We start from the raw sequence: 459,522 nt of genomic DNA, 5'->3' as shown, positions 1-459,522 counted from the left end.
ATATTCATAATGCGGCCGCCAGACTTCCTTCTGGATCAGATCGGCAACACGTACCGCACCGCCTTGCTCCCTGGCGGCATCGGGCTCTCTTCAGGTGAAGGCGTCCGGCATCGAATCCTTGCGCTTCTGGACATAGGCCAGCAGCGCCTCGTCGATCGCGGGATCGAGCGGCGGAGCTTCGTAGTGATCGAGCCAGGAGCGGCAAAGCGCATTGGCACGCTGCTCGACACGCTTCTGGCCTTCGATTTCCCACTGCTCGAATGAGTTGTTGTCGGCGAGCGCCGAACGATAGAAAGCGCTCTGGAAATTCGCCTGCGTATGGGCGCAGCCGAGATAGTGGCTGCCGGGGCCGACTTCGCGGATCGCGTCCAGAGCCTGGCCGTTCTCGGAGAGATCGACGCCCTCGGCCATTTTCTGCATCATGCCGAGCTGATCCTGGTCGATCATGAATTTCTCGTAGGAAGAAACCAGACCGCCTTCGAGCCAGCCGGCCGCATGCAGCACGAAATTCGTGCCAGCGAGCAGCGTCATGTTCAGCGTATTGGCCGATTCATGCGCCGCCTGTGCGTCCGGCACCTTGGAGGCGCAAAGCGAGCCACCGGTCCGGAACGGCAGGCCGAGACGCCGGGCAAGCTGGGCCGAGCCATAGGACACCAGCGACGGCTCCGGCGTGCCGAAGGTCGGAGCGCCCGACTGCATCGAGATCGAGGCAGCGAAAGTGCCGTAAAGCACCGGCGACCCCTTGCGGATCAGCTGCGTGAAGGAGGCGCCCGCCAGCACTTCGGCCAGAATCTGCGTCAACGTCCCTGCAACAGTCACCGGGCTCATGGCGCCGGAAAGGATGAAGGGCGAAACGACCGAAGCCTGGTTATGACGTGCATAGACCTTCAGCGCACCGAGCATGGTCTCGTCGAACACCATCGGCGAGTTGGCATTGATCAGGTTCAGCGTCACGCAATTGTTTTCGACAAAATCGTCGCCGAAAACGATCTTCGCCATGGCGATCGTGTCCTCGGCGCGCTCCGGCGCGGTGACCGAGCCCATGAACGGCTTGTCGGAATATTTGATATGGCTGTAGATCATATCGAGGTGGCGCTTGTTGACCGGCACGTCGACCGGTTCGCAGACCGTACCGCCGGACGAATGCATCGACGGCGCCATATAGGCGAGCTTCACGAAATTGCGGAAATCCTCGATCGTCGCATAACGGCGATTGCCTTCGAGATCGCGGACGAAGGGCGGCCCATAAACCGGCGCGAAGATTGTCGCCTTGCCGCCGACATGGGCATTACGGGCACTGTTGCGCGCATGCCAGGTGAACTCCTTCGGCGCAGTTTTCAGAAGTTCGCGGCAAAGCCCTTTCGGGAAATGCACCCGCTGACCCTTGACGTCGGCACCGGCGTCTTTCCACAGCGCCAACGCTTCAGCGTCGTCACGAAACTCGATGCCGATTTCCTCGAGTATGGTGTCGGCATTGCGCTCGATGAGCTGCAGACCTTCCTCGTCCAGTACCTCATAGACACCGATCTTTCGGACGATATAGGGAAGTGACGGACCCGGTCCGCCGCCGCTGCGCGACGCTCGCCGCGCGGCCGCACCCCTGCCCTCGCCGCGCGAACGCCGTCCGCCACCATCACCGCCCGCGGCCGGTTGCTCAATGATATCGTCCATGATGCTTCCTCACTCCTCCGCATGAATGCGTCTATTCTGCTCCATGCTACCCTATTCCGTCGCATGGACATTCCTTTATGCGCCAGCGACTAGCATAGGACAGACATGCGCGCAGCGATATCGCCTCATCTCCATCCGTCGCGAATTATCCGTGCAGCGTCGCTTTCGAAAAGAGTTTTGTCATCGTTGAGGTTTATCGCTTAATGAGGCAGTATTTTATACAAGCTTCCGATGCACTGCACGAAAATGGGATGGAGCGCATGTCTGACGACGAAATCATTCTCGCGGAACTTTCTGATGAGGAACTCGTGCAGCAGATGCATGACGACCTTTACGACGGACTGAAGGAGGAGATCGAGGAAGCCACCAACATCCTCCTCCAACGCGGCTGGACGCCTTATGATGTCCTGACGCAGGCACTCGTCGAGGGCATGCGTATCGTCGGCATCGATTTCCGCGACGGCATTCTCTTCGTTCCCGAAGTGCTGCTGTCCGCCAATGCGATGAAGGCCGGCATGTTTATCCTGCGGCCGCTGCTGGTGGAGACCGGCGCGCCGAAGCTCGGCAAGATGGTGATCGGCACCGTGAAGGGCGACATTCACGACATCGGCAAGAATCTCGTCGGTATGATGATGGAGGGAGCCGGCTTCGACGTCATCGACCTCGGTATCAACAACCCGGTCGAAAACTATCTCGATGCCATCGAGCGCGAACAACCTGACATTCTCGGCATGTCGGCGCTGCTGACGACGACCATGCCCTATATGAAGGTCGTTATCGATACGCTCAAGGAAAAGGGCATGCGCGACGATTACGTCGTTCTCGTCGGCGGCGCGCCGCTGAACGAGGAATTCGGCAAGGCTGTCGGCGCCGATGCCTATTGCCGCGATGCGGCCGTGGCGGTTGAGACCGCCAAGGACTTCATGAAGCGCAAGCACAACAGCATGGCTGCACGAGCCTGATTGCAGCGAATTCCAAACTGGCGACAACCGAAAGGTTGTCGCCGGCCTATTGGCATCCCAAATTGGTTATTGGGCAGCCTTCTTGACGGTATGACCGGCATCTTCCGTCGCGTTGACGGCATTGGCCGTATCCCTGCCCACACCACGAATTGTATTGGCGCATGAAGCCAGCAGCATAAGAACAGCGCAGGCGGCGGCGATTTTGGTGAATGTCGGTGAAGTCATGATCGGGAACCCTCTCGGAATGGATATTGATCGGCAAAAGGCGGAGAAAAAGCCTCCGCCCAAGAAACGCACAACATCGCAAAAGGTTCATGTGATCGCGTGCGGAGCAATCGCGCGCGAGATACTGGCGGTCACCAGAATTAATAGTCTCGATCACATTGACCTGCACTGTCTTCCCGCGATCTACCATTCCTACCCACAGAAGATCGCACCCGCCCTGGAAGAAGCGATCGCAAACGCACGCGCGCGCGGCTTCGAGACGATCTTCATCGGCTATGCCGATTGCGGCACCGGCGGTGACATCGACAAGATCTGTGAGCGCGAGGGTATCGAGCGCCTCTCCGGCCCGCACTGTTATTCCTTCTTCAGCGGCAACGAGGCCTTTGCCGCCCGCGAGGATGATATCACCTCGTTCTTTCTCACCGATTTCCTCGCCCGCCAATTCGAAGCTTTCGTTATCGTACCGCTTGGCCTCGACCGGCATCCGGAGCTGCGAGACATGTATTTCGGCAATTATCGCAAGGTCGTCTATCTCTCGCAAGAAGAGGATCCGGCACTACAGGAAAAGGCGAAAGCCGCGGCCGCCTTTCTCGGCCTGGACTACGAATATCGCTTCACCGGCTATGGCGATCTCGCGCGTGAATTGCTAGCTGTCTGATTACGACATTCCATCCCATATCGCCGCTTGCGGCCTTCCTGCGATATCGCCATGCTGGGCACCATCGAAGGCGTTGAATCACGGCCTAAAACACTTGCCACCTTGCGTGACGGCGAAGTTTACTGCCGTTTGTGAAGGTGCTTTGCATGGAGCGTCGTTTTTCGGCATGTGCCGCGTCGTGGCAAGCGCAGTCCCTGGGTGGACGGACGTGCATTCTTGATCAAAGAGGAGAACTTCTGCATGGCGGATCGCATTGTCGTCTATTGGCGGGATATTCCGGCCCAGGTGATCATCAAGAAGGGGCGGCAGGCGGCGAAGCGTGAGCTCTCTCTGCGCTTCACCGAAGCGATCGACATGTGCGCCATGCGTACCGGCGCCGCCGAGACAGACGATTATCTGGCTGAATGGCGCAAGGCCGATCCCGTACCCGTCTCCGACGATCTGGAAGCCGAGGCCGACAAAGCCGCAAGCGAGCTCGAAACCGCCTATGACCGGGAACGTCTCATTGCGCTGGTAAAGGCCGGGGGCCGCGACAATGGCTGATCCCGCCCTGAAACCGGGCAATGCCGCCCCAGGCGCGAAAGCTGCCAGCGGCGCCTATACGCCCGCCGGCGTCTCGCCGAACCGTCGTGCACGGCGCAAATACACCGTCCGCCTCTGGGCCGTGCGCCATTCGCGCTTCCTCGAATGGTTCTACCGCCGCTTCGCCGATGCTTTTCTGCTGCTGCACCCGCTCTGGAAGAAAATCGGCTACGAGCGCGTCGAACGTCCCATCACCTTTGTCGAGCGCAATGTGAAGGGCTTCCTCTTCGACTGTCGCATGTGCGGCCAGTGCGCGCTCTCGTCGACCGGCATGTCCTGTCCGATGAACTGTCCGAAGCAGTTGCGCAACGGCCCCTGCGGCGGCGTGCGCGCCAACGGCAATTGCGAAGTCGAGCCCGACATGCCCTGCGTCTGGGTGCAGGCCTGGAACGGCTCGCGCAACATGGCCTATGGCGATGCGATCTTGAACGTGCAGAAGCCGGTGAACCAGTCGCTGAGCGAGACTTCTTCCTGGCTGCGTGTGACAGCGGAAGCCGCCGCGGCCCGTGAAGCGGCAAGCAAGGAATCCTGATCGATGGCGCATATCGATGAAAACCCGCTTGGCGCCCATCTGCCGCTCGATCCCCTGCCCGGCCACTCCTCACTGGGACGCCTGGAGCGCGTGCTTCGCCGCGGCGAATTCGCCGTCACAGCCGAACTGAACCCGCCCGACAGTGCCAACCCGGAAGATGTCTATGAGCGCGCCGCCATTTTCTCCGGCTGGGTCGACGGCATTAACGCGGTCGATGCTTCCGGCGCCAATTGCCACATGTCCTCCGTCGGCATCTGCGCGCTGCTGACCCGCATGGGCTATGCGCCAATCATGCAGATCGCCTGCCGCGACAAGAACCGCATCGCCATTCAGGGCGACGTGCTGGGTGCTGCCGCCATGGGCGTCTGCAACATCATGTGCCTGACCGGCGACGGTGTGCAGGCCGGCGACCAGCCAGGCGCCAAGCCGGTTTTCGATCTCGATTGCATGTCGCTGCTCGAAACCGTGCGCGTCATGCGCGACAATGCGAAATTCCTGTCCGGCCGCAAGCTGACCTCGCCGCCGAAGGTCTTTCTCGGCGCGGCCATCAACCCGTTTGCGCCGCCCTACGACTTCCGTCCCTATCGGCTAGCGAAGAAGATCGAGGCCGGCGCTCAGTTCGTCCAGAGCCAATATTGCTACGATGTGCCGATGTTCCGCGACTACATGAAGAAGGTCCGCGACCTGGGCCTGCATGAAAAATGCTTCATCCTGGTTGGCGTCGGTCCGCTGGCTTCGGCCAAGACTGCCCGCTGGATGCGCTCGAACGTGCCGGGCGTGCATATTCCGGATGAGATCATCAAGCGTATCGAGGGCGCCGAGGATCAGAAGAAAGAGGGCAAGCAGCTCTGCATCGACATCATCAACGAGGTGAAGGAGATCGAGGGCGTGTCCGGCGTCCACGTCATGGCCTATCGCCAGGAAGAATATGTCGCAGAGATGGTGCATGATTCCGGCGTGCTGAAAGGCCGCCGGCCGTGGAAGCACGAGGCCAACCGCACCGACGCGCTGGTCGCCGAGAGACTGGAACGCATCCGCGAGGGCAAGGAAGAGAACCAGCAGGAAATGGCCGAAGCCGCCGCTCACCATCCGCCGCATCAGACGCATTGAAATCAAGCGGCGGGCGGAGGAGCCCGGCCCGCTTGTAACCCCCATCCCGGCACGATAGATCTTCTCTATCGTGCCAACTGACCAGAGGATCAGACATGACGCGCACCATCGTTGCATCCGCCACCCGCGAAATCATCATCGGCTTCGATCAGCCCTTTTGCGTGATTGGCGAACGCATCAACCCAACGGGGCGCAAGAAGCTGGCGGCCGAGATGATCGAGGGTAATTTCGATACCGTCATCAAGGATGCGCTCGAACAGGTGGCCGCTGGCGCGACCATGCTCGACGTCAATGCCGGCGTCACCTCGGTCAACCCGAACGAAACGGAACCTGGCCTGCTGGTGCAGACGCTGGAAATCGTCCAGGGCCTCGTCGACGTGCCGCTGTCGATAGACAGCTCGGTGACGGCTGCCATTGAGGCGGCGCTGAAAGTCGCCAAGGGCCGGCCGCTGGTCAACTCCGTCACCGGCGAGGAAGAAAAGCTCGAGGCCATCCTGCCGCTGATCAAGAAATACGACGTACCGGTCGTTGCCATCTCCAACGACGAGACCGGCATCTCCATGGACCCGGACGTGCGCTTCGCCGTCGCCAAGAAGATCGTCCAACGCGCGATGGACTACGGCATCAAGCCTGAGGACATCATCGTCGACCCGCTCGTCATGCCGATTGGGGCGCTCGGCGACGCCGGCCGCCAGGTCTTCGCGCTGCTGCATCGCCTGCGCAACGAGTTGAAGGTCAACACCACCTGCGGCCTCTCCAACATCTCCTTCGGCCTACCGCACCGCCATGGCATCAATGCCGGCTTCATCCCGATGGTCATCGGTGCGGGCATGACCTCGGCGATCATGAACCCCTGCCGCCCGCAGGAAATGGAAGCGGTGCGCGCCGCCAACGTGCTGAACGGCACCGACGCCAATTGCACCAACTGGATCATGACCTACCGCGACTATAAGCAGGCAGAAGGTGGCGTCGCCCCGACCGCAGCTACTCCGGCGGCTGGTGGCGGTGGTCGGCGTGGTGGGCGCGCGGCACGAGCCGGCGCAAGCGCAGCGAGGGAATAGCGATGACCTATCCAAGCCAGAAACTTACCAACGACCTCGCCACATTGTGGTTTCAGGCGCCCATGGTGATCTCCATGCGCCTGTCGCAGATGTGGATGACCGCAATGACGGGCGGCGGCGTGAATTCCACGGAAATCAATCGCATGGTCTCCGAAAAGATGATGGCCGCGGCCGAAAGTGCGACCGCAACCAATATGGCTCTCGCTCAACAGGGCATCGCGGCAATGACGGCAATAGCAACGGGTGGTCGCGTCTCATCGAGCCGCGCCGCCGATGCAATCGCCCAGGCTTCAGTGAAGCCCTACAGCAAGCGTGTTCGATCGAACGTGCGCCGCCTCAGCAAACAGAAAGGCTGATCCGTGGCTCAAGCCGGCGACAGCACGAATCCCCTCGTCCTCTTCATGCCTTCCGGTAAGCGCGGCCGTTTCGCGGTCGGCACGCCTGTGCTGGAGGCTGCACGGCAGCTTGGCGTCTATGTCGAAAGCGTCTGCGGCGGTCGCGCAACCTGCGGGCGCTGTCAGGTCTCCGTACAGGAAGGCAATTTCGCCAAGCACAAGATCGTCTCCGCCAACGACCATCTCTCGCCAATCGGCCCGAAGGAAAAGCGCTACGCCGAGGTCCGCGACCTGCCGGACGGACGCCGCCTCTCCTGCTCGGCGCTGATCCAGGGCGATCTCGTCATCGACGTGCCGCAGGATACGGTGATCAACGCGCAGGTGGTCCGCAAGGCCGTCGATGAGCGCATTATCGCCCGTGATACGGCCGTGCACATGTGCTACGTCGAGGTCGAAGAGCCGGACATGCACAAGCCGACAGGCGATCTCGATCGGCTGAAAGCGGCACTGGCCGCCGACTGGAAATACGACGATCTCGACGTCGATTTTCACATCATCCCGCAGGTGCAGTCGATCCTGCGCAAAGGCGAATGGAAAGTCACCGCTGCAATCCACCGAGATCATGAGAGCGATCCCCCACGGCTGATTGCGCTCTATCCGGGCCTTAAGAACGAAGCCTACGGCATCGCCTGCGATATCGGCTCGACCACGATCGCCATGCATCTCTCTTCGCTGCTCTCGGGCCGCACGGTGGCGTCCGCCGGCACATCCAACCCGCAGATCCGCTTCGGCGAAGACCTGATGAGCCGCGTCTCCTACGTGATGATGAACCCGGACGGCCGCCCCGCCATGACCAATGCCGTACGCGAGGCATTGAATGGGCTGATCGACAAGGTCTGCGCCGATGGAGGCGTGTCGCGCCAGGACATTCTCGACGCCGTCTTCGTCGGCAATCCGATCATGCATCACCTCTTTCTCGGCATCGATCCGACCGAGCTTGGCGGTGCCCCGTTCGCGCTTGCCGTGTCCGGTGCGGTGCATTTGACCTCGGCCGAGATCGCATTGCCGATGAATGCCGGCACGCGCGTCTACATGCTGCCCTGCATCGCCGGCCATGTCGGCGCCGACGCAGCCGCTGCGACACTGGCCGAAGGACCGCACCGGCAGGATGAGATGATGCTGCTGGTTGATATCGGCACCAATGCCGAAATCGTCCTCGGCAATCGCCATCGTGTCGTCGCCGCTTCCTCGCCCACCGGCCCAGCCTTCGAAGGCGCCGAGATTTCCAGCGGCCAGCGTGCTGCTCCCGGCGCAATCGAGCGCGTACGCATCGACCCCGTGACGCTCGAGCCGCGCTACCGCGTCATCGGCATCGAACCATGGTCGGACGAGCCCGGTTTTGACGAAGCCGCCGCAACCGTCGGCGTCACCGGCATTTGCGGCTCGGCCATCATTGAAGTGGTCGCCGAGATGTTTCTTGCCGGCATCATCTCCGAGGACGGCGTTGTTGACGGCGGCATGATGGCGCGCTCGCCGCGCATCCTGCAGAACGGCCGCACCTATTCCTACCTGCTGCGCGACGGCGAACAGCGCATTACAGTGACCCAGAACGACGTGCGCGCAATCCAGCTCGCCAAGGCCGCGCTTTATGCCGGCGTCAAGCTCTTGATGGACAAGCAGGGCATCGATCATGTCGACCGCATCGGCCTTGCCGGTGCCTTCGGCACCTTCATCGATCCGAAATATGCGATGGTGCTGGGCCTGATACCGGATTGCGCCCTCGACAAGGTGAAAGCGGTCGGCAACGCCGCCGGCACCGGCGCGCGCATGGCGCTCCTCAACCGCGGCTATCGCCGCGAGATCGAGGAAACCGTGAGCAAAATCGAGAAGATAGAGACGGCGCTTGAATCAAAGTTTCAGGAGCATTTCGTCTACGCCATGGCGCTGCCGAACAAGGTCGATGCCTTCCCGGAACTGTCGAAGGTCGTGACCCTGCCGGAACGCAAGCAGTCCGCCGACGATGCGGGCGGCGAAGGTGGCGGCCGCAGACGTCGTCGCAGCCGCGAGTAATTGCAAGGCTGGGACCTTAAGGTTCGGGATAAGCCGTGCCGTCCTTGTGCACGAACCGACCATCGGCATTGGTGCTCATCATGTCGATGTCCGAGCAGGTGGTGATATCGGCGGGTTGACGCGAACCGATTTCGAGATAAACGGCCGTCGCGCCTGATCTGTTGATCATGTGGTGGCCGTTGCCGGTACCCTTCGGAAAGGCCGCGCAATCACCGGCGCGCAGCACCGTCTCACCTTCGTCTTCGATCAGCGTCAGCTCGCCTTCCAGCACATAGACGAATTCGTCCTCGTGCGAATGCCAGTGCCGCTGGCTCGACCAGTTGCCCGGCGGCAGGTGCATGAGATTGATCCCGAAATCGGTGAGCCCACCGGCATTGCCCAGCCGTTGCCGTATGCGCTCGACAAGGGGCGCATCGAAGGGTGCCGGATAACCCGAGCCCTTGCGTTTCGGCACGGCGGCGACGTTGATTTTCGGCATGGCAATCTCCCCTGCGACGAGCGATAGAGCTTACGCACTTGTCGCAGCACAGTAAAAAACCACTCTCGTCAAATTCGGTCGTGCCGCCTGATTGGGCTTTGCCCTTACGCCGCCACTCTGCGTCCGATCTCCACGAAAGCTTCGCGGATGCTATCGGCCACCGCCTTCATCGGCCCCGTCATCTGCGATGCCGTCAGCAGGCGAATGTCGAAGGAGGTGAGTTCCGGTAGGCCCTCATTCGGTCCGAGAATTTCCATGTCCTCACCAATGTAGGAGCGTGGAAACGGCGCGACCGCGAGGTCGGAGACAATAGCGGCGCGCTGCGCCATCGTATGGGCGCTGAGATAGGAGACACGGTAAGGGCGCTTGTGCCGTTCGAGCTGGGCCAATGCTTCCGACCGCCAGATGCAACCGTCTTCCCAGATCGAGATTGGCAAGGGATCGCGTCGATAGGCCGTGCCACACTTGGCGCCCGCCCAGACCAGGCGCTCCGTATAGATGACCTCGCCTTCCGTCGGGAAAGGCCGCGTTGCGCAATTGATCAGCGCCAAATCCAGCCGCTGCTCCTCAATGCGCTTCTTCAGCTGGATACTCATATCCACGACGACATCGACCATGATGCTCGGGTAGCTCTCCGAAAAACTCTTCAGGATACTCGGCAGCAGGCGCTCGCCGATATCATCTGGGGCACCGAGACGCACGACGCCGCTAAGCTCCGGCATGATGAAGCGGGATACCGCCTCATTGGAGAGCGCCAGAATATTGCGGGCATAGGAAAGCAGCATTTCGCCATGCTGCGTCAGACTGACGGAACGGGCGTCGCGCAGGAACAGCGTCACGCCAAGCTGCTCTTCCAGCTTCTTGATCTGCATCGAGACGGCCGACGGCGTGCGAAAGACCGCATCAGCCGCGGTGGAGAAATTACCGGTCTCGGCGATGGCGACAAAGGTGCGCAGAACTTCATTGTCGAGCAGCGGTATGGGCCGGCGAAACGGTACGGTCATATCGGCATCCTTCAATTTTTCTGATCTTAAGCACCATATCATTTCGTTTGTCTGAATGTCAACGCGGGACCATATTGGCCCTAACGAAATAGGTAAGGCAGCCGAAAAGGAGCACGACCATGGCTGGCACAGTACTTTACGAGGCATCTCGCCTGTTCAACCTCATGCGTGTCCGCGTCGTCCAGCGGACGGCACAGCACACGCTCGATGAGATCGTGGCGCGCTTTCCAGCCCATCTGATCGACGACGTCAACGCACGCGGCTTGCCGCCGGATCGGATGCTATCGGCCCACGAACGAAAGCCCGCGAAAGCTCCATCGTTCAATAATTCTCATGGCAGCTATAAGATCTATTCGCTTGATTGATACGTGAACCAACTCCATATTAGCTCGTAAAGGTCGCGACCTTTCGGGCGTCTAAAAACCGAAAGGAACCTGGAAATGACGACGATTATCTATAGAGACACCGGCAGGACGCGGAGCACGCTCCCGGCGAGCGGTAGTTATGTGCCATTTATCACCCGCATCGCCGATCGCTGGCAGCAGTGGCGTTCCGAGCGTGAGCTTGAGTCCCTTTCGGACGACATGCGCAAGGATCTCGGCTGGCCGGTTGCCAACGAAACCAACAATCCCAAGGCCACGCGATGATTGTGATAACTTCTAAATTCTAAGGGCGACGCTCAACCGAAACGAGTGTCGCCTTTCGAACATTTGACGCATAGAAGCCCGCTTTTCTTTTATCTTGATTATGATCCCCATATATATTTGACCATCTAAGGGAATTGCTTGGCTACCCGGCCCGCTTTCTTTCCTCCGGCAATTTTAATGAGCCGGCACAAATATCTCTTTGCGGCCGCTATTATCCATGCCAGTGTCGCTATTAGACCATCGAGCCGACGCATTTGACGCAAGGTATACGCAATGGTCCTGGAGCATGGATTTTCCCGATATGAGCAAGACTCCGATTAAGACGCGTTCCCTGGTTTTCTTTCTCGTACCCCATTTTACCATGCTGCCGTTTTCCGCGGCGGTTGAAACGCTGCGGATCGCCAACCGCATGCTGGGCTACCCGGCCTACTCCTGGCGGCTTGCCTCCACCGACGGCCAGAAGGTCTATTCCTCCAGCGGCATCGGCCTCGAGGTCAATTCGGCGCTCGCCGATGAGCGCCGCTATCTCGGCGGCGAGAACCGCCCGAACATGGTGCTGGTCTGTTCAGGCATCTATGTCGAGGAGTTCAACAACAAGTCGGTCAATGCCTGGCTGCGCGAGACCTACAATCGCGGCGTTGCCGTCGGCAGCCTCTGTACGGGCGCACATGTGCTCGCCCAGGCAGGTCTCCTGAACGGCAAGCGCTGCGCCATCCACTGGGAAAACCTCCCCGGCTTCTCCGAGACCTTCCCGCAGGCGGAAGTCTATGCCGATCTCTACGAGGTCGACAGCAATCTCTACACCTGCGCCGGCGGCACCGCTTCGCTCGACATGATGCTGAACTTGATCGGCCAGGACTTTGGCGAGAACCTCGTCAACCGCGTCTGTGAGCAGCAATTGACCGATCGCGTCCGCAGCCCCCACGACCGCCAGCGCCTGCCGCTGCGCGCCCGCCTCGGCGTCCAGAACGCCAAGGTGCTGTCGATCATCGAACTGATGGAAAGCAATCTTGCCGAGCCGCTGTCGCTGCTTGAGATCGCCGACGATGCCGGGCTGTCGCGCCGCCAGATCGAACGTCTGTTCCGCCAGGAAATGGGCCGCTCGCCGGCTCGTTACTATCTCGAAATTCGCCTTGATCGCGCCCGCCATCTGCTGGTGCAGTCTTCCATGCCGGTCGTGGAAGTGGCGGTTGCCTGCGGCTTCGTCTCCGCCTCCCACTTCTCCAAGTGTTATCGCGAACTCTACAATCGCTCGCCGCAGCAAGAGCGTGCCGAGCGCAAGCTCACCATGTCGAACAATCGCACCGGCGTGGTGATCTGAAGCCGAAATTGCTACCCAATCAAAAATCGAAGCGGCCTACTCGGCCGCTTCTTTCGTCATCTTGAAGTCGGAATAGACCTGGTTTCGGCCATTGTGCTTCGCCATGTAGAGAAACTGGTCGGCAGCATTGAGATAATTCTCGAATGCCTCATAGCCGGCGATCTCCGCCACGCCGATCGATACGGTCACCGACAATTCCTCGTCGTCGGCGTTGACCTTCAGGTTCGAGAGACTGACGCGCACATCGTCGCAAATGGCGGTGGCGGCGCGTGAATCCGTCTCCGTGAAGAGAATGGCGAACTCCTCACCACCGAGTCGGGACAACAAGCTATCGCTGCCTTCGAACAGGGATCTGAGCCGGTCAGCGACCGCCTTCAGCACCTGGTCACCGATTTCGTGACCGTAGGTATCGTTCAGCTTCTTGAAATGGTCGATATCGAGGATCGCGACCGAACTCGGTCGCTGGCGGCGCAGGCACTCGTTCACGATCCTCGGACCCTGATCATAGAAGTATCGCCTGTTGTAGAGCCCGGTCAGATAGTCGCTCGCCGCCAAAACGCGCAACTGCTTGAGCTGCAACAGTGTCTCGACATTGAGCGCAATGCGGCACTGAAGCTCTTCTTCCACGAAGGGGCGGTAAATGAAGTCGTTGGCGCCAGCCTTGAGGAAGGCCGCTGAAAGCAGGCGATCATTCGAAGAGGAGACGCCGACGACGCGCATCCGATCCGAGCCGAAGCGATGGCGAATGCGCCGCGTCAGCTCCTGACCGTTCATATCGGGCATATGATAATCGGTAAGCACCATTTCGATATCGCTGTATTCCTCGAGCACCGACAGGGCTTCGACACCGGAACCGGCTTCAACGACCTTGAACTGCTGTGCCTCCAGAATCTCGACCAGCACACGCCGTGCCGAGGGCATGTCATCCACCACCATCACGCGCGTACTCCGGTTGGAGATGGCGCGCCTGACCGAGGAGACGAGATTGTCGAGGGCGAATTCATTGTCCTTCAGGACATAGTCGACAATGCGCCGCTCCATGATGCGGCTGCGCATCGCCACATCGAAGGATGCGGTGAAGACGATTGACGGAATATGGTGAGCGATAGCGACATCCAGCCCCTCGCCATGCGGCGAATCCGGCAGGTTGAGGTCGACGACCGCCATAGTGAAACCATGCCCGTCGATCGCAAGCACTTCGTTCAGTTGCTTCAGCGAAGAGCAGTGGGTGACATTAAGTCCAAGTTCTGTTTGGAAGCGGTGGCCAAGGACAGCAGAAAACATGCGCGAATCTTCCACCAGAAGTATCTCCTGGCTGCCACGGCGATGACCTTGGCCATCACTGAGGAAATCCACGCGGACCACCATTTCTTTCACGCCCTCCGAACCGCCTGGCACGGCCTGTTCGTCATCGCTATAGCGGACGAAACGACAGTGCTATCGATCCCATCGTGACCGGGATTCGTGAAGAAAGCGGAACCATAGATTGTACAAATCTCGGGAAAAACATGAATCATCCTCATGTTTTTCTTGATCGAACATTCATGGCTCTCCCCTTCCAACATGTCAGGCACTCATTCTGACCTGCCGCACAGACTGGATCTGCAGCAGCGTGTCGAGATTCTGGTTCACGCGGCAGTAGAATTCTTCATCGATGAACGGCCGCAACATGAAGTCATTGCCGCCGGCCTTGAGGAAACGCGCCGAGAGCAGCCGATTGGTTGAGGACGAGACGCCGATGATGCGCAGCTCATGCGAACCGATACTGGCGCGGATGCGGCGCGTCAGTTCGAAGCCGTCGATATCGGGCATGTTGTAATCGGTGACCATCAGACCGATGTCGCGGTTTGCCTTGAGGATTTCCAGCGCCTTGGCGCCGTTCTCCGCCACGCTTACGCGGAAATTATAACGCTTCAGGCGACTGGACAGCAACGCGCGCGCCGTGGCGCTATCGTCGACGATCAGTACATGATGGCGATGATTGGTGAGGAAACGGCAGATCGATTCCACCAGCAGATCGACGGCAAAGACATTGTCCTTGAGAATATAGTCGACAACATCCTTGGCGATCAGCTCGTCGCGCATGCCCGCAAGGAAAGTGCCGGTGAAGGCGATCGTCGGGATACTGAGGTCGATGAGATATTCCAGCGCCTCCCCTTTTTCCGCACCCGGCAGATTGATGTTGGAGATCGCCAGCCGGATCGGCTCCGACGATTTGTCATAGGCAAGCTGCAACTCTTCAAAGTTGCGGCAGATTTCAATGTTGATGTCGAGGAGCTCCTTGAGCTTCGTGCTGATCATCGACGTAAAGACATTCGAATCCTCGGCAAGCAGAATGCGTGCTCCGGAAAGCGACCCACCGGAATATTGCATTCCGGAAATACCCAAAAATGACATGATAAAACCTGCTAATAAAAACTCCGCCTCGTCCGAGTTTCTACAGCAAAGCCTTTGAGTATTTGTTAAGTCGACTGGTTTCCCATAGATGAAGAAAGCAGCCGCCAGAGCACCCGGCTCGTATCTGGATACCAAGCGATGCCCTAGTCTTTCGAAACCAGAGCATCCTTATTCTATACTATCTTTTTTTGATTTCAGACGGTCGACGCCGCAAACCCGTCCGGCCGTATCACTCTGCCGGCGCCCTGCCGCGTCGGCCGCCGACGCTTTTGGTTTCCGATGACTGCGCCGGCTGTTGCGTAGCCGGAGAAACGATCTCTTTCACAACCTCTTCGCTCTCGCCTTCCGGCCCGTCCGCCGATTCCGCGAGAATGCTGCTCGGCTTGCCCCGCTTGCCGTCACGAACGATATGCAATTCCTGATGCGGATAGGGAATGGAAATTCCCTCCTCGCGGAAACGCTTGAGGATTTCGATCCGCAAACTATTACGAATCTCCATGCCGTCGGAGAGATCGGAGAGATAGAAGCGCATCTCGAAATCAAGCGACGATGGGCCAAAGCGCAGGAATTCAACGTGCGGCTCCGGGTTTTTCAGCACCTTGGGAACGCTGCGCACCAGTTCCAGCAGGATATCCATCACCTTCCTGGGATCGGATTCGAAGCTGACGGAGACCGGGATTTCCGAGCGCGCCAGACGGTTGCGGTGCGTCCAGTTGCCAACGGAAGCGTTGATCAGCTCCGAATTCGGCACGATGATCGACTGCTTGCGGAAGGTCTCGATCTCGGTGGCGCGCACCGAGATGCGCTTAACGATGCCTTCCGAGGCGCCAGAAACGATCCAGTCGCCGACCTTAAAGGGCCGCTCAACGAGAAGAATCAGGCCGGAAACAAAGTTCGATACGATATTCTGCAGGCCGAAACCGATACCGACCGAAAGCGCGCTGGCAACAAGCGCCAGGCTCGACAGGTCGATGCCGGCAGCCGAAATGGCAAAGATGGCCGCCAGGGCAATACCGAGATAGCCGATGCCGGTCTTGACCGAATTGCGCACGCCCAGGTCCATCTGGCCGCGCGCCATGACGTTTCCGTCCAGCCAGCGCTGGAACCAGCGCGTCACCAGATAGCCGCCGGCAAACAGCAGGACGCCGGCAAGGATACCGACCAGCGAAATCGACATATTGCCGATGCGGATCTCGGTAAACAGCCGATAGGCGAACAGCTCCAGATCCTGGATATGGAAGCCCCAGGACAGCAGGATCAGGGGAATGCCGGTCAGAAGAGCGACCGCATAAGTCGCAAGGCCAGCGACGAGCCCTGCCTGATCGAGCGCGACATCACTGAGCTTAAAGCGGTTTTCCAGGAAACGCCCGATGATCGTTTCGGCAAAGACGCCCTGCCGCGACACGGCCTTGCCCAGCTGGAAGCCGATATACATGGTGACAAGCACGGCGCTGGTCATGATCAGCTGCGTCGCGATGAAGCGCGCCAGACCGACATAGCCGATGACGGCCGTGAAGATCAGCAATGTCCCGAGTACCCGGAGGATGATCGCCATGCCGTGCGGCCAGCGACGGCCGGGGGCATCCGGATCGCCGCTCTTGGCGAGAATCGGCTTGCCGAAGGAGGACGTGATCAGGATCAGGCCAATCAACAGTGCGGCGAAGAAGCTCTTCGCCACCGTGACGACGACGGGAGACCCCATGGATTCACTGATGCGGTCGAAGACATAATCCAGGCCATTGACGACAGCCATAGCCTGCATGCACCAGCTCAGCGACTTCGCACCCTTGTTCGACAGCTTGACCAGCCGCCAATGCGGCCTGAAAGGCGCGAAAACGGCATTGCTCAGACGGCCGACGAAATAGACCAGCCAGATGAAGCCGAAGAAGGCCGCCAGCACCGGCGCAATATCCGGCCGCAGCACATTGAAGTTCGAAAGGCTCAAAAAGGACGTGACGAGAAAGGCGGCCAGCGATAGCGTTCGGATCAATGTCGACCAGAAGGCAACGGAGAGACGACTGATATAAGGCGGGTTCTCGATGTTTTCGTCCCGGACGTAATAACGTCCGAAGAGCCGGTAGCCGCCCAACAGGAAAATCATGGCCGCGGTCAGCGACAGAAAGACGGCGGCAAGGAGCGACCCAAGCTTTGCCTTCACAACGAAGCCGATCCAGCTTGTGATCGCATCGCTGAACTTTACGCCCTCATCGACAAACGCCGTTCCAGCATCCTCGAAGGTTCCCGCGGAAATCCCTGTGCGCTTGAATAGCGTTTCAGCGAACAGCTTGCGGCGCATTTCGACAAGTTGCATCGAAAGATGGTTGGTCGCCGCGACAAGATTATCGACATCAAGGGTGACGGCGCTGATCTGCGAGCGTTCGGCCGTGAGCCGGTCACGTTCTTGGGTAACGATCGGCGCTTCCGGCGGCTGTCCTTCCTTGGGAGCAGCACCGAGCTGCGTCAGACGCGTATCGATCTCGGCAAAGCGTGGCTTCAACCGCGCAGAGAGCGCCGCGACGGAGCGATTGAGATCATCGGCCCGACCGGACAATGCCACCAGCGTATCGTCGTCCGCGCCTTCACCCTTGGAAGCGTCCTCGATCGAGGAGAAATCCTTCTTTGCCTTGTTAAGATCGGCAACGGCAGCGTCCAGCAAACCATTGGCGAGCGGCGGCGATTGCACTGGCTGATCCGATTGCTGGGCCGGCTGTACCTGTTGCTGATCCTGCGCAAAGGCATGCCCGCCGCCCAAAGGACTTGCCAGCACGGCAAAGCTCAATCCCAAAAGCAGCAAGGATAGAAAACGTAGGCGGTGTTTCAGCAGGCGCAAGCAAAGCTCCTCGTCGCGGATAAAGTCGCTGGCGGCCTCAATAAACGGATTCGCCGCGCGGAAGAAATGAAAGAACGGAATCTATCCATACTGCGATTGCGCATTTCATAGTCCCTACGCGTAAGCCTTGTAAGGCAAAGAAAGGCGACAGAAAGGCATTTGCCGCCCTTATCCTCTTAGAAACCCGCTCCTGGACGGGCGAGATACTCTTTCTCGGCCTCTGTCGATACGCGCCCAAGCATGGCGTTGCGATGAGGGAAACGGCCATAAACGGCAATAACGGCGCGATGCCGAAGCGCATAGTCGATCTGCTCATCCATGCCGAGCGAACGAAAAAGAGCAACCGCCCGTTCCTGCTCGGCAAGATTTTCGGCATGTTCGAACGGCAAATAGAAGAATATCCGCCATTCCGCCGGCATCTCTTGATCAGCGCCAACCTCCAAAGCCGCTTTCGCCTCCTGCAATGCCAAGCCGTCGGTTGCGAAAGCAAGCGGAGTGCCGCGATAGATATTGCGGGGGAATTGATCGAGGACAATGATCGAGGCCAGCCGGTTTCCCGGCGTTGCCCGCCAGAGATCGCTCACCCCTGCCGCCAGAGCCAGATGCGTGTCGCGAAACCGACGATAGATCTCTTCGTCGAGTTTGACGGTCGAGCGAAACCAGTCCTCGCTCGTGCACTCCTCGAACCAGAAGCTTAATACCTCTTCCGGTGTACAAACGATCGGTTTTGCTGCCATTGCCTGTCTCCCAACACTGCCCTCGGGAGATAGGTCCATAAGCGAATGGCGGCAATGGCGAAACTCGCCGTCAGTCACCCTTTTCGCAGGATCACGATGAAATCGATGCCGATTGGCGGCTCTCTTGAACGCGAGCACCGGGCCATGCCACCGTTGACCAGCGAGAGACGGCTCTATTACACCGCCTTGCATTGCGGATAGAACCGCCTGGCAACGCCTTCCGCCGCCGCATAGGCCTGCATCACGATCTCCGGCACCAGATCGATATCCGGCAGGCTCCCGAGCCCCAGTGGCCCCACAGCGAAAAGCCCATCCGTCGTTCGACCATCCACGGAAAGCGCGCCGGTGGCCTCGACGGCAAGGCCGAGGCCGAGTTCGTCCGGCATGGCAAGGCCAGCATTGATCAGGCTCTGCATCAGCGGCGTGGTGAGGTCTGGCGCCTGGCAGCGGCAGTCGATCACCTCGTCGGCATAGATCTGCTCAATGCCCTGCTGGCCGGCTGGCCTCATCGTCAAGCCGGTCGGCGTGCGTCGCAGGAAGTGTCCACGACGCAACAACGTGTTGCCCTCCGCGAGTTCCTGTTGCAGCCGGACATGTAGCGCCTCCGGCAGACGATTTCGGTGGCTGTCGTAAAGGGCGCGCAGATGGCGGTTGAATTGCTGCTTCTGGCCTGCCGGCAGCGACCGCCAGAGCGAACGGGCATGTTTTCGCAGGCCGTTCATGACGGATTGCCAGTTCTGCCCGTTGGCCTCGGCATTTTCGCAGGCCGCGCGAATGAAACGGACGATCTCGCTGAGATTGCCGGGCATCGCTTTGGCTGGAAAGACCGGATCGGCGTTGCTGCGGGTATGGCTCTGCGGTAGGAAGCCGCGCCTGGAAACGAGGGTAATCTGGCCGTCATAGCCGCTATCGCGCATCTGCAGCAGTCGGTCGACGACGCGCAGGCCGCTGCCGAGCAAGACGGTATGCGGGCGCGACACCAGGCGACGAGCGCGCACCGTCGTCGGCGTTGCCACGGGCTCGCCGCTCTGCGGCTGGTCATCGGCAATGCCGTAACCGGTCGCCAGGACCACCATGTCGAACACCGGATTGGCGACACCGGCGCTTTCCACCAGAAAACGGCCGCCACGGCCACGGCGAAGGCCGACCACCGTCTCGCCACTGACCTGCACCGTAATATCCCGTCGCGAAGACAGCGCCTCGGAGAAGCGCTGATAGACATAATCGCTGAAAATGCTCTTCGGCACGAAGATCTGCAGAAATCCCGGTATCGCCGCCGGTACGGCACTGCGAAACGGAGCGTTGCTACAGAGCCAATCGTTGAAATCATCAGGATCGCCGGCGGAGACCGAGAGATCGCGCACGCGGCTGTTGAGGATTTCGCTGCTATGGCCGGAGGCTAACGCCTGACCGCCGCTGACGCTGGAATTGGGATCGAAGAGCTGCAGGTGAAATGGCGTCCGCACCGTCTTCATCAAGGCGATCGCCATCATCATGCCGGAAAAGCCGCGGCCGATAACGGCGATGCGCGGTATCCCATAGGCCTGTGCCGCAGCATTTGCCTTGGCGGAAAAAAATCCCTGAACCGTCATATCAACTCCTGGGGGGCGAGGTGGTCGATCATGCTTTTCTAAGGGCATACTGATACTTTGCCGGTGAACCTCATACGGTTCGCAGCCATCAGGCCGCGAAGCGCTGCGCGCCCGTAAACACACAAGGGCCGCTTTGGTTCCTTGAACCTGAAGTGCATTTCCCACTTCGGCTCTCATCCGAAAGAGGGATGCTTCAGGCAGGTTTCCGCTCCAGCGCGAAACCCTGTTCCCTTCGTCAACCTTCATACTGCAAGCCCATTGGCCTGGAGGAATGTGGTTGCTCATATAGTCTACTTATTTAGTCGTATATGAAAGCGCGAAAATGCGCCGGTAGCAAGCGCTTTCTTGCGACCGGCGTTTCTGATGGTGGGTGGCGCCCTATGACATGGCCGGGCACAGAACGTCGTGCAATCGCGGTCTTGCACGCTTATTCCTTTGGTTTTCAAGTGGCTTGGCGAAATCGGAAAACAATCGATAGCCCTGCTCCCAGCGACCGAAACCGCTGGCAATATTGATATGGCCGGCATTGCCGAGATCGTGAAACCCGCTGCCCCATTGAGCTGCATAGCGGCGAAGTTCCGCAAAATCCATGTAAGGATCGTCCCGGCTGCCGACGACGAGGCTCGGAAACGGCAGGGACCCTATCGGCATCGCACCGAAATCGATGGCGCCGGGATGCAGCCGCTCCGTCCGCCCGAGATCGCAAGGCGCGACCAGAAGCGCACCCTTCACATGGCGCGCAGCAGGCCGATTTGCGAGGTTTGCGGCAAGCAGGCACCCGAGACTATGGGTGACGAGCCATACTTCCCCTGCTCGCTCCAGTTCGGTCTCCAACGCCGCCAGCCAATCCTTGAGCGCCGGCCTTGCCCAGGAGGACTGGCGAACGATGGTTGCAGCCGTATGATCACACACCCAATGGCGCTGCCAGTGCCCCTCGGCGGAGCCGTTCAAACCGGGAACGATCAATGTCGCGACCATAGCGCTCTCCTGGATGGCAATCGGCGGCGGTCGAGCCGCGCACTTACAATTTCTCCATTCGACGCCTATTATGCCAAACAGCCAGATCGGCATAAGCAAAGAAAATCTAATGTACAGTACATCTATAGAAATTAAGAGCTTATCGATTTGGCAAGGCTAAGTCACTGAATATGCCATCGGCTGATGGAGTGATGGATGGGAACTGTTTCGCAGTTGCACGAGCATGTCAGGCCGCCCGCACACCGCATTCAGAGCGAAGAAGAAGCGCTGCAGATCGCCCGATCGCTGGCCGCCCGCTTCGCGCAGCAGGCGAGCGACCGCGACATCAACCGCGTGCTCCCCTACGAGGAAGTGGAGGCCCTGTCGCAATCCGGACTGCTCGGCATCACCACGCCCTCCGAATATGACGGCCTTGACATCTCCAATTCCATTCTCGCCGAAATCGTCGCCATCCTGGCGGAAGCCGATCCTTCGATTGCCGAAATTGCACGGAACCATTTCTATATTCTCGAGGCGCTACGCACTGGCGGCAGCGAAGAGCAGAAGGACGCCTTCTTCGCAAGGGCACTGGCCGGCGATCGCTTCGGCAACGCCCTCTCCGAACCCGGTACTGCAACGGTCGGACAAGACAACACCCGTCTGACGCCGGATGGGCCAGGTCATCGCGTCAATGGCCGCAAATCCTATGCCGCCGGCGTGCTTTTCGCCGACTGGATCGCGATCTCGGCGCTCGATGTGCGGGATGAACTGAGCATCTCCCTCGTCCCACGCGGCACCGAAGGCATCCAGATCATCGACGACTGGGATGGTTTCGGCCAGCGCACCTCCGGCAGCGGCACGACCATCCTGCACAATGTCTGTGTCAACGCCGACGCCGTCCTTGACCATCATGCAGGTTTCGAACGGCCGACGACCATAGGTCCGGTGGATCAGATCATCCATGCCGGCATCGATCTCGGCATTGCCAGGGTCGCCTTTGCCGAAACCGTGGAATTCGTGAGGACCAGCGCTCGCCCCTGGATGAACAGCGGCGTCGAGCGAGCGACGGACGACCCGCTGACCATTGCCAGGATTGGCCAGATCGCCGTCCGCATCGAGGCGGCGGCGGCACTGCTGGATCGTGCGGGCCGGAAAATCGATATCGCCCAGATCAATCCGACCGAAGACCATGTGATCGACGCCACGCTTGGCGTGGCGGCAGCAACGACGCTGACGACGGAAATCGCCATTGAAGCCTCGAACACGCTGTTCGAACTCGCCGGCACCTCATCGACGCGCATCGGCCTCAATCTCGACCGCCATTGGCGCAATGCCCGCACCCACACGCTGCAGGATCCCACCCGCTGGAAATATCATCTGGTCGGCAATTATCATCTGAACGGCGTAACGCCGCCGAAGAACTGGGCGCCGTGAAACGCAAACCGCCGGCTTTAAGGCCGGCGGAAAAATTCAGAAAGATCTGGAAGTCGACTCAGCCGATCTTCGAAGCGCGGTAGTCTTCCCGCTCTTCCGTATCGATGCCCGGCCCACCGCCGGCAACGAACTGCTCCAGCGTCATGTTGTCGAGAATGTCGGCGATCGCATCACGGACTTCCGTCATGGAGCGCCGCACATGACAGCGCTCTGGATCGGCGCAATCGTCACAGGCCTCGTAGGCAGTGCGGCTGGCACAGCGGATCGGCGCGAGCGGGCCGTCAAGCGTGCGGATGACATGACCGATGCGGATCTCGGAGGCGAGACGCGACAGCGAATAGCCGCCTCCAGGCCCCTTCTTAGACCGCAGCACGCCGGCATTGCGCAATTCCAGCAGAATGGTGTCGAGGAACTTCTTCGGGATATTGTTACGCGAAGCAATGTCGTTGATGAACGCAGTCTCGCCCGGCGCGAGGCGTGCCAGATCCACCAGCGCCTTCAACCCGTATTTTCCTTTTTTCGTGAGCATCGCTGTCCGCTTTACTACAAGTTCGATTGTTGGGAGCCCGGCTAACCGGTCGAGACTCGGCCGCCGATCCTGTCATCATTGGCCACGGGAAGTAATACCGCTACCTTCGACGAACAAGACAATAACTCACAAATTGTATAGTTTATATGAGTAAATTTAGGCAATGTATCGCTTAAGCAACGATTTTGCGGTTTTTTTTGCCTTTACGCGGCGCTGATATCAAATTGCTGGCTATCACGCCTGCGATTTTCATGATCGCCGATTGCCGACGCCACTTGCCCCGCGACGAAGACACCATGCTCGACCACTTCCGGCAGGCCCATGAGTTCGCCGAAAGTCCCCCGCGCCAGCGGCCCCGAAATGAACAGCGACGGTGACACCGCGCCATCCGGCCCCTGTGCCTGGGATGTCGTATTGCAGGCAAGGCCGAGGCGCGTGGCATCGATAGCGAGATAGCCCGCATCCGCAAGTGCGCCGATCCAGCCCTGCGTCTCCAATATGCCGCGATGGCCCGGCCCCGTCGTTACCACCACCGCATCGAACTGACGCTCGATACACCCGGCTGAATGGCTGAGATCGAGCCGACAATCAATCGCCCCATCCTTTGTCTCCATGGATGCGACGGAGGCTGCCAGCACCTCCAGCCTGCCGCCCCGAATCGCTTCCTCGCTGGCAGCTTCCACCTGCGGCGCAACGCGGAAACGGTGCACATCCCAGAAGGGCCGCAAATGCCGCACCACGCGCCGCCGCTCTCCAAGCGGCATCGCCCGCCATAAATCCTGTCCTTGCGCACGCACCTGATCAATGACCGCATGCCAGCTCCGCCCCTCAGCCTCCGCCTCGCGAATGGTGGCACGCACATGCCGCAACAGGTCGAGCGCCGTCCGCGATGGACGACTGACGAAATCGCCGAACAGTTCCTGTCTCACGGGCGCATGGCCGCGCGAGCGCAAGCCACGTCTGGAGATGGCAGTGATCGGCCCCTTGTGACCACGCAGGGTAAGGGAGGCGATAACGTCGGCTGAGGTCAGGCCATTGCCGACCACGAGCACGCGATCATCAGCGCGGATGGCGGCGAGTGCATCCGGCCGCGTCGGATCGACTACAAAACGCGGATGACCTGCCAGAGCGCGCCGCAACGGTTCCGGCGGCAATGGCGACGGATGGCTCGTGGCGATGACGAGGATATCCGCTTCCAGCCGCCGACCCGCCTCGTCCGTGATCATCCAGCGACCATCCCGCCGCAGCACCTCGGCAGTCTTTTCGGCTACATGGCTGATGCGGCCATCGTCGACGAAAGGCTGCACCATGTCATTGATATAACGTCCGAAAACCTCGCGCCGTGGAAACAGGCTGCCATTTGCCGCTACGGCCGTCTCGTCGCCGGCCAGCGCATCATGGGCTTCGATCCAGCGTTGAAAATGTTCGAGATCGTCGGGCAGCAGGCTCATCTTTGCCGCCGGCACATTGATGCGGTGCGCGGGATCCTGGGTATCATAGGCTAACCCCGCCCCCAGTCTGGCGCGCGGCTCAAAAATGAAAAGCTGACCGGGCTGCAGCCGCTGGCGCTGCAGCAGATGAAAGGCGACCGCCGCGCCGGAAACGCCGCCGCCGATAATTGCGATAACTGGCCGGTCACGCGACGAAGCGTGAGAATAAGTGGTCATCGCCAAATCCTTCCAGTCCGATCGATCGCGCGGACGATCTTGATGCCGCCAATCGCGCCTGCTCCACAGCAATATACTCTACAAATTTTATTGACAATAGAATGCCGTGACAAGCCGAATGGTTCCCATGAACCAACGCAACAGCGTCGAAACCGATATCACCTTTGCGAACAAACACTTCCTTGTGCTCTGCACAACAGCGTTATTGCACCGCAGGATGTAAAAACCTTGGCATACACCCAATAAAAGAACATACTAATGATCGTCCTGGTTCATGTTCTCTGGGAGGAGAAACATCATGGAACTGCTCGGCATGCTATCCACCTTCGACTATACGCTGATCCTGCTCCTGGTGGTGATCTTCATCTTCAGCGTGATGGAAGGCGGCGGGCATAAGAGGCATTAGGTAAGCGCTGGCACGAACGTCAGATACCTAAAGTCGATTGTGATCGGTTGAATGCTGGCACCTACGGTTGCCTGCTCTTATGCGTTTTTCTCTGCCAAATTTACGACCTGGATCGCGCTTGGAACAAAAGCAAGCCGCTGCTTCACGTCTCTGTCGACAAAGCGACTGACTCTTAACCAGCAGGTCTACGAGATCCAGCATATTGCAAATGCAAATGGCGCAAACTCGTGCTTCCGCCGCCGGCGGCCAGCTTTAACTGGCGCCGCTATCACAATGATATTCTAAGAAAATTTGGTGGGTGATGTAGGGCTCGAACCTACGACCCGCTGATTAAGAGTCAGCTGCTCTACCAACTGAGCTAATCACCCGTAACCGCTCGCTGGCGGTGTGAACGGGCATATAAATAGGATCGGTTTGATTGTCCAGCGGCCAGATCAATTTTCTTTCGTTATTCGTCAAAAAAATTTCGAGGAACGAAAAAAACTCAATGAAATCAAATCTCAAGAATTCCGGTCGCAACACGCACCGCTTGACCGCCAATTCGCGCGTTGGCGATCTCGCCGCCGTCGATATCGATATGGAGGTGGATGAAAGACGGGCGACCCATCTCGACTCCCTGCTCGATGATGATCGGATGGTGCCCATCCGGCAGCTGATCGAACCGATGGATGGCGCCTGACAGCGCCGCCACGGCTGCGCCCGTCGCCGGGTCCTCGACAATGCCCATCCCGACCGGGAACATGCGGGCATGGAACTTTGCGGTGTGATTGACAGCGCCGCGACAATAGACGAAGGCGGAGGCAAGCGCGCCATCGACGAAAGGCACCATCTTTTCCCAAAGCTGCAGATCGAATTCCAGCCGCTCGGCCGCTCCGACATCATGCACGGGCACCAGCAGGAACGGCACGCCGGCGCTCCAGATCGACGGTACGTGATTCTCGAAGCCGACCTCGGTGATCTTCAGGCTAAGCGCGTTGGCAATATCCGCCTTGTCGAGCGGCAGTACGATCTGCTGCGATTTGCGCGGCAGGTCGAACTCGGCAAAGCTCGCCTTCTGCTGCCGCAGCCTGACGGCGCAGCGCACCGGCCCTACCCGCTCGTCGAGCACCGAGACCAGATCGATATCACCGCCATGATTGGCATGTGCCCGCTCCGCAAGCGCGATCGCGGTGCCGACCGTTGGATGGCCGGCGAAAGGGAGTTCACGTCCTGGTGTGAAGATGCGCAGGTTTGCCGTATGCGTCGGGTTCTGCGGTGGCAAAACGAACACCGTCTCGGAAAGGTTCATCTCCTTGGCGATCGCCTGCATCGCCTCGTCGCTCAGACCTTCGGCATCGAAGATCACGGCCAGCGGATTGCCCGCAAGCCTGCTGTCGGTGAACACATCATAGACACTGAAGCTGCGGGCCACCCCTGCCTCCCTCACATGACTTTAGACTGCATAGCCACCCGGCTTCCTCATACATAACGGCAACACCTTCGAGCGCAAGCTAAAGCTGTTCCGCACGAGCGAAGAACCATGCCAGGATGGGCGGCATCGCCGAGCTGTAGCGATGCGCCGTCGGATCGGCGGAGCGGATGGCGACCGCGCCGTCGATCTCCTTTTCCTCGTCCACCAGCATATGAGCCCTGATCTTTTCGAGCATCTCGTCGGCGGTCCAGGGAAAGCGAAAGATACGGAACAGGGTGACGGAGCGGTTGGCATGCGTCGCATAATAGCCGGGCTCGGCAACGGCCACGTCAAGATCGAGACCGGTTTCCTCCAGAACCTCGCGCCGCATATTACCCTCGACATCGCAACGATCGTCGACAATGTCGTTTTCATCCATCGAACCCGCGGCGCAATAGACCTGCCCAGGGTTGGCCGTGTGCTGCGCCATGCGGATAGCGATGATCGCCCCATCGGAAGAGACGGCAACCGGAAAGGCGAAGACATGAAAGCCGCCGCCGCGCTCCCTGTGCTTGCGCCACCACATAAATGTGGAGAAAGGCGTTACATAGCCCTCGCCCGCCACGGCTTGCTCGCTGACCTCGAGACGATGCTGAAAGATCATACGGCCGTCGTAAAGGGCCGGATTGGAGGCAATCTCCCTCTTCCAGTTTTCCTGCGCCGCCGCCGCTTCGTTGAGATGAAAGGGATGATCGCCAGTAATCACCTTGAGATCGATGCGCGCGACCGGAAACACGGTATTCTCCGGCGGCCAGCCGGCCATGTCGTTTTGCGGTTTGAAAGCGGAGTTCATAAAAGATCCAATGTCATGACGATGGGGCAATGGTCGGAGGCTTTCGGCCTGTCCCAACCTGTGCGCGGATAGCGTTCCACCTCTTGTCCGGGCGGAAAGATGGTGCGGAAAGGCTGGCCGGAGCGGACGACATCGGGCAACCGCGCCGCATTGGCGCGCGCCAGGGCCGGAGACAGCCAGATGTAGTCGAGCTGGCAGAGCCATTGCTCCTGCGGCCCGCGCGCATGATAGAGCGTCCAGCGGTCGAGCTCGTCGCGCCGCCGCATGACATTTTCGACGAAACCGTCATGGCTGAAGACATCGAGCGCGCTCGCCTCTTCATCCCGGTGTTCAAAGCGATAGCCCGTATGGCGCGTGCCGATGACGTCGACGCGTTCCTGATAGTCGTTCATATCGCCACAAATGGCGAAATTCTTGGCAGCCGTATGACCGGCGCCGAAACGGGTCTCGATGATGTGGCGCACCGCCAGCGTCTCCGCACGGCGCACCGGCATGGTCGACTGGCGGCCGTCGACACCCTCCCGCGCCGGACCCATAGACTTCAGATGCACGACATAGAGTGAGAACGGCACGCCGCCGATGGTCAGATCCAGCTCCAGGCAGTCGCGCTTGAAGATCTTATCGTCCTCGTGAAGGCCGAGCGCCGCCAGTTCGTCGGTGAACAGATCGAAATCGCGATAAGTCACCATGGCGTGACTCTTGATGTCCTTCAGCACGATCGGCTGCCCGTCGCTGGTCTGCTCGCGCATCATCACGGCAACGTCGATACCCCTGGAGTCATTGCCCTCGATCAGAAATTTCTGCCGATAGCCATTGCCGACCATGCGGTAGAGATAGCCATATTCGAAGGCCTGCAGCGCCGCCATGCTGTCAACTTCCTGCAGGCAGATGATATCGGCATTCGCATCGGCAATGGCGAGCGCCGTCATCTGCCGCGTGTCGTCGGTCGCAGCCACCACGCGGGCCGCTTCAAGCTGCTGGTAGATGTTCTCGTTCTTCACATCGAACAGCTTCAGCACGCGGTCCTGCCGCAACTGATTGCGAAAACCGGTGTAATCGAAACGGGTCAGCAGGTTTTCGACATTGAAGGTGGCAAGACGCAGGGACATGAAGCATTCCGGTTTACGGCGCCGAGACCAACCATCGGGAAACCTTGATCCGACATGGCGCGACTCCCATTCGTGACATAAGGCAAATCAAGCACAGGTGGGGGCAGCGAACAACCGTCTTGTCTTTCCGCCCGGCTGCATCGATCAGAGCCGCCAAGCCGAACGGATGGCGACGGCATAGGCATCGCCGGTCTTCACCGCTTCGCGGCTATAGGCGCGCAACACCTGGCCGTCCGGCAGCGACAGCCGCAGCGCATAGCGCTCGCCCTCATAAAGGACGGAGTCCACCCGGCATCCGATGCCCTCTGCATCGGCGACGACATCCTCGGGCCGAACGAGGATGTCGGCCCGAGTCGCATCTCCCTCCGGCTCGCCCCACATTGCCTTCAATGCCGGCCAGTCGATCACCCGCGGCCTGCCATCCGGAACGACGAGTGACAGGATCGCTCCCTGTCCGACCAATCCACCGACCAACCGCCCTTCCGGCCGCGCATAGATCTCAGCCGGTGCCGCAACCTGTAGCAACCGTCCCTCGGACATCACTGCAACATCGGTCGCCAGCGCCATGGCCTCGCTCTGGTCATGGGTGACGTAAACCATGGTAGCGCCGGAGCGCTGATGGAATTCGCGGAACGTCTCCTCCATTTCCTTCTTCAGATGACGATCGAGATTGGCGAGCGGTTCATCCAGCAGCACGACATCGGGCGATGTCACCAAGCAGCGCGCCAGTGCCACGCGCTGCCGCTGGCCGCCGGACAGATCTGCAGGCCGCCGTTCGGCGTAATCCTCCAGCCGCACCGTCGACAGCGCCTCGCGCACCTTCAGACGGTAACGCTCACCGGAAATACCGCGCACCTTCAGCGGATAACCGACATTGTCGGCGACATTCATATGCGGCCAGAGCGCATAGGACTGGAACACCATCGCCATATTGCGCCGCTCCGGCGGCAGCGTATGCGCGGCATCGGCCAGCAGGCGCTCGCCGAGATGGATCGAACCATCCGTCGGCTGCTCGAAGCCGGCGATCATTCGAAGCACCGTCGTCTTGCCGCAGCCGGACGGCCCGAGCAGTGCCAGGAAACCACCCTCGCGAACATCCAGGGATAGCGCGTGGACAGCCGCGCGGCCGCCCGTGCCGAAATCCTTGCTGACGTGATTGAGGATCAGCTTCGCCACGGCACCACTCCCTTCGGCAGGCGCTTGGCCAGGATTTCCAACAACAGCATCATGGTAACGACCATGGCGATGACGATGATCGACATGGCGGACGCCAGATCGGAGCTGCCGCCGTCATCGAGATTGTAGATGACGACACCCAGCGTCTGTGTCCCCGCCGACCAGAGCAGGGCTGAGACCGTCAACTCGTTGCAGGCAATCAGAAAGACCAGGATCACCGAGGCTCCCGCTGCCGGCGCGATCAGCGGCACGATGATATCGAAGAGACGCCGGAAGAAACCGGCACCCGATAGACGCGCGGCCTCTTCCAGCGCCGGATCGAGCTGCAGGAAAGCACTCATCACCGGCTTGAGACTGACGGCGAAATAGGCGGAGAAATAGGCGAGCAGAATGATCCAGATCGTGCCGTAGAGTGTGACGTTGAGAACTGGCAAAGGGGCCGCAAAAACAAGAATGAAGCAGACGGCGATAATGATCCCCGGCAGTGAATAGGGAATTTCGATCAAGCCCCCGACGATCCGGCTCAGCATGTCCTTGCGCTTTGTCAGCGCGTAAGCCGCAAGAATTGTCACCACAAGGAGACCAAACGCCGTCGTTCCGGCCAGAAACAGGGAATTGGAAAATGCGGTGCGCGTCACGGTCTGGCGAAACAAGATTTCGGCAAAGGCATGCAGCGACGCCGTCTTGAAGGTCAGTGGCACGCCATAGGCCGGCACCAGCGCTCCAGCGACCAGCGCGAAGAAGGGCGCGACAAGCATGATGAACAGGATCGCTGAGAGCAGCGGCAGGGCAACAAGACGCCAGCGACCAAGCGAGAAGGCGGCGGATGCGCCGGACAGGCCGATCATCCGATAATCCCGCCCCCTCAATGCCCTGCCCTGAACCGCAAGGCCCGCGACCGAGATCACCGCGATCATCGCCGACAACAGAGCGATGTCGCCGAAGGTGCGCGGACCGAAGGTAGAGAATTTGGTGAAGATCAACGTCGACAGCGTGAAGATCGAAGCCGGTATTCCGAGAATGGCCGGAATGCCGAAATTGCCGACCGAGGAGACGAAGGCGATGGCCGCGCCGGCGATCATGCCGGGCAGTGACAGAGGCAGGATAATGTCGCGGAAGACGCGCAGCCCCGAAGCTCCTGATAATCTCGCCGCCTCGACGCCATCGCGCGGCAGCGCCATCAACCCGGCCCGAAGCGCCAGATAGACCAGCGGCGCATGCTGCACGCCATAAAGCAGCGCAATGCCGCCGACAGAATAGAGCGGTTGCGGCGAACCGAGCGGCGGTGCGATATGCAGCGCCTTCAATAGCGGACTCGACGGGCCGGACATCTGCACCCATGCCAGCGCCGTCACCTGCGGTGGGATCATCATCGGCAGGACGAAGAGAAAGCCGAGCGGTCCCCTGCCCGGCATGTCGGTCAATGTCAGCAGGAAAGCGAAGAGGCAGCCGAGAGCCACGGAAATCAGCGTGCCGAGCACGGCCGTCTCGATGGTGTACCAAGCGGAGCGCCAGAGGGTGGGGTCGGTGATCAGCTCATAGGCACCGCCGCGCAGCAGCGCTGCTATACCGGCCTCTGCCAGCCGCGCCAGCGGCAGCACGCTCAAGAGCATCACGATGGTGACGACAAAGGGAAACAGCCAGGCTGGCTGGCTGTTTCCCTTACGCATATATCCGTACATCGACAGTCCAGATGGGATCAATTCGATCCGTAATAGGAGGAGAAGGTCTTCAGGTCCTGATCGGTATTCTTCAGGGCTTCGGCAGCATTCAACGGCAAAACCTTGATGCTGTCACGCGCCGGGAAACCGGCAGGCAGCGACATGCCGTTGCGGGCCGGAATATAGCCGAGCTTGAGGAAGCCCTCCTGGCCTTTTTCGGAAAGAACATAATCGACGAACTTCTTGGCGGCGTCGGCATGCTTGGCGCTGGCGAGAATGCCGACCGGCTCGGTCACCGCCGAAACACCTTCGGACGGGAACACGAATTCCAGCGGTGCGCCCTTGGCCTTTTCGCGGATCGGCATGTAGTCGACGACCATGCCATAGGCTTTCTCGCCCGAGGCGACCGACTTCAGCACCGCGCCGTTGCCACCAGCAGCAACTGCGCCATTGGCGGCAAGGTTCTTGTAGAAATCCCAGCCGAGGCTGCCGACGCCAGCGAGCGTCTGCGCATGAATGAGCGCAGCGCCCGAAGCAAGCGGGCTTGGCATGGCAACCAGACCCTTGGCTTCCGGCTTGGTCAGATCCTGCCAGCTCGTCGGCTTCATCGAAGCGGCGGTGTTGTAGACGATGCCGGTGGTGATCAGCTTGGTGGAATAATAATAGCCATCGGCGTCATAGAGAGCCGCGTCGTAATTCGCAGCTTCCGGCGACTTATAGGCCAGCAGCTTGCCGGCTTCTTTCAGGCGTTCCAGCGTGACCGTATCGGCGATCAGGAGAACATCGGCGACCGGAGCGCCGGCCTGGATTTCCGCTTGCAGCTTGGCGATGATCTGCGGCGTGCCGTCGCGGACCCAATCGACCTTGATGCCGGGATTGGCGGCCATGAAACCATCGACGGTTGCCTGCGCATCGGCATTCGGCTGGCTGGTATATAGGACGAGGTCGGCGGCCGCAGCCGAGCCGGAGAAAAGAGCAACGGCCAGGAGGCCGGCGAAAGCGGAAACAAGCGTCTTCATGGAGCGTCCTCGACTGGGTGATCAGGAGCGTTCCTTAGACGTGTGGCTTAACATGATTGTGACAGTTCAATTTAGAGTGTCAGTACCGTTCATACTATCATTCGACCTTGACCATCGGTGCCCTGCCCTATTTCCTAGCGCACGAATTTCAGATCTGATTTTGGGAGGATAAATCTATGGAATACCGTCTGCTTGGCCGTTCCGGCCTCAAAGTTTCCACCATCACCATGGGTACGATGACCTTCGGCGGCGTTGGCTGGGCGAAGACCGTCGGCGATCTCGGCGTCAGCGAGGCGAAGCGGCTGGTCGACATGTGCCTGGACGCCGGCGTCAACCTGATCGACACGGCCGATGTCTATTCCCAAGGGGCTTCGGAGGAAATTCTCGGCGAGATCATCGGTGGACCGCGCAAGAACGGCGTGCTGATAGCCACCAAGGCCCGTTTCCCGATGGGCAGCGACGTCAACGATGTCGGCTCTTCGCGCCAGCACCTGATCCAGGCCTGCGAAGCCAGCCTGAAGCGCATGAAGACCGATGTCATCGATCTCTATCAGTTGCACGAATGGGACGGTCAGACGCCGCTCGAAGAGACGTTGGAGGCGCTCGATACGCTCGTCCGCCAGGGCAAGGTGCGTTATATCGGCTGCTCGAATTTCTCCGCATGGCACATCATGAAGGCGCTCGGCATCAGCGAGCGCGACAAGTACCAGCGCTTCGTCAGCCAGCAGATTCACTACACGCTCGAAGCCCGCGACGCCGAGTACGAACTGCTGCCGGTCAGCATCGACCAGGGCCTCGGCGTGCTGGTCTGGAGCCCGATCGCCGGTGGCCTTCTCTCCGGCAAGCACCGCCGCAACCAAGCGACGCCGGAAGGCACCCGCCAGTTCGCCGGCTGGACCGAGCCGCCGATCCGCGACGAGAACCGCCTGTGGAATATCGTCGATACGCTGGTGGAGATTGCCGATGGCCGCGGCGTCTCGGCGGCGCAAGTGGCGCTTGCCTGGCTGATCGGCCGCAAGGGTGTCACCTCGGTCATCATCGGCGGCCGTACCGACGCGCAATTCAAGGATAACCTTGCCAGCGCCGAGCTGAAGCTGACCGACGAAGAGCGCAAGCGCCTCGACGATGTCAGCCTGCTGCCGCTGCTTTACCCCTATTGGCACCAAGCCAATACTGCCAGCGACCGGCTGAGCGAGGCCGACCTGTCGCTGATCGCGCCGCATCTGGCGAAGTAAGCGTGAAAATGGCGTGGCGGCTTACGCCGCCATCGCCCCGATCTCACCCGCGACCAATTTACCGAGACGCGAAATCCCCTCATCGATCATCTGCTCGTTGGCGCAGGAGAAGCTGAGACGGAAGGTGTTCGGGCCGGAGCCGTCGGCGAAGAAGGCCTGGCCGGGCACGAAGGCGACCTTGACGGTTTCCAGCGATTTCGCCAGCAGCTTGGCGCCATCCATGCCCTTGGGCAGGGTGACCCAGACAAACATACCGCCTTCCGGCTTGGTCCAACTCGTACCATCAGGCATATATTTCGCAAGCGCGGTCAGCATGCAGTCGCGGCGGTGGCTATAGGCCTTGCGGACCTTGGCGACCTGCGCATCGAAGCCGCGCTCGGCAACCTGATGGATGGCGATCTGGTTGATGGTCGAGGAATGCAGATCGGCGGCCTGTTTCATCAGCACCAGCTTGCGGATAACAGGCGCATTGGCAACAACGAAGCCGACGCGAAGACCCGGCGCCAAGGTCTTGGAAAAGCTGCCGCAATAGATCGTGCGCGTATCGTTGATATGGCCCTTGCGGGCGATTTCCAGCGCCAGGATCGGCGGGACCGGCTCGCCGTCATAGCGCAACGACTGATAGGCGGCATCCTCGATGATCGCGATGTCCAGTTCGTCGCCGAGGTCGATCAACTTTTCGCGCGCGGCGAGATCGACCGTTTCGCCGGTCGGATTGGCAAAGTCCGCGGAAAGATAGGCAAATTTCACCCTGCCGCCCGCCTGCTCCGCAGCCGTGCGATAGGAGGCAGGAGTGCGGTTGCAGCCGGGGGTGAGCTGATCATAGGTCGGCTCATAGGCATTGAAGGCCTGCAGCGCACCAAGATAGGTCGGCGCAGTCACCAGCGCCGTATCTTTCGGCGACAGGAACAGCTTGCCGAGATAGTCCAATCCCTGTTGCGACCCGGAGACGATAAAGACGTTCTCAAGCTCGCAGGGAACGCCAAGCGCCACCGTTTGGCCGACCAGCCATTCGCGCAGCGGCTTGTAGCCTTCGCTGACCGAATATTGCAGCGCCGCATTGACCGCGGGACCGGAAAAAATGTCCGCATAGGCCTGCTTGAATTCCTGATCCGGAAACAGCGCAGGATCCGGAATACCACCGGCAAAAGAGATGATGTCAGGCCGCTCAAGGAGCTTCAGCAGCTCGCGGATTTCGGAGGCACGCATACGGCTGGAACGCGTCGCAAAGATATTTTCCCAATTCAACATGGGGCTTCCTCGTAATTTTTGGTCTTTGCAGCACCAAAACACGCAACAAAAGATAAGTCAACAATGCTGACCTATTTTGTTTGCGACGGTGACAAGGAATGAGGATTGATCGGCAGAAGGATGTCGCTCAATCAATACCGCATGTCGATTTCCCGCTTCCGAAAGGACCTACACATTTCTCTGTCCGAGTGTTATTCTTACGCAGCATCAATCGATAGGAAAAACGTAAGAATGGCCACCGCGACCCTCTCATCGAAATTTCAGATATCGATCCCAAAAGAAGTGCGCGATCAGCAACACTGGAGCGCCGGCCAGGAGTTCGTATTCATTCCGAAAGGCAAAGGCGTACTCCTTATGCCTGTTCCAACTTTGGCAGATCTCAAAGGTATGGCGCGTGGCGCAAATCCTGAGAACTACCGCGACCGGGACGACCGCTTCTGATGCGCGTGGTCGATAGTTCCGCGTGGATCGAGTGGATTCTTGGTAGCCCGCTCGGACAGCAACTGTCCGATCAAATTCCGGAACCCGGCGACTGCATCGTTCCAACGATTGTCCAGCTTGAACTTTCCAAATGGCTTCTTCGCGAACAAGATGAAGATGCACTGAACAACTTCATCGCCTATACGATGCTATGCAACGTCGTACCATTGGACACGGCAACTGCACGCCGCGCTGCCGAACTCTCCGTGCAACACAAGCTCGCCACTGCCGATGCGATCATCTACGCGACCGCACTCCAGCACGACGCCGATGTCCTGACCTGCGATGCACACTTCAAAGGGCTGGAAAACGTAATTTATCTCCCGAAGGCAATGGTTTGACATGACAAACGACCCCACCTCCTCCTTCTACGACGACAACGCCGTCATCTATGCCACACGCAAACGCAACCTGCCGCAAAGCCGGCTTGATGCCTTCCTGGCCGCCCTTCCCGCAGGTGCATCCATCCTCGAGCTTGGCTGCGGCGCAGGACAGGACGCGGCCTATATGATCTCGCGCGGTTTCGCCGTGACGCTGACCGATGGTTCGACCGAACTTGCCAAACAGGCGGAGGCCCTGATCGGTAGGCCGGTTCATATATTGCGGTTCGAAACGCTCGATATCGAAGGCGCTCACGATGGCGTGTGGGCCGAAGCCAGCCTGCTGCATGCGCCTCGCGCCGCCCTGCCCGATATTCTCGATCGGATCCGCCGCGCGCTGAAAGACGGCGGCATCTTCCACGCCAGCTTCAAAGCCGGTGAAGCCGAAGGCCACGATACATTCGGCCGATACTATAACTACCCCTCGGCCGCATGGCTGACAGCACTGCTCGGTAAAGGCTGTTGGAGAGACATAGCGATGACCGAAGCCGACGGCGGCGGTTTCGACGGCAAGCCGACGAAATGGCTCTACGTCAAAGCGCGGAAATAGAAAAAAGGCCGGGGCTTGGTCGATGCCCTTGCTGACCAAGTCACCTTGGTGCCGACATCCCCAATCTAAGCACGATGTGCACCGCCAACTACCTCCAATCGACTTAGCGCCAGGCTTTTGTGCCCAGATTGGCCAAAGTCGCCTCAACCGAATCGATACGCCACATATCTCTATCGGCTACGTTGTCGACAATCTCCGTAATAGCAGTTTGCAACGCGTCATCGCACAACCAACTTGCGATCGTTCGTCTTGTTGCCAAATCAAGATCCTCCCAAGAGGCCTCTCCATAGGGAAGGCTGTCCGAACGGTTAATGACTTCGGTAAACTGCAAGGCAGAATTTGGTGTCAGATTGGTCAGCCACGACTCGAGAACGGAATTGATATCTTTTTCGAGACGAATTGCGCAGACGAACCAATTCATCGCGTCAAATTCGTCCGGATGCTGCAATCGTGCCCAGTGCCATGACGCGCTATAAACATTCTCGATCGCAAAGCACTCCGACGCCGGCCACCGATACCAGTCCGTATATTCCAGCTTAGACAAGATTATCAGCGGATCGAAGCCAGGCTCACTCGGTGTCAGAAGACTATGTTGCAGAATGCGCGGAAGATAATGTTTGTATTCCTCAACGCCCCCGACTGTGGTTATCGCCCACATCGCGTAACCACCCAAAGCGTTGCCACTTAACTCCGGCATCGATGCGGAGCGCAAATCGCGCGAAATCTTCTCCGGATCACGCAATTGCGATGCATTCAGTATTTCAGGGGCTGAATATCCGGAAAATGCAGCATACGCTGCCTCCCAGCATCTCTGAAGATGGGAGGCTTCCCGAGCCAAATCTGTTTCATCGGAGATCATTTGCAACCTTATAGCGAATTCGCGACTATCCCGCTAGCCGGTCTCGTTACCAGGTGACGTATATAAAAGGCCGAGGAAGTTTCCCTCCTCGGCCTTTTATTTCAATGCTTCAACGTCTCGAAAAGCTTAGTTGACGCTCTTGTCGACCAGCTTGTTCTTGCCGATCCAAGGCATCATGCCGCGCAGCTTGGCGCCGACTTCTTCGATCTGGTGGCTGTCGTTCATGCGGCGGATACCCTTGAAACGAGCAGCGCCCGAGCGGTATTCCTGCATCCAGTCCGAGGTGAACTTACCGGTCTGGATGTCCTTCAGGACGCGCTTCATCTCAGCCTTGGTTTCTTCGGTGATGATGCGCGGGCCGGTGACGTATTCGCCCCACTCAGCGGTGTTGGAGATCGAGTAGTTCATGTTGGCGATGCCGCCTTCATAGATCAGGTCGACGATCAGCTTTACTTCGTGCAGGCACTCGAAATAGGCCATTTCCGGTGCGTAGCCGGCTTCGACCAGGGTTTCGAAACCAGCGCGGATCAGCTCGACAAGACCGCCACACAGAACGACCTGTTCGCCGAAGAGATCGGTTTCGCACTCTTCGCGGAAGTTGGTTTCGATGATGCCCGAACGGCCGCCGCCAACGCCACAGGCGTAGGAGAGAGCGAGTTCAAGAGCATTGCCGGAAGCATTCTGGTGAACGGCAACGAGGCAGGGAACGCCGCCGCCCTTCTGGTATTCGCCGCGAACCGTGTGGCCCGGGCCTTTCGGAGCGATCATGACGACGTCGACCGAAGCCTTCGGCTCGATGAGGCCGAAGTGAACGTTGAGGCCGTGTGCGAAAGCGATAGCAGCGCCGTCACGGATGTTCGGAGCGATATCGGCCTTGTAGATGTCAGCCTGGAGTTCGTCAGGCGTCGCCATCATCATCAGGTCGGCCCAGCCGGCGGCTTCAGCAACCGTCATGACCTTGAAGCCATCGGCTTCGGCCTTCTTGACGGTCGGCGAACCGGCCTTCAGCGCGATCACAACGTTCTGTGCGCCGCTGTCCTTGAGGTTCAGCGCATGGGCGCGGCCCTGCGAACCATAGCCAATGATGGCAACCTTCTTCGACTTGATGAGATTGAGATCGGCATCACGATCGTAATAGACGCGCATTGTTTTTCCTTCCCTTTGCTTGTCTGGTGTAAGGCGTAAATTGAAACTTCTCAGACGGTTGCGGCTGCTTCCGCCAAAACCTTTTCCGTGCCGTAAAGCTTGAGAAAAGCGGTGACCGCCCTCTCCGCCTGACGGCTCGTATCCTTCAAACCGGGCTCGCCGAGCAGCATGCGGACATGCAGATCGGACACGATGAGCCCGTAAAGCGTGTGATAAGCCTCGTCGGCATCCATGAAGCGCAGCAACCCTGCCCGCTTGCCGGCATCGATGAGGCCACTGGCGCGGCGGTCGATCTGCCGGCGACCGCGCTCCAGCAGCAGCTTGCCGAGCTTGGAGCCATCGCGGTTCGACTGGCCGATCGCCAGGCGGTTCAACGCCAGCGAAACGTCACCCGCCAGAACCTCCAGCAGATCGCGCGAGAACACCACGAGATGATCGTGCAGGCTCGCCGCCGTCAGCCGCTCGCCGTTGCGCTCGAACGTGCGTACCTTGCTGGCCTGATAGGTGATCATCGCCGACAGCAGGCCGTCGCGATCGCCAAACCACTTATAAAGACTTTCCTTTGAGCAATTGGCAGCGCGCGCGACGCCCGAGGTCGTCAGCGCCTTTTCGCCGCCATCGACGAGCAAACGCAACGCCTGCTCCAGAACGGCGTTCTGGCGCGGCGAAAACTCGCTCGACTGTCCTGCTTCGCTAAGCACGATGGCCATCCCCAAATGAGTACCGTACGGTACGGTTCGTGGCGCGTTATGGCGCAGAGCTGAGCGAGCGTCAAGCGAAAATCGTCGCTGCACCGCATCAATAAAGCACGCGAAACTATTCCGCTGCGACCGGACTGCGTATGCCCTCGACGTCCCGGAGCGGCGACAGGCCGTAAAGGCGGCTATATTCGCGGCTGAACTGCGAAGGGCTCTGATAGCCGACGCGATGACCGGCAGAGCCGACATCGAGCTGCTCCACGATCATCAGCCGTCGTGCCTCATGCAGCCGAAGCTGCTTCTGATATTGTATCGGCGTCATGGCCGTGACGGCCTTGAAATGATGATGCAGCGAGGAAACGCTCATCCCTGCACGCTCGGCCAATTCCTCGATGCGCAGCGGCTGGGTGAAATTGCCGCGAATCCAGGCGATAGCGCGCGCCACCCTGTTGCTCTGGCTCTCGGCCATGGCAACCTGCAGCAGCCGGGGTCCATTCGGGCCGGTCAGCAGGCGGTAGAGGATTTCCTGCTCGATCAGCGGCGCCATGGCAGGAATATCCTCCGGCCGGTCGAGCAATCGGAGCAGCCGCAACGAGGCGTCGAGCAACTCCGGCGATGCCGGATTGACCGCCAACCCGCGCACGGGTTCCGCCGTCACCGCCTCGCGCGGAATACCGACGCGCGACAGCAGCTCCTTCAGCCGTTCACTGTCGAGCGCCATGCCGAAACAAAGATAAGGCGTTTCGCTGCCAACATTGGTGACCTGCGTCGATACGGGAAGGTCGAGAGCCGTCAGAATGTACTCGCCAACGCCGTAATGGTATGTATCGGCACCAACGGTCAAGGTCTTGTGCCCTTGGACCACAATGGCAAAGCAGGGCCGGTAAGCCCCGTGCTGCCACACGGTCGCAGCCGACTGCCGATAAAGATTAAGCCCTTCTATCGGTGTGTGATGCTCTCCATCCCCCGTCGCGAAACGAGCGATGATGGAAGCGAGTTCCTGATTGGGATTGAAAGGCAGGGTCATGCGCAACCAATTGTTTTTGAGGATTTGTCGAGACCTATCTAGGTCTTCGTCCATTGTTTCGAAAGAGCGCCGCTCATCCAGATTCGGAGAATCGTACATAAAGCTTGCAGGATCGCTCTAACGCTATCGCCCGTTTCCGATGCATAGTCAGTCATCAGAATTTCCACTTCATCTGAAGCCAATCCTACCAAAAAGGAAATCCCCATGGCTATTGCAAAAGGCTACGCCGCCACCGACGCGTCCAAGCCGCTCACCCCTTTCACCTTTGAACGCCGGGCGCCGAATGACGATGACGTCGCCATCTCCGTCAAATATTGCGGCGTCTGCCACTCCGACATCCATCAGGCCCGCAACGAATGGGGCGGCTCGAAGTATCCGATGGTGCCAGGCCATGAAGTCGCCGGCATCGTCACCGCCGTCGGCTCGAAAGTGACCAAGTTCAAGGTCGGCGACCGCGTCGGCGTTGGCTGCTTCGTCAACTCCTGCACGACCTGCGCCACGCGCGACCTCGACTACGAACATTACATGCCGGGCCTGGTCCAGACCTACAACGACGTCGAAGCCGATGGCGAGACGCCGACTTATGGCGGCTATTCCGACTCGATCGTCGTCAAGGAAGGCTATGTCCTCTCCTTCCCGGACAATATCCCGCTCGACGCAGGTGCGCCGCTGCTGTGCGCCGGCATCACGCTCTATTCGCCGCTCCGCCACTGGAAGGCCGGCCCAGGCAAGAAGATTGCTGTTGTCGGCATGGGTGGCCTCGGCCACATGGGCGTCAAGCTGGCGCACGCCATGGGCGCCGACGTGACGGTTCTCAGCCAGACGCTGTCGAAGAAGGAAGACGGCTTCAAGCTCGGCGCCGACCACTATTATGCCACCAGCGATGCCGAAACCTTCACCAAGCTCGCAGGCAGCTTCGACCTGATCCTCAACACGGTCGGCACCGCCATCGACTGGAATGCCTACCTGAACCTGCTGAAGTACGACGGCAGCATGGTGCTGCTCGGCGTTCCGGAACACGCCGTTCCGGTCCATGCCTTCTCGATCATTCCAGGCCGCCGCAGCCTCTCCGGCTCGATGATCGGTTCGATCAAGGAAACCCAGGAAATGCTGGACTTCTGCGGCGAGCACAACATCGTCTCGGAAATCGAGCTGATCAATATCGACAAGATCAACGAAGCCTATGAGCGCGTTCTGAAGAGCGACGTCCGCTATCGCTTCGTCATCGATATCGCCTCGCTGGCCTAAGCATTACGGGTGCAAAGACCGATTGGAAAAGGGCAGCCGTTTGGCTGCCCTTTTTTCATTCCTCCCGCATGGTTTCTCTCTGCGTAATCAGCCGGGCGCTGTGCTGGCGGCTGATATAGATCCACAGCCAGCTCCAGGCGACGGCGATGCGCCAGCGTGTGCCGATCAGGAAGTAGATATGGGCAAGGCCCCAGACCCACCAGGCAAGCCATCCCTTGAGCTTGATCCGGCCGAAATCGATGATCGCGGCACTTTTGCCGATCGTGGCAAGACTTCCCTGATGGCGATAGTGAAACGGCCCCGGCGCCGGCTGGCCCGCCAGTTTCGCCCTGATCACCTTGGCGACGTAGGCACCCTGCTGCTTGGCGGCCGGCGCAATGCCGGGCACGGGGCTGCCATCCTCGCGCGTCACCGCCGCCGTATCGCCGATGACGAAAATATCCGGCTGGCCCGGCGCGTGCAGCTCCTTGTCGACCACGACGCGGCCAGCGCGATCAGCAGGAACGTCAAGCCATTTCGCCGCCGGTGATGCCTGCACGCCGGCTGCCCAGACGATGGTGCGGCACGGCACGAAAGTATCCCCGATGGTCACGCCTTCAGCGGTGCAGGATGTAACCGGCTTGCCCAAATGGATTTCAACGCCGAGCTTTTCCAACGCCTTCTGGGCATAGTCCGACAATTCCTCGACAAAGCTTGCGAGAACGCGTGGGCCTGCTTCGACAAGGATGATCCTCGCCTTGCTGGTATCGATATTGCGGAATTCCTTCGGCAGCGTTTTTCGGGCGAGCTCGGCGATGATGCCGGCAAGCTCGACCCCGGTCGGCCCGGCGCCGACGATCGTGAACGTCAGGAGCGCATCACGAATGGCCGGATCTTTTTCCAGCTCGGCCTGCTCGAACGCCAGAAGCACACGGCGGCGGATGGTCGTCGCATCCTCGAGCGTCTTCAGCCCCGGCGCCACCGGCTCCCATTCGTCATGGCCGAAATAGGCATGGGTCGCGCCCGTCGCCAGCACCAGCGTATCGTAGCCGATCGTGTCGCCATTCTTCAACGTCACGGTATGTGCCTGGCTGTCGACCCCCGCGACTTCCGCCAACAGCGTCGTCACCTCAGGCCGGTCGCGGAAAAAGTTGCGGATCGGCCAGGCGATCTCGGAGGTGGCGAGCAAGGTGGTCGCGACCTGATAGAGCAGTGGCTGGAACAGGTGATGGTTACGCCGATCGATCAAGGTGATGCGGACCGGCGCGCCTTTCAGATCATTGGCGAGCTGCAATCCGCCGAAACCGCCCCCGACGACGACGATATGATGATCCTGCATGACAATACCCCGCATCTATTAAATCCCTGCAAACGTAGAGTTGAGGGCGACGGCCAGCAACCGCCTTTTATGCATGGCACCTGTGCGGGCCTGATCCTTACGGCGTAATCGAGAATGCCATCATCGATTTCGCGCGCGTTGGATCAGATCGAATGTCTCACGCACATCGGCGATACCGAGAAATTTAGGGGTATTGGAAAGCGCGGGTGTCCAAAGACCGATGCCGCCGCCACGGCGGCCATAGCCGATCTGGACATCGTCTCCGAAGCTGATCGTACCCGTTCCATTACCATTCTGATCCAGATCCAGGGTCTGCAACCGCTCCAGCGATACGGTCAGAAGCTTGGAAAACCAGCCTTCACGCAAGACCATGATACGCTGATCGCTGACCGCATATTGCGTTCTGGCGCGGACAAATGCATCCAGCACGAAACGACCGATGATGAGGTACAAGCCGATCAGGATGAAAGGCAGACCCCACAGCTTGAAAAACAACGGTGCATTGGCCTGGCGCACAGCCATGCTTTCCCAGAAGATAGCAAAGCCACCCCACATAAGCGAAAGCGGCACCAGGAACAGGTCCTTCCTGCTAAACATAAGGCCTTGTTTCGGCCGGCCCTGCCACAACAACTTTTCGCCGGGCAGAGCATAGTTCTGAATGTCCGCATTGCTCATGACAAATTGCCTCTAAAGCACACACGCAATGACACCTTAGCTGAGAGAATTCGCTGGGATAATATGCAAAACCAGCCTGCGACTCTATGGACCTATTGCGCATAGCCGACGGGAATGGAGGCGCCGCTTTTCAGCTCCTCCATCGAGATCGAGGCGGATACATCGAAAAGCTCCACCTTGCGGACGATCTTCTTGTAGATGACGTCATACTGCTCCACACGCGGCAGCACGATCTTCAGGATATAGTCGTAATTGCCCGTCAGCCGATGCGCCTCGACGATCTCGGGAATGTCGCCGATAACCTTACGGAACCTCTCGATCCATTCGTCAGCATGGTGCGCGGTCTTGATCAGCGCATAGAGCGTGGTCGGCACGCCCATCTTCTCGCGATCGAGCACGACGATGCGCCGGGCGATATGGCCGCTCTCCTCCAGCCGCTGGATGCGCCGCGAGCAGGCCGAGACCGACAGCGCCACCCGATCGGCAAGATCGGTCACCGAGATACCGGCATCGGTCTGCAGAAGGTCGAGAATCTTCCGGTCGCGTTCGTCAAGCATGCGCGGCAATCTCCGTAGCAACGCTGTATTTTTGCGTCATTTGACATAATGGCGCAAAAAACTGCAGAAGAAAACGCCCGCGCGACAAAGATTGCAAACATAAGGCGGCTGACATGCCGCACTATTCCGTCATTCAAAATAATAACGGAGAGCGGCATTATGCGTATCATCGGCCTGATCGGCGGCATGAGTTTCGAAAGTTCGGCGGTCTATTATCGCCTGATCAACGAGATGGTTCGCGACCGCCTGGGCGGCCTCGCCTCCGCAGAGGTGCTGATGTACTCCGTCAATTTCGAAGAGATCGTTTCGCTGCAGAAGGCCGGACGCTGGGATGCTGCCGCAGCCCGTCTCGGCGATGTTGCACACCGCCTGCAGGCCGCCGGCGCCGAATGCGTGCTGATCTGCACCAACACCATGCACCTGATCGCACCGGAAGTTGCCGCGCGCATCTCCGTGCCGCTGATCAACATTATCGATGAGACAGCCGCCGCGCTGAAAGCCGCTGGCCGTGTCAAGCCGCTGTTGCTCGCCACCCGCTACACAATGGAGCACGGCTTCTACGCCGACCGCATGGCCCGCAACGGCGTTTCCATCATGGTGCCGGGCGCCGACGACCGCACCCTCGTCCACGACATCATCTTCAACGAACTTTGCGCCGGCATCGTCAAGGACGAGTCGCGCAACACGCTGGTAGAGATCATCGATCGCGCCAAGGCCGCAGGCGCCGACAGCGTCATCCTCGGCTGCACCGAGATCTGCCTGATCCTCGATCCAAACGGGCTCGCTCTGCCGGGCTTTGATTCCACCACGATCCACGCGCAGGCCGCTATCGATTTTGCTCTCGGCGCGGAAAAGACACGCGCCAGCCAGGCGGCGTGAGTCAAATCGAATTTACTTGACTGAGTCCAATAAATAATGGACATCGTTCCCCATATTGCAGGGAGACGATGTCCATGTCTGTTACTACCGAACTCGCGACCATCGACGCGGTCCGCGACTTCAACCGTTTTTACACGAATTTCCTCGGCGTCCTGAACAAAGCCTATCTCGACAGCTCTTACACGTTGACCGACGCCCGCGTGCTGTTCGAGATCGGCTCCCATGGCGGCATCGCCGCCTCGACGCTCACCCGCGATCTGCATCTCGATCCCGCCTATCTCAGCCGCATCCTGAAACGTTTCCGCGAAGACGGCCTGATCGAGACCAAGCCTGATCCTAGCGACCTACGCAGCCAGATCATCACTGTCACCGACAAGGGACAGGCGCAGTTTCTCGAATTTGTCCGCCGTTCCCGCGCCCAGCTCGCCGGGCATTTCGACATGCTTGCTCTCGGCGAACCCGAGCTCATCGTCGAGGCGATGCGGACGATCCAGACCATGCTCGGATCGGATCGGAAGACACCGCCGCCCCTCGTCATCCGAACCCATCGTGCGGGCGACATCGGCTGGATCGTGCAAAGTCAGGCCCGCTTCTACACGGAGGAATTCGGCTGGGATGATCGTTTTGAAGGACTGATCGCGAAAGTGGGAGGCGAATTCCTGTCCAAGTTCAATCCGGATAAGGAACGATGCTGGATCGCCGAGCGCGGCGGGCAAAACGTCGGCTCCGTCATGATTACCGACGGTGGCGACGGCATCGCGAAGCTCCGGCTGCTTTACATCGACAAGACGGCGCGCGGTCTCGGCCTCGGCAAATTGTTGGTCGACGAATGCATACGCTTCTCGCGCGATGCCGGTTACCGGCGACTCTCGCTCTGGACCAACGACATCCTCGACGCCGCCCGGGCCATCTATATCAAGGCTGGTTTCCGGCTTGTCTCCGAGGAGAAGCACCGGATGTTCGGCCCGGAATTGAACGGCCAGACCTGGGTGCTGGACTTGTGACCCGTTATTGGCGGAGGTGAATATAGACAGCCGCCAGATCGATCAATAATGTCAATATAGCCTTGATTTGCATGGGGATATCGACATCCATGACCAGCACGACCGAGATCCGGATATTGCCGATAGCGAGCCAGCATATCGAGGGTTTTCACAAAGCTCTCGATACCGTCGCGCGCGAGCGAAAATATCTGTCCCTGCTGGAAGCATTTCCGCTGGAGGAAACACGCAGCTTCGTGCTTGGCATGATCAGGGACGGCAATCCGCAATTCGTCGCCCTGGATGGAGAAACGGTGGTCGGCTGGTGCGACATCAGCCGCCATTTTTTCCCTTCGCACGCCCATGGCGGCAAACTCGGCATGGGGATCATTCCGTCCTATCGAGGCCGAGGCCTGGGACAGCGGCTGATAGAAACGACGCTACAAGCGGCACGCAATGCCGGCTTCGTGCGTGTGGAACTCAGCGTGCACGCCGACAATGCCCGTGCCATCGCCCTTTATGAGCGGGTCGGCTTTGTCCGAGAGGGCATTGCGCGCAAATCCGCCTGCATCGATGGGCGCTATATCGACACCATCAATATGGCGATCCTCTCCGAATAGCCTTGCCAGAGATCGTTGAGATCTCCGAAAACCGGGCAACACTCATCACGATTTTGTTGCGGCGCAAAATTCCGCTTGATTTGGAAACGATCATTTCCTAAACAATCCACATGACAACGGACTCATTGGACATTTCGCCGAAGCTGCGCGGACGCCCGCGAGAATTCGATATGGACGCAGCGCTCGATGAGGCGCTACGGGTCTTTTCTGAGCGTGGCTATTATGCCGCCTCGATCAGCGAATTGACCGAGGCCATGGGGCTGACAGCCGGCAGTGTCTACAAGGCATTCGGTGACAAGCGCGGCGTCTTTCTCGCAACCTTCGACCGCTATCGCAAGGTACGGCGCGGTCTTATGGAAGAGCGTCTCTCTGCTGCCCCCAACGGCTATGAAAAGCTGCGAGCGCTGGTGACATTCTATGCGGAGTCATCCTGCGGTGACATCGGTCGCCGTGGTTGCCTCGTCGTCGGCAGCGCTACCGAATTGGCGCTCTTTGACGAGGAAGCCGCCAGCCGCGTCGCCTTCGCTTTCGAAACTGACGAGCAGCATCTTGTCGACCTGATCCGTCTTGGACAGACGGACGGTTCGGTGCCGAACCATGTCAACGCGGAAAACACCGCGCGCACGATGCATTGCCTCATGAAAGGCATGCGTCTGATCGGCAAGACCGGCCGCACCCGAGAACAGATGACCACCGTCCTCGAGACCGCCATGACATTACTGAACTGACTTCCCGCTAGAATTCGGGGGAGATTGCGTCCCCCAACCGCATCAAGGATCAAGACATGCCCGCCACTGCCGCCGCCACGCGGGAGAGCACGCCGCTCCCCGAAAAGACCATTTCGCCGTTGATGACCTTCATGTTCGCCGCCGCCTGCGGGCTGGTGGCCGCCAATCTCTATTACGGCCAGCCGCTGGCCGGCCCGATCAGCCAGGCACTCGGCTTCACGCCAGCGGCAACCGGCCTGATCGTGACGCTGACGCAGATCGGCTATGGCCTCGGCCTGCTGCTGATCGTACCGCTCGGCGATCTCCTCGAAAACCGCCGATTGGTGCTGACGCTGGTCGCGCTTGCGGCCGTGGCGCTTGTCGGCGCTGCCTTCGCATGGTCGCCGTCGCTCTTCCTGCTGGCCTCGCTCTGTATTGGCCTTGCCTCGGTCGCCGTTCAGGTCCTGGTGCCTTTCGCCGCCCATATGGCGCCGGATGCCAGCCGCGGCGCGGTCGTCGGCAATGTCATGAGCGGCCTGCTCTGTGGTATCATGCTGGCCCGGCCGGCGGCGAGCTTCCTGTCGGAACTGCTCTCCTGGCACGCCGTCTATATCCTTTCCGCCGGTGTCATGATCGGATTGGCCGTCATCCTGCGCATCGTCCTGCCGACCCGCCGTCCACACACCAAGCTACATTATGGCCAACTGCTCTCGTCGATGGGCCATCTCGCTCTGCATGAGCCGGTGCTGCAGCGCCGCGCCCTCTATCAGGCCTGCATGTTCGGTGCCTTCAGCCTGTTCTGGACGACGACGCCCTTGCTGCTGGCAAGCCCGGCCTTCGGCCTGACGCAAAATGGCATTGCCCTCTTCGCTCTGGCTGGTGCCGCAGGCGCTATTGCTTCACCGATCGCCGGCCGTCTTGCCGATCGTGGCTTGACGAAGCTCGCCACCGGCTCTGCAATGGTGCTCGCCATCGTCGCCTTCCTTATCGGTCATGCCTCCGGCAGCGGCTCGCTGCTGGCGCTCCTCACCCTGACGCTCTCCGGCATCATGCTCGATTTCGGCGTGCAGACCAATCTCGTCGTCGGCCAGCGCGCCATCTATGCGCTCAGCGCCGAACATCGCAGCCGCCTGAACGGTCTCTACATGGCGACCTTCTTTGGCGGCGGCGCGATCGGCTCGGCGCTCGGCGGCTGGGCCTATGCCACCGGCGGCTGGAACCTTACCTCGTGGATCGGCGTCGCCTTCCCGGTCGTGGCGTTGCTGATCTTCCTGACCGAACGGGGAAAATGATCAGGATGGCTGCGGAACGGCGTTCCGCAGCCAATCGCATTCGCTGAGACCCGCCGTCTCAAAGGGATCGACCAGAGTGCCGGAGACGATCGACGCCAATATCTGCGGTCCCGGCGGCACCGTGGCGATGGTGGCGACCAGCCTGTCGCGGACCCAGGCAAGAGCTGCTGAATCCGACTGGTAGAATGGCGTAAACGCCAGCGACAACAGCTGGAACAGCCGCACATGCAGCCGCCGCGCCTGCGCATAGGCGGCAAGCGCCGTCCCGATATCCTCATTGCCGGCCAAGGCATGCGCAAGTGCGGCCACATCCAGCAGCGCCATATTGGCGCCCTGCCCGAGCTGCGGGCTGGTGGAATGCGCGGCATCGCCGACGAAGACCGTGCTGCCGCTATAGGGTGTGGCCATGGTCCGATGGGCATAGCGCGCCAGCGTCAGTTGCTCCCAATCGCTGATCTGATCGAGCAACGGCTGACATTCCGGCCAATAGCCACGGATCGCCGCCTTCCAGCGATCGAGCCCCTGCCGGCGCACCTCGTCGACATCAGCAACCTTTAGGCTCCAGAACAGCGCCGCCTGCTTCTGCACATCCGGTTTCCGCCGCCCGATCGGCAACACGCCGATCATCACCTTCGCCTGATCGTAGCGCTGCGTCAGCGCTCTCTCATCCACCAGTCCATCCGGACAATCGAGTGTCGCCCAGAACGCGCCATAGGCGAGGTTGCGCGCTCTCGGCGTGACCGGCGAAGCCGTGACCAATTCGGAACGCGCGCCGCTAGCGTCGATGACAAGATCATATGGTCCCAGCCGCTCACCACCCTCGACCACAAGATAGGTCTGACCACCCTCTTCCAGCGACGAGACCACCCGCCTCCCGGTGAAAATCAAATATCTCCGAGTGGAGACTTCATGGTAAAGCGTATCGAATAGAGCGGCACGATGGACCGCAAGCCCATAGCGCCCGCCGGCCAAGGCGTCATAGCGCACGTCGAGAACGGTGCGGCCACGCTTTGTCTCGGTGCCGAACAACCGGTCGATACGATTGCCGGCCGCGTGAATGGCGGGACCAAGACCGAGCGATTCCAGCACGGTCAGCCCGGTCGGCTGCAGCATCAGCGCGGATCCGACCGGTGCGGGATTGTCGAAACGTTCGATAATCTCCGTCGCATGGCCGGCACGCGACAGAAAAAGGGCAGCAGCAAGCCCGGCAGGTCCGGCGCCGACAATGGCAATTTTCAGAGATTTCACGGGGTTGCGCTCAGTCCTGCGATTGATCGAAACGGACGCGCGCAGCACGCACCGCCTCATGATTGGCTTCAGCCCAATTCAAAAGCGGCGCCAGCGGCACGTAGAGCGAACGGCCAAGATCTGTCATGCGATACTCGACGCTCGGCGGCTTGGTCGGGAAAACCTCGCGGCCGACATAGCCATCCCGCTGCAGGTCGCGCAGCGTCTGGGTCAGCATGCGCTGGGAAATATCGGGCACCATCCGGCGCAATTCGCCGAAGCGATAGGGCCGCTGCGCCAATGCCTCGAGCAGCAGGATCGACCACTTGCCGCCGATCTGCGAAATCAGATCCCGCACCGGGCAATTCGTGAAATCGAGTTTGCTGATATCGACGGCACGCAGCGGTGCCTCTATGCTGCGCAGATTGACGACGGTGCTGACGCTCATGCTGGTTCCCTTAAAGTAACCTACAGCTGAAAAACTGCCTCCTTTACAGGCCGAAGTCAATTCCTATTCTAGTGTTAGTCTCTTTTTGAGAGCGACAAACCTCTGCGACTCCGCGGCGGTCAAACAAGGATAAAGATATGAGCAGCACCCTCCTCGTTACCGGCGCCGCCGGCCAGCTCGGCCAGCGCGTCCTTCATCACCTGCTGGAGACCTACAAGGTTGCGCCCGGCCGCATCATCGCCGCCACCCGCAGCCCCGAGAAGCTCGCCGATCTCGCCGCCAAGGGCATCGTCACCCGCAAGGCTGATTTCGACGATATAGCTGCCCTTCCCGCCGCCTTTGCCGGCGTCGACCGCCTGCTGATCATCAGCACGGACGCACTTGCAGTTCCCGGTCTGCGCCTGAAGCAGCAGACGGCTGCCGTTGAAGCTGCGAAGAAGGCCGGCGTCAAGCATATCCTCTATACGTCCATGCCCGCTCCGGACGGTTCACTCGTCAGCTTCGCGCCCGACCATCTCGGCACAGAAAATGCCATCAAGGCGAGCGGCATCGGCTACACCATCCTGCGCGACGCCTGGTATTTCGACAATTTCCTCATGGGCCTGCCGCATAGCCTCGAAACCGGCAAATGGTACACAGCGACCGGCGGCGGCCGCACCAGCAACATCAGCCGCGACGACTGCGCACTCGCCATCGCCGCAGCCCTTGCTTCCGACACCACCGAAAGCGCGACCTATACCTTGACCGGCTCCACATCGTTGACGATCGAAGATGTAGCAGGCGTCGTCAGCAAGGTCACAGGCCGTCCGCTTGAGGTCGTGCAGGTGAACGACGAACAGTTCGCCGCTGGCCTGACCGGTGCCGGCCTGCCGAAATTCGTGGTCGACATGCTCGTCTCCGCCGACGCCAACGCCCGCGCCGGCAAATTCGACATCCTCACCAATGATTTCAACAAGCTGACCGGCAAGGAGCCGCAGACGGTGCGTGCCTTCTTCGAAGAGCACAAGGCTGCGCTTCAAGGTTGAGTTTTCGGATACTCCGTAGTTCCTTCTCCCCGCAGTGCGGGGAGAAGGCTAGGATGAGGGGCCAAGCTTGAAGGCACAGCAAAAACAAACTCGCCTGACTAGCCTTAAAATCTCTCCCTTACACCGCCTGCCCACAAGCGCGGCAGAACCGCCGCACCGTCTCGGCCATGCCATATTCCAGCGCATCGGCCGTCAAACCATGACCGATGGAGGCTTCGGCGAGTGCCGGAATGCGCTTGAGCAGCGCCGGCAAATTCGCAACCGTCAGATCATGGCCGGCATTGACGGCAAGACCACTAGCAAACGCGGCATCGGCCGTCTTGCCCAGCGCTTCGAGAATGACAGCCGCCCGCTCCGGCGCGTCATAGCAGCCGCCGTAAGGACCGGTGTAGAGCTCGATACGGTCGGCGCCGACCTCTCTAGCGATCTTGACGGCTTCAGCGTCGCCGTCACCATCCGCAAACAGCGAAACACGGCAGCCGATCGTCTTGTATTTGGCGACGACATCGGCGAGCAGGTTATGGTTCTTGCGAAAATCCCAGCCGTGATCCGAGGTCGCCTGCGATGGGTCGTCCGGCACCAACGTTACCTGCTCCGGCTCGACGGAGGCGCAGAGATCGAAGAATTCATCGGACGGATAGCCCTCGATGTTGAATTCGGCTTCCGGAAACTCGTCGTCGATCAGCGCCCGGATCTCGGGCAGATCGGAGAAGCGGATATGCCGCTGATCCGGCCGCGGATGCACCGTCAAACCGCTGGCGCCGGCGGCCAGCGCAATTCGTCCGAGCCCCGTGACACTCGGCCAGGGCAGATCACGCCGGTTGCGCAGCATCGCGATGGCGTTGAGGTTCACGGAAAGCTTGGCAGGCATGATCGAAATCCATGATTTTCAAAGAGGATGATGGCGTCGTTTTATGCCATTGCGCGCCGCAAGACCAACGAGATTCGAACATCGATCCATGCAAAAGATTGATGATCTTTCGCTCGACGCAACGCTACTCAGCTTACAGCCCTAGCGGACGATCGTCAGCGTCTCGGCAGCGCGCGTGATCGCCGTATAGAGCCAGCGCTCGCGCGTATCGCGAAACGCCCAGCTTTCGTCGAACAGCACGACATTGTTCCACTGCGAACCCTGCGCCTTATGCACGGTCAGCGCATAGCCGTAATCGAACTCGTCGTAGCGCTTGCGCGTCGACCATGGGATCTCGCCTTCTACATCCTCGAAGGCCTGCTTCAGCAGCTTGATCTTCGCAGCACCCCGATCCATGTCGTCATCTTCCGGCCGGATAAGCAGGTTAATGCCGGGCTTCGTCGTTTCCTTGGAAGAGGTCATCACCTGCCAGAGTGAGCCGTTGAGGAGACCCTTGGCGGGATCGTTGCGCAGGCAGACCAGCTTGTCACCGGATTGCGGATATTCGGTCGCAAAACCCTTGAGCTCTCGCAGACGCTGATTATAGCGTTTGCGGGTGCGGTTGGTGCCGACCAGCACCTGATCCGCGTCCATCACCAAGGGCTGCGTGACCTCATTCTTCGAAATCACCTGCGCAGCGCCATAGTCGCCGTGCATGATCTCCTTGCCCTCGCGCACATGCATGGCGAGCTGGATGATCGGATTGTCGCGGGCCTGACGATGAATGTCCGTCAGCAGATAGTCCGGCTCTTCGTTGGTGAAAAAGCCGCCGCCCGAGATCGGCGGCAGCTGGCCGGGATCGCCGAGCACGAGGATCGGCGTGCCGAAACTCATCAGATCCTTGCCGAGCGCCTCGTCGACCATCGAGCATTCATCGACGATGATCAGCGCCGCCTTGGCGACTGGGCTCTGCCGATTGATGGTGAACATCGGCGCGATGGAGGTCTTGCCGGTCTCCTCATCCTCGACGGCCTCCTCGCCGCGCGGGCGATAGATCAGCGAATGAATGGTCTTGGCGTTGCTGGCACCGCGCGAACGCAGCACCTGCGCCGCCTTGCCGGTGAAGGCCGCGAAAAGCACATCGCCATCGACATGCTCGGCAAAATGCCGCGCAAGCGTCGTCTTGCCGGTGCCGGCATAGCCGAACAGACGGAACAGCGGCGAGCGCCCCTCTTTCAGCCATTTGGCAACGGCCTTGAGCGCTTCATCTTGTTGCGGCGCGAATTGCATCGCTCGACTTGGCAGGATTCGGCCCAAGGACGCAAGCAGTAAAAGCCGTTCAGTGCTGCGGATCGTTTTCCAGCAGGACCGGCTTACCATGCGGCGTTGCCTCCGCCGCGCGCTGCCAGCTTTTCTGCAGATCGAGGATCACGCCGGCATCGGCGACGCCGTGACTGATCAACAACCCGGAAAGCGCCGCCACCCAGCAGTCGAAATAGTCGCTGCCATCTTCCGCCCGGCCGGGCTTGTGCAGTTCGGCCGAAAGCCGCTCCGCCCACTGGCCCCAGTTGAACATCCCCTTCTCGTGCAGGTGCACGGTCATCGCAAAGGCTTCCGCGGCCCAGGGTTCGGGGAAGACCGGTTCGCCATCGGCGGATTTCGGCAGTTGCGGCGATTGCGCCAGGGGTGACGCCGTCTCACACGCGCTCAAGATAGCTCTCCCAGGCATCGATGGAGATGGTGAGCGAAGGATCGGCCCCCTCGCCCCAGATTTCTGGCGCGTCGAAGACAACCGTATAGACCCATTGCGGGTTCTCGCCCTTGCCATGGGCGTTATCGTCGGGAAAGACGAACGAGCCCTGCACGGCCTCCACAACACCTGTCTTTGCACGAGCGTAACGCGGCAGCCGTGTATGTCCCGTCGGATTAAAATTCTTCGTCCGCACGCGATCGCCGACGGCAAAAAGCGCCGCGGTCTCGGCCGGCCGATCGCATGGGCCACCCTTGGCAAGAGCGCCGGCCACCATATCGGCCTTCAGCACACGTTTCGGCACAGTGCCTTGCTGCAACGAATGGCCAGCCCGCAACTCCTCGCCCGTTGCAAAGCCATGCCGCTCCAGCAGCATCTCGATACCCCGCGTCCAAACCTCGTAGTAGCTGGCGGCAAGGTATTTTGCGGGCGGAATGCTTTCGCGCGCATGCCGGCTTTCATCGATTGTCCAGGCGCCGAAAGCGCCGCAGGATAGCGTAATGCCGAGTGCGCGCTTTTCCCATTCGGCATGGAAATAGGGCTCATTCGGCTCCGGTGCGACCGGCCCGAAACCCATCTGGCCGCCGAGATCATGCGGCCCGTTCATAGCGCCGCCTCAGGTGACTTGGCGATCGCCGTGCCGATCATCGCATCGCGGCTGACGAGATCGGCCAGCGCCGTCTCATCCATACCTTCCGTACCATCCGGACGTTCCGGAATGACGAGATAGCGCAGTTCCGCCGTCGAATCCCACACGCGAATTTTCTGCCCCTCCGGCAGCGTCAGACCAAATTCCGCCAGCACGCCGCGCGGATCTATAACGGCGCGCGAGCGATAGGCCGGCGCCTTGTACCAGACCGGCGGCAGGCCGAGCACCGCCCAAGGATAGCAGGAGCAAAGCGTGCAGACGACGAGGTTATGCGTCTCCGGCGTATTGAAGACCGCACGCATATGCTCGCCCTGTCGGCCGGTAAAACCAAGGCTGGCAATCGCCGCTGTCGCATCGCGCTTCAACCAATCAGCAAACTCCGGATCGCTCCAGGCCTTTGCCACCACCAGCGCACCGTTGCGCGGCCCGACCTTCGTCTCGTAAGTCTCCACGATAGCATCGATCGCCAGGGGATCGATCAGCCCCTTTTCCGTCAGCAAGGTTTCCAACGCCTTCACGCGCGCCTGCATATCGGAATAGTGATTGTCGTGATCATGGTGATGATGGTCGTCATGATCGTGCATCATGGATCTCCCTGTCGAATGAGACTCAAGTCTAAGCCTTGGCCACACGGTCGCCAAGCACCTTCTTCATTGTTTCAACCGCGCTTAGATGCCGCAACCCACTGCCTTTGTTAGCGCTTTTGGCTAGTCTACTCACCATGAACATTCTGATTCTCGGCGCAACTGGTTTCATAGGCTCCGTGGTCGCGGCACGATTGCGCGCAGACGGGCATATGGTTACGGGCCTTGCCCGCAATCCCGACCGCGCACGTATCCAGCATCCCTCGACCACCTGGATCAAAGCCGATCTCGCGACGATGACCGATCCTGCGGACTGGCGGGCGCTGCTGGGCAGCCATCAGGCCGTCGTCAATTGCGCCGGCGCGCTTCAGGATGGGCTTTCGGATAATCTCTCCGCGACGCAGGAAAGGGCGATGCTCGCCCTTTACGCTGCCGCCAAGCAATCGGCGACCGAGCTTGTCGTGCAGATTTCGGCGCGTACCGACGGCAGCGCCAAGGAACAGCCGTTCCTGACGACAAAACGCAATGCCGACGATGCGCTGGCGGCCAGCGGGCTCAACCATGTCATCCTGCGGCCAGCACTCGTTCTCGGCCGCAACGCGCATGGCGGTACGGCGCTGCTGCGCGCTCTTGCTGCCATGCCCTTTGTCCTACCCCTCATCCATGCGCAAAGCCCGATCGAAACGGTCTCGGTCGATGATGTCGCCGCGACCGTTTCAAAGGCGATCAGCGGGCAATTTCCATCCGGCGCGGATATCGATCTCGCCGGCGACGATGTGCTGACGCTTCGCGATCTGGTCACCCTTCATCGAAACTGGCTCGGCCTTCCGCCGGCACGGGTTGTGCCGATACCTGCCGGTCTGGCAAGGCCGGTCACGTGGGCAGCCGACATCGCCGGGCGATTCGGATGGCGTTCTCCGCTCCGCTCGACTGCCATGGCGGTGATGTCCGAAGGGGTTCTGAGCCGCCGGGACGCACAACACCGACCCAGCCAGCGCCTGGCAAAGGCGACCGAAATCCTCGACGCCAATCCTTCCGGCATTCAGGATTTGTGGTCCGCCCGCCTCTATCTGTTGAAGCCGCTGATGATCGCCGGTCTGGCGCTGTTCTGGATGCTGTCCGGAATTGTGCCATTGCTGGCCCCGATCGCCGCAAGCCGGCATTTCCTGCCCTTCATGTCGTCGGGCATGGCGACGACATTGACGATCGCCACCTGTTTTCTCGATATTGCCCTCGGCGCGCTCGCGCTCGTGCGGCCTTTCACACGCGCGGCGCTCCACGGAATGCTTGGCGTCACCCTCGCCTATCTCGCCGGCGGCACCTTGCTCGAACCGTCCCTTTGGCTCGATCCGCTCGGGCCGCTCGTCAAAGTCCTGCCGTCGATCCTGCTGACGGTTGCGACGCTTGCGGTCTTGGAGGAACGCTGATGCTGGCGGAAGAGCTTCTTCGCCTGGTGCATGTCATCGGCGCCACCGCGCTGTTCGGAACCGGCGCGGGCATCGCCTTTTTCATGGTCATGGCGCATCGCACCGGCGATCCCAAGCTCATTGCGCATGTCGCCGGAACGGTCGTCATCGCCGATACGATCTTTACCGCGACCGCCGCCATTCTCCAGCCGGTAACAGGCTATCTTCTGGCACAATCGATCGGCTGGTCGCTGCAGGAGGGATGGATCGCCCTGTCCTTGCTGCTCTACGTTCTCACCGGTGTCTTCTGGCTGCCGGTTGTCTGGATACAGATCCGGCTGCGCAATCTCGCCCGCACGGCAGCAGCGGCGGGATTGCCGCTGCCCGCAGCCTATCATAGGCTCTATCGCATATGGTTTGCCTGCGGCTTTCCCGCCTTTTTCGCCGTGCTCGGCATAATCTGGCTGATGCTCAATAAGCCGGCGATTACACTATTTTAGCATCGGCCAGAGGCTGAGCACCAGCAGAACCGCCATGGTAATATTGAACCATTTCAGCCGAACTGGATCGGAAAGCCAGTCGCGCAGAGCCGAGCCGAAACCGGCCCAGGTCGAGACGCTGGGCACATTGACGGCCGCAAATGCGAGACCGACGATTACCACGCTGATGAGATAGAGCTCAGGGTTGGTATAGGTTGCCATGGCGGTCACCGCCATCACCCAGGCCTTGGGATTGACCCATTGAAAGGCCGCCGCGCTCAGGAAGCTCATCGGCTGCGCACCGCTTTCCTTCTCGGCAATACTGCGCGACGTCGCGATCTTCCAGGCGATCCAGACGAGATAGGCGCCGCCGGCGAATTTCAGCACGGTGTAGAGGAGCGGCACGGTATGCAGCAGCGCGCCCAACCCCAGCCCGACACCGAGCAGCAGCACGAAGAAGCCGACACCGATCCCGAGCATATGCGGGATCGTGCGGCGGAAACCGAAATTCACACCCGATGCAAACAGCATCATATTGTTCGGCCCCGGCGTGATCGAGGTCGTGAAAGCGAACACAAGAAGAGCCAGAAACGTGTCCAGCGCCATAAAGCCTCCTCGGACGCCGCTCCGTTATGACAAGCGGTGTCCATTTCATTCATTGCGATGCGCCCGGATCATAGCCGCGTATCTCTGGCACATCCCTAATTCGCCCCGGATTCGAATGCCATAGGGCGATTGTCACAGTGACATGAATGCTCCTGATTGAAATCCCGATGAATGGACTTATCCTTGCTCCGGTTCGCAACGAGGACAGGCCATGCACGATCCCATTCCCACCGTCCCCCTTCCCTCCGGCATCACGGTTCCGGCGCTCGGCCAGGGCACATGGAATATGGGAGAGAATACCGCCCGCGCCAAGGACGAGATCGCCAGCCTGAAGACCGGTCTCGATCTCGGCATGACGCTGCTCGATACCGCCGAGATGTATGCCAACGGCGGTTCGGAGGAAATCGTCGGCCGGGCCATCGAGGGACGGCGTGACGAGGTGTTCCTGGTCAGCAAGGTCTATCCCCATAATGCCAGCCGCAAGGGCACGATCGAGGCTTGCGAGCGCAGCTTGAAGCGGATGAACACCGATCGTATCGACCTTTATTTGCTGCATTGGCGCGGCGAATATCTGCTGGCGGAAACGGTCGCCGCTTTTGAAAGCCTGAAGGCTACCGGCAAGATCGGCGCCTGGGGTGTGTCCAATTTCGATGTCGACGATATGGAGGAGCTATTTGCTGTTCCGGATGGTGGCAACGTCGCAGCCAACCAGGTGCTCTATAATCTCGTCCGGCGCGGCGTCGAATATGATGTGCTGCCCTGGTGCCAGGAGCGCAACATTCCGATCATGGCCTATTCGCCGATCGAACAGGGCCGATTGCTGCATCATCCTGATTTGATCCACATCGCCAAGACCTATCAGGCGACCCCGGCCCAGGTGGCGCTCGCCTTCCTGCTGGAGCGCGACGGCGTAATCGCCATCCCCAAGAGCTCCAATACGCAGCGAGTCGCCGAGAACCGCGATGCCGTTTCGCTCGATATCAGTGATGAGGACTGGGCCACCCTCGACGCGGCCTTCCCGCCACCATCGCGGAAGAAACCGCTGGAAATGCTCTAGGCACGCGCCTCGGCGCGCTGCTGCGCAACGATCAGCTCGATCGCCTGAAAGATATCGATCAATTGCCAGTTCGAGGGATCGCGATAGGTCGGATAGAGCGAAAACGCAGCCGCCGCGATCTGGTCGACCGTACGCAGCTTCGTTCTGTTCCCGGCAAGCGTCACCTTCGCAAGCACGCCAAAATGATCTTCGGTCACCCCCCAGCCGGCATAGAAGGGCGCGGCATAGCAGCGAACTGGAATGCCCCGCAGCAGCGCATCGAAGCCAAACTGGCTGGAGACCGTCCAGACCTCGTCCACCACACCAAGGATCGACGCCACCGATACGGCATCGTTGACAAAGATCGCTCCACCCTTGGCAGCAATCTCCGTGGTCAGATACCCCTTGGCATGACCGGCCATGACGTCCGGATGCGTCCGGATCAAGCACTGCGCATCGCTTCCCAGCGCATCGGCGAGCATTCGCTCGAACGAGGCGTTTGAACCGAGCGCCTTACCAACGGAGATATCGCCGACGACCTGGTCGACCAGCAGGATGCGGCGCTTCGTCGTGCGTTCGATTGAAGGGATATTATGCGGCAGGTGATTGTATTTCGAGAGCCTGTGAAGAACGACCTGCTCGCGGATAGCCTTGCCGAGGTCACCCGCCTCGTCCGCACCGGCAATCAGCCGCTCAAGGCGCGACGGCCGGCTTGCATCCACCGGCAGTCCGAGATCGTCAACCACGATGGAGAGCGGCATGGCGCCCGTCTTCCCCAGTCCGACCGAGCGCAGAAAGCCGTCCTCGAGATTCCAAAGCGGCAGTCCGCGCCATCGTGAAATCGCCGCCGCCGTCTTCGCCGGTATGCGGCCACCCCAGGACAGCACGCCGCCGATGCCGGGTGACAGGGTGGTCGCGATCTTCTGCGCGCCGAAATAGTGGCCAAGCCAAGGAAAGGCATTGCGGACGTAGAAGGTGGCGCCGAGGCGCATACCATCAGGCGGATACCAGCTCTTTTCACTGGCTTCCGGCAAATGATCCCCGGTCGAAAACCCCACCTATGCTACCCCATTTGAGATGGGACCCATCACGCCCCGAACGCCGCGAAACCTATGCGACGCCCGGAGATCGGTCAATGATTGGGCTCTCTTACATCCCCTGCGAACCGCGGTTCATCGCCGCGATGCCGGTACGGCAGACTTCGATCAGGCCGAGCGGCTTGATGATGGCCACGAACTGGTCGATCTTCGAGGATTTGCCGGTGATTTCGAAAATGAAATGCTCGACGGTGGCATCGACCACCTTGGCATGGAAGGCGTCGGCCAGACGCAGCGTCTCGGAGCGGGTCTCGCCGTTCCCCGCAACCTTCAGCAGCGCCACTTCGCGCTCGATCGGCCGTTCCTGGCCGAGTTCGCGGGCGCGCACCGTCAGGTCAACGACGCGATGAACCGGCACGATGCGCTCGAGTTGTGCCTTGATCTGTTCCAGCACCTGCGGCGTGCCGCGCGTGACGACGGTGATGCGCGACAGATGTGCCTGATGCTCGGTTTCCGAAACGGTCAGGCTCTCGATGTTGTAGCCGCGACCGGAGAAAAGGCCGATGACGCGGGCAAGCACGCCGGGCTCGTTGTCGACAAGGACCGATAGCGTATGGCTCTCGGCCGCCGCCGTTTCCGGCGAAATGAAATAGGCGGAGCCCGTGGGTTGAAGGTGTGCGTTCATTGTCCTTGTTCCGTTTCCTCAGTTTTTATCTTCAGGAAGTCAGCAGGGCCTCTGCAATATATCGGCTAATCGAAAGGTCCGGGACCCGGGAAATTCCCGGACCCCGGCGATCCGATCAAACGAGCTGCCGGCCCTTGGCGTCGATGGCGTTGGCAACGGCTTCGTCGGTGGCTTCGTCCGGCAGCAGCATCTCGTTATGCGCCTTGCCCGAGGGGATCATCGGGAAGCAATTGGCGAGGTTGGCGACGCGGCAATCGAAGATGACCGGCTTGTTGACGTCGATCATCTCCTGGATGGCGGCATCCAGATCACCGGGCTTCTCGCAGCGCAGGCCGACGGCGCCATAGGCTTCCGCCAGCTTGACGAAATCCGGCATGGCTTCCGTATAGGAGTTCGACAGGCGGTTGCCGTGCAGCAGCTGCTGCCACTGGCGCACCATGCCCATGTACTGGTTGTTCAGGATGAAGATCTTGATCGGCGCATTGTGCTGGATCGCCGCCGACATTTCCTGAATGCACATCTGGATCGAGGCATCGCCGGCGATATCGATGACCAGGCTTTCCGGATGGGCGATCTGCACGCCGAGAGCCGCCGGCAGGCCGTAGCCCATCGTGCCAAGGCCACCGGAGGTCATCCAGCGGTTCGGCTCCTCGAAGCCGAAGAACTGCGCCGCCCACATCTGATGCTGGCCGACTTCGGTCGTGATGTAGGTATCGCGATGCTTGGTCAGCTCATAGAGGCGCTGGATGGCATATTGCGGCATGATGACATCGCCGCTCTGCTTGTAGGCGAAGGAATTGCGCGCGCGCCAGCGGGTGATGTTCTCCCACCAGCCGCCGAGACGATCGGCAGCCGGCTTCTGCGGCAAGGCCCGCCACAGGCGAACCATGTCTTCCAGAACATTGCCGACATCGCCGAGAATGCCGATATCGACGTGAACATTCTTGTTGATCGACGACGGATCGATATCGATGTGGATCTTCTTCGAATTCGGCGAGAAGGCATTCAGGCGGCCGGTAATACGGTCGTCGAAGCGCGCGCCGATGCAGACCATGACGTCGCAATCATGCATCGCCATGTTGGCCTCGTAGGAACCGTGCATGCCGAGCATGCCGAGCCAGCTCTTGCCCGATGCCGGATAGGCACCGAGACCCATCAGCGTCGAGGTGATCGGGAAACCGGTCAGCTCGACCAGCTCGCGCAGCAGCTTGGAGGCTTCCGGGCCGGAATTGACGACGCCGCCGCCGGAGTAGATGACGGGCTGGCGCGCATTCGCCATCAGCTCGATGGCCTGCTTGATCTTGCTGAGGTCGCCCTGAAGCTTGGGCTGATAGCTCTTCTGGACATCATGCGCTTCCGGCGGCGTATAGGTGCCGGTGGCAAACTGGACGTCCTTCGGAATATCGACGACAACAGGACCCGGACGGCCGGACTGGGCGATGCGGAATGCTTCGTGAATGACAGCGGCGAGTTTGTTAACGTCCTTGACCAGCCAGTTGTGCTTGGTGCAGGGCCGCGTAATCCCGACCGTGTCGCATTCCTGGAACGCGTCCGAGCCAATCAGCGACGTCGGAACCTGACCTGTCAGGCAGACCAGCGGGATGGAATCCATCAGCGCGTCCTGCAGCGGCGTGACCGCATTGGTCGCACCGGGACCGGAGGTGACCAGCATGACGCCGACCTTGCCGGTCGAACGGGCATAGCCTTCAGCCGCATGGCCCGCGCCCTGCTCATGGCGAACGAGAATGTGCTGGATATCGTCCTGCTGGAAGATCTCGTCATAGATCGGAAGAACAGCGCCACCCGGATAACCGAAAATGTGCTCGACGCCATTGTCCTTAAGCGCCCGCAACACGATCTCCGCGCCTGTCATCTGATTGCTGCTCGCCTGATTATCTGTGCCGGTCATACGTTTGTTCCGCTATCTGCTGGAGGTTTGGAAAAATGAAATCTCGATTTCGGGCATAAAAAAAGGCTCCTTGGGGAGCCTGTCATCTAGCGCATGGGTGGCTATCGCCGGATGGTTACACCATCCTGCCCATGCGCTGTCCCACCACAATAAGAACCGTCGAGTTTTTCATGGGTCGAAGTGATAGACAGAAAATTTCCAAGCGTCAACGTATTCCGCAATAAAAAATCGCGCCCTATCGCGATCACTTTAAAAAGTGGAGACAGCCGAAAGGGTTTTATTAAGCCGCCCTCCCTATGCTCCATCTCCTAACGCTGGGAGTAGCCGTTTGCTCAATAACGACTTGCAGACGTCCAGCAAAGCTGGAGACCTTGATCGCCGTGACGGACTGAAGCCGGGAAATCGTTTCCTCGGCCGCGTTGTCGCGTGCACAGGTTCCAGGGCAACCATTGCCGCGGTCGCCGAGGATGGCGGCACCGATTTGACCGAGCTTTGGTCCGTCGGCAAGCTGATCTCGATCAGCGTCGGCACCAATCGCGTTGCGGCTCTCGTCTACGCCATGAATACCGGCAGTAGCGGCTGGGGCGAAGGTGAGGACAATGTTTTCCGTATCGAGGTCGAGCTACTGGGCGAAGTCCGCGTCGGACCAAACGGCCGCGAGGAGTTTTCAAGCGGCATTTCGGCCTATCCCTATCTCGGCGCCATCGCACATCGCATTCGCGCCGCCGACCTCATACGTATCTATGACGCCGGCAAGGACAGCAGTTGCGTCATCGGCAAGTTGACGCAGGACGAGAGCATCGACGCCGCCATCCATATTCCCTCGATGCTGGCCAAGCATTTCGCCGTTGTCGGCTCCACCGGCGTCGGTAAATCGACCGCTGTCTCGCTGCTCTTGCACAAGGCGATCGCCTCTGATCCCAAACTGCGCGTGCTGATCCTCGACCCACACAACGAGTTTGCCGCGGCCTTCCCCAAGCACTCCGTCGTCATCGATACCGATACGCTCGACCTGCCCTTCTGGCTGATGCGGCTGGAGGAATTCGCCGAGGTCATTTTCCGCGGTCGTCCGCCGATCGCCGACGAGTTGGACATGTTGCGCGACATTATTCCGGAGGCGAAGCGCGCCTTTCGCGGCAGCGATTCACCGCTGATGCGCCGCCAGTCCGAGAAAAGCTCGGTGACCGCCGATACACCGGTGCCCTATCGCATGGCCGACCTGCTGGCCCTGATCGATGAGCGCATTGGCCGGCTCGAGGGCCGCCAGGAAAAGCCGCATCTACGCTCCCTGAAAATGCGCGTCATCTCGGCGATCAACGATCCGCGCTACCACTTCATGTTCTCCAACAACACGATCAGCGACACGATCATGGAGACGATCGCGCAGATCTTCCGCATTCCGGGCGACGACAAGCCGATCTGCACCTTCCAGCTCGCCGGCATTCCTTCCGAAGTCGTCAATTCCGTCGCCTCCGTCCTCTGCCGCATGGCTTTCGAACTCACGCTCTGGAGCGATGGCGCGATCCACATGCTTGTCGTCTGCGAGGAGGCACATCGCTATATCCCCGCCGATCCGACGCTCGGCTTCTTCCCGACCCGCCAGGCGATCGCCCGCATTGCCAAGGAAGGCCGCAAATACGGCGTATCGCTCGGCATCATCACCCAGCGCCCGGGCGAACTCGACCAGACGATCCTGTCGCAATGCTCGACAGTGTTTGCCATGCGTCTCGCCAATGACCGCGACCAGGACATCATCCGCTCCGCCATTCCGAACTCCTCGATCTCAACCACCAGCTTCCTCTCCTCCATCGGCAACGGCGAGGCCATTGCCTTCGGCGAGGCGATTGCGGTGCCGATGCGTATGCGCTTTTCCCGCGTTGAGGAGCACCTGCTGCCGAAGGCCAATGGCAGCGTCGCGAGAACCAGCGAGGAAACGCCCGATACCGTCGATCTGCGCACCATCGTCAGCCGCATGCGTTCGATCACAGGCCCCGATATCTCCACCTTCCAGCAGAGTTATGCGACCGTGCACGACGCCGCGGACGATGACGATATGGAAGACGATTTCGGCAATGATCATGTCGAGCAGCCCGCACCCACGCCGCAGCCGACAAGAATTGCCGCGCCACCGATAGAGCCCTATCGGCCCGACATGCTGCCGCGCGCTCCGGTACCCGCCGTCGACACCACACCCCGAACATCGATCGACAGCCGGCTTGCCGAACTGCGCCGCGACTATCGCGGCGAGGACAACACGGGCAACCAGCCGTCACCGGCAAGAGACGCCGCCGCACCGCCGCGGCGCGAACCCGGCCTGTCACTGCGCGACAGCATCCTGAAGAAGCCGCTGAGCAGCCTTTACAACAAGGACTGACGCCGATTACGGACTGACGCGCTCCCAGCTCTCATCCATCTGGTTGCGAAACCAGGTCATTTGCCGCTTCGCATATTGCCGTGTCGCGGCCGCGCCGGTATCCAAAACCTCCGCGCGCGTCATCTCACCCCTCAGCATCGCGGCGATCTGCGATACGCCGATCGCCTTCATGACGGGCATTTCCGGTGACAGGCCCAACGCCAGCAGCGCTTTCACCTCAGCTTCGGCCCCCATGGCGAGCATCTTCTCGAAACGGCCGTTGATACGCTGATGCAGGACGGCGCGATCCGGCAGCACCACGATTTTCCGCGCGCGGCCGGCGTCGATAATGACAGGCCCTGTCTTGCCCTGAAAAGCCGCGATGGATTGCCCCGTCGCCTCGATCACTTCCAGAGCCCGCACGATACGCTGGCCGTCCTGGGGGCTGAGACTTTCCGCCACGGTTGGATCGCAAAGAACAAGCTCTCGATAAAGCTCGTCGGTCCCCTCAACCATCAGCCGCTCCCGCAGGCGGCTGCGAATCTCCGTGGGGATATCGGGCATGTCGGAAAGCCCACCGGTCAGCGCCTTGAAATAAAGCCCTGTGCCGCCGACAAAAACCGGCGTCCGCCCTTCTTCGTGCAATTGCGCCACCAATGCCGCCGCCTCACGCAGCCAGACGCCGGTGGAATAAGCTTGCCCCGCCGGCACATGGCCGTAAAGATGATGCGGAATGCCCTCCATATCGGTTTCAGACGGACGGGCCGTCAGCACGCTGAGCGTGTCATAAACCTGCATGCTGTCGGCATTGACCACAACACCGCCATGCGCGCGCGCCAATTCCACTGCAAGCGCGGACTTGCCGCTGGCGGTCGGCCCGGTTATCAGGATCGCGTCGATATCGCTCATAGGATTTCTGATCATGGCCTTCGTTGCCACGCTTATTGCCAATCCGTCAAACCCCGTTCTCGCTCCGGCCATCGCCGAGCGCGCGTCGGACGCCGTCAAAGCGTCAGGACTTTATTGGCTGGCCGACGGCATCGCCTGCGATATCGCATTGCGCGACGGCACCGACCTCAATGCCGCCGAAACCGATATTCGCGCCGTCATCGGCAGCGCGCCGATCGATCTGGTCATCCAGGACGCGGAGACGCGGCGCAAGAAGCTGCTGATCGCCGACATGGATTCGACCATGATCGGGCAGGAGTGCATCGACGAGCTGGCAGCCGAAGTCGGCCTCAAGGACAAGGTCGCAACGATTACCGCCCGCGCCATGAACGGCGAGATCGCCTTCGAACCGGCACTGCGCGAACGCGTCGCTCTCTTGAAGGGCCTGCCGATCTCCGTTGTCGACGAGGTCATCGCCAAGCGCATCACCCTCACCCCAGGCGGACCCGAACTGATCGCCACGATGAAGGCGAAAGGCTACTACACCGCCCTCGTCTCCGGCGGCTTTACCGTCTTCACGAGCCGCATCGCCGCGACCCTGGGTTTCGATGAGGACCGCGCCAATATCCTGCTGGAAGACAATGGCATCCTGACCGGCCATGTCGCCGAACCGATCCTCGGCAAGCAGGCCAAGGTCGACGCGCTCAACGATATCGCCGAAAAGCTCGGCATTTCCACGGATGACGCGCTTGCCGTCGGCGACGGCGCGAACGATCTCGGCATGCTACAACTCGCCGGCTCTGGCGTCGCCCTCCACGCCAAACCGTCGGTGGCCGCCGAGGCCAGGATGCGTATCGATCATGGCGACCTAACCGCCCTGCTCTACATTCAGGGCTATCGCAAGAGTGATTTCGTCAGAGCATAATTTCGGCGGGAACCCATCAAGGATCGTATGCCATCATGATCATTGCCGAAACCGAACGCCTCATCATCCGCAACTGGCGGGACGAAGATCGTGATCTCGCCTATGAGATCAATTCCGATGATAGGGTGATGGAGTTCTTTCCATTCCGGCGCAATCGCGTGGAAGCGGATGCATTTTTCGAGCGCGTGCGATCCATGATCGCCGACACTGGTCTTGGCCTCTATGTATTGGAGCTCAAAGCCAGTGGCGAGGCCATCGGATATTGCGGGCTGATACGGACGGATCATCTGGAGCCGTTCGTCCCGGTAGGAACCGTCGAGATCGGCTGGCGGCTGGTACCGCAGCATTGGGGCGAGGGGTTTGTCAGCGAAGCGGCACGGACATTGCTCGCCCATGGCTTCGAGATGCTCAATCTCGACCGGATCGTTTCCTTCGCCGTCCATAACAACGTCAGATCGACGTCCGTGATGGAGCGGATCGGCATGCATCGTATCGAGGACGGCGATTTTGATCACCCCGGCGTTCCCGATACCTATCCGCACCTGAAGCGCCATGTTCTCTACAGCCTGGCCGCCGCCGAATGGCGGCTGCAGCAAGCGCCCAAGGACTGACGACTACTCCAGCGCCACGGCGATGAAACGCAGGTCACCACTCGGAGACGCGATCATCAACTGCGCATTGCGCCGGCCTTCCCGCTTCAGCGATGCGACTTTCTCCGAGGCAGCGGTCGGCGTCTGCACGAACTCCTGCGCCACTTCCACAACGACATCACCGGGCTTCAGCCCCTTCTCGGCCGCGGCCGAACCCGGCGCGACCTCGGTGATGACAACACCGTCGACACTGTCGGCGATGCCGAAGCTCTTGCGGTTTTCGGCATTCAGGGTGGCGAGTTTCATGCCGAGCACGCTCTGGGCAGCCTGCTGCTGCGGTGCCTGCGGTTGCTGGTCGCCGCCCTGATCCTGACCGTCCATGCCGTCATCGCCATCATCGCCCCCGTCGGGATTGATGACACCGTCATTGCCGCCGCTGCCATCGTCGTCCGGCGCGAGCTTCGGCGTCTTGTTCTTATCGTCGCCCCCGCTCTTGTCGCTGCTTGCCGCGGCGGCCTGGTCGCTGTCCTCGAGCCGGCCGAGCGTGACCTTGACGGTCTGCTGCTTGCCGTCGCGCATGATGACCACGTCGACGGCCTTGCCCACCGGGCTCTCGGCAACGACGCGCGGAAGATCGCGCATCTCGTCCACGTCCTTGCCATCGAATTTCAGGATGACATCGCCGGCCTTGATCGAACCATTGTCGACAGGCCCGCCCTTGATGACGCCGGCCACCAGCGCGCCCTTGGCGCCATCGAGGCCGAGACTGTTGGCAACATCGTCGGTGACCGGCTGAATACGCACGCCAAGCCAGCCGCGGCGGGTCTCGCCGAAATCCATGAGCTGCTTGACGACGCCCTCGGCCAGCTCGGACGGCACGGCAAAGCCGATGCCGATGGAACCGCCGCTCGGGGAAATGATGGCCGTATTAATGCCGATCACCTCGCCCTTCATGTTGAAGAGTGGCCCACCGGAATTGCCCTTGTTGATCGCCGCATCCGTCTGGATGAAATTGTCATAGGGTCCGGCGTTGATGTTGCGGCCCCGCGCCGAGACGATGCCGACAGTCACCGAGCCGCCGAGGCCGAAGGGATTGCCGATGGCCATGACCCAATCGCCGATCCGCATCTTGGCGGAATCGCCGAATTTCACCGACACCAGCGGTCGCTTCGGCTCCACCTTGAGCACGGAAAGGTCGGTCTTGGTATCCGTACCGATCAGCCGCGCCTTCAGCTTGTTGCCGTTTGGGAAGATCACCTCGATATCGTCAGCGCCTTCGATGACGTGATTGTTGGTGACGATATAGCCCGTGGGATCGATGACGAAGCCGGAGCCGAGCGAGCTGACCTTGCGATTGCTGTTATCGTTGTTGCGGTTCTTGAAGAAGTCGTTGAAGAAATCCTGGAACGGCGAATTGTCAGGCACCTTGGGGTTTGCCGGACCATCGCCCTGGTCCTTGACCTTCTGCGACGTCGAAATATTGACCACAGCATCGAGCAGGCCGGATGCCAGGTCGGCAACGGAAGCCGGGCCGGCATTCATCACCGGATTGCCGGCAATGGCAGGCGCTGCTGCTGGATTGGTTGCCGGCGCGGTCGCGCCGCCTGTCGGAGCCTGAGCCGGACTGGTTGCTGCGGCTGGCGCCTGATTATCGGAGGTCGGGGGCGTCTGTGCCGTCTGCGCATGCGCCTGTTCGACATTGCCCAGAACGGGACCGGCAATCAGAGCCACGCTGGCCAGAAGAGCGAACGAACGTCTGAAAGACAGGCGAATGGTCAAAGCCATCAGGCATCCTCATCGAGAAAGGGAAATCTTGTATAAGCATCACCATAAGGCGGAATGATGAAGCGTGTAATCACCTTTTTGCGATATCCCCGCGCCTCGGTCTACCCTTTGCAATCATGGTAAAGCCGACGCGGCTCCACAAAAAACAAGGGGCCGCCAACCGGCAGCCCCTCGAATTTCAGCTATATGTCGCTCGCCGATTTGCGAGTTTCACCGTTCACGGCTTAGCCGGTGCTGACGTGGTAGCCGAGCCGGCCGAACTGTCGAAATACTTGAAGAATTCCGACTGGTTCGGCGGCAGTACCAGTGTCTTGCCGCCCGAGCCGAACGACGTGCGATAGGCGGCCATCGAGCGATAGAACTCGTAGAAGCTCGGATCACGCGTGGAAGCATCGGCAAAGATGCCATTGCGTTCGGCTTCGCCCTGACCGCGCAGGATTTCCGAATCCTTCTGCGCGTCCGCGATGATCTCGACAACCTGACGGTCGGCGACAGCACGGCGGCGCTGGCCTTCTTCATTACCCCGGGCGCGGATCAGTTCCGCTTCCGCCAGACGTTCGGCCTTCATGCGGTCGTAGGTCTGCTGCGACACTTCCTGGGTCAGGTCGGTGCGGCGGATGCGAACATCCTCGATGTTGAGACCGAGGGTCTCCGCATCGCGATGCAGATCGTCGCGGACTTCCGTCATCATCGAGGCGCGCTCTTCGGAGAGAGCGGCTTCGAAACCGCGCAGACCGTAGACCCGGCGCAGCGAGGCGTCGAGGCGGGTTCTGAGGCGTGATTCCGCCGCATCGCGATCGCCGGATACCGTCTCGCGGAATTTCCGCGCATCGGTGATCCTGTAGACGACGAAGGCGTCGACCTCATAGAACTTGCCGCCCGAAACCTGGACACGGATATTGTCCAGATCGAAGCGCAGTTCCTGATCCTGGATATATTGCACCCGATCAGCATCCATGAAGGCGAAAGGCAGCTTGAAGTATAGGCCCGGCTCGGTCTTGACTTCGCGGATCTGACCGAAGCGCAGAACGATCGCCTGCTCGCGGGCATTGACCACGAAAACCGAGGAATAAACGATCAACAGCAGCACCGCGAGCGCGATGAGAATGGTTGGCAAACGGCTGGACGTCATTATTTGGCCTCCGGCTGAACTGCAGTTGCAGGCTTGCCGCCCGTCTGCGTCGTGGACTTGCCGAGATCATTCAGCGGCAAGTAGGGCAAGACGCTCTGCTTGTCGTCGATGATGATGCTGTTGGAATTGCCGATAACGGACTCCATGGTTTCGAGGAACAACCGCTTGCGGGTCACATCCGGCGCCTTGACGTATTCGTCGTAGATCGAGATGAAACGCTGCGCTTCACCCTGAGCTTCCTTGACGACACGATCCTTATAGGCAGCGGCCTCTTCGCGAATCTGGGCGGCGCCACCACGAGCCTGACCCAACTTCTGGTTGGCGTATTGATTAGCCTCTTGTACCTGCTGGTCTTCGTTCTGCTCGGCGCGCTGCACCTCGTCGAAGGCATCGGCTACTTCGCGCGGCGGAGACACGTCTTCGATCGGCACGGCATTGATGGAAATGCCGGCGCTATAGCGATCCATCGTGTCCTGAATGATGTTTCTCACCTCGACAGCGACCTGCTGGCGATTGTCACGGTAGATGTCCTGGGCCGGACGACGGCCGACCACTTCGCGCATGGCGCTTTCGGCGACCTGCTGCAAAGTCTCATCGGGGCTTTCAACCTCGAACAGATAGGCCTGTGGATTGGTGACGGTATAGAGCACCGAGAACTGAACATTGACGATGTTCTGGTCGCCCGTCAGCATCAGACCGGCATTGGAGCCGGAACCCGAACGCCCGCCGATATTGCGCTGCTGCTCGGTAACCTTGGCGATCTCGACGCGATCCATCGGCCAGAAATGGAAATGCAGGCCGGGCATGGATACTTCGGCGCGGGGCTTGCCGAACCGCAATTCAACACCGCGTTCATCCGGCTGAACCGTATAGACGCACTGAATAAGCCAGAAAACGGCAATGACCGCCGCGACAATAAGAAAAGCACCGCCGTTGAAACCGCCGGGAACGAGCCCCTTCAGCCGGTCCTGGCCACGACGAATAATGTCTTCAAGGTCCGGAGGCCCACCACCGCCGTTACCACGAGGCCGGTTCGGTCCCTGCCCCCATGGCCCTTGATTATTTCCGCCGCCGCCTCCGCTGCCGCCGCCGCCCCATGGGCCGCCGCCGCCATTCTGATTGCTCCAGGGCATCAAAACCTCTTTGTTAGTGAACTCCCAATCATCACACCAAACTTTGTCGTTCGCAGTACGAACGTCACAGATGATGGCGATTGCCCCGTTATAGGTATCGACACACCTGCTTTCAACGCAACTTTAGGAAGTTCCTCGGATTTATTGGAAAATAGTTGCTTTCTGAGTGCAGCTTTTACGCTGGTCTCCTGAAGTAGCGAACAAACCGTGTTGGATAATTGTCCTTCTCGCCCGCCGGCACGGCGAGCTCGCTATCAACCACCCACACGGCCGGATCGATCACCGGAAAGGACGTATCGCCGTCCACATCGGCTTCCACATGGGTGATCAGCAACCGGTCGGCATGGCTCATCGCCTGCCGATAAATCTCGCCGCCGCCGAGGATGCAGATTTCATCCGCGCCGCTTTCTGCGGCGAGATCAGCCGCGACATCGATAGCGTCATCCAGCGAATGCACGACTGTCACGCCCTCGGCAGAAAAGCCGCTATCACGCGTAATCACCACATTCGGACGGCCCGGCAGCGGCTTGCCGATCGATTGAAACGTCTTGCGCCCCATGATAACGGGCTTGCCGAGCGTCAGAGCCTTGAAGCGCTTGAGGTCGGACGACAGCCGCCAGGGCATGTCGCCGTCGCGGCCGATGATGCCGTTGCTCGATACGGCAACGACGATGGTTTTGATTGGTTCGCTCATCCTTCTCCCTCGCTCGGCGATCGACAACCTCATATGCGCGTCGGGCTCACCGCCTTGCAAGCTGATATCCGCGGCTATGCAGGCAAAAATGCCGGTCCTGCTACAACCTCAAGCGCCGACGTTGAGACGATCCAATTCGCCGGCAAGCACACCGCCTGCCTCCCGGTCCTCAGCCATCTTGCGATAGAGGCCGGCCATGCCCCTGAAGATCAGGGCGGCGGGATCATCCTCGCCGAGGAATTCGGCGATCTCTTCCATTTCCGCAACCCAGCGATAGGCTTTCGGATACATGTCCGGAATGCTCTGGGCAAACTTGCGGTCAAGGTCGGATTGACTTTCCTGGAGCTCCCGTTTCAGACCCTCATCCGCTCCGGACCTGATCGCGGCAAGCAGCATGGCGGTGCCGAGGCCCGTGACGCCTTTGTTGATGCCGGCATAACACATCTTCAGTGCCGACGAAGCCCCAATCCCCCCATCGATGCGGCGCACCTGAAGCCCATGGTCGGCCAGCATGCCGCTCCTGTTTGCGGCATCGCCGCTGACGTAGAGCTTGGGGCCTTTCTGGCCAGACTTCGGCGGCGCACCGATGATCGATCCGTCCAGGACTTCGCCACAGTCGCCACCGAAAACCGAAGCAACCTGCGCCATCGTCTTCGGCGAGATCGCATTGCAGTCTATGAATGTGGTCGTCCTGCCACGGCGTCGCAACGCGGCGGATAGAAGCTCGGCCACGCCAATAGCCTCCGCGGGCGGAACGATGGAAAGGATGATGTCGGCCTCGACAAGGCGATCCAGCCCGACGGCCTTCATGCCCACTGCCTTTGCCCGCTCGACAGTCTCAGCCGAGCGACCTTCAACATAAGTGAGAACGTGAGCGCCACCCTCGACCAATCGCCCCGCAATGGCGCTCCCCATCGCACCGGCTCCAATGACTCCGATATCCATCAGCGATCTCCTTCCCCTTGTTTAAAGATGAAGGCTATCTGGGACCTCGCGGAATACATGGCGGGTAAGGCGCGAAACGACGAGGGATAGCTTCGGGCCTATTCGTAAATAAAAATGCGCGGGGATGTAAGTCAACTTCACGAGATGAACGGGCTGTGCCGATCGACGCCTTGAGAGCCAGGGTCCGGCCTAGAACTCCAAGAGACCTTTCCTGGCAAGACCGATAGCCTTCATGATCAAGGCCGGACTCTGCGCGATGCCGAGCGGGTCCATTTTCAAAAAGCTGAAGATGGCCCCTACGCTCTTGGCACGATCGCGGCGACTGTTGCGCATGATGAGATAGGAGATACCCATTCTCGTCTTGTTGATATGCTCGTCCAGAATCTGTCTGTCGTCGTCATCGAGCTTGAAACTCGCACCTACCCTTTTCCAGAACAGAAGGTTGCCGAGCAGGCGGACTAGAACCTTCGGGCTGTCCCAGGAATAGGCGTCGCGATAAACGGAGACGCCCTTGTCCCGATCCCCATTCACATTGCTCGAAAATGTCACCGGCGATCCGCTATTGGCGATCGAAAGCCAGAAGAAATAATCCTCACCGGAATAGCGCAGATCGGAATCGAACCGCAGATCCCTGAATCTGGAAAATCTGTAAACAACGGTGGAGGTCTGCGAGATATATTCTCTGATAAAGGCCTTGAACGCCAATCTCGGCTTGAACTGGAAGATATTCAAAGCGGGCTCGACAATCTCCCAATCGCCGGCACTGGCGGCGCGGCTGAAATACTTGGTTTTCTCGAAAGTCGTAACGGGCCTGTCTTCATAATTGTCGCTGAAGTAGAATACGCCTTCGTCGCCAAGCGCCCTCATGGCGGTCCTGAGATGATCTTCGAACCAGACATCATCGGAATCAAGAAAGGCGACAAACTCCGTCTCTGCGGGAACGGCATCAAGCGCATTGTTTCTGGCCGCTGCCGGGCCGGCATTCTGCTGCGCTATTATTTCAAAACTGACATTCTCCGGAAACTGCAGATGCGAGATTTCAGACAGCGGATCTACGGGGGATTCGTCGTTCACGATGATGATATGAACCCTGACGTTATCCGGCAACCTCTGGCCAATAATGGATTGTACGGCCGCAGTCAGAAAGCCGCTTTTGCGTTGGAAAAAAGGTATAATGGCAGCAATTTTTGTCATCAAAGTCCTTCCAGCGACTACATCGCAGAACGCATGTCGATATAGCGCGCGAATACTGTCCGAAGTGTAACGTGCCACAATTACGGCGGCGGATGCAACAATCCGTAAAGAAGGTTTGCGCTTGATCTTAATAATCTAAATTATAAAATCGAACCCGCGGATATAATAATGCATACTTATCATATCTTTTTATCGAGCATGCACTCATATTGGCCGCATTCAATTTCGATATTCATGTAATATTTCAAATAGAGAGCAAAATTTCGACGGGATTGTTTCCCAAAATTTCCATAGCAAGCAGTATTATTTCCAGAGCCGTGACCACGCATAAGCGTCAACCCCGATCGCCGTGCAAAATCGGTACTGGTGTTCGCTTCCGTGCCTCTGAAACGGAAATGCCGGCAACCTCGCGGTCGCCGGCACCTCTCTCATCTTGCACCAATCTTAATCGGTAATCCCGAACTCTAGTCGCCAGCGCGTCGTCTGCTTGACCTAACTTAGATCATCCAGCGAAGACCCGGCCATCAAACAGCTTTCGCGCTGTCCTGACCGTCCCCGCCCCCTTGATCGAGCCGTCGTCGCCGATATCCAGAAAGACCTCCATCGCGCCGGTCGGATGCTCGATCAGATAGCGCCCATCGGATGGAGCCGTCGCCAGTTCCGCAGCAGGACTGCCCGCAAGGCGCGTTGCGGTCGCGACCGTAACGGCGGCGAGAACGCCGACGGACGCATGAACCCGGTGCGGGATGAAGCTCCGCGTCGAGATCGCGCCGCCATGCTTTGGGGCCGACACCAAGGTCATCTTCGGGACAGAGGCGGCTTTGACATCGCCAAGGTTCATCATCGGCCCCGTCTTCAGGCGGATGGCTTCGATCCGGGATTTCAGCTCGGCATTGGTTTCGATTGCCTCACGGGTCTCCTCCCCCGTCAACCCGAAGTCGGCGGCCCGCATGATGACGCAGGGCATACCGTTGTCGATGAGAGTTGCCTCTATCCCGTCGATGACATCGACCTCGTTCCCGGTCGGCAGCAGCGCGCCGCACATTGAGCCGGCTATATTCATGAACAGCAACGGGACGGCCGCATGACTACCGGGAACACCAGCAATTTCGGTCGTGCCGGCATAATTCACACGACCGCCCGGTGTCTCTATTCGAGCGACCGCCACCTCACCGGAGTTCAGCATGTGGATGCGGACCTCGGTAACGCCGTCGTTCGACCTGACGAGACCACGCTCGATGGCCGCCGGTCCAACGCCGGCGAGAATGTTGCCGCACCCCTGCGCATCGCTGACAACAGCCTGATCCACGAAAACCTGAAGGAACAGATAGTCCACATCCGCATCGGCGCGCGTCGAAGGCGACAGCACGGCAACCTTCGACGTCAACGGATCGGCTCCACCGATCCCGTCGATCTGCCGGGGGTCCGGCGATCCCATGATTTTCAGCAGCAGTGCATCCCGTTCGGCGGGATCCGCCGGAAGATGTCCGGCGAGAAAATATGCGCCCTTGGAGGTGCCCCCTCGCATCCACAGGCAAGGGATACCGTCCTCATACATATTTCAGCCCCTTTGCCAGCAGAGTCGGCCGCATCCCGTAGATATCAAGCCCGAGTTCTCCGGCAGCAAGCCGCTTGCGCTTGGCCTCCTCATTGGCCAGGCGAGTCTCCGCTGCGGCAACAACCGCTTCCGCCTCCTCCCGCTTGACGACGCAGACACCGTCGTCGTCAGCGATGATGACATCGCCGGCCTCGATATAGGCACCGGCACAGACCACCGGGACGTTGACGGAGCCCAAAGTCTCCTTGACGGTGCCCTGAGCCGACACCGCCTTCGACCACACCGGAAAACCCATCTGCGTGAGATCGCGAATGTCACGGACGCCGGCGTCGATGATCAGGCCCTTGCATCCGCGCGCCGATGCCGAGGTCGCAAGCAGATCGCCGAAATAGCCGTTATCACAGGGCGATGTCGGCGCGAGAACGAGGATATCCCCCTGCTTCAACTGCTCGATCGCCACATGCAGCATCCAGTTGTCGCCGGGAGGAGCCGAGATGGTCACGGCTGAGCCGGCAATCTGCGCGCCGGCATAGATCGGACGCATATAGCTGGCGAGCATACCCTTGCGGCCCTGCGCCTCATGCACGGTCGCAACCCCGGCATAGGCCAGCCGGTCGATCACATCCTGCCGAACCCGGGCGATGTCCTGCACAACAATACCCATTACGCGTCTCCTTGCTTTTTAACCGGGGGCGTCCCGTGGGTGTGAAATGTCTCGATCGTCTTCAAGCCCCAGGCCTGCCCCTTCTTTCTCTCCGTCTCCGTCCAGACCACGGGCTTCCAATCCGGAGCCAGGATCAGGCGCGCACCGGAATTGGCGAGCTCCACCCGGTTGCCGGCAGGCTCCCAGACGTAGAGGAAGAACGTGCCCTGGATCGCATGCTTGTGCGGGCCAGTTTCGATGTGCACGCCGTTCTCGAGAAAGATGTCGGCGGCGCGCAATATTTCTTCGCGGCTGTCGGTGGCGTAGGTCACATGATGAAGACGCCCGCCTCCGCCGCCGTGCTCCTCCGTGCAGGCAAGATCGTAGGTCTTGTTGTTGACGGTGAACCAGCAACCGCCAAGCCTGCCATTGTCGAGCTGGATCATCTCCGTCACGCGGGAGCCTAGGCAGGTCTCCATGAAGCGCCGAAACTCGACAACGTCCGAGGCCAACAAGTTCAGATGATCGAGACGACGCGGATGGCAGCCGCGCGCATGATATCGCTGCGCGACATTCTTCAGCGCCGGTTTTTCGTGCTCGGGCGGCGAATAGCGAACGGTGTCCCAATAGATCTCGAACACATGACCGAACGGATCCTCGAACCGGAACGCGCGGCCATGACCGAGATCACCATCGACCCAGCCGAGAAGCTTGAAGCCGCTCGCCTCGATCGCCTTGACGCGCCGCTCCAATGCAGCCTCGGATGACACGCGGTAGGCGATGTGCCCGACACCCGTGGTGTGATGCCGGGTGAGCTTCAGCGTGTGGAACTCGTAATCGTCCCACGCCCGCAGATAGGCCGACTGCTCGTCCTGACCGGCAACCGTCAGCCCATAGACGTTCACGAAGAAGTCGAGGCTTTCCTCGAACTTGTCGGAGTACATCTCCACATGCGCCAGATGGGCGATATCACAACAGAGTTCCATGTCACGCTCCTCTCGAGAGCTCATTAGAGCTCATCGACCGTGCGTGGGAAGACCGACTGGAAACCCTCTGCATATTTCGAGGCGCGACCGCCCGATTGGCCGCCCGAATTGCGCTGGAAATGATTGGCGCGGTTCTGGGCAACGCGGGTGTAGAACTCCCAAAGATGCTCCTGCCCCTCCATGCATTCGATGGCGGCGCGCTTCTTGTCCCAGACCGACGTAATGTCGAGGAAGACATCGGGCTTCCAGCCCATCTGCTCGGTCTGATGCGGCTCGAACAGGTAAAGCTGCGGTGCGCCGAGCACTTTCTCACCCGGATTATGACCCCAGGCCTGCGCGATCATCCGGGTCTCAAGGGCAACCTGCGTCGCATACATATGGTCGGTATTGTAGGGATCGTATTGCGAATGGCTGAGCATGAAGGCCGGCTGTACCTTCCTGATCACGTCGACCAGGCGATACTTGTCTTCATCGGTCAGGCGAAGCGGATAGTCGCCGAGGTCAAAACTGATGAGGTCGTGTACGCCGAGGGCCTTGGCCGCCTTTTCCGATTCCGCCCGTCGCGCCGCCTTGACCTGCTCGAGCGTGATGCCCGGCTGTTTCCAGAGCTTGGCGGATTCTCCCCGCTCGCCGAAAGACAGGCAAACGACGGTCACCTTATAACCAAGCTCCGCATGCAGCGCGATCGCGCCGCCGCAGCGCCATACGAAGTCAGCCGCGTGTGCGCTGATGACAAGTGCAGTCTTTTGTTCCGACATGGGATCTCCTTCCGAATTGCGCGTGATTTCACGCCGGAGGGGGCCTTTTGCCAATTTGGATTTGATGCCTCGCCGATAAGTTTTGGCTATAGCCGCGCAGGCAGACCCGCACTCCCGACAAGGTGCCTATAGCTTTTTCTTATGAGGAAGCGACCATTTTGAAATGGGCAACTGCCCCGCTTCCCGTCATGGCTAATCACCATTCAAGACCCAAAAGGTCCTGCGAAAGATGCGTTCGGGAGAAACAGCCAAATCTGGCGGTCTTCGAGGAGCGCTATCCGGGACAGGGAGGAAAAATGCTAACCCTTTTATTCGACGGCCTCGCCTATGGCATGCTGTTGTTCGTGCTCTCGTGCGGACTGGCGGTCACCTTGGGATTGATGAACTTCATCAATCTGGCGCATGGCGCGTTCGCGATGGCCGGCGGCTATGTCACCGTCATTTTGACCAACAGATGGGGTGTTCCCTTTCTGCTGACACTGCCGATCGCCTTCATTGCCACGGCGATTGCCGGGGTCATTCTCGAAAAGACGCTCTACGCCCGCCTCTATGACAAGACGCCGCTCGATCAGGTGCTGTTTTCGATCGGCATCGTCTTCATGGCGGTTGCTGGGATCGACTATGTCATGGGATCGCAGCAGCAGATCCTCAACCTGCCGGATTTTCTGCGCGGCCGCGTCGATGTGCTCGGCGTCGGCATCGGTGTCTATCGTGCTTTTCTCATCCTCGTCTGCGGCGCGCTCGCCGTTGCACTGCAAATGACCCTCGCCCGCACGCGCTTCGGCAGCAGGCTGCGCGCATCGGTGGACGACCGGCGTGTCGCCCGCGGCGTCGGCATTCACGTCAACACGATTTTTGCCGTGACCTTCGCGGTCGGCTCCGGCCTCGCCGGACTTGGCGGCGCGCTTGGGGCCGAAATCCTCGGTCTCGACCCGACATTTCCGCTGAAGTTCATGGTCTACTTCCTGATCGTCGTCTCCGTCGGCGGCACGTCCAGCATGTATGGCCCTCTCTGTGCCTCCATCCTGCTCGGCGTCGCGGACGTTCTCGGCAAATATTATGTGCCGTCGCTCGGCGGTTTCATCATTTATATCATCCTCGTGGCGGTGCTGGTCGTCCGACCCCAGGGTCTCTTCGCGAGGGCCGGCTGATGCAGATACCTCATTCCGCAATCCCTGCCCTGAAGCAGCGGGTATCTGATGTCATGAGGCGCTCGGCGCGCTGGAGCGTCCTTGAGCTGGCGTTCTGGGCTCTGGCTGTCGCCTCCTGGTTCCTCTTCCCCAACCAGCATCTGATCCTGACCGAGATTGTCGGCTTCGCCATTCTCGCTCTCTCGATCGACCTGATCCTCGGCTATGCCGGCATCGTCTCCCTCGGTCAGGCGGCGATGTATGGCGTCGGCGCCTATGCAAGCAGCCTCTTCTCGATCCATGTCACCGGTGAGCCGCTGTCTGGATTGGTCGTCGGGGCGCTCTCGGGTGCGGTCGTTGCCTTCCTGACGAGCTTCCTGCTGCTGCGCGGCGGCGACCTGACACGGCTGATGGTAACGCTTGGCGTTGCCGCCGTCTTTGCCGAAATCGCCAATCAGGCCAACTGGCTGACCGGTGGCGCCGACGGCCTGCAAGGGATCATTATCAATCCGCTCTTCGGCATCTTCGATTTCGATATTTACGGACATACGGGCTATGCCTACAGCCTTGCCGTGCTGTTCGTGCTGTTCCTCCTGGCGCGACTGATCGTATCCTCCCCTTTCGGCTATTCGCTGAAGGCAATCCGGGACAATCCGCTGCGCGCTTCGGCAGTCGGCGTTCCCGTCAACGCGCGGCTCGTCGCCATATACACGCTCTCTGGCGCCTATGCCGGGATCGCCGGCGCGCTGTTTGCCCAGACACAGCAATTCATCTCGCTAGACGCACTGTCGTTCCAGAAATCCGCTGATGGCCTGATGATCCTGGTCATCGGCGGAACGGGCTATCTTTACGGTGGCATCATCGGCGCTCTGGTCTATGAGCTGATCCAGGACGGGCTGTCGTCGCTTACGCCGCAATACTGGCAGTTCTGGCTCGGCATGCTCCTGGTCGTCTTCGTCCTCATCGGACGCGATCGCCCCCGTCAGCTTGTGCTTTCGCTCTCCGCCCGCCTCACCACCATTCGCGGCAACCTCTTCAGAGGCCGTACTTCGACCAGGAGGGCACCATGACCGCTGCTGTTCTTGAGACAAAACAGCTCAACAAGATGTTCGGTGCGCTGAAGGCCACGACCGACGTTTCGTTCCGCCTGGAAAGCGGTGCTCGCCATGCACTGATCGGGCCCAACGGCGCAGGCAAGACAACGCTTATCAATCTTCTGACCGGCGTGCTCGCGCCTTCCAGCGGGCAGATCCTGCTGAATGGCGAGGACGTATCGTCGCTCAAGCGCGAAAAGCGCGTGCATCGCGGCCTGGTCCGGACGTTTCAGATCAATCAGCTTTTCGGCGATCTGACCGTTGTGGAAAGCCTGGGCCTCGTCATCAGCGAGCGGCAAGGACATGGCAAGGACTGGTTTCGTCTCGCCGGAAAGCTTCCGGGCATCGAGGACGAGATTGCCGGCCTGGTCCAGGACTTCGGTCTGGATACGGTCCTCGACCAGCCATGCTCCGGCCTGCCCTACGGCAAGCAGCGACTTCTCGAAATCGCCATGGCGATTGCCTGCAAGCCCAAAGTTCTTCTGCTCGACGAACCGGCTGCCGGCGTGCCGGAGGCCGACCGGCATGAGGTTCTGGCAAGGCTGGCGGCCCTGCCAACCGACGTCTCGATCCTGCTGATCGAACACGACATGGACCTGGTCTTCAATTTCGCCGACCGGATCTCCGTTCTCGTCGCCGGCGCACTCTTCGCAGAAGGCACCGTCGACGAGATTTCGACGGATCCCCGGGTCAAGGAAGTTTATCTCGGAGGGGCGCACCATGCCTGAGCTCTTGATGTTGGACGGCCTGAAAGCGGGCTATGGCAAGGCCGTCATTTTACACGGCATCAGCCTCTCGGTCGCCCAGGGAGAAGCCGTAGCGCTCCTCGGCCGCAACGGCGTTGGCAAGACGACGACACTCAACAGCATCGTCGGCCTGACACGCTATCACAGCGGCAAAGTCACCGTTGGCGGTCAGAGCATTGAGCGCATGACGCCAGAACGTCGCGTCGAGGCGGGTGTCGGCTGGGTGCCGCAGGAGCGGGGCATATTCAGGTCACTGACGGTCGAGGAAAACATCACGGCGGTCGCCCGTCCCGGCAAATGGAGCCTTCAGGCGGTCTATCTGCTCTTCCCGAGGCTGGAGGAACGCCGGAACAATTACGGTAACCAACTGTCAGGCGGCGAACAGCAGATGCTATCGATCGCCCGCGCGCTCGTTCTCAATCCGAAGATATTGCTGCTCGATGAGCCGACGGAGGGATTGGCGCCGATCATCGTGGAAGAGCTGCTCGCCGCTATCCGGCGCATCGTCCGCGATGAGGGCATGGCCGCCATCATCGTCGAGCAGCATGCGCAGCAAATTCTCGCGATCACCGACAAGGCCGTGATCCTCGAGCGTGGTGCGGTCGCCTATTCCGGAAGCAGTACCGCCTTGGCACAGGACAGCTCGACACTGGGCAAATTCCTTGGGGTCGGCGCGGGGACATCGGCGCCCGCAACGCCAGGCTCCGCACAACGAAAACACTGATCGCCCAAGTCCACGCCGGAAAGAGGGCCGGTTTGAACTACGTCCACACCACATCGATTTTACAACTGGAGGAGAGACATGAGCATTAAGAAACTGGCGCTAGGCGCCATTGCCGCGATCAGCTTGATCGGGGCGCCCGCAATGAGTTTTGCGCAGGACACCGTCAAGGTCGGCGTCGTCATCCCGCTCACCGGCGGATTCCAGTCCAACGGTCGGCAGATCAGCGCCGCGATCAAGACCTATGTCGCGACCAAGGGCGATACCGCCGGTGGCAAGAAAGTCGAGCTGATCGTCAAGGACGACGGCAGCGCCGCCGACAACGCGCTACGCCTCTCACAGGAACTGGTGACCAACGACAAGGTATCCATCCTGACCGGCTTCGGCAACACGCCCGCGGCCCTTTCCGTCGCACAGCTATCCAAGCGCGCCAAGATCCCGCAGGTCATCATGGTGGCCGCGACGTCGTCAATCGTGGATGCCTCGCCCTACATTCTCCGGACATCGTGGACCGTCCCGCAGATGGCCAGCGTCATCGGCAAATGGGCTCCGGAAAACGGCGCGAAGAAATTCGTCAGCATCGTCTCGGACTATGGCCCGGGCGCCGATGCGGAAAAGTGGTTCCAGAAGACCATCGAGGCCAATGGCGGCACGGTCGTTTCGAAGCTGAAGGTTCCGCTTGCCAATCCGGACTTTGCGCCCTTCCTGCAACGCGCGGCCGATGAAAAGCCGGAAGCGCTCTTCGTCTTCGTTCCGACCGGCGCGGGTGCCGCCTTCATGAAGCAGTTCGTCGAGCGCGGCCTCGACAAGTCCGGCATCAAGGTCATCGCCATGGCCGACGTCACGGACGACGATCTCCTGAACAATATGGGTGATCCGACCATCGGCGTCATCACCGGCGGCCCCTATTCGGCAAGCCACGATTCGCCTGAGAACAAGGCTTTCGTGGAAGCCTTCAAGAAGGCCAATGACGGCATGCGCCCCAACATGGTCGCAGTCGCCGCCTGGGATGCCCTCGACCTGATCTACAAGACCCTCGACAAGACCAAGGGCGATGCGACAGGCGATACCTTTGTCAATGCAGCGAAGGGAATGCAGTTGCAGAGCCCACGAGGCCCGATCTCAATCGATCCCGCAACCCGCGATATCGTGCAGGATATCTACATGCGCAAGGTCGAGAAGGTCGGTGGAGAACTGTACAACGTCGAGTTCCAGACCTACGACAACGTCAAGGATCCGGCACACTGAGCCAGGGTCGTACAATCTGAGGATCGCGGCGATGTCGCGGTCCTCATGATAAGTTTTCGCTATACCTTTGTTAGGCTGAATGTTCGCACGAGGAACCGGCAGCATGTCGACGATCGCACTCATCGGGTTTGGGGAAGCAGCGCAAGCCTTTGTCGCCGGCTGGAAAACTGTCGAAGGCAGCCCGATCAAAGCTCCCATCACTACCTTCGATATCAAGATAAAAAGTAGCGATCATCGCCGGGGCCTGCTTGATGCCTGCGCACGGCTGGAAGTGCTATCCGGCGAGAGCCCGCGCGAGGCCACCACCGGCAAAAGAGCAGTCTTCAGCCTGGTGACAGCCGACCGCGCGCTCGAAGCCGCCAAAATGGTGGCCGCCTACCTCGAGAAAGACGCACTTTATCTCGACTGCAACTCGTGTTCGCCTTCGACAAAGGTGGCCGCCGCGAAAATCGTCGAAGAAGCCGGCGCCCGCTACGTCGACGTGGCGGTGATGGCGCCGGTCTATCCCGCCCGCCATCGCACCCCTCTCCTGCTGGCCGGCAGCGACGCGGCAAAAGCTGAAGCCTTGCTGACACGTCTCGGAATGAATGCCCGCGTCGCCGGCGACACAATCGGACAGGCATCCTCGATCAAGATGCTCCGCTCCGTCATGATCAAGGGGTTCGAGGCGCTCACCGCCGAATGCGTTTTGGCGGCACGCCGGGCGGGCGTGGAGGATGCCGTTCTGGCGTCCTTGCAGGCGTCCGATCCGGGGATCGACTGGGCTGCCCGTTCGTCCTACAACCTCGAGCGAATGATGGTGCACGGAACGCGGCGCGCGGCAGAGATGGAAGAAGTGGCGGTGACGCTTCGCGATCTCGGTCTTCCCGACGGAATGGCATCATCCGCGGTCGACTGGCAGCGTCGAATCGGAAATCTTGGCCTCAGCGCCGCCGATCTCTCGCTGACCGAGCGCGTCGACCTGATATTGGAGCACCTCCTGTCTTGAATTCCGCACAGTCGTCAGAGCCGGAGCTACAGCACAATCTTCGCCATCTCAGGGTCTTCCTGATGGTCGTCGATACGGCCTCGGTGACGAAGGCTGCTGAACTATGTCATGTGTCGCAGCCGGCGGTGACCCAGGCCCTGTCGAAAATCGAGCGCGGCGTCGGCATGGCGCTCTTCACGCGGACCGCCCAGGGACTGTTCGTGAACAAGCAGGGCGAGGTGCTTGCAAAGCGCGTCCGACGCGCTTTCGGCTATCTCGATCCGGCGCTGTCCGATCTCAGCCCCCGGCTGCGCATCACCGCGACGACGGCGCAACTTCAGGCGCTGATTGCCGTGCGCGAAATGGAGAATTTCACCCTCGCCGCACGCCGCCTCGGCCTTGCCCAGCCGACCGTGCACCGCGCCGTCACCCAACTCGAGCAGGAGGCGGCACGTCCGCTGTTCGAGCGGACGTCCTACGGCATCGTCGCAACGCGGACGGCCCAGACGCTCGCGCAGGCAGCAAGACTTGCCTTCGCCGAACTCAGCCAGGCTGAAGCCGATCTTGCCGAAACGGTGTCCGAGGAGGCCGGACGCATCGTCATCGGTGCAATGCCATTGTCGAGATCCTATGTCCTGCCGCAGGCAATCGCCAACTTCCGCACGCTTCGCCCCAAAATACCGATCCAGGTCGTGGAAGGCCCCTATGCCGATCTTCTGGCCGGGCTCAGACGCGGGGAGATCGACTTTCTGATCGGCGCCCTGCGCGATCCCGCGCCGATTGGCGATGTGGAACAGCGCGTGCTTTTCACCGATACGCTGGTCCTGGTCGCCGGCCGCGATCATCCGCTGATCGGGAAGGACAATATCGCCCTTGAAGAGCTTGCCTCCTACCCTTGGGTGGTGGGCTTGAGCGGAACGCCGATCCGGAAGCATTTCGACGCCATGTTCGACAGCCTTGGACGAAGGCCAGCGAGCATCGTCGAATCGGGATCGCTGATCCTCATGCGCGAACTGCTGGATCGCACCGATCATCTCGGCTGCATTTCCTATCTGCAGGCCGAAGCAGAGCTGACACGCGGGCTCATCAAGGCCCTGCCCTATAATCTCGACCACACCGCGCGACCCATCGGCCTGACGCTGCGATCCGGCTGGATGCCAACGGCGGCTCAGGAGCAGTTTCTGGATCTCGTGCGGCAAAGGGTCGGCACGCCATTATAGCATTTGCTTATGATGGCGATTCGCATTCTACGAATTGCGCAGAACAATCACAGCATAGATGCAGGGCCACTCACTTTCATTCTTGAACACGCAATCTGTCGGCGGACCGAGTTCAAGGCAATCGCCGGCAGACATTCCGTGCCTGGTGTCGCCCTCGAGGAATACCAGATCTCCATCGAGAACCCAGATAAGCTGCCGGGCAAAAGCATAGACCGACGCGGGCATCGAGACTTCCGCTCCGGCCGGCAGCTCAATGCGAACAAGATCCAGAGGCAAATCCGACTTTGGGGAAATATGCCGCCGCTCATAGCCGGTTTGCGGGTCGACCCATACGGGTTGATCTCCCTTCCTGAGGAGACGCCCCTGATGCATTTCCGCGCGAGCCATCAAGGTTGACATGCTGAGGCCGAACGCTCCGGAAAGCTTGCCGAGCAAAGTGGCGGTCGGACTGCTGTCGCCGCGTTCGATCTTATGGATCATGGCGCGGGAGACGGCAGACCTTTCGGCAAGTTCCGTCAGCGACCAACCACGGCTTTCGCGTTCGATCCGGATGCGGGTGCCTATGCGTTTATCAACACTATCAAGCTGAGACATACATGCCACTATAGTGGACAATTTCGCGCGTAGCAATCGAGAGAGGTTATTTCCCTCTTTCGATCAGGACATCGGGAGATGGATTGGTTCCGGCGAAGGTGGAATAGCCGTAGAGTGATCAGTTAGGCCAAAATCTATCTGAAATTCCAGCAGGTTTCGAGAATGCTCATCTGCCGGCTGCCCGCATCGCTGCACCTATCGGGGCAAGTCGATTTTCATCTTAGTAGATATTTGTATTAATATAGTAGACAGCACTAGAAATCCGACGTATCGAAATACATCTCCAGCGACCACAGCTATCCAATTTATGAGATTCCCGAAGGAAGAACCGATGCGAATTCGCGATGCGGAAGCCACAGACATCGACGGCATCACCGCAATCTACAATGACGCTGTCGCCAATACCGCCGCGATCTGGAATGAAAAGCAGGTGGATGCCGACAATCGGAGAGAATGGCTCCGAGATCGCCTGAAACTGGGCTATCCGGTGCTGGTCGCTATCGACGACCGGGAGGATGTCGTCGGCTATGCGTCTTTCGGCGATTGGCGCGCCTTCGACGGCTATCGTCATACGGTGGAACACTCGGTCTACGTGAGAAATGATCAGCGCCGAAACGGCGTCGGCAAAGGGCTGATGATTGAATTGATCGGGCGGGCAAAAGCGATCGGAAAGCATGCCATGGTCGCCGGCATCGAGGCTGGAAACACCGGTTCGATCCGGCTGCATGAGAAGCTCGGCTTCAAGCAGGTCGGCCTTCTGCCGGAAGTGGGCACCAAATTCGGGAGATGGCTCGACCTTGCCTTTCTGCAACTGCTTTTGGATCGGCGAACGGACCCCGATGCCATGCAAGCCGACTAAGGGCTGTGGCATGTCGAGCTATATCGTATTTGCTACCCTCGCCGTCGCCGGCATCTCGCTTGTCCTGCAGAACATTCTCATGCTGCGGATAACGCAATCCGTTTCCACGGTACTGATCGCGCTCGTCATCAATTCGTCGGTAGGACTGACGGCGCTTCTGCTCTTGCTCATTGCCCGCAAGGGCATCGCCGGCATTGCCGAAGCCCTTGATGCGATCCGGCCATGGACCTTCCTGCCTGGCCTCCTGGGCTCCTTCTTCGTTTTCGCTGGAATTTGGGGCTATCAGCGCCTGGGAGCGGCGCCGACCATAGCGGTGCTGGTCGCCAGTCAGTTGCTCGCGGGCTTGGCATTCGATGCTGCACGGTCCGGGCAGATGCCGGTATCCGACAATGTCTGGCAGATCACCGGCGCCGTGCTGCTGGTAATCGGCGCGGTCCTCGTCGCCAGCCGGCACGCTTCCTGACGAAAGGATGCCAACAGCAATCGCCAACCCTCAAGCCAGATAGCGCTTGAACCAGCCTATCGTTCTGTCCCAGGCAAGCTTGGCCGCAGCCTCGTCATAGCGGGGCGTCGAGTCATTGTGGAAGCCGTGATTGACGTCGGGATAGATATGGGCCTCGTAGACTTTGTTCGAAGCCTTCAACGCCGCCTCATAGTCCGGCCATCCCTCATTGATCCCTTTGTCCAATCCCGCATAGTGAAGCAGCAGGGGCGCCTTGATGCGCGGCACATCCTCCGCCCTTGGCTGCCGGCCGTAAAAAGGTACGGCCGCTGCCAGCTCGGGATAGGCAACGGCGGCTGCATTCGACACGCCTCCGCCATAGCAGAAGCCGGTAATGCCGACCTTGCCGGTCGTGGCATCATGCTTCATGAGAAGCTCGATCGCGGCGAAGAAGTCGTTCATCAGCTTTTGCGGATCGACCTGCTGCTGCAACTCCCGTCCCTTCTCGTCATTGCCGGGATAGCCGCCGACGGAGGTCAGGCCATCCGGCGCAAGCGCGATGAAGCCCGCTTTGGCGACGCGACGCGCAACATCCTCGATATAAGGGTTCAGCCCCCGGTTCTCATGCACGACAACGACTGCCGGCACCTTCCCCTTGGCCGCAGCCGGCCGGACGAAATAGGCCCGAACGGTTCCGTTCCCCTGCGGCGACGGATAGGTGATATATTCGGGCAGGATGTCAGGGTCGGTAAACTCGACCTGCTGCGCAAGCGCATAATTGGGGCTCATCAGCCCGAGGATCGCCGCGGCCGTCAGACCGCCCACGGCATACTTGCCCGCCCGATCAAGAAACTCGCGTTTCGTGATTTTCCCATGGGCGTAATAGTCGTAGAGTTCCAGCAGTTCCGGATGAAAATCCTTGGCGGTCAGACGTGTCATTGGCGCTCCCCCCCCTCGTGTCTACGAAGAGCAGACTAAACACTTAAGCCAGTTCTTGAATTCACTTTTACGCTATCGCCGGATATGCCCGCGCGGATAACGGTATTTAAACCGCAACTTCCGCCGCTATCGCCGCATGGGGCTCGTAGTCGCTGACCTCGAAATCCTCGATACGGTAATCGTCGATGCTGTCCGGCCGGCGGAGCAATCGCAGGGTCGGAAATGGCCGTGGTTCCCGGCTCAGCTGCTCGCGGATCGCGTCGAGATGGTTGAGGTAGATGTGGACGTCGCCGCCCGCCCAGACCAGTTCACCCACGTCCATGTCCACCTGTTGGGCAACCATGGCCAGCAACACAGCCTGCTGGCAGATATTGAACGGATTTCCCAGAAACAGGTCGCAGGAGCGTTGGTAAACCATCAGGCTCAGGCGCGGCCGCTTGGTCTCGCCCGGAGAAGGCAGGTTCGAGACATGGAACTGATAGACCATGTGACACGGAGGAAGCGCCATTCCGGCGAGTTCGCCGACATTCCAGGCATGGAAGATCATCCGGCGGCTGCTTGGATTATGCCTGAGCTGATCAATAACCGTCGCGATCTGATCATGCACTTGGCCGTCGGCATCACGCCACTGCCGCCATTGCTTCCCGTAAACAGGGCCTAGATCGCCCCATGTCTCGGCAAAGGCCTCGTCGGCCAGTATCCGCGCCTCGAAGTCCTCCTGGCTGATAGCCTCTCCCGTCGCCTTGCGATAGGCGGCCAGCGGCCAGTCGGTCCATATCCGCACATTCTGCTTCAGAAGATTGCGAATATTGGTGTCGCCGGTCAGAAACCAGAGCATCTCCTTGACGGCGAGTTTCCAATAGACCCGCTTGGTCGTGAACACCGGAAGCTGGCCCTTGGAAAGATCGAAGCGCATCATCGCGCCGAGCCCGCTCAGCGTGCCGACACCAGTCCTGTCGATCCGGCGATCACCGTTTTCGAGCAGGTGCGCCATCAGGTCGAGATATTGATATTCCGGGTGGCGAACCATTCTGAGCTCCGACATTTCCGCGAAGGATCCGGGCAACCGTAAAAACAATTGCCCCCGTCGCCGATTCCATTGGCCACTAATTTAATGGCAAGTCGGTGCAAAACCAACCGCAACCAGGCGCAATCCCGGCAATTCTCGCTCCCGATGGTCAACTATCATGGCAAAGCGATGCCTAGGCGACGCATTTATGACAATTGCCCTTTCCTTCGCCCAAGGAAAACACTATATCAGCCATGCCGGTCTTCGGGCCGGCTATGGCGATAAACGAGCGATGTAATAAACCTATTGGACCCGGGGGCGGTACCCGGCGCCTCCACCAAAAACCGGCCAGGCGAGCTTTGCTTCAGACCGGCTTTTGATGGGGGCGAAATAGGATCGACAAGGGCGTAAAGATCGACTTTTTGCTCGGCATTGTACCACCGTTATCGGGCTAAAATTGTAGTTGCAAACGACAACTATGCGGAAGCTCGTCTCGCTGCCTAACGGTGGTGTGACACTTCAAATCAAGTCCTGAAGGTTCGCACCTTAAGGCGGGGTTCGAAGGTACCTGGCAACAGAAACCTTCACCTTCTCCCTATCTTCGATATTATGTATGATCAGGCGATGACTCGCGCGGGGGCTTTCCCGTCTGCGCCCGGCGTGGCATAAGCCTTAGAAAAAACATGGCCAACGAAAGACAGGAAAGCATGGGGCAGGATCATATCCGCTACGACATTTTGGCACAGGACGCCCTGCGTGGAGTTATCCGTAAGGTGTTGACCGAGGTCGGCGCCACCGGTCGTCTGCCCGGTGACCATCATTTCTTCATTACCTTTCTGACCGGAGCGCCCGGCGTTCGCATTTCGCAGCACCTGAAGTCGAAATATCCGGAACAGATGACCATCGTCATCCAGCATCAATTCTGGGATCTGAAGATCACCGAAAGCCTGTTCGAGATTGGCCTTTCCTTCTCCGACGTGCCTGAAAAGCTGGTCGTCCCCTTCAATGCGATTCGCGGCTTCTACGATCCATCGGTGAATTTCGAGCTGGAGTTCGACGTGCCGCTCGCCGATGACGAGGAAATGCCGACTGGCGAAATCACCGCTTATCCGGTGGCCGCCGAAGGCAGCGAAGAGCCGGTGGTAGAGGCGAAGGAAGGCGAAGAGAAAAAGCCTGGCTCGGTCGTCTCGCTAGACGCATTCCGCAAGAAGCAATAACATCCTTGGGGGAGCGAAAGCTTCCCCTTTCTGCATCGTCCGTGGGGACAGCAATGAGTGCCGAAATCGTCAATCTGCGTCAGTTCCGGAAAAAACAGGCCCGCTCCGAAAAGGAAACGCAGGCGGAACAAAATCGCATCAGCTTCGGCCGCACCAAGGCGGAGAAGCACCTGACCAAGGCGCTCAACGACAAGGCCACCCAAACGCACGAGGCCGGCCACATCGAGCCGACCAAGACGGACGAGTAACCTACCGAGCCGAACGAAGTCCTTTCGAAATCAGCAGTTTATTCCAGTACTTTGAATCATTTTCAGAATTCCTCCCCCCTTTCCGAGCTTTTTGATCGATCCACCGATGATCCGCAAACATTCCGCGACGTTGCATGGCCACCGCACAAGCTTTTCCCTTGAAGATGCGTTCTGGAGCGAGCTAAAGGCAATCGCCAAAGCGCGCGGCACCTCGCTTGCCGCGCTGATCTCCGAAATCGATGACGGGCGGGAGCCGGAGAGCAATCTCTCCTCCGCGCTTCGGCTCTATGTCCTGAAATGGCTGAAAGAACGCGCTTAGTAAGCCGCACCCGGCCGAATGCACAAGGAGCGCCCGGCCCTTCGCCTTCAGGGCGCATCATATAACGGATGACATCCCTACTGGGCGATGCCGGGAAGGCCGTTGAAATTCAGCGGTGCAATTTTCTGCGGCCCCTGTCCGTTGAGAACCGGCAATTGCTGCGCCTGTGCCTTCGCGCGGGCTTCCGCATCGGCCTTCGCCTTGGCCGCAGCTTCCGCTTGCTTCTCGGCAGCAGCCTTTTGCGCCAGTTCCCTTAGGCGCTGCTCTTCAAGGCTCCGCTGCTGCTCGAGTGCCGCGTCGCGCTGGCGCTGGGCTTCGCGCATAGTGGCGGTGTATTTATACAGCGCCACCTCGCGCCGCAGCCGCTGCTTTTCCAATACGCTCGCCTGAAGCCGTTCGACGCGCCGACGCTCACGCTCGAAGGCACGCAGCGACAGGAAGCTGGTGATGTCGGTGACATTCATCGTTCGGCCGGGGCTTGCCAACGGGCCGGCGAAGTCGAGGCGCAGCGCCGGCTCGGCGCCATTCAACACCTCATTGCCGGCGTTGAAATCGATGCCGAGCGACCCGCGCATACGTTCATCCGGCAGGCTGATCTCGGCGCTGCCTGACAGCTTCGCCACATCGTTGCCAGCGCTGAGATTGGTGGCGCGGATGACGCCGGTCGAGATGTTGAAGGGGATGCTCATCGCCGGCAACACCGCCTCGCCGTTATTCAGCAGCGTCTGTACGATCGGCAACACCTTGTCTGCGGTGATATCGCCCTGGATCTGGTCCGTCGCCGACAACAGCGGTGGGAGTACCGAAAGATTGAGACCGCGGACGCGCGTTTCGCCAAGCTTCGCCGCGCCGGAACCGCTGGCATTGGCGGCAAGCTCACCCATACTCTTGCCACTGGTCTCCATGCTCAGATCCAGGCCAAAGCGGCCAGTGGCCAGCGGCGTGCCGTCACGCTGCCAGGCGACGGTCGCGAGATCGCCATTGGTGAGATTGAGCTTCGTCTGCATCAGCCCGGTGCCATCGGAATTGGCGAGCATCAAATTACCGGCGAGCGTGCCGCCATTCCACGCGCCGGCGATATCGTTCAGCCGCAGCTCTTCGCCCTTATAGGCAGCATTGGCGTTGAAATTGGAAATCGGACCGAATATTCCCGGCCATACCTGCTTGGCCGACAGCTTGATGTTGAGATCGAGCCCGTTAAACGTCGGCAGCCCAAGCTTGGCCTTGGTCAGGTTGCCCGTCGCAGCATCCGTCATCGGCCCGTAAATCGCTTCGCCCAGCCAGCCGAGATCCGCCTTGTCGAGCGCCAGTTCGCCGGTCGCCTTGATGTTCGGAGACTTGCGATCGAAGGTCAACGCGCCAGAGACATTGTTGTCGGCAAGATCGCCTTTCATGTCGGTGAGCGCGATCTTGTCGGCATCGATCACGGCATTCGCCTGGAACTTGACCGGCAGTCCCGTGCCCATCTGCGGCACGCCAATACCATTCATCACGAAATAAGGATCGAGATCGGCGCTATCGAGCGACAGTGCGATCTTGCCGTTGAGGAAGGCGCTGGGACGGACATCGACCTTGCCGTTGGCCGTGAACGAGGTCTTGTCGGTCGCGAAGGTCAGCGCCGCATCCGCCGGTTCGGTGCCCTCTGCCGTCACCTTCAGCGTCAGGCGGCCATTGGCGTCGGCTTCGACGGGCAGCGGATCTAGCCCCGCCTGCCCGAACAGGATCGAGGTGACAGAATTTTCAAGCGTTGCCTCCAGCGTCGTCGTGCCCTTGCCGGTCAACGCCAGCAGGTCGGACATGCGGTAATCGAGATTGACGCGGCTACCGTTAGACACGCCGGCGAGCGTCACCGTCACACCGTCACCTTCATTACCGCCGAGGGATAGCGCACCACGCAACGCAGTATTGCCGTACCACGCAGCATTGCGCACCAGCCGATCCATGACCGGATGATGCGGCAGATGCTGGCTCAGCATTTCGAGGAAAGGACCCGGGTCGGTCGCCTTGAACGTGATCTCGCCCGACCCCTTGTAGTCCAGCAGCGAGCCATCGCCGCGCCCTGTTGCCGTGATCTCGGCCCCGGCAACGTCGCGCACCGATAGCTTGTCGAGCGTCAACGCTCCGTCCGTGATCGAAAAGGATGTCTCGACATTGTCGGCCTGTACGCCGAACAGGGCGAATTTATCTGCCTTCAAATGCGCCGTAATCCGGTGGTCGAGCAAGGCTTCGCCGGCGTCCTGACCGGTGAACATGCCTGTCAGCGCCCTCAGCGCATCAAGGTCTAGCGCATCGCCGCTGAGATCGACGGCAAGCTTCGGCGCCTGCTTATCTGGCGCCTGCCGGTCCAGCTTGCCCTTGAGCGTCGCCGACCCGATGGCGATTTCAAGGTTGTCGAAGCGCTGCTCTTCATGCCGCAAGCTGACATCGGCGGAGAAGCCGGCCTGCCGCAACTGCCGGATCGATGGATCGACCGAACCCACCAGCCAGGACGCCAGGCCCGACGGCTGGTTGGAGGCGACAACGAGATTGCCGATGAAATTTGGCTCGCCCTGCAGCATGAGCTTACCGGTGGCCTCGACCTGCGTGCGCCCCGGCAACATGCCGATCGCATGGTCGATCTTCCAGCCGGTTCCAGCAGGCTCCAGATCCAGCTGCACGTCGCGGATGGTGGTGTCGCCGGCAACGATCGCCGGCAGGCGGAATGTCGCCTTGCCGGGCACCTGCGGGATCGGGACCTCGGCGGCAATCGCGATCAGGTTGTTCAGGCGCTGACGCGCGGAGATGGCTGGATTGCGGTTGGTCTTGCCGTTGGAGCCCTGAGTATTACCGAGGCGATTGACGTCGATCTGCTGGCCATCGGCGGTCAGCAGGAATTCCGGCTTGGTGCCGGTATCCAGCGTCGCTTCGCCGGTCACCACGTAAGGATCGTCCGCCGCCCCGACCTCCAAGCGATATTCAGGGATCCGGATGCGCTCGTTGGTCAGCTCGAAGCGGCCTTTGACGCGGGGTTGAGCTTGCTCATCCGCGGCTTTACGCGCCTGCTTGTCCTCGATCCCCGCGGTAAAGAGACCGAGATAATCCGGCTTGCGATCAACCAGCTTCAACTCGCCATCGAGATCGACAATGAGAGGATGACGATCCGGATTGAGCCGGGTGCGGACACGCAACACGCCGCTATCGTCCGGCTGGCTGCTGGAAATGGTGAAACTGCCGTGCTCGCCATCGAGCGCCGCATCCCCTTCGATCCGCCAGGGACCGGCGAGCGACTTCGCGGACATCTCCGCATTGAAACCGGTAATGTGCCGGGTGCGGCCGGATTGCTCATCGATAAACTGGATATCGCCGCCATCGACATGCACGCTTTCCAGCACGACCGACTTGGCGGGCATTTCCGGCTGGCTGCCGCGCATCCAGTCGAGCGTGCCGTCCTTCAGCAACCGCAGGCGCACCTTCGGCTCGGAGACGCGCATATCGAAGATCAGTGCTTCGCCGGACAGGAACGGTGCCAACTCGGCATCCATGGAGAACTGAGCGATCTGCACTAGCGGCGTCCCGTCGGCCTCCTGGCCAACGCGGACGTCATGCAATGTCACGGAGGGAAATGGCAAAAGGCGGGCATCGACGGTGCCGTGAACGGTCACTTTCTTACCGATGATACGGCTCGCCTGATCTTCAAAATTCTTGCGAAAATCGGTCCAGTCTATGAAGAGCGGAGCGAGCAGCGCCACGAACAGCACCACTACAAGCAATCCCCCCAAGAAAACCAGGACCCTACCTAACAATGCACACCGTCTCCATTCTGCATTCCTATATACAAGGCATCACATATCCAGCCATATAGGCAAAAAAGCAGCCTCGATCCCTTGCGAATCCGATCCCTATCCAAACCACACCGCGGCTCCCGAGATACGGAACGTCGTAGCCTAGCGCCATTCACGCAAGGGGCAAGCCGGGATCATGGAGTATTCCATTTTTCAATGGCCATGAAAGATCTTACCCGGGTTGAAAATCGCGTCTGGATCGAGAGCGTGCTTGACCTGGCGCATCAGATCGACGGCGCCGCCAAGTTCCTGCTCGAGAAACGACATCTTGCCCTGCCCGACACCATGCTCGCCGGTGCAGGTTCCGTCCATGGCCAGCGCCCGCGCATTCAGCCGCGCAACGAAGGCTTCGACGACGGCGATGCCTTCGGGCGTCTTGTCGTCGAACAGCACCAGCACATGGAAATTACCATCGCCGGCATGCCCGACGATCGGCGCCAGCAATCCATGTTCCTCAATGTCGGCCTGGGTCTCGGCAACGCATTCGGCAAGCCTTGAGATCGGCACGCAGACATCCGTCGACAGTGCCGCCAGTTCCGGTGCAAGCGCACGCGCCGCCCAATAGGCATCGTGGCGCGCCTTCCAGAGCTTGTTGCGCTCCTCGAGATTGCTGGTCCAGAGGAATTCGCCACCACCGCACTCCGCCGCGATCTCGGCGAACTGTTCCGATTGCAGCGCGACGGTCTCTTCGGTGCCGTGAAATTCGAGGAACAGCGTCGGCTGCTCGTCATAGGTGAGGCCTGAGTATGCATTGCAGGCCCGCAGCTGGACGGCATCGAGAAGCTCGATCCGCGCAACCGGAATACCCATCTGGATCGTCATGATGACTGCATCGCAGGCTGCATGGATGGTCGGAAAGGCGCAGGCACCGCCTGCGATCCTCTGAGGAATGCCCTGCAGGCGCAGCGTTACCGAGGTCAGCACGCCGAGCGTCCCTTCCGAGCCGACGAAGAGCCGGGTCAGATCATAACCTGCGGAGGATTTCCTAGCGCGACGGGCGGTGCGGATCTCTTCGCCATTGGCGGCGACCACGGTCACGGCCAGCACATTGTCCTTCATCGTGCCGTAGCGCACGGCATTGGTGCCGGAGGCGCGCGTCGCCGTCATACCACCGATCGAGGCATTGGCGCCGGGATCGATCGGGAAGAACAGGCCGGTGTCGCGCAGATAGGTGTTGAGCTGTTCGCGGGTGACGCCGGGCTCGACCGTGCAGTCGAGATCCTCGGCATTCACTTCAAGCACCCGATTCATCCGGCTGAAATCGATGGAAATTCCGCCCTGCGGCGCATTCACCTGTCCCTCCAGCGAGGAACCCGTGCCGAAGGCGACAATTGGAACCTTATGCTCGGCGCAAGCCTTGACGACCGCCTGCACGTCCTCGCTCGTCTCGGCAAAGAGCACTCCATCGGGAAGCTGCGTGGGAATATAGGTAGTCGTATGCGCGTGCTGGGCGCGAAAACTTTCGCCGGTCTGGAAACGCTCGCCGAAGGCCTGTTTCAGAATGCCGAGAACGGCAGCAATCCCTGCCTCGTTGCGTATCCCCGCCTTCGCGTCAGCCAGAGCCATCGTCCCGAATCTCCCATCAAAAACATATAAGAGCGCGTTAACCTTTTGCGGTTCTATGGGGCATCGGAACGACGCTGTCCAGTCATGAAAATCTCCCGTGGTTTCCACACGGCGCGAGCACTCGCCAGCCCAAGATCAAGCCGCCGCGATTGCGATCGCCGACAAGTGTCAGACGATGCGGAGGATCGGCTATTTTGCATATTTTTTAAGCAAAACTCGGCCGAATTGTGCATTTGCCGCAAATTTCCCTCCGAGAGAAAGCACGTCTTGAGCGAGCGAGCACATCCTTCAACCGACTGGCATACCTCTTGCGTGCGGTCCGGCAGTTACACATAGCCACGTTTGGAAGGACATTCGATGAAGCGCAGACAATTGCTCACGGCACTCGGTATGGCGATGCTGGCGATGGGGTCGCTGTCGAGCCCGCACGCAGCCCGGGCGGACGCCTTGAGTGATATCACCTCGCGAGGCACGATCCGCGTTGCCGTTCCCCAGGACTTCCCGCCTTTCGGCAGCGTCGGGCCGGATATGGCGCCCATGGGCTATGACATCGACATGGCAAATCTGATCGGCGAAAAACTCGGCGTGAAGACCGAGCTGGTGCCGGTCACCAGCGCCAACCGCATTCCCTACCTCCAGACAAACAAGGTCGACCTGGTGATTTCGAGCCTCGGCAAGAATGCCGAGCGCCAGGCCGTCATCGACTTCACCGACGCCTATGCGCCCTTCTTCAACGGCGTCTTCGGCCCTGCTGATGTCGCCGCCACCAAGCCCGAGGATCTTTCTGGCAAGACGATCGGCGTCACGCGCGGCGCCATCGAGGATCTGGCGCTGACGAAGGTCGCCCCGCAGGATGCGACGATCAAGCGTTACGAAGACAATAATGGCACCATCTCGGCCTTCCTGTCCGGCCAGGTCGACCTGGTGGCCACCGGCAACGTCGTTGCCGCCGCGATTCTCGCCAAAAACCCGCCGAAGAAGCCGGAGATGAAGTTCCTCATCACCAACTCCCCCTGCTTCATCGGCCTGAACAAGAGCGAACCCGCGCTGCAGAAAAAGGTCAACGACATCATCGCCGCCGCCAAAGCCGATGGCACGCTCGGCAAGATATCGCAGAAATGGCTGGGCGCCGACCTCCCCGCCGGCTTCTGATCAACGCAAGCCCGGCCACACCCTCATCCGATGGTGCGGCCGGAGCCGAGCGAGGCACCATTTCATGCGCTATCACTTCGATTTCGGCTGGCTCGCCGAATACTATCCGGTTCTGATCAAGGGCGTCCTCGTCACCATAGAACTGACCCTGGTCGGCGCGGTGGTCGGCATCGCCCTCGGCATTGCCTGCGCCTGGGCGCGGGCTCTGGGTCCACGCTGGCTCCAGCCGATTGTCGCGACCTATGTCGAGCTCATCCGCAACACGCCGTTCCTGATCCAGCTTTTCTTCATCTTCTTCGGACTGCCCGGCATCGGCATTCATATGAGCGAAATCACGGCGGCCAATCTCGCCATGATCGTCAATCTGGGCGCCTATAGCTGCGAGATCATCCGCGCCGGCATCCAGGCGACGCCGCGCGGCCAGTTCGAGGCCGGCGCCAGCCTGGCGATGACTCCATTCGAGACGTTCCGCCACGTCATTCTGGTTCCCTCGCTCCAGCGCATCTGGCCGGCCCTGTCGTCCCAGGTCGTCATCGTCATGCTCGGCTCCGCCGTCGTCTCGCAGATCGCCGCCGAGGATCTGACATTCGCGGCAAACTTCATCCAGTCCCGCTCCTTCCGCGCCTTCGAAGCCTATTTCGTCTCCACGGCGATCTATCTGCTTCTGGCCATCATCCTGCGGCAACTGCTCACAGCCGCAGGTTCGCTCATCTTTCCGCGCAGGGTCCGCCGATGATTCAATTCACCACCTGGGACATTCTGCGCGGCCTGCTGCTCGCCACCCGCTGGACCATTCTGCTCTCGCTCGTTTCCTTCATCGGCGGCGGCACGGTCGGAGCGATCCTCCTCTTCCTGCGCATCGGCAAGAACAAGGTTGCTCGCATCGCCGTCAAATATTTCGTCGAGCTCTTTCAGGGCACGCCGCTGCTGATGCAGCTCTTCCTCGCCTTCTTCGGCCTCGGGCTCTTCGGTATCGACGTGCCGGCCTGGCTTGCCGCTGCTGTCGCCCTGATCCTCTGGTCCTCGGCCTTTCTCATCGAGATCTGGCGCGGCTGCGTCGAGGCGGTGGCGAAAGGTCAGTGGGAGGCCTCCGCGAGCCTCGCAATGGGCTACATGCAGCAGATGCGCTACGTCATCCTGCCGCAGGCGCTCCGCATCGCCGTCCCACCGACGGTCGGCTTCTCGGTACAGGTGGTCAAGGGCACGGCCCTCACCTCGATCATCGGCTTCGTCGAGCTGTCGAAGGCCGGCACGATCATCACCAATGCGACGTTCCAGCCGTTCACCGTCTACGGCTTCGTCGCCCTTATCTATTTTGCCCTGTGCTGGCCGCTGTCCAAGAGCAGCCAGATCCTGGAAAGGAAGCTGAATGTCGCTCATCGAGGCCACTGAAGTCCGCAAAAGCTTTGGCGAAAACGAGGTGCTGAAAGGCATAAATCTCGACGTCGAGCCCGGCGAGGTGATCGCCATCATCGGCAAGAGCGGCTCGGGCAAATCGACGCTGCTGCGCTGCATCAACGGGCTTGAAAACATCAATGACGGCTCGATTTCCGTAGCCGGCGCCCAGCTTCTGCCCGACGAGCTGCATCTGAAGGCGTTGCGGTTGAAGGTCGGGATGATCTTCCAGCAGTTCAACCTCTTTCCGCATTTGAGCGCCGGTCGCAACGTCATGCTCTCGCAGATGGTCGTCAAGAAGACCTCCAAGGCCGATGCCGAGGCTATGGCGCGGCGCATGCTCGACCGCGTCGGGCTTGGGCATAAGTTCGACGCCTTTCCCGACGAACTCTCGGGCGGCCAGCAGCAGCGTGTCGCTATTGCCCGAGCGCTCGCCATGCAGCCGATCGCACTCCTTTGCGACGAAATCACCTCCGCACTCGATCCCGAGCTGGTGGCCGAGGTTCTCGCGGTCGTCCGCGAACTCGCCAGCGAAGGTATGACGCTACTGATGGTCACGCATGAGATGAAATTCGCTCGCGACGTCTGCTCACGCGTCGTCTTCATGCATCAGGGTCGCGTCCATGAAATCGGGCCGCCGGGCGACGTCTTCGCCAATCCGAAAACGCCGGAGCTCAAGCAGTTCCTCGGCATGCTCTGAGCATTGCCGCGACGCTGCTTGCTTATGGGTGCCGCACCGATAGCCGCGCGGCGCCGACCATCCCACCCCATGCGCCCGGCGCCATGCCGAACGCCTTCTTGAAATGACGGGTCAGATGGCTTTGGTCGGCGAATCCCGTGGCGGCCGCCACTTCGGCAATGGGCTCGCCGTCGCCGATCATCGTCTTGGCCCGCTGCAGCCGCCGCATCAGCAGGAAGCGATGCGGGCTGGTGGCGAAGGCGGCCCGGAAATGCCGTGACAGAGCGAAACGATCGAGGCCGGTAACGCGCTCGAGCTCCTCCGAGCGAACGCCGCGCATGGCATGCGCTTCCAGATAATCCCGCGCCGTTTTGACCTGGCCCCAGGCGATAAGTCCCAAGGGCTTCTGCGGCAGGCGCGCATGCGAAGCGAGCCCTGTCGCCATGCGTGAAATAAAATCGTCGACGAAAAGCTCATCCAGCTCGCGGTCGAGTTCGCCCAGTGCGGCGAGCAGCAGACCGGCGAGACGATCATCCTCGATCACCGGCTCATCGACGAAAGGCAGCCCAATACGCGCTGCTTCCAGGCATTGTATCAGCATCGACGGTTCGAGATAGAGCATGCGGTAGATCAGCCCATCATCGGTCGCCGCACCGCCATCATGCACCTCGTCCGGATGCAGGATGATCACCCGGCCCGGCAAGCTGTAGCGGCGTTCGCCGCGATAGCTAAAGGTCTGCACGCCGCGGATGGTGACGCCAAGAGCATAAGTATCGTGTCGGTGCAAATCGAAGGCGTCGCCATGAAATTGCGCATGAATGCGCTCGATGCCGGGATAGGCGGGCGCCGATACGATGCGGTTCGCCTCCGGCCCCACGCACAAACGTTCAAGACCCTCAAAGGCCCGACCGGCTATCTCTTCGTGCAATGGCTTATTCCCAGACAGCATGAAAGTGGCTACCGATGTTTGATACCAAAATCGCGATCGTTCTGCGAAACAATCTTCAGTCCTGGCAAAAACTGAACGTGACCGCCTTCCTGTCGACCGGGATTGCCGGGCAGTGTCCGGACATTATCGGCGAGCCCTACAGCGATCGCGCAGGCAATCGCTACAACGCCTTGTCGATCCAGCCGATGATCGTGCTATCCGCCGACGAAGAAACGATCGCTGCGATCCATCGCCGCTCGCTAGAACGGGGCATCACCTCCTCGATCTTCATCGAGGAAATGTTCTCGACCGGCCATGACGCGGCCAACCGTGCGGTCTTCTCGGAGTTCGCGCCCGAAGACGCCAAGGTGGTAGGTATTGCCATACGCGCCGACAAGAAGATCGTTGACAAGATTACCAAGGGCGCGGCGATGCACGCGTGAAGACACGCTGATTAAAAGCAAAAAGGCCGGATCTCGCGATCCGGCCTTTTCAATTGAGTGGGCTGCAAAATCAGCCGTTCTGCGTAATCGGCGCGATCTGGATTTCGACGCGGCGGTTCTGGGCGCGGCCGGATTCGTTGGCGTTGCTGGCAACCGGCTGCGTCGGGCCGAAGCCGACGGCCGAAACGCGGCGCTGGTCGATGCCCTGGCTGCCGAGATAGGAGGCAACCGAGCCGGCGCGGCGCTCGGACAGATCCTGGTTATGCTGCAGGCTGCCGGTCGAATCCGTATGGCCGTTGACGTCGATCAGCGTGCGGTTGAACTTGCGAAGCACGATCGCGACCGAGTTCAGCGTCGCGAAGAATTCCGGCTTGATCTCGTCCCGGTCGATATCGAAGGTGATGGCCGACGGCATGTTCAGGATGATGCGGTCGCCGACGCGAGTGACGGAGACACCCGTGCCCTGCAACTGCGCGCGCAGTTCGGATTCCTGCTGGTCCATGTAGTTGCCGATACCGGCACCTGCGAGCGCCCCGACACCGGCGCCGATCAGCGCGGCGTTGCGGCGCGAAGCCGGTGAATGGCCGATGAGAAGACCGGCAACGGCACCGACGCCGGCACCGAGCGCGGCGCCCCCCGCAGTATTGGATACCTTCTGCTCGCCCGTATAGGGGTCGGTCGTCGTGCATGCATTAAGAAAGGCTGCCGAGATGGCAAGAATGGCAATTTTTTTGATCATGGAATCGTCGCTCTCCGGTTCGATGGTCCGAAGCAGATATGGAGCATTGCGGCAATATGATGAAGCGGAATCTTCACGTTGCCGCGATCGATCAGCCGCGCCATCGCCCGGCCTTGTATTTCCCCGACCTAGACCACGGGGGGAGAGCGCGACGAGATCCCAGGATACCCGCCTTGTTTCCCTTGAAACACAGGCTCTGTCCTCAGAAATTCTGGAAAAGCTGCGTCAGCGTATTGTAGCTCGCATTGGCGATGGACAGCGATTGTATCCCCAACTGTTGCTGGGTCTGCAACGCCAGCAGCTTGCTCGATTGCTGCTCCATGTCGGCATCGACAAGCTTGCCGACGCCGCTGGTGAGCGAATCGCTGAGATCGCTGGCGAATTGGCTCTGCAGGTTGACGCGTGTTTCCAGTGAGCCGAAGGCCGAGCCTATGGTGTTCAGTTGATGCAACATGGCGGTGACGGTATTGACCATGTCCGTCAAAGCGCCATTCGTCGTATTCGCATCGAGCGAGATTTCCACCTGTCCGTTGGTGTCACCATACTTGCTGCTGACCAATACATAATTCTGGGCCGCACCGGCTTCCGTCGCAAAGGCGGTGGAGGTGAGCACACCATAACCGCCGGAGCCGCCGGACTGGTCATCGAGGAGATATCGCGCATCCGTCGACACGATAGTGCCACTGGTCGAGGTGACGCCTTCGTAGTCCAGCATGCCGATTGAAATGGTACCATCGGTGTTGCGAATGACTGAACCGGGGATCCGATGCGGTTCGGTGGGATCTTCACCATCTTGAAGCACGATCCAGTTGACGCCATTGAAGCTCGCGGACTGGCCGACGCTGCGAAGCTGATCCTTGAGCTGGGTGATCTCGTCATTGAGCTTGGTCTTGTCAACGCTGCCCTCATAGGCGCTCACCAGCTTCGAGCGGATCTGGGTGACGACATCGATCGCGCTGGTGACGCCCGTGGAGGCGGTGCTGACCGTGGCGGAGGCAAGGCCCAGCGCATCCTGCACGGCCGACACGGCGCCGATATCGGTGCGCGTCAATGCCGAGATCCGCCAATAGGTGGCATCGTCCTTAGCGGTCTGCACGCGCAGGCCGGACGACATCTGCCGCTGGGCGACATTCAAATCCGATTGGGTGTTTCTGAGAACTTCAAGCGCGATATTGACGGAGGGACTAACCCTGATGAAGGTCGAAAAAATACTCACGACACACGGACTCCGGACGCAACGATACACAACAGGCACAAGGAGACATTGGAACCATGCCGCGAGCGCTCATGCACGCGGGCCGACAGTGTCGGCGAACGTGAGTCCGGCAAAAAACAGCGCCTGAACTCGGGTGGTTACAGGCACCTATGATTAACAATCATGTTTAATAAACAGCTAATCGAAACGGTCGAGTTACTATAAATCTTTGGTTGAAGTCGATTTATCTATTACGCCGAAACGTACGGTTACTCCGCCGCCCTGAGTTTCGTCAGCTTCGCCCTGAGCGCGGCATCCGACATTTCCTCGTGCAATCGCTGCTCCTCGTGGGCCTGCGGCTTGGCGAAGCGGGCAATCAGGAGATAGGCGACCGGCGTGACGTAGAGCGTCACCAGGGTCGCGAAACCGAGACCGCCGACAATCACCCAGCCGAGCGCGATGCGCGCTTCCGCTCCGGCCCCATGCGCAAACACCAGGGGCACGCCGCCGAGGATGGTGGCGATCATGGTCATCATCACCGGACGCAGACGCAGCGCGCAAGCTCTCTCGATCGCCTCACGCACGCCCTCACCCGCATCGCGCAGCTGATTGGCGAATTCCACGATCAGGATGCCGTTCTTCGCCATGACGCCGACCAGCAGCACCAGACCGATCTGGCTGTAGATGTTGAGGCTGGAACCAGTGATGACGAGCGCAAAGATCGCGCAGGCGAGACCGAGCGGCACCGTCGACATGATGATCAACGACGACAGCACACTCTCGAACTGCGCGGCCAGCACCAGGAAGATGATGATGATGGCGAAACCGAAGGTAAGCGCCATGCCGCTGGAATTCTCCTGCAGCGTCGCCGCCTCAGCAAGCGGGATCAGCCGCGCGCCGGGCGGCAGAAGCGGCGCGGCGATCCGCTTCACCTCCTCCACGGCCTGGCCAAGCGACATATTGTTCTTGAGGCCGGCGGTGATTGCCACCGATGCCAGTTGTTGCTCGCGGGTGAGCTGCGGCGCAACCGCCCCCTCCTTCAGGCTGGCAATGACCGACATCGGCACGATCTTGCCGTCGCCGGTCTTCAGGAAGACGTTTTCGAGATCAGTCGGATCGTCGATCGGCCGCATGGTCGAGGTCAGAAGTACCGGATATGCCTCGCCCTTGACGAAAACATCGACGACGGAGCGACCTTCGAGCAGCGATTGCAGCGCCGTCGACAGGCCTGTGATGTCGACGCCGAGATCGGAGGCGCGCTCGCGGTCGATCGCGACGGAGACCTGCGCCTGGGTCGGCTCGTTGTTAAGGCGCGGTGTATCAAATTGGCCGGTGGCGTCCAGCGCCTGCACCAGTTTCAGCGCCGCCTGCGTCAGCGCCTCGTGATCATTACCCGTCAGCGCCATCTGCACGCCGCTGCCGGCGCCGCGAATGCGTAGGCTATTCGACTGGAAGACATTGCCGCGCAGCGCCGGCACGCGGGCCATTGCCCGGTTGATATCGGCAACGATGTCGGTCTGCGTGCGATGGCGCTCGCTCCAGGGCGCTAGCGTCAACACCATGAAGCCGGTGTTCACCTGCCCGTTCTGGCCGGAGATTGCATAGACATTGCGGATATCGCCGCTGTCCATCAAGGGCTGCAGGTTCTCCTCCACGCGCTGCAACTGATCCTTGGTGTAATCGAGGCTGGCACCCTGCGGCGTGGTCAGCCGGAGCATCACCAGAGCGCGGTCCTCATTCGGCGTCAACTCGCTCTTGACGCCCAGGAAGGCAAAGATCGCTGCGGCGGAGAAGATCGCGCAGAAGGCGATGACCACCACTGGCGCGTTGAGACAAGCGCCCAGCGTACGACGATAGACACTGGAGAACAGCGCGCCAAAACGGCCGAGCATGCCGTGATCCTCGCGCATCTCCCTGGTCAGCATGCGCGAGGCCAGCATCGGACAAAGCGTCAGCGCCACGATCGACGACAGGCCGACGGAGAAAGCCAGGACGAATCCGAATTCGCGGAACAGGCCACCCACCTGCCCCGGCAGGAAGGACAGCGGAATGAAGACTGCGGCAAGTGTCGCCGTCGTCGCGATGACCGCGAAGAAGACCTCGCGCGTGCCAAGCACCGCCGCCGCACGCGGCCCCATCTTTTCCGACCTGCGACGCACGATGTTTTCCAGAACGACGATGGCATCGTCGACCACGAGGCCGGTCGCAAGCACGATCGCCAGCAGCGTCAGGATGTTGATCGAAAAGCCGACCATGTAGAGCGCCGCCAGCGTGCCCGTCAGCGCCACGGGCATGGTGACCGCCGGGATCAGCGTTGCGCGCCAGTCGCGCAGGAAGAGATAGATGACGATGGTAACGATCAGCCCCGACAATATCAGCGCCAGGACCACCTCATGGATCGCACCCTGGATGAACACGGCGTCATCGCTGGTGATCGCGATATGGGTTCCCTCCGGCAGGGATTTCGACAGTTGCGCCACCACGGCTTTCACGCCATTGGAGATGTTCAGCGTGTTCGATTGCGCCTGCCGGATGATGCCGAGGCCGATGCCCTGCACGCCGTTGGAACGGAGAGCCGTCGTGCCGTCCCGAGGGCCGAGCGTCACAGTCGCGACATCGGCGAGCCGGACGCGATCCTTGACGATCAGTCGCGAAAAGTCCTCGGGAGTCTGCAACGCGGCCGTGGCGCGCACGACGATATCCTGCCGATTGCTCTTCAACGATCCGGCCGGCACATCGAGCGCCGCCGTTGCCAGCGCCGTCGTCAGGTCGCCGATCGTCAACCCTCGCCCGGCAAGCGCTCCCTGATCGACATCGATACGAAAGACTTTCTCCTGATCGCCATAAAGCTCGACATCGGCAACGCCATCGACGGAGGCCAGCCGATCGGTGATCTCATTGTCGACGAGCTGCGTCAGGTCGTCCATGGTCAGCGTATTGGAGGTGACGGCAAGGCGCATGATCGGCTGCGAATCCGAATCCGCCTTGACGATCTGCGGCGCGTCCGCCTCGTCGGGCAGCTGCTCGGTGATGCGGCCGATCGCATCGCGAACGTCGTTGGCGGCAACGGAGAGATCAATGGCGTCGGAAAATTCGAGCGTCACCCGGCTCTGGCCGAAGGATGAGCTCGACGAGACCGATTTCAGGCCGCTGACGCGGGCAACCGCGCCTTCGATAACCTTGGTCAGCTCCTGATCCACCGTCTGCGGCGCAGCGCCGTCGAACATGGTTCGCACGGTCACCACCGGACGGTCGACATCGGGCAATTCACGCACCTCGACGCCAAAATAGGCGGCAAGGCCGGCAACGACCATCAGCGTGTTGAAGACCAGCGCCAGGATCGGCCGGCGCACGAAAAGCGCGGTAAAAGCCTGCTTGCCGGAACCAGTGCCTGTCCCGGCCCCATCGCCGGTATCGTTGCCGTGCCCCATCATTGCGTGACGGCCCCCGTGGCCTCGGCGACTTCGCGGGCAAAGCGCACGGCGCCGCCCTCGGTCACGCGCTGCAACCCCTCGGTGACGATCCGGTCGCCATCCTTGAGATCGGCCTGAACCAGCACCGCATCCGGATTACGCTGCACGACACTGACACGCACCTTGGACGACTTGCCGTCAGCGACGCGCCAGACGTAAGAGCCCTCGCCGTCCCACTGCACCGACAGCGGATCGACGGAGGGATAGGTCTCGCCGGCAAAGCGCATGCCGACATTGAAGGACATGCCGGCGCGCAACTCGTCCGTGGCATTGTCGATACGGGCACGAATCCGCAAGGTACGGCTGGCGCCATCGACGCGGTTGTCGACCGCCTCGACCACACCGGAGAACAACCGTCCCGGCCGCGCCACCGACGTCGCCTCGACCGGCTGGTCGACCTTGACCGTATTGGCGAACCGCTCCGGCACCCAGTAATCGACCAGCACTTCCGAACGGTCGTCGAGCGTGACGATGCTGGTCGTCGTCGTGACGTTGTCGCCGATGACGACGGGCACGATACCGACGATGCCGTCGATCGGCGCAACGATATCCCGGCGCTTCAGCGCCAGCTCAGCCGATTGCAGCGCCAGTCTGGCGCCCTGTTCAGCGATCTCCGAGTCGAAGACATCCATGCGCGACACGCTGGATTTGATGGTGTGATAGAGCTGCGATTTCTCGACAGCGCTCTTCAACGCCACCTCTGCCTGGCCGCGAGCGATGATCTGTTCGTCATCATCGAGGCGGGCCAGCACCTGGCCCTGCTTCACATGATTGCCGGACTTGATGAGGATTTCGCGGATCGTGCCCGTCGCCTGCGGCATGACGACGACGGAACGGATAGCATCGCCGGTGCCGATGGCGCTCAGGCGATCATTGACCACGCCGCTGACCACGGCCTCGGTCACCACCAGCGGCGTATCGGCGCCACGCCGCCCACCGCCATTCGCTGCCTTCTCACTCTTGGTGCTTTCACCAGGCGCAATAGCCCCCACGACGGCTTCAGGGACGCCAACTGCCCGCAGCAATCCAGCCGTGCCGGGCACGAAAGCCACCACAGCGGCAATACCTGCCACTAGCAACAGAAAAGACAACGAAAGCTGCTTCCAGGCGGTCATGTACGTCTCCGGCTCGTTGTCAGAGGCGATGAAATCGCGTCGTCAATTTTATATGGCCTCATCACACCAGCGCACTTACTGAGGCCAATCCCTAGGGCAAATCGCGATATAACGCAGGATTGTGCCCGATTTGCTGCAATATCGTTTTTTTGAGCATATGCGGCAAGCTTTGCCACGCATTATGACAAAGTTGTAATCTTGGCGGGGACAACGAGGCATTTCATTTGCATCCCCACATCCCCGTTCAGGGGTAGGATAGCCTCTTGATAACCTCCATACACCTGTGAATGTGCACTTTTTGTTCTATTTTCGGGCCGTTTCTTTTGCCTTTCAGGGCAGAATCATTACATTGAGCCGCATGACCATCGGACATGACGACATTCCCTTCTTCGACGAAGAGCCGGAACACCTGGTTCCGCGCCGGCCCGCCCCAGCGCCCGGCCCTGCCAGTGTAGGCGGCGGTATTGCGGCCCGCGCCATGGCGGCGCGCGATGGCGGCCGGCGGCCCGACTATCTCACCGGCCTCAATCCGGAACAGACGGAAGCGGTCGAGACGTTGGACGGACCGGTTCTCGTGCTCGCCGGCGCCGGCACCGGCAAGACGCGGGTGCTGACGACCCGTATCGCCCATATCCTCTCCACCAACCGCGCCTTCCCCAGCCAGATCCTCGCCGTCACCTTTACCAACAAGGCCGCCCGCGAAATGAAGGAACGCGTCGCGCTGCTCGTTGGCGGCGCGGTCGAGGGCATGCCCTGGCTCGGCACGTTCCACTCGATCGGCGTCAAGCTGCTGCGCCGTCATTCCGAGCTGGTCGGCCTCTCCTCCAGCTTCACCATTCTCGACACCGACGATGTCATCCGGCTGATCAAGCAGCTGATCCAGGCCGAGGGCCTGGACGACAAGCGCTGGCCGGCCAAGCAATTCGCCGGCATGATCGACACTTGGAAGAACAAAGGCCTCAGCCCCGCCGATATTCCCGAGGGCGACGCCCGCGCCTTCGCCAATGGCAAGGGCCGCGAGCTCTATTTCGCCTACCAAGCCCGCCTGAAGACGCTCAACGCTTGCGACTTCGGCGATCTTTTGCTGCATCCGATCAACATGTTCCGGCAGAATCCGGATGTCCTGAAAGACTATCACCAGCGCTTCCGCTACATTCTCGTTGACGAGTATCAGGACACCAACACGGCGCAATATATGTGGCTGCGCTTGCTGGCACAGCGGCCGAAGGGTGAGTTGCAGAATGTCTGCTGCGTCGGCGACGACGACCAGTCGATCTATGGCTGGCGCGGCGCGGAAGTGGACAATATCCTGCGCTTCGAAAAGGATTTTCCCGGCGCCAAGGTCATCAAGCTGGAGCGCAACTATCGCTCCACCGAGCACATTCTCGGCGCTGCGGCCCATCTGATCACCCATAATGAAGGCCGCCTCGGCAAGACGCTGTTCACCGATCGCACCGATCCCGACGACATCAAAGTGCAGGTGCACGCTTCCTGGGATTCCGAGGAGGAAGCCCGCGCCATCGGCGAGGAGATCGAGCAGCTTCAGCGCGGCAATTCCAGCGGCGTTAAGCACAGACTGAACGACATGGCGATACTGGTACGCGCCTCTTTCCAGATGCGCGAATTCGAAGACCGTTTCGTCACGCTCGGCCTGAACTATCGCGTCGTCGGCGGCCCGCGCTTCTACGAGCGCCTCGAAATTCGCGACGCCATGGCCTATTTTCGCCTGGTCTGCCAGCCGGCCGACGATCTCGCCTTCGAGCGCATCGTCAACACGCCGAAGCGCGGCCTCGGCGACACCACTGTCCGTGCGCTGCACGACTATGCCCGCGTCCGCAACATTCCGATGCTGGCGGCATCGGCCGATATCATCGAGACCGACGAGATGAAGCCGAAGCCGCGCAAGGCTTTGTTCGACGTCGTGCAATCCTTCCGCCGCTGGCAGGGCCTGCTCGAAAATACGCCGCATACCGAACTCGCAGAGCAGATTCTCGAAGAGTCCGGCTACACCGACATGTGGAAGAACGACAAATCGGCGGAAGCGCCCGGACGGCTGGAAAACCTGAAGGAACTCATCCGCTCGATGGACAGCTTCGAATCCATGCGTGGTTTCCTCGAACACGTCTCCCTCGTCATGGACGTCGAACAGAACGAAAATCTCGATGCCGTCTCGATTATGACGCTGCACTCCGCCAAGGGCCTGGAATTCGAAACCGTCTTCCTGCCCGGCTGGGAGGAAGGTCTGTTTCCGCACCAGCGCTCACTCGACGAGAGCGGCCGCGCCGGGCTGGAGGAAGAACGCCGCCTCGCCTATGTCGGCCTCACTCGCGCCAAGCGCCGCTGCCACATCTGGTTCGTCTCCAACCGCCGCATCCACGGGTTATGGCAATCGACCATCCCATCGAGATTCCTCGATGAACTGCCGGTCACCCATGTCGAAGTCGCGGAAGTGGAGCAATCCTACGGCGGTTACGGCCGCGGCGGCTATGGCCAGTCGCGCTTCGACAAGACCGAGCCCTTCGCCAACTCCTATTCCACCCCCGGCTGGAAACGCGCCCAGGCCAACAAAACCGACGCCACCCGCGACAACTGGGGCTCCCGCTCCGGCCACGCGGTGGAACGCATCGGCTACGGCGAAAGCGGCCCCAAAACCCGCACCATCGACGGCGAACTCATCGCCAAATCCACCTCCTCCGAACCCTCAAAATTCTTCGTCGGCGACCGCGTGTTCCACATCAAGTTCGGCAACGGCAATGTCTCGGACGTCGAGGGGAACAAGCTGACGATCGAATTCGACCGGGCGGGGCAGAAGCGGGTGTTGGATGGGTTTGTGGAGCGGGTGTGATCAGGAACCGTTGACAACGTAAGACTGTATCACACCCTGAATTTGCGCTTTGGCCTTAAAGATGTCTGCGGTCTGCGTGATATCAAACCGAGACCCCGCCTTTTCGGCGTCGAAGATCGTTAGGAACTTGGTCTTGGAATTAAAATGGAGCCTGACGATCGGCTTGCGGTTATTGTCATCGAAATTGATGCCGCAATATGATTTCTGATCACGCATAACAATTCGCGATACATCCGCTAGTTCGGCGGCGATAGCTCTTACGATATTAAAGCCATCGATCTCTTCTTGAGTCGTCTCGATGCCGTCCCCGTCATCGTTGATCTGAGTGACCGAATCTACATCCTTTATCGTCGGAATGTTCACGTTCTCATTGAACGCCGCACTCAACCGTTTTTGAATCTTCTGACGAACTAGATCTTCAAACGCACGCTTGATGATCGGCTTGAACTCGGCAACGACAGCCGCGGTGAGCTTCCCATCGTATATTTCCTTAGAGATAAGGCGAACAAACTCATCATCGGGATCGTTGAATTGCGCTTCGATACAACTGATCGTCGCCTTCATTCGCTTGAGAGTGCTGGCGGAACTTTTGATATCTTCAATCGAAAATTTCTCTTTGTGAAATTTCTCAAGCTCTTTCAGATCGTTGTCATCATAATCAAAAAGATCAAATTTAAAGAACGGGTTGCTATCGAGCTTGTTAGGCGCATCTAGGTCGGTAAAAAACCAGATTTGTATGCCATTCGTAAGAATCGCGATTGAACAATCCGTCGTCGAAAAATATCGATATAGCTGGCTATATTGAGCTTGCGAAAGATTTGCACTGACAGCTTTGGCTTCGAGAATAAACTCGATCCTGTCATTGATCTTCACCGCATAGTCAACCTTTTCACCTTTCTTCAAACCAACATCAGCAACGAATTCTGGCACGATCTGCATTGGATCAAACACGTCAAAACCAAGCGTTCGCAGAAACGGCATAACAAGAGCGTTTTTGGTCGCCTCTTCCGTGAGGGCGATATTTTGCGCAGAAATTGCGCGCTTCGACAGTTCAGCAACCTGTTCCTTAAATGACATGACAGCCCCTCGATTTGATCCCCAGCCAAACAATATTATATTCGCGAGCGGATGCAATTGATGCGAGTGTATATTTTTAATTGAGTTTATTTTTTTGAACTCGCCTATTTCGCAAGAGCGAGACTTTTGATTGCTAGAAACCTCTGCACTCCCCACGTGCCTCCGCATCCTCCACATGCTCCGCCATCCTCGGGCTTGGCCCGAGGATCCAGGCATAAGCATTTCTGCACGACCTTTAACTTCGCTTTTGGCAACAGGAAAAGAGCGCTAGCTGCAGTGTCGGAACCAAAGCCTCTGGCGGCGGTACCGTTTTACAAACTGCCAGGCTTGAGCGTGGATCCTCGGGCCAAGCCCGAGGATGACGGAGTGTGTGTTAAGCCAAGGTGGCAAACGTAAGTACTGTGAGCCACTTTCTGCACTCTTGACGGCTGTCATTCGCACAGCATCATACACGCATGGGTGGATATACTTACATCATCACCAATCAGAAACGGGGCACGCTCTACATCGGCGTCACCTCCGATCTGGAGCGCCGAATTTACGAGCATCGAGAAGGCCTAACACCCGGTTTTGCCTGGAAATACGGTTGCACACGGTTGGTATGGTATGAAGATCACGCTGATATCGTATCAGCCATCCAACGCGAGAAATCGTTGAAACGCTGGTATCGCCAGTGGAAAATCGAACTTATCGAGAACGCCAATCCGGATTGGCGCGACCTATATTATGAGTTGTAGTGAGAGCAACACCAGCCTCCCGCCTCAAACATTGCTGCATTGCAAAATCCACATCGCTAGCAAGCTACCAATCAGGGGCTAATCGATTATATCGATTAAGCGGCTTCGAATGATCGCGCCTCCCGCGATCTCTCGGCAAGCCGTTGCCAGCCTGCCGTTCGGCGCATTCCGGGTTCCCCATCCCGATCGACAATCGAAAGCTGGCAAAACAAAAATCGAGGATAAAAAAATGGCTGGCATAGCAACAAGCTCTGCGCCCGCCGGCGGTCGCGTCTCCGCGCACCAGGGCCAGGGTAATTATCAATTCGCGCTTATCGCACTCACCTCACTCTTTTTCATGTGGGGTTTCATTACCTGCTTGAACGACATTCTGGTGCCGCACCTGAAGAGTGTCTTTCAGCTCAACTACACCCAGTCGATGCTGATCCAGCTCTGCTTCTTCGGCGCCTATTTTATCGTGTCGCTGCCGGCAGGCGCGCTGGTGAAGCGCATCAGCTATAAATGGGGCATCGTCGTCGGCCTCGTCATCGCCGCGATCGGCTGCGCCCTGTTCATCCCGGCCGCCAGCTACCGCATCTACGCCCTCTTCCTGGGCGCCCTCTTCGTGCTCGCCGCTGGCGTCACCATCCTGCAGGTCGCGGCCAATCCTTACGTCACCGTGCTCGGCCCGCCGGATACCGCCGCCAGCCGCCTGAACCTCACCCAGGCTTTCAATTCGCTCGGCACCACCATCGCCCCGATCTTCGGCGCCATGCTGATCCTCTCGGCCGCAACGGTCGCTGCCACCAACGCCACGCCGGAACAGCTCGATGCCATCAGGCTTGCTGAAGCCGGCGCGGTGAAGCTCCCCTACCTAATGCTCGGCGCAGCCTTCCTGCTGCTCGCCGCCATTTTTGCGGCACTGAAACTGCCCGACGTCGAAGATGAGGAAACGATCGAACCCATGCGCGGCGGCGGCTCCGCCTGGCAGTATCGCCACCTCGTCCTCGGCGCGGTCGGCATCTTCCTCTATGTCGGCGCTGAAGTCAGCATCGGCAGCTTCCTCGTCAACTTCCTGAGCCAGCCGGATATCGCCCATTTCTCCGAGGCCGAAGCCGCGCATTACGTCTCTTACTTCTGGGGTGGCGCCATGATCGGCCGGTTCATCGGCTCGCTGGTCATGCGCCATGTCGACGATGGCAAGGCGTTGGCCTTCAATGCGATTATCGTCGCCATCCTGCTTCTGGTGACCGTGCTCACGACCGGCCATGTCGCCATGTGGTCGGTGCTGGCGATCGGCCTGTTCAACTCGATCATGTTCCCGACGATCTTCAGCCTGGCGCTGCATGGCCTCGGCAAATATACGAGCCAGGGCTCCGGCATTCTTTGCCTCGCCATCGTCGGCGGCGCCGTCCTGCCAATGATCCAGGGTGGGCTTGCCGACACCATCGGCATCCACCTCGCCTTCCTGATGCCGATCATCTGCTACGTCTATATCGCCTTCTACGGCCTGAAGGGTCACAAGCCCTCGTAAGCTTTCGAAAACCATTGCGCCGCGCCTGATGATCAGGCGCGGCGCAAAAGGCTTGATCCGCGGCGCAACGCTTGGCATCGTGCAGCGCAACAGAAACGGAAGGACAAGCCTCATGAAAGCATTGCTGCTGATCGACATCCAGAACGGTTTCTGCCCCGGTGGCAATCTGCCGGTTCCCGAAGGCGATCAGGTGGTGCCTGTTGCCAACAAGCTCATCGACAGCGGCAAATACGACATGGTCCTCGCCTCCCAGGACTGGCACCCCGCCGGCCATGGCAGCTTCGCCTCCGCCCATCCCGGCAAGAAACCCTTCGAAATGGGCATGCTCTCCGGCAAGCCGCAGATGATGTGGCCGGACCATTGCGTGCAAAATACCGAGGACGCCCGGCTTCACCCCGCCCTCCATGTCGACGGCATCGATTTCATCCAGCAGAAGGGTCAAAAGCCGGATGTCGACAGCTACTCGGCCTTCCGCGATAATGATCAGGCGGCCCTCACCGGCCTTGCCGCGCAGCTGCGCGCAGAGGGCGTGACCGAGCTTGATCTCTGTGGGCTAGCGACGGACTATTGCGTGAAATTCTCGGCGCTCGACGCCGTCGAGATGCTGCCGGGCGTTATCGTTCGCTTCATCGAGGATGCCAGCCGCGGCATCGATCCAGCCGGCGTTCAAGCGGCGATCAACGAGATGCGGACGCGCGGCGTCGCCATTATCAGCAGCAAAGTCGCTCTTGCTTAAAATCTCTTATCCCAGGCTAAAGCTTCTCTAAAGAAAATGGCGCAAGCTATTCCCGATATTAGAAAATCGGGATACTCGTGTGCAGTCGATCACCATCAACGGGCGTTTTCTCGGCCAGCCTCTGTCAGGCGTGCAGCGCTTTGCGCGAGAGCTGACGCTGGCACTCGACCGCAAGATCGCCGCCGGTGCTGTGCCTGGCGTACTGAAGGGCGCAAACTGGCGGCTGGCGGTGCCGCGCAACACGCCGGTCGATATCGAACTCTCGGCCATATCGATCGACGCTTTCGGTTCAGGCCCTGGTCATCTCTGGGAGCAGACGGCGCTGCTTGCCCGCTCCCGAGGCGACCTTCTGATCGGCTTCGGCGGCAGCGGTCCGCTGCTGCATCGCCATCAGGCTGTGATCATCCATGACGTGACGATCTTCCGACATCCGCAGTCGTTCAAGCGCAGCTATCGGCTGCTGCATGGCGCGCTCGGCTCAGTGCTGACCCGCACGGCGAAGATCGGCACTGTCTCGGACTTCTCCCGCAAGGAGCTGGCCTCTGTCTTCCGCGTCCCCACAGACGGCATCGATGTCGTCTATAACGCCGTCGATCATTTCGCCGCCATCGAGCCGGACGAAACCATCATCCAGCGTCTGGGCCTCAAGAGGAACGGCTTCTTCCTGCTGGTCGGCACGATGAAACCGAACAAGAACCTCGATTTCGCCATCCGTGCCTTCGAGGCACTTGGCGATCCCGATCAAAAGCTGGTGGTCGTCGGCGGCACCGCGCCGAGCGTATTCAAATCGGAAGGCCCTCAATCCAATGACCACATGCTTTTCCCCGGCCGGCTGAGCGATGCGGAAATCGCGGCACTCGAGCGCCATGCCACCGCCTTCGTCTTTCCGAGCCTCTATGAGGGTTTCGGCATTCCGCCGCTGGAAGCCATGACGCAGGGCTGCCCTGTGCTTGCGGCCGATATCCCCGCCGTGCGCGAAGCCTCGGGCATCGCCGCGCTCTATTTCGATCCAACGAAGCAGGATGAGCTGGTCACAGCCATGCGTCGGATAGCCGACGATGAGGCGTTGCGCGCAGATCTCCGCCAAAAAGGCCATGAAAATGTCGCCCGCTTCTCCTGGGATAGCAGCGCCGAAAAGGTGCTGAGAATACTCGAAAGTCTCTGAGCTACGATGCCAGCCGTGGGCGGAACATCGTGACGAAATAGCTGTAGAGGCCGAGCAGGCAGAAGACACCGCCACCGATAATCCCCGCTCCAACCGAGATCCATAGCGAATAGTCGAAGCCAACAGTCGCAAGAACCGGCACGGCAAGTCCGACGGCGGAAAGCACGACCGGCTGCCAGACGAAATCGAAGGGCAATGCCATCAGCACCTTCCCCCCAATCACCATCGCGATCAGCGCGCCGACCATGCCGCCCGCCATCAGCGCGCCGTCGCTGAAGGAATGAAGATAGCCGCCCGCCAAAGCCCCGGCATTGAGCAGCACGCAATCCACCACCGCCAGCAGAAAGATCGCCAATAGCCGATGGCGCAGATGCGCCGGCGTCGGCAGCATATTCAGTGTCAAGGCCCGGCAGACGGCAAGGCCGGTGACAAACGGCGCAGCACTGAGAAAGCCCTCGCGCAGACCGGGTGCGATGACGAAATGACCGACCGGCTGTAGCAGCGCGAAAATCCCCGCCGCCGTCATCAGCGTGAAACCCGATAGCAGTGAATAATAGCCGCCAAGCTGCCGCCGGAACGCCGGTGTGGCGCCCTCGCGATCATAGGTCGCCACCACATCGGGATATTGGATCGCCTGCAGAGCCGCGACAATGAGCACGAAAGGCCGCTGCAGCAGATCAAGCGCCAGCAGCGCGCCCGCAGCACCACCTGCCCCCAAGACCGCCGTCAGGATCGATTTCAGACCAAGCGGCGCCAGAAGCCCGATGACCGAGGCTCCAGCCGCCACACTGCCATAAACGAAATGTTTTCTGACCAGCGGCGGCTGAAAACCCGCCGCCTCGCGGAGGCTGTTGCGGGTAAGAAACATCGCCAGGATGCTATAGGCGACATAACCACCGAGCAGGCCCGCCACCGTAGAAGTGAAATTCGGCGCGATCGCCGCACCCGCCAGCGTGCCAATGGCCAGAATGGTGGCGCGGGAGCCCTGCAGGCGTGAAAAGGCGTGAAATTCCTGGCGAAAGCGCAGCATGGTCAGATGCAGGTCACTGCCACCCTGAAGGATGACCACAAGGCAGCCGAGCACCGCAATCTGGGGCGATACGGCAAAGAAGATCGAAACACCGGCAACCAGAATGCAGATCACGGCGCAGGCGGCAAACTCGATGCTCAATGCCGTACGCTCCGCCGCCTCGCTGCCAAGCGCCTGGCCGGGATAGAAGCGGCTGCAGGCAAAGCGGATCCACTCGAAACAGAAGATCGCCGCGAACTGGCTGATAGAGATGAACAACGAATAGGCGGCATAATCCGCCGGCGCCAACAGATGCGCCACCGCGATCAGCAACCCGAAGGCAATCGCTGCCTGATAAAAATATGCCGCCAATGCCACGATCTTCGCCATGGCGGCAGCTAACAGCAAAAGATTGAGAAAAACGCTAAGTTATATGAAAAGCTTTGATGGATCCGGGCCGCCCCAATCCTTCGAGGCGCTGCCCTTTGGGCTGCGCACCTCAGCATGAGGTGGAGTGAACGCGGCGCTGCTCGCAAGCGCTGATTTGGCATTAGATTGCCCGGAGGGTTAGCCCTCATGGTGAGGAAGACAGCAAGGCCGTCTCGAACCACGAGAGCGGATGACCGCCTCTCCTTGAATTGCCTTTTTGCACTGCACACGTTAGAAGAGCCGCCAAAATCAAAAGACGGGAGACGGACAAGCGTCGGGCGGCGCGTCCGTGGAGGAGCATCATGGAAACGATCAGCACGATAGCCGCATTGCGCGAACGGCTTGCCGCGCATCGCAGAGCCGGCAAAAGCATCGGCCTGGTGCCGACCATGGGCTATCTGCATGCCGGTCACATGGAACTGGTTTCCCGCGCCAGAGCTGAAAACGACATCGTCGTCGTCTCCATCTTCGTCAATCCGCTGCAATTCGGCACCAACGAAGATCTGGCGAAATATCCGCGCGATCTCGAGCGGGACAGCGCCATACTGCGGGACGGCAAGGTCGATTTCATCTTCGCGCCCGGCGTCGCCGACATGTATCCCCGGCCAATGGAAACGGTTGTCGACGTGCCGAAGCTCGGCACGGAGCTGGAAGGCGCTGTTCGCCCCGGCCACTTCGCCGGCGTCGCCACTGTTGTCACCAAGCTTTTCAATATCGTCCAGCCCGACAGCGCCTATTTCGGCGAGAAAGATTATCAGCAGGTGGCGATCATCCGCCGCATGGTGGAGGATCTGGCCCAACCGGTCCGCGTCGTGCCGGTGCCGACGGTCCGTGATGCCGATGGCCTGGCGCTATCCTCACGCAACGTCTACCTCTCGACGGAACAGCGTGCCGCCGCCGTCATCGTGCCGAAGGCGCTGGCCGAAGCCGAACGACTCTATAACGAGGGCGCCGACGATCCCATCGCATTCGAAGCGGCACTGCGCGACTTCATCGCCAGCGAACCATTTGCGACGTCCGAAGTCACCGCCGTCCGCCATCCCGACACGCTGGAGCCGCTGACAAACCTGCAGGGCCAGCCCATCCTCGTCGCCCTCTTCGTACGCATCGGCGCAACCCGCCTGCTCGACAACCGCATCATCGGCCGCAAGCAGGCCGCCAGCGAAAAGGCGGCCTGACATGAGCGCTACCGGACTGACTAGACGCAACACCACCTCCCAGATCGAGGCGATGAAGGGCACCCGCCCGATCGTCAGCCTGACGGCCTATACGACGTCAATCGCCCGGCTGCTCGACCCGCATTGCGACCTGCTTCTGGTGGGTGATTCCCTTGGCATGGTGCTCTACGGGATGGAATCGACTGTGGGCGTGACGCTGGACATGATGATTGCGCATGGCCAAGGCGTCATGCGCGGCGTCCAAAAGGCCTGCGTCATCGTCGACATGCCCTTCGGCTCCTATCAGGAATCGAAAGAGCAAGCCTTCCGCAATGCGGTTCGGATCCTGAAAGAAACCGGCAGCGACGGCGTCAAGCTGGAGGGCGGCGAGGAAATGGCTGAGACCGTCGCATTCCTGACCGCTCGCGGCGTGCCGGTCTTCGGCCATGTCGGGCTGATGCCGCAACAGGTGAAAACGGCAGGCGGCTATCGCGCGCTCGGCCGCTCGGAAGAAGAAGCCGATAAGATCCGTCGGGATGCGAAAGCCATCGAGCAAGCCGGCGCCTTCGCGCTCCTCGTCGAGGGCACCGTCGAAGCCCTTGCTCGCGAGATCACCGCTTCGGTCGGTATCCCAACCATCGGGATCGGCGCCTCACCCGCCTGCGACGGCCAGATCCTCGTCTCCGACGACATGCTCGGCCTCTTCAGCGATTTCAAACCTCGCTTCGTGAAGCACTTCGCTCAGCTGGCGCCGACGGTTTCAAAGGCGGTGGAAGCCTATGCGGAAGAGGTGAAGGCGCGGACGTTTCCGGGGCCGGAGCATACGTTCCAACCGAAGAAATAAAGCCGATCAGCGCTTCTCCGCCTCCCTCTCCAGCAGATAGATCGCCTCGCCAAAATCCTCCATCTTGGTCATCAGCGCCGCATGGGCGTCGCGCAGGCCCTGATTGTAAAAATGCGGGCCGATTTCGGTGGTGAAGAAATCGAGCAGGAATTCAGCCGGCAGCGTGCCGATCGTCTGATCAAGTTCGTCGGCGAAATATTTCTGAAGGCGGACCACGATCGCGGCCTTTTCTTCCTTCGGGAAGGTGATTTTCTTCATCGATGACACCCAGGTGTTTCGTGGACATATCCCATCGGCTGTTCAACGGAATCGATTGTCCTATCAAGGAAATTGAATTGCCGATGCTCCCTCCCCAGCTTACAGCTCCTCCGTGCGCCGCGCATCCCACCGGACGCGCAAAGCCAGTTGTATTTTTGCTCCGCACATAGCCCGTTAAATCCACGCGGATTTAGCGGGCTATGTGTTGGGCTTTCAATGAAGGACAAAGCGGACCATGAGTCGCGCGGATTTTTTTGAGGGCCTGAAGGGCGGCACTCCGGTCGCCATCGCGGCGGCACCATTCGGTGCCTTGTTCGGCGCCCTGGCGCATGACCAGGGCATGTCGCTCGGCGAACTCACCCTGATGAGCGGCACGGTCTATGCCGGCGCCAGCCAGATGGTCGGCATCGATCTCTTCGGCCACAACGTACAAGCCTGGTTGATCGTGCTGTCGATCCTGGCGGTCAATTTCCGCCATGTTCTCTACTCGGCCGCGATTGCCCGCTACATCCGGCATTTCTCGCCGGTCCAGAAATTCTTCACCTTCTTCCTGCTGGTCGATCCGCAATTTGCCGAAACGGTCAAGCGCCATGAAAGCGGGAAGCCCGTCACCTTCGCATGGTATCTGGGTTTCGCCGCCGTCATCTATGTCGTCTGGGTGGTGCTGAGCCTTATCGGCGGCCTGCTCGGCAGCATGATCGGCGACCCCAAAGCGATCGGTCTCGATATCCTGCTGCCGATCTATTTCCTCGGCATCGTCATCGGCTTCCGCAAGCGCGACAATTTCCTGCCCGTGGTGATCGCCAGCGCTGGTGTTTCGGCCATTGCCTATCGCTATGTCGGCTCGCCCTGGCATGTCAGCATCGGCGCGCTCGCGGGTGTCGCCCTCGCCGCCATGCTGCCGCCGATCAAGGCGAACCGCAAGCCCGACCTCGTCAATGAACATCACGAGGTCTGACCATGTTCGATTTCGACTTGCATATGGTCCTGCTGATCCTCACGGCCGCCCTCGTCACCTTCCTGACGCGCATCGGCGGCTATATCCTGATCGTCAAGATGACCCGCATTCCGCCACGCGTCGAAGCCGCGCTGAATGCGGTACCCGCCGCTGTCCTTACAACCCTCGTCGCCCCGGCCTTCTTCAACGGCGGCTGGGACACGAAGGTGGCCATGTTCGCCGCGCTATTGGTCGGCCTGCGCTTCTCATCCACATTCATGCTGATCGCGGGATGGGTCGTCGTGATGACATGGCGGCATTTTGCCGGAATCTAACACCTTCTCCCCACCGAGGGAGAAGGTAAGTTGCTTCAATGGTTTAACTCCAGCGTCGCATTCTCCAGCCAGGCCCGGATATCCGGATCGTGGATCAGCGGCATCAGCGCTTCACGAGTCCTGGCGTGATAGTCGTTCAGCCAATGCAGTTCGTCATGGGTCAGCAGCTCGGCAAGGATCACGCTGCGGTCGATCGGGCAAAAGGTCAGCGTCTCGAAGCCGAGCATCGGGATATCCCCGCCGTCGATCTCCTCTGGATCGCGAATATAGATCAGGTTTTCGATGCGGATGCCGAAGTGGCCCGGGCGATAATAGCCGGGCTCGTTCGATAGGATCATGCCGGGAAGCAGCTCCTGCGTCGATAGCCGCGAGATGCGCTGCGGGCCCTCATGCACAGAGAGATACGAGCCGACGCCGTGACCGGTGCCATGGGCGAAGTCGACACCGGATTTCCAGAGCGCGATGCGCGCCAGTGGATCAAGATCGCAGCCGCGCGTCCCCTTGGGAAAGCGCGCCGTGCTGATGGCAATCATACCCTTCAGCACTAGTGTGAACAGCCGCTTCTGCTCCTCGGGGACCGCGCCGATACCGACCGTGCGGGTGATATCCGTGGTGCCGTTGATATATTGCGCGCCGGAATCGATCAGGAACAGCTCTCCGGCCTGGATCAGACGATCGGTCTCCGTCGTCACGCGATAATGCATGATCGCCGCATGCTCGCCGGCGCCGGAGATGGTGTCGAAGGAAATATCCTTCAGCGGGTTCTGCATGCTCTGGCCGACGCGGGCGCGGCTTGCCTCCAGCCGTTCGGCAGCGGTGATTTCGCTCACCGTGCCCGGCTTGCTAGTCTCCAGCCAATAGAGGAACTCGACCATGGCGGCGCCATCCTGCAGATGGGCGGCAGCCGAGCCATTGATTTCCGCGGCATTCTTGCGGGCGCGCGGCAGCTTGGCCGGATCCGTGCCCTCCACCACCTCGCCACCCTCGCGACGAATGATGTCGGTCAGCGCATAGGACGCCAGATCGGGATCGACCAGGATGCGCCCGCCATTCGCGGAGGCAGCAGCCAGTCGCTTGACGAGTTCGGAAGGAGGAAGCTGCTTGCAGATCTGCGTGAGGTAAGCCTCCGCCTCGATCTTGGTCTTGCGCTTGTCGAGGAAAATTTCCGCCTCCCCCTCGGCATAGATGATGGCGCGCGCCAGCGGATGCGGCGTATGCGGCACGTCGTTGCCGCGAATATTGAATATCCAGGCGACAGAGGACGGATCGGTGATCAGCGCCGCCTTGAGACTCTTCGCCTTCAGATCGGCCACAATGGTCGCCAGCTTGTCCTTCGCCAAGATGCCGGCCTGCCCGATATCCTGAATGATGACGCCGCCAAGCGGCTCGGCCGGGCGGTCGGCCCAGAGCTTGTCCAGCGGGTTATGCGGCAGAAAGACCAGCTTGCCGCCGATTTCCGCCAGCGCCTTTTCCAGCCGCCGGACCTCTGCGCCGGTATGCAGCCACGGATCGATGCCGAGACGGAAGCCTTTCTTCGCATGACGCGGCAGCCAGACATGCGGCGGCTCGTCGACCAGATCGCCGCCGGTGAACACGGATCGGTCCACCTGCTCGGCCAACTGCGTCACATAGCGACCGTCGACGAAAACAACAGCTTGTGACTGTGTCACGAGCGCAACACCAGCCGATCCGGTGAATCCCGTCAGCCAGGCCAGGCGCTCCGAACATTTGGGCACATATTCACCCTGATATTCGTCCGCACGGGGCACAAGGAAGCCGTCAATGCCGAGATTGCTGAAGGCGGCACGCAGGCCGGTGACGCGCTCGCGACCGAATTGTGGGGTGGATGTGACGTCGAAAGACTGGAACATGGCTTAATCCGAAACTGACCGAGAATCCGCGAAACTGAGCGGCAACAGCATGTTAGAGCATGATCCCGGCAAGTGCGACACGATTTTCGCACAAGATCACGCGCGAATAGGCGCACGGGACTTCTCAACCGATCCGCCAGTCGGCGATGCGAGTCGCCCGTTAACGATTTCGCCCATTTCGTGAGCAACCGAGATCGATTGCGACATCATAGCGGCAGGCAATATGCATTAACTGCATAGCTCCCATGAAGCATACCCCCTGCCACGCAAGGGGGCGAGTCGCTATATGGAGCGCATCAAACGGGGTTCACAACGAACCCGCTCGAAAAGGACAATGAAAATGCCTATCTCTCGCTCCGCATATGTTAGCCCGGCACTGGCTGGCGAGCGGCGCACCGTACGCCACTCTGTCGGCGCACTTCGCCAGCTCGAAGTCGAAACGTCGAAAGCAATCGGCGCAAGCCGTGGCGGTCGCTACTAACAATTACAAGAGCTAGCGTTCATATTGGATCGGACCGGGACTCCTCCTCCCACCCGGATCGAACCAGAACGGTAGAGCCCGCTTGAGCACTCCTCCACATGCTCGCGGGCAAGATCGGTCAAATACCGATCAGCAAGGCGGTGCTTCGGCATCGCCTTTTGCGTTTTAAGGGCCTTTAAAAGCCACTCCCCAATGGAAGATAGACCGGCTCAAGGCCGGTCGAGATGGATGGTGACCCAGCCGTTGCGCCAGATGGTGCGAACATGGCGCATCTTCGCGCCATTATAGGCCGCCAACACCTTCCAGCGCTGCTCGGCAAGGATGCCCGAGAGGATGACCGAGCCGCCGGGTGCCAGGTGAGCGACCAGCTGCGGCGCCATTTTGATCAGCGGCCGGGCCAGAATGTTGGCGATGATCAGGTCGAAAGGCCCATGGCGGGAAAAGGCCGTGGAATGAAAGCCCGGTGCCGTTTCCAGCGCGATGCCAGATGCAATGCCGTTGCGGCGGACATTCTCGCGGGCGACGCGGACGGCGATCGGATCGATATCGGTGGCGAGAACCGGGATATTGCGCAGCTTACGCACGCCGATCGCCAGAACACCACTGCCGGTGCCGAGATCAAGCGCATTGCGCACCCGCCGGCTGGCAAGTACCGTTTCGATCGTCTCCAGGCAGCCCGCCGTCGTACCGTGATGGCCAGTGCCGAAGGCCTGGCCGGCATCGATCTCGATGGCAATATCGCTCGAGCCGATCTTGTCTCTGTCATGGGAACCATGCACCAGAAAGCGCCCGGCACGGACCGGCTTCAAGCCCTCCAGAGACTTGGCGATCCAATCGACATCGGGAATGACTTCCTTTTTGATGACAAGCTCGGGAAAGGCCGGCTTCAGCAAAGCCGCAAAACGCGCGCGCACGTCGTCTTCGTCATCCGCATAGAGATAGATCGACGCTTCCCAGATGTCGCTCTTCTCATCGATCTCGCTGGTTGCGATAGGTAGTTCTTCATCTTCGAACACCGGCGTCATCAGATCGAGAACCTGCTCGGACTTTTTCTCGGTCGTCGTCACGTAAAGGCGGATTTCACTCAACTCTTCGCTCTCTCTTGTTCTTACTCGGCCCAGTCGATCCAAGGCGGCTTCGGCGTGTCATAGCCGGCGACATTGTAAAGCAGCCTGCGCCGCGCCGGCCCGAAACGCAAAAACAGCGGCACGAACAGATTGCGCACCGCGATCGCCAGCGCATTTTCCATGGTGATCAAGCGGGTCAGACCATAGGTCTGCTTCAGCACCTGCTTCACGGCTGGAATTCTGAGGGCCGAATACTCCTCTTCGCGCCCTTCCGCAATGAGCCAGGCGAGCCAGCAGGCGTCCTCTATGCCAAGATTCATGCCCCGAGCCCCTGCCGGAGAATGAATATGCGCCGCGTCGCCCGCCAGGAACACATTGCCCTTGGCCATCGGCTCGACGTGGCGGAAATGAATGCGGAACTGCGAGACCCAGATCTTTTCGACGACTGTGTCCGGATGAACGATGCGGCTTTCAAAATCCTCCCGCGTCGAGATATAGCGCAGGACATCGGAAGACACCGGCAAGCGCCCGATCAAGCCGGGATCGCAAAGCGTGATCTCGACGAAATGCGAGCCCACCGGCTTTGCATAGCGAAAATCGGCAATATAGAAATAAGCCTCCAACGCCTCGCCGGGAAAACCGGCGCCGAGCGCCTTGCGCACGGCCGAATGCGCCCCGTCGGCACCGATCAGAATGTCGGGGCGAACGGTTTCCATGCCGCCATCGGCGCGTCGCAGCGTCACCTCGGGCTTCCGAGTATCGGCGATCGTCTCCGCCACGACCGCGGTCTGCCATTCCGGCGCGATGCCGTAGACGGCGAGCGCCTCGATCAGTAACCGCTCAGTCGCGCCCTGCGCCAGAACGTGCATGGCGCCAAAGCGCCCCGGCACCTGCCGCGTATCGACATCGGCAAGGACTTTCGCTCCGGAACGGATATGAAAATGCATGATCAGCTGAGCCGCCGTGACGATGCGCTCGGCAACGCCGGAAGGTGAAAGCAGCGTCAGTGTGCGGGCATTGATGCCGAGAGCCCGGCTCTCTTCCAAAGGCGTCGGCCCCTGGCCATCATCGATAATGCGAGGCGCAAAACCGCGGCGGGCCAACTCCAGCGCTGCGGTCAGGCCAGCCGGACCCGCACCCGCAATCAGGATGGACTTGGATTTCCTCTCTCCCCCGGCCCTATCCTCCATAGGCGCCCTATCCCTTCTTGATCAGGTTCTCCAGCTTCTTGACTGCAATATCCGCGTCCTCCTGATAGGCGATCGTGCCGGCGAAGCGGCCGGAGGCGTCGAGCAGGAAGACAGAGGCGGTGTGATCCATGGTATAATCGCCGTTCGGATCCTTCTCGTCGAGCGGAACTTTCTTGGCGTAGACCCGGAAGCCCTTGATCATGTCCATCACCTTGGCGGGATCGCCGGAAATGCCGGTGATGCGGTTCGAGACATTGGACACGTACTGGTTCATGATTGCGGGCGTATCGCGCTCCGGATCAACAGTGACGAAATAGGCATTGAGCTTCGTGCCGTCAGGGTCAACCTTCTGCATCCAGCCGTTCATTTCAAACAGCGTGGTCGGGCAAACGTCAGGGCAATGCGTATAACCGAAAAACAGCGCCGTCGGCTTGCCGCGAAAGGCCTGCTCACTGATCGGCTGGCCATTCTGCGCCGTAAGCGTAAACGGCACTCCATAGGGACCTTCGGCTGCCGCCTCCGGTGTCTTGCTGCCCCCGATGGTGAACCATCCCAGCACTCCGGCCATGATCAACACGGCCACCCAGACAACAATTCGCACGGTTTTCATCGCTGCTTCTTCCCCACCATGCCCGGCTAACACTCGGCATGCGAGACGGCGGGCGATCATGGACCGGGTGTAACGGGTCGCACCGGGAGACGCAATTCAAGAAGATGTTTTCACATGCACCGGAATTCGTCCCGGCGTTAAAGCAATCCTAACCTGTCCGCGCCAACATCAAACCCAATAGGCGAAGTCAGATTCGCCGGTCGCAGGGCCTGCGGCAGATCCATCTTGATTCAGAAGGGCATGACGCCCGCCGAAGCAGCCGAGCGCCTTTCGAGCGCCAAAGCCTTCGGATGCTGTAGCAGCATTGAACCGCTCCAGCCGATCCCCCTTGCAATCGCCACTGCCGCGTGCCGCCGGCGCCAAACGGGAAGTCCTTCACCATGACGAATGCCATCAAACAATCGGGCGCCTATCTGGAGATCGTCTCCTTCCATCTTGGCGGCCAGGAATTCTGCATCGACATCATGGCCATCCGCGAAATCCGCGGATGGGCGCCGGTGACGCCGATGCCGCATACTCCGCCCTATGTGCTTGGCCTCATCAATCTGCGCGGCGCAGTGATCCCGGTTATCGACATGGCCTGCCGTCTTGGCATGAAGATGACCGAGCCGTCTGAACGCTCCGCCATCATCGTCACCGATATCGCCGGCAAGCTCGTCGGCCTGCTGGTCGAGCAGGTGTCCGACATGATGACCATCAAGAGCGAAGACCTGCAGCCACCGCCGGAAATCATTCCGGAAGCACAGCGGGCTTTCTGCCGCGGCATCGTGGCACGGGAAAAGACCATGGTCTGCTTCCTCAACCTCGACACCGTCATCGCCGAGCAATTGGCGCAGGCTGCCTGATCTGGGAAAATAGCTTCAACCAAAATCGCCCTGAAGCGGCTGCTTCAGGGCGATTGTGTTATTAAGCCGACGCCAGCAGGGGTGTAGCCGGCGCGGGCGGATCATGCAGGCCGTGAACAGATGGAAGTCCCACTCCCACGTTCGCCCATAAAATTGCACCAAAATGACGCAATGCGGAAGCGTTTAAGTGGGTTTGGCAACTAAAAGGCTAAACTTTTTTTGGTACAATCCTCTTCATGGTTGTTCAACCAGCAGCCAGGCAATCTCAGTTGGGCTTGCCGTTCTTCCAGGTCACGGTCTGGCTGAACAGAGGAATGGTGGAAATCGCCATCTTCGCCGAGCCGTTGGTCAACTCGCGCGAATGAATAAGATAGACCAGCGTATCGTTCTTCTTGTCGTAGATCCGGGTGACCACCAGCTTCTTCCAGATCAGCGACAGCCCGGCGCGAAACACTTCCTCTCCCCCTTGCGACAGGTTGATGTCGCCGATCGAGATCGGGCCGGTCTGCTGGCAGGCGATCGAATTGTTGGAGGGATCCTCGAACCAGTTGCCCTTTCTCAGCCGGTCGATGACGCTGCGGTCGAAATACGTGACGTGGCAGGTGACGCCGGAGACGCCCGGATCAGGCACGGCATCGACCAGAATATCATTGCCGGTCCAGTCCACTCCAACCTTGCCGACGACCTCGGCGGATGCGGAAACGGGCGCCAGCGCCAGGAACGACGCGGCAAGAGCAGCAGGCAACTTCAAAGACGTCATCAATCATCCTCCGACATGCGCCGCCGGGAGTTCAAGCGGCATTGCTAAAGTAAGATAGCGCTCGGGGGATGCAAGAGGTCGACGTGGTCATCACCCGCTCTTAAGCCCAGCCATGAACCTGGCATTTCCCCACTCCATCATGTGGGTGACGACAAGCTTCACCGCATCGCCTGCCACGTCCAACACCATCACAGACGCAGGCCATCCTGTTGACTTCCGAGCAAAAGCACCGGAAGCTGGCGGCATGATCACAAACCGCGCCACCATGATGCATCTTCTCACCACCTCACCCCTTGCAGGGCGAGTGGAAGCAGCGTTGCGTTAAGCTGACTGCGATCCCCTTCAACCCCTGCCGAGGCGAGCAGGGTTTGAAGCCCTTGCTCTCCTCCTGAACATCAAGGAGAGCCATATGAATTCCGAACTGCAAGATCCAGACCGGCGACGACCACGAAAAGCCGTTGGAGTAGAGATTCGAGCCGCAGCTCCATCTGATGCCGAAGGCATCGCCCTTATTGCCAATCTGCCCGGCTTTCGCGCCGGCACACTCCGCCTGCCCTTTCAGAGCATCGAGGAAACCCGGCAATGGCTGGAAAAGCCGACGCCTGGCGCGATCAGCCTTGTCGCTTTGCTCGAGGGGCAAATCGTCGGCAACGCCGGCCTACGCCGCCATGATGGCCGCCAGATTCACACCGGAAACATCGGAATGGGCGTCCATGACGATTTCATCGGCCGGGGCATAGGTTCTGCGCTGTTTGCTGCCCTCGTCGACACCGCCGACAACTGGCTGGCGATCAAGCGACTGCAGCTGACCGTCTATGTCGACAACGGGCCTGCGATCCGGCTCTACGAGAAATTCGGTTTTGAGACAGAGGGAAGGCTCAAAGCCTTTGCATTTCGCAACGGCGAATATGTGGATGCCTTCACGATGGCGCGGATCAGGATGTAAACGGCCAGAGGCGGCGGTCCATGGATCGCCGCCGCCGATTACCCGCCGATCAGTTCCAGCCATTCATCCTCAGTCATGACCTGCACGTTGAACTCCCGCGCTTTGTCCAGCTTCGAGCCGGCGCCCGGTCCCGCCACCACGATGTCGGTCTTTTTCGAGACCGAGCCGGAGACCTTGGCGCCGAGACTTTCAGCCTTAGCCTTGGCTTCGTCGCGGGTGAATTTTTCCAGCGAACCGGTGAAAACTACCGTCTTGCCGACGACCGGGCTACCCGATGTGGTCGGCTGTTCCGCCTCCTGCGGCCTTACCTCGTCAAGCAGCTTCGAGATCACCTCGACGTTGCGCGGCTCCTTATAGAACTCGACGACGGCGCGGGCGACCACCTCGCCGACACCCTCGATATTGTTGAGGTCGTTCCACGCGTCACCCGCGAGCGGGGCCGCCTCCTTCATCCCCGCCTCAAAAGCCTCATAGGTGCCATAGGAGCGCGCCAAGAGCTTTGCCGTCGTCTCGCCGACATGGCGAATGCCGAGCGCGAAGATGAAGCGATGCAGGGCGATATCGCGCCGCTCGTTTATGGCCGCATAGAGCTTGGAAACGCTAACCTTGCCGAAGCCGTCGATATTCTCCAGCTTGCTCAACGACGACTGCTGCCGCCTCTCCAGGGTGAAAATATCGGGCGCGGTACGCACCTGTAGCGCCGGGTCGTCGCTTTCGAAGAAGAAATCGATCTGCTTCGAACCGAGCCCCTCGATGTCATAGGCATTGCGCGAGACGAAATGCTTCAGATGCTCCGTCGCCTGCGCCCGGCAAATGAAGCCGCCGGTGCAGCGCGTCACCGCATCGACCTTGCCGGTCTTCTCATTGATATCGCGCACCGCATGGCTGCCGCAGACCGGGCATGTCTTGGGGAATTCGTAAGACACGCTCGATGCCTCCCGCTTCTCCAGCACGACGTCGACGATCTGCGGAATGACGTCGCCGGCGCGCTGCACGATCACCATGTCGCCGATGCGGATATCGCGGCCATCGCGGATCGGCTCACCCTTATTGCCGATGCCCTTGATGTAGTCGGCATTGTGCAGCGTCGCATTGGTCACCACGACGCCGCCGACCGTAATCGGCTCCAGTCGCGCAACCGGCGTCAGAGCCCCTGTGCGGCCGACCTGGATGTCGATATCGAGCAACCGAGTGAGCGCCTGTTCGGCCGGGAATTTGTGTGCCGTCGCCCAGCGCGGCGAACGCGAGCGGAAACCAAGGCGCGCCTGCAATTCAAGACTGTCGACCTTGTAGACGACGCCGTCGATATCATAATCGAGGTCCGGACGCTGCAGGCCGATCTCGTCATAATGGGCGAGAATATCGGCAACCGAATTCAACCGCTTCATCAGCGGATTGACTGGAAAACCCCATTCCCCGAACGCCTGCACCATGCCGAACTGCGTGTCGGCCGGCATGTCGGACATCTCTCCCCAGGCATAGGCGAAGAATTTCAGCTTTCGGCTGGCCGTAACCTTGGCATCGAGCTGGCGCAGCGAGCCGGCTGCGGTGTTGCGCGGATTGACATAGGTCTGCTTGCCCTCCGCTTCCATCTGCGCGTTCAGCGCCAGGAAATCGCTCTTGGCCATATAGACCTCGCCGCGTATCTCGACGACCGCAGGTGCGCCAGCCGGCAGGGTCTGCGGGATCTCCTTGATGGTGCGGATATTGGCCGTGACGTTTTCGCCGGTCGTGCCGTCGCCGCGCGTCGCCGCGCTCACCATCCGGCCATTCTCATAGCGGATCGACATGGAGAGCCCGTCGATCTTCGGCTCGGCGGTGAAGGCGATCGACTGGTCGGGCAACCGGCCGAGGAAGCGATAGACGCCGGCGACGAAATCCTGCACGTCTTCCTGCGAGAAGGTATTGTCGAGCGACAGCATCGGCCGTGCGTGCACGACGGGCATGAAGGTTTCGGACGGCGCGGCACCGACCCGCCGCGATGGGCTGTCGGCACGAACGAGTGCTGGAAAGCGCGCTTCGATGGCATCGTTGCGCCGCTTCAGCGCGTCATATTCCGCATCCGAAATCTCCGGTGCGTCGTTGCCGTGATAAAGCGCGTCATTGCGCGCAATCTCGGCGGCCAGATAGGCAAGCGCAGCGGCTGCCTCTTCTTCGGTCAAATCTTCGACGGGCTTCTGTTCGCTGCTCATGGATTCGCACTCCCGGATTTCCGAGATGTTTTAGTGAAAATTTGCGGAATGGGAAGTGCGTTGGATGAGGCTTGATGCTCTCAGCCGTTGCCCGCCAACAGCCTCTTGGCCGCCGCCCTCGCCTCTTCGGTAATCGACGCACCGGCAAGCATGCGGGCGATCTCCTCGGTGCGATCCGTCGGCGCCATGGTAGCGACGCGGGTGGAAATCTTTTCGGAACCGTCGGCAACCGGCCCCTTGGAGATCAGGAGATGCGTGGCAGCACGCGCAGCAACCTGCGGCGCATGGGTGACGGAAAGCACCTGCACGCGATCGGAAAGCCGCTTGAGCCTCTGGCCGATCGCATCAGCCACCGCACCGCCGACGCCAGTGTCGATTTCGTCGAAAACCAGGGTCGGCGCTGAGCCGCGATCGGCCAGGGCCACCTTCAGCGCCAGCAGGAAACGCGACAGCTCGCCGCCCGACGCGACCTTCGTGATCGGTCCCGGCCGCGTGCCCGGATTGGTCTGCACATGAAATTCGATGACATCGATGCCCTCGGCCGTAGCTCCCTCGGCATCCGTGGTGATTTCCACCATGAAGCGCGCCCGTTCCAGCTTCAGCGCCGGCAGCTCGGCCATGACGGCGGCGGCAAGCGCTTCGCCGGCATGATGGCGCTTGTCGGAGAGGCTGTGCGCGGCGGCATCATAGGCAGCCTTGGCGACGGCCAGTTCGGCATCCAGCCGTGCCAGCCGCTCTTCTCCGGCATCGAGATCGGCGAGATCCGCAATCATCTTCACGGCCAGCGCCGGCAGCTCGGTCACCGGCACGGAATATTTGCGCGAGGCGGCACGCAGCGCAAACAACCGCTCCTCGACCCGCTCCAATTCCCGCGGATCGTATTCGGTCTTGCGGAGAGCCGCTTCCACTTCCATCTGCGCGTTGGAGAGCTGGTCCAGGGCTGCATCAAGCAGGGCTACCGTGTCTTCAAGCAGGCCCGGCGCCTCATGGCTCTTACGCTCCAGCCGGCGCACCAGCGAAGCGATATGGGGCACCGGAGAGGCATTGCCGTTCAGGAACTCGGAAGCTTCGGCAATATCGCCGGCAATGCGCTCGGCTTTCATCATCCGCGAACGCTTCTCGGCCAGTTCATCCTCTTCGCCATCCTGCGGCGACAGCTTCTCCAGCTCTTCAACTGCGGCGCGGATATAATCGGCTTCGCGAGCCGCGTTCTCCACCTGCTCACGCTGCTTCCTGAGCGTCCGCTCGGTATCGCGCCAGACCTTGTAGAGCCGCCCGACACCCTGCACATCCTCGGCAATGCCGGCGAAAGCGTCAAGCAGCATGCGATGCGCGTCGGTATCGACCAGAGCGCGATCGTCATGCTGTCCATGAATTTCGACAAGAAGCTGACCGGCTTGGCGCATCAGCTGAACGCTGAGCGGCTGATCATTGACGAAAGCCTTAGTGCGGCCGTCGGCGGATTGGGTACGGCGGAAAATCAGGTCGCCGTCATCATCGATGCCGTTTTCGCGCAGAAGCTTGCGAGCGGCATGCTGCATGCCGACATCGAACACGGCCGTCACCTGGCCGCGTTCCTCGCCATGGCGTACGAGATCGCCGTCGCCGCGCCCGCCAAGGGCCAGCGACAGACTGTCAAGCAGGATGGATTTGCCCGCGCCAGTCTCGCCGGTCAGCACCGAGAGCCCGGTCTCGAAGGCGAGATCCAGCCGCTCGATCAAGACGATATCGCGGATCGAAAGCTGGATCAGCATGCGCGCTCAATCTCACGTCCCAAGAAGAAGTTTCTTGCCCGCCTTCGAAATCCAGGAGCCTTCGTTTTCATTTGGCGAAAGGCCGCCAGTCTTCAGAAGCTTGAAGGAATCGGCGTACCAACGGCTATCCGGATAGTTGTGACCCAGAACCGCGGCTGCCGTCTGCGCTTCCTGAACGATGCCCATCGCGTAATAGGCCTCAACCAGGCGAGCCAGAGCCTCTTCGATCTGATTCGTCGTCGGGTATTGCTCGATGACAATACGGAAGCGGGAGATGGCCGCAAGGTAATCCTTGCGCTCGAGATAATAGCGGCCGATCTGCATTTCCTTGCCGGCGAGCTGGTCGCGCGCGAAACGGATCTTGGCCTGCGCATCGCTGACATATTGCGAGCTAGGATAGTTGGTGACGACCTTGCTCATCGCCTCAATCGTCTGCTGCGCCGCGCGCTGATCCTGCGTCACGCTGACGATCTGCTTGGCATAGGACGAACCGACGAGATACTGCACGTAATCGGCATCTTCGGAGCCGGGATATTGCTTGAGATAGCTATTGCCCGACTGCACGGCATCGTCGTAACGGCCGGTGCGATACTTGACGAAGGTGCTCATCACCAGCGCCTTGCGCGCCCATTCGGAGAACGGCTGCTGCTGGTTGATGGCGTCGAACTTGCGTCCGGCTTCCGCCATGTTGCCGGCCTTGATGTTGGCAAGGCCCTGATTGTAGAGGGTTTCCGGCGGATCGGTCTCGACACCGAGCTTACTGATATCGATGTCCTTGTCCGTATTGCAACCCGTTACCACCGCACCGGTACCGGCCAGGAGAAGCGATACGAGCAAAGCCCGTGCTGTAATCTTCATGCTTTCAGACCCTGCAAAACCCATCGGATGACTGTCCCACTAGCCGTTGTTGCGGAAACGGCGTTCTCTCGCTGGCGTTTCTAGCCGCAAAAGCACCATCAGGGCAACGCAATGATGAAGCATTAACGCATTTTTGTGGCAAAGCCCGCCAAATGGCCGGCTTTAATCGCTGTATTGACAAGAGATTTCTTCCCGGGACACCCGATTGCGAGAAAGTGCTCGACCTCCAGGTGTTATCCGCGATTCTCCTGTCAAAAAAAAAGAGCCGCCCCCTTGCGGGAGCGGCGATTTTACTCACCTGGATTTCTGGAGGTCACGCCGACCAGGGAGCGAATTCGGCAGCATTCACGGTGACGAAATCGCGGCTGTGTGCGCGCTGACGCGGCGCCGAAGTTTCGACGACGTCATAGGCAGAGGGATCGCTCAGCAGCGCCTTCAGTGCGTTTGCATTCATGCGGTGACCGCCGCGATAAGAGCGGTAGCAGCCAATGAACTGCGTGCCGGCCAGCGCCAAATCGCCAACGGCATCCAGCGTCTTGTGGCGGACGAACTCATCCTTGGCGTAACGCAGGCCTTCGACATTGATCACCGTGTTGTCGTCGGAGATGACGACAGAATTTTCCAGCGAAGAGCCGAGCGCATGACCAGAAGCCCAGAGCCGCTCGACATCACGCATGAAGCCGAAGGTACGGGCGCGCGACAGTTCTTTCTTGAAGGTCTCGGCAGTCATGTCGCCTTCCCACTTCTGGCGGCCGATCAGCGGGCAATCGAAGTCGATCTCGACTTCGAAGCGCGTGCCGTCATAGGGGCGAAACTCGCACCAGGAACCGCCGGCTTCGATACGAACCGGCTTGGTGACGCGAATGTAGCGGCGCTTGACGCCAAGCGAGACGATACCGACCTGCTCGATGGCTTCGATGAAGGGATAAGAGCTGCCGTCCATGATCGGCATTTCCGCGCCGGTCACTTCGACGATGACATTGTCCAGACCGATCGCGTAGATTGCCGCCATGACATGCTCGACCGTCGCGACCGAGCGCGCCGGAGAGAAGCCCAGAATCGTGCAAAGATCGGTATTGCCGACCTGCGAGGAAACCGCGCGCAGTTCCGTCACGTCGCCATTGTCATGCATGCGCTGGAAAATGACACCTGTGCCAGCTTCGGCCGGGTAGAACGTGATCGACACGTTGGCGCCGGAATGAACGCCGATACCCGAAAGTGTCACGGGGTTTGCGATGGTGGTCTGAAAACCCAGCAATCCGATTGCCATATAAAATCTGCCTTCGTCTGTCTGTACCAAGCCGGGGCGGTCACCTTTGGACCCCTGCCTCATTGCTGGTTCAGTCTGTTACCTAGTCCGCGGAAACCACATGCAATCATTGTCTGATGCGATTCCGCAGGCTCGCTTGCCCTTTACATACGCGCGGGGGGATCGCATTCCAAATCACTGTTTCTTTCGCTTTGTTACGAAAGCAGATGATTGAATTTGCTAGGTAATTTTAAGATTAAAGACAGGCCTCAAAAGACGAAATCCGGGGCTCGTGAGCCCCGGATTCACCAAACATGGTTAGCATCCTATTAAAAGGATGTCTTGGACCGGATCAGTTCGACTGCCGGCGCAGGAAGGCCGGGATTTCGAGCTGGTCGTCTTCCTGGTTCGTCATGCGAGCCTGCGGGACCTGACGGCCCTGGTCGTCGAGCTGGCCACGACGCGGCGCGTAGAGGCTGGCCTCCGGCGACGGTGCGCGGCGCTGCTGCGGGGCAGCACTCGGAGCCGAAGCCGTCATGTCGTTGAAAGCCGGGTCCTCGTCGCGGCGACCGAGCGAATTGGTGATTCGCTTCAGCAAGCCCATCGGACCACGCTCCTCGGCAGCCTGTGCGGCAACCGGCTGAGCGCGATGTTCCATCTCGGCCTTAACAACCGGAGGAAAATCCTCGACCTTCGGCATGCGAACCTGCTCAACAGCCTGCCGGACGATCGGCTGCTGCATCACCGGCTGCTGATACGCGGCCGGCTGAGGTTGCGGCTGAACCGGAGCCTGACGGACCGGCTGAGCCTCAGGTGCGGCTGCGAAGATGCGGCTCTGCGGACGGAAGCTTTCTTCCTGAACGACAGGCTGTTGCATGACCGGCTGCGGAGCGGGAACCTGACGAGCTCCCATCTGGATTTCCAACTCGCGTTCCATGTCGGCTTCCGCCATGCGAATGGTCTGCGCGATCGGATCGACGGCTCTCGGAGCCGGTGCAACAGGAGCCTGGTTGACCTGAGCCTGTGCGGTATGGGCCTGCGCGACATGGGCAGGCTGGGCTGCGGCCGCTGCCGGAGCGGCGGCCGCGGAAGGACGGATAGCCGGCTTTGCGACCGGGCGGAATTCCATATTCCGTTCGGCAGCTTCGTTCATCGCACGATCGATACCGGTCGCAACGACGGAGACGCGGATGATGCCTTCCAGCGATTCGTCGAAAGTAGCGCCGAGGATGATGTTGGCGTCCGGATCGACTTCTTCGCGGATGCGCGTTGCAGCTTCGTCGACTTCGAAGAGCGTGAGGTCACGGCCGCCGGTGATCGAGATCAGCAGGCCCTGCGCGCCCTTCATCGAGGTTTCGTCGAGCAGCGGATTGGCGATAGCCGCTTCCGCAGCCTGCATCGCGCGGCCCTGGCCGGAAGCCTCACCGGTACCCATCATTGCACGGCCCATTTCGCGCATGACCGAACGGACGTCAGCGAAGTCGAGGTTGATAAGACCTTCCTTCACCATCAGGTCGGTGATGCAGGCAACGCCCGAATAAAGAACCTGGTCGGCCATCGAGAACGCGTCGGCGAAGGTCGTCTTGTCGTTGGCGATACGGAACAGGTTCTGGTTCGGAATGACGATCAGCGTATCGACCGACTTCTGCAGTTCTTGGATACCCATTTCAGCCAGCCGCATGCGGCGGCCGCCTTCGAAGTGGAACGGCTTGGTGACGACGCCGACGGTCAGGATGCCCTTGTTGCGGGCCGCCTGTGCAACGACCGGCGCCGCACCGGTGCCCGTACCACCACCCATGCCGGCAGTGACGAAGCACATGTGGGTGCCGTTCAGGTGGTCGATGATCTCGTCGATGCATTCTTCAGCGGCGGCGCGACCGACTTCCGGCTGCGAACCAGCACCGAGGCCTTCGGTGACGTTGACGCCAAGCTGAATGATCCGCTCCGCCTTCGTCATCGTCAAAGCCTGTGCATCTGTGTTGGCGACGACGAAATCGACGCCCTGCAAGCCTGCCGTGATCATGTTGTTGACGGCATTGCCGCCACCACCACCAACACCGAACACGGTGATCCGCGGCTTCAGCTCGGTGATATCTGGCTTATGCAGCTTGATAGTCATTGTACCCGTTCCTTCTCTTTATGGCCGCATCGCCACGCCGGCCAATTCACTATATTTCATTCGCCTGACCCCTGCCCGGAAAGCGCTTGTCGCGATCCGGGATCAGGCACTCAGAAACTCTCCTTCAGCCATTGGCCAACGCGGCCGATGCGGCTGTTGTTACCTCCAAGCGACGAGAGCAGACCGCTGCCCGCCGCGTGTGTCTCCATGTCCGCGACCTGCGGATAGATCATCAGTCCGACCGCCGTCGAAAAAGCCGGTCCCTTGGCTGCCGTCGGCAGGCCGGATACGCCCATCGGGCGGCCGATGCGAACGTTGCGGGCAAGAATGCGCCGTGCCACGTCCGGCAAGCCGGTCAACTGGCTGGCGCCGCCCGTCAGCACGACGCGCTTGCCGACGATCGGGCTGAAGCCCGAGCGCTGGATACGGTCGCGGATCAGCTCCAGCGTCTCTTCGATGCGGGCTCTGACGATGCGCGACACCAGCGCCTTCGGCACCTGTGTCGGCTGGTCGCGTTCATCCTCGCCGATCGGCGGGATGGAAATCAGTTCGCGCTCTTCCGAGGAATTGGCGAGCGCCGAGGCATGCACCACCTTCAGCCGCTCGGCATCCTCGATGCGGGTCGAAAGACCGCGTGCAAGGTCGGTGGTAACGTGATGGCCGCCAAGGCTGACGGCATCGGTATGCACCAGCTTGCCTTCAGCGAAGACCGAGATCGTCGTCGTGCCGCCGCCCATATCAATGGCGGCGCAGCCGAGTTCGACTTCGTCATCGACAAGAGCCGCAAGACCACTGGCATAAGGCGTTGCGACCATGCCCTCGACCGACAGATGCGCCCGGTTGATGCAAAGCTCGAGATTGCGAAGCGCCGCCCGCTCGGCGGTGACGACATGCATGTCGACGCCCAGCTCGTCACCGAACATCGCAAGCGGATCGCGGATGCCGCGTTCGCCGTCGAGCGAATAACCGGTTGCCAGCGAATGCAGAATGGCACGTTCCTGGCGGAGCGACTGCTGGCAAGCGGCGGAAAGAACCTTCTTCAGATCGTTGGCCTCGACTTCCTGGCCGCCGAGATCGATGGTGGCGGTATAGATGTCGCTGCCGAGACGGCCGGCGGAAACATTGACGATCAGGCTGTCGACGGTGAGGCCAGCCATGCGCTCTGCGGCATCGACCGACAGGCGAACGACGTTTTCCAGCGCGTCGAGATCGGCGATTACACCGGTCTTGATACCGCGTGAGCGCTGATGGCCGATGCCGATGATCTCGATATTATGCGTGCGGTTCGGAAGAACCTGGCTTTCCTCGCGCGGCGTAAGCCGGCCGATCATGCAGACCACCTTGGTCGAGCCGATGTCGAGGACCGATACGATGTGCGACCGCTTGGAGGACAGCGGCTTCAGACGCGGCAGACCGAAATGGGACGAACTGAACAAGCTCATGTATCCTGCCCTGCTTTCTTCAAAGCCTTGGTTCTTGCGTCCAGCGCCGTCTGGCGACGAACCACGGCATCCGGGGTCAATTCAATGGCCATGCGATCGTCGAGACGAAGATCCACGGCTGCGATATCACGCTGCAGCAGGCTTTGGTCCTTTTCGAGCTTGGTCAGCCGCGCCAACGCGCCATCGATATTGTCTTCCGGCAACTTGATGATCACGCCGTTGTCGAGATAGAGATCCCAACGGCGGCCGGCGACACGCACGAATGCCTTCACATGACTGCGAACATCAGGCCAATTGGCAAACTCTTCATCGATCGACGCAGCTGCTGTTTCCGCATCGCGGCCGACAAAAAGCGGCAACTGGGCAAACTTGTTGTCGCGAAGCGGCGCGATGACGCTGCCGTCCTTCTGGATCAGCGAGAGTTCGGAACCATGCTGCCAGATGGCATAAGCCTTGCGCTCCGTGAGCTTCACTTCGATTGCCTTCGGATAGACCTTGCGGACTTCGACGTTCTCCACCCACGGCAAATTGGCAATCTTCTGGCGCGCGGCATCAGCATCGAGCGCGACCAGCGACGTGGTGCCATCAAGACCGAGAAGCTGCAGGATTTCGATTTCCGAGGTCTGGTCGTTGCCGGAAACCTTCACGTCTTCGATGGCAAAGCCGGCAGCCGACGTCGTTGCCTGCGCAACATCCTGCGTATGACCACCGATCGACATGCCGTAAAAGCCGGTCGCAGCGAACAGAGCAAGCGCGGAGACGGTACCGGTATGCGCCGGAATATTGACGCGACCCGAACCGAGGCTCACGAGGAAACGTACAACGCGACGCATCGGCCGCGGCAATACGAATGCGTCCTCGACATCATCGATCTCGAGCTGGACACGGTGGCGGGACCGCCTCATATTTTTGACCGTCAGCGCGAACAAGACGAGTCCTCCACCATCCACCGGAGAAATTCACCAAAAGAATAGCCGGCGTGAGCCGCCATTTCGGGCAACAGCGAGGTAGGCGTCATGCCTGGCTGGGTGTTGATCTCCAACCAGATAAGCTCACCCTCCTCGGAGAAGCGATCGTCAAAACGGAAGTCAGACCGGCTGACGCCACGGCAGCCGATAGCTTGATGCGCCCTTAACGCCAATAATTGTATCTTTTGGTAAAGATTCGGTGAAATTTCCGCCGGGATGACGTGTTTTGATCCACCCGCCGCATATTTGGAATCGTAGTCGTAGAAACTATGGCCCTGAGGTACGATCTCGGTGACGCCGAGTGCCGTATCGCCCATGACGCCGCAGGTCAGTTCACGACCATGGATATAACGCTCGACCATGACCTCATCACCATATCGCCATTCCGACGAGGCGATGATCTGCGGCGGATGCGCCTGCTCTTCCTTGACGATCACAACACCGAAGCTGGACCCTTCCCGCACCGGCTTGACGACGTACGGCGCCGGCATCGGATGCTCGCCGGCAATATCGAAGCGGTTCAGGACAAGCGAAGCAGCGACAGGAATGCCGGCCGAAGCCGCAACCGTCTTGGCGCGGGCCTTGTCCATCGCCAGCGCCGAAGCCATCACGCCGGAATGCGTATAGGGAATCTGCAGATATTCGAGGACACCCTGGATCGTGCCATCCTCACCGAAAGGACCGTGCAGAGCATTGAAAACGACATCCGGCTTCAGGTCGGCAAGACGCGCGGACACGTCGCGCTCGACGTCGACGCGCGTAACGCGATAGCCTTCGGCCTCCAGGGCATCAGCGCATGCCTTTCCCGAGGACAGGCTGACAGGCCTCTCCGAGGAAAATCCGCCCAAAAGGACAGCCACACGCTTGCCACCCATCAATACCCCCAGTTCACCATCTTCAACTGACGTCCGTTCGGTCCGTCTGGCAGCGATTCTCGCCACCTCTTCTGTGACCCGATTAGAACGACATTAAGGTTAATGAAGCGTTTACTTTCGTTAACTTCTGACCGCTCTCGCCGAAATCGATTTTCTCGAATCAAATCGACCTAAAGAATTCTGCCATTAGAATCAGAGAGTTGCTACGTTGGAAATATCCGCCTTTAGATTTTTTTAAACAAATAGGCCCGCGACGGGGTGTCCGGCGCGGGCCTACGTAAGGATTATGACGCCCGATCTCAGTCTTTATCGTCGACCAATTTCCAGACGAGGCCGCCGATCGCCCCGCCGACGATCGGAGCGACCCAGAACAACCAGAGCTGCTGCAACGCCCAGCCACCGACGAACAACGCCTGCCCTGTCGAACGGGCCGGATTGACCGATGTGTTGGTGATCGGGATCGAGATCAGATGGATCAGCGTCAGCGCGAGGCCGATGGCGATCGGCGCGAACCCCGCCGGCACCTTGCTGCTGGTCGAACCGAGAATCACGACCAGGAAGAACAGCGTCAGGACGATTTCGGCAACCAGCGCCGAAACCAGCGAATAGCCGCCCGGCGAATGTTCGCCATAGCCGTTGGCCGCAAAGCCTCCGAGCTGGAAATCCGCCTTACCGCTGGCGATCAGATAGAGCACGGCCGCCGCCGCGATAGCGCCGATCACCTGCGCGACAATATAGGGAATGAGCTGCGAACCCGGGAAACGACCCGCAACCGTAAGCCCGACGGAAACCGCCGGATTGAAATGGCCACCCGACACACCACCGACCGCATAGGCCATGGTGAGTACGGTCAAGCCGAACGCCAGTGCAACACCCAGAAAACCAATGCCAAGGCCTGGAAACGCCGCTGCGAAGATTGCACTTCCGCAGCCGCCGAATACGAGCCAGAACGTCCCAAGAAACTCCGCAATAAGCTTTTTCTGCATGAACCCCTTCTCCTTTGCCCTAGACCAAAGCGAAAGTTTGCCCTTTGCGGAAAATAGAGTCTTTCCCAACCCGCCGGTTGGATGCCTACAAAAAGGGCAAACACTCGCCTAACTGCTTGCGACTCAACGATTACGGCTAAATGGTAGCACGCATTTGTTGATTTCTTGCTTTTTAAACATTTGCGCTGAACAAAAATTACGCTAAGGACACGCGTTGCCTGCTGAGGCAGCATTTTAGCATCATAAAAATTGGTGAAACCATGACTGACGCGATATCTCCCTTATCGCCGAGCCCCTCGTCATCGAACAGCGTTGTTGCGAACTCTCCGGCGCGCGTTCTGATCGCGAGCCTTATCGGCACGACAATCGAATTCTTCGACTTCTATGTTTATGCGACGGCGGCGGTTATCGTCTTCCCCAAGCTGTTCTTCCCCGCCAGCGACCCGACCTCGGCGACGCTGCAATCCTTCGCGACCTTCTCGATCGCCTTCTTCGCACGTCCGATCGGCGCGATGATCTTCGGCCATTTCGGCGACAGGGTCGGCCGCAAGGCAACGCTGGTGGCGGCATTGATGACCATGGGTCTTTCGACCGTGGTGATCGGTCTCCTGCCCGGCTATGAATCGATCGGTATTCTCGCGCCGATCCTATTGGCGCTTTGCCGTCTCGGCCAGGGTCTCGGCCTCGGCGGCGAATGGGGCGGCGCAGTGCTGCTGGCCACGGAAAATGCGCCGGAGGGCAAGCGTAGCTGGTACGCCATGTTCCCGCAGCTGGGCGCACCCATCGGCTTCATTCTCTCCGCCGGTCTCTTCCTCATCCTGCGCGAGAGCATGTCGGATGCAGCCTTCCTCGATTATGGCTGGCGTGTTCCCTTCCTGCTCAGCCTGTTGCTGGTCGGCGTTGGCCTCTATGTCCGTCTGAAGATCACCGAAACGCCGGAATTCCGCCGCGCCATTGAAAAGGAAGAGCGCGTCTCCGTTCCGATCGTGGTGATTTTCCGCTCGCATTTCCGCAGCCTGATACTCGGCACCATCATTGCGGTGGCGACCTTCGTGCTCTTCTATCTGATGACGGCGTTTACGCTGAGCTGGGGTACGAGAGCACCCGGCAATGGACCGCTGCCTTTGGGCCTCGGCTATTCGCAGGGTCAGTTCCTGGTCGTCCAGCTCGTCGGCGTCGTCTTCTTCGGCCTGACGATCCCGATCTCCGGCCTGCTGTCGGACCGCTATTCGCGCCGGCTGATCCTCGGCCTGACGACGGTCGGCATTCTGATATTCGGTCTGTTCTATTCGTCGCTGCTGACTGCCGGCCTCGCCGGTGCCTTCGCCTGCTCGATTATCGGCCTGGCATTGATGGGCTTCACCTACGGCCCGATCGGCGCGGCGCTCGCTGCCCCCTTCCCGACGGCGGTGCGCTATACCGGCGCCTCGATGACCTTCAACCTCGGCGGCATCGTCGGCGCTTCGCTGGCACCCTATATCGCCACCTGGCTGGCAACGAATTACGGCCTTGGCTATGTCGGCTACTATCTCGCCGGCGCAGCCGCCCTGTCGCTCATCGGCATCCTGCTGTCGAGCAACAAGGAAATCTGAGAATCTCAGCATAACCAATTGAAAAGGCCGGGTGAAAACCCGGCCTTTTTGTTGAATCGATACATGAGGTCAAAACGAAGGGAGCAATCCTACTCCGTCGTGACACCCTGGAACGGGCGAACTTCGCGGCCAGGCATGAAGCCGCCGAGACGCTTGATTTCCCATTCGAGCTTCACGCCGGACTTTTCGAAGACTTCACGGCGAACCTGCTCGCCGAGATATTCGAGATCGTAGCCGGTCGCCTGTTCCATGTTGATCATGAAATTGCAGTGCAGCGACGACATCTGCGCACCACCGATGACCAGACCACGGCAACCCGCTTCGTCGATCAACTTCCAGGCGGAAAGGCCGTCGGGATTCTTGAAGGTCGAGCCGCCGGTCTTTTCGCGAATGGGCTGCACAGTCTCACGATGCGCGCGCACGGCATCCATCTCGGCCCGGATCTTGGTACGATCCTCGGGATAGCCCTCAAACAGAACATGCGTGAAGATCAGGTCGTCCGCCGCTGCCGAATGACGATAAGTGTAGCCCATCTGGTCATTGGTCAGCACATGCTTCACGCCCTTACGGTCGACCGCATGCACCTCGATGACGCGTTCGCACGTCTCGGCACCGTTGGCGCCGGCATTCATGCGCGCAGCGCCGCCGATGCCACCGGGGATGCCGTAGTAAAAGTGAAAGCCGCCGATGCCGTTATCCATGGCCATGGCGGCCACATGCTTGTCCGGGCAAATGGCGCCGGCCAGAATGCGGTTCTCGCCAGCAAGCTCCACCGAACCGAAGCCCTTGGCCGAAAGCCGCAGGACGACGCCGGGAATGCCGCCATCGCGTACCAGGATGTTCGACCCCACGCCGACCACCGTCAGCGGCACGTCATCCGGCAGTATCTTCAGAAAATCGATCAGATCATCCGTATCATGCGGCTGGAACATCAGTTCCGCCAACCCGCCGGCGCGAAACCATGTGACGCGATCCATCGGCGCATCCGGCGTCAGCCGACCCCTGATATCCTTTACACTGTCGCCAAGCGACGCCAGCAGCTTTTCCCCATTTACCTGTTTCATGCGGACTTACCCGAGAGGCCTTCCAATTCCTTTGGCAATGATGCTGCCCAATATGTGATGCTACCAGCCCCCAAGAGAACCACAAAATCACCCGGTTGCGCAATCTCTGCAATCAGAGGGGCTAGATCCTCTTGAGAGGATAGATAGCGCGCGTCGCGATGACCGCCAGCCTTGATGCGCGATACCAGCTCCTGAGAATCCACGCCCTCGATCGGCTCTTCGCCGGCGGCATAGACCGGTGCGAGGAAAATGCTGTCTGCATCGTTGAAGCAGGCGGCGAACTCCTCAAAGAGGCTCGCCAGGCGCGTATAGCGATGCGGTTGGTGAACGGCGATGACGCGGCCCTTGCACGCTTCGCGCGCCGCCTTCAGCACAGCCTTGATCTCGACCGGATGATGGCCGTAATCATCGAAAACCTTGACCCCGTTCCATTCGCCGGTCAGCGTGAAGCGGCGCTTGACGCCGCCGAAGGAAGCAAGCCCCTTGGCGATGGCCTCGTTCGAGATACCAAGCCGGTTAGCAACGGCAACCGCCGCCGTGGCATTGGAAATATTGTGGCGACCGGGCATCGGCATGACGAGATCCTTGATGTGGATCACTTTGCCCGTGCGGCGCCTGCGGATTTCGATATCGAACAGCGAACGCGTGCCGTCGATACGGACATTCGAGAAACGGACGTCGGACTGCGGGTTCTCGCCATAGGTAATGATCTTGCGATCCTCGATGCGGCCGACCAGGGACTGTACTTCCGGATGGTCGATGCACAGGACACCAAAGCCATAGAACGGCACATTCTCGACGAACTGCCGGAAGGCGGCGCGCACGGCGTCGAAATTGCCGTAGTGATCGAGATGCTCCGGGTCGATATTGGTAACGACGGCAACATCGGCGGGCAGCTTCAGGAAGGTGCCGTCCGACTCGTCGGCCTCGACCACCATCCACTCGCCCTCGCCCATGCGGGCATTGGTGCCATAGGCATTGATGATACCGCCGTTGATGACGGTCGGGTCGAGCCCACCGGCTTCGAGCAGCGTCGCCACCAGCGAGGTAGTCGTCGTCTTGCCGTGCGTGCCACCAATGGCGATGGCATTGCGGAACCGCATCAGCTCGGCCAGCATCTCGGCGCGGCGCACCACCGGCAGCAGCTTTTCGCGCGCTGCGGCGAGTTCCGGATTGCTCTTCTTGATGGCGGTGGAAACAACCACAACCTCGGCATCACCAAGATTTTCGGCCTTGTGGCCGATATGGACCGGGATACCCTTGTCACGCAGCCGCTGGACGTTGGCGCTCTCCGACTGGTCGGACCCCTGGACGCGATGACCGAGATTATGCAGCACCTCAGCGATGCCGCTCATGCCGATCCCGCCGATACCGATAAAATGCACAAGGCCGATGGCCTTCGGCAGCTTCATACGCCTGCCCCCTTGAAGTCTTGAATTGAACGTTTTGCCGCAATAGCCTCAACCATATCGGCAAGCAAGCTTGCTGCATCGGGCTTGCCGGCCTGCTTGGCTGCGGCCGCCATCTTTGCAAGCTTGTCCGGCATCGTCATCGCACCGCGAAGGATGGTCGAAAGCTTCTCCGGTGTGAGCTCGGCTTGCGGAATGACCTTGACGCCACCGGTCGCCGCAAGAGCCGCCGCATTGGCCGCCTGATCGTGATCCAGAGCATAGGGATAGGGCACGAGGATTGCCGGACGGCCGATGACGGCCAGTTCCGACACCGTCGAAGCGCCTGAACGGCAAAGAACCAGATGGGCGGCGCCGATGCGTTCGGCCATGTCGCTGAAGAACGGCGCGATATCGGCGCCCATCTCCAGCTTCCTGGTGCAGCTATTAACCGTTTCCATATCCTCGGGACGGACCTGCTGCGTGATCCGCAGACGCTTGCGCAGCGGCTCCTCCAGCAGGCTGATGGCCGTCGGCACCGCCTTGGAAAAATACTGCGCGCCCTGACTGCCGCCAAAGACGACCAGATTGAAAGGATCATCCGGAACGGATGGCACGTAAGGCTGTTTGGCGGCCTCGATGACGGCCGGACGCACGGGATTGCCCGTCGTCACCGTCTTCTCGGGAAACGTTCCGCCGTTCTCCGGCAGGAAACCACCGGCGATCGCCTGCACACGCGCGGCGAGCGCCTTGTTGGCACGGCCCATCACGGCATTCTGTTCATGGATCATCGCCGGCACGCCCATGCGGGTGGCGGCAAGCAGCGGCGGCACAGTCGGATAACCACCGAAGCCGACGACGCAGAGCGGCTTGATGGTGCGGATCAGCTTGCGCGCAGCGCGGATACCCGTCCACAGCGTCCATAGCGATCGGGCGACCTTGATAGGGTTCTTCGAGCCAATCGTCGCCGATGGTACGACATGGATCTCGTCGGCCGGAAACTTGCCGGCATAACGCTCGGCGCGGCTGTCGGTGACGAGGTGCACGGAATAGCCGCGCTCCTTCAGCTTGTAGGCCAACGCCTCAGCCGGAAACACATGGCCGCCGGTTCCCCCGGCGGCAAGCAGGATAATGCCTTTACTCATAATCTTCGCTCCCGCGAATACCCCTCTACGCGGGGCATCTCCCTAATATAGGAAGCTGCCGCGGCCACGTCATCGAAGCGCGTCATGCTTCCTTCATAGACCGCCATCTTCGCAAATGCGAACAGAGAATGGTCGAAAGCCGGGGGATGGGAGTGAGGAGTAAACAGGTCCAACTCGATCACTCCGCCGGCAGCCCATGCGTCACGCGGAACTGGCTGCGGTCCTGAGCTCGCTTTTCCGGCCGGTGGCGCGTCAGGGCCAGGATGAAGCCCGCCGTTACACAGATGGCAGTCATCGACGAACCACCATAGGAGATGAGCGGCAGGGTCATGCCCTTGGCCGGCAGCAGTTGCAGGTTCACGCCGACATTGATGATCGACTGGATACCGATCTGCAGCACCAGGCCGGCGACGGCAAAGCGGTTGAAGTCGTTCTTTTCCTTGTAGGCATGCGACAGTCCTCGCAGCACCAGGAAGGCGAAGATACAGACCAAAACCATGCAGAATACGGCGCCGAATTCTTCGGCCGCCACCGAGAAGATGAAGTCGGTATGCGCGTCCGGAATGATGCGTTTCACGATACCTTCGCCTGGACCGACCCCGAACCAATTGCCATGAATGATGGCTTCCTTGGCGGTATCGACCTGGAACGTATCACCCTCGCCGGTCAGGAACTTGTCGACGCGAAGCGCCACATGCGGAAAGACGTAATAGGCCGTCACGAAACCGCCGGCACCGAGACCGCCAAGCACCGAAATCCACAGCCAGGGCATACCGGCCATGAAGAACATGCCGCCCCAAACGGCGGAGGTGAGGATCGTCTGACCAAGGTCCGGCTGGGCGACGAGAAGGGCTGCAACGATACCGAAGAGGATGATAGCGAAGAGATTGCCGGGAATCTCCGGCTGGCGCGCGTGCTCGGCAAACAACCAGGCACAGACGACGACAAAGGCCGGCTTCATGAATTCCGACGGCTGGACGGAGAGCGAGGCGATATTGACCCAGCGCCGCGATCCCTTGACCTCGATGCCGAAGAACAAGGCGAACAGCATCATCGCCAGCGAGACGATCAGGAGAATAACCGCCGTTCGCCGCACTTGCCGCGGCGTCATGAAGGAGATGCCGATCATCGCCGCAATCGCCGGAACCAGGAACAGGGCATGGCGCTTGACGAAATGGAAGGGCTCGAGCCCGATGCGCTCGGCAACCGCGGGCGACGCCGCGAAGGAGAGCATGAAGCCGATACCGATCAGCAGGACGAATAATGCCAGGAACACACGGTCGATGGTCCAGAACCATTCGGCCAAGGCCCCACGCTCAACGCGGCTTACCATATCATTTGCCTCCTGTTGCTGAACCAACCAGCATGGTGACACCTTCAATCGCGGCCACATGGCTGACGAAGGCGTCACCCCTGACTTCGAAATTCTTGTACTGGTCGAAGCTTGCGCAGGCCGGTGACAACATCACCGCCGCCGCCTCATGCTCGTCCTTGTCCGCATCATCGGCCGCATGGGCGACCGCGCGCTCCAGCGTGCCGGAAATCTCGTAGGGTACTTGTTCCCCGAGCGTCGCCGCAAAGGCTGGCGCGGCTTCGCCGATCAGGTAGGCCTTAGCGATGTGCCGAAAGAGCGGAGCCAGCGTCGTGATGCCACCCTCTTTCGGCAAGCCGCCGGCGATCCAGTAGATGCGATCGTAACTGGAGAGCGCGGGCGCGGCCGCATCCGCATTGGTTGCCTTGGAATCATTGACGAAGACGACGCGACCACGCCGGCCGACCGGCTGCATGCGATGCTTAAGCCCGGGAAAGGATCGGAGCCCGGCACGGATATCGTCGCCGGAAACGCCGACCGCCAGGCAGGCGGCGATCGCGGCGGCCGCGTTCTGGGCATTGTGGCTACCGCGCAATGTCTGGATGCCATCGAGATCGGCGATCTCCTCGATCGCACAGATCGATGCCTCGATGATACGGCTGCCTTCCGCGTAAAGCCCGCCCGCCAGCGCATGCCGGCGCGAAATGCGAATAACCTTGGCGCCCGCTCGCTCGATACGGTCGGCGATCAGTGAGGAATAGCTGTCGTCAACGCCGACGATGGCCACGCCACTGCCGGCGACGAGACGCTCTTTGATATCGGCATAGTGCTGCATCGTGCCATGCCGATCGAGATGATCAGGCGTCAAATTGAGCAGGATGCCGGCGGAAGGGTCGAGCGTCGGGGCGAGATCGATCTGATAAGAGGAGCATTCGACAACATAATAGCGCTCCGCCTTCGGCGGATCCAACGTCAGAATGGCCGTACCAATATTGCCGCCGAGCTGAGTATCGCGGCCGCTCGATTGCAGGATATGGGCGATCAGCGCCGTCGTGGTGGATTTACCGTTCGTGCCGGTAATGGCGATGAAGGGGCAATCTGGCGCATGCTCGCGCCGCTCGCGCACGAACAGTTCGACATCACCAATGACCTCGACGCCAGCGGCGCGGGCAAGATCGACCGTCCAATGCGGCTTCGGATGCGTCAGCGGCACGCCCGGCGACAATACGAAGACCGACAGCCCCTTCCAATCGATGGTTCTAAGATCGGCGACCGGGATCCCTTCGGCCGAAGCCTTCGCCACGCTATCGGGATTGTCGTCCCAGGCAGTCACCTCCGCGCCGCCGGCGACAAGCGCCCGCGCGGTGGCAAAGCCCGAGCCGCCGAGGCCGAACAGAGCGACCTTTTTTCCCTTGAGCGTGGTGACTGGGATCATTGTCGCCTCACCGCAGCTTCAGGGTGGAGAGGCCGATCATCGCCAGGATGACCGCGACGATCCAGAAACGCACGACCACCTGGCTTTCCGTCCAGCCCTTCTTTTCGAAGTGATGGTGGATCGGAGCCATCAGGAAGACGCGGCGTCTGGTCATCTTGAAGAAGCCAACCTGGATGATCACCGAAAGCGCTTCCAGTACGAAGAGACCGCCGATGATCGCCATGACGATCTCATGCTTGGTGGCAACCGCCACCGTGCCGATCAGACCACCAAGCGCGAGCGAACCGGTATCGCCCATGAAAATGGCTGCCGGTGGCGCGTTGAACCAGAGGAATCCAAGACCGGCGCCGATAACAGCACCGAGCACCACAGCCAACTCGCCCGTGCCGGGCACAAAGTTGATCGCCAGATAGTCGGCAAAAACGAAGTTGCCGGCGAGATAGGCGATGACGCCGAAGGACGCCGCCGCGATCATGACCGGCACGATGGCAAGCCCGTCGAGGCCGTCGGTCAGGTTCACGGCATTGCCGGCAGAAACGATGACGAAGGCGCCGAACAGCACGAAGAACATGCCGAGATTGAGCATGAAGCTCTTGAAGAACGGGAAGGCGATCGACGAACCGAAGGTCGAGCCGGCGGGGCCGGAGGACAGGGCCGTGTTCATCATGAAGTAGACGGCGATTGCGGCGATGATAAATTCGAGGCCAAGGCGGGCGCGACCGGAAAAACCCTTGTCGCTCTGCTTCGTGACCTTCAGATAATCGTCATAAAAGCCGATGGCACCGAAGCCGAGGGTAACGAGCAAGGTCGCAACCACATAGACATTGGCGAGATCGGCCCACAGCAGCGACGACACCACAATGCCGGCCAGGATCATCAGCCCGCCCATGGTCGGCGTGCCGGCCTTCTTGAAGTGAGTCTGCGGACCATCAGCGCGAATCGGCTGCCCCCGGCCCTGACGCACACGCAGGGAAGAGATGATTCGTGGTCCGAAGAGGAATACGATCAACGCCGAGGTGAACAAGGCGCCGCCTGTACGGAACGTGATGTATCTGAACAGATTGAGAAATCTGAAGTGGGTACTGAAAAAATGAATATGGTCCGACAGTTCGGCAAGCCAGATTAGCATAAGAGCCCTTTCTAAAGCCCCTGATGGGAGTGGGGCTCCGTGTCGGAGAATGCTGGAAACTTGTCAAGCAAAGCCGTCACGATCTTCCCGAAACCTGTCCCCAGCGACGATTTCACCATCAAGACGTCGCCTGGAGCGACGGAATTGAGTACGAATTCCGCGAGCTCTTCCGTGTTCTCGCGATATTCGACATAAACACTTTCAGGCAGCGCATCCCTGAGCGCCGCCATTTCCGGACCCGCCAGCCAGACATACTCGATGCCGGCCGCAAGCAGCGGCCCGGCAAGGTTGGCATGCACTCTCTGGGCATAATCCCCCATTTCCAGCATATCGCCGAGAACAGCGATCCGCCTGCCCGCCCTGCTCCCGACATTCGCATCCGGCGAAGATGTCGCCAGCAGCGCGATAGCCGCGCGCATGGATGCGGGATTGGCGTTGTAACTTTCGTCGATCAGCGTGAAATAGCCGTTGCCGACGACCCGCTTGTGGCGTTGCCCCCTGCCCTTTTCGGCCTGCAGGGTCGCGAGCGCGTCGATCGCCTTGTCGAGATCGGCATCGACCAGCATCACAGTCCCAAGAACGGCCAGCGCATTTTCCGCGATATGCCGTCCAGGTGCGCCGATCGCCACTTCCATCGTTTGGCCGCCGATCGTCAGCCACAGCGTCGAATTTTCTTCCGAGGCGTTGAATTCCGCCAGCCGAACATCCGCCTTGGCGTGCTGACCGAAGCTATGCACATGCTCGACACCGGCGGCCAGTGCGGCGCGCTCCAGGAATTCGAACTGGTCGTTGTCACGGTTGAGAATGACGTGCCCGCCCGGCGCGACGCCGTCAAAAATCTCCGCCTTGGCAGCGGCGATTTCCGTAATGCTCTTGAAATTGCCGAGGTGAGCCGGCGCTATCGTGGTGATGATCGCCACGTGCGGCTCTACCATCTTAGCAAGCGGCCGGATCTCCTCCGGATGATTCATGCCGATCTCGAAGACACCGAAATCCGTATCTTCAGGCATACGCGCCAAGGTGAGCGGCACCCCCCAGTGATTGTTGAAGGAGGCGACGGAGGCATGCACCTTGCCGGATGGCGAGAGCGTCCGGCGCAACATTTCCTTCGTGGTCGTCTTGCCGACCGATCCCGTGACGGCGATGATTTTCGCTTGCGTGCGCTGGCGCGCGGCAACACCCAATCTTCCGAGCGCGGCCAGAACGTCGTCGACAACGATCTTCGGCACGGTCAGCCGACCCATGGCCGGCAGCCGCGCCTCGCTGATGACGATCATTGCCGCGCCATTGGCCATCGCCAGGTTCGCATAGTCATGGCCATCGACACGATCGCCCTTGATGGCGAAGAAGGCTTCGCCGGGCTTGATCGAGCGGCTGTCGATGGAAATCCCCGTAATGCCTTCAGGCATCGCCCCGAAGGAGCGGCCCACAATGGCGGCGATCATGTCTTCAGTTGTCCAAAGCCAGCTCAAGACTTTACCTCCTCCAATGCTTTGCGCAATTCGGCATGGTCGGAGAAGGGCAGCGTAACGCTGCCGATCGTCTGACCTTCCTCGTGCCCCTTACCGGCGACAATCAGCGTGTCACCGGATGTCAACATGCTAACCGCCTCACGGATCGCTTCGGCGCGATCGGCGATCTCGGTAGCACAGGATGCCGCCGCCATGATCTCGGCGCGGATCGCTGCCGGCTCTTCAGAACGTGGATTGTCGTCGGTAACGATGACCACGTCGGCCAAACGGCAGGCAATTTCCCCCATGATCGGCCGCTTGCCGCGATCGCGGTCGCCACCGCAACCGAAGACGACGATGATGCGGCCGGTGGTGAACGGCCGCACCGAGGTCAACACATTTTCCAGGGCATCCGGCTTATGGGCATAGTCGACATAGGCAAGTGCGCCATCATGGGTATGACCGACAAGCTCCAACCGGCCGGCGGCACCCACGAGTTTCTCCAGCGCCGCCATCGCGACCGGCGCGGCAACGCCGGTAGATATTGCAAGGCCTGCTGCCACCAGCGCGTTGGCAACCTGGAAATCGCCGGCAAGCGGAATGTGAATCTCGAAAATATCGTCGCCGATATGCACTTCGGCAATCTGCTTGTGACGGAAATGCTCGACGCGCTTCAGCGCCAGGAAATCCCCCTTGCGGCCGACGGTGCGTATGTCCTGCCCGGTATCACGGGCAGCGGCAATCGCCTGTTCCGACCATGGATCATCGGCAAAGATGACCGCCGGGGAACCCTTCGGCAACAAATCCCGGAACAGCCGCATCTTGGCGGCCATGTAATCCTCAACCGTCGGATGATAGTCCATATGGTCGCGGCCAAGATTGGTGAAGGCGGCGGCCGCCAGCCTGACGCCATCAAGGCGGAATTGATCGAGGCCATGGCTTGAGGCTTCCATCGCCGCATGGGTCACCCCTTCATCGGCGAGTGCTGCGAGCAACTGGTGCAACGACACCGGATCGGGCGTCGTCAGCGAGCCGTAATCGTTGCGCGTCGGCGATACGACGCCGGTCGTGCCGATCATCGCAGCCGGATGACCGGCATATGCCCAGATCTGCCGCGTGAAAGAAGCAACCGAGGTTTTGCCCGCAGTGCCGGTCACGGCAACCATCGTTTCGGGCTGCTTGCCATAAAAACGTGAAGCGGCAACGGCGAGAAAGCGGCGCGGTTCGTCAACGGTCAAAAGCGGCGCGCCGGTAACGGCTGCGCCATTGCCGGCGATAACGACGGATGCACCACGGGAGACAGCGTCGGCGATAAAACTTGCGCCGTCAGCCTTCGTGCCGGCAACAGCGACAAACGCCATGCCCGGTGCAACCTTGCGACTGTCGGCGGAAAGGCCAGTTATCTCGAGATCGCCAAGTGCCCCGCCGACCTGTCCGTTGAGTTCCGGAAACGTATTTCCGGCAATGTCCCGCAAGTTCATCGAATATACTTTTCGTTTTTGATCAGTCCGCCCTCTCGCGAATCGACCCGTGTATTCTTTCACGCTTAATAAGACACCAGCAAGGCCGAGTTATCTTTTCCAAAGCTGGGCTGGATTCCGAGGATCGGCGCGGCCCGTGCGATGATATCACGGGCGATCGGCGCCGCCGTGAAGGCCGAGATCGTGCCGCCATGTTCACCGGTCTTCGGCTCGTCGCAGAAGGTCATGATAATATATTGCGGATTGTCGATCGGGAACGCCGCCAGGAAGGTATTGAAGTTCAGCGTATTCGAATAACGGCCGTGGACGACCTTGTCGGCCGTTCCGGTCTTGCTGCCGACGTCGTAGCCGGGAACACGAGCGGCGCGGCCCGATCCCTTGGAGCCGTTAAAATCAAGTAGGAAGCGGACATTGTCGCTGGTGCTCTTCTTGATGACCGTCTTCGCGATGTCATCAGCCTCGGAGCGGTTGCGCGGCAGGAAGGTCGGGTCGATCAGCTTGCCGCCGTTGACAAGGGCAGCACCGGCAACGGCCGTCTGCAGCGGAGTGGTGGAGACGCCGTGACCGAAGGAAATGGTGATCGAGTTGATCTTCTTCCACACGCGCGGCTGGCTCGGCATCTTCACCTCCGGCAGCTCGGTATGCATCTTGGAGAGCAACCCGATGCGCGTCAGAAACTCCTTGTGACCGTCGATGCCGACGAGATCGGCGATCTTCGCCGTACCGATGTTCGAGGAGTACTGGAAAATTTCCGGAACAGTCAGCACGCGACGCTGGCCATGGAAATCCTTGATGGTGAACCCGCCGATGCGGATCGGATTGGTGGCGTCGAAGGCGTCACGCAGTGTGACCTTGCCGGAGTCAAACGCCATTGCCATGGTGAAGGTCTTGAAGGTCGATCCCATTTCGAACGTGCCGTTCGTCATGCGGTTCAGCCAGCCTTCCGAGGCGCTTTCGTTCGGATAGTTGGGATCAAAATCGGGAGCCGACGCCATCGCCAGCACTTCGCCGGTGTGAACGTCGAGTACCACCGCGCCGGCACCCTTGGCCTGGAAATTATTGACGGCGTTGACGACAGCGTCATGGACGATGTCCTGCACGCGCAGATCGATCGAAAGCTTGACCGGCTGCAGCGGCTGGGAGTTGGTCATGCCGGCGGCGGCGAGATCGGCAAGCCCCTGGTCGTCAATGTATTTTTCCATCCCGGCGACGCCGCGATTGTCGATGTTGACGTAACCGAGAATGTGGGAAGCCGTGGAGCCGCCCGGGTAGAAGCGACGCTTCTCCGGACGAAAACCGATGCCGGGAATGCCGAGCGCCAGGATCTGGCTCTGCTGCTTCGGCGTTAACTGCCGGCGAAGCCAGGCAAAGTGCGAGGTCTTGACCGCAAGCTTCTTGTAGGTGCCCTTGGTGTCGAGATCGGGCAGCACGGTGCGCAATTCCTCGACCGCCTCGTCGGGATCGATGATCTTGTTTGGCTCGGCAAACAGCGACACGGTTCGGATATCGGTGGCAAGCAGTGCGCCATTGCGGTCGACGATGTCAGGGCGCGACGCCATCAGCCGGTCCGGCGGCAGGATGCTCGACGTCGTATCCGGCGCCGTCATGGCAAACTGGGCAAGACGTCCGCCGATGATGCAGTAAACAATGGTAAAGCTTGCAACCAGCAGAACGACGCGGCTCTTGGCCTGATTGGACTTGCGCTTGCGGACGCCTTCGAAGGTTGAACTTCCAAAACCACCGCTCGGGCGGTTGTTGCCGTCGGTGGAGAAATGCGCCTTGCTTTTCAAGACCATGATGCGCGAAAGAAAAGACATCACTCGTTCACCGATCCCGTTGCGATATTGTCGACATCCTGCTTCTTGCGCTTTGCCAGCGACGGCTGCTTTGTAGCTGGGCGCGGCGCGGGAGCCGAGGCGACATCGGCGATCGCCTTCCTGATCTCCGCATCCGTGCTGTCGCCACTCTTCGCGGCCGCAGCAGCAGCCACCTTGCCGCCGCTCGCCTTGGTGCTGCCGGTCTTGGCATTCCCTGCCTTCGTGTCATCCTTGGCATCGGCGACAATTTCAGGCGGAAGCTGCGTGCGCAGCATCGGCAATTCGCTCGGCTGCACGATCGCGGTCGAGAGGGTCGGCTGCAGCTTGAGTTCGCTATTATAGTTGTTGACCAGCCGCTCCAGGCGGTTCGGCTGAACGACCAGCGCCCAGTCCGCCTTCAGAAGCTCTATCGTGTCTTTCTCCAGCTTGATCTCGGATTCGAGGCGATGAACCTCTTCGAGCTTCAGCTCGGCACGATGCTTGATCGTGTAGGTAACGCTGGCCATTGCCGTCATGACGCCAATCAGAACGATGTCAAAAGTCCTCAGCATATCAACCTCCGAGCTTTCCGAGACTGGCGAGATTGGGCAGATCGAAGATAGAAAGATCGGCGGCCTCGGCCTGAACACTGGTGCGAAGGCCGGCGCGAAGCTTAGCCGAACGCGCCCGCGGATTGATCTCCGCCTCCGCATCGCTTGCCGAAATCATCGGCTTGCCGATCGGGTCGAACGTCGCCAGCCGCTCATGCACCATGGGCATATGGCGCGAACCGCCGGAGCGGCCGGAGCGATCGGCGAAGAACTTCTTGACGATGCGATCTTCCAGCGAATGGAAAGTGACGACGACCAGACGCCCGCCCGGCCTCAGCGCCCGCTCGGCGGCAAACAGCGCCTGCGCCAGTTCGCCAAGCTCGTCATTGACGAAGATGCGCAGCGCCTGAAAGACGCGGGTGGCCGGATGAATCTTATCCTTGGCCTTTCGCGGCGTGACGATTTCGATCAGACCGGCAAGGTCGCGAGTGGTGACGAAGGGTGCCTCCGCCCGGCGCTTTTCGATCGCATGGGCGATCCGCGGAGCCTGCTTCTCCTCGCCGAGAAAGACGAAGATGCGGATGAGATCGGCAAGCTTGGCGTGATTGACGACATCGGCTGCCGACACGCCGCTTGCCGACATACGCATGTCGAGCGGTCCGTTCTTGCTAAACGAGAAACCGCGCTCGGCCTCGTCGAGCTGCATGGAGGAGACGCCGATATCGAGCACGACACCATCAAGCCCGCCCTGCGGCGCATGATCGGCGAGCTGCGAAAACTGTGACTGAATGAGTGTGAGACGGCCCGCATGCGCGGCGACCATCGACTGCCCCGCAGCGATCGCTGTTGGATCGCGATCGAGCGCGATCATATCGGCGCCGGCCGCCAGGATGGCCGATGTATAACCGCCGGCACCGAACGTGCCGTCCAAAATGAGCTTGCCGGGAGCGGGCGCCAGCGCCTCGAGTACTTCCTTGAGAAGAACCGGAATGTGGCGAACCGGTCCGCCATCGGCATCAGTCAAACCTCCGCCTGAATTCGCCACCATTCCGTTTCCCCGTTCTATTCCGAGCGCCGCCCCGCCAGCTTGCGCTCCTCTCGTGCCTGCGCCTGCAAGGCCTGAAAAGCCTCCGGCTGCCACAGTTGAAAATGATCCGCCCGACCCACAAAGGTCACCTCGTTGGTGATGCCGGTGAAGTCGCGGATAAAATCCGTGACCATCAGCCGCCCTTCCGCATCGAGCCTCACAAAGACCCCGCCCCCGTGAATGAGGAGCGACATCTGGTTCGCCGCCGGCGAAAACGGATCGTCCGCCGCAATCTGCCGCTCGAACCGGTCGAGCAGATCGAGGCCGCCGACGCTGATCGCCGGAAACACAAAATCCTGGAAACAGTACAGCTCCTGGATATTGCGCTCCGTCAGTACAGACCGAAACGCCGCCGGCACGGAAACCCGGCCCTTGGCATCGATCCTGTTTGTCGCATTCGACAGGAAGCGGTTCATGACGCGAAACACCCGTTCCCCATGACCCACGAGCAACTACTCGCCCACAGACACAGCCAAAATCGGACACAGCTTCGCAAGCCGAAAGAACGAACACTCTTCCGACTCCTCCTTGAAGGGAGGGATCATGGCTTTGCGATGAATGGGCACTGATTTGCCCTTGTGCAACGTGCTTTTGGGATACCATGGGACCATATGGGCGTCAATGGGATGAAGCCACACAGACGTGGCCACAGCCTAAATATTCATAAGCCGTTAAGTTTAACGAATGGTTATGATCGCCCTGAACAGATGCTCCAAAACGGTTTGTTTTCACAGGTGAAAACGCTTCCTCCGGACATGGCGGAAAGGCTGAGAATCAAGGCTTTCGATCACCTGAAAAATGTTTCGCGAGCCCGGATGACGAGGCATCGGCGACGCGAAGGATGATTTGCCAGTTGGCCTGTAAGCCGGGTTCTGTATGGCTCCGGCCGAGGCCGGAACGTGGCAGCCATTCATCTGGGACGACGCTTGCGCGCCGCCTCATGCAACCCACCCGGATGACCGGCCCGGAAACGGGCTGGAGCGCTTTCGCGCTCCGCGTCATCCCTATTCGGTTTTGCTCCCGGTGGGGTTTACCGTGCCGTCGCTGTCGCCAGAGACGCGGTGGGCTCTTACCCCACCCTTTCACCCTTACCCGATCCAAGGATCAGGCGGTTTGCTTTCTGTGGCACTTTCCCTGAGGTCGCCCTCGCCGGACGTTATCCGGCACCGTGTTTCCGTGGAGCCCGGACTTTCCTCCCCCTACCGCCTTTCGGCATTGGTAAAGCGCGGCTGCCCGGCCAACTGGCAGAGGCTCATTAACCGAGACAGCCGGCAATTGCCACCGAAATATACGGCTTTATCCCAGCTTCGACCTAGGCGCGGAAATGTGCTGAGAAATCCGTGCGGTAGCCGTCGTCCTTGATTCGACCTTCGAGCAGCAGCTCGCCGCCAAGCCTGCCGATCTCATCCGAACTCTTGGCCGCCGTGCCGCAGCCGCCGGTCAGAACCGCCACGCGCTGCGAAGACGTATAGCCGATCATCGGGTAGCCGGTCGGCGAATAGGAAACGGCGCAGGAATTGGTAAGCGAGGACGGCCGGGTCACGCCGGGGACCAACTCGTGGAAAATCCGCGCCAGGTGATCGCGCGCCTTATCGCGGCCGGCTGTGCGAAACCATGCGCGTAGTTCCGGCTCGCTATCGAATTGGAGGTCGTCCGGATCGCCGCCGATCTTCATGTAATATTTGCCATCGGGATAGCGGATCGGCGGCAGCATATAGATGCTGTCGGCATCGTCGAGCGTCTTGGAGATCAGCGACGGCATCGCCGACATCGCCTCGGCTTCATCCTTGCTGACCTCGAAGAAAGTTACCGTGCGGCCATAAACCTTCATCTCAACTGGTCGCGGCAACAGATTCTCCGCAATGGAGAAACCGCCGGCGGCAAGCAGGATTTTCTCGGCACGGAACGTCTCGCCTTCTGCCGTGGTGACGGCCGCCAGGCCGCCTTCGTCGCGGATGGAGACGGCGGTCTGTTTGATGACCTTCGCTCCCACCTTTTCCGCCAGCAGCGACTGCGCCTTCACCAGCCGCCTGGGACTGATATGGCCAGCGCCCTGTGGCTCGTGGACACCTTCGCTGCCTTCCGCGAAAGAGAAGAAGGGAAATTTCGCCTTCAGCCCGGCACCGTCCAAAAGCTCGGTACGGACGCCCAACCGAGATGCCGCATCGATGACGTCGCCGACATAGGCATCGGCTCCACCCCGCTTCGGTCCGACGACAAGGCAGCCGACCGGCGAATAGAACTGGATGCCGCTGTCGCGCTCGATCTCGGCATAGCGGGCGATCGACCGGTTGGCGAGGCGCGCCCAGTCGGCGTCGGGATCGATAGTACGGGTAATGCGGCCCTCGTCATAGTGACTGCCGAACACACCCTGATGATTGGCGCGGTCTTCCGGTTCGTCCGGGCCGATGACGGCGATACCGTCCGTTTGTCTGGCCAGATGGCGGGCGGCTGCCGCCCCCATCATTCCTCGCCCGACGACGATGAACCTGAAATCCGCTGCCATATTACGTCCCTCGCGAATGATCACGCGTTCGATAACATGGAAAGCGATTCCGCCCTATCCGCGATCCCGCTGGAAATCGACCTTAGTCGAGCAGCGCCAGTACCTTGCCGCAATATCTTTTGGAGATCGGATTCATGCGGGTCGCGCCGTGGCCGGCATTGTATTTGAGGATGGTATTGCAGGTCGGGCCGCCACCGAGATCCTGTGCCATGGCAAGGTATTTCATGCCGAACTTGATATTCGTCTCGGGATCGTAGAGACCCTTGGTGCTACCGGAATAACCCATCAGCCGTGCCGTCGCCGGCTTGATCTGCATCAGGCCGATCTCGCCGGCGCTGCCACGCGTTCTCGGATTGAAATTGCTTTCGATCTGGACAACGGCAGTCGCCAGTTCGACCGGCACGCCGTTCTGCTTGGCGTATTTGGTAATCAGCGCCGAATAAGCTTTTCGTCCGGTGAAGGAATTTTCCACGTCGCGCAGTTCCGCGGGGACACCCGATATCGGATAGTTGGCCGTGCGCTTGGTGATCCGCAATGAAACGGTCTCGGTTCTTTCGCCACGCTGGCCTGCAAAGGCAGAATCGTATCCTGTCAGCAACACGCTCACGCACGCTGCCGCCGCAACAATCAAATTTTTCATGTAGTCTTTTGTCTCCGGGCGTGGGATCGCGGATGGCATTCACCATCAGTCCGGCGGGAGGCAAAAAGAGCCGCCGGAGGGCACGGTCCCCGTTGTTTGTTTACGGCCGTGCGACACACAAACTAAACTTGCACGGCCGCCGTTCAGCAAGCGCCGTTAGACCAGTGCAATGCGGAAATAATAGGGAAATCATGTGGCAGCGCAGCACCTTAGGCTTTTTCAGCCCGAGAGCTGGCCTGCAACCGTCAACAAGGGACGGCTTATATCAGGAAAAGCGAGGCAGGCTGGAGAGCAGGCGATGCAGCGTGTCGATGGTCGAAAAATCGGCAATACCGTCTACCCGCGCCGGACGGAAATGACGCTGAAAAGCCTGAACATCCCCTTCCAGCTTGGTGGAGAATTCACCTGTAATTTCAGTTCCATAACCATAGAGCGAAAGCATGGACTGCAACGCCTCGATCGGCTGGCCGACATCGCCCTTCTGGAAGAACCGCCCGCCGGTGATCGGCGCCGGCTCGACCCAGTGGCCAACACCCGCCGCAGCCAGTCGCGCCCAAGGGAATTTTTCGCCCGGATCGACCTTGCGAACAGGGGCGACATCGGAGTGTCCGAGCACCCGCTCAGGCGCGATTGCCCAGCGTTGGCCGCAATCGCGACATAGTTCGATGACCGCTTCGACCTGCGCGTCGGGGAAATCCGGCAGCCCGCCGGGATGACCGGCATTGGCGATTTCGATGCCGATCGACAGCGAATTGATGTCAGCTTCGTCCCGCCACAGGCTTTTGCCGGCGTGCCAGGCACGACGCTCTTCCGGCACGAGTTGGACCACCCGCCCGTCCTCGAAGACGAAATAATGGCTCGACACCTGGCTTTCGGCGCGACAGAGCCAATCAAGCGCACCTTCTGCGGTGCCCATGCCCGTATAGTGCAGAAGGATCATGTCCGGCTTGCGCCCGCCCTCCCGTTCGCCATGGTTCGGCGACGGCTGCACGCTGGCGCCAGCAAAATCTGCCGGAAAGGAACTCATGCGGCGCGGCGTTCTCTCTCGATTTCCTCGTAAGCGGCGTTGAGAGCCGCCATACGCTCATTGGCGATGACGTGGAACTCCTCCGGCACGCCGCGCGAAACGAGACGATCGGGATGGTTCTCATAGACCAGGCCGTGATAGCGGCGGCGAATGGTCGTGAAATCATCCTGGGGCGAAACGCCCAACACCTTGTAAGGATCGCGGCCGTCGGCGCTGACATGGCGCGCCATGATCTGCTCGAAGCGCTGCTCGCTCATATGGAAAATCTGCGCGACGTGCTGAAGGAAAGCCATTTCCTTCTCATGGATCAGGCCATCGGCCTTGGCGATATGGAAAAGGCCGTCGAGCACGTCTTCCAGGACCGGGCAATTGGCGGCGCAGGTAACGCAAAGCGACGACAGCCGCTCGGCATAGGCCTCGTAACCGGCGACGTCCTGACGCGCCAGATTATAAAGGCGAGCAACGTTCTTCGCCTGATCCTCCGGGAATTCGAAGATCTCGCGGAAAGCATTGACCTCGTTTTCGGTCACCACGCCATCGGCCTTCGCCATCTTGGCGGAAAGCGCAATGATAGCGACGGAAAAAGCAACCTTGCGGCGAGTTTCCGGGTCGCCTTCAAACAGCGTGCGGATAGCTTCGACCACAGCCGACAGGGCATTGCCAGCGGTGCTGCCAACAGCATTCAGCAACTTTTCCCAAAACGACATCACGGCCTTAATCATCCTTCCTGATAGGAAACACGTTGATCAAATAATGGTTGCGATTGCAAGCTGTCCATTGGTCGCAAGACCGAAAACACTTTTCACAATTCAGTAATGATACCGTGTTCGGTACCGTCGTTTTCAAACTCATGCGACTGGGAATATTCCCTGTGGCGATAACCGGCAAAGCGCGATTTTCTTAAATTCTTTACTTTACAGCCATGCCCGCCTGTCGCATCCATTCCGACGGCACTCACCGAAATGATGCAGTACGGCTGCAAGGAGGATCCCCATGGCCAAACAGAAAGTCGCAATGCTCACCGCAGGCGGATTGGCGCCCTGTCTCTCTTCCGCTGTCGGCGGCCTGATCCAGCGTTATACCGACGTCGCGCCCGATCTTGATCTCATCGCCTATCGCTCCGGTTATCAGGGCGTTCTGTTGGGCGACCGCATCGAGATCACCCCCCGCATGCGCGAGGATGCATACCTGCTGCACCGCTACGGCGGTTCGCCGATCGGCAACAGCCGCGTCAAGCTTACCAATGCCGCCGACTGCGTCAAACGCGGCCTGGTCAAGGAAGGTGAAAATCCGCTGCGCGTCGCCGCAGAACGCCTCGCCTCCGATGGCGTCACCATCCTGCACACGATCGGTGGCGATGACACCAACACAACGGCGGCCGATCTCGCCGCCTATCTCGGCGCCAATGGCTACGACCTGACCGTAGTCGGCCTGCCGAAGACGGTCGATAACGATGTCGTGCCGATCCGCCAGTCTCTCGGCGCCTGGACGGCCGCCGAAGTCGGCGCGCACTTCTTCGACAACGTCAGCAACGAACAGACCGCTGCACCGCGAACCCTCGTCATCCATGAAGTCATGGGCCGCAGCTGCGGTTGGCTGACAGCGGCAACCGCCCGCGCCTATATCCAGAAGACCAGCGCCAATGAATATGTCGAAGGCTTCATGACCAATGCCGAGATGAAGAGCATCGATGGCCTTTATCTGCCGGAAATGGACTTTGACATTGAGGCCGAGGCCGACCGCCTTAAATCACTGATGAACAAGACCGGTCATGTGACATTGTTCGTCTCGGAAGGTGCTGCACTCGACGCCATCGTCGCCGAGCGCGAGGCCGCCGGTGAGACCATCAAGCGCGACGCCTTCGGCCATGTGAAGATCGACACCATAAATGTCGGCAGCTGGTTCCAGAAGCAATTCGCGTCCCTCCTCGGAGCCGAGCGCTCCATGGTGCAGAAGTCGGGTTACTTCGCCCGCTCGGCGCCGGCCAACGGCGAGGATCTGCGCCTAATCCAGGGCATGGTCGACCTCGCGGTCGAAAGCGCCTTGAACAAGGTGTCCGGCGTCACCGGCCATGACGAAGGCCAGGGCGGCAAGCTGCGCACCATCGAATTCCCGCGCATCAAGGGCGGCAAACCCTTCGATCTGTCCTTGCCGTGGTTTGCTGGGGTTATGGATCATATCGGGCAGAAATACACGCAATCCTAATTGACGGATCGCAAATCCAATGTCTTTGCTGGCGGCGAAAAGGAATAGAGGAGGATTCCATGACAATTGAAACCTGGCTCGCTTTCGCCGCCGCATCCTGCATCATGCTGGCAATTCCCGGCCCGACCATTCTCCTCGTGATCTCTTATGCGCTGGGTCATGGCCGCAAGACGGCGCTCGCAACCGTCACCGGCGTAACGCTCGGCGACTTCACCGCGATGACAGCTTCGCTTGCCGGTCTTGGCGCGCTGCTCGCCACCTCGGCGACGCTGTTTACGGCCTTGAAGCTGGTCGGCGCAGCCTACCTTATGTTCCTTGGAATCAAGCTCTGGCGCGCGCCGATCGTGACTGGTCCGATGGGTGATAACGACAATCTTCCTGAGGAAAAACCACTGAAAATCCTGATGCACGCCTATGTTGTAACGGCCCTGAACCCAAAGAGCATCATCTTCTTCGTCGCCTTCGTGCCGCAGTTTCTCGATATGTCGAAGCCATTCCTCCAGCAAACCCTTATTCTGGAGGCCACTTTCCTGACTTTGGCGGCTTTGAATTCGTTGGTCTACGTCTTCGTTGCCGATATGGCGCGCGGCTTTATCCGCAAGGCAAGCGTGCAACGCGCCGTCAACAGGACGGGCGGAACCCTGTTGATCGCGGCCGGCGCCGTCACCGCCGGATACCGTCGGATGGCCGCTTGAGGCCGTCCAGGGTTGCGATGGGATCATTCATAGGTTAATGGGAATTCATAAATTTAGCGATCCTGTGACGAAATTGCATCGCGGGACACAGGGTGGTTTTTCGAAAGTGACAGAATGGTAGCGATTGGATTTCCCAGCCTTAAGCGCAGCGTTGCCTTTTCGGCAATGATGTGCGGCGCTCTTGCGGGGTGCGCTAGCACTCAGCAACAGACGTCCCAGGCCGGGCTCCCGTCGGCACAAACCAACGTGCCGCATCCGAATACAGCCTCGACGACTGGCGCTGTTGCACCGTCCGCGGGAGGCGTTGCCGTAGCTTCCGCCGCTCCTGCGACCAGCGTGCAAGGCCAACCCCAGCAGCAGGCAGTCCTGATGAAGTCCGACCGCATTCAAGCCGGTTCGGTTGGCCAGGGCCAGATCCAGGCAGCCCAGGATCGCATGGGCGCTCCGGCCGCAAATGCTCCCGCCGCCGCCAACCAGGGCACTGTTGCCATCGCTGCCGCGACCGGCGTGCCGACCGCAAACACGTCTCCAGCGGCGGCCTATGCCGCTTCCGACGAACCGCCTATCCCTGCCGTGGTTGCCATCCCGATGCCAAACCCGGCACGTCCCGGCGATAGCGCGCTTCTTCCGGTCTCGAGCTCGGCCTCCACCGCGCAATCGACCATTCCCATGACGTCGGACGTCGCGGCAATCCGCTCAGTAGCAGTGCCAACACCACGCCCGGATGAAGATGCACCAGTCATGGCGCCTGCCGAAGTCGCCTATGCTGCACCCCAGCAGATCGGCGCCTTGCGTTATGCCGACAACCGCATGCGCTACGACTTCAACTTCGACACCAGCGGCCCTACTGTCGTTTCAGCCGTATTGACCACTCCGAATTACGAATCCAACGTGCCGCCGGCGGAAAAGAGCTACGTTACAAAGCTCATCCAGAAATACGCCAAGATTTACGAAATCCCTGAATCGCTGATTCATCGCGTAGTTCATCGCGAGAGCCGTTACGATCCGAAAGCCTATAACAAGGCCGGCTATTTCGGCCTGATGCAGATCAAGTACAACACCGCCAAGTCGATGGGTTATGAAGGCCCGGCGTCGGGTCTGCTCGATGCTGAAACCAACATCAAATATGCCGCGAAATATCTGCGTGGCGCTTGGATGGTCGCTGATAACAAGGCCGAGAACAAGGAAGTCAAGGCCGTTCAGCTCTATGCCCGCGGCTATTATTATGACGCCAAGCGCAAGGGCCTGACGGACGTCGCCAACGGCAATTACTGATCTCGTTTTTTAAATTTCAAACGCCGGCCGGACCTCAGGTCTTGGCCGGCGTTGTCGCATCCAGGATCTTCTTCAGCAGGATCTGCGGCTTGTAGTCCAGCCAGCTCGGCGTCAATCCCATCCGCACCAATACGAGATCGGCTGAAGGAACGATAGCGACACTCTGGCCGTCATGTCCAAGCATCCAGAACGTATCCGCCGGCAGGCCGAACTGCGCATCCGAGCCGCCCGGCCCGGCAAGCCAGGCCTGAACCTGCGAATAGGCGCCTTCCGATGCCTTGGTCGGCGTACGCATCGCGCCGACGAAACCCTCCGGCAACAGGCGCTGGCCTTTCCACACACCATCCTGCAACAGAAACTGCCCGAAACGCGCCCAGTCGCGAGCCGTCGCATAGAGATAGGAACTGCCGATAAAGGTGCCGCGCTCGTCGGCCTCCAGCACGGCGCTCGACATGCCGAGCGGCGCAAACAAGGCATCGCGCGGATAGGCGATCGCAGTGCTTTCGTTCGGGAGCTTGTTCATCCAAACTCTTGAAAGCAGCGTCGCCGTGCCGCTCGAATAGCTGAAACGCTCGCCGGCAGGAGCCTGCTGCGGCGCGTTTGCAGCGATCCCGGTCGAGTCCGGATCGAGATAAAGCATGCGCGTCACGTCCGATACCGCGCCATAGCTCTCATTGAAGGCGAGGCCGCTCTCCATGCCGAGGAGGTCGCTGAGCTTGATATTCTTACGCGCATCCTCACTCCACTGCGGCAGAAGGTTCTGATCATCGAAGGACATGCGGCCGGTCAGCATCAGCCGACCGATGATCGCCGCGTTGACCGTTTTCGTCATCGACCAGCCGATCAACGGCGTGCCCTTGCCGAACCCCTCGCCATAGGATTCCGCCACGATACGACCATCCTTGATCACAACGACGGCGCGCATGGACGGGCCGGCAAGAGCCGGATCGGTCACGAGCTTCGAGAGCGCCGCGCCTGTCGCATCCTGATCGCCCGCGACCTTGTCTCCATCCGGCCAGGGAGAATCGCGCTTTGGCATTTTGACCTTGTTCAGGAAAACCGCGCTACGAGCTGCCTGCAGGTCACCATCCGGCACTGTCACGCAGCCGAGCGCGCCGCGATAGAGCGCATAGTTCGGCGCAAACATGCCGAGGATGCGGGCGGTCACCACCCCCTCCTCCCGATCGACCGAAACCCGGACGAGTTTCAGCGCCGGATTACCCGGCGCCTGCACGTCATCCGCCAGCACCTGATCGGGATCACGTTTGGCGATAAAGGTGTTCGAGCAGACCATTTTGGCGGCATAGCCATCGCCGACCCTCAGCAATTCCGGCGGCGAAACGGAAAGCCAGACGACGCCACCGGCAACAATGATCAGCAATAAAAGAACAAGAGCCGTAATCGCTCTCGATATAAAACGCATGCCATACACCTCCAAAGGTCTGCGGACACAATCAGGAAACGCCGCAATATGAAAGACCTGTCGTCATCACAGTTCCGCAAATATCCGCGCGGCCACCGCATGGCCGAAGCTACCAACAGGCCACGTCATCAGACTGTAGCATTGCCGGGTTACACGCCCTGAACCTGACAAATTGGTGACAAGACTCAGATGACGGAATTCGCCCCGGAAGCCGGTCTCCACAAGAATCGGAAACTCAAGGACGCTCTGCTGCAACACAAGGCCCTGTCCAAGGCCGGCTTTTCCGAACGTCTGTTCGGCATGCTGTTCTCAGGCCTCGTCTATCCGCAGATCTGGGAGGATCCGGATATCGACATGGAGGCGATGGAGCTTCAGCCGCATCATCGCATCGTCACCATCGGCTCCGGCGGCTGCAACATGCTCGCCTATCTCTCGCAGAGCCCGGCCTCGATCGACGTGGTCGACCTTAATCGGCACCACATCGCGCTGAACAAGCTCAAGCTCGCCGCTTTCCGGCTCCTGCCCGGCCATGCTGACCTGGTGCGTTTCTTCGCCACGCCGGGCGTCGATACGAACAGCCAGGCCTATGAAGAATTCATCGCACCACGGCTCGATCCGACAACCGCCGCCTATTGGGATGGCCGCGACATGTACGGTCGCCGCCGCGTTACGGTATTCAATCGCAACATCTACAAGACCGGTCTGCTCGGTCGTTTCATCGGCGCCGCCCATATACTGGCCCGCCTGCACGGCGTCCGTCTCACCCCCTTGACCGAAGCCCGTACATTGCGCGAGCAGCGGCAGTTCTTCGACAACGAGATCGCGCCGATCTTCGACAGGCCGATGGTGCGCTGGCTGCTCGGCCGCAAGAGCTCGCTGTTTGGCCTTGGCATTCCGCCGCAGCAATATGACGAGCTTGCAAGCCTCGCCGGCGACGATTCCATTTCCGGCGTTCTGAAGCATCGCCTGGAAAAGCTTGCGTGCCATTTCCCGATGCAGGACAATTATTTTGCCTGGCAGGCCTTCGCGCGCCGCTATGCCGCCCAGCACCAGGGTCCGCTACCGACCTATCTGAAGCCTGAGCACTATACTGCTATCCGCGCCAATGCCGACCGCGTCAGCGTGCATCACGCCAACTTCACTGAGTTACTCGCCTCCAAGCCCGCCGCCTCGCGCGACCGCTACATCCTGCTCGATGCGCAGGATTGGATGACCGACGAACAGCTCAACGAACTCTGGGCGGAAATCACCCGCACCGCCCGCGAAGGCGCCCGCGTCATTTTCCGCACCGCCGCCGAAAAGAGCATCATCGAAGGCCGCCTTTCGACCGCGATCCGCGATCAATGGGTCTACGACGAAGAGCGCTCGCAGGAGCTCAACGTTCGCGACCGCTCGGCAATCTACGGTGGCTTCCACATCTACGGAAAAAAAGCGTGAGCCAGGCAGATACGGGTCTCGAGACGAATTCGAAAAACCATGCCGGACTGATGGACGGCATGTACCGCTACCAGCGGCATATCTACGACCTGACCCGCAAATACTACCTCTTCGGCCGTGATCGTACGATCGCCCATCTCAACGTCCCCTTCGGTGGCTCCCTGCTCGAAGTCGGCTGCGGCACCGGCCGCAATATGCTGCTGGCGCATCGCCGCTTCCCCTCTGCCAAGCTCTACGGCCTCGACATTTCCCAGGAAATGCTGCTCTCGGCTCGCAATAATTTTCGCGGCCTGAAGCAGATGCCGGACTTCCGCGTCGCCGACGCCACCGCTTTCTCATCCACCGAATTTGGTGTCAGCGGTTTCGACCGCGTCATGGTCTCCTATGCGCTGTCGATGATCCCCGATTGGAAGAGCGCAATCGATGCATCGCTCGATGCCGTCGCCCCCGGCGGCGAGTTGCATATTGTCGATTTCGGCCAGCAGGAGCGCCTGCCCGGCTGGTTCCGCACCGTGCTGAAAGGCTGGCTGAAGAAGTTCCATGTTACCCCGCGCGCCGACCTGCGCACGGTGCTGGAAGAACGGGTTGAAACTCGCGGCGCTAAGCTGATCTTCGAAGGGATCGGGCGGGGTTATGCCTGGAGAGCCGTCATCATCAAACCGATCGCCTAGGCCAAAGACCGGAATTCGGCTCGAAATCCGCCTGTTTTGCGCTTCAAGTATAAGAATTTACTTGAAGATAACGGATTTTTTACGTTGATATGGTGAATAAAGTGGTAAGGCCGAGCTGCAAGCAGCTTGGCCCGCCGCTTCTTTGGATTTTCGGGGACCAGACATCACGGAAGCCAAGCCTTGGGGCAGCAATATTACTCGCGCCATAACGGGATATCCATGCGCAGGCTTCTGTTGTGCTTACTGCCGCTCGCCCTTCTCCTGAACAGCTGCACGACGGGCTATGACGCTCTCCAGACAGCGTCCCTTCCGAAAACCCGATTCAAGGATACCAAGCCGCAGGACTTCGGCCGTGATCACCCCGAGCGCCATCCCATCCACGGCATCGACGTGTCCAAATGGCAGGGCGATATCGACTGGCAGACGGTCAAAGGCTCCGGTGTTTCCTTCGTCTTCATCAAGGCGACCGAAGGCAAGGACAGGATCGATCCGCGCTTCAGCGAATATTGGCAGGAAGCCAGCACGGCCGGCATCCTGCACGCACCCTATCATTTCTATTATTTCTGCTCGACGGCAGACGAGCAGGCCGATTGGTTCATCCGCAACGTGCCCAAGGATGCCATGGCGCTTCCGCCTGTTGTTGACGTGGAATGGAATCCCGGCTCCCCGACCTGCCGTACCAGACCGGCCCCGGAGACGGTCCGGACGGAAATGAAGCGTTTCATGGATCGCCTGCAAGCCTATTACGGCAAGCGCCCGATCATCTACACCTCGGTCGACTTCCATCGCGAGAATCTTGCAGGTTACTTCAAGGACTATCACTTCTGGGTCCGCTCGGTCGCCAAGCATCCGACGGCGACCTATACCGACCGGTCCTGGGCCTTCTGGCAATATACCTCAACCGGCGTCATTCCCGGCATCAAGGGGCCGACGGACATCAACGTTTTCGCCGGCTCCGAGCAGAATTGGCACAATTGGGTAGCGGCAGTAGAGAAGCAGGGAAATTCTTGACACTGCTCTAACTTCTCTCTTGCTTCTGTCACAATCTTCTGTGAAAGCGACCCTATTCTGTCAGAAAAGAGGATCGCCCATGGACCGCTATACCATCCGACGCAGCGCACTCGCGTTGATCTTCGTTTCAGCCATGACGAGCGTGGCAATGGCGCAGAGCGCGACCCCTGCCGCGCCGTCGAATGCGGAGGGTAGCGGCGCTGCCAAGGTCGCCTGCGATGGTGACCTCTCTACGTTCCTGGCGGGCGTCAAGGCCGATGCGATCGCGGACGGCGCGGATGCCGCATCCGCCGACAAGACATTTGCCGGGGCGCAGATCGATCCCAAGGTCCTCGCCATGGATCGCAGCCAGGGCGTGTTCCGCCAGACCTTCCTAGAATTCTCGCAGCGCACTGTCAGCCAGGGCCGGCTGGATATCGGCCGCCAGAAGATGAAGCAGTATGCCGATGTCTTCGCCAAGGCCGAGAAGGACTATGGCGTACCTCCTGGCGTCATCACCGCCTTCTGGGGTATGGAAACCGATTACGGCGCCGTTCAGGGCAATTTCAACACCCGCAACGCGCTGGTCACTCTTTCGCATGACTGTCGCCGCCCTGAATTTTTCCGCCCGCGTCTGATCGCACTGATCGAATTGGTACAGCGTGGTGATGTCGATCCGGCAACCACGACCGGCGCATGGGCTGGCGAAATCGGTCAGACGCAGATGCTGCCGCCCGATATCATTGCTTACGGCACGGACGGCGATGGCGACGGCCACGTCAATTTGAAGACCAGCGCGCCCGACGTCATTCTGACTACCGCGCGTTTCCTCCAGCATCTCGGCTTCCAGCGCGGTCAGCCTTGGCTGCAGGAAGTTGCTCTACCTGACAATCTCCCATGGGAGAAATCCGGCATCGGCGGTACACTCACGGCCGGCGATTGGTTCCAGCTCGGCGTGAAGCCGCGCGACGGTAACACCAATTTTGGCTCGCTGCCCGCCGCTCTCATCCTGCCGCAGGGCCGCAAGGGTCCGGCTTTCCTGACTTATCCGAACTACAACGCCTATCTCGGATGGAACCAGTCGTTTATCTACACGACATCCGCCGCCTATTTCGCCACACGCCTGAGCGGCGCCCCGACCTATAACAAGGGCATGCCGGAAGAAGGCCTGAACGACGTCGACATGAAGGCACTGCAGACCAAGCTGCAGGCTCGCGGTTATGACGTTGGCAAGATCGACGGTATCCTCGGCTCCGGCACGCGCGTTGCCATCCAGAAGGAACAGTTCCGCCTTGGCCTCCCGGCCGACGGCTGGGCGACGCAGGCACTGCTGAGCGCGCTCTGAGAATTTGCTTCTCTTCTTGCGAAAGGCGGCCCTCGGGTCGCCTTTTTGCTTTTAGGGCACCGATCGGAATCCGATGATTTCCGCGGGCCAGAACAACTTCTGCAGGAAACGGGTGGCGAGCATCCCTCCTATCTCCAGAATGGGCGAAAGATGAGGAGAGACGTCCGATGACGACCAACAATGGCATGAATGCACTCACCTGGAGCCTGCTGTTGGCGCTCGGACTGATCTGGGGCGGCTCATTCTTCTTCGCCCACATCGCCGTGCACTCCGTCCCACCGTTTACGCTGGCCTTCCTCCGCCTGTCTCTGGCGGCTCTGGCGCTGCATCTCTATATCGCCGGCCGCCTCCAGATCTATGATCTGCTGAGAACGCATTGGCGGCAATTCCTTCTGCTCGGCCTGATTAACAACGCCATACCGCATGTGCTGATCTTCATTGGCCAAACGCAAATGGGTGCTGGACTCGCCTCCATCCTCAACGCAACGACACCGATCTGGACCGTGTTGATCGGTAATCATTTCACCACGGATGAGAGGCTAACGCCCGCCAAGCTCGCCGGTTGCCTGACGGGGCTCGCCGGTACCATCGTACTTCTCGGGCCGAGCGTAACAGGCGCTGCCGCAATCCCGCTCTGGGCATTGCTCCTGCCGATTCTCGCCGCGATCTCCTATGGCTTCGCGGCGACCTATGCCAAGCGTTTCAAGGGTATGGCTCCGCCTGTTGTTGCGGCGGGTCAATTGACCGGCTCTTCGATCATCATGCTGCCGGCAGCCATTCTGGTGGATCATCCCTGGACCCTGGCAACGCCGCCAGCAAGCGTCATCGCCGCCATTCTCGGCATGGCACTGCTGTCCACCGCCCTTGCCTACATCCTCTATTTCCGCATCATGGCGCTCGCCGGGGCCACCAATGCCTCGTTGGTCACCCTGCTGGTGCCGCCAAGCGCCATCCTGCTCGGCTTCCTCTTCCTCGGCGAACGACTGGGATTGCCGGAAATCATCGGCATGCTGCTGATCGGTGCGGGCCTGCTCATTCTGGACGGACGGGTTTACGCGCGACTACCGCCAGGCGCGAGCCGCCGATAACGAGTGCCAAGGATTATCCGGTGACACTTCAGCAAAGGGCGTACACCTTAACCTTGTTCACAGCCAAATTAACGATACATTAAATTTCGTGAACGGAAGGTTTTCCGTATTAAAACAATAGCTTATTTTGATATCCAGATTCAATTTCTACGTTTCGTGCCGCGATGCAGCATCGAATTCGCTTTCCAAGCGACACATTTCCGACATAGACTCTAACGGTTGACTAAGGAGGAAGACATGGGATTGACACGATCCATCAACGTCCTAGTGGTCGGAGCAGCCTTCGTATTCGTCGTGACGATGCTTTTCATCTGACGAAGAACGATCACCGCAGACAACCGAACTCCTGAAAGCAAACAAAACAGCCTATTCCATTTAAAAAGCGCATGCCGAAGATCGACATGCGCTTTTTCATGGCTACATTTCCCGGGTTTCGTCAGGCGACCGCGCGCGCATCCGCCTTGCGCTGTAGACCCAATCGCTCGAGAACAGCCGAGACGAGCGGCGAACGGTTCATCGTATAGAGATGGAACTCGTGGATGCCCCTCCGCACCAGATCCTTGATTTGCTCGGCGGCGACATCGGCGGCGACCTTGGCGCGTTCATCGGCATTATCGTCGAGGCCGTCAAACCGATCGTCCAGCCAGGAGGGGATGCTGGTGCCGCAAGCGCCAGCAAAACGCTTCAACTGCGTCAGGTTCTGGATCGGCATGATGCCCGGCACGACAGGAATCGTAATACCGGCAGCGCGAACGCGGTCGTGATAACGCTCGAAAGCGTCATTGTCGAAGAAGAATTGGGTCAGCGCCCTGTCGGCGCCGTTATCGGCCTTGCGCTTCAACATGTCGATGTCGGCCGCGGTATCGCGGCTCTCCGGGTGCTTTTCCGGATAGGCAGACACGGAAATATCAAAATCACCACGCTCGCGCAGGGCCGCCACCAGTTCGGCAGCATTGGCATAACCGTCCGGATGTGGCTGATAGGCGGAACCGACGCCCGTTGGTGGATCGCCACGCAACGCCACGAAACGGCGAACACCGGTTGCGAGAAAATCATCGATGACCCGATGCGTGTCTTCACGCGTTGCGCCTACGCAAGTCAGATGCGACGCGGTGGTGAACGGCGTCTCATGAATCATCCGGCGCACGGCAGACAATGTCGGCGCCTTGGTCGTGCCGCCAGCGCCATAAGTCACCGAAACGAATTCCGGTTCCCATTCGCTAAGCTCCTCGACCGTATTCCACAATTGCGCCTCGGCTTCCTCCGATTTCGGGGGGAAGAATTCAAAGGAAATACGGATGCCACCTTGGCCGTTCTCGTTCTTCGAAGACATATCAAACTCTCCCAGCAAGAATGGGGGATGCCTGTCGGCTCTGTTCTGCAGCGATCAGCCGCCGCGGGTCGCGCGCCAGCCAGATCGTAACCGTCAGCCCTGAACCGCCCTCCCTCCCCGAATGAAGGTCCTGCACCTGCTCGACATCAAGCCCCGCCGCTTTCAACCAATCCGACATCATCTGATGGGAGAAACCGAGCCTTAGATGTGCATGTTCGTCGCGCAGATATTCCAGCCCGTGCGGTGCCAGATCGATGATCACCAACCGGCCGCCGGGCCGCAGCATTCGCGCCGCCTCGTTGAGGGCGATTTCCGGCTGATCCAGAAAATGCAACACCTGATGGATGGTAATCAGATCGAAATCCTGCGCCTCGAGCGGCAGATTGAAAATATCACCATGCCGCACCGAAGCGGCGGTGATGTTCGACCGATCGAGATTGGCGCGCGCTACGGCCAGCATGTCGCGGCTGGCATCGATACCGACCGCGCGGCGATAGTGCCCCGCCAGCAATTGCAGCATCCGGCCGGTGCCGGTGCCGAGATCGAGAAAGGCATCGATCTGTTGCGGGCCGATCAACTCGATCATCACCTTGTCGACATCCTCGTCGGCGACATGCAGGCGGCGCAGTTCGTCCCATTCGGCGGCATTACGGCTGAAATAGGCTTGCGCCCGCTCGGCGCGAATACGCTTGACGGCAGTCAGGCGCTCGCCGTCGCGCAGCAATACGGGATCGTTTTCGGCCGTGTGCCGGAGAAGCTCGCGCGCCAGGATCACCGCCTTGCCGTCCTGCTTCAGCCGGAAGTAAGCCCAGGCGCCCTCCTGATAGCGGTCGATCAGGCTGGCCTCGCCGAGCAGCTTCAGGTGCCGCGAGATGCGGGGCTGCGACTGGCCGAGAATTTCGGTAAGATCGGTGACGGTCAGATCCCCGGCGGCAAGCAGCGCCAGCAGGCGCAGCCGCGTCGGCTCACCCGCCGCCTTCAGCACATCCACCAGATTATCCAAGCCCAGTTTAACCAGATCCGCCATTCGTCACCCAATCAAGATATAAAGATATCTTTATGTGATTTTGCCGCGATCTGCAAGAGCCAATTCGCGGCAGGAGACATTCGGACGTCGGAAATCTGTTAGTATCTGTCGGCGGAGGAATACGCATTTCCCTCGCCAGAACAAAGAAAAACCCCGGACGAGCCGGGGTTCTCGATGGCAGGAAAGCCGCGAGCTTATCGTGTCAGACGCTTGTAGGTCACGCGGCTCGGGTTGATGCTGTCAACGCCGAGGCGACGCATCTTGTCCTGTTCGTAGTCTTCAAAGTTGCCTTCGAACCATTCGACATGGCTATCGCCTTCGAAGGCGAGGATGTGCGTGGCCAGGCGGTCAAGGAACATACGATCGTGGCTGATGATAACAGCGCAACCGGCGAAGTTTTCGAGCGCGATCTCAAGCGCACCAAGCGTTTCGGTGTCAAGGTCGTTGGTCGGTTCGTCGAGCAGCAGGACGTTGCCGCCGGCCTTCAGCATCTTCGCAAGATGCACGCGATTGCGCTGGCCACCGGAGAGGTTGCCGACCTTCTGCTGCTGATCGCCGCCCTTGAAGTTGAACGTCGCGCAATAAGCTCTCGAGTTCATTTCATACTTGCCGAGCTTGATGACTTCAGCACCGCCGGAGATTTCCTCCCAGACGGTCTTGCTGCCATCGAGCGCGTCACGGCTCTGGTCGACATAGCCGAGATGAACGCTGTCGCCGATACGGATAGAACCGCTATCCGGCTTTTCCTGGCCGGTAATCATGCGGAAAAGCGTCGTCTTGCCGGCGCCGTTAGGACCGATGACGCCGACGATACCGCCCGGCGGCAACTTCAGCGACAAACCTTCGATCAGCATCCGGTCGCCATAACCCTTATTGATGCCTTCCATTTCGATGACCACCTGGCCGAGACGCTCGCCGACCGGAATGATGATCTGCGCATCGCCGGGACGCTGGTTCTCGGCGGCATCGACCAGCTCGTCATAGGCGCGGATACGGGCCTTGGACTTCGACTGACGGGCCTTCGGGCTGGAGGCAATCCATTCCTGTTCGCGGGCGATCGCCTTCTGGCGGCCGGCCTCTTCGCGACCTTCCTGCTGCATGCGCTTGGCCTTCGCCAGCAGGTAGGAGGAGTAGTTGCCTTCGTACGGAATGCCGCGGCCACGGTCGAGCTCGAGGATCCAGCCGGTGACGTTATCCAGGAAGTAGCGATCGTGGGTGATCATCAGCACGGCGCCCGGATAGGCACGCAGATGCTTTTCCAGCCAGGCGATGGTTTCGGCGTCGAGATGGTTGGTCGGTTCGTCGAGCAGCAGCACGTCCGGCTGCGACAGCAGCAGCTTGCACAGTGCCAAACGGCGGCGTTCACCGCCGGAGAGATTGGTGACGTCGGCATCGCCCGGAGGGCAGCGGAGCGCATCCATCGCCATCTCGACCTGGCTTTCCAGGTCCCAGAGGTTCTGGGCATCGATGATGTCCTGGAGCTTGGCGCCCTCTTCCGCCGTCTCGTCGGAATAGTTCATCATCAGTTCGTTATAGCGATTGAGAACGTCCGTCTTCGCCGCAACGCCTTCCATGACGTTTTCAAGCGCGGTCTTTGCCGGATCGAGCTGCGGCTCCTGCGGCAGGTAGCCGATGGTGGCGCCGTCGGCCAGCCAGGCTTCGCCGGTATATTCCTTGTCGAGGCCGGCCATGATGCGCAGCACGGTCGATTTACCGGCGCCGTTCGGGCCGAGAATACCGATCTTGGCGTCAGGGTAGAAGGAGAGATGGATATTCTCGAGAATTTTCTTGGCGCCATAGGCCTTATTCAGACCGGCCATATGATAAATGAACTGACGTGCCATAGCTTGGGTTACTCCACGGGCGGATAACATTGCGAATTGTGCCGCTATGTAGGCGAAAGCCCGCTCTCGGGCAACGGCGAAACCTTGTCCGAGAGCTATTTATCCGCGTCAGAGGGGCTTCCGGACGTCAAAAACCGGCTGCATCCACCAAGCCTTGATCACAGCCGAACGACGTGCGGCCGGCGCCCTGGATCAGGTCCGCAAGCCGCGGCTCACTCCCTGGCGCGGGCTGAATGGCGTCTTCGGAGAGCCCAATCGTCAGTTCGGAGATCACACGCACCTTGCCGACACGACGGCAGCTCATCTTCACCCGGTCGCTGGCACCTTCGCCAAAACTCTTGTCGAAAGCGGCTTTGATCGTATCGGCGTCGAGCGTCTTGCCGATGTTCTGCACAAAGAGATCGCGCACGGCGGACGCATTGAGTTCATCGATCAAACCGGCGGCTCCACCGAAATAATCATCGGCGCTGAGTTTGGTGCAGGTGCCGTGCTTGATCCATTCATGCCGCTCCAGACCGGATTGCGTGCCCGGCATGACCTTATCCAGTGCAGCCTTGGTCTCCGCCGACAGTTCGACAGCCGGGAGGTCCTTCCAGTCGCTGCTGCGATCGGCCTGCTTCAGATCGTCCGAAACGGCGCAATATTCCTGTCGCATCGGCCAGAGGCCATGCAGCGAAAAATTCTTTGCATCATGATTATCGGATGACTGGTTGCGGCACTCCGCTTTCTTCTGGTTCGTCTGGCAGAAAGCAGGCTCCCAGCTTGCCGCCAAAATGAACCGCGTCCGGCCCCGACTGTTCTCCTGCGCCACCGCACTCGCCGCCATTACCATCGACAGAACCGCGACCACCCATCCTCGAACCCAATGCCTCATTCCATGTCTCCAGATAGAACAATATGAGAACAAGAAAGCAGCTTGATCGACCGGGCGCAACCCTGATTCAAAGACGTCGCGGAGATTTATTTCTGTGCGCTTCGCCAACACTCCATTGCAATCCGTGAGGTGATAACCTTTCGTCTAGGTGCGGAGGAAATGCGCATGTTTGCCGAAACCAGGCATCTGGACAGCCCGACGGGCGCGACGCTCGCCTATCATCATCTGCCGGCGCGGGACGAAGCGCATGGCATTCTTCTCATCAGCCACGGTCTTGCCGAGCATTCCCGTCGCTACGAGGGCTTCGCCGAGGCCATGGCGGCACGCGGCTTTCATGTCTACGCCCATGATCATCGCGGCCACGGCAAGACAACGGCCGCCGACGCGCCGCTCGGCCGCTTTGCCCGGCGAGATGGCGTCGATATAGTCATTGCCGATGTTCTGGCTATGCGCGAACTTGCCGCGACCGCCCATCCCGGCCTGCCGATTATCCTCTTCGGCCACTCCATGGGCGGGCTGATCAGCCTGAATGTGGCGGTGACGCATCCCGATAAATTCGATGCCGCTACGGTCTGGAACTCAAGCTTCAATCCCGGTCTCGCCGGGCGCGTGGCGCAGGTCATCCTGAAGACCGAACGCATGCTCAAAGGGTCGGACGTGCCGAGCGGGCTATTGCCGAAGCTGACTTTCGGCGCCTGGGGCCGGTCCGTCGAAAACCGACGCACCGAATTCGACTGGCTATCGCGCATTCCCGAGGAGGTGGACAAATATATCGCCGATCCGCTCTGCGGCTTCGATGCCTCGGTATCCCTGTGGCTGGACGTCTTCGAACTGACGTTCCGCGCACCGCAAAAGACCTATCTTGACCGGCTCCGGCGCGACATGCCGATCCATCTGGTAGGCGGCGGCCGGGACCCGGCGACGGATAATGGAGAGGCGATATCCTGGCTGTCAAACCATTTGAAAAAGGCCGGCTTCTCGCATATTAGCCTGACCATCTATCAGGACATGCGCCATGAGACGCTGAACGAGATCGGCGCGGCCCCGGCCATTTCCGATTTTGCCGACTGGTGTCGGCAAGTGACAGCGAAGGCCTGACCCCTAAGGACTTTTCAAATGAATGCCACCGGCAGTTCCCTGCCCCGTTTTCGTCAGTCGGAGCTGACGTTCGGCCTGTTGATGATGTTCCTATCGGTGATCTTGTCACCGATCATCGACATTTTCGCAAAGCTTGCCGCCACCACAATTCCGCCGGCGGAAGTCACAGCCGCGCGCTTCATTTTTCAGTCGCTGTTCGCCTTGCCGATGATGGCGCTACGAGGACAATGGGGACTGTGGTCGCTGCGCCGAAGCGGCGTGCATGCCATTCGTGCCGCGGTGCTGACGCTGTCGATGGTTTCCTTCGTCACGACGCTGCAGGTCATGGAAGTGGCCGACGCCATCGCCATTTTCTTCGTCGAGCCGATAATGCTGACCATCCTTAGCAGCATCTTCCTGAAGGAGACCATCGGCTGGCGGCGCTATACGGCCTGCGCCGTCGGTTTCTTCGGCGCAATGCTGATCATTCAACCAAGCTTCGCGGAGGTCGGTTTTGTCGCCCTGCTGCCGGTTGTTACCGCGCTTTGCATCGCCGTCTACGTGATGATCACGCGCGTTGTCTCGCATAGCGAAGATGCATGGCCGATGCAGTTCCAGACCGGCATCTGGGGTACAATCATCTGCCTCATTTTGCTTACGATCGGCCAGGGCACGGGTTCGTCGATCATCGATCCCGTCGTACCGGACGGCACCGCCATGCTCCATCTGCTGGGCGTCGGCGTGTCTGCCGCTATCGCCGGCGTCCTCACCATCTATGCCTATCGCTCCGCCCCGGCTTCGACGCTGGCGCCGCTGCAATATTTCGAGATTGTCTCGGCGACGATCTTCGGCTGGCTGGTCTTCGGCAACTTCCCTGACCTGATCAAATGGGTCGGTATTTTCATCATCATCGGCTCCGGCCTGTATATTCTCTGGCGCGAGCGGCGCTTTGCTTCCAAGCCGGTATCCGATACATCTGAGGTCACTTTCACACCCTAGCCGCCATCCGGATCGACATGACAGCCAACAGCACCAAGAAACCGCCACTCACGGGTATCCGCGTTATCGAATTGGCCCGCGTTCTCGCCGGTCCCTGGGCAGGGCAGATGTTGGCCGATCTTGGCGCCGATGTCATCAAGGTGGAAAATCCCGATGGTGGCGACGATACGCGCCAGTGGGGGCCGCCCTTCGTCGAGGGCAAGGATGGAGAAAATCTCTCCGCCGCCTACTATCATTCCACCAATCGCGGCAAGCGTTCTGTTGTCGCCGATCTCAGGACCGAAGAGGGGCAGGAGCTGGTTCGCCGGCTGGTCCTGACCGCCGACGTGGTGATCGAGAATTTCAAGCTCGGCGGGCTCGTGAAATATGGCCTGGACTATGAGAGCCTGAGAAAGATCAATCCCAAGCTGGTCTATTGCTCGATCACCGGCTTCGGCCAGACCGGTCCCTACGCCGGCCTCGCGGGCTACGACTATATCGTCCAGGGCATGTCCGGCTTCATGTCGATCACCGGCGAGCCCGATGGCCAGCCGATGAAGGCGGGCGTGGCGATCGCCGATATCTTCACCGGCATCTACGCCGTCTCCGCGATCGAAGCAGCGCTGATCCATGCACTGAAGACCGGCGAAGGTCAGCTTGTCGACATGGCACTCCTCGATGTGCAATCCGCCGTGCTTGCCAACCAGAACATGAACTACCTGATCTCCGGCAAGGCGCCGGTGCGCCTCGGCAATGCCCATCCCAATATTTCGCCCTACGAGGTCGTGCCGACCGCTGACGGCTATCTGATCCTTGCTATCGGCAATGACGGGCAGTTCCGCCGCCTCTGCGCAATCCTTGGCATCGATTCGCATGCGGATGACGAACGCTATGCGACCAACAAGGCCCGCGTCGCCCATCGCCATGACGTCCGCGCCTTCATCTCGGCAAAAACACTGACATGGAACAAGGCGGATCTGCTGAAGGCCTGCGAGGACAATGCGGTGCCGGCCGGAGCGATCAATACGATCGAGGATATGTTCGCGGACCCTCAGATCAAGGCACGCGGCTTGCGGATCGATCTTGAGGATGCTGTGGGTACCGTCATCCCGAGCGTACGTACGCCCGTGGTCTTGTCGGAGACGCCGCTGACCTACACGCGGCCGAGCCCGCGCCTTGGCGAACATCAGGAGGAGGTTCTGGCCGAATTGGCGGAACTGGAGGGAAAGGCAAAAGCATGAAACGGACTGGCGGCCAGCTCATCGTCGAAGCCCTGAAGGCAAACGGCGTGCAGCGCATTTCCTGTGTTCCCGGCGAGAGCTTTCTTGCCGTGCTCGACGCTTTGCATGACAGCGACATCAAGGTGCTCGTCTGCCGCCAGGAGGGTGGCGCGGCGATGATGGCGGACGCCTGGGGTCGGCTCACCGGCGAACCCGGCATTTGCATGGTTACCCGCGGCCCCGGCGCGACCAATGCTTCGGCTGGCCTGCACATCGCCCGGCAGGATTCGATCCCGATGATCCTCTTCATCGGCCAGGTGCAGCGGGACGCCCGCGAACGCGAGGCCTTCCAGGAAGTGGAATTCCGCCGCGCCTTCACCGAATTCGCCAAATGGGTCGGCGAGATCGATGACGTCAGCCGCATCCCCGAATTCGTCACCCGTGCCTTTGCCGTCGCGACATCTGGCCGGCCCGGCCCCGTTGTGCTGACCCTGCCCGAGGACATGCTGCGCGACGAGGTCGAAGCTCCACAGGCCAAGCCCTACACGCCGGTATCAGCCCATCCGGGCAGTAGCCAAATCAATGATGTGCGTCAGCGCTTGCTCGCGGCTGAGCGGCCGCTGGTCATTCTCGGCGGCACGCGCTGGGACGAGGATGCTGTTGCCGGTATCGAAAGCTTCGCCGAGCGCCTCAAGCTGCCGGTCGGCTGCTCTTTCCGCCGCCAGATGCTGTTCGATCATCTGCATCCGAACTATGTCGGCGATGTCGGCATCGGCATCAATCCGGCGCTGGCAAAGGAGGTCAAGGAAGCCGACCTGCTGATCTTGCTCGGCGGCCGCTTCTCGGAAATGCCGTCTTCCGGCTATACGCTGATGGAGATCCCCTACCCGCAACAGCAGCTCGTCCATATCCATCCCGACCCCTCCGAGCTCGGGCGCGTCTATCGCCCGGATCTGGCGATCTGCGCCAGCCCGGCCGATTTCGTGGAGGCCCTGGCCGATCTCGAAGCACCGGCGGAGCCGCGCTGGGCAGAGCGGACGGAGCGCATGCATGCAGCCTATCTCGCCTGGTCGAAGACGCCGGAAACGAACCCCGGAGCCGTGCATATGGGCCGGATCATGGACTGGATCGAGGCCAATACGGCAGCCGATACGATCTTCACCAATGGTGCCGGCAACTACGCCACCTGGCTGCATCGCTTCCATCGTTTCCGCCGCTTCAACACCCAGGCCGCTCCTGCCTCCGGTTCGATGGGCTACGGCCTGCCGGCAGCGGTTGCCGCCAAGCAGCTCTTTCCCGAGCGCGAGGTGATCTGCTTTGCCGGCGACGGCTGCTTCATGATGCACGGTCAGGAGTTCGCGACCGCCGTCCAATATGGCCTGCCGCTGATCGCGCTGGTCATCAACAACGGCATGTACGGCACCATACGCATGCATCAGGAACGGGAATATCCCGGCCGTGTCAGCGCCACAGCGCTGAACAATCCGGATTTCGCGGCCTTGGCCCGCGCCTATGGCGGCCATGGCGAGACGGTGAAGGCAACGGAAGAGTTCGGTCCCGCCTTCGAGCGGGCGCGTGCCAGCGGCAAGCCGGCGATCATCGAGATCGTGCTCGATCCGGAAGCGATCACGCCTTCCCGCACTTTGACGGAAATCTCGCAAGCAAAAGGCCGGTGAGCGCGAACTCACCAGCCTTCCCAAAACGCGTCAGATCGAATTAGTCGATCGCGGCGGTGACGATGAACTCGACCTTGTACTTCGGCGCGGCAAGCTTGGCTTCGCTGGTGGCGCGAGCCGGCGTGTTGGCCGGATCGACCCAGGCTTCCCAGGCGGCGTTCATTTCGGCGAAGTCGGAGATATCGGAGAGATAGATCAGCGTCTGCAGGATCTTCGACTTGCTGGAGCCGGAAGCGGCCAGCAGGCGATCAACTTCGGCCAGAGCCGACTTGCACTGATCCGTAACACTTGCGCCTTCGCCAACCTGGCCGGCGAGGTAAACGGTGTTGCCGTGGATGACGGCGCCGCTCATGCGGGCTCCGACGTCGATACGCTTGATGCTCATGATTTCTCTCTCCTGATGTTGTCCAGTGACGGGTCACAAACTGGGCGCTGCTTATCAGCAACGCCCAAAAGCTCTTCTATGTTCGGGAAGCGGCTGCTCAGCCGCGAATATGATGCGTCTTCTGATAGATAGCGGTCGAGCGCGCCCCGGAGCGGCAATAGCCGAGCATCGGACGCGGAAACTCGTCAAGCGCGTCGACCATGCCCTGCACGGCCTCTTCGGTCACGCCCATCGGCCCGACAGGCACATGGGTGATTTCGAGGCCAAGCTCCTTGGCGCGTGCTTCGATGACAGCGAACGGCGTCTGGTCCGGGCTTTCATTGTCCGGGCGATGGCAGACGAGCGACTTGAAACCCAATGCCTTGATCTGGTCGAGATCCTCCAGGCTGATCTGGCCGGAAACCGAGTATTCGTCGTCGATCGGGCGGATATCCATCGTTCGCTTCCTCTATAAAACCGAGGGCCATGATCTACGCCGCCACAAAGCGAGCGTCAACCGCTGAAGCCCCTCAGACGAAGGCAAAGTTGAGTGTAAAACTCCTGGCTTCGCCGGGCTGAAGAATATTGAATTCGTCCGCTTCCTCCAGCTCCTCGCGCGACACCCAGCGATGCGATACGGGCTCGATGCCGAGGACATGAGCGGGCGCACGCTGATTGCGCCAGACCTGCAGGAACGGCAGCGTCTCCGTGCCGAACCGTACCCTCAGCGACTTGCCGCCGATGGCGGCGATCGGCCCGAGGCTCAGTTCGGACCAATCCTCACCTTTCCCCGCTGCCGGCACGCAGAAGATCCCGCCATGCTCCTCACCAAAAGTCCAGGGAAAACCGCCATTCTCCAGCATCTGCCCGGAAAGGCGCACGCCGTCATCGAACCATTTGCCGCCGACATTCATGTGATACATCAAAAAGACCGGCATCGCCTCGCTGCTGGTGTTGACGACGCGATCCGTAAGCGAAACCTCGCCCGTCGCACCATCGATCCGCCAATGGCGCTCCAGCCGCGCCGTTCGACCTTCGGCGGTTAGGATATCGACATCGGCACGGCATTCGGCATTACCATTCTCGAACCGGGTCCAGAGAATCTTGGCCGGGTGCGAGGAGAAAGAACCATGCAGCGGATAGCGCCTGCCCTCGAAAGCACCCGACATCGGCTGCGGATGACGGATGTGGTCCGGGCCGCAGGTGAAGAGAAAACCTTCCAGGGAGTGATCGATGCGCGGATCGCCGTCATCGGGAATGGCGCGTCCCGGCGCGAGATTGTTGCCGTCGACGACGCAGGCGCCGATATCCAGCACGGAGCCCTCGTCGAGCGTCAGTTTCGGCCCCTTGGCCGCGGCAAAGTCGATCATGTCTCGCAATTCTCCCTGGTCGGCGTCAGATTGGCCCCCATCCGAAAGTGGTCTCGAAATGGCGCGCGGCAAGAATAAATGGCGATTTCTCTTACCGAACGTTAACTTGACGCCTTCATCACACAAATTTTTATATTTTATTCAGCATGATAATCTTAGATTCCACACTAGTGTCAAAATTACCATGTGTGTGTCGGCGCAGCCATCATCCGAGGATTCGACTGACGTGAACCGGTTACTGAAAATAAGCCTTTCTTTGGCCCTGGTGGCCACGGCATCAGCTCTCGCATTGACCGATGCGCAGGCGCAGTATTATCGCGGCGGGAGCAACGATGTCGTTCTGGTCACGCCGGACGGGCGAATCCTCGATCAGTATTCAGAGCAAGATTATGTGAGAACGCGCGACGGGCGTGGCCGGCGCGTCTTGGTCGACCGCTACGGCAATGTCGTCGCCACCGAGATGCGGGCCAGCACCTACTACCCTCAGGCACCGGCTGACGACGGTTACAGCGATGGCGGCCGCTATGGCGACACGCAGCTTTCCAACAATGGCGGCTACCGCGACTATCGGCAGTATCGCGGCGACGGGAGTGATAGCAGCGTCATTACCGGCGGCATCCCTCGCGACAGCTCGATTCAGCGCGTGCCGCTCGACGATCAGGCCCAGCCGAATACGGACGCGCAAACCCAGCAGGGTCAGACGAATCCGAACAGTAACGACTATGCCTCGATCGATCCGCAGCAAACGCCCGATATTCAGCGCAAGCCCCCGGCCGAACCGGTCATCACGCTGAAGGGCAAGTCGAAGATGGAGATCACGGCGATCGAGGTCTTCCTCGCTCGCCAGGGCATTTCGCCAGGCGCCATCGACGGCCGCATGGGCGGCAATGTCACCAAGGCCATCTACGCCTATCAGCAGATGACCGGCCAGACGCTTGATCCGAAGGATACGGATTCGATCCTCGAGCAGCTGCGCCTGTCGGGCGGTATGCCGATCATCAATTACACGATCACGCCCGCCGACGCCGCCGGCCCTTATGTCGCGTCGATCCCGGAGGACTATGCCGAAAAGGCCCAGATGCCATCGCTCGGCTATACCTCGACCACGGAAATGCTGGCCGAACGCTTCCATATGGATGAAGGCTATCTGAAGGAACTGAACCCGGGCGTCGATTTCACCGTCCCGGGCAGCACGATCAAGGTGGTCAATACCGGACCGAGCAAGACCGGCACTGTCGCGAAGGTTCTTGCCGACAAGGGCCGCAAGCAGGTTTTCGCCTATGACGCCAACGGCACGCTGATCGCCGCTTATCCCGCCAGCATCGGCTCGACCGACACGCCCTCGCCGTCCGGCACGGTCACGGTCGAGCGCGTCGCCTTCAACCCGGGCTACACCTATAATCCGAAGATCAATTTCAAGCAGGGCGCCAACGACAAGATTCTCGACATCCCGCCGGGGCCGAACGGCCCGGTCGGGGTTGTCTGGATGGCGCTATCGAAGCCGACCTACGGCATCCATGGCACGCCCGAACCCTCGAAGATCGGCAAGTCGCAGAGCCACGGCTGTGTGCGCCTCACCAACTGGGACGCAACCGCACTCGCGAAGATGGTCAAGCCCGGCGTGGTCGTCGAATTCGTGGATTGATTGGCAGTCCAAACAAACAAAAGGGCCGCCGGGAGATCTCCCGGCGGCCCTTTTGTTATCTTAAGATGGTCGATGCGCCGCAATCCAGTCAAAGAGCACCGATGTTCTTTCAGAAGCAATCGCGGAACAGCGCCTTGGTGTTTTCCAGCGTCATCGGCACCGGATTGCCACCGGCGCTCGGATCTTCGATCGCCATGGCCGAGAGTTCATCGATCCGGTCGGGCGCGATGCCCATCGCCGAGAGGCTTTCGGGAACGCCGAGTTCAGCGCGCAGTTGCAGCACATAATCATAAAAGCCGTCGAAACCGCCGGAAATGCCGAGATATGCGGCGGCGCGGGCGATCTTGTCTTCGATGACCTTGCGGTTGAAGCGCAGGACAGCCGGCATGACGACGGCATTGGTCATGCCGTGATGGGTGTTGTAGACGGCGCCGATCGGATGCGACAGCGCATGAATGGCGCCGAGACCCTTCTGGAAGGCAACCGCGCCCATGGCGGCAGCGCTCATCATGTTGGCGCGAGCTTCAAGGTCGGTGCCTTCCTTATAGGCACGCGGCAGGAATTCCTTGACAAGCCGCATGCCTTCCAGCGCGATACCGGCCGACATCGGATGATAGAAGGGCGAGGAATAGGCTTCCAGGCAATGCGCGAACGCATCCATGCCGGTGCCGGCGGTGATGACCTTCGGCATGCCGACCGTCAGTTCCGGATCGGCGATGACGACGCCCGGCAGGAACTTCGGATGGAAGATGATCTTCTTCACATGCGTTTGGGAATTGGTGATGACGCTGGCGCGGCCAACTTCCGAGCCGGTGCCGGCGGTCGTCGGCACAGCTACGATCGGGGCAATACCTTCGACATTGGCGCGGGTCCACCAGTCGCCGATGTCCTCAAAATCCCAGACCGGACGCGTCTGGCCCGCCATGAAGGCGACGCACTTGCCGAGATCGAGACCAGAGCCGCCACCGAAGGCAACGACGCCGTCATGACCGCCATCCTTGAACGCCTTGACGCCCGCCTCGAGGTTCTTCTCGTTCGGATTGGGGTCGACATCGGCGAAGATGGCGCGGCCAAGGCCGGCATCCTCGAGAATGTCCAGCGCCGTCTTGGTGATCGCCATCGAGGCAAGACCCCGGTCAGTGATCAGCAGCGGCTTCTTGATCCCCAGGCTCTTGCAGGCATCCGCCAGTTCCGTGATCCGGCCACGACCGAGCTTGAAGGCGGTGGGATAGCTCCAATTGGCTGAGATAGTGCTCATGCTGTTACTTTCTTCAGATGGTAGGATTTCGGGCGCGTCAGATTGTGGAAGCCGATGACGGAGAGCGAACCGCCGCGGCCCGTTTCCTTGACGCCGGTCCAGCACAGCGCCGGGTCGAGATAATCTGCACGGTTCATGAAGACGGTGCCGGTTTCGATGTCGCGGCCGATGCGCGAGGCGCGCTCGACATCCTTGGTCCAGAGCGACGCCGTCAGGCCATAGGGGCTGTCGTTCATCAACTCCAGCGCTTCCGCGTCGTTCTTGACCTTCATGATACCCACGGCCGGACCGAAGGTTTCCTCGCGCATGAAGGCCATGGAGTGATCGACATTGACGAGGATCTGCGGCGCGAGATAGGCGCCGCCGTCATCGGCCGGAAAAAGCTTGGGATCGACCAACGCCTTGGCACCCTTGGCAACGGCATCGGCAATCTGCTCGCGCACCACCTTGGCGAAGCGCTTATGCGCCATCGGTCCGAGCGTAGTTTCCGGATCGAGTGGGTTGCCGAGCTTGTAGTTTGACACCCAGGCAACCGACTTCTCGACGAAGGCGTCATAGAGCGATTCATGCACATAGATGCGCTCGATGCCACAGCAGCACTGTCCGGAATTGAAGGTAGCGCCGTCCATCAGCGTGTCGACGGCGGCCTCCAGGTCGGCGTCTTCCATGACATAGCCCGGATCCTTGCCGCCAAGCTCGAGGCCGAGGCTGGTGAAGGTGCCGGCGGCAGCACGCTCAATCGAGCGGCCGCCTTCGACCGAACCGGTGAAATTGACGAAATTGAAGCTGCCGGCGGCGATCAGGGCCGAGGTCGTGGCGTGATCGAGAAAGACGTTCTGGAAAACATCGGTGGGAACGCCGACTTCGACAAAGGCCTGCACCAGCCGCTCGCCGACCAGAAGCGTCTGGCTGGCATGCTTCAGGATGACAGTATTGCCGGCCATCAGCGCCGGAGCGACCGTATTGATGGCCGTCATATAGGGATAGTTCCACGGCGCGATGACGAAGACGACGCCATGCGGTTCGCGCTCGATGCGCCGCGCAAAATTCGCACTGTCTTCCACCACCAGCGGCGCCAGCGCATCGGCTGCGATCGAGGCGACATAGTTGGAGCGCTCATTGAAGCCGCGATACTCACCGCCATACTTGATCGGGCGACCCATCTGCCAGGTCAACTCCGGCACGACGACATCGGCCATCTCGTTTAGGCGCGCGACACCCTTCAGCACCAGCTGAACGCGGTCCTCCAGCGGACGGCGCGCCCAGTCCTTCTGCGCCTTGCGGGCGCGGGTCACCACATCCTTGGCGGCTTCCAGCGACAGCGCCGGGCGCTCCGCATAAACCTCGCCGTTCACGGGTGATACACATGTGATCATGGTCATGATCGAAATCCTGTTTTTATAGTCACGAACATATTTTCGGCTGGCCGCGAAGAAGGTTCCCGCAAGTCCTGCGCCGCCGAAAGAAGCGCTTCGCTGCAGCCCCCTTCCCTGCCCTCGTCCGGCGACGAAAATTGGGCAGGGCTCATAATCAACGGCAGGCTTACGCCCTTTCGAATCCGCGCGCCACCTCCCAATCCGTGATGCGGCGGTCATATTCCTCCTGCTCCCATTCGGCAGCGCGAGTATAGTGATCGATGACCTCGTCGCCGAAGGCTGCGCGCAGCATCTTCGAGCCCGACAACGCCACAGCGGCATCGCGCAGCGTGCGCGGAATTTCGCGAACCTCGCGGGCACCATAGGCGTCGCCGACGAAAGGCGCTTCCAGCTCAAGCTTGTTCTCGATGCCGTCGAGACCGGCGGCGATCAGCGCGGCAAAGGCGAGATAGGGATTGAGATCCGAGCCGCCGACGCGGCATTCGATGCGGATGCTCTTGGTCTCCGCACCGCAGAGACGATAGCCCGCCGTGCGGTTGTCCGTGCTCCAGATCGCCTTGGTGGGCGCGAAGGTGCCTGCGACGAAACGCTTGTAGGAGTTGATATAGGGCGCGAGGAAATAGGTGATCTCGCTGGCATGGTTCAAAAGCCCGGCGACGTAATGCTTCATCAGCAGCGTCATGCCATGCTCTGCTTCCTTGTCGAAGAACAGCGGTGTCTTGCCGTCGGCGCTCCACAGCGACTGGTGGATATGCGACGAGCTGCCGGCGGCGCTGTAGTTCCACTTCGCCAGGAAGGTGATGGCCTTGCCCTTTGCCCAGGCAATCTCCTTGCAGCCGTTCTTGATGATCGCATGGCGGTCGGCCATATCAAGCGCGTCGGCATAGCGAACGTTGATTTCCTCCTGGCCGGCCGAGGCCTCACCCTTGGAGTTTTCGACCGGGATCTCGGCGCCCTGCAAGCCCTTGCGGATCGCCCGCATCACATCCTCTTCCTTGGTGGTCTGGAAGATGTGGTAATCTTCATTGTAGCCGCTGACGAGATTGAGGTTGCGATAGCCGGATTCGCGGGCGCTGTCATAGGTTTGGTCGAACAGGAAGAATTCGAGCTCCGAGGCCATATAGGCCTTCATGCCCAGCGCTTCGAGACGCTTGACCTGCTTCTTGAGGATGGCACGCGGGGAGTGAGCCACTTCTTCGTGCGTGTGATGATCGAGCACGTCACAGAGCACGAGCGCCGTGCCTTCGAGCCAAGGAATACGGCGAAGCGTGGAGAGATCCGGCTTCATCGTGTAGTCGCCATAGCCCTTCTCCCAGCTTGTCGACTTGTAGCCGGAGACGGTTTCCATCTCGATGTCGGTCGCCTGCAGATAGTTGCAGCTATGCGTTTCCTTCCAGGCGCTTTCGACAAAGAATTCCGCCTGGAATCGTTTGCCCATCAGGCGGCCCTGCATATCCACCTGGCATGCCAGAACCGTATCGATGCGACCCTCGGCCACATCCAGTCTGAGGTCGTCGAGCGTATAGCTAGTGCTCATGTTTGATCCGCCTGAACATTAATGGTGGCATCGGACAACAAAACGACAAAACCACATTCCCTGACGGGAGGCGCCGCGTTTGTGCCGGTGAAAGAGGCCGCACGGATGCGGCCTCATGATTTTGGGACGTATAGTCCGACCCTCAGCTTTCGCCGACAGCCGCTTCTGCCGCTGCAATATCAGCCTTGCGCTTGGCGATCGCATCACCAATCGGCGGGCCCTTGAAGCGGCGGCGCTCGAGACCGAACCAGACGATTGCCGTCAGCACGAGGAAGCCGACGGTAATGATACCGGCCCAGTCATTCGGCGGTTGAATGCCGAGAACGAAGATGATGATCATCGCGATGACCGTCAGCACGGCAAAGAGCTTGAACAGCCCCTCGCCGAGGTTCCACGGTCCCATCTTGTCCCACTTCGACGTGCCCCATGCGAACAGGCCGAGCGTGATCGGGATCGCGAAGGAGAAGAACAGGAAGATGACGGTGCACGAAACGACGATGCTGTAGACAGGCGTATCACCGATCGAGACCAGCGAGGAACCCCAGACGAACAGCACCGAAAGGATCGAACCGGCCCAGATCGCCGAAACCGGCGTACGGTATTTCGGGCTGACCTTGGAGAGTGCCTTGGAAGCCGGAAGGCCGCCGTCACGCGAGAACGCGAAGATCATGCGCGAGACCGACGTTACCGTCGCCAGGCCGCACAGCCACTGGCTGATGAAGATCAGGAAATACAGGATGTCCTTGATGATCGGGTTCACCTGAGCATCCATCGCCCAGAAGAACACGTTCCAGCCCTGCTTTGCGGCATCGTCCATGTTTGGGAGCATCAGGACGAAAGAGCACAGCATGATGTAGCCGAACAATGCCGACCAAAGCACGGAGGCCACCATGCCGCGGGGAACGGAATGAGCCGCCTTGACGGTCTCTTCCGACGTATGCGCCGAAGCGTCATAGCCGGTGATCGTGTAGATCGGCAGCAGCAGACCGAGAGCGAAGACCCAGAAGGTGGAAACCTGCGGCCAGACCGGAGCGCCGGTCGCCGTGCCGTCGGCTGCAATCGTTGCCACGCCCGAGTAGTTCGTGAAGGTGAACAGGCGGGCAAAGTCATAGGAGGGTGCAGCGAGCAGGCACACGATTGCCAGTGCGATCGACGTTGCAAAGATCAGATAGCCGGAAAAGTCGGTCAGCTTCGCCGTCAGTCCGATACCCATATGGTTCACCAACGCCTGAAGGCCGGTGATGACGACCAGGAACACCATGCGGACCAAGGTCGTATCGGTCATGCCGAAATAGCCGCCGAAGGCGCCGATGAAGAAGTAGTAGGTGCCGACATTGATCGCGCCGAGAACCGTGACGAGGCCGAGAAGGTTGAACCAGGCGGTCAGCCAGCCGGTGAAGCGGTTACCGAGGATAGAGCCCCAGTGATAGAGGCCGCCCGCTGTCGGATAGGCCGAACTGATCTGCGCCATCGCAACGGCAAAGACGAGGGAAATAAAGCAACCGACCGGCCAGCCGATGCCGATTGCCGCACCGCCTGCGCCTGACGTTGCCTGGGCAAGCGAATTGATACCACCGGAAAGAATACAAATAATCGAAAAGGATACCGCAAAATTCGAAAACGAGCTCATGCGCCGTTCCAACTCCTGGGCATAGCCCATGGAGTGCAGGATATGCACATCCTCTTTCTTGTCTAAGTCTGTGTAATCAGACATGTCATTCCCCCTAAAACCAAGCCTTCCGCGGAATTGCGGAGGACCGTGTGTCATGTGAGCCACCGGCTTTTTGCCGTATGGCCCGATCGCAGTTGAGCTGCTCCCCGAGGTCTTTTCTTCTTCTAGTCAGGCTTCCAGACTGCTCTGCAGAAGCCCTGTCAGATAGTCGGCCACGACCTCTTGGCCGACGTCATCCACGATGAGGTCGTTGCGGACCTCGATCATTACGTTATGCAAACCATTGGCGATCCCATGCAATTTCAGCGTATGGGTAACGCCATCCTCTGGCCCGTAAGGTTCGTTGCGCTCGGTACGATAGAGCGGCGCCTCAGCCGCCGCATCGAGCATGCGATCCGCCAGCCAGCGATCGTCATCATGCAGAATGCCGAGCTCCACCGCCCGGGGCTTGCCGTTGTAGACAGACGTAAAACTGTGGACGGTAACGATCACGGTTTTTTGTCCACTGTTCGCCCGCTCTTTCAAAAGTGCCTGAATACGGTTGTGAAACGGTATGTAAAGTGCCTCGGTCCGAGCCTCCCGGTCTGCGGCGCGCAGATGCTGATTGCCGGGGATCGTATAGATCTCGCTAATTTCCGGCATGGCGCCGGCGCTTTCCGGCGGCCGGTTGCAGTCATAGATCAGACGCGAGAAGCGCTGATGGACCAGTGTTGCATCGAGACTGTCGGAGATTTTCCGGGCAACAGCCAATGCCCCAGGATCCCAAGCAATGTGGCTGGAAAGCGCTTCAGGCGACAGACCAAGATCGCCGAAGCGTTCCGGCAGCCTGCGAGATGCGTGTTCGCAAATGATGAAAAACGGGCTCTTTCCGTCCGGCCGTTCGACCGCAACGCATTCGCCATCCGCTTCCGTCAGAATGCCTTGCTGGGCCAGCATTGAAGGCGCCCCATCGCTACTTAATAAAATATTTATAAGAAAAGAATTCTTCAGGTTTCAGCCACTGTCAACTCCAAACTGAAATTATTTCTTCATTTGTGACATTGACACGAAATGTGACAGCGTTGTTATATCGTCACAGGAGACTGGCATAAGACCGTCCCGGGGAGCTAAAATCGAGTGAGCAATGCGTCGAAGACAGTTTCGGACGTAATCCATGCCCAATTCGACGCGTTGACACGCGCCGAAAAGCAGCTCGCCAAGAGCCTGCTCGACAACTACCCCGTTTCGGGGTTGGGCAGCATTACGACGGTCGCCGAGAACGCCCGCGTGTCCACGCCGACCGTGGCGCGTATGGTGCAGAAACTCGGCTATAAGGGTTATCCCGATTTTCAGTCGCACCTCCATCATGAGGTCGAGGCGACCATCTCCAATCCGCTGACCAAGCATGACCGCTGGGCATCCAATGCCCCCGGCACGCACATCCTCAACCGCTTTGCCGATGCCATCATGGGCAATCTCCGCCAAACGCTGACGGACATCGATGTGGCAACCTTCGAAAGCGTCGCCGCGCTGCTGTCGGAGCGTAAACGCGGGCTTTATTTCGTCGGTGGGCGTATTACCGGCGCGCTGGCCGAATATTTCTTCACCCATATGCAGGTCATCCGCCCGAACACGACCCTGCTCTCCTCCAATTCAAGCTCGTGGCCGCAATATGTGTTGAACATGAACCCCGGCGACCTGCTCGTGATCTTCGATATCAGGCGCTATGAGCAGGAGATGGTCAATCTCGCTGCCGCCGCCCGCCGCCATGGGGCCGAGATCATCGTCTTTACCGATCAATGGGCTACACCCGCCGCCAAACATGCCAAGCACACGTTTCGCGTGCAAATAGAGGCGCCTTCGGCTTGGGATTCCTCTGTCGTCACCCTCTTTATCGTCGAAGCGCTGATCGAGGCCGTGCAGAGTTCGACCTGGGACGAGACGAGCGAGCGCATGAAAACCCTGGAAGGCCTCTTCGAACAGACACGCCTGTTTCGCAAGCTAAGTTAGAGGGAAAAGAAGTATTGAATAACGACCTGCGAATTCGCCAGCAAGACATTGTCCGTCTTAGTTCGTGAATAAGAGTAAATCCTTGCATTTGCTGGAAACGCAACTCATTGAACCCGTCACACAACCTTCATGCAACGTCATTAACAGCAACGCCAGACACTGAAAACCTAAAAGGAGGAATACCAGTGATCACGAAAATTCATCGTCTTCTGACGCTCTCCACCGCGATGATCATGGCTTCGACCGCCATCGCGGCTGCTGAACCGAGCGCGGACCTTATCGCTGCCGCCAAGAAGGAAGGCACGCTGACCACCATCGCCCTGCCCCACAACTGGTGCGGTTATGGCGACCTTATCGCAGCCTTCAAGGCGAAGTATGGCATCGAGGTCAACGAACTCAATCCGGACGCCGGCTCGGGTGATGAAGTCGAAGCCATCCGCGCCAACAAGGGCAACACCGGCCCGCAGGCTCCCGACGTGATCGACGTCGGTCTCTCCTTTGGTCCCTCCGCCAAGAAAGACGGCCTGATCCAGCCTTATAAGGTCTCGACCTGGGATTCCATTCCTGACAGCGCCAAGGATGCCGACGGCTACTGGTACGGCGATTATTACGGCGTTCTCTCCTTCGTCGTGAACAAGGACATCGTCAAGAACCCGCCGAAGGACTGGGCTGACCTGCTGAAGCCGGAATATGCCAACACGGTATCGCTCGCTGGCGACCCGCGCACGTCCAACCAGGCCGTCCAAGCCGCTTACGCTGCCGGTCTCGCCGCTGGCGAAAAGGATGCGACCAAGATCGGCGAAGCCGGCCTGAAGTATTTCGCTCAGCTCAACAAGGCTGGCAACTTCGTTCCGGTCATCGGCAAGTCCGCTTCGCTCGCTCAGGGTGCTACCCCGATCGTCGTTGCATGGGACTATAACGGCCTCGCATGGCGCGACAGCCTGAACGGCAACCCACCGGTTGAAGTCACCGTTCCGGCTTCGGGCGTTGTCGCCGGCGTCTACGTGCAGGCGATCTCGGCTTTCGCTCCGCACCCGAACGCCGCCAAGCTCTGGATGGAATTCCTTTATTCCGACGAAGGCCAGGTTGGCTGGCTGAAGGGCTATTGCCACCCGATCCGCTTCAACGATCTTGCCAAGAACGGCAAGATTCCGAAGGAACTCCTCGACAAGTTGCCGCCGGCTGCCGCCTATGAAAAGGCCATCTTCCCGACGCTCGACGAACAGGCTGCTGGCAAGACCGCTATCACCACCAATTGGGACAGCGTCGTCGGTTCGAACGTACAGTAATCCGACTTGAAATGACCTCCCCGTTTCGACGGGGAGGTTTTCCGTTTTTCGATGCCGTAGATTGGGCACTTCATGAGCACCGTCACAACATCAACGATCAGTTCTGCTCCCCTGATCAGCAAGCGCGCCGTCATCGACTGGCTGGGTATTGCACCCTTCCTGCTCTTCGCGCTGCTGTTTCTGATTTTCCCGACGATCTACCTGGTCGCCGGCGCATTTCTGACACCGGACGGTAGCCTCACGCTCAAGAACATCGCCGATCTGTTCACGCCGTCCATCATGAATTCCTACTGGATCAGTATCAAGGTGTCGGTCGTTTCCGCGCTTGGCGGCGCGCTGATCGGTTTCTATCTCGCCTGGGCACTGGTCATGGGCGGCCTTCCGGCCTGGGTCCGCCATACATTTCTGACCTTTTCGGGCGTAGCCTCCAATTTCGCCGGTGTACCGCTGGCCTTCGCGTTCATCGCCACGATCGGCCGTCTCGGGCTCGTCACCGTGCTGATGGTAGAGTTGTTCGGCTTCAATTTGTATTCGACCGGCTTCAATCTCTACAGCTTCATCGGCCTCACCATCACCTACATGTATTTCCAGATCCCACTGATGGTGCTGATCATCACGCCGGCCCTTGATGGCATGAAGAAGGAATGGCGCGAAGCCGCCTCCATCCTCGGTGCTACCAACGGGCAATATTGGCTGATGGTCGCGTTGCCTATCCTCTGGCCGAGCCTGCTCGGCACGACGCTGCTACTGTTTGCCAACGCTTTTGGCGCAATCGCGACAGCCATCGCACTGACGGGCAGCTCGCTCAATATCGTGCCGATCCAGCTCTACGCGCAAATCCGCGGCGATGTGCTGCATAATGCCAATCTCGGCTATGCCATGGCGCTCGGCATGATCGTCATCACCGGCATCTCGAACGTCATCTACATTCTCATGCGTATGCGCGCTGAACGGTGGCAAAAATGAAACTGCAAAAATTCTTTGCCTGGATCGCGGTTGCCATCGGCGCCTTCTATTTCATCGTACCGCTTATCGGCACGCTGGAGTTCTCGTTGCGCATGCGTCGCAACGCCTACAGTTTTGATGCCTATACCTCGGTCTTTTCCGATCCGAACTTCCTTTACGCCTTTGGCTATTCCATGCTGATGGCAGTACTGACCATTATTTTCGGCATGCTGCTTGTGGTGCCGACGGCCTATTGGGTTCGCCTGCGCTTGCCGCAAATACGCCCGCTGGTGGAATTCATCACCTTGATGCCGCTGGTCATCCCGGCGATCGTCATCGTCTTCGGCTATTTGCGTCTCTATAACTCGTCGTCGATCCTGCCGCTGACGGGCTATAATCAAACGACGAATATCCTGCTCGTCTGCTCGTACATTGTGCTGTCCTTGCCCTACATGTATCGTTCGGTCGATACGGCGATGCGTACGATCGACATCGGCACATTGACCGAAGCTGCCGAAAGCCTGGGTGCCAGCTGGACGACCATCATGTTCAAATGCATCTTCCCGAATGTCATGAGCGGCGTGCTTTCCGGCGCCTTCATTACGCTCGCGATCGTCATGGGCGAGTTCACCATGGCCTCGCTCCTCAATCGTCCGGCATTCGGCCCCTACATGCAGCTCGTCGGCGCCAACCAGGCCTATCAGTCCTCAGCGCTGGCGATCATCGCACTCGCCATAACCTGGCTCAGCATGGGCTTGCTCCAGCTGGTCTCCCGTTTCTCAAAATCCGCTCCGATTAAGGCGTAAGGCTCCCCACCATGGCTTTTCTCGAACTCACCCATCTCAAGAAATCCTTCGGCGAAGTTCAGGTCGTTCACGACTTCACCATGCACATCGAGAAGGGAGAATTCATTTCCTTCCTCGGACCGTCGGGCTGCGGCAAGACGACCGTGCTGCGCATGATCGCCGGCTTCGAAAGCCCGACCGCCGGGACCCTGACGATCAACGGCAAGGACCAGCGCCCGCTGAAGCCGAACCAGCGCAATATCGGCATGGTGTTCCAGGCCTATGCGCTGTTTCCGAACATGACCGTGCACGACAACGTCGCCTTCGGCCTCAAGGTCGCCGGAATGGCCAAGCCCGACATCGATAAGCGCGTCAAGGAAATGCTCGGCCTGATCAAGCTCGATCATCTGGCCGACCGCTATCCCTACCAGATGTCCGGTGGCCAGCAGCAGCGCGTGGCGCTCGCCCGCGCCATCGCCGTCAAGCCGCAGGTCTTGCTGCTCGACGAACCGCTCTCGGCGCTCGACGCCAAGATCCGCGTATCGCTTCGCGAGGAAATCCGCGCCATCCAGCGGCAGCTTGGCATCACCACCGTCTTCGTAACACACGATCAGGAAGAAGCCCTGTCGATCTCCGATCGCATCGTCGTCATGAACGGCGGCCGCGCCGATCAGATCGGGACGCCCTACGAAATCTACAACACCCCAGCCACCCGCTTTGTCGCCTCCTTCGTCGGCACGCTGAACCTGATCGAAGGCAAGGTCGTCGATCCGGACAGCAACCGCATCATGATCGGCGATCAGGGCGTGACCCTGAAGCAGTCGGTCACCGCCTACAAGCCGGGCGACACCGTATCGCTGGCACTGCGTCCTGAAGCGGGATCGCTGGCTGAATCGGCCAAGGGCGACACTGCGCTGACCGGCGAAGTCTCCTCGGCGCATTTCCTCGGTTCTGTCATCCGAACACGCATGAATGTCGGCGGCAACACCATCTCCTTCGACATGTTCAACAGCCCCGGCCTGTTGCCGCCCAGTGTCGGTGAAAAGGTGACACTGCGCTTCGCATCCTCCGATCTGCTGGTCATCCAGGACTGATCGACGTCTGTTGGATAAATTTTTTACAAGCGCCGGGTTAATCGCCCGGCGTTTTTCTTTGATTTCTGCTGCGCTGCACTTATATTCCGACCGTTCTCAGGGCGGGGTGAGATTCCCCACCGGCGGTATGGAGACTTGTCTCCGAGCCCGCGAGCGCCTTCCACACAATGGAAGGGTCAGCAGATCCGGTGAGAGGCCGGAGCCGACGGTATAGTCCGGATGGAAGAGAGCAAGCAGAGTCGATGGCTCCTCCGCGCGAGGAGTTCGGTGGCCTTGCGTGTTCGCCCAAGGGATATTGAGTTAAACCCTTGAAAGGCAGAGTTCATGACTATCTCCATTTCCACACAACCGGGCCGCATTGCACTGATCCGGGCCCGTTGGCACGCCGACATCGTTGATCAAAGCGTCGATTCCTTCATTGCCGAATGGCAGAAGACCGAGGGTGCTTCCCCCATCGACATCTTCGATGTGCCGGGCGCCCTGGAAATCCCGCTGCATGCCCAGACGCTTGCCCGCAACGGACGCTATTCGGCCATTGTCGCCACCGCTTTCGTTGTCGACGGCGGGATTTATCGCCACGAGTTCGTTGCCAATACCGTTCTTGACGCGATGATGCGCGTCCAGCTCGATACCGGCGTACCGATCCTCTCGGCCGTGCTGACGCCGCATCATTTCCAGGAATCGGAAGCGCATATCCAATTCTTCAAGGAGCATTTCGTCCTCAAGGGCCGCGAAGTCGCAAACTCCTGCCGGCAGATCCTCGCCGAGCGCGCCAAGCTGCTGCCATCGGTCACGGTCTGAGTTAAGATGATGGAGGCGCGGCAAGGCCCCGCCTCCATTTTTCCGTTGGGAGCACCGCATGGCCGTTCTGCGCATCATTCCCAATCTCCACGCCGCCGATCCGGCGAGCGCCCGTCTTTTCTACGGTAACCTGCTCGGCCTCGATATTGTCATGGATCACGGCTGGATCCTCACCTTCGCCTCCGACGCACCAACCGTGCCGCAGATCAGCATTGCCAGCGAAGGCGGCTCCGGAACCATCGTCCCCGATCTTTCCATCGAGGTCGATGATGTCGATGAGCTTTATGCGCGCGCCCAATCGATGCAGTTCGATATCGTCTACGATCTGACCGACGAACCCTGGGGTGTCCGGCGCTTCTATGTCCGCGATCCACTCGGCAGGATCGTGAATATTTTGTCGCACCGATAGGACACCTACCCCAAATCGACCTTGAAGGTCACCCGCTCCGCCGACCATACCGTTTCCGCATAGGCTATGGGCGCACCGGAAACATCAACATCCACCTTGAGGATCATCAACACAGGCGCCGATTTTGGCTGCCGCAACAGCCGCGCCTCTTCGCCGGTCGGCATGCGCGCCTCAATCTCGGTCGACAGGCGCTCGTAGTCGCGAACACCGTAGCTTGCCAGTGCCGCCGTGATCGTCGGATATTGTAGCCGCACCTTGTCGAAATCGGGAAAACGCTCCGCCGGATAATAGGTGTCGCCGAGTTCGATGGGAACACCATCGGCCGTCATTACGCCGCGGCGATGGATGACCGGCGCGCCGGGAACAAGCTTCAGCCGCGCCGCCACGCGCTCGGATGCCGGAATGATCTCGTGGATCAGCAATTCCCCACCGGGCTCGAAGCCCTGCTCGATGAGATTCTTGGAAAACCTCGTCTTCTTCGAGAGCGTATAATCGATAGCACCCCTGTGCACGAACGTGCCGCGCCCCTGCTCGGCGCGCACCAATCCCCGCTGCTCCAGATGCCCCAGCGCCTGACGGACGGTAAAGCGGCTGACACCGAAGCGCTCCATCAGCTCCGGTTCTGTCGGCAACTTGGCGCCTGCGGCAAACGTCCCGGCGGCAATATCCGCCGCCAGAACCTCGCCGATCTGATGCCAGAGAGCGCTGCCACTCTTGCGATCGATCGTCTCCATATCACACGCGCTTCTCGAGCCGGAACAACAGCTTGTATTCGGCGGGATAGGAGAGTGCATCGAGAATGCTCGGATAATATTTGCGGTCCTTCGAACCGCTCACGAAGCCATCATAGCCGAAACGCCGGACGGAGACATCGAAGCCGGCCGCCACGAAAGCGTCGATGTAATCCTGCGGCGACCGGTCCTGCACCGGCGCATTGCTGTTGCCGCCGATCAATTCCCGCCATTTCGGCCACAGCGGCATTTCATTGTGGCAGCCGGTGACGGCATAATAGACGCCGCCGTTGCGCATGACCTGAAACATCTGCTCGGCATGCTGCCGCAACTCCGGCAAGAGATAGACGACCTCATAGCTGAAGGCGACGTCGAAGCTGTCGGCAAAGGGTGAGAGATCAGTCGTGACGTGAAATTGCAGCGGCATATTGCCCTTAGCGGCATCAGCGGCGGCAACGGATTCCGAGGCAATATCGATGCCGACACCGCGGCGAAACGGCCGCATTGCATAAAGCAGCCGCAGGAAACCACCGCGATTGCAGCCAAAATCCAACACCGTCTTCGACGAAAAATCCCGCTCCGGCACGGTCTCGATGAAATGCCGCCAAAGCGGACTATGCGATGCCGCCATCGCGATGTCGCCATTCGGTTCGGTATGCCATGTCGCATAAGTGGAAGCTGCGTTTGTCATGATGCGCTCGCTGTTGGAGTGGACTGAGCGAGAGATAACCTGCCTCTGTGACAAAGATATGAATTCATCCGGACGACTGGACTATTCCAAGTCGCTACCAGGCAAATAAAAAAAGGGGCTCCGCCGAAACGGAGCCCTTGGCTAAAATGTGAGATACTCATTGTCGGAACAATCGGTCGATCTGCTCACCAAGTTCCGATGAACGCCGCGCTGGCCAGCAATCCACCCGTCAAAATATTTGCCAGGAACAGACGGAAATTCACCTCAGGGCGGGAAAGATCGATCCGCCAGGTTTGCCAGGCAAGGTGCGCCGCAATGACCAGCATTCCGTTGGCGTAGGGCAGCGACATGCCCAACAGCCAGCCCCCGAGCGACCACGCACCGACCGTCAAGGCGTAAAACACGCCGATCCAGATCTTGCCATTTCGCCCAAACAGGATCGCCGTCGATTTGAGGCCAAGTCGGGAATCATCTCTCACGTCAACGTAAGCATAGACAGTGTCGTAGCCGATCTGCCAGGCGATCGCTCCCGCCCACATAAGGACCGCTCCCAGCGGAATATGCCCCGTAACCTCGGCCCATGCCATAAGCATCCCCCAATTGAACGCCGCGCCGAGAACAGCCTGAGGCCAATGGGTGAAGCGCTTGCAGAGCGGATAGACGAACACGAGTGGCAAAACGCATATTGCGACAAGGCGCGTGTAGGGCGTCAGGAAAGACAGGAGAGAGGCCGCCAACGCAAGCTGGATGGCCAGAAAGGCCAGGGCTTGCGGCACGCCGGTCTGTCCGCTTGCCAAAGGCCTGAAGCGGGTCCGCTCAACGTGGCCATCAAACTTTCGGTCGGCAATATCATTGACAGTGGAACCGGCGCTTCTCATCAGCAAAGCACCGAGAGAGAAGATCGCCAGTTGCCGGAGATCGGGAAATCCATGCGACGCCTGAACCAGCGCAGCCCAACAGGGAAAAAGCGTCAGCCATATTCCCACCGGGCGGTCCAGCCGTGCCAACCTTGCAAATGGCCGCCATGTGATGGGCAACCGACGCTCCACCCAGTCGCCTCGATGAATGTCACTTAAATCCGGGCGGCTTAAAGTCGTCATGGAATGATCCAGGTTCTCGTCGCCAAACTCCCAATGAAAGCAGGAGTTTTACAACTGCATTTCGCAATATCGAAGAAACGCGGGCGGCTTCAACACCGCTATCTAAGCTGATTCTACATATTGCTTAAGGGCTCCGCGGAGACGGAGCCCTCTCTTATTTGCTGGATCTAAAGGCTAAGCCCGGATGGCCTGACCATTCTCGTCGAAGCGATGCATATGTCCCGTGTCCGGCGTCGCATAGACCGTCTCGTCCGGCTCATATTGGTGCTCACCGAACAGGCGCACGGTCAAAAGGCCGGTGTGGTCGGATTCGAGATAGATGATGGTGTCGGCGCCGAGATGTTCGACATGGACGACCTTGGCGGCCCAGGTGCCCTGCTCACGCGATAGCGTGATATGCTCGGGACGGATGCCGATGGTCTTGGCGCCCGCCCGTTCGAGCTTTTCCGCCGGGATGAGATTCATCTGTGGCGAGCCGATGAAGCCGCCGACAAAGACATTGGCCGGGCGATTGTAGAGTTCCATAGGCGAGCCGATCTGCTCGATAGCCCCGGCGTTCATCACGACGATCTTATCGGCCAGCGTCATCGCTTCGACCTGATCGTGGGTGACATAGATCATCGTTGCCTTCAGGCTGCGGTGCAGGCGGGCGATTTCGAGGCGGGTCTGAACGCGGAGCGCCGCGTCGAGGTTCGACAGTGGCTCGTCGAACAGGAACAGTTCCGGCTCGCGCACAATGGCGCGGCCGATGGCAACGCGCTGACGCTGACCACCGGAAAGTTCGGCCGGACGACGGGCAAGATAAGGCTCGAGGGAGAGCATGCCCGACGCCTTGCCGACACGGCTCTCGATTTCTTCCTTCGCCGTGCCCGCTTGTTTCAGCCCGAGGCCCATATTGTCCTTCACCGTCAGATGCGGATAGAGCGCGTAGGACTGGAACACCATGGAAATGCCACGCTTGGCCGGCGGCGTCACGGTCACGTCCTTGCCGTTGATCAGCACGGTGCCCGAGGTCACTTCCTCAAGGCCGGCAATACTGCGCAGCAGGGTCGACTTGCCGCAACCGGAGGGGCCGACGAAGATGACGAACTCGCCGTCCTTTACCTCGAGGTCGATGCCCTTCAGCACATCATGCGTGCCATAGGCCTTGCGGATGGATTTCAGTTGAAGCGATCCCACAGTCTTTTATCCTTACAAATAAACGGGCTTGCCGGTGCGTACGCTCTCGTCGGCGGCAAGGCAGATGCGCAGCGATTGAACGGCGTCGGTCATGTGGCGGCCAAGGTCGATATCCTCGCGGATGGCCTTGAGCATGAAGGCCTGCTCAAGATCGCACAGCTCTTGATGACCTGGCTCGCCGTCCATATGAAGGTCCCGATCCGGCCGGATGAATTGGCCGCTCGGCCCGGTCTCGGCGCTATGCAACCGGATGACTGAGGTCTTGGTGTGCGCGTCGATATCATCTGACTTGGCGTTCGGGTCCATGACGATGGACACCGCACCATTCGGCGACATCACATCCTTCACGAAGAAGGCAGTCTCGGACATCATCGGTCCCCAGCCAGCCTCGTACCAGCCGACGGAACCATCCTCGTAGATCACCTGCAGATGCCCGTAATTATACATATCCGGCGCGATCTCGTTTGACAGGCGCAGGCCCATGCCGCGCACCTCGACCGGCTTGGCGTCGGTGATCTGGCACATGACATCGACATAATGCACGCCGCAATCGACGATCGGCGACGTCGTCCGCATCAGCGCTTTATGCGTCTCCCAGGTCGGTCCGCTCGATTGCTGGTTCAGGTTCATACGGAAGACATAGGGGCCGCCAAGCTTGCGGGCTTCGGCAATCAACCGTGTCCATGAGGGGTGATGACGCAGGATATAGCCGATCACCAGCTTGCGGCCGGCCCTCTTGGCGGCGGCAACCACGCGCTCCGCATCTTCAACTGTCGTCGCCAGCGGTTTTTCGACGAAGACATCGCAGCCTGCCTCGAAGGCCATGACGGCATAGTCAGCATGGCTGTCGGAATAGGTGTTGATCGAGCAGAGATCGGGCTTCAGCTCCTTCAGCGCCGCCTCAAAATCCGGATGGATCGTGTAGCCCTGCAGCTCGTCTGCAAGCTTCGGGCTGGAGCGGTTGACGAGGCCGATGATCTCGAAGCCGGGATTGTTGTGGTAGGCGAGCGCATGGCTGCGGCCCATATTGCCAAGGCCGGCGACCAAGACGCGGATCGGTTTTTCGGATGCACTCACTTGACTGCTCCAGAGGTAATGCCGCGAATGAGCTGGCGAGAGAAGATCACGTAAAGTACGAGGATCGGCAGGATGGCGAGCGTCAGCGCCGCCAGCACGGCGTTCCAATTGGTAACGAACTGGCCGATGAAGATCTGCGAGCCCAGCGTCACCGTCTTGGTCGCCTCGCTCGGCGCCAAGATCAGCGGGAACCACAGGTCATTCCAGATCGGGATCATCGTAAAGACGGCAACGGTCGCCATGGCCGGACGGACCAGCGGCAGCACGAGGCGGAAGAAGATCGCATATTCGCTGAGGCCATCGATACGGCCCGCATTCTTCAGGTCATCGGACACGGTTCGCATGAATTCCGACAGGATGAAGACGGCAAGCGGCAGGGCCTGCGCCGTGTAGACGAGGATCAGCGCGGTCAGCGTATTGACCAGACCGGTTGCGACCATGCCCTGCAGGATGGCAACCGTACCAAGGCGGATCGGGATCATGATGCCGATCGCAAGATAAAGCCCCATCACCGTATTGCCGCGGAAACGATATTCCGACAGCGCAAAGGCGGCCATGGCGCCAAACAGCAGTGTGAAGATGATCGAGACGATCGTCACGACGAAGCTGTTCTGGAAATAGGTAAGGAAGCTCCCCTGCCCGAGCACGGTCTGATAGCCGATCAGGCTGAAGCTGGATGGCGTCGGGATGCTCAAGGGTGCGCGGAAGATCGAAGCGCGATCCTTGAACGAATTGATGATGGTCAGAAACACCGGGAAAATGGCAACGAGCGTATAGGCGATGAGCGCCAGATGCACGAGGCCGGTGCGGGCAAGGGACGTGCGTGCCTTGGACATGGTCGCCGCTCCTCAGAACTGGTAGCGACGGATGCGTCGCTGGACGATGAAAAGATAAAAGGAAACGCCGGTGAGGATGATCAGGAACATCACCGTCGCGATCGTCGCGCCCATCGAGCGGTCACCGAGCTGCAGCTGGAAGCCGAAGAAGACGCGGTAGAGCAGCGTGCCGAGAATATCGGTGGAACCGTCAGGCCCGGCTAGAGCGCCTTGCACGGTATAGACTAGGTCGAAAGCGTTGAAATTGCCGACGAAGGTCAAGATCGAGATGATGCCGATCGCCGGCAGCACCAGCGGCAGCTTGATCTTCCAGAACTGGCTCCAGCCGGTAATGCCATCGCATTCGGCCGCCTCGATGACCTCTTCCGGAATGTTCAGCAGCGCGGCATAGATCAGCATCATTGGGATGCCGACATATTGCCAAACCGAGATCAGCGCCACTGTGATGAGTGCCGTTGCTGGCTTGCCGAGCCATGGGGCGAAGAATGACTTGAGGCCGACCATGCTCATCAAATCGGGCGCCACACCCCATAGCGGTGACAGGATCAGTTTCCAGATGAAGCCGACGACGACGAAGGAAAGCAGCGTCGGCAGGAAGATCGCAGTACGATAGAAGGCAACGAAGCGCAGCTTTGGCAGCGACAGAAGAGCCGCGAGCGCGACGCCGATCGGGTTCTGCACACACATATGGATGGCAAAAAAGATCAGGTTGTTGCGCAGCGCATTCCAGAAGTCATGCGACCAGCGCTCGTCCCCGAACAACACCTTGAAATTGTTGAGACCCACGAAGGTCGTCTGGCCATCGACGACGTTGTAGAGCGACAGCCGCAGCGTTTCGATCAGCGGCAGGATCATTACGGCCGTATAGACGATCAAGGCCGGAAGAAGAAAAACAAGGATATGCCAGCGCCTCTGGCGCTTGATCGGAGCCACATCGAATGCGGCGGAAATATCGGCTTCGCTCATGGCTCTCTGCCTGGTTTATTGGCTGCTGATCGAGGCAGCGCACATGTTCAAATTCGTCCGCTAACCCGGTTTCTCCAGCCAAGCATGGAGACGCGATGTTGGGCGCGGCACGATACTGATGTTGCGATAATCGTCGGTTCGACTGCCTGCCGGAACAGGACATGACGAAAGGTGAGGAGCTATGAGGCCCCTCACCCGGATTGCATCAAAGCAGGATCACTTAGCCGGCTTGTACCAGCTGTCGAGGCCCTTCTGCAGCTTTGCGGCGGCTGCGTCCGGCGTATCCGTACCGTTGATGACGTTGGCGGATTCCGTCCAAGTTTCGTTTTCCAGGTTCGGCGTGCCGCGCGACAGGATCTGGTAGGTCGAGCGAACGGTGGACTTGTGGTTGTCACGCCAGGAGACGAACTCCTGGGCGAGCGGATCGCTCATCTTCACCGGATGCGAATTCAGGCTGAAGAAGCCCGGCAACGAGTTGGCATAGATGCTGGCGAATTCGTCGGAAGCGACCCAGCTCAGGAACTTCTTGGCTTCTTCCTGATGTGCGCTCTTGGCGTTCAGACCAACGCCGATGTCCGGATGGTCGGAGATATAGGCGGTGTCGCCAGCCTTTTCGACCGGTGGCGGGAAAGCGCCCATCTTGAACTGAGCCTGCGTGTTGAAAAGCGAAATCTCCCACGAACCAGCCGGATAGATGGCGGCCTTGCCGAGCGTGAAGAGGTTCTGGCTATCGGGATAGCTCTGGGCTTCGAAGCCGTCGCCGAGATAAGGCTTCCACTTGGCAAGTTCCTTGTAGGGCTCGACCCACGGAGCGTCCGTCAGCTTTTCCTTGCCGGAAATCAGAGCCAGACGGCCATCTTCGCCCTTCCAGTAGTTCGGGCCGATATTCTGGTAGCCCATGGTTGCGGCTTCCCAGAGATCCTTCGTGCCCATGGCCATCGGGATATAGGTGCCGTCAGCCTTGATCTTGTCGAGAACGGCGAAAAACTCGTCGCGCGTCGTCGGAACCTTGAGGCCGAGCTTGTCGAAGGCATCCTTGTTGTAGATGAAGCCGTGGATGACCGAAGCCATCGGCACGCAGAAGGTCGACTTGCCGTCATCCGTGCTCCAGGCCGCCTTGGCGACCGGCGAGAAGTTTTCGATGCCCGGCAGCGACGTCAGGTCCGACAGATGCTTCTTGTTGAAGAGATCGAGCGAAGCGTCGAAGGGACGGCAGGTGATGATGTCGCCTGCGGAGCCGGCATCGAGCTTTGCGTTCAGCGACGCGTTGTATTCGGTGGGAGCCGTCGGCGAGAAGATGATCTTGATGCCGGGATTCTTGGCTTCGAAAGCGGGGATGATCTTTTCCTGCCAAATCTGCAGGTCGTCATTGCGCCAGCTTTCAACCGTCAGCGTCACGTCCGCCGCATGCGCGAAGCTGACTGACGTCAGCAGGCTGGATGCGAGGAGCAAGCCTTTCAGAACATTGTTTTTCATTTCCCTCTCCTGTTTTGAGCGCCTGGTGAGGCGCTGTTCTTAGTCTGAAAAATCCGTTGGCATATCCGAGGAAACGGCCAACACTCCACAAGGGCTGCCAACATTGCCAACCCCAAATGCACAAGGGCGCTCGAAGCTGTGCGCCCGACCGGCCCGACCAATCGTGACCTGCCGGACGACCGGACAGAGACACCGGAAACTCAACACACGGGAAAATCATGACGAACATCGTCGCGTGGCCTCTCTTGATCCACGCGGCTCCTGACAACGGTAGAGGTCCGCCACCTTCTGCTGGGCCTTCCGGCTATTGTTATTTTGCCGGTTCCGCCGATATCAGTTCGATACTGTTCCCTTGGTAGGAATTAAGTCCAAAAAAATACCAATTGTCCAGCCGAATTTAACTTTTTGATGCAACAAAAACAGACAAAAAAATTTTACCAATGTTTTTCAATATGATACAGAAAAATAAAAAGCAGCGCATTGTCTCTTGGTAAATGGTATTTTTTTGGTATTGTATTAAAAAACGGGGAACGGACAGTATCCGGAGGGTGTAATGGCGGAGTTTTCAATCGGTATCGACGGCGGCGGAACAAGCTGTCGCGCCGCCGTAACGGACAGGACGGGCAAAATTCTCGGCGCCGGCAAGGCAGGTGCCTCCAATATTCTTTCCGATCTGGAAAACTCTCGGAACAACGTCGTTGCATCCGCCCGACAGGCGCTAGTTGACGCCGGCCTCGATCCGGGATTGACGGATAAATTGCCCGCCGTCATCGGCACCGCCGGCGCAAATGTCGGGGACTACGGCAAACGCCTTGAAAAGGCCCTGCCCTTTGCGACTGTGCATGTCGTCACCGATGCGGCGATTGCGCTTCAGGGCGCACTCGGCGATGCCGACGGCATCATCGGCGCCTTTGGCACCGGCTCCGTCTACAATGCCCGCCGCGATGGCAAGAGCTGGGGAATTGGCGGCTGGGGGTTTGTCGTCGGCGATCAAGCCAGCGGCGCGCGCCTCGGTCGCGACTTGCTAGAGCGATCGATTCTGGCGCATGACTCTGTCTCACGCCCCTCACCGCTCACGGAAACACTCATGACAGAATTTGAAGGCGATCCCGAACGCGTCGTCGAGTTCGCGCACGCCGCCAAGCCGAAGGATTTCGCGCGCTACGCGCCTATGGTCTTCGAGTATGCCGAAAAGAGCGATGCCGTCGCTGTCGATATCGTCAAGACGGCGGTGAACGCGATCGCCCAAAGCCTCGATGCTCTGCTCTGGCCGGACTGCCCGTCGATCTGCCTCCTCGGTGGCCTTTCCAAGGCATATTACCCCTGGCTTGATACCCGCTATAAGGCGCTTCTCAGGGAGCCGAAAGGTGATGCATTGAGCGGCGCGATAGAACTGGCGGCCAAGCTCCTGCGGGATGACAAGGGGAACACGCCATGACCGAGGATCTGAGCCGTATCTTCTCGTCAGGACGCCTGCTCGCCGGTGGCACAGGCCCGCTCTACGTCAAGCTGCGTCGAACGCTTGAGGACGCCGTCAAGGTCGGAACGCTGAAACAGGGTGACGCCCTGCCGGCGGAACGCGACATCGCAGAATATGCCGCCGTCAGCCGCGTAACGGTGCGCAAGGCGATCGACGATCTTGTTGCCGAGGGAATCCTCGTCCGCCGACACGGCTCCGGTACCTTCGTCACCAAACCCGTTTCCAAGGTCGAACAGCGCCTGTCGCAGCTGACGTCCTTTACCGAAGACATGGCGCGGCGCGGCATGACGGCGCGTTCGCAATGGTTGCATAAGGGCGTGCACACACCCTCGCCCGACGAAATGATGATCCTCGGCCTTGCCGCCGATACCAAGGTCTCCCGCCTCAGCCGATTGCGCATCGCCGACGATCAGCCGCTCGCCATCGAACATGCCAGCGTCTCCGGCGAGTTCCTGCCCGACCCTTCGATCGTCACATCCTCGCTCTATGCCGAACTGGAGAAACGCCAGGTCCGCCCGGTGCGCGCCGTGCAACGCATCTCCGCGACCAATATGAAGGAAGCCGACGCCGGACTGCTCGGCGTCCCCGTAGGCGCGGCTGGCCTTTCTATCGAGCGTATCTCTTATCTCGGCTCCGGCCGGGCGGTGGAGTTCACACGCTCGCTGTATCGAGGCGACGCCTATGATTTCGTCGCGGAGCTAACGATCGCGACAACATAAATCACAAATGGAATCAAAAAGATGCGGCCGAAAGATGAATCACCCTCCGGCCGCGCCAATAGTCTGAATCAATTTATCAACACAGAGACCTAAGCCACCGAAACGACTCGCAATTATGCTGCGTCGTCCACGACGGCATCGCGCTTTTCCGGCACATAGTTGAGTACCGGCCCGAGCCAGCGCTCCACCTCCACGATCGGCATTCCCTTGCGGGCCGCATAGTCTTCGACCTGATCGTGCTCGACTTTGGCGACACCGAAATAATAGGACGCGGGGTGGCCGATATAGATGCCGGAGACGGAAGAACCGGGCCACATGGCGTAGCTTTCGGTAAGTTTGACGCCAGTCGCGGCTTCCGCATCGAGCAGGCGGAACAAGGTCTCCTTCTCGGTGTGATCGGGCTGGGCCGGGTAGCCGGGCGCCGGGCGGATGCCGGCATAGGTTTCCGACAGCAGTTCGTCACTGCTCAGGTTCTCATCTGTCGCATAGCCCCAGAACTCGCGCCGCACTCGTTCATGCATGCGCTCGGCAAAAGCTTCGGCGAAGCGGTCGGCCAATGCCTTGACGAGGATCGAGGAATAATCGTCATTGGCGCGCTCGAAACGCTCGGCAATGGCGATTTCCTCGATGCCGGCCGTGACCACGAAACCACCGACATACTCCTCGATGCCGCTGGCAACTGGCGCCACGAAATCCGACAGAGCCACGTTCGGACGTCCGTCACGCTTCGATAGCTGCTGACGCAGCGTGTAGAAGGTTGCAAGTCCGTTCGTCCGCGTCTCATCCGTGAACAGCTTGATATCGTCGCCGACAGCGCCCGCCGGCCAGAAACCGATGACGGCACGCGGACGGAACCAGGTTTCCGCGATGATCTTCTCAAGCATCGCCTGAGCGTCGGCATAAAGCTGCCTTGCCGCCTCGCCCTGCTTTTCGTCTTCAAGAATCGCCGGGAAGCGGCCCTTGAGCTCCCAGGTCTGAAAGAATGGCGTCCAGTCGATGTATTTGGCGAGCTCGGCCAGATCGTAATTTTCGAACACCTTCGTCCCGAAGAATTGCGGCTTCACGGTCTTATAGTTCGCCCAATCCAACTTCTCGGCATTCGCGCGAGCTCTTGCGATCGGCAGACGCACTTTCTCGGCCTCGCTGCGGGCATGCGCCGCCGCTACCTTGGCATATTCCGCCTTGATGGTATCGACATAGCCCTGCTTCGCCTCGGGCGACAGCAGCGCCGAGACAACGCCGACGGCACGGCTGGCGTCGGTGACATAGACCGTTTGACCCTTCTCATAGCGCGGATTGATCTTCACGGCCGTATGCACGCGGCTGGTCGTCGCGCCGCCGATCAGCAATGGAATGTCAAAACCCTGCCGCTCCATTTCCGAGGCGACATGCACCATTTCATCCAGCGAGGGGGTAATCAGGCCGGAGAGACCGATGATATCGACCTTCTCGGCAATCGCGGTTTCCAAGATTTTCGTCGCGGGCACCATGACACCGAGATCGATAATCTCGTAATTGTTGCAAGCGAGCACGACGCCGACGATATTCTTGCCGATATCGTGCACGTCGCCCTTGACGGTCGCCATCAGCACCTTGCCGGCAGCCTGACGTTCACCGCTACCGCCATTGGCGAGCTTCTCCGCCTCCATGAAGGGCAGCAATACGGCAACGGCCTGCTTCATGACACGAGCCGACTTCACCACCTGCGGCAGGAACATCTTGCCCGAACCGAAGAGATCGCCGACGACATTCATGCCGGCCATCAGCGGCCCTTCGATGACATGCAAGGGCCGCGCTACGGTCTGACGGGCCTCCTCGGTGTCGGCTTCGATGTATTCGGTGATGCCGTTGACCAGCGCATGTTCTAGCCGCTTCTCGACCGGCCATTCACGCCAGGCGAGATCCTGTACCTTGGCTTCTCGGGTGCCGGCTCCGCGGAAGCGTTCGGCAACGTCCAGCAGCCGCTCGGTACCATCGGATCGGCGGTTCAGAACCACATCTTCACAGGCTTCGCGCAATTCGGGATCGATGTTGTCGTAGACCGCAAGCTGGCCGGCATTGACGATGCCCATGTCCATACCCGCCTGAATAGCATGATAGAGGAACACGGCATGCATCGCCTCGCGCACCGGCTCGTTGCCGCGGAACGAGAAGGACAGGTTCGACACGCCGCCCGAGATATGGACCAGCGGCATGGTCTTGCGGATTGTCCGCGTCGCCTCGATGAAGTCGACGCCATAGTTGTTGTGTTCCTCGATACCCGTCGCGACCGCGAAGATGTTCGGGTCGAAGATGATGTCTTCCGGCGGCAGCCCGGCCTCTTCGGTTAGGATCTTGTAGGCGCGCGCGCAGATCTCGACCTTACGCTGATAGCTATCGGCCTGCCCCTGCTCATCGAAGGCCATGACCACGACGGCTGCACCATAATTGCGCAGCAGCCGCGCCTGCTTGAGGAAATTCTCCTCACCCTCTTTGAGAGAGATGGAGTTGACGATCGGCTTGCCCTGCACGCATTTCAGGCCGGCCTCGATGATCGAGAATTTCGAGCTGTCGATCATGACAGGCACGCGAGCGATATCGGGCTCGGCGGCAATCAGGTTGAGGAACTCGACCATCGCCTTTTCGGAATCGATCAGGCCCTCGTCCATATTGATGTCGATCACCTGCGCGCCGTTCTCGACTTGATCTCGAGCGACGGCAAGAGCTGCCGTGTAGTCGGCATTGGTGATCAGCTTGCGGAACTTCGCCGAGCCGGTGACGTTGGTACGCTCACCGACGTTGACGAAGGGGATGTCCTTGGTCAGCTCGAAAGGCTCAAGGCCGGAGAGCGACATGAACGGACGATGCGCAGGGAGCTGGCGCGGAGGATATTTGGAAACCGCTTCAGCGATCGCGGCAATGTGCTCCGGTGTCGAGCCACAGCAGCCGCCGACAATGTTGACGAGGCCGTCACGGGCGAAGCCTTCGACCTGCTCCGCCATCATCTCCGGCGATTCATCATACTGGCCGAATTCGTTCGGCAGGCCGGCGTTGGGATAGGCACAGATAAAGGTATCGGCAGCACCAGAAAGCTCCTGCAGATGCGGGCGCATGGCGTTGGCGCCGAGCGCGCAGTTGAGGCCGATCGTGAAGGGGCTGGCGTGACGCACCGAGTTCCAGAAGGCCGACGGCGTCTGACCGGAGAGCGTGCGGCCAGAGAGATCGGTGATCGTGCCGGAAATCATCACCGGTAGACGAATGCCCTTGGCCTCGAACCGCTCCTCGCAAGCGAAGATCGCCGCCTTTGCGTTCAGCGTATCGAAGATGGTCTCGATCAGGATGATATCGGCACCGCCGTCGATCAGGCCGTCGATCTGCTCGCCATAGGCCAAGCGCAGATCATCGAAGCTGACGGCACGATAGCCGGGATTGTTGACGTCAGGGGAAATCGACGCGGTACGATTGGTCGGCCCAATGGCGCCAGCGACGAAACGGCGCTTGCCGTCTTCGCGTTCGGCACGGAGCGCTGCCCGACGAACAACGGCGGCGCCCTCCTTGTTCAGATCGTAAACCGCGCCTTCCATCTGATAATCGGCCTGGGCGATGCGGGTCGAAGAGAACGTATTGGTTTCCAGAATATCCGCGCCGGCCTTGGCATAACGATAATGGATTTCTTCGATGGCATCAGGCTGCGTGAGAATCAGAAGGTCGTTGTTGCCCTGCTGGTGACAGGCACAGCCAATGAAGCGATCGCCGCGAAAATGATCCTCGTCAAAGCCAAGACCCTGGATCTGCGTGCCCATGGCGCCATCAAGCACAAGAATGCGCTCGCTTGCAGCCTGCCTCAAGGCTGCAAACACCTCGCTGCCGTCGCGTTTCGCCGTTTCCGAACCAAAAAGATTGTCAAACATAAGCGAATTCCCTTGGCCTGATTGCGACTGCGCATCCAGATCACATAAAGATATCTTTATGTCAACATATCTATGCGCTATCGTGCCTTGGCGCAAGAACAATACTGCTATGATTTCCCGCCCTTAGGAAAAGTTGATGCGATCGACTAAAAATTCCGACAGGGGTGGATAATGCAAAGCCGCCGACACAGTTTCATCCCATAAAGCCATGACAGCGCTTTCAGGCGGCGCTATAGGGCTTACGGCAAAAGTGTCTCAGGAGGATAGCATGAGCATACAGCGTGAAACGGCGGCTCTGGGGAATTGGAGTACGCGTGCCTACCACCGGCGCTGGCTGCTTGACCAGGCAAGCGGACTTTTCGATTTCTTCCAGTATCGCAGCGTCAATCCCAAGGGTGGCTTCTACGATATGGACGATGCCGGCAAGCCGCTCGATGCGGTCAATCCCGTGCGCGGCATTCACGCGACCGCGCGCATGGTGCATTGCTTCGTAATCGGTTCGCTGCTCGGTCGTCCCGGCTCGGAAGATATCGTCGACCACGGCATCAACTATCTCTGGAAGCATCATCGCGATGCCAAGCATGGCGGCTATGTCTGGTCGCTCAACAATGACGGTCCGGTCGATTCCAGCAAGCAAGGCTATGGCCATGCCTTTGTACTGCTCGCCGCTTCCTCCGCCAAGATCATCGGCCACCCGCTTGCCGACGGGATGCTCGCCGATGTCACCGAGATCCTGAACACGAAATTCTGGGAAGAAAAACACGGCGCCATCGCCGAGGAGTTCAACCAGGATTGGTCGCCGATCGATGACGGCAGCTATCGCGGCCAGAATTCCAACATGCACCTGACCGAAGCTTTGATGGCCGCCTTCGAGGCGACCGGCAACAAGGCCTATCTCGACAAGGCGGAGAGCATCGCCGATCTCGTCATCCGCCGCTCCGCCGGTTCCGTCGGCTGGCGCGTTGCCGAGCATTTCAACGCCGATTGGGTGCTCGACAAGGACTATCGCGGCAACGAGATGTTCCGCCCGTCCGGCACGACGCCGGGACATTGGCTGGAGTGGGCACGTCTTATCCTGCAACTCTGGTCGCTCGGCGGCCAGCGTCACGACTGGATGCCGGAGGCTGCAAAGGGCCTGTTCTCCCAATCCATGTCACTGGGCTGGGACAATGATAAGGGCGGCTTCTTCTATACGCTGGATTGGGCCGACGTGCCGGCCAAGCGCAACAAGCTGTGGTGGCCGGCCAGCGAAGGCGCCGGTGCTGCGCACTATCTCAACCAGCATCAACCGAGCGATTTCCATGAGGCGAGCTACCGCAAGATCTGGGGCGCCATCGGCACTTCCTTCATCGACCACCAGAATGGTGGCTGGCATGAGGAACTGACGGAAGACCTCGTTCCCGCCCACACGCTCTTCCCCGGCAAAGGCGACATTTATCATGCCCTGCAGGCATGCCTCATCCCCTTGTTCCCGGCAACCGGCAGCCTGACGAAAGTCATCGCCGAGGCCGGTGGAGAAATCTGAGATCGAAGGCGGCGCCTGCTTCAAGCCTGGCGCCGCACTCGCCTTTTACGACAGGTTGAGATTGTGCAGTTCGTGGCCAAGCGTCAGCGCCAGGGCCTCGACGACCAGATTATGGTCTTCGCGCTGCGGAAGACCTGACACGGTGACGGCGCCGATGCAGCCCGTGCCGTTGACGAAGATCGGAAAACTGCCGCCGGATGCAGCGTAGTCGGCGCCGGTAAGCCCGTTGTCCTCGATCGTCTTGCCCTGCTTTTCCAGACGCAGCGTGCTGGCGTAGCTGCTGCGGAAATAGCGCAGTACCATATTGCGCTTCCTCCGGACCCAATTGGAGTTGTCCGGTGTCGCACCGGGCAGCGCAATATAGAAAACCGGCATGGAATGCAGCGTGATGTCGATCGCGACCCCGAGATTGCGCTCGCTGGCAAGGTCATGCAGCAATTTGCCAAGCACCCAGGCGGTTGAGAGATCGAAAGCATCGAAACGCAACGTCTCTTCCTGCAAAGCGATGCGGCTGAGGTCCTGTTCGATCGTCATGGAAACCCTTCCTCTAAAATTCGGTCGGCCTATGAAACGCGGGCAAAGTGATTTGTCTACCTATCTCTTCGGTATCTCAAAACCGAGCTGCCATTTCTGGCCGAGTACGAGATCGTAGTCTTCAGGCTCAAAAGCCTCGAAACCACCACCGGGATAGAACGTCAGCTCGCCGACATAGACCCAATCAGCGGAAGCATAGAGATCGACGCGGACAAAATCGATGTCGCGGGCAATCGTCTCGGCGATATGGATCATCTCTTCAAGCCGTGATGGCCGAGCCACCTCGCCGGGATAGAGACCAAGATAGTCGGGATCGTAGAACGGCAATTTCTGCCAATCTCGCGTATAATTGCAGGAATAGCCCCGACCATTTTCACGGATGTCGATCTCGATATGCGAGACCTTGCCGTTGAACGTGAAAAGCCGGTAGTCCCAGGGAACATACCCCTCGGCAAGCAACATGGTCTCAATGAGAATGCGAGGTTCAACCCGGCTATAGGCCCATTCCCTGTTGTAGGAAGCATGGTCGATCGCCAGCCACTCGGCTGAAGGGTCGTTCTTCAGCAGCTGCTCGATATCATTCTGCCCATAGAGAAAGCGGCCGACACCACTCGCATGCGTCGGCTTGACGACGGCGGGCAAAGTGATGACAGACCAATCGATCGTGGAAAGATCCGTGCCAACCCATTGCGTAGGAATGACATATTGGCTGCCGACCCGTTCGGCAATGAGTGTCTTGGCGCCGGCTTTATCGACAAAACCCGTAAACAGCGGGTTGCGGTCGTAGAGTTTGCGGGCCTGGATCTTGTCGGTGAAGGTCTGCGGCGATGTCAGGTTGGGGAACTTGCCGCGAATGACGAAATATTTGAGTGCACAATAGGGCCTGTCCGGCAGTGGCGAGATCAGCCGCCAGAGCAGGTTGCGCGCGCGTTCACCCAATCCCTTCTGCAAATATCCGGGAATGAGGAATGCATCTTGTTCGGCAGTCTTGTCCGTCACCGCAGCGGTCTCAAATCTCAACTTGAACGCTAGTTAGAAGTATCAGTCGGCCTTTAACACAAGGTTATGAGACTGCCCTCATGATTGGGCGTCATGAGTGCCTATACGTCCAACCTCTTGAAAAGTTCGCTGATCAGCTTGGCGGCGACGGTGGTTTCGCTTGCAGCGGGTTTCGTCAGCAGCGTCATCGCCGCGCGCCTGCTTGGTCCTGCCGGCTCCGGCAAGGTTGCCTACGCACTCTGGATCGCGACATCCGCCACTGCCCTGGCCGATATGGGCCTGCCCCAGACGTTGCTGCGCAATGCCGGCGCCCTCTCGGGCGAAGGGGATGCCTGGAAGGCATTGGTACGCTCGGCATTCCGCAGCTTCATGATCTCCGTCGCCATGGTGAGCACCGGCATCCTTTTCTATGCCGTGATCACGTATACCTATCGTGATGCGCGACACGCCTGGTTCTGGGTCGTGACGGCGCTGCTATTTCTGAGCTACGCGTTCTACGTCTTTTCAACCGCCATCGCGCGCGGTCGCAATCGGTTCGGACAAACGGCGCGCAGCACGGTCGTCGGTGGTACTCTCCAGATTCCACTCGTCTTCGCAGGCGCCTGGCTGCTCGGCCCGACGGGAGCACTGATCGGCTATGTCGCCCGCTATCTGCCGCAAGCATTGCACCTGCGCAGTTATATCGACCGTAACGTCCCTGCTTCGAGCGGAGCGTTGACGCCAGAAATGCACCGCTATAGCCGCTACATGTGGCTGAGCGATCTCATCGAGATCCTGGTGCTGTCACGCATCGAGTTCCTGTTTCTCGGCTTTTTCTTCTCATCGACCGGCATCGGCTATTTCGCAGCCGGCCTCGGTCTCGCCGGACTGATCGAGCAGGTCATGCTGCAGATCTCGCCGGCGCTGATCGTCAGCTTTGCAGACGCCCATGCGAAAGGGGATCGGCAGGCGCTGCAAGCGACTTATGGGCGCGTTATCCGTATGGTAGCCCTCGTCATGCTGCCCATCAGCTTCGGCGGCGCGATCATCATGCCCGACCTGATGCCGTTTATCTTCGGCAATGCCTTCGAGCCCGCCATTCCGGCCGCTGCGACATTGCTCGCTTTCGTCTGGCTTGCCGGCCTTTCGGTCATTCCCTGGGGTATGATCAGCGCGTCCGGACGCAGCGATCTGCTATTGCGCGTACAGATTATCTGCGGTTTGCTGACAATGCTGCTGCTTGCAGCCATGGTGCCGCTGGCTGGCCTCGAAGGCGCGGCCATCGCCCGCGCGACGATCACCACACTGACCTTTACCCTGCTCGCCTGGACCGCATGGACGAGCGTCCATACCTCCGTCCCATTTGGGGCTCTTGCAAGAACAATCTTCGCAGCAGCCATTTGCGCCGCGTCGGCCGGTGTCGCCGTCTATTATCTCGATGGGTTGGCGGCAATCGCAACTGCCATTCCCGTTGGCGGGATCGCTTACCTGCTTGCCGTTCGCATCCTGCGTCTACTGGAGGCGAGCGATAGCCGATTGCTGATGGATACGATTGGCGGCAAGCTGCCCGGGCCAGCCCGTCCGCTGGTCAACAATTTGCTGACTTTCCTTGCACCAGGCTAAGGCGTTTATTTCGTCTCGAAGGCCGCGTCGAGCGTTTGCCGGGCAACATCATCCCAGGTCAAAATTCCCTCACTAAAAGCCGGCGAACGCTGCATCGCCAGCGCCATGTCGATCTTCTCGCGCCAAGCGGTTTCGCCATCCAATCGATAGGCGACAGCATTAGCACGGGTAAAGGGGATCAGGTCAGGCAAGAGGATAGGCAAGCCACAATAGCTATATTGCGCGAGCTTCAGGCTCGACTCCGCCAGATAGACCTCGTCCCTCGTCAAACGATAGGGTGCGATGCCAAAATCCGCGTGCTGCAAAAACGGCACGATGCTTTCGAACGCCCGCTCACCATAGACTGTGACATTTGACGGCGCAGAACCCCGCCAATGCGCCCCGAAGATGTGGAAATTTATGTCAGGCGCCGCGGCAGCCATAGCCGCGACGGTGACCTCGTCGAACAGCATATTGCCGATGGAGACGGCGTTACGGCTGCCGGGAACATAGGGGGAAGTTTGTTCGCGGTCGAACAGCGCCGCATCGACGCCCTGTGGAATAACCCTGACGCGCCCACCGGCTGGTAGCAGCACGCCGAGCCGTTCCGAGGGCACGCAGACCGTATCGAAACGTCCGATCGCGGCCGCCTGAATATCCTGCAACACGGGCGCAGCACCGACGCTCCGGAGCAGATCGCGACAGAAATAGAGGGTTCGCGCCTTGGGATTAAGCCTCTTCGCATAATCGAAAAAGGCAAGCGCTGAACCGCTTTCGACTACCACCAGATCAGCCACGGCAAGAGCACTGCGAGCAAAGCGCGGCAGGTAATTGCCGTAGAGCCGGAAGAGCATTTCATTCGCTGTGTTCAGAATGCGATTGCCGGAACTGAAGGCATGCAATGGCGGCAAGTGGGCACCCGCCCTAAGATTCGGTGCGACCGTCTCGAACCGGTTTGCCTGACGCTCCGATAACGCCCGAAAGCGTGGCCGATCCTTCAGCAGGGTCAACCAACTGTGGCCAATCGTCAGGAAATGGACATCATGCCCTTGCTCCGCCCAGCGGGACGCCACAAAATGGACTGACGCCTTGCGGTAACCCCGCAGAAAGACGTGCGACGTCAGAATGACGATCTTTCGTCGCGGTCCGACGCCGTTTTCCGTCGCCGTTCCTTTTCCCAGGTCTGTCACGGGCAACCCCAACTGCGGTTCTCGGTCGGCCTCGCTCATGCCCGACATTCAAATCGTTGATTCAAGCCGCGGCGACGAACCTTCATGTCCGGGGCGCTGACATCCGCAGGCAAAGCCCAATATGCATCGATATGAACCGGAAAGCGTCTAACAGGCGGTTAAAGTGGAATTATTAAATCAGATAACCAGCATGTGAAGCTCCGCCTGAGCGCCAGATATCGGATCGGCTGTACCGGGTCACAATATCGCGAAGCGCCCTCCTCTTGCCCACGAGAGACGAACAGGTCATTGATAGCGCTCAAAGATCGCCCGCCGAAGGAGTCCCCGTCATGAACGCAAAATATGCGCTGCCCGCCCTTTTGGCCTGCACTTGCGCCAGCGCCATGAGCCCGGCCTTGGCCAAGGATCCCGCCCTATTGGTTCTTCGCGACGGTTTCGATGGCACCGATTTCGATCCGGCGGGCCATCTCTACTATCGCGATAATTCCGAACAGAAGGCCGGCACGGTCGAATTCCAATCGGAGGTGAAGCGCAGCGGCACCGGCGCGCTGAAACTCAGCGTCAAGCCACTCTGCGCACCAGGCAAGGCAAACTGCAGCGAGAGAGCGGAAATCTGGGAGCGCACCAAATATCGCGTCCCCTATGATCAAGGTGTTTGGTACGGTTTTGCGGTCAAATTCGCCGATCCCATTCCGTCAGGCGATCATCGCTATCTCATTGCGCAATGGAAGCGGGAGATTGGCCCTACGGCAAAGGGTGATTTCAGTCCCTTCTTGGCACTGCGGCTGAACAACGGCAAGCTCTTCGCCACAGTCGAAACCAACTATGTCGCCCCGCCAAAGACCTATTCCCACGATGGGGCAAAGGCCTGTGACGGCAACCAGACGCCTGTTTGGTTCCGCTCAGACACCAACCAGATGCGAGCGCTGGTCGCGACCGACAGCAATTGGGGCAAGGACGATGGTCAGGAGTTCACAGGCTGCACGAGCGCCATCACCGTGACCGACCACGGCAACAAGTTGCCGACGCCGGATTCCGGCTGGATCGACTTCGCCATCTATACCAAGCCAGGTCCTGACGGTACCGGCCATATCGAGCTATTCGCCAATAATAAGTGGATTGTCACCATCAAGGGACATGTGGGCCATGCCGACAAGGGACTGGGCAAAAACCAGTATTTCAAGTTCGGCCCCTATCGTGCCGCCGATACGACGGAATGGACGCTTTACTACGACGATTTCCGCCGCTCCCCCAGCTGCGCCGATGTATTGTCGGATCCGAGTCTCTGCCCGATGAAATGAGGATTCCCGTCCGTTTTGCTGCAAGCGGCATTACCGGAGAAACATTGGCGGGGCAAATTCAGATTTTCCTTGGATTCGGCTGAACCTTTTTGCCTCTCGTTGGTTATGCCTAATTCAGAGGAGACTAATGAGATGCTCACCACTCATCGCGATTGCAAACATCACGTCAAGAAAAACGCTATTCCTTCCCTTGGCGAAATCGAAGGACGTGTCGCAGTCCTCGAAGTTGTCGCCCAGTCCGCCCTGACGCATGTTTTTTACGAAGGTCATGTCGATTTGGACGCCACGTTGTTGGTGGAAATTCGCAGGGCCATGCATCACAAGTGCCGGGAGTTGAAACTCGATGGCGAAGACACCGCTTCCGCGCTCTCCTATGCGGAGGAATTGATCGAGGCAGCAGTGGAGGCTTCGCATCCGGTCCATCAATGATGCCTTCGCGGCCGCGATTTATACTTTTGATCATGGTGGCGCTGGCCGTCGCGCTCGGCGTTATGCTGTTTGTTGTGCCCCATAACGGCAAGAACGGATTCGAAAATCCGGCACCGCACGCGCCGGACCAGAAACCACAATAACCCTTTTCGCAAGCACTTGTGCCAATACGAAACTCGATCTGTATCATATCAGGCTGACGTTAACGTCGGCACGCGAAGTTGATTGCAAACTTCAGAAATCAAAGCAGTCTCTGCCCCGCCCCCGCTCAAGTCTGAGCTTCCAACCACGGTGTAGCGAATGTCTATGATGGTCAACTCGCCCCTTTATCCCGACGATGTCGACATCCTCGCCAGCGCACTCTACGCCTGGTGCGCGGAACGCAGCATCAAACTGCAAAGCCAGGAAGGCCTATCGGCGGCCAATGTAGCGATCAGCCTGTATGAGGCCGGCTATCAGACGCAAGACCAACTGCTCGGTGCTCTGCATGAATACGAGTTTCATTGAAATTCGTAGCACCGATTCAACCGGGCCTTGATGTTACAATAGCAGGACTAAGCCGCCAGCGGCCCCAGCCCCACTATTCAGAGCCATCACGCTGCGGCAGCAGCCTTCCGCAACACGCCGGCGATGCAATCCCGCTCTTCCAGAATGCCGGACCATTCGTTGTCGTGGAATGAGGAGTCGTAGATCAACGTGAACGGGCCTTTATAGCCGGCAACATTGGAGAGCTCGACGCAACGAATATAATCCTCGGTATCGAGACCCGTTTCCGAATAATGCGCCTTGGCATGGCATAGCTCGGCACGCCCCATGATCTTTGCCAGATCGGCATACTTCCCCGGACCTTGCCAATTGCCAAAATCACCATTGAGACCGAGTTTGCCGTCCAGAGCATCAATCACTCGATTGACCTCGACAGGCCCCGGCAGCAGCGAAAACCAATTTTCAATGACGAGGCGGACGCCGGTGCCTGCCAGTTGAGCTGCCAGCCGACGAAGGTGCGTTTCCGCACGGCTCAGTGTCTCGTCATTCGGCTGCTCCTTGCCGGCGATCACGCGCATATTCTCAGCTCCGAGCGCGACGGCAATCCCGATCCAGCCCGCCATCCAGTCGGCATCACGCTCAGCCATCTCGGGATTGCTGAGATCCCCGTCTTCGATCAACAGCGTCTGTATCTTCACGCCCGCTGTCTCAAAGGCTTTGCGCAGGTCGGCAATATAAGCGGCCGAGCGGCTCGGCAAATGAAACGAGCATATCTCGATGCGGAAGATGCCATGTTCCGCAAATTGTTTCGGAAGATCGATCAACTCCACTGAGCCTTTGCCATAGGTAGGCTGGCGCTCAGGCGTTTTGGTTTCACCAGGCTTGTAAGCATAAGTGCCGCCAAGCGCACGGTGCAACGACCATGTGGAAACGGCAAAACGGTCGGTCAAATCTGTCGTAAAAGTCATCTGTCTCTCCTCTTTCTCTCCCGCAGTATCAACCGATACATCAACGCTCGGCCAGCCGCTTGATGAGTGCGATTGCCTCATTCGCCAGACCGACGGTGAGCTCGGACGACGGAAGCGGCCGCGCCAACTTCGCGGCCTGACCGGACCAGAGATTGGTAAAATCGCCGGAGCCCGTCGCCTCCGCCTTAGCGCGCAGCGGTGCCAGAGCGCCACCGGCTGTCGGAAATGCGGGTGCAAGATCCGTGAGCGGCCCAACCTCGCGCATGACGCGGTTCATCACGCCCCTCGCCGGCCGTCCAGTGAAAACATTGGTCAAAGCCGTACTGTCGTCACCAGCATGCTCCAAAGCCGCTTGATGAACCGCAGGAATGTTTGCCTCGGGCGTGAACAAGTAGCTTGTACCAATCTGCGCCGCAGAAGCACCCAGCGCGAAAGCAGCTGCAATTCCGCGTCCGTCCCCGATACCACCGGCAGCAATAACGGGAATTTTGACAGCATCGACGATCTGCGGCACCAACGCCATCGTACCCACCTGTGTCGCCATGTCCTCTGTCAGGAAATTGCCGCGATGGCCGCCCGCCTCGAAACCCATGGCAATCACCGCATCGACACCACGATCGGCAAGCCATCGCGCCTCCGCCACCGTAGTCGCCGAGGAGATGATCTTTGCTCCAGTGGCCCTTACCCGCCCAACAAGCTCCATATCCGGCAACCCGAAATGAAAGCTGACGACTTCAGGCCGATAGGCCTCGACGACTTCGCAGAAAAAACTGTCGAACGGTGCTCGGCCGCCGGCAGGAACCGGCGCAGCCGGATCAAGGCCAGCCTCGATGTAGAAGGGCGCAAGCCGTTTACGCCACACCGTTTGCCGCTCCGGATCAATCTCCGGCATAGTATGAGCGAAGAAATTTACATTAATCGGCTTTTTCGTCGCAGCCCTTATCGTATCGAGCGCTAAACGTAGCTGTTCGACATTGTATTGCGCACTCGGCAACGATCCGAGCCCGCCAGCCTCGCTAACCGCGATCACCATCTCCGGCGACGTCGCTCCCGCCATCGGCGCCTGGATAATAGGAACTGCAATGCCAAATAGATCAAGGATCCGGGTGTCGGGCCATTGGCTCATCGCGCGCGCCTTTCATCGACAATTTCTGCCAGCCAGCTTTATCAGCCCAGCGGCAACGGCGACAATGATTAGTTCAAATCAAAGACATCACGCGCGGGAATATGAACCAAGGTCGCCCCACAGACCGACTGGCGTATGCCGAAAAACACGGCGTGGAGCCATTACAAAAGCCACAAACGCAAGAAACGCCCCCTCCCGTTAAGGAGAAGGCGAAATAGGGAAATTGCAGGCTCGCGACAACCCGCCATATAGCAACGCTGGATCAGGGTACCGCTTTCCCACCTCTGATCCAGCGTGAGATGCTATCGAAGATCAGGTCGGCGATCCACATGGCACAGACACCGACCACGAAGGCCGTGGCATTCATGGCAGCCAAATCCTTTTGCGGCAAAGGCCAATTGACGGCTCTCAGATAGTAAAGTGCAGGCTCCGTCAGGTAAGCTGCTGCAAGCGCGCCACAAATGGGGGACGCAATGATTTCGCGGGCCGTATATCGACGCCGCGACAGACCACGCAAAATGCCGCCAGAAAGGCCCGCGATGACGACCCCGACCTTGATGCCTAAAGCATCGAGAAATTCGTTTATCGCCATAACCCGCCTCTAAAGATGCTTATTGAAATCAGAAATGCACTGTCCCAGCTAAACGATGGCTGAGAAGCACGGCCTCATTTAGTGACTGGCGGTTGTGGCTTCACCAAACCTGGACGGCGTCGTAGGCCTCACCGGCGGACGTCACGCCCGCGGTGAAATCGAGATCGCAGACATAACCGGCCGAAAGCTCCTGCTTGCCGCTCTCGATCTCCTGGATCACCGCCTCGTCACTGACCATCAGCGGCACGTGAATGAAGATGCCCTCACCCGCAACCTCATCGCCGGTCTGCCCGACGGAATACTTCTTCCAGTTCTCCGAGGTGACCATTTCCGGCGGATGCTCATTTGTCACCGGCCGGTGAGCCGCACTCTTCAGCGTGTCCTCGGAAAACACTTCCGCGCCGGGCCGATAGACACGCACGGTACGCATCTCCGGCCTGCCGATCTCCGCGCCAAGATAGTTTTGAATACCCGTACGGGCGACCCGGGCATCAGCGACAAGATAGCCGTCCCCGGTCCGTCGCGTTCCCGCGACGGTGACAATGTCTGTGAAGTTCATGATTGAATATCCCTTGGTCGGAGCCGACTTTAGTTGATGGATATGTCTTCCGCTTATAAAGAGGTTGCATCAGGCACAGATGCCTCGCGGCCGGCTTCCTCCGAGCTAGGCTCTGGTTGATCGACTTGAACGGATCCCCCCAATGCCGCAATCGCCGCCTCCAGCCCCGGCAACGATCCGTCGTCGACAAGCGTATTCACCAGCGCCTCAGATAATGCTTGACGCGGAATGATCTCCTGCCCGGCGGATGAGCCGAACAAGACGCGGGCCGCATCGGCCTTGGTCTTGAAGATCTCGGCCTTGTCCTTCTCGCTCATCTGCTCCAGCGGTGCCCAGGAGGCGTAGATATCCGGATCGCGGGCGCCAGTGGCGGAGCGGATAAGGCATTCATCGAGGCGGGACATGGCAGGCGTGAAGTCGAGTTCCTGGATCGCCTGGATCCGATCGTGATAGTTCCTCATGTCAGCATCGCCGGTGGCGTTGAGACCAGCCGGGGATTGGCCAAGCAGACGCGTGACCGGAATATCGGCGGCACCTGAGACGATCTGCAGGAAGGCCATGAGGATATCCGTGAGACCGGAGAACGAGGCGCTCTTGCTGTCGTATTCCTCCTCGGCATCGAGGATCAGCGTGCCGTTGACGCCCTTGATGGTGTTGGCCAGCGAATAGCGGCGCAGTACGGCTTCTTCGTAAGCCTGGTTGCCTATATTGGCGAGAACTGCGGCACTTTGATAATGTCGATTTTTGCCTCGAAGACGAGGCTGGCGATATTGGCTGCCGTGCTGTCGGCATTCTTGATGGCATCCAGGGTCGCGGTAAGCACGCTCTCGCCCCAACCGTGACTACCCTGCCCTAGCGCGCCGCCGAAATCCTCGTCCGGCACCATGGCGCCATTGAAGATCACCAGTCGGGACGGATGGATGGCGACTTGTGCTCCGCTTGCGCCGGTCAGCGTGTAGAACTTCGGCTTGCCATACCATTCCGAAGTGGGATCGCGTTCGATCTCTCCGGCGGCAAGCTGGCGACGCGTCAATACGGTCAGATGCTTCAGGCCACCTTTGCCGACGCGTTCGATATCGAGCGGCCGAGAGGGATCGGCATAGCCGACACCGATGAACAAAGCCGCCCCGCCGAAGAGCCGTGCCTTCTTGGATGCCTCCAGCACCTTGCCGCGCAGGTTCAACCGGCGCTCTTCAGCCTCGATCGAGCCGATCTGATCGCCTTCGGCCTGCCAGTTGCGCCATTTGCGGCAGCTATCCAGCGCCGGAATATCAACGATCTTGCGCGGCAGCCAGGAGCCGCGATAGGCGGCGATGATCTATTCGTCGGTCAGCATCGGTTGGGTATAGAAGACCGACGCCGCCTTGTCGCGCTCCGTCCCCATGCGAGACGCAAGGCTCACCAGCCCATCGCGAACCATCGAGAGTAGGTGTCCCATGGATTATCCTTTGGCATGTCTGTGAAGGAGAGACCCGTATCTGCAGGGCCTAGAAATTCTTGAAGCTGAAGGAGGAGCCCAGCGCCAGCTCGTTCAGCGCATCGGCAAAAGCATCCACCTGGTCGTCAAACTGCGCATTCGGGAAAGCGCAGATCTCATCGAGAAATACCTCGTTCCAATCGCCGCGCACGAGTTTGACATTGCCCGCCTCCGCTTGTGCAGACGCCGGCTTGGCGCGGGTCGCCTTGTCACCGGTAACGGACAAAACCCTGATGGGAAAGCCGGCCAGCAGCTTGATCTTCGTCGCGGCATCGGCCTTGCCTGCAGCGCCCGGATCCTGTGGCATGCGGATCATCACCATCGGCCCGTCTTGTGTCGCCATGTTCTTCAGATTGCGTTCGACCTCCGCCGGCGACCAACGACCGCGAGCTATGGTCTCGACAAAGAAGATGCCATCGGCTTCGGCCATACGCAGGCCGACTGTCCAGTCCGGCTGGCGGCCCGGACGCGCTTTAGACGCTGCGAAATCCCAGGCGCGGCAGCGTTTGGCTCCCGCTGGAACAGCATCGACGATCTCGAAATCACCACGCTGGAACAATCCACCAGAGCGCGGCGATGGCCGCTGTTGAAACTGGCCAGCAACGGCATAAGAACCGAGCGGCACCTTGTCCCGTTCCACGACGGCACGCGGAAATCGCTCGGGAAAGAGCAACTCGCCCTCTTCCGTTCGGGGATCTGTAAATCCGATCGATGTCCGGCAACAACGTTCAGGCTCGAACTCCATCGGCAGCATCAGATGCTCGTAGCCGAGCCCAAGCGCCAGGATCGTGCCGGAGACATCAGCCTCGTGCAGCCGCTGCATGACGACGACGATCGCCGAACGCTGCGGATCGTTGAGCCGCGTCGGCACAGATTCTCGGAAAGTGCGGACGGTCGACAGACGCTCCGCTTCGGATTCCGCACCATCGACCGAATGCGGGTCGTCGATGATCACTCGATCACCGCGCCCGCCCGTCAGTCTTGAAAACGGCACGCCCTGACGAAAGCCGGTGCGTGTATTGGCAAAGGCCATTTCGCCCGATCGCGTCAGCTTCACCCGGTCGCCCCAGAGTGTCTGATACCATTCCGAGGCAACGAGATCGCGCATGCGCCTGTTGTCACGCTTGGCATAGTGCTCCGAATAGGATGAGCCGAGATAACGCAGCTCCGGCCTATTCCTCGGCCCCCATTCCCAGGCCGGCCAGAAGACGCCACAGAGAAGCGACTTCATCGTTCCCGGCGGCACATTGATCAGCAGCCGCGTGATCTCGCCTGACGTTACCGCCTCGAGATGTCGGCAGATGGCATCGATGTGCCAGCCATGAACATAATCGACAGAAGGCTCGACCACATGCCAGGCCTCGCGGACGAAACCGGCGAGCGGCTGACATCGCTCCCGAATCCTCTCGGCATCCGCTGCAATCCGCCGGGCAAGCTCAACCCGCTCGGCATCAGCCTTCCGCTTCGCTTTCTCCTCGCGGATCGCCGCCATCATCGCCGCCGGGCCCGGCAAGCGGACCGAAGAGGGATTCGAGTATCGCAAGCTGCTCATCCGTGGCGTTGGTTAAGTCGATCGTAAAACTTTGTCCGCCTTTGGCTCCATTGCCCGGGCGTTCACTCGGCTTCTGGTGAACATAGGATGCGGCGATCTTCGCCATTTCATCCCGTCGTTTCTGATCCGCCTCATCGTCGCGCATGACTTTCAGCATATAGTCGAGCGGCGTATCGCCGGCGGACACGGTTTTGCGCCGTCGGGCACGCGGCTTGCGCGGCGCGACGGGCTTCTCGGCTGTGGACATGCTGTGTGATTTCCGATGGAACGTTGAAAGGAAACAAGCGGCTGAAAGAGAGCCGCTTGCGGTCAACAGTGCGTCGCTGCAACTGTTCTCATCATGCATAAATGAGTACCCCAATTCGGCGCTGTTGGCGACACCCTTGATCGTGAAGACGGCTGCAAGGATTGAGAAATCTTTGATCCACAGCCAGATAATTATTTGAAATTACATTGGAATATTGCATTCTCTCATCCGACGATCAGCACAAGAATACTCTCCTTTTCCGTTGAAACGGCGTTAGCATCAGACAAACGAATGACCAAGAAACAGGATGGACCTCAACCCAATCAGGATCTCTCCCATATCCGCACGATACCGCTGCGCGAAGGGGAGCCTATCGACAGCGGCGACAAACCGGAGGAAGTGGCGCAAGCCGTAGCCACGATCGACGCAGTGCGGACTTTCATTGCCGCCCATCTTCCCGTTCTGCCGGTTCCATCGATTCCTGAGATCCGCCTGCACAAGGCCGGACCTCAAAGCGGCCTACGGCTGCTCGCCGAGCGGGACGAGGCATTCGGCTCACCCTATTGGGCACATTATTGGGGTGGAGGTCTGGTGCTGGCGCGGTATATTCTCGACCGACCTGATGTCGTCGCCGGCCGCCGTGTGCTCGATCTCGGTGCCGGCTCCGGCATTGTCGGCATTGCCGCCGCAAAGGCGGGGGCAATCAAGGTGATCGCAGCCGACGTCGATCCTTATGCCATCGCTGCCATAGAGTTGAATGCCGCTCTCAACAGAGTGGCAATTCTACCTGTCCTTGCCGATCTGACAACCGGCGAGCCACCTGCCACGGATATCGTCTGTGTCGGCGATCTCTTCTATGAAGCGGTACTTGCCGAGCGCGTAACGATCTTTCTCGACCGTTGCCTGGAGCGAGGCATCGACATTCTGATCGGAGATCCGTGGCGCGCCCACCTGCCGCATTCGCGGCTGCGCTTGCTAGCGGAATATGCCGTGACGGACTTTGGTGACACAGCAGGAAGCTCAAAGCCAGGCGGAGTGTTTGCGTTTCAGAAAAAACCGCCGCGACAAGACCAAGACGATAGGGGCTTGCCTTAACGAAAAAGCCCTGGGTTCGAACCAGGGCCATTCTTACGAGTTAGGCTTTCATCTTTGCGCGTCGCCTGTTTTCTCGCTCCAAGCGTTTCGCCAGTGCCGCCAGCTCCGGACTGGCCGCATCGAACACCGGCTTTGCATCATCCGGCAACCAGTATGTCTCGTGCTTCGCAGCAGGCATCTTCGCCCGCTCTAGGCTTCCGGCCGAATTCGGCATCATCGGCGCTACGCGTGACCAATCGGGTTCCTGCAATGCGGGCGAAACCGCGAGCAAAGTCTTGGCCACGGCCTGAAACTCTGCCTGAATCCACCGTTCCGCCGTTCGCCGCACCCGCCCTGTCTTTGCGCAGAACTCGCGGAAGGAGCCGGCAATATATGGCGCGGCGAGGCAAACCGACCATCGGGACAGCAGGATACGGCGTTCCTCGTGCCGGACATGGGTCAACAACCAGCCCTGCAGCACCTCCTCCGCACGGCTGATAGCCGCCGCGCTCGGGCGATAGCGGACACGAATATCCGCATGGTCCCCCGGCTCAGGAAGAACATCCGGCCAAAGACTACGCATCCGATCCGGGCGCACGCCTCGCACGTCGAGATGAACCATCGTGTCGGCGGCCTCGACGAAACGAGCGCGAACGATCAGGCTAAGATCCGCAACCTCGGCCGCATGTTGAGAAAGATCGTTAAACTGCAAGGCGTTCTGGTACATCAAGTCGTCTCTCCAGTTCCCGATAGATCAAAATCCGAAGCGTCGCGCGCACCGGCCAGGGCCGCCGCGCCACGGCGTCCGTCCGCAACACCCCAAGCGCAATATCGTCAAAGGCGGACAGCAGATCGCCGGGCCGCTGCAATGCCCAATCCTGGCGCTGCACAAGGATATCGGAGACCGCGCCGATCGTGTCCGACCAGAGTGCATCGCGATTGTTGCCGGTCTGGCGAATGCAGCGCAGGACAAAGACGAGATGACCGTCGCCATGTTGCCCCCGGATTTCCTGCATGGTGCCACGCGCATGGCTTTGCGCTGGTGCGCGGCGGCGATGGACCGGAACCAGCTTGATGCCGAGGCCGTCAAGAAGAGTGTCGAGCCTGCCTTTGGTCATGGGCGCATTCCCTCCCTTCAACAAGGAAAATTCAAAGCAGTCAGTGGCATCGGTTCGATCATGCGACCTTCCCGTTTTGGGCTTCAGCAGAGGGACGCCTCGACTTGAACAGGGCTTCCGCCTTCGACATTCTCTCTACCCTCGCCCCATCACGCAGCATTGGCGTGTTGAGGTAGGCAATGATCGCTTCGCCGGCGGCCGCCTTGGCTGCATCCTCGGTCAGAAAGACGATCGGTTCGCCGCGGTTGTCCTTCAGGACCTCGTTGGCGGCCCGGTGAACCTTACGGATCCAGCCGAGATGACCACCGGCGACCGCTTCCGTTCCGATCTGAAATTCATTCATAGAAACCTCCTCTGGCCGCCCCCGGCCGGTTATTTGGATTGACTTTTGTAGCAATTCAGCTGCTTGGCAGCAGTGGCCGCGCTATGGCAGTGACCCCGTCACAGGCTCGCTCCGCGCTGAGAAACATCCTCAGCCGTCCGTAAATGAACCTGATCACCCTCCGGCGCACCGCTGACGTCGCCGCCCTCGCCTGCATGTCTCGGCGACGATATGATCGGCGCCACAGCCGCAAGCACACAGACGAAAAACAGCGCCGCCCCGATGCACGCAAGAAAACCCTGAACGATCTCACTCATGCGATTGTCTCCGCACCCTGTTGGCAACCGGGCAAACTGCGATCGGACATTTCCACCGGCTCGACATGCTCCTCGCAGGATTCGCAATGCCGCTCGATCACCTCGGCAATCGACAAAGCCCGCCTGCAGCCTGGGCATCCCCAGAAAAAATCGAAATACAATGGGCCGGAACCCAGCCTTCTGCCTTTCCTGATCGAGACCATGCGACCGCTCCCAAAACCACTATTGCGGGGCGGCACCCGCCCCAGCACGTCAGCCTTGCGGCGATTTTCTCCGCAGGCATCTTGATAGACACAAATTATGTTGTTATTAATGTCGATGTCAACATGATTTATGTTAATTATTTTGCGAGTGTCTGGTCATGCAGAAATCCATGGGCGAACGACTGAAGGCGGCGCGCGAAGCCGCAAATTACTCCTCGGCAACGAAAGCGGCGGAGGCGCTAGGTGTCAGCTTGTCCACCTATCGCGCGCACGAAAACGGACAGAACGAATTCGGTCCCGAAATCGCCGATCGCTATGCCAAGAAGTTCGGCACTACCGCCGGCTATCTTCTGACTGGCGAAGGCCCACGCAAGGTAGAGCGGCCAGGGCCACGCATGGTCACCTCCTTCGACCCCGATGAACAATATAATGAAGGTTTTGCCGAAGACGGCGAGAACGTCAGCTACAGCCGGGAGCACTGGCAATCGAAGATTGAGGGCGCGACGCCGGAGGTGGATGTCAAGCTCGGCGCAGGCAGCGGCATTGTCGGCGAAGTCATCAATCTGCCCGTCGGGGCCGGCAATGTCGCCGGCCACAAGATCATTGCGGAATGGGTGATTCCCGTGGGTTACCTGCGCAATGAAGCAAAGGCCTCGCCGAATCACACCATCATCATGGAAGTGATTGGCGATTCGATGCAGCCCACCTACATGCCCGGTGACCGCGTCATCGTCGATCTCTCGCAGAACCTGATGGTGACGGATACAGTCTACGCTATCAGCGACGGCTATTCCGAGCCACAGATCAAACGCCTTCAGCGCATCCCGTTCACCCAACCCAGCCAGATCAAGATCATCTCCGACAACCCGGCACTGGAAACCTTTACGGTGGAGCTGGAGCGGCTAACGATCATCGGGCGCATCTGCGGACATATCGCGCGGAAGTAGGGGCGGGCTGCCCTCACCCCCTAAGTCAAAGTCACCCATCTCGGCAAGCTTGTCACGCCCGTACGGGACAAGACATTCAATGCTGAAACCAACAAACATCAATCGTGCCCATACTGCAGTCAATAAACACGAATTATGCTGACATAGATCATGTCGCGTGACATCTTTCTTTTCGCGAGCCAATCGCCCGAGACGGAATGAGCCCATGCAAGTTTCAAAATCTTGCATGAAGTCTGCGAAACCGGATCGGAGATCGAGCGAATATGAATGTCGTGTCTCAGATGGGCACGCAAACGAAGGGTGCGTGCTTCATGCCAGCGAAGTCAGACGTCATGATCATGCCTGGACACTCTACCACCGCGATACGCGGCTACGCCGGCCACTAACGGCAGCCGGCAGGCGCAGATGGTTCGCCCACTCTCTGGCGACGGCCTGGATCTGGGCGCGGCAGCAGGCAACCGACGCGACCAAGACCGAAGATCAGCATCGTGCCGAGCGACTGACAGGCTTGAAGCTGGAATTGCTGCGCATCGATGCCCGACCATTCGGAATGTCGATCGCGAAGGATCGGACAGCACTCCTGGAAGAAATAGATCTCCTGACCGCTCAATCATCCGCATCGGCAACACGGATGGCAGCATGATGACACCCAACCATGCCTTCTCCTGCGAATACTCATTCGACGAGCTCACTATCAATCTCTGCGATCGCTGGGAATCAGGCCTGCTCCTCTATGGCCGTGCCGAATTGACATCGGCCGGTGACGGCTATGACGGCGAGTTTTACGTTTCGGCGATCCGATTGGATGGTGGAGCCCGGTTAGCGCGACCAAGTCCGGTTGCAAAGACAGGCACCTTCGAGGCCGAGCTGTTCCAACGCATCGCCGCCGTGATCGAAAATGACCAAACTCTCCCCGGCCGTCACGCTGCCGAACTGTTCGCCTATGAATACGAACAGTCCATGGAGACGGATAACGACATGTTTCATAAGATCAAACGGGAAGAGGTATTGGAGCCGGTGGCGTGACATTCACGCCGGCTTAGGCGTCTCTCCATCTCGAGAACGTCGCTGCCTGCCCTCGCCGATGTCCATCCCGGTCGATGAGCTGCCAGACGATGCCATCCTCAATCCAGAAGCGACGACCCGACTTTGCAATCCGCAGCCCACGATAATCGGCAATAAAGCCGTTGCGTGTAACCGCATCCAGCAATTGCTGACGCTCCGCCCGATTGGGAAGCTCCGCAGACAGACGCGACGGCAGTGTCACAAATTCATCCCACGGATATTCGAAACAAGCCTGGCCGGCTCTATTCGCATAGACAAACCGCGGATCAGGATCCGTGTTATGCGCCACGACCACGAACGGAGCATCCTGATAGAGCCATTCCGGCCCGTACTCTTGATCGACAAGCGCCATCCCGACAATGCGAGCGTAACTTCCAACAAGCAGATCGAAGAACTCGCGATCAAGCGACAAATCTGAAGAATTGTGTCCGGAACTGTCCGCCATCGACGTCTTTCCTATCGAGCCGTTGCCTGCTTTTTTCTAAGCACAAGACACCGGAAATCAAACGAAATCACTCGCTGGAGCTTGTGATTGGTTCGGTTTTGTGGATTTGGGGAAATGGTGGGCCCGGAGGGACTCGAACCCCCAACCAAGCGGTTATGAGCCGCCGGCTCTAACCATTGAGCTACAGGCCCGGCACGACGAAAAGTGATCGTGCATGCAGTTCCGGAGCAATGGTCCCCCGGAAGCCGATCTGGCTCTAACCCAATTCTTCTTTTCCCACAAGGGACTGCCGCAATACCTTCACAATCAATCAGCAAAAACGAATACTGAGGAAACACCAACCAAGGAACGAACCATGCCAATGACGAAAACCGGAGATTTTATTCTTGCCGCTCTGTTCAGCGCGACGCTCCTCGTGCCTGCCACCCAGGCATTCGCCGAAGACGCCAAGCCGCGCGAGGCGATCATCACGGTTACCGGCGAAGGGCATTCGGCGATTGCGCCGGACATGGCAATCGTGACGCTCTCGGTCGTCAAGCAGGAGAAGGCCGCCCAGGATGCGCTTGACCAGAACAACAAGGCGATGGGCGCCGTGCTCGCGACCTTGAAGGACAGCGGCATTGCCGAGCGCGATCTGCAAACCTCTGGCTTTTCGATCCAGCCGCAATATGTCTATCCCAACGACAAGGACGGCCAGTCACAGCCGCCGACGCTGACCGGCTATCAGGTGAACAATGGCCTGACGGTGCGCGTGCGCGATCTCTCCAAGCTCGGCACTCTTCTCGACCAGGTCGTCAAGCTCGGCATCAACCAGGGCGGCGATATCCAGTTCACCAACGACAAGCCGGATACCGCGCTCGAGGAAGCCCGCAAGAACGCCGTGGCTGACGCAACGGCCAAGGCAAAGACGTTGAGCGAGGCAGCCGGCGTCAAGCTCGGCCGCGTTATTTCGATCAGCGAGGGCGCCATCATGGCCCCGCCGCAGCCTTACATGCGCCAGGCCATGGCCAAAGCATCTGCCGATAGCTCGGTGCCGGTGGCAAGCGGCGAGAATACCTACAATGCGTCGGTGAGCATCACCTACGCGATCCAGCAATAGAGCAATTCCAGGAAAAGGGCGGCGCGGTTTTCCGTCCGGAACTGCGTCAAAACAATAGGCTAGAGCGGTCCACGCTCTCGCCACAAAACAAAACCGCCCTTCGCTCAAGTCCGATGAGACCGAGCAAAGGGCGGTTCGCGGCCCCCGCCGATAAAGCGAAAGCGTAAACTGTTAGCCACCGGACGCTAGACGCGCCCGTCAACCTTATCAGCGGCCAATCATTGGGCAACCGCGAACATTGGCGAACATCATCGTGTCCGGGCCACGGCGGGTGAAACCGTCAACGATAACGCGGCGCGGTGTCACGTCGACCACGCGAGCACGGCGCAGGCCGTAGCTGCGGGCGACATCCATGGCTTCCCGCGGATCGCAGCCACGACGACGATCGAAACGCGGATTGTCATAATCCGGCGGTGGCGGCCGATGGCGACCGGGGCCGACATAGATATCCAGTCCCTGGGCGGAAGTGGTTTCGACCGTGCCCGACAGCGCTGTCACCGCGATGGCGGCAGCGACCCCCAACTTTGCCAGTAATTTTTTCATTGTATCCTCCATGGAGTAAAAGGCTACTCTCTCATTAGCTTGCCGCATCTCCCGAGTGAGCGCCTGAGGAGTAACGGCCCGACACTGAACAAGTCCAGAATCAACCGCTCATGCCCTATTCAGGTACAACGAAGACAAACCCGATTCCAGAGGCAGATTCGCCGGAAGGCGGAAAAATAAAAGCCGTCCTCTTTCATGAGGGCGACTTTACTAAGCTTGGAATTGTATAGAAGCGGCGAAAGATCGCCCGTAAACGGTTACACTACCCCTAGCTTTCCGAGCTTAGCGACGGATCAACGGGCAACCCGGCGCGTTGGCGAAAACGATGCGGTCCGGACCGCGGCGGCTAAAGCCGTCGACGACGACACGGCGCGGTGTGATGTTGCCGATATGGGCGCGACGCAGGCCCATGGCGCGAGCCTTCTGGACGGCTGCTATCGGCGAGCACGCGCGGCCGCGATGGTGATCGTAACGTGCCTGATGGACGCCGGCCGAAAAATCGTTGGCCGATGCGGTCGCAGCCGTGGCGGAGATGGCGCCGAGCGTGATGAGGGCGGCGATGCCTGCCTTTGCAAAGAGGCTGATCATGGGTGTTTCTCCTTCAAGTCCTTGAATCGTTGCAATCCCGAAATCCGGCCCCATCAAATGGTCCGATGCCCTTGGGATTGGAGACACGTTAGGTCAGCCAAGCTGAACCGAACGCGAACTGGCCATTCACAACGTATTCAGGAGCGTTAACAAAGGATTGACACCCATATCCACCGCCTCAGGCGGAAAGATGCAGCACGATGTCGCGGCGGTGCGGCCGGTCGCGATGTTCGAAGAGATAGATGCCCTGCCAGGTGCCGAGCGCCAGCCGTCCACGCGTCACGGGAATGCCGATCGACACCTGCGTCAACGCCGCCTTGATATGCGCCGGCATATCGTCCGGCCCCTCCGTCGTATGCACGATCCATCGCATCGAGGGATCGGACGATGGCGGCACGAGGCGGCGGAAGAAGGCATTGAGATCGGTCTTCACATCCGGATCGGCATTCTCCTGGATCAAAAGAGAACAGGAGGTATGGCGGACAAAGACGGTCAGCAGCCCCTCGCCCACACCTGAACTCGCCGTACGAACGAAATCCGCCACCTGCTCCGTGAACTCGTAAAGCCCCTGACCATGGGTGGACAGCGTGATGACGGTTTGCGGCATGACATCTTCCCGGTGGTGATAACGATGGAGCGCTTGAGGTCGGCCGCAACGGCTGCAAAGTCAAGCCCGCCCAGCCGCCGGCAGACTAGATCTGCAGAAAGATATCGAAGCCGCCGTAGATCATGCGTTTGCCATCGAAGGGCATGTTTTCCATCCCATCTTTCATTCGCGGATCAGCCATGACCTTTTCCAGCACAGCGTCACGATGCTGGCGGCTCTCATAGGTAATCCATGAAAAAATCATAAGTTCGTCCGCCGTGGCCAGGACGGCGCGCGGAAACGACGTTAGCTCGCCATAGGGCACGTCATCCCCGATTGCCTCGACGTAGCTGAGCGCACCATGCTCCATCCAGACCTCGCCAGCTGTGTGTGCCAGCGCCTTGTAGGCCTCGATCTTGTCTTTCGGCACGGCAAGAATAAAACCATCCACACAGGGCATATCGGTCTCCTCTGTTCTGTTCTCACTTGCAAAGGACGATCGATGATAGCGCGATCCGACATGGGATGCACTTTTCCATTCTGATTGCCCGGAAGCCATCAGCCGTATGCGGCTGTTGCATCCGCTTGGCCTGCGGATAAGCTTGGCGTCACAGCTCCATCAACAATCAGCAAGGGGATGATTGTGACGATCGAATTCAGGGCCGATCCTTATCCCGAAAACGAAGCTCTCAACGCCCTGTGGGCTGCGGCTTGGAATGAACCCGCCGCACGCGATTTCTCATCAATTCTGTCGAGAAGCCTCGCTCATATCGGTGCCTTTGCCGGAGAGCGTCTGGTCGGCTTCGTCAATGTTGCCTGGGATGGCGGCATCCATGCCTTCATTCTCGATACCTGCGTCTCCCCCGAATTCCGCAGGCAGGGAATAGCAAGCAGCCTTGTCGAAATGGCAACGACGGTTGCGCGCGAACGCGGCGCGGAATGGCTGCATGTCGATTTCGAACCGCATCTTACCGGTTTCTATCGAAACCTGGGTTTTAGGGCGACCGATGCAGGCTTGATCAAGCTACGCGATTGATGGTGATCGCTCTCTCAACCCACCTCGTTGGCCTGAGATATCAACCAATTGCGAAACAGCGCCGCGGATGGATTTTGTAGGGCATTGGGCGGATAGACCAGATTATAGCTGACGGCCGCCGGCTGAACCTCCACGAAGCAACGCACCAGTTTTCCATCCGCTATGTCTTCCGCAACAAGCGAACTGCGCACCAGTGCAAAGCCGAGGCCGTCCCGGCAGGCCTTGAGCATATCTGCGAAGGATTCGAACAACGGCCCGGCCTCCACCGCTTGGCCGATATCGAAACTCGAGACATCGCCATCCTCGTCATGGCTGGTCACCTGCTCGTACCAGCGCTGCCAATCCAGCACCGTATGCCGCATGCCGGCGTAGCGTAGCAGGGGTGCTGCCCTAATCGCATTGCGATTCGGCAATTGCTTGGAAAGGCCCGGCGAGCTGACGACAAATTCCTGGTCGATCAGCAACTCCTCCAGCACAAGCTCCGCATCAGCCCGCCCGAGCCAGATGGCGAGATCAACGCCACCGGGTCCGAAGTCCGGCCTCTGATAGCCGACAGCCATCTTCAACTCGATGTCGGGATAGCGCTGGCAAAAATCCGGCAGTCGCGACGCCAGCCATTGGCTCGAAAATTCCGGCGTCACCGACAATCCCAAGGCACGGACCGACACACTCGCCCGCGCCTGATAGAGCGCTTTCTCCAACTGAGAGACCGTTTCCACGATTGATGGATGCAGACGCGCGCCGAGCGGCGTCAGGCTTGCGCCCGACCGGCCGCGATCGAAGAGCCTGCCGCCGATCCAGCCTTCGAGCTGGGCAAGCTGATGACTGATCGCGGTCTGCGTCAGCCCCATCCGCTCTGCGGCGCGTCCAAAGCCGCCGGTTTCGACGATGGCGCAGAATGCCTGCAAGACGGTCAATGGCGGCAGCGGCCTCTTACCCATGAAAATCCCTCATGCATTGCCGATGAAGGCTTCATTATACGCCGCCAATTTTCAGGCGCATCCCTTTTGATCACGAGACCACAAAGGTGTGTGATAGATGAGAAGTTCTCATGGAAATATTGGATCGAAAATCGTCCAGAAACGGATCGATCAACTGCTGCAAACACTCCGATGTATGCGGAAATCCCGCCCCAAGGATAAAGCAGTGCGCGAAAATATCCTGCGCCTCAGCGATCATCTCAAGCGAGACGCCGGGCTGGATCAAATCCCGGACGACCGATGAGCCTGCGGGACTATTCGTCGTGTCGAATGCGCCTCACCCGTTGAGCGTCTTGACCTTGGTCAAATCGGGGAAAATCCGCGTCCAGAGCAGCACGACCGCAATGGTGCCAACGCCGCCGATAATCCCGGTGAGTACGGGACCAAACGCGCTGGCGAGCATGCCGGATTCGAATTCGCCGAGCTGGTTGGAGGTGCCTATAAACAGCGAGTTCACCGCATTGACACGGCCGCGCATGATATCCGGCGTCAGGAGCTGCACCAGCGAGCTGCGCACGACGACGCTGACCGTATCAGACGCACCGACGACGAGTAGCGCTAGGACGGAAAGGATGATGTTGGTTGAAAGCGCAAAGATAACGGTGGCGACACCGAAGATGAAGACGGCGATCAGCATCTTCTTGCCGACATCGCTTTGCAGCGGCCGCCGAACCAACCAGATCGACATGACGAGCGCGCCGATGGCGGGCGCTGCGCGCAGCATGCCAAGCCCCCAGGGGCCGGCATGCAGGATATCGCGCGCGAACATCGGCAACAGCGCCGTAGCGCCGCCGAGCAGAACCGCGAAGAGATCGAGCGAGATGGTGCCCATCATCACCGGTCGGCTCTTGATAAAGGAAACGCCGGCAAAGACCGAGCTCAGCGTCACCGGCTCGCGCGAGGATGGCTGTTGCCGCTCGACGCGGATGGAAATGACATTGATGCTGGCAATCACATACAGCACCGCCGACACAAGGAAAGGCGCGACCGGGCTGACCCCGTATAGCAGGCCGCCAAGCGACGGGCCGATGATGAAGGCCGTCTGCATCATCGAGGTAGAGGTGGCGATCGCCACTTGCAGCATCGAGGGCGGCACGATGTTCGGTAGCAGTGCCGCCATCGTCGGGCGTTCGAAGGCGGTGGCAGCTCCCATGACCGCAACAGCGGCGAGAATGCCGTGGGGGCCGATCCAATGCTGCCAAACAGCCACAGCCAGCACCAGCGCCGTCAACGCCTCGATCAACTGACAGGCAAGGCCGATGCGCCGCCGGTCGAACCGGTCGGCCACATGCCCGACGATGAAGGTCAGCACCACCATCGGCAGGAATTGGCAAAGGCCAACCAGGCCCAGGTAGAAAGCGCTATGGGTCTGATCGTAGATCATCCAGCCCATGGCAACGGTAACGGACTGGAAGCCGATGGAGGAGAAGACGCGGGAGGCGGCGAAGGAACGGTATCCGGGATGACCGAGCGCACTGGTCCGGTCTTGGCTCTGCAAGGTGTCCATGGGTCTTTCTTCGGTTCCGCGCACAGGGAACGGAACCATCTTCATAGGAAATATGAGATATTGAGTTGAGTTCCCTGCTCTGCCCGAACACAACAATTGTCAACCGCGTTTTTGTCTCGATCCGTCGTTTGCCGCAAAAAGACGTAAGGCTAGAGATCAAAACGTGGTGAAGAGCGGCTGAGGAGCGCGGTCTTTGCTTTCATTGCCCAGACAGCAGCAAGCTCCGCAGCAATGGTCTCAATCAGCTTCGGCACATCACGACCAGCCGCCTCATGCATCGCCTCAGCAACGATCAGTACCGATCGCGTATCCTCACGAACGGCGGAAAGACCGCTTTGCCGGTTGGTCCAGCGCCGCGCATGCGCCCGATCGTTGCTATCGGCGAAAATCACTTCACGCGGCTCCGGATGCTCCGTCTCGCCGGAGAACGTCAGATAGGTCTCGCGTCCTGTCGCATGCCTGACCTCGAGATCGCCCGAAATCTTCGCCAGATCGAACACGGCGATGGGAATCGCAAAAGCGATGGAGATGGCGTTGCAGAGATCGACCAACGGATGCAGTTGCGGCAGCGAATTTTCCTGACGGAAGCGGCGCAGCAGCGCCTCGGAGGCGCAGCGATATTGCGTCGGCTTCAGCCCCATTTTCGAGAAGGTGCGCCGCCATGCCTGGATCTCTGGCATCTCGCCCTCCGAACCCGCCGCCAGCCGTTCCGCGGCAATGGCATGGAACTTTGCGACAGGATCCGTGACCACGGCTTCCGCCGTGATCCCGTCGACAAAGAACACACCGGGGACAAGATCGGGGAATTCGCTCCACATCTCGTTCGAATGGCGGAAATGCATGGTTTTTCCTTCTGCGCGGTTCTGATTTGCCGCCGCAGAAGAGCCGGTCGTCATCGCCGGGTCTTGAACAAAATTGCATGGATCTAACCGGCAGCTGCCGCATAGACGCCCGGCGATATGCCGAAATTACGCACGAAGAGGCGCGTCATGTGGCTTTGATCCGCAAAGCCGCTGGCAAAAGCCGCCTCGGCCAATGGCGTGCCCGCCGCGATCAGCCGCCGCGCTTCGTGAATACGACGCTGCAAGAGATAGGCATGGGGAGTGAGCCCCGTCGCCTTGGTGAATGCCCGCAGGAACTGGAAATGGCTCAGTCCGCAGGCGTCAGCGAGTTCGGCAAGCGTCAGAGGAGCTGAAGGATCGTCCTCGATCAGATCGCGAGCGCGACGGATAGCGGCGGGAATGGCAATATCGCACGACGCCGGCGTGCCCTCGCCCATGACGGCTGCGACGAGCGATAACATTAGCCCATCCCGCAGCAGCGCGTTCTGTGACTCAGAATTGCCGACCAGGAGTGGAAACAAAGCTCTGAAGTATGCCGCTATCTCGCGGCTACGGATGACAGGCGCCGGAAACTCCGCGCCTCCAATCCCACCCTCGCTGATATCGTTCAGCAGATCGCCGATCACCGACGGATCGAAATGAAGCATCGTCCAGGCCCGGCTTTCGCCGATGGGCATGCCGTCATGTACTTCATTCGGATTGAAGCAGATGACATCTCCCGCCTCCGCCCGCACCAATCCGCGCCCGCTCAGTGACGCATGCGCGCCGGACTCGATGACGCCGATACCGAACTGGTCATGCGTATGCTTGGGAAAGCTATATCCCGTTTCGGCTTTCACGGCCCTGATGCCCGCGACGCGGGAGCGGAACATCTTGAACTGGCCGGTCTTCATGTGCCCCGCCCTTCAACCCTGCTGAAAGCTGTCGGCGAGGCATATGTCACGTCTCCGGCCGCTCCTGCGCGGTCGCCAACGCCGCCTGCGTATTGGCGGTGACGGCCGTGGGCAGAGGCGTGCCACGCTTGCGCTCGCGCGCCAGCGTCAGCAGACCGGAGAAAATGATCAGCGCGATGCCCAACGCCATCGGCAGGTCGATATCGTCGTTGAACAGAAGATAGCCGAAGCCGATCGCCCAGATCATCTGGCTATATTGAGGCGGCGCGACGAGGTTGGCCGGTACCATGCGCGCCGCAGTCATCAACAGCACGTTGCCGACCGCACCAAGCAGCCCATAGCTCGCCAGGAACAGCCATTGCCAGGCCGTCGGCATCGACACCTCGGACAACATCAGAAGACCGCTGACGATGAGCGTGCCGAACAGGCCTGCACCATAAAGCGAAATTCTCTTTTCCTTCGCCCCAAGCGCCCGATTGATGACGATCCCGATTGCAGCCGCCAGGCCGCCGATCGCTGCGCAGAGGTGACCGATCGAAAGCTCGCGAAAACCCGGCCGCAGCACGATGAGCACGCCGATAAAACCGAGGATCACCGCCGTCCAGCGCTGCCAGCGCACGTCTTCCTTCAGGAAGACGACCGAAAGAATGGTGACGAAGGACGGCAGCAGGAACAGCAGCGCAAATGCCTCCGCCATCGACAGCTTGGTAAAGGCAACAATCGAGCATATGGCGCCGGTAGCACCGCAGGCAAAACGCAGTATCCAGAGAGGACGGTTCGATGTTCTGACCATATCCACCCAATTATCGTCACGCCTCTTCAGGAACGGGACGGCGGCGAAGCCGAAAAGCGCGCCGATGAAGGCCACCTGATAGGACGGCAACGTTCCATGCAGCATCTTGATCGACGCATCGCTGAAGGCAAAGACGGCATAGGACGCGAATGCCACCAGAACACCGCGAAGCGTGGAATGGCCGGCGGCCAAGGATTTGGAATCGGCAGTGATCGATGTCATCGGATTGAGCAATGCAAAGGGAGGGAAACTGAATCGCGTAGCTGCGAGCAATTGTATGATGAAATGGGCCGAATTTCGATTGGCGCTGAAATAAACTATTGTTTCAAAGCGATGGGGCGGGTGTTGTTGGCAGATCAGTATTCGAACAAACCAAGCTTCTCAGCTTGGCTTTGGGGAATGCGCCCAACAACGGCATGTGAAAAGGCGATCACCTTCAAGGCATCATCATCAACCTGACATGTGAATTTGACTTGCTGCCAACCTTTGGGAGTTTTGACTGCCACGCCGTTACCGAAGAGACCAGTGTCTGAACGCATAGCTTGTGATAGCGCGGAGTTCATGAAGCCCATCCCATTCAGGTCCTGCCCGAACTGCAACTTTTCCTCGGAGTTGCAAAGATAGGAAACGCGCTCGCGCCGTGGCAACTTTTTCCAGGCATCGTAGTCGCTTTTAGACATCTTGGCCATTTCGCTGCCGGAATAGAGCTTCTTGGCCTGTTTGAGTTGTCCCTTCTCTCCACCCGACTTGCCCTTGGCGGCTTGCTGTTGCGATTTGACATCGGGCTCGGTGACGAAGGACGTCCCGTTCGCCGGATCGCTTTTATTGTCCGAAGCGGCCTGCTCCTTTGACGGTGGCTGCGATTGAGGACCTGCAAGGGTCGGCACTGTAATTTGCTGATCAACCTTGTTGTCGGCGGATGACGGCTGCTGTTGCGTATCGGGATCGGCGGCATTCGCCTGCTTCGTCTCGGGATCAGATATCGCCGCCGCCTTCTCCTGCGTGTCCGTGCCATCCTGCTCCGTCGCCGGAGCTTCCGGCTGAGCCACTTGCGCGTCCGAAGGTTGGTCCGTCGTAAGCTGTTTCGGTTGCGGCATCGAGGCAGGGTCGCGTGAATTGGGGTCGGCTACCGGCGAAGCCGCCTTGGCCTGCTCGGTGGACGCGGGTGGGGTAGCCTGTGCTTGTTGCGGCTGCGGATCAGGATCCTTGGCCGGCGATGCGGCATCGGCCTGTGCAGTCTGGGCATCAGAGTCCTTGGCGGGCGACGCAGCTTGCTCTTCGGCTTGGCCATCGTTCGCGGCCGGTGCTTCATCTGACTGAGCCGAGGCATCCGCCTGCTGTGTGGTCGAGGGATCCTTCTCCTCCCCCTTCATGTCCGGAAGGGGTGTCTCCTCTGTCGAGGCCTGCTGTTCAGGCTTCGGCGTAGGTGTATTGGAGCTTGGGTTACTGGCGGGAGGTGCCGCCTTTTCAGCCTCAGCCTTATCCTGCTGATCCGATTGCGTCTTGGGATCGCCGGATTTCTGTTCCGGCTGCTTTTGCGCGTCCGCCTGCTGCGACTTCTCGTTCGGCTTGGGCGTCGGCGTCGGAACCTGGCCGGAAGCCTCCTTCGGCTTTGTCGCGTTCTCCTGCTGCTCCTGCGGCTGCGGCACAAGCTCGACGTTGACATTCTCTTCCGGCGCCGCCTGCGGCGGCATCATCAACGGCCGGAGCAGAAAAATGGCCGCCAGCGCGACATGCAGGAGGATCGACAGGACAAAGCCCCGCCCGATCTTCTCATCCTGCTTTGTCGCGGCCTGTTCCATCGCTCAGCGAACGGCTCGCCGGGCAAAAGCAGCCGATGGGAAAACGCGTATCAATTTCATCGGAACCTTACCGAAAATGACAGATCGAGCGGCGACAGACACCCGACATATGGTGGGCAACAATGCGGCCCGAAAGAGGCAATTGCGAAAAGACAGATTGTCAGGCCCTGAGCGGCTCCGCAATGCCCGGAAAACACACCTGCGTGATCACCCAACAGCTGCGCCGATACGCCCAGAGCTAAAAGAACTCGTCCAGCAGCCGATAGTAGTCCATTTTTTCCGCATCCACCTCGGAGATCCCATAGGTCTCCAGAAAGGACGCAACCAGCGCTTCACCAAAATTATACACGATGCTGCCGCAGGCCAGCGCTATATCCTGATAACGGTCGGCGACGCCGAGACGGCAGCAATCGATATAGCCGGCGAAACGGTGATCGGCGGCGATAAAGTTCGGCAGACAGGCATCGCCATGGGTGACGACGAGGTCCTCCGCTGCCGGCCTGCGCTCTTCGAGTTCGCGAAAAAGACTTTCCGCCGATCGGCCCAATCGCGCCTCATCGAAATCAGTCTCGTCGACACGGCCGGCAAGCATCCGGGCTTTGGCAGCAGCAATCCTTGCGTCCGATCGATGATCAAACGGACAGGCATCGATGCGGATCCTATGAAGATCTCGCAGCGCTTCCGCGAACATCCGCACGCGCTCCAAGGGCGAGATCAAAGACGCACTGGCGAGGTCGGCGCCGTCAAGCGCATTCATCAGCAGCCATTCACGCTCGCCGCCGGCTTCATGAGCGACGACCGCTGGGCAAACAAGGCCCTGCGCGCCAAGCCACCGAAGCCTTGCAACTTCGCCCGCCAATTCGCTGAATGAACTGTTGATTTCACTCTTGAGATAAAGAGGCGGCAGGCTGTCGGCTTCCAAACGAAAAACACTTGCCGAAGAGCGTCCGAGTTCGTCTGCCGCCCAGCTATAACCGGAGAGCAGATCTCGCAGCCGTGCTGGCATAGAGGTCTCGAAGAGTTCAGGCGGAACGTCCATCATGGCCCGAGCCTATATTGCAACCTGTTGCTTGCAAAAAACCCGGCTCGCTTTCGCGAACCGGGCTTTGATTTCATAACGGCAGAAACCGCTTAGCTGTCGAGGAACGAGCGCAGCTTGCGGCTGCGGCTCGGGTGCTTCAGCTTGCGCAGCGCCTTCGCTTCGATCTGGCGAATACGTTCGCGGGTGACCGAGAACTGCTGGCCGACTTCTTCGAGCGTGTGGTCCGTGTTCATGCCGATACCGAAGCGCATGCGCAGCACGCGCTCTTCACGCGGCGTCAGCGAGGCCAGCACACGGGTCGTCGTCTCGCGCAGGTTCGCCTGGATGGCGGCGTCAATCGGCAGCAGCGCATTCTTGTCCTCGATGAAATCGCCGAGATGCGAATCTTCTTCGTCACCAACAGGCGTTTCGAGCGAGATCGGCTCCTTGGCGATCTTCAGCACCTTGCGCACTTTTTCGAGCGGCATGGCGAGCTTTTCAGCCAGTTCTTCCGGCGTCGGCTCGCGGCCGATTTCGTGTAGCATCTGGCGCGACGTGCGAACGATCTTGTTGATCGTTTCGATCATGTGCACCGGAATACGGATCGTGCGGGCCTGGTCGGCGATCGAACGGGTGATCGCCTGCCGGATCCACCAGGTCGCGTAGGTCGAGAACTTGTAGCCGCGGCGATATTCAAACTTATCGACCGCCTTCATCAGGCCGATATTGCCTTCCTGAATAAGATCGAGGAACTGAAGACCGCGGTTGGTGTATTTCTTGGCGATGGAGATGACGAGGCGGAGGTTCGCTTCGACCATTTCCTTCTTAGCGATACGCGCTTCGCGCTCACCCTTCTGCACCATATGCACGATGCGGCGGAATTCCGAGATGGAGATACCGGTTTCGGTCGCAAGGTTCTGAATTTCCTGGCGAATGTCGCGGATCGTGGTGTTTTCGCTCTTGGCGAATTCCTTCCAGCCGCGCGCGGCCAGATTGCCGATGGACTTCATCCAGTTCGGATCAAGCTCGGCGCCCTGATACTGTTCCAGGAAGCTATCGCGCTTGACGCCATAAGATTCGGCAAGGCGCAGCAACCGGCCTTCGTTCTGCACGAGGCGCTTGTTGATGTCGTAGAGCTGCTCGACGAGAGCGTCGATGCGGTTCTGGTTCAGCGACAGAGACTTGACCGACTTTACCAGCTCATCCTTGAGCTCCTTGTAACGACGCTCTTGAGCCGACGACAGCGTGCCCGATGCAGACAGACGCTGCTCGACCTGCTGGTCCTGCAGCTTGCGCAGCTTCTTGTAGGTTTCGGCAATCGTGTCGAGCGTCGTCATCACCTGCGGGCGCAGTTCGGCTTCCATCGCGGCGAGCGAGAGGCTGGATTCGTCCTCGTCCTCTTCCTCCTCCTCGCCCGGCAAGCCTTCACCGCCGACATCGGTGATGTCGTCATCGCCGGAAGGTGAACGGCCGCGACGGGCCTTTTCCTTCTCTTCAGCGGCCTTGCGGTCCGCCTCGATCTTTTCCGGGCTCTGGAACTGCGGCGCAGCCTTGGCTTCCGGGCCGGAATAGGTGGTTTCGAGATCGATGATCTCGCGCAGCAGCGTCGTGCCTTCGTTGAGTTCGTCGCGCCAGATGATCAGCGCCTGGAACGTCAACGGGCTTTCGCAGAGGCCACCGATCATGGTCTCGCGGCCGGCCTCGATGCGCTTCGCGATCGCGATTTCACCTTCGCGCGACAGCAGTTCGACCGAACCCATTTCGCGCAGGTACATACGCACCGGATCGTCCGTGCGGTCGGTCGGCTCTTTCTTCTTGGCGGTAGCAAGCGCCGAACCTGTGGAAGGTGCGAGTTCGCCGCCTTCCCCATTGTCGTCGTCGCTGGAATCGTCATCGTCGCTGCTGGTTGCCGCGCCCGCCTCTTCGACATCCTCGTCTTCAATGACGTTGATGCCCATATCGGAGAGCATCGCCATCGTATCTTCGATCTGTTCGGACGTCACTTCTTCGGACGGCAGGACGGCGTTGAGCTCGTCCATCGTCACGTAGCCGCGTTTCTTCGCGGCCTTGATCATCTTCTTGACCGCGTCGTCGGAAAGATCGAGAAGCGGGCCATCGGAGGTGCCGTCGCGTTCGACTTCAGCTTCTTCGTTCTCTTTGACCTTGGTTGCCATCTCTATATCGTCGCTTTCCCTGACGCTTAAAACTTATACGCGGTGAATGACCGCTCTGGCCCGGCGCGCCTCGCGCCAGCCCCGAATCACCGACAAAGACCTAACGGAATGACCTTTAATGCCTGATTAACCACGATCGCCGGCACTGGACAGCAAAGCTGGATTGCGTTTGGATTTCCGGCCATGGTATAAATGATCCGCCTGATCCAGTTTACCGTTTTTCCGAGGACAAACGGTGATTCCTACAATTTTTGTTCACGTCAAGCTTTTCCAGCAAAAAAGCTCATTAAAATCGTGAAAAAGCCTTATCCACAGGCTCCGCACGCCGGAAACAATTGTTCCCCGTATTTAGGAAGTCCCCGCACGATGACAAGAGCAGCCTTGTCAAACGCTTTCATTTCCGCAGTTTGCGGACAATACTGATGCCATCAGGTCACAAATAAGTTCAAAACCAGTCCATTACCACCTTGCCGGAGTTGCCGGAACGCATCGCTTCGAACCCTTCGCGGAAATCATCGATGCCGATGCGATGGGTGATGACCGGCGAGACGTCGAGCCCCCCCTGAACGAAGGCGATCATCTTGTACCAGGTCTCGAACATTTCGCGGCCATAGATGCCCTTCAGGTTCAGCATCTTGAAGATCACCTTGTTCCAGTCGATCTCGAAGCCGGCCGGCGCGATGCCGAGAATGGCGATCTTGCCGCCATTGTTCATCTTGTCGATCATGTCACGGAACGCCGGCGCCGCACCCGACATTTCCAGACCGACGTCAAAGCCTTCGGTCATGCCGATCGACTTCATCACATCGGCAAGATTCTCTTTCGAGGCGTCGACGACGTGATCGATGCCGAGCTTATGGGCAAGCGCCAGACGGTTCGGATTGATATCGGTGATGACAACCTTGCGCGCGCCGGACCGCTTCGCGACCATGGCGCCCATGATGCCGATCGGGCCGGCACCGGTGACCAGCACGTCCTCGCCCACCAGGTCGAAGGACAGTGCCGTGTGCACGGCATTGCCGAAGGGATCGAAGATCGCCGCCACTTCATCCGGAATATCATCCGGGATCGGCACGACATTGGATTCCGGGATGCAAACGAACTCGCCGAAGGAACCTGGGCGGTTGACGCCGACGCCGAGCGTGTTGCGGCAGAGATGGCCCCTGCCCGCCCGACAATTGCGACACTTGCCGCAGACGATATGCCCCTCGCCAGAAACACGCTCGCCGACATGATACTTCGTCACCGCCGAACCGATCTCGGCAATCTCGCCGCAGAATTCATGGCCGACGACCATCGGCACAGGTATGGTCTTTTGCGCCCACTGGTCCCAGTTCCAAATATGTACATCGGTGCCACAGATCGCCGACTTCCTGACCCGAATCAGCACATCGTTCGGCCCGACCTCGGGAACCGGAACATGCTCCATCCATAGTCCGACTTCAGGCTTCGATTTGACCAGCGCCTTCATCATGTTTGACATGATCTGTCGTCTCCAACCGATTCAAATGATTCCGAGTTCCCGTCCCGCCTCGGCGAAAGCAGCAATCGCGCACTCGACGTCGACCCTCGAATGCGCCGCCGACATCTGCGTACGGATGCGCGCCTGCCCTTTCGGCACAACGGGGAAGGAGAAGCCGATGACGTAGACGCCCTTTTTCAGCATTAGAGCCGCCATCTCCTGCGCCACCTTGGCGTCGCCGAGCATGACAGGAATGATCGGATGGTCGGCGCCGGCCAGCGTAAAGCCGAGCTTGGTCATTTCGCCGCGGAAGAACTCGGCATTGCCACGGAGCCGGTTTCGCAGGGCGTCGCCATTGTCGATGAGGTCAAAGACCTTCAGCGAGGCGGCCGCGATGACCGGCGCCAACGTGTTGGAGAAGAGATAGGGGCGTGAGCGCTGCCGCAGCCAGTCGACAATCTCGGCCTTCGCGGAGGTGTAGCCGCCCGATGCGCCACCGAGCGCCTTGCCAAGCGTGCCGGTGATGATGTCGATCCGGCCCTCGACGCCGCAATATTCCGCCGCGCCGCGACCGTGATCACCGACAAAGCCGACCGCATGGCTGTCATCGACCATGACCATGGCGCCATATTTCTCGGCGAGATCGCAAACGCCACCAAGATTGGCGATGATGCCGTCCATGGAGAAGACGCCGTCAGTGGCAATCAGCTTGAAGCGGCTGCCCTCGGCCTTCTTCAGTTCTTCCTCCAATGCCGCCATGTCGTTGTTGAGATAGCGAAACCGCTTCGCCTTCGAGAGGCGCACGCCGTCGATGATCGATGCATGGTTGAGCGCATCGGAGATGATCGCATCCTCCTCCGACAGCAGCGTCTCGAACAGCCCACCATTGGCATCGAAGCAGGAGGAATAGAGGATCGTATCCTCCATGCCGAGAAAGCCTGAGATCCGCGCCTCAAGCTGCTTGTGCTCCTCCTGCGTGCCGCAGATGAAACGCACGGAAGCCATGCCATAGCCGTAGCGATCGAGTGCCGTCTTCGCCGCCTCGGCCAGTTCCTCATTGTCGGCCAAGCCGAGATAATTATTTGCGCAGAAATTCAACACTCGCGCACCGCCTGCAACGGCAATCTCGCCAGCTTGCTTGGAGATGATAACGCGTTCGGACTTATAAAGCCCCGCATCTTTCAGGCCGGCGAGTTCGTTGCGCAAGTGAGATATGAACGCAGGGGTCATGGTCGCATTCCGATGCTGGTCACGGTGCCTAACTGGCCAAGAAATAACACAGGATTAGGTCCCTTGCTGCATCCAGCCGCGGCAAAAATGCGTAGCGTCGTGGCGCTGGCACGATACAGGGCAAGTTCGATATTATCTGTCGAACCGAACGAAAAACATGCAAGTTCCCTGCCTCGCCCCGTCAGTTGTTATTGCAAAAATTACTTGACTGAGTCCACTATTTTGCTGCAGGTCGATGTTGATCTCAGCAGAAAGGGAGAGCCATGAACATATTTCACAGATTCTCCCTCGCGGGCAGGGTCGCGCTCGTCACCGGAGGCGGACGCGGCCTCGGGTTCGAAATGGCAAAGGCGCTTGCCGACGCGGGAGCGCATGTCATCGTCAATGGGCGCAATGCCGCAACGTTGAACAACGCCGTCGAAGCCATTCAAGCGACAGGAGGCATGGCCGAAGCAGCAGCCTTCGATATTGCCGACCGCGAGGCGCGGAGCGCGATGACGGCCGATATCGAGAGACAGCACGGCCGGCTCGACATATTGATCAATAATGTCGGCGCTCGAGACAGACGCCCGCTGGCCGACTTCGACGACGAATCGATCCTCGCCTTGCTCAACACGGATCTCGCCGCCTCGATCATGCTTTCCCGCGACGCCGCTCGGCTGATGAAGCGACACAATCACGGGCGACTGATCTCTGTTACCTCGATCAGCGGTCGGGTCACCATGCCCGGCGACTGCGTCTATCCGGCGGCCAAACAGGGGCTGACCGGTCTCACGCGCGGCATGGCGGTTGAATTCGGTCCATACGGCATCACCAGCAACGCCATTGCGCCGGGCTGGTTTGCAACGGAAACCAACGCAGCGATGGTGGCGAATGCGGACCTTATGCCGGTCGTGCGCCAGCGCATTCCGATTCAGCGCTGGGGACGGCCGGATGAAATCGCCGGTGCAGCACTATTCCTCGCCAGCGATGCGGCATCCTTCGTCAACGGACATGTCCTGACCGTCGATGGCGGCATGACCGCCAGGATGTGAACAGGCATAGCGCCTAGGTGTCACCGATCGGCGAAATCCTTGATAACCTTCAAAAACGCATCCCCGTAGCGTTCCAGCTTCGCCTGCCCGACGCCTGAAATCCCTAGCAGCGCATTGCGGCTCGTCGGCTGCTCCGTCGCAAAGGCGATCAGCGTCGTATCCGGGAAAACGACATAGGGCGGCACGCCGAGCTCCTTGGCGATCTTCGTGCGTTCTGCCCTCAAAGCATCGAACAGCGGCTGTGCCTCGCCCGAAAGGTTCGACTGCCTCTTTTCTATCCTCGCACCCTTCTTGCCACGACGACCGGCTTCCGGCCGGTCCTTGCGGAAGAAGACCTGACGTTCGTGCTTGAACACGGCCTTTGCCTCCGGCTCCAGCTTCATCGCGCCAAAAGCGGTGTGGTCGACGCTGATAAAGCCGTTCGCCAGCAATTGTCGAAAGACGGATTGCCAGGTGCGCGCGGGAATATCCTTGCCGGCACCGAAGACCGGCATGTTGACATGGCCGAAACGCTCGGTCTTCTCGTTGACGGTCCCTATCAACACGTCGATGACATGGCCGGTGCCGAAACGCTCCCCGGTGCGATAGACGGCGGCCAGCGCCTTGATCGCCGCTTCCGTGCCATCCCAGGTCTCAACCGGCTTCAGGCAAGTGTCGCAATTGCCGCAGCCGCCAGCATGGCCCTCGCCGAAATGCGCCAGGATCGCCTGCCGCCGGCAGCCGGCCGTCTCGCAGACGGCGAGCAGCGCATTGAGCTTGGCGCGTTCGACGCGCTTGATCTCATCCGCCGCATTGCCCTCATCGATCATCCGCCCCCGCTGGATGACGTCCGCCATGCCGTAGGCCATCCAGACCTCGGACGGCAGCCCGTCGCGTCCGGCACGGCCTGTCTCCTGATAATAGGCCTCGATGGAGCCTGGCAGATCGAGATGGGCGACATAGCGCACATTCGGCTTGTCGATACCCATGCCGAAGGCAACCGTCGCCACCAGGCAAAGATCCTCTTCCTTCAGAAACGCGTCCTGATTGGCATCGCGAACAGAGCGGTCCATGCCGGCGTGATAGGCAAGCGCGCGAACGCCCTGCCCGTTCAGCCATTCCGCGGTATCCTCGACCTTAGCCCGCGACAGGCAATAGACAATGCCGCTATCGCCGCGATGGCCATCGAGAAAACGTAGCAACTGCTGGCGCGGCTGATCGCGCTCGACAATCTCATAGGCGATATTCGGCCGGTCGAAGCTGGTGGTGAAGACTTTGGCGTCGTCGAGCCCCAGCCGCTCGATGATATCGTCGCGCGTATGCGGATCGGCGGTTGCCGTCAGCGCGATGCGCGGCACCTTGGGAAAGAGTTCAGCAAGCTTGCCGAGGTCGCGATATTCCGGCCGGAAGTCATGTCCCCATTGCGAGACGCAATGCGCCTCGTCGATCGCGAATAGGGCAATCTTCGCCCTGGCGATCATCTGCTGGAACCCGTCGGTCATGACACGCTCGGGCGTGACATAGAGCATATCGAGCGTGCCGCTGGAGACGGCGCGATAGATGTCGCTCGCTTCCTCACGCGACAATGACGAATTCAATGCCGCCGCGCGGATGCCGAGCTGCTTCATCGCTTCGACCTGATCGCGCATCAAGGCAATCAGCGGCGAGACGACGATGCCGATGCCGTCGCGGCAAAGGGCCGGAATCTGGAAGCACAGCGATTTGCCGGCCCCGGTCGGAAACAACACCACGGCGTCACCGCCGGCCACGACATGCTCGACCACCTGCTGCTGCTTGCCGCGAAAGGCGGAATAGCCGTAGACCCGCTTGAGAACGTCGAGCGGCGCCATTCCGGAACTGCGATCTGCAAACAGCGCATTGTCGGCGGAAAACCGTGGTTCCTGTCTATCCGGCTGTGACATCTATCCCCTACTTCCCTGCGGGTCCTTTAATGCGGCCGGAAAGCACCCCGAAGCCGTCGATGATCGCTTCCTGGTTTTCCAGCCGCAAGGCTTCGAGCTGCACTTCCTGCAAAGCGCGCATCAGCTGTTCGATGAGTTCGCCGTCGCCCTCTTCCGTCGCTTCGGCAACGGCGCGCTCCAGCTCGATCTTGTGCCAGCGCAGCGCCTTCGAACGCTTATGGAGCGCGAGCGCCTGGCGATAGCCCTCGCGCGCATCCTCCATCGCCGCCTCCTCCGTCGCCGTCCAGAGGCGGGCATTGCGCACCTGCTGGTCCAGCGCCTTCAGCAAGGCGGCGAAACCCTGTTCTTCCAGCTGTTCGAGCAATCGCTCTCGGCTGAGCTGCTGAGCCGGTATGGTCGCGGCAGCGCCGAGCATGGCAGACCATAGGCGCTGCAATTCACGGCTCTCATAGTCGATAGCGGCGATCTCGTCATATTCGTCCTGCAACAGCAGCGGATGATTGACGATGGTCACCGCTAGCACGCTTTCGCGCAGGCCCGGAACATCCTGATGGCCCTTGATCATGCCCGAGCGCATCAAACGATCCGTCGCCTTCGTGCTAACGGCCGCCGGCCGATCCCGGCTCTGTCCGCCACGACCACCGAAGGAGCGGCCGTTGTTCTCGCGGGAAAAACCGCGCCCCTGCTGATTGTCGTTGCGCCGAAACTGCGGCTGGAACAGCCCGTTCAACCGGTCGCGAATATCCTGCTGATAATGACGGCGGACATTTTCATCGGCGATAACCGAGACCATCTGCTTCAGCCGCGCTTCAAGCTCGGCACGCGCCTCCGGGGTATCGAAGGTGCCGTTGCTGGTTTCGCGGCCCCAGATCATCTCCGCCAGCGGCTTTGCCTGCGCCAACACCTTGTCGAAGGGCGCGCGGCCATCGTGACGGACGAGATCGTCCGGATCCTTACCGTCAGGCAGAAGCGCGAAACGGACCGTTCGGCCGGGCTTGATATGCGGCAGCGCCAGATCGGCGGCGCGATTGGCGGCGCGGATACCGGCGCCATCGCCATCGAAGCAGAGCATCGGCTGCGGCGTCATCTTCCACAGAAGCTCAAGCTGGCTCTCCGTCAGCGCCGTGCCGAGCGGCGCGACGGCATTTTCGACGCCGGCCTGATGCAGCGCGATCACGTCCATATAGCCTTCGACGGCGATGATCGTCCCTGAACCATCGTTCCCTTGAGCGGCACGCCGCGCGCGGGTGAAATTGTAGAGCACGTTACCCTTATGAAAGAGCTCGGTCTCGTTGGAATTGAGATACTTCGCCGGTGCGTCCGGCGACATCGCCCGGCCACCGAAGGCGATAACCTTCTCGCGAGAAGACAGAATCGGAAACATGATGCGATCACGGAAGCGATCGTAAGAGACCGGAATATCCGGACCATGCACCACGAGACCGCAGGCTTCGATCTGCTCTTTGGCAACATCCTTGCTGGACAGAAATTCCTTCAGCGCATTGCGGCTATCCGGTGAATAGCCCAGACGAAAGGTATCGATGGTACGGCCGGTCAGACCGCGATCGCGCAGATAGGCGCGCGCCCTCGCCCCATTTGCCGTCTGCAGCTGGTCCTGAAAGAACTGCGTCGCCATCTCCATGACGTCGAGCAGCGAGGTGCGTTCCTTCTCGCGCTTCGCTTCCATGGGATCGGCGATCGGCATGGGAACGCCGGCCATGTCGGCGATCTGCTGCACGGCTTCAGGAAAGCTCAGACCCTCGAGGTCAGTCAGAAAACGGAAATGATCGCCGGTGACCCCGCAGCCGAAGCAATGGTAACGGCCCTTGCGGTCCTCGCAATGGAAGCTCGGCGACTTTTCGCCATGGAAAGGGCAGCAGGCCCAATAATCGCCACGCGGCACATTGGTCTTGCGCCGATCCCACGTCACACGGCGGCCGATCACGTCCGAAATAGGGACGCGGTCGCGAATCTCATCGAGAAACGTATTGGAAAATCGCATAATTACCTCTGGCTTGCCCCCTTATAAGCAGGAACAACGCGCATTGCCACGAGGAACCCGTCACCACACCCGCTATTCACAGCCCCTCGCGCCTGGGTCGACAATCAACCACTCCGATCACAAGACCGTGATTGCAGTGGCGTTGTTAATGTTCCCGCACCCTCCTGAAAAGCCATTTTGACATCATTGACGACAGAAATGGCCACGACTCCCCGCGGCCTTTATGTGCATCTGGAAGGCTGCTTCTCCGCAAAAGGAAAATGATGAAAAAGCAGATACTTGCCCACCACTCCAGCTAACAACAGGAGAGTGCGGCAACACCCGCCGCAACCATTGGCCGAAGATCGAGGCGCGCGTGATCTTCCCGCTTGGTGGCACATTTGCGGCATGGTTCGTAAGTCAAACATTATTTTTTTGTAATTTGATTGTTCATGTGCAGCGCAATAGCTTCCATCTCACAGGACGAGACAAGCCGGCGAACAACATGGTTCGCGACGCGACATGCCTAGACGTCCCGACGAACAGGAAGCCAGAGGTACAGGCTTTCAGTTTAGGAGATGAAATGCGCGTTCTGCTGGTACCCTTTGCCGCTGCCGCCCTCTTCGCCACAGCTAACTATAGCTCGGCAACGATGACGGATGGCGCAGCGCCTGCGGCAGCTACGAACGTGCTCTATGCGGATGCTGGCTATCAGCTTCCTGTCGATATGAAAGTGCCGGCTCTCAAGGCCGGTGTCAAAGTTCAGATATCCTGGCTGGAATCGCAAGACATGAATTTGCAACAGCAGGTCAGGATCACCAGATAAGATTTAACCGATCCCCAGGTGAGGCACCATCCCTACCCCCGGCGCCGCCTCACCTGGGTGCCTTTGCAATAGACGTTTGATTTTTGGGCCCCACCCTGCGTCATCAAACGGCTGCAAAGCGCAAGAAGGCAGGAGCTCCCCCAGCTCCTGCCTTCTCTATTTTCAGCCTATGTCGATGCAGTACGCCGAGAATCGAACATCGCGTTGGCCGCGCCAGAGCGCGGCCGCAAACAGATAAAATTTACTTCAACAGATCCTTGAGGATCGCCGACGCCTTGGCGAAATCCATCTGCCCGGCATATCGCTCGCGCAGCGCCGCAACGCACTTGCCCATGTCCTTAAGGCCCTGGGCGCCGAGCTCGGCCACGACGGCGACGCAAATCTCGCGCACTTTCTCTTCGGAGAGCTGTTCCGGCATGAAGCCCTGGATGACAGCAATTTCCTCGCGCTCCTTCTGAGCCAACTCCGGACGATCGCCATCGGTATACATCTTAACCGACTCTTCCCGCTGCTTGATCATCTTGGCGAGCAGCTGCAGGATCTCGTCGTCGCTTGCCTGTTCCTTGGCCAAGCCGCGATTGGCGATGTCCTTGTCCTTGATGGCGGCCAGGATCAAGCGCACGGTCGAAAGCCTCGCCGCATCCTTGGCCCTCATGGCATCCTTCTGGGCGTTGGAAAGCGTTTCGCGGATCATGTCTTTAACTCCCTAAGCAAGCCGGCGACGATCGCCCAGCCTCTCATTTCATGTTGCCAGTCTCATAGACCATGAGCAGCGATCAATGCAATTGCGTGCCTGCGGCCGAAACTTGGCGAATTCCCTGGCGGGAAACGAAAACGGCGCATTGACCGACAGGCCTTGTTTGGCTATGTCCAACACCTGCACATTAGATCGATATTAAGGTCTCAAGCCGCGACGCATGTCGCTGGCTGCAATCTGCGACAAACATGGCGGAAGCCCCCGGTCTTTTCAAGGCCGCGCACGACGCCGGAAACGGGATGACAATGACCGCCACAGCTCCATGGACAATTGAAAAGCCAAGTGCCCTGCTCGTTCTCGCCGACGGCACCGTGATCGAAGGCAAGGGCATCGGCGCGACCGGCAAGGTCCAGGCCGAAGTCTGCTTCAACACGGCGCTGACGGGCTACGAGGAGATCCTGACCGACCCCTCCTATCTCGGCCAGATCGTTACCTTCACCTTCCCTCACATTGGCAATGTCGGCACCAACGAGGAAGACGTCGAGGACCTGACGCCTGCCGCCCGGCACGGCGCCGTCGGCGTTATTTTCAAGGCCGATGTCACCGATCCTTCGAACTACCGCGCCGTCAAGCATCTCGACCAGTGGCTGAAGGCGCGCGGCATCATCGGCATGTGCGGCATCGACACCCGCGCGCTGACCGCCTGGATCCGTGAAAACGGCATGCCCAACGGCGTCATCGCCCACGACCCGAACGGCGTCTTCGACATCGACCAGCTCAAGGCGGACGCCAAGGCCTGGAGCGGCCTCGAAGGTCTCGACCTCGCCAAGGTCGCCACCTCCGGCCAGTCGTCGCAATGGTCGCAGACGCCCTGGATCTGGAACGAAGGTTATGGCGAGCTGAAGACTGCCGATGCCAAGTACCATGTCGTCTGCCTCGACTACGGTGTGAAGCGCAATATTCTGCGCCTCTTCGCCGGTCTCGACTGCAAAGTCACCGTGCTGCCGGCAACCGCATCCACCGACGACGTGCTGGCGCTGAAGCCGGACGGCATCTTCCTGTCGAACGGCCCCGGCGATCCGGCCGCGACCGGCGAATACGCCGTGCCGGTTATCCAGGACCTGCTGAAGACGGACATTCCGCTGTTCGGCATCTGCCTCGGCCACCAGATGCTCGGTCTCGCCCTCGGCGCCAAGACCGCAAAGATGCATCAGGGCCATCACGGCGCCAACCATCCGGTCAAGGACCACACGACGGGAAAGGTCGAGATCGTCTCGATGAACCACGGCTTCGCAGTCGACGCGAGCACGCTGCCGGAAGGCATTGAAGAGACTCACGTTTCGCTCTTCGACGGCACCAATTGCGGCCTGCGCGTTTCCGGCAAGCCGGTCTTCTCGGTACAGCATCACCCCGAAGCCTCCCCTGGCCCGCAGGACAGCCACTACCTCTTCCGCCGCTTCGTCAATCTGGTGCGCGAGAAGAAGGGCGAACCGGCTTTGGCCGAGCGCGCATAAGCAGCGCCACCATGATCATTGGCTAAAAGGAAAGCCCCGGATTGATCGTCAATCCGGGGCTTTCGTCTTTAGGAGTTCTCGATACCGCTTGATCAGGCCTGCAAGCGGCGGCGCCTGACCTCTTCGAGTTCGCTTGTCAGGATTTCCTGCAGGAACTCGAAATCGGATTCACTGAACGGAACCAGGCCAAATCTCAACTTGTAACCCCAGTTCTTATCCTGGGTAAAATCCAGCCAATCCAGCAAAGGGCGGATCGGTTGCTCAGGCACATCCAGCCAATCGACATCGCGGCGATACGCCTTGCCGCATGCCATCTCACCTTGATAGGGCTCGCCGTCCCGGACATATCCGATCGCCGTAAAGCTTTTAAAGCCGTCCTTATCGCCCATGGCCACCGACGGAGAATAATAGACCACGCCGTCGCCCGGCTTAATCCGCTTCAATGGTCCCTGCTTGCCGTGATTGACCTGCATGAAGCCGTTTGCCCGCCCATGCCGGACGTGCGCGGCGCAGGCAACGGCCAGCCAATACGACTTTGCTTTCGGTTGCTCACGTCGAGGCGAACCATCGGAATGTGCAAGCATGTGCACGACCGCACCGTGGTTGAAAAGTCCATCCAGCGGGAAAAGCGTGGCCTCGCTGTGAGCGCTTGCTTTGTATGTCATGGTCGTCTCCCATCAAATTGGTATGACGCCAATATACGGGATCATGCTGCCAATATCTGTCAGCAGTCTTCACGCCACGATGCGAAAATAGCCGACCTCAGCCGACCATTTTCTCCGAGCGCACCAGAATATAGAACCGCACGCAAAGCATCGCCGCGGCCGAGGCCAGCCCTAGGAAGAAGCCGAGCCAGATGCCGACGCCACCGAAGCCGAGCGGGAAGGCAAGCAGCCAGGCCAGGAAGAAGCCGATCGGCCAATAGGCGATCAGCGCCAGGATCATCGGCACGCGCGCATCCTTCAGACCGCGCAGCAAGCCGCTGGCGATTGCCTGCAGACCGTCGACCAACTGGAACAGGCCCGCAACGACGATCAGCGGCGCGGCGTAGGCGAGCACCTGCGGCGCCTCAGCCGAGGTCACATCAAGGAACCAGCTTCCGAACCACATCGGCATCGTGGCGAACAGGATACTGCCGAGCAGCGAGATACAGCTCGAAACGATGAGCACGACGATCGCCGCACGCGTCAGACCGATGCGATCCCCCTGCCCATGCGCGACGCCGACCCGAACGGTCGCCGCCTGGCTGAGGCCGAGCGGTATCATGAAGGCGATCGACGCCCATTGCAGCGCGATACCGTGGGCGGCAAGCTCGATCGTGCCGATCTGGCCCATCAGCAGCGACGCCGCCGTGAACAGGCTGACCTCAGCCAGAACCGTGATGCTGATCGGAAAACCGAGGCGAACCACGTCCCACAATGCGTGCCAATCGGGCCGCCAAAGGCGAACGAAGATCTCATAGCGGCGCGTCTTTTCACGGCTCTGAACGAAGGCGACGATGAAGAGGAAGCCTGCCGTCTGCACCGCTACCGATACGATGGCCGCGCCATGCAGCCCGAGCGCCGGCATGCCGAAATGGCCGAGCACCAGGCCGTAGGCGAGTATGGCATTCATCACCAGCATGGCGATGGTGACGTAGAGAATGACGCGCGCCATGCCGATCGCGCTTACCAGCGCGCGGATAACGTTATAAAGCAACCCCGGCAGCACGGCGTAATGGCCGATGGCGATATATTCGCTGGCAAGCCTTGCCACATCCGGCTTCTGCCCGGCGGCCAGAAGGATCTGCTCGGAATAGAAGAAGGCGGGCTGCGTCAACAGCCAAAAGGCGGTGACGACCCAGATGCCCATGCGCAGCGCCCGGCGAACCGAGGTGACATCGCCTTGGCCATAGCCCTGCGCCACCAGCGGCACGACAGCGATGGAAAAACCGGAACCGAAAATCTGGATGGTGAACAGGAACTGCGCGGCCAGAACCATGGCGGCCAGCTGCTCGGCACCGAGCCGACCGACGATCATCACATCCGTGGTGTTGATGCCGAGCTGTGCCAGCTGCGCACCGATCAGCGGTATGCCGAGCGCCAGGGTGGCGCGGACATGCGCAGACCACGAATTGTCATTGTCATGCGCGAACGGGCGCGCAGTTGCCGGCATATCCATCTTGAAAACTCGATTTTAAGAAACGCGCAGACCGCTCCTACCCGAGGCGCGCGAACCTGCCGCCTTAGCGCAACTTCAGCGAAAAAGCCAGTTGGCAAAGCTAAGATGCTAAAGAATTCATCAGATCATCAAAATATCTGATGATTATTTAAGCCACCTCTTGAGCGGCCGGTTCCACCACGGCTTTCGGCTCGTCCTTGCGCACCTTGACGACAAAGAGGATCACTGCGGCCAGGATCAGGATTGCCGACATGATGAAGGGGGCACCGGCAAAGGTGACGGGTGCTTCCGGCGCGGTGAAAAAGCGAAACAGATAGGGAAACAGCACTGGTCCGATGATGGCCGTGATGCTGGTAAGGCTGCCGAGAGCGCCTTGCAATTCTCCCTGCGCCGACGGCGACACCTTGCTTGCGGCGATAGAGCGCAGCGGCGCATCCGCAACGTTTTCAATCACGGTCAGGATGATGACGGCATAGACCATCCAGCCATGCCAGGCGAAGGCATAGCCCACCAAGCCGATTCCGGAAAAGACAAGCCCCAACACCACGGTTTTCCATTCGCCGAGCACCCGCACGATGCGGGGCAAGACCAACCCCATAACCAGTGCCATGCCGATGCCGTAGGTGCCGAGCGAAATGCCGATTTCCAACGACGTCCAATCATAACGATAGGAGGAGACAAAGGACCAGACGGCCGGAAAGACGCCATGTGCCAGCCAGTTAAAGAACATCACGACGAAGATCCAGCCGAGCCCCTGATAGCGACGGACCTGCCGCAGAGCGCCGAGCGGATTGGCGCGCCAGAGCTCAAAACGGCGACGGTTCTTCGCCTCCAGCGTTTCCGGTAGCAGGAAATAAGCGCCAATAAAGTTCAGCAACGCCAACGCGGCCGCGCCGTAAAAGGGTGCACGCGGACCGAATTCGCCGAGAAAACCGCCAATGACCGGCCCGAGTACGAAACCGACGCCAAAGGCCATGCCGATCAGGCCGAAATTCTTAGCCCGGTTCTGGTCATTGCTGATGTCGGCAATATAGGCGGAACATGTCGAGAAACTTGCGCCGCTGATGCCGGCCAGGATGCGGCCTGCGAACAATATCCAATAGGTACCGGCGATAGCGCAGATGAAATTATCGATAGCGAAGGTCAGCACCGAGGCAAGCAGGATGGGACGGCGGCCGAAGCGGTCGCTCAAATTACCGATCAACGGCGAGAATAGAAACTGCATGGCGGCATAGGCAAGCAGCAGCCAACCACCGTCGGTGGCCGCCTCGCTGACCGAAGCGCCCGTCAGCTCTTCGAGATACTGCGGCAACACCGGCATGATGATGGCGAGACCCATGACATCCAGGAAGAGAATAATGAAGACGAGCAACAAGCCGCGACGCGCGAATTTCGGATCGATCATGGAGTTTGCCTTTTTGTGGCCCTATCTCCATGAAGAGACAGAACGTGAACGAAAATCAGTGCGTTCCCAATACTTGAAGATTTTGCCCGAAACAATCCGTGAACGCTTCAATCTTTCTGATTCATCGGCCGATTCTTTTGATCGCTTACGTTTGGAATGCCAGTTATCCCCAATGCACCTATCGTCGCTCCAGCCTCAAAAGTAGACCAGATGCCAGGCGCATTAAAAGGGTTAGGGTGAGGAGCAAAGGAACCATCAAGCTGCCAATAATGAGGAGACCCCTCACCCGGCCAATCGCCATTTTGCCTTGCTCAAAATCCTTCTCCCGCCCCTTCGACAGAATGAGGAGCGGGAAGAAGAGTTTGAGAGCTTAAACCGGATTGTTCAGCGTATCGCAGTCGCTGAGCTTGCCGGAATCGAAGCCCTGCTTGAACCATTTCATACGCTGCGCGGATGTGCCGTGGTTGAAGCTGTCGGGAACGACATAGCCCTGGCTGCGCTTCTGCAGCGTATCATCACCGATCTGCTGCGCGGCATTCAGCGCCTCTTCGAGGTCGCCCTGCTGCAGAATGCCTTTCTGCTGGGTGAACTTGCCCCAGATACCAGCAAAGCAATCGGCTTGCAGCTCGATACGTACCGACATCTTGTTGGCATCGACCTCGTTCATGGTCTGACGCGCCTGATTGAACTTCGGCAGGATGCCGAGTTGGTCCTGAACATGGTGGCCGACTTCGTGCGCTATGACATAGGCTTGCGCGAAATCGCCGGATGCGCCGAACTGGTCCTTCATCTGCTGGAAGAAGGCCATGTCGAGATAGACCTTCTGGTCACTCGGGCAATAGAAAGGCCCGGTCGCCGCCGAGGCCGTACCGCAGGCTGAAGGGAAACGGCCTGAAAACAGCACCAGCTTTGGATCGGTGTAGGTCTGGCCCATGGATTTGAAGATGCCGGTCCAGGTGTCCTCGGTATCGGCGAGCACCGTGGCGACAAATTGCTTCATCTCGTCATTGGCCGGTGCCGCTGTGCCGCCACTGTTGTCGCTCTGCTGATAGCCGGACCCGGAAGTGGAGCCGCCAGTCAAGGCGCCGCTCTGCTGCAACAAGCCGATGACGTCGACACCCATGGCTCTCAGCACCAGGAAAATCACCACCAGGACGATTATGGTGCGGAAGCTCAAGCCACCGCCGCCCAGTCCTCCACCGGGAAAGCGAAACCCGCCGCCGCCGAGAGGACCTCCTCCCGTCGGCGAAGAACCGCGTTCGTCCTCGATATTGTCGGATTGCCGACGTCCCTTCCAGTCCATGGTGCACCTCCGGGCGATACGTTGAATCGATACTCTTTCATACACTTATATATCGAGGAAGGTACGCAACGCCAGTTCTCCGTGAGAGCATTCTCAAATCAAATGCCGGCGCTTTCTTATGTTCATGATGGCAAGCCATGCAAGGAAGGTCGCTATCGTTGCCACCACACCAAGAGGCACCAGCGCGTCACCTGAAGAAACAACCTCGTTCATGATCCGCCCAGGCAGGAGCGTGAACAGGCCAGCACCAATGATTCCGCCAAGATAAAGGCCTATGACGATACGTCTATGCGTTCGTATATCGTGGCGGCGTGCAGTGACGATGACCCGCCAACTGCCGACGAGGACGTAAACCGATAGAATATGGATCGGGCTGAAACCGAAGAACATATTGATTCGGTGAATGAAGAAGCTGGACAATGCGGCAAGCACCATCAGCCCCAACCAAATTTTCCCGAGAAGACGATGCCATGGCGTCCCTTTCTGCCTGAGCAGAATATAGGCGCCGAGGAGTGCCGCGGGCATAACAGCCAGCACATGAATCTGAATAGCGATTGGAGCATTGAATAGTGGTTCGAGCGTCATGGCTCCCTCCGGTTGAATTTGCCGCCGGTTTCCGCCAAGACTGTTGCCTGTTCAATCGAAATGGCATGAAAGAACGGGAAATTTCGTGGATCGCACCTTTCTGCAATCGACGCTTCGTGAATTGCAGGTCTTCCTGCGTTCAGCCCGCTTTTGGGCAACATTCGCCGTTGTGGTTCTGCTCTTCACCATTACCGGCCCCTACGGCACCATGAACAGCATGCCGGTCGGCACGCGCTTCGCCTATTGGCTTCTCGTCCAAACCGTGGCCTGGAGCATCGCGATCTCCTTTTCAGTGATGGCGGAAATCCTGCTCCGCCGCCAAATAAGCAGCATGTTCTGCCGAATGATGGTCGGCTCGCTGGTTGCCGCGGTGCCGATCGCCGCTTCTCTCTCAGTCATCGGTTTTGCTCTTACGGGCGACGTCACAACCTTGGTCTCCTTGCTCCAGCAGATCGTCTTTACCACACCGCTCTGCGCCTTGTTCTGCCTGCTGACCTACATGACGATGCATTCGCAAATCGCCGCTGCGTCGGAGATCGCAAACCCAACCATCGACAAGACTGACTCGCCGGTGCCAATTCTGGCTCGTCTAAAGCCGGAAAACCGAGGCCCGATACTCCGCCTTGCGGTGCAGGATCACTACACCGAAGTCGTCACGAACCGAGGTCGAGAGCTGATCCTGTTGCGTTTCGCTGACGCCATACGCGAAACCGGTACTGTCGAAGGCATGCGGTTGCATCGATCGCATTGGGTTGCCTACGCACATGTCGAAAGATTGAAGCGCGACAATGGCAAGCTTTTCGTCGTGATGCAGGACGGCACGGCAATCCCGGTAAGCCGCCCCTATGCGGAGGATGCGCGGCGGCGCTTCAGATAGAAGTGGCGGGAGCTGTCGATTCCTGTCGATTCCGTGATTTATGGGGTTCCGTTTGCAAATACATTTGCCTATAAGCCGCTTCTAGCCTGAAAAGACTTGACCATGCGCCCCGGCCGGTGATCTCCCACCCTGGCCGGTTTTTCGCGCAGCCAAAAAACGGATGTGAGCCCATGCCGAAGCGCCAAGATATCAAATCGATCCTCATCATCGGCGCTGGACCGATTGTCATTGGTCAGGCATGCGAATTCGATTACTCCGGCACACAGGCCTGCAAGGCGCTTCGGGAGGAAGGCTACCGCGTCATCCTCGTCAACTCCAACCCGGCGACGATCATGACCGATCCGGGCTTGGCCGACGCGACCTATGTCGAGCCGATCACCCCGGAAGTGGTAGCCAAGATCATCGCCAAGGAGCGCCCGGACGCACTGCTGCCGACCATGGGCGGCCAGACGGCGCTCAACACCGCGCTGTCGCTGAAGCGCATGGGCGTGCTCGACCGCTACAATGTCGAAATGATCGGTGCCAAGCCGGCCGCCATCGACATGGCCGAAGACCGCGCCCTTTTCCGCGAAGCCATGGCGCGCATTGGCCTCGAAACACCACGCTCGATGCTGGCGAACGCCACCGACATCAAGGATGCCGACCGCAAGACGCATGAGGCTGAGCGCAGCAAGCTGAAGGCATCCCTTTCCGGCGCAGCGCTCGACAAGGCGCTCGATGAGCTGGAAAACCAGTGGAACCTCGGCGAGAGCGACCGCAAGCAGCGTTATATGAGCCATGCCATGGCGATCGCAGCTCAGGCGATCGATCATGTCGGCCTGCCCGCCATCATTCGTCCTTCATTCACGCTCGGCGGCACAGGCGGCGGCATTGCCTATAACCGCTCGGAATTCTTCGAAATCGTCGGCGGCGGTCTCGATGCTTCGCCGACCACGGAAGTGCTGGTCGAAGAATCGGTGCTCGGCTGGAAGGAATTCGAGATGGAAGTGGTCCGCGACAAGGCGGACAACTGTATCATCATCTGCTCGATCGAAAACATCGACCCGATGGGCGTCCACACCGGTGATTCGATCACGGTTGCCCCGGCGCTGACGCTGACCGACAAAGAATACCAGATCATGCGTAATGCCTCGATCGCGGTTCTGCGCGAGATCGGCGTCGAGACCGGCGGTTCGAACGTGCAGTTCGCCGTCAATCCGAAGGACGGCCGTCTGGTCGTCATCGAAATGAACCCGCGCGTGTCGCGCTCGTCGGCGCTGGCCTCAAAGGCCACCGGCTTCCCGATCGCCAAGGTCGCGGCCAAGCTCGCTATCGGCTATACGCTGGACGAGTTGGAAAACGACATCACCGGCGGCGCGACGCCCGCTTCGTTCGAACCGTCGATCGACTATGTCGTCACCAAAATCCCGCGCTTCGCCTTCGAAAAGTTCCCCGGCGCCTCGCCTGTGTTAACCACCGCGATGAAGTCGGTCGGCGAAGTCATGGCGATCGGCCGCACCTTTGCCGAATCGCTGCAGAAGGCGCTTCGCGGCCTCGAAACCGGCCTCACCGGCCTTGATGAGATTGAGATCCCCGGCACCGAGGAAGGCGAAGGCAACCGCAACGCCATCCGCGCCGCCATCGGCACACCGACACCGGATCGCCTGCGCATGGTCGCCCAGGCGTTGCGCCTTGGCTTGACCGCTGAAGAAGTGCATGAAGGCTGCAAGATCGATCCCTGGTTCATCGCGCAACTGAAAAGCATTGTCGACATGGAGGCCCGCATCCGCGAACATGGCCTGCCGGAAGACGCGACCAACCTGCGCATGCTGAAGGCTATGGGTTTCTCCGACGCCCGCCTGGCAACGCTCACCGACAAGCGTCCGAAGGAAGTGGCTGAGCTGCGCAACAGTCTGAATGTTCGACCGGTCTTCAAGCGCATCGATACCTGCGCGGCCGAATTCGCCTCGCCGACCGCCTATATGTACTCGACCTACGAAACGCCCTTCGTCGGCGCTGCTCGCTCTGAGGCACAGGTCTCCGACCGCAAGAAGGTCGTCATCCTCGGCGGCGGTCCGAACCGTATCGGCCAGGGTATCGAGTTCGACTATTGCTGCTGCCACGCCGCCTTCGCGCTGAAGGATGCCGGCTATGAAGCGATCATGATCAACTGCAACCCGGAAACCGTTTCGACCGACTACGACACCTCGGACCGGCTCTATTTCGAGCCACTGACCGCCGAAGACGTCATCGAAATCCTACGCGCGGAGCAGGAAAATGGTGAACTGGTCGGCGTCATCGTCCAGTTCGGTGGCCAGACGCCGCTGAAGCTTGCCGAAGCGCTCGAAAAGAACGGCATCCCGATCCTCGGCACCGCGCCGGATGCGATCGACCTTGCCGAAGACCGCGACCGCTTCCAGAAGCTTCTGATGAAGCTCGATCTCAACCAGCCGAACAACGGCATCGCCTACTCTGTCGAGCAGGCTCGCCTCGTCGCCTCCGAAATCGGCTTCCCGCTGGTCGTGCGCCCGTCCTACGTGCTCGGCGGCCGCGCCATGCAGATCATCCATTCGGAAGGCATGCTGCAAACCTACCTGCTCGACACGGTGCCGGAACTGGTTCCGGAAGACATCAAGCAGCGCTATCCGAACGACAAGACCGGCCAGATCAACACGCTGCTCGGCAAGAACCCGCTGCTGTTCGACAGCTATCTTGCCAACGCCATCGAAGTCGATGTCGACTGCCTGTCCGACGGAACCGACGTCTACGTTGCCGGCATCATGGAGCATATCGAAGAAGCCGGCATTCACTCCGGTGACTCGGCCTGCTCGCTGCCGCCGCGCACGCTGTCGCCCGCCATGATTGACGAGCTGGAACGCCAGGCAAAGGCCATGGCCAAGGCGCTGAATGTCGGCGGCCTGATGAACGTACAGTTCGCCATCAAGGACGGCACCGTCTACGTGCTCGAAGTCAACCCGCGCGCCTCGCGTACCGTGCCCTTCGTCGCCAAGACCATCGGTGCGCCGATCGCCAAGATCGCTGCCCGCGTCATGGCCGGTGAAAAGCTGGATGCGGTCTTTGCCGCCTATGGCGAAAAGCCGGATCCGCGCAAGCTCAAGCACATTGCCGTCAAGGAAGCCGTCTTCCCCTTCGCCCGTTTCCCCGGTGTCGACATTCTGCTTGGACCGGAAATGCGCTCGACCGGCGAAGTCATTGGTCTGGATACGGATTTTGCGCTGGCCTTCGCCAAGTCGCAGCTCGGTGCCGGCGTCGAACTGCCGCGTGACGGAACGGTCTTCGTCTCCGTCCGCGACGACGACAAGCCGCGCGTCCTGCCCGCCATCCGCATGCTGACCGAGCTGGGCTTTAAGGTGCTCGCCACCGGCGGCACGCAGCGTTATCTGGCCGAACAGGGCATTGCCGCCACCAAGATCAACAAGGTGCTGGAGGGCCGTCCGCATATCGAGGATGCCATCCGCAACCGTCAGGTCCAGCTCGTCATCAACACGACCGACAGCAACAAGGCGATCTCCGATTCGAAGTCGCTGCGTCGCGCAACTCTGATGCAGAAAGTGCCCTACTACACCACCATGGCCGGTGCCGAAGCCGCCGCTATGGCGATCAAGGCACTGAAGGCCGGCAACCTCGAAGTCCGGACTCTGCAGAGCTATTTCTGAGGCGATCGAGGCCCGCGACCGCTACTTTCGAGTTGCTGATCGTCGGTTGTGCAAAACTGACTCTGGCGGGTGCTGACCAAGATCAGCCTCGCCATAAGTCTTCGAATTTTCTGGAAATCGGCTGTCGCAATCTGCTATAGATGACAGAATAATGGCTCAACATGGTTCCGAAGTACCGCTTCGGGACCTGTTTTCTTTTGTGTCTGCGACAGCGCAGTACAGGGAGTGAAGGACAAGAAAAATGGTTGAAAAGGTACCGATGACACAGAACGGGTTCGTCAAGCTGCAGGAAGAACTGCGCTGGCGGCAGCAGGAAGAACGCCCGCGAATCATCGAAGCAATTTCGGAAGCCCGTGCCCATGGCGATCTCTCCGAAAACGCCGAGTACCATGCTGCCAAGGAAGCCCAGAGCCACAATGAAGGCCGCATCGGCGAACTCGAAGACCTGACGGCGCGCGCCGAAGTCATCGACCTCACCAAGATGTCCGGCTCGAAGATCAAGTTCGGCGCCAAAGTAAAGCTCATCGACGAGGACACCGAGGAAGAGAAGAGCTACCAGATCGTCGGCGATCAGGAAGCCGACGTGAAGGCTGGCCGCATCTCCATTTCCTCGCCGATCGCCCGCGCGCTGATCGGCAAGGAAGTCGGCGATTCCATCGAGGTCAACGCCCCAGGCGGCGCCAAGGCCTACGAAATCCTCTCCATCTCCTGGGGCTGATCGCCCGTGCGCGATCGTGACTCATCGCATGCAAGCGATCTCAGCGAGATCGAGGTCATCGCGACGAACTTCAAACGCCGGCTCTCCGGCGTTACATCAACGATCGTGCAGCTCATTCCGAAGCAGATCGAGCTCGGCTGCCATATCGCCACGCTTGGCCCGGGCTTGCCGGAAGATTTGCCGAGGCTCGGATGGGCACGGCTGCCCGGTCTCTGGATAAGACCGCGTCGCCATCGCGTGCGTGTCTGGCATGCCCGCCGCAACAATGAAATGCTGGTCGGGTTGCTGCTACGCTCCGTGCTGCGGATGCCACTGAAACTGCTTTTCACCTCGGCGGCCCAGCGCCGCCACACCGGCTATACGCGCTGGCTGATCCGCCGCATGGATGCGGTGATCGCCACCAGCACTCGCTCCGGCAGTTTCCTTGAGGTGCCGCATACCGTCATTCAGCATGGCGTGGACCTCAAGCTGTTCCATCCGCCGGAAGTGCCCGACGACCGGATGGCCGCCAGTGGCCTGCCCGGCACCCACCTTGTCGGCTGCTTCGGCCGCGTCCGCCACCAGAAAGGCACCGATCTCTTCGTCAAGGCGATGATCGAGCTTCTGCCGCGCTATCCGGACTGGACAGCCGTCATCTGCGGCCGCGTGACCGCAGAACACCGCGGCTTTGCCGACGACCTGGTAAAGATGGTGGCCGCAGCCGGCCTTACTGACCGCATCCGCTTTTTGGGTGAAGTCGATAGCGTCAGGCCCTGGTATCGTCGCGCGACGCTGTATGTCGCCCCTTCCCGCAATGAAGGTTTCGGCCTGACGCCGCTGGAGGCCATGGCCTCGCGCACCGCAGTCGTCGCGTCCGACGCAGGCGCCTATGCCGAGATGATCGTGCCGGGAGAAACCGGCGCGATCGTGCCCGCCGGCGACGGCGAGGCGCTGACCAAGGCGATCGCCTTCTATCTGACCAATCCGGACCAGGCGCTCCAGCAGGGTGAAAACGCCGTGCGTCACGTCCGCAGCGAATTCGCCCTGGAAAAAGAAGCGACGGCCATCGGCGATGTCTATCGGCAACTACTCGGCTGAACCGTCAGGCTATTGATCAAGGTCGATGCGGTTGCGCTCGATGAAATCGATCATCGCGCGATCCTCGACCACATCCTCCTCAATGCTTTTGACGATCGACAAAACCTTGTCCCGATATTTGGTCGGCGAAGTATCGTAGGCCCACCCGCGCGCCAGCTTCGCCATCAGCTCCTCGCGGGACTTGGTGTAATAGTGATTGAGCTGCAGGAAACGGTTCGAATAGAACTCCGGCGACTTCCGCGCCCGGCGCGTGAAGCGCTTTCCGGCATCGTTCGCTGTGAGATCACCGAATTCGCGGGTCTGGAACTGATGCACGCTGACTTCCGTCACCTCGCAAGGATCGACGATGCATTTGAAATTGCGAACATCTTCCTTTGATGTCATCGGATCGGCGCCGCGCATCGTGTAGTTCAGCGTCAACGGACCGCCGGGAGGCGTCGCATGGCCGCTGGTGGCAAACATGTGCCAGGGCAACGAGACATTCGGGAAATCCCCCACCGCCTCAAGCGCCTGCTCGACCGTGCGCCCTTCCTTCGGCAGCAGAAATTCGTCGACATCAATAAAAGCCATCCAGCGATATGCGCCGCCGAAATTAAGGATGGCATGGGCAAAGACGATGACCTGGCCGTTCAGCGTCGTTCCAGTACCCGCGTCCTTCATCCGCCCGGCCCAGGGGATGATCGTCAGCATGTCGGCATCGAGGAGATCGCGCAGAATTGCCAGGGTCTCATCCGTCGAGCCGTTATCGTAGATATAGAAGTGACGAATGCCGACGGCACGATGGAAACGCACCCATTCCTCAATATACCGCGCCTCGTCCTTGACGCAGACGGCGATAGCGATCCCGTGACGGCCCTCTCGAGGCTGCGGCGGGTCGATGGCCAGTTTCTTAGCATCGGCAGTCTTAGGTTTCAGCCAACCCATGCGTCCGTTCCCTACAACTCAGATCGTCGATGCCGCGGCAAACCTGTCATCATAGCCGAACCCATGTTTCAACAGTGCCGAAACCGGCGAATAATTGACAAATGTCACGCCTCGCTTCGAGGCGATTTCTCTTGCCAGAACAAAATGTTCGAGGATCCGGTCTTCGGCCCGCGCGATTCCGGAAAAAGCGGCTTCATCGCCCGTCTCATAAAAACGTGGCTCGCCGGCGTTGGAAATATCGATGCCGAGGAAGCCGATCGTTTTGGGTGAGCAATAAAACGCGAACTGCAGCGCCGACAGGGCGACCGAGCCTCCCTGAAAGACACCCAGATCCGGGGCAAAGGAGAAACCGGCGGTGCCAGCTGCGTTGAGCCGCACAAAATCGAGCTTTCCAAGATCGTCTATCAAGCGGCGGCGAGCGCCATAGGGCTTGCTGATATTGTCTATCAGAATAACCGTCTTGTCCGACAACCAACGGCTATCCAGCTCCGAAATCGCCCGCAGCACGGAAACTGAAAACAGGCAGACCATGCCGGGTTTGATCCTGCGCCGCATCATCTCCGAATGCCGCCAGACGAAACGCTCATCTTCCACGGCAACGGCAAGCGGCGTGGCAATCTGCGCGCCGATCAATCCAATCGCGCCGTTCAGCAAGATGGCGCTTTTCGGCTCCAGGCCGGTGAGATCGCAGTCACGGATCGATGGGCCAGAGCCGACGATGTAGATATTTTCGCTCGCCCCGTCCCGCAGCCGATCGCTATTCGAGAGATCGGCGACCTTGGCACGGTGGTAGAACACCTCCCCCACGCCGCTCTTGCGCACAATGCCAAGCCCTGGAAACCAGTCCTGCGCGTGAGCGCGCGAACTGCCGAGCAGCACGCGCGCGCCCAGCTTGACCAACGTTCGGTGCCAGGGACGGTCCACCATGTCCTTAGAGCTCCACGAGACCGAGTTTCTTCACCTGCCGGATGGTCAGCATGGTACGGACCGTATCGACATGCTCGTTGGCCGTCAGCACTTCGATGACGAAATCCTGGAAGCGGGTGAGATTTTCAGCAACGCAATGCAGCAGGAAATCGCTGTCGCCGGACACCATCCAGGCTTGGCGCACGAGCGGCCACTCCGCCGTCGCACTGGCGAAAGCCTTGAGGTTGGCCTCCGACTGATGCTTGAGGCCCACCATGCAGAAAGCAACGAGATCGAAGCCGAGCCTCGGGCTGTTCAGCATGGCGTGATAGCCTTCGATGATACCGGCTTCTTCCAGCTTGCGCACCCGGCGCAGACAGGGCGGCGCGGAAATGCCGACTCGATCGGCCAGCTCGACATTGGTCATGCGCCCGTCGCGCTGGAGTTCCCGCAGAATCTTGATATCGATGGCGTCGAGTTCAGCTCGCAGCACTTTTGTGGCCTTTCTTTAATTCCCCATCGCCAGCTTCTATATAAAGCGAGGAAATTCGCAAGAAAGTTTCGCTTGCGTAACCGAATCTTACACAAAGCAGATTTGCTCTGTTGGTAATGCAAGGCTGCCCTTGAATAAATGCATGCGGCAATCATAAATGGGTCAGCAGATCGTGAAATCGCCTGCTTCGCCCGTTTGAAGCTGCAGTCCACGACGCGCTGAGATTGAAAGGACTTAAACTATGCCTGCCCGCCACACCAAGGTGCTCATCATCGGTTCCGGCCCCGCCGGTTATACGGCTGCCGTCTATGCCGCGCGCGCCATGCTGGAGCCAGTCCTGATCGCCGGCATGGAACAGGGCGGTCAGCTGATGATCACGACGGATGTCGAAAATTACCCGGGCTTTGCCGATCCGATCCAAGGCCCGTGGCTGATGGAACAGATGCTGCAGCAGGCCAAGCACGTCGGCGCTGAGATCGTCAACGACCTCGTCACCGAAGTCGATACGAATCAACGCCCCTTCGTTGCACGCACGGATAGCGGCCAGGTCTGGACCGCCGACACGCTGATCATCGCGACCGGCGCCAAGGCCAAGTGGCTCGGCATCGAGACCGAGCAGCATTTTCAGGGCTTCGGCGTTTCCGCCTGTGCCACCTGCGACGGCTTCTTCTATCGCAACAAGGATGTGATCGTGGTCGGCGGCGGCAACAGCGCCGTCGAGGAAGCACTCTATCTTTCCAACATCACCAAGTCGGTGACGGTGGTGCATCGCCGCGATTCCTTCCGCGCCGAAAAGATCCTGCAGGAGCGACTGTTCGCCAAGCCGAACGTCAAGATCCTCTGGAACACCGAAGTCGCCGAAATCACCGGCACACCGGCCAAGCCGCCGATGCCGCCATCGGTTTCCGGCGCGCGCCTGCGCGACACCCGCACCGGCGTCATCACCGACGTGACCATCGACGGTATTTTCGTCGCTATCGGCCACGCGCCGGCGACCGAGCTTTTCAAGGGCAAGCTGAAGCTCAAGGATAATGGCTACCTCTGGACCGCACCGGATTCGACTGCGACCAGCGTCGAAGGCATCTACGCCGCCGGCGACGTGACCGACGATACGTTCCGACAGGCGATCACTGCAGCGGGGATGGGCTGCATGGCCGCCCTCGAGGCGGAACGCTATTTGACTGGGCACATGCCCGTCGCCGTGGCTGCGGAGTGATATAGCCGATGAGGGGAAGCGGCATGCCATTGGACTGGGACAAGCTGCGTATTTTTCACGCGGCTGCCGAAGCGGGATCGTTCACGCATGCGGCCGACAAACTGCACCTGTCCCAATCCGCCATCAGCCGCCAGGTCAGCGCATTGGAGCAGGATGTCGGCATCAAGCTGTTCCATCGCCATGCCCGCGGTCTGATCCTGACCGAACAGGGCGAATTGCTGTACCGCACCGCGCATGACGTTCTCCTGAAGCTCGAAACGGTCAAGATGCAATTGACCGAGACGACCGACAAGCCGAGCGGCAAGCTGCGCGTAACGACGACGGTCGGCCTGGGCCAGGGCTGGCTGACCGACAAGATCCAGGAATTCCTGCAGCTTTATCCCGACATGCAGATCCAGCTCATCCTCGACAACGAGGAGCTGGACGTGAACATGCGGCATGCAGACTGCGCCATCCGCCTGCGTCAGCCGCAGCAATCGGATCTGATCCAGCGCAAGCTCTTCACCGTGCACATGCATGTCTACGCCGCCCCCTCCTATATCAACCGCTACGGCGAGCCGCAGTCGGTGGAGGATCTGGACGACCATCGCATCATCAGCTTCGGCGAACCAGCACCGAACTATCTTCTCGACGTCAACTGGCTGGAGATCGCCGGCCGCTCGTCGGACAACAAGCGCCTGCCGCATCTGCAGATCAACAGCCAGACCTCGATCAAGCGCGCCTGCCTGCTCGGCATCGGCATTGCAGTGCTGCCGGACTACATCGTTGGCCGCGACCCCGGACTGATTCAGCTCGCGATCAATGCCGACGTACCGTCCTTCGACACATATTTCTGCTATCCCGACGAGATGAAAAATGCGGCGAAACTTAAAGTTTTCCGCGATTTTGTCGTTGCGAAGGCGCGGAACTGGAACTTCTAATCCGATCTAAATGATTGGAAATTCAACGATTTTTTGAACTAATATATCAGCTACGCGTATTATGCATGGCTGATATGCACAAAACAGAGTTGAAGGATGCCCATTTAGACACCATATCGCACATAGCTGATGCACACGGTGGCTTTTCCTCCCAGTTCCACCGCATTGGCTGTTCCCCTCTGGAGGTTTTTGACCTTCATACCTATAGGGCCCTGGTTTACTCCGGAGGCCCTTTTTTTTGCCTTTTTTCACCAAGCGCCACCAACGCATAACTGCCATGCACAAAAAAGCATTGCGCAGTGCACAAATTAGCATCATAACGCCCATAGCTGATGCATATGGTGGCTTTTCCTCCCAGTTCCACCGCAGCAGCTGTTCCCCTCTGGAGGTTTTTGACCTTCACACCTATAGGGCCCTGGTTCATTCCGGTGGCCCTCTTTTTTTGCCCATTTTCTGAGCACGCAACAAAATACGCCACGTAAAATAATATCTGACGGCAGACCTTGATATATCGAAATCCGACGATACATAAATCGTCTACTTTCGATATTCGCGAGGTAAGTTCGATGGACAGGACTGAGATACTGAAGGCATTGGCCCATCCGGCCAGGCTCGAAATCCTCAATCACCTCAAAGATCCGCGCGCACATTTCCCGACCCAGGAGCACCCGCTGGAGCTGGGCGTCTGCGCCAGCCAGTTCGAGCGCTGCGGCCTGTCACAATCGACCGTCTCCGCCCACCTCGGCACATTGCAACGCGCAGAGCTGGTAACCACCAAGCGCCTTGGCCAGTGGATCTTCTACAAGCGCAACGAGGAAACCATCGCCGAATTCCTCGCGACCTTGCAGAAAGAACTCTGACAATAGCCTTGGCTCTCTTCACCCTCACATCGAGCCCCTCCTCCACCCAACAATCCGCATAGCAAAAAAGGACCCCCAATGACCAAACTCTTCGACCCGACAAAGCTGGGCGATATCGCCATCGCCAACCGCATCGTCATGGCGCCGCTGACGCGCAACCGCTCTCCCAACGCTGTTCCGAACGATCTGAACGTCAAGTATTATGCCCAGCGCGCCACGGCGGGCCTGATCATCACCGAAGCCACCGCCATCACCCATCAAGGCCAGGGCTATGCCGACGTGCCCGGTCTCTACACCAAGGACGCCCTCGACGGCTGGAAGAAGGTGACCGACGCCGTGCATGCCAATGGCGGCAAGATCGTCGTGCAGATGTGGCATGTGGGCCGCATCTCGCACACCAGCCTGCAGCCGAACGACGGCAAACCGGTCTCGTCGACCTCCAGAGCCGCCAAGGCCAAGACCTATCTCGTCGAAAAGGACGGCAGCGGCCACTTTGCCGAGACCTCCGAACCACGGGCGCTTGAAACCGCCGAGATCCCGGGGATCGTCGAGGACTATCGCAAGGCCGCTCGCGCTGCGATCGATGCCGGGTTCGACGGCGTCGAGATCCATGGCGCCAACGGCTATCTTCTCGATCAGTTCCTGCGCGCTGACATCAACGACCGCACCGACCAGTATGGCGGCTCGATCGAGAACCGCGCTCGCTTCCTCTTCGAGGTAGTCGACGCCGTGACCAAGGAAATCGGCGCCGGCCGCACCGCTATCCGCATCTCGCCGGTAACGCCGGCAAACGATGCCAGTGATCCGCAGCCGCAGCCGCTTTTCACCTATGTCATCGAAGGCCTGGCAAAATACGATCTCGCCTATATCCACGTCATCGAAGGCGCAACCGGTGGCGCGCGCGACTTCCTGCCCTTCGACTATGACGCGCTGCACGCTGCTTACAAGGCTGCCGGCGGCAAGGCCGGCTGGATGCTCAACAACGGCTACGACCGCGAGTTGGCCGAGGAAGCCATCGACAGCGGCAGAGCCGACGTTGTCGCCTTCGGCAAGCCGTTCATCGGCAATCCAGATCTCGTCCGCCGACTGAAGGAAAACGCCCCGCTCAATGGCCTCGACCAGGCAACGCTCTATGGCGGCGGCGGAAAGGGCTACGCAGACTATCCGACGCTGGACGAAGTAGCCTAGCGCCAACCAGCTCCCGTCGAGATTGAGAAACCCCGCTGGAAGGCGGGGTTTCTTTTTGAACGATGAACGCTAAAGTTACAGACATGTTCGAATCCTACCTCAAGCGCTGGTCGCTGACACCCGATGGCAAGCCCATCATTACCCATTCCAGCCATCTCCTCCCTGTCATCTGGCACGACAAGCCGGCCATGTTAAAGGTCGCGCTCAATATCGACGAGAAATTCGGCAATAGGGTCTTGCGCTGGTGGGAGGGCGACGGAGCCGCTTACGTCTATCAACACGATGACGATGCGGCACTTCTGGAACGGGCGACAGGACCAGGCTCGCTGCTGACCATGGCCATGGACGGCGCCGATGACGAGGCAAGCCGGATCATGTGCCGTACGGCCGCGAAGCTGCATGCGCCACGGCTGGCGGAATTGCCATCCGATCTCGTGCCGCTCGACCGCTGGTTCCACGAACTGGAACCGGCCGCGCGTGCACATGGCGGCATGCTCGCCACCTGCGCAGAAGTGGCTCGGGGTCTGCTGGCAGATCAGCGGGACGTTACCGTGCTCCACGGCGATATCCACCACGAGAACATCCTGGATTTCGGCCCTCGCGGCTGGCTCGCCATCGACCCGAAGCGCGTTCACGGCGAACGCGGTTTCGATTTCGCCAACACTTTCTGCAATCCGGAACTGCCCATCGTAACCGCTCCGGGCCGCCTACAAAAACAATTGCCGATTGTCTGCGCCGAGGCCGCCTTGGAACCGAAGCGATTGCTGCAATGGATCATCGCCTATGCCGGCCTTTCCGCCACTTGGTTCCTCAGCGATGGCGACACGAAGAACGCGGAGTCGGATTTTACCGTCGCCCGGATCGCACTCGCCGAACTCCAAACCTGACGGCGCGCCTTATCGCGCAGGCAAGCAGCCGATCCCCATCAGACTTGCCTTCATCGCCGCATCGATCGGCGTATGCGGCTCCTCACCGAGCACGGCCAGGAGCCTGTCGTTTCTCATCTGTAGCGGCACGCTCCATAGGTAGCGCATCTCGCGGAGTTCCTTCATGAGCGGCACGAAGGGTGCGGCAAGCGGCAGCACCCACCAGGGAAAAGCCTTCACTTTCACCCTATGCCCAACCACGCGCTCGATCGCACCGATCATTTGCCGACCATCGCCATCCCAATGGCCGCGCATGTGATAAACGGCAAAGGCGGGAAGCGCGTCACCCTTCTCAATCAGCCGGATCATCGTTTCGGCAACATCCGGCAGATAGGCCCATTGATGGCCGATACCAGCCCTCCCCGGATAACTCACCGACGTCACCGGCTTGCCAGCCTTCACGATCCCCTGCGCTAACCAGCTATTGCCGGCGTGCTCGCCAAAAAAATCGCCAGCGCGAACTATGATGACGGGCGTTCCATTCTCCGCCGCCACCTTCAGCCGCCGCTCCATTTCGACACGGATCGCCCCCTTGCGCGTCCGGGGACGCTGCGGGCTGTCCTCGGTCACATCGGGAAGCACATCCGGCCCGAAATTATAGACCGTACCTGGCAGAACGATCCGCGCGCCGACCGCCCTCGCCGCCGCGATCGTGCTGTCGAGCATCGGCAGAACCAGCTGCCCCCAGTTGCGATAACCGGGCGGGTTGACAGCATGCACAATCACGTCGACCCCATGCGCCGCCTTCAGCACATCGCTTGCCTGCATCGCATCGCCCTGTATCCAGTTGAAACCGGATTCACGACGCGCTGCCTCAGCAGCGTTGCGATTTAGCGCCCGGATGCGCCAGCCGCGAGCGGCCAACTCCCGCGCAACCGCACCACCGATGCCGCCAGTGGCTCCCAGTACGAGAGCCGTCTTTCCATTCTCCATCTGCTCAGTCATCGTCATCTCCATCACTTTGATAGCGTGACTATGCCGTGCAGCGGCAATAAACGAAATTGCCAAAAAATATGCATATGATATACAAAAATTTATGACAACATCGAAACCTAGCTGGGATTTCTACCGCACATTCCTCGCCGTGCTGCAACACGGCTCGCTGTCCGCTGCCGCCCGAGAGCTTGGCCTTACCCAACCAACCATCGGCCGCCACATCGACGCGCTGGAAGAAGCGATCGGCGCCGAGCTGTTTACCCGCTCGCAGCAAGGCCTTTTGCCGACGGACGCGGCACTCGCCCTGAAGCCCTATGCGGAAACGCTGGCCAATACGACCGCCGCTCTTCTGCGTGTCGCTTCCAGTTCCCGCGACCGCGTCAGCGGTACAGTCCGCATCAGTGCCAGCGAGGTTATCGGCGTGGAAGTTCTGCCGCCGATCCTGGCCGGACTGCAGGCAGCATATCCCGACCTCACTATCGAGCTTTCCGCTTCGGATGCCGTCGAAGATCTGTTGCAGCGCGAGGCCGATATCGCTGTTCGCATGGTCGCGCCCGCGCAGGATGTGTTGCTGGCGCGTTATATCGGCTCCATCCCCCTCGGCTTATTCGCTCATCGCAATTATCTCGAACGATATGGCGAACCCAAGAACATAAGAGAGCTGCACCAGCATAAACTGATCGGGTTCGACCGCCAGACCGCTTACATCCGCACCATGATGAAGCGCTATCCCCTGCTTGACGGTGTCTCTTTCACCTTCAAGTCCGATCACAGCATTGCCCTGCACAATACCTTGCGCGCCGGCATCGGCATCGGCTTCTATCAGATACCGCTTGCAAAAAGGGATGGGGAACTTGTTCGGCTGCTGCCCGAGATCGGGCTGCCGCTCGACACCTGGGTTGCCATGCACAAAAATCTCAAGACATCGCCGCGCTGCCGCGTGACGTTCGATGCGCTGGTGGCGGGGTTGCTGGAATACGTTCGTAACTAGGCACCCGGCGCCGTATCCACTGGCGGGAAATGCACCTTGCCGTCGACCACTTCCGTTTCCGGTCGATCGCCGCCATCGGCATATTCCTCGTGCCACTTGCCCCTTTCGTCCTGCCAACTGATCTCGGCTGAATCGCCACCGACCTGTTGCTCGGCCGCTACGATCCGGGCTGCCTCCACGGCTTCTGAATGGCTGGGAAACGCCTCGGAATAGACGTCTCGAAATCGATACGCCCATCCGCCGTCATGCGGCACGATTTCGTAAGTGACCTTGACCATGCATATCCTCCTTCTCATCTGCCAAGACCTTGAGAGCCGGGCACACCCGGCAGGACCGCGGTCCATCTGAGACGAGTATCGAGGATGCCGCGACATTTTATTGGGCAGACCTATAAGCTCAGTATTCCATTAAACGCCGCCGACTGCAAATTTTGTCGCCCTCGTACGTGCTTGATGTGAAAAATCATTGGTTTAGAGTGCAAAAATGAATCGGCGCGCGAGGTGGGGATCTTGGCTATATCGAATTGGCTGAAGCAGGAAAAATTCCTGATCATCGCGTTGGTAATCGGCGTGATCGCCTATCTCAGCGAACATTCCGTGCTGGAGATGGGACAGACCGCATCGATGGTGGCCGCCGCTGCGCTGGTTGCGACCATCGTACTCGCCTCCATGCGCGTCGCCCATCACGCCGAAATCCTGGCGGTCAAGGTCGGCGACCCCTACGGCACGATGATCCTGACGCTATCGGCCGTCGCAGTCGAAGTCATCATGCTGGCGATCCTGATGGGTGGCGAAAGCTCACCGACGCTGGTGCGCGATACCATCTATTCCGCCGTCATGCTCGACATCAACGGCATCATCGGCCTCGCCGCCCTGATCGGTGGATTGAAGCACGGCGAGCAACCCTACAATGACGACTCCAGCAGGTCCTATGGCGTGATGATCCTGACGGCCATGGGCATTTCGATGATCGTGCCGGAATTCGCCCCCGAGGCCAAATGGCACTATTATTCCGCCTTTACCATCGTTGCGATGATCGCGCTTTATGCGCTCTTCCTGCGCATGCAGGTCGGCAAGCACAGCTATTTCTTCAGCTACAGCTATCCGCGCATCGAAAAGCATCAAGGAGCCGAGGAGGAGCATCACGGCGAGGAATCGACGATGACCTCCATCATCACGATCCTGATCGGCGTCGTGCTGATCGGCGGACTTGCCGAGTTCATGTCCGCCTTCATGGATGTCGGCCTCAAGAATAGCGGCGCACCGCCCGCGATCGCGGCGATCGTCGTCGCCACCATTTCCGCCGCCCCGGAAATCCTGACGGCATTGCGTTCGGCATTGCGCAACCGCATGCAGGCGACGATCAACATCGCCATGGGCGCCTCGCTCTCGACCGTCATCCTCACCGTGCCGATCATGGAAGGGATCGCGCTCTATACCGGCCAGCCCTTTATCATGGCGATGACGCCGGTGCAGACCGTGATGATCATGATCACCCTCATCGCCGCCGCCATCAACCTCAACGACGGTGAAACCAATGCCATCGAAGGCATGACCCATTTCATCCTCTTCGCCACCTTCATTATGCTGACGATATTGGGACTTTGAGCCTGATTTCAAAGGGTTGGAGTAGGCGGCGGAATCGGTTTGAGAGAGACTTGACTCAAGTGATGAAGCAGCGCCGCTTCTAAAACCGACAAACGCAGAAAGCCCGCCATCACTGGCGGGCTTTCTGATTTGTCTTGGCTGAGGCTGCTTACTTGCAAGCGCCGCAGAAGCGCTGGATGCGGCGGCAAGCTTCCTCGAGAAGCTCTTCCGAGGTCGCATAGGAGATGCGGAAGTTCGGGCCGAGGCCGAAGGCGGAGCCGTGGACGACCGCCACACCTTCCGATTCCAGCAGTTCCGACACGAAGTCCTCATCCGTCTCGATGACCTTGCCGGTCGGTGCGGTCTTGCCGATCAGGCCGGCGCAGGACGGATAGACGTAGAAAGCGCCTTCCGGCACCGGGCAGGAAATGCCCTTCGCCTGGTTCAGCATCGACACGACGAGGTCGCGGCGACCTTCGAAGATTTTCTTGTTCTGCGGGATGAAATCCTGCGGACCGTTCAGCGCCTCGACGGCTGCCCACTGCGCGATCGACGTCGCGCCCGAGGTCTGCTGACCCTGGATCATGTCCATCGCCTTGATGAGCACCAGCGGGCCGGCGGCATAGCCGATACGCCAGCCGGTCATCGCATAGGCCTTCGAAACGCCGTTCATCGTCAGCGTCCGGTCATAGAGGCTGGGCTCCACTTCGACCGGCGTGGCGAATTTGAAATCGCCGTAGGTCAGGTGCTCATACATGTCATCGGTCAGGATCCAGACATGCGGATGTTTGACCAGCACGTCCGTCAGTGCCTTCAGCTCGGCATGCGTATAGGCAGCACCCGACGGGTTCGACGGCGAGTTGAACATGAACCATTTGGTCTTCGGCGTGATGGCCTTTTCGAGATCAGCGGGCTGAAGCTTGAAGCCGTTGGCCTGCGTCGTCTCGACGAAAACCGGGGTGCCGCCGCACAGCGCCACCATTTCCGGGTAGGACACCCAGTAAGGCGTCGGGATGATGACTTCATCGCCAGGGTTCAGCGTCGCCATGAAGGCGTTGAACAGGATCTGCTTGCCACCCGTGCCGACAATGGTCTGCTCGGGAGCATAGTCGAGATTGTTCTCGCGCTTGAATTTGGCGGCGATCGCCTTGCGCAGCTCAGGGATGCCGGCAACCGGCGTGTACTTCGTCTCGCCGCGGTTGATCGCGTCGATGGCGGCCGTCTTGATATTGTCGGGCGTATCGAAATCAGGCTCGCCGGCGCCGAGGCCGATCACGTCGCGTCCTTTTGCTTTCAGCTCGCGCGCTTTCTGGGAAACGGCGATGGTGGCAGAAGGCTTTACACGGGAAAGGGCGTCGGCAAGAAAGGCCATGATGATCGGTCCTATTCGGTTGAAATGGGCAGAAAGCCTGTGGACCAGATTTCTGCGCTAAGCTCTATGTCGAATGTAGGCCGCCGTTTCAAGCAGAAAGGCGTCACAGTGACGTTATTTCGCGCGCGCGTAGACAGTGCGCCACACGTCATTGTTGGGCACCGTACGCCTTCCATTCTCCCAAAGGGAGCTTCTTTGCACGCTGTGAGTGAAACAAACAAAGAAGATGAGCAGATGCAAATAAGCCACTCGGCGGATGAATCATTTTATGAAGGGTCTGATTCAATCTCTCAGCTCTCTCGAAATACTTAAATAAAATCAGCAATATAAGCTTACATCTCAACCGTCATCAATTAGCATCGCGAAATTCCTTCAGCATCCGTTTCGATCTGGCAGAGGTGCTCTTCTCACACCTTTGTCGTGTATTCATTGGCCACAATGTTCGGGGAAGCCATGTTTTGGACGATGGCGTCGTCACACATAGGTCGATGGGCCATATCGCGGATACCGGCAAGGGCGGACACAATGACGTTATCGACACTCTGACGCGCTTGAACCGCGATCCGCCTACCCCACGTTGCGTAGGCTATTCTAGCCACGGAGGAAATGGTTCGATGCGTTTTCACAGAGCGGGATTTTCCGTTGCTTTTGCAGCGTCTGCCATGCTGGCGGCAAGCGCTGCCCTCGCCGACCCGGCGAAGATCGTCAACACGCAGAAGGTCGCCGTCAAGGTCGAGACCATCGCAAGCGGGCTCGATCACCCGTGGGCCGTGGAAGCGCTGCCAGACGGCGCCTATCTCGTGACGGAACGAGTTGGGAACATCCGCATCATCCGCAACGGCAAGCTATCGGAGCCGCTTGCCGGGGTACCCGAAGTCCATGCCCGTGGCCAGGGAGGGTTGCTCGACATTGCACTTGATCCGAAATTCACCAGCAACCGCACAATCTTCTTCACCGCCTCCATTTCCGAGGACGGCGGCAGCGGTACGGCGGTTTTTCGTGCTGTCCTGTCGCCGGACGAGCGGCGGCTGACCGATGTGAAGCGCATCTTCCTGATGAACAAGCTGTCGCGCGGCAATATCCAATACGGCGCTCGCATTGCCATCGCCAGGGATGACAGCCTGTTCGTGGGCCTCGGCGATCGCGGCGAGCAGGATCGCGCCCAGGATTTCCATGACGACGCTGGTTCGATTATCCATATCCGGGCAGACGGCAGCATTCCCGGCGACAATCCCTTCAAGGACGGCGCCAAGGCCCAACCGGAGATCTGGTCCAAGGGCCACCGCAATCCCCAGGGTATCACCTTCGATGCCGCAGACGGCAAGCTTTACACGGCCGAGCATGGCGCCAGAGGCGGCGACGAGATCAACACACCTCAAGCGGGCAAGAATTATGGCTGGCCGATCATTTCCTATGGACGCAACTATTCCGGCACCAAGATCGGGGTCGGCACGGCGAAAGAGGGAATGGAACAACCGATCTTCTATTGGGATCCATCGATCGCGCCCGGCGCCATCGCCGTCTATCGCGGTAAGATGTTTCCCGAATGGAACGGCGACTTCCTGGTTACGGCGCTGAAATTCAAGCTTCTCTCGCGTCTCGATCGTGACGGCAGTGGCAAGGTGATCGAGCGAGAACGCTTGTTCTCAGGTAATTTCGGCCGACTGCGCGATATCATCGTCGCACCGGATGGCGCGCTGCTGATCACCACGGATGAAGATGACGGCGCATTGCTGCGTGTTTCGAGAGCAATGAACTAGCGACGGGATTTGCCGCTGGCGGTCAGCCTTTCACCCTTGCCCCGGAGAAAAGCAACTGCTAACGCACCGCCATCTTCCCTCCTTTGCTTCCTTCTCCCGCAGGTTGTCGATGACGCGCATACAAGCGAACTTGGTATTGTTGTTGGCCGCCGCTATCTGGGGTGGCGGTTTCGTCGCGCAGTCGACAGCGATGAAGGCGATCGGGCCGTTCTGGTTCATCGGCCTGCGCTTTGCCGTCGCCACCATCGTCATCCTGCCCTTTGTCTGGATGGAAAACCGGAGGGCCGAAAAACCTCTCACGCGCGGCAACTGGCTCTCCTTCCTCTGCATCGGTATCGCGCTCTTCGGCGGCGCGGCAACGCAGCAACTCGGGCTCTTGACGACCAGCGTCACCAATTCCAGCTTCATCACCGGCCTTTACGTCGTCTTCGTTCCGCTGATCGCCGTCGTGTTTTTGCGCCGGCAGCCGCACTGGATCATCTGGCCGGCAGCGTTGACGGCGCTGAGCGGCATCTATCTGCTGTCCGGCGGCTCTCTGTCCCGGCTTACATCAGGTGATTTCCTGACCGTCGTCTGTGCCGTCTTCTGGGCTGCGCAAATCACCCTTGCCGGCGTGTCGGTTCGCGAAACCGGTCGGCCTCTAGGCATTTCCGCCGCACAATTCGCCGTCACCGCTGTCCTTGCCCTCATCGCCGCCGCACTGGTCGAGCCCATCAGCTTTGCCGCCATCGGGGCCGCACTCGGCGAAATTCTCTATGTCGGGATATTTTCGTCCGGCCTTGCATTCGCGCTCCAGGTCATCGGCCAGCGCTATACGAGCGCCCCGCAAGCGGCGATCATCCTCTCTTCAGAGGCATTGTTCGGCGCGTCCCTTGGCGCGCTGCTGCTCGGCGAAACCATGGGGCCACTCGGCTATGCCGGCTGCGCCCTGATGTTCAGCGCGATGCTTGCAGTGGAATTGGTGCCCGAGCTCAAGCGCCGGCGCAGCGTCACCGCATAAAAGGTTGCTGGAAATGCCCGTCATGGCTGTGCCAGACCGCTTCCGTTAGATTTTTTTAAATGACCCGAAAGACGTATCTCGAGGCCGTCATTTGGGAAAATTTCGCCAAACTTATATCGCAAACGATACAAAAACCTTGGAAATCCATTTCGCATGAGGGAAAATTTGCGAATCGCCCTAGCACGCGCGCATAACAGCAATACGCCCCTTTTAGGACATTAAAAACTTTTACTTGCCAATTCCCGATAAACACAGCACTCTCAACGGTGTTCGGGCATTTTTAAAGCATGGAAAGTCCTTAAGAAAGTGCGCGCCGGGAACGCTAATATTCCGGTCAGCCTGGTCGAGAAATGATACGCGGATATCGTTTCGTGACCACGCCGAGGTATAGGGGACCTTTTCCTTCAAATTGCGAGAACTGCCTGCGAGCGCCCGCAAGGGCAATACAGCAATGCTGCCCGTGTGGATGGTGGGCAGAGAGAAAAGGACCTGACGCATGGCCGAGACTGGCACTGTAAAGTTTTTTAATACCGATAAGGGCTTCGGTTTCATCAAACCGGACAAGGGTGGCGCTGACATCTTTGTACACATCTCCGCAGTACAGGCTTCTGGTCTGGCAGGATTGTCGGAAAACCAGAAGGTAAGCTTCGACACGGAACCGGATCGCCGCGGCAAGGGACCGAAGGCCGTCAATCTCCAGATTGCCGGCTGAAAAGCCTGACGGCTATCATTCGAGTTGAGGCCCGGCAGAGATGCCGGGTTTTGTCATTCAGTCTGCATTCAGCTTGCCGTGCCTAGTTTATCCCCCAATGCAAGATTGGGAACGACGGTTCTACCGCTCCCGTTCAGAGGATAGACGAATGAACATGCTCGGCAAAACCCTCCTCATGTCCGCCATGGCTGCAACATTGACGCTGACCTCCATGTCAGCCGCTTCGGCCGACGATCGCTGGCATCACCGCGACGGCTGGGTATTGGGCGGCGCCGCAGGCCTTGCCACCGGCCTGATCGTCGGCTCCGCTATCGCCAGCCAGCCGCGTTATGTCGAGCCAGGCCCGGTCTACGTCGATCCCGACTATGAGGCACCGCCCCCGCCCTATTACTATCGCGCACCGCCGCGCCGCGTCTATGTCGAGCGTGATGTCAGCTATTACGCTCCGGCAACCGCCGGCCTGCGCCCCTGGTCGTCGCAATGGATGCGCTATTGCTATGATCGCTACAGAAGCTTCGATGGCCGCAGCGGCACCTATGTCGGCTTTGATGGCATGCGTCATTTCTGCACGGCCGACTGATCGACGTATCGGTGGTCTCGATAAAAAGCGCCGCCTCCCGCGGCGCTTTTTTTGATCCTAGAGCCCGCGCAGGAAGGGGTTGGTCCGGCGCTCCTCGCCGATCTGGCCGCCCGGGCCATGGCCGCAGATGAAGCCGACATCATCGCCGAGCGGAAATACCTTGTCCCGGATCGAGTCCAGCAACTGCTGATGATTGCCGCCCGGCAGGTCCGTGCGGCCGATCGAGCCGTGGAACAGCACGTCGCCGAGATGCGCGAATTTCTGCTTCCTGTTGACATAGATGACATGGCCCGGCGCATGACCGGGGCAATGGAAGACCTCGAACTCATGCTCGCCGAAGGATACCTTGTCGCCATCCTTAAGGAAGCGATCCGGCACGACGTTGCGCACGCCCTCTATGCCGAACATCTCTGCCTTACCCTCGATGTCCTGCAGCAGCGTCAGGTCATCCTCATGTGGACCGATGACTTCCAGGCCAAGCGCTTCACGAACTTCGTCCGCGCCGCCGGCGTGGTCGATGTGACCATGTGTCAGCCAGATCGCCTTCAGCGTGATGTTGTTCTCACGAACCGTTTGCAGGATGAGATCGACATCGCCGCCGGGATCGACCACGACCCCTTCGTTCGTCTCCGGATCGAACAGGATCGTGCAATTCTGTTCGAAGGGTGTCACCGGAATGATGCCGGCCTGGAGCATGCCCATGAAGCGCCTCGTCTGTTTGATGTCCGTCCTGCCGGTATAATCACAAATATTGGCCAAAACAGCCCCTTGCTCTGAAAATGCCGGGGCAGCAAGGACGGCACGCCGTACTCCGATGACCATAATCGAAAATTCAGGGCATCACGAACTCTCCGAAAGCGGAAGCAGAACCAGATGCTTAGAGAAAATTTCTTCCGTGGCGCATCAATCGACATACCCATCGGGCGGAACACCGAAGCATTCGAGGCGTTTGCTGCTAGGCTCTCAAAGCAAAAGGAGATAGCCAATGTCCTCGAAGAAAAACCTGCTGCTCGCCGGCCTCGTTCTCCTCGGAAGCGCCGGACTGGCGCAGGCCGAAATGTCTGCGACCACAGCCACCGACATGGAGGTTCGCTCTGGCCCTGGCCCGCAATATCCCACTGTCGGCATGGCAACCCGTGGCTCCGAGGCTACGCTTGACGGCTGCATCCAAGGCAGCCGGTGGTGCCGCGTCGACGTCAACGGCATGCGCGGCTGGGTCTATGCTCAATATCTCAACGTCGAGCAAAACGGCAATACGCTGATAGTCGAAGAACATCGCGACGATCTCGGCGTCCCGACCATCATCTACCAACAGACCGATCCAACGAGCACCGGAAGCATCCAGACGGCGCAGCCAGGTCCGAATGACGAATTGCTCGGCCCTGTCGGCCAGAGCGGCGGCGATGTCGTTGCGATCACGCCGCCAAGCGAGGTGGAGACCTACATCACGGACAATCCGGTCGACACGGTTCAGTTGCGCGGTGACGTCGTCGTTGGTGCCACTTTGCCGCAAAGCGTGACCGTTCACCGGATACCGGACTACCAATACAGCTATGTCGAGGTAAATCGTCTGCCGGTGTTGGTCGATCCCGACACGCGCCGCATCGTCTATGTCTATCGCTGATTCGCGTTGCGGCGGCAGCAATACGTCGAAATCACGGGCGGCTGCATGGCCGCCTTCCCTCATATGTGACTTTTCCCCCGAATTATTGCAGATTTCTCCCGTTTGAGTTGCCTTTCTATTTCCACCAGTCGATGCATGATGTAATTCTTATATAAATTAGGATTATCGCCACTCCCAAGGCTCGATCCGGGGCGCGGCGCGACGGCATCCGGAAATGGCTTCCGGTACAATGGGAGAAGGCTGATCATGGAAAGTTTAGGGCCTATCATCACGCAACTGGTTGCCGGCGCGATCGGCGGCAACGGCGCCAGCGCCGTTTTGAAGCAGGAAGGGATCAATCTCGTCGCCAGGACGATTGCCGGCGCTGTCGGCGGTCTCGGCGGCGGCCTCATTCTCAACCTGATCGGCAGCGAAGCCCTGACCGGCTATATCGCACAGGGCCTCTCCTCACTGGTCGCTGGCGGCATACTCTCGGCAATCGTCGGCGCAGTGCTCGGCCGTAAGTAAGACGAGCACATCAGATCAAGGAAAGCCGGGCGGGAAGAAACCGCATCCGGCTTTCCTTGAGTATCCTGCGATTTTGCCCGACGGCGGCGGCAGTCGGGCAGCTTCTTGCTGTATGGTGACTTGTCAGGCTTTCGCTGATCGCTTGCCGACGCGAAGCGATAATGCGCCCGTCACCTCTGCTATCTCGCTACGATAGTCGTAGCATTGCCCTTGAAAATCCCCCACAGCCAGTCGCATCTAAGCCCCATGACTGCCGGTTGTTGTTCCGACGCATTTTCTCCACAAAGTACGTGGGAGGGCATGAGACCTGTTGGAGTTTTGCCAAGCCCGGTCTAGTTTCCATTTATGGCTATCCGTCCAGGCTGCAAAAGGTTCAGGAAACTTGCAGTGACGCAAAAATACGTCAATAAAGCTGACATATTTTTGCGCAAGTTTCCCCGTTGCCCCGAAACAGGAAAGGAAATGCCAAGGTGACACGGCAGGTGAATCAAAAAGCGGCAAAACCGGAGCTACTGGCCGCGCCGATGCAAAATGTCGGGATCATCGATTTCGAAATCATCGAGCTGCTTTTCTTTGCCTATCGCGACTTCGTATCCGATCCGGACCAGATCCTGGACAAGAGCGGGTTCGGGCGAGCACATCACCGCGTCGTCCATTTCGTTAACCGCGAACCCGGCATGACGGTTGCGGACCTTTTGGAAACATTGAAGATCACCAAACAGAGTTTGGCGCGGGTTCTCAAACAATTGATCGATTCGGGTTATATTCGTCAGGTGGCCGGGCCGGAGGATCGTCGTCAGCGCAAGCTGTATCCGACGCAGGCCGGCCGCGATTTGGCGCTGGCGCTGGCGGAGCCGCAATCACGCCGTATTGAACGGGCATTCGAAGGCGCGTCCGACGCGACGCGCGAAAGCGTCAAACGGTTCCTGAGGGGAATGCAGGACTAAGACATGATCTCGAACCGGAGAACCGCGAAGCGGGTTTGGGATAAGATCATCTCAATCAAATAGATAAAACAAGATCGAGACGGATTGAATGACGACAAAGACAGCAATTTCCGATGATGCGGCGCATCTCCTGGTCGTGGATGACGACACGCGTATCCGCGCCCTTCTCAATCGCTATCTCATGGAAAAGGGTTTCCGGGTGACGGTCGCCGCCGAAGGCGCCGAGGCCCGTCGCAAGCTCGAGGGGCTGGACTTCGACTTGATCATCATGGACGTGATGATGCCCGGCGAATCCGGGATCGTGCTGACGTCTAGCCTGCGCGCCATCAAGAACATCCCGATCATCATGCTGACCGCCCTTGCCGAAGCCGATGCGCGCATCGCCGGATTGGAAGCCGGCGCCGACGACTATCTGCCGAAGCCTTTCGATCCGCGCGAACTGGTACTGCGTATCAACAATATCCTCCGCCGCAATGCTCCGGCCGACTCGCCGAAGATCGAACAGGTGATGTTCGGCCCCTATACCTTCTCGCTGACCCGCAAGGAGCTGAAGAGAGCCTCGGAACTCATCCGCCTGACCGACCGGGAGCAGGAAATCATGCTGCTCTTTGCCAAGCGCGCCGGCGACACCATTCCGCGCCACGAGTTGATCGGCAGCGATGCCGAAGTCGGCGAGCGCACGATCGACGTGCAGATTAACCGCCTGCGCCGCAAGATCGAGGACGACCCGGCCAATCCCATCTGGCTGCAGACGGTGCGTGGCATCGGCTACCGCCTGAGCATAGATTGATATCAAGTCTCAAGGGCCAGCGGCGATGGTGACATTCGACTCGATCAGGCGCGATCAGGACCACCCGCCGTCCAACGGCATGCGATGGCTGTCGCGCTGGCTGCGTCGACGTCTGCCGACCGGTATCTATGCACGTTCGCTGCTGATCTTCATCCTGCCGATGATCATCCTGCAGGCGGTCGTCACCGTCGTCTTCATGGAACGCCACTGGCAGATGGTGACGCAGCGCCTGTCGATGGCAACCACGCGCGACATCGCCGCCATCATTTCGATCATCGAAACCTATCCGCAGGATGCCGACTATTCGGCTGTCACGCAGATAGCCCGGCAAAAACTCGATCTCACCATCTCGATCGAGCCGGGCGGCGAGCTGCCGCCGCCGCGCGAAAAGCCGTTCTTCTCGATCCTCGACAGCATTCTCAGCGACGAAATCCGCGACCAGATCAACCTGCCGTTCTGGGTCGACACACTCGGCAATTCCAGCCTTGTCGAAATCCGCGTCAAGCTGCCGGACAAGGTGCTGCGCGTCTTTGCCAAGCGCAGCCAGACCTATGCTTCGAACACCCACATCTTCATTCTCTGGATGGTCGGCACCTCGCTGGTGCTGATCGGCATCGCCGTTCTGTTCCTGCGCGGCCAGATCCGACCGATCCTGGCACTGGCGCAGGCCGCCGAAAGTTTCGGCAAGGGCCAGCGGCTGGAGAATTATTCGCCGCGCGGTGCTGACGAAGTCCGCCGCGCCGGCCTCGCCTTCATCCTGATGCGCGAGCGCATCGAGCGCCAGATCGAGCAGCGCACGGCGATGCTCTCCGGCGTCAGCCACGACCTGCGCACCGTGCTCACCCGCTTCAAGCTGCAGCTTGCCCTCGTCGGCGAAAACCCGGACCTTGTGGGCCTTAGCGAGGACGTCGAGGACATGCAGAGCATGCTGGAGGGCTACATGGCCTTCGCCCGTGGCGAGGCGGAAGAGGATGTCGGCACGCTGCATCTCAGCGATATTCTCGACAAGGTCGAGCAGGACTTCTCTCTCCACGGCAAATCCATGACCTACTCGATCGACGGCGACGATGAAATCTCCGTCCGCCCGAACGCCTTCGCGCGGCTGGTGACGAACCTTGCCTCCAATGCGCGCCGCTATGCCCAGACGCTGCGCGTCGACGCCAAGCACAGCGCCAAGTGGCTGACGGTCATTTTCGACGACGACGGTCCCGGCATTCCCGTCAATGCGCGCGAAGACGTGTTCAAGCCATTCTTCCGGCTGGACGAGGCGCGCAATCTCGATAATTCCGGCACCGGCCTCGGCCTGGCGATCGCCCGCGATATTGCCCGCAGCCATGGCGGCAACGTCACGCTCGGCGACAGCCCACTCGGGGGCCTGCGCGCCACCATCCGCATTCCTGCTTAAAAGGACGCACATGCCGATTGACATCAACGACATGCATTGGCTGAATCCGCCGCCCGTCTGGGAAATGAACCAGGGGCGTCTGCTCGTCCGCTCCGGCGACAAGACCGATTTATGGCAGGAAACCTATTACGGCTTTCACCGCGACAACGGCCACTTCCTCGGCCGGCCGCGTCGAGGCGACTTCACCGCCGAAATCACCTTCATCGGGCAATATCGCGAACTCTACGACCAGGCCGGCCTGATGGTCCGCCATGACGCCACGCACTGGATGAAATGCGGGATCGAATATACCGACGGCGCCAGGCATTTCAGCGTCGTGGTCACCAACGGCAATTCCGACTGGTCCGCCTTCCGGCTCGATCACGGGTTCGACGCCATGTCGGTGCGAGTGACACGCAACGGCGACGCGCTCTTCATCCAGTACCGCACCGATAAGATGAGCGAGTGGCGTATGGCCCGGCTCGCCTGGTTCGATCCGGCCCTGGAAGAGGTCTCCGTCGGCCCTGCCTTCTGCTCACCGCAACGCGAAGGTTTTGAAGCGGAGTTTCTGGATTTCAGCCTGACGGACCCGGTGTCGCGGGATATTCACTAAAAGACCTTCGCCCCAGCGGGGAGAAGGCCAAAATCACATCATCTTCCTGCCGTTCGGCACCGGCTGGGTCACGGCGGCAAGCACGATGGCGCCATTTTCATCCTCGAAGCCGAGAGTCAGCACTTCGGAGCGGACAGGGCCGATCTGTCGCGGCGGAAAATTGACGACGGCAAGGATCTGGCGGCCGATAAGGCTCTCCAGCGTATAATGCACCGTAATCTGCGCCGAAGAGCGCTTGATACCGATCTCCGGTCCGAAATCGATCCTCAGCTTGTAAGCCGGCTTGCGCGCTTCCGGAAAAGCCTCTGCCTCGATGATCGTCCCGACACGGATATCCACCCGCTCGAAATCGCCATAGGTGATCTCTTCCGCCATACGCATACCCTCTTGGTCGTGGAAATTTAGCCGGCCAGTTCCTGCGCGCGCTTGCGCGCCGCTTCCAGCGCCTCATCGAACAGCGGCTGCATGCCGCCTTCGGCCATCAGGACGGCAAGGGCGGCGGCCGTCGTGCCGCCGGGAGACGTTACGTTCTGGCGCAGCCGCGAAGCGTCATCGGGGGACTGATGCAACAATTCACCAGCCCCCGCGACAGTTTCCCGTGCGAGCCGCATGGCGAGGTCCGCCTGCAGGCCAAGCTTCCGGCCCGCTTCCGCCATGCACTCGACGAGATAAAAAACATAGGCCGGTCCGCTGCCGGACACCGCAGTCACGGCATCGATATCGCCCTCTTCCGGCACCCATTCGACCGGGCCGGACACTTTCAGAAGATCATGCACCAACTGCCGCTGGCCTTCGCCGACCTCGGCATTGGCAAAGGCGCCGGTAACACCGCGACCGACCATGGCCGGGGTATTCGGCATGGCACGCACCATCGCCGCTTTCCCAAGATGCTTTTCGAGGAAGGTAAGCGTCTTGCCGGCAGCGATCGATACCACCACCGTATTCGGCCCGACAATGTCCTTGAAGGGCGGAAGCACCACATCCATAAGCTGCGGCTTGACCGCAACAAAGAGAACGCCTGCGGTGACCCCGGCGGGAACACCAGTGACATGGCTTGCGCCAGCATCGGCAATCAGTTTCAGCATCGTCTCGGACGGATTGGGATCGACCACGGTCACCGAGGAACCCGGCACACCGTTCTTCAGCCAGCCCGTCAGCATCGCGCCGCCCATATTGCCGGCGCCAATCAGGATGATGGCCCCGGAAGATGCGAGAGCGCTTGAGGATGCCTCAGTCGTCATATCAGCATTCGCCCACGGTTTCGAACAGTACAGCTTCCATGGCGCGATTTGCGTCAAGACCCGACCATACGACGAACTGGAAAGCCTGATAATAGGCCTCGCAGGTGTCAAGAGCGTTGGACAGCAGCACTTCCACCTGCCGGTTGGTCGGCTCGGCCCCGCCGGAAAGCAGCAGCGACTGCCGGAAGATGACGATATCCTCCTGCCGCCACAGGTCGAAATGACCCATCAGCACCTGGCCATTGACGCAGGACAGAAGCTTGATGACTTCGTTGGCGCGGATATCCGGGACCTTGATGTCGAAAGCGCAGGCGATATGCAGCGCCTCGAACTCCTCCATCCAGGAGAAGGATACATGATAGTCCGTCCATTTACCCTCGACGGTCATGGCGATTTCGTCTTCGCCCGACCGCTCAAACGACCAGTCGTTATTGGCGGCCACGAACTCGATCATATCGACCGGATTTGACTGGCGTTCGACTTCTATTTCCATAAGGCTCATGCAGCACCTTCTTGACCGGAACGAATGCAGCTTTCGCGTGCTTCAACATTGAGAGAACGCAAACTGTTTTACTCCGGAAACATCTTCGGGATGATGTTGAACGGCTGCCAGACTAACGCATCCACCCTGCCCGGAGCTTACCAAGTCCGTTTCGAATCATCATTTAAAATCAGTGTATAACGGCATGCCCGGCATGCCAGCCCCTGAAGGGAGATTTTGGACAAAGGCGCTGTGGAAAGCTCTTCCGATGTCTATACAGAAGGGAGTCATAACCGACTCTGGCGATTGGCTTTTTTGCCAGTGTCCACAGGTGGATAAATCGCCGAAAATTTTAGAGGAAAAGTGCGTGGCAGAGGCCTGCCACGCCGATTTCTCGCAAAATTAATTGCAGTTACTTGCTTTTCGAGGAAAGACGCGCTTCCAGCGCCTCGATTCTGGCGAGCAGCGCTTCGTTCTCGTCACGCGCCTTGATCGCCATTTCGCGGACGGCTTCGAACTCCTCGCGCTTGACGATATCGAGGCTGTTCAACCAGCGTTCGGCATGTGCGTTGAAAGCCGTCTCGATCTCGCGGCGCACGCCCTGGGCAGCACCGGCGGCATCGGTCATCAACTTGGCGAATTCGTCCATGATACGGTTCGGTCCAGTGCTCATTGCAGTCTCCTTGCGGCCGTCAGCCCCGAACGTGAATAACATCCTATAGGGGCCAGATAGGGATGAGGTAGGATTTCCGAGAGTTCGATGCAAGCAAATTGAGATAGAGTGGGACAAGCCCGGCCATGACGGAAGACTGACGAAAATCGACTTGACCGTTTCAATACCGAACGCCATCTTCCGGCCACATTGGATTTAGCATGCTCTTGTCCAAGAATCGCATCGCAATTTTGCGAACCATGCTCTAACGGATCTGACAATCTTGCTGACCGCCAACCTCGCCGCCATCCTGCCGTTTCCCGATATCGATCCGATTGCCTTTTCAATCGTGTCATGGCCCATTCATTGGTACGGTCTCGCCTATGTCGCAGGCATCCTGCTTGGTTGGCTCTATGACAGGCGGCTGGTCGACGATGGCAAGCTTTGGGTGAACGATACTGCTCCGATGACGCGCGAGCATCTGGACGACTTCATCCTCTGGGTCGCCTTGGGCATCGTTCTCGGCGGCCGCATCGGCTATATCCTGTTCTACGATCTGGACAACGTGCTCGCCGAGCCGATCCGCGCGATTCAGATCAATAGAGGCGGCATGTCCTTCCATGGCGGATTGATCGGTACCACCATCGCCATGTTCTTGTTCGCCAAACGCAACAAGATCCCGGTCTGGGGCCTGTTCGATATCGTCGCCGCCGTCGCCCCTATCGGCCTTTTCTTCGGCCGCATAGCCAATTTCGTCAACGGCGAGCTCTGGGGCCGGGTTTCAGACGTTCCTTGGGCTATGGTCTTCTGCAGCCCGCATCTCATAGCCGCCCATGAGGGCATCTGCCCGGCCGGCCCTGATCCGCGCCATCCGAGCCAGCTCTACGAGGCCGGCGTCGAAGGCATTGTCCTCTTCATCGTCCTCTTCATTCTGACGCGCTGGGCTCTGGCGCTGAAGAAGCCCGGCACCATCAGCGGCGTTTTCGTCATCGGCTACGCCTTCTCGCGCATCTTTGTCGAGTTCTTCCGTCAGCCCGACGAACAGCTCGGCTACCTCCTCGGCACCAGCTGGCTGACCATGGGCATGGTGCTGTCCCTGCCGATGGTCGCGATCGGCCTCTGGGCAGTCATTCGCGCCCACCATGCCGCCGCCAGGCAGACGGCTTGATCTCAGGGTGAAATATCGCGTGATCCTTCCGAAAACTGCCTTATATTTTTCGGAATCATGCACTAGCGAGACCAAATGATGACGACCCCCCTCGGCGAAAAAATCAAAGCCATTATCCGTGCAAACGGACCGGTCAGCATCACCGACTACTTTTCGCTCTGTCTCGCCGATCCGCAACACGGCTATTACAAGACGCGCGAACCCTTCGGCAGCGTCGGCGATTTCGTCACTGCGCCCGAGATCAGCCAGCTCTTCGGCGAGATGATCGGCATCTTCATGGTGCATGCCTGGCAGCGCCACGGCGCACCCTCAGAGGTCCAACTGGTCGAAATCGGCCCCGGCCGCGGCACGATGATGGCCGACATGCTGCGCGTCATCAGCAAGCTCGCGCCGCCGCTTTATGACGCCATGAGCGTACACCTGGTCGAAACCAGCGATCGGCTGCAGGAGTTTCAGCGGCAGACGCTTGCCGACCATGGAGACAAGGTTTCCTGGCATTCCGACTTCAATGATGTCCCGGCAGGCTTTACCCTGCTCGCCGCCAACGAGCTCTTCGACGCCATTCCCATCCGTCAGTTCGTTCGCACTGCCAACGGGTTTCGCGAGCGCACGGTCGGGCTTGATGCCAATGACGAGCTGACCTTCGCGGTCGGCGTCGCAGGCCTCGACTCGGCGTTCCTCCCGGACGGGCAGCTACCGCCCATCGGCACGATCTTCGAGATCGCCCCTGCCCGCCAGGCGGTGATGACGACGGTCTGCGACCGGATCGCCGCGCATGGCGGCACCGCGCTTGCCATTGACTACGGACACATGGCAACCGGCTTCGGCGACACGCTGCAAGCCGTGCGTATGCATGAATATGATCCGCCGCTGGAGCACCCCGGTGAAGCGGATCTCACCAGCCATGTCGATTTCCAGCATCTGGCGGCAACCGCCGCCGCTTCCGGCCTGCAGATCAACGGATGCTGTCATCAGGGCGATTTTCTCATCGGGCTCGGACTACTGGAGCGGGCGGCAGCACTTGGCCGCGACCGCGACGCGGCAACGCAGGACGGCATCCGTGCCGCCGTCGAACGGCTTGCCGGCGCCGGCGAAGGCAAGATGGGCGAGCTCTTCAAGGTGCTGGCAGTCTCGAGCCCCGCGATCGATCTCCAACCCTTTCGCCCGGCGCGCTGAACAAGACTGCTAAAGCCAGCGGATTGACAGGGCGCGTATGGCTGGGCCAACATCCCGGCCAAATCGAACCGCTTCGCCACAGATGCGTTATTCATCACGATCCACGCCAAAGACCATATCAAGGACACGCAGTATTGCCGACTCCGATCGAAAGCACGCTGCTGAGCGCCGCCAAAAGCGCCGGTATCCGCCACGGCTATTTCACCCGCGAGGGCGGCGTTTCGGAGGGCCTCTATCGTGGCTTGAACGTCGGCCTCGGCTCCCATGACGAACGCGCCCATGTGGAAGAAAACCGCCGCCGCGTCGCCAGCTGGTTCGGCCTGCCGCTGGAGCGGCTTGCGACCGTGCATCAGGTCCATTCGCCCGATGTGATCACCGTCGGCATGAACTATGACGGCAATCGTCCGCAGGCGGACGCGATCGTGACGGCGACGCCGGGGGTGGTGCTTGGCGTGCTCGCCGCCGATTGCGGCCCGATCCTCTTTGCCGACTCGGAAAACCGAGTGATCGGTGCCGCCCATGCCGGCTGGAAGGGCGCCCTGACCGGCGTGCTGGAGAACACCATCGAGGCGATGGTCGCGCTCGGCGCCAAGCGCGAGACGATCACGGCCTGCCTTGGCCCCTCGATCAGCCAGGCAAGCTACGAAGTCGGCCCGGAATTCGTCGATCGCTTCACCGCTTACGACCCGGACTACACCAAGTACTTCATTCCGTCCGAAAAGCCTGGCCACGCGATGTTCGACCTGCCGGCGCTGACGGTCGACCGCCTGCGCAAGGCTGGCGTGACCGCCGAAAGCCTCGCTCTCTGCACCTATCCCGATCCCGACCGCTTCTTCTCCTATCGCCGCACCACGCATGCGAAGGAGCCGGATTACGGCCGGCAGATTTCCGCCATCGCCATCGAGGAGACCTCCTAAAATGGCCCTGCATTTCGAACGTAGCGAATTCGACGCCCGCCTGGCCCGTCTCCTCGCAAAAATGCAGGAGGAAAAGCTAGATGCCATGCTGCTCTTCGCGCAGGAGAGCATGTATTGGCTGACAGGCTACGATACCTTCGGCTACTGCTTTTTCCAGACGCTGGTGGTCAAATCGGACGGCACGATGGTGCTTCTGACCCGCTCGGCCGATCTTCGCCAGGCGCAGCTGACGTCCGTCATTTCCGACATTCGCATCTGGGTCGATCGCGTCAATGCCGATCCGACGGTCGATCTCAAGGAATTGCTGGTGGAGCTCGACCTGCTCGGCGCCCGCATCGGCGTCGAGTATGACACGCACGGCATGACCGGCCGCGTCGCCCGCCTGCTCGACAGCCAGATCGCCACCTTCGGCCAGATCGTCGACGCCTCCTATCTCGTCGGGCGTCTGCGTCTCGTCAAAAGCCCGACGGAAATCGCCTATGTCGAGCACGCCGCCGCCCTCGCCGACGATGCGTTGGATACAGCCCTTGCGCTGATCAAGCCCAATGCCGACGAAGCCGATATCCTGGCTGCCATGCAGGGCACGATCTTTTCCGGCGGCGGCGATTATCCCGCCAACGAGTTCATCGTCGGCTCCGGGCCAGAGGCCCTGCTCTGCCGCTACAAGGCCGGCCGCCGTAAGCTCGACGCCAATGACCAGCTCACCCTCGAATGGGCAGGCACCTATGCCCACTACCATGCCGCCATGATGCGGACAGTCGTCATCGGCGATCCAACCCATCGCCATCGCGAACTCTTCAGCGCCTGCCTCGAAACCATCCAGGCGATCGAAACCGTGCTGAAACCCGGCCATACCTTCGGCGACGTGTTCGACATGCATGCCAAGATCATGGACGAGCGCGGCCTTGCCCGCCACCGGCTGAACGCCTGCGGTTATTCGCTTGGCGCCCGCTTCTCGCCCTCCTGGATGGAGCATGAGATGTTCGTTGCCGGCAATCCGCAGGAGATCGAGGAGAGCATGTCGCTCTTCGTGCATATGATCATCATGGATTCCGATACCGGCACCGCGATGACGCTCGGCCAGACCTATCTGACGACGTCCCAAGCCCCCAGAGCCTTGTCGCGCCATCAGCTCGAATTTCTTAACCGTTAGCAGCGTAAAATAGCGATCCTGAACGGGGTGCCCCTCGAAGGAAAGGATCGTGTACATGGGACAGGTCAGGACAACGTTGATTTCCGTTGGCTTCTGCCTTGCGCTCGCCGCCTGCAACACGACAGACGCCCTGACGCCGCCCGGAACCATCGGCGATGCCGGCTCCAGCCCCGTCACGCAACGCGATGTCGAACGCATGGCCTCCGCGCCGCAGCGCCAGCGGAGCTATCAGACCGCGCAGGACAGCTACGGCTACCAACGACAGGGTTATCAGCAGCAGGGTTACCAACAGCAAAGCCCCAGTGGAGGCTCGCTGGACGATCAGGCGGCAGCGCTCAGAAGTGGCGGCGGCAACCCTTACGCCTCCCGCCCTCTTGATGGCTCCCAGACTGCATCCATTCCGCCGGGCAGTGCGCCGATCTCGGAATCCGACGAGCAGCGCGAGGCCGATCGCCGCCTCGCCGACGAGCCACAACCGCAACAGCAGGCGGCTCAGGATCAGCAGGACGATCAACAGCCGCCCGCACAACAGCAACAACAAGCCTCCATCGCCCCCGCAGCCGCAACCGGTGAAAACAGCGTTCGCTTCCTGCCGATCATCGGCGCGCCGGTCGAGGCCGTCACACCGCTTTCACGTCAACTCGGCGCGGAGGCACGTTCGCTTGGTCTTGCGATCAAGAGTTCGAGCGATTCCAGCGCCAGCTATATCCTGAAGGGCTACCTTTCCGCCTTCCAGGATGGACCGCAGATTTCCGTTACCTATGTCTGGGATGTCCTCGACAATAGCGGTGCCCGCCTGCACCGAATCCAGGGAGCGGAAAGTGCGCCGCTGAAGCGTGGCGATCCATGGAGCGCCGTTCCGCCTGCCGTCATGCAGAAAATCGCCACCAAAACCATGTCGGAATTCAATTCCTGGCGTGACTCTCGCGGTGGATAGCCACAGGCTTTTCAGAAATATGAAAGCTATCATGCCTCTCCCCCCTTGCATTCGGGAGCAAGGCGGTTAAAAGCGCGGCTATCAGGTTGGTAACAGGCGGGCCAAAATGAAGATTTTCGCAGGCAATTCGAACAGGCACCTCGCCGAAGCGATCTGCAACTATCTCAATCTTCCTTTGGGTAAGGCAAGCGTCCGGCGTTTCGCGGACCAGGAAATCTTTGTTGAGATCCAGGAAAACGTGCGTGGCGAGGACGTGTTTGTCGTTCAGCCGACATCGTTTCCGGCCAATGACCACCTCATGGAATTGTTGATTATGGTCGACGCGATGCGACGCTCTTCGGCGCGGCGCATCACGGCTGTCATCCCCTATTTCGGCTATGCTCGTCAGGACCGCAAGGCCGGTCCGCGCACGCCGATCTCGGCGAAGCTCGTGGCGAACCTCATCACCGAGGCTGGAGCCGATCGCGTATTGACGCTTGATCTGCACGCCGGCCAGATCCAGGGCTTCTTCGATATCCCGACGGATAATCTTTACGCCCTGCCGATCCTGACGCGCGACATCGTGGCCAATTACGATATCGGCAACGTTATGGTGGTTTCGCCCGACGTCGGCGGTGTGGTGCGTGCCCGCGCGCTCGCCAAACGCCTCGACTGTCTCTTGGCGATCGTGGACAAGCGCCGTGATCGCCCGGGTGAATCCGAAGTCATGAACATTATCGGCGATGTCACCGGCAAGGACTGCATCCTGATCGACGATATCGTCGATTCCGGCGGCACGCTCTGCAACGCCGCCGAGGCGCTCCTGAAGAATGGCGCGACCAGCGTTACGGCCTATATCACCCACGGCGTTCTGTCCGGTGGCGCCGTGACCCGCATCGCCAATTCGAAGCTGAAGGAACTCGTGATCACCGATTCCATTCAGCCGACGACGGCGGTGCTATCTGCGCCGAACATTCGCGTCATCAGCACCGCCAGCCTCATCGGCGAGGCCATCAACCGCACCAGCCAGGAAGAATCGGTTTCCAGCCTGTTCGACTGAAAACCGGCCATCCCTTCCTTATGCCGGTGTCACACCGGCCGGATGTCTTTGCCGCCAGACAAGCAGCCCTATTCCGATCAGCCCGGCGACGAAAACCGCGGCGCCCGCCCCCATGATCGACGGCCCGATGCCGAACCAGGCAAAGAGCGTCGGCGACATGAGATAGGCCAGGAAAAGGCCAAGGAAGATCGCGCACATCATCAAGCGATAGATCTGCGCCAGACGGTGTGGCTCGCTCCTCGTCTGCATCAGATGCAGCATGGCGAGATTTTCGAAGGGACCGTTGATCGAGGCAAAGCATGCAACGGCCATCAACCATAGACGGTCATGCATCAGCGGCAGCAGGAAAACGCCGGTGCCAAAAATCAGTTTTGCCACGATGATCCAGACCACCGGCCGCCGCGGCTTCATATTGCTGAGGATGAGGTTGGTCGTCACGTTGCCGACGCCGTAGGCCATCATCATCAGGCTGTAATCGGTCAAGGGATCGGTGCTGGTTTCGCGCAGGTGCAGGATCATCCCAAGCAGAATGCCCATGGCCCAGGCGATATTTCCCATCAGGTTGGTGAACAGCCCATAGAGTATCGCGGCATGACCCCGCGCTGCCCTCCATCCGCCCAGCACGCCGTCGATTACCGCAGCCGCGCCTGAGAAATCGCGACGGCGAGGCGCGGGCGGCAATCTGGCGACAGCCAGCCAGACCGCCAGGGCAGACAGCAGCAATGTCGCCGCCGTCACGGTGAAGAACTGCGATTTCGGCAGGAAGCCGTTAACCAATGCAATCAGGCTCGGCCCCAGAATGCGGGCCATGCGCCTCGTGGCGTCGAACAATCCGTTGGTCGCATGCCGGATGTCGGGGTCGACGGCGATGGTCGGTAAGGTCGCCTGCAACGACGGATCGAACGCTGCCGTCAGCAGGGCGATACATCCGGCAAGCACTATCAGTAATGGCAGGCTCATGACATGCATCAAGCCGGCGACGGACAGCACCAGCAACAAAAGCGCGCGCAGCACGTCGGACGAAATCATCGTCGTGCTATGCCGCCAGCGATCCGTCAGGATGCCGCCGAAGAGACTGCCGAACAGAAGCATACCCGACTGCAACGCGGACACGTAGCCCGCGTTGCTGCCGATGAAATCCGCCGCAATCCAGACGACGGCGACCATGTAGAATTCGGATCCGGTCGCCGCCAGCACCTGGCCGGCCCATAGGAGAGAAATCGAACGCTGGGCCAGCGGCCTTAGGACAAACATCTTCGCATTCTGGTATTCGAGCGACTTACTTGATGACCTGGCCGTTGATCGTCACGGTCTTGTCGTCGGCGATGCTGACCTCCCAACGCGAACGTCCGTCGGGATCAGTCTTGGCGAAACCTTTGGCCATCATCAGGCCGAAAGAGAACTGATTGAGATCCGGCTGCGTCTTCGCAGCCTCCTGAACAGCGGCAATCGTCTTGTCGAGATCGCGGGCAAGCACCGTCATGTTCATGGTGACACGGTCGCTGTCGCCCAGAGCCCCGCGCATGCTGCCGGAAGCTTCGACGTCGTAGAGCCCCGAAACCGCACTGATCTTCGGAAAATTGACCGTTATCGTTCCATCCGGGAACATGGCCCGCTGCAATTGGTTATCCACGGCTTCCTGACCGGCAGGATGGTTGAAGTCGGTCTGCTGCAGAACGTCCGCGAGAGCGGTGAAGTTCAGGTTCGGCAGTTGCACCTGCATTTCGGCAGCGTCGGGAATGAAAGCGACATAGTCTTGCGGCACCAGACCGGATGCCAAAGTGAGCTTTTCAGCACGCAGACCGAAATCGGCATTCATCGCATTGCTCGGCCCGTCCACCTTGAAGGAGTAGCCCATATTCTGCAGGCCGCCGTCTCCAAAGAGCGTCGAGACGGAAAGATCCTTGATGAAGACCTTCTCCTCGAACGAACCGGCAATCGGCATCGCCTTCTGCAGCAATGCCTTGATCTCGGCGCTCTCGCTATCGGACAAGGTTTTCTTCTCCTTGTGATCGGAGACGAAGCGCAATATTTCGTTCAGCGCCTTCAACGGCAGCTTGGTCGCGCTCGCATTGAAATCGATCGCCCCGACCTTGATCTCACCGAACGCCATGTCGCCGGAGGAAATCTTGTTGTTGAGGGATTGCAGGCTGCCGTCCATCTTGAGATCAAGCTTGCCCGGCTCGCCGCTGTCCGTCGAAGACAGCTTGTAGACGATGCTGTCGGCCGTGGCATCGTTCTTTTGCACGCCATTGTCTTTGTCGGTGGTCTTGCTGGCGAAGGTAATGCCGCTGCCCTTCAGATCCATCGAACGGACGTAGTGGAGCGCAGGATCGAAGATCCCCTGGAAGCTGGAAGACGCCAGGGCATAGCGAAATTCCATGTCCGTCGCGCTACCCGGCTTCGAACGCGCCGTCACGTCAATGGCGTTGCTGCCCTCAATTGCCCAGAGACCACTATCCTGCGGCGTTGCAAGCGCCGTTAGCGGCTTGAGACCACTGATGACGATATCGCTGATCTTCAGCTTGTCGAAGAGCTTCTGGAGATCATAGGTAATCTCGTAATGGCCGCTCACCGGCTTCACCGCGACGAAGCCGCTCTTGGCCATATCGTCGGGCAGGAAATAGGTCAGATTGCCAAGCAGATCCTTCGCGCCCTGCTCATTGACATCAGCCGCCTGCGACGCGCCAGCCAAGCCCGCGGCGAAAACCGCCGCCGCGGCTACTGCTTTGAAACGCATATTTCATTCCCCCAAAATACTTAGAAAAACAGTTGGAAACAAAAGAACCCTGAAGTGGGTTCCCGGTCAGATCGAAGACGCCGAAACGAGCGTCGGGTACAAACTCTTAAGGGTTTTTCTGGCCTTTCGGCCCCTTCAGCACCTGTCCGTTCACCGTGACGGTGCGGTTTTCATCCATGGTGACATCCCAGCGCAGGCGGCCATCCGGATCGGTCTTGGCGAAGCCTTTGGCGGCCATCAGGCCGAAGGACACCTTGTTCAGTTGCGGGTCCGTCTTGGCTGCATCCTGAATGGCGGTGACCGTCTTGTCGAAATCACGAGCCAGGATCGTCGCCTGCAGCGAGTAACCGGCATGGGATTGGGTGGCCCTCTTCAACGCACCGGAAACCTCGACATCGTAAACGCCGGAAGTCGCGCTGATTTTCGGGAACTCGAGCGTCGCAAGGCCGCCCGGGAACGCGATGCGTTTCAGCGCCTCGCCGGAAACCGGCGTTGCGCGCGTCGACACATTCTTCAGCGCCGCATCGACAATGCCCTCGAAATTGATATCGGGCATGCCGATCTGCACATCGAGCGTCTCCGGCAGGAAGGCGGCATAGGCCGACGGAATGAGGCCGGCGTCAGGCGTGAAGTGCTCCGCACGCAGGCCGAAATTGACGTTGGAGGCCTTGGTGAGGCCATCCATCTTGAAGCTGTAGTCGACTGTCTTGACGCCGACCTTTCCCTTGGCGGTCGTCACCAGCAGATTGTTCAGCGTCACGGACTCGTCCAGCGAACCGAAGCCGGGCAAGGCGCGACGCACCAGTTCCGCGAATTTCTCGCTGCCGCTGTCGGATAGCTGCTTGGCCTTGACGTGCTGAATGAAGAAGTGGACGAGTTCGCGCAGTTCCTTCGCCGGCAGGCTTGTCGCCACCACCTTGATATCGATGCTGTCGGCGCCGAGGTTGACGGACGAGGCGCCAGACCCGGTCACTGTTTCATTGAAGTGCTGCAACGTGCCCTGCGACTGCAGGTTGACCTTGCCGGCCCCGGTGCCGTCGGTCACCAAACTGGAGAACGATGCACTATCGATGGTGGCGTCCATCGCGTGACCGGTGTTTCTGCCACTGCCAATGCTGGAGAACTTGATGCCGCTGCTCTTCGTCTCCAGCGACCGCATCACCTCGAGCGCCGGATCGAAAATGCCGTCGACCGAGTTGGAGGCAACCGAATAGCTGACATCAGCTGTCGGCGAATGGACCGAAACATCGAGGCTATTATCGCCTTTCAGATGCCATTTGCCTTCCGCGAGCGGCTGCGCAAACAGCAATAGCGGCTTGAAACCGGTAACCGACAGCGCGCTGGAATTGATCTTGTCGAAGAATTTCGCGAGGTCGTAGGTGATCTGATATTGATCGCCCGAGGGCGTCACGGTGACGAAGCCGCTGCGGGCAAGATCGCGAGAGAGGGAATGCGTCAGGATATTGCGCAATTCCTTGGCGCCCTGTTCGTTGACGTCAGCCGCCTGCGACGCGCCAGCAAGACCGATGGAAAAAACCGCGGCGGCGGCAATAGCCCTGGAGCGCATACCCGACCTCTCCTTTTGACCCTGATCGATTGAAATCGACTGTTGAAGAGGCTGGGGGTATATGTCAAGGCATTGATAGAAATAGCATCGCCGGCTCTTTATCGAGAGTTGCAATGTCATCACAGATGCGCTTTCTCCGGTGAGACTTGCGCCTTGGGCCTGTTTGTACTATACGCCACGCGTCCGCGTAGACACCCTTGGAGGCAACGCGGATGAGGCAGGGCTTGCCCTCCTCCAGTTCAATCGGTCCCCGCATGCCGGCGACCGGATGAACTCTCCAAATAACCTCGAAAGGAATAGCTATGAGCCACGAAAGCTACGAGCTCAAGGCCGAGGCGCGCGAACGGGTTGGTAAGGGGTCCGCCCGTGAACTTCGCCGCAATGGTTTGATTCCCGCTGTCATCTATGGTGACAAGCAGGCCCCCATCTCGATCACTCTCAACACCAATGAAGTGACGAAGCGTATTCATGCCGGTGGTTTCCTCACCACGATCGCGACGATCGACGTCGACGGCACGAAGATCAAGGTTCTGCCGAAGGACTACCAGCTCGATCCGGTCCGTGACTTCACGCTCCATATCGACTTTCTGCGCGTCTCCGGCAACAGCCAGGTGACCGTTGAAATCCCGGTTCACTTCGTCAACCAGGAAAAGTCCCCGGGCCTCAAGGCTGGCGGCGTGCTGAACATCGTTCGCCACGAAGTCGAAGTCCATTGCCCGGCCGATGCGATCCCGGAATTCTTCACCGTTGATCTGTCGGGCCTCAAGGCCGGCGACAGCATCCACATCTCGCACGTAACCCTGCCGAAGGGCGTAGTCCCGGTCATCGCCGACCGCGACTTCACGATCGCAACGATCGTCGCTCCGGCTGCCGGTCTTACGGAAGAAGAAGGCAGCGAAGAAGCCAGCGCTTAATCAGCGTCTTCATCGCTACGCATTCAGACCCGCCTCCCCTCTGGGGATGGCGGGTTTTTCATGTGTAGATTCTAATAAAAGTAACCAGAACTTCTACAATTTGCGGAATCAATACTTGGTTTAAATCCATTAACCCCATGGTTTCAGCAACATTTAACACATTCATGAAAGTTTACGCCAAACAGTTGTAGAGAACGGCACGCCCCAAGATCAGCCGGTCTGCGACCGGGGAGCAAGCGGAACTATGAACCATTCCGTCGAAAACAGGTTTTTCGCGATCGTCTGCGGTGCGCTGCTCGTTTTCGTCGCGCCGCTTTTTGTGCTGTTCCTTTTCCTCTCCTCCGGACGGGCCGAAAAGGAAATCAAGGACCATATTTCCGTTCTGCTGGTCGCCAACGCCCAGGCGCTCGCCAAACCGCTATGGGATCTCGACGAGGACAGTGTCACGCAGATCAGTGCAACGACGGTTGCCGAGGGGGCGATCGTCAAGGTCAATGTCCGCGATCTCTCCGGCCAGCTCGACGTCACGCAATCGACCATCCCCAAAGCCTATAAGGGTCCGCTGGAGGCCGTCTCGCGTTCGATCATCTACAATGGTGTGGATGGCGCAAGGAATCTCGGCTCCATCACCGTCTACTATCCGAAGCTCGGCCTCTTCGACGGATTGAAAAGCGAGGAGATCGTCTTCATCTCGATCTTCATCTTCGCCGTCCTGACCGTTTTCGGCGCCGCCCTGATCGGCAACCGCATCTTCGTCATCCAGCCGCTGATGCGGCTGACCCATGCGATAGAGGCGACACGGCAACTGGGTTCGCGCCATCATGTCGACTGGCAGTCCAACGACGAAATGGGCCGGCTCGCCCATAGCTTCAACGAGATGCAGAGCAAGCTGGAGCGCGAGGAGACCGAGCTGAAGCTCGCCCATCGCCGCGCCACCGATACCTATAATCTGACGCCGGCCATGCTCTTCTCGCTCGACAAGGACGATTGCATCGCCGCCGTCAGCGACTATTGGCTGGCCGCCACCGGCTACGCCCGCGCAAACGTGGTCGGACGCAAGTTCGCAAGCCTGGTCCTGCCGGAATCGCGCGCGAAATACATCGAGCGCAAGCGCAGCCATCCCGACAGCGCCGCCCGCTTCGACGTCACGGTAAAATTCCATTGCCGGGATGAACGGGTCATGGATGTGCTGATCCTTGAGACGACGGCAATCCAGGATGGTCTTTCGCTTTCGGTCATGACCGATGTCACCGATCTCAAGCAATCCGAAGACCGAAACCTACGCCAGGCGATCACCGATCATCTCACCGGCCTGCTGAATCGCCAGGGTTTCGAAACAGCGCTGGATGCCAAGATCAACGAGGCGGACAAGCGCAAGCGCGAGCTTGCCTGCCTGTTCATCGATCTTGACCGCTTCAAGTGGATCAACGACAACAAGGGCCATGCCGCCGGCGACGCGGCCCTACGCGAACTGGTTGCCCGCTTGCAGGCACGGCTGGAGCCCGGCGACATCGCCGCCCGCCTTGGTGGCGATGAGTTTGCTATCCTGCTGCTTGCCGAGGACGCCGAAGCGAGGGCGATCGACATGGCAACCCGCATCGCCGATGTATTCGAGGCCCCCTTTGGTGGCGATGCCCGCCTCAGCGCCAGCATCGGCATCGCCATCTATCCCCGCCATGCCGCCAATGCGGCCGAACTGCTGCTGAAGTCCGATATCGCCATGTATGCCAAGAAGCACGACGGCAAGAACGGCGCGCAGATCTTCGACAACGGCATGCTGGACGCATCCCGCCGCCGCGCCGAACTCGAGAACCATATCGAGAACGGCCTCAGTGAAGACTGGTTCGAGGCCCACCTGCAGCCGATCGTCAATATCGATGATCGCTCCATCGCCGGCTTCGAGGCGCTGATGCGGCTGCATCATCCGCAGAAGGGCATTCTGCCGCCGGCCCGGATCATCGAGGTCGCCGAGGAGACGGGCTCGATCATTCGCATCGGCAATCGCATCATGGAGAAGGCCGTCTCCAATTTTGCGCGTCTCTCGCGCCTCGACGGCATGCAGGACACCTATCTCGCCATCAATTTTTCGCCGCTGCAGTTTGAGCCGGAGCTACCCGTCCGCATCGCCGCCCTGCTCTCCCGCCACGATATCTCCCCGAAGCGGATCGTCGTCGAAATCACCGAAGCGGTATTGATGGACGACAACCCGGAAACCCGCATGGTCATCAACGAGATATGCCGCTACGGCTGCCGCATCGCGCTCGATGACTTCGGCACGGGCTATTCGTCGCTGAGCTATATCAACCGTTTCCCGGTTGATATCATCAAGATCGACCAATCCTTCATTCGCGCGATCAACGACACCGCCTCGGATGTCAGCGCCAAGAGCCGCATGCTGGTCGAAAGCATCACGACGCTGTCGCACAAGATGAACTGCACGGTCATTGCCGAAGGCATCGAGACCGAAGAGGAGTGCACGACGCTGCGCACCATGGGACTGGATTACGGCCAGGGCTATCTGTTCCACCGGCCGCAGCATCCGAATGATCTGATGAAAACACTGGCGGGATCGCAAGCAGACAGCCTTCTCTCCGTGGCGCAAGCATCGTAGAGGCGGGAAACCACATGCGGAAACTGCTTCTCCTCGTCCTTCTCAGCCTCTCCTCCTATAGCCTTCTCTCCGTGGCCCGAGCAGAAACGGTCGCCTTCACCACGGAAGAATATCCGCCCTTCAATTACCGCGATGGCAAGATTGCCGTGGGCGCGACCGTCGAGCAGGTGCGCAAGGTGATGGCCGATATCGGCGTCGATTATTCGATCGAGGTCATGCCGTGGGCGCGAGCCTATTCCCAGGCGCAGACAGTACCGATGACCTGCGTCTTCGCCACTGCCCACAATGAAGAACGCGACAAGCTATTCAAATGGGTCCAGCCGCTGCTGGTCGACCGCAACATCCTGATCAAACACACTGGATCCAGCGTCGTCGCCGCCACGCTCGATGAGGCACGGAAGTATACCGTCGGCACATGGCGGGAGGACTACACCGAGGCCGCCTTGCGGCAGGCCAATTTCCCACGGATCGATGTCGCCAGCGACTTCAGAGCGACGCTGAAGAAGCTGATGAGCGACCGCATCGACCTGATGCCGATCTCTGAAAGCTATTTCGACAAATTGAGGAAAGAAGGCAACGCCGTCGAAAAGGTAACCGTGCTCTCCGCGCAGCCCATGGGCATCGCCTGCCAGAAGGATTTTCCGGACGATCTGCTGAAGAGGATGCAGACAGCGCTCGACAGCTTGATTGCCGACGGCACGCAGAAACGGATATTCCTGAAATACGGCCTGCACCTCGGAGACTGACGAGAGGTCCCGCCTTGACTTTGCCGTCAATTCCTTGTCGTGAAGGGCATCGGCATTTTCCAAAGGGCGAAGCGCATGCTTCTCATCGTGGGCCTCGGCAATCCCGGCGCCAAATATCAGGGCAACCGTCACAATATCGGCTTCATGGCCGTGGATGCGATCCACCGTCGCCACAGCTTTTCACCCTGGGCGAAGAAATTCAGGGCGGAGATTTCCGAAGGCGAACTCGGCGGCCAGAAAGTCCTGCTGATCAAGCCGCAGACCTTCATGAACCTCTCCGGCGAATCCGTCGGCGAGGCCATGCGCTTCTACAAGCTTGAGCCGTCCGACCTCGTCGTCATCTATGACGAACTCGACCTGCCGGCCGCCAAGGCGCGGCTGAAGACCGGCGGCGGCCATGGCGGCCACAACGGCATCAAGTCGATCGATGCCCATTGCGGCCGCGAATACCGGCGGCTGCGCCTCGGCATCGGCCATCCCGGCGTCAAGGAGCTGGTGCAGAACCATGTGCTCGGCGACTTCGCCAAGGTTGATCGCGATTGGCTGGAGCCGCTGTTCGACGCACTCGCCGACAATGCCGACATGCTGGTGCGCGGCGAGGATTCGCAGCTGATGAACAAGATTGCGCTAGCGCTGGGCGGCAAGACGGAGGAACCAGCGCCGAAGCCGGAAAAAAAGACTGTCGCCAAATCGCACATTCATCAGGCCCGCAACCACAATCAGCCGCGCATGCCCGAGAGCGGTCCGATGGCTGAGATGCTGAAGAGAATGTTCGGCAAGAAGGACGATTGATATGGCGGAAGCCGCAAACGGCAGCGACACGGTGGTGATCCGTCCGGCTGCCGCCGGCGATCTCCCCACCCTTCTCGCGCTCTACCGGCACCTTAATCACGGCGATCCGGAGCTGGAACCGGCGTTGGCCGAAAGCCGCTTTGCCGAGATCCTGCAACACCCTGGAATGACGATCTTCGCTGCCTTCGTCGGCGACCTTGCCATCTCCTCCGTCACCCTGGTCATCACCCCCAACCTGACACGCGGCGGCGCACCCTATGCGCTGATCGAGAATGTCGTCACCCATGCCGACCATCGCCAGCGCGGTCACGCCCGGGCGTTGATCCATAAGGCCATCGCAACGGCCTGGGAGAAGAATTGCTACAAGGTGATGCTGCTCACCGGCTCGAAGACACCCGCAACATTGCGCTTCTATGCCAATTGCGGCTTCTCGCAGGACAAGACCGGCTTCCAGATCCGCCGTCCTATTGCAGGCTGACCGTCGTCCTCCTCCGAAATTCTATTCTTCTGGCTCGGTGGTGAACATCAACGGGAAATCGGCGCTTTTCGCCAGATCGATGGCTTCCTGCGCCTTGGTCTCGGCAATGTCCCGCGCACAGACCATCACCACACAGCTGCCAAGCTTATGCGCAGTCATCATCACACGATAACCGGCCTCCTCGCTCATGCGGAAGACAGCTTGCAGCACCATGATGACGAATTCGCGCGGCGTGTAATCGTCGTTGACGAGAATAATCTTATAGAGCTTCGGCCGCTCGACCTTGGGCTTCGTCTTGGTCTTCGGTTTTAGGACAACATCATTGTCACTCATCGGAGTCACCGTTGATGACAGGGGAAAAGGGCTTGTCGCTGATAACAGGTTTATACCGCACCGCAACCGGCCATTCAAGCAAGACGATGGCCTCGCGATAGCCGTTCGGATCAATCGACCGTGAGCAGGAAGAGGACGGCAACGGCGTCCAAGCACGATCCACCGCAGAAAAACAGCGCTTTTCCCCTGCAAGACTTGACCAGCAACGGCCCTTCCCCCATACGCACTGCAAAGATTTCAAGATATGGACAAGGTGCCATGGGTTTCAAATGCGGTATCGTCGGGCTGCCGAACGTCGGCAAGTCCACTCTGTTCAACGCGCTGACCAAGACGGCGGCGGCGCAGGCGGCGAATTATCCGTTCTGCACGATCGAGCCGAACACGGGTGAAGTGGCGGTTCCCGATCCGCGTATGGAGCAGCTTGCCCAAATCGCCAAGTCGAAAGAACTGATCCCGACGCGCATCTCCTTCGTCGATATTGCCGGCCTGGTGCGCGGCGCATCGAAGGGCGAAGGCCTGGGCAACCAGTTCCTTGCCAACATTCGCGAAGTCGATGCAATCGTGCATGTGCTGCGCTGCTTCGAAGACAGCGACATCACCCATGTCGAAGGTCGCATCAATCCGGTTGCCGACGCCGAGACCATCGAGACCGAGCTGATGCTCTCCGATCTCGAGAGCCTGGAGCGCCGCACCGAGCAGACGCGCAAGCGCGCCACCGGCAAAGACAAGGAATCCATGGCGATGCTGCCGCTGATGGAAGCCTCGCTCAAGCTGTTGAACGAAGGCAAGCCGGTTCGCACCTTGCTGTCGAAGCTCGACGACGAGGAGCTCCGTATCCTCAAGAGCCTGAACCTTCTGACCTCGCATCCCGTGCTCTATGTCTGCAACGTCGCCGAAGCCGATGCCGTTGCCGGCAATGAGCATACAGCCGCCGTCGCCGCCATGGCGAAGGAGCAGAATTCCGAAGTAGTGATCATCTCCGCCGCCATCGAAGCGGAGGTGGCGCAGCTGCCCGCAGACGAAGCCATGGAGTTCCTCTCCGAACTCGGTCTCAAGGAAGCCGGCCTCGACCAGCTGATCCGCGCCGGCTACAAGCTGCTGCATCTCATCACCTATTTCACCGTCGGCCCGAAGGAAACGCGCGCCTGGACGATCGAGGAAGGCACCAAGGCCCCGCAGGCGGCCGGCGTCATCCATTCCGATTTCGAACGCGGCTTCATCCGCGCCCAAACCATCGCCTATAGCGATTACATCGCCTTCAAGGGCGAAGTCGGCGCCAAGGAAAACGGCAAGATGCGCTCCGAAGGCAAGGAATATGTCGTCCAGGACGGCGACGTCCTCAACTTCCTCTTCAATGCCTAAGACATAAAGAGATTGCCGGCCCTCACCTGAGCGCCGGCAGTCTTCCCTGCGTGGCCGTCGGACGGTTGCGCGGTGCAGATGCGACCAGCCAGCACCGATCACCAAGGCGCAGCCAAGGGCCGCACGTCCTTCCCCGTCACGAAAATACTTGCGCCACTCCCGCCCGCCATGCGATTGCGCTCGGGAGGAATAAGGAGGCTGCTGACGGATATGGCGAAACTGACCTATGAGGATTTTCAGCCGGGACAGATGTTTCCGCTTGGGCCGAAGCATGTGACGGCCGAGGAAATCATTGAATTCGCAAGCGAGTTCGACCCGCAGCCGATGCATCTCGATGAAGCCGCCGGCCGGGCCAGTATCCTGGGTGGGCTTGCCGCCTCCGGCTGGCACACATCGGCAATGTTCATGCGGATGATGTGCGACAGCTATCTGCTTAACACCGAATCCGAAGGTGCGCCGGGCATCGACTTCATGGACTGGAAAAAGCCCGTTCTCGCGGGCGACACACTTTCCGGCCGTTCAATTGTGCTCGAATCCCGTGCCATGCGCTCTCGCCCTGGCCTCGGCATCGTCAAGTTCCGGCATGAAGTGAAAAACCAGCACGACGAACTCGTCTGCCTCGGCGAGAACGCCACCATGATCCGCATGCGCTCGCCTGTGGAGGTCTCGCCATGAAGATGATGGAGCTCTATCCCACCGGCGAACGGGCCGAGATCGGCAGCCATACGTTTACGGCTGAAAACATCGTCCACTTCGCCTCGCGCTTCGACCCGCAGATTTTCCATATGGACGCGGAAGCAGCCAAGGAGACGCTATTCGGCGGCCTCTGCGCTTCCGGTTGGCACACCTGTGCAGCCTGGATGAGGACCTTCATCGACTATTGGAAAGGCGAAACCGCCCGCCTGATTGCCGAGGGCGGAAAGCCGCCCAAACTCGGTCCCTCGGCCGGTTTCCAGAAGCTGCAGTGGCTTCGCCCCGTCTTTGCCGGTGACACCGTCACCTACGGCGTCACCCTGCTTTCCAGCCGCCCCCTGGCGTCACGCTCGGGCTGGACGCTCAACACCATCCTCTGCGACGGAACCAACCAGCATGGCGTACCGGTGATACGCTTCGAGAGCACTGTTCTGGAGTTTGAGTGATGCCTTCTCTCCATTGGGCAGAAGGTCTTTCCATCAATGCCCGCTGAATTCCACCAGTGTGTGGACCGGCACATCGAGTGCTTCCAGCTTCTTGCGGCCGCCGAGATCCGGCAGGTCGATGACGAAGCAGGCGGCGACAACTTCCGCGCCGATCTGGCGCAGCAACTGGGTGGCGCCAACCGCGGTGCCGCCCGTCGCGATCAGGTCGTCGACCAGGATCACCTTTTCGCCGGGGTTCACCGCGTCACGGTGCATCTCCATCTCGTCGACACCATATTCGAGGCTGTAGGCGATACGCACGATATCATGCGGCAGTTTGCCCTTCTTGCGGATCGGCACGAAACCGGCCGACAGCTGATGCGCCACTGCGCCGCCCAGAATGAAGCCGCGGGCCTCCATGCCGGCGACCTTGTCGATCTTGGTGCCGGCATAGGGCTGCACTAGCGCATCAACGGCACGGCGAAACGCCTTGGCGTCGCCAAGCATCGTGGTGATGTCGCGGAAGATGATACCGGGCTTGGGATAGTCCGGGATGGAGCGGATGCTGGCGGCAAGCTCCGAAGCAATGGTCTTCATGGAAATATGTACTCTCAGGCTAAGATAGGGCCGGCAGCACCCTAGCAAGACGCGTGCGCGATACCAACAAAAAAGGCGACCACAACGGGCCGCCTTTTGTTGATTGCAGGGCCGAACTGCCTAGTGAGCGCCAGCCTTGGCATAGACCGACCGCTTGGTGAGATAGATCAGCGTCGAGAAGATCAGCAGGAATATGATGACCATGAAGCCAAGGTGCTTGCGCTCCTCCAGATGCGGCTCCGCGGCCCACATCAGGAAGGCGGAAACATCGTGCGAATACTGATCGACCGTCTGCGGCGAGCCATCGTCATAGGTGACCTGACCGTCGGAGAGCGGCTTCGGCATGGCGAAGGTCGCGGCCGCATCGAAATACGGATTATAGTGCGAATTCTGCGCAACCTGGAAGCCAGCCGGCGGCTCCTCGTAGCCGGTCAGCAGCGAGTAGATATAATCCGGGCCGCCTTCCTGATACTGCGTGAAGATGTCGAAGATGAACTGCGGGAAACCGCGCTCGATTTCACGCGCCTTGGCAAGCAGCGACATGTCCGGCGGCACGGCGCCGTTGTTCGAGGCGGCTGCCGCTTCGTCGTTCGGGAACGGCGACGGGAAATGGTCGGACGGAAGCGCTTTGCGCGTAAACATCTCGCCCTGGGGATTCGGGCCGTCCTGCACTTCGTAGTTCGCCGCGAAGGTCTTCACCTGCGCTTCCGAATAGCCGAGTTCACCCAGCGTGCGGAAAGCCACCAGCTTCATCGAATGGCAGGCGGAACAGACTTCCGTGTAGACCTTGAGGCCACGCTGGAGCTGCGCCTTGTCGTAATAGCCGAAGGGGCCGGAGAAGGTCCAATGCTGGGTCCTCGGCTCCTTGAGCGGGTAGTGCGGGGTCGCTTCTTCGGCGGCGGGCTTGGTTTCCGCGGCAACGGCGGCAACCGTGGCGAAGCCACCGATGAGTGCGAGCGACAGAAGGCCGGCAACAAGCTTTTTCATTGTTCTCTTCCCCGGTTACGCTTGAGCCGGAACGGCTGTCTTGCCGTTCTGCTTCTCAAGGACCGCCTCCGTAATCGAATTTGGAATGCGCCTCGGTGTTTCGACCAGACCGAGAACCGGCATGGCGACGAGGAAGAACAGGAAGTAGAACAGCGTCGCGAACTGCGAGATCACGACGAAACTGCCTTCCGCCGGCTGCGAACCGAGCCAGCCGAGCAGAACGGCATCGGCGACGAACAGCCAGAAGAACAGCTTGTACCAGGGACGATAGACCGCCGAGCGGATCTTCGACGTATCCAGCCAGGGCAGGAAGAACAGCACGATGATCGCGCCGAACATCGTCAGAACGCCGCCGAGCTTGGAGTCGATCGGGCCGATGTTGAAGGTGATCGAGCGCAGCATCGCGTAGAACGGCAGGAAGTACCATTCCGGAACGATGTGAGCCGGCGTCTTCAGCGGATTGGCCGGAATGTAGTTGTCGGCGTGGCCAAGGAAGTTCGGCAGATAGAAGACGAAATAAGCGAATACCAGCAGGAAGATGGAAACGCCGAGCGCATCCTTCAGCGTCGCATAGGGCGTGAAGGGTACGGTATCGGTCTTCAGCTTGACTTCGACGCCGGTCGGGTTCGTCTGACCGGTCACATGCAGCGCCCAGATGTGCAGGATAACCACACCGGCGATCATGAACGGCAGCAGATAGTGCAACGAGAAGAAGCGATTGAGCGTCGGATCGTCGACGGCGAAGCCGCCGAGCAGGAAGGTCTGGATCCAGTCGCCGACCCAGGGAAAGGCCGAGAAGAAGCCGGTGATGACGGTCGCCCCCCAGAAGGACATCTGGCCCCAGGGCAGAACGTAGCCCATGAAGGCCGTTGCCATCATCAGGAGATAGATGATCACGCCGAGGATCCAGAGGATCTCGCGCGGCGCCTTGTAGGAGCCGTAATAGAGGCCACGGGCGATGTGGAGATAGACCGCGACGAAGAAGAAGGAAGCGCCATTGGCGTGCATATAGCGCAGCAGCCAACCGTGGTTGACGTCTCGCACAATCTTTTCGACGGAGTTGAAGGCGACGGTCGTGTCCGCCGCATAATGCATGGCAAGAACGACGCCGGTCAGGATTTGCAGAATGAGCATCACGGCCAGCATGGCGCCGAACGTATAGGCATAGTTCAGATTGCGCGGGACCGGATAGGCAATGAAACTGTCATAGACCATGCGCGGCAGCGGCAACCGCGCGTCGACCCATTTTTCGAGCCCTGTCGATGGCTCGTAAGACGAATGACCACTCATGATTCAGTTCCCCCTCAACCGACCTTGATCTTTTTTTCTGCGGTAAACGCATATAGCGGAATGGCGAGGTTCTGCGGCGCCGGCCCATGGCGGATGCGACCGGCAGTATCATAGACCGAACCGTGACAGGGACAGAACCACCCGCCATATTCCCCTGCCTGACCGAGCGGTATGCAACCGAGATGGGTGCAGACGCCGATCATGACCAGCCAGTTTTCCTTCCCGTCACCGGCCGAACGCGCGACATCGGTCGCCTGCGCATCCGCCGGCAGATTGGCGTTACGGGCAACCGGGTCCTTCAGATCGGAAATCTGTGCGCCCTTGCCGTCGTCGATTTCCTTTTGCGTGCGGTTGCGGATGAAGACCGGCTTACCGCGCCATTTCACCGTCAGAGACATGCCCGGCTCCAGGCTGGACACGTCAACTTCGATGGAAGCAAGGGCAAGGGTCGAGGCATCCGGCCGCATCTGGTCGATAAACGGCCAAGCAACAGCCACGGCACCGACCGCGCCGGCCATGCCCGTCGTCAGATAAAGGAAATCTCGGCGAGTTGGCTCGCCCGTGGTTTCACTTGTCGTAGTATGCTCGCTCAAAGCCGGACCATCCTCTTCCGCAAAACCGCAGCTAGGCGCTGCGGTACCCCCTCACTAACGGCGAATCAACGCGACCATAATTCCGCCATAGATTCCTCCGTATCCCGCCGCGTTCTAAGCTTGATCGCAAATTATGTCCAGTCTTGGCAAGGGGTGGAGGCACAATGTCGCGGGAAAAGCGCGCTATTTGGCTGCGAGCACCGAGCTTAAAATCACGGCCGTCAGTCAAATCGGCGTAAGAGCATGAAAAACCGTAAGATTCGCATAATAAAATTTCTCATTGCAGAGCAAAATAAACAATGATTTCAATGCTGCATCGCAACAAATTCGATGACACGCCGATCATTGATCTCTAAGACGATAGTCTTTCCTCGTCTTTAAGCGCTATGGATTTCATGACCGCATCACGCACCATTTCACGCTCTGCCGCCCGCTTTTGAACTGCGTTTTAGCAATGCCAAGGATATGTTTATGAGGCAGACGATTTACTGCGTTTTATGCGTGCTCGCGACCTTATTGCTGGTCACGCTGTCGGCGCGCTATGTCATCGACATCTGGCTGCTCGCCTTCTTCGAAAGCCTACAAACCCATTTCAGCCTTTTCGGCATTGCGCTTGCCCTGCTCGCGCTTGTTTTCCGGCGACACTGGTATGCGGTTCTCCTCATCGTCTTCGGCGTCGGGCTTGCGGTCCATTCGGTCCTGATGCTGCGGGAATATGCCGCCTCCCCGCTAGCACCCGGCACAGGCAAGAGCTTCAAACTCCTCTCCTTCAACATCGAAAACAGCAATTTCGAAAACGGCACTCGCATCGCCGACCTCATCGTGGGCTCCAACGCCGATGTCGTGGAGATTTTCGAGGCCGAGCCGATCAAAGCCGACTTGCAGCGTATCGGTGGCGCCTATCCCTATCGCATCGGCTGCAGCGACATGAGCGTCGAATGCGATTCACTTTTGCTGTCGAAACGTCCGTTTCAGGCACAGGATATGCGCAGCCTCGGCAGCCTCTGGCGCAATCGTTTCATTCTCGCGACCATCGACATGGACGGTCAGCCGGTGAACTTTGTTTCAGCGCATCTCAGCAAGCCTTACTTCGATGAATTTCATGCCGACGAGTTGAGCATCCTCGGCCCGATCCTCAAGGGTATTCAAGGGCCGCTGATCCTTGCCGGTGATTTCAATGCGTCGGTCATTGCCCCGGATATGCGGGATTTCCTCAACGACACCGGACTCAGCCACACCTTTCCGGAGCCGGCCACCTGGCCGATCGTGGCCGGTGCTTACGGCATCGCCATCGACCATGTCTTCGCCCACGCGCCGTTGCAGCTGATATCCGTCCGACAGATACCGGATGCCATGGGTTCGAACCATTTTGGTCTGATGACCGAGTTCAGCGTTTCAAAGTAGCCTTTTGATTTTGCGCGAGCTTCCCGGAAAATCGTACGACGCTTGCGATGACGAGGTTACTCGGCATCCTCTGCTATAAAGCCGCCGGATTGACGTGCCCAGAGCTCGGAATAGAGGCCGCCGCGGGCAATCAGCTCGTCATGCGTGCCATCCTCGATGATCCTGCCCTTGTCGATGACGATCAGCCGGTCGAGCTTGGCGATGGTCGACAGGCGATGCGCAATGGCCAGCACCGTCTTGCCTTCCATCAGCGTTTCGAGATTGGACTGCAGCGCCGCCTCGGCTTCGGAATCCAGCGCCGAGGTCGCCTCGTCCAGCACCAGGATCGGCGCGTCCTTCAGCATGACGCGGGCTATGGCGATGCGCTGGCGCTGGCCGCCGGAGAGCTTGACGCCGCGCTCGCCGACATGGGCGGCATAGCCCTTTCGGCCCTTCTGGTCCTCCAGCGTCGCGATAAACCTGTCCGCTTCCGCCCGCCGCGTCGCCTGTGCCATCTGCTCCTCACTCGCCTGCGGACGGCCGAAGAGGATGTTGTCGCGGACGGAGCGGTTGAGAAGTGCGGTATCCTGGGTGACCATACCGATTTCGGCACGCAGCGACTCCTGCCGAACCATGGCGATATCCTGCCCGTCGATCAGGATACGGCCGCCTTCGAGATCGTAGAAGCGCAGGAGCAGATTGACGAGTGTCGTCTTGCCTGCGCCGGAACGGCCAACAATGCCGACCTTCTCGCCGGCGCGGACAGTCAGCGAGAAATCCTCGATGATGCCGCTGCCGCGACCATAGTGGAAGGTTATGTGCTCGAAGCGGATGTCCGGACGGACGATCTGTAGATCTCTGGCGCCCGGTCGGTCGACCAGCCCGATCGGCTCCGAGATCATTTCCGCCGAATTCTGGATCGTCCCGAGATTGCGCATGATCGCATTGAACTGCGACATCATCCGGCCGAAGAGCATGTTGAGCCGTAGCACCATGCTGAGCGTGAAGGCCACGCCGCCGGTCGAGATCTCGCCGGCGAGCCACAGATGGATGGCAAGGGCCGCGATCGTCGTGATCATCACGCCCGACAGAAGCGCCAGCGACGAGCGCACGCCGGTCAGAAGCCGCGTGAACGGCATGACGGCCGCCTGGAAGCGGTCGAAGCCGTTGCGGATATAATCGTCGTTCTGCTCTTCGCGGCCGAAGAGCTTCAGCGTCTGGATATTGGCATAGGCGTCGACCATGCGCCCGTTCAGCACCGATGCCGCTTCGGCGGAATTGCGGGCATGACGGCGGATGCGCGGCACGAAATAGCGGGCGAGCAGCGAGAAGACACCGATCCAGATCGTGATCACCAGCGCCAGGCGCCAGTCCAGCCCGCCGACCAGCGCGATGGTCGAGGCCGCATAGATGATGATGAACCAGACCACCTGCAGCAGCGACACGACAAGATCGCCTGTCGACTGCCCCGCCGACCAGACCTTGGTGACGATGCGGCCGGAAAAATCATTCTGGAAGAAGCTTATCGATTGACGCGCGACATGTGCATAGGCCTGCCAGCGCACCAGATTGAGGAAGCCGGGAACGACCACTTGCTCCTCGACCAGTGCCCCGAGGCTCACTACCACGAACCGCACGACCAGCACGACGAAGACCATGCCGAGCAGCGTGCCGCCATGGCCGGCAAGCAGTCCCGTCCAGCCCTCGCCCGGCTTGACCTTGTCCAGGATATCGACGAGATGCCCGACGAACCAGAACAGCGCCGCCTCGAGCATCGCCACGGCGCCGCCCAGCGCCGCCATCGCCAGGAATGGGCCTTTCGCCTGCCCGACATAATACCAGATGAACGCCCAGAGCGACCGCGGCGGCCGAAGATCGCCGGCGCGGTAGTAGGGATCAATCCAAGTCTCGAACAGCCGATAGACGGAGCGGATCAACATCCCATGCGATATAGGAGGTTTCGCCGACGGCGCAAAGGAATGTCGTGGGTGGAAAACATTATATTTTTGTCATGTTTGAGGTGATTGCAAACCGTCAAACAAGTTTCGAATGCACTCGAGGATGACAAAATGCCCCGCCATCCCAAATGAAAAGGGCGAGCTCCAAAGCCCGCCCTTCCCCCGATTCCTACTGCGCCGCCGCCTCGGCCTCTTCATGATCCGCCAGGAACCCGCCGGACTGGCGGTTCCAGAGGTCGGCGTAAATGCCGCCGCTCTGGACCAGATCCTGATGCGTGCCTGTCTCGATGATGTGGCCCTTGTCGAGAACGATCAGGCGGTCCATCTCGGTCAGTGTCGACAGACGGTGGGCGATCGCGATCACCGTCTTGCCCTGCATCAGCGCGAAGAGGTTTTCCTGGATCGCCGCTTCCACTTCGGAATCGAGCGCCGAGGTTGCCTCGTCAAGCACCAGGATCGGCGCGTCCTTCAGGAAGACGCGGGCGATCGCGATGCGCTGCCGCTGGCCGCCGGAGAGCTTGACGCCGCGCTCGCCGACCTGTGCGTCGAGCCCCTGGCGGCCTTGCATGTCGACCAGACCCTCGACGAACTCCCAGGCATTGGCGCGCTTGGTCGCCTGGATAATGTCGGCGTCGGTCGCCTCCGGATGACCATAGGCGATGTTGTCGCGGATCGAGCGATGCAGCAGCGACGTATCCTGCGTCACCACCCCGATCAGCGAGCGCAGGCTGTCCTGCGTCACCTTGGAAATATCCTGGCCGTCGATGGTGATGCGCCCGCTTTCGAGGTCGTAGAACCGAAGCAGCAGGTTCATCAGCGTCGTCTTGCCGGCGCCGGAGCGGCCGACAAGGCCGACCTTCTCGCCGGCACGGATGTCGAAGGTCAGGTTGTCGATGACGCCCTTGGTCTTGCCATAGTGGAAGCGGACGTGATCGAAGTGGATCGCGCCCTGTTTGGCCGTGATCGCCGGAGCCGCCGGCACATCAACGATATCGTGCGGCTTCGTCAGCATCTCGATGCCGTCATAGATCGTGCCGATATTCTCGAACAATGCCGAGACTTCCCACATGATCCATTGCGACATGCCGTTGACGCGCATCGCAAGACCGATGGCGATGGCGATGGCGCCGATCGAGATCGAGCCGCTGAGCCAGAACCAGATCGACAGTGCCGAGACGACAAAGAGCGCCACGCAGTTGTTGACGTAAACCGCGATGTAGAACAGCGTCACCTTGCGCATCTGTCCGTGGACGGTCTGCAGGAAGCCATCCATGCCGGCCTTGGCATAGCTCTCCTCACGACCCGCATGCGAAAACAGCTTCACGGTTGCGATATTCGTATAGCTGTCGACCACCCGGCCCGTCATCGTCGAGCGCGCATCGGCCTGGGCGGCGGCGATCTTGCGCAGCCGCGGCACGAAATAGCCGACGATGGCGATGTAGGCCGCCAGCCAAGCCAGGATCGGCAACATCAGCCGCCAGTCCGCCACCGCGATGACCAGGATCATCGATAGGAAATAGGTGACGACATAGACGAAGACGTCGAGGATCTTGATGACCGCTTCGCGCACGGCAAGCGAGGTCTGCATCACCTTGGTGGCGACGCGGCCCGCAAATTCGTTGGCGAAGAAGGTCATGCTGTGGCGCAGCAGGAAGCGATGCATCTGCCAGCGGGCAATCATCGGATAGTTGCCGAGCAGGACCTGATGCATGATGACGGAATGAATGACGGCAGCCAGCGGCAGGCCGACCACCACCATGGCGCCCATCCAGAAAAGCTTTTTCCATTCCATCTGCAGGAACGTCGCCCGGTCGGCATGCGACAGCCAATCGACGATATTGCCGAGGAACTGGAACAGCGCGACTTCGCCGGCAGCAATCAGCATGGCGAGAAAAGCCATGGCGAGCAGCCAGGGGGCTGCGGGCTTTGTGTAGTGCCAGCAAAAGGCAAACAGCCCGCGCGGCGGAACGTCCGGCACTTCGCTCGGAAAGGGATTTAGTCGCTGTTCGAACCAGCCAAACATGAAATGCTCCAAAGACTCGACCCTTTGGCCACGGCTGCTGCATCTCAAAGGATCACAGGCTGACATGGTGGCCGGGTGATAAAAGAACGAGGCCCTACCAGCCGCGTATCGAATCGAAAAAAGGGGAACTCGCGAAAGTGCGCTTTATAGCGCCTGAATCACAGCCATGGTCGAATGGCCAGGAGGCGCATCATCACGAACGATATATTCATCTAAGCCTCCCTGTGTCGCAAGTTGTAGAGCGGCTCCCTTTTACCGTGCATTTTTAGCTTTGAAAAGCGGAATATGCCTAAAAACGCGCCGAAATCTTCAATTTTGCTGATGGACGCCATCACAAAAACAGAGCTATTCGACGATTATCTGAAGACAGGCTCAGGTGTTTTCGCTAGTTGCAAACCATGACTTCGCTGCGCATCGCCCTCTATCAGCCCGACATTCCCGGCAACACCGGCACGATCCTTCGGCTTGCCGCCTGCCTCGGCCTTGGCGTCGATATCATCGAGCCCGCCGGCTTCGATATTTCGGACCGCAACCTGAAGCGCGCCGGCATGGATTACCTCTCCGCCGTTGCGCTGGCACGGCATGTCAATTGGGAGCGCTTCGAGACCTGGCGCGCGGCAACCGGGCGGCGGCTGGTGCTCGCCTCCACCAAGGCGGCCGAGCGCTACACGGACTTTGCCTTCCGGGAAGACGATATCCTGCTCTTCGGCCGCGAGAGCGCCGGCGTGCCCGATCACGTCCACGAAACGGCCGATGGCCGCATCCTCATACCCATGCTCGAAGGCCAGCGCTCGATCAATCTGGCCATGTCCGTCGCGATGATATCGGGTGAGGCTTTGCGGCAGACGACGTGGTCGTGAATTGCCGTTGGCATGCTGAATAAAGTGTGAGAAGCTTTCCATCGGAATGCTCTAACTTACGGCAACCTTGGCGAGGTGACCCATGTTCCAGACGGCATTCACCCTCACTCTTACTCAGTTCGCGCGCACCCTTAGCCTGCCCGAACGGCTGCAACGCTCGCCGATGCGCAATCTCGCCCTGGAAGCCCTTCGCCAGCGCAACACGACGCTCGATGCACTGTTCTACGACATCAAGGTCATCACTCCCGACGAAGCTTTCTACATCAGCGACTCTCTGGCCGCCGAAGGCACGATCATGATCGTGCCGCCAAGCGGCAGCGGCGCGATCATTCTCTGCGAGACGTTGGAGGAGTTCGCGCTGCGCGGCGGCCATAATGTGCAAGCATTGGCTGTCGCCGGCATCGGCGGCTCCGCTCTCGGCGCGGCGGCCTTTACCCGCAATGTTGCCGATGCGATCGGTGCACCGGCCGCGGTCGTCGTTTCCGGCTATGGCCTCGCCGATGTCATCACCGAGACGCTCGGCGGACATTTCTTCTTCGGACATCTCAAAGGCCTGCGCCCCGTCCTTGAAATGCTGGACGACCTTGCCGGACGGCCGAAATTCGGCGCCGCCGACGCGAGCGGCAACGAGACGACCTCGCGTACCAGCCTCGACACCCGCACCCTGCGCGCGCTTCTGGCCGATCCCCGCTTCTCCTTCCGCCTACTCGTCGGCCACTCCAAGGGCAATCTGGTGCTCTCGGCAGCCCTTCACGACCTCGGTCGGCAGGACGAGACCCGAGCCGCGAAACTGGCGGAGGGCACGAAGATCGTCACCATCGGCACCCGCATAGCCATGCCGCCGACTTTTTCCGATGTGGTCGACGTCATCGGCGAGTGGGACTGGTTCGGCGAAATGAATTCCCGGCCGTTCATTGCCGCCGACCATCGCGTTCCGCATGCCGGGCATCATACCAATACCGATTTGCACAGCCATCTGCCGGTGACATCAGTGTTGAAAGAGATCCTGGCCGCCACACCGTCGCTGCAGGTCGAAACCAAAGCTGAAACCTCGATGGCCGAACCCGCCGCCACCTCACCTTCAATACGACCGGCGCGGCGGCCCGTGCCGATCGAGAAGGTGAAAAAAGCATTCTCGAACAAGACCTTACCCAAGATTCTGCCGAAAGAAACCAGCCCTTCCGACGAGGCGCCGCCGCCGAAGCCGCACTAAAATCGGACACTGCGCAAATATTACTCCGATATGTCGCGCATAGTGTTGGAGCACTGGCGCTACGAGCGTATAATCCTTAGCCGGCGAGTAAAGTTGCCGCGATTCCAGACAGAGAAAAAATCACTGAAATACATGCCTTTTCAGTGAAATACGTCAAATTTCCATTTCATCGGCGATAGCATCACGGCATGAGAAAGATATAAAAAGACGACATGGAATCCACCGTCGTGATGATCAATCTGTTCGGAGCCGTCGCATTGCTGCTATTCGGCCTCGCGCAGGTAAAGGATGGTGTGTCGCGTGCCTTCGGCGCGAGGCTTAGAACCGGCCTTGCCAGCGGCACACGCGGCGGCCTTCGCTCCTTCGTCTCCGGTTTCGTCGCAACCGTGGCGCTGCAAAGCTCGACCGCGACCGCACTGATGATCGCCTCCTTCGTCGAGCGCGATCTCGTTCTGCCCAGCATGGCCCAGATCGTGCTGCTCGGCGCCAATGTCGGCACTGCGGTAACGGCATGGATCGTCGCGACCGGCATCGAATGGCTGTCGCCGCTGATCATCCTCATCGGCATCGTGCTCTACCGCCGCTCGGCCACCACGCAACAGGGCGCGGGCACAGCCTTGATTGGCATCGGCCTGATGCTGCTGTCGCTGCAGCTCCTGAGCCTCGCCACGGAACCGATGCGGCAGTCTCCCGCACTCGCCGCCTTCATTGGCCTGCTCGACGGCGCACTGCCGGTAGCGCTGATCTTTTCGGCCGTGCTTGCCTTCGTCTCCTCGTCCAGCCTTGCCGTGGTCGTGCTGATCCTGTCGCTTGCCTCGGCCGGTATCCTGTCTCCGGCCCTCACGGTGGTGCTCGTGCTCGGCGCCAATCTCGGCGGCGCGATCCCGCCCGTCATGGCCACTCTCTCCGGCCCCGCCACCGCCCGGCGCGTGACGCTTGGCAATCTGATCGTACGCACCATCGGCTGTCTCATCGTCCTGCCCTTTGCAAGCTATATCGGTGCGTGGATGCAGGGCCTGCATTTTTCGCCCGCCAAGCTGCCGGTCGACGTGCATCTGCTCTTCAATATCGCCCTTGCCATCTGCGCCTGGCCCTTCTCGTCCTTCCTGTCGAAGACGATGCTGAGGCTGGTACGCGACGATCCGCAGGCCGATGACGGACCGAAGTTCCTCGATCATAACGCGCTCATCACGCCGGTCGTGGCGCTCGCCAGCGCGACGCGCGAAGTGCTCGGCGTCGGCGATCTCATCGAGCGTATGCTGATCCGCACGGAAAATGCCTTCAACCACAATGACCTGTCACCGTTGAAGGAAATCGCTGTTCTGGAAAAGCGGGTCGACCGCATCCAGCAGGAGGTGAAGATCTATCTCTCCAAGCTCGGCCGTGAAGGGCTGGACGACGAGAATGGCCGCCGCTCGATCGTCATCATCGACTATGCCATCAACCTCGAGCATATCGGCGACATCATCGAAAAGGGCCTGGCCGAACAGGTGGCAAAGAAGATCGGCAAGGGCCTGACCTTCTCGGACGACGGTTATCAGGAGCTGCATAAGCTCTTCGGCATGACGATCGACAATTTGCGCATCGCCCAGACTATCTTCGTCACCCGCGATTTCAATCTCGCCCGCCAGCTTATGGAGGTGAAGGTCGATGTCCGCCGGCTGGAGAAGCAATCCTCCGAGCGCCATCTCGAACGCCTGCGCGACGGCCGCGTCGACAGCCTGCAGACCAGCTCGCTGCATCTCGACATGCTGCGCGACCTGAAGCGCATCAACGCCCACATCGTCTCCGTGGCGCATCCGATCCTGGATGAAAGCGGTCTGTTGATCGAGAGCCGGCTACGGAACACGCAATAGCCGTTTCAAACCGCTGGCGACGGCGCTGTTACTGTCTTCCGGTCAATCCGCCGATGGAAGGCGTCGCATGGTGAACTCAATACGGTCGCCATCGACCTGCCGCCAACTCTCGACTTCGGTCCAGTAAGCAGCTTTCGGGAAAGTATCGAACCATTCGCGCGCCTTGGCGCGGGCTTCCGGACGGCTGAGACAAAAGGTCTCGCGAACGAACTCGCTTTTTCTACCGGTCGGGTTTTCCTGCCGGTACCGGAATAGTCTACGTTTCAACCCATCGAGGGGCGGCGGTCCGGGTATCTTCATCATGAAACCTCGCCTTTAACAGGGAACATAATACCGCATTTGACAATTTGCGAGTCGATTCTCCTGCGAGGCAAGCGAGCTGGTTCCGCCACGATGTTGCTGATATTCAAGGCGACAAATCGAATCGCGGGCCTCTGGCCGCCCGCATCCGGAGAGCACATATGGAACGACCGAACCTCCCCAAGGAACTACCCGAGGACATCGAAGACAAGAAGGAAGCGGCACAAGGCTGGTTTCAGAGCCTGCGCGATGCACTCTGCGCCGAGTTCGAACAGCTGGAAGACGAGCTTGCCGGTCCGCTTTCCGATCAGACACCGGGTCGCTTCGTCGCCAAGGACTGGCAGCGGGAGAACGGCGAAGGCGGCGGCGGGCGCATGTCGATGATGGAAGGTCGCGTCTTCGAGAAGGTCGGCATCCACACCTCCACCGTCTACGGCGAATTCTCGCCCGACTTTCGCAGCCAGATCCCCGGCGCCGAAGAAGATCCCCGCTTCTGGGCCTCCGGCCTGTCGCTGATCGCTCATCCCGTCAATCCGAATGTGCCGACCGTGCACATGAACACCCGCATGGTGGTGACGACAAGCCAATGGTTCGGCGGCGGCTGCGATCTAACGCCGATGCTCAACCGGCGGCGCACGCAGGAAGACACCGACAGCGTCCTCTTTCACCGCGCGATGCAGATCGTCTGCGATCGCCACAAGGTAGCGGATTACCAGCGCTACAAGGCATGGTGCGACGAATATTTCTATCTGAAGCACCGCAATGAATCGCGCGGCATCGGCGGCATCTTCTTTGACTGGCTGCACTCCACAGAAGAGGCAGGCGGCTGGGATGCCGATTTCGCCTTCACCCGCGACGTCGGCCGCGCATTCTCCATGGTCTATCCTCGGATCGTCCGCTCGAACTTCAACGAAACATGGACCGAAGAGGATCGTGACGAACAATTGATCCGCCGCGGGCGCTATGTGGAGTTCAATTTGCTCTATGACCGGGGTACAATCTTCGGGCTGAAGACAGGCGGCAATGTTGAGTCGATCCTATCGTCCTTGCCGCCCGTGGTGCGTTGGCCTTAGGCGCCAACATAAAACATCAGGAGAACCCTGAAATCACTCGGAGGAGTACCTAGGTTAGGTAATGCGCGTTTCAATCGGAGGAGATTGTAATGGCAGTACAGAATCAAGTTGCAGAGACTGCGAATGAACAGAAGCTCTCGCGTAGCGTCGACACGCCGGAGTTCATCGTTCGGCTGGCCGAGGATATGCGGGTCCGAAGCGGATCGGATCTGCCCCTCTCCTGCTTCATCGAGCAGGTCAGGATGCAGCTCTCCGGTAAGTCACCAGGCGAGATCGCCAGCATGGCGGCGGATCATCCGGCACGACAAACGCCGGCTCCGAAATATCAATCTTCGGATTGCTTCAAGGCATGGGCCATGCCGGACTGATGTCCGGAAAGCATCGTCCGGCGGGGTGAAAGCCTTGCCGGACGCACGAAACCTTTCTCCACCTTTCGCGTTTCGACCTTCATGCCCCTACGGCATGAAGAGATGACATCACGTTGAAATATCAGGAGGCAGATATGCGACTGTTCGAATGTGGTACGCTCGTGCCCGGCTGCGACTGGCACACCCGCGCCAACGACGATGCCGAAGTGGTTCGTCGCGCCGTCGAGCACATGCGTAACGCCCATGGCGAGACGATCATCCGGGAAGGCATGGTCGATAACATCAAGGCACGCATTCGCGACGAAGCGAACGCCGCCTAATCCAAGCCCATGGACGTCAGGACTCGATCAATTCCTTCAGCCGGGCGAGCAGAGCCGCCCGGTCCATGGCGAAATTGCCGTCGAGCCATTGCTGCTCGAGCTTGCCGAGAATTTCGCCGACCCGAGGCCCGGCGCTGACGCCAGCGGCCAGCGCATCCGCACCGCTGACCGGAAAGGCCGGCTTCTTCCAGCCTGCCGTCCGCTCCAGCAACTTGCCCAGCCGGGCCGTGCGCGCCATCTCCTCGAAATCACCCTCCGCCTTGCCCCGCGCAACGGCAAGCGCCAGCTTCAACCGAGCGGCGACGCCGGGCGTATCATAGCGGTAAAGCAAGCGGTCAAAGACCACTTCAGACATGTCGTCCTTGATACCTGGCGCATTCGCCCAGCCCTGCAAATAGGCGGCCTCCGCCTTCGACAACCGCAACCGCTCGGCAAGCTTTGCCAGTCTCGCGGCATCCGGCGGGACTATAGCCGCAAGCCGCAGCAACGGATCTGACGTCCAGCCGAGCGCCTGTTCCGTGGCGATCAGCGCCGGAATGGCGTCGATGCCCCATTTCTCGGTCTCCGGCAGCACCTCGGTCAGGATCCCGACCTGCCGCATCCAGAGCAAAGCCCGGCCCGGATCCTTGGCCGCAAGCAGCTTCTTCATCTCCGACCAGACGCGCTCCGCCGACAGCGATGCGATCTTGGAGCGCGCCGCCGCGCAGGCACGCAACCCGTCGGCATCCGGCCGGCCGCTGCCGTAATAGGCGAAGAATCGAAAGAAGCGCAGGATACGCAGATGGTCTTCGGCGATCCGCGTAGCAGCATCCCCGATGAAACGGATATTGCGGCGCTCAAGATCGGCGAGTCCGCCGACCATATCGATGACCTCGCCATTGTCAGAGGCATAGAGCGCGTTGATCGTCAGGTCGCGCCGCTCGGCATCCGCCTGCCAGTCATTACTGAAGGCCACCTGGGCGCGCCGTCCGTCCGTCTCAACATCGCGGCGCAAGGTGGTGATCTCAAACGGCTTTCCATCGATTACCAGCGTCACAGTCCCATGCGCGATGCCTGTCGGCACCGCCTTGATACCGGCGGTAGTTGCCCTTTCGATGACTGCCTCCGGCAGCAAGGTCGTGGCGATATCAATATCGGCGACGGGCAATCCCAGCAGGCTGTTACGCACCGCGCCGCCAACGACACGCCCCTCGTCGCCCTCGGCGTTCAACAGGGACAGCACGCGCTGCAGGGCCTCGTCCTTGAACCAGGTCTGACCGGCAACGGAAGTCATGAATAGAGCCTTTCATAAAGCGTGCGGACAATGCCCGCTGTAATGCCCCAAATCATGTGCGATCCATAGGGCATGCGATAAAACTGGCGCTCGATCCCCTGCCACACCATGCTGTCGGTAACGTGATGATCGGGGTCCATCAGGAAGGAGAGCGGCACTTCGAAAGCATCCTCCACCTCAGTCGGATTGAGCGTCAGCTCGAAGCCGGGCTTGACCACGGCAAGGATCGGCGTGATGCGAAAGCCGGTCGCCGCCAAATAATAAGGCAACCGGGCCACCGGCTCGATGAAGATATCCGCCAGACCGATCTCTTCGGCCGCCTCGCGCATGGCCGCCATTTCCGGCGATACGTCCTCCGGATCGATGGCCCCGCCGGGAAAGGCGATCTGGCCGGAATGCTTGCGCAGGGTCGAGGTGCGCAGCGTGAAGATGACCTTGGCGTCCTCGCCGTCATCCACTACCGGCACCAGCACCGCCGCATCGCGCAGGTTTAGCCCCTCGACCTGCACGATCGTTTCAGGATTGAGCACATGGTCGCCATGGTCGCGCCAGGCAAGTTCGACCGGGCCGCCGCTCTGATTGAGCGCGCGACGCCGGAATTCACCGGCGGAATAAAGAGGAAATTCGCTCATCGCGTCAGGGCATCCAATTCGGCAACCGGCATGACCGGGAAGATCGTGCCGCCGGAGCGCACGCAGAACATGTCGCGCCCGGCGATCTCCACCGTCTCGCCCAGCTCGACGAGATCATACATCACCGCGCGTGTCACCAGCGCTTCCAGCCGGCCGCGAACATGCAGATAGGGTTTCAGTTCGTCATTGTCGCCGCAGATGACGAAGCGAATGGGATGCTCCCTGCCCGCCTCGACGACATCGCCGACATTGGTGCGGAACGTCAGCAGCCGTTTGCCATCACGTTCGGTCACGCTCATCTCGACGGCGACGAACGGCGCATCGACGACGCGGATGCCGACCTTTTCCACAGGCGTGACGAGATAGGTCTTCTCATCCGCATCCTTGCGCAGAACGGTGGAAAACAGCCGTACCAGCGGCGCGCGGCCGATCGGTGTGCCCATATAGAACCAAGTGCCGTCGGCGCGGATTTCCATATCGATATCGCCGCAAAACGGCGGGTTCCAGCGCTCTACGGGTGGCAAGCCCTTCTTGCGTCCGCCACTGTCGCCGGCCGCGCGCGAAATCAGCGCAGCCAGACTTGCCGCATCGCTGGTCGCCTTGATTTCTTCGCTTGCCATTGTTCCGTCCCGGTTTGCACTTAGTCCTGAATACAGCCGTTTCTCACGAGATAGTCATTCGAAACGCGCTTGTCAGCTATCTTCATGGCGGTAAGTTGTATTGAGTATGAGGCAAATGTGTAAGGTCTGCGAATCGCGCGTACCGTTTTTCAGCCGTTGGAGATGCAAATGGGTATGATCAAATCGACCGAAACGAGCCTCGATGACCAGGCCATGATCGCATCGGCCGAGCGGGCACTGGGCGATATCGCCACCATCCGCGACGAGGTTTCGAAGGTCATTTTCGGCCAGGAAAGCGTTGTTGAAAACACGCTTCTCGCCGTGCTTGCCGGTGGCCACGCTTTGCTTGTCGGCGTACCGGGCCTTGCCAAGACCAAGCTGGTGACCACGCTCGGCGCCGTCCTCGGCCTTGCCGCCAACCGCGTGCAGTTCACGCCGGACCTGATGCCGTCGGATATTCTCGGCTCCGAAGTCATGGACCAGGATGAAAGCGGCCGCCGCTCCTTCCGCTTTGTCAAAGGCCCGGTCTTCGCGCAATTGCTGATGGCCGACGAAATCAACCGCGCCTCGCCGCGCACGCAATCGGCGCTGCTGCAATCGATGCAGGAATATCACGTCACCATCGCCGGCCAGCGCTACGACCTCCCGGCGCCGTTCCATGTTCTGGCAACGCAGAACCCGCTGGAGCAGGAAGGCACCTATCCGCTGCCGGAAGCCCAGCTCGACCGTTTCCTGCTGCAGGTCGACGTCGACTATCCGGAGCTTGCCGACGAACGCCGGATCCTGCTCGAAACCACAGGCCTCAACGAAGCGACTCCGCATGCGATGATCGATGCCGAACGACTGATCGAGATCCAGACGCTGATCCGCCAGATGCCGGTCAGCGACGGCGTCGTTGACGCCATCCTCTCGCTTGTGCGCTCCGCCCGCCCCGGCCAGGGCAATGCTTCGACCGACAAGCATGTCGCCTGGGGTCCCGGCCCGCGCGCCGGCCAGGCGATGATGCTCTGCGCCCGCGCCCGCGCGCTCTATGAAGGCCGGCTTGCGCCTTCGCTCGACGATGTGCACGCGCTGGCCGAGCCGGTGCTGCAACACCGCATGGCACTGACCTTTTCCGCCCGTGCCGAAGGCATGTCGGTGCGAGACGTGATTGCAGGGCTGGTCAAACAGTCAAGAACGTAACTCGGGATATCGAGGAGACTATAAGCGCGTGGCATCCATCGGACAGATCGTCAGCCCGACCTCAGGCAATGATGCCCTCTCCCGCGCTCGCAGCCGTGCCGCCCTCGTGCCGGATTGCCTTGTCGAAGCCAAGCGCATCGCCAACACCGTCATTGCCGGCTGGCATGGCCGGCGCAAGCGCGGCATCGGCGAGAATTTCTGGCAGTTCCGCCCCTATAGCGAGGGTGAAAGCCTGTCGCGCATCGACTGGCGCCGCTCGGCCCGCGACGATCATACCTATATCCGCGACCATGAATGGGAAGCGGCGCACACGATCTGGCTCTGGGCCGACATGTCGCCGTCGATGATGTACAAATCGACCTACGGCCATGTCTCCAAGGAAAGCCGTGCGCTGGTGCTGATGCTGGCGCTTGCCGAAATTCTCGCCCGTTCCGGCGAACGCGTCGGCTGCCCCGGCATCATGGAGCCGGTTTCCACCCGCAATGCCGCCGAACGGCTGGCAGCGGCGCTGATGCACACGCCGCTCGAAGGCGGACTGCCGCAGACAAGCATGATCCGCGGCTGGAGCGATATCGTACTGATCGGCGATTTTCTGGATGATGCCGACGATGTCATGAGCCGGATCGGGCCGCTTGGCCGCCGGGGACTGCGCGGCCATGTGGTCGAGATCGCCGACCCGGCGGAGGAAATCTTTCCCTATAGCGGCCGCACCGAGTTCAGCGACCCGGAAACCGGCACGAAGCTGGTAGCCGGACGGGCGGAAAACCTGCGCGAGGATTATCAGCGCGCCTATCTCGCCCGTCGCGACAGTCTCGGCCAATCGCTCCGCCATCTCGGCTGGACCTTCGTAAGCCACCGCACCGACCGGCTGGCATCGGAGGCGCTGGTCGCCGTGCATATGTATCTTTCCGGCATGCCGGCCCGGGCGATATCTGGAGGGCAGCCATGAGCGGTCTCTCCTTCGCATTCGCCTCCCCCGCAATCCTTGGCGCCCTGATCCTGCTTCCGGCGATCTGGTGGCTGCTGCGTCTCACCCCGCCGCATCCAAGGGCGGAGGTCTTTCCGCCTCTGCGCATCCTGGCAAAAATTCTGAAGCGTGAGGAAACGCCGGCGCGCAGCCCCTGGTGGTTGACGCTGCTGCGCATGGCGCTCGCCGCCCTCGTCATCCTTGCCATCGCCAATCCGATGTTCAATCCGCGCACCAATACGCTGTCGAGCAGCGGTCCGCTGGTGCTGCTCATCGACAATAGCTGGGCGACAGCCTCCGACTGGGAGCGCCGCGTGCAGACGGCCGATGCACTGATCGACGATGCCGACGCCAAGGGCATACCCGTGTCCATCGCGTTTACCGCCGAACAGAGCAACGACAGCACGCCCGGCGCTGCGACAACTGCCCGCGACAGGCTGCATGCGATCAATCCGAGACCGCTGGTGCCCGATCGTCAGCGCGCGGTCCAGGCCATCAAGTCCGCCCTCAACGGCACCGAGCCGGGCACGATCGCCTTCCTCTCCGACGGCGTCGAAAGCAGGGACAAGGACGATATCCTCACCCAGCTCGCCGCCTTGAAGCCGAGCGAGCTGCGCCTGATCCAGGGCGACGGCGGCGATGTGCTGGCGATCACCGGCGCCACCAATGCCGCCAATGACATGACGGTTACCGCGACGCGGCTGAACGCCACCAACCCGCTCCGGCTCGGGCTATCCGCCCTCGACAACCAGGGACGGCCGATCGCGGCGGGTTCGCTGAACTTCGCCGGTGGCCAGACGGTCGCGACCGGCTCCATCGCTGCTCCCTTCGAGATGCGCAACGATTTCGCGCGCATCAGCATCGACCGGCATGCGAGCGCCGGCACCGTGCATCTGCTCGACGACGGCTTCAAGCGCCGGCGCGTTGCGCTGCTGTCCGGGCAGGCCGCCGACGAATTCCAGCCGATCCTGTCCCCGCTTTATTATATCCAGCGCGCCCTGCAGCCCTATGCCGACCTGGTCCAGCCGAACAGCGCCGATCTGGCAAAGTCGATCCCTGAACTGCTCGCCGGCAATCCATCCGTGATCATCATGGCCGATGTCGGTCGCCTGCCGCAGGAAAGCTATGGCCCGCTGCAGCAATGGATCCAGAATGGCGGCACGCTGGTGCGCTTTGCCGGACCGCGCCTCGCCGCCGCTCCCGCCGACGACCCGCTGGTTCCGGTAACGCTTCGCCAGGGCGAACGCACCTTCGGCGGCGCACTCTCCTGGGCCGAACCGCAACCGCTCGCCGATTTCCCCGCCTTCGGCCCTTTCGCCGGCATGCCGAAGCCCGCCAACGTGCTTATCAAGCGGCAAGTGCTGGCCGAGCCGACGCCTGATCTTGCGGAACGCACCTGGGCAAGCCTTGCCGACGGCACGCCGCTGGTGACCGAAAAGCAGATGAAGGCCGGACGCATCGTCCTCTTCCATGTCAGCGCCGAACCGCAATGGTCCGATCTGCCGATCTCGGGTGACTTCGTCGAAATGCTGCGCCGTATCGTGCTGCTCTCCCGGTCCGGCGGCGTTAACTCGGGCAATAGCGCGCCGAAGACCAGCGAAGCCATGCCGCCCTACCGGCTGCTGACCGCCAAGGGTGCGCTGATCAGCGAAACCGGCGCTGCCCGTCCGCTCGAACCGAACAACAAAGGCACCATCACCGCCAATTTCGACAATCCACCTGGCCTCTACGGTTCGGAAGAAGGCTTTGCGGCACTCAATGTTCTGCCGGACGGCGCGCAACTGAAGCCCCTGGATGCCTCCGCAACGGGCCTCTCGGTCGCGCAAGAAGGCCTCATCGGCGGTGAAGCCTGGTCGGCCAAACCAATCCTTTTCACCGTCGCCTTCCTGGTCCTGCTTGCAGACAGCCTGATCGTGCTCTTCATGAACGGCGCCTTCCCGCGCCTTCGCAGATCCGCGAAGACGGCCGCAACCGGTGCCGCGATGTTGCTGCTCGCAGTCTCGGTTGCCATCTTCCTGCATCCGGGCAGCGCGTCGGCCGACGATTCCAAACCCGGCGACGACACCATCTTCTCGCGGCTCGACAAGACGCATCTTGCCTATGTCGTCACCGGCGAGTCCGAGGTCGACCGTATTTCGGAGCGCGGCCTTGCCGGCCTTTCCGATTTTCTGACCTATCGCACGACGCTGGAGCCCGGTCCTCCGGTCGCGCTGGATCCCGCCAAAGACGAGCTCGCCTTCTATCCGATCATCTACTGGCCGATTTCCGCCACCGCGCCGATGCCGTCCAACGACGCCATCAACCGCATCGACGCCTATATGCGCAACGGCGGCACCGTGCTCTTCGACACGCGCGACGCCATCGACACCATGGGCGACAACACCACGCCAAGCCCGAACGGCCAGCGACTGCAGGAAATCCTCGCCAATCTCGATATTCCGGCGCTGGAGCCTGTGCCGAAAGGTCATGTGCTGACGAAGTCTTTCTATCTGCTCTCCAGCTTTCCCGGCCGTTACGCCGACAGTCCGTTGTGGATCGAAGCACGACAGGATACGCGCGGCGACGGCAATGCCGTGACTTCAGCGGATGGCGTGACCCCGATCATGATCACCGGCAATGATTTCGCCGGCGCCTGGGCGATCGGCGACAATGGCGCGCCGCTGCTGCCGACAGTGCCGCCGGACGAGACGCAGCGCGAATATGCCTACCGCACCGGCGTCAACATCATGATGTACATGCTGACCGGCAACTATAAGGCCGACCAGGTGCATATCCCTGATATCCTGGAACGGTTGGGGCAATAGAATGAATATCGGTTTCGCCCCCTTCCTGCCCTGGCCCGTTCTCGCCGCCCTCGCGGTGATCACGCTTGCCATTGCCGCGCTCGCGGTCTTCCGGCGCATGCGTGGCGGCTGGATCCGTGCGCTCGCGGCATTCGCCCTCTTGACCGCACTCGCCAATCCCGTGCTGATGCAGGAGGACCGCGACCAGCTCTCCACCATCGTGCCCGTCATCGTCGACCGCAGCCTGAGCCAGCAGACGCCGGAGCGCATCAAGATGACCAACGAAGCGCTGGACGCGCTGAAGGACCGGCTGGCGCAATTCCCACGCATCGAGCCGCGCATCGTCGAAGTGCGAGAACCCGCCGAATCCGAGTCTCCCTCGACACGGCTCTTCTCCGCACTCTCCTCGGCAATCGCTGACGTGCCGCCCGCCCGCGTCGGCGGCGCGATCTTCCTGACGGACGGCCAGATCCACGATATTCCAGGCGTCAATCAGGCGCTTGGCTTCGACGCACCGATCCACGGACTGATCACCGGCAAGCCGGATGAGTTCGACCGTCGCATCGAAGTGGTGCGCGCGCCGCGCTTCGGCATCGTCAATGACGAGCAACAACTCGTGCTGCGTGTCATCGACGACGGCAAGAGCCCCGGCGGCACGGCAGACGTCACCGTCAAGATGAACGGCGATGAGATCGCGGCGCTGCAGGCGACACCCGGCCAGGATACGCCTTTCAGCTTCAAGGTGCCGCGCGCCGGCAACAACGTACTCGAATTCGCCGTCGCCGAAGTGCCGGGCGAAGTCACGCCCATCAACAACCGCACCGTCCAGATGATCGAAGGCATCCGCCAGAACATGCGCGTGCTGCTGGTCTCCGGCGAGCCGCATGCCGGGGAGCGCGCCTGGCGCAATCTGCTGAAATCGGACGCCTCCGTCGACCTCGTGCACTTCACCATTCTGCGTCCGCCGGACAAGCAGGATGGTACGCCAATCAATGAGTTGTCGTTGATCGCTTTCCCAACGCGCGAACTCTTCGTCGACAAGATCAACTCGTTCGACCTGATCATTTTCGACCGTTACCAGGACCGTCCCAACGTCCTGCCGACAATCTATTACGACTACATGGCCCAATATGTCGAAAACGGCGGCGCGCTGCTGGTGGCCGCCGGCCCTGAACACGCGGCCGGCAATTCGATCGCGCTGACACCGCTTTCCGCGGTGCTCCCGGCCGAGCCGACCGGGCAGATGATCGAGAAGCCCTTCTATCCGCGCCTGTCGGATCAGGGCCGCAAGCATCCGGTCACGCGCGGTCTCGACGGATCGGATACCGAGCCGCCGCATTGGGGCCGTTGGTTCCGCAGCGTCGATGTCGAGAAGCCGCAGGGCCAGACCGTGATGGTCGGCGCCGACAGCAATCCGCTGCTGGTGCTGAACCGCGTCGGCCAGGGCCGTGTCGCCATGCTGCTGTCCGATGAAGGCTGGCTCTGGGCACGCGGCTTCGAAGGTGGTGGCCCGCATGTGTCGCTCTATCGCCGCATCGCCCACTGGCTGCTGAAGGAGCCAGCGCTCGAGGAAGAGGCGCTGACGGCGCGCGCCGTTGGCCGCACGCTGGAAGTGACCCGCCAGACGATCGGCGATGATCCCGGCCCCGCCACGATCAAGTCTCCCTCCGGCAAGACACAAACATTGCCGCTGAAGCAGACCGAGCCGGGGCTCTACCAGGCTGACAAGCGCATGGATGAGATCGGGCTCTACCAGATCGCCAACGGCAATCTCTCGACGCTGGTGCATGTCGGCGCCGTCGATGCGCCGGAGTTCAAGGCGATGATCTCGACGACGGAGACGCTGAAGCCTTTGGCGGAAAAGACCAAGGGTCTCGTTGCCCGGGTTGCGACCGCAGGCGGTGACGTCACCGTCCCACCGATCCTGCCGGTGCGCGGTGCCGTGCGTGTCGCCGACGATCAGCGCCTGACCATTCGCATGACCGACGAAACCATCCTGAAGGGCATCAACAACCTGCCGCTCTTTGCGGGCTTTGCCGGTCTTGCCGCCCTCCTCTTTGGCTTTTCCGCCATGTGGTGGCGTGAAGGACGGTGAGTACCATGTCGCGACTTGATTTAACGGACACGCCTTCCGAAAGCGACCTCGCAGCGATCAGCGAAGGCCTGACCGCCTTCAATGCTGCCGACGTCGGTCCGTCCGAGCGCCGCGCGCTTGCAGTCCTGATCCGCGACGAAAGCGGCAAAACCATCGGCGGCGTCTCGGGCTATACTGCCTGGGGCTGGCTGTTCACGGCATGGCTGTTCGTTCCGGAAACATTGCGCGGCCAGGGCATGGCCGGCAAGCTACTGGAAGCGGCGGAAGCGGAAGCGGTGACGCGAGGTTGTTTCGGCGCCTGGATCGACACCTTCAATCCGCAGGCACTGCGCGCCTATCAGCGGCAGGGCTACGCCATCTTCGGCGAATTACCGGACTTCCCCGCAGGTCGCAGCCGTTATTTCCTGCAGAAAAAACTATCGCCCCGCTGAGGCAGACGGGGCGATAGGCTGCTCTTTACAATGCTTTAGACGGCGATCTTGCCGCCGCCGGTCTTGGTGATGGCCACCACGGCGGGACGCACCGGCATGTCCGGCTTGAAGTCCGGCCAGCGTGTCGACAGATCCTCGTAATAGGACGGACGGCCGTGACCAGACCAGTCATCGCCGCCATCGCCCGGATGCTGCACGGCGACGAAAGCCGTTTGATCATCGGGCAGGAACAGCGGACCGCAAAGCTCGGCGCCGACGGGAACGCGATAGAACAGTTTCGAGGTCGCCCGAGCATCGCCTTCCGTATCGACGGCCCAGAGGCCATCGGTGCGGCCGGTCGCCTTGTTGCTGTTGCCGTCGGTCGCCACCCAGAGACGGCCAGCGGCATCGATGGAACAGTTATCCGGCATGCCGAACCAGCCATTCTTCGTCGTCTCGGTCGAGAAGGAGGCCCCGACGGCGGCAACGGAGGGATCGCCGCATTTCAGCAGCACTTCCCACTTGCCCTTGGTCGCCGAGAACACGCCGTCCTCTTCGCTGATCTCGATGATGTGACCGAAGGCATTGTCGGCGCGCGGATTGGCGGCGTCGATCTGGTCGGCCTTGCGCTTGCTGTTGTTGGTCAGCATGAGATAGACCTTGCCGTTGACGGCATTGGGTTCGATGTCTTCCGGCCGGTCCATCTTGGTCGCGCCGAGCAGATCGGCGGCACGGCGCGTTTCGATCAGCACGTCGGCCTGACTGGCAAAGCCGTGTTCCGCCGTCAGCGGGCCCTGACCGAAGGTCAGCGGTAACCAGGCAAGCGTGCCGTCCTCGGAGAACTTGGCGACATAGAGCGTGCCATTGTCGAGCAGATCGAGATTGGCGGCTCGGTCGGCGGCATTAAAGGTACCGGCCGTCACGAACTTGTAGACATAGTCGAACCGTTCGTCGTCGCCGAGATAGAGGACCACGCGGCCATCCTTGGAAACGATATTAGCAGCACCCTCATGCTTGGTGCGACCGAGTGCGGTGCGCTTCTTCGGCACGGATTGCGGATCGAAAACGTCGACTTCGACGACCCAGCCATAGCGGTTCGGCTCATGCGGCTCCTTGGAGAGATCGAACCGGTCGTAGAAATTCGCCCATTCATAGCCGCCTTCCGGCACGCCGTAGCGCTTGTAGTTGGCCGCTTCCTTGTGGCCTTCGGGCAGCTTGCCGGAGAAATAGCCGTGGAAGTTCTCCTCGGCCATGATGTAGGTGCCCCAGGGCGTAACGCCGCCGGCGCAATTGTTGAGCGTACCGAAAACCTTGGCGCCGGTCGCGTCGGCCGAAGTCTTCAGCCGATCATTGCCGGCAGCCGGACCGGTCAACTGCATCTCGGTCGTCGCGGTGATGCGGCGATTGTATTTGCCGCCCTGAACGACCTGCCACTTGCTGTCGACCTTGCGGATCTCGACGATGGTGCCGCCATGGGCGGCCATCTCGATATCGACCTGCTCCTTGCTGAGCGGCGCTTGCTTGATCTTGCCGTCGGCGATCGTCACCAGACCCGGAAACATCAGATGCGGGTTGGTATACTCATGATTGACCACCAGCAGACCATGTTCGGAAGACCCCTCCAGCGGGATATAGCCTACATAATCATTGTTGTAGCCGAACTGGCGACGCTGTGCCTCGGCGGAGTGGTTCTTCGGATCGAAGACCGGTGAATCGGCAAAGAGCGCGTCGCCCCAGCGCAACAGCACATTGGCGTCATAGCCTGCAGCGACATGGTGATCGGCATCAACGCCGGCTTCGACTTCCTTGAAGGCGAAGGCCGAGCCGCCGGCCGCGCGTGCCTTTTCCGCGCTTACCAATGCGAGCGGCCCCACCGTCGCAGCGATAGCAGAAACAGCGAGCGACCCTTGCAGGAAGCCGCGGCGGGAAAAGCGACGTCCGATGATTTCCCCCATCGTCGGATTGTCGGTACAGTTATGGCCTTCCCCGTCAGCGTCTTCCAGCTGACTGGTCGCAAATATATCTTTTTGCGTGAGATTTTCAGTCATTGCACTACCCCCAAAAGTTTCGCAATCGCTCTTCATCAGAACAGGCAAAACTCTAGGTTGGCCGTATGACAGGTAGATGAAAAATACCCGCGCGAGGGAGCGCGCGAGCAGCGGTTGGCCGGATCTGTGGAAATCGTTGCGTTTAGACCGCGATCGCCACCGGCGGCAGATCTTCGTCGTCAATGTCCTCGGCAATGACGGCCGATACGGCGCCATCATGCCAGGCAATCGTGCCCTTCAGCCGCTCATGCGTGTCAGCGGCGAGCGGCACGACGAGCACCCGGCCCGGATCGACCGGCCCCGGAAATGCCAGCGCATTATAGGCGACCTTTTCGAAGCCGAGCGGGCCGTAATAGGGCGGATCGCCGACCAGGATGACGGCTTCCGACCCCTTGCGCCTGGCGGCCTCGATCGCGATCCGCACCAGTTCCCGGCCGATGCCCCGGTTCTTGTGCGACGGGCGGACGGCGAGCGGTCCGAGCAGATGCCCCTTGACCGAGCCGGCAAACACCGGCGTCATCCGGACGGAGGCGATCGTCTCGCCGTCGTCGGCGCAGATAAAGGAAAGCGAGCGGTCATGCGGCCCCTGCTCGCGAATCCGCGCTGCTGCGCGGGCGAACCGGCCGGGACCGAATGCTTCTTCGTTGATGAGTTCGATGACAGCGTCGTGCGACGCATCCTCAGTGAGGTAGACCAGATCGTGCTTGTACATTAGACCAAAGAAACCAGATAGACAGACGGGATGGTTCTCGAAAACGCTTTTCGAGCGTTCGGGATCATCGGCGTCGTCGCAGGCTTCTGGTTGCTTTCATGACAAGTGGTCCTCAAAGTGTGACAAGCCGGATAGCAGGAAATTTTCGGTTCGTCCAATGCAAAATGTAGGCGACCGTTTGTTGGTGGATGATCCTGTCGGGATGATGACGTGACGCAGTGTTCATCGTTTATCGCCTCGAAATTCCGCTCGCATGCCGTATCTTCCGGATCAAGTTTTCGACAGGATCTCCGAAAGGATGGAGCAATGGGCATGTTGGTTGACGGCGTCTGGCATGACGTCTGGTACGATACGAAGGAAACCAAGGGCCATTTCAAGCGCGCCGCCTCGCAGTTCCGCAACTGGGTCACCGCCGATGGCACACCAGGTCCGAGCGGTACGGGCGGCTTCAAGGCCGAGGCCGGACGCTACCATCTCTACGTCTCGCTCGCCTGCCCCTGGGCGCACCGCACATTGATCTTCCGCAAGTTGAAGAAGCTCGAGGACCTGATCTCCGTTTCCATCGTCGATCCGCTGATGCTGGAAAATGGCTGGGAATTCAAAGGCAAGGATGGTGGCACGGTCGATCATCTCTTCGGCGCAAAGGCGCTCTGGGAAATCTACGTCGGGGCAGATCCGCACTATTCCGGCCGCGTCACCGTTCCCGTCCTCTGGGACAAGCAGACTGGTACGATCGTCAACAATGAGTCCGCCGAGATCATCCGCATGTTCAACAGCGCCTTCGATGGCCTGACCGGTTCGAAGGACGATTTCTACCCGACGGACCTCAGAGCCGAAATCGATGCGCTAAACGAGGTCATCTACGACACGGTCAACAACGGCGTTTACAAATCTGGCTTCGCCGGCACACAGGAAGCTTACCAGCAGAATGTGCTGCGCCTGTTCGAAACCCTCGACATGCTCGATACGCGCCTGGAGTCAAACCGCTATCTCCTGGGCGACCGGCTGACCGAGGCCGACTGGCGGCTTTTCACCACACTCGTCCGCTTCGACGCCGTCTATGTCGGCCATTTCAAATGCAACATCCGCCGCATCGAGGATTATCGCAACCTGCCAGCCTACCTGCGTGACCTCTATCAGGTCCCTGGGGTCGCCGAGACGACCAACCTTACGCATATCAAGGATCACTACTACCGCAGCCACCGAACGATCAATCCGACCGGCATCGTCCCCGCCGGTCCTGATCTGGATTTTGACCGCCCGCATGGGCGCGAAGGATTGGCGAAGGCGGCTTGAGGAACTGTGGACTACCAGTAATTCGACGGCGCCTCGCCACCTTCCAGCTCCTTCAGCCGCCGATACGTCGCCTTGGTCGTCCCCATCGGCAGGGCGTCGAGCGGAAAGAAGCCGCTTTCGACAATCTCGAGATCCGGCTTGCGCGGCACGGTCTGCTCGACTTGCACGCGGAAGAAGACGACATGGTCGCGCTTGCTGGTGCGGTTGTTGAGATAGACGTGGAAGAGCTGCGGCCTGCCCGATATCACCAGATTGCCTTCTTCCCGCAATTCCTTCGCCAGCGCCTGCTCCACCGTCTCATGACGCTCGACGCCGCCGCCGGGCATGTGCCAGCCGGCAATATAAGAATGCCGCACCAGGAATATCCGCCCCTCCTCATCGAAGCAGGCGGCCCGCACGCCCAGGGTCATGCTGCGGGTGAGCGTAAAATAGCTGTGGAGCATCCAACCAAGCAACCGTGCCCGCCAGTTGCGGGATTCGTCCGGAGCAGCGCCGTCGCTCATGCCGCAACCCCGCCGATGTGATCGGCCAGCGGCAAATGGATGTATTTGTTTTGACAATGGACTGGGCTATGTCTCAACCCATGTTCAAACTCGCGCATATTTCCGACGTTCATCTGGGTCCCTTGCCCCGGCTTTCGATCAGAGAACTCGCCTCCAAACGCATTACCGGATTTGTGAACTGGCACCGAAACCGGCGCAAGCATCTTTTCGGCGGCACCCTCGATCTTCTTCTGGACGATATCAGGGCGAAGCAGGCGGATCATCTCGCCGTAACCGGCGATCTCGTCAATCTCGGTAGCGGCATTGAGATCCGCACCGCCGCCGAATGGCTGAAGACCGTTGGCGACCCCGCCTTCACCTCCGTCGTTCCCGGCAACCACGATGCCTATGTGCCCGGCGCCTACGAGAAGGCCATGCGTGCCTGGTATCCCTATGTTCAGGGAGATCTTGCCCCGCCGGAGTGGCCGGAAGATCAGCACGTCTTTCCCTATCTTCGCATCCGCGACCGCGTCGCCCTGATCGGCTGCTCGACGGCGGTCGCCACGCCCCCCTTTGCAGCAAGTGGCTTTTTTTCCGCCCGGCAGGCGCGCGAGACGGTGAACATGCTGCGCGCCGCCGGCGAGGCCGGCCTCTTTCGCGTGGTGATGATCCACCATCCGCCGATCCGCGGCGCCACCAGCTTCTACAAGCGCATGATCGGCATCCGCCGCTTTGCCGCCGTGATCTCCACCGGCGGCGCCGAGCTGGTCCTGCACGGCCACACCCATCTGAACACGCTGCATTGGTTGAATGGCCCGACCGGCCCGGTGCCCGTCGTCGGCATCGCGTCCGCTTCGCAAGGCCCCGGCGGGTTGAAGCCGGCCGCCGCCTATAATCTCTTCACCATCGCCGGCCATCCGGGCGCGTGGGAGCTCAAGGCCGAACGCTTCAGCCTCAATGCCCATGGCGATGGCGTGGAGACCCAGGGCGTTGACGTCCTGGCGTAATAAAGGTGGTATTTTATGAAAGCGAAGCTATCGTTTCGGTAGCGTTTTCGAATATCCGGAGCTACAATCCACCCAGGTGATTTCGGGAGGATGATATGGGCTTTCGCGTCGCGACGAAGAATTCCGCCATGACGGCGCTTGCCGCTGTGTTTCTGCTCGGCACCAGCCTGCAAGCCTTCGCCGCCGGCTCGGAGAGCGACGAGACCGCGCCGCCGCCGAAGACCAAGACGACCACCCAATGCAAGGACGGCGAAGTCTGGGACAAGGACAAGAAGAAGTGCGTGAAACCGCGGAAAAGCGGCTTCAACGACGACAAGCTTTTCCAGGCCGCGCGCGAGTTCGCCTATGCCGGCCAATATGACAACGCCATCACCGTTCTGAAGCTCGCCAGAAACCAGGACGATCCCCGCATTCTCAACTATCTCGGCTATTCCAACCGCAAGGCCGGCCGCATGGAACTCGGCACGAGCTACTACCGAAAAGCCTTGCAGCGGGACGAGAACTATATCCTCGCGCGCTCCTACATGGGTCAGGCCTTGCTTGAACAGGGCGACGTCCAGGCAGCACGCGTGCAGCTCGTCGAAATTCGCGATCGCGGTGGCGAAAACAGCTGGGCCTATCGCTCGCTGCAGCAATCGCTGAAAGGTCAGATCACCTATTGAGATGGCGATGGGGCATCGTCTTTCTCAAGATCGTGTGAGACCGTGAAGAGGAAGTGTTCAACCGCTTTTTGAAGACTTGCGAAACGGCAGGAAAATGGTTCATACCAACACGGAACGATCCTTCGGCTCACACAGCTTTTTCACTAAGAAAAGCTGTCTTTTGCCGCAAGGCGTCCACAACACGACAAACCTCGACAGCTCCCTGGAAAGACAATGCCGACGCCGGTAGTAGCCATCGATATCAGACGCGATCTGGTCGGCCTTCTCCCGAAGCTCCGGCGCTTCGCCGTGACATTGACCGGCGACCTGACCGAGGCGGATGAGCTGGTGCAGAGCGTCTGTCAGCGCGGTATTGCCAAATTCCATCTCTGGAACAATGACGGCCGGCTGGAAAGCTGGCTGTACACCATGGCCCGCCATCAATGGGTCGACGAGGCACGGCGCCACCGCCTGCGGTCCGTCACCAAGGGCAGCGCCCTGGAGCAAGGCGAACTTGCGGCACCGGACACGCATGTTAATCCGGTCGAAGCGAGCGAAGCGCACCGAATGGTCACATCTTTGCCCGAAGGACTTGCCAGTGTCTTCCTGCTCGTCGATATCGAAGGGCACAGCTACAAGCAGACGGCCGATATTCTCGGCATCCCCCTGTCTACGGTGGCGTCGCGGCTTTCCAGCGCCCGCCTTCACCTTGCCGCCCAGGGACACAGTCGTTCGCCGCGAAGGTTTTAGCATTGCAGGACATGAAGAAAATGCCGCTCGAAGCCCGCTTGTCCGCCTTTATGGACGGCGAGACGAGCCGTGAGGAGAAGGACGAGCTGGAGCGGCTCATCGCCTCGGATCCGGAAGCGCGACGGATTTTCGACGAGCTGAGGCATGGCTCCGATGTCGGCCGCAAGGCTTTCGAGGAAGTGCTGAAGGAGCCCGTGCCGCTGGCGCTGGTGCGCTCCATCAAGAGCGCGCAGGCCCCGAAGGCGCGTGAGCCCGCTCCCCGGCTTTCCCGACCGTCCCTCAAGCTTGCTCCAACCGGACGCCAGGCGCTCGCCGCCGCCCTCATCCTCTTCGTCGTCGGCGGCGGCATTGGCTATCTTCTTGGTGTCCTGCCGCCCAGCGCGCCCCCAGCTCCCCCGGTCTCCTCGGCACAGAGCCGCACCTGGCTCGACGACATCGCCGCCTACCACCGCATCTATTCGCGCCAGCCGCACCATGTCGTCGAAGTGCAGGCGACCGAAGCCGACGAGATCAGCAAATGGCTGACAAGCACGGTCGGCGTGAAGTTCAACGTGCCGGATCTTGCCGCCGACGGACTGGTCTTCCAGGGCGCACGCATGTTCATCGCCGACGGCAAGCCCGCCGGCCAGTTGATCTACAAGAACCTCGATGGTGACATCATCGCCATCTGTTTCACGAAAGATGACGGCGTCGCGGACAACGGCAATCTCGATGAAACGATCAAGGACGATGTGAGCATCGTATCCTGGCATCGCAACGGCACCGCCTATGCCGTCGTCGGCCCCTCCTCCGACGCAATGCTCGACGAGATCGCCAACCGCGTCTCGACGGAAATCTGAGCTGGCGGCTGGCCGAAGTCCTGGCTTGCGGCCTTGCCCCAGTGGGAGGATACTGTTTGTCAGCCAATCGCACCCGTAGGGATCACCCAACGGATGCCTCCCTGGAGATCGACCATGTCCGACATCTTTCTGACTATCCCGGAGATTGACGAGCGTATTGCGGTCATCAGGGGCAACCTGCGCGAACTGATCGAGCAAGCCGCCGCCTATTCCGGCGCAGCGGACGAGGAACGGGCATCGGAACGCATCGCCGATCAGGAAGAAGAGCTCGAACGCCTGATCAAGCGTCGCGACGAGCTTTCCAAGACTTAAATCCTGAACACTGAGAGACGGGAGTAACAGACTACCCATTCGCGTCTCTCATTACAGGATCAGTGAGACGGCGCAGGCGAAGCCGTCGTCGCAGTTTGCTCGCCGGTAAAGATGATGACAGCGAACAGCAGTACGCCGATGAAAGTGACGATCGACGCCACGGCCACCACCGGCTCCATGGCCATATTGCCGAGCAGCATGAAATAGAGCGACGGCACCATCACCGCGACGCCCGCCGTGTAGACGTAATATTGGATCATCGCCAGCCGCCTTTCCGCCTTTCGTGGGTTCAGCGCATGATAACCGCCGAATATCGCCATGGTCACCCAGCCGAGAAGATTCGCATGTGCATGGGCGCCAATGACGCTGTGATCCTCGGTGATCGCCATATTGAGACCCATCCCGATTCCGATGATCAGGAATATAATCGCCGTCTTGAAGTATAGATTGGCAATACGTGGCATGATTTCCCCCATGAGTTTGTTGGATCTCAAAAATATCACACGTACGCATTTCCGAAAATACAGATTTAAAGATCACCATCAGGGGTGTTTTCTTTAAAAATTCCAATCTTTACATGTACTGCTGAGTTAACGAGCAGTACTGACGTCAATAGTGGATGAGAGCACCCGCGCCGATGGCACGAGCCAGAAAACCCTACTGACATCGCCGCCGTCATGCGCTATACAACCACCAAGCGACTTTCAGAGGAGAGCACTTTGATGAGACCCCACGGTACAGGAAACCACCGCTGAAAAGCAGTGCCGTGAAAGGCTGCTTGCTCAGCCCATCCGTCAAATTGCCATCTCTCGCCCCTGGAGGGCACTCATGTTTCGTCGCTTCGAAAAGCTCGTCGATCCATTCCAGCACTATGACGACCTGACCCCGCAGCCGGACGCCTGGCTGTATCTCAAAAGCAATCTGCATCCCTTCCGTTTCGTCATGACCATGAGCCTTGCGCTCACCGTTATCGGCGCGGCGATCGAAGTCTGGCTGATCGGCTATACCAGCCAGCTCGTCGATATTCTGGCAGCCGCCCGCCCGGATCAGCTATGGGCATCCCACGGCCCCGGCTTACTTGCCGCTGCCGCGCTCATTCTCATCGGGCGGCCGATTGCCGGCTATCTCCGGGAAAGCCTCGACGACATCGCATTCCGCCCGAACGCCGAGACATTGGTCCGTTGGCGAGCCCATCGCCATGTGCTCAGACAATCGGTGGGTTGGTTCCGCCAGGATTTTTCCGGACGTATCGCTGCCCAAGTGCGCGATATCGGCAACTCCGCCACCGGAGCAGCCTATGCGGTGCTGCATACGCTGTCCTTCGTCATCATCTATGTCGCCGGCTCGCTCTGGCTTATGGCCTCGATCGATCTGCGTCTTACCTGGCCGCTGCTCATCTGGGTCGTCTGCTATTTGAGCTTGATGGCCTTCGTCATCCCCAAGCTGCGCAAGGCATCCGAAGAGTTCCAGGGCGCCTATGCCTCCCTGACCGGCATGCTGGTCGATACCTATGCCAATATCGACATCATCAAGCTCTTCGCCAATGCGGCCGAGGAAGATCGTGAAGGACGGGAGCGTTTCGCGGCAGCCCGCGAGACGTTCGTACGGGTCCAGAAGCTCGAGGTCATGGTCAATTCCAGCATGCTGTTCCTTGGCAGCTTTCTGATCGTCGGGCTGGTCGGTTATGCCGTCATCCTGTGGCAGAGCGGCAGCGCGCCGCTTGGCCTCATCGCCGCCTCCCTCGCCTTGAGCTTTCGCATCACCGGCATGGCCGAATGGATGCTCGATGCGGTATCGTCGCTGTTCAGCCATCTCGGCGCGATGCGGCAATCGCTGCTGACCGTAGCGCAACCACTCGCCATTGCGGATGAACCCGGTGCTCGCGAGCTTGTCATCAACAACGGCGAGATCACCTTCCGAGACGTGACACACCACTACGGCAAGGGCAATGGCGGCCTGAACGGTGTCTCGCTGGGGATAGCGCCAGGCGAAAAGGTCGGCGTTGTCGGTCGTTCCGGCACCGGCAAGTCGACGCTCGTCAATCTGCTGCTGCGGTTCTTCGATCCCGAAGCTGGCGCCATCGAAATCGACGGACAGGATATCCGCAGCGTCGTCCAGGAAAGCCTGCGCCGGCAGATCGCCATGGTGAACCAGGATGCCGCCCTGCTCCACCGCTCCATTCGAGACAACATCGCCCATGGAGACCCGCGCTTTTCGGAGAGCGCGATTGCAGCGGCACTCGACAAGGCGGCCGCGAGCGGATTCGTCGCCACCCTGCGAGACCACGAAGGCCGCACCGGCTACGATGCACATGTCGGCGAGCGCGGCGTCCAGCTTTCAGGCGGACAGAGGCAGCGCATCGCGCTTGCCCGCGCCATCCTGAAGGACGCGCCGATCCTCGTGCTCGACGAGGCTACATCCGCTCTGGATTCGGAGGTGGAGGCTGTCATCCAGGATACGCTCTATCGCGTCATGGAGGGCAAGACGGTGATTGCCATCGCCCATCGCCTCTCGACCATCGCTCGCATGGATCGCATCGTCGTTCTCGACCAAGGGAGGATCGTCGAGAATGGCACGCATGGCGAACTGCTCAGTCGAAACGGCATTTACGCCGCTCTCTGGGCACGCCAGTCCGGCGGCTTCATCGGCGACGACGATCCGGCCGTGGCTGAATAGGCGGAAACAAAAATCCCCTCGATCATATCGAGGGGATTTTGTCTTCACTGGACTTGAGCGGCTGAAATTCAACCCTTCTTCGCCTTGATATCGAGCACGCGGTTCGCCGCCGAGACGATCGCCTCGAGGGAAGCGGCGACGATGTTGGTGTTGATGCCGGCACCGAAGAGCTTGCCGCCCGGATAGGAGGTCTCGACATAGGAGATCGCTGCGGCGTTCGAGCCGTGGTGCAGCGAATGCTCGGAATAGTCCTCGACCGTCATCTGAATGCCGAGATAGATCGAGAGAGCATTGATGAAGCCGTCGATCGGACCGTTGCCACGGCCTTCGATGCGCTTCACTTCGCCCTTGTCGGTGATCTCGGCGGCGACGATGCGCTGGCCCTTGTGCTCGGGATCGGCAAAGGTGTGGTGATCGACGAAGCGGATGCGACCATTAGGCTGTGTCACGTAGCGCTCGATGAAGTGCTCGTAGATCCGCTTAGCCGGCAGTTCCTTGCCTTCTTCATCGGTGATCCGCTGGATCTCCTCGCGATATTCCACCTGCAGGTTGCGCGGCAGGTTGAGGCCGTAATCCTGCTGCATGATGTAGGCGATGCCGCCCTTGCCCGACTGCGAGTTAATGCGGATGATCGCCTCGTAGGAGCGGCCGACGTCCTGCGGATCGATCGGCAGATACGGCACTTCCCAGACGGGATGATTGGCGACCTTCGACGCCTTCATGCCCTTGTTGATCGCATCCTGATGGGAGCCGGAAAAGGCGGTGTAGACCAGTTCGCCGACGTAAGGATGACGCTCGCCGATTGCCATCTGGTTGGAATATTCGAAGACGTCCTTCATCCGTTCGATGTTGGAGCAATCCAGCTCCGGATCGACGCCTTGCGTGAACATGTTCAGCGCCATGGTGACGACATCGACATTGCCGGTGCGCTCGCCATTGCCGAACAGCGTGCCTTCGACGCGGTCGGCGCCGGCCAGGAGTGCCAGCTCGGCGGCGGCGATGCCGGTGCCGCGGTCATTATGCGGATGCAGCGAGATCAGCAGGTTCTCGCGATTATCGAGATTGCGGCACATCCATTCGATCTGGTCGGCATAGATGTTCGGCGTCGCCATTTCGACCGTGGACGGCAGGTTGATGATCAGCTTGTTGTCCGGCGTCGGCTTCACCACCTCGATGACGGCGTTGCAGATTTCCAGCGCCACTTCCAGCTCGGTGCCGGTAAAGCTTTCCGGCGAATATTCGAAACGGTAGCCGCCGCCTGCCTTGGCCGCCATATCGGTGATCATCTTGGCCGCATCGACGGCGATCTGCTTGATGCCCTGCACATCCTTGGCGAACACCACGCGGCGCTGCAATTCGCTGGTGGAATTGTAGAAATGCACGATCGGCTTGTTGGCGCCTTCCAGCGATTCGAAGGTGCGGGTGATCAGCTCGGGCCGGCACTGCACCAGGACCTGCAACGAGACATCCTCCGGCACGTTGCCCTGCTCGATGCACCAGCGGGCGAAATCGAAGTCGGTCTGTGAGGCCGAGGGGAAACCGATCTCGATTTCCTTGAAGCCCATGTCCAGCAGCAGCTGGAACATGCGGGCCTTGCGGTCGTGACCCATCGGGTCGACCAGCGCCTGGTTGCCGTCGCGCAGATCCACGGAACACCAGATCGGCGCCTTGGTGATGGTCTTGGAAGGCCAGGTACGGTCGGGAATGTTGATCTGCGGGTAAGAGCGGTATTTTACCGCCGCTTCGGGCATGCCTTTGGGGGAATGGCTGTTCGCGTCCATGGTTTCGTCTCTTCCTTTCCCGTCATTTGCCCCGCGTATTAACCGATCATAGGCGGCTTGGCGATGACAAATGCGGACCCGCTAGGGGTATGCTGTCGATTTTGGGGATATGTCTCGAGGAGCGATGGCCGGGCGGGCTTTACGGCCGCCGAGCGCTCCTCAAAGGACCCGGCAACCGCGCGTAAGGCCGAGAAGAAGAAGCGAAGTGAGGGCGCGCGTATTGTCACGCAGGGCAATACGCCCACGTACAATCTGCTCGGAAATCTTTGCGCCAGTCGTCTTCATGACCGCGCTTATAACCGCGCGGCGGAAAGGAAGCAACCCCCTGCTTATCTTTTCAACACTTGCACCAAATGCGAGAGCGCCATCATCAACAAGCCGGCAATCAGGCCCCAGAAGGCGCCGGAAATCCCGGCGAAGGAAACGCCGGATGCCGTAACGAGAAAGGTCACCGCCGCCGCCTCGCGCGATTCTACTCTTTGAAAAGCGTTCATGGCCGAGTTGGACAGAGCGCCGACCAGCGCCAGCCCCGCGACCGCCTCGATCAGGACGGGCGGTGCCAGCGTCACGAAGGCGATGACGGCGCTCGCAAGCAATCCGAGGACGATATAGACGACGCCCGCAATGATAGCTGCCCAATAACGCCGCTTGGGATCGGCATGCGCGTCCTGCCCAGCGCACATGGCAGCGGTGACGGCGGCAAGATTGACGGCGTTGCCGCCAAAGGGCGCGCTCAGCAGCGAAAACAGGCCGGTGACGGCAAAGAGCGGACCGGGCTTCGGATCATAGTGATGCACCTTCAGCACCGCGATCCCCGGAATATTCTGCGACGCCATGGTGACGATGAACAGCGGCAGCGCAATGGAGACAAGCCCGGCGAGCGTGAAGACCGGCTTGACCAGCTCGACGCTTGGCAGCAGCGAATGCTCCAGCGACATCAGCGCTCCATCAGGTATGTTCACTCCGAACGTCAGCACCAGCGCAAAGGCGACCACCGCCGCCGGCACCGCCCAGAGCCGCTTGACCGCGCCGACCACGATCCAGGCAAGGACGATGGGCAGGCCGAGCAACGGATCGAAGGCGATCGCGTTGACCGGCGCAAAGCAGAGCCCGAGCAGCACACCGGCCAGCATGGCATTCGCCAGCGGCGCCGGGATGGCGGCAACGGCACGCCCTAGCGGCCGAAACAGGCCCGCAATCACGATCAGCACCGCGCAGACCAAAAACGCGCCCACCGCCGCCGGAAAACCACCCTCGATCGCCCCCGTACTGGCCAGCAACGCCGCCCCCGGCGTCGACCAGGCAATGCTGATCGGCATCTTCGTAACGCCACTGACCACAATGGCGCAAATACCCATCGAAACCGACAGCGCCATCAGCCCGGACGCCGCCTGCGCATCCGTCGCCCCGACCGCCTGCAGCCCATGCACGATGACGGCAAAGGAACTGGCAAAGCCGACAAAGGCGATGAGACAGCCCATGAACAGGCTTTGAAGGGAGAAATCTTTGAACATGGCGGTGGTAGAAGACTCGTAGAAGCGGGGGATGCGCATGGAGCATCTTAGACAGTGGTCATGCAAGTGCTGTTTTGGGGGAGAATGGCAGCCACTTGGACGTTCTATGCGATGGCAATGATTTCGAGTTCCTGATCGCCTACGCTCGCGACATCCCCAACCGATTTGCCCATCAGCAGCTTTGCCACCGGCGACACGAAGGAAATCGATCCGGTCTTGGGGTCCGCTTCGTCCTCTCCAACGATCCGATAGGTCTGTACACGCCCGTCGTCACGGCTGAAGGTTACTGTGCTTCCAAAGGCAACAATGTCGATCGAAGCAGGTGCAGGGATAGGCTGAGCCGTGCGAATTCTTTCTGCCAGGTAGCGCAGATCACGCAAGGGGCCGGCAGCCTGGCGCCGTCGTTCGTTCACATCTTCGATCGTACTCGCAGCAGCATAGGCCGCGCGCGCCTGCTGAAGCTGCAGCTCCAGAGCCTTCAATCCCGCTTCCGTCATAAGGTTCGGGTGCGGTGAGATCGGACGGTCAGGCAGCAGCGTTTCTGAAGCAGTTTCGAAACTCTCTTCCTTGGTGAAGGCAACGGCCAATCTCGAACTCCGTTTAGGCGTGGTGTGTTCCGACCGTGCGGGGCGATTGCCCCACGCGTTTATCAGAACCATGTATACGACGGGAATGGACGAACCGCCAATCCGGGGCCGGGCCGACACCCATCCGCTCGTCACGGGTGACGAGAATGGTGCGACTTCAGACGAGGGCCGCGTCGGCGGCTAACGTCTGCTCGATGGCGACAGCTTCCGTTACCGCCAACTCTGCCATGGCGAGAGCGGCTTCGCGGGTCTTGGCAGCAGCGATGAAGCGGCCATTGTGGCAAAAACTCGCCCCTTCGACGCCGGAAGCCGCCTCCAGATCGCCATTGGTCAGGCCGGCCCAGGCTGCAGGCAGATCGGCCCGCAACTCAAACCCCTGGTCTGCACGACGGATGCCGGTCAGGCACCAATCCTTGTCGCGCGGGTGAACGACAAACAGCAGGTGGTCGGCGCCCGCCTTCACGATGGCGGGTCGGAAGGGCATTCCCATCGGGAGTTCCAGGATGCGGCCCTCGCCTGTCTCCACGATTGCCTGATGCACCAGCGCCTCGGCACGCAATTTCGCAGCGCTCTGGCCAATCCTTGCCTCGACGAAACTGCGGGCAATGCCGAGCGCATTTTGGAAGCCGCGATCTTCGGCCTCCGGGTCGGTCTCATCGAAAACGGGTTTCAGAGTTTCCAGCAGGGCCGGCAGCATAAGCCCAGCCAACTGCCCGGCGACGGAGGGGCTCAGCGCACCATTGTCGACCAGGTCGACCGGCAGCACGAAACCGTTATCGAAAGAAGTGTGTAGCGCCTCGATATGCGCTTCCGGCAGGCCTGAGGCGCTGAGATAATCGCGGCCATAATGCTTCCAGATCAATCCGAACGAGCTGTACGGTTGACCATCGTCGCGCAACGGTGCGCCGCGCTGATGATGATCGTAGATCCGCTCTGCGGCATCATATTTTCCGCCGACATCGTAGATGATCCGGTCTGCGCCGGGCGTGATCCATTCCGGCGCCCTGCTGCGAATGATACGAGCCTGCGGGAAAAGCCGGGTCAGGATGACGCTGGACAGCAGTTCGTCGGCATGGAAGCCACCGGAATGGGTGACGAGGAAATCTGGGGTCATGCCGATATGCGCCTTGTTGTTCGCGGAAGGCCCGCTTGGGGTTGGCTCCAGATAGCCGTTGCCGGAGGACAGCTCAACCCGTCATTCGCTCTTAAAACAGCTGCCGCCGCACGAAAAACGCCCTCGCCTGCCTTCCGGCAAGCGAGGGCGCCTATAATCGATATCGCTAGATCAAATCTCGGCCTGAGACGTGACGATCCGCGAAACCAGGCCATAAGCCTTGGCTTCTTCGGCGGAAAGCCAATAGTCGCGATCCGTGTCCTTGGCGATCTTTTCGATCGGCTGGCCGGTGGCTTCCGAGAAGATCCGGTTCAGACGCTCGTTCATCTTGATGATCTCGCGTGCCTGGATCTCGATATCGGAGGCCATGCCGCGCGTACCGCCGGACGGTTGATGCAGCAGGAAGCGCGTGTTCGGCAGGCAAATACGACGCTCCTTGGGAACCGAAACGTAAATCAGCGCGCCGGCGGAAGCGACCCAGCCGGTGCCGATGATCCAGACCTTCGGCTTGATGAACTTGATCATGTCGTGAATGGAATCGCCGGATTCGACGTGGCCGCCGGGCGAATTCACGTAGATGCGGATATCGTCATCGCTGGCGGAAGAAAGCGCGACGAGCTGCGAGCAGACCTTCTGAGCCAATTCCTGCGTGATGCCGCCGTAAATGAAGATCGAGCGCGACTTGAAAAGATTCGCCTCCGCGTCCTTGCCCAACGGCGCTTCGTTCTTCTTGTCTTCCTGTTCGTCTTCGTCGTTCATTCGCAAGTCTCCAGCATGATGCGTCGTTCACCGCACATAGTGCGACTCAATGCGTAAAACAATGCTGGAAAAAGACAAGGCGCGAATAGACCACGAAAGCATGGCGTTATGGTTGCGGGTTACCGAAATGTAACTTGCCGCGGCTTTGAAAAACCGAAATTGCATCCTACGTCAGGTCAGCGCGAGAGGATTCGCGCCCCGAATTTGCAGCAACAGATAGCCAAGGAGGCCATCATGTCGCCTGAAGAACGTCAATTGCTCGCGTCTCTCTTCGATCGCGTCCGCTCCGCAGCCAGCACCCAGCGGGATGCCGATGCGGAAACCTTCATCAACCAGTCGGTTCACGACCAGCCCTATGCCCCCTATTTTCTCGCGCAGGCTGTCATCATGCAGGAACAGGGCATGAAGGCTGCGGCTGACCGCATCCAGCAGCTCGAAGCCCGCGTGCACGAGCTGGAGCAGCAGGGAGCCGACAACCATCAGCAAGGCCAGAGCGGCGGCTTCCTGGGCGGCCTCGGCTCGCTCTTCGGCGGTGGCCAGCAGCAACAGCGCGGTCCAGCCCCTCAGGCCGGCTATCCGCAACAGCAAGGTCGTCCCTATGACGATTACGCGCGAAATGCCCAGCCGCAGCCGGGTCCTTGGGGCGGCCAGCAACAGCCGTCCGGCCCCTGGAGCCAACAGGCCGCACCAGCCTCAGCCGGCGGCGGTTTCCTGCGCGGAGCACTTGGCACGGCAGCCGGCGTCGCCGGCGGCGTGATGCTCGCCGAATCGCTCTCCAGCCTCTTCAGCCCCCATCTCGGTGGTTCCGCGGCTGGCGGTCTCGGCGGCCTCTTCGGCGGCGCTGGCACTGGCGCCGCTGCCGGCATTGCCGGACAGCCGGCCCAGGAAACGGTCATCAACAACTATTACGGCAACGACGACAACAACGACCAGAATGATCAGAGCGGCATCGACACCGCGTCGAACGATCAGGATGACAACAGCTACGATGACTCGTCAGACAATAGCGGCGACGACAGCTCGTTTGCCTGAGGCCAATCGTCTTTGACCCATAAAAAAGGCCGCCTCCCTCGGGATGACGGCCTTTTTCAATTCACCCACGCCCGCGATAGGGCTGCACGCCCTGATCCGGCAGCCACACGCCTTCCGGCGGCTTGCCCGTCTGCCAGAAGACGTCGATCGGGATGCCCCCGCGCGGATACCAGTAGGCGCCGATGCGCAGCCACTTGGGCTCCAACAGCTCCACCAGACGCTTGGCGATATAGATCGAGCAATCCTCGTGGAAGGCGCCGTGGTTGCGGAAAGAATGCAGGAAGAGCTTCAGCGATTTCGATTCCACCAGCCATTCGTTCGGCACATAGTCGATGACGATATGGGCGAAATCGGGCTGGCCGGTCATCGGGCAGAGCGAGGTGAATTCCGGCGCGGTGAAGCGCACGACATAATCCGTGCCGGCATAGCCGGCCGGCACCTTCTCGAGAACGGCCACCTCGGGGTTCGCGGCCGTTTCCGTCTGGTTGCCGAGCATCGACAGGCCGGAAACATCGGTCTTGGGCATATCAGGTCTCCTTGATCACTTTGACGCGGATGCCGTGGGCCTTCTCGCCCTCCGGTTCCACATGAATAGTTATTTCCGCGCCCGCATGGATCGCCCTTATGGCGTCTTCAAGGCGGTCGCAGATACGATGTGCGTCACGTACCGGCATGGCGGCCGGCACGACAAGGTGGAAATCGACGAAAGTCACGGCCCCTGCCCGACGCGTCTTCAGATCGTGCACGCCGAGCGACCCATCCGCATGCGTCGCGATCGCCTCCTTGATCACCGCTTCCTCCTCCGGCAGGACGGCCTTGTCCATCAGTCCGTCGATGGACGTGGAGATGACCTTCCAGCCCTGATAGAGAATGTTGATCGCGACGAGAATGGCAAGCACCGGGTCGAAAATCGGATAGCCGGTGCCGAGCGCCAGGAGCAGGCCGATGAGCACGCCGACCGAGGTATAGACATCCGACATGATGTGCTGCCCGTCCGCCGTCAGCGCCGGAGAACGATGCTCCCGGCCGGCGCGGATCAAGATCACCGCCCACACGGCATTGATGACGCCGGCGACGAGGTTGATGGCGAGACCCAGGACCGGCGCCTGCATCGGTTGCGGATTGCCAAGATGCCCCACCGCCTCCTGCACGATCATCAGCGCCGCGACGACGATCATCACACCCTCGGTGACGGCGGAGAGATACTCCGCCTTGTGATGGCCGAAAGGGTGGTCGTGATCGGCCGGCTTCTGCGCATAGCGGATGACGAAGAAGGCGATGAAGGCGGCAACGACATTGACGGTGGATTCGAGGCCGTCCGACAGCAGCGCAACGGAACCCGTCACCCACCAGGCGGCCATCTTCAGCCCCATGACGCCCAGGGATAGCGGCATGCCCCAGAAGGCCAGTCGCCGTATCGTCTGATTGCCCTGTTCGTTCATGCGTGTCTCCAATGCGGATGCGGCCCATGCATATGCGAATGAATTGCAAAAACAGTGCCATTGAAATGCAAAACCGCCCGCGCGAAAATCGCGCAGGCGGCTCATTGGGGGCTCATATGGTGCAGAACGCGCCATTTGTCAAAGGATGACCTGTGCCTCGCACACCACAATTTATCCCAAATACACCGGTTAAACGGGGCCAAGTCGCCAAACCGCTCGCAAGCTCGCCAGTGAAAATCATGCTGGTAGTTTCCCGCGTGATCGCGCACTAAGCTATATCCTAGCCCAACACATCGCCGCCCTCGGTAAAAACCATGGTTGAACATGCCCGCTCTTGATGATCGCATCGATCCGAACAACACCCCTCCTCTGGCCGCCGACGCGTCGCCAAAGGAGCTGGATCATCTGATTGCGGCATGCGCGTTTTCGGAAGCAGAACGCACTGCGGTCTACCACGCCATAGAAACTCGCCGCGATGTGCGCGATCAGTTCCGCTCGGATCCCCTGCCCGAAGACCTCGTCCGCCGTTTGCTCGAGGCGGCCCATCATGCGCCTTCCGTGGGCTTCATGCAGCCGTGGAATTTTATCATGATCCGGCAGGCCGAGACGCGGGAACGCGTGTGGCAGGCCTTCAGCCAGGCGAATGAGGAAGCCTGCTTGATGTTCGAGGGCGATCGTCGCGCACAATATCAGCGGCTGAAGCTCGAAGGCATCCGCAAGGCGCCGCTCAGCATCTGCATTACCTGCGATACCCAGCGCGGCGGACCTGTCGTGCTCGGGCGCACGCACAATCCCGCAACGGACGTCTATTCTACCGTCTGCGCCGTTCAGAATCTATGGCTGGCGGCCCGCGCCGAAGGCGTTGGCGTCGGCTGGGTCAGCATCTTCCATGAGGACGCCATCAAGACGATCCTCAACATACCGGAGCATGTCAAAATCGTCGCCTGGCTCTGCGTCGGCTATGTCGACGAACTCTATGACATGCCCGAGCTCGCCGTGAAGGGCTGGCGCGACCGCCTGCCGCTCGACAAGCTTGTCTTTGAAGAAGGCTGGCAGGACTGCGAGGACATGTAAGGGGCCGCCGCTCTCCGGCAACCCCAAACAGATTCAAGCGTCACGATCTGAACGCGACAAACGAGATCACGTTGCCATCCGGATCACGCACATGAAAATCGGTGCCTCCCCATGCCTGCTTGGTAAGCGGCTGCGCGAACTCCGCACCCCTGGCCTTGAACTCCTCGAACAATCCCTGGACATTCGAAACCTCGATCGAAGCCAGAATGAGCGACGTCTCCTTGGCCGCAGCCGCTGCAAAATAGGGCTCGTAGACGAGCCGCAAGTGAATCCAGATGCCGTCGCGCGACACCGCTCCATAGAACGGCGGTGCGCCATGCAGGAATTCTGCCACGAAGCCCAGCCTGTCCCTGAAGAAGGCCGCGCTGGCCGTCACATCGCGAACGAAAAGGATCGGCACGACGCTCTTGAAAGCCGGCGGTTCGGTCGATGGGGCCGGCGTCTTCGGCGCGTCAGCGGCAACCGCCTTCAACTCGGCCCAATTTTTGTGACCTGCTTCGACCGCAACGATCTCTTGCGCCAACGCCAAAGGGAATTTCATCGCCAGGATCTCACGATCCGTCAACGCGCTGAAACGGTCGAGCGTTCGAACTCTTCCACCAATCGAATAGTCACGATCACGGTGCCAGCGCATCAGCAGCTTGGCTTGTTTGCGATAGGTATCGAGGGTTGGCATGGGCGGACTCCTGCTGAGAATATCAGCGGGCGGGCCTAGCCCTTTCGGCCTCAATGCCGATGTGCCCCACAGGAACGCGGAAAGATTAATTTACAACCCACGGCGAGTCAAACCGCCCTACGGCATAACTGCGTGCGCGAGATTTGCAGCAACATGACTCTGCCAAAGCAAAAACACCCCCATGCACATTTCAGAGTGCATGGGGGTGCGTGTCCAAATTTCGAGGCTGACGGCTCTTGGCGTCAAGCAGCCTTGGTCTTCGCCCGGCGCGCCAGATGCGCCACCACATTCTCAATCATCCGCATGCCGGCGTCGCCGCCGAGTGTCATGATCGATTCCGGGTGGAACTGTACCGCAGCGATCGGCTCCTTGACATGCTCGATACCCATAATCGTGCCGTCCTCGCTTTCCGCCGTGATCATGAAATCACGCGGCAGGGTCGAGGGATCGGCGAAGATCGAGTGATAGCGGCCAACGGTGACTTCCCGGCCGAGGCCGGAGAAAACAAGACCCGGCTCCAACACGCGGATGCGCGACGGCTTGCCGTGCATCGGCAGCGCCAGATGGCGAAGCTCGCCACCATAGGCTTCGGCCAGCGCCTGCAGACCGAGGCAAACGCCGAAGATCGGCAGATTGCGCGCCCTCGCCTTCTTGATGGTCGCCTTGCAATCGAAATCCTTCGGATTGCCAGGACCGGGCGACAGCACCACCAGATCCGGATCCAGCCGGTCGAAGACCTCTTCTGGCACCGGCGTACGCACGGTCGAAACCGTAGCCCCCGTCTGGCGGAAATAGTTTGCCAGCGTGTGCACGAAGCTGTCTTCGTGGTCGATAAGCAGGATCTTCACGCCCTTGCCGACGGAAGCGACGTCGCGCTGCTGCTTGCCGGAATTGCCGGTCTTGGCATCACGGATGGCGGATAGCATGGCGGAGGCCTTCAGTTCGGTTTCGGCTTCTTCTTCCTCGGGGTTCGAGTCGTTGAGCAACGTCGCGCCGGCGCGCACTTCGGCGATGCCGTCCTTGATACGCACGGTGCGCAGCGTCAGGCCGGTGTTCATGTCGCCATTGAAGCCGACCATGCCGATCGCCCCACCATACCACGCACGAGGGCTCTTCTCATGGCTCTCGATGAAGCGCATGGCCCAGAGCTTTGGCGCCCCGGTGACGGTGACGGCCCAGGCATGACTGAGGAAGCCGTCGAAGGCATCCATGTCGTCGCGCAGACGGCCTTCGATATGGTCGACCGTGTGGATGAGGCGCGAATACATCTCGATCTGCCGGCGACCGATGACCTTGACCGAGCCCGGCTCGCAGACGCGGCTCTTGTCGTTGCGGTCGACGTCGGAGCACATGGTCAGCTCGGACTCGTCCTTCTTGGAATTCAGGAGCTTCAGGATCTGCTCACTATCGGCGATCGGATCGTCACCGCGCTTGATCGTGCCCGAAATCGGGCAGGTCTCGATACGGCGGCCGGAGACGCGCACGAACATCTCAGGCGAGGCGCCGACCAGATATTCCTGATTGCCGAGGTTGATGAAGAAGGAATAGGGCGATGGATTGATCGCCTTCAGCCGCTTGGAAATATCCGACGGCTTGCTGTCGCAGCGCTCCATGAACTTCTGGCCGGGCACGACTTCGAAAAGATCGCCCTTGCGGAAGCTTTCCTTCGCCTTCGTCACCAGTTCCGCATATTCGCCGGGACGATGATCGCTCTTCGGCGGAATGGCGTCTGTATGATGGAACGGCTCGGGAGCGATATCGCCGGCCTTGTCCTCGGTCGAAACGCCACCCTTGGCGAAATCGTAGCGATCGATCCACGCCTTGGCGGAATAGTTGTCGACCACCAGGATTTCATCCGGCAGGTAAAGCACCATGTCGCGCTGATCATCCGGACGCTTGAGCTTCAAGTTGATGGCGTCGAACTGGAAAGCCAGATCGTAGCCGAAGGCGCCATAGAAACCGATGCTGGCGTCGGCCTGCGAATAGAAGAGATCGGTCACGGCGCGGAGCACGGTGAACACCGTCGGCATCTTCGAGCGTTCTTCCTCGGTAAAGACCCGGTCCGGCGTCTTCACCGTCAGGTCGAGGCGGCGCGGCGTCGAGGCGCCGAGCGTCACTTCGGAAACCGTCTTCAGCTTTTCGGTGATGAAACCGAGAATGACCTCGCCACGCTCGTTATAGGCATCAATCCAGACATCGCGCCCATTGCAGGACAGGCCGAGCGGCGGATCGACGATGGCGGTGTCCCAACGGGTATAACGGCCGGGATATTCGTAGTTCGACGAAAACACCGCACCGCGACGCTCATCGAGCTTGTCGATATAGGACGAAACCGCATCCGCATAAGGCGTCGGTCTACGTTGCCGGGTGACGGTGATCCCGCCCTTGGTCTCGTAGATTTCCGCACCATCATCCCGAAGGATCGTTACCATTGTTCCTCACTCCGTTATCAGGCCTGGATGACAGACGGCCAATATAACAAAAAAGCCGCCTCGAAATCTCGGGCGGCTCACTCGTCGTCTTTGAACACGATTGGTCGAGGCCGCCTTAGCGAGCCCACCACCAAACTGCAATGTTGTTCAAGGACGTGTTCATGGTGCGAATTGTTAGCGTGAGATGACGTGATGCGCAAGCCGCAATCTCAGAGAACGAGCAGAAACGATATTCGCCTCTGCCCGCACTCTTTTTAGTCGCGCCGTCCTGCCTCCGCGAAAAACGCCTCCGGGCCTTCCACCTCGATCAGCCGCTTCCGGTCGATGAGCCAGAAGCGGTTGCCGATGTTACGGACGAAGCTGCGGTCGTGGGAGACGAGCAGGCAGCTTGCCTCCTGCGCCATCAGTTCCCCCTCCAGCGCCTCCTGCCCGTCAATATCGAGATGGTTGGTCGGCTCGTCGAGCAGGTAGAAGTTGGGATTGGTGAGCCTCAGCACCAGCATCGCCAGCCGGGCCTTTTGCCCGCCCGAAAGCCTGCCGATGGCGCGGCCCTGCATGTCAATGCCCATGCCGGCGCCGGCAAGCAGCGTACGAGCCCGTTGCTCGCCAAGTTCGAACAGCCGCGTGATCACGCCAAGCGGCGTATCGCCCTGGCCGAGATTGGACAGGGCCTGATCGCTATAGCCGAGCACCAGCGACGGCGTTGACTTGACCGCTCCCAATGTGGCCTGATCGGCAATAGCCCTGCGGATCATCTCGACAAGCCGGGTCTTGCCGGCACCGTTGGGCCCGAGCAGGACGACGCAGTCACCCTGGCAGATCCAGTTCTTGCCGGTCTTGAACAGCAGCGTCCCGCCCGGCGTCTCGACGGAGGCATCGTCGAGCGTCAGGAGTATCTTCGCTTGCGTACCACGATTGACAAGCTTGATCGCACCTGCCGAACGCTCAAGATAGCCCGGCCGAGCTGCCTCTTCCAATCGTTCGGCCCGCGCCTTGAGCTGCTTCGTCTTCACCGTCAGCAGGTCGCTGCCGGAATTAATGCCGAGATTATTGAGCTTGGCCGCCTGCTTGCGCAGTTGCTGCGCCACCTTCATGTCTTTCTGGAAACGCCGCTCGTCCGAGGCATCCGCCTCATCCAGCACCGCCCTCGCCCGGCCATAGGGCAAGGCATAGGTCTGTGATTGCTCCTGGCGCAGGAACAGGGTGCGGTTGGTCACTGCATCGAGAAAGGCGCGGTCATGGCTTGCGATCAGCACCGGTACATCACGGGGCAGAGCGTTCAGCCACTCCTCCAATAGGGCGATCTTGGCGAGATCGAGATGGTTGGTCGGCTCGTCCAAGAGCAGAACATCGGGCTCGGTCACCCAGACACGGGCGAGCATGGCAAGCCGTTGCCAGCCGCCGCTGAGCTGCGAGAGCGCCTTCTCGCGCAGTGCCTCCGGCACGTCGAGTGAATCGAGCGTGACGTCGACGCGCCAGCCCTCGCTCTCGGCCTGCTCAGCCGGCAGAGCACGAAGAACCGCATCATAGAAGGATACATTCGCGAGATCGGCGGGGACATTCTGCTCGACATAACCGACCGTGAGGCCGCGCGAACGGGTGATATCCCCCACCGTCGGCTCCAGCCTGCCGGCAATGCAATTGAGCAGCGTCGACTTGCCCCGCCCGTTGGCCGCAACGATGCCGATGCGGTCGCCGGCCGTGACGGTGAAATTGAGATTAGAGATTAGCGGCACACCCAGGGTGATGCCGAAATTGCGGAGATTGATTAGAGTCATGGTCTTCTTCCGGTCTGACCCGAACAGGACACCGGCGTCGATCAGAGACGCCTTGTCGCCACGCAAGCGGATGTTGTTCGGTAAATCATCATGACGCAGTCGCGCGAACGCAAAAGTTCGGCGCTGCGATACCCGCAGGGGCAGACCAGAAGGAAATGAGTGAGTAACGGCCTCTGATCAGCCCTGCAAACGCATTTGCAGGGCCAGAGTCGGACCGAACTGGCGAATATGCCAAACTATCTTGCTCATACGGTCCTCCTCTCTCTTTCTCTCAAAGTGTTAAAAACTGCGTGTTTCCAATAACACCGAACATTGCGATTTTCAATTGCGCAACCTTCCGATGCCGAGCCCAAAGGACAAAAAAAGGCGATGCCGAAGCACCGCCCAAGTTTGCTGCGTGGATAAAGACCGCTTAAAACTTCTGCGTCAGCGTCAGCTTGAAGGTCCGACCCGGCTCCGAATAGTAGGCCGAAGGCTGAGTAAGGCCTGAGGAAGCAACATTGAGCGAGTCATAGTAGGTCTTGTTGAAGATGTTGTAGACACCGGCGCGCAGTGTCAGGCCCTTCACCTGTTCCGGTTCCCACCAGCCTGTCAGATCGAAGATGCCGTAGCCAGGCGTGCGGAAGTTGTCGCCATCCTTCTTCGGCTCGCTAGTCGCCGTGATGAAGGTCAGGTCGGTTCCCCAGATGTCGGTCGCATATCCCACTGTGAAGGCCGCCTTGGCGGGTGCGACGGAGTCGATCCATTCGCCGCTGTCAGAGTCCTTGCCGTTGACATAGGCGAGCGAACCCTTGACGTGGATGCCGTTGTCGAACTTCTTGTGCGCGTTGACCTCGATGCCGAACATGCGGACATTGGCGCGGTTGAAGTATTCAGTGATGCCAAGCGGATACGTGCCGGTCGGATCGGCTGATGTTTCGGAATCGATGAAGTTCTTGTATTTGTTGTAGAATGCGCCGATATGGCCGCCGAAATCATCGTCGCCGAGGTTGGTGCCGATTTCGATGCCGTTGCTGGTCTCCGGCTTCAGATCGGGGTTGCCGTAGCTAACATAACCGCCGGGCACGCCGTAGTTCACGTAAAGCTCGCTGACGTTCGGAGCGCGGAAGGCCATGGCCCATTGCGCATAAAACTCGACATTGTCCTGCGGCTGGTATGCCGCGCGCAGCTTCGGCGAGAACCGGCTGTCGGACTGGCCGGACGGCAGGCCGCTATAGTTGGCGCTGTCGCGATAGGCATCCGTGTTCTTCGGCGCATAATCGTACCAGTCGAAGCGCAGACCAGGTGTCAGCGAGAAGCCGCTGGAGCCGACCTCGATCTTGTCGTCGACGAAGGCGCCAATGCGTTTGCCGTCGACATCAGGCATGTCCGACTGGTTGGTATGCAGGAATGCGCAAGTGGCGCGCCAGCGGGGGAGATCGCAGCTATCTCCGCCTGCCGAATACTGATGCGCCTTGGTGAAGGCGAGGTCGAGACCAAACGTAAGCTTGTGATGCAAGCTGCCGGTATCGAAGGATTTCGAAGCATTGCCGTTAAAACCGATACTGCGGTCCTCAAGCTCGTTGCGGCGCCAATAATCGCCGATGACGGAGGTGTAGCGATAACCCTGTAGGCCCTCTTCCCGCAGCACGTTTTGCCAATAGAAGACAGCATTGGCCGTATCGAGAAGGGAATCAGCGCTTTCGGCCTCATACTTGTAGTCAAGGGAAACGCGGTTGCGTTCGGTATTGTCGCTCGTATCGTAGTTGCCCGGCCGGAGGTTCCCGGTCAGGCTCTGAGAGTGCATCGCATCGATGTCTTTGTCTTTATTGTAGTGCTCTGCCGTGATGCCGAAGGTGCCAATATCGGTATATTGGCGGATCTTGAAGAGACCGCTTCTCTGATTGTAATCGGCTGGATCTGCTTTGGTGCGCTTGGTCGAATAGCCGCCAACATCGCCGTTGTTTTCAAGCTCATGACCATGGGTGTAACCACCTTCGAACAGAACAGCAGTGTTGTCGATGCGCTTGGCAACCGCCGCCGATCCACCGGCGCTCCGGTCATCGCCGTTATAGCCGAACTTGAAGACGCCGCCCCAAGTGGAACCGGGGGTTATCAAGTCTTCCGGCTCCAACGTGCGCAGTACGAAGGCGCCGCCGAGAGCGCCCGAACCGGCGCGGCTGGAGTCGGCGCCGCGTACGACATCGACACTCGAAAGCGAGTTGAAATCGAAGCTGTTGACGCCTCCGTCCGCCCCACGGGCGACATCAAGCATGTAGGGGATCTCGATGCCGTCGACCGTGGTCAATACACGGTCATCGCCAAGGCCGCGAATGTTGATGCCGCCGGTGGTGCGGTTGTAGCCGACGCCAACCTCGGTGCTCCGGCCGAGATCCTCGATACGTGTGATCTGCTTGTCATCGATCTGCTGCGCTGTCGTCTCGGTCGTCGTCGGCGAGTCGGCGAGCACATCTTTCGCCGCCTTGCCCTTGACGACGATCGGCTTCAGAGCCGTGACGCGGTCGCCTTTCGGCGCCGCATCGTCTGTGGCCGCATCATTCTGAGTTGCAGTCTGCGCATAAGATGCCGTGCCGAGCCCGAAGGCCAGAAGCGCGGAGCATGCCAAGAGAACCGAGCGGGATCGCCGGACAACCATAACCATTCCTTTCGAATTGCTTCACCGGGCTGGCTGGTTGCTGCTTCTAAGGCACGCAAGGGGCTGGCTGGGTTCATTCCGTTCACGAAGCGGAAAATTCCGCCTTCTTTCTGCCGCATAAAAAACATGACTATTATTGTCAATATATCCGATCAAGATAATCATGAATAAAATTCTCATGTTTAAAAGTGGATCGGTAGAGTTGCTGAATTGCAACGAAATCGCTGCGTCGAGCGTTTCCACCATGCCATCATTAGAAACAGGCAAAATACTTCATTAGAGAGGGGTGAAATACTTGATGCTATTCCGGATCATCTCCGCCATGACTGCCATCACCGTGCTGACAGCAGCATCCCTCCCCCAAACCGGCCCGATGCCACAGCAAAAACCCGATCGCGAGCAAGCCCAACCTTCCGCCGAGCCGCCGACACCCATAGAGAAGCCGGCGGTTCCCGAGACCCAGCCAACCGCCGGGGAAATGCAGGGGCCGCCCAAACCGCCGCTGACCATCGCAGCGGAATCTGAGGAGGAGCACAAAGCTTGCCTCACGCAACTGACCGCTATCGGCGCCACCTTCAAGGACATTCCCCGCATCGATGACAGCAATGGCTGCGGCATCGACAAGCCTATCGCCCTTGCCGAGCCCTTGCCCGGCATCCAGATGAAACCGCAAGGCACGATGCGCTGCGAGACCGCCCTGGCGCTCGCCCACTGGATGAAGGAAAGCGTGATACCCTCCGCCGCCACGCTGAAGGACAATGGCCGGATCGTCACGGTCAACCAGGCCTCGACCTATATCTGCCGCCTGCGCAACAACGCCACCACCGGCAAGATCTCGGAACATGCCCGCGGCAATGCCGTCGATATCGCCGGCTTCACCTTCGAGAACGGCAAGACCATCGGCATCGAGCCCCGTCGCGAGGACCCGACGCTGACCGGCGCGTTCCAGCGCACCGCCAGCGCCTCCGCTTGCCTCTATTTCTCAACCGTCCTCGACCCGGACAGCGATGCCGCCCACGAGACGCATTTTCATTTGGATGTGCTGAAAAGGAACAGCGGCTTCCGATACTGCCATTAAGAGCAGCCACCTCGACACAAGCCCAGCTCCACGGGAATCAGAACTTAAAATAATCCCTCGATATAGCCCTGATCATTGAGGAAAATCCGTTCCGCCGCCGGCGCTTTCGGCAGGCCGGGCATGGTCATGATCTCACCGGTAATGACGACGACGAAGCCGGCGCCGGCCGAGAGACGTACTTCACGGACCTGCACGATATGCCCCTCCGGCGCGCCGCGGACGTTCGGGTCGGTCGAGAAGGAATATTGCGTCTTCGCCATACAGACCGGCAGGTAGCCGTAGCCCTGGTCCTCCCAGGAGCGCAGCTGGTCGCGCACGGCCTTGTCGGCGGTCACCTCGCCGGCATGGTAGATCTTCGACGCGACGATCTCGATCTTTTCCAGCAACGGCAGATTGTCGGGATAAAGCGGCTGGAATTTCGCCTGACCGGATTCGGCAAGCTCCACCACCTTGTAGGCCAGCTCCTCGATCCCCGCCGACCCCTCGGCCCAATGGCGGCAGAGGATGGCCTCGGCGCCAAGCCGCGCGACATAATTCTTCACCGCCTCGATTTCCGCATTTGTATCCGAGACGAAATGATTGATGGCAACGACGACTGGCACGCCGAACTTGCGGACATTGGCGAGGTGCCGGCCGAGATTGGCGCAGCCCTTCACCAGGGCCTCGACATTCTCTTGGCCGAGATCGTCCTTCTTGACGCCGCCATTCATCTTCAACGCCCGCACGGTGGCGACGATAACCGCCGCATCCGGCGCAAGTCCGGCCTTGCGGCATTTGATGTCGAAGAATTTCTCCGCGCCGAGATCGGCGCCGAAACCCGCTTCGGTGACGACATAATCGGCAAGCTTCAGCGCCGTGCGCGTGGCGATCACCGAATTGCAGCCATGGGCGATGTTGGCGAAGGGACCGCCATGCACCAGCGCCGGATTGTTCTCCAGCGTCTGCACCAGGTTCGGCTGCATCGCATCCTTGAGCAATACCGCCATCGCGCCGTCAGCCTTGAGATCGCGGGCATAGACCGGCGTGCGATCGCGGCGATAGCCGATGATGATGTCGCCGAGCCGCTTTTCGAGATCCTTCAGGTCCGAAGCCAAACAGAGGATCGCCATGACCTCGGAGGCGACGGTGATGTCGAAGCCGCCCTCGCGTGGATAGCCGTTGGCCACGCCGCCGAGCGAGGCGACGATGTCGCGCAGCGCCCGGTCGTTCATATCCATGGCGCGCCGCCAGGTGATGCGGCGCACATCGATATTCTCTTCGTTGCCCCAGTAGATGTGATTGTCGATCAGCGCCGCCAGCAGATTATGGGCCGAGGTGACGGCGTGAAAATCGCCGGTGAAGTGCAGGTTGATGTCTTCCATCGGGATGACCTGCGCATAGCCACCGCCGGCAGCCCCGCCCTTAACACCGAAGCAGGGACCGAGGGACGCCTCGCGCACGCAGACGATCGCCTTCTTGCCGATACGGTTCAGCCCGTCGCCAAGGCCGACGGTCGTGGTCGTCTTCCCCTCGCCCGCCGGCGTCGGATTGATGGCGGTAACAAGGATCAGCTTGCCGTCCGGCTTGTCTTTCAATGCGGCAATGAATTGGGCACCGATCTTCGCCTTGTCATGCCCGTAAGGCGCAAGATCTTCAGCAGGAATGCCGAGTTTCGCGCCGATCTCGATGATCGGCAGCTTCTTCGCGGCACGCGCGATTTCTATGTCGGATTTTACCGTTGCCATGATCACCGATCCCGCCCTGGACATGAGGTATTCACACAACCGGGATAACCCAATAAATATCCACTGTGAATAGCCGCGAATTGTCGTCCGTCGTGAAACTATCCCGCCTTGCCGCGAGGCGGCCGCCCACCTAATGTCCCGCGCCGGACGAACGAAAAAGGAAAAGACATGAAGTCCCTGGAACTACTGATCGAGCGCATCATTCTCTCCAGCCGCTGGATTCTGGTCGTCTTCTATCTCGGTCTCGCGGCCTCGCTTGCGGTCTATGCCGTCTCGTTCGGCTACAAATTCTACAAGGTCGCCATCAACGTCTTCCAATATGAAGAATCGGACATGATTCTGGCGATCCTCGGTCTCATCGACGCTGCGCTGGTGGCAAGCCTGATCGTCATGGTGATGATTTCCGGCTACGAGAATTTCGTCAGCCGCTTCGATGAAGGCGAAGGCGAGGTCTCATTCCTCGGCAAACTCGATTCCGGCAGCCTGAAGATCAAAGTCGCCTCCTCGATCGTGGCGATTTCCTCGATCCACCTGTTGCAGATTTTCCTCAACGCCACCCAGTACGACAATAGCAAGCTGATGTGGTTCACGATCATCCATCTTGCCTTCGTCGTCTCGGCCGTCCTGCTCGGCTACCTCGAAATGATCATGTCGAAAGCTAAGGGCAACAAGGACGCGTGAGATCGGAGCGCGCGATTACTCGCCGACCGGCGCAGGGGCAGCGGCGTCCGGCGGTGGTGCCGCGCAATCCGCGATCGATTGCTTGTCCTTGCAGTTCCTCGCGACGACGAGCTGATCGGCAGCGGCAAGCTCCGTCGTCAACCGCAACTTCAGCGCATCCGTCTGCGTAATGAGATGGATCGAGGTGGGTTGGGTGCCCAGCATCAGATCAAAGAGCGATTCATCCACGCCCATCTTCTTCAGGAAGCCGGCAAGCCTTGACCTCTGCTGCCTGCCAAGCTTGGTCGTATCGTATTTGCCGACAAACTGACGCCCGATCTCCTGCCTGGAGAGGACCTTGCGCTTACCGTTCACCGTCTCGTATTCGGTGCGGTATCGGATACGGACTTCGCTGTAGGTCGTCGTGATCTGATGCACTCCGAGGAGCGCGAAGGGGCTGGAAACGCGCTGGACGCCGCCGGCGAAAAACAGCGGACAGGCCGAGAAGCAGATGGCGCCGACCGAAAATGTCTCGCCCTTGATGGACCCATCCTTTGCGCGCGCCGCCGAACAGATCGGCTCGGCATAGGGACAATCGCGCGAGCGCGTCCGGCCGACCGCAATCGCCAGCTTCTGCTTTCGGATCACGTAGGCCATCTCCATGGCCGCCCGAACATCGCCGCCAGGCGAGCTGACGATGATCGGCAATTTCCTGCTACCAAGGCGCTTCAGCAGTTTTTGCAATTTCCTAGGTGAATCCGCCATGATCTGCCCTTCGGCGGAAATCCAGTCCGGGCAATTATTAGCCACGCGGCAGGTGGCCATATCACCGTGAACCAGCAGGAATTCCATCGGCTGGCCAACGCTGGAACCAGCGGCCTCGGCGGAGGTGAAGGAGAAGACCAGAAGAAAAAGACCCACCAGAAACGATGTGGTCTGCCGGCAACAGCGCGCAACAAGCTGTTGGGAAAAACAAAAGGGCATGAAAGAGGCCTGGGAGCGATTGCTATCGCAAGACCGATAGCAATCGCTTTGGCCCTTCGCAAGGCACACCGGCATCAAGGCTCATCCGTCCTGACCGGCTGGCATTGTCGCCGGCCGTTGCCGTTTTGACGGAAACCGCCTGTTCATGCGCGAAGCATTGTGACCGGGCAGGGCTTCCACTCTAAGCCACTCGCCGAAAAGCTGCGTGCAGACTATGCTGCGGCTGACTTGAATGTTGCCAGCATCGGCAATGCTGAACCGCACATGCCGCAACTCATGCATGTGCGCGCCATGGAGATTTACCAGCGGTTTTGCCTGAAATCATTACCCTTATCCGCTGTCCGGAGGGCACGTCCCGGCGCCATCATGAAGGAAGTTGACCGAACAACTTTTTTACTTGCGTGGGCACCATTTTTAAAAAAGTATTACAAATCAGCAATTTACAATATTAAGATATATGGAAATGAAATTATTTCTGGATATGTGGTATTTTTGCGTCTAGCATTCGCCTGCAAATCCAGTATTTGATAGCTACAACACGCTGTGGGCGCCAATAAGTCACATGTCCTATTTCATCACTGCTGAGAGACAACTGTTGCTTTCCGCCGAGTTGGCCACAGCCCGGACTCAGACGGCTTTTGCCCAGGCTTTGGAACGGACGAGCTCCGCCTTCGGCTTCAGTCAGGTGGCCTTTCTCAACGCCCCGGTTTCCGAAGACTCCATGCTGACGCCGCTCGTCATCGAAGGTTCGGTGCAACCGCAATTTTTGCGCGATTTTGATCGTCAGCAACTGCTCCGCCGCTGCCCGATGCTGCAGCGGGTACGGGACTCCGTGATGCCGCGCGCCTGGCACCTCTTGGAGAAGAACATCTCGCAGGACATGGAGCTGCCGCGCGAACTGCATGCGCTCCTGCTCAGCCACAATTGTCCGATGGGCATTGTGATTCCGATCAATTCCTCCGACGGGCAGCGCCTCGTCTTCTGGTTCATGGGCAACCGCAGCAGCCTCGGCCAAAGCGAGCTCAACGAGCTGAACATGATCATGCTGCAGGCGCACGACATCTATAACTGCATCAAGCGCAATGACGGTTCCGTGCTGCACATGCTTTCGGCCCGGGAACTGGAAGTCGTCCGCTGGACCGCACAAGGCAAGACCTCGGTCGAAATCGGCCAGATCCTTTCCCTCTCCGACCACACGGTCAACGCCTATATGATGAACGCGATCAAGAAGCTCGATTGCGTCAACCGCACCCAGCTCGTCGCAAAGGCGATCCGGCTGAAGCTGATCAGCTAGCCCTTTTCGCTATTTCCTAAAATTCCGAAATTTCCGGCCCATCGACCCCGCAGATTGCGGTGGAGAATTGGCGATCGTCAGAACAACGATCGCCCAGCCGTCTTAACGGCCGCCAAGGACGGAGCGCATTTCCACCAGATTCGAGCGAACGCGCAGGATATAGAAGCCCATCGTCGCCAGATGGCTCGGCATGATCCAGCCATCCTCGCGCCCGTTCGAGATGATGAAGGGCTGAATGCGTAGCGCCGCCTCCAGCTGCTTCATGGTGCCGCCCCAGAGCGTCCCGAGATTGCGTTCGGCGATGACCTGCTGGAAATCGGCCTCGATGGCGCTCAGGATGCCGTAATAGCCATAGAGCTGACCATAGGCGAACCAGAAGCGGTCGTCGGCGCGCATGTCGAACCAGCCGTAATTATGCTTCTCCGATCGCTCCGCAAGGATGTCCGATGTGCTGCCGAGGTCGTTGGCGACACGATCGATGAATTGCAGGAGGTTGTCGGCCCGGCTGTCGAAGACCGCATTGCAGGTGCCGAGATCGGTGTTGAACTTGCGCAGGCTGGTGATTGCCGCGCGATAGTAGCTCGGCGTCGGCGTCTTCGGGCCGAAGGGGCGCATGCCGAAATACCAGCTCGCTTCGTCGAACTGCAGATTGCCACGGGCGCTTTGCAGATCGCCGTTGATGCCCGACGTACCACGTACGCGGCCGAGCGTGTCGACCAGCTCCACCGCCGTGCGCCGCACCGCCTGGTTCACGCCGCGCTGAAAGGCTGCCTTGTTGTCGAGGAACGGCGTGTCGTCCCAGGCGACGCCGAAGAACCCGAGCTTGAAAAGCAGCATCGAGGAGATCCAGGCGTTCTGATTGACGTTGAAGTCGATGAGGTCGGCGGTGACGTCGACTGTCCCGGACGTCTGGCAGGCTTTCGGCGTGGTCGCTGCGACCTGTTGGCCGCTCGCTGCCGGCAATTCTTGCCCTGCCCCGACCTTGCGGTCGTCGAACCTGTAGACGCTGGGATAGCTGGTGTCGAAGCCGCTCCAGACCTGCGTCTGCCAGATGAAATAGATGTAGAGCACCGCCATCAGCGTCACGAAAGCGGCAACCGGCAGCTTGATCAGCCAATTGCGCCGCTGATACCAGCCGTGAGCGGCGAGGAAGGGCCATAAGATCCCGACGACGAGAAGCCCGAGGCCGCGCGCGATGGCGGCGCCGATCCGCTTGAAGAACGCAGTAATCGAATCAAGCATGGACGTCTCCTCTAAAGAGCCGCAGTCCTTCGGATACGTAAAGGACGCAAGGACACTTTGAAATCGCGCAACATATTCACGCCCATGCAGATATGTGTTTCCGCAGGAGACGGCAACCGGCTGATATCATTTTTCAATCGCAGACGATAACGAGGTCTCAGGTTCGGGCTCGACCGGCTGCTCCCCTTCCGTCACCGGCACGGCCGGCAGTGGAGATTCCAGCCGCCGCGCAAATACCTTGTCGGCATGCTCCTTGCGTCTTGCAAGATCATGACCGGCGAGCACATTGGCCTCGAATGCCCTGATCAACGCGGCGACCGTGGCCGGTCTTTCAACGGCCGGCAAAGGCGGCGCAGCCTCCGACGTCACCGCCTTCAGCAAGGCGATTCGCTGTTCGGTATCGACCGCAAGCTTGGCCGCCATCGCGTTGACGGCGGCGACCTGCGCATTCAGAATTGTCGCCACACCCTCATAGATATCGATGAGCCGCTGCAATGCCACCCGCCCGGGCTGCAAAGCGCGCTCGCGTACGTGGAGATCTTCCTGCTCGGCAAGCAGCCGCCGATACTCCGCTTCAGGTTCGGATTGCGAATCCACGTCGCGCTTGGACGATACGCTGACACGCCGGTCCACAATCCTCAGCGCCAGATCATCGGCCTGGCGCTGAGCGTCCTCAATATCGAGATCGACGCGTTGCCGACGCTCGATGACCTGCTCCAGCCGCGTCTCGCAATCGCGAAAGGCTTGAACCAGCAACGGCCGAGCCTCCCTGAACAGGGCCTCGAGTGAAGCTGACGCCGCCAGCGCCGCATCGAGTTCCGCCACGATCGATGCCGGCTTGGCATGTCCTTGGCCAATCCTGCGCCCGAACCAGGTTGACGTTTCAGCACCGGCCTTTTCATCGAACAATCGCCGATGCTGCAAATCCGCGGCCGCGGTGACCTCATCGAGTTCCCTGACCAGCAACCGAGCGAGGGATTTCCAGCGGTCGAGCAACTCGAGCGTCTCACGCACCTGCGCCTCTTCCACCGGGAAATTGACAGCACCGAGACGGGTGTCGCGCTTGGCGTGGCTGGCAAGCATGGTGTTTGCCGCAACCAAGCCCTTGATCGCATCATCGAGCGTCACGCGCGCCTTGTCGAGCGCGCCGTCGAAGGAATGAACCTTGACCATGAAAGCGTCTCTCAATTGCCTTTACCGGCGAGATTAACCGCTTAAAGGTGCAAAGAAAATGACCGAGCGACACATCTGTTTTTGCGTCAATTACCCTTGGGTACTTTATTCTCTGGCTCGCCGATCTCGATCGCATGCCCATCCGGATCATAAAAACGGAAGACCCGCTGCCCCCATTCCTGCGTTTCGACAGGGTGGATCAATTCGACATGCGGTGCGATATTGGCGAAGGCCGCATCAATATCCTCATGTTCGAAATACAGAAGTAGGTTCCTTTGCCCATAGGACTTGGGGGGATCGCTATTTTGCCGCCAGATCGTCTTTTCGAGAGACCGCCCTTCGTGGATCGCAAAACCAGTCTCGAAGAGAATAAAATTTCCGAAATCTTCTATGATCTTCAGGCCGAGCCGCTCGTTGTAGAACGCCTTCGAGCAATTTATGTCGCGAACAAACGGGATGGGATTCACAAAACGCATTGCTTTTTACCGACGGAGTTTGAGAAACACGTCCGCAAGAGGTTTTGACGCGGCAGCCCGATTAGAGCGACAGCAGAGCCTGCACCTTTACTGCGCAACGGCCGGGCTCTTCAGATAGGCGATGATATTGTCGATATCCTTGTCGCTCTTCAAGCCCTGGAAAGTCATCTTCGTGCCCTTCACCAGGAATTGCGGGCTGGGCAGGTATTTCCGCAGTAGCGCCTCGTCCCAGACCTTGCCGTCGGCGCCGAACGCCTTCATCGCCGTCGAGTAACTGTAATCCGGCACAGTGGCGACGGGGCGGCCGACCACGCCCATCAGCGACGGCCCGACATGGTTCTCATGCGCGGTCGCCGTGTGGCAGACGGCGCATTTCTTGAAGACCGTCGCGCCGGCGACCGCGTCACCATCGGCAAAAGCGGCCGAACTGGAGAAGAGAGCAGCGGCCGCGGCCAGCCGACAGAGCGATTTCATTAGTCCTCCCTGATCGGGAAGCGATCCATCCCGTCGCCGCGACCATAGAGACATTTGCGGTCTATTGCCGGATGACGCAATGACGCGGACGTTCCTATTCTTCCGCCATCGCCGCTTCCCAGTGGCGGCGGCAAAGCGAAACATATTTGTCGCTGCCGCCGATCTCGATCTGCGCGCCGTCGCGCGCCGCCTTGCCGGCCGAATCGAGGCGCACCACCATGGTCGCCTTGCGCCCGCAATGGCAGATCGTCCGCACTTCGCGCAACTCGTCGGCGATCGTCAGCAGCTCCTGTGAGCCCGGAAATAACTTCCCATGGAAATCCGTCCGCAGTCCGTAGGCCATGACCGGCAGGTCAAGGCGATCGACGACATGAGCAAGCTGCCAGACCTGCTCATGCGACAGGAATTGCGCCTCATCGACAAAGACGCAGGCCAGAGGCTCCTCGGCATGCATTTCATCGACCAAGGTGAAGAGATCGTCGGCGGCATCGAACGGTATGGCATCCATCGTCAGGCCAATACGCGACGCAATCTTGCCGCGACCGGCGCGATCGTCCAGCGCAGCAATAAAAGCCGCGGTACGCATGCCGCGCTCCTGATAATTGTAGGCCGCCTGCAACAACATGGTCGACTTGCCGGCATTCATCGTCGAATAATGGAAATAGAGCTTGGCCATGACGTTCTCCTTGATTGCTTCATGGGTGCTCTGAAGCGTGAAGGAAAGACGCCTCCTGCAAAAACCACAGGATTTACGGTGGATTCACGCAATACGGGATTAGCCCGACAACACTCGACCGGAAAAAAGAGGAGCGTCGCAATCAGCCCCTCCAAACCGGCGCAAATACGCGGAGGTCGCTTGTAAATCTCGGTTATTGGTGCTTGCTTGGGAACGTTAGACTGGGAGTCACGTAATGATAAAAATGACATTTACCGCACTTGCCTTCGCTTCAACCCTTTCCGCGCTCACGCTGGGCGCAACCGCAGCTTCCGCCGCCGAACCGGCGAGCTGTAGCACCGTGCATTTCGCCGATGTTGGCTGGACGGATATTACCTCCACCACGGCGACGGCCTCCATCCTTCTGAAGGCTCTCGGCTACGACACCGACGTCAAGGTGCTCGCCGTGCCGGTGACCTACCAGTCGCTGAAAAACAAGGACATCGACGTCTTCCTCGGCAACTGGATGCCCTCCATGGCCGAGAACATCAAGCCGTTTGCCGAAGACAAGTCGGTCGAAACCGTCGGCGCCAACCTGGAAGGCGCGAAATACACGCTCGCGACCAACGAAAAGGGTGCGGCACTCGGCATCAAGGACTTCAAGGACATTGCCACCCACAAGGACGACCTGGACGGCAAGATCTACGGCATCGAGCCGGGCAATGACGGCAACCGCCTGATCATCGACATGGTCGACAAGAACACCTTCGGCCTCAAGGGCTTCGAAGTGGTCGAATCCTCCGAACAGGGCATGCTTGCCCAGGTGTCCCGCGCGGACAAGGAAGGCAAGCCGATCATCTTCCTCGGCTGGGCCCCGCATCCGATGAACAGCAATTACAAGATGACCTATCTCTCCGGTGGCGACGACGTCTTCGGTCCGAACTACGGCGGCGCGACGGTTTACACCAACGTCCGGGCCGGTTATCTGCAGGAATGCCCGAATGTCGGCGCCTTCGTGAAGAACCTCGTCTTCTCGTTGCCGATGGAAAACGAGATCATGGGCAAGATCCTGAACGACAGCAAGGAACCGGAAGTGGCTGCAACGGAATGGCTGAAGGCCAATCCGACGGCCATCACCCCCTGGCTTGCCGGCGTCACCACCAAGGATGGCGGTGACGGGCTTGCGGCAGTCAAGGCCAAGCTCGGCCTGTGACATCGAAGGGATAAGGGGCGGCTTAACCGCCCCTTTCTCTTCCATGAACGGACTGCTTCCCTCCTATTGCGCTGCGCATCGGGTAACGCCCATCTGGCGCCATAGGCCGTTATTCTCCGGCGGCCGCATCCGGAACGACCCAAGACGTCCGGGTTCGCCGCCCAAAGAGTGGGCAAAGACGTGAACTGGTTAACCGATTACCGCATCCCTATCGGCCCCTGGGCCAAAGCCGTCGTCGACTGGCTGACGACCAATTTCATATGGTTCTTCGACGGTCTTTCCTTCGTCGCGTCACATGGGATCAAAGGACTGCTCTTCCTCCTGCAGGCGCCACATCCGCTGATCGTCGTCGTTGTTATTGCGGCCATCGCCTACTGGATGCGCCGGAGCGTTGCGGTCACCGCCCTCACCTTCATCGGACTGCTCGTCACCATCAACCAGGGCTACTGGAAGGAAACGACGGAGACGCTTGCGCTGGTGCTGGCCTCGACTTTCGTCTGCATGCTGGTCGGCGTCCCCCTCGGCATCGCCGCCGCTCGCCGCCCGTGGCTCTATGCCATCATGCGGCCGATCCTCGACCTGATGCAGACCATCCCGACCTTCGTTTATCTGGTGCCGGCGATGATCCTGCTTGGCCTTGGCATGGTGCCGGGCCTGATCGCCACCGTCGTCTTCGCCATTCCCGCATCGATCCGCATGACCCGCCTCGGCATCATCTCGACCCCGCCCTCTCTCGTCGAAGCGGCTGAAGCCTTCGGCGCGACGCCGCGACAGGTGCTGCGCAAGGTCGAGGTGCCCTTCGCCATGCCGCAGATCATGGCCGGCCTGACGCAGACGATCATGCTGTCGCTCTCCATGGTGTCCATCGCCGCCCTCGTCGGGGCCCCTGGCCTCGGCGTGCCGGTGCTGCGCGCGCTGAACAGCGTCAATGTCGCCAAGAGCTTCGATTCCGGCTCCTGCATCGTCATTCTCGCAATCATTCTCGACCGCATGTTCCGTGCCCCCGGCGAAGGAGACCGCTCATGACCACTGCCGTCGCCTTCAACAATGTCAGCATCATCTTCGGCGACCGCCCCGAGGCAGCCCTCAAGCTCGCGGACGAAGGAAAGACCCGCGACGAGATCGGCAAGGCAACAGGCCTGGTGCTCGGCGTCGCCAATGCCTCGCTAGAGGTCGAGGAAGGCGAAATCCTCGTGCTCATGGGCCTTTCCGGTTCCGGCAAGTCGACGCTGCTGCGCGCCGTCAACGGCCTGGCCCCGGTCGTGCGCGGCAATGTCGTCGTCAATACCAAGACCGGGCCGGTCAATCCCTATGACTGTAGTCCCAAGACGCTGCGCGACCTGCGCATGCACACGGTCTCCATGGTGTTCCAGCAGTTTGCATTGCTGCCCTGGCGCACCGTTGCCGACAATGTCGGCTTCGGCCTCGAGCTTGCCGGTGTGCCGGAGCCTGAACGCAAGAAACGCGTCGACGAACAGCTGGAACTCGTCAACCTGACACAATGGGCCAATCGCCGGGTCAACGAACTCTCCGGCGGCATGCAGCAGCGTGTCGGCCTTGCCCGCGCCTTTGCAACCGGTGCGCCGATCCTGCTCATGGACGAGCCGTTCTCGGCGCTTGACCCGTTGATCCGTACCCGCCTGCAGGATGAGCTTCTGGAATTCCAGCGCCGCCTGAAGCGAACGATCCTCTTCGTCAGCCACGATCTCGATGAAGCCTTCCGCATCGGCAATCGCATTGCCATCATGGAGAGCGGGCACATCATCCAGTGCGGTACGCCGCAGGAAATCGTCAGAAACCCTGCCGATCAGTATGTCGCCGACTTCGTGCAGCACATGAACCCGATCAGCATGCTGACAGCGGGCGATGTCATGCAGCAGGGCATCGGCCATTCTTCGGTCGGCGGCTCTGTTACCGGCACGACCACGGCGACAACGCCGCTCATCGATATTCTCGACGCGCTGACGCGTCAGCCGGGCAATATCGGCGTCGTTGACAACGGCGTGATTATCGGGACGATTTCCGCCCAGGATGTCGTGGCTGGCCTCACCAGCCACCGGCGAAAGGAGTAGTCCACCCGGACTGCTCTTCTTATCCTGCGGGAGAGAGACGATGAACGACAAGCCGTCCGTGCTGCGGGAAACCGACGAGGCGGCGCGCAAACAGGCGCGTATCCTCTTACATTCGGCCCGCTACGCGGCACTTGCCGTCATCGATCCTGAGACCGGCTTTCCCTCCGTCAGCCGCGCGCTGACCGGCACCGATATCGACGGCGTGCCGGTCATCCTCGTCTCCGACCTCTCAGCCCATACCAAGGCGCTGTCGAGGGATCCGCGCGCCTCGGTTCTCTTCGGCGAGCCCGGCAAGGGCGATCCCCTCGCCCATCCACGCCTCAGCGTCCAATGCAATGCGGAGCGCGTCGATCGTGAACATCCGCTGCATGAACGCATCCGCTCACGTTTCCTCGCCCACCATCCGAAGGCGAAGCTCTACATCGATTTTCCGGATTTCTGCTTCTTTCGCCTCGTCCCACTTGTCGCCAGCCTGAATGGCGGCTTCGGCAAAGCCTTTGTTCTGCCGGGCTCCGATCTGATGATTCTTTCGGCGGCTAATGAAGTGCTGGTGAAAGAGGCAGACGCCATAGTGCGAGAATTAGTATCCCGCCGCCCAACATAGCCTCGGCCATCACGGGTGGGTCAGAGGGAAAAATGGGCGAGTGGTGGCGGATTTACGACCTAGATATGGCGGGAATCGACCTAATTCGGGAAAATGGGACGTTCGGAGGGGAATTCGACCTACCCGTATGGGCGGGAGACGACATTAAATTACACATATCTAAAATAGCATACTCGATACCTTAAATTTAGGTATATACAATCTTTCACCCAACTTGGTATTGTTAGCTATCGGGTTAGCTCCCCGGTTTAGAAATTACGCAATTTCTGATGTACGCTCCGCATTAGGAAGATCAAGAGATGAAAACAAGAAATTTGGCTGACCACTCCAACGTGGCGGCAGCACTACTATCTGCAATGGCGAACCCCAAGCGCCTGATGATTCTTTGCAGCTTGGTCAAGGGTGAAGTCCCGGTCGGCGTATTGGCCAACCAAGTGGGGCTCAGCCAATCTGCGCTTTCCCAGCATCTTTCGAAGCTTCGTGCCCAGAAGCTGGTAAAGACCCGCCGCGATGCTCAAACCATTTACTACTCCAGCACTTCAGAGTCGGTCATCCGGGTCCTGGAAACGCTGGAAGACATTTATTGTGAACCGGAAAAAAGTAGAACGGCTGCTTAAGAGCCAAAACTGACTCTAGGACTGCCGGAGCATGATCCGCAGGGGGAGGACACGTCCCACCCTTAAGATCAGGCTGCTTTCATGACCACAATTATATATCTGATTTGGCTGGCAAATTTTCAATTTGCCAGCTTTTTCGTGTTTAGCCCCATCTGCGTACCAGCGACACATGCCACGGCTCCATCGCGTTCGCCAGTCGCTTCTCTCCGTACTGGATGCGATCTGATCTGATTTGGCGTGAGCAAACAAGACAAGACGAGACAGAACTGGACTAAAAACGAAATCACCGCGTCCTCCCTTCCCCGAACCCTCCGTCGTCTCCCCCGGCTTCATCTTGACGCCATGGGGCCGACTGATAATTTGACCAGACAGTCAATAATCACGCGGGCTCTACCGCGATCGGGAGATGGCCCCGAATGGCCATGGAGAACAGCATGTCCAACCGTCTGAACGCCGCCCCCAACGATCTCAGCGCCTTTTGGATGCCGTTTACGGCCAATCGCCAGTTCAAGAAGGAGCCGCGCCTCTTTGTCGGCGCCAAGGACATGTATTACACCACCCATGACGGACGGCAGGTGCTGGATGGAACGGCGGGTCTGTGGTGCGTGAATGCCGGACATTGTCGCCCGAAGATCACAGAAGCCATCAGCCAGCAGGCAGGCGAGCTCGATTATGCGCCGGCTTTCCAGCTCGGCCATCCCAAGGCCTTCGAACTGGCCAACCGGCTGGTGGATATCGCACCCGAGGGCATGAACCATGTTCTCTATACAAATTCCGGCTCTGAATCCGTCGAGACCGCGCTGAAGGTAGCGCTTGCCTATCATCGCGTGAAGGGCAACGGCTCTCGCTCCCGCCTGATCGGCCGCGAGCGCGGCTATCACGGCGTCAATTTCGGCGGCATCTCCGTCGGCGGCATCGTCACCAACCGCAAAATGTTCGGCACACTGCTGACCGGCGTCGATCACATGCCCCACACCCATGTTCCCGGCAAGAATGCCTTCACGCGCGGCGAGCCCGAGCATGGCGGCGATATCGCCAGCGAGCTGGAGCGCATCGTCACGCTGCATGACGCCTCCACCATCGCTGCCGTCATTGTCGAGCCGGTCGCCGGCTCCACCGGCGTGCTGATCCCGCCGAAGGGCTACCTGCAGAAGCTGCGCGAAATCTGCACCAAGCACGGCATCCTGCTGATCTTCGACGAAGTCATCACCGGCTTCGGCCGCCTCGGCACGCCCTTCGCCGCCCAATATTACGATGTCACCCCCGACATCATCACCACAGCCAAGGGCCTGACCAACGGCGTCATCCCGATGGGCGCGGTCTTCGTCACCTCGGAAATCCACGACGCCTTCATGCAGGGACCCGAGCACATGATCGAGTTCTTCCATGGCTATACCTATTCCGGCAACCCGATCGCCGCAGCCGCGGCACTTGCCACGCTCGACACCTACAAGGAAGAAGGCCTGCTGACCCGCGCCGCCGAACTCTCGGACTATTGGGCCGACGCACTGCACTCGCTGAAGGATTGCCCCAACGTCATCGATATCCGCAACACCGGCCTGATCGGCGCCATCGAACTCTCCCCCATTACCGGCGAACCCACCAAGCGCGCCTTCACCGCCTTCCTGAAAGCCTATGAAAAAGGCCTACTGATCCGCACCACCGGCGACATCATCGCTCTCTCCCCGCCCCTGATCATCGAAAAACACCACATCGACGAACTCTTCGGAAAGCTCCGGGAGATCTTGCAGAATAATATCTGAGGCTTAGTCTTAGGAAATCACCGCCCCTCATGTCCCCATTGTTGCAAACGCAGAATGGTCGGATATGAGGGGCGAACTTTATGCGAGGGATGAACATGACCGCCAAACTCGAACGCTATATCGACCAGGGCGTCGGCCGGGAGCCGGCGGATATCGTGCTTAAGGGCGGGCGGTTCTTCGATCTGGTGACGGGCGAACTCGTCGCTTCCGACATCGCCATTTGCGACGACCGGATCGTCGGTACCTGCGGCGATTATCAGGGCCGCGAGGAGATCGATATCTCCGGCCGGATCGTCGTGCCCGGCTTCATCGACACGCATCTGCATATCGAATCCTCGCTGGTGACGCCGCATGAGTTCGACCGCTGCGTTCTGCCCTATGGCGTGACGACCGTCATCTGCGACCCGCATGAGATCGCCAATGTGCTTGGCACGGAGGGCATCCAGTATTTCCTGGACAGCTCGCTCGAGACCATCATGGATATCCGCGTCCAGCTCTCCTCTTGCGTGCCCGCGACGCATCTGGAGACCTCAGGCGCCGATCTGCCGATCGAGAAGCTGCTGCCCTTCCGAGACCATCCCAAGGTCATCGGCCTAGCCGAATTCATGAATTTTCCGGGTGTCGTCTATAAAGACCCCATCTGCATGGCAAAGCTCGACGCCTTCCAGGGCGGCCATATCGACGGTCATGCGCCGCTGCTGCGCGGCAACGATCTCAACGGCTATCTCTCAGCCGGCATCCGCACCGAGCATGAATCGACCACCGCCGAGGAGGCCCTCGAAAAAATCCGCAAAGGCATGCATATTCTCGTGCGCGAAGGGTCGGTTTCCAAGGACCTGCACGCCCTGATGCCGATCCTGACCGAGCGGCTGTCGCCCTATCTGGCGCTCTGCACCGACGACCGCAATCCGCTCGACATCGCCGAGCAGGGCCATCTCGATTATATGATCCGCACGGCGATTGCCCATGGCGTCGAACCGCAGGCAATCTATCGCGCCGCCTCGATCTCCGCCGCCCGCGCCTTTGGCCTGCGCGATCGCGGCCTGGTGGCGCCCGGCTGGCGCGCCGATCTGGTCATCATCGACAGCCTGGAGAGCTGCAAGGCTGAGACGGTGTTCTCGGCAGGCCGCCGTGTCACCACAGAGCTATTCGCCACCCGCAAGCCTGTCGCCCCCGTCGGCCTCGACAGCGTCCGGGCACGCCCGATCAATGCCGCCGATTTCGGCGTGCCGGTCGCAGAGGGCGAAAGCTCCGTCATCGGCGTTATCCCCGGCAAGATCATCACCGAACATCGCCGCTACCGTTTGCCGCTCAGGGGCAACCAGACCGACCTCGACCTCGGCAACGACATCATCAAGGTCGCCGTCATCGAGCGCCACGGCAAGAATGGCAACCATGCCAATGGTTTCGTTCAAGGCTTTGGATTGAAGAAAGGCGCAATCGCCTCGACCGTCGGCCATGACAGCCACAATATTTGCGTCGTCGGCGTCAACGAGGACGACATGGCCCGCGCCGCCAACCGTCTAAGCGAAATCAACGGCGGCTTCGTCGTCGTCGAAAACGGTGTCGTCACCGGCGAAATCGCCCTGCCCGTTGCTGGCCTGATGAGTCTGGAGCCCTATGAAAGCGTGCGCGACACGCTGCATCATCTGCGCCAGGCAGCCTACGCCCTCGGCGCGACGCTGGAAGAACCCTTCCTCCAGCTCGCCTTCCTGCCCCTGCCGGTCATCCCGCACCTGAAGATCTCGGACCGAGGTCTTGTGGATGTCGACAAGTTCATGCTGATCGGTTGATCAGTCAACCTTCCCGCAAAACACATCCAATGCGGCAAGCGTTATGACCTCGTCGGCGTTGGCAGCTCCAAAGCCCGGCATCGGCACAGCCTTCACCACCTTCACCCCTTCCGGTAGAGCAACCTTCACAGGCGCGCGAGAAAGATTGAAGACGAAAAGCAACGTCTCGTCGCCCTTGCTGCGCATGAAGGCGAGCACATCTTCCTTGGTGTCGAGAAAGGTCATGTCGCCGTCGAGCAGTGCCGGATGCTGCTTCCGGAAAGCCAGCGTCTCGCGATAGTGATGTAACACGGATTGCGGATCGGTCTCCTGCTTGTCGACGGCAAGTGCGGCATGCTGATAGGGTACTGGCAGCCATGATTTCTCCGCCGTGGTGAAGCCAGCATGGGCGCGGCTTGCCTCCCAGGGCATCGGCGTGCGGCATCCGTCACGCCCCTTGAAGGCCGGCCAGAAGCGGATGCCGTAGGGGTCCCGCAGGTCCTCGAAAGCGAGATCTGCCTCGGGTAGGCCCAGCTCCTCGCCCTGATAGAGGCAGATCGAACCGCGCAAGGTCGACAACAGCGAAATCGCCAGCTTGGCTACACGCGGCTGCTCGGCCTCGGTTGCGGCGAAGCGGCTGACATGGCGGTTGACGTCGTGGTTGGAGAAAGCCCAGCAGACCCAGCCGTCGGCGACATTGGCCTGGAAATCGCCGACGCAACGGCGGAAATGCGCCGGCGTGAAATCCGGTCCGAGCAGATCGAAGGTATAGCACATATGCAGCTTGTCGCCGCCGCTGGTATAGGCGGCCACCGTCTGTAGCGAGCGGACGCCATCGCCGACTTCGCCGACCGTCGTACGTCCCTCATACTGATCGAGCAGCGCGCGGAAACGTTTCAGGAAATCGATATTTTCCGGCTGCGTCTTGTCGTAGAGATGATTCTGCATGCCATAGGGATTGCTCTCCGGCGCATCCAGCCCGCCGACCACGCTCGCCGCGGGCGGATTATCCCTCAGCTGCTTGTCGCAGAAATAGTAGTTGACCGTATCCAGCCGGAAGCCGTCGACGCCGCGGTCGAGCCAGAACTTGACCGTCGCCAGCAAGGCGTCCTGGACTTCGCTATTGTGGAAATTCAGGTCCGGCTGCGAGGTCAGGAAATTGTGCTGGTAATATTGCCGGCGCACGCCGTCCCATTCCCAGCCAGGCCCGCCGAAGATCGACAGCCAGTTGTTCGGCGCCGTGCCGTCCGGCTTCGGATCGGCCCAGACATACCAGTCCGCCTTCGGATTGTCGCGGCTTGCCCGGCTCTCGACGAACCAGGGATGGCGGTCCGATGTATGTGAGATCACCTGATCGATGATGACCTTGAGACCGAGCGCATGCGCCGATGTCATCATCTCGTCGAAATCGGCGAGCGTCCCGAAGATCGGATCGACATCGCAATAATCGGCGACGTCATAGCCCATATCCGCCATCGGCGAAGTGAAGAACGGCGCCAGCCAGATGGCGTCGACACCGAGCGAGGCGATATGCGGCAGGCGGCGGGTGATGCCCTTGATATCGCCGAGCCCGTTGGCGTCGGTATCCTGAAACGACCGCGGATAGACCTGATAGATTACCGCTCCACGCCACCAATCGGCTCCCGCCGTCTTGTCCGCTGATGTCATCAACAATCCGCCTCGATTTCATAAGGATTCCTTCAAGTCGCACACTAAACTTGAGGCGGCAAGCTGCCAATCGGGGAAGCGCGTCACTTGAATTGAACGCGCAGGTTTTATGAGGCTGATTTCGCAAAACTCCCAGGCTGCAAAACTTCCGACCACCAGCGGCGATTCGTCTGGGGGGCTTGAAAGCGACGTTGCTTCAGATAACTTGCGACATTGACCTGCACGTCCAGGTCATCTGCGGAACTAAAATAACCTTGAAAAAACAAGGTCCGTAACTCCAGAAAGGTGGGGAATAGATATGGCTTATTTCACTCGAAAATTCATCGCGTCGGCGTTCGTCGGCACCTTATTGAGTGTTTCCGCACATGCGGCGACCCTCAATATCCACAATGGCGGCGACCCCACGTCGCTCGACCCACAGAAGATTTCCGGCGACTGGGAAAATCGCATCGACGGTGATATTTTCGAAGGCTTGGTGACCGAAGATCCCAAGGACAACCCCATCCCTGGGCAGGCTGCAAGCTGGACCATTTCCCCGGACCAGAAGGTCTATACCTTCAAGCTGCGCGACGGCATCAAGTGGTCGGACGGCACGCCGGTGACCGCGAGCGACTTCGTCTTCTCCTTCCAGCGCCTGATGGATCCCAAGACCGCCGCCCAATATGCCTACCTGCAATATACGATCTTGAACGCGGAAAAGATCAACAAGGGCGAGATCAAGGATCTCAGCCAGCTCGGCGTCAAGGCGATCGATGACAAGACGCTGGAAATCACGCTCGAAAACCCCACCCCCTACTTCCTCAACGCATTGATGCACTACACGGCCTATCCGGTGCCGAAGCATGTCGTGGAGACCAAGGGCGACGAGTGGGTCAAGATCGGCAACATCGTCACCAACGGCCCCTACAAGCCCACCGAATGGGTGCCCGGTTCGCATGTCAGCATGGTCAAGAGCGATCAGTATTACGACGCCAAGGACATCAAGATCGACAACGTCAACTACTATACGCTGGAAGACCAGGCTGCGGCGCTGAAGCGCTACCGCGCCGGCGAGTTTGACATCCTGACCTCGTTCCCCGCCGACCAGTATGAGTGGATCCAGAAGAACCTTCCTGGTCAGGCGCATGTCGTTCCGTTCCTCGGCACCTATTACTACGTCCTGAACTCCACCAAGCCGCCCTTCAACGACAAGCGCGTCCGTCAGGCCCTCTCCATGGCCGTCAACCGCGAAGTCATCGGCCCGAAGATCCTCGGCACCGGCGAACTGCCGTCCTATTCTTGGGTGCCGCCGGGCACCGCCAATTATGGCGAACCGGCCTATGTCAGCTGGAAGGACGAGCCCTACAAGCAGAAGGTCGAAGAGGCCAAGAAACTGCTTAAGGAAGCAGGCTTCGGCCCCGACCATCCGCTGAAGGCGCAACTCCGCTACAATACCAACGACAACCACAAGCGTATCGCCGTTGCGATCGCCGCCATGTGGAAACCGCTTGGCGTGGAGATCGAGCTCTACAACACCGAAACCAAGGTGCATTACGACGAGATGCAGCGCGGCGAAGTACAGATCGGCCGTGCAGGCTGGCTCGCCGACTACAACGATCCGATCAACTTCCTGAACCTACTGTCGACCGGCGTCGAAATGAACTACGGCCGCTGGAGCAACCCGCAATATGATGCCCTGATCAAGCAGGGCAACGAAGAGATCGATCTGAAGAAGCGTGCCGAGGTCTACAAGAAGGCCGAACAGCTGGCACTCGACGACAGCGCCGCGATCCCGATCTACTATTATGTTTCGCAGAATATCGTTGCACCGAAGGTTGAAGGCTTCGTGGACAATATTCAGGACATTCACCGTACCCGCTGGCTGTCCATCAAACAATAATAGGAAAAGGCCCTGCCCGCTCTTGCCGGGCGGGGCCTCAACGCACCCATGTTCCGTTACGCTCTCCGTCGTCTGCTGTCGACAATCCCCGTCTTGTGGATTGCCGTGACAGTGTGTTTTTTCATTTTGCGACTTGCTCCCGGTGGTCCTTTCGATGGCGAACGGCCATTGCCGCCGGAAGTCAAAGCCAACCTCGCGGCCCACTACAATCTCGATAAGCCGCTGGTCGAGCAATATCTCATCTATGTCGGTGATGTGCTGAAGGGCGATCTTGGCCCCTCCTTCGCCAACCAGGATTTCACCGTCACCCAGCAAATCATGTCCGGCTTTCCCTACACGCTGACCATCGGCGGCGCGGCCTTCGTGCTCGCCACGGTCATCGGCGTTTTCGTCGGCTGTCTTGGGGCGCTGTATCAGAACCGCAGCGCCGATTACTGGCTGGGCGGAGGTCTGCTTCTCGGCCTCGTCATGCCGAGCTTCCTGATTGCCCCGATCCTCCAGCTTATCTTCGGCAACACGCTTGGCTGGCTGCCGGTCGGCGGCTGGGGCGACGGCTCGATCCGGTTCCTGGTCCTGCCCATCATCGTTCTGACCCTGCCGCATGCGGCGCGCATCTCACGCCTGATGCGCGGCTCGATGATCGAGGTAATGGGCCAGAACTTCATCCGCACAGCCAAGGCCAAGGGTATCGGCCCGCGGCTGACAGTGATGCGTCACGCACTGAAGCCTGCGATGATGCCCGTCGTTTCCTATCTCGGGCCGGCGGCAAGCTATCTGCTCACCGGTTCACTGGTGGTGGAAAGCATCTTCGGCCTTCCCGGCATCGGCCGCTACTTCGTCGGTGCGGCGCTCAATCGCGATTACGGCATGGTCCTCGGCACGGTCATTTTCTACATGGTTCTGATCGTGGTCCTCAACCTCATCGTCGACATCGCCTACGCCTGGCTCGACCCGAAAGTGAGAATGCGATGATCCTCAATTCCGCCAAACGAGAACTACTGGAAGCGGAGTTGCTTGCAGCCGAGGGGCTCGCACCGAAAGGACGTTCTCTCTCGGGCGACGCGCTGCGCCGCCTGCTGCGCAACAAGGCAGCCGCACTTTCCCTCATTGTGCTGGCACTGCTGGTCCTCATCGCCATCGTCGGCCCAAGCTTGCTCCCCTTCAACTACGAGGACCCCGACTGGAACTCCTTCCGAGGCGCGCCGGACTTTGCCGCCGGTCACTATTTCGGCACGGATGGTAACGGCCGTGACCTCCTGGCGCGAACGCTCTACGGCACGCGCGTTTCACTGACCGTCGCGCTCGTCGCCACCCTGGTCTCGGTCGTCATCGGCGTGCTCTACGGCGCCGTGTCGGGCTATTTCGGTGGCCGTGTCGACGCCATCATGATGCGCTTCGTCGATATCATGTACGCGCTGCCCTACGTCCTCTTCGTCATCCTGCTGATGGTGATCTTCGGCCGCAACGTCTATCTGCTGTTCGCGGCGATCGGCGCGCTTGAATGGCTGACCATGGCCCGCATCGTGCGCGGCCAGACGCTGTCCATTAAACAGCGGGAATTCATCGAGGCGGCGCGGGCCTCCGGCCAGCGTCCGTTCAAGATCATCCTCAAGCACATCGTTCCGAACCTCGTCGGGCCAGTCGTCATCTATGCAACGCTCACCATCCCCGAGATCATCGCCACGGAGAGTTTTCTTTCCTATCTCGGCTTTGGCGTGCAGGAACCGCTGACTTCGCTCGGCACACTGATCGCCGAGGGGTCGGCCGGCATGGAGACCACGCCCTGGCTCCTGTTCTTCCCCGCCGGCTTCCTCGTTGCCCTGCTGATGAGCCTGCTCTTCATCGGTGACGGCCTGCGCGACGCTTTCGATCCGAAGGATCGCTGACATGACAGAAACACTTCTCGAACTCAAAGACTACTCCATCACCTTCCGCACGCCGGAGGGTGAAGTTGCCGCTGTCTCGAAAATGAACCTGAAGATCGGTCGTGGCGAACGCATTGCCATCGTTGGCGAATCCGGCTCCGGCAAGAGCCAGACCTTCCTCGGCCTGATGGGCCTGCTCGCCAAGAACGGCCGTACCAGCGGCCAGGCACTGCTGGACGGCAAGGACATCCTGAAACTGAAGCCGCGCGAACTCGATCATGTGCGCGGCAAGGATGTAGCGATGGTATTCCAGGACCCGATGACAGCCCTCAATCCATCGCTGCGCATCTCGCGACAACTGACTGAACAGCTCGAGGTCCATGGCGGACTGTCCGCACGCGCTGCCTCGACGGCCGCACTGGACATGCTGAAGCGTGTCGGCATTCCCGACCCCTCCCGGCGCTTCAACCTCTATCCGCACGAGTTATCCGGCGGCATGCGGCAGCGCATCGTCATCGCCATGGCACTGCTGACCAAGCCGAAGCTCTTGATCGCCGACGAGCCGACCACCGCGCTCGACGTCACCATCCAGGCCCAGATCCTCGATCTCTTCAACGAGCTGACGGCGGAGATGAACACAGCGCTGGTGATGATCACCCACGATCTCGGCGTCGTCGCCGGCCTCGCCGATCGTGTCGCCGTCATGTATGCCGGCCGCATCGTCGAGGAAGCACCCGTCGAGGAGCTGTTCGAAAATCCGGCTCATCCCTATACCGCAGCGCTGCACGCCTCGATCCCACGGCCGGATCAGGACGTCGACGATCTCGCCGTCATTCCCGGCCGTCCGCCGAACCTGATGCACCTGCCGCGCGGCTGTTCCTTCTCGCCGCGCTGCGCCCATGTACAGGACGACTGTCTTGATGCGGCGCCACCGCTCAATCAGCTGGCATCACAGCGTTGCGCCGCCTGTTTCCATCCCCTTTCGGCTAATCAGGAACGGAGCCTCGTCCATGGCTGAGCAAACGCTTCTGAAGGTCGAGCACCTGACCACCGAATTCGAGCTTCCTTCGAAATCCTTCTTCAAGCCGCCCTTGATCCTGACTGCGGTCAACGATGTCAGTTTCGAGCTGAAGACCGGGCGCACGCTCGGCATCGTCGGCGAATCCGGTTGCGGCAAGTCCACACTCGGCCGCTCGATCCTGCGGCTGATCAAGGCGCAGAAGGGCCGGATCATGTGGCAGGGCGGCAATCTGCTGGATCTGTCCGAAGAGGAAATGCGCGCCGCCCGCCGCGACATGCAGATCATCTTTCAGGATCCGATCGCCTCGCTCGACCCGCGCATGACCGTCGGCGACATCATCGCCGAACCGCTCACCGTATTCGAGCCGAAGCTCACGAGAGCAGAGCGACAGGATCGCGTCCGTGAGATCATGGCCGCCGTCGGCCTGGTGCCGGAGATGATCAATCGCTATCCGCATGAGTTCTCCGGCGGACAGGCACAGCGCATTGGCATCGCCCGCGCCGTCATCACACGGCCGAAACTGATCGTCTGCGACGAGCCGGTCTCCGCGCTCGACGTCTCGATCCAGGGCCAGGTGATCACGCTTCTGCGCAAGCTGCGCAAGGAATTCGGCCTGACGCTGATCTTCATCAGCCACGACCTCTCCGTCGTGCGTCTGATCTCGGACGACGTGCTGGTGCTCTACCTCGGCAAGGTCGTGGAAGCAGGCAGCGCCGCTACCGTCTTCGACCATCCGGCACATCCCTATACGCAGGCGCTGTTCTCGGCGGCACCGATCCCCGATCCGAAACTGGCGCGCGGTCGCGAGCGCATCCGCCTGCAGGGCGATCCGCCCTCGCCGCTCTATCCCCCGCCCGGCTGCGTCTTCTCGCCGCGCTGCTGGAAGGCGACGGATATCTGTCGGACGAAAGCGCCGCCAACCGAGCAGGTCCGCCCCGGCCAAACCGCGGCGTGCTATCATATGGACTTGCCCTAAGGCAGCAAAAGTGGACGGCGGAGCCCGCCGTCCACCTTGCCCAAGCGGTCCCATGCGGGTATGCAGCAAGCAGGCAAACTGCGGGAGGCAAGTCTTGGGCGGGTGTTTTCTATCGATCGGCGAATGCATGGTGGAACTGTCGCAGACCAAGGACGGTCACCTGCGCAAGGGCTTTGCCGGCGATACCTTCAACACCGCCTGGTATGCCCGCGCCTGCCTGCCACAAGATTGGGCGATCGATTATTTCACCGCACTCGGCGATGACGCCATGTCCGACGAGATGCTCGCTTTCATGACTGCACACGGCATCGGCACGGCCAATATCCGCCGCCTTCGCGGCAAGACACCCGGCCTCTACATGATCAATCTGAAGGACGGCGAACGCTCCTTCAGCTATTGGCGCGACAGCTCCGCCGCCCGCCAGCTCGCTGCCGATGGCGACCAGTTACGCACCGCGATCGAAGCGTCCGACGTCCTCTATTTTTCCGGCATCACCCTGGCGATCCTCTCGCATGAGGATGCCGAAACGCTGCTCGCCGAACTTCGCCGCGCCAAGGCCATCGGCAAGCTGGTGGCCTTCGACCCCAATATTCGTCCGCGCCTGTGGTCAAGCCTCGACGCAATGCACACCTTGATCGGCGAAGGCGCCCGCGCCTCGACGTTGGTCATGCCGAGCTTCGACGACGAGGCTGCACATTTCGGCGACGACTCGATTGCCGGCACCATCCGCCGCTATCGCCAGCACGGCGCCAACATGGTCGTCGTCAAGAACGGGCCTGAAGGCGCGACCATCGGCACCGACGCCGGCGAGACGCTGGTTCCGGCGGTGAAAGTCGCCAAGGTCATCGACACCACCAGCGCCGGCGATAGCTTCAACGGCGGTTTCCTTGCCCATTATCTGGAGCATGACGATCCCGTCGCCGCTGCCCGTTTCGCCGCCGAGATTGCCGCGAAAGTCATCCAGGAACATGGCGCCTTGGTGCCCCCGGAAAAGCTCCAGCTGGCCGGCTGAGCGCTGTAATATTTCCATCATGGACAACCCGCACAATAGAACAGGCGCGGGAATCACCTTTGTTGCACCGCATTTGGTTGTACCGGCACCATGAGGTGCGGTGCGGATGGAACGTTTTGGACATGTTGCAACGTTTGTCGGACATCGATCACAAGATATGGGATCAGGCTGCGACCCCGGTCGCAGTGCCCGAGCGCTTGCTCATCGTCAGCGATGCCTGGCATCCGCAGGTGAACGGCGTTGTGCGATCGATCGAAAACACCAACCGCGAACTGGCGCGCATGGGCATTGAGGTGACCATGATCACGCCGGAAGGCTTCCGCAACATTCCCTGCCCGACCTATCCGGAAATCCGCCTGTCGATCGCAAGCTACCGCAAGGTCGCAACCCGGATCGAAGCGGCTCAACCGACCTATGTGCATATCGCAACGGAAGGCCCGCTCGGACTGACGGCCAGGCGTTGGTGCCTGAAAAACGGCATGCCGTTTTCGACCAGCTACCACACCCGCTTCCCCGAATATGTCGCCGCCCGGCTGCCGATCCCGCAAAATTGGCTCTATGCCTTCGTCAAATGGTTCCACAATGCTGGCTTCGGCTGCATGGTCGCCACACCGAGCCTTGCCTACGAGCTCAAGCAGAAGGGCATCAGCAACCTGTTGCCCTGGAGCCGCGGCATCGACTCGACGCTGTTTCGTCCGCAGCCGCTGGAGGAAAATCCCTTCGGCCTGCCCCGCCCGATCTTCATGACCGTCGGTCGCGTCGCGCTCGAAAAAAACCTGCCGGCTTTCCTCGATCTCGACTTGCCGGGCTCAAAGGTCGTCGTCGGCGACGGCCCGGCGCGCGCAGAACTGCAGAAACTGTATCCGAAAGTGCATTTCCTCGGCTCGAAGTTCGGCGAGGCCCTCGCACACGCCTATTCGCAGGCCGATGTCTTTGTCTTCCCGTCGAAGACCGACACATTCGGCAATGCCATTCTGGAAGCGCTGGCAAGCGGAATCCCCGTCGCCGCCTATCCCGTCACCGGCCCCGCCGACATTCTTGCCGGCGACGAAACAGCCGGCGTCGTCAATGAGGACCTGGGAGAAGCCTGCCGCGCTGCACTCTCCTCCTCCCGCGAGGCCGCTCGCGCGCTGGCGCTCAACTATTCCTGGGAAGCCGCCACGACACAATTCATCGGCAACGTCCGCGTCGCCAACCATCGCGGCCGGACGTTGGTTCGCAAACACTAGGTTCCTGCTATTCGCTATCGACCGGCGGCCATTGTTGCGCGCCGTGCAGGACACGGATCAGCTCGATATTGTCCTCGACCCTGTAGACTACGAGAAACGAAGTCCGCGTCACGACCAACTCCCGCGTGCCCGGCAAGCGACCAATGCGACCGGAATGAGGAAAATCCCTAAGGCGCTCGACTTGGGCTTCGATTTCATCCCACATGGCCAACGCAGCCGTCAGGTTATTTTGCGCGATATAGCCGACAATCTTCTCCAGATCGGCTCGGTAAGTCTCGGTACGGAAAAGCAGCATTTATTGGAGCAAGAACCTAGCGGTTCTCCTCCGCGACGCGGCGCAATAGATCGGCGCGCATACGTGCCGATATGTCTTTCCACTCCTCCTCCGGAATTACCCGGTTCGTCCCATCCTTGATCCCGTCCAGTGCCTCCTGCACCTGCGCACGAAACCATGTGTCGTATGCCGCCGCTTCCTGCTGCTGGCGGAGCCGCTCCGTCTGGTCGGGGCGCTTGCGCTCGACCGCGCCCGGATCGTAGTCGACGGTATCGATTTCAAAACGGGGCATGCCCAACTCCTCGCGCACGAAAGAAACGGCGGTATTCAGGTTCCGCCAGAGCCGGGGTTGATGCGACCGTTGCGCGGCGACGGCCCGTTCGACCGTGCCGTAGCGTACAAGAACGGCCCAGCCGCCCGGCTGGCCGACGACCACCGCGCCCTGGATCGCATGCGCCTCGGCAAGGCTCTTGACGGCCTTGCCATCGATAATTTCTGTGAGCTTGCCTGCGTGGATCATAGTCATCTCATAAATTTTGAGTGAGCATGATTGGATTATTGAGTAATCAAGTACAGAAGTCGAGGAAGAATGTAACGATAAGCGATATCAGCGAAATTCAGCAACCATTTCTCGGGAAATCGGGAACCATGCATGGCAGTCATGCATTTTTATGATTACGATTGTTTATCGCACGACTTAAATAGACTCCCTACGGAGTGTTAGAGATGACCGACGACCTATTGAAATTGGATAACTTCATATGCTTCGCCCTCTATTCGGCGAACCATGCGATGAACCGGCTGTACAAGCCGATGCTTGACGAGCTGAACCTCACCTACCCGCAATATCTCGTCATGGTGACGCTGTGGGAAGAGGATGGCCAAACGGTCGGCGGCATCGGCGAGAAGCTGTTTCTTGAATCAAGCACGCTGACACCGCTACTGAAGCGTCTGGAAGTCGCAGGCTTCATCCAGCGTACCCGCAGCAAGGAAGACGAGCGGCAGGTACTGATCCGCCTGACGAGCGAAGGCGTGGGCCTGAAGACCAAAGCAGCCGGCATCCCCGCCTGCATCTTGGATGCGTCGAACACAACGGCGGCCGAGCTGACGCGGTTGAAAGCGGAAATCGTCACGCTGCGCGAAGCACTGAACAAGGGCGCAGCCTGATCCTTCAGGCCGTCACCGCTTCTTCCTGGTCTCGTAGGGATTTTCCGACGTGCGGAAATGGATGCGGATCGGCACGCCCGGCATGGCGAAATCCGCACGCAGACCGTTGATGAGGTAACGCACGTAGGATTCCGGCAGCGAGTCCGAGCGCGTGCAGGAAATCATGAAGGCCGGCGGACGCGCCTTTACCTGTGTCATGTATTTCAGCTTGATGCGCCGTCCGGATACGGCCGGTGGCGGATGCTGAACCTGCTGCGTTTCCAGCCAGCGGTTGAGCTTGGCGGTGGCGATGCGCTTGTTCCAGACCTTATCGGTATCGACGATCGCCTGCATCAGCCGATCCAGGCCGTCACCCGTCTGGCCGGCGATCGGCACGGCGCGGATGCCGCGCGCCTGCGGCAGCAGCCGATCGGTCTTTTCGCGAAGGTCCGCAAGCACGGCCTGGCGATCCTCGATCATGTCCCACTTGTTGAAGGCGATCACGGCGGCGCGACCTTCGCGGATAACCAGATCGACGATCTGCAGATCCTGCTTCTCGAAGGGAATGGTAGCATCGAAAATGATGACCACGGTCTCGGCAAAACGGATGGCGCGCAGCGTATCGGCGACGGAGAGCTTTTCCAGCTTCTCGGTTACCCTGGCCTTGCGGCGCATACCGGCGGTATCGAACATCTTGACGGTGCGGCCACGCCAGGTCCAGTCGACCGAAATGGAATCGCGCGTGATGCCGGCTTCCGGGCCGGTCAACAGCCGGTCTTCGCCGAGAAAGCGATTGATCAGCGTCGACTTGCCGGCATTCGGGCGGCCAACGATGGCAACGCGCAACGGCCGGGTCTCGTCGTAAGCCGGTTCTTCGTCGATCTCCTCGCCGTCTTCGCCGACGGCGGAACGCGGAATGCTGACATTCGTCTCCGCTTCGTCATCCCTGGGCGGGAAGGCCTGGTCGTGACCAATCGCCTCGACGATCGCGTCGCGCAGATCCATCATCCCCTGGCCGTGTTCGGCCGAGATCGGGCAAGGGTCGCCGAGACCGAGCGTATAGGCATCGTAAAAGCCGCTATCGGAGCCACGCGCTTCAGATTTGTTGGCAACCAGCACGACGGGACGGCCGCGCTTGCGCAGCATCTCCGCCAGCGTCTTGTCGACATGCGTCAAGCCCATCTTGGCATCGACGACGAACAGCGTCAGGTCGGCCTCATCGATCGCCAGCTCGGTCTGGGCGCGCATGCGGCCTTCGAGCGTCTCTTCGTCCGCTTCTTCGAGACCGGCGGTATCGACGATGCGGAAGCGGAGATCGATCAGCTTGGCCTCGCCGGGACGACGGTCCCGCGTGACGCCCGGCGTATCATCGACGAGCGCCAGCTTCTTGCCAACCAGACGGTTGAAAAGGGTGGACTTGCCGACATTCGGGCGACCGACGATCGCAACCGTGAAACTCATTTAATGATTTACCCTTCAGCCGTTTGCAGCCGGAGCCTTGCCGGATGCCGTGATGAGGTCAAGCAGCATTTGGGCGCGATTGCCGACATTGCGCGGGCTCTGAGGATCGTCGACGATCGCCTGGAACCATTGCCGCGCCTTGGCGAAATCGCCTGCCTTGTAAGCGGCAAGGCCCAATACGTCGCGTGCCGAGTGCCGGAACGTATTGGCGGGCACCGCCAGTTCCTGCGCCTCGGCCGCAACCTGATCATAGGTGCCGGTATCGACCAGCAGATAGGCGGCGCGCAGGCGAGCCGCATCGCGGATTACGGTCGGAAGACCCGTTTCCTTGCCGATCGCCGAGAAAGCGGCAATGGCGCCGGCAGTATCGCCCTTCTGTGCCTGCAGCGTGGCGGCGCGCATGCGCGCCAACAGCGGATAGGAACCGCTGCCATCCTTCTCGATGGCGGCAAGGGCTGCCAGCGCCTCGTCCGTCTTGTTCTGATCGGCCAGAGTCAGTGCGGAAATGAACTGATCGCCGCTGTTGCCTGCCTGCTGACCAGACCAGTAGCGGTAGCCGCTATAAGCGGCGGTGCCGACAACGATAAGCACGGCAGCGCCGATGATAACCCGGCCAAAACGGCGCCATACGAACCGCAATTGGTCCGAACGCAGTTCCTCGTTCACCTCGCGGATGAAGCTGTCGTCATTGAATGCCATTCTCGTCTCCGGCCCAGGCCAAATTATTCCAAAGAGCTTATGGGGTTGTGCGCCTTCTACCCCATTTTGCGGCTGTTGTAAGGGGGAATGGCAGAAATCGTCACATAACGAGCGGCGAAACCCCGATAATCCACGCGTGAAGCTTCCAAATAATCAACCCCCAGGCGACGACACCGATGACGACCACATAGAGATCGTATTTGGCCGACACGAACGGGCGCAGCACGATCTCGCCGGCGCGCTCGCGCTTCTTCAGCGAAATCCGGAGAATAACGCCCCAGGCGAGGAAGGCGGCAAACAGCAGCATGGCGGCACCATCGCCATTGGACAGCAGATGCGCCAAAGCCCAGATCTTCACGGACAGCACCATCGGATGCTTCGTCCTGACCGCGATATGCCCCGCCGGCAACAGCGAGGCGACAAGACAGATCATTGCGAACAGCATCAGCAGAATGGTAATATGGCTCATCCAGAATGGCGGCGACCAGATCGGGGTCATATCGCGCGCCTGCCCGAAACCATAGATCAGGAGAATCAGCGTCAGCACGCTGGCAATCGAATAACCGATCTTCCAGCCGGACTCGCCGACGCTGGAGATCGTCGAGCGGCGGAATTCCGGCGCGACGACGCGGATCAGGTGAAGACCGAGGAAAAGAACGATGCCGAGAATAAGCAATGACATGAGGAAATCCTGTTTTGCCGTTGTAACGACATCAGTATCGATTATGGCGAAAATTACCAGCGCCACCGTAGCTTTGCCGCATTTCCGGCAGAGGAAGCGACGGAACCGGGGCATGATCCCCAAACGTATGTAGCGGCTTTCGAATGAGAACACGCTGGATCAGATAATCGTGGTGCCCATGTTTCGTTTTGTCTCCTTTGCGTCCCTCGCCCTTTCCCTGGCGCTTCCCGTTGCGGCACGGGCCGATGAGAAGCCTAGGCAATTGGTGATGATCTCGTTCGATGGCGCGCACGACAACGCGCTGTGGACGAAGAGCCGCGAGATCGCCTCGCGCAACGGCGCGCATTTCACTTACTTTCTCTCCTGCACCTTCCTGATGAACCGCACCCAGGCCAAGGCCTATCAGGCGCCGGGACAGCGGGCCGGCAAATCCAATGTCGGCTTTGCCAAGAGCGAGGACGACGTGCGGACCCGTATCGCCAACATCTGGGGCGCGCATGTGGAAGGCCACGATATTTCCAGCCATGCCTGCGGCCATTTCGACGGCAAGACGTGGAGCGCCGCCGATTGGAAACAAGATTTCATGAGCGCCCGCGTAGCCCTGCGCGACGCCTGGAAGAATGTCGGGCTGGCGGACAAGGAGCCGCAGGGCTGGGAAGATTTCGCCACCCATGACGTCAAGGGTTTTCGCGCGCCCTATCTCTCCACCAGCGACGGGCTGGTGCCGGCGGAAAAGGCGATGGGCTTTCAATATGACGCAAGCCTTGTCACTAAGGGTCCGGCACTGCCGCAGGTGGTCGACGGCCTCTATCGCTTCGGCCTGCCACTGCTCCCCGAAGGCCCCGAAAACCGTCTGGTGATCGGCATGGACTACAACCTCTATGTCCGCCATTCCAAGGGCGTCGAGGACAAGGCCAATTCCAAGACCTATGAGGATCGCACCTTCGCGGCCTTCGAAGCTGCCTTCAACAAACAGTACAACGGCGACCGCATCCCGCTACAGCTCGGCTTCCACTTCGTCGAAATGAATGACGGCGCCTATTGGCGCGCCCTCGACCGCTTCGTCAGCGACGTCTGCCACAGAGACGGCGTCGCCTGCGTCAGCTATTCCGAGGCGATCCCGATGATTGCAGCACGCGGCAAACCGCAGCAGGGGTGAGGAGCGATCCAGCGAAGCTGGAGCAATCGGACCCGATGGGTCGTTGCAGCGACGAACGCCCTGAGCCAAAGCGAAGGGCCGGCGCAAGCAGCAAACGCGGAGTTTATCTCACTTACCAACGGCTAGACGAGATCGTGACCGACATGACGTTGCGTCTCATATGACAAAGGCCCCGTTTCCGGGGCCTTGTTTCGTCAGCCATCCGTGTGAATGACGCCCGCTTCACGCTCCAAATAGCGCTGATCGATCGACGGCAGTGGCTCATCATCGATCGCCGCCTCGAAGGATTTGAGACGCTTGTGAATCGACAGGAGCTCGATGATCGTCGTCCAGGAACTAACGAGGTACTGGAAGGAATCGCTCACCTGTCCAAAGGCAGTCAGGATCTGCTGATAGATACCGTAAGTGATCTTGCCCGCTACGATCGTAGGAACAAGCATGATGGTCAGGAAGATGCCGTCGGCCTGTATGTAAAAATAGCGGGCGATATTGAAATAAAGATAGTGAAAATACATCCGGAAATAGTTCCGCCGCACATTGGCAAACAGTTCCTTGACCGTCGCTGGCTGAGCGCGGTCCGCATGATCTTCGCCGTAAACCAGCTCCTTACGATAGGCCGCCTCGACGCGCTGATTACGGAAGTTGAGCCCTGGCAGCTTGATGCCGACAATGGCGAGCAGAAGCGTTCCGAAGACGGACCAAAAAAGCGACAACCAGAACAGTGTATGCGCAATCTGACCGACGATCGGCAACTCCGTCACGTAGCTTGAAAGCTGGAAGAGAATGGGAAGGAAGACGATTAGCGTCATCACCGAATTGATCAAGCTGCTGCCCAACCCTTCGAGGATGGTCGAAAACCGCATCGTGTCTTCCTGAACACGCTGAGCCGCACCCTCGATATGCCGCAGCTTTTCCCATTTCGACATATAGAAATTGTTCATCGCTGTGCGCCAGCGGAATATGTAATGGCTGGTAAAGAAGTCCGTCATCACCAGAAGAAACATTCTGAGAAATGCGAGCTCTGCAAATAGGATGAACAGACTATAGAAATCCCACGCAGTAACATTCCCTTGTTTGGAAAGCGCATTTTGCAGGGTATTTCCGAATGGAAGACGCCAATTGTTCAGAACGACCGCCGCCTGAACCAAAAAATACGTGACGAGAACGATCAGCGCCGAACCCCAGATCGACCAGTTCTTCCACGGGTGATCTTTCGCCAATATATGCCACGCCGCACAGAACAACAGGACGCAAAGCAAGAAGTAGCTGTAGAACCAGACATTGCTGGCCACCAGGAAGAACGTCAGGTCATAAGGCTCTGTACCTTCCGGTAGCGGAACGATGCCGTAGGTCGTCGCAAGGTCCGCTCCAAACGAATACCAGACAGCAAGACAAATGACGGTCCACACCAACATGGACGTGAAGAACAATTTCGGCTGAGGGAAGAAAGAGTGAAACACGAGAAGCGCAGCTTTCTTTATTGGGGTTTCGAACCGCAATGACGTTTGTTAACGGCGAACCTAAGGCAGTTCGCAAGAGGCGGCAACCGACCTCGCCGAATTCTTACGCAAATGTAATCGCTTATCCCGTGATCGTGACGCAATTGTTCAGCCGGCCATAGGCAGCTCTCCCGCTCCGCTACACGCCCCACCCACCTCATTCTGCAAAAAAATTGCCGTCCTCTTGCAAGATGCTATCTTACGATATATATCGTACGACATGACTAACGATACGAAATCACATCACCCCAACAGGAGACACACTATGAAAGGCTTTAGAGATCATATGTTCGGCGATAGCTTTGACACCGTCGAGGCATATATCCTACGACATGGCGAACGCCGCGATTCCCGCGGCAGGCATGGGAGAGAGTTCATGAGAGGCTTCAAGGGCGGCATGTTCGGCGGCGGGTTTCGCACCGGTCGGAAGTTCGACGCCGCCGATCTGCAGCTCATCATCCTCGCTTTGCTTTCCGAGCAGCCACGCCATGGCTATGAACTGATCAAGACCCTGGAGGAGCGCTCCGGCGGCTTCTATGTGCCGAGCCCGGGCGTCATCTACCCCGCCCTCACCTATCTCGAAGAAACCGGCCTGGCCGAAGTCGAAGCGAGCGGCACTAAGAAGCTCTACCGGATTACCGAAAGCGGCCAGAAGCGGGTCGAAGAGAACCGCGAGCTGGTCGAGGCGACGCTCGCCAAGCTGGGTGCCATCGGCGAGAGAATGGCGCATGTCAAACGGGCTTTTGACGGCGAGAATAACGGAGACGATGAAGGCCGTGACGGCCCATTCGGCCGCGAGGCCGGCGACGTTCACCGCGCTCGCCACCTTCTGCACGCAGCGCTGCGCTCAAAACACCCTTGGAGCAAGGCTGAGGGCGCGCGCATCGCAGTGATCCTCGAGCGGGCCGCCGCCGATATCATCCGCGGCGAGACGAAGACGGAAGACTGAGCCAGAACAATTCCTGGCATCACGTCGAACACGAGAGGCTGGAGCGCTGAAACACTCCGGCCGCTCAGCTATCAGCCAACGTCAGGATCATCGGACCATTGCGGGTGGCAACGACTGTGTGTTCGAACTGAACCGTCGGCGCGCGCGGATCGCCATAAAGCGTCCATGCATCGTCTCCGCCTTCCGCCCAGGTGGCACCGAGCGACAGAAATGGCTCGACGGTGAACACCAGGCCGTCCTGCATGATCCGGGTCTCGTCGGGATCCGCCCAGGTGGATACCTCCGCGGGCTCCTCATGCAGCGAACGGCCAATGCCGTGGCTGGCGAGATTGGCGACCAGCGTATAGCGGTTCTTCTGTGCGAAAGCACCGACGGCGTGGCCGATCTTGGAGAAAGGTGCGCCGCTGCGCACCTGGTTCAGACCGACCCAGAGCGCCCGTTTGCCGTCGCGGCAAAGACGTTCGATCTTCGGCTTGACCGGCGGCACGGCGAAGGACGAGCCGGTGTCGGAAAAGAAACCATCCTTCTCGGCGGAAACGTCGAGATTGACGAGATCACCGGCCTGGATCACTCGCGGGCCGGGAATGCCATGCGCCACTTCCTCGTTGACGCTGATGCAGGTTGCGCCCGGAAACCGATAGACAAGCTCCGGCGCGGAACGCGCGCCGGCGTCTTCCAGCACCTTGCGGCCGATGGCGTCAAGCTCTAGCGTGGTGATGCCCGGCTCCAGCGCCGCCGCCATCGCCTGCAGCGCATTGGCGCAGATGCGGCCGATCTCTTTCAGCTTGGTCAGTTCGTCGTCGTTCGAGATGATCATTCACGGCTTCCGGCTGGCTCGCGCGCCCCGCAAACTCCCGACGCGAAGGCTCAAGCAATCGCTTTCGCCTCTCCGCCCTGTTCAGTCAACGCCTTTCTGACAAGCGGCGCGACTTTCGTGCCGTAGAGCTCGATGCCGCGCATGATCTGATCATGCGGCATTGTGCCGATCGCCATCTGCAATAGGAAGCGGTCATTCTTGAACAGCTTGTGATGCGCGACGATCTTCTCGGCCACGGTTTCGGGATTGCCGACAAACAGCGCGCCATGCGGCCCGCGCGACTGATCGAACTGCGTCCGGCTCGTCGGTCCCCAGCCACGTTCGCGGCCAATGCGGTTCATCACCTCGGCCTGCGGGCCATAGAACTGATCGGCGGCGGCCTCGGTCGTATCGGCGACAAAACCGTGGACGTTAATGCTGGTCTTCAGCTTAGCCTGATCCTGATCGGCGCGGCGGGCAGCCTCGCGGTAGAGATCGACCAGCGGCGCAAATCGGCGCGGCTCGCCGCCGATGATGGCAATCGCCATCGGCAGGCCCAGCGCACCGGCACGCGCCACCGATTGCGGCGTGCCGCCGACCGCGATCCAGATCGGCAACTGATCCTGCAGCGGCCGCGGATAGACCCCTCGCCCGTTGATCGGCGCACGCATCTCGCCAGTCCAGTTTACCTGTTCGCCATCGCGGATCGCCAGCAGCAGATCGAGCTTTTCCTCGAAGAGCTGGTCATAATCCTCGAGATTATAGCCGAACAGTGAGAAGGACTCGATGAACGAGCCCCGCCCCGCCATGATCTCGGCGCGGCCATTAGAAATGAGGTCGAGCGTCGAAAACTGCTGGAAGACCCGCACCGGATCGTCCGAGCTCAGTACCGTGACGGCGCTGGTCAGCCGAATGTTCTTCGTCCTTGCGGCAGCAGCCGCAAGCGCCACTGCCGGAGCCGATGCCGCATAGTCCGGACGATGATGCTCGCCAAGCCCGAAGACATCGAGACCGACCTGATCGGCCAGCTCGATTTCCTCGATCAGATTGTTCAGACGCCGCGCTGCCTCCGCGCCCTTGTTAAGAGCGGGATCGGGATTGACGTCAGCGAAAGTATAAAGGCCAAGTTCCATGGTGAAACATCCATCTGTTGTTGACGGACGAGATAGGAAGGCAGGGCTGCAATCGCAAATGTGAATTGTCGAACGGTTTGTTCGATAATATCGATAGCAACCCCTAATAGGAATCCGCAATCAACAGCTTCCCCACCGTCTCGGATTCAACCTCCAAAGCGCTTAATGTTGCGGATCAAAGTCGCGGATCGTCTCCCAGCAACGCCCAGCGCTCATGATCGCACCAGACACCGCCGATCTTCAGATATTTGGGCGAAAAACCCTCCATGCGAAAACCGAGCCTTTGCACGAGCGCGATGGAAGCCTGGTTCGCGGGCTGGATATTGGCTTCCAGCCGATGCAGGCCGACAGTATCGAATGCATGGCCAACTGCGAGACGCAACGCCTCGGTCATGAAACCCCGGCCGGCAAAACCCACCATGCCGTGATAGCCGAGAAAGGCGCTGCGGAAACCACCCCAGACCATCTGGCTGATATTGACCACTCCGACAATGCCGCCTGAACCGGTGTCGCGCGCCACCAGGCCGATATTGGGTCCGGTCACGGTTTGCCCAAACCAGACATCGAAGCCATCGCGATCGACAAAGGGAAAGGCCCAGGGCGCATGATAGGCGCGGCTCGCAACATTGGCCGCAATCAGGTCTTCGGCATCCGATTGCGCGACTGGCGCTATGGTGACGTGCAGCATGGCTCGCTCCTCTCATTCATGCGGGAGCGAGCCTTAGCAAATCGAATCCGAAATCAACAGCTTCGGCGGAGAAGCGGAATCATTTTCCGAAGCGTCCTCCGTTTTTCGGCCGCGCCAAGCCCAAGTCCTCGCCCCTGAATCTCCCGCATAGAGCTCTGGCACATCTATAGGGTATGACTCGATAATTCAGATCCTGGCCGCCAGCACTGCGAGCTGATCAGTGCACTGGCCCCATCCCTCGTGGAAGCCCATCTTCTCATGCGCCTCACGATCTTCCGCCGTCCAATGCAGGACCGTTGCGGTGTAGCGCGTCTTGCCACCGCCGAGATCGTCGAGCTGGATGGTTACCACCATGAAGGGCTTGGCTGATGGCACCCAGGCGCTGGTGAAGGCATCGGTGAAGACGATCCGTTCGTTCGGGACGACCTCGAGATAGACGCCGACATTCGGATAATCCTCACCCTCAGGGCTGCGCATGGTGACGGAGCTGGTGCCTCCGGCGCGGACATCGAGTTCGGCGGCCGACGTTGTCCATGGCAGCGGTGCGAACCACTGTTTCAGCAGGTCCGCTTCCGTCCAGCAGCGATAGAGTTTCTCGCGCGGGGCGTCGATGATACGGGTCAGCGAAAGCTCGCGGCGTGCCGTCTTTTCGGTCATGGTTCTATCTCTCTCCAGTGTGCATCGGCCCGATCGGCCTATACTCCAAGGACGTTTGAGGCCACTTCATCCCGACAGGGGGTGAGAAAATCCGTCGATTATTTTGCGATTGCGGGAGCCGTCGTGCTCAAGCGGTCGAGCTGATGGCGGATATGCTCTGCCTCCGCCGGCGAGCGAGCAAGTGCGATAGCGCGGTCGAAGGCCGAACGCGCTTCCCGCGCCTGGTGCAACTGCATAAGCAGGCCACCCCTCAGGCCATGAAAATAGAAATAGCTGTCGAGTTGATCCGCCAAGGTCTCCACCAGGGCCAACGCCACCTCCGGCCCCTTGAGCTTGGCAACGGCGACAGCACGGTTCAGGGTGACGACCGGCGACGGATGCAGCCGCTCCAGCGCCTGATAAAGCAGATCGATTTCCGCCCAGTCCGTATCTTCGGCTCGCTTGGCCCTCGAATGCAGCGCGGCGATCGCCGCTTGAAGCTGATAGGGGCCGGGACGGCGATGGCGGATCGCCTTGTCGAGCAGGGCCAGCGCCTCGTCGATGAGCGTGTGGCTCCAGAGCGACCGGTCCTGCTCTTCCAGCAGCACGATCTGGCCGCTCGCATCGAAGCGCGCCGCGTTGCGCGATTGCTGCAGCAGCATCAGCGCCAACAGCCCCATGATTTCGGGTTCGGTCGGAAAGATGCGTAGAAGCAGCCGGCCGAGCCGGATCGCCTCATCGGCAAAAGCGGCGGCCTCGCGTCCCGGCCCGCCGGCGGAATAGCCCTCGTTGAAAATGAGGTAGATCATGGCGCTGACGAGCGCCACGCGCTCGGCCCGCTCGACGGCGCCCGGCGTCTCGAACGGCACTCCGGCCGCGGCAACACGCGCCTTGGCGCGGGTAATGCGCTGCTCCATGGCGCTTTCGCTGACGAGAAAGGCGCGGGCGATCTGCGCCACCGAAAGGCCGGAGACGACGCGCAGCGCCAAGGCGATCTGCTGCGTCGCCGGCAGATCCGGATGGCAGCAGATGAATAGCAGCCGCAGGATATCGTCGCGATAGTTCGATCCGTCGAGCCGATCGACGAGATCGCTTTCGGCGTCCCCTGTGTCGGAGATCGCCTCCTCATCCGGCAGGGCCTGTGTCTTTGCCTGCTTGCGCACAGCATCGATGGCACTGTTGCGGCCGACGAAGATCAGCCATGCCACGGGATCGCGCGGCGGCCCCTTGTCCGGCCAAGTCTTCAAGGCCCGGAGACACGCCTCCTGAAATGCCTCTTCGGCGATATCGAGATTGCGGAAATAGCGCAGCAGTGCGCCGACCACCTGCGGCCGGGCATTGGTGAAGGCTATATCGATCCAGGCAAGGTCCGTCATGTCGCAATCGTCCCCGGGTTGAAGACGTAAAGCGGCCGGATCTCATAGGAGCCGCCTCCGGGATTGGCGACCGCCAGTTTCTTTGAAAATTCAATCGCTTCGTCGAGAGATTCAAAGTCGATGACATAGAAGCCGAGCAATTGCTCCTTCGTCTCGGCGAAGGGACCGTCGATAACCAGCGGCTCGTTCTTGCCCTTGCGCAGCGTCGCCGCCGCCGTCGTCGGCATCAGCCGCGCGACAGGGCCGAGTTTGCCGGCCTCGCTCAGCGGTGCCTGCACCGCCAGCAACCGCTCCATCGTCGCCTGCTCCTCTTCCTTGGACCAGGCAAACACGGTATCTTCGTCGTTGTAGCATAGGATCGTGTAGAGCATGAGCTCCTCCTTCTCATGTAAAGACGAAGGAGTATCACCCGCACCGACAGGCCACGTCAAAAATTATCGTTTGAAAGGTTCGGCTTGGCGGATGAGGCCAATCAAATCGGCGACCTGGTGAAGCCGGGGAGACTTCAATGGCAGATCGCGGTCGGTGCGCTCGACAATGACCAGATCCTCCTGCGGGATGACAAAGGCATATTGCCCGCCTGCACCCCAAGCAAAATAGGAGCCCGCCGGCAAGCGAAATGCATTCGTGCTCCCATCAGTGGCCGGCGATGGCCGGTCCGCAGTCCACCAAAGATACCCATATCCGAACTCGTGATCGGCATCCGAGTAAGGCGTCGTGCTGTCCCGCACCCATTGTTGGGGAACGATCTCCTGCCCATTCCAGCGCCCACCATCCAGAAAGAGTAGAGCAAAGCGGGCAAGATCCCGGGTACTCATCCGGAACGTATAGGCGGGATGGATCGATGCGCGCCCGCGAACCTTGTGCTGCGCATGCGGGTCGTAATCCTGCATTCCGATTTTCCGCGCGATCTCATCCTCGAAGGCGTCATAGATGGAGATGCCGGTCGCCTTCTCGTAGATCGTGCCGAGAGCATTGAAATCCCAGTTGTTGTAATACCAGAACATTCCCGGCACATGGCTGAAGCGCTGCGGCCGCCGCGCGGCCATCGCCTCCGTCTCATAGAGCGCCGGATGATAGATGCCGGACCGCGCCTCCAGCAGCATCCGGACCGTCGCCTGCTTCTCCTGATCGGACAGCGACGGGGGGTTATCGTCGATACCCAATTGCTGGAGCGCGCTGCCAAGATCGATCTGATGGTGCACAACCGCGATCCCGATCAGGGAATCGAGCAAACTCTTGCGAATGGAAGCCAATTCCATCGGCTTGCTCGTATCTCCCCATTCGGCAACGATGGCCCCATGCTGGACCACCATAACGGCGCTGACATCATGCCCGTCGGCAAAGGCCTTCGCCTCTGCCAATTTCGGCGCCGACCATCCGGATGTCTGGGGAGATAATTCTGTCCATTCGGCCGAAGGGACGGTTTGCGCCAAGGCCGGGGTCGACAGCAGTCCAACGAATAGCAGCCAGATGAAACGCATAGCCGATGCCCTGTTTCAAACGTCGACATCGAACTTCCGGGCGAATAAGTCTTTTCGTTGACTGAAGCGCGCCCGGCACGGTTCTGCGACATCAGGGCGCATGCCTTCCCATTCACGATGCGCAGGACTGGGCACAGACGCCACGCCGGATCACCAATGTCCCTCTTTCCGCATCCAGCTCGGCAACAGCACCGATCAAGGCGCTGACCGGGCTACGCCCATGCCCCAGCGGCAAACCGCCAAGGACCGGCACACCGAGCACATCAAGATGTTCGCGCAAAATATCGATGACCGAGAAACGGAGATCGAATTCAAAATCGGTGAACTGGCCGACCGCGACACCTGCAAGACCATCCAAATGCCCGGCCCTGCGCAGCATCGTCATTTGCCGGTCCACCTGCCCTCGGTATCTGCCGTTGGCTTCAAGCAACAGGATCGCCCCATTCAAGTCCGGCAAGGCCCAGCCGGCCGCCGCCGTCACCGTTTCGAGATGCCCGCCGATCAGCCGCCCTGTAACCCTTCCACTCGTCGTCAGCGCTGCCGTCGGCTCCTCCGGACGGGATTGGATAATGATATCTTCTGCAGTCATCAGTGCCCGGTGAAGCGCGCTGATGGTCCCCGCACTGACATCCTGCTCTCCGGGACCGGCGAAAAACGCACCGTGAATGCCGATCAGGCGGCAATGCTTCAGAAGACTGAGATGCAAGGCGGTGATATCGCTGAAACCGATCAGAAACTTCGGATCGCGTCGGGCAGCCGCAAAATCCAGCCGATCCGCGATCCGGTACGATCCCTTGCCGCCACGCGTGGTGAAGATCGCCCGAACCTCGGGATCGCGAAGCGCGGCATCGAGATCCGCCAATCGCTCCTCATCGGTCCCGGCAAGATAATCGTGCTTGCCAAAGGCATACTCGCCGAAACCGACGCTGAGCCCCCACCCTTCCAATATTTCGGCGTGTCTCAGAACCCTATCCCTGTCGGGCGGGCTTGCGGGAGAGACAAAACAGATCCTATCGCCCGGCCGCAATGGCGGCGGCGTCAGAACTTGATCGGTGTTTGCATGATCCAGTGATTCCATGCCGCGATTTTGGCATGGAATGATGACAGGCGGCAGCCTTCGATCGAACTGCTAGTTCGTCAGCCGAGCGACGGGGTCAAGACGCCAGCCGGTTTTGAATCCGTCCGCGCAGCCCTTGCCTGGGCCTCGGACATCTGCCGGGCGCGAGCCTTGCCCTCCCAGAGCGGCAGGCCGAGGGACTGCGCGACTGCCGGGTCGGCGGTGAAGATCGGATAGCCTTGCCCTATCAGCCGCAATAGGATTTCCCTGTCCTTACCAATGTGCAACCGGGTCAGATTTTCCTGATTGTAGACATGACCGCCGGAATCGGGGTTGATGCCGGTAATAACGACGGCAGTAGCGCCGTTATAGAGCGCGAAAAGCACGGCGTTGATGCCATTTGAACACTTGTCGTCCGCGCCCAGTTCGCTGCATTTCATGCCGCCAACCCGGTCAAGAAGCGCCATGCGCCGGTAGCGGTCGACGATTTCGAGATTGTCGTACCGATAATTGAAGGCTTTCAGCCCATCCTCGAGCCGCTTGCGACCATCGCGCCAGAGCAGGATGTACAGCATCTTCGCCCGCTCGCCATTCAGCACGCGCCGGACTTCAACCGCATTCGTATTCGTTCCCTCGATCTGGTTGAACTGCACCAGCGCGACATCGGGCGCCTCGACGCCCCAGGCCTTGGTGACAACCTGAGAGCCATTGATGGTGATCACCCGGAAGGTCTCGTCGAAATCCGCAGGCTTGTGCGACACCGGCGCCGATCCGACCACGACAACGGGTCCAGAAAACGGTTCTGAGAGCGTGGGCGGCTTCGGCCGGATAAGCCGATATTTCAGACGCCGATAAAAATGTTTCTTCAGTTCCGCAAATTTAGCAGCCATGCCTCGCCCTAAGACCCCCGAAGGCGTTCACCAAAAGATAGTCGAACCCACCGAAAGCGACCCCGCAACAAGATGTTGCCTGGCCGCTCGTAACATCGACTATCGCTGCTTCGAGTTGCATTAGGAAAATAAAGAAATCTTACACGATCAAATTTTCGGTGAGCTGCGCATAATTCAGTGGCTTTTATCCCGCGCTCAAGGTCCGCCGCACCGCGTCTTTCCAACCCTTGAGTTTCCCGCTTCGCGTTTTCTCGTCCATCGCGGGCTCGAACCGCCGGTCGCGCGCCCAGGCCTTGGCAAAGCCCTCGCGGTCCGGCCAGACACCGGCGCGGCTGCCCGCAAGCCAGGCGGCGCCGAGCGCCGTGGTTTCCAGGATGGTGGGGCGATCGACTGGGGCGTCGAGCAGGTCGGCGAGCCGCTGCATCGTCCAGTCGGAGGCGACCATGCCGCCATCGACGCGCAGCACCGTCTCCTTGCCATTGCCGTTGCGCCAATCCTTGTGCATGGCATCCAGCAGGTCGCGCGATTGGTAGCAGACGGCTTCCAGCGCTGCGCGGACGATTTCCTCAGGCCCGGTATTGCGCGTCAGCCCGAAGATGGCCCCGCGCGCGTCCGGATCCCAATGCGGAGCGCCAAGGCCGGTGAAGGCGGGCACAAGATAGACCTCCTGCAAAGGATCGGCTTTTTCCGCCAGCGCGCCGGAATCGGCGGCGCTCTTGATCGCCTTCAGCCCATCGCGCAGCCATTGTACGGCCGCGCCGGCAATAAAGATCGAACCTTCCAGCGCATAGGTCGTCTCCCCATCCAGCCGGTAGGCGATGGTGGTCAGCAGCCGGTTCTTCGAGCGCACGATATCCGTGCCGGTATTGAGCAGCGCGAAGCAGCCGGTGCCATAGGTGGATTTCATCATGCCACGCTCGAAGCAGGCCTGGCCGATGGTCGCCGCCTGCTGATCGCCGGCAACGCCGAGGATGGGAATGGTGGCGCCGAAAAGCGATGCGTCGGTAATGCCGAAATCGGCGGCGCAATCCTTTACTTCCGGCAGCATGGCAGCGGGCACGCGCAGGATCTCAAGAAGATCCTCGTCCCACGCATTGCTGGCGATATTGTACATCAGCGTCCGCGAAGCGTTGGTCGCATCGGTGACGAAGCTCTTGCCGCCGGTCAGCCGCCAGATCAGGAAGGTGTCGATGGTGCCGAAGCAGAGTTCACCCTTGGCGGCGCGGGCTCGCGCGCCCTTCACATTGGCCAGCATCCAAGAAAGCTTGGTGCCGGAAAAATACGGGTCGAGCAGCAGGCCGGTGCGGCGGGTGAAGAGCTTTTCCAGATCCTGCCGCTTCAGCTTGTCGCAATAGCTCGCGGTGCGGCGGTCCTGCCAGACGATGGCGTTATGGATCGGCTTGCCGGTCTCGCGGTCCCAGACGACAACGGTTTCGCGCTGGTTGGTGATGCCGACGGCGGCGATGTCCTTTGCCGTGATGCCGGCCGCCGTGATGGCCTTGCCGACAGTAAACAGCACGGATGCCCAGATTTCCTCCGGATCATGCTCGACCCAGCCGGGTTTCGGATAATGCTGCGTGAACTCCTTCTGCCCGACGCCCGCAACTTTCATATTGCCGTCGAAAACGATCGCCCGTGTCGAGGTCGTTCCCTGGTCGATCGCCAAGACATAGCCGCCCATGTATTCCTCCCGATAGTTCTGTCTTTAAAGCAACAGATACGACAGCAAAACGAATGTGAAAAGAAAGCAAAACGAAATTTTTGTCGAAAACGCCCCATTCCCGCTCGCGAATATATGAAGCATGCTGTCGCAAAAGAGTCTTGCAGCGATGCGATTGCCATATTCGCGGGTTTGGGACTAACCTCAAGCCGCTATTGCGCTGCACCAAGATGCCGCGCGTCCAAGGAGAACATCATGGCAAGAACAGTCGTTGTCACCGGTTCTACAAGCGGTATCGGCCTCGCCATCGCGACCGCCTTCGCCGCGAAGGGTGAAAACATCGTCATCAATGGTTTCGGCAAGCCGGAAGAGATCGATGCCATCAGAAACACGCTTGAAGCCTCGGGCGGCGGCAAAGTGATCTACCATCCGGCCGACATGACCAAGCCCGCCGAGATCGCCGACCTGATCGCGACCGCCAATTCGACCTTCGGCAGCGTCGACGTTCTGGTCAACAATGCCGGCATCCAGCATGTCGAGAAGATCGAGGATTTCCCGATCGACAAATGGGACCAGATCATCGCCATCAATCTGTCGAGCTCGTTCCACACCATTCGCGCGGCCGTGCCGCTGATGAAGGCGAACAAATACGGCCGCATCATCAATATCGCATCGGCCCACGCCCTCGTCGCCTCCCCGTTCAAATCCGCCTATGTCGCGGCAAAGCATGGTATATTGGGCCTGACCAAGACGGTTGCGCTCGAGCTTGCCGAATTCGGCGTCACGGCCAACGCCATTTGCCCCGGCTATGTTCTGACCCCGCTCGTCGAAAAGCAGATCCCGGACACGGCCAAGGCGCGAGGGATGACCGAGGAGCAGGTCAAGAACGAGGTGATCCTCAAGGCGCAGCCGACGCATGAATTCGTCAAGGCCGAGGAGATCGGCGCATTGTCGCTCTACCTAGCCAGCGACGACGCGCGTCAGATCACCGGCACACACGTCTCGATTGACGGTGGCTGGACTGCGGAATAACGATAGACGGTTAGGGCCGGATTCGACGACGCGTCCGGCCCTGAACGACAAAAAACAATTGGGAACCACATGAACGACAGCATCCGCTTTATCCTCAACGGCGAGGATATCTCACTTTCCAGCCTGCGCCCCACCGAGACGCTCCTCGATTTCCTGCGTCTCAACCGGCATCTGACGGGCACGAAGGAAGGATGCGCGGAAGGTGATTGCGGCGCCTGCACCGTTCTGGTCGGCCGGCTGATTGACGGCGGACTGCACTACGAATCAGTCAACGCCTGCATTCGTTTCGTCGGCTCCCTGCATGCCACCCATGTCGTCACCGTCGAGCATCTGGCCGCCAGGGATGGTACGCTGCATCCGGTGCAGCAGGCCATGGTTGACTGTCATGGTTCGCAATGCGGCTTCTGCACGCCGGGCTTCGTCATGTCGCTCTACGGCTTGTGGCTATCGACCGAAAAGCCGAGCCGGGAGCAGATCGAAAAGAGCCTGCAGGGCAATCTCTGTCGTTGCACCGGCTACGAGCCGATCGTGAAAGCCGCCGAACAGGTGAGCCAGAAACGCCCGAGCGCCCTGTTCGATCCGCTGGAAAAGACCCGCTCCGACATCGTCGCCCGTCTCTGGGCCATGCAGGGCGGCGATACCATCAATATGACCTCTTCCGACGGAGATCGCCTGATCGTACCGGGTTCGGTTTCGGCGCTTGCGCAGGTACTTGCCGACGAGCCGAAGGCGACCGTCGTCGCCGGCTCCACCGATGTCGGCCTCTGGGTTACCAAGCAGATGCGCAAGCTCGACCCGGTCGTCTTCATCAACCACCTGACTGACCTGCAGAAGATCACCGTGGACGACACCGGCCTCACCATCGGCGCCGGCGTTACCTACAGCCGCGCCTTCGCCGCCATTGCCGAAAAGATCCCGGCATTCGCGAACCTGATCAACCGCATCGGCGGCGAGCAGGTGCGCAACATGGGTACGATCGGCGGCAACATCGCCAACGGGTCACCGATCGGAGACACGCCGCCGCCGCTGATCGCGCTCGGCGCCACCGTCAAGCTGCGCTCGGTCGCCGGCAGCCGTACGTTGCCCTTGGAAGATTTCTTCATCGACTACGGCAAGCAGGATCGTAATCCCGGCGAATTCGTCGAGGGCATCTTCGTGCCCTACCCCGCCGAAGACATCCATTTCGCCGTCTACAAGATCTCCAAGCGCCGTGATGAGGATATCTCGGCACTTTGCGGCGCTTTCCATCTGGCGCTGGACCAGGCCGGCAATGTCGCCGACATACGTATCGCCTTCGGTGGCATGGCCGGCACGCCGAAGCGCGCCCGCACGGTCGAGGCCGAACTGATGGGCAAGCCCTGGACGGAAGCGACGGTCAACGCCGCGCGGCCCGCCTTTGATGCCGACTACTCGCCGCTCACCGACTGGCGCGCCACCGCCGAATACCGGCAACTGACCGCCAAGAACCTGCTGATCCGCTTCTATCTCGAGACGGCCGGCGCGCCGCAGGAATTGAAGCGCTTCGCGACGGTGGAGGCGTAACGATGGACAAGTCCACCTTCGAAGAGCGCAAGGTCATCAACGGCTCGATGCATGGCTCGCAGAAGCATGACTCGGCGCACAAGCATGTAACCGGCGGTGCCGACTATATCGACGACCTGCCGGAACCCTCTGGCCTGCTGCATGGCGCGCTCGGTCTCTCCGACCGCGCCCACGCCGACATCGCCGGTATCGATCTTTCCGCCGTCAAAGCCTATCCGGGCGTCGTCTGGATGTTCACCGGCAAGGACATCCCCGGCGTCAACGACACCAGCTCGAACGGCATGCATGACGAGCCGCTGCTCGCTGAGACCAAGGTCGAGTTCCACGGCCAACCGATCTTCGCCGTCATTGCAGAGACCCGCGATGCCGCCCGCCGCGCCGCGAGGCTTGCCAAGATCGATTATCGCGATCTGCCGCATTGGAGCGATATCGATGGTGCGCTCGCCAATGGCGCGCCGCTAGTCTACGAGCCGATGACGCTGAAGCGCGGCGAGCCGGAAAACGAGATGGCCAATGCCAAAAACCGCATCAAGGCGCAGATGCGTATCGGCGGCCAGGAGCATTTTTATCTTGAAAGCCACATCGCCATGGCGATCCCCGGCGAAGACGACGAAGTGACCGTCTGGTCGTCCACCCAGCATCCGAGCGAAATCCAGCATATCGTCGGCCATGCCCTGAACATTCCGTCCAATGCCGTCACCGTCAACGTGCGCCGCATGGGCGGCGGCTTTGGCGGCAAGGAGACGCAAGGCAATCAGTTTGCCGCCCTCGCCGCCGTCGCCGCCAAGAAGCTTGGCCGCGCCGTGAAGTTCCGACCCGACCGGGACGAGGACATGGCCGCCACCGGCAAGCGCCACGACTTCCTGGTCGACTACGAAATCGGCTTCGACGATGAGGGCCGCATTCATGCGGTCGACGCGACCTATGCCGCCCGCTGCGGCTTCTCCTCCGACCTCTCTGGCCCGGTCACCGACCGCGCGCTGTTCCATGCGGATTCGAGCTATTTCTATCCGCATGTGCATCTCGTCTCGAAACCCTTGAAGACGCATACGGTCTCCAACACCGCCTTCCGCGGTTTCGGCGGCCCACAGGGTATGGTAGGCGGCGAGCGGTTTATCGAGGAGATCGCCTACGCGCTCGGCAAGGACCCGTTGGAGATCCGCCGCGCCAATTTCTATGGCCAGCCGGGTTCCGGCCGGACGCTGACGCCCTATCATCAGGAGGTGGAGGACAACATCATCCACCGTATCGTCGATGAGCTGGAAGAATCCTCCGATTATCAGGCGCGCCGTAACGCCATCATCGAGTTCAACCGTTCCAGCCGCTTTATCCGCAAGGGCATCGCGCTGACGCCGGTGAAATTCGGCATCTCCTTCACCATGACCGCCTTCAACCAGGCGGGCGCGCTGGTGCATGTCTATCAGGACGGCTCGATCCACCTGAACCATGGCGGCACGGAGATGGGCCAGGGCCTCTATACCAAGGTAGCGCAGGTCCTGGCCGACAGTTTCCAGGTCGATATCGACCGGGTGAAGATCACGGCGACCACCACCGGTAAGGTGCCGAACACATCCGCGACCGCCGCCTCCTCAGGCTCCGACCTGAACGGCATGGCGGCCTTCGACGCCGCCCGGCAGATCAAGGAGCGGCTGGTTGCTTTTGCCGTGGAGAAATGGAGCGTCGGGACCGAAGAGGTCCAGTTCCTGCCGAACCGCGTTCGCGTCGGCGACAGCGAAATCCCCTTTCCCGACTTCATCAAGCAGGCCTATTTCGCCCGCGTGCAGCTCTCAGCTGCCGGCTTCTACAAGACGCCGAAAATCCATTGGGACCGCAAGGCCGGTCGCGGCACGCCGTTCTATTACTTCTCCTACGGCGCCTCCGTCTCCGAAGTCTCGATCGATACGCTGACCGGCGAATATCTGATCGACCGCACCGATATCCTCCACGATGTCGGCCGTTCGCTGAACCCGGCCATCGATATCGGCCAGGTCGAAGGCGCCTACGTGCAGGGCATGGGTTGGCTGACCACTGAGGAACTCTGGTGGGATGCCAAGGGCCGGCTGCGAACCCACGCGCCATCCACCTACAAGATCCCGCTCGCCTCCGACCGGCCGAAGATCTTCAACGTCCGCCTCGCCGAATGGTCCGAAAACGCCGAGGCCACCATCGGCCGCTCCAAGGCCGTCGGCGAACCACCCTTCATGCTGGCGATTTCCGTTCTCGAAGCCTTGTCCATGGCTGTTGCGAGCGTCGCGGACTACCGCGTCTGCCCGAGGCTGGATGCGCCGGCAACGCCGGAGCGGGTGCTGATGGCGGTCGAGCGGCTGAAGGGGATGTGATGGTTGGGGGGGTGACGTGCCGTAAGGAATACCCTTCGCTTGCGCTCAGGGTGTTCGTTGGTACGCGCCGAACGGCCCCCCTCTGCCCCTTTGGGGCATCTCCCCCACAAGGGCGGAGATCGGCAACTCGCAGCATTCTTTCGCCTCAAGCAAACAACGAACCTGCTGAAGCCGAGTTTATTGTTTCTACCGATGGCGCGGCAAACGCCCAACGATCTCCCCCCTTGTGGGGGAGATGTCACGAAAGGTCCGAAGGACGAGGGGGGTACACACTCTCAGCATACTCCAAGGGTCCCAATATATGACCCAACCCCTCGAAGCCTTCCTCTCCCAAAACCCACGCGCCATCCTGATCGAAATCACCGGCACGCAGGGCTCCACCCCGCGCGAGGCCGGCACCTTCATGCTGGTCTCGGCGGATCATATCTGGGGGACGATCGGCGGCGGGCAGTTCGAGTATCTGGCGATCGGCAATGCCCGGGAAATGTTGGCGGGTACGGGTGGCGTGGAGTTCATGGATATCCCGCTCGGCCCCGAGATCGGCCAATGCTGCGGCGGCCGCACGCAACTGCGCTGCCGCCCAGCGACGCCGGAGACGATCGAGACGCTGAAACGGCGGCTGCGGGACGAGAGCGGCGACTGGCCGGAGGTCTATCTCTTCGGCGCCGGCCATGTCGGGCGCGCCCTGGCGATCGCGCTGAAACCGCTACCGATGATCACCACGGTCATTGAAACGCGGCAGGAGGAGCTGGACGAGCTTCCGGCCGATATCAACACTCGCCTCGTCGCCATGCCGGAAGCCTTGGTATCGGATATTCCCGCAGGCGTGGCCATCGTCATCCTGACCCATGACCATGCGCTGGATTTCCTGATTGCCCAGCAGGCGCTTGCCCGCACCGATCTCGCCTATGTCGGCATGATCGGCTCGGCGACGAAACGCGCCACCTTCGCCCATTGGCTTGCCCGCGAGGGCGGCGACAAGACTTTCCTCGACCGGCTGACGCTGCCGATCGGCGGCGGAGCGGTGAAGGACAAGCGTCCGGAGGTCATCGCCGCCATGACGGCCGCCGAGTTGCTGACGGCCTTTACGGCCTATCGCATCCGACCATCCTCATAGTGAGGCGCACGCCCGTCGAGAAACCCGAGGTCACGCTTGAGCTGTTCGGGCATCTCGTCGAGATCAAGCCGCGGCAAAGACGCCGTGCTTCCGGGAAAGACCTGCGCCAAGGTCTCCAACATGCGGGCCAAAACCGAAGGCCTCGCGATATTCACCTGTTCAACAGCATGGCAATCCATGACAACACCTCAATCCAATCGATGATATGGATTGCAGATTGCTCCCGAAAATGCTGAAATTCCAATCGAACAAACGTCTGCATGCATAAAGAGAGCTTATCCATGAAGCTGTCGAAACAGTTTCCATTGAACGCGCTCCGCGTCTTCGAGGCCGCCGCCCGGCTCGGCAGTTTTACCCGCGCCGGCGAGGAGCTGGGCATGACGCAGACGGCCGTCAGCTATCAGATCAAGCTTCTGGAGGGGAATATCGGCGAGCTACTCTTTTTGCGAAAGCCAAGGCAGATCGCGTTGACCGAGGCCGGAGAGCGGCTGGCGCCGAAGGTAAGCGAGGCATTTGCCCTGCTGCAGGAGGCCATGGCTTCGGTCAGCGGCGACGCCGAGACCACGCTCCTCATCGATTCGACGCCGACCTTCGCGTCGCAATGGCTTGCTCGACATATCGGCTCGTTTCAACTGCAGCATCCGAATGTCGCCGTCCGGCTTGCCACCTCGGGCAAGCTCATCGATTTCTCTCGCGACCCGGCCGATATCGCTATTCGCAGCGGCCGCGGAACATGGCCGGGCCTGCGTGCCCACCTGTTGATGAAAATCAACTTCACACCGATGCTCAGCCCCGAGCTGGCAGCCAGCATCGGCGGCATCCATGAGCCCGCCGACCTTCTCAAGCTGCGGATCATCGACGCCGGAGATCCCTGGTGGGAGCAATGGTTCCAGGCGGCGGAGGTGCCCGACCCCGGCCTGCAAGGCAGGCCGAGAAGCCGGCTCGGCGCGCAATCCTTCGAAGCAAGTGCCGCCATCGCCGGACAGGGCGTGGCGATCCTGACCCCCGAATTCTACGCCGACGATCTCGCCGGCGGGCGGTTGATCCAGCCCTTCGACATCCTTTGCAGCGATAGCTCGGACTACTGGATTGCCTATCCGGAAAGCAGGCGCCACACGCCGAGAATCCGTGCCTTCAGGAACTGGATCCTCGGCGAATTCGACATGCCACTGGAATAGGGCTCAATAGGCCATGTCCGGCGCGTAGAAACAGCGTGGCGTGTTCTCGTCCGGAAACAGGCAAAGGTGATAGGACCCATCCGGCGAACGCATCGTCTTGCCCTGCGGCAGCGTGAAGATATGAGCATGCGTTACATAGCGGTGATCGCCCGGCTGCAGCATGATCCGATAACCGCCCGGAATGACGGTGACCGTGCGGGAGGGGATCATCTCGCAATCGCCGGTCTCGCTGTCGCCACTACAACAGTAGGGATCATAGGCCCAGCCGGAAGGCGCATCGTGCGCGAGAGCCGCGGTAGAAAAAAGAAAGAATACGAACGCCAGAATACCACGCATGGGCAATTCTCCGTCGAAATGGACGGCTGACGCGGACGCAGTCCGCTCAAAGCAGCCGCAGGCGTTTCACAACTCGCCATATTCTGATCTAATGCGAGCCGGACGCACGACAAGAGTGTCGCTTTTCCCTGACACATCAAACTCCCCCCTTCCCTCCGTCCCCAACATTTTGCAATGTGTCGAGTCGGAGGAAGAAAAGGGGAACTGAATGTATGAATACGCCATCGCGTGGGAATGGCTGGCCTTTGCTGCCCGCTGGTTCCACGTCATCACCGCCATTGCCTGGATCGGTTCGTCCTTCTACTTCATCGCGCTCGATCTCGGGCTGGTGAAGCGTCCCCATCTTCCACCCGGCGCCTATGGCGAGGAGTGGCAGGTGCATGGCGGCGGCTTCTACCATATCCAGAAATATCTGGTCGCACCGGCCTCGATGCCGGAACACCTGACCTGGTTCAAGTATGAGAGCTATTTCACCTGGCTCTCCGGCTTCCTGATGCTCTGTATCGTCTATTACGGTGGCGCCAATCTCTTCCTCATCGACCGGCATGTGCTCGACGTCAGCGTTCCCGTTGCCATTCTCATCTCGCTCGCCTCGCTTGCCGGCGGCTGGATCGTTTACGACCTGCTCTGCAAGTCGCCGCTCGGCAACAATACCTGGGGCCTGATGGCGGTCCTCTATGCCGTCCTCGTCTTTATGGCCTGGGGCTATACGCATCTCTTCACCGGCCGCGCCGCCTTCCTGCATCTCGGCGCGTTCACGGCGACGATCATGTCGGCGAACGTCTTCATGATCATCATCCCCAACCAGAAGGTCGTGGTCGCCGACCTGATCGCGGGCCGCACGCCTGACCCGAAATATGGCCGCATCGCCAAGCAGCGTTCGCTACACAACAACTATCTGACGCTGCCTGTCATCTTCTTCATGCTGTCGAACCACTATCCGCTGGCCTTCGGCACGACCTATAACTGGGTCATCGCCGCGCTGGTGTTCCTGATGGGCGTCACCATCCGCCACTGGTTCAACACCACGCATGCCCGCAAGGGCCGCCCGACCTGGACCTGGATCGTCACCGTCATCCTCTTCATCCTGATCATGTGGCTTTCGACCGTGCCGAAGATCTTGACCGGCGAGAAGGATGCCGAAGCAGTCGCGCCCGCCTTCCAGCAGTTTGCGTCGGACGCGCATTTCCCGGCGGTAAAGCAGACGGTTTCGACGCGCTGTTCGATGTGCCACGCCGCCGAGCCGGTTTATGAGGGCATTGTGCGCCCGCCGAAGGACGTGATGCTGGAAAACGACGCAGAAATCGCTATGCATGCCCGCGAGATCTATATCCAGGCCGGCCGCAGCCACGCCATGCCCCCCGGCAATGTCACCGAAGTGACCCCGGAGGAGCGCAAGCTGCTGGTCGCCTGGTTCGAAAGCTCCGTCGGAGAAAAAGACCAATGACCACCCTTTTGCGCGGCCGCCTGCTGTCCTTCAAGCGCGCGCCGCAAAGCCTTGATGACACAGGCAGCTATACGTATGAAAGCGATGGCGGCCTGCTGATCGAGAATGGCATCATCGCCGCTGTCGGCCCCTATGCCGAGATCAAGGCGAAAGCACCGGCGGACGTTGCCGAAATCGACCACCGGCCGCATCTGATCCTGCCGGGCTTCATCGACATGCACCTGCATTTCCCGCAAATGCAGGTCATCGCCTCCTATGCCGCAAACCTGCTGGAATGGCTGAACACCTACACCTTCCCCGAGGAATGCCGCTTCGTCGAGAGCGCTCATGCCGAGCGCATCGCCACCCATTTCTACGACGAGCTGATCCGCCACGGCACGACGACGGCGGTTGCCTATTGCTCTGTGCACAAGACCTCCGCCGACGCCTTCTTTGCCGAAGCCATGCGCCGAGACATGCGTATGGTCGGCGGCAAGGTGATGATGGACCGCAACGCGCCGCAGGGTCTGCTCGACACGCCGCAGATGGGCTACGACGAAACCCGCCAGGTGATTGCCGACTGGCATGGCAAGGGCCGTAACCACGTCGCCATCACGCCGCGCTTCGCCATCACCTCGACGCCCGAGCAGATGGAAGCCACCGCGGCCCTTGCCCGCGAGTTCCCCGACCTGCACATTCAGACGCATCTTTCCGAAAACCACGACGAGATCAAGTTCACCGGCGAGCTCTATCCGGATGCGATCGACTATACCGACATCTACGCCCGCTACGGCCTGATCGGCCCGAAAAGCCTGTTCGGCCACGCAATCCACCTGTCGGAGCGTGAAGCCGACGCCATGAGCGAGGCCGGCGCGATCGCCGTTCACTGCCCAACATCCAACCTCTTCCTCGGCTCCGGTCTTTTCCCGCTGAAAGCGCTGACCCGCCGCGAAAAGCCCGTCCGCATCGGCGTCGCCACCGATATCGGCGGCGGCTCCAGCTATTCCATGCTCAGAACCATGGATGAGGCCTACAAGATCCAGCAGCTCCTCGGCGAACGCCTGAACCCGTTGGAAAGCTATTATTACATCACGCTCGGCAACGCCGAGGCCCTGTCGCTCGCCGACAAGATCGGCACGCTCGAACCAGGCACCGATGCCGACCTCACCATCCTCAACGCGGCCGCTACACCGGCCATGGCGCTGAAGATGGAGGTGGTAAAAGCGCTGCCCGAGGAGCTATTCCTGTTGCAGACGATGGGCGACGACCGGGCGATCGTGGAGACATATGTCGCGGGAAAACCTGCAAAATCGGTCTTGAATTGATAGAGTTCTCCCGCGATTATGGAACTCTCACATCCGGAAACAAACCGTTCTGATCCAAATTTCTCCATAGCATTTTCGTCAAGAAGGCAGACCGCCATGACCGCGCCGCTCACCATTGCCGACCTGAAACAGCTGGCCAAACGGCGCGTGCCGAAAATGTTCTTCCAATATGCCGATTCCGGTTCCTGGACCGAGTCGACCTATGAGGCCAACGAAGCGGATTTCAGGAAGATCAAGCTGCGCCAGCGCGTGCTCGTCGACATGACCAACCGTACGCTGGAAAGCACCATGATCGGCCAGAAGGTGTCGATGCCGGTGGCACTGGCGCCGACGGGGATGACCGGCATGCAGCATGCCGACGGCGAAATGCTGGCGGCGCGGGCGGCGGAAGAGTTCGGCATTCCCTTCACGCTCTCGACCATGAGCATCTGCTCGATCGAGGACGTGGCCTCAGCGACGACGAAGCCCTTCTGGTTCCAGCTCTATGTGATGCAGGACCGAGATTTCGTGATGAGCCTGATCGATCGCGCCAAGGCGGCAAAATGCTCGGCTCTGGTACTGACGGCCGACCTGCAAATTCTCGGCCAGCGCCACAACGACGTCCGCAACGGCCTCTCGGCACCACCGAAATTCGCTCCGAAGCACGTATGGCAGGTGGCAACCAGGCCCTCATGGTGCTGGCAGATGCTACAGACCAAGCGGCATTCCTTTGGCAACATCATCGGCCACGCCAAGGGCGTGAACGACGTCAAATCCCTTTCGAACTGGACGACCGGTCAGTTCGATCAGCGACTGTCGTGGAGCGACGTCGCCTGGATCAAGGAATATTGGGGTGGCCCGCTGATCATCAAGGGCATTCTCGACGTGGAGGATGCCAAGGCGGCGGTCGATACCGGCGCGGACGCAATCATCATCTCCAACCATGGCGGCCGCCAGCTCGATGGCGCTCCCTCTTCGATCAGTGTGCTGCCTGGGATCGTCGATGCGGTCGGCGACAAGATCGAAGTGCATATCGACGGCGGCATTCGCTCCGGCCAGGATGTGCTGCGCGCCGTGGCGCTTGGCGCCAAGGGCACCTATATCGGCCGCCCCTTCCTCTACGGCCTCGGCGCCATGGGCAAGGACGGCGTGACGCTGGCGCTGGAGATCATCCGCAAGGAGATGGATCTCTCCATGGCGTTCTGCGGCAAGCGGGATATCAAGACGGTGGACCGGGGAATTATCGCCGGGGCCTAGCGCAACCAGCCCGTTGCCAGCCCGCTCGCCCAATCGGCACGACCGACTTTGGTGGCGAATTCGGCCATCGTTTGATGATCGTAGGCCACCTGCCGGAAGATCGGCACCCAGACGCCGCCGACCTTTTCCATGATGGCATAGGAGGCCAAGGGATGGCCTGCCTCAACCCTGTGATAGTAGGGAAGATCGTCGTCATAGGCCGGGCAGCCGACGCTGCCGGGATTGACGATCAGGCGCCCGTCGGAAAGACGGACAGCACGCGGAATATGGCTATGGCCGCATAGGATCAGCGGGAAATCAACGCCGACAGCGAAGGTTTCGATCTCTTCAAGCGGCTTCAGATGGATATAACCGTCCGGAGAGACGGTTTCTAGCCAGTAGATATTGTCGTTTGCCGGCGTGGCATGGCAGAGATAGGCTTCGCCCTTATAAGTCGTACTGAAGGGCAGGCTTCGCAGCCAATCGAGATGATGCGGGGATAAGTCCTTATAAGCGACCCTGTCCGAGTCATGCATCGTCTCCGGCGCCTGTTCGATCAGATAGCGATCGTGATTGCCGCGAACCGTCACAGCATCAAGGGCAAGCAGAATATCGGCCGTCATGCCGGCGGTCAGCGGTCCGCTGAAGCAATCGCCGAGATTGATGATGTCCTCGATACCCTGCGCACGGATATCGGCAAGCACGGCCTCCAGCGCGAGGTGGTTGCCGTGGATGTCCGCAATGACAGCAAAACGCAAAACTCAGCTCCCGCGATAGGTGGAATAGCCATAGGGCGAAATCAAAAGTGGCACATGATAATGCGCCGTCGTATCGGCAATGCCGAAGCGGATCGGCACGAGATCGAGGAAAGCCGGATCGGGCAGCGTGGCCCCGCTCGCGCGCAGATAATCACCGGCCCTGAAGAGCAGCTCATAGGTGCCGGCAACGAAGCTATCGCCAATCAGGATCGGGCCGCCACCGACGCGCCCGTCGGCATTGGTCGTCACGGTCTTGAGATGCGTCCGCGTCTCGCCCGCGATCTTGAAGAGATCGATCACCAGTCCTTCAGCCGGCTTGCCGAGGGCAGTGTCGAGCACATGGGTCGTCAGTCCGGTCATAGGGTCGGCGCTCCAATGATGAAGGGGGTGTCGAAGAAGAATTCCGCCAGATTGTTGCCCGGCCCGTCACGATCGACAATGAGGAAATCGCTCGGCTGATCGAGCGTCATCAGCGGATAATGCCAGACATTGGCCCGATAATTCACGCCCTGGTCACCGCGCGCCAGAAAGACCTGCGGCCTACCAGGCTTGCCGTCCTCATCCTTCGAAACGATCACGAGGAACGGACGACCGTTGAGCGGCACGAAACTCTGGCTGCCGAAGGGGTGACGCTCCATCATCTCGATCGCATAGGGAAAGGCGCGTGGCTGACCACGAAAGAGGTTTAGGATCACCCGTGCGCCGTCGCCAAGGGCCTCGGCGCTGGAAAGCGCATGAAACCGCTCCGTCGTGCCGCCATTGATGAACCGCATCGTCGCCGGGTCAGCCTCGATCACGTCGCCGAAGGGGGCGAAGGCAGCCTTGGTCAGAGGGTGAATTTCGAGAGTCTGGGTCATTATGATCATTCGCCTTCTGCCCGCCAATGGCGGATCGCTTCGAGCTGCGATAGCAATTCCGGGACCGCGTGCGCAACGGCAGTCCAGAGATCCTCGACACCCATCGAAGCTTCGTCGAACAATAGGCGCTTGCCCATATCCCTCAGCTCGTTCCAGCGCACCTCCGGATGCTCCGGTTCGAATTCCGGATGTTTTTCCAACAATTCGACTGCTGCTGCACCAATGACGCAAAGGCTGTATGCGACAGCGGATTGCACAAGCTTGTTTCCAGCAAATGCAGCCCCATTCATGCCTCGAACGAAAAGACACGCCTCGTCGGCGGCCTTCTGCATGCGATCCAGATAATAGACAGGACCCTGCGTGGTCATAGCTAGGCCTTGTCGCCGAAAAGCCGGAGCCGCATCACACACCTCCGTCTGGAAGCATGGATTGCAGGCGAAGCAGGGCGATCTTCTCCACCTGCGCCGTTGCGGTCGTAAATTCCGCGTCCCGGTCATTGCCGATCCGCGTTTCGAAGGCGGCAAGGATGTCGTCCTTGCCGAGACCCCTGACCGCGATAATAAAAGGAAAGCCGAATTTCGTCACGTAAGCCGTGTTGAGTTCGGTGAAGCGGGCATGCTCTGCAGGGCTCAGCCGATCGAGCCCTGCCCCCGCCTGCTCCTTGCGGCTATCCTCGGTAAGCTCGCCGGCAATCGCCAACCGGCCGGCAAGATCGGGATGCGCCCGCAAGACGCCAAGCCGCTCGTCCGCACTGGCAGCGCGGAAAATAGCAGCCAGGACGGCATGAACGCCACCCGACGTCAGCGGCTCGGCAATGGAACCAGCGTCATAAGCACGCTCGGCGATGAATGGGGAGTGCTCGAAGACCCCGCCGAAACGAGCCACGAATTCGTCACGCGACACCATCTCAGGGAGCGCCCGCAGGCAGGTGGTTCTCGTACCAATGATTGGCGATCTCGATGCGCTTGGGCACCCAGACCTTGTCGTGCTTCAGCACATACTCAATGAAGCGCCTGAGCGCCGCCGCGCGACCCGGCCGTCCGACCAGACGGCAATGCAGGCCGACCGACATCATCTTCGGGCTGCCCTGCTTGCCCTCTTCATAGAGCGTATCGAAGGCGTCCTTGAGATAGGTGAAGAACTGATCGCCGGAATTGAAGCCCTGCGGTGTGGCGAAGCGCATGTCGTTGGTGTCAAGCGTATAGGGAATGATCAGGAACGGCTTGCCGTCGAGGCCATCGACCCAATAGGGCAGATCGTCGGCATAGGAATCCGACGAATAGAGAAACCCGCCCTCCTCCATCACCAGCTTAAGCGTATTATCGGAAGGCTTGCCCTGATACATGCCGTAGGGGCGCTCGCCGGTCAGCTCGGTATGCAGCCGCACAGCCTCGAGGATATGCTTGCGCTCAAGATCCTCGGGAAAGTCCTTATATTCCAGCCAGCGATAGCCGTGGCTGGCGATCTCCCAGCCGGCTTCCTTCATGGCAGCAACGGCTTCGAGATTGCGCGCCATGGCAAGCGTCACGCCATAGACGGTCGCCTGCACCTTGAGCTCGGTGAACATGCGCCACAGCCGCCAGAAACCGGCGCGCGAACCATATTCATAGATCGATTCCATGTTGAGATTGCGCTGGTTCGGCCAGGCCGCCGCGCCGACGATTTCCGACAGCAGGTTCTCAGAAGCCGGATCGCCGTCGAGAATGCTGCTTTCCCCGCCCTCTTCATAATTGATCACGAACTGTACCGCGACGCGGGCATCACCGGGCCATTTCGGATCGGGCGGATTGCGGCCGTAGCCGACGAGATTGCGGGGATAGGTATCGGACATGAAAGCACCTTCTCGAATATGCGGAGACGGTAGCATCCACGGCCGGAAAGTCGAGATGGAAAGTAAGAAACTCACTTTCCTTTCAGGAATAAATCCCTAGGCGATTTTGCGGGCGCTGATCTTGCCCATCGGATGCAGGGAGTGCACGCGGAACGGCCCGCCCATGCCCTCTTCCATCATCAGCGCGATGTTCGACACCGGCACAGGCTCGGCAAGTACCGGCTCGAAGACATCACGCAAGACCTGCTCCATGCGCGCGGTATCGGTGGGATTGACCGTGCCCGTCAGCATCATATGGAAGCGGAATTCGTCCATGACATGGGGATGGCCCCAGCGGTGCAGATTGGCGAATTGCGTGGCTGACAAGCCGTCGGGGTCGCTGCGTTCAATTTCCGCCTCGGTCAGCGGCGCACGGTAGTGATCGAAGGCCTGGATCACCGATGCGGCAAGGAAATGCATTTTCTGGCAGGGGACCGACGGCACCAGGCCAAAAGCGCTGCCAAGGCGCGCGACTTCCAGCCGCGGAATCTCGAAGGGCGTAAGCGTGCCGGAAAAGCGCATGAGATCGCGCAACAGCCCAGCCTCGGACGCATCCTCCGCCAGTCGAAACGGCGCCTTTAATGTGCCGTTGAAGCCATAGCGGCGCGGCACGGCGGTATGGAAGGCGATTTCGTGAATACCGAGCCCGCGCGTGGCGGGCGGATCGACCATCTCGCCGGAATAGACATTGCGGCCGAGCCAGTTTGCGGCCACCAGCGTCAGCGGATCGCTCGCGGACGGCGTGAAGCAAATGGCGTAGCGCATAAAATCTCCTCCAGAGGGCGATAAACCGGCTGGTCCAACCGGTTGCCGATGGGCAAGGAGATAGGTGATTTGCGTGACAGATTGACGACCTGAACGCAGCTTACGTTCACGTTTTATGTGATGCAGCTACAATATGATTCGAAAGCGCAAAACCCTGCGGCAGCTTGAAAGAACACGGAATCTCCGCCGCCTCCAGAACCGCCGCCTCGGCCAGACGATGGGCCAGGCCGAAGCTGACCTTGAAACCGCCGGTCAGCGCGATCAGGCGCAGATGGTCCGGATGTGCTCCCACCATCGGGTCCCTGTCGATCGCCTTCGGCCGCAAGCCGGCCCAGCGCTCGACCACCTCGGCGTCGGCAAGAACCGGCGCCATCGCGCGGGCAGCGGCGAGCAGAGCGTCCAGCTGGCTATCCGTCGATGTCGGATCGTCAAAACGGTTCTCGCTGGTGCTTCCGACCGCTACCAGCCCGCCTTCGTGCGGAACGATATAGAGCCCGTCGCGAAAGATCACCGGCAGGCTTGCATCGACATCCGCCTTCAGCAAAGCCGCCTGGCCCTTGACCGGCTGGCCGAGAGGAGAATGGCGGCCGGGCGTCAAGCCGTCGAGTATCGGAAAGGAGCTGTGGCCGGCGGAAAGAATGCAGCGGCCGAAATGAATGGCATCCTCGCAGGTCGTTGCAATACCTCTGTCCGGATCGATACTGTCGACGCCCAATCCCTGGACAAGTCGAACATGTTTCGCCTTGCCGAGAAACTCGATCAGAACCTTCAGCAAGGCGCGCGGCGCCACGCGAGCGGCGAGCGTGTCGAAAACAAACCCGCTTTCGCCGGCGGCGGCATCGATCCAGCCATCGACCTGCGCGGTGTCCAGCACCTGCCAATGGAACTGCCGATCACCGTGACGCCAATGTGTCTCTGCGTCCTGCGAATGACCAAGCGCGATCTTGCGCAGATGCGGCTTCGGTAGGGGAATAAGTCGTCCCGAACGGCGATATCCAGCGGAAAGCCCGGTTGTGGCTTCAAGCGCCGCAATATCACTCTCCAGAGCCACCAGCGCATCGAATTGAAATTGCTTCTTCCCGGACCACTTGTCGGGCATATGCGGCATCAGCGCACCAAGCAGGCCGCCGCTTGCTCCGCTTCCCAGCCGGGCGCTATCGACAAGCAGCGTCTCTATGCCCAGCCGCTCCGCATGCACCGCCGCCCACAGGCCCATGATGCCGCCGCCGACGATCAGAAGTTCGACGGATGATTGACCGGCAGGCCCCGGAGGATTATCGGCTTTTCCCATGACAGATCCAGTTTCCGATCGGACGCACGCGACCGAGACCACTGCAGTGAGCCAAGAGCTCGAATGGCGCGACGGCGATATGCCCTATTCGACCGCCTTTGGCGACCATTTTTATTGCCAGACCGACGGCCGGCTGGAATGCGGCCACGTCTTCCTCGATGGCAATGGCCTGCCCGCGCGCTGGAACGGGCAGCAGAATTTCCTGATCGGCGAGCTCGGTTTCGGCACCGGCCTGAATTTCTGCGAGACCTGGCGGCAATGGAAGCAACACGGCGAGCCGAACTCGCAACTGCATTTCATGTCCTTCGAACTCTATCCGATGCGCGCCGAGGAGATCGACCGTGCGCTCGCACGCTGGCCGGAGATCGATGCCGAACGTCAGGCGCTTGTCGCCGCCTGGCCGGAAGAGCCACGCGGCACCGTCACGCTTACCCTTGACGCCCGCACACGCCTCAGCGTCGTCTGTGGCCCGGCAATGGACGGTGTGAGCCAGGCAAAAGCAGGCTTCGACGCGTGGTATCTCGACGGCTTTGCGCCGTCGCGAAACGCCGACATGTGGTCGCCGGAACTGATGCAGCTTCTTTATGAGAAGAGCGCCCCAGGCGGTACCTTCGCCACCTATGCCGCAGCCGGCTTCGTGCGCCGTAACCTGCAAACGGCAGGTTTTGCGGTCGAGCGGCGCAAGGGCTTTGCCGGCAAGCGCGAAATGCTCTGCGGGATCAAACAGGCTTAGTTGCGGGAGCGCTCGGTCTGAAGCACTTCGTCGCCGAGCCAGCGGCGGACCTTCGCTTCAAGAAGCTCAGGGCTGATAGGCTTCGACATATAATCATCCATGCCGGCCTCCAGGCACATGTCGCGGTCGACATCGAGCGCATGGGCGGTGACGCCGACGATCGGTACATGACATCCCAGCCCGGCTTCCGCCTCCAGCTGCCTGATCGTGCGCGTCGCCTGATGGCCGTTCATGACCGGCATCGAGACATCCATCATGATCAGTGACGGCCGCAGCTTGAGCCAGGCGTCCACGGCCTCCTGGCCATTCTGAACCACGAGGAAGCGCAGGCCTGTGACCTGCAGGATCTGTGTGAAGACGATCTGGTTGACCTCATTGTCCTCGGCCACGAGGACATCGATGGCGCTGACGGGGTTTGCTGACACCTCCTGCTCGACGGCCAGGATCGCGGCTTCCGCTTCAGCCTCTATCGGCAATTGCGCGGCGACCGCGGTCGCATAGCCGGTCATCCGTTGCCGGCGCGCCATGCGTACGACATCGATGATGGTACCGCGCAGCACATTGGCACGAACCGGCTTCATCAGATGTGCCTGACCGTTCAATGCCGCGAATTCCTTGTCGCTGCCGACCACATCCATGGATGTCAGGAAGATCAGGGACAGAGCTTCGAAGCGAGCATCCGCGCGGATGGTGCGCGCTACCTCGTCGCCATTCATGTCCGGCATATGGTAATCAAGGATCACGGCATCGACCGGCGCGCCCATCTCGGAAGCAGCATGGAGGATGGCAAGCCCTGTCTTGCCGTCTTCGGCGGCATAGCCGTCAAAGCCCCACTGCTGCAACTGCTCTTCCAAGATCCGCCGGTTGATCTCGTTGTCGTCGATGACAAGAATGCGCGCACCCTTGACATTGACCGGCACCGTGCGCGGTTCGCTGCGCGCGGCTACCGGCGGCATCGGTAGATGTACGGTAAAGGTCGACCCCTTGCCCCATTCGCTATCGACTTCGAGATAGCCACCAAAGAGATCGACCAGCCCGGCGGTGATCGCAAGACCGAGACCCGTGCCTTCGTGGCGCCGCGTCGAGGAGGCGTCGACCTGCGAAAACTTCTCAAAAATGGAGTCGAGCTTCTCCTTGGAAATGCCAAGGCCGGTATCCTCGATGCGAAGCGTCAGCATGACCTCGCCATTGTCGATCGGCTGGCTATCCACCTCGACCAGCACATGGCCGCGCTCGGTGAACTTGATCGCATTGCCAAGCAGGTTGGTCACGATCTGGCGGAAGCGGCCTGCATCCCCCAGCACCATGGCCGGCACCTCGGGCGTGGCGCGCACCAGAAGCTCGATGTCCTTTTCCGCCGCCGGCGACGACAGGAGCGTCGCGACATCTTCCACCGCTTCGGTCGGATCGAAGGCCGCCTTGCGCAGGCGCATCTGGCCGGCGTCGATCTTGGAGAAATCGAGGATATCGTTGATGATCGTCAGAAGCGCATTGCCCGACTTGACGATGATGTCGATGAAGGTCTTCTGCCGGGCATCTAGATCGGTCTTGGCCAACAATTCCGCCATGCCGAGAACGCCGTTCATCGGCGTGCGGATTTCATGGCTCATATTGGCGAGAAATTCTGATTTGGCCCGGTCGGCAGCTTCGCTGCGGGCCAGCAGCAGCTGTAGTTCCGCTTCACGCTTTTTCATCTCGGTGACGTCGGTCAGCACCACGGTCCAGCGGCGACTCTCGCTCACCGCCGCTTCGAGCTGTATCCAGCGCTCACCCGCCACCCGGAAGATCATCGAAACCGGCTTGTCCGCCGCCATATTTTCGCGCCAGGCAAACCGCAAGGCCTCCGGATCGGCACCGAAATCGCCGCGGGCAGCACAATGATCGAAGGCGGCGGACCAGTGCTTGCCAACCGCCAGACAATCCGCGGGAACGAGCAGCATGTCTGTCAGCGCGTCGTTCGCCAGCATAATGATGCCGTCCTGCAAGATCAGCAGCCCTTGCGACATGGCATGTGTCGCGTCCGTCATCAGATCGCCGAGACGTTCCAGCGCAAGATGCGCTTCATTGATCTCTCGCTCCTGTTGGCGCACGGAGGAGATGTCGGCATAGGTGACAAGCGTGCGGCCGTTTGAAATGCGGCGCGAATCCATAATGACCGATTTGCCGTCGGCATAGCTCATCTCGGTCTGGAGATTTGGCCCGGCGTTGTGGGAGGCCTCCATCCGGGCCTGGTAGATATCGTCGATATCGCCGGCATCGGCGCCGTAACGGCCAAGCTCGAAATGCTTGACGATGAGATCGCGAACAGGCCGGCCCTCAAAGCGCTCGTCCTTCGAGAAATCCCAGATGTCGTAAAAGGCATCATTGGTATATTCGACGTTGCAATCGCTATCATGGATCATCACGCCGATCGGCATAGAGCGGAGGATGCTCCCGAGATCCTGATGCAACGCCTCGGCGCGCGCCTGCGCCTCGATCAACTGCGTCTCGCGCAGCTTCAACTCGGAAATATCGTTCATGGAGCCGACGACATAGCGCTTGCCGTCCGAGGTGACGACACGGTTGATGCGCGTCATGATCGGATGCGTCACATGCTGCCGATCGACCACCTGCCCCTCGAAGGCGAGCCCACGCCCCTCATTCAGCACTTGCTCGTTTTCGGCGAAATAATCATCGGCGCCGGTTTCGAACATCTCGTGCTCGGTCTTGCCGAGTACATCGGCGCGGCTAAGCCCCGTGATCGCCGCGTAGGCCTCGTTGGAATAGATCAGCCGATGGCTCGCATCGCGCACGAAGGAGGCAACCGGCAGATCCTCGAGAATGGTGCGATAAAGCCCGGTCTCGTCGACGCTTTCACCCTGAATGCCGACGTCACGCGTCTCGGAGGAGAAAACCGAAGGCACGGCCGGCGCATCGAGAAATATGCCGAAGACATAAAGCCGGTCCTCGGACGGCGAGAAGCTTTCGATCTGCACCCGCGACCGGACATGGCCGGCCGGATCGAAGCACAGCGCCGTCTCCTCGGAACCGAACACCAGCGAGCGGCGCTCCTTGTCCTCGCGGTCGACTTCCTCGCCACTGTCGAAGAGATCGCGGCTGCGATTGCCAATGAAATCGGAGATATCGCGCCGGAAAAACCGCGCATAGGCCTGGTTGACGGCGACATAGCGCAGATCGCTGTTCTTGACATAAGCCGGCTGATCCAGATCGGCGATCCGGCGGCAGGCCAACTCCAGCAGTTCACCGTCCGAGTTCAACAGCGCCCCTCTTCTCACCGCTCACGATAGTTTACTGAACCAAGGCTGTATCACAAAGCGCTTTAACAAGCCGTTAACCATATTTTCAGCCCACCGAACGTCGCGTTCAGACCACCGAATATCCCAAAACGGTCACTCCCTGGTCGCAAACGACGGCAGCATCCAGCATCGAACTCTGCCAAGAATCACGTTGGGATAATGGTGGAGAAAGAGCGATGAGCCACGATGCAACAACGGCCTTGCGCGAGACCGATACAGCAGCGGTGCCAGCCGAGCGCCGCCGCCGGACCGGTGGCCGCGGCGCTGAACGCAGCCGCAAACCGAGCGGTTCGAAGTACCTCAACCTCGTCAACAATCTCGCGCGCACCGAACTTCTGTCGCCCGAAACGCTGGACGACATTCACGAGGCGTCGCTGACCATTCTCGAAGAGATCGGCATGGACATCATCCTGCCGGAAGCGCGCGAGCGCATGAAGGCGGCAGGTGCAGACGTCACGCCCGGCACCGAGCGCGTCCGCTTCGATCGCGGCATGATCATGGAACTGATCACCTCCGTCCCCTCGACCTTCACGCTGCATGCCCGAAATCCGCTCAGAAACGTGGAGATCGGCGGCAACAACCTCATCTTCGCTCAGGTCGCCTCCGCACCTTTCGTCGCCGACCGCGAAGGCGGCAGGCGGGCCGGCAACCGGGAGGATTTCCGCAAGCTGATCAAGCTTGCCCAATCCTACGACGTCATCCACACGACGGGCGGCTATCCCGTCGAGCCCATCGATATCCACGCCTCGGTGCGCCATCTCGACTGCCTCTCCGACATCGTCAAGCTGACCGACAAGGCGTTTCACTGCTATTCCCTCGGCAAGCAGCGTAATCTCGACGGCATCGAGATCGCCCGCATCGGCCGCGGTATCAGCATGGAGCAGATGGAGCGCGAACCGTCGCTCTTCACCATCATCAACTCCTCCTCCCCACTGCGCCTCGACGGGCCAATGCTGCAGGGCATCATCGAAATGTCGTCGCGCGGCCAGGTCGTGGTCATCACGCCCTTCACGCTGGCGGGCGCCATGGCGCCGGTGACCATTGCCGGCGCGCTGGTGCAGCAGAATGCCGAAGCGCTCTGCGGCATCGCCTTCAGCCAGATGGTGCGCAAGGGAGCGCCGGTCATGTATGGCGGCTTCACCTCGAACGTCGACATGAAGACAGGCGCGCCGGCCTTCGGCACACCGGAATATATGAAGGCGGTGATCGCCGGCGGCCAGCTCGCCCGCCGCTACGGCATCCCCTACCGTACTTCCAACACCAACGCCTCCAACACGCTGGACGCACAGGCAGCCTACGAGTCGGCGCTGTCGCTCTGGGCGCTGACCCAGGGCGGCGGCAATTTCGTGCTGCACGCCGCCGGCTGGAGCGAGGGCGGGCTGACCGCCTGCTTCGAGAAATTCATCCTCGATGTCGACATGCTGCAGATGGTCGCCGAGTTCCTGACCCCTCTGGATGTCAGCCAGGATGCACTGGCGCTCGACGCCGTGCGCGATGTCGGCCCCGGCGGCCACTATTTTGGCACGGCCCATACGCTCGCCCGCTATGAGACCGCCTTCTATTCGCCCATTCTTTCCGACTGGCGGAACTACGAGACCTGGACGGAAGCCGGCCGTCCCACGACCTATGATCACGCCAACCGCATCTTCAAGGAAACCCTTGCCCGTTACGAGCGTCCACCGCTTGATTCAGCAATCGAGGAGGAGCTTGATGCCTTTGTGGCAAGACGCAAGGAGGAAGGCGGCGTGCCGACTGATTTCTAGAGTGAAATCAATACACTCCATGCGTTCAGCATGAACAAAATTTAATGTGACACGCGCCCGTTTAGCCGCGACTTCGCCTCGTTTCCCGCCCAATTTCGACCTCGGCTTCGGCTGGGAGGCCTTTTGTTTGGGAAAGGAATTTCAATGTCTGTGCTTCGCACTGTAACCACGGCGGGCCTCATCGCGCTGACACTCGGCAGCGCCGCCGCCGTCACCACCACAACTGCCGCCGCTTCCGAGCGCAGCGCAATCTTCGGCGGCCTCGCTGCCGGCCTTGTCGGCGGCGCCCTCGTGGCGGAGGCCGCCCGTCCGGTTTACCCGGCTTATCCGACCTATTACCGCGCCTATCCGGCCTACTACAATGGTCCGGTTTATGAGCGGGTCTACGAGCGTCCATACCATGGCTGCTATTGGTCATGGCGCCATGACCGCTGGGGCCAGCCGTTTCGTGTAGAGGTCTGCCGTTAAGGCCGATCTATCCACTCGCGAACCTGTTGACGCCGCCGGACCTCCGGCGGCGTTTTTATTGCGCCTGCGAACAAGCTTTCGGCCGTACCCCTTGACTTTAGCCGCGAATAGGACCAAATGCGCTTCAGCTTTCACCTTCCGGCCGCCGCGTGAGCGTGCCCTGCGGGACTTTATGTACGCAAGAGAAGGACAAAAGCGCTTTTGAAATGAGACCGCACCCAAGGCGGTCAGATGCGCTGGAAAGCTTTTTCCAACTTACAAGTTCCCACTTCACGCGGGGTTCTTGACGCCAGAGACAGACCGGACCGCATGGTGCGACCCGGCCTATTTGCTTTGGCGCCCCCGAAAGGTATTGAATTGACCGATTTTCACTCGCTTGGTCTCTCCAAGCAGATCGTCGATACGCTGTCGCAGAACAACTTCGCGACGCCGACGCCGATCCAGGCACAGGCTATCCCGCTTGTCCTGCAGGGCCGCGACCTCATCGGCCTCGCCCAGACCGGCACCGGCAAGACCGCCGCTTTCGGCCTGCCGATCATCGAAATGCTGTTGAAGGACGCCAAGCGTCCCGATAACCGCACCGTCCGTACGCTTATCCTCGCCCCCACCCGCGAACTGGTGAACCAGATCGCCGACAACCTCAAGCTCTTCGTCCGCAAGACGGCGCTGAGGATCAACGTCGTCGTCGGTGGCGCCTCGATCAACAAGCAGCAGCTGCAGCTCGAGCGCGGCACCGACATTCTCGTCGCCACCCCCGGCCGTCTGCTCGACCTCATCAGCCGCCGCGCCCTGTCGCTCGGCCAGGTGAGCTACCTCGTCCTCGACGAAGCCGACCAGATGCTCGACCTCGGCTTCATCCACGATCTGCGCAAGATCTCCAAGATGGTCCCGGCCAAGCGCCAGACCATGCTGTTCTCGGCCACCATGCCGAAGACGATCGCCGATCTCGCTGCCGAATATCTGACCAACCCGGTCAAGGTCGAAGTGTCGCCTCCGGGCAAGGCCGCCGACAAGGTGGAACAGTATGTCCACTTCGTTTCCGGCCAAAACCACAAGACCGAGATCCTGAAGGAAAGCATTTCCGCCAATCCGGATGGCCGCGCCATGGTCTTCCTGCGCACAAAGCACGGCGCCGAGAAGCTGATGAAGCATCTCGAACACGTCGGCTTTGCAGCCGCCTCGATCCACGGCAACAAGAGCCAAGGTCAGCGCGAGCGCGCCCTGAAGGGCTTCCGTGACGGCGAAGTCCGCGTTCTCGTCGCCACCGACGTCGCCGCACGCGGCATCGACATCCCCGGCGTTACGCATGTCTACAACTACGACCTGCCGGAAGTGCCGGACGCCTACGTCCACCGCATCGGCCGTACCGCACGCGCCGGCCGTGACGGCATCGCCATCGCGTTCTGCGCTCCCGACGAAGCCCGCCTGCTGCGCGACATCGAGCGCCTGATGGGCATCGAAATCGCCGTTGCCAGCGGCGAAGCCCCGGCCGATCGTGGCCGTCCGGCTCGCGGCAACAACCGCGCAGGCGGTCGTGGTGGTCAGGGTCAAGGCCAGGGTCGTGGCGGCGCAGGCCAGGGACGCGCCGAAGGCCGCCCCGCTCGTCCGGCCCGTCGTCCTCATCGCGAAGGTGAAGCCGGCGAAGCCCGCGCCCATAACGGCGAGCGTCAGGAACGTCGTCCGCAGCGCGAGAACAATCGCAATGCCGACTTCCGCGGCCAGCGCCGCGACGAGCGCGCCCCGCGTCCGGAAGTAGACAACGATCTCGCATCGACGTCCGATTTCCGCCCGGCCAAGAAGCCGCAGCACAATGGCGCGGCAAACGAAGCCGGCGCCCATCGCGGTCCCCGCCACGCTCACGGCCGTCCCACGGGTCGCCATGAAGACCGTGGCCAGAACGCTCAGGGCGAACAGCGCAAGGACGGCGGCATGAAGCGTCGCGGCCCCGGCAATGGCGGCCAGCGCCGCGAACGCGCTTGATCAAATCTTGATTGAACGAGAAAGGGGGCCGATCGGCCCCCTTTTTTATTGCCGTTTGAAACCGCAAAATTCCGACATCTGACAGTCACGGCAACAATTTCGAAGCGCTAGAGATTTCTCGAAAATCTCATCCCGATCAACGGGGAACATTTGAACGGTTATTCCGCCCAAATCCGGCTGCGCGCGGGTACACTGCCAACACATTCGCAAAACTCCCAATATTTGGAGCGAGGCATTGCGCACGGCAACATTGACACGGTCGATGTCGGCAAGCGACTGGGGGCAACTCTTGCTTCTCGGCAGTCTTTGGGGCGGCTCGTTCTTCTTTGCCCGTATCGCCGTGGCCGACATTCCGCCCTTGGCGCTCGTCCTCTACCGCGTATCGATCGCAGCGCTTGTACTGCACCTGTGGCTGCGGTTGCGCGGCATTTCCTTCGCGCCCGCCTTGGCAAAGCCTGGCTCATTCCTCTGCCTCGCCCTGCTCAACAACGTCATTCCCTTCTCGCTGATCTTCACCGGACAAACGAAAATCGGCGCGGGTCTCGCCTCCGTGCTCTACGCGACGACGCCGCTCTGGACGATCTTGGTGGCAAATTTGCTGACGGCGGATGAGAAGCTGTCGACGGCCAAGCTTATCGGCGTCGGGCTCGGGATCGCGGGAGCGGCGATCATGATCGGGCCGGGTCTTCTATTCCAGACCGACGGCCCGACATGGGCCAAGCTGGCGGTAGTCGGGGCAGCAATTTCCTATGCCTTTGCCGTGGTCTATGCCAAGCGCTTCAGGGCTATCACACCATCCGTCGTTGCAACTGGCCAGCTCACCACTTCCACCATCCTGATGGCGCCGATTGTCTTCTTTCTCTATCGGCCCGAAAGCATCGTCACGTCGAACATTTCCATCTGGATGGCTGTCGGTTTTCTCGCAGTTTTCACGACGGCATTCGCCTTCATTCTCTACTTCAACATCATCGCCTCGGCCGGAGCGACAAACGCATCCCTCGTCACGCTGCTGGTGCCCGCCAGCGCAATCATCCTGGGTGCTGCCTTTCTTGGCGAAAGGCTTGAGCTTTACGAATTCGCCGGCTTGGCTCTGATCGTTTTCAGCCTCATCATCATGGATGGCAGGCTTTTCCGCCGATGAGGATGAAAACAGCCCTCGCCGGGTGCCCTATTCCGGCACCACATCCGCCGTGCGCCGGTTGGTCAGATAGACGCCCATCACCACGACCAACGTGCCGATGATGATCGGCAGGGTCAGCGGCTCGCCGAAGGCAATCGCCGCTTCTATGGCGACGGCGGGCGGCATCAGATAGATCAGCGAGGCCGCACGCGATACCTGTCCTCGCCGGATAAGATAAAGCAGCAGGCCGACCGCACCCATCGACAGGCCAAAGACCGACCAGATGACGGCAAGGATCGCCTCATGCGTTCCGTCAAAATGCAGATCCTCGAACATCAGCGCCAGCGGCACGGTGACGATCAGCGCGCCGACATATTGCAGCGTCGCGATGGTCCTGAGATCGCCGGTCTGCAAGTGACGCTTCTGGTAGAGTGTGCCGTAGGTCACCGACACCATCGCCAACAGATTGACAGCGAGCGGGATCGCCGATTGCCAGAGGCCGGTCGTATCCGACCCCAAGAGCTTCGGCGAGATCGCAATCGCAATGCCGATGAAGCCAAGCAGCAGACCAAGACGCTGCACCGGCTGCAAACGTTCGCCGACCAGATAGGGCGCGGCCATCGCCGTCATCAACGGCTGCAGGGCGGCGATAATGCCAGCAATCCCAGCCGGCACGCCCCTGGAGATCGCCCACCAGAGACAGCAGAGATAGATCCCGTGCAGAAAGATGCCGGAATAGATGGCGCGAAAGACGCTCGACCAATCGCGCGGCCATTTCGCGCCGGTAAAGGAGCAAAACAGCACAAAGGCGAGCGCCGACAGGCTGTAGCGGATCATCAGGAAGGTGAACGGCCCCGAATGCATCGTCGCATATTTCGCGACGATCCAGCCCGTGGACCATAGGAAGACGAAGATGGCCGGCGCGAATTTATCGAGGGACATGGGGCTCGGACTGACATTGATTTCGCACGCCGGAGCCGGCGTCAGAATTGAGACCGGAACGTCACGCGCCCAAGCGGGCAACCCGCTGATAGCCTAGGGCAAGCAAGGCGTCAAAATCGATCCGCTGAACACAAGGATCAATTTTCCTTCATGTCAGCTCTCGCTAGTTGGGCTCAAGGGGATTCGGCGTGCTGCTTCAGCGCGCAGATGGCGTAATAAGCAGATGCTCAAATTTTGATCGCGACTTCGAGGCAATCGTCGAGCATCTTCCGTCAAGACAATTCAAAATGCCTGGAAATCCGGCATTTTTGGCAGCTTCGAAATTCGTGCACGCAAACGCGCATACTTCTTGCATTGTCAAAACTGTTGTACTCAAATGGAAAAAAATGGGGACCGCACCTTTGGCATTTGATGAAATGATTACTGCGGATGAAAGTCCGCGCACACCTTACGAAAAATATTTCGAATGGTACTCCGGCCAGGACAGAGGCCATCTTATTGCCAAATCCCGCGACGCGGAAAACATCTTCCGAAAGACGGGCATCACCTTTGCGGTCTATGGACACGCAGATTCCTCCGAAAAGCTCATCCCCTTCGACATCATTCCGCGCATCATTTCCGGCCGTGAATGGCGCAAGCTCGCCCAGGGCATCGAACAGCGGGTCATCGCTCTCAACGCCTTCCTCCACGACATCTACCACAAGCAGGAAATCATCCGCGCCGGCCGTATCCCGCGCGAGCTGATCGAGAAGAACGATGCCTTCCTGCCGGAGATGATCGGCTTCCGCCCGCCCGGCGGCGTCTATACCCACATCGTCGGCACCGACATCGTGCGGACCGGCGAGGACGAGTTCTACGTGCTGGAGGACAATGCCCGCACGCCCTCCGGTGTCAGCTACATGCTGGAAAACCGGGAAACCATGATGCAAATGTTCCCGGAGCTGTTCCACCAGAACAAGGTGCAGCGCGTCGAGGACTATCCGTTGCAATTGCGCCAGAGCCTCGCCTCGCTCGCCCCTCCCGGCTGCACCGGCAAGCCGCGCGTCGCGGTGCTGACGCCCGGCATCTACAATTCCGCCTATTACGAACATTCCTTCCTCGCCGACATGATGGGCGTCGAGCTGGTGGAAGGCTCGGACCTCCGCGTCATCGACGGCAAGGTGAAGATGCGTACCACACGCGGCTATGAGGCGATCGACGTGCTTTACCGCCGCGTCGACGACGATTTCCTCGACCCCCTCACCTTCCGCTCGGATTCGGCGCTCGGCGTTCCCGGCATCATGGATGTCTATCGCGCCGGCCACATCACCATCGCCAATGCCCCCGGCACCGGCATTTCCGACGACAAGGCGATCTATTCCTACATGCCGGAGATCGTCGAATTCTACACCGGGCGCAAGCCGATCCTTGAGAACGTGCCGACCTGGCGCTGTTCCGAGCCGGACAGCCTGCAATATGTGCTGGACAACCTGGCCGACCTCGTCGTCAAGGAAGTCCACGGTTCCGGCGGCTACGGTATGCTTGTCGGACCGACCGCCTCGAAGAAGGAGCGGGCGGAATTCGCCGAGAAGCTGAAGAGCAGGCCGAATAATTATATCGCGCAGCCGACCCTTTCGCTGTCGACCGTGCCGATCCTCGTCAACAAGGGCATCGCGCCCCGCCACGTCGATCTGCGCCCCTATGTGCTCGTTTCCGACAAGGTGCGGATCATTCCCGGCGGCCTGACGCGCGTGGCACTGAAGGAAGGCTCGCTGGTGGTCAATTCGAGCCAGGGCGGCGGCACAAAAGATACCTGGGTTCTGGAGGACTGAAACGGACATGCTTGGAAGAACCGCGAATGGCCTCTACTGGATGTTCCGTTACATCGAGCGCGCCGAAAATATAGCCCGCCTTGTCGATGCCGGACAGCGCATGTCGCTGACGCGCAGCGGGGCGGTGGAAGACGATTGGGACGGCGTGCTGCAAAGCGCCGGCGTCCGCGAAGCCTATGACGAAGTGCACAGCAAGCTGACGGGCGCCGACGCGATCGACTATCTGATGCGCGACCGCTCCAATCCGTCGAGCGTGATGTCCTGCATCGAATATGGCCGCAACAATGCCCGCATGGTTCGCACCGCACTGACGCGCGAGACCTGGGAAGCGACCAATGAGTGCTGGATCGAGCTGAAGACATTGCTCGGCAAGCGCCTGAAGACCGCCGAACTGCCGGAGACGATCGACGTCATCAAGCGTCGCGCCGGATTGATCCGCGGTGCCTTCCACGGCTCGATGCTGCGGAACGAACTCTATAACTTCGCCCGCATCGGCACCTTCATCGAACGCGCCGACAATACCGCCCGGATCCTGGATGTTAAATATTACGTCCTGCTGCCGTCGGTCTCGCATGTCGGCTCCTCGCTCGACAACGCGCAATGGGAATCGATCCTGCGTTCGGTCTCCGCCCACCGCGCGTACAAATGGGCCTACGATCCGGAATACAAGCCGGCCAATATTGCCGACTTCCTGATCCTCAACAGCCAGATGCCGCGCTCGCTCGCCTATTGCTACGACAAGATCGTCAGCAATATCAGCTACCTGGCACTGGAATACAACAAGCGGCTGGCGGCGCACGATACCGCCGACGCCATCTGCGAGTTGCTGCAGAAGCTGACCATCAAGAACATCATGGACCAGGGTCTGCACGAATTCCTGGAGGATTTCGTTTCGCGCAACAACAAGCTCGGCGCGGAAATCTCCGACGGCTACCGGTTTTATCAGTAAGCGGATGACAATATGAGACTGACGATCAGCCACATCACGGAATACCGCTACGACGAACCGTCGCAGTTCTCGCTGCAGCGCCTGCGGCTGACGCCGCTGACCGGCATCGGCCAAACCGTCCACGACTGGAAACTCACCGTGGAAGGCGCCCGTCCGGAGGTCGAATACGAAGACCAGTTCGCCAACCGCGTCACGCTCGTCTCGCTCGACGGTGAGCAGGACGCGACCCGGATCGTCGCCACCGGCGAGATCGAAACGCAGGATCTCAACGGCGTTCTCGGCCCGCACACCGGCTTCGGCCCACTCTGGCTCTTCCTGCGGGACACGCCGCGTACCAAAGCCGGCAAGCTGACGAAGGAGCTGCTGCGCGGCGTTTCCGGAGACAATGAACTCGGCCGGATGCACGCGCTGATGAGCGCCATCCACCAGACAGTGGACTACAGGCCTGGCACCAGCGACACGGAAACGACCGCCGAACAGGCACTGGAGAAGAAGAGCGGCGTCTGCCAGGACCACGCCCACATCTTCATCGCCGGCGCCCGCGCGCTGAATATCCCGGCGCGCTATGTCTCCGGCTATCTCATGATGGAAGGCAAGAACGAGCAGGCCGCGACCCATGCCTGGGCCGAAGCTCATGTTCCGGGCCTTGGCTGGGTCGGCTTCGACCCCGCCAACGACGTCTGCCCCGACGAGCGCTACGTCCGCATCGCCACCGGCCTCTGCTACCGCGACGCCGCCCCCGTCTCCGGCATGCGTGTCGGTGGACCGGGTGAAAGCCTCACGGTCAAGGTGACGGTGGCAAGCCAGGGGCAGAGCCAAAGCCAGAGCTGATAGGAGAAAATTCGGGCTGCGGGGACATCTAAGAGCTTGATCTTTATTGAGCTCCATCTCGCAATTTTAGAAGGTGAGCCCATGCGTCAGGTCATATGCGTTGGTGTACTTCTCATCGTCGCGGTTTTGCTCAATGCGCCGATGGCCGCCAAAATGGCAGGGGATGGCAATTGGGGTGAAGCGGTCGGCAGCATGCTCTTCGCGCCGATCGTCGTCTTCTATTTCGTTCATTCGCTGGTCTATTACGCAACGCGCTTTCTGCGTGGGCCGGCTGCGGTCGCGACCTATGCGGCTTCAAAGCTCAACTACATCGCGTTCGTGATCAGTCTGCTCGGCGTGCTCGGCGCTGTCGCACAGCGTATGACGCCGCCGGTTTAACCGCCCCCCTGTCTCAAAACGCAATCGCAAAATTCGCAGTTATGCGACTGAGCCTTGCGACAGTAAGTATTTCACATATCAAAAGGGGCGGAACTTGCGTCCCGCCCCTTTCCAATTCCAGACATCAATCTCAGTGGCTATCGCGATTATTCGGGATTTCCGAGCCGCGTGCGCTAACCAGAAAGTCCGGGTCGGCGCCGGTATCGGCCTGCCCAGATCGCCAACCTGGGCGCTGGCGGCTCCGAGGCGACTTGGAGTCGCCGCAAAAATCCTGACCTTTGCTAAGATGTTCTAATTGAGATTGCAGCTGGAAGGTGATCCTATTCCTGCTAGCTGAGTCCTCGCCCTCCTTTCCATTTAGAGCCCGAGCGAGCCATGTCGATTTCAGATGCGATCTACCGTCCGTTCGAAAATTTGATTCGGCCACTCGATATTCCCTACCGGCCGCTACCCTCCAAAGGGCCTGTCACCGTCCTTCTGCACTTCATCTCGATGTTTCGTGGCGTGTTGATCGCGCTCGCGCTTTCATCCATGGCGATGGAGGCCATCAACCTGACTACGATCTGGGGGCTTTCAGTCATCGTCGATGGCGTATCGCAGAAGGGCGCATCCGCCTTCTTGCACAGCGAATGGCCACTTCTGACCTTTCTCGGGCTCCTGATCTTTCCGGCCATACCAATTGCCTCGTTCCTTCTAAACACGCTCACCTCGCACACGCTCGGCATTGGCATGCCGGCCGCCATCCAGTGGCAGGGGCACAAGGCGGTGGAGCGACAGGATCTCGCCTTTTTCCATGATCTCTATGCCGGACAAGTCGCCTCGCGCCTGCAGCAGGTGTCATCTGCCGTCCAGCAGCAGATCATTGCCGCCTTCCAGTCCATTCCGCGCTTCCTGCTGCAACTGGTCGGCTCCGTGATCCTGCTGTCGAGCCTGTCCTGGCAGCTCGCCTTACCAGTCGTGGTCTGGATCGCGCTCAATGTCGCTCTCACCGTCAAGATGGCGCCGATCTTTGCCGAGCGTTCGCGCCGCACCGCCAAGCAACGTAGCCTCGTGGCCGGTGCCATCACCGACCTCTACACAAATATGCAGATGATCAAGCAGTTCGCTGCCGAAGACAGCGAAGCCGGCGCCATCCGCCGCGTCATCCGAAAGGCCATACAGACGCAGCACGGGGAACAGCGTATCTATCGCACCTCGGAACTGGTTGTCGTGCTCCTCAATACGGTGCTTTGGCTGGTAATGCTGTCGATCGGTTTTTCAGGCCTCGTCAACGGTTTCCTCACGGTTGGCGAGTTCGTCGGCGCGGTCTATATCCTCCAACGGCTCTCTACGCAGATCTTCACCTTCCTGCAGATGGGCCAGCAGATCTTTCAGGCGATTGGGACGATCAAAGACGCGATGCCCGTGATGACGACGCCACCCAGCATCACGGATCAGCCTGACGCGGCCAGTCTCGCGGTCAACAGCGGCGAGATTCGTTTCCAGGATGTCCGCTTTGCATATAAGTCCGGGAAGCCTGTCATTGATAATCTGTCGCTGACGGTTCGGCCCGGCGAGAAGGTGGGGCTGGTCGGCCTCTCCGGGGCTGGCAAGACGACGCTGGTGAGTCTGCTGCTGCGCTTCTACGACATCGGAGACGGCGCGATCCTCATCGATGGACAGGACATTCGCGAGATCACGCAGGCAAGCCTTCGCCGCAACATCGGAGTCATCGCGCAGGACGTCGCGCTACTGCACCGTTCGGTCGGCGATAACATCCGCTATGGCCGACCGGAGGCGACACAGGAGGAGATCGAAGAGGCAGCGAAGACGGCAAAAGCCGATGTATTCATCACCGATCTTGCGGACGGCGAAGGCCGTAAGGGCTATGATGCCTTCGTCGGCGACCGCGGCATCAAGCTCTCCGGTGGTCAGCGGCAACGCGTAGCGATCGCCCGCGTTTTGCTGAAAGACGCGCCGATCCTCGTGCTCGACGAGGCGACCTCCGCCCTCGATAGTGAATCGGAGGCCGCCATCCAGGAAAAACTCAACCTCGTGATGGAGGGAAAGACGGTGATCGCCATCGCACACCGCCTTTCGACCATCGCCATGATGGACCGGATCGTCGTGCTCGATCAGGGTCGTATCCTGGAAGAAGGCAGACCGGACGAACTGATCGAACAAGATGGCCTGTTTGCCCGCCTGTGGAAACGCCAGACCGGCGGCTTTATCCCCGAAGAAATCAATTAGCGATATTTTCGCCGCGAATTCATAATTTATGAAACGAAATCAATACCTTTGAAAGGCCGACATTTCCTGCCACATATCAAAAGGGGCGGAACTCTCGTCCCGCCCCTCTCAAATTTCAAACACCAATCTCAGTGGCTGTCACGGTTCATCGGGATGTCCGAGCCGCGTGCGCCAACGAGGAAGTCCAGGTCGGCACCGGTATCGGCCTGCATAACGGTCTTCACATAGAGACCACCGTAGCCGCCGGCGAGTGGCTTGACCGGGGAGACCCAGGCAGCGCGGCGCTTGGCCAGCTCTTCGTCGGAGATCTCGAGCTGGATCGTGCGGGCCGGCACATCGACCGAGATCAGGTCGCCGTTCTGAACCAGTGCCAGAGGTCCGCCATCGGCGGCTTCAGGCGCGGTGTGCAGGATGACGGTGCCGTAGGCGGTGCCGGACATGCGCGCATCGGAGATGCGGATCATGTCGGTGATACCCTTTTTCAGCACCTTCGGCGGCAGGCCCATGTTGCCGACTTCGGCCATGCCCGGATAGCCCTTCGGGCCGCAGTACTTCAGCACCATGATGCAGTTCTCGTCGATGTCGAGATCGTCGCGGTTGATGCGGGCGTGGTAGTCCTCGATGCTTTCGAAGACGACAGCGCGGCCCTTGTGCTGCATGAGGTGCGGCGAGGCGGCGGACGGCTTCAGGACGGCACCCTTGGGCGCCAGATTGCCGCGCAGAACCGCGATACCGCCCGACTGCGTCAGCGCCTTTTCGCGCGGGACGATGACGTCGTCATTGTAGTTGACGACATCCTTGACGCCGTCCCAGATGCTTTCGCCGGTGACGGTGATCGCGTCCTTATGCAGCAGGCCCATGTCGCCGACCGCCTTGATGACGACGGGCAGGCCGCCGGCATAATAGAACTCTTCCATCAGGTGCTTGCCCGAGGGCTGCAGGTTGACGATGGTCGGAACTTCGCGGCCAAGGCGATCCCAGTCGTCGAGCGACAGATCCACGCCGATGCGGCCGGCGAGCGCCAGCAGATGCAGCACGGCATTCGTGGAACCACCAACGGCGCCGTTGACGCGGATGGCGTTCTCGAAGGCTTCCTTGGTCAGGATGTCGGAAGGCTTCAGGTCTTCCTTGACCATGTCGACGATACGGCGGCCGGAGAGCTGCGAGATCACGCGACGACGGGCATCTACCGCCGGAATGGCGGCGTTGCCCGGCAGGGTCATGCCGAGGGCTTCGGCCATCGACGCCATGGTCGAGGCCGTACCCATGGTCATACAGCTGCCGGCCGAGCGGGCCATGCCCTGCTCCGCATCCATGAACTCTTCCAGCGACATCTCGCCGGACTTGACCATTTCCGAGAACTGCCAGACGGCCGTGCCGGAGCCGACATCCTTGCCACGCCATTTGCCGTTCAGCATCGGGCCGCCGGATACCAGAATGACCGGGATATCGACGGAAGCCGCACCCATCAGAAGGCTCGGCGTGGTCTTGTCGCAGCCGCCAAGCAGCACGACGCCGTCGACTGGATTGCCGCGTATCGCCTCTTCGACGTCCATGGCCGCCAGGTTGCGGAACATCATCGCCGTCGGGCGCAGCGTGCTTTCACCGACCGAGAACACCGGGAATTCAACCGGGAAACCGCCGGCCTCGTAAACGCCGCGCTTCACGCGCTCTGCAAGATCGCGCAGATGCGCGTTGCAGGGCGTCAGCTCCGACCAGGTGTTACAGATGCCGATGATCGGACGGCCGTCGAACGTGTCGGCCGGCAGGCCCTGGTTCTTCATCCAGGAGCGGTGCATGATCGCGTTCTTGCCCGTGCCGCCGAACCAGTCATAGGAGCGCAGTCTGCGCGGCCATTCAGCTTTCTTCTTCATAATCTCAGTACCTTTTTTCCGTCGTCCAGGCCGCCTCGTACGAACCTGGACATTGAAATCGATGGTCAGGCCAGCGTGTAGGCCGTCTTGACCGTGGTGAAGAACTCGGCGGCGTATTTGCCCTGCTCGCGCGGGCCGAAGGACGAGCCCTTGCGACCGCCGAACGGCACATGGAAGTCCACACCCGCCGTCGGCAGGTTGACCATCACCATGCCGGCTTCGGCATTGCGCTTGAAATGCGTCGCATGCTTCAGGCTGGTGGTGGCGATGCCCGAGGACAGGCCGAACGGCGTGTCGTTGGCGACGCTCAGCGCCTCTTCATAGTTCTTCACCCGGATGACCGAGGCGACCGGCCCGAAGATCTCTTCGCGGCTGATGCGCATCTGGTTCGTGGCTTCGGTAAACAGCGTCGGCTGCAGGTAGAAGCCGGGGGTGTCGCGGCTGATGATCTCGCCGCCGAAAGCGAGCTTGGCGCCTTCTTGGCGGCCGATCTCGATATAGTCCGTGTCGGTCTTCAGCTGCTTGGCGTCGACGACCGGGCCGATATGCGTGCCGGCCTTGACGGCATTGTCGACGTTCAGCGTCTTCAGCTTCTCCGTCAGCGCCGCCACGAACTTGTCGTGGATGCCTTCGGTGACGATCAGGCGAGACGACGCGGTGCAGCGCTGGCCGGTCGAGAAGAAGGCGGAGTTGGCGGCGGCCTCGACGGCAACCGTGAGATCCGCATCGTCAAGAACGACCATCGGGTTCTTGCCGCCCATTTCGAGCTGGTACTTGCGGCCGTGCTCGACGGAGGCGAGTGCCACGCGCTTGCCGGTGCCGACCGAACCGGTGAAGGTGATGCCGGAGAGAACGGGACTGTCGAGCATCGCCTGGCCGACGACCGAGCCCTTGCCCATGACAAGGTTCAAGACGCCCTTCGGCAGGCCGGCGCGGTGAAGAATATCGACGATCGCCCAGGAGCAGCCCGGCACCAGATCGGCGGGCTTGAAGACGATGGTGTTGCCATAGCAGAGCGCCGGTGCGATCTTCCAGGCCGGAATGGCGATGGGGAAGTTCCAGGGCGTGATGATGCCGATGACGCCGAGCGGCTCGCGGGTGATTTCGACGCCGATGTTCGGACGCACGGAAGGCAGCACTTCGCCCGCAAGACGCAGCGCCTCGCCGGCAAAGAAATCGAAGATCTGCGCGGCGCGGATCGTCTCGCCGATCGCCTCGGGCAGCGTCTTGCCCTCTTCGCGGGCGAGCAGCGCGCCGAGTTCGTCCTTGCGGGCGAGGATCTCGTCGCTGGTCTTCCTCAGGATCGAGTGACGCTCGAGAATGCCCGAACGCGACCATGCCGGAAACGCGGCCTTGGCGGCAGCAATCGCATCCGCAACGTCCTGGACGCTGGCGCTGGCGTAGAGGCCGACGACCTCGTTGGTGTCCGACGGATTGATGTTCTCGGCGCCGGTCGTACCGGTCCATTCGCCGGCGATCAGATTCTGATGAATGGTCATGGCTTCATGCCTTCCTGGATCTTTTTGAAAACGACCGGCCGCACGGGGCAGCCGGCCTCGACGGATTAGAGCTGGCGAACCGCCACAGTCTCCTCAGTGGCAACGGCGAGCGGATTGCGCAGCGGCAAGCCGAATTCGGCGACTTCGATTTCAAAGACATCGCCCGCTTCCGGCTTTATACCGTCGGCGAAAGACAGCGTCGCGGTGCCGAACATGTGGACATGAACGTCGCCAGGCGCTCGGAACAGGTCGTACTTGAAGTGATGATATTCGAGATTGGCGAAGGTGTGCGACATGTTCGCCTCGCCCGACAGGAACGGCTTTTCGAAGATCACCTTGTCGCCGCGCTTGATGCGCGAAGAGCCACGGATATCCTCCGGCGCAACGCCGATGCGGATTTCCGGGCCGAAGCTTGCCGGACGCAGCTTGGAATGGGCGAGATAGAGATAGTTGATCCGCTCGGTGACGTGATCGGAAAATTCGTTCGAGAGCGCAAAGCCGATGCGGAACGGCGTACCATCCTTGGCGATGACGTAGATGCCGGCCATTTCGGGCTCTTCGCCGCCATCAAGCGCGAAGGACGGAGAAACGAGTGCCGCGCCCGGAGCTGCCGCGCCATAGCCGTTGCCCTTGTAGAACCACTCGGGCTGTACACCCTTCTCGCCGTCCTTGGGCTTGCCGCCCTCGATGCCCATCTTGAACATCTTCATGGAGTCGGTCAGCGTCTCTTCAGCCGCTTCGCTCGTCTTCTTATGCATGGAATCGCGGGTCGCGGCAGAGCCGAGATGCGTGAGACCGGTGCCAGTCAGGTGCAGGTGAGCGGCGTCAGGATGGGTGATCGGCGACAGGAAACGTCCGTCAGCATAGGCTTTTTCCAGATCGATCGTCTCGCCGAGACCATGTGCCTCGATGACGGAAACGAGAGACTTGCCGCTATCGGCAGCTTCCATTGCCAGTGCATAGACGCTGCCGGCATTGACGACAGCCTTGGCGGTATCGCCGGGTCCGTTGCGCACGGCGACAACGATCTCGCCGTTCGAACCCTTGATCTGGGAAATGAGCATAGTTTCATCCTTTCCTAATAGACAGAGGCTGGATGCATTCCACCGCTCCGGCTCTCAGCGAGAGCCGGACTCTGTCATGGATTTGGTTTTAGATCTCGGCTGAGCGCTTTAGCGATCAGCCCTTGTTCTTGTTATAGACGTCGATGAAGACGGCGGTGAGCAACACCGCGCCCTTGATCATCTTCTGCGAATCCGTCTGGTAGCCGAGGATCGACATGCCCTGGTTCAGAACACCCATGATCAGAGCGCCGATGACAGCACCGGTCACCTTGCCGACACCGCCCGAAGCGGAAGCGCCACCGATGAAACAGGCCGCAATGACGTCGAGTTCCAGACCGTCACCGCCCTTGGCGGTAGCCGAATTCAGACGCGTGGCAACGATGATGCCGGCGATGCTGGCAAGCATGCCCATGTTCACGAAGGTATAGAAGGTCAGGCGCCGGGTATCGATACCGGAGAGCTTGGTCGCCTTCTCGTTGCCGCCCATCGCATAAATGCGGCGGCCGATCGTCGTCCGCTGGGTCACGAAGGCATAGATTGCGATCAACACCAGCATGACGATCAAGACGTTGGGCAGGCCCTTGGCGGAGGAAATCTGATAGCCGAGGAACAGGGTCGCTGCAAAAAGCAATAGATTTTGCCCAATGAAGAAGCCCAGCGGTTCGACATCGATACCATGTTTTTCATTCACCTGGCGACGACGCCAGGAAAGGAAGAACATCACAATCGGTATGGCGACGGTCAGAAGGATCGATGTTCCATGGATACCACCGATGTCGAAGAAATCCGGAAGGAAGCCGGTCGCCATGATCTGGAAAGCCGGCGGGAACGGACCGATGCTGCTGCCGCTGCCGGTCATATTGATGATCGCATAGGTCAATCCGCGAAACACCAGCATGCCCGAAAGGGTCACGATGAACGACGGAATGCGGTGATACGCGACGAAATAGCCATGCCAGGCACCGACAAGGGCGCCCATCGCCAGGCAGATAATCGTCGCAAGAACCAGATTCATCTGCCATTGCACGACAAGGACGGCGGCAACCGCGCCGACGAATCCGACGACGGAACCGACAGACAGGTCGATATGGCCGGCCACAATGATCAACAGCATGCCAAGCGCCATCACGACGATGAACGAATTCTGCAGCACGAGGTTGGTCAGGTTCAGTGGCCTGAAGAGAACACCGCCGGTAACGATCTGGAAGAAGAGCATAATGGCGACAAGCGCGATCAGCATGCCGTATTCGCGGATGTTATTGCGGATATAGTCGCCGATCGAGACGACGCTGGGGCCTTCTTTGCTTGGGCTGGCCGTAGTCATTAGTGCTTCTCCCCTGAGCGCATGATAGCGCGCATGATGGTTTCCTGGCTCGCCTCCCCCTTCGGCAATTCAGCGACGATCCGGCCTTCATTCATGACGTAGATGCGGTCGCAAGTGCCGAGGAGTTCGGGCATTTCCGATGAGATCATCAGAACACCCTTTCCGTCGGCGGCAAGCTGGTTGATGATGGAATAGATTTCGTATTTGGCGCCGACGTCGATACCTCGCGTCGGCTCGTCGAGGATCAGCACCTCGGGATCGGAAAACAGCCACTTCGACAGCACGACCTTTTGCTGATTGCCGCCGGAAAGATTGACCGCCTCCTGAAATACGCCCGAGGAGCGAATACGCAGCTTCGAGCGGAAATTGGTGGCGACCTGAAGCTCGCGGACATCGTCGATGACCGTCGCCTTGGAGACGCCCATGAGATTGGCAAGTGTCGTATTGTGCAGAATGCTTTCGGTCAGCACCAGGCCGAGCTGCTTGCGGTCTTCGGTAACATAGGCAAGCCCGGCGTCGATAGCACGGCGCACCGTGCTGACGTCCACCGGCTTGCCGTCGATGAACACCTCACCGCTGATCTTGTGACCATAGGACTTGCCAAAGACGCTCATGGCGAATTCGGTGCGGCCAGCGCCCATCAGGCCGGCAATGCCGACCACTTCGCCCTTGCGGACGTTGATATTGATGTCGTGCAGCACCTGGCGGTCGCGATGTTGCTGGTGGAAGGCATTCCAGTTCTTGACTTCGAGGATGGTCTCGCCGATCGGCACAGAGCGCGGCGGATATCGATCGGCAAGTTCGCGACCGACCATGTTGCGGATGATGATGTCTTCGCTGATCTCTTCCTCGTGACAGTTCAGCGTCTTCACCGCCATGCCGTCGCGCAGCACGGTGATCTCGTCGGCCACCTTGCGCACTTCGTTGAGCTTATGCGTGATGATGATCGAGGTGATGCCCTGATTGCGGAATTCCATCAGGAGGTTGAGCAGCGCGTCCGAGTCGCTTTCGTTGAGCGAAGCGGTAGGCTCGTCGAGGATCAGAAGCTTCACGCTCTTCGACAGGGCCTTGGCGATCTCGACGAGCTGCTGCTTACCGACGCCGATGTCGGTCACGAGCGTGCTCGGAGATTCCTTGAGGCCGACCTTGGCGAGGAGCTGCTTGGTACGGCTGAAGGTTTCCTGCCAGTTGATCACGCCCGAGGCGGCGACCTCATTGCCCAGGAAGATGTTTTCGGCAATCGACAGGAGCGGCACAAGGGCCAGTTCCTGATGGATGATGATGATGCCGATCTCTTCGGAGTCCTTGATGGTCTTGAACTGACGCACCTGGCCGTCATAATAGATATCGCCGTCATAGCTGCCGGCCGGATAGACGCCGGAGAGCACCTTCATCAGGGTGGATTTGCCGGCCCCGTTTTCGCCCACCAAAGCGTGGATCTCGCCCTGACGGACCTTCAGATTGACGTTTTCCAAAGCGTTCACACCAGGGAACGATTTGGTGATGGTCCGCATTTCGAGGATTGTATTGTCCATGTTTTGTATCCAACGCCGCAGCCGAACATAACAGACCGGACGACCGTCTTAAATATCAGAGTCAGGGCCCGTCTTGCGGCGGGCCCTGATCGGTAAATCGAAAGACTACTTCAGCTGGTCGGCCTTGTAGTAGCCGCCTTCGACGAGAACCTTCTCATAGTTGGTCTTGTCGACTGCGACCGGGGTCAGCAGGTAGGACGGAACAACCTTGACGCCGTTGTCGTAGGTCTTGGTGTCGGTGACTTCCGGCGTCTTGCCTTCCATCAGAGCGTTGACCATGTCGACGGTAACCTTTGCGAGGTCACGGGTGTCCTTGAAGATCGTGGAGTGCTGTTCGCCAGCGATGATGGACTTGACCGAAGGAATTTCGGAGTCCTGACCGGTAACGATCGGCAGCTTCTGACCGCCGGTGCCGTAGCCGACGCCCTTGAGCGAAGACAGGATGCCGATGGAGAGACCGTCATACGGAGACAGCACGGCATCGACATGTGCATCGGTGTAGTAAGCCGAGAGCAGGTTGTCCATGCGGGCCTGAGCCGTTGCCGGATCCCAACGCAGCGTGCCGACCTTGTCCATGCCCTGTTGGCCGGACTTCACGACCAGCTTGCCGCTGTCGATGTAAGGCTTCAGGACAGACATTGCACCGTCATAGAAGAAGAAGGCGTTGTTGTCGTCCGGCGAACCGCCGAAGAGTTCGATGTTGAACGGACCCTTGCCATCCTTGAGGCCGAGGCCGTCAACGATCGAGTTAGCCTGGAGAACGCCAACCTTGAAGTTGTCGAACGTAGCGTAATAGTCGACATTGCCGCTGTTGCGGATCAGGCGGTCATAAGCGATGACCTTGATGCCGGCATCATGCGCCTTCTGCAGAACGTCGGACAGCGTCGTGCCGTCGATCGCAGCAATGACGAGAACCTTGTCGCCCTTGGTAACCATGTTCTCGACCTGCGAGAGCTGGTTCGGAATATCGTCGTCGCCGTACTGAAGGTCGGTGCCGTAGCCAGCAGCCTGGAGCTGCTTGACGATGTTGTTGCCGTCATCGATCCAGCGCGCCGAAGCCTTGGTCGGCATGGCGATACCAACGGTGCCTTTGTCTGCCGCGAAGGCAGGCGCCACAAACATAGCGACGCCGATAGCAGCGGCAGCCGTCAATGAGATAATGGACTTCATTACTCTCTCCCTTGTTTAATAATGCGGCGGACAAAAAATGCCCGCCCGAAACTGCGGCAGGTTCCGTAGAAGGAACAGTTACTTCTGGTTGTGAGAAACGAAGTAGAACTCCTCCACGCTCTCACGTGCATGAGCTGCACCCGGCGCACGCTGGGCAAATTCGTACGATTTCGTATAACTGTCAAATAGAATAACTGGCAAAACATATACCGAATTTGGTATAATGTTAAAAAATAGTACTTTTTTGCCGGCGAAAGGGAAAATTGGCCGCCATGGAGAAAATATATAACGATTATTCGAGCGAAGGCATCGAGATTCACTCGGACAGTTTTCGCGACGACACCCTGCTCAAGGCCGGTTTGAAGCTCAATCACCTGCGTATGATCGTGACGATCGAGGATCATGCGCAGATTTCCGCCGCCGCCGAGTCCATGAACATGTCACAACCTGCGGCTTCGCGCATGCTGTCCGAAATGGAGTCGATTGTCAAAAGTCCGCTCTACGAACGGGTGGCTCGCGGCGTCGTGCTGACCCCCTTCGGACTGGCGCTCGCCAAGCGGGCGCGCAAGATTCTGCTTGAATTGCGCGAGGCGAGCCGGGAGATCGGCGAGCTTAGAACCGGCAAGGGCGGCTCCGTCTTTCTGGGCGCCGTCACCGCCCCGGCAATCAGCCTCGTCGTGCCGGCGATCCAGCGCGTGACGCGCGCCTATCCGGGTATCGAAATCAATATCGAGGTGGAGAACAGCAATGTGTTGGCGCGCGAACTCCTCGCCGCCCGCCATGACTTCATCATCAGCCGCATTCCGGACGAGCTTAATCCACGCCTGTTCACCTCCCATGAGATCGGCGTCGAGAAAGCCTGTCTTGTGGTCCGCAACGGTCATCCACTCTTGGAGAAAGGCGTCGCCAGTCTTGAGGACCTGCCCGGCTACGATTGGGTCTTCCAGCCGCCCGGCACGATGCTCCGGCGCAAGGTGGAGGATATCTTCATCACCGCCGGCGTGCCCCTGCCGGAAAACATCGTCAACACGTCGTCGCTGCTACTGACGCTCGCCGTCGTCTGCAAGACGGACGCCATCGCCCCGATCGCGCTCGACATGGCGCAATTCATCTGCGGGCAATCATCGAAAGCCGGCGAATCCTGCATCCTGCCGATCGACTTCGAGCTCGAAGTGAAGCCCTACAGCCTGATCACCGCCCGCGAACGCGCCATGCCGCCGAGCGCCCGGCTGCTGCATGACATGATCCTGGAGGAAAGCCGGAATCTTCTTCTGGCATGATCCCCGCCCATGATCGGCAACCCGCCATAAGCTCCGCACCAACTTGCGCGCTTATCCAGGATGCCTCTGGAGGCAGGCATGTTATTCGGGCAATCACTGTTTCAATCCGTCCTCGATCGCCTCGAGACGGAAGACGACAAATCGGCAAAGGATGAGGCGGCGCATCGCATCCGCGGTCTCAACGTCAGTTTTGTCGCAACCGTTCTCGGCGGCGAGCCGGCCGGGTCCTCTCGTCCGGACGATGCCTATCTCGACAATCTTGGCAATGAGATCCCGTCGCCGGAGCCGAAAGAACCGGAGCCACCCGTCATGCCGGATCACTTGGCGCGGACGTCCAGGGAAGAGGTAGCCACGGATCTGGCGATCTCCCCGCAAAGCACCTTGCAGTCTCTCCACGAGAAACGCCGCGCCTTCGCCAAGGTCAATCATCCCGACAGCGTCGCCCCGCCCTTTCGCGAACAGGCGACCACGCGCATGATGATCGCCAATCAACTGATCGACGAGGCCCTGCGGCGTCTGGCGCGATAGCTATTTCTTTTCGTCAGTCGGCTCGTCGTTTTCGTCCTGATCGTCCGCAACAATGCTTTCAACCTCGGCCTTGGGTGGCTCCGGCTTGAAGTTCAACAGCAATACCCAGCCGCTGTAGAGGCCGAGCCCGCCGACGATAACAGCCCAGAACGGCTCCGGACCGAATGCCTCGATCGTCGCCCAGCCAAGGCAGACGCCAACGATCAGAACCCGCACCCAAAGCGGCTTGTAGACGGGATGGTTGGGATCGATCAGTTGCATGGGTCTCGTTCACCTGTTGGAGAGATCCCGTCTTTAGCGCATGATCTTGAAAACTGTGAAGCGGTTTCGGAAAAGTCTGTCCAAAGATAAGCCATTTTCGCAATGTGAATTTTAAAATTGTGAAACGCTGGCGGCTTGACGCCGCCTTCGGAAGATGGAATGAAAATTCCATCTTGATTTTTATTCGGTTCATTTGTTCCGAATCCAGGGAGGTAAAAATGACTGTCAGATTTGGTCTTCTCGGCGCCGGACGCATCGGCAAGGTGCATGCGAAAGCCGTCTGCGGCGATGCCAACGCCAAGCTCGTCGCGGTGGCGGATGCGTTTCCGGCCGCTGCGGATGCGATCGCTTCGGCCTATGGCTGCGAAGTCCGCACCATCGAGGCAATCGAGGCGGCCAAGGATATCGACGCCGTCGTGATCTGCACGCCGACCGACACCCATGCCGATCTGATCGAGCGCTTCGCGCGCGCCGGCAAGGCCATCTTCTGCGAAAAGCCTGTCGATCTCGATGTCGCCCGCGTCAAGGCCTGCATCAAGGTGGTCGATGAGGTGAAGGGCAAGCTGATGGTCGGCTTCAACCGTCGCTTCGATCCACATTTCATGGCCGTCAAGAAGGCCATCGACGAGGGCCGTATCGGCGCGGTTGAGATGGTAACGATCACCTCACGCGACCCGGGCGCCCCGCCGGTCGACTATATCAAGCGTTCCGGCGGCATTTTCCGCGACATGACCATCCATGATTTCGACATGGCCCGCTTCCTGCTCGGTGAAGAGCCGGTTGCCGTCACCGCCACCGCCGCCGTCCTGGTGGACAAGGCGATCGGGGAAGCCGGCGACTACGACAGCGTCTCCGTCATCCTGCAGACCGCCTCCGGCAAGCAAGCGATCATCTCCAACTCCCGCCGCGCCACCTATGGCTACGACCAGCGCATCGAAATCCACGGCTCGAAGGGCATGGTCGCCGCCGAAAACCAGCGCCCCTTCTCGATCGAAGTCGCCAATGGCGAAGGCTATACCCGCCCGCCCCTGCATGACTTCTTCATGACTCGCTACACCGAAGCCTACGCCAACGAAATCGCCAGCTTCATCGCCGCGATCGAAAAGGGCGTAGCAATCACACCATCGGGCGCCGATGGCCTCGCGGCACTCCAGCTTGCAGACGCAGCGCTGCAGTCCGTCAAGGAAGGGAAACTGGTGAAGGTCGCCTGAGACCAGCCCAGCGTCATCAGAATCACAATGGCCGGGTTATCGCCCGGCCATTTCAGTTTGCCCGCGTCACTTCGCCGACCGCTGATCGGCCGGCGGAAGTATCTTGTGTTTCCGGCGTTACGACGCCAGCTTTGACGATGTCGCTGTCCATCATCGTCAGCGCGCGGTTGAGATGCCCTTCGAAGACCAGCGTCGGCTCGTCGGCAAGGACCCGCAATTCCGGCATGCCTTCCATACGCACGATATGCGAGTCCGCCAACCCCTCGGAAATACCCTCCAGCAACAGGTCGTAATAGCGCGCACCGGGACCGGTGATGGCGATCGGCATGCTCTCATGCAGGCTGAGCACGCGCGACAGGCCGTTGCCCAGCGCCAGTCCCGCCTGGCGAAAGGCGAGGATGTTGCGGCGACTGCCCTGACGGGCGCTGGCTGCAATCTTGTCGAGTTCGGCGACCGGCACGAATTTCGCGGGGATCGTGTCGAGCGGCACGTCGAAGGCCGAGCGCAGGATGGCGTAGAAGCCGGCATAGGCCTCGATGCAGCCGCGCGACCCACAGCGACAGAGGCCGCCTCCCGGCAGATGCAGCATATGCCCGAAATTCGGCGCCGATATCTGATGGACGCCCTCCTCGCCGCGGCGCACGATACCGAGGCCGATGCTATGACCGAGCGATAGAGCGGCAAGCGCCCGGAAATCGGCGCCCTTCTCATTCTCTTCCTGCCGGCCGACGGCGGCGGCGACCAGCAGCGTCTCGTTGCCGAGGATGATCTTTGCCGGCCAGTCCTCGCGCAGCACCGCGGCGAAATCGATCTCTTCCCGCCCGAAGATGGGCGACCAGCGCAGTATCGGATCAGACGCATCGACCAGCCCTTTGCTGCTGATCGAGATCATCAGAACCTTGTCGCGCGACAATCGCGAACGGGTAACGATACGGTCGAGCGCATTCCGCAGACCGGCCACGAAGGAGCCGACGCCGGAGACATCCTGCGGCCTCTCCTCGATGAAACGATCCATCAACCGGCCGGCATAATCCACAAGCGAATATTGCACGGCATCGGATGAAATAATGACGACGATGAGATAACCGCAATCGCGCCGCTGCGAGAACAGCACGCGCGGGCGGCCACGGCCGCTCGTGGCCTGCTGCTCCGCCTTCTCGATGATCTGCGCCCGCTCCAGATCGGCAGTGATGACCGACACAGTCGCGGATGAAAGCTTTGTGAAATCAGAGAGTTCTGTATGGGCAAGAGGACCATGGCGGCGCAGCGCCGCAAGCACCAGAACACTGTTCTTCTGACGGACCAATTCGGTACTCGATTTGGCCAGCATCAACAAGCCTCCCCCTCATTCCACCCTCCTGTTCGCATCTTCAGATGGCTCTTGTCCAGCGGCCAATTAAACCTGCAGACGCGGGTGTTGACAGTCGAAAAAATCTCTGACACTAAATTTCTCGACTGTCGAGAAAAAAAGCGAAACCTTTCTCGTCAGCATTATCGCGGCGGCCGACGGGAGTTTCAGGATACGTGCGGTCGCATTCACTCGGGAGGGTAATATGAAAGCTTTTATCAAGCTGGCAGCGGGCGCGGCCATCGTTTTGACCATGCAGACGGCAGCCTTTGCCAAGGACCTCGTCGTTGGCGTTTCCTGGTCGAACTTCCAGGAAGAGCGTTGGAAGACTGACGAGGCCGCCATCAAGAAGGCACTCGCAGCAGCCGGCGCCAAGTATATTTCCGCTGACGCGCAGTCGTCCGCTTCCAAGCAGCTGACCGACGTTGAATCCCTGATTTCCCAGGGCGCCAACGCGCTGATCATTCTCGCTCAGGACTCCGACGCCATCGGCCCGGCCGTCGAAAAGGCTGCCGACGAAGGCATTCCGGTTGTCGGCTACGACCGCCTGATCGAAAATCCGGCTGCCTTCTACATCACCTTCGACAACAAGGAAGTGGGCCGCATGCAGGCTCGCGAAGTCCTGAAGGCCAAGCCGGAAGGCAACTACGTGTTCATCAAGGGCTCGTCTTCCGACCCGAACGCCGACTTCCTCTTCTCCGGCCAGATCGAAGTGCTGAAGCCCGCCATCGACGCCGGCAAAATCAAGAATGTCGGCGAGGCCTACACCGACGGCTGGCTACCGCAGAACGCACAGCGCAACATGGAACAGTTCCTGACCGCCAACAACAACAAGGTTGATGCGGTCGTCGCCTCCAACGACGGCACCGCCGGCGGCGCCGTTGCCGCTCTCGACGCCCAGGGTCTTGCCGGTTCGGTTCCGGTTTCCGGCCAGGACGCCGACAAGGCTGCGCTCAACCGCATCGCGCTCGGCACGCAGACCGTTTCCATCTGGAAAGACTCGCGTGAACTCGGCAAGCGCGCCGCTGAAATCGCCCTTTCTCTTGCCGGTGGCAAGACCCAGGACCAGATCGACGGCGTCCAGACCTTCAATGGCGGCCCGAAGCATGTTGCCATGAAGTCGGTCTTCCTGACCCCGATCGCTATCACCAAGGACAATCTGAACGTCGTCATCGACGCCGGCTGGATCTCCAAGGCTGAAGCTTGCCAGGGCGTCAAGGCCGGCGCCGTCGCAGCCTGCAAGTAAACGGCGACCTTTGGACGGTTGATCCAACGATACCATCGACGCCGCAGCGGCTTTCCGTTGCGGCGTCGAATGCGGATGAGAGGCCAACAACTCTTCCTTGCAGTTGGAGACAGAGCTTCCCGCAGCGTGCCACGCCATCGCATACCCGTTGATTTGCCGGATGGCGGCCATCGGGACCGGACGAAGACCGGCAGGACTTGCGATGACGAATTTTTGAGATTGGCGCGGTTGCCAGCGATAGCCCAAATGCATCGCAGGCCGCGCCCAATAAAGGGAGAACGGCAAAGCGATGGCCGACATGACACAGTCCACCACATCGAGCGGGCCCCGGAACGCAGATGCCGGCGCAATTACCCGCTTCCTGCGCGCCACCGAAATCGATACCCGCCTGCTCGGCATGATCGGAGCGCTGCTGATCATCTGGATCGGCTTCGATCTTTATCTCAGGGTCTTCGACGGCCGCGAATTCCTGACGGCCAGAAACCTCTGGAACCTCTCGGTGCAGACCTGCGAAATCGCGGTGCTGGCGACCGGCATGGTGCTGGTCATCGTCACGCGCAATATCGACCTTTCGGTCGGCTCGCTGCTCGGCTTCGTCGCCATGATCATGGGCGTCATCCAGGCCAAGTGGCTGCCGCAATATCTCGGCTTCGACAGTTCCTGGACCTGGATCATCACGCTCCTCTGCGGCCTGGCGATCGGCACGGCCATCGGCGCCTTCCAGGGCGCGATCACCGCCTTCATGAATGTTCCCTCCTTCATCGTCACGCTCGGCGGCCTCCTCGTCTGGCGCGGTCTCGCCTGGTATGTCACCAGCGGCCAGACCGTTGCGCCGATGGACTCCACCTTCGTCATCATGGGCGGCAGCGGCGCCACCGGCTCGATCGGCGCCACCTGGAGCTGGGTCGTCGGCGTGTTCGCCTGCCTGATGATCGTCGCCAGCATCGTCGGCTCACGCCGCCAGAGGAAGCGTTTCGGCTTTCCGCGCCGGCCGCTTTGGGCGGAATATTTCCTGGGCTGCCTCGGCTCCGCCGTGGTGCTCGGCACGGTCTATCTCTTCAACAGCTATAACTGGCCGGTCGGCATCGCCAAGAGATACGCCACGGAACACAATATTACCTGGCCGGATGCGGGCCTGGATATTCCCTATGGTATCTCGGTTCCGGTTCTGATCGCCGTGCTCATCGGCATCGTGATGACTTTCATCGCCACCCGCCTGCGCTTCGGCCGCTATGTCTTCGCGATCGGCGGCAATCCGGAAGCAGCCGAACTCGCCGGCATCAAGACCCGTTGGGTGATTATCAAGATCTTCGCGCTGATGGGCTTCCTTGCCGCCGTCGCTGCCGCGATCTCGACCGCCCGCCTGAATTCGGCAGTCAACTCGCAGGGCACGACTTACGAGCTCTTCACCATCGCCGCCGCCGTCATCGGCGGCACGTCGCTCGCAGGCGGCAGCGGCACGATCGCCGGCGCCATGCTCGGCGCCCTGGTCATGCAGTCGCTACAATCGGGCATGGGTCTCGCAAATGTCGACACGCCAATTCAGAACGTCGTTGTCGGCGTTGTCCTGGTGGTCGCTGTCTGGCTCGACATCGTCTATCGCTCGCGTGCCAAGTAAAAGGAATTCTGAACCATGACGGATCAAACCACTCCGCTTGTGGAAATGAAGAACATTTCCATCTCCTTCGGCGGCATCCACGCTGTCGACAACGCCTCGGTCGACCTCTACCCCGGCGAAGTCGTAGCCCTGCTTGGCCACAACGGCGCCGGCAAGTCGACGCTGATCAAGATCCTCTCGGGCGCCTACAAGCGCGACAGCGGCGATATCCTGATCAATGGCGAACCTGTCGATATCCGCACCCCGCGCGACGCCAAGAAATACGGCATCGAGACGATCTACCAGACGCTGGCCGTCGCCGATAACGTCGACGCCGCCGCCAACCTCTATCTCGGCCGCGAGCTGCAGACCCGCTGGGGCACGCTCGACGACGTCGCGATGGAAGCGAAAGCCCGCGAAGTGATGGGGCGCCTCAACCCCAACTTCAAGCGCTTCAAGGAGCCGGTGAAGGCACTCTCCGGCGGCCAGCGCCAGTCGGTGGCGATCGCCCGCGCCATCCTCTTCGACGCCCGCATCCTTATCATGGACGAGCCGACGGCGGCACTCGGCCCTCAGGAAACGGCGCAGGTCGGCGAGTTGATCAAGCAGCTGAAGAAGGAAGGCATCGGCATCTTCCTCATCAGCCACGACATCCACGACGTCTTCGACCTCGCCGACCGCGTCTCGGTGATGAAGAACGGCCAGGTCGTCGGCCACGCCCGCACCGAAGATGTCACCAAGGACGAAGTCCTGGGCATGATCATCCTCGGCAAGGTCCCGCCAAAGGCCATCCCCGGTCCCGGCGCGATGAAGGCCTGAACCGCAACATTGTCACCCCATAAACAAGGCCGCGACCCAAAGGGCTCGCGGCCTTGTTTCATTTGATCGCACCGATCTGCACTTTCCCGCATTTTCCACATTGAAGCCAAACGCTTCCTAGGCTAAGAACCTGCCATCGGACAGGCGAGTCAACCCGCCTCAGGCATGCACCCGTAGCTCAGCTGGATAGAGTGTTGGATTCCGATTCCAAAGGTCACAGGTTCGAATCCTGTCGGGTGCGCCAAATTCCGCC

429 protein-coding genes, 3 tRNA genes, 2 other RNA genes, 3 pseudogenes and 1 riboswitch are annotated in these 459,522 nt (G+C 60.0%); of the genes and pseudogenes, 200 read left to right on the top strand and 237 right to left on the bottom strand.

Annotation, left to right across the window (positions count from 1 at the left end):
* Positions 1–90 precede the first annotated feature (90 nt).
* The gene (locus RRH01S_RS02180; RefSeq protein WP_042469797.1) at positions 91–1,671 is read right to left on the bottom strand and encodes a trimethylamine methyltransferase family protein; all 1,581 of its coding nucleotides are present in this window, start codon (positions 1,669–1,671) and stop codon (positions 91–93) included.
* 260 nt (positions 1,672–1,931) lie between these two features.
* Here RRH01S_RS02180 and RRH01S_RS02175 point away from each other — a divergent pair, with 260 nt between their 5' ends.
* Positions 1,932–2,633, top strand: a complete 702-nt coding sequence (locus RRH01S_RS02175) for a cobalamin B12-binding domain-containing protein (protein ID WP_012651716.1) — start codon at positions 1,932–1,934, stop codon at positions 2,631–2,633.
* A gap of 66 nt (positions 2,634–2,699) precedes the next feature.
* Here RRH01S_RS02175 and RRH01S_RS02170 read toward each other — a convergent pair whose 3' ends face one another.
* The gene (locus tag RRH01S_RS02170) at positions 2,700–2,858 is read right to left on the bottom strand and encodes an entericidin domain-containing protein (RefSeq protein ID WP_007696798.1); all 159 of its coding nucleotides are present in this window, start codon (positions 2,856–2,858) and stop codon (positions 2,700–2,702) included.
* A 19-nt stretch (positions 2,859–2,877) separates the two neighbouring features.
* On the opposite strand from RRH01S_RS02170, the gene RRH01S_RS02165 reads away from it, so the two are divergent.
* The 7 genes from RRH01S_RS02165 to RRH01S_RS02135 all read left to right on the top strand — a co-directional run bounded on the left by RRH01S_RS02165 (position 2,878) and on the right by RRH01S_RS02135 (position 9,206).
* Complete coding sequence (locus RRH01S_RS02165) at positions 2,878–3,516, top strand: DUF1638 domain-containing protein (RefSeq protein ID WP_042469795.1); 639 nt, start codon at positions 2,878–2,880, stop codon at positions 3,514–3,516.
* 240 nt (positions 3,517–3,756) lie between these two features.
* Entirely contained in the window at positions 3,757–4,059 is a 303-nt protein-coding gene (locus RRH01S_RS02160; protein WP_007696804.1) for a virulence factor, read from the top strand.
* Complete coding sequence (locus tag RRH01S_RS02155; protein ID WP_042469793.1) at positions 4,052–4,630, top strand: methylenetetrahydrofolate reductase C-terminal domain-containing protein; 579 nt, start codon at positions 4,052–4,054, stop codon at positions 4,628–4,630. Before RRH01S_RS02160 ends, RRH01S_RS02155 begins: the two co-directional genes overlap by 8 nt.
* 3 nt (positions 4,631–4,633) lie before the next feature.
* On the top strand, positions 4,634–5,740 hold the full coding sequence (locus RRH01S_RS02150; protein ID WP_007696807.1) for a methylenetetrahydrofolate reductase: 1,107 nt from the start codon (positions 4,634–4,636) through the stop codon (positions 5,738–5,740).
* A gap of 95 nt (positions 5,741–5,835) precedes the next feature.
* On the top strand, positions 5,836–6,801 hold the full coding sequence (locus tag RRH01S_RS02145; RefSeq protein ID WP_042469790.1) for a methyltetrahydrofolate cobalamin methyltransferase: 966 nt from the start codon (positions 5,836–5,838) through the stop codon (positions 6,799–6,801).
* Positions 6,802–6,803: 2 nt separating this feature from the next.
* Positions 6,804–7,157, top strand: coding sequence for a hypothetical protein (locus RRH01S_RS02140; RefSeq protein ID WP_042469788.1), 354 nt, complete (start codon positions 6,804–6,806; stop codon positions 7,155–7,157).
* Positions 7,158–7,202: 45 nt separating this feature from the next.
* Positions 7,203–9,206: an ASKHA domain-containing protein gene (locus tag RRH01S_RS02135; protein ID WP_042470014.1), complete on the top strand. Its 2,004-nt coding sequence runs from the start codon at positions 7,203–7,205 to the stop codon at positions 9,204–9,206.
* Between the two features lie 16 nt (positions 9,207–9,222).
* On the opposite strand, the gene RRH01S_RS02130 is transcribed toward RRH01S_RS02135, so the two are convergent.
* Entirely contained in the window at positions 9,223–9,684 is a 462-nt protein-coding gene (locus tag RRH01S_RS02130) for a cupin domain-containing protein (protein ID WP_007696818.1), read from the bottom strand.
* Positions 9,685–9,788: 104 nt separating this feature from the next.
* A complete protein-coding gene (locus RRH01S_RS02125) occupies positions 9,789–10,730 on the bottom strand; it encodes a LysR family transcriptional regulator (protein WP_174005839.1) in 942 nt (313 codons plus the stop codon).
* A gap of 77 nt (positions 10,731–10,807) precedes the next feature.
* Here RRH01S_RS02125 and RRH01S_RS02120 point away from each other — a divergent pair, with 77 nt between their 5' ends.
* From RRH01S_RS02120 to RRH01S_RS02110, 3 genes are all read left to right on the top strand, one after another.
* Positions 10,808–11,053: a hypothetical protein gene (locus RRH01S_RS02120; protein WP_007696824.1), complete on the top strand. Its 246-nt coding sequence runs from the start codon at positions 10,808–10,810 to the stop codon at positions 11,051–11,053.
* Between the two features lie 75 nt (positions 11,054–11,128).
* Positions 11,129–11,335 (top strand): hypothetical protein, encoded by a 207-nt coding sequence (locus tag RRH01S_RS02115; RefSeq protein ID WP_007696826.1) that lies wholly within the window; start codon positions 11,129–11,131, stop codon positions 11,333–11,335.
* Between the two features lie 301 nt (positions 11,336–11,636).
* Positions 11,637–12,656 carry a GlxA family transcriptional regulator gene (locus tag RRH01S_RS02110; protein WP_007696829.1) on the top strand — a complete coding sequence of 340 codons (1,020 nt, stop codon included), beginning with the start codon at positions 11,637–11,639 and terminating at the stop codon, positions 12,654–12,656.
* 36 nt (positions 12,657–12,692) lie between these two features.
* Here RRH01S_RS02110 and RRH01S_RS02105 read toward each other — a convergent pair whose 3' ends face one another.
* From RRH01S_RS02105 to RRH01S_RS02075, 6 genes are all read right to left on the bottom strand, one after another.
* Positions 12,693–14,024 carry a diguanylate cyclase gene (locus RRH01S_RS02105; RefSeq protein ID WP_034518009.1) on the bottom strand — a complete coding sequence of 444 codons (1,332 nt, stop codon included), beginning with the start codon at positions 14,022–14,024 and terminating at the stop codon, positions 12,693–12,695.
* A 198-nt stretch (positions 14,025–14,222) separates the two neighbouring features.
* Positions 14,223–15,053 carry a response regulator gene (locus tag RRH01S_RS02095; protein ID WP_012651724.1) on the bottom strand — a complete coding sequence of 277 codons (831 nt, stop codon included), beginning with the start codon at positions 15,051–15,053 and terminating at the stop codon, positions 14,223–14,225.
* Positions 15,054–15,282: 229 nt separating this feature from the next.
* Positions 15,283–17,883 carry a mechanosensitive ion channel family protein gene (locus RRH01S_RS02090; RefSeq protein WP_012651725.1) on the bottom strand — a complete coding sequence of 867 codons (2,601 nt, stop codon included), beginning with the start codon at positions 17,881–17,883 and terminating at the stop codon, positions 15,283–15,285.
* A gap of 176 nt (positions 17,884–18,059) precedes the next feature.
* Positions 18,060–18,620: a DUF924 family protein gene (locus RRH01S_RS02085; RefSeq protein WP_012651726.1), complete on the bottom strand. Its 561-nt coding sequence runs from the start codon at positions 18,618–18,620 to the stop codon at positions 18,060–18,062.
* Between the two features lie 176 nt (positions 18,621–18,796).
* On the bottom strand, positions 18,797–20,212 hold the full coding sequence (locus tag RRH01S_RS02080; RefSeq protein WP_012651727.1) for an FAD/NAD(P)-binding protein: 1,416 nt from the start codon (positions 20,210–20,212) through the stop codon (positions 18,797–18,799).
* Positions 20,213–20,590: 378 nt separating this feature from the next.
* Positions 20,591–21,190, bottom strand: coding sequence for an RBBP9/YdeN family alpha/beta hydrolase (locus tag RRH01S_RS02075; RefSeq protein WP_012651728.1), 600 nt, complete (start codon positions 21,188–21,190; stop codon positions 20,591–20,593).
* Positions 21,191–21,385: 195 nt separating this feature from the next.
* Here RRH01S_RS02075 and RRH01S_RS02070 point away from each other — a divergent pair, with 195 nt between their 5' ends.
* Positions 21,386–22,603, top strand: coding sequence for an SfnB family sulfur acquisition oxidoreductase (locus RRH01S_RS02070; protein ID WP_012651729.1), 1,218 nt, complete (start codon positions 21,386–21,388; stop codon positions 22,601–22,603).
* 58 nt (positions 22,604–22,661) lie between these two features.
* Here RRH01S_RS02070 and RRH01S_RS02065 read toward each other — a convergent pair whose 3' ends face one another.
* The 9 genes from RRH01S_RS02065 to RRH01S_RS02025 form a co-directional block, all read right to left on the bottom strand.
* Complete coding sequence (locus tag RRH01S_RS02065) at positions 22,662–23,132, bottom strand: RrF2 family transcriptional regulator (protein WP_007696849.1); 471 nt, start codon at positions 23,130–23,132, stop codon at positions 22,662–22,664.
* Positions 23,133–23,335: 203 nt separating this feature from the next.
* A complete protein-coding gene (locus RRH01S_RS02060; protein WP_012651730.1) occupies positions 23,336–24,799 on the bottom strand; it encodes an FAD/NAD(P)-binding protein in 1,464 nt (487 codons plus the stop codon).
* A 698-nt stretch (positions 24,800–25,497) separates the two neighbouring features.
* A tRNA-Lys gene (locus RRH01S_RS02055) sits at positions 25,498–25,573 on the bottom strand.
* A 125-nt stretch (positions 25,574–25,698) separates the two neighbouring features.
* Entirely contained in the window at positions 25,699–26,616 is a 918-nt protein-coding gene (locus RRH01S_RS02050; RefSeq protein WP_041722584.1) for a PhzF family phenazine biosynthesis protein, read from the bottom strand.
* 79 nt (positions 26,617–26,695) lie between these two features.
* The gene (locus RRH01S_RS02045; RefSeq protein WP_012651732.1) at positions 26,696–27,448 is read right to left on the bottom strand and encodes a DNA mismatch repair protein MutT; all 753 of its coding nucleotides are present in this window, start codon (positions 27,446–27,448) and stop codon (positions 26,696–26,698) included.
* The gene (locus RRH01S_RS02040; protein ID WP_007696862.1) at positions 27,445–28,557 is read right to left on the bottom strand and encodes an endonuclease/exonuclease/phosphatase family protein; all 1,113 of its coding nucleotides are present in this window, start codon (positions 28,555–28,557) and stop codon (positions 27,445–27,447) included. Before RRH01S_RS02040 ends, RRH01S_RS02045 begins: the two co-directional genes overlap by 4 nt.
* A 144-nt stretch (positions 28,558–28,701) precedes the next feature.
* Positions 28,702–29,733, bottom strand: coding sequence for an ABC transporter ATP-binding protein (locus RRH01S_RS02035; RefSeq protein ID WP_012651733.1), 1,032 nt, complete (start codon positions 29,731–29,733; stop codon positions 28,702–28,704).
* Positions 29,721–31,415, bottom strand: coding sequence for an ABC transporter permease (locus RRH01S_RS02030; protein ID WP_012651734.1), 1,695 nt, complete (start codon positions 31,413–31,415; stop codon positions 29,721–29,723). The genes RRH01S_RS02035 and RRH01S_RS02030 overlap by 13 nt, the downstream gene beginning before the upstream one ends.
* Before the next feature lie 17 nt (positions 31,416–31,432).
* Positions 31,433–32,413: an ABC transporter substrate-binding protein gene (locus RRH01S_RS02025; protein WP_034518002.1), complete on the bottom strand. Its 981-nt coding sequence runs from the start codon at positions 32,411–32,413 to the stop codon at positions 31,433–31,435.
* A gap of 176 nt (positions 32,414–32,589) precedes the next feature.
* Here RRH01S_RS02025 and RRH01S_RS02020 point away from each other — a divergent pair, with 176 nt between their 5' ends.
* On the top strand, positions 32,590–33,648 hold the full coding sequence (locus RRH01S_RS02020) for an aldo/keto reductase (protein WP_012651736.1): 1,059 nt from the start codon (positions 32,590–32,592) through the stop codon (positions 33,646–33,648).
* A gap of 21 nt (positions 33,649–33,669) precedes the next feature.
* Here the strand turns inward: RRH01S_RS02020 and RRH01S_RS02015 are convergent, their stop codons facing one another.
* A complete protein-coding gene (locus tag RRH01S_RS02015) occupies positions 33,670–34,899 on the bottom strand; it encodes an aminotransferase-like domain-containing protein (RefSeq protein ID WP_042469783.1) in 1,230 nt (409 codons plus the stop codon).
* Positions 34,900–35,130: 231 nt separating this feature from the next.
* On the opposite strand from RRH01S_RS02015, the gene RRH01S_RS02010 reads away from it, so the two are divergent.
* The 3 genes from RRH01S_RS02010 to RRH01S_RS02000 are packed head-to-tail and all read left to right on the top strand — an operon-like array spanning position 35,131 to position 36,309.
* A complete protein-coding gene (locus RRH01S_RS02010; RefSeq protein ID WP_012651738.1) occupies positions 35,131–35,340 on the top strand; it encodes an AbrB/MazE/SpoVT family DNA-binding domain-containing protein in 210 nt (69 codons plus the stop codon).
* On the top strand, positions 35,340–35,720 hold the full coding sequence (locus RRH01S_RS02005; protein ID WP_012651739.1) for a type II toxin-antitoxin system VapC family toxin: 381 nt from the start codon (positions 35,340–35,342) through the stop codon (positions 35,718–35,720). Before RRH01S_RS02010 ends, RRH01S_RS02005 begins: the two co-directional genes overlap by 1 nt.
* A 1-nt stretch (position 35,721) precedes the next feature.
* Positions 35,722–36,309, top strand: coding sequence for a class I SAM-dependent methyltransferase (locus RRH01S_RS02000; RefSeq protein WP_012651740.1), 588 nt, complete (start codon positions 35,722–35,724; stop codon positions 36,307–36,309).
* A 103-nt stretch (positions 36,310–36,412) separates the two neighbouring features.
* On the opposite strand, the gene RRH01S_RS33095 is transcribed toward RRH01S_RS02000, so the two are convergent.
* From RRH01S_RS33095 to RRH01S_RS01980, 4 genes are all read right to left on the bottom strand, one after another.
* Positions 36,413–37,168 (bottom strand): hypothetical protein, encoded by a 756-nt coding sequence (locus RRH01S_RS33095; protein ID WP_131597794.1) that lies wholly within the window; start codon positions 37,166–37,168, stop codon positions 36,413–36,415.
* 126 nt (positions 37,169–37,294) lie between these two features.
* On the bottom strand, positions 37,295–38,314 hold the full coding sequence (ilvC, locus tag RRH01S_RS01990; RefSeq protein ID WP_007696899.1) for a ketol-acid reductoisomerase: 1,020 nt from the start codon (positions 38,312–38,314) through the stop codon (positions 37,295–37,297).
* A gap of 50 nt (positions 38,315–38,364) precedes the next feature.
* Positions 38,365–39,024 carry a TetR/AcrR family transcriptional regulator C-terminal domain-containing protein gene (locus RRH01S_RS01985; protein WP_034517999.1) on the bottom strand — a complete coding sequence of 220 codons (660 nt, stop codon included), beginning with the start codon at positions 39,022–39,024 and terminating at the stop codon, positions 38,365–38,367.
* A 106-nt stretch (positions 39,025–39,130) separates the two neighbouring features.
* A complete protein-coding gene (locus RRH01S_RS01980; protein ID WP_034519330.1) occupies positions 39,131–40,039 on the bottom strand; it encodes an AraC family transcriptional regulator in 909 nt (302 codons plus the stop codon).
* Positions 40,040–40,243: 204 nt separating this feature from the next.
* On the opposite strand from RRH01S_RS01980, the gene RRH01S_RS01975 reads away from it, so the two are divergent.
* Positions 40,244–41,287, top strand: a complete 1,044-nt coding sequence (locus RRH01S_RS01975) for an NAD(P)-dependent alcohol dehydrogenase (protein ID WP_012651744.1) — start codon at positions 40,244–40,246, stop codon at positions 41,285–41,287.
* A 55-nt stretch (positions 41,288–41,342) separates the two neighbouring features.
* Here RRH01S_RS01975 and RRH01S_RS01970 read toward each other — a convergent pair whose 3' ends face one another.
* The 3 genes from RRH01S_RS01970 to RRH01S_RS01960 all read right to left on the bottom strand — a co-directional run bounded on the left by RRH01S_RS01970 (position 41,343) and on the right by RRH01S_RS01960 (position 43,837).
* Positions 41,343–42,605, bottom strand: coding sequence for an NAD(P)/FAD-dependent oxidoreductase (locus RRH01S_RS01970; protein ID WP_034519328.1), 1,263 nt, complete (start codon positions 42,603–42,605; stop codon positions 41,343–41,345).
* 120 nt (positions 42,606–42,725) lie between these two features.
* A complete protein-coding gene (locus RRH01S_RS01965; RefSeq protein WP_007696917.1) occupies positions 42,726–43,280 on the bottom strand; it encodes a PH domain-containing protein in 555 nt (184 codons plus the stop codon).
* A gap of 92 nt (positions 43,281–43,372) precedes the next feature.
* The gene (locus tag RRH01S_RS01960) at positions 43,373–43,837 is read right to left on the bottom strand and encodes an Lrp/AsnC family transcriptional regulator (RefSeq protein ID WP_007696920.1); all 465 of its coding nucleotides are present in this window, start codon (positions 43,835–43,837) and stop codon (positions 43,373–43,375) included.
* A 159-nt stretch (positions 43,838–43,996) separates the two neighbouring features.
* On the opposite strand from RRH01S_RS01960, the gene RRH01S_RS01955 reads away from it, so the two are divergent.
* From RRH01S_RS01955 to RRH01S_RS01935, 5 genes are all read left to right on the top strand, one after another.
* Complete coding sequence (locus RRH01S_RS01955) at positions 43,997–44,716, top strand: aspartate/glutamate racemase family protein (protein ID WP_012651746.1); 720 nt, start codon at positions 43,997–43,999, stop codon at positions 44,714–44,716.
* A gap of 74 nt (positions 44,717–44,790) precedes the next feature.
* Positions 44,791–45,720: a bifunctional helix-turn-helix transcriptional regulator/GNAT family N-acetyltransferase gene (locus RRH01S_RS01950; RefSeq protein ID WP_012651747.1), complete on the top strand. Its 930-nt coding sequence runs from the start codon at positions 44,791–44,793 to the stop codon at positions 45,718–45,720.
* Between the two features lie 89 nt (positions 45,721–45,809).
* Entirely contained in the window at positions 45,810–46,316 is a 507-nt protein-coding gene (locus tag RRH01S_RS01945; RefSeq protein WP_229202594.1) for a GNAT family N-acetyltransferase, read from the top strand.
* A 110-nt stretch (positions 46,317–46,426) separates the two neighbouring features.
* Entirely contained in the window at positions 46,427–47,044 is a 618-nt protein-coding gene (locus RRH01S_RS01940; protein WP_007696930.1) for a TetR/AcrR family transcriptional regulator, read from the top strand.
* A gap of 56 nt (positions 47,045–47,100) precedes the next feature.
* Positions 47,101–48,315, top strand: coding sequence for an MFS transporter (locus tag RRH01S_RS01935; RefSeq protein WP_012651749.1), 1,215 nt, complete (start codon positions 47,101–47,103; stop codon positions 48,313–48,315).
* On the opposite strand, the gene RRH01S_RS01930 is transcribed toward RRH01S_RS01935, so the two are convergent.
* Both RRH01S_RS01930 and RRH01S_RS01925 read right to left on the bottom strand, forming a co-directional pair.
* Positions 48,316–49,563, bottom strand: a complete 1,248-nt coding sequence (locus RRH01S_RS01930) for an FAD-dependent oxidoreductase (RefSeq protein ID WP_012651750.1) — start codon at positions 49,561–49,563, stop codon at positions 48,316–48,318.
* Positions 49,564–49,573: 10 nt separating this feature from the next.
* The gene (locus tag RRH01S_RS01925) at positions 49,574–49,990 is read right to left on the bottom strand and encodes a winged helix-turn-helix transcriptional regulator (protein ID WP_007696939.1); all 417 of its coding nucleotides are present in this window, start codon (positions 49,988–49,990) and stop codon (positions 49,574–49,576) included.
* A gap of 137 nt (positions 49,991–50,127) precedes the next feature.
* Between RRH01S_RS01925 and RRH01S_RS01920 the strand changes: the two genes are divergently transcribed.
* A complete protein-coding gene (locus RRH01S_RS01920; RefSeq protein WP_012651751.1) occupies positions 50,128–51,015 on the top strand; it encodes an SDR family oxidoreductase in 888 nt (295 codons plus the stop codon).
* Between the two features lie 118 nt (positions 51,016–51,133).
* On the opposite strand, the gene RRH01S_RS01915 is transcribed toward RRH01S_RS01920, so the two are convergent.
* From RRH01S_RS01915 to nthA, 5 genes are all read right to left on the bottom strand, one after another.
* The gene (locus tag RRH01S_RS01915) at positions 51,134–51,886 is read right to left on the bottom strand and encodes a pyridoxine 5'-phosphate synthase (protein ID WP_034517993.1); all 753 of its coding nucleotides are present in this window, start codon (positions 51,884–51,886) and stop codon (positions 51,134–51,136) included.
* Positions 51,887–52,027: 141 nt separating this feature from the next.
* Entirely contained in the window at positions 52,028–53,155 is a 1,128-nt protein-coding gene (locus tag RRH01S_RS01910) for an ATP-dependent DNA helicase (protein ID WP_007696949.1), read from the bottom strand.
* Positions 53,156–53,204: 49 nt separating this feature from the next.
* Positions 53,205–53,576: a nitrile hydratase accessory protein gene (locus tag RRH01S_RS01905; RefSeq protein ID WP_034517991.1), complete on the bottom strand. Its 372-nt coding sequence runs from the start codon at positions 53,574–53,576 to the stop codon at positions 53,205–53,207.
* Entirely contained in the window at positions 53,563–54,222 is a 660-nt protein-coding gene (gene nthB, locus RRH01S_RS01900; protein WP_012651754.1) for a nitrile hydratase subunit beta, read from the bottom strand. Before nthB ends, RRH01S_RS01905 begins: the two co-directional genes overlap by 14 nt.
* Positions 54,219–54,848 carry a nitrile hydratase subunit alpha gene (gene nthA, locus RRH01S_RS01895; RefSeq protein ID WP_007696956.1) on the bottom strand — a complete coding sequence of 210 codons (630 nt, stop codon included), beginning with the start codon at positions 54,846–54,848 and terminating at the stop codon, positions 54,219–54,221. The genes nthB and nthA overlap by 4 nt, the downstream gene beginning before the upstream one ends.
* A gap of 137 nt (positions 54,849–54,985) precedes the next feature.
* On the opposite strand from nthA, the gene RRH01S_RS01890 reads away from it, so the two are divergent.
* Both RRH01S_RS01890 and RRH01S_RS01885 read left to right on the top strand, forming a co-directional pair.
* Positions 54,986–56,275 (top strand): SDR family oxidoreductase, encoded by a 1,290-nt coding sequence (locus RRH01S_RS01890; RefSeq protein WP_012651756.1) that lies wholly within the window; start codon positions 54,986–54,988, stop codon positions 56,273–56,275.
* 2 nt (positions 56,276–56,277) lie between these two features.
* Complete coding sequence (locus RRH01S_RS01885; RefSeq protein WP_034519326.1) at positions 56,278–56,754, top strand: DUF2269 family protein; 477 nt, start codon at positions 56,278–56,280, stop codon at positions 56,752–56,754.
* Here the strand turns inward: RRH01S_RS01885 and RRH01S_RS01880 are convergent.
* The gene (locus RRH01S_RS01880) at positions 56,746–57,339 is read right to left on the bottom strand and encodes a LysE family translocator (RefSeq protein WP_012651758.1); all 594 of its coding nucleotides are present in this window, start codon (positions 57,337–57,339) and stop codon (positions 56,746–56,748) included. The two genes, RRH01S_RS01885 and RRH01S_RS01880, sit on opposite strands and share 9 nt — an antisense overlap.
* A 211-nt stretch (positions 57,340–57,550) precedes the next feature.
* Between RRH01S_RS01880 and RRH01S_RS01875 the strand changes: the two genes are divergently transcribed.
* The gene (locus tag RRH01S_RS01875) at positions 57,551–58,396 is read left to right on the top strand and encodes an aldo/keto reductase (RefSeq protein WP_042469776.1); all 846 of its coding nucleotides are present in this window, start codon (positions 57,551–57,553) and stop codon (positions 58,394–58,396) included.
* Here the strand turns inward: RRH01S_RS01875 and RRH01S_RS01870 are convergent.
* The 3 genes from RRH01S_RS01870 to RRH01S_RS01860 all read right to left on the bottom strand — a co-directional run bounded on the left by RRH01S_RS01870 (position 58,393) and on the right by RRH01S_RS01860 (position 62,006).
* Complete coding sequence (locus RRH01S_RS01870; RefSeq protein ID WP_049783203.1) at positions 58,393–59,367, bottom strand: capsular polysaccharide export protein, LipB/KpsS family; 975 nt, start codon at positions 59,365–59,367, stop codon at positions 58,393–58,395. The genes RRH01S_RS01875 and RRH01S_RS01870 overlap by 4 nt on opposite strands.
* A 157-nt stretch (positions 59,368–59,524) precedes the next feature.
* Entirely contained in the window at positions 59,525–60,097 is a 573-nt protein-coding gene (gene ilvN, locus RRH01S_RS01865) for an acetolactate synthase small subunit (RefSeq protein ID WP_007696970.1), read from the bottom strand.
* Between the two features lie 115 nt (positions 60,098–60,212).
* Entirely contained in the window at positions 60,213–62,006 is a 1,794-nt protein-coding gene (locus RRH01S_RS01860) for an acetolactate synthase 3 large subunit (RefSeq protein WP_007696972.1), read from the bottom strand.
* 328 nt (positions 62,007–62,334) lie between these two features.
* Here RRH01S_RS01860 and RRH01S_RS01855 point away from each other — a divergent pair, with 328 nt between their 5' ends.
* On the top strand, positions 62,335–64,380 hold the full coding sequence (locus tag RRH01S_RS01855) for an ATP-binding protein (protein WP_042469771.1): 2,046 nt from the start codon (positions 62,335–62,337) through the stop codon (positions 64,378–64,380).
* A 6-nt stretch (positions 64,381–64,386) separates the two neighbouring features.
* Here the strand turns inward: RRH01S_RS01855 and miaA are convergent, their stop codons facing one another.
* Entirely contained in the window at positions 64,387–65,283 is an 897-nt protein-coding gene (gene miaA, locus RRH01S_RS01850; protein WP_042469770.1) for a tRNA (adenosine(37)-N6)-dimethylallyltransferase MiaA, read from the bottom strand.
* Between miaA and serB the strand changes: the two genes are divergently transcribed.
* Positions 65,282–66,172 carry a phosphoserine phosphatase SerB gene (gene serB / locus RRH01S_RS01845; RefSeq protein ID WP_042469768.1) on the top strand — a complete coding sequence of 297 codons (891 nt, stop codon included), beginning with the start codon at positions 65,282–65,284 and terminating at the stop codon, positions 66,170–66,172. The two genes, miaA and serB, sit on opposite strands and share 2 nt — an antisense overlap.
* A gap of 35 nt (positions 66,173–66,207) precedes the next feature.
* Entirely contained in the window at positions 66,208–66,783 is a 576-nt protein-coding gene (locus RRH01S_RS01840) for a GNAT family N-acetyltransferase (protein WP_042469767.1), read from the top strand.
* Positions 66,784–66,786: 3 nt separating this feature from the next.
* Here RRH01S_RS01840 and RRH01S_RS01835 read toward each other — a convergent pair whose 3' ends face one another.
* The 10 genes from RRH01S_RS01835 to RRH01S_RS01790 form a co-directional block, all read right to left on the bottom strand.
* Positions 66,787–68,547 (bottom strand): Do family serine endopeptidase, encoded by a 1,761-nt coding sequence (locus tag RRH01S_RS01835; RefSeq protein ID WP_042469765.1) that lies wholly within the window; start codon positions 68,545–68,547, stop codon positions 66,787–66,789.
* Between the two features lie 217 nt (positions 68,548–68,764).
* Entirely contained in the window at positions 68,765–69,679 is a 915-nt protein-coding gene (gene hflC / locus RRH01S_RS01830; protein WP_007696987.1) for a protease modulator HflC, read from the bottom strand.
* On the bottom strand, positions 69,679–70,812 hold the full coding sequence (hflK, locus tag RRH01S_RS01825; RefSeq protein ID WP_012651765.1) for an FtsH protease activity modulator HflK: 1,134 nt from the start codon (positions 70,810–70,812) through the stop codon (positions 69,679–69,681). The genes hflC and hflK overlap by 1 nt, the downstream gene beginning before the upstream one ends.
* Before the next feature lie 175 nt (positions 70,813–70,987).
* Complete coding sequence (locus tag RRH01S_RS01820; RefSeq protein ID WP_042469762.1) at positions 70,988–71,506, bottom strand: dihydrofolate reductase; 519 nt, start codon at positions 71,504–71,506, stop codon at positions 70,988–70,990.
* A gap of 108 nt (positions 71,507–71,614) precedes the next feature.
* Complete coding sequence (locus tag RRH01S_RS01815) at positions 71,615–72,451, bottom strand: NAD(P)-dependent oxidoreductase (RefSeq protein ID WP_042469760.1); 837 nt, start codon at positions 72,449–72,451, stop codon at positions 71,615–71,617.
* Positions 72,452–72,640: 189 nt separating this feature from the next.
* Positions 72,641–73,645 (bottom strand): glycosyltransferase family 2 protein, encoded by a 1,005-nt coding sequence (locus tag RRH01S_RS01810; protein WP_042469758.1) that lies wholly within the window; start codon positions 73,643–73,645, stop codon positions 72,641–72,643.
* A 502-nt stretch (positions 73,646–74,147) separates the two neighbouring features.
* On the bottom strand, positions 74,148–75,203 hold the full coding sequence (locus RRH01S_RS01805; protein WP_042469756.1) for a 4-oxalomesaconate tautomerase: 1,056 nt from the start codon (positions 75,201–75,203) through the stop codon (positions 74,148–74,150).
* Positions 75,196–75,867: a 4-carboxy-4-hydroxy-2-oxoadipate aldolase/oxaloacetate decarboxylase gene (locus tag RRH01S_RS01800; protein WP_042469755.1), complete on the bottom strand. Its 672-nt coding sequence runs from the start codon at positions 75,865–75,867 to the stop codon at positions 75,196–75,198. Before RRH01S_RS01800 ends, RRH01S_RS01805 begins: the two co-directional genes overlap by 8 nt.
* Complete coding sequence (locus tag RRH01S_RS01795; protein ID WP_042469754.1) at positions 75,867–76,832, bottom strand: VOC family protein; 966 nt, start codon at positions 76,830–76,832, stop codon at positions 75,867–75,869. The genes RRH01S_RS01800 and RRH01S_RS01795 overlap by 1 nt, the downstream gene beginning before the upstream one ends.
* Before the next feature lie 23 nt (positions 76,833–76,855).
* The gene (locus RRH01S_RS01790) at positions 76,856–77,590 is read right to left on the bottom strand and encodes a PIG-L deacetylase family protein (RefSeq protein WP_042469752.1); all 735 of its coding nucleotides are present in this window, start codon (positions 77,588–77,590) and stop codon (positions 76,856–76,858) included.
* Positions 77,591–77,886: 296 nt separating this feature from the next.
* On the opposite strand from RRH01S_RS01790, the gene RRH01S_RS01785 reads away from it, so the two are divergent.
* The 7 genes from RRH01S_RS01785 (at position 77,887) to RRH01S_RS01755 (ending at position 84,716) form a co-directional block, all read left to right on the top strand.
* Positions 77,887–78,741, top strand: a complete 855-nt coding sequence (locus RRH01S_RS01785; RefSeq protein ID WP_042469750.1) for a branched-chain amino acid ABC transporter permease — start codon at positions 77,887–77,889, stop codon at positions 78,739–78,741.
* A complete protein-coding gene (locus RRH01S_RS01780) occupies positions 78,741–79,790 on the top strand; it encodes a branched-chain amino acid ABC transporter permease (RefSeq protein WP_042469747.1) in 1,050 nt (349 codons plus the stop codon). Before RRH01S_RS01785 ends, RRH01S_RS01780 begins: the two co-directional genes overlap by 1 nt.
* Positions 79,787–80,542, top strand: a complete 756-nt coding sequence (locus RRH01S_RS01775; RefSeq protein ID WP_012651774.1) for an ABC transporter ATP-binding protein — start codon at positions 79,787–79,789, stop codon at positions 80,540–80,542. Before RRH01S_RS01780 ends, RRH01S_RS01775 begins: the two co-directional genes overlap by 4 nt.
* Positions 80,535–81,284 (top strand): ABC transporter ATP-binding protein, encoded by a 750-nt coding sequence (locus tag RRH01S_RS01770; protein ID WP_042469745.1) that lies wholly within the window; start codon positions 80,535–80,537, stop codon positions 81,282–81,284. The genes RRH01S_RS01775 and RRH01S_RS01770 overlap by 8 nt, the downstream gene beginning before the upstream one ends.
* 78 nt (positions 81,285–81,362) lie before the next feature.
* Complete coding sequence (locus tag RRH01S_RS01765) at positions 81,363–82,529, top strand: ABC transporter substrate-binding protein (protein ID WP_012651776.1); 1,167 nt, start codon at positions 81,363–81,365, stop codon at positions 82,527–82,529.
* Positions 82,530–82,632: 103 nt separating this feature from the next.
* Positions 82,633–83,517 (top strand): NAD(P)-dependent oxidoreductase, encoded by an 885-nt coding sequence (locus tag RRH01S_RS01760; RefSeq protein ID WP_012651777.1) that lies wholly within the window; start codon positions 82,633–82,635, stop codon positions 83,515–83,517.
* On the top strand, positions 83,514–84,716 hold the full coding sequence (locus RRH01S_RS01755) for a LysR family transcriptional regulator (protein ID WP_012651778.1): 1,203 nt from the start codon (positions 83,514–83,516) through the stop codon (positions 84,714–84,716). The genes RRH01S_RS01760 and RRH01S_RS01755 overlap by 4 nt, the downstream gene beginning before the upstream one ends.
* 27 nt (positions 84,717–84,743) lie before the next feature.
* Here the strand turns inward: RRH01S_RS01755 and RRH01S_RS01750 are convergent, their stop codons facing one another.
* Positions 84,744–85,310, bottom strand: a complete 567-nt coding sequence (locus RRH01S_RS01750; RefSeq protein ID WP_034517978.1) for a helix-turn-helix domain-containing protein — start codon at positions 85,308–85,310, stop codon at positions 84,744–84,746.
* Positions 85,311–85,641: 331 nt separating this feature from the next.
* Between RRH01S_RS01750 and RRH01S_RS01745 the strand changes: the two genes are divergently transcribed.
* Positions 85,642–86,169 (top strand): GNAT family N-acetyltransferase, encoded by a 528-nt coding sequence (locus RRH01S_RS01745; protein WP_034517976.1) that lies wholly within the window; start codon positions 85,642–85,644, stop codon positions 86,167–86,169.
* A gap of 10 nt (positions 86,170–86,179) precedes the next feature.
* The gene (locus RRH01S_RS01740) at positions 86,180–86,632 is read left to right on the top strand and encodes a DMT family transporter (protein ID WP_012651781.1); all 453 of its coding nucleotides are present in this window, start codon (positions 86,180–86,182) and stop codon (positions 86,630–86,632) included.
* 30 nt (positions 86,633–86,662) lie between these two features.
* On the opposite strand, the gene yghX is transcribed toward RRH01S_RS01740, so the two are convergent.
* Positions 86,663–87,550: a YghX family hydrolase gene (yghX, locus tag RRH01S_RS01735; protein WP_012651782.1), complete on the bottom strand. Its 888-nt coding sequence runs from the start codon at positions 87,548–87,550 to the stop codon at positions 86,663–86,665.
* Between the two features lie 106 nt (positions 87,551–87,656).
* On the bottom strand, positions 87,657–88,580 hold the full coding sequence (locus RRH01S_RS01730; protein ID WP_012651783.1) for a thymidylate synthase: 924 nt from the start codon (positions 88,578–88,580) through the stop codon (positions 87,657–87,659).
* Positions 88,581–88,776: 196 nt separating this feature from the next.
* Here RRH01S_RS01730 and ssrA point away from each other — a divergent pair.
* From ssrA to RRH01S_RS01715, 4 genes are all read left to right on the top strand, one after another.
* Positions 88,777–89,148: a transfer-messenger RNA gene (ssrA, locus tag RRH01S_RS33345) on the top strand.
* A 118-nt stretch (positions 89,149–89,266) separates the two neighbouring features.
* Positions 89,267–89,776: an SspB family protein gene (locus RRH01S_RS01725; RefSeq protein ID WP_012651785.1), complete on the top strand. Its 510-nt coding sequence runs from the start codon at positions 89,267–89,269 to the stop codon at positions 89,774–89,776.
* 53 nt (positions 89,777–89,829) lie between these two features.
* Complete coding sequence (locus RRH01S_RS01720; protein ID WP_042469742.1) at positions 89,830–90,024, top strand: DUF4169 family protein; 195 nt, start codon at positions 89,830–89,832, stop codon at positions 90,022–90,024.
* Between the two features lie 106 nt (positions 90,025–90,130).
* A complete protein-coding gene (locus RRH01S_RS01715) occupies positions 90,131–90,343 on the top strand; it encodes a ribbon-helix-helix domain-containing protein (protein WP_007697059.1) in 213 nt (70 codons plus the stop codon).
* 77 nt (positions 90,344–90,420) lie between these two features.
* Here the strand turns inward: RRH01S_RS01715 and RRH01S_RS01710 are convergent, their stop codons facing one another.
* Positions 90,421–94,125: an AsmA family protein gene (locus RRH01S_RS01710; RefSeq protein WP_042469739.1), complete on the bottom strand. Its 3,705-nt coding sequence runs from the start codon at positions 94,123–94,125 to the stop codon at positions 90,421–90,423.
* A 192-nt stretch (positions 94,126–94,317) separates the two neighbouring features.
* Positions 94,318–95,730, bottom strand: a complete 1,413-nt coding sequence (locus RRH01S_RS01705) for an FAD-binding oxidoreductase (RefSeq protein ID WP_042469737.1) — start codon at positions 95,728–95,730, stop codon at positions 94,318–94,320.
* Positions 95,731–96,120: 390 nt separating this feature from the next.
* On the opposite strand from RRH01S_RS01705, the gene RRH01S_RS01700 reads away from it, so the two are divergent.
* From RRH01S_RS01700 to RRH01S_RS01685, 4 genes are all read left to right on the top strand, one after another.
* Positions 96,121–96,882 (top strand): transporter substrate-binding domain-containing protein, encoded by a 762-nt coding sequence (locus RRH01S_RS01700; protein WP_085946440.1) that lies wholly within the window; start codon positions 96,121–96,123, stop codon positions 96,880–96,882.
* A 64-nt stretch (positions 96,883–96,946) separates the two neighbouring features.
* On the top strand, positions 96,947–97,618 hold the full coding sequence (locus RRH01S_RS01695) for an amino acid ABC transporter permease (RefSeq protein ID WP_012651789.1): 672 nt from the start codon (positions 96,947–96,949) through the stop codon (positions 97,616–97,618).
* Positions 97,615–98,274 carry an amino acid ABC transporter permease gene (locus RRH01S_RS01690; protein WP_012651790.1) on the top strand — a complete coding sequence of 220 codons (660 nt, stop codon included), beginning with the start codon at positions 97,615–97,617 and terminating at the stop codon, positions 98,272–98,274. Before RRH01S_RS01695 ends, RRH01S_RS01690 begins: the two co-directional genes overlap by 4 nt.
* Positions 98,252–98,977 (top strand): amino acid ABC transporter ATP-binding protein, encoded by a 726-nt coding sequence (locus RRH01S_RS01685; protein WP_042469735.1) that lies wholly within the window; start codon positions 98,252–98,254, stop codon positions 98,975–98,977. Before RRH01S_RS01690 ends, RRH01S_RS01685 begins: the two co-directional genes overlap by 23 nt.
* 22 nt (positions 98,978–98,999) lie before the next feature.
* Here the strand turns inward: RRH01S_RS01685 and RRH01S_RS01680 are convergent, their stop codons facing one another.
* Positions 99,000–99,905, bottom strand: coding sequence for an AraC family transcriptional regulator (locus RRH01S_RS01680; RefSeq protein WP_012651791.1), 906 nt, complete (start codon positions 99,903–99,905; stop codon positions 99,000–99,002).
* Positions 99,906–99,919: 14 nt separating this feature from the next.
* On the opposite strand from RRH01S_RS01680, the gene RRH01S_RS01675 reads away from it, so the two are divergent.
* Positions 99,920–100,327 carry a DUF2000 family protein gene (locus RRH01S_RS01675; protein ID WP_012651792.1) on the top strand — a complete coding sequence of 136 codons (408 nt, stop codon included), beginning with the start codon at positions 99,920–99,922 and terminating at the stop codon, positions 100,325–100,327.
* Positions 100,328–100,397: 70 nt separating this feature from the next.
* Here RRH01S_RS01675 and RRH01S_RS01670 read toward each other — a convergent pair whose 3' ends face one another.
* The 4 genes from RRH01S_RS01670 to RRH01S_RS01655 form a co-directional block, all read right to left on the bottom strand.
* Positions 100,398–101,066: a YiaD family glycine zipper/OmpA-like lipoprotein gene (locus tag RRH01S_RS01670; protein WP_007697084.1), complete on the bottom strand. Its 669-nt coding sequence runs from the start codon at positions 101,064–101,066 to the stop codon at positions 100,398–100,400.
* Between the two features lie 202 nt (positions 101,067–101,268).
* Positions 101,269–102,282, bottom strand: coding sequence for a flagellin N-terminal helical domain-containing protein (locus tag RRH01S_RS01665; protein WP_042469733.1), 1,014 nt, complete (start codon positions 102,280–102,282; stop codon positions 101,269–101,271).
* A gap of 248 nt (positions 102,283–102,530) precedes the next feature.
* Positions 102,531–105,695, bottom strand: coding sequence for an efflux RND transporter permease subunit (locus RRH01S_RS01660; protein ID WP_042469731.1), 3,165 nt, complete (start codon positions 105,693–105,695; stop codon positions 102,531–102,533).
* A complete protein-coding gene (locus RRH01S_RS01655; RefSeq protein WP_037218598.1) occupies positions 105,692–106,849 on the bottom strand; it encodes an efflux RND transporter periplasmic adaptor subunit in 1,158 nt (385 codons plus the stop codon). The genes RRH01S_RS01660 and RRH01S_RS01655 overlap by 4 nt, the downstream gene beginning before the upstream one ends.
* A gap of 358 nt (positions 106,850–107,207) precedes the next feature.
* On the opposite strand from RRH01S_RS01655, the gene RRH01S_RS01650 reads away from it, so the two are divergent.
* The gene (locus RRH01S_RS01650; protein ID WP_042470010.1) at positions 107,208–109,694 is read left to right on the top strand and encodes an ATP-dependent helicase; all 2,487 of its coding nucleotides are present in this window, start codon (positions 107,208–107,210) and stop codon (positions 109,692–109,694) included.
* On the opposite strand, the gene RRH01S_RS01645 is transcribed toward RRH01S_RS01650, so the two are convergent.
* Positions 109,695–110,771: a type I restriction endonuclease gene (locus RRH01S_RS01645; RefSeq protein ID WP_042469727.1), complete on the bottom strand. Its 1,077-nt coding sequence runs from the start codon at positions 110,769–110,771 to the stop codon at positions 109,695–109,697.
* A gap of 455 nt (positions 110,772–111,226) precedes the next feature.
* Between RRH01S_RS01645 and RRH01S_RS01640 the strand changes: the two genes are divergently transcribed.
* The 4 genes from RRH01S_RS01640 (at position 111,227) to RRH01S_RS01625 (ending at position 114,922) form a co-directional block, all read left to right on the top strand.
* Positions 111,227–111,508, top strand: a complete 282-nt coding sequence (locus tag RRH01S_RS01640) for a GIY-YIG nuclease family protein (protein WP_042469725.1) — start codon at positions 111,227–111,229, stop codon at positions 111,506–111,508.
* A gap of 229 nt (positions 111,509–111,737) precedes the next feature.
* Entirely contained in the window at positions 111,738–113,021 is a 1,284-nt protein-coding gene (fucP, locus tag RRH01S_RS01635) for an L-fucose:H+ symporter permease (protein ID WP_042469723.1), read from the top strand.
* A gap of 112 nt (positions 113,022–113,133) precedes the next feature.
* Complete coding sequence (gene pncA / locus RRH01S_RS01630; RefSeq protein ID WP_042470008.1) at positions 113,134–113,757, top strand: bifunctional nicotinamidase/pyrazinamidase; 624 nt, start codon at positions 113,134–113,136, stop codon at positions 113,755–113,757.
* A 79-nt stretch (positions 113,758–113,836) separates the two neighbouring features.
* Positions 113,837–114,922: a glycosyltransferase family 4 protein gene (locus RRH01S_RS01625; RefSeq protein ID WP_042469721.1), complete on the top strand. Its 1,086-nt coding sequence runs from the start codon at positions 113,837–113,839 to the stop codon at positions 114,920–114,922.
* 1 nt (position 114,923) lies between these two features.
* Here RRH01S_RS01625 and RRH01S_RS01620 read toward each other — a convergent pair whose 3' ends face one another.
* Positions 114,924–116,321, bottom strand: a complete 1,398-nt coding sequence (locus RRH01S_RS01620; RefSeq protein ID WP_042469719.1) for a hypothetical protein — start codon at positions 116,319–116,321, stop codon at positions 114,924–114,926.
* Between the two features lie 341 nt (positions 116,322–116,662).
* Here RRH01S_RS01620 and panC point away from each other — a divergent pair, with 341 nt between their 5' ends.
* Positions 116,663–117,538: a pantoate--beta-alanine ligase gene (gene panC / locus RRH01S_RS01615; RefSeq protein WP_042469717.1), complete on the top strand. Its 876-nt coding sequence runs from the start codon at positions 116,663–116,665 to the stop codon at positions 117,536–117,538.
* A gap of 1 nt (position 117,539) precedes the next feature.
* A complete protein-coding gene (gene panB / locus RRH01S_RS01610; protein WP_042469716.1) occupies positions 117,540–118,361 on the top strand; it encodes a 3-methyl-2-oxobutanoate hydroxymethyltransferase in 822 nt (273 codons plus the stop codon).
* A gap of 6 nt (positions 118,362–118,367) precedes the next feature.
* On the opposite strand, the gene RRH01S_RS01605 is transcribed toward panB, so the two are convergent.
* Positions 118,368–118,619 (bottom strand): DUF2164 domain-containing protein, encoded by a 252-nt coding sequence (locus RRH01S_RS01605; RefSeq protein ID WP_007697121.1) that lies wholly within the window; start codon positions 118,617–118,619, stop codon positions 118,368–118,370.
* 235 nt (positions 118,620–118,854) lie between these two features.
* On the opposite strand from RRH01S_RS01605, the gene RRH01S_RS01600 reads away from it, so the two are divergent.
* Positions 118,855–119,577 (top strand): AzlC family ABC transporter permease, encoded by a 723-nt coding sequence (locus RRH01S_RS01600; RefSeq protein ID WP_007697124.1) that lies wholly within the window; start codon positions 118,855–118,857, stop codon positions 119,575–119,577.
* A gap of 2 nt (positions 119,578–119,579) precedes the next feature.
* On the top strand, positions 119,580–119,891 hold the full coding sequence (locus tag RRH01S_RS01595) for an AzlD family protein (RefSeq protein WP_042469714.1): 312 nt from the start codon (positions 119,580–119,582) through the stop codon (positions 119,889–119,891).
* A 35-nt stretch (positions 119,892–119,926) separates the two neighbouring features.
* Here RRH01S_RS01595 and RRH01S_RS01590 read toward each other — a convergent pair whose 3' ends face one another.
* Positions 119,927–121,762, bottom strand: coding sequence for an aminopeptidase P family protein (locus tag RRH01S_RS01590; protein WP_012651806.1), 1,836 nt, complete (start codon positions 121,760–121,762; stop codon positions 119,927–119,929).
* Positions 121,763–122,102: 340 nt separating this feature from the next.
* On the opposite strand from RRH01S_RS01590, the gene RRH01S_RS34290 reads away from it, so the two are divergent.
* Positions 122,103–122,243, top strand: coding sequence for a hypothetical protein (locus RRH01S_RS34290; RefSeq protein WP_162185011.1), 141 nt, complete (start codon positions 122,103–122,105; stop codon positions 122,241–122,243).
* 209 nt (positions 122,244–122,452) lie between these two features.
* On the opposite strand, the gene RRH01S_RS01585 is transcribed toward RRH01S_RS34290, so the two are convergent.
* The 3 genes from RRH01S_RS01585 to RRH01S_RS01575 are packed head-to-tail and all read right to left on the bottom strand — an operon-like array spanning position 122,453 to position 125,110.
* Positions 122,453–123,331, bottom strand: coding sequence for a 50S ribosomal protein L11 methyltransferase (locus RRH01S_RS01585; RefSeq protein ID WP_007697133.1), 879 nt, complete (start codon positions 123,329–123,331; stop codon positions 122,453–122,455).
* Between the two features lie 20 nt (positions 123,332–123,351).
* Positions 123,352–124,500 carry an FAD-dependent oxidoreductase gene (locus RRH01S_RS01580; RefSeq protein ID WP_042469713.1) on the bottom strand — a complete coding sequence of 383 codons (1,149 nt, stop codon included), beginning with the start codon at positions 124,498–124,500 and terminating at the stop codon, positions 123,352–123,354.
* Between the two features lie 7 nt (positions 124,501–124,507).
* Complete coding sequence (locus RRH01S_RS01575; RefSeq protein ID WP_042469711.1) at positions 124,508–125,110, bottom strand: SCO family protein; 603 nt, start codon at positions 125,108–125,110, stop codon at positions 124,508–124,510.
* A 380-nt stretch (positions 125,111–125,490) separates the two neighbouring features.
* Here RRH01S_RS01575 and RRH01S_RS01565 point away from each other — a divergent pair, with 380 nt between their 5' ends.
* Positions 125,491–125,955, top strand: a complete 465-nt coding sequence (locus RRH01S_RS01565; protein WP_007697141.1) for a chemotaxis protein CheW — start codon at positions 125,491–125,493, stop codon at positions 125,953–125,955.
* Positions 125,956–126,220: 265 nt separating this feature from the next.
* Here the strand turns inward: RRH01S_RS01565 and RRH01S_RS01560 are convergent, their stop codons facing one another.
* Complete coding sequence (locus RRH01S_RS01560) at positions 126,221–126,715, bottom strand: CreA family protein (protein WP_007697144.1); 495 nt, start codon at positions 126,713–126,715, stop codon at positions 126,221–126,223.
* A gap of 112 nt (positions 126,716–126,827) precedes the next feature.
* Here RRH01S_RS01560 and RRH01S_RS34135 point away from each other — a divergent pair, with 112 nt between their 5' ends.
* Together RRH01S_RS34135 and RRH01S_RS01555 are read left to right on the top strand one after the other, a co-directional pair.
* Positions 126,828–127,040, top strand: coding sequence for a hypothetical protein (locus RRH01S_RS34135; protein ID WP_131597792.1), 213 nt, complete (start codon positions 126,828–126,830; stop codon positions 127,038–127,040).
* A gap of 84 nt (positions 127,041–127,124) precedes the next feature.
* Positions 127,125–127,661: a GNAT family N-acetyltransferase gene (locus tag RRH01S_RS01555; RefSeq protein ID WP_034517955.1), complete on the top strand. Its 537-nt coding sequence runs from the start codon at positions 127,125–127,127 to the stop codon at positions 127,659–127,661.
* Between the two features lie 38 nt (positions 127,662–127,699).
* Here RRH01S_RS01555 and ligA read toward each other — a convergent pair whose 3' ends face one another.
* From ligA to aqpZ, 9 genes are all read right to left on the bottom strand, one after another.
* Entirely contained in the window at positions 127,700–129,853 is a 2,154-nt protein-coding gene (gene ligA / locus RRH01S_RS01550; protein ID WP_042469707.1) for an NAD-dependent DNA ligase LigA, read from the bottom strand.
* 80 nt (positions 129,854–129,933) lie between these two features.
* The gene (gene recN / locus RRH01S_RS01545; protein WP_034517953.1) at positions 129,934–131,607 is read right to left on the bottom strand and encodes a DNA repair protein RecN; all 1,674 of its coding nucleotides are present in this window, start codon (positions 131,605–131,607) and stop codon (positions 129,934–129,936) included.
* Between the two features lie 12 nt (positions 131,608–131,619).
* On the bottom strand, positions 131,620–132,489 hold the full coding sequence (locus tag RRH01S_RS01540) for an outer membrane protein assembly factor BamD (protein WP_012651813.1): 870 nt from the start codon (positions 132,487–132,489) through the stop codon (positions 131,620–131,622).
* A 289-nt stretch (positions 132,490–132,778) separates the two neighbouring features.
* The gene (lpxC, locus tag RRH01S_RS01535; RefSeq protein ID WP_007697155.1) at positions 132,779–133,735 is read right to left on the bottom strand and encodes a UDP-3-O-acyl-N-acetylglucosamine deacetylase; all 957 of its coding nucleotides are present in this window, start codon (positions 133,733–133,735) and stop codon (positions 132,779–132,781) included.
* 331 nt (positions 133,736–134,066) lie between these two features.
* Entirely contained in the window at positions 134,067–135,833 is a 1,767-nt protein-coding gene (gene ftsZ / locus RRH01S_RS01530; RefSeq protein ID WP_012651814.1) for a cell division protein FtsZ, read from the bottom strand.
* A 110-nt stretch (positions 135,834–135,943) separates the two neighbouring features.
* On the bottom strand, positions 135,944–137,275 hold the full coding sequence (gene ftsA, locus RRH01S_RS01525) for a cell division protein FtsA (RefSeq protein WP_007697159.1): 1,332 nt from the start codon (positions 137,273–137,275) through the stop codon (positions 135,944–135,946).
* Positions 137,272–138,204, bottom strand: a complete 933-nt coding sequence (locus RRH01S_RS01520) for a cell division protein FtsQ/DivIB (protein ID WP_007697161.1) — start codon at positions 138,202–138,204, stop codon at positions 137,272–137,274. Before RRH01S_RS01520 ends, ftsA begins: the two co-directional genes overlap by 4 nt.
* Complete coding sequence (locus tag RRH01S_RS01515) at positions 138,192–139,118, bottom strand: D-alanine--D-alanine ligase (protein WP_042469705.1); 927 nt, start codon at positions 139,116–139,118, stop codon at positions 138,192–138,194. Before RRH01S_RS01515 ends, RRH01S_RS01520 begins: the two co-directional genes overlap by 13 nt.
* Before the next feature lie 299 nt (positions 139,119–139,417).
* Positions 139,418–140,104, bottom strand: coding sequence for an aquaporin Z (gene aqpZ / locus RRH01S_RS01510; protein WP_007697167.1), 687 nt, complete (start codon positions 140,102–140,104; stop codon positions 139,418–139,420).
* A gap of 260 nt (positions 140,105–140,364) precedes the next feature.
* On the opposite strand from aqpZ, the gene RRH01S_RS01505 reads away from it, so the two are divergent.
* The gene (locus RRH01S_RS01505; RefSeq protein ID WP_012651815.1) at positions 140,365–141,696 is read left to right on the top strand and encodes an MFS transporter; all 1,332 of its coding nucleotides are present in this window, start codon (positions 140,365–140,367) and stop codon (positions 141,694–141,696) included.
* A gap of 89 nt (positions 141,697–141,785) precedes the next feature.
* Here RRH01S_RS01505 and murB read toward each other — a convergent pair whose 3' ends face one another.
* The 17 genes from murB to RRH01S_RS01425 all read right to left on the bottom strand — a co-directional run bounded on the left by murB (position 141,786) and on the right by RRH01S_RS01425 (position 160,415).
* The gene (gene murB, locus RRH01S_RS01500) at positions 141,786–142,760 is read right to left on the bottom strand and encodes a UDP-N-acetylmuramate dehydrogenase (RefSeq protein WP_012651816.1); all 975 of its coding nucleotides are present in this window, start codon (positions 142,758–142,760) and stop codon (positions 141,786–141,788) included.
* A complete protein-coding gene (murC, locus tag RRH01S_RS01495) occupies positions 142,757–144,172 on the bottom strand; it encodes a UDP-N-acetylmuramate--L-alanine ligase (protein ID WP_007697173.1) in 1,416 nt (471 codons plus the stop codon). Before murC ends, murB begins: the two co-directional genes overlap by 4 nt.
* The gene (murG, locus tag RRH01S_RS01490; protein ID WP_012651817.1) at positions 144,169–145,293 is read right to left on the bottom strand and encodes an undecaprenyldiphospho-muramoylpentapeptide beta-N-acetylglucosaminyltransferase; all 1,125 of its coding nucleotides are present in this window, start codon (positions 145,291–145,293) and stop codon (positions 144,169–144,171) included. Before murG ends, murC begins: the two co-directional genes overlap by 4 nt.
* 178 nt (positions 145,294–145,471) lie before the next feature.
* Positions 145,472–146,626 (bottom strand): putative lipid II flippase FtsW, encoded by a 1,155-nt coding sequence (ftsW, locus tag RRH01S_RS01485; protein ID WP_007697176.1) that lies wholly within the window; start codon positions 146,624–146,626, stop codon positions 145,472–145,474.
* Position 146,627: 1 nt separating this feature from the next.
* Positions 146,628–148,040, bottom strand: coding sequence for a UDP-N-acetylmuramoyl-L-alanine--D-glutamate ligase (gene murD, locus RRH01S_RS01480; RefSeq protein WP_012651818.1), 1,413 nt, complete (start codon positions 148,038–148,040; stop codon positions 146,628–146,630).
* A 7-nt stretch (positions 148,041–148,047) separates the two neighbouring features.
* Positions 148,048–149,169, bottom strand: coding sequence for a phospho-N-acetylmuramoyl-pentapeptide-transferase (gene mraY / locus RRH01S_RS01475; RefSeq protein ID WP_007697182.1), 1,122 nt, complete (start codon positions 149,167–149,169; stop codon positions 148,048–148,050).
* Between the two features lie 11 nt (positions 149,170–149,180).
* Complete coding sequence (locus tag RRH01S_RS01470; RefSeq protein ID WP_042469701.1) at positions 149,181–150,641, bottom strand: UDP-N-acetylmuramoylalanyl-D-glutamyl-2,6-diaminopimelate--D-alanyl-D-alanine ligase; 1,461 nt, start codon at positions 150,639–150,641, stop codon at positions 149,181–149,183.
* Positions 150,638–152,101: a UDP-N-acetylmuramoyl-L-alanyl-D-glutamate--2,6-diaminopimelate ligase gene (locus RRH01S_RS01465; protein ID WP_012651820.1), complete on the bottom strand. Its 1,464-nt coding sequence runs from the start codon at positions 152,099–152,101 to the stop codon at positions 150,638–150,640. Before RRH01S_RS01465 ends, RRH01S_RS01470 begins: the two co-directional genes overlap by 4 nt.
* A gap of 65 nt (positions 152,102–152,166) precedes the next feature.
* Entirely contained in the window at positions 152,167–153,918 is a 1,752-nt protein-coding gene (locus tag RRH01S_RS01460; protein WP_012651821.1) for a peptidoglycan D,D-transpeptidase FtsI family protein, read from the bottom strand.
* The gene (ftsL, locus tag RRH01S_RS01455) at positions 153,918–154,469 is read right to left on the bottom strand and encodes a cell division protein FtsL (RefSeq protein WP_012651822.1); all 552 of its coding nucleotides are present in this window, start codon (positions 154,467–154,469) and stop codon (positions 153,918–153,920) included. The genes RRH01S_RS01460 and ftsL overlap by 1 nt, the downstream gene beginning before the upstream one ends.
* A gap of 1 nt (position 154,470) precedes the next feature.
* On the bottom strand, positions 154,471–155,496 hold the full coding sequence (rsmH, locus tag RRH01S_RS01450) for a 16S rRNA (cytosine(1402)-N(4))-methyltransferase RsmH (protein ID WP_042469698.1): 1,026 nt from the start codon (positions 155,494–155,496) through the stop codon (positions 154,471–154,473).
* A 14-nt stretch (positions 155,497–155,510) separates the two neighbouring features.
* On the bottom strand, positions 155,511–155,951 hold the full coding sequence (mraZ, locus tag RRH01S_RS01445) for a division/cell wall cluster transcriptional repressor MraZ (RefSeq protein ID WP_012651824.1): 441 nt from the start codon (positions 155,949–155,951) through the stop codon (positions 155,511–155,513).
* 429 nt (positions 155,952–156,380) lie between these two features.
* Positions 156,381–156,780, bottom strand: an RNA gene (rnpB, locus tag RRH01S_RS33115) — RNase P RNA component class A.
* A gap of 67 nt (positions 156,781–156,847) precedes the next feature.
* Positions 156,848–158,041 carry an NAD(P)/FAD-dependent oxidoreductase gene (locus RRH01S_RS01440; protein WP_042469696.1) on the bottom strand — a complete coding sequence of 398 codons (1,194 nt, stop codon included), beginning with the start codon at positions 158,039–158,041 and terminating at the stop codon, positions 156,848–156,850.
* An 82-nt stretch (positions 158,042–158,123) separates the two neighbouring features.
* Positions 158,124–158,681 (bottom strand): lytic transglycosylase domain-containing protein, encoded by a 558-nt coding sequence (locus RRH01S_RS01435; protein WP_012651826.1) that lies wholly within the window; start codon positions 158,679–158,681, stop codon positions 158,124–158,126.
* 265 nt (positions 158,682–158,946) lie between these two features.
* Entirely contained in the window at positions 158,947–159,708 is a 762-nt protein-coding gene (locus RRH01S_RS01430; protein ID WP_012651827.1) for an N-acetylmuramoyl-L-alanine amidase, read from the bottom strand.
* Positions 159,705–160,415 (bottom strand): J domain-containing protein, encoded by a 711-nt coding sequence (locus RRH01S_RS01425; RefSeq protein ID WP_007697218.1) that lies wholly within the window; start codon positions 160,413–160,415, stop codon positions 159,705–159,707. The genes RRH01S_RS01430 and RRH01S_RS01425 overlap by 4 nt, the downstream gene beginning before the upstream one ends.
* 286 nt (positions 160,416–160,701) lie before the next feature.
* On the opposite strand from RRH01S_RS01425, the gene RRH01S_RS01420 reads away from it, so the two are divergent.
* From RRH01S_RS01420 to RRH01S_RS01410, 3 genes are all read left to right on the top strand, one after another.
* The gene (locus RRH01S_RS01420) at positions 160,702–161,913 is read left to right on the top strand and encodes a pyrophosphate--fructose-6-phosphate 1-phosphotransferase (RefSeq protein WP_034517946.1); all 1,212 of its coding nucleotides are present in this window, start codon (positions 160,702–160,704) and stop codon (positions 161,911–161,913) included.
* A 59-nt stretch (positions 161,914–161,972) separates the two neighbouring features.
* Positions 161,973–162,608 carry a LysE family translocator gene (locus RRH01S_RS01415; protein ID WP_012651829.1) on the top strand — a complete coding sequence of 212 codons (636 nt, stop codon included), beginning with the start codon at positions 161,973–161,975 and terminating at the stop codon, positions 162,606–162,608.
* 369 nt (positions 162,609–162,977) lie between these two features.
* Entirely contained in the window at positions 162,978–163,883 is a 906-nt protein-coding gene (locus RRH01S_RS01410; protein ID WP_131596027.1) for a lytic transglycosylase domain-containing protein, read from the top strand.
* A 34-nt stretch (positions 163,884–163,917) separates the two neighbouring features.
* On the opposite strand, the gene RRH01S_RS01405 is transcribed toward RRH01S_RS01410, so the two are convergent.
* Positions 163,918–165,306 (bottom strand): serine hydrolase domain-containing protein, encoded by a 1,389-nt coding sequence (locus tag RRH01S_RS01405; RefSeq protein ID WP_012651831.1) that lies wholly within the window; start codon positions 165,304–165,306, stop codon positions 163,918–163,920.
* A gap of 189 nt (positions 165,307–165,495) precedes the next feature.
* Between RRH01S_RS01405 and RRH01S_RS01400 the strand changes: the two genes are divergently transcribed.
* From RRH01S_RS01400 to RRH01S_RS01380, 5 genes are all read left to right on the top strand, one after another.
* Positions 165,496–166,743 carry a BtaA family protein gene (locus RRH01S_RS01400; RefSeq protein WP_012651832.1) on the top strand — a complete coding sequence of 416 codons (1,248 nt, stop codon included), beginning with the start codon at positions 165,496–165,498 and terminating at the stop codon, positions 166,741–166,743.
* A complete protein-coding gene (locus RRH01S_RS01395) occupies positions 166,740–167,414 on the top strand; it encodes a class I SAM-dependent methyltransferase (RefSeq protein WP_012651833.1) in 675 nt (224 codons plus the stop codon). The genes RRH01S_RS01400 and RRH01S_RS01395 overlap by 4 nt, the downstream gene beginning before the upstream one ends.
* Before the next feature lie 219 nt (positions 167,415–167,633).
* The gene (locus RRH01S_RS01390) at positions 167,634–168,425 is read left to right on the top strand and encodes a glycoside hydrolase family 25 protein (RefSeq protein WP_012651834.1); all 792 of its coding nucleotides are present in this window, start codon (positions 167,634–167,636) and stop codon (positions 168,423–168,425) included.
* 79 nt (positions 168,426–168,504) lie between these two features.
* Positions 168,505–169,749: a lytic murein transglycosylase gene (locus RRH01S_RS01385; RefSeq protein WP_042469692.1), complete on the top strand. Its 1,245-nt coding sequence runs from the start codon at positions 168,505–168,507 to the stop codon at positions 169,747–169,749.
* Positions 169,750–169,916: 167 nt separating this feature from the next.
* Complete coding sequence (locus tag RRH01S_RS01380; RefSeq protein ID WP_037218609.1) at positions 169,917–170,837, top strand: DMT family transporter; 921 nt, start codon at positions 169,917–169,919, stop codon at positions 170,835–170,837.
* A gap of 436 nt (positions 170,838–171,273) precedes the next feature.
* On the opposite strand, the gene metF is transcribed toward RRH01S_RS01380, so the two are convergent.
* From metF to RRH01S_RS01360, 4 genes are all read right to left on the bottom strand, one after another.
* Positions 171,274–172,170, bottom strand: coding sequence for a methylenetetrahydrofolate reductase [NAD(P)H] (metF, locus tag RRH01S_RS01375; RefSeq protein WP_034517939.1), 897 nt, complete (start codon positions 172,168–172,170; stop codon positions 171,274–171,276).
* A 1-nt stretch (position 172,171) separates the two neighbouring features.
* Positions 172,172–173,197 (bottom strand): ArsR/SmtB family transcription factor, encoded by a 1,026-nt coding sequence (locus RRH01S_RS01370; protein ID WP_012651838.1) that lies wholly within the window; start codon positions 173,195–173,197, stop codon positions 172,172–172,174.
* Positions 173,198–173,391: 194 nt separating this feature from the next.
* On the bottom strand, positions 173,392–175,041 hold the full coding sequence (gene ettA / locus RRH01S_RS01365) for an energy-dependent translational throttle protein EttA (RefSeq protein ID WP_012651839.1): 1,650 nt from the start codon (positions 175,039–175,041) through the stop codon (positions 173,392–173,394).
* Positions 175,042–175,168: 127 nt separating this feature from the next.
* Complete coding sequence (locus tag RRH01S_RS01360; RefSeq protein ID WP_012651840.1) at positions 175,169–175,915, bottom strand: ribonuclease T2 family protein; 747 nt, start codon at positions 175,913–175,915, stop codon at positions 175,169–175,171.
* A 165-nt stretch (positions 175,916–176,080) separates the two neighbouring features.
* On the opposite strand from RRH01S_RS01360, the gene RRH01S_RS01355 reads away from it, so the two are divergent.
* The 4 genes from RRH01S_RS01355 to RRH01S_RS01340 are packed head-to-tail and all read left to right on the top strand — an operon-like array spanning position 176,081 to position 180,866.
* Positions 176,081–177,013, top strand: a complete 933-nt coding sequence (locus tag RRH01S_RS01355) for an alpha/beta fold hydrolase (RefSeq protein ID WP_012651841.1) — start codon at positions 176,081–176,083, stop codon at positions 177,011–177,013.
* 18 nt (positions 177,014–177,031) lie between these two features.
* Positions 177,032–177,991: a DMT family transporter gene (locus RRH01S_RS01350; protein WP_012651842.1), complete on the top strand. Its 960-nt coding sequence runs from the start codon at positions 177,032–177,034 to the stop codon at positions 177,989–177,991.
* 17 nt (positions 177,992–178,008) lie between these two features.
* Complete coding sequence (gene caiB / locus RRH01S_RS01345) at positions 178,009–179,211, top strand: succinate--glutarate CoA-transferase (protein WP_034517937.1); 1,203 nt, start codon at positions 178,009–178,011, stop codon at positions 179,209–179,211.
* Entirely contained in the window at positions 179,208–180,866 is a 1,659-nt protein-coding gene (locus RRH01S_RS01340; RefSeq protein WP_012651844.1) for a thiamine pyrophosphate-binding protein, read from the top strand. Before caiB ends, RRH01S_RS01340 begins: the two co-directional genes overlap by 4 nt.
* Positions 180,867–180,906: 40 nt before the next feature.
* Here the strand turns inward: RRH01S_RS01340 and RRH01S_RS01335 are convergent, their stop codons facing one another.
* The 3 genes from RRH01S_RS01335 to RRH01S_RS01325 form a co-directional block, all read right to left on the bottom strand.
* Positions 180,907–181,251 (bottom strand): RidA family protein, encoded by a 345-nt coding sequence (locus RRH01S_RS01335; RefSeq protein ID WP_007694086.1) that lies wholly within the window; start codon positions 181,249–181,251, stop codon positions 180,907–180,909.
* Between the two features lie 97 nt (positions 181,252–181,348).
* On the bottom strand, positions 181,349–181,687 hold the full coding sequence (locus tag RRH01S_RS01330; RefSeq protein ID WP_007694084.1) for a protein tyrosine phosphatase family protein: 339 nt from the start codon (positions 181,685–181,687) through the stop codon (positions 181,349–181,351).
* Positions 181,688–181,760: 73 nt separating this feature from the next.
* Complete coding sequence (locus RRH01S_RS01325) at positions 181,761–182,600, bottom strand: DUF4432 family protein (RefSeq protein WP_012651846.1); 840 nt, start codon at positions 182,598–182,600, stop codon at positions 181,761–181,763.
* A 226-nt stretch (positions 182,601–182,826) separates the two neighbouring features.
* On the opposite strand from RRH01S_RS01325, the gene RRH01S_RS01320 reads away from it, so the two are divergent.
* Positions 182,827–184,245, top strand: coding sequence for a L,D-transpeptidase (locus RRH01S_RS01320; RefSeq protein ID WP_034519319.1), 1,419 nt, complete (start codon positions 182,827–182,829; stop codon positions 184,243–184,245).
* 109 nt (positions 184,246–184,354) lie between these two features.
* Here the strand turns inward: RRH01S_RS01320 and RRH01S_RS01315 are convergent, their stop codons facing one another.
* The 5 genes from RRH01S_RS01315 to RRH01S_RS01295 all read right to left on the bottom strand — a co-directional run bounded on the left by RRH01S_RS01315 (position 184,355) and on the right by RRH01S_RS01295 (position 191,024).
* On the bottom strand, positions 184,355–185,503 hold the full coding sequence (locus tag RRH01S_RS01315; protein ID WP_012651848.1) for an iron-containing alcohol dehydrogenase: 1,149 nt from the start codon (positions 185,501–185,503) through the stop codon (positions 184,355–184,357).
* The gene (locus tag RRH01S_RS01310) at positions 185,500–186,885 is read right to left on the bottom strand and encodes an aldehyde dehydrogenase family protein (RefSeq protein WP_012651849.1); all 1,386 of its coding nucleotides are present in this window, start codon (positions 186,883–186,885) and stop codon (positions 185,500–185,502) included. Before RRH01S_RS01310 ends, RRH01S_RS01315 begins: the two co-directional genes overlap by 4 nt.
* A gap of 160 nt (positions 186,886–187,045) precedes the next feature.
* Positions 187,046–188,416, bottom strand: a complete 1,371-nt coding sequence (locus RRH01S_RS01305; RefSeq protein WP_012651850.1) for a glutamine synthetase family protein — start codon at positions 188,414–188,416, stop codon at positions 187,046–187,048.
* Positions 188,417–188,558: 142 nt separating this feature from the next.
* A complete protein-coding gene (locus RRH01S_RS01300; RefSeq protein ID WP_012651851.1) occupies positions 188,559–190,130 on the bottom strand; it encodes an amino acid permease in 1,572 nt (523 codons plus the stop codon).
* Positions 190,131–190,256: 126 nt separating this feature from the next.
* Positions 190,257–191,024 carry an N-formylglutamate amidohydrolase gene (locus RRH01S_RS01295; RefSeq protein WP_034517935.1) on the bottom strand — a complete coding sequence of 256 codons (768 nt, stop codon included), beginning with the start codon at positions 191,022–191,024 and terminating at the stop codon, positions 190,257–190,259.
* Between the two features lie 180 nt (positions 191,025–191,204).
* Here RRH01S_RS01295 and RRH01S_RS01290 point away from each other — a divergent pair, with 180 nt between their 5' ends.
* The 7 genes from RRH01S_RS01290 (at position 191,205) to RRH01S_RS01260 (ending at position 197,400) form a co-directional block, all read left to right on the top strand.
* Entirely contained in the window at positions 191,205–192,077 is an 873-nt protein-coding gene (locus RRH01S_RS01290; RefSeq protein WP_007694067.1) for a MurR/RpiR family transcriptional regulator, read from the top strand.
* Between the two features lie 185 nt (positions 192,078–192,262).
* Positions 192,263–193,366 (top strand): ABC transporter substrate-binding protein, encoded by a 1,104-nt coding sequence (locus RRH01S_RS01285; RefSeq protein WP_007694066.1) that lies wholly within the window; start codon positions 192,263–192,265, stop codon positions 193,364–193,366.
* A gap of 72 nt (positions 193,367–193,438) precedes the next feature.
* Positions 193,439–194,332 (top strand): ABC transporter permease, encoded by an 894-nt coding sequence (locus RRH01S_RS01280; protein WP_007694065.1) that lies wholly within the window; start codon positions 193,439–193,441, stop codon positions 194,330–194,332.
* Positions 194,329–195,117, top strand: a complete 789-nt coding sequence (locus RRH01S_RS01275; protein ID WP_007694062.1) for an ABC transporter permease — start codon at positions 194,329–194,331, stop codon at positions 195,115–195,117. Before RRH01S_RS01280 ends, RRH01S_RS01275 begins: the two co-directional genes overlap by 4 nt.
* An 11-nt stretch (positions 195,118–195,128) precedes the next feature.
* Positions 195,129–196,190 carry an ABC transporter ATP-binding protein gene (locus RRH01S_RS01270; protein WP_007694060.1) on the top strand — a complete coding sequence of 354 codons (1,062 nt, stop codon included), beginning with the start codon at positions 195,129–195,131 and terminating at the stop codon, positions 196,188–196,190.
* Positions 196,191–196,278: 88 nt separating this feature from the next.
* A riboswitch (FMN riboswitch) is annotated at positions 196,279–196,425 on the top strand.
* A gap of 89 nt (positions 196,426–196,514) precedes the next feature.
* Positions 196,515–196,991: a 6,7-dimethyl-8-ribityllumazine synthase gene (locus RRH01S_RS01265; RefSeq protein ID WP_012651855.1), complete on the top strand. Its 477-nt coding sequence runs from the start codon at positions 196,515–196,517 to the stop codon at positions 196,989–196,991.
* A 58-nt stretch (positions 196,992–197,049) separates the two neighbouring features.
* Positions 197,050–197,400 (top strand): VOC family protein, encoded by a 351-nt coding sequence (locus RRH01S_RS01260; protein ID WP_012651856.1) that lies wholly within the window; start codon positions 197,050–197,052, stop codon positions 197,398–197,400.
* Between the two features lie 5 nt (positions 197,401–197,405).
* On the opposite strand, the gene phnF is transcribed toward RRH01S_RS01260, so the two are convergent.
* The 8 genes from phnF to RRH01S_RS01220 form a co-directional block, all read right to left on the bottom strand.
* Positions 197,406–198,134, bottom strand: a complete 729-nt coding sequence (gene phnF, locus RRH01S_RS01255) for a phosphonate metabolism transcriptional regulator PhnF (protein WP_012651857.1) — start codon at positions 198,132–198,134, stop codon at positions 197,406–197,408.
* A gap of 1 nt (position 198,135) precedes the next feature.
* Positions 198,136–198,822, bottom strand: coding sequence for a class I SAM-dependent methyltransferase (locus RRH01S_RS01250; RefSeq protein WP_007694051.1), 687 nt, complete (start codon positions 198,820–198,822; stop codon positions 198,136–198,138).
* A 185-nt stretch (positions 198,823–199,007) separates the two neighbouring features.
* Positions 199,008–199,922 (bottom strand): 4-hydroxybenzoate octaprenyltransferase, encoded by a 915-nt coding sequence (ubiA, locus tag RRH01S_RS01245; protein ID WP_012651858.1) that lies wholly within the window; start codon positions 199,920–199,922, stop codon positions 199,008–199,010.
* A gap of 174 nt (positions 199,923–200,096) precedes the next feature.
* Complete coding sequence (locus tag RRH01S_RS01240) at positions 200,097–201,101, bottom strand: ABC transporter ATP-binding protein (RefSeq protein WP_012651859.1); 1,005 nt, start codon at positions 201,099–201,101, stop codon at positions 200,097–200,099.
* A gap of 12 nt (positions 201,102–201,113) precedes the next feature.
* Positions 201,114–202,178, bottom strand: coding sequence for a Gfo/Idh/MocA family protein (locus tag RRH01S_RS01235; protein ID WP_012651860.1), 1,065 nt, complete (start codon positions 202,176–202,178; stop codon positions 201,114–201,116).
* The gene (locus tag RRH01S_RS01230) at positions 202,175–203,014 is read right to left on the bottom strand and encodes a carbohydrate ABC transporter permease (protein ID WP_012651861.1); all 840 of its coding nucleotides are present in this window, start codon (positions 203,012–203,014) and stop codon (positions 202,175–202,177) included. Before RRH01S_RS01230 ends, RRH01S_RS01235 begins: the two co-directional genes overlap by 4 nt.
* Before the next feature lie 12 nt (positions 203,015–203,026).
* Positions 203,027–203,980, bottom strand: coding sequence for a carbohydrate ABC transporter permease (locus RRH01S_RS01225; protein ID WP_012651862.1), 954 nt, complete (start codon positions 203,978–203,980; stop codon positions 203,027–203,029).
* Positions 203,981–204,196: 216 nt separating this feature from the next.
* Positions 204,197–205,456, bottom strand: a complete 1,260-nt coding sequence (locus RRH01S_RS01220) for an ABC transporter substrate-binding protein (RefSeq protein WP_012651863.1) — start codon at positions 205,454–205,456, stop codon at positions 204,197–204,199.
* A gap of 553 nt (positions 205,457–206,009) precedes the next feature.
* Between RRH01S_RS01220 and RRH01S_RS01215 the strand changes: the two genes are divergently transcribed.
* Both RRH01S_RS01215 and RRH01S_RS01210 read left to right on the top strand, forming a co-directional pair.
* Positions 206,010–206,894: a glucosamine kinase nucleotide-binding domain-containing protein gene (locus RRH01S_RS01215; RefSeq protein ID WP_012651864.1), complete on the top strand. Its 885-nt coding sequence runs from the start codon at positions 206,010–206,012 to the stop codon at positions 206,892–206,894.
* Complete coding sequence (locus RRH01S_RS01210) at positions 206,891–207,655, top strand: GntR family transcriptional regulator (RefSeq protein ID WP_007694032.1); 765 nt, start codon at positions 206,891–206,893, stop codon at positions 207,653–207,655. The genes RRH01S_RS01215 and RRH01S_RS01210 overlap by 4 nt, the downstream gene beginning before the upstream one ends.
* A gap of 113 nt (positions 207,656–207,768) precedes the next feature.
* Here RRH01S_RS01210 and metH read toward each other — a convergent pair whose 3' ends face one another.
* The gene (metH, locus tag RRH01S_RS01205) at positions 207,769–211,545 is read right to left on the bottom strand and encodes a methionine synthase (RefSeq protein ID WP_034517931.1); all 3,777 of its coding nucleotides are present in this window, start codon (positions 211,543–211,545) and stop codon (positions 207,769–207,771) included.
* Positions 211,546–211,813: 268 nt separating this feature from the next.
* Here metH and RRH01S_RS01200 point away from each other — a divergent pair, with 268 nt between their 5' ends.
* Positions 211,814–213,070: an AGE family epimerase/isomerase gene (locus RRH01S_RS01200; protein WP_012651866.1), complete on the top strand. Its 1,257-nt coding sequence runs from the start codon at positions 211,814–211,816 to the stop codon at positions 213,068–213,070.
* A gap of 45 nt (positions 213,071–213,115) precedes the next feature.
* On the opposite strand, the gene RRH01S_RS01195 is transcribed toward RRH01S_RS01200, so the two are convergent.
* Both RRH01S_RS01195 and RRH01S_RS01190 read right to left on the bottom strand, forming a co-directional pair.
* Positions 213,116–213,604, bottom strand: a complete 489-nt coding sequence (locus tag RRH01S_RS01195; RefSeq protein ID WP_012651867.1) for a heme-degrading domain-containing protein — start codon at positions 213,602–213,604, stop codon at positions 213,116–213,118.
* A gap of 60 nt (positions 213,605–213,664) precedes the next feature.
* On the bottom strand, positions 213,665–214,603 hold the full coding sequence (locus RRH01S_RS01190; RefSeq protein WP_012651868.1) for an ATP-grasp fold amidoligase family protein: 939 nt from the start codon (positions 214,601–214,603) through the stop codon (positions 213,665–213,667).
* Positions 214,604–214,696: 93 nt separating this feature from the next.
* Here RRH01S_RS01190 and RRH01S_RS01185 point away from each other — a divergent pair, with 93 nt between their 5' ends.
* Entirely contained in the window at positions 214,697–216,205 is a 1,509-nt protein-coding gene (locus RRH01S_RS01185) for a lipopolysaccharide biosynthesis protein (protein WP_042469686.1), read from the top strand.
* A 5-nt stretch (positions 216,206–216,210) separates the two neighbouring features.
* On the opposite strand, the gene RRH01S_RS01180 is transcribed toward RRH01S_RS01185, so the two are convergent.
* Positions 216,211–217,374 (bottom strand): GumK N-terminal domain-containing glycosyltransferase, encoded by a 1,164-nt coding sequence (locus RRH01S_RS01180; protein ID WP_174005845.1) that lies wholly within the window; start codon positions 217,372–217,374, stop codon positions 216,211–216,213.
* Positions 217,375–217,703: 329 nt separating this feature from the next.
* Here RRH01S_RS01180 and RRH01S_RS01175 point away from each other — a divergent pair, with 329 nt between their 5' ends.
* The 3 genes from RRH01S_RS01175 (at position 217,704) to RRH01S_RS01165 (ending at position 219,611) form a co-directional block, all read left to right on the top strand.
* On the top strand, positions 217,704–218,675 hold the full coding sequence (locus tag RRH01S_RS01175) for a polysaccharide lyase family 20 protein (RefSeq protein WP_012651871.1): 972 nt from the start codon (positions 217,704–217,706) through the stop codon (positions 218,673–218,675).
* 15 nt (positions 218,676–218,690) lie between these two features.
* Positions 218,691–219,104: a hypothetical protein gene (locus RRH01S_RS33340; RefSeq protein ID WP_229202596.1), complete on the top strand. Its 414-nt coding sequence runs from the start codon at positions 218,691–218,693 to the stop codon at positions 219,102–219,104.
* A 300-nt stretch (positions 219,105–219,404) separates the two neighbouring features.
* The gene (locus RRH01S_RS01165) at positions 219,405–219,611 is read left to right on the top strand and encodes a hypothetical protein (RefSeq protein ID WP_007701743.1); all 207 of its coding nucleotides are present in this window, start codon (positions 219,405–219,407) and stop codon (positions 219,609–219,611) included.
* An 86-nt stretch (positions 219,612–219,697) separates the two neighbouring features.
* On the opposite strand, the gene RRH01S_RS01160 is transcribed toward RRH01S_RS01165, so the two are convergent.
* From RRH01S_RS01160 to RRH01S_RS01130, 7 genes and pseudogenes are all read right to left on the bottom strand, one after another.
* On the bottom strand, positions 219,698–220,558 hold the full coding sequence (locus RRH01S_RS01160) for a sugar phosphate isomerase/epimerase family protein (RefSeq protein ID WP_012651872.1): 861 nt from the start codon (positions 220,556–220,558) through the stop codon (positions 219,698–219,700).
* A 40-nt stretch (positions 220,559–220,598) separates the two neighbouring features.
* Positions 220,599–221,684: an NAD(P)H-dependent flavin oxidoreductase gene (locus RRH01S_RS01155; protein ID WP_012651873.1), complete on the bottom strand. Its 1,086-nt coding sequence runs from the start codon at positions 221,682–221,684 to the stop codon at positions 220,599–220,601.
* A gap of 262 nt (positions 221,685–221,946) precedes the next feature.
* A complete protein-coding gene (locus RRH01S_RS01150) occupies positions 221,947–222,276 on the bottom strand; it encodes a hypothetical protein (protein ID WP_007701732.1) in 330 nt (109 codons plus the stop codon).
* A 109-nt stretch (positions 222,277–222,385) separates the two neighbouring features.
* Positions 222,386–222,835 (bottom strand): annotated as a pseudogene (locus RRH01S_RS01145) (DUF2213 domain-containing protein); the annotation flags it as partial.
* A 53-nt stretch (positions 222,836–222,888) separates the two neighbouring features.
* Positions 222,889–224,273, bottom strand: a pseudogene (locus RRH01S_RS01140) (DUF1073 domain-containing protein).
* Positions 224,274–224,322: 49 nt separating this feature from the next.
* Positions 224,323–225,807, bottom strand: coding sequence for a phage terminase large subunit (terL, locus tag RRH01S_RS01135; RefSeq protein ID WP_174005847.1), 1,485 nt, complete (start codon positions 225,805–225,807; stop codon positions 224,323–224,325).
* Complete coding sequence (locus RRH01S_RS01130; protein ID WP_037218617.1) at positions 225,764–226,111, bottom strand: hypothetical protein; 348 nt, start codon at positions 226,109–226,111, stop codon at positions 225,764–225,766. Before RRH01S_RS01130 ends, terL begins: the two co-directional genes overlap by 44 nt.
* 291 nt (positions 226,112–226,402) lie before the next feature.
* On the opposite strand from RRH01S_RS01130, the gene RRH01S_RS01120 reads away from it, so the two are divergent.
* Entirely contained in the window at positions 226,403–227,206 is an 804-nt protein-coding gene (locus RRH01S_RS01120) for a class I SAM-dependent methyltransferase (protein ID WP_178126237.1), read from the top strand.
* A 40-nt stretch (positions 227,207–227,246) separates the two neighbouring features.
* On the opposite strand, the gene RRH01S_RS01115 is transcribed toward RRH01S_RS01120, so the two are convergent.
* The 4 genes from RRH01S_RS01115 to RRH01S_RS01100 all read right to left on the bottom strand — a co-directional run bounded on the left by RRH01S_RS01115 (position 227,247) and on the right by RRH01S_RS01100 (position 228,942).
* Positions 227,247–227,912, bottom strand: coding sequence for a DUF6362 family protein (locus tag RRH01S_RS01115; protein ID WP_012651879.1), 666 nt, complete (start codon positions 227,910–227,912; stop codon positions 227,247–227,249).
* Positions 227,887–228,303: a hypothetical protein gene (locus RRH01S_RS01110; RefSeq protein WP_037218624.1), complete on the bottom strand. Its 417-nt coding sequence runs from the start codon at positions 228,301–228,303 to the stop codon at positions 227,887–227,889. The genes RRH01S_RS01115 and RRH01S_RS01110 overlap by 26 nt, the downstream gene beginning before the upstream one ends.
* 58 nt (positions 228,304–228,361) lie before the next feature.
* A complete protein-coding gene (locus RRH01S_RS01105; protein ID WP_012651880.1) occupies positions 228,362–228,646 on the bottom strand; it encodes a hypothetical protein in 285 nt (94 codons plus the stop codon).
* Between the two features lie 98 nt (positions 228,647–228,744).
* Positions 228,745–228,942: a hypothetical protein gene (locus RRH01S_RS01100; RefSeq protein WP_042469683.1), complete on the bottom strand. Its 198-nt coding sequence runs from the start codon at positions 228,940–228,942 to the stop codon at positions 228,745–228,747.
* 86 nt (positions 228,943–229,028) lie between these two features.
* Between RRH01S_RS01100 and RRH01S_RS34285 the strand changes: the two genes are divergently transcribed.
* The 4 genes from RRH01S_RS34285 to RRH01S_RS01080 all read left to right on the top strand — a co-directional run bounded on the left by RRH01S_RS34285 (position 229,029) and on the right by RRH01S_RS01080 (position 231,118).
* Positions 229,029–229,331, top strand: a complete 303-nt coding sequence (locus tag RRH01S_RS34285; RefSeq protein WP_155293909.1) for a hypothetical protein — start codon at positions 229,029–229,031, stop codon at positions 229,329–229,331.
* Entirely contained in the window at positions 229,304–230,092 is a 789-nt protein-coding gene (locus tag RRH01S_RS01090) for an XRE family transcriptional regulator (RefSeq protein ID WP_012651882.1), read from the top strand. The genes RRH01S_RS34285 and RRH01S_RS01090 overlap by 28 nt, the downstream gene beginning before the upstream one ends.
* A 304-nt stretch (positions 230,093–230,396) precedes the next feature.
* Positions 230,397–230,735, top strand: coding sequence for a hypothetical protein (locus RRH01S_RS34130; protein ID WP_131597790.1), 339 nt, complete (start codon positions 230,397–230,399; stop codon positions 230,733–230,735).
* Positions 230,732–231,118: a hypothetical protein gene (locus RRH01S_RS01080; protein WP_012651884.1), complete on the top strand. Its 387-nt coding sequence runs from the start codon at positions 230,732–230,734 to the stop codon at positions 231,116–231,118. The genes RRH01S_RS34130 and RRH01S_RS01080 overlap by 4 nt, the downstream gene beginning before the upstream one ends.
* Before the next feature lie 13 nt (positions 231,119–231,131).
* Here the strand turns inward: RRH01S_RS01080 and RRH01S_RS01075 are convergent, their stop codons facing one another.
* Together RRH01S_RS01075 and RRH01S_RS01070 are read right to left on the bottom strand one after the other, a co-directional pair.
* Positions 231,132–231,602, bottom strand: a complete 471-nt coding sequence (locus tag RRH01S_RS01075; RefSeq protein ID WP_012651885.1) for an MEKHLA domain-containing protein — start codon at positions 231,600–231,602, stop codon at positions 231,132–231,134.
* Between the two features lie 115 nt (positions 231,603–231,717).
* Positions 231,718–231,793, bottom strand: a tRNA-Ile gene (locus RRH01S_RS01070).
* Positions 231,794–231,957: 164 nt separating this feature from the next.
* On the opposite strand from RRH01S_RS01070, the gene RRH01S_RS01065 reads away from it, so the two are divergent.
* Positions 231,958–232,701, top strand: coding sequence for an SIMPL domain-containing protein (locus RRH01S_RS01065; RefSeq protein WP_012651886.1), 744 nt, complete (start codon positions 231,958–231,960; stop codon positions 232,699–232,701).
* 207 nt (positions 232,702–232,908) lie between these two features.
* Here RRH01S_RS01065 and RRH01S_RS01060 read toward each other — a convergent pair whose 3' ends face one another.
* The 4 genes from RRH01S_RS01060 to RRH01S_RS01045 all read right to left on the bottom strand — a co-directional run bounded on the left by RRH01S_RS01060 (position 232,909) and on the right by RRH01S_RS01045 (position 234,878).
* Positions 232,909–233,244: a hypothetical protein gene (locus RRH01S_RS01060; RefSeq protein ID WP_012651887.1), complete on the bottom strand. Its 336-nt coding sequence runs from the start codon at positions 233,242–233,244 to the stop codon at positions 232,909–232,911.
* A gap of 282 nt (positions 233,245–233,526) precedes the next feature.
* Positions 233,527–233,832, bottom strand: coding sequence for a hypothetical protein (locus RRH01S_RS01055; RefSeq protein ID WP_007701649.1), 306 nt, complete (start codon positions 233,830–233,832; stop codon positions 233,527–233,529).
* Between the two features lie 178 nt (positions 233,833–234,010).
* Positions 234,011–234,439 (bottom strand): secondary thiamine-phosphate synthase enzyme YjbQ, encoded by a 429-nt coding sequence (locus RRH01S_RS01050; RefSeq protein ID WP_012651888.1) that lies wholly within the window; start codon positions 234,437–234,439, stop codon positions 234,011–234,013.
* 85 nt (positions 234,440–234,524) lie between these two features.
* Entirely contained in the window at positions 234,525–234,878 is a 354-nt protein-coding gene (locus RRH01S_RS01045) for a DUF1428 domain-containing protein (RefSeq protein ID WP_042469679.1), read from the bottom strand.
* A 177-nt stretch (positions 234,879–235,055) separates the two neighbouring features.
* Between RRH01S_RS01045 and RRH01S_RS01040 the strand changes: the two genes are divergently transcribed.
* Complete coding sequence (locus tag RRH01S_RS01040; RefSeq protein ID WP_012651890.1) at positions 235,056–235,454, top strand: GNAT family N-acetyltransferase; 399 nt, start codon at positions 235,056–235,058, stop codon at positions 235,452–235,454.
* 14 nt (positions 235,455–235,468) lie between these two features.
* Here the strand turns inward: RRH01S_RS01040 and RRH01S_RS01035 are convergent, their stop codons facing one another.
* The 10 genes from RRH01S_RS01035 to RRH01S_RS00990 all read right to left on the bottom strand — a co-directional run bounded on the left by RRH01S_RS01035 (position 235,469) and on the right by RRH01S_RS00990 (position 248,158).
* Complete coding sequence (locus RRH01S_RS01035; protein ID WP_012651891.1) at positions 235,469–236,395, bottom strand: LysR substrate-binding domain-containing protein; 927 nt, start codon at positions 236,393–236,395, stop codon at positions 235,469–235,471.
* Between the two features lie 316 nt (positions 236,396–236,711).
* Positions 236,712–237,941: an MFS transporter gene (locus RRH01S_RS01030; protein ID WP_034519311.1), complete on the bottom strand. Its 1,230-nt coding sequence runs from the start codon at positions 237,939–237,941 to the stop codon at positions 236,712–236,714.
* 149 nt (positions 237,942–238,090) lie between these two features.
* Positions 238,091–238,783, bottom strand: coding sequence for a B3/B4 domain-containing protein (locus RRH01S_RS01025; RefSeq protein ID WP_012651894.1), 693 nt, complete (start codon positions 238,781–238,783; stop codon positions 238,091–238,093).
* An 83-nt stretch (positions 238,784–238,866) separates the two neighbouring features.
* Positions 238,867–239,676, bottom strand: coding sequence for an AraC family transcriptional regulator (locus RRH01S_RS35315; protein ID WP_034517899.1), 810 nt, complete (start codon positions 239,674–239,676; stop codon positions 238,867–238,869).
* A gap of 46 nt (positions 239,677–239,722) precedes the next feature.
* On the bottom strand, positions 239,723–240,691 hold the full coding sequence (locus RRH01S_RS01015) for a DMT family transporter (RefSeq protein ID WP_034517897.1): 969 nt from the start codon (positions 240,689–240,691) through the stop codon (positions 239,723–239,725).
* 134 nt (positions 240,692–240,825) lie between these two features.
* Positions 240,826–242,271, bottom strand: a complete 1,446-nt coding sequence (locus tag RRH01S_RS01010) for a DUF930 domain-containing protein (RefSeq protein ID WP_012651897.1) — start codon at positions 242,269–242,271, stop codon at positions 240,826–240,828.
* A 238-nt stretch (positions 242,272–242,509) separates the two neighbouring features.
* Entirely contained in the window at positions 242,510–243,313 is an 804-nt protein-coding gene (locus RRH01S_RS01005; protein ID WP_012651898.1) for an APH(3') family aminoglycoside O-phosphotransferase, read from the bottom strand.
* An 89-nt stretch (positions 243,314–243,402) separates the two neighbouring features.
* Entirely contained in the window at positions 243,403–245,466 is a 2,064-nt protein-coding gene (gene rpoD / locus RRH01S_RS01000) for an RNA polymerase sigma factor RpoD (RefSeq protein ID WP_007701617.1), read from the bottom strand.
* A gap of 445 nt (positions 245,467–245,911) precedes the next feature.
* Positions 245,912–246,949, bottom strand: coding sequence for an L-threonine 3-dehydrogenase (gene tdh, locus RRH01S_RS00995; protein WP_012651899.1), 1,038 nt, complete (start codon positions 246,947–246,949; stop codon positions 245,912–245,914).
* A 21-nt stretch (positions 246,950–246,970) separates the two neighbouring features.
* A complete protein-coding gene (locus RRH01S_RS00990) occupies positions 246,971–248,158 on the bottom strand; it encodes a glycine C-acetyltransferase (protein WP_034517893.1) in 1,188 nt (395 codons plus the stop codon).
* Positions 248,159–248,421: 263 nt separating this feature from the next.
* Between RRH01S_RS00990 and RRH01S_RS00985 the strand changes: the two genes are divergently transcribed.
* A complete protein-coding gene (locus RRH01S_RS00985) occupies positions 248,422–249,192 on the top strand; it encodes an SDR family oxidoreductase (RefSeq protein ID WP_037218628.1) in 771 nt (256 codons plus the stop codon).
* Between the two features lie 20 nt (positions 249,193–249,212).
* Here the strand turns inward: RRH01S_RS00985 and recQ are convergent, their stop codons facing one another.
* A complete protein-coding gene (gene recQ, locus RRH01S_RS00980) occupies positions 249,213–251,093 on the bottom strand; it encodes a DNA helicase RecQ (protein WP_012651902.1) in 1,881 nt (626 codons plus the stop codon).
* Between the two features lie 7 nt (positions 251,094–251,100).
* Complete coding sequence (gene dnaG, locus RRH01S_RS00975) at positions 251,101–253,095, bottom strand: DNA primase (protein ID WP_037218629.1); 1,995 nt, start codon at positions 253,093–253,095, stop codon at positions 251,101–251,103.
* Between the two features lie 223 nt (positions 253,096–253,318).
* Between dnaG and RRH01S_RS34735 the strand changes: the two genes are divergently transcribed.
* On the top strand, positions 253,319–253,900 hold the full coding sequence (locus RRH01S_RS34735) for a hypothetical protein (RefSeq protein WP_234711630.1): 582 nt from the start codon (positions 253,319–253,321) through the stop codon (positions 253,898–253,900).
* 241 nt (positions 253,901–254,141) lie between these two features.
* Here the strand turns inward: RRH01S_RS34735 and RRH01S_RS00965 are convergent, their stop codons facing one another.
* Positions 254,142–254,594, bottom strand: a complete 453-nt coding sequence (locus RRH01S_RS00965) for a GatB/YqeY domain-containing protein (protein WP_007701603.1) — start codon at positions 254,592–254,594, stop codon at positions 254,142–254,144.
* Positions 254,595–254,902: 308 nt separating this feature from the next.
* Between RRH01S_RS00965 and carA the strand changes: the two genes are divergently transcribed.
* Entirely contained in the window at positions 254,903–256,111 is a 1,209-nt protein-coding gene (carA, locus tag RRH01S_RS00960) for a glutamine-hydrolyzing carbamoyl-phosphate synthase small subunit (protein ID WP_007701600.1), read from the top strand.
* Between the two features lie 92 nt (positions 256,112–256,203).
* On the opposite strand, the gene RRH01S_RS00955 is transcribed toward carA, so the two are convergent.
* The 5 genes from RRH01S_RS00955 to RRH01S_RS00935 form a co-directional block, all read right to left on the bottom strand.
* The gene (locus RRH01S_RS00955; protein WP_037218630.1) at positions 256,204–256,776 is read right to left on the bottom strand and encodes an EVE domain-containing protein; all 573 of its coding nucleotides are present in this window, start codon (positions 256,774–256,776) and stop codon (positions 256,204–256,206) included.
* Positions 256,777–256,873: 97 nt separating this feature from the next.
* The gene (locus tag RRH01S_RS00950) at positions 256,874–258,271 is read right to left on the bottom strand and encodes an MATE family efflux transporter (RefSeq protein ID WP_037218632.1); all 1,398 of its coding nucleotides are present in this window, start codon (positions 258,269–258,271) and stop codon (positions 256,874–256,876) included.
* 148 nt (positions 258,272–258,419) lie between these two features.
* A complete protein-coding gene (locus RRH01S_RS00945; RefSeq protein WP_012651908.1) occupies positions 258,420–259,676 on the bottom strand; it encodes a TCR/Tet family MFS transporter in 1,257 nt (418 codons plus the stop codon).
* A 370-nt stretch (positions 259,677–260,046) separates the two neighbouring features.
* Positions 260,047–260,979, bottom strand: coding sequence for a KPN_02809 family neutral zinc metallopeptidase (gene ypfJ / locus RRH01S_RS00940; RefSeq protein WP_007701586.1), 933 nt, complete (start codon positions 260,977–260,979; stop codon positions 260,047–260,049).
* 93 nt (positions 260,980–261,072) lie between these two features.
* On the bottom strand, positions 261,073–261,564 hold the full coding sequence (locus tag RRH01S_RS00935) for a DUF2306 domain-containing protein (RefSeq protein ID WP_012651909.1): 492 nt from the start codon (positions 261,562–261,564) through the stop codon (positions 261,073–261,075).
* 85 nt (positions 261,565–261,649) lie between these two features.
* Between RRH01S_RS00935 and RRH01S_RS00930 the strand changes: the two genes are divergently transcribed.
* The 4 genes from RRH01S_RS00930 to RRH01S_RS00915 all read left to right on the top strand — a co-directional run bounded on the left by RRH01S_RS00930 (position 261,650) and on the right by RRH01S_RS00915 (position 267,892).
* The gene (locus tag RRH01S_RS00930; protein WP_012651910.1) at positions 261,650–262,441 is read left to right on the top strand and encodes a LytTR family DNA-binding domain-containing protein; all 792 of its coding nucleotides are present in this window, start codon (positions 261,650–261,652) and stop codon (positions 262,439–262,441) included.
* Positions 262,442–262,611: 170 nt separating this feature from the next.
* Positions 262,612–266,097 carry a carbamoyl-phosphate synthase large subunit gene (gene carB, locus RRH01S_RS00925; RefSeq protein ID WP_007701583.1) on the top strand — a complete coding sequence of 1,162 codons (3,486 nt, stop codon included), beginning with the start codon at positions 262,612–262,614 and terminating at the stop codon, positions 266,095–266,097.
* Between the two features lie 241 nt (positions 266,098–266,338).
* Positions 266,339–266,815 carry a transcription elongation factor GreA gene (gene greA, locus RRH01S_RS00920; RefSeq protein WP_007701580.1) on the top strand — a complete coding sequence of 159 codons (477 nt, stop codon included), beginning with the start codon at positions 266,339–266,341 and terminating at the stop codon, positions 266,813–266,815.
* Between the two features lie 6 nt (positions 266,816–266,821).
* A complete protein-coding gene (locus RRH01S_RS00915; protein ID WP_012651911.1) occupies positions 266,822–267,892 on the top strand; it encodes a glycosyltransferase family 4 protein in 1,071 nt (356 codons plus the stop codon).
* Positions 267,893–267,901: 9 nt separating this feature from the next.
* Here the strand turns inward: RRH01S_RS00915 and RRH01S_RS00910 are convergent, their stop codons facing one another.
* Genes RRH01S_RS00910 through RRH01S_RS00900 form a run of 3 tightly spaced genes read right to left on the bottom strand, consistent with a single transcriptional unit; the run spans position 267,902 to position 270,215 of the window.
* Complete coding sequence (locus RRH01S_RS00910) at positions 267,902–268,816, bottom strand: glycosyltransferase family 92 protein (RefSeq protein ID WP_012651912.1); 915 nt, start codon at positions 268,814–268,816, stop codon at positions 267,902–267,904.
* Between the two features lie 18 nt (positions 268,817–268,834).
* Entirely contained in the window at positions 268,835–269,743 is a 909-nt protein-coding gene (locus RRH01S_RS00905; protein WP_042469673.1) for a WaaZ-like lipopolysaccharide core biosynthesis protein, read from the bottom strand.
* A 4-nt stretch (positions 269,744–269,747) separates the two neighbouring features.
* Positions 269,748–270,215 (bottom strand): Lrp/AsnC family transcriptional regulator, encoded by a 468-nt coding sequence (locus tag RRH01S_RS00900; protein WP_007701565.1) that lies wholly within the window; start codon positions 270,213–270,215, stop codon positions 269,748–269,750.
* A 241-nt stretch (positions 270,216–270,456) separates the two neighbouring features.
* On the opposite strand from RRH01S_RS00900, the gene trxB reads away from it, so the two are divergent.
* The 5 genes from trxB (at position 270,457) to RRH01S_RS00875 (ending at position 275,286) form a co-directional block, all read left to right on the top strand.
* Complete coding sequence (gene trxB / locus RRH01S_RS00895; protein WP_012651914.1) at positions 270,457–271,431, top strand: thioredoxin-disulfide reductase; 975 nt, start codon at positions 270,457–270,459, stop codon at positions 271,429–271,431.
* Positions 271,432–271,454: 23 nt separating this feature from the next.
* The gene (locus RRH01S_RS00890) at positions 271,455–272,351 is read left to right on the top strand and encodes a LysR family transcriptional regulator VtlR (protein WP_007701562.1); all 897 of its coding nucleotides are present in this window, start codon (positions 271,455–271,457) and stop codon (positions 272,349–272,351) included.
* A 566-nt stretch (positions 272,352–272,917) separates the two neighbouring features.
* On the top strand, positions 272,918–273,211 hold the full coding sequence (locus RRH01S_RS00885) for an ArsR/SmtB family transcription factor (RefSeq protein WP_007701560.1): 294 nt from the start codon (positions 272,918–272,920) through the stop codon (positions 273,209–273,211).
* Between the two features lie 78 nt (positions 273,212–273,289).
* A complete protein-coding gene (locus RRH01S_RS00880; RefSeq protein WP_012651916.1) occupies positions 273,290–274,399 on the top strand; it encodes an alkene reductase in 1,110 nt (369 codons plus the stop codon).
* A gap of 83 nt (positions 274,400–274,482) precedes the next feature.
* Positions 274,483–275,286, top strand: a complete 804-nt coding sequence (locus tag RRH01S_RS00875; protein WP_037218638.1) for an aminoglycoside phosphotransferase family protein — start codon at positions 274,483–274,485, stop codon at positions 275,284–275,286.
* 9 nt (positions 275,287–275,295) lie between these two features.
* Here the strand turns inward: RRH01S_RS00875 and RRH01S_RS00870 are convergent, their stop codons facing one another.
* Positions 275,296–276,270: an SDR family oxidoreductase gene (locus RRH01S_RS00870; protein ID WP_034517883.1), complete on the bottom strand. Its 975-nt coding sequence runs from the start codon at positions 276,268–276,270 to the stop codon at positions 275,296–275,298.
* Positions 276,271–276,361: 91 nt separating this feature from the next.
* On the opposite strand from RRH01S_RS00870, the gene RRH01S_RS00865 reads away from it, so the two are divergent.
* On the top strand, positions 276,362–277,252 hold the full coding sequence (locus RRH01S_RS00865; RefSeq protein WP_042469671.1) for a LysR family transcriptional regulator: 891 nt from the start codon (positions 276,362–276,364) through the stop codon (positions 277,250–277,252).
* On the opposite strand, the gene RRH01S_RS00860 is transcribed toward RRH01S_RS00865, so the two are convergent.
* Entirely contained in the window at positions 277,249–277,530 is a 282-nt protein-coding gene (locus RRH01S_RS00860) for a DUF2188 domain-containing protein (protein ID WP_007701547.1), read from the bottom strand. The two genes, RRH01S_RS00865 and RRH01S_RS00860, sit on opposite strands and share 4 nt — an antisense overlap.
* 231 nt (positions 277,531–277,761) lie before the next feature.
* Between RRH01S_RS00860 and RRH01S_RS00855 the strand changes: the two genes are divergently transcribed.
* The gene (locus tag RRH01S_RS00855; RefSeq protein ID WP_042469670.1) at positions 277,762–278,859 is read left to right on the top strand and encodes a calcium:cation antiporter; all 1,098 of its coding nucleotides are present in this window, start codon (positions 277,762–277,764) and stop codon (positions 278,857–278,859) included.
* 148 nt (positions 278,860–279,007) lie between these two features.
* On the opposite strand, the gene RRH01S_RS00850 is transcribed toward RRH01S_RS00855, so the two are convergent.
* Positions 279,008–280,210, bottom strand: coding sequence for a pyridoxal phosphate-dependent aminotransferase (locus tag RRH01S_RS00850; RefSeq protein WP_012651921.1), 1,203 nt, complete (start codon positions 280,208–280,210; stop codon positions 279,008–279,010).
* Between the two features lie 614 nt (positions 280,211–280,824).
* On the opposite strand from RRH01S_RS00850, the gene RRH01S_RS00845 reads away from it, so the two are divergent.
* The 4 genes from RRH01S_RS00845 to RRH01S_RS00830 all read left to right on the top strand — a co-directional run bounded on the left by RRH01S_RS00845 (position 280,825) and on the right by RRH01S_RS00830 (position 284,262).
* Entirely contained in the window at positions 280,825–281,970 is a 1,146-nt protein-coding gene (locus RRH01S_RS00845) for a PQQ-dependent sugar dehydrogenase (protein ID WP_034517876.1), read from the top strand.
* A 109-nt stretch (positions 281,971–282,079) separates the two neighbouring features.
* Positions 282,080–282,970 carry a DMT family transporter gene (locus tag RRH01S_RS00840; RefSeq protein WP_034517874.1) on the top strand — a complete coding sequence of 297 codons (891 nt, stop codon included), beginning with the start codon at positions 282,080–282,082 and terminating at the stop codon, positions 282,968–282,970.
* Between the two features lie 496 nt (positions 282,971–283,466).
* Positions 283,467–283,682, top strand: coding sequence for a cold-shock protein (locus RRH01S_RS00835; protein WP_004116423.1), 216 nt, complete (start codon positions 283,467–283,469; stop codon positions 283,680–283,682).
* A gap of 148 nt (positions 283,683–283,830) precedes the next feature.
* Positions 283,831–284,262, top strand: a complete 432-nt coding sequence (locus tag RRH01S_RS00830) for a BA14K family protein (RefSeq protein ID WP_034517872.1) — start codon at positions 283,831–283,833, stop codon at positions 284,260–284,262.
* A gap of 57 nt (positions 284,263–284,319) precedes the next feature.
* Here RRH01S_RS00830 and RRH01S_RS00825 read toward each other — a convergent pair whose 3' ends face one another.
* Positions 284,320–284,958, bottom strand: coding sequence for an MBL fold metallo-hydrolase (locus RRH01S_RS00825; protein ID WP_085997464.1), 639 nt, complete (start codon positions 284,956–284,958; stop codon positions 284,320–284,322).
* A 289-nt stretch (positions 284,959–285,247) separates the two neighbouring features.
* Between RRH01S_RS00825 and RRH01S_RS00820 the strand changes: the two genes are divergently transcribed.
* The 6 genes from RRH01S_RS00820 (at position 285,248) to RRH01S_RS00795 (ending at position 290,127) form a co-directional block, all read left to right on the top strand.
* A complete protein-coding gene (locus RRH01S_RS00820; RefSeq protein ID WP_034517871.1) occupies positions 285,248–285,886 on the top strand; it encodes a DUF1236 domain-containing protein in 639 nt (212 codons plus the stop codon).
* A gap of 246 nt (positions 285,887–286,132) precedes the next feature.
* On the top strand, positions 286,133–286,393 hold the full coding sequence (locus RRH01S_RS00815; protein WP_007701529.1) for a hypothetical protein: 261 nt from the start codon (positions 286,133–286,135) through the stop codon (positions 286,391–286,393).
* A gap of 524 nt (positions 286,394–286,917) precedes the next feature.
* Positions 286,918–287,340 carry a MarR family winged helix-turn-helix transcriptional regulator gene (locus tag RRH01S_RS00810; protein WP_153510366.1) on the top strand — a complete coding sequence of 141 codons (423 nt, stop codon included), beginning with the start codon at positions 286,918–286,920 and terminating at the stop codon, positions 287,338–287,340.
* Between the two features lie 88 nt (positions 287,341–287,428).
* Complete coding sequence (locus RRH01S_RS00805; protein ID WP_007701527.1) at positions 287,429–288,130, top strand: response regulator; 702 nt, start codon at positions 287,429–287,431, stop codon at positions 288,128–288,130.
* Positions 288,131–288,155: 25 nt separating this feature from the next.
* Positions 288,156–289,535, top strand: coding sequence for an ATP-binding protein (locus tag RRH01S_RS00800; protein WP_007701526.1), 1,380 nt, complete (start codon positions 288,156–288,158; stop codon positions 289,533–289,535).
* 10 nt (positions 289,536–289,545) lie between these two features.
* On the top strand, positions 289,546–290,127 hold the full coding sequence (locus RRH01S_RS00795; RefSeq protein ID WP_034517870.1) for a DUF1349 domain-containing protein: 582 nt from the start codon (positions 289,546–289,548) through the stop codon (positions 290,125–290,127).
* A gap of 33 nt (positions 290,128–290,160) precedes the next feature.
* On the opposite strand, the gene RRH01S_RS00790 is transcribed toward RRH01S_RS00795, so the two are convergent.
* From RRH01S_RS00790 to RRH01S_RS00775, 4 genes are all read right to left on the bottom strand, one after another.
* Positions 290,161–290,502: a tRNA-binding protein gene (locus RRH01S_RS00790; RefSeq protein WP_007701522.1), complete on the bottom strand. Its 342-nt coding sequence runs from the start codon at positions 290,500–290,502 to the stop codon at positions 290,161–290,163.
* A gap of 26 nt (positions 290,503–290,528) precedes the next feature.
* The gene (proC, locus tag RRH01S_RS00785) at positions 290,529–291,368 is read right to left on the bottom strand and encodes a pyrroline-5-carboxylate reductase (RefSeq protein ID WP_012651928.1); all 840 of its coding nucleotides are present in this window, start codon (positions 291,366–291,368) and stop codon (positions 290,529–290,531) included.
* Between the two features lies 1 nt (position 291,369).
* Positions 291,370–291,870, bottom strand: coding sequence for a type III secretion system chaperone family protein (locus RRH01S_RS00780; protein WP_007701517.1), 501 nt, complete (start codon positions 291,868–291,870; stop codon positions 291,370–291,372).
* Positions 291,871–292,261: 391 nt separating this feature from the next.
* The gene (locus RRH01S_RS00775; RefSeq protein WP_007701515.1) at positions 292,262–292,522 is read right to left on the bottom strand and encodes an accessory factor UbiK family protein; all 261 of its coding nucleotides are present in this window, start codon (positions 292,520–292,522) and stop codon (positions 292,262–292,264) included.
* A gap of 259 nt (positions 292,523–292,781) precedes the next feature.
* On the opposite strand from RRH01S_RS00775, the gene lgt reads away from it, so the two are divergent.
* From lgt to RRH01S_RS00745, 6 genes are all read left to right on the top strand, one after another.
* Positions 292,782–293,669: a prolipoprotein diacylglyceryl transferase gene (gene lgt / locus RRH01S_RS00770; RefSeq protein WP_042469665.1), complete on the top strand. Its 888-nt coding sequence runs from the start codon at positions 292,782–292,784 to the stop codon at positions 293,667–293,669.
* 78 nt (positions 293,670–293,747) lie between these two features.
* Positions 293,748–294,845, top strand: a complete 1,098-nt coding sequence (locus RRH01S_RS00765) for a class I SAM-dependent methyltransferase (RefSeq protein WP_012651930.1) — start codon at positions 293,748–293,750, stop codon at positions 294,843–294,845.
* Positions 294,846–294,979: 134 nt separating this feature from the next.
* Entirely contained in the window at positions 294,980–295,762 is a 783-nt protein-coding gene (gene pgeF / locus RRH01S_RS00760) for a peptidoglycan editing factor PgeF (RefSeq protein ID WP_034517868.1), read from the top strand.
* A gap of 1 nt (position 295,763) precedes the next feature.
* Entirely contained in the window at positions 295,764–296,915 is a 1,152-nt protein-coding gene (locus RRH01S_RS00755) for a M24 family metallopeptidase (protein WP_012651932.1), read from the top strand.
* A gap of 55 nt (positions 296,916–296,970) precedes the next feature.
* On the top strand, positions 296,971–297,852 hold the full coding sequence (locus RRH01S_RS00750; protein ID WP_034517867.1) for a hypothetical protein: 882 nt from the start codon (positions 296,971–296,973) through the stop codon (positions 297,850–297,852).
* A 106-nt stretch (positions 297,853–297,958) separates the two neighbouring features.
* The gene (locus RRH01S_RS00745; RefSeq protein ID WP_007701499.1) at positions 297,959–298,891 is read left to right on the top strand and encodes a ribose-phosphate pyrophosphokinase; all 933 of its coding nucleotides are present in this window, start codon (positions 297,959–297,961) and stop codon (positions 298,889–298,891) included.
* 18 nt (positions 298,892–298,909) lie between these two features.
* Here the strand turns inward: RRH01S_RS00745 and RRH01S_RS00740 are convergent, their stop codons facing one another.
* The 3 genes from RRH01S_RS00740 to RRH01S_RS00730 form a co-directional block, all read right to left on the bottom strand.
* The gene (locus tag RRH01S_RS00740) at positions 298,910–300,145 is read right to left on the bottom strand and encodes an MFS transporter (protein WP_007701495.1); all 1,236 of its coding nucleotides are present in this window, start codon (positions 300,143–300,145) and stop codon (positions 298,910–298,912) included.
* Between the two features lie 25 nt (positions 300,146–300,170).
* On the bottom strand, positions 300,171–301,631 hold the full coding sequence (locus RRH01S_RS00735; protein WP_034517862.1) for a hypothetical protein: 1,461 nt from the start codon (positions 301,629–301,631) through the stop codon (positions 300,171–300,173).
* A 106-nt stretch (positions 301,632–301,737) separates the two neighbouring features.
* Positions 301,738–303,198 carry a hypothetical protein gene (locus tag RRH01S_RS00730; RefSeq protein WP_034517860.1) on the bottom strand — a complete coding sequence of 487 codons (1,461 nt, stop codon included), beginning with the start codon at positions 303,196–303,198 and terminating at the stop codon, positions 301,738–301,740.
* Positions 303,199–303,500: 302 nt separating this feature from the next.
* Here RRH01S_RS00730 and RRH01S_RS00720 point away from each other — a divergent pair, with 302 nt between their 5' ends.
* The 5 genes from RRH01S_RS00720 (at position 303,501) to RRH01S_RS00700 (ending at position 308,739) form a co-directional block, all read left to right on the top strand.
* On the top strand, positions 303,501–304,112 hold the full coding sequence (locus RRH01S_RS00720) for a 50S ribosomal protein L25/general stress protein Ctc (RefSeq protein ID WP_007701489.1): 612 nt from the start codon (positions 303,501–303,503) through the stop codon (positions 304,110–304,112).
* A gap of 244 nt (positions 304,113–304,356) precedes the next feature.
* Positions 304,357–306,723: an EAL domain-containing protein gene (locus tag RRH01S_RS00715; RefSeq protein ID WP_012651936.1), complete on the top strand. Its 2,367-nt coding sequence runs from the start codon at positions 304,357–304,359 to the stop codon at positions 306,721–306,723.
* A 14-nt stretch (positions 306,724–306,737) separates the two neighbouring features.
* Entirely contained in the window at positions 306,738–307,469 is a 732-nt protein-coding gene (locus tag RRH01S_RS00710; protein WP_012651937.1) for a substrate-binding periplasmic protein, read from the top strand.
* Between the two features lie 75 nt (positions 307,470–307,544).
* On the top strand, positions 307,545–308,261 hold the full coding sequence (gene pth, locus RRH01S_RS00705) for an aminoacyl-tRNA hydrolase (protein ID WP_012651938.1): 717 nt from the start codon (positions 307,545–307,547) through the stop codon (positions 308,259–308,261).
* 1 nt (position 308,262) lies between these two features.
* On the top strand, positions 308,263–308,739 hold the full coding sequence (locus tag RRH01S_RS00700) for a GNAT family N-acetyltransferase (RefSeq protein ID WP_012651939.1): 477 nt from the start codon (positions 308,263–308,265) through the stop codon (positions 308,737–308,739).
* Between the two features lie 21 nt (positions 308,740–308,760).
* On the opposite strand, the gene clpS is transcribed toward RRH01S_RS00700, so the two are convergent.
* Positions 308,761–309,072 (bottom strand): ATP-dependent Clp protease adapter ClpS, encoded by a 312-nt coding sequence (gene clpS / locus RRH01S_RS00695; RefSeq protein ID WP_012651940.1) that lies wholly within the window; start codon positions 309,070–309,072, stop codon positions 308,761–308,763.
* Between the two features lie 258 nt (positions 309,073–309,330).
* Here clpS and ychF point away from each other — a divergent pair, with 258 nt between their 5' ends.
* From ychF to RRH01S_RS00680, 3 genes are all read left to right on the top strand, one after another.
* Entirely contained in the window at positions 309,331–310,434 is a 1,104-nt protein-coding gene (gene ychF, locus RRH01S_RS00690) for a redox-regulated ATPase YchF (RefSeq protein WP_007692563.1), read from the top strand.
* Positions 310,435–310,644: 210 nt separating this feature from the next.
* A complete protein-coding gene (locus RRH01S_RS00685; protein ID WP_042469661.1) occupies positions 310,645–311,109 on the top strand; it encodes a MaoC family dehydratase in 465 nt (154 codons plus the stop codon).
* Positions 311,106–311,573, top strand: a complete 468-nt coding sequence (locus RRH01S_RS00680) for a MaoC family dehydratase (protein ID WP_012651942.1) — start codon at positions 311,106–311,108, stop codon at positions 311,571–311,573. Before RRH01S_RS00685 ends, RRH01S_RS00680 begins: the two co-directional genes overlap by 4 nt.
* 33 nt (positions 311,574–311,606) lie before the next feature.
* Here RRH01S_RS00680 and RRH01S_RS00675 read toward each other — a convergent pair whose 3' ends face one another.
* The 4 genes from RRH01S_RS00675 to petA form a co-directional block, all read right to left on the bottom strand.
* Positions 311,607–312,149 (bottom strand): adenine phosphoribosyltransferase, encoded by a 543-nt coding sequence (locus tag RRH01S_RS00675; RefSeq protein ID WP_007692558.1) that lies wholly within the window; start codon positions 312,147–312,149, stop codon positions 311,607–311,609.
* A 120-nt stretch (positions 312,150–312,269) separates the two neighbouring features.
* Positions 312,270–313,136 (bottom strand): cytochrome c1, encoded by an 867-nt coding sequence (locus tag RRH01S_RS00670; RefSeq protein WP_007692555.1) that lies wholly within the window; start codon positions 313,134–313,136, stop codon positions 312,270–312,272.
* A gap of 15 nt (positions 313,137–313,151) precedes the next feature.
* The gene (locus RRH01S_RS00665; RefSeq protein WP_007692546.1) at positions 313,152–314,426 is read right to left on the bottom strand and encodes a cytochrome b; all 1,275 of its coding nucleotides are present in this window, start codon (positions 314,424–314,426) and stop codon (positions 313,152–313,154) included.
* Positions 314,427–314,440: 14 nt separating this feature from the next.
* Positions 314,441–315,019, bottom strand: coding sequence for a ubiquinol-cytochrome c reductase iron-sulfur subunit (petA, locus tag RRH01S_RS00660; protein WP_007692544.1), 579 nt, complete (start codon positions 315,017–315,019; stop codon positions 314,441–314,443).
* A gap of 471 nt (positions 315,020–315,490) precedes the next feature.
* Between petA and RRH01S_RS00655 the strand changes: the two genes are divergently transcribed.
* Positions 315,491–316,423 (top strand): endonuclease/exonuclease/phosphatase family protein, encoded by a 933-nt coding sequence (locus tag RRH01S_RS00655; RefSeq protein ID WP_042469658.1) that lies wholly within the window; start codon positions 315,491–315,493, stop codon positions 316,421–316,423.
* A gap of 56 nt (positions 316,424–316,479) precedes the next feature.
* Here RRH01S_RS00655 and RRH01S_RS00650 read toward each other — a convergent pair whose 3' ends face one another.
* Both RRH01S_RS00650 and RRH01S_RS00645 read right to left on the bottom strand, forming a co-directional pair.
* Entirely contained in the window at positions 316,480–318,342 is a 1,863-nt protein-coding gene (locus tag RRH01S_RS00650; RefSeq protein ID WP_012651944.1) for an ABC transporter ATP-binding protein, read from the bottom strand.
* A 187-nt stretch (positions 318,343–318,529) separates the two neighbouring features.
* Positions 318,530–320,383, bottom strand: a complete 1,854-nt coding sequence (locus tag RRH01S_RS00645) for an ABC transporter ATP-binding protein (RefSeq protein WP_012651945.1) — start codon at positions 320,381–320,383, stop codon at positions 318,530–318,532.
* A 398-nt stretch (positions 320,384–320,781) separates the two neighbouring features.
* On the opposite strand from RRH01S_RS00645, the gene RRH01S_RS00640 reads away from it, so the two are divergent.
* From RRH01S_RS00640 to RRH01S_RS00630, 3 genes are all read left to right on the top strand, one after another.
* A complete protein-coding gene (locus RRH01S_RS00640; protein ID WP_012651946.1) occupies positions 320,782–321,243 on the top strand; it encodes a tRNA (cytidine(34)-2'-O)-methyltransferase in 462 nt (153 codons plus the stop codon).
* 82 nt (positions 321,244–321,325) lie between these two features.
* Positions 321,326–322,456 (top strand): hypothetical protein, encoded by a 1,131-nt coding sequence (locus tag RRH01S_RS00635; RefSeq protein WP_042469656.1) that lies wholly within the window; start codon positions 321,326–321,328, stop codon positions 322,454–322,456.
* A gap of 212 nt (positions 322,457–322,668) precedes the next feature.
* Positions 322,669–324,312, top strand: a complete 1,644-nt coding sequence (locus tag RRH01S_RS00630; protein WP_012651948.1) for a Na/Pi cotransporter family protein — start codon at positions 322,669–322,671, stop codon at positions 324,310–324,312.
* Positions 324,313–324,354: 42 nt separating this feature from the next.
* Here RRH01S_RS00630 and RRH01S_RS00625 read toward each other — a convergent pair whose 3' ends face one another.
* Entirely contained in the window at positions 324,355–324,615 is a 261-nt protein-coding gene (locus RRH01S_RS00625; RefSeq protein WP_012651949.1) for a hypothetical protein, read from the bottom strand.
* Between the two features lie 158 nt (positions 324,616–324,773).
* Between RRH01S_RS00625 and hemF the strand changes: the two genes are divergently transcribed.
* The 3 genes from hemF to RRH01S_RS00610 all read left to right on the top strand — a co-directional run bounded on the left by hemF (position 324,774) and on the right by RRH01S_RS00610 (position 326,373).
* Positions 324,774–325,685, top strand: coding sequence for an oxygen-dependent coproporphyrinogen oxidase (gene hemF, locus RRH01S_RS00620; RefSeq protein ID WP_012651950.1), 912 nt, complete (start codon positions 324,774–324,776; stop codon positions 325,683–325,685).
* A gap of 89 nt (positions 325,686–325,774) precedes the next feature.
* Positions 325,775–326,053 (top strand): hypothetical protein, encoded by a 279-nt coding sequence (locus RRH01S_RS00615; protein WP_012651951.1) that lies wholly within the window; start codon positions 325,775–325,777, stop codon positions 326,051–326,053.
* Between the two features lie 134 nt (positions 326,054–326,187).
* Positions 326,188–326,373, top strand: a complete 186-nt coding sequence (locus RRH01S_RS00610; protein ID WP_012651952.1) for a DUF1059 domain-containing protein — start codon at positions 326,188–326,190, stop codon at positions 326,371–326,373.
* Between the two features lie 16 nt (positions 326,374–326,389).
* Here RRH01S_RS00610 and RRH01S_RS00605 read toward each other — a convergent pair whose 3' ends face one another.
* From RRH01S_RS00605 to RRH01S_RS00595, 3 genes are read right to left on the bottom strand one after another with little or no spacing between them, the layout of a single operon-like run.
* Positions 326,390–327,646, bottom strand: coding sequence for a CCA tRNA nucleotidyltransferase (locus tag RRH01S_RS00605; RefSeq protein WP_012651953.1), 1,257 nt, complete (start codon positions 327,644–327,646; stop codon positions 326,390–326,392).
* Positions 327,643–328,278: an NUDIX hydrolase gene (locus RRH01S_RS00600; protein WP_012651954.1), complete on the bottom strand. Its 636-nt coding sequence runs from the start codon at positions 328,276–328,278 to the stop codon at positions 327,643–327,645. The genes RRH01S_RS00605 and RRH01S_RS00600 overlap by 4 nt, the downstream gene beginning before the upstream one ends.
* Positions 328,275–328,898, bottom strand: a complete 624-nt coding sequence (locus RRH01S_RS00595) for a DUF1285 domain-containing protein (RefSeq protein WP_042469655.1) — start codon at positions 328,896–328,898, stop codon at positions 328,275–328,277. The genes RRH01S_RS00600 and RRH01S_RS00595 overlap by 4 nt, the downstream gene beginning before the upstream one ends.
* A gap of 168 nt (positions 328,899–329,066) precedes the next feature.
* On the opposite strand from RRH01S_RS00595, the gene RRH01S_RS00590 reads away from it, so the two are divergent.
* From RRH01S_RS00590 to RRH01S_RS00570, 5 genes are read left to right on the top strand one after another with little or no spacing between them, the layout of a single operon-like run.
* Positions 329,067–330,080, top strand: a complete 1,014-nt coding sequence (locus tag RRH01S_RS00590; protein ID WP_042469652.1) for an AAA family ATPase — start codon at positions 329,067–329,069, stop codon at positions 330,078–330,080.
* Between the two features lie 28 nt (positions 330,081–330,108).
* Positions 330,109–331,029: a DUF58 domain-containing protein gene (locus tag RRH01S_RS00585; protein ID WP_012651956.1), complete on the top strand. Its 921-nt coding sequence runs from the start codon at positions 330,109–330,111 to the stop codon at positions 331,027–331,029.
* The gene (locus tag RRH01S_RS00580; RefSeq protein ID WP_042469651.1) at positions 331,026–333,851 is read left to right on the top strand and encodes a DUF4159 domain-containing protein; all 2,826 of its coding nucleotides are present in this window, start codon (positions 331,026–331,028) and stop codon (positions 333,849–333,851) included. The genes RRH01S_RS00585 and RRH01S_RS00580 overlap by 4 nt, the downstream gene beginning before the upstream one ends.
* 1 nt (position 333,852) lies before the next feature.
* A complete protein-coding gene (locus RRH01S_RS00575; RefSeq protein ID WP_012651958.1) occupies positions 333,853–335,925 on the top strand; it encodes a membrane protein in 2,073 nt (690 codons plus the stop codon).
* 5 nt (positions 335,926–335,930) lie between these two features.
* A complete protein-coding gene (locus RRH01S_RS00570) occupies positions 335,931–336,356 on the top strand; it encodes a GNAT family N-acetyltransferase (protein ID WP_042469649.1) in 426 nt (141 codons plus the stop codon).
* Positions 336,357–336,391: 35 nt separating this feature from the next.
* Here the strand turns inward: RRH01S_RS00570 and RRH01S_RS00565 are convergent, their stop codons facing one another.
* Together RRH01S_RS00565 and RRH01S_RS00560 are read right to left on the bottom strand one after the other, a co-directional pair.
* Positions 336,392–338,383, bottom strand: a complete 1,992-nt coding sequence (locus RRH01S_RS00565; RefSeq protein WP_042469647.1) for a PhoX family protein — start codon at positions 338,381–338,383, stop codon at positions 336,392–336,394.
* A gap of 142 nt (positions 338,384–338,525) precedes the next feature.
* Positions 338,526–339,095: a GNAT family N-acetyltransferase gene (locus RRH01S_RS00560; RefSeq protein WP_012651961.1), complete on the bottom strand. Its 570-nt coding sequence runs from the start codon at positions 339,093–339,095 to the stop codon at positions 338,526–338,528.
* Positions 339,096–339,401: 306 nt separating this feature from the next.
* Between RRH01S_RS00560 and RRH01S_RS00555 the strand changes: the two genes are divergently transcribed.
* Positions 339,402–340,391, top strand: a complete 990-nt coding sequence (locus tag RRH01S_RS00555; protein ID WP_034517844.1) for a glutathione S-transferase family protein — start codon at positions 339,402–339,404, stop codon at positions 340,389–340,391.
* A gap of 11 nt (positions 340,392–340,402) precedes the next feature.
* On the opposite strand, the gene RRH01S_RS00550 is transcribed toward RRH01S_RS00555, so the two are convergent.
* Entirely contained in the window at positions 340,403–340,894 is a 492-nt protein-coding gene (locus RRH01S_RS00550; protein WP_012651963.1) for an NUDIX domain-containing protein, read from the bottom strand.
* Positions 340,895–340,962: 68 nt separating this feature from the next.
* On the opposite strand from RRH01S_RS00550, the gene RRH01S_RS00545 reads away from it, so the two are divergent.
* The 5 genes from RRH01S_RS00545 to RRH01S_RS00525 all read left to right on the top strand — a co-directional run bounded on the left by RRH01S_RS00545 (position 340,963) and on the right by RRH01S_RS00525 (position 344,422).
* Positions 340,963–341,880: a metallophosphoesterase family protein gene (locus RRH01S_RS00545; protein WP_080515861.1), complete on the top strand. Its 918-nt coding sequence runs from the start codon at positions 340,963–340,965 to the stop codon at positions 341,878–341,880.
* Between the two features lie 128 nt (positions 341,881–342,008).
* Entirely contained in the window at positions 342,009–342,542 is a 534-nt protein-coding gene (locus RRH01S_RS00540) for a hypothetical protein (protein WP_374188742.1), read from the top strand.
* A gap of 213 nt (positions 342,543–342,755) precedes the next feature.
* Entirely contained in the window at positions 342,756–343,271 is a 516-nt protein-coding gene (locus RRH01S_RS00535) for an RNA polymerase sigma factor (protein WP_012651966.1), read from the top strand.
* A gap of 20 nt (positions 343,272–343,291) precedes the next feature.
* Positions 343,292–344,110 carry an anti-sigma factor family protein gene (locus tag RRH01S_RS00530; protein ID WP_012651967.1) on the top strand — a complete coding sequence of 273 codons (819 nt, stop codon included), beginning with the start codon at positions 343,292–343,294 and terminating at the stop codon, positions 344,108–344,110.
* Between the two features lie 114 nt (positions 344,111–344,224).
* Complete coding sequence (locus RRH01S_RS00525) at positions 344,225–344,422, top strand: hypothetical protein (RefSeq protein ID WP_007692482.1); 198 nt, start codon at positions 344,225–344,227, stop codon at positions 344,420–344,422.
* Positions 344,423–344,481: 59 nt separating this feature from the next.
* On the opposite strand, the gene RRH01S_RS00520 is transcribed toward RRH01S_RS00525, so the two are convergent.
* Complete coding sequence (locus tag RRH01S_RS00520) at positions 344,482–344,886, bottom strand: hypothetical protein (RefSeq protein WP_012651968.1); 405 nt, start codon at positions 344,884–344,886, stop codon at positions 344,482–344,484.
* Between the two features lie 364 nt (positions 344,887–345,250).
* Between RRH01S_RS00520 and RRH01S_RS00515 the strand changes: the two genes are divergently transcribed.
* Positions 345,251–347,098, top strand: coding sequence for an ABC transporter ATP-binding protein (locus RRH01S_RS00515; protein WP_037218675.1), 1,848 nt, complete (start codon positions 345,251–345,253; stop codon positions 347,096–347,098).
* A 68-nt stretch (positions 347,099–347,166) separates the two neighbouring features.
* Here RRH01S_RS00515 and leuA read toward each other — a convergent pair whose 3' ends face one another.
* The 5 genes from leuA to RRH01S_RS00490 all read right to left on the bottom strand — a co-directional run bounded on the left by leuA (position 347,167) and on the right by RRH01S_RS00490 (position 352,853).
* Positions 347,167–348,879, bottom strand: a complete 1,713-nt coding sequence (leuA, locus tag RRH01S_RS00510; protein WP_012651970.1) for a 2-isopropylmalate synthase — start codon at positions 348,877–348,879, stop codon at positions 347,167–347,169.
* Positions 348,880–349,208: 329 nt separating this feature from the next.
* Entirely contained in the window at positions 349,209–350,432 is a 1,224-nt protein-coding gene (locus tag RRH01S_RS00505; protein ID WP_051696758.1) for a benzoate/H(+) symporter BenE family transporter, read from the bottom strand.
* Between the two features lie 65 nt (positions 350,433–350,497).
* Positions 350,498–350,980: a transcription elongation factor GreA gene (gene greA / locus RRH01S_RS00500; protein WP_012651972.1), complete on the bottom strand. Its 483-nt coding sequence runs from the start codon at positions 350,978–350,980 to the stop codon at positions 350,498–350,500.
* Positions 350,981–351,137: 157 nt separating this feature from the next.
* A complete protein-coding gene (locus tag RRH01S_RS00495) occupies positions 351,138–352,094 on the bottom strand; it encodes an MYG1 family protein (protein ID WP_042469642.1) in 957 nt (318 codons plus the stop codon).
* A gap of 171 nt (positions 352,095–352,265) precedes the next feature.
* Positions 352,266–352,853, bottom strand: a complete 588-nt coding sequence (locus RRH01S_RS00490; protein ID WP_007692466.1) for an ATP-dependent Clp protease proteolytic subunit — start codon at positions 352,851–352,853, stop codon at positions 352,266–352,268.
* Positions 352,854–353,087: 234 nt separating this feature from the next.
* Here RRH01S_RS00490 and RRH01S_RS00485 point away from each other — a divergent pair, with 234 nt between their 5' ends.
* Positions 353,088–353,885: a DUF2076 domain-containing protein gene (locus RRH01S_RS00485; RefSeq protein ID WP_012651974.1), complete on the top strand. Its 798-nt coding sequence runs from the start codon at positions 353,088–353,090 to the stop codon at positions 353,883–353,885.
* 61 nt (positions 353,886–353,946) lie between these two features.
* Here RRH01S_RS00485 and queF read toward each other — a convergent pair whose 3' ends face one another.
* Both queF and emfA read right to left on the bottom strand, forming a co-directional pair.
* Positions 353,947–354,411, bottom strand: coding sequence for a preQ(1) synthase (gene queF / locus RRH01S_RS00480; protein ID WP_012651975.1), 465 nt, complete (start codon positions 354,409–354,411; stop codon positions 353,947–353,949).
* 1 nt (position 354,412) lies between these two features.
* Positions 354,413–355,327 (bottom strand): CDF family cation efflux transporter EmfA, encoded by a 915-nt coding sequence (gene emfA / locus RRH01S_RS00475; protein ID WP_034519308.1) that lies wholly within the window; start codon positions 355,325–355,327, stop codon positions 354,413–354,415.
* A 324-nt stretch (positions 355,328–355,651) separates the two neighbouring features.
* On the opposite strand from emfA, the gene bluB reads away from it, so the two are divergent.
* Positions 355,652–356,401 (top strand): 5,6-dimethylbenzimidazole synthase, encoded by a 750-nt coding sequence (gene bluB, locus RRH01S_RS00470; protein ID WP_229202530.1) that lies wholly within the window; start codon positions 355,652–355,654, stop codon positions 356,399–356,401.
* Between the two features lie 40 nt (positions 356,402–356,441).
* On the opposite strand, the gene RRH01S_RS00465 is transcribed toward bluB, so the two are convergent.
* From RRH01S_RS00465 to RRH01S_RS00450, 4 genes are all read right to left on the bottom strand, one after another.
* Positions 356,442–357,077: a glyoxalase superfamily protein gene (locus RRH01S_RS00465; protein WP_007692456.1), complete on the bottom strand. Its 636-nt coding sequence runs from the start codon at positions 357,075–357,077 to the stop codon at positions 356,442–356,444.
* 242 nt (positions 357,078–357,319) lie between these two features.
* Positions 357,320–359,509: an anthranilate synthase gene (locus tag RRH01S_RS00460; RefSeq protein WP_012651978.1), complete on the bottom strand. Its 2,190-nt coding sequence runs from the start codon at positions 359,507–359,509 to the stop codon at positions 357,320–357,322.
* 254 nt (positions 359,510–359,763) lie between these two features.
* Positions 359,764–361,287, bottom strand: coding sequence for an ABC-F family ATP-binding cassette domain-containing protein (locus RRH01S_RS00455; protein WP_012651979.1), 1,524 nt, complete (start codon positions 361,285–361,287; stop codon positions 359,764–359,766).
* A 412-nt stretch (positions 361,288–361,699) separates the two neighbouring features.
* Entirely contained in the window at positions 361,700–363,922 is a 2,223-nt protein-coding gene (locus tag RRH01S_RS00450) for a TonB-dependent hemoglobin/transferrin/lactoferrin family receptor (protein ID WP_042469637.1), read from the bottom strand.
* A gap of 298 nt (positions 363,923–364,220) precedes the next feature.
* Between RRH01S_RS00450 and RRH01S_RS00445 the strand changes: the two genes are divergently transcribed.
* Positions 364,221–365,000, top strand: a complete 780-nt coding sequence (locus RRH01S_RS00445; RefSeq protein ID WP_034517834.1) for an extensin-like domain-containing protein — start codon at positions 364,221–364,223, stop codon at positions 364,998–365,000.
* Between the two features lie 44 nt (positions 365,001–365,044).
* Here RRH01S_RS00445 and RRH01S_RS00440 read toward each other — a convergent pair whose 3' ends face one another.
* Positions 365,045–366,724 (bottom strand): formate--tetrahydrofolate ligase, encoded by a 1,680-nt coding sequence (locus RRH01S_RS00440; protein WP_012651982.1) that lies wholly within the window; start codon positions 366,722–366,724, stop codon positions 365,045–365,047.
* 168 nt (positions 366,725–366,892) lie between these two features.
* On the opposite strand from RRH01S_RS00440, the gene RRH01S_RS00435 reads away from it, so the two are divergent.
* Entirely contained in the window at positions 366,893–367,405 is a 513-nt protein-coding gene (locus RRH01S_RS00435; RefSeq protein ID WP_007692446.1) for a TIGR00645 family protein, read from the top strand.
* Between the two features lie 15 nt (positions 367,406–367,420).
* On the opposite strand, the gene RRH01S_RS00430 is transcribed toward RRH01S_RS00435, so the two are convergent.
* Positions 367,421–368,305, bottom strand: coding sequence for a COG3904 family protein (locus RRH01S_RS00430; protein WP_234711629.1), 885 nt, complete (start codon positions 368,303–368,305; stop codon positions 367,421–367,423).
* A gap of 222 nt (positions 368,306–368,527) precedes the next feature.
* Between RRH01S_RS00430 and RRH01S_RS00425 the strand changes: the two genes are divergently transcribed.
* Both RRH01S_RS00425 and RRH01S_RS00420 read left to right on the top strand, forming a co-directional pair.
* Positions 368,528–368,896 (top strand): hypothetical protein, encoded by a 369-nt coding sequence (locus tag RRH01S_RS00425; protein WP_034517833.1) that lies wholly within the window; start codon positions 368,528–368,530, stop codon positions 368,894–368,896.
* 34 nt (positions 368,897–368,930) lie between these two features.
* Positions 368,931–369,662, top strand: coding sequence for a helix-turn-helix transcriptional regulator (locus RRH01S_RS00420; RefSeq protein WP_007692441.1), 732 nt, complete (start codon positions 368,931–368,933; stop codon positions 369,660–369,662).
* A gap of 102 nt (positions 369,663–369,764) precedes the next feature.
* Here the strand turns inward: RRH01S_RS00420 and RRH01S_RS00415 are convergent, their stop codons facing one another.
* From RRH01S_RS00415 to RRH01S_RS00395, 5 genes are all read right to left on the bottom strand, one after another.
* Positions 369,765–370,904, bottom strand: a complete 1,140-nt coding sequence (locus RRH01S_RS00415) for a DUF2333 family protein (RefSeq protein WP_007692439.1) — start codon at positions 370,902–370,904, stop codon at positions 369,765–369,767.
* A 126-nt stretch (positions 370,905–371,030) separates the two neighbouring features.
* A complete protein-coding gene (locus RRH01S_RS00410) occupies positions 371,031–372,077 on the bottom strand; it encodes a hypothetical protein (RefSeq protein WP_034517830.1) in 1,047 nt (348 codons plus the stop codon).
* Between the two features lie 86 nt (positions 372,078–372,163).
* Positions 372,164–372,553: a VOC family protein gene (locus RRH01S_RS00405; RefSeq protein WP_012651986.1), complete on the bottom strand. Its 390-nt coding sequence runs from the start codon at positions 372,551–372,553 to the stop codon at positions 372,164–372,166.
* Positions 372,554–372,640: 87 nt separating this feature from the next.
* Complete coding sequence (locus RRH01S_RS00400) at positions 372,641–373,027, bottom strand: c-type cytochrome (protein WP_042469635.1); 387 nt, start codon at positions 373,025–373,027, stop codon at positions 372,641–372,643.
* A 94-nt stretch (positions 373,028–373,121) separates the two neighbouring features.
* On the bottom strand, positions 373,122–373,703 hold the full coding sequence (locus RRH01S_RS00395; RefSeq protein WP_012651988.1) for a thymidine kinase: 582 nt from the start codon (positions 373,701–373,703) through the stop codon (positions 373,122–373,124).
* Between the two features lie 235 nt (positions 373,704–373,938).
* On the opposite strand from RRH01S_RS00395, the gene RRH01S_RS00390 reads away from it, so the two are divergent.
* From RRH01S_RS00390 to ade, 7 genes and pseudogenes are all read left to right on the top strand, one after another.
* Entirely contained in the window at positions 373,939–374,895 is a 957-nt protein-coding gene (locus RRH01S_RS00390) for a choline ABC transporter substrate-binding protein (protein WP_012651989.1), read from the top strand.
* Positions 374,896–375,075: 180 nt separating this feature from the next.
* On the top strand, positions 375,076–375,921 hold the full coding sequence (choW, locus tag RRH01S_RS00385; RefSeq protein WP_007692430.1) for a choline ABC transporter permease subunit: 846 nt from the start codon (positions 375,076–375,078) through the stop codon (positions 375,919–375,921).
* On the top strand, positions 375,918–376,967 hold the full coding sequence (gene choV, locus RRH01S_RS00380) for a choline ABC transporter ATP-binding protein (RefSeq protein WP_042469630.1): 1,050 nt from the start codon (positions 375,918–375,920) through the stop codon (positions 376,965–376,967). The genes choW and choV overlap by 4 nt, the downstream gene beginning before the upstream one ends.
* 40 nt (positions 376,968–377,007) lie before the next feature.
* Positions 377,008–377,756: pseudogene (locus RRH01S_RS00375) on the top strand (HugZ family pyridoxamine 5'-phosphate oxidase).
* Positions 377,757–377,870: 114 nt separating this feature from the next.
* A complete protein-coding gene (locus RRH01S_RS00370; protein WP_007692427.1) occupies positions 377,871–378,188 on the top strand; it encodes an ArsR/SmtB family transcription factor in 318 nt (105 codons plus the stop codon).
* Positions 378,189–378,622: 434 nt separating this feature from the next.
* Complete coding sequence (aptA, locus tag RRH01S_RS00365) at positions 378,623–379,951, top strand: omega-aminotransferase AptA (RefSeq protein WP_012651993.1); 1,329 nt, start codon at positions 378,623–378,625, stop codon at positions 379,949–379,951.
* A gap of 95 nt (positions 379,952–380,046) precedes the next feature.
* Positions 380,047–381,744 (top strand): adenine deaminase, encoded by a 1,698-nt coding sequence (gene ade, locus RRH01S_RS00360; RefSeq protein WP_042469998.1) that lies wholly within the window; start codon positions 380,047–380,049, stop codon positions 381,742–381,744.
* On the opposite strand, the gene bglA is transcribed toward ade, so the two are convergent.
* Entirely contained in the window at positions 381,745–383,391 is a 1,647-nt protein-coding gene (gene bglA, locus RRH01S_RS00355; RefSeq protein ID WP_012651995.1) for a beta-galactosidase BglA, read from the bottom strand.
* 298 nt (positions 383,392–383,689) lie between these two features.
* Here bglA and RRH01S_RS00350 point away from each other — a divergent pair, with 298 nt between their 5' ends.
* The 7 genes from RRH01S_RS00350 to RRH01S_RS00320 all read left to right on the top strand — a co-directional run bounded on the left by RRH01S_RS00350 (position 383,690) and on the right by RRH01S_RS00320 (position 391,373).
* A complete protein-coding gene (locus RRH01S_RS00350; RefSeq protein ID WP_012651996.1) occupies positions 383,690–385,270 on the top strand; it encodes a peptide ABC transporter substrate-binding protein in 1,581 nt (526 codons plus the stop codon).
* 48 nt (positions 385,271–385,318) lie between these two features.
* Positions 385,319–386,242, top strand: coding sequence for an ABC transporter permease subunit (locus tag RRH01S_RS00345; RefSeq protein ID WP_007692419.1), 924 nt, complete (start codon positions 385,319–385,321; stop codon positions 386,240–386,242).
* Positions 386,239–387,156, top strand: coding sequence for an ABC transporter permease (locus RRH01S_RS00340; RefSeq protein ID WP_042469626.1), 918 nt, complete (start codon positions 386,239–386,241; stop codon positions 387,154–387,156). Before RRH01S_RS00345 ends, RRH01S_RS00340 begins: the two co-directional genes overlap by 4 nt.
* 1 nt (position 387,157) lies before the next feature.
* A complete protein-coding gene (locus tag RRH01S_RS00335) occupies positions 387,158–388,153 on the top strand; it encodes an ABC transporter ATP-binding protein (protein ID WP_012651999.1) in 996 nt (331 codons plus the stop codon).
* Entirely contained in the window at positions 388,146–389,132 is a 987-nt protein-coding gene (locus RRH01S_RS00330; RefSeq protein ID WP_012652000.1) for an ABC transporter ATP-binding protein, read from the top strand. The genes RRH01S_RS00335 and RRH01S_RS00330 overlap by 8 nt, the downstream gene beginning before the upstream one ends.
* A gap of 52 nt (positions 389,133–389,184) precedes the next feature.
* Positions 389,185–390,144 carry a sugar kinase gene (locus tag RRH01S_RS00325; RefSeq protein ID WP_042469624.1) on the top strand — a complete coding sequence of 320 codons (960 nt, stop codon included), beginning with the start codon at positions 389,185–389,187 and terminating at the stop codon, positions 390,142–390,144.
* 122 nt (positions 390,145–390,266) lie between these two features.
* Entirely contained in the window at positions 390,267–391,373 is a 1,107-nt protein-coding gene (locus tag RRH01S_RS00320; RefSeq protein ID WP_042469622.1) for a glycosyltransferase family 4 protein, read from the top strand.
* Between the two features lie 7 nt (positions 391,374–391,380).
* Here RRH01S_RS00320 and RRH01S_RS00315 read toward each other — a convergent pair whose 3' ends face one another.
* Complete coding sequence (locus tag RRH01S_RS00315; RefSeq protein WP_042469621.1) at positions 391,381–391,668, bottom strand: type II toxin-antitoxin system RelE/ParE family toxin; 288 nt, start codon at positions 391,666–391,668, stop codon at positions 391,381–391,383.
* 16 nt (positions 391,669–391,684) lie between these two features.
* Positions 391,685–392,167 (bottom strand): calponin homology domain-containing protein, encoded by a 483-nt coding sequence (locus RRH01S_RS00310; RefSeq protein WP_042469619.1) that lies wholly within the window; start codon positions 392,165–392,167, stop codon positions 391,685–391,687.
* A gap of 206 nt (positions 392,168–392,373) precedes the next feature.
* Here RRH01S_RS00310 and RRH01S_RS00305 point away from each other — a divergent pair, with 206 nt between their 5' ends.
* Positions 392,374–392,814 carry a MarR family winged helix-turn-helix transcriptional regulator gene (locus RRH01S_RS00305; RefSeq protein WP_042469618.1) on the top strand — a complete coding sequence of 147 codons (441 nt, stop codon included), beginning with the start codon at positions 392,374–392,376 and terminating at the stop codon, positions 392,812–392,814.
* Positions 392,815–392,826: 12 nt separating this feature from the next.
* Here the strand turns inward: RRH01S_RS00305 and der are convergent, their stop codons facing one another.
* The 3 genes from der to RRH01S_RS00290 all read right to left on the bottom strand — a co-directional run bounded on the left by der (position 392,827) and on the right by RRH01S_RS00290 (position 395,635).
* On the bottom strand, positions 392,827–394,254 hold the full coding sequence (gene der / locus RRH01S_RS00300) for a ribosome biogenesis GTPase Der (protein ID WP_042469616.1): 1,428 nt from the start codon (positions 394,252–394,254) through the stop codon (positions 392,827–392,829).
* A 15-nt stretch (positions 394,255–394,269) separates the two neighbouring features.
* Positions 394,270–394,953, bottom strand: a complete 684-nt coding sequence (locus RRH01S_RS00295; protein ID WP_042469615.1) for a tetratricopeptide repeat protein — start codon at positions 394,951–394,953, stop codon at positions 394,270–394,272.
* Positions 394,954–395,053: 100 nt separating this feature from the next.
* Entirely contained in the window at positions 395,054–395,635 is a 582-nt protein-coding gene (locus tag RRH01S_RS00290) for an NnrU family protein (RefSeq protein ID WP_042469996.1), read from the bottom strand.
* 178 nt (positions 395,636–395,813) lie between these two features.
* Here RRH01S_RS00290 and RRH01S_RS00285 point away from each other — a divergent pair, with 178 nt between their 5' ends.
* The gene (locus RRH01S_RS00285; RefSeq protein WP_042469613.1) at positions 395,814–396,794 is read left to right on the top strand and encodes a polysaccharide deacetylase family protein; all 981 of its coding nucleotides are present in this window, start codon (positions 395,814–395,816) and stop codon (positions 396,792–396,794) included.
* 194 nt (positions 396,795–396,988) lie between these two features.
* Here the strand turns inward: RRH01S_RS00285 and sbmA are convergent, their stop codons facing one another.
* Complete coding sequence (gene sbmA / locus RRH01S_RS00280; RefSeq protein ID WP_012652007.1) at positions 396,989–398,254, bottom strand: peptide antibiotic transporter SbmA; 1,266 nt, start codon at positions 398,252–398,254, stop codon at positions 396,989–396,991.
* Positions 398,255–398,669: 415 nt separating this feature from the next.
* Between sbmA and RRH01S_RS00275 the strand changes: the two genes are divergently transcribed.
* A complete protein-coding gene (locus RRH01S_RS00275; RefSeq protein WP_042469994.1) occupies positions 398,670–399,242 on the top strand; it encodes a PadR family transcriptional regulator in 573 nt (190 codons plus the stop codon).
* Between the two features lie 64 nt (positions 399,243–399,306).
* Here the strand turns inward: RRH01S_RS00275 and map are convergent, their stop codons facing one another.
* The 10 genes from map to glpK form a co-directional block, all read right to left on the bottom strand.
* Entirely contained in the window at positions 399,307–400,059 is a 753-nt protein-coding gene (map, locus tag RRH01S_RS00270) for a type I methionyl aminopeptidase (protein WP_007692404.1), read from the bottom strand.
* A 50-nt stretch (positions 400,060–400,109) separates the two neighbouring features.
* Positions 400,110–401,171 (bottom strand): LLM class flavin-dependent oxidoreductase, encoded by a 1,062-nt coding sequence (locus RRH01S_RS00265; protein WP_042469609.1) that lies wholly within the window; start codon positions 401,169–401,171, stop codon positions 400,110–400,112.
* Between the two features lie 175 nt (positions 401,172–401,346).
* A complete protein-coding gene (locus RRH01S_RS00260) occupies positions 401,347–401,859 on the bottom strand; it encodes a GNAT family N-acetyltransferase (protein WP_042469607.1) in 513 nt (170 codons plus the stop codon).
* 186 nt (positions 401,860–402,045) lie between these two features.
* The gene (locus tag RRH01S_RS00255; RefSeq protein WP_042469606.1) at positions 402,046–402,516 is read right to left on the bottom strand and encodes an SRPBCC family protein; all 471 of its coding nucleotides are present in this window, start codon (positions 402,514–402,516) and stop codon (positions 402,046–402,048) included.
* 98 nt (positions 402,517–402,614) lie between these two features.
* On the bottom strand, positions 402,615–403,871 hold the full coding sequence (locus RRH01S_RS00250) for an RNA polymerase sigma factor (protein ID WP_012652011.1): 1,257 nt from the start codon (positions 403,869–403,871) through the stop codon (positions 402,615–402,617).
* A complete protein-coding gene (locus RRH01S_RS00245; protein ID WP_042469604.1) occupies positions 403,868–404,242 on the bottom strand; it encodes a YciI family protein in 375 nt (124 codons plus the stop codon). The genes RRH01S_RS00250 and RRH01S_RS00245 overlap by 4 nt, the downstream gene beginning before the upstream one ends.
* Positions 404,243–404,305: 63 nt before the next feature.
* Positions 404,306–405,355, bottom strand: a complete 1,050-nt coding sequence (locus tag RRH01S_RS00240; protein WP_012652013.1) for a serine hydrolase domain-containing protein — start codon at positions 405,353–405,355, stop codon at positions 404,306–404,308.
* Positions 405,356–405,467: 112 nt separating this feature from the next.
* Positions 405,468–406,433, bottom strand: a complete 966-nt coding sequence (locus RRH01S_RS00235; RefSeq protein WP_034517818.1) for a S66 peptidase family protein — start codon at positions 406,431–406,433, stop codon at positions 405,468–405,470.
* Positions 406,434–406,492: 59 nt separating this feature from the next.
* Complete coding sequence (locus tag RRH01S_RS00230) at positions 406,493–407,302, bottom strand: hypothetical protein (protein ID WP_012652015.1); 810 nt, start codon at positions 407,300–407,302, stop codon at positions 406,493–406,495.
* Between the two features lie 184 nt (positions 407,303–407,486).
* On the bottom strand, positions 407,487–408,983 hold the full coding sequence (gene glpK / locus RRH01S_RS00225; protein WP_012652016.1) for a glycerol kinase GlpK: 1,497 nt from the start codon (positions 408,981–408,983) through the stop codon (positions 407,487–407,489).
* 234 nt (positions 408,984–409,217) lie between these two features.
* Between glpK and RRH01S_RS00220 the strand changes: the two genes are divergently transcribed.
* From RRH01S_RS00220 to xdhC, 4 genes are all read left to right on the top strand, one after another.
* Positions 409,218–409,994 carry a 3-hydroxybutyrate dehydrogenase gene (locus RRH01S_RS00220; protein ID WP_012652017.1) on the top strand — a complete coding sequence of 259 codons (777 nt, stop codon included), beginning with the start codon at positions 409,218–409,220 and terminating at the stop codon, positions 409,992–409,994.
* 69 nt (positions 409,995–410,063) lie between these two features.
* Positions 410,064–411,536: a xanthine dehydrogenase small subunit gene (xdhA, locus tag RRH01S_RS00215; protein WP_012652018.1), complete on the top strand. Its 1,473-nt coding sequence runs from the start codon at positions 410,064–410,066 to the stop codon at positions 411,534–411,536.
* 2 nt (positions 411,537–411,538) lie between these two features.
* Complete coding sequence (gene xdhB, locus RRH01S_RS00210; RefSeq protein WP_042469602.1) at positions 411,539–413,875, top strand: xanthine dehydrogenase molybdopterin binding subunit; 2,337 nt, start codon at positions 411,539–411,541, stop codon at positions 413,873–413,875.
* Positions 413,876–414,176: 301 nt separating this feature from the next.
* On the top strand, positions 414,177–414,992 hold the full coding sequence (gene xdhC / locus RRH01S_RS00205; protein ID WP_037218701.1) for a xanthine dehydrogenase accessory protein XdhC: 816 nt from the start codon (positions 414,177–414,179) through the stop codon (positions 414,990–414,992).
* Here xdhC and RRH01S_RS34730 read toward each other — a convergent pair.
* Positions 414,968–415,171: a hypothetical protein gene (locus RRH01S_RS34730; protein ID WP_012652021.1), complete on the bottom strand. Its 204-nt coding sequence runs from the start codon at positions 415,169–415,171 to the stop codon at positions 414,968–414,970. The two genes, xdhC and RRH01S_RS34730, sit on opposite strands and share 25 nt — an antisense overlap.
* A gap of 81 nt (positions 415,172–415,252) precedes the next feature.
* Here RRH01S_RS34730 and RRH01S_RS00200 point away from each other — a divergent pair, with 81 nt between their 5' ends.
* A complete protein-coding gene (locus RRH01S_RS00200; RefSeq protein WP_080705400.1) occupies positions 415,253–416,170 on the top strand; it encodes a LysR substrate-binding domain-containing protein in 918 nt (305 codons plus the stop codon).
* A 3-nt stretch (positions 416,171–416,173) separates the two neighbouring features.
* Here the strand turns inward: RRH01S_RS00200 and RRH01S_RS00195 are convergent, their stop codons facing one another.
* Entirely contained in the window at positions 416,174–416,506 is a 333-nt protein-coding gene (locus RRH01S_RS00195) for a hypothetical protein (RefSeq protein WP_007694249.1), read from the bottom strand.
* A 208-nt stretch (positions 416,507–416,714) separates the two neighbouring features.
* Here RRH01S_RS00195 and RRH01S_RS00190 point away from each other — a divergent pair, with 208 nt between their 5' ends.
* The 3 genes from RRH01S_RS00190 to RRH01S_RS00180 all read left to right on the top strand — a co-directional run bounded on the left by RRH01S_RS00190 (position 416,715) and on the right by RRH01S_RS00180 (position 420,493).
* Positions 416,715–417,953 (top strand): urate hydroxylase PuuD, encoded by a 1,239-nt coding sequence (locus RRH01S_RS00190; protein ID WP_042469598.1) that lies wholly within the window; start codon positions 416,715–416,717, stop codon positions 417,951–417,953.
* Positions 417,950–419,257: a guanine deaminase gene (guaD, locus tag RRH01S_RS00185; RefSeq protein ID WP_037218709.1), complete on the top strand. Its 1,308-nt coding sequence runs from the start codon at positions 417,950–417,952 to the stop codon at positions 419,255–419,257. The genes RRH01S_RS00190 and guaD overlap by 4 nt, the downstream gene beginning before the upstream one ends.
* A gap of 96 nt (positions 419,258–419,353) precedes the next feature.
* Positions 419,354–420,493 (top strand): alpha-hydroxy acid oxidase, encoded by a 1,140-nt coding sequence (locus RRH01S_RS00180; RefSeq protein ID WP_012652025.1) that lies wholly within the window; start codon positions 419,354–419,356, stop codon positions 420,491–420,493.
* On the opposite strand, the gene RRH01S_RS00175 is transcribed toward RRH01S_RS00180, so the two are convergent.
* The 8 genes from RRH01S_RS00175 to RRH01S_RS00140 form a co-directional block, all read right to left on the bottom strand.
* Positions 420,490–421,230: a metallophosphoesterase family protein gene (locus RRH01S_RS00175; protein WP_012652026.1), complete on the bottom strand. Its 741-nt coding sequence runs from the start codon at positions 421,228–421,230 to the stop codon at positions 420,490–420,492. The genes RRH01S_RS00180 and RRH01S_RS00175 overlap by 4 nt on opposite strands.
* 3 nt (positions 421,231–421,233) lie before the next feature.
* Positions 421,234–421,590 (bottom strand): hydroxyisourate hydrolase, encoded by a 357-nt coding sequence (gene uraH / locus RRH01S_RS00170; RefSeq protein WP_012652027.1) that lies wholly within the window; start codon positions 421,588–421,590, stop codon positions 421,234–421,236.
* The gene (locus tag RRH01S_RS00165) at positions 421,587–422,087 is read right to left on the bottom strand and encodes an ureidoglycolate lyase (RefSeq protein ID WP_042469992.1); all 501 of its coding nucleotides are present in this window, start codon (positions 422,085–422,087) and stop codon (positions 421,587–421,589) included. The genes uraH and RRH01S_RS00165 overlap by 4 nt, the downstream gene beginning before the upstream one ends.
* A 5-nt stretch (positions 422,088–422,092) precedes the next feature.
* Positions 422,093–422,455 carry a HepT-like ribonuclease domain-containing protein gene (locus RRH01S_RS00160; RefSeq protein WP_012652029.1) on the bottom strand — a complete coding sequence of 121 codons (363 nt, stop codon included), beginning with the start codon at positions 422,453–422,455 and terminating at the stop codon, positions 422,093–422,095.
* Positions 422,456–422,489: 34 nt separating this feature from the next.
* The gene (gene uraD, locus RRH01S_RS00155) at positions 422,490–422,993 is read right to left on the bottom strand and encodes a 2-oxo-4-hydroxy-4-carboxy-5-ureidoimidazoline decarboxylase (RefSeq protein ID WP_012652030.1); all 504 of its coding nucleotides are present in this window, start codon (positions 422,991–422,993) and stop codon (positions 422,490–422,492) included.
* Between the two features lies 1 nt (position 422,994).
* Entirely contained in the window at positions 422,995–423,918 is a 924-nt protein-coding gene (gene puuE, locus RRH01S_RS00150; protein ID WP_012652031.1) for an allantoinase PuuE, read from the bottom strand.
* 96 nt (positions 423,919–424,014) lie between these two features.
* Complete coding sequence (locus tag RRH01S_RS00145; protein ID WP_012652032.1) at positions 424,015–424,722, bottom strand: DUF1045 domain-containing protein; 708 nt, start codon at positions 424,720–424,722, stop codon at positions 424,015–424,017.
* Between the two features lie 106 nt (positions 424,723–424,828).
* Positions 424,829–426,013, bottom strand: coding sequence for an NAD(P)/FAD-dependent oxidoreductase (locus RRH01S_RS00140; protein WP_042469597.1), 1,185 nt, complete (start codon positions 426,011–426,013; stop codon positions 424,829–424,831).
* Between RRH01S_RS00140 and mnmC2 the strand changes: the two genes are divergently transcribed.
* Positions 426,012–426,746 carry a tRNA (5-methylaminomethyl-2-thiouridine)(34)-methyltransferase MnmC2 gene (gene mnmC2 / locus RRH01S_RS00135; RefSeq protein WP_042469595.1) on the top strand — a complete coding sequence of 245 codons (735 nt, stop codon included), beginning with the start codon at positions 426,012–426,014 and terminating at the stop codon, positions 426,744–426,746. The genes RRH01S_RS00140 and mnmC2 overlap by 2 nt on opposite strands.
* Here mnmC2 and RRH01S_RS00130 read toward each other — a convergent pair.
* Complete coding sequence (locus RRH01S_RS00130; protein ID WP_042469594.1) at positions 426,743–430,003, bottom strand: response regulator; 3,261 nt, start codon at positions 430,001–430,003, stop codon at positions 426,743–426,745. The genes mnmC2 and RRH01S_RS00130 overlap by 4 nt on opposite strands.
* Before the next feature lie 215 nt (positions 430,004–430,218).
* Here RRH01S_RS00130 and RRH01S_RS00125 point away from each other — a divergent pair, with 215 nt between their 5' ends.
* The 4 genes from RRH01S_RS00125 (at position 430,219) to RRH01S_RS00110 (ending at position 435,394) form a co-directional block, all read left to right on the top strand.
* Complete coding sequence (locus RRH01S_RS00125; RefSeq protein ID WP_042469593.1) at positions 430,219–431,805, top strand: trimethylamine methyltransferase family protein; 1,587 nt, start codon at positions 430,219–430,221, stop codon at positions 431,803–431,805.
* 144 nt (positions 431,806–431,949) lie between these two features.
* Entirely contained in the window at positions 431,950–432,273 is a 324-nt protein-coding gene (locus tag RRH01S_RS00120) for a hypothetical protein (protein ID WP_012652037.1), read from the top strand.
* Positions 432,274–432,582: 309 nt separating this feature from the next.
* The gene (locus tag RRH01S_RS00115; protein ID WP_012652038.1) at positions 432,583–434,253 is read left to right on the top strand and encodes a DEAD/DEAH box helicase; all 1,671 of its coding nucleotides are present in this window, start codon (positions 432,583–432,585) and stop codon (positions 434,251–434,253) included.
* Between the two features lie 262 nt (positions 434,254–434,515).
* Positions 434,516–435,394, top strand: a complete 879-nt coding sequence (locus tag RRH01S_RS00110) for a DMT family transporter (protein ID WP_042469592.1) — start codon at positions 434,516–434,518, stop codon at positions 435,392–435,394.
* Between the two features lie 27 nt (positions 435,395–435,421).
* Here the strand turns inward: RRH01S_RS00110 and RRH01S_RS00105 are convergent, their stop codons facing one another.
* Positions 435,422–436,315, bottom strand: coding sequence for a DMT family transporter (locus RRH01S_RS00105; RefSeq protein ID WP_034517805.1), 894 nt, complete (start codon positions 436,313–436,315; stop codon positions 435,422–435,424).
* A 401-nt stretch (positions 436,316–436,716) separates the two neighbouring features.
* Here RRH01S_RS00105 and RRH01S_RS00100 point away from each other — a divergent pair, with 401 nt between their 5' ends.
* The 5 genes from RRH01S_RS00100 to RRH01S_RS00080 all read left to right on the top strand — a co-directional run bounded on the left by RRH01S_RS00100 (position 436,717) and on the right by RRH01S_RS00080 (position 442,513).
* Complete coding sequence (locus RRH01S_RS00100) at positions 436,717–438,126, top strand: circularly permuted type 2 ATP-grasp protein (RefSeq protein WP_034519280.1); 1,410 nt, start codon at positions 436,717–436,719, stop codon at positions 438,124–438,126.
* A 7-nt stretch (positions 438,127–438,133) separates the two neighbouring features.
* The gene (locus RRH01S_RS00095) at positions 438,134–439,075 is read left to right on the top strand and encodes an alpha-E domain-containing protein (protein ID WP_012652042.1); all 942 of its coding nucleotides are present in this window, start codon (positions 438,134–438,136) and stop codon (positions 439,073–439,075) included.
* Between the two features lie 12 nt (positions 439,076–439,087).
* Positions 439,088–439,906, top strand: a complete 819-nt coding sequence (locus RRH01S_RS00090; protein WP_007694295.1) for a transglutaminase family protein — start codon at positions 439,088–439,090, stop codon at positions 439,904–439,906.
* An 81-nt stretch (positions 439,907–439,987) separates the two neighbouring features.
* Positions 439,988–440,284 (top strand): hypothetical protein, encoded by a 297-nt coding sequence (locus RRH01S_RS00085; protein WP_131596036.1) that lies wholly within the window; start codon positions 439,988–439,990, stop codon positions 440,282–440,284.
* Positions 440,285–440,659: 375 nt separating this feature from the next.
* Complete coding sequence (locus RRH01S_RS00080) at positions 440,660–442,513, top strand: ABC transporter ATP-binding protein (RefSeq protein ID WP_012652043.1); 1,854 nt, start codon at positions 440,660–440,662, stop codon at positions 442,511–442,513.
* A 128-nt stretch (positions 442,514–442,641) separates the two neighbouring features.
* On the opposite strand, the gene araD is transcribed toward RRH01S_RS00080, so the two are convergent.
* The 6 genes from araD to chvE all read right to left on the bottom strand — a co-directional run bounded on the left by araD (position 442,642) and on the right by chvE (position 450,979).
* Positions 442,642–444,387 (bottom strand): L-arabinonate dehydratase, encoded by a 1,746-nt coding sequence (araD, locus tag RRH01S_RS00075; protein ID WP_007689731.1) that lies wholly within the window; start codon positions 444,385–444,387, stop codon positions 442,642–442,644.
* A gap of 65 nt (positions 444,388–444,452) precedes the next feature.
* On the bottom strand, positions 444,453–445,886 hold the full coding sequence (locus RRH01S_RS00070) for an aldehyde dehydrogenase family protein (protein ID WP_012652044.1): 1,434 nt from the start codon (positions 445,884–445,886) through the stop codon (positions 444,453–444,455).
* Between the two features lie 65 nt (positions 445,887–445,951).
* On the bottom strand, positions 445,952–446,950 hold the full coding sequence (gene araD1 / locus RRH01S_RS00065) for an AraD1 family protein (RefSeq protein ID WP_034517802.1): 999 nt from the start codon (positions 446,948–446,950) through the stop codon (positions 445,952–445,954).
* Positions 446,951–447,065: 115 nt separating this feature from the next.
* Complete coding sequence (gene mmsB / locus RRH01S_RS00060) at positions 447,066–448,274, bottom strand: multiple monosaccharide ABC transporter permease (RefSeq protein ID WP_007689737.1); 1,209 nt, start codon at positions 448,272–448,274, stop codon at positions 447,066–447,068.
* Positions 448,274–449,809, bottom strand: coding sequence for a multiple monosaccharide ABC transporter ATP-binding protein (gene mmsA / locus RRH01S_RS00055; RefSeq protein ID WP_007689747.1), 1,536 nt, complete (start codon positions 449,807–449,809; stop codon positions 448,274–448,276). Before mmsA ends, mmsB begins: the two co-directional genes overlap by 1 nt.
* 105 nt (positions 449,810–449,914) lie before the next feature.
* Complete coding sequence (gene chvE, locus RRH01S_RS00050; RefSeq protein WP_007689749.1) at positions 449,915–450,979, bottom strand: multiple monosaccharide ABC transporter substrate-binding protein; 1,065 nt, start codon at positions 450,977–450,979, stop codon at positions 449,915–449,917.
* 272 nt (positions 450,980–451,251) lie between these two features.
* Here chvE and RRH01S_RS00045 point away from each other — a divergent pair, with 272 nt between their 5' ends.
* A complete protein-coding gene (locus tag RRH01S_RS00045) occupies positions 451,252–452,259 on the top strand; it encodes a LysR family transcriptional regulator (RefSeq protein WP_007689751.1) in 1,008 nt (335 codons plus the stop codon).
* A 78-nt stretch (positions 452,260–452,337) separates the two neighbouring features.
* Positions 452,338–452,787: a hypothetical protein gene (locus RRH01S_RS00040; RefSeq protein WP_037218724.1), complete on the top strand. Its 450-nt coding sequence runs from the start codon at positions 452,338–452,340 to the stop codon at positions 452,785–452,787.
* Here RRH01S_RS00040 and RRH01S_RS00035 read toward each other — a convergent pair whose 3' ends face one another.
* Complete coding sequence (locus RRH01S_RS00035; protein ID WP_007689758.1) at positions 452,788–453,048, bottom strand: hypothetical protein; 261 nt, start codon at positions 453,046–453,048, stop codon at positions 452,788–452,790. It abuts the gene before it with no gap.
* Positions 453,049–453,266: 218 nt separating this feature from the next.
* Between RRH01S_RS00035 and iolG the strand changes: the two genes are divergently transcribed.
* Positions 453,267–454,259 (top strand): inositol 2-dehydrogenase, encoded by a 993-nt coding sequence (gene iolG / locus RRH01S_RS00030; RefSeq protein WP_037218727.1) that lies wholly within the window; start codon positions 453,267–453,269, stop codon positions 454,257–454,259.
* A 52-nt stretch (positions 454,260–454,311) separates the two neighbouring features.
* On the opposite strand, the gene RRH01S_RS00025 is transcribed toward iolG, so the two are convergent.
* Entirely contained in the window at positions 454,312–455,589 is a 1,278-nt protein-coding gene (locus RRH01S_RS00025) for an ROK family transcriptional regulator (RefSeq protein ID WP_012652048.1), read from the bottom strand.
* A 223-nt stretch (positions 455,590–455,812) separates the two neighbouring features.
* Here RRH01S_RS00025 and xylF point away from each other — a divergent pair, with 223 nt between their 5' ends.
* From xylF to RRH01S_RS00005, 4 genes are all read left to right on the top strand, one after another.
* Positions 455,813–456,853, top strand: a complete 1,041-nt coding sequence (gene xylF, locus RRH01S_RS00020) for a D-xylose ABC transporter substrate-binding protein (RefSeq protein ID WP_007689764.1) — start codon at positions 455,813–455,815, stop codon at positions 456,851–456,853.
* Positions 456,854–457,142: 289 nt separating this feature from the next.
* Positions 457,143–458,471 carry a sugar ABC transporter permease gene (locus tag RRH01S_RS00015; protein ID WP_012652049.1) on the top strand — a complete coding sequence of 443 codons (1,329 nt, stop codon included), beginning with the start codon at positions 457,143–457,145 and terminating at the stop codon, positions 458,469–458,471.
* 15 nt (positions 458,472–458,486) lie between these two features.
* Positions 458,487–459,269 (top strand): ATP-binding cassette domain-containing protein, encoded by a 783-nt coding sequence (locus RRH01S_RS00010; RefSeq protein WP_007689768.1) that lies wholly within the window; start codon positions 458,487–458,489, stop codon positions 459,267–459,269.
* A 167-nt stretch (positions 459,270–459,436) separates the two neighbouring features.
* Positions 459,437–459,513 (top strand) — tRNA-Arg (locus RRH01S_RS00005).
* The last annotated feature ends 9 nt before the right edge of the window (positions 459,514–459,522 follow it).

The sequence above is a fragment of the Rhizobium rhizogenes NBRC 13257 genome (genome assembly GCF_000696095.1).
Classification (GTDB): domain Bacteria; phylum Pseudomonadota; class Alphaproteobacteria; order Rhizobiales; family Rhizobiaceae; genus Rhizobium; species Rhizobium rhizogenes.
The sequence above is the reverse complement of the archived record's forward strand: the minus strand, read 5'-3'. Positions and strand labels throughout refer to the sequence as shown.

Coding starts and splice junctions, on each gene's coding strand:
- RRH01S_RS01295 (WP_034517935.1), bottom strand. CDS start 191,024: ATGCTGGCCCAGCAAGGCATTCTGACGGAAGCGGATGGCGAATGCGTT.
- RRH01S_RS00445 (WP_034517834.1), top strand. CDS start 364,221: ATGCTATTCCGGATCATCTCCGCCATGACTGCCATCACCGTGCTGACA.
- RRH01S_RS00835 (WP_004116423.1), top strand. CDS start 283,467: ATGGCCGAGACTGGCACTGTAAAGTTTTTTAATACCGATAAGGGCTTC.
- RRH01S_RS02165 (WP_042469795.1), top strand. CDS start 2,878: ATGGATATTGATCGGCAAAAGGCGGAGAAAAAGCCTCCGCCCAAGAAA.
- RRH01S_RS00255 (WP_042469606.1), bottom strand. CDS start 402,516: ATGACCGAAAAGACGGCACGCCGCGAGCTTTCGCTGACCCGTATCATC.
- RRH01S_RS00125 (WP_042469593.1), top strand. CDS start 430,219: ATGAGCCACGATGCAACAACGGCCTTGCGCGAGACCGATACAGCAGCG.
- RRH01S_RS01960 (WP_007696920.1), bottom strand. CDS start 43,837: ATGCTTGACGAACGCGACCGGAAGATTCTCGACCTTCTGCAGACCGAT.
- iolG (WP_037218727.1), top strand. CDS start 453,267: ATGACTGTCAGATTTGGTCTTCTCGGCGCCGGACGCATCGGCAAGGTG.
- RRH01S_RS01420 (WP_034517946.1), top strand. CDS start 160,702: ATGGCCAAACAGAAAGTCGCAATGCTCACCGCAGGCGGATTGGCGCCC.
- RRH01S_RS00115 (WP_012652038.1), top strand. CDS start 432,583: ATGGTGCGACCCGGCCTATTTGCTTTGGCGCCCCCGAAAGGTATTGAA.
- xdhC (WP_037218701.1), top strand. CDS start 414,177: ATGACCCAACCCCTCGAAGCCTTCCTCTCCCAAAACCCACGCGCCATC.
- RRH01S_RS01925 (WP_007696939.1), bottom strand. CDS start 49,990: ATGAGCGTCAGCACCGTCGTCAATCTGCGCAGCATAGAGGCACCGCTG.
- RRH01S_RS00390 (WP_012651989.1), top strand. CDS start 373,939: ATGATAAAAATGACATTTACCGCACTTGCCTTCGCTTCAACCCTTTCC.
- RRH01S_RS01945 (WP_229202594.1), top strand. CDS start 45,810: ATGACCAGCACGACCGAGATCCGGATATTGCCGATAGCGAGCCAGCAT.
- RRH01S_RS00095 (WP_012652042.1), top strand. CDS start 438,134: ATGCTTGGAAGAACCGCGAATGGCCTCTACTGGATGTTCCGTTACATC.
- RRH01S_RS00670 (WP_007692555.1), bottom strand. CDS start 313,136: ATGAAAAAGCTTGTTGCCGGCCTTCTGTCGCTCGCACTCATCGGTGGC.
- RRH01S_RS00295 (WP_042469615.1), bottom strand. CDS start 394,953: ATGGCATTCAATGACGACAGCTTCATCCGCGAGGTGAACGAGGAACTG.
- RRH01S_RS01560 (WP_007697144.1), bottom strand. CDS start 126,715: ATGACGTCTTTGAAGTTGCCTGCTGCTCTTGCCGCGTCGTTCCTGGCG.
- panC (WP_042469717.1), top strand. CDS start 116,663: ATGGAAACGATCAGCACGATAGCCGCATTGCGCGAACGGCTTGCCGCG.
- rpoD (WP_007701617.1), bottom strand. CDS start 245,466: ATGGCAACCAAGGTCAAAGAGAACGAAGAAGCTGAAGTCGAACGCGAC.
- RRH01S_RS01970 (WP_034519328.1), bottom strand. CDS start 42,605: ATGCAGGATCATCATATCGTCGTCGTCGGGGGCGGTTTCGGCGGATTG.
- serB (WP_042469768.1), top strand. CDS start 65,282: ATGGCCTTCGTTGCCACGCTTATTGCCAATCCGTCAAACCCCGTTCTC.
- RRH01S_RS00395 (WP_012651988.1), bottom strand. CDS start 373,703: ATGGCCAAGCTCTATTTCCATTATTCGACGATGAATGCCGGCAAGTCG.
- RRH01S_RS01055 (WP_007701649.1), bottom strand. CDS start 233,832: ATGATCAGCCTCTTTGCAAAGGCAGGCATCGCCGCCCTCATCACGCTC.
- RRH01S_RS01275 (WP_007694062.1), top strand. CDS start 194,329: ATGAAACTGCAAAAATTCTTTGCCTGGATCGCGGTTGCCATCGGCGCC.
- RRH01S_RS01030 (WP_034519311.1), bottom strand. CDS start 237,941: ATGGACACCTTGCAGAGCCAAGACCGGACCAGTGCGCTCGGTCATCCC.
- RRH01S_RS02170 (WP_007696798.1), bottom strand. CDS start 2,858: ATGACTTCACCGACATTCACCAAAATCGCCGCCGCCTGCGCTGTTCTT.
- RRH01S_RS01655 (WP_037218598.1), bottom strand. CDS start 106,849: ATGACCGCCTGGAAGCAGCTTTCGTTGTCTTTTCTGTTGCTAGTGGCA.
- RRH01S_RS00700 (WP_012651939.1), top strand. CDS start 308,263: ATGGCGGAAGCCGCAAACGGCAGCGACACGGTGGTGATCCGTCCGGCT.
- RRH01S_RS01355 (WP_012651841.1), top strand. CDS start 176,081: ATGTTTGCCGAAACCAGGCATCTGGACAGCCCGACGGGCGCGACGCTC.
- clpS (WP_012651940.1), bottom strand. CDS start 309,072: ATGAGTGACAATGATGTTGTCCTAAAACCGAAGACCAAGACGAAGCCC.
- RRH01S_RS00990 (WP_034517893.1), bottom strand. CDS start 248,158: ATGACCCCTGCGTTCATATCTCACTTGCGCAACGAACTCGCCGGCCTG.
- RRH01S_RS00085 (WP_131596036.1), top strand. CDS start 439,988: ATGCGTCAGGTCATATGCGTTGGTGTACTTCTCATCGTCGCGGTTTTG.
- RRH01S_RS34135 (WP_131597792.1), top strand. CDS start 126,828: ATGAACCTGGCATTTCCCCACTCCATCATGTGGGTGACGACAAGCTTC.
- RRH01S_RS34735 (WP_234711630.1), top strand. CDS start 253,319: ATGTGCATCTGGAAGGCTGCTTCTCCGCAAAAGGAAAATGATGAAAAA.
- RRH01S_RS01210 (WP_007694032.1), top strand. CDS start 206,891: ATGACCGAGGATCTGAGCCGTATCTTCTCGTCAGGACGCCTGCTCGCC.
- RRH01S_RS00285 (WP_042469613.1), top strand. CDS start 395,814: ATGTTTCGTTTTGTCTCCTTTGCGTCCCTCGCCCTTTCCCTGGCGCTT.
- RRH01S_RS01115 (WP_012651879.1), bottom strand. CDS start 227,912: ATGTACCAGAACGCCTTGCAGTTTAACGATCTTTCTCAACATGCGGCC.
- RRH01S_RS01370 (WP_012651838.1), bottom strand. CDS start 173,197: ATGGCGGATCTGGTTAAACTGGGCTTGGATAATCTGGTGGATGTGCTG.
- RRH01S_RS02110 (WP_007696829.1), top strand. CDS start 11,637: ATGAGCAAGACTCCGATTAAGACGCGTTCCCTGGTTTTCTTTCTCGTA.
- RRH01S_RS01870 (WP_049783203.1), bottom strand. CDS start 59,367: ATGCGCCTCGGCGCCACCTTCTACGTCCGCAATGCCTTTCCTTGGCTT.
- RRH01S_RS01100 (WP_042469683.1), bottom strand. CDS start 228,942: ATGAGTGAGATCGTTCAGGGTTTTCTTGCGTGCATCGGGGCGGCGCTG.
- RRH01S_RS01330 (WP_007694084.1), bottom strand. CDS start 181,687: ATGGATATCCGCCCGATCGACGACGAATACTCGGTTTCCGGCCAGATC.
- recQ (WP_012651902.1), bottom strand. CDS start 251,093: ATGTCACAGCCGGATAGACAGGAACCACGGTTTTCCGCCGACAATGCG.
- lpxC (WP_007697155.1), bottom strand. CDS start 133,735: ATGGCAATCGGATTGCTGGGTTTTCAGACCACCATCGCAAACCCCGTG.
- RRH01S_RS01720 (WP_042469742.1), top strand. CDS start 89,830: ATGAGTGCCGAAATCGTCAATCTGCGTCAGTTCCGGAAAAAACAGGCC.
- uraD (WP_012652030.1), bottom strand. CDS start 422,993: ATGGTGTCGCGTGACGAATTCGTGGCTCGTTTCGGCGGGGTCTTCGAG.
- RRH01S_RS00305 (WP_042469618.1), top strand. CDS start 392,374: ATGACCGACGACCTATTGAAATTGGATAACTTCATATGCTTCGCCCTC.
- RRH01S_RS34285 (WP_155293909.1), top strand. CDS start 229,029: ATGCCGCTCGATCACCTCGGCAATCGACAAAGCCCGCCTGCAGCCTGG.
- RRH01S_RS02080 (WP_012651727.1), bottom strand. CDS start 20,212: ATGACGGTTCAGGGATTTTTTTCCGCCAAGGCAAATGCTGCGGCACAG.
- RRH01S_RS01840 (WP_042469767.1), top strand. CDS start 66,208: ATGATCATTGCCGAAACCGAACGCCTCATCATCCGCAACTGGCGGGAC.
- RRH01S_RS01425 (WP_007697218.1), bottom strand. CDS start 160,415: ATGTCGTTTTGGGAAAAGTTGCTGAATGCTGTTGGCAGCACCGCTGGC.
- RRH01S_RS01965 (WP_007696917.1), bottom strand. CDS start 43,280: ATGAGCAATGCGGACATTCAGAACTATGCTCTGCCCGGCGAAAAGTTG.
- RRH01S_RS01765 (WP_012651776.1), top strand. CDS start 81,363: ATGAGCATTAAGAAACTGGCGCTAGGCGCCATTGCCGCGATCAGCTTG.
- RRH01S_RS01605 (WP_007697121.1), bottom strand. CDS start 118,619: ATGAAGAAAATCACCTTCCCGAAGGAAGAAAAGGCCGCGATCGTGGTC.
- RRH01S_RS00875 (WP_037218638.1), top strand. CDS start 274,483: ATGTTCGAATCCTACCTCAAGCGCTGGTCGCTGACACCCGATGGCAAG.
- RRH01S_RS00795 (WP_034517870.1), top strand. CDS start 289,546: ATGCCGATTGACATCAACGACATGCATTGGCTGAATCCGCCGCCCGTC.
- RRH01S_RS00730 (WP_034517860.1), bottom strand. CDS start 303,198: ATGCGCTCCAGGGCTATTGCCGCCGCCGCGGTTTTTTCCATCGGTCTT.
- RRH01S_RS01110 (WP_037218624.1), bottom strand. CDS start 228,303: ATGACCAAAGGCAGGCTCGACACTCTTCTTGACGGCCTCGGCATCAAG.
- RRH01S_RS01555 (WP_034517955.1), top strand. CDS start 127,125: ATGAATTCCGAACTGCAAGATCCAGACCGGCGACGACCACGAAAAGCC.
- ftsW (WP_007697176.1), bottom strand. CDS start 146,626: ATGGTAAGCCGCGTTGAGCGTGGGGCCTTGGCCGAATGGTTCTGGACC.
- RRH01S_RS01415 (WP_012651829.1), top strand. CDS start 161,973: ATGACAATTGAAACCTGGCTCGCTTTCGCCGCCGCATCCTGCATCATG.
- RRH01S_RS01675 (WP_012651792.1), top strand. CDS start 99,920: ATGTTTGATACCAAAATCGCGATCGTTCTGCGAAACAATCTTCAGTCC.
- carA (WP_007701600.1), top strand. CDS start 254,903: ATGACCGCCACAGCTCCATGGACAATTGAAAAGCCAAGTGCCCTGCTC.
- RRH01S_RS00140 (WP_042469597.1), bottom strand. CDS start 426,013: ATGGGAAAAGCCGATAATCCTCCGGGGCCTGCCGGTCAATCATCCGTC.
- RRH01S_RS00420 (WP_007692441.1), top strand. CDS start 368,931: ATGTCCTATTTCATCACTGCTGAGAGACAACTGTTGCTTTCCGCCGAG.
- RRH01S_RS00455 (WP_012651979.1), bottom strand. CDS start 361,287: ATGACTCTAATCAATCTCCGCAATTTCGGCATCACCCTGGGTGTGCCG.
- RRH01S_RS01175 (WP_012651871.1), top strand. CDS start 217,704: ATGAACGCAAAATATGCGCTGCCCGCCCTTTTGGCCTGCACTTGCGCC.
- RRH01S_RS00740 (WP_007701495.1), bottom strand. CDS start 300,145: ATGTTTGTCCTAAGGCCGCTGGCCCAGCGTTCGATTTCTCTCCTATGG.
- RRH01S_RS01640 (WP_042469725.1), top strand. CDS start 111,227: ATGGGTGGATATACTTACATCATCACCAATCAGAAACGGGGCACGCTC.
- RRH01S_RS00505 (WP_051696758.1), bottom strand. CDS start 350,432: ATGCGCATCCCCCGCTTCTACGAGTCTTCTACCACCGCCATGTTCAAA.
- RRH01S_RS00745 (WP_007701499.1), top strand. CDS start 297,959: ATGAAGATTTTCGCAGGCAATTCGAACAGGCACCTCGCCGAAGCGATC.
- RRH01S_RS01775 (WP_012651774.1), top strand. CDS start 79,787: ATGACCGCTGCTGTTCTTGAGACAAAACAGCTCAACAAGATGTTCGGT.
- RRH01S_RS02160 (WP_007696804.1), top strand. CDS start 3,757: ATGGCGGATCGCATTGTCGTCTATTGGCGGGATATTCCGGCCCAGGTG.
- aptA (WP_012651993.1), top strand. CDS start 378,623: ATGTCCAACCGTCTGAACGCCGCCCCCAACGATCTCAGCGCCTTTTGG.
- RRH01S_RS01165 (WP_007701743.1), top strand. CDS start 219,405: ATGTCTATGATGGTCAACTCGCCCCTTTATCCCGACGATGTCGACATC.
- RRH01S_RS01120 (WP_178126237.1), top strand. CDS start 226,403: ATGACCAAGAAACAGGATGGACCTCAACCCAATCAGGATCTCTCCCAT.
- mmsB (WP_007689737.1), bottom strand. CDS start 448,274: ATGACTACGGCCAGCCCAAGCAAAGAAGGCCCCAGCGTCGTCTCGATC.
- RRH01S_RS01780 (WP_042469747.1), top strand. CDS start 78,741: ATGCAGATACCTCATTCCGCAATCCCTGCCCTGAAGCAGCGGGTATCT.
- RRH01S_RS01670 (WP_007697084.1), bottom strand. CDS start 101,066: ATGATCAAAAAAATTGCCATTCTTGCCATCTCGGCAGCCTTTCTTAAT.
- recN (WP_034517953.1), bottom strand. CDS start 131,607: ATGCTGATCCAGCTTTCGATCCGCGATATCGTCTTGATCGAGCGGCTG.
- RRH01S_RS00830 (WP_034517872.1), top strand. CDS start 283,831: ATGAACATGCTCGGCAAAACCCTCCTCATGTCCGCCATGGCTGCAACA.
- RRH01S_RS02045 (WP_012651732.1), bottom strand. CDS start 27,448: ATGAACTCCGCTTTCAAACCGCAAAACGACATGGCCGGCTGGCCGCCG.
- RRH01S_RS00450 (WP_042469637.1), bottom strand. CDS start 363,922: ATGGTTGTCCGGCGATCCCGCTCGGTTCTCTTGGCATGCTCCGCGCTT.
- RRH01S_RS01910 (WP_007696949.1), bottom strand. CDS start 53,155: ATGCAATTCGCGCCGCAACAAGATGAAGCGCTCAAGGCCGTTGCCAAA.
- dnaG (WP_037218629.1), bottom strand. CDS start 253,095: ATGCGATTTTCCAATACGTTTCTCGATGAGATTCGCGACCGCGTCCCT.
- RRH01S_RS34290 (WP_162185011.1), top strand. CDS start 122,103: ATGCCTATCTCTCGCTCCGCATATGTTAGCCCGGCACTGGCTGGCGAG.
- ftsA (WP_007697159.1), bottom strand. CDS start 137,275: ATGAGCTTGTTCAGTTCGTCCCATTTCGGTCTGCCGCGTCTGAAGCCG.
- RRH01S_RS01105 (WP_012651880.1), bottom strand. CDS start 228,646: ATGAATGAATTTCAGATCGGAACGGAAGCGGTCGCCGGTGGTCATCTC.
- RRH01S_RS01800 (WP_042469755.1), bottom strand. CDS start 75,867: ATGGGTATTGTTGTGCAGGACATCGCCCGGGTTCGGCAGGATGTGATC.
- RRH01S_RS01540 (WP_012651813.1), bottom strand. CDS start 132,489: ATGGGTTTTGCAGGGTCTGAAAGCATGAAGATTACAGCACGGGCTTTG.
- RRH01S_RS01795 (WP_042469754.1), bottom strand. CDS start 76,832: ATGGAACTCTGTTGTGATATCGCCCATCTGGCGCATGTGGAGATGTAC.
- RRH01S_RS02030 (WP_012651734.1), bottom strand. CDS start 31,415: ATGTACGGATATATGCGTAAGGGAAACAGCCAGCCAGCCTGGCTGTTT.
- RRH01S_RS01880 (WP_012651758.1), bottom strand. CDS start 57,339: ATGGCGCTGGACACGTTTCTGGCTCTTCTTGTGTTCGCTTTCACGACC.
- RRH01S_RS00935 (WP_012651909.1), bottom strand. CDS start 261,564: ATGACGCTCGAACCACTATTCAATGCTCCAATCGCTATTCAGATTCAT.
- glpK (WP_012652016.1), bottom strand. CDS start 408,983: ATGGGCGGCTATGTCTTGGCGATCGACCAGGGAACGACCTCGACACGG.
- RRH01S_RS01565 (WP_007697141.1), top strand. CDS start 125,491: ATGACGAATGCCATCAAACAATCGGGCGCCTATCTGGAGATCGTCTCC.
- RRH01S_RS00865 (WP_042469671.1), top strand. CDS start 276,362: ATGACAACATCGAAACCTAGCTGGGATTTCTACCGCACATTCCTCGCC.
- RRH01S_RS00665 (WP_007692546.1), bottom strand. CDS start 314,426: ATGAGTGGTCATTCGTCTTACGAGCCATCGACAGGGCTCGAAAAATGG.
- RRH01S_RS00035 (WP_007689758.1), bottom strand. CDS start 453,048: ATGCAACTGATCGATCCCAACCATCCCGTCTACAAGCCGCTTTGGGTG.
- RRH01S_RS01955 (WP_012651746.1), top strand. CDS start 43,997: ATGCGTATCATCGGCCTGATCGGCGGCATGAGTTTCGAAAGTTCGGCG.
- RRH01S_RS00405 (WP_012651986.1), bottom strand. CDS start 372,553: ATGCGTTTTGTGAATCCCATCCCGTTTGTTCGCGACATAAATTGCTCG.
- RRH01S_RS01430 (WP_012651827.1), bottom strand. CDS start 159,708: ATGAGTTCCTTTCCGGCAGATTTTGCTGGCGCCAGCGTGCAGCCGTCG.
- RRH01S_RS01230 (WP_012651861.1), bottom strand. CDS start 203,014: ATGTCCAAGGCACGCACGTCCCTTGCCCGCACCGGCCTCGTGCATCTG.
- RRH01S_RS00605 (WP_012651953.1), bottom strand. CDS start 327,646: ATGACTTCCGTTGCCGGTCAGACCTGGTTCAAGGACGAGGCCCTGCAG.
- RRH01S_RS00610 (WP_012651952.1), top strand. CDS start 326,188: ATGCGACTGTTCGAATGTGGTACGCTCGTGCCCGGCTGCGACTGGCAC.
- RRH01S_RS00800 (WP_007701526.1), top strand. CDS start 288,156: ATGGTGACATTCGACTCGATCAGGCGCGATCAGGACCACCCGCCGTCC.
- RRH01S_RS33095 (WP_131597794.1), bottom strand. CDS start 37,168: ATGATCTCCGATGAAACAGATTTGGCTCGGGAAGCCTCCCATCTTCAG.
- RRH01S_RS01440 (WP_042469696.1), bottom strand. CDS start 158,041: ATGGCAGCGGATTTCAGGTTCATCGTCGTCGGGCGAGGAATGATGGGG.
- RRH01S_RS00820 (WP_034517871.1), top strand. CDS start 285,248: ATGTCCTCGAAGAAAAACCTGCTGCTCGCCGGCCTCGTTCTCCTCGGA.
- RRH01S_RS02130 (WP_007696818.1), bottom strand. CDS start 9,684: ATGCCGAAAATCAACGTCGCCGCCGTGCCGAAACGCAAGGGCTCGGGT.
- RRH01S_RS02040 (WP_007696862.1), bottom strand. CDS start 28,557: ATGTCCCTGCGTCTTGCCACCTTCAATGTCGAAAACCTGCTGACCCGT.
- RRH01S_RS34730 (WP_012652021.1), bottom strand. CDS start 415,171: ATGGATTGCCATGCTGTTGAACAGGTGAATATCGCGAGGCCTTCGGTT.
- RRH01S_RS00890 (WP_007701562.1), top strand. CDS start 271,455: ATGCCATTGGACTGGGACAAGCTGCGTATTTTTCACGCGGCTGCCGAA.
- aqpZ (WP_007697167.1), bottom strand. CDS start 140,104: ATGCAGAAAAAGCTTATTGCGGAGTTTCTTGGGACGTTCTGGCTCGTA.
- RRH01S_RS00340 (WP_042469626.1), top strand. CDS start 386,239: ATGATCCTCAATTCCGCCAAACGAGAACTACTGGAAGCGGAGTTGCTT.
- RRH01S_RS00685 (WP_042469661.1), top strand. CDS start 310,645: ATGGCGAAACTGACCTATGAGGATTTTCAGCCGGGACAGATGTTTCCG.
- RRH01S_RS01835 (WP_042469765.1), bottom strand. CDS start 68,547: ATGGCTTTGACCATTCGCCTGTCTTTCAGACGTTCGTTCGCTCTTCTG.
- RRH01S_RS01225 (WP_012651862.1), bottom strand. CDS start 203,980: ATGAGCGAAGCCGATATTTCCGCCGCATTCGATGTGGCTCCGATCAAG.
- RRH01S_RS00635 (WP_042469656.1), top strand. CDS start 321,326: ATGTTCCAGACGGCATTCACCCTCACTCTTACTCAGTTCGCGCGCACC.
- RRH01S_RS00400 (WP_042469635.1), bottom strand. CDS start 373,027: ATGAAATCGCTCTGTCGGCTGGCCGCGGCCGCTGCTCTCTTCTCCAGT.
- RRH01S_RS00195 (WP_007694249.1), bottom strand. CDS start 416,506: ATGCGTGGTATTCTGGCGTTCGTATTCTTTCTTTTTTCTACCGCGGCT.
- RRH01S_RS00565 (WP_042469647.1), bottom strand. CDS start 338,383: ATGACTGAAAATCTCACGCAAAAAGATATATTTGCGACCAGTCAGCTG.
- RRH01S_RS00735 (WP_034517862.1), bottom strand. CDS start 301,631: ATGCGTTTCAAAGCAGTAGCCGCGGCGGCGGTTTTCGCCGCGGGCTTG.
- RRH01S_RS00825 (WP_085997464.1), bottom strand. CDS start 284,958: ATGCTCCAGGCCGGCATCATTCCGGTGACACCCTTCGAACAGAATTGC.
- RRH01S_RS00235 (WP_034517818.1), bottom strand. CDS start 406,433: ATGGAATCACTGGATCATGCAAACACCGATCAAGTTCTGACGCCGCCG.
- RRH01S_RS00190 (WP_042469598.1), top strand. CDS start 416,715: ATGTATGAATACGCCATCGCGTGGGAATGGCTGGCCTTTGCTGCCCGC.
- RRH01S_RS01770 (WP_042469745.1), top strand. CDS start 80,535: ATGCCTGAGCTCTTGATGTTGGACGGCCTGAAAGCGGGCTATGGCAAG.
- RRH01S_RS00440 (WP_012651982.1), bottom strand. CDS start 366,724: ATGGCAACGGTAAAATCCGACATAGAAATCGCGCGTGCCGCGAAGAAG.
- RRH01S_RS01155 (WP_012651873.1), bottom strand. CDS start 221,684: ATGAGCCAATGGCCCGACACCCGGATCCTTGATCTATTTGGCATTGCA.
- RRH01S_RS01975 (WP_012651744.1), top strand. CDS start 40,244: ATGGCTATTGCAAAAGGCTACGCCGCCACCGACGCGTCCAAGCCGCTC.
- RRH01S_RS01790 (WP_042469752.1), bottom strand. CDS start 77,590: ATGTCGGAACAAAAGACTGCACTTGTCATCAGCGCACACGCGGCTGAC.
- RRH01S_RS02060 (WP_012651730.1), bottom strand. CDS start 24,799: ATGACCACTTATTCTCACGCTTCGTCGCGTGACCGGCCAGTTATCGCA.
- RRH01S_RS02065 (WP_007696849.1), bottom strand. CDS start 23,132: ATGCTCACGAAAAAAGGAAAATACGGGTTGAAGGCGCTGGTGGATCTG.
- RRH01S_RS00630 (WP_012651948.1), top strand. CDS start 322,669: ATGGAATCCACCGTCGTGATGATCAATCTGTTCGGAGCCGTCGCATTG.
- ftsL (WP_012651822.1), bottom strand. CDS start 154,469: ATGCTGAGGACTTTTGACATCGTTCTGATTGGCGTCATGACGGCAATG.
- RRH01S_RS00575 (WP_012651958.1), top strand. CDS start 333,853: ATGAATATCGGTTTCGCCCCCTTCCTGCCCTGGCCCGTTCTCGCCGCC.
- RRH01S_RS00815 (WP_007701529.1), top strand. CDS start 286,133: ATGGAAAGTTTAGGGCCTATCATCACGCAACTGGTTGCCGGCGCGATC.
- RRH01S_RS00615 (WP_012651951.1), top strand. CDS start 325,775: ATGGCAGTACAGAATCAAGTTGCAGAGACTGCGAATGAACAGAAGCTC.
- RRH01S_RS00590 (WP_042469652.1), top strand. CDS start 329,067: ATGGGTATGATCAAATCGACCGAAACGAGCCTCGATGACCAGGCCATG.
- RRH01S_RS00780 (WP_007701517.1), bottom strand. CDS start 291,870: ATGAGCCTTATGGAAATAGAAGTCGAACGCCAGTCAAATCCGGTCGAT.
- RRH01S_RS01860 (WP_007696972.1), bottom strand. CDS start 62,006: ATGACCGGCACAGATAATCAGGCGAGCAGCAATCAGATGACAGGCGCG.
- RRH01S_RS02075 (WP_012651728.1), bottom strand. CDS start 21,190: ATGGTCGCGACATTGATCGTTCCCGGTTTGAACGGCTCCGCCGAGGGG.
- RRH01S_RS00755 (WP_012651932.1), top strand. CDS start 295,764: ATGGCCCTGCATTTCGAACGTAGCGAATTCGACGCCCGCCTGGCCCGT.
- RRH01S_RS01985 (WP_034517999.1), bottom strand. CDS start 39,024: ATGGCCATCGTGCTTAGCGAAGCAGGACAGTCGAGCGAGTTTTCGCCG.
- fucP (WP_042469723.1), top strand. CDS start 111,738: ATGGCTGGCATAGCAACAAGCTCTGCGCCCGCCGGCGGTCGCGTCTCC.
- terL (WP_174005847.1), bottom strand. CDS start 225,807: ATGATGGCGGCGATCCGCGAGGAGAAAGCGAAGCGGAAGGCTGATGCC.
- rsmH (WP_042469698.1), bottom strand. CDS start 155,496: ATGGTGGCGAATTCAGGCGGAGGTTTGACTGATGCCGATGGCGGACCG.
- RRH01S_RS00715 (WP_012651936.1), top strand. CDS start 304,357: ATGAACCATTCCGTCGAAAACAGGTTTTTCGCGATCGTCTGCGGTGCG.
- RRH01S_RS00710 (WP_012651937.1), top strand. CDS start 306,738: ATGCGGAAACTGCTTCTCCTCGTCCTTCTCAGCCTCTCCTCCTATAGC.
- RRH01S_RS01350 (WP_012651842.1), top strand. CDS start 177,032: ATGAATGCCACCGGCAGTTCCCTGCCCCGTTTTCGTCAGTCGGAGCTG.
- RRH01S_RS00315 (WP_042469621.1), bottom strand. CDS start 391,668: ATGCTGCTTTTCCGTACCGAGACTTACCGAGCCGATCTGGAGAAGATT.
- map (WP_007692404.1), bottom strand. CDS start 400,059: ATGATCATCTCGAACGACGACGAACTGACCAAGCTGAAAGAGATCGGC.
- RRH01S_RS01090 (WP_012651882.1), top strand. CDS start 229,304: ATGCAGAAATCCATGGGCGAACGACTGAAGGCGGCGCGCGAAGCCGCA.
- RRH01S_RS00805 (WP_007701527.1), top strand. CDS start 287,429: ATGACGACAAAGACAGCAATTTCCGATGATGCGGCGCATCTCCTGGTC.
- bluB (WP_229202530.1), top strand. CDS start 355,652: ATGCCCGCTCTTGATGATCGCATCGATCCGAACAACACCCCTCCTCTG.
- RRH01S_RS00535 (WP_012651966.1), top strand. CDS start 342,756: ATGCCGACGCCGGTAGTAGCCATCGATATCAGACGCGATCTGGTCGGC.
- phnF (WP_012651857.1), bottom strand. CDS start 198,134: ATGGAGACGATCGATCGCAAGAGTGGCAGCGCTCTCTGGCATCAGATC.
- RRH01S_RS01620 (WP_042469719.1), bottom strand. CDS start 116,321: ATGGCGAAGATCGTGGCATTGGCGGCATATTTTTATCAGGCAGCGATT.
- ubiA (WP_012651858.1), bottom strand. CDS start 199,922: ATGACGACTTTAAGCCGCCCGGATTTAAGTGACATTCATCGAGGCGAC.
- murD (WP_012651818.1), bottom strand. CDS start 148,040: ATGATCCCAGTCACCACGCTCAAGGGAAAAAAGGTCGCTCTGTTCGGC.
- RRH01S_RS02140 (WP_042469788.1), top strand. CDS start 6,804: ATGACCTATCCAAGCCAGAAACTTACCAACGACCTCGCCACATTGTGG.
- RRH01S_RS01580 (WP_042469713.1), bottom strand. CDS start 124,500: ATGGAGGATAGGGCCGGGGGAGAGAGGAAATCCAAGTCCATCCTGATT.
- RRH01S_RS01875 (WP_042469776.1), top strand. CDS start 57,551: ATGCACGATCCCATTCCCACCGTCCCCCTTCCCTCCGGCATCACGGTT.
- RRH01S_RS01820 (WP_042469762.1), bottom strand. CDS start 71,506: ATGAGCGAACCAATCAAAACCATCGTCGTTGCCGTATCGAGCAACGGC.
- RRH01S_RS01360 (WP_012651840.1), bottom strand. CDS start 175,915: ATGAGGCATTGGGTTCGAGGATGGGTGGTCGCGGTTCTGTCGATGGTA.
- RRH01S_RS00790 (WP_007701522.1), bottom strand. CDS start 290,502: ATGGCGGAAGAGATCACCTATGGCGATTTCGAGCGGGTGGATATCCGT.
- RRH01S_RS00675 (WP_007692558.1), bottom strand. CDS start 312,149: ATGAAGACCATTGCTTCGGAGCTTGCCGCCAGCATCCGCTCCATCCCG.
- RRH01S_RS01340 (WP_012651844.1), top strand. CDS start 179,208: ATGAAACGGACTGGCGGCCAGCTCATCGTCGAAGCCCTGAAGGCAAAC.
- RRH01S_RS01435 (WP_012651826.1), bottom strand. CDS start 158,681: ATGAAAAATTTGATTGTTGCGGCGGCAGCGTGCGTGAGCGTGTTGCTG.
- RRH01S_RS02145 (WP_042469790.1), top strand. CDS start 5,836: ATGACGCGCACCATCGTTGCATCCGCCACCCGCGAAATCATCATCGGC.
- hemF (WP_012651950.1), top strand. CDS start 324,774: ATGGAACGACCGAACCTCCCCAAGGAACTACCCGAGGACATCGAAGAC.
- RRH01S_RS00330 (WP_012652000.1), top strand. CDS start 388,146: ATGGCTGAGCAAACGCTTCTGAAGGTCGAGCACCTGACCACCGAATTC.
- RRH01S_RS01325 (WP_012651846.1), bottom strand. CDS start 182,600: ATGATCGACTTTGCCGCGGCCAAGGGGCCGAAACTGACGCTCGACGAG.
- RRH01S_RS00290 (WP_042469996.1), bottom strand. CDS start 395,635: ATGTCATTGCTTATTCTCGGCATCGTTCTTTTCCTCGGTCTTCACCTG.
- RRH01S_RS01410 (WP_131596027.1), top strand. CDS start 162,978: ATGAAGTCCGACCGCATTCAAGCCGGTTCGGTTGGCCAGGGCCAGATC.
- RRH01S_RS00465 (WP_007692456.1), bottom strand. CDS start 357,077: ATGCCAACCCTCGATACCTATCGCAAACAAGCCAAGCTGCTGATGCGC.
- RRH01S_RS00945 (WP_012651908.1), bottom strand. CDS start 259,676: ATGATCGATCCGAAATTCGCGCGTCGCGGCTTGTTGCTCGTCTTCATT.
- RRH01S_RS02105 (WP_034518009.1), bottom strand. CDS start 14,024: ATGGTGGTCCGCGTGGATTTCCTCAGTGATGGCCAAGGTCATCGCCGT.
- RRH01S_RS01730 (WP_012651783.1), bottom strand. CDS start 88,580: ATGGTTCGCCACCCGGAATATCAATATCTCGACCTGATGGCGCACCTG.
- RRH01S_RS01805 (WP_042469756.1), bottom strand. CDS start 75,203: ATGTATGAGGACGGTATCCCTTGCCTGTGGATGCGAGGGGGCACCTCC.
- RRH01S_RS01660 (WP_042469731.1), bottom strand. CDS start 105,695: ATGATGGGGCACGGCAACGATACCGGCGATGGGGCCGGGACAGGCACT.
- RRH01S_RS00560 (WP_012651961.1), bottom strand. CDS start 339,095: ATGTACAAGCACGATCTGGTCTACCTCACTGAGGATGCGTCGCACGAC.
- RRH01S_RS01505 (WP_012651815.1), top strand. CDS start 140,365: ATGACTGACGCGATATCTCCCTTATCGCCGAGCCCCTCGTCATCGAAC.
- ychF (WP_007692563.1), top strand. CDS start 309,331: ATGGGTTTCAAATGCGGTATCGTCGGGCTGCCGAACGTCGGCAAGTCC.
- RRH01S_RS00885 (WP_007701560.1), top strand. CDS start 272,918: ATGGACAGGACTGAGATACTGAAGGCATTGGCCCATCCGGCCAGGCTC.
- RRH01S_RS01515 (WP_042469705.1), bottom strand. CDS start 139,118: ATGGGTGGCAAGCGTGTGGCTGTCCTTTTGGGCGGATTTTCCTCGGAG.
- RRH01S_RS01220 (WP_012651863.1), bottom strand. CDS start 205,456: ATGAAAAACAATGTTCTGAAAGGCTTGCTCCTCGCATCCAGCCTGCTG.
- RRH01S_RS01950 (WP_012651747.1), top strand. CDS start 44,791: ATGTCTGTTACTACCGAACTCGCGACCATCGACGCGGTCCGCGACTTC.
- RRH01S_RS00110 (WP_042469592.1), top strand. CDS start 434,516: ATGTCGGCAAGCGACTGGGGGCAACTCTTGCTTCTCGGCAGTCTTTGG.
- RRH01S_RS01005 (WP_012651898.1), bottom strand. CDS start 243,313: ATGATGGACGTTCCGCCTGAACTCTTCGAGACCTCTATGCCAGCACGG.
- metH (WP_034517931.1), bottom strand. CDS start 211,545: ATGTTTGACAATCTTTTTGGTTCGGAAACGGCGAAACGCGACGGCAGC.
- miaA (WP_042469770.1), bottom strand. CDS start 65,283: ATGATCAGAAATCCTATGAGCGATATCGACGCGATCCTGATAACCGGG.
- RRH01S_RS00750 (WP_034517867.1), top strand. CDS start 296,971: ATGGGACAGGTCAGGACAACGTTGATTTCCGTTGGCTTCTGCCTTGCG.
- RRH01S_RS00435 (WP_007692446.1), top strand. CDS start 366,893: ATGAAGTCCCTGGAACTACTGATCGAGCGCATCATTCTCTCCAGCCGC.
- RRH01S_RS00910 (WP_012651912.1), bottom strand. CDS start 268,816: ATGGGTTGGCTGAAACCTAAGACTGCCGATGCTAAGAAACTGGCCATC.
- RRH01S_RS01695 (WP_012651789.1), top strand. CDS start 96,947: ATGCGCTATCACTTCGATTTCGGCTGGCTCGCCGAATACTATCCGGTT.
- RRH01S_RS01150 (WP_007701732.1), bottom strand. CDS start 222,276: ATGGCGATAAACGAATTTCTCGATGCTTTAGGCATCAAGGTCGGGGTC.
- xylF (WP_007689764.1), top strand. CDS start 455,813: ATGAAAGCTTTTATCAAGCTGGCAGCGGGCGCGGCCATCGTTTTGACC.
- RRH01S_RS01725 (WP_012651785.1), top strand. CDS start 89,267: ATGGGGCAGGATCATATCCGCTACGACATTTTGGCACAGGACGCCCTG.
- RRH01S_RS01465 (WP_012651820.1), bottom strand. CDS start 152,101: ATGAACTTGCGGGACATTGCCGGAAATACGTTTCCGGAACTCAACGGA.
- RRH01S_RS00645 (WP_012651945.1), bottom strand. CDS start 320,383: ATGTTTGGCTGGTTCGAACAGCGACTAAATCCCTTTCCGAGCGAAGTG.
- RRH01S_RS00955 (WP_037218630.1), bottom strand. CDS start 256,776: ATGACATACAAAGCAAGCGCTCACAGCGAGGCCACGCTTTTCCCGCTG.
- RRH01S_RS02135 (WP_042470014.1), top strand. CDS start 7,203: ATGCCTTCCGGTAAGCGCGGCCGTTTCGCGGTCGGCACGCCTGTGCTG.
- mraY (WP_007697182.1), bottom strand. CDS start 149,169: ATGCTAATCTGGCTTGCCGAACTGTCGGACCATATTCATTTTTTCAGT.
- RRH01S_RS01310 (WP_012651849.1), bottom strand. CDS start 186,885: ATGACCATGATCACATGTGTATCACCCGTGAACGGCGAGGTTTATGCG.
- leuA (WP_012651970.1), bottom strand. CDS start 348,879: ATGGACGCGAACAGCCATTCCCCCAAAGGCATGCCCGAAGCGGCGGTA.
- RRH01S_RS01260 (WP_012651856.1), top strand. CDS start 197,050: ATGGCCGTTCTGCGCATCATTCCCAATCTCCACGCCGCCGATCCGGCG.
- RRH01S_RS01750 (WP_034517978.1), bottom strand. CDS start 85,310: ATGTCTCAGCTTGATAGTGTTGATAAACGCATAGGCACCCGCATCCGG.
- ade (WP_042469998.1), top strand. CDS start 380,047: ATGACCGCCAAACTCGAACGCTATATCGACCAGGGCGTCGGCCGGGAG.
- ilvN (WP_007696970.1), bottom strand. CDS start 60,097: ATGAACGCACACCTTCAACCCACGGGCTCCGCCTATTTCATTTCGCCG.
- uraH (WP_012652027.1), bottom strand. CDS start 421,590: ATGACCGGACTGACGACCCATGTGCTCGACACTGCCCTCGGCAAGCCG.
- RRH01S_RS02095 (WP_012651724.1), bottom strand. CDS start 15,053: ATGTCATTTTTGGGTATTTCCGGAATGCAATATTCCGGTGGGTCGCTT.
- RRH01S_RS00640 (WP_012651946.1), top strand. CDS start 320,782: ATGACTTCGCTGCGCATCGCCCTCTATCAGCCCGACATTCCCGGCAAC.
- RRH01S_RS00080 (WP_012652043.1), top strand. CDS start 440,660: ATGTCGATTTCAGATGCGATCTACCGTCCGTTCGAAAATTTGATTCGG.
- RRH01S_RS00720 (WP_007701489.1), top strand. CDS start 303,501: ATGAGCCACGAAAGCTACGAGCTCAAGGCCGAGGCGCGCGAACGGGTT.
- RRH01S_RS01590 (WP_012651806.1), bottom strand. CDS start 121,762: ATGTTCCAGTCTTTCGACGTCACATCCACCCCACAATTCGGTCGCGAG.
- bglA (WP_012651995.1), bottom strand. CDS start 383,391: ATGACATCAGCGGACAAGACGGCGGGAGCCGATTGGTGGCGTGGAGCG.
- RRH01S_RS01265 (WP_012651855.1), top strand. CDS start 196,515: ATGACTATCTCCATTTCCACACAACCGGGCCGCATTGCACTGATCCGG.
- RRH01S_RS00045 (WP_007689751.1), top strand. CDS start 451,252: ATGGAGAAAATATATAACGATTATTCGAGCGAAGGCATCGAGATTCAC.
- RRH01S_RS01050 (WP_012651888.1), bottom strand. CDS start 234,439: ATGCCGCAAACCGTCATCACGCTGTCCACCCATGGTCAGGGGCTTTAC.
- RRH01S_RS01680 (WP_012651791.1), bottom strand. CDS start 99,905: ATGCTGTCTGGGAATAAGCCATTGCACGAAGAGATAGCCGGTCGGGCC.
- yghX (WP_012651782.1), bottom strand. CDS start 87,550: ATGACACGTCTGACCGCCAAGGATTTTCATCCGGAACTGCTGGAACTC.
- hflC (WP_007696987.1), bottom strand. CDS start 69,679: ATGACGTCCAGCCGTTTGCCAACCATTCTCATCGCGCTCGCGGTGCTG.
- RRH01S_RS00310 (WP_042469619.1), bottom strand. CDS start 392,167: ATGATCCACGCAGGCAAGCTCACAGAAATTATCGATGGCAAGGCCGTC.
- choV (WP_042469630.1), top strand. CDS start 375,918: ATGACCACTGCCGTCGCCTTCAACAATGTCAGCATCATCTTCGGCGAC.
- RRH01S_RS00550 (WP_012651963.1), bottom strand. CDS start 340,894: ATGAGCGACGGCGCTGCTCCGGACGAATCCCGCAACTGGCGGGCACGG.
- ligA (WP_042469707.1), bottom strand. CDS start 129,853: ATGAGCAGCGAACAGAAGCCCGTCGAAGATTTGACCGAAGAAGAGGCA.
- RRH01S_RS00325 (WP_042469624.1), top strand. CDS start 389,185: ATGCGGGTATGCAGCAAGCAGGCAAACTGCGGGAGGCAAGTCTTGGGC.
- RRH01S_RS01920 (WP_012651751.1), top strand. CDS start 50,128: ATGAGCAGCACCCTCCTCGTTACCGGCGCCGCCGGCCAGCTCGGCCAG.
- RRH01S_RS01080 (WP_012651884.1), top strand. CDS start 230,732: ATGATGACACCCAACCATGCCTTCTCCTGCGAATACTCATTCGACGAG.
- trxB (WP_012651914.1), top strand. CDS start 270,457: ATGCCTGCCCGCCACACCAAGGTGCTCATCATCGGTTCCGGCCCCGCC.
- RRH01S_RS02070 (WP_012651729.1), top strand. CDS start 21,386: ATGGGAACTGTTTCGCAGTTGCACGAGCATGTCAGGCCGCCCGCACAC.
- RRH01S_RS01690 (WP_012651790.1), top strand. CDS start 97,615: ATGATTCAATTCACCACCTGGGACATTCTGCGCGGCCTGCTGCTCGCC.
- RRH01S_RS01040 (WP_012651890.1), top strand. CDS start 235,056: ATGATTGTGACGATCGAATTCAGGGCCGATCCTTATCCCGAAAACGAA.
- RRH01S_RS00545 (WP_080515861.1), top strand. CDS start 340,963: ATGTCTCAACCCATGTTCAAACTCGCGCATATTTCCGACGTTCATCTG.
- RRH01S_RS01075 (WP_012651885.1), bottom strand. CDS start 231,602: ATGGCGGACAGTTCCGGACACAATTCTTCAGATTTGTCGCTTGATCGC.
- RRH01S_RS00335 (WP_012651999.1), top strand. CDS start 387,158: ATGACAGAAACACTTCTCGAACTCAAAGACTACTCCATCACCTTCCGC.
- RRH01S_RS01215 (WP_012651864.1), top strand. CDS start 206,010: ATGGCGGAGTTTTCAATCGGTATCGACGGCGGCGGAACAAGCTGTCGC.
- RRH01S_RS00580 (WP_042469651.1), top strand. CDS start 331,026: ATGAGCGGTCTCTCCTTCGCATTCGCCTCCCCCGCAATCCTTGGCGCC.
- RRH01S_RS00350 (WP_012651996.1), top strand. CDS start 383,690: ATGGCTTATTTCACTCGAAAATTCATCGCGTCGGCGTTCGTCGGCACC.
- RRH01S_RS00015 (WP_012652049.1), top strand. CDS start 457,143: ATGGCCGACATGACACAGTCCACCACATCGAGCGGGCCCCGGAACGCA.
- RRH01S_RS00905 (WP_042469673.1), bottom strand. CDS start 269,743: ATGGTGGACCGTCCCTGGCACCGAACGTTGGTCAAGCTGGGCGCGCGC.
- RRH01S_RS00625 (WP_012651949.1), bottom strand. CDS start 324,615: ATGATGAAGATACCCGGACCGCCGCCCCTCGATGGGTTGAAACGTAGA.
- RRH01S_RS02155 (WP_042469793.1), top strand. CDS start 4,052: ATGGCTGATCCCGCCCTGAAACCGGGCAATGCCGCCCCAGGCGCGAAA.
- RRH01S_RS00950 (WP_037218632.1), bottom strand. CDS start 258,271: ATGGATATGCCGGCAACTGCGCGCCCGTTCGCGCATGACAATGACAAT.
- RRH01S_RS35315 (WP_034517899.1), bottom strand. CDS start 239,676: ATGAAGACCGGCCAGTTCAAGATGTTCCGCTCCCGCGTCGCGGGCATC.
- RRH01S_RS00260 (WP_042469607.1), bottom strand. CDS start 401,859: ATGCTGCACGTCACCATAGCGCCAGTCGCGCAATCGGATGCCGAAGAC.
- RRH01S_RS00765 (WP_012651930.1), top strand. CDS start 293,748: ATGACGACCCCCCTCGGCGAAAAAATCAAAGCCATTATCCGTGCAAAC.
- RRH01S_RS01045 (WP_042469679.1), bottom strand. CDS start 234,878: ATGCCCTGTGTGGATGGTTTTATTCTTGCCGTGCCGAAAGACAAGATC.
- murB (WP_012651816.1), bottom strand. CDS start 142,760: ATGAAACAGGTAAATGGGGAAAAGCTGCTGGCGTCGCTTGGCGACAGT.
- RRH01S_RS02000 (WP_012651740.1), top strand. CDS start 35,722: ATGACAAACGACCCCACCTCCTCCTTCTACGACGACAACGCCGTCATC.
- puuE (WP_012652031.1), bottom strand. CDS start 423,918: ATGTCCGATACCTATCCCCGCAATCTCGTCGGCTACGGCCGCAATCCG.
- RRH01S_RS00570 (WP_042469649.1), top strand. CDS start 335,931: ATGTCGCGACTTGATTTAACGGACACGCCTTCCGAAAGCGACCTCGCA.
- RRH01S_RS00485 (WP_012651974.1), top strand. CDS start 353,088: ATGTCGCCTGAAGAACGTCAATTGCTCGCGTCTCTCTTCGATCGCGTC.
- mraZ (WP_012651824.1), bottom strand. CDS start 155,951: ATGAACCGCTTCCTGTCGAATGCGACAAACAGGATCGATGCCAAGGGC.
- RRH01S_RS00650 (WP_012651944.1), bottom strand. CDS start 318,342: ATGTTGATCCGCTCCGTCTATCGGCTGTTCGAGACTTGGATTGATCCC.
- RRH01S_RS00265 (WP_042469609.1), bottom strand. CDS start 401,171: ATGGAACTTGGCCTTTATACTTTCGCTGACGTCAATCCCGATCCCGCT.
- RRH01S_RS01015 (WP_034517897.1), bottom strand. CDS start 240,691: ATGACATCGATCACTGCCGATTCCAAATCCTTGGCCGCCGGCCATTCC.
- emfA (WP_034519308.1), bottom strand. CDS start 355,327: ATGAACGAACAGGGCAATCAGACGATACGGCGACTGGCCTTCTGGGGC.
- carB (WP_007701583.1), top strand. CDS start 262,612: ATGCCGAAGCGCCAAGATATCAAATCGATCCTCATCATCGGCGCTGGA.
- RRH01S_RS01270 (WP_007694060.1), top strand. CDS start 195,129: ATGGCTTTTCTCGAACTCACCCATCTCAAGAAATCCTTCGGCGAAGTT.
- RRH01S_RS00810 (WP_153510366.1), top strand. CDS start 286,918: ATGCAAAATGTCGGGATCATCGATTTCGAAATCATCGAGCTGCTTTTC.
- RRH01S_RS01010 (WP_012651897.1), bottom strand. CDS start 242,271: ATGGAACAGGCCGCGACAAAGCAGGATGAGAAGATCGGGCGGGGCTTT.
- RRH01S_RS00090 (WP_007694295.1), top strand. CDS start 439,088: ATGAGACTGACGATCAGCCACATCACGGAATACCGCTACGACGAACCG.
- RRH01S_RS00515 (WP_037218675.1), top strand. CDS start 345,251: ATGTTTCGTCGCTTCGAAAAGCTCGTCGATCCATTCCAGCACTATGAC.
- RRH01S_RS00840 (WP_034517874.1), top strand. CDS start 282,080: ATGACGCGCATACAAGCGAACTTGGTATTGTTGTTGGCCGCCGCTATC.
- proC (WP_012651928.1), bottom strand. CDS start 291,368: ATGACGACTGAGGCATCCTCAAGCGCTCTCGCATCTTCCGGGGCCATC.
- metF (WP_034517939.1), bottom strand. CDS start 172,170: ATGTCTTCGAAGAACGAGAACGGCCAAGGTGGCATCCGTATTTCCTTT.
- RRH01S_RS00600 (WP_012651954.1), bottom strand. CDS start 328,278: ATGAGCGAATTTCCTCTTTATTCCGCCGGTGAATTCCGGCGTCGCGCG.
- mmsA (WP_007689747.1), bottom strand. CDS start 449,809: ATGGACAATACAATCCTCGAAATGCGGACCATCACCAAATCGTTCCCT.
- RRH01S_RS00370 (WP_007692427.1), top strand. CDS start 377,871: ATGAAAACAAGAAATTTGGCTGACCACTCCAACGTGGCGGCAGCACTA.
- xdhB (WP_042469602.1), top strand. CDS start 411,539: ATGGACAAGTCCACCTTCGAAGAGCGCAAGGTCATCAACGGCTCGATG.
- RRH01S_RS01390 (WP_012651834.1), top strand. CDS start 167,634: ATGCGCAGGCTTCTGTTGTGCTTACTGCCGCTCGCCCTTCTCCTGAAC.
- RRH01S_RS01385 (WP_042469692.1), top strand. CDS start 168,505: ATGGACCGCTATACCATCCGACGCAGCGCACTCGCGTTGATCTTCGTT.
- ilvC (WP_007696899.1), bottom strand. CDS start 38,314: ATGCGCGTCTATTACGATCGTGATGCCGATCTCAATCTCATCAAGTCG.
- RRH01S_RS00245 (WP_042469604.1), bottom strand. CDS start 404,242: ATGCTCTACACGATCCTATGCTACAACGACGAAGATACCGTGTTTGCC.
- RRH01S_RS00530 (WP_012651967.1), top strand. CDS start 343,292: ATGCCGCTCGAAGCCCGCTTGTCCGCCTTTATGGACGGCGAGACGAGC.
- RRH01S_RS00525 (WP_007692482.1), top strand. CDS start 344,225: ATGTCCGACATCTTTCTGACTATCCCGGAGATTGACGAGCGTATTGCG.
- RRH01S_RS00415 (WP_007692439.1), bottom strand. CDS start 370,904: ATGCTTGATTCGATTACTGCGTTCTTCAAGCGGATCGGCGCCGCCATC.
- RRH01S_RS00345 (WP_007692419.1), top strand. CDS start 385,319: ATGTTCCGTTACGCTCTCCGTCGTCTGCTGTCGACAATCCCCGTCTTG.
- RRH01S_RS01785 (WP_042469750.1), top strand. CDS start 77,887: ATGCTAACCCTTTTATTCGACGGCCTCGCCTATGGCATGCTGTTGTTC.
- RRH01S_RS01060 (WP_012651887.1), bottom strand. CDS start 233,244: ATGAAAAAATTACTGGCAAAGTTGGGGGTCGCTGCCGCCATCGCGGTG.
- RRH01S_RS01740 (WP_012651781.1), top strand. CDS start 86,180: ATGTCGAGCTATATCGTATTTGCTACCCTCGCCGTCGCCGGCATCTCG.
- RRH01S_RS01405 (WP_012651831.1), bottom strand. CDS start 165,306: ATGCGTTTTATATCGAGAGCGATTACGGCTCTTGTTCTTTTATTGCTG.
- RRH01S_RS00540 (WP_374188742.1), top strand. CDS start 342,009: ATGACGGCGCTTGCCGCTGTGTTTCTGCTCGGCACCAGCCTGCAAGCC.
- RRH01S_RS01250 (WP_007694051.1), bottom strand. CDS start 198,822: ATGACAAACGCAGCTTCCACTTATGCGACATGGCATACCGAACCGAAT.
- RRH01S_RS01380 (WP_037218609.1), top strand. CDS start 169,917: ATGACGACCAACAATGGCATGAATGCACTCACCTGGAGCCTGCTGTTG.
- RRH01S_RS01935 (WP_012651749.1), top strand. CDS start 47,101: ATGCCCGCCACTGCCGCCGCCACGCGGGAGAGCACGCCGCTCCCCGAA.
- ftsZ (WP_012651814.1), bottom strand. CDS start 135,833: ATGACTATCAAGCTGCATAAGCCAGATATCACCGAGCTGAAGCCGCGG.
- RRH01S_RS00145 (WP_012652032.1), bottom strand. CDS start 424,722: ATGCGCTACGCCATTTGCTTCACGCCGTCCGCGAGCGATCCGCTGACG.
- RRH01S_RS01650 (WP_042470010.1), top strand. CDS start 107,208: ATGACCATCGGACATGACGACATTCCCTTCTTCGACGAAGAGCCGGAA.
- RRH01S_RS01700 (WP_085946440.1), top strand. CDS start 96,121: ATGGCGATGCTGGCGATGGGGTCGCTGTCGAGCCCGCACGCAGCCCGG.
- araD (WP_007689731.1), bottom strand. CDS start 444,387: ATGAAGAAGAAAGCTGAATGGCCGCGCAGACTGCGCTCCTATGACTGG.
- der (WP_042469616.1), bottom strand. CDS start 394,254: ATGAGTTTCACGGTTGCGATCGTCGGTCGCCCGAATGTCGGCAAGTCC.
- RRH01S_RS01595 (WP_042469714.1), top strand. CDS start 119,580: ATGTTCGATTTCGACTTGCATATGGTCCTGCTGATCCTCACGGCCGCC.
- caiB (WP_034517937.1), top strand. CDS start 178,009: ATGACAGCCAACAGCACCAAGAAACCGCCACTCACGGGTATCCGCGTT.
- pncA (WP_042470008.1), top strand. CDS start 113,134: ATGAAAGCATTGCTGCTGATCGACATCCAGAACGGTTTCTGCCCCGGT.
- RRH01S_RS00105 (WP_034517805.1), bottom strand. CDS start 436,315: ATGTCCCTCGATAAATTCGCGCCGGCCATCTTCGTCTTCCTATGGTCC.
- RRH01S_RS01335 (WP_007694086.1), bottom strand. CDS start 181,251: ATGAGCATCAAGCGTATCGACGTCGGAGCCCGCATGAGCGGCGCCGTC.
- RRH01S_RS02150 (WP_007696807.1), top strand. CDS start 4,634: ATGGCGCATATCGATGAAAACCCGCTTGGCGCCCATCTGCCGCTCGAT.
- RRH01S_RS01065 (WP_012651886.1), top strand. CDS start 231,958: ATGCCAATGACGAAAACCGGAGATTTTATTCTTGCCGCTCTGTTCAGC.
- RRH01S_RS02015 (WP_042469783.1), bottom strand. CDS start 34,899: ATGTTGAATTGGGAAAATATCTTTGCGACGCGTTCCAGCCGTATGCGT.
- mnmC2 (WP_042469595.1), top strand. CDS start 426,012: ATGACAGATCCAGTTTCCGATCGGACGCACGCGACCGAGACCACTGCA.
- RRH01S_RS00860 (WP_007701547.1), bottom strand. CDS start 277,530: ATGGTCAAGGTCACTTACGAAATCGTGCCGCATGACGGCGGATGGGCG.
- RRH01S_RS00775 (WP_007701515.1), bottom strand. CDS start 292,522: ATGAGCACTGGACCGAACCGTATCATGGACGAATTCGCCAAGTTGATG.
- RRH01S_RS00985 (WP_037218628.1), top strand. CDS start 248,422: ATGAACATATTTCACAGATTCTCCCTCGCGGGCAGGGTCGCGCTCGTC.
- RRH01S_RS02125 (WP_174005839.1), bottom strand. CDS start 10,730: ATGATATGGTGCTTAAGATCAGAAAAATTGAAGGATGCCGATATGACC.
- RRH01S_RS00070 (WP_012652044.1), bottom strand. CDS start 445,886: ATGACCATTCATCAGAATCTGATCGCCGGCGAATGGACCGGTACGACC.
- RRH01S_RS00495 (WP_042469642.1), bottom strand. CDS start 352,094: ATGACCCCAGATTTCCTCGTCACCCATTCCGGTGGCTTCCATGCCGAC.
- RRH01S_RS00320 (WP_042469622.1), top strand. CDS start 390,267: ATGTTGCAACGTTTGTCGGACATCGATCACAAGATATGGGATCAGGCT.
- RRH01S_RS00680 (WP_012651942.1), top strand. CDS start 311,106: ATGAAGATGATGGAGCTCTATCCCACCGGCGAACGGGCCGAGATCGGC.
- RRH01S_RS00965 (WP_007701603.1), bottom strand. CDS start 254,594: ATGATCCGCGAAACGCTTTCCAACGCCCAGAAGGATGCCATGAGGGCC.
- RRH01S_RS00160 (WP_012652029.1), bottom strand. CDS start 422,455: ATGACCACGCAGGGTCCTGTCTATTATCTGGATCGCATGCAGAAGGCC.
- RRH01S_RS01280 (WP_007694065.1), top strand. CDS start 193,439: ATGAGCACCGTCACAACATCAACGATCAGTTCTGCTCCCCTGATCAGC.
- RRH01S_RS00165 (WP_042469992.1), bottom strand. CDS start 422,087: ATGACCCAGACTCTCGAAATTCACCCTCTGACCAAGGCTGCCTTCGCC.
- RRH01S_RS01760 (WP_012651777.1), top strand. CDS start 82,633: ATGTCGACGATCGCACTCATCGGGTTTGGGGAAGCAGCGCAAGCCTTT.
- RRH01S_RS01915 (WP_034517993.1), bottom strand. CDS start 51,886: ATGCCTGCCAAGCTTTCCGTGAACCTCAACGCCATCGCGATGCTGCGC.
- murC (WP_007697173.1), bottom strand. CDS start 144,172: ATGAAGCTGCCGAAGGCCATCGGCCTTGTGCATTTTATCGGTATCGGC.
- RRH01S_RS01400 (WP_012651832.1), top strand. CDS start 165,496: ATGACGGAATTCGCCCCGGAAGCCGGTCTCCACAAGAATCGGAAACTC.
- RRH01S_RS01305 (WP_012651850.1), bottom strand. CDS start 188,416: ATGAGCACTAGCTATACGCTCGACGACCTCAGACTGGATGTGGCCGAG.
- guaD (WP_037218709.1), top strand. CDS start 417,950: ATGACCACCCTTTTGCGCGGCCGCCTGCTGTCCTTCAAGCGCGCGCCG.
- RRH01S_RS01810 (WP_042469758.1), bottom strand. CDS start 73,645: ATGACAAAAATTGCTGCCATTATACCTTTTTTCCAACGCAAAAGCGGC.
- RRH01S_RS02010 (WP_012651738.1), top strand. CDS start 35,131: ATGGCCACCGCGACCCTCTCATCGAAATTTCAGATATCGATCCCAAAA.
- RRH01S_RS01185 (WP_042469686.1), top strand. CDS start 214,697: ATGAGTGCCTATACGTCCAACCTCTTGAAAAGTTCGCTGATCAGCTTG.
- murG (WP_012651817.1), bottom strand. CDS start 145,293: ATGAGTAAAGGCATTATCCTGCTTGCCGCCGGGGGAACCGGCGGCCAT.
- greA (WP_007701580.1), top strand. CDS start 266,339: ATGGTTGAAAAGGTACCGATGACACAGAACGGGTTCGTCAAGCTGCAG.
- RRH01S_RS02115 (WP_007696826.1), top strand. CDS start 11,129: ATGACGACGATTATCTATAGAGACACCGGCAGGACGCGGAGCACGCTC.
- RRH01S_RS00655 (WP_042469658.1), top strand. CDS start 315,491: ATGAGGCAGACGATTTACTGCGTTTTATGCGTGCTCGCGACCTTATTG.
- RRH01S_RS01890 (WP_012651756.1), top strand. CDS start 54,986: ATGAACATTCTGATTCTCGGCGCAACTGGTTTCATAGGCTCCGTGGTC.
- pth (WP_012651938.1), top strand. CDS start 307,545: ATGCTTCTCATCGTGGGCCTCGGCAATCCCGGCGCCAAATATCAGGGC.
- RRH01S_RS02025 (WP_034518002.1), bottom strand. CDS start 32,413: ATGAAGACGCTTGTTTCCGCTTTCGCCGGCCTCCTGGCCGTTGCTCTT.
- RRH01S_RS01600 (WP_007697124.1), top strand. CDS start 118,855: ATGAGTCGCGCGGATTTTTTTGAGGGCCTGAAGGGCGGCACTCCGGTC.
- RRH01S_RS01200 (WP_012651866.1), top strand. CDS start 211,814: ATGAGCATACAGCGTGAAACGGCGGCTCTGGGGAATTGGAGTACGCGT.
- RRH01S_RS01195 (WP_012651867.1), bottom strand. CDS start 213,604: ATGACGATCGAACAGGACCTCAGCCGCATCGCTTTGCAGGAAGAGACG.
- RRH01S_RS02180 (WP_042469797.1), bottom strand. CDS start 1,671: ATGGACGATATCATTGAGCAACCGGCCGCGGGCGGTGATGGTGGCGGA.
- RRH01S_RS00240 (WP_012652013.1), bottom strand. CDS start 405,355: ATGCGTTTCATCTGGCTGCTATTCGTTGGACTGCTGTCGACCCCGGCC.
- RRH01S_RS01575 (WP_042469711.1), bottom strand. CDS start 125,110: ATGAAAACCGTGCGAATTGTTGTCTGGGTGGCCGTGTTGATCATGGCC.
- xdhA (WP_012652018.1), top strand. CDS start 410,064: ATGAACGACAGCATCCGCTTTATCCTCAACGGCGAGGATATCTCACTT.
- RRH01S_RS00220 (WP_012652017.1), top strand. CDS start 409,218: ATGGCAAGAACAGTCGTTGTCACCGGTTCTACAAGCGGTATCGGCCTC.
- RRH01S_RS01980 (WP_034519330.1), bottom strand. CDS start 40,039: ATGACCCTGCCTTTCAATCCCAATCAGGAACTCGCTTCCATCATCGCT.
- RRH01S_RS00275 (WP_042469994.1), top strand. CDS start 398,670: ATGAGAGGCTTCAAGGGCGGCATGTTCGGCGGCGGGTTTCGCACCGGT.
- RRH01S_RS01685 (WP_042469735.1), top strand. CDS start 98,252: ATGTCGCTCATCGAGGCCACTGAAGTCCGCAAAAGCTTTGGCGAAAAC.
- RRH01S_RS00845 (WP_034517876.1), top strand. CDS start 280,825: ATGCGTTTTCACAGAGCGGGATTTTCCGTTGCTTTTGCAGCGTCTGCC.
- RRH01S_RS00410 (WP_034517830.1), bottom strand. CDS start 372,077: ATGGTCAAGGTTCATTCCTTCGACGGCGCGCTCGACAAGGCGCGCGTG.
- panB (WP_042469716.1), top strand. CDS start 117,540: ATGAGCGCTACCGGACTGACTAGACGCAACACCACCTCCCAGATCGAG.
- RRH01S_RS01160 (WP_012651872.1), bottom strand. CDS start 220,558: ATGACTTTTACGACAGATTTGACCGACCGTTTTGCCGTTTCCACATGG.
- RRH01S_RS01645 (WP_042469727.1), bottom strand. CDS start 110,771: ATGTCATTTAAGGAACAGGTTGCTGAACTGTCGAAGCGCGCAATTTCT.
- hflK (WP_012651765.1), bottom strand. CDS start 70,812: ATGCCCTGGAGCAATCAGAATGGCGGCGGCGGCCCATGGGGCGGCGGC.
- ettA (WP_012651839.1), bottom strand. CDS start 175,041: ATGGCACGTCAGTTCATTTATCATATGGCCGGTCTGAATAAGGCCTAT.
- RRH01S_RS00880 (WP_012651916.1), top strand. CDS start 273,290: ATGACCAAACTCTTCGACCCGACAAAGCTGGGCGATATCGCCATCGCC.
- RRH01S_RS00230 (WP_012652015.1), bottom strand. CDS start 407,302: ATGGCTGCTAAATTTGCGGAACTGAAGAAACATTTTTATCGGCGTCTG.
- RRH01S_RS00010 (WP_007689768.1), top strand. CDS start 458,487: ATGACGGATCAAACCACTCCGCTTGTGGAAATGAAGAACATTTCCATC.
- araD1 (WP_034517802.1), bottom strand. CDS start 446,950: ATGCTCATTTCCCAGATCAAGGGTTCGAACGGCGAGATCGTTGTCGCC.
- chvE (WP_007689749.1), bottom strand. CDS start 450,979: ATGAAGTCCATTATCTCATTGACGGCTGCCGCTGCTATCGGCGTCGCT.
- RRH01S_RS02175 (WP_012651716.1), top strand. CDS start 1,932: ATGTCTGACGACGAAATCATTCTCGCGGAACTTTCTGATGAGGAACTC.
- RRH01S_RS02020 (WP_012651736.1), top strand. CDS start 32,590: ATGGAATACCGTCTGCTTGGCCGTTCCGGCCTCAAAGTTTCCACCATC.
- RRH01S_RS00025 (WP_012652048.1), bottom strand. CDS start 455,589: ATGCTGGCCAAATCGAGTACCGAATTGGTCCGTCAGAAGAACAGTGTT.
- RRH01S_RS00040 (WP_037218724.1), top strand. CDS start 452,338: ATGTTATTCGGGCAATCACTGTTTCAATCCGTCCTCGATCGCCTCGAG.
- RRH01S_RS01815 (WP_042469760.1), bottom strand. CDS start 72,451: ATGGATATCGGAGTCATTGGAGCCGGTGCGATGGGGAGCGCCATTGCG.
- RRH01S_RS01745 (WP_034517976.1), top strand. CDS start 85,642: ATGCGAATTCGCGATGCGGAAGCCACAGACATCGACGGCATCACCGCA.
- RRH01S_RS00595 (WP_042469655.1), bottom strand. CDS start 328,898: ATGGCAAGCGAAGAAATCAAGGCGACCAGCGATGCGGCAAGTCTGGCT.
- RRH01S_RS00250 (WP_012652011.1), bottom strand. CDS start 403,871: ATGACGGACCTTGCCTGGATCGATATAGCCTTCACCAATGCCCGGCCG.
- RRH01S_RS00870 (WP_034517883.1), bottom strand. CDS start 276,270: ATGACTGAGCAGATGGAGAATGGAAAGACGGCTCTCGTACTGGGAGCC.
- RRH01S_RS00180 (WP_012652025.1), top strand. CDS start 419,354: ATGACCGCGCCGCTCACCATTGCCGACCTGAAACAGCTGGCCAAACGG.
- RRH01S_RS01025 (WP_012651894.1), bottom strand. CDS start 238,783: ATGCATTTCCGCCATTCGAACGAGATGTGGAGCGAATTCCCCGATCTT.
- RRH01S_RS02085 (WP_012651726.1), bottom strand. CDS start 18,620: ATGGCAGCAAAACCGATCGTTTGTACACCGGAAGAGGTATTAAGCTTC.
- RRH01S_RS01705 (WP_042469737.1), bottom strand. CDS start 95,730: ATGGCTCTGGCTGACGCGAAGGCGGGGATACGCAACGAGGCAGGGATT.
- ypfJ (WP_007701586.1), bottom strand. CDS start 260,979: ATGGACTGGAAGGGACGTCGGCAATCCGACAATATCGAGGACGAACGC.
- RRH01S_RS01035 (WP_012651891.1), bottom strand. CDS start 236,395: ATGGGTAAGAGGCCGCTGCCGCCATTGACCGTCTTGCAGGCATTCTGC.
- RRH01S_RS01130 (WP_037218617.1), bottom strand. CDS start 226,111: ATGTCCACAGCCGAGAAGCCCGTCGCGCCGCGCAAGCCGCGTGCCCGA.
- RRH01S_RS00120 (WP_012652037.1), top strand. CDS start 431,950: ATGTCTGTGCTTCGCACTGTAACCACGGCGGGCCTCATCGCGCTGACA.
- RRH01S_RS00520 (WP_012651968.1), bottom strand. CDS start 344,886: ATGCCACGTATTGCCAATCTATACTTCAAGACGGCGATTATATTCCTG.
- RRH01S_RS02120 (WP_007696824.1), top strand. CDS start 10,808: ATGGCTGGCACAGTACTTTACGAGGCATCTCGCCTGTTCAACCTCATG.
- nthB (WP_012651754.1), bottom strand. CDS start 54,222: ATGAACGGGCCGCATGATCTCGGCGGCCAGATGGGTTTCGGGCCGGTC.
- RRH01S_RS00490 (WP_007692466.1), bottom strand. CDS start 352,853: ATGAACGACGAAGACGAACAGGAAGACAAGAAGAACGAAGCGCCGTTG.
- RRH01S_RS01315 (WP_012651848.1), bottom strand. CDS start 185,503: ATGAGCACTATCTCAGCCAATTGGAGCTATCCCACCGCCTTCAAGCTC.
- RRH01S_RS00850 (WP_012651921.1), bottom strand. CDS start 280,210: ATGGCCTTTCTTGCCGACGCCCTTTCCCGTGTAAAGCCTTCTGCCACC.
- nthA (WP_007696956.1), bottom strand. CDS start 54,848: ATGCACGATCATGACGACCATCATCACCATGATCACGACAATCACTAT.
- RRH01S_RS00200 (WP_080705400.1), top strand. CDS start 415,253: ATGCATAAAGAGAGCTTATCCATGAAGCTGTCGAAACAGTTTCCATTG.
- queF (WP_012651975.1), bottom strand. CDS start 354,411: ATGCCCAAGACCGATGTTTCCGGCCTGTCGATGCTCGGCAACCAGACG.
- RRH01S_RS02005 (WP_012651739.1), top strand. CDS start 35,340: ATGCGCGTGGTCGATAGTTCCGCGTGGATCGAGTGGATTCTTGGTAGC.
- RRH01S_RS00555 (WP_034517844.1), top strand. CDS start 339,402: ATGGGCATGTTGGTTGACGGCGTCTGGCATGACGTCTGGTACGATACG.
- RRH01S_RS00460 (WP_012651978.1), bottom strand. CDS start 359,509: ATGGTAACGATCCTTCGGGATGATGGTGCGGAAATCTACGAGACCAAG.
- RRH01S_RS01300 (WP_012651851.1), bottom strand. CDS start 190,130: ATGTCTGATTACACAGACTTAGACAAGAAAGAGGATGTGCATATCCTG.
- RRH01S_RS01715 (WP_007697059.1), top strand. CDS start 90,131: ATGATCCGCAAACATTCCGCGACGTTGCATGGCCACCGCACAAGCTTT.
- RRH01S_RS01940 (WP_007696930.1), top strand. CDS start 46,427: ATGACAACGGACTCATTGGACATTTCGCCGAAGCTGCGCGGACGCCCG.
- RRH01S_RS01460 (WP_012651821.1), bottom strand. CDS start 153,918: ATGTCTTTTCTTTCGCGCATCATGGTCTTGAAAAGCAAGGCGCATTTC.
- tdh (WP_012651899.1), bottom strand. CDS start 246,949: ATGTCAAACATGATGAAGGCGCTGGTCAAATCGAAGCCTGAAGTCGGA.